This window comes from Herbidospora sp. NBRC 101105 (genome assembly GCF_030269205.1).
Taxonomy (GTDB): domain Bacteria; phylum Actinomycetota; class Actinomycetes; order Streptosporangiales; family Streptosporangiaceae; genus Herbidospora; species Herbidospora solisilvae.
In genome coordinates this window covers 1-452877 of sequence record NZ_BSSX01000009.1, presented here as the reverse complement: position 1 = coordinate 452877, position 452877 = coordinate 1, and the positions used below count along the sequence as shown (strand labels likewise).

429 protein-coding genes, 5 tRNA genes, 1 rRNA gene, 3 pseudogenes and 1 riboswitch (1 of these 439 only partly in view) are annotated in these 452877 nt (G+C 69.8%); of the genes and pseudogenes, 206 read left to right on the top strand and 232 right to left on the bottom strand.

All coding sequences use genetic code 11. The annotated features are described in order from the left end of the window. From QSK34_RS34595 to QSK34_RS34565, 7 genes are all read right to left on the bottom strand, one after another. Positions 1–329, bottom strand: the 5' portion of a protein-coding gene (locus QSK34_RS34595; RefSeq protein WP_062356077.1) for a hypothetical protein. 31 nt of this gene lie to the left of the window's left edge; the window shows 329 of its 360 coding nt (coding positions 1–329); it begins with the start codon at positions 327–329; the stop codon falls past the left edge of the window. A 67-nt stretch (positions 330–396) separates the two neighbouring features. After that, positions 397–1524: a S8 family serine peptidase gene (locus QSK34_RS34590; RefSeq protein WP_285590573.1), complete on the bottom strand. Its 1128-nt coding sequence runs from the start codon at positions 1522–1524 to the stop codon at positions 397–399. Then, positions 1518–2315, bottom strand: a complete 798-nt coding sequence (locus QSK34_RS34585) for a hypothetical protein (RefSeq protein ID WP_231515364.1) — start codon at positions 2313–2315, stop codon at positions 1518–1520. The genes QSK34_RS34590 and QSK34_RS34585 overlap by 7 nt, the downstream gene beginning before the upstream one ends. An 88-nt stretch (positions 2316–2403) precedes the next feature. Further along, a complete protein-coding gene (locus QSK34_RS34580) occupies positions 2404–3603 on the bottom strand; it encodes a S8 family serine peptidase (protein WP_285590571.1) in 1200 nt (399 codons plus the stop codon). Beyond that, positions 3597–4316, bottom strand: coding sequence for a hypothetical protein (locus tag QSK34_RS34575; protein WP_285590569.1), 720 nt, complete (start codon positions 4314–4316; stop codon positions 3597–3599). The genes QSK34_RS34580 and QSK34_RS34575 overlap by 7 nt, the downstream gene beginning before the upstream one ends. A gap of 32 nt (positions 4317–4348) precedes the next feature. Then, positions 4349–5530, bottom strand: a complete 1182-nt coding sequence (moeZ, locus tag QSK34_RS34570; RefSeq protein WP_161484161.1) for an adenylyltransferase/sulfurtransferase MoeZ — start codon at positions 5528–5530, stop codon at positions 4349–4351. Positions 5531–5595: 65 nt separating this feature from the next. Then, positions 5596–6483: an alpha/beta fold hydrolase gene (locus tag QSK34_RS34565; RefSeq protein ID WP_285590648.1), complete on the bottom strand. Its 888-nt coding sequence runs from the start codon at positions 6481–6483 to the stop codon at positions 5596–5598. Positions 6484–6667: 184 nt separating this feature from the next. Here QSK34_RS34565 and QSK34_RS34560 point away from each other — a divergent pair, with 184 nt between their 5' ends. Together QSK34_RS34560 and QSK34_RS34555 are read left to right on the top strand one after the other, a co-directional pair. Next, a complete protein-coding gene (locus tag QSK34_RS34560) occupies positions 6668–7243 on the top strand; it encodes a fimbrial protein (protein WP_285590563.1) in 576 nt (191 codons plus the stop codon). Positions 7244–7384: 141 nt separating this feature from the next. Continuing rightward, complete coding sequence (locus tag QSK34_RS34555) at positions 7385–7729, top strand: hypothetical protein (protein WP_285590561.1); 345 nt, start codon at positions 7385–7387, stop codon at positions 7727–7729. A gap of 13 nt (positions 7730–7742) precedes the next feature. Here QSK34_RS34555 and ku read toward each other — a convergent pair whose 3' ends face one another. Next, the gene (gene ku, locus QSK34_RS34550; protein WP_285590559.1) at positions 7743–8573 is read right to left on the bottom strand and encodes a non-homologous end joining protein Ku; all 831 of its coding nucleotides are present in this window, start codon (positions 8571–8573) and stop codon (positions 7743–7745) included. A gap of 77 nt (positions 8574–8650) precedes the next feature. On the opposite strand from ku, the gene ligD (QSK34_RS34545) reads away from it, so the two are divergent. The 5 genes from ligD (QSK34_RS34545) (at position 8651) to QSK34_RS34525 (ending at position 11653) form a co-directional block, all read left to right on the top strand. After that, positions 8651–9580 carry a non-homologous end-joining DNA ligase gene (gene ligD / locus QSK34_RS34545; protein WP_285590557.1) on the top strand — a complete coding sequence of 310 codons (930 nt, stop codon included), beginning with the start codon at positions 8651–8653 and terminating at the stop codon, positions 9578–9580. Further along, the gene (gene ligD / locus QSK34_RS34540) at positions 9577–10443 is read left to right on the top strand and encodes a non-homologous end-joining DNA ligase (protein WP_285590555.1); all 867 of its coding nucleotides are present in this window, start codon (positions 9577–9579) and stop codon (positions 10441–10443) included. The genes ligD (QSK34_RS34545) and ligD (QSK34_RS34540) overlap by 4 nt, the downstream gene beginning before the upstream one ends. 22 nt (positions 10444–10465) lie before the next feature. Next, on the top strand, positions 10466–10636 hold the full coding sequence (locus tag QSK34_RS34535) for a hypothetical protein (RefSeq protein ID WP_285590554.1): 171 nt from the start codon (positions 10466–10468) through the stop codon (positions 10634–10636). Positions 10637–10715: 79 nt separating this feature from the next. Further along, entirely contained in the window at positions 10716–11336 is a 621-nt protein-coding gene (locus QSK34_RS34530; protein WP_030451799.1) for a TetR/AcrR family transcriptional regulator, read from the top strand. A gap of 86 nt (positions 11337–11422) precedes the next feature. Continuing rightward, a complete protein-coding gene (locus QSK34_RS34525; RefSeq protein WP_161484165.1) occupies positions 11423–11653 on the top strand; it encodes a DUF3107 domain-containing protein in 231 nt (76 codons plus the stop codon). 296 nt (positions 11654–11949) lie between these two features. Here QSK34_RS34525 and QSK34_RS34520 read toward each other — a convergent pair whose 3' ends face one another. Next, positions 11950–12603, bottom strand: coding sequence for a ferritin-like fold-containing protein (locus QSK34_RS34520; protein WP_285590552.1), 654 nt, complete (start codon positions 12601–12603; stop codon positions 11950–11952). Positions 12604–12954: 351 nt separating this feature from the next. Here QSK34_RS34520 and QSK34_RS34515 point away from each other — a divergent pair, with 351 nt between their 5' ends. Next, positions 12955–14607 carry a DEAD/DEAH box helicase gene (locus tag QSK34_RS34515; protein WP_285590550.1) on the top strand — a complete coding sequence of 551 codons (1653 nt, stop codon included), beginning with the start codon at positions 12955–12957 and terminating at the stop codon, positions 14605–14607. Positions 14608–14670: 63 nt separating this feature from the next. Continuing rightward, complete coding sequence (locus tag QSK34_RS34510; protein WP_285590548.1) at positions 14671–15546, top strand: alpha/beta fold hydrolase; 876 nt, start codon at positions 14671–14673, stop codon at positions 15544–15546. Positions 15547–15933: 387 nt separating this feature from the next. Here QSK34_RS34510 and QSK34_RS34505 read toward each other — a convergent pair whose 3' ends face one another. From QSK34_RS34505 to QSK34_RS34495, 3 genes are read right to left on the bottom strand one after another with little or no spacing between them, the layout of a single operon-like run. Then, the gene (locus tag QSK34_RS34505; protein ID WP_285590545.1) at positions 15934–16743 is read right to left on the bottom strand and encodes a RecB family exonuclease; all 810 of its coding nucleotides are present in this window, start codon (positions 16741–16743) and stop codon (positions 15934–15936) included. Positions 16744–16772: 29 nt separating this feature from the next. Then, positions 16773–17486 carry an MBL fold metallo-hydrolase gene (locus QSK34_RS34500; protein WP_285590543.1) on the bottom strand — a complete coding sequence of 238 codons (714 nt, stop codon included), beginning with the start codon at positions 17484–17486 and terminating at the stop codon, positions 16773–16775. A 10-nt stretch (positions 17487–17496) separates the two neighbouring features. Continuing rightward, positions 17497–18126, bottom strand: coding sequence for a DUF6758 family protein (locus QSK34_RS34495; protein WP_285590541.1), 630 nt, complete (start codon positions 18124–18126; stop codon positions 17497–17499). Positions 18127–18198: 72 nt separating this feature from the next. Between QSK34_RS34495 and QSK34_RS34490 the strand changes: the two genes are divergently transcribed. Beyond that, complete coding sequence (locus QSK34_RS34490) at positions 18199–18558, top strand: NUDIX domain-containing protein (protein ID WP_285590539.1); 360 nt, start codon at positions 18199–18201, stop codon at positions 18556–18558. Positions 18559–18561: 3 nt separating this feature from the next. Here the strand turns inward: QSK34_RS34490 and QSK34_RS34485 are convergent, their stop codons facing one another. Together QSK34_RS34485 and QSK34_RS34480 are read right to left on the bottom strand one after the other, a co-directional pair. Then, positions 18562–21300, bottom strand: coding sequence for a beta propeller repeat protein (locus QSK34_RS34485; protein WP_285590537.1), 2739 nt, complete (start codon positions 21298–21300; stop codon positions 18562–18564). Between the two features lie 987 nt (positions 21301–22287). Then, positions 22288–23214 (bottom strand): CPBP family intramembrane glutamic endopeptidase, encoded by a 927-nt coding sequence (locus QSK34_RS34480; RefSeq protein WP_285590535.1) that lies wholly within the window; start codon positions 23212–23214, stop codon positions 22288–22290. Positions 23215–23360: 146 nt separating this feature from the next. Here QSK34_RS34480 and QSK34_RS34475 point away from each other — a divergent pair, with 146 nt between their 5' ends. Both QSK34_RS34475 and QSK34_RS34470 read left to right on the top strand, forming a co-directional pair. Further along, positions 23361–24035: a hypothetical protein gene (locus tag QSK34_RS34475; RefSeq protein WP_285590533.1), complete on the top strand. Its 675-nt coding sequence runs from the start codon at positions 23361–23363 to the stop codon at positions 24033–24035. 33 nt (positions 24036–24068) lie between these two features. Continuing rightward, positions 24069–24626 (top strand): DUF6529 family protein, encoded by a 558-nt coding sequence (locus QSK34_RS34470; RefSeq protein ID WP_161484175.1) that lies wholly within the window; start codon positions 24069–24071, stop codon positions 24624–24626. 18 nt (positions 24627–24644) lie between these two features. Here QSK34_RS34470 and QSK34_RS34465 read toward each other — a convergent pair whose 3' ends face one another. Then, positions 24645–25580, bottom strand: coding sequence for an HpcH/HpaI aldolase/citrate lyase family protein (locus QSK34_RS34465; protein ID WP_285590531.1), 936 nt, complete (start codon positions 25578–25580; stop codon positions 24645–24647). A 115-nt stretch (positions 25581–25695) separates the two neighbouring features. Between QSK34_RS34465 and QSK34_RS34460 the strand changes: the two genes are divergently transcribed. After that, positions 25696–26268 (top strand): biotin transporter BioY, encoded by a 573-nt coding sequence (locus tag QSK34_RS34460; RefSeq protein WP_285590529.1) that lies wholly within the window; start codon positions 25696–25698, stop codon positions 26266–26268. A gap of 32 nt (positions 26269–26300) precedes the next feature. After that, on the top strand, positions 26301–26666 hold the full coding sequence (locus QSK34_RS34455) for a hypothetical protein (RefSeq protein ID WP_161484178.1): 366 nt from the start codon (positions 26301–26303) through the stop codon (positions 26664–26666). Here the strand turns inward: QSK34_RS34455 and QSK34_RS34450 are convergent. Continuing rightward, positions 26650–27597, bottom strand: a complete 948-nt coding sequence (locus QSK34_RS34450; RefSeq protein ID WP_051759465.1) for an EamA family transporter — start codon at positions 27595–27597, stop codon at positions 26650–26652. The genes QSK34_RS34455 and QSK34_RS34450 overlap by 17 nt on opposite strands. Positions 27598–27678: 81 nt before the next feature. On the opposite strand from QSK34_RS34450, the gene QSK34_RS34445 reads away from it, so the two are divergent. Together QSK34_RS34445 and QSK34_RS34440 are read left to right on the top strand one after the other, a co-directional pair. After that, positions 27679–28887: a magnesium transporter MgtE N-terminal domain-containing protein gene (locus tag QSK34_RS34445; RefSeq protein WP_285590526.1), complete on the top strand. Its 1209-nt coding sequence runs from the start codon at positions 27679–27681 to the stop codon at positions 28885–28887. Next, positions 28880–29353: a DUF1003 domain-containing protein gene (locus QSK34_RS34440; RefSeq protein ID WP_030451817.1), complete on the top strand. Its 474-nt coding sequence runs from the start codon at positions 28880–28882 to the stop codon at positions 29351–29353. Before QSK34_RS34445 ends, QSK34_RS34440 begins: the two co-directional genes overlap by 8 nt. Here the strand turns inward: QSK34_RS34440 and QSK34_RS34435 are convergent. Beyond that, entirely contained in the window at positions 29312–29689 is a 378-nt protein-coding gene (locus QSK34_RS34435; protein WP_285590524.1) for a MarR family winged helix-turn-helix transcriptional regulator, read from the bottom strand. The two genes, QSK34_RS34440 and QSK34_RS34435, sit on opposite strands and share 42 nt — an antisense overlap. A gap of 136 nt (positions 29690–29825) precedes the next feature. Between QSK34_RS34435 and QSK34_RS34430 the strand changes: the two genes are divergently transcribed. Next, on the top strand, positions 29826–30965 hold the full coding sequence (locus tag QSK34_RS34430) for an Mrp/NBP35 family ATP-binding protein (protein ID WP_161484181.1): 1140 nt from the start codon (positions 29826–29828) through the stop codon (positions 30963–30965). Positions 30966–31103: 138 nt separating this feature from the next. Here the strand turns inward: QSK34_RS34430 and QSK34_RS34425 are convergent, their stop codons facing one another. From QSK34_RS34425 to sigE, 4 genes are all read right to left on the bottom strand, one after another. Further along, positions 31104–31460 (bottom strand): sec-independent translocase, encoded by a 357-nt coding sequence (locus QSK34_RS34425; protein ID WP_030451820.1) that lies wholly within the window; start codon positions 31458–31460, stop codon positions 31104–31106. 62 nt (positions 31461–31522) lie between these two features. Beyond that, positions 31523–32905 carry a S1C family serine protease gene (locus QSK34_RS34420; protein ID WP_285590520.1) on the bottom strand — a complete coding sequence of 461 codons (1383 nt, stop codon included), beginning with the start codon at positions 32903–32905 and terminating at the stop codon, positions 31523–31525. A gap of 126 nt (positions 32906–33031) precedes the next feature. Beyond that, positions 33032–33553, bottom strand: a complete 522-nt coding sequence (locus tag QSK34_RS34415) for an anti-sigma factor family protein (protein ID WP_285590518.1) — start codon at positions 33551–33553, stop codon at positions 33032–33034. Next, entirely contained in the window at positions 33550–34179 is a 630-nt protein-coding gene (sigE, locus tag QSK34_RS34410) for an RNA polymerase sigma factor SigE (protein ID WP_030451823.1), read from the bottom strand. The genes QSK34_RS34415 and sigE overlap by 4 nt, the downstream gene beginning before the upstream one ends. A gap of 127 nt (positions 34180–34306) precedes the next feature. Here sigE and QSK34_RS34405 point away from each other — a divergent pair, with 127 nt between their 5' ends. Continuing rightward, a complete protein-coding gene (locus tag QSK34_RS34405; RefSeq protein ID WP_161484184.1) occupies positions 34307–34936 on the top strand; it encodes an O-methyltransferase in 630 nt (209 codons plus the stop codon). On the opposite strand, the gene QSK34_RS34400 is transcribed toward QSK34_RS34405, so the two are convergent. Both QSK34_RS34400 and QSK34_RS34395 read right to left on the bottom strand, forming a co-directional pair. Next, positions 34920–36299 (bottom strand): leucyl aminopeptidase family protein, encoded by a 1380-nt coding sequence (locus tag QSK34_RS34400; protein ID WP_285590513.1) that lies wholly within the window; start codon positions 36297–36299, stop codon positions 34920–34922. The genes QSK34_RS34405 and QSK34_RS34400 overlap by 17 nt on opposite strands. Positions 36300–36442: 143 nt before the next feature. Beyond that, on the bottom strand, positions 36443–36610 hold the full coding sequence (locus QSK34_RS34395) for a DUF3117 domain-containing protein (protein WP_081898355.1): 168 nt from the start codon (positions 36608–36610) through the stop codon (positions 36443–36445). A 183-nt stretch (positions 36611–36793) separates the two neighbouring features. Here QSK34_RS34395 and QSK34_RS34390 point away from each other — a divergent pair, with 183 nt between their 5' ends. Then, complete coding sequence (locus tag QSK34_RS34390) at positions 36794–37561, top strand: PaaX family transcriptional regulator (protein ID WP_285590511.1); 768 nt, start codon at positions 36794–36796, stop codon at positions 37559–37561. Here the strand turns inward: QSK34_RS34390 and QSK34_RS34385 are convergent. Further along, positions 37551–38096 carry a DNA-3-methyladenine glycosylase I gene (locus tag QSK34_RS34385; RefSeq protein ID WP_161484187.1) on the bottom strand — a complete coding sequence of 182 codons (546 nt, stop codon included), beginning with the start codon at positions 38094–38096 and terminating at the stop codon, positions 37551–37553. The genes QSK34_RS34390 and QSK34_RS34385 overlap by 11 nt on opposite strands. Further along, positions 38090–38425, bottom strand: coding sequence for a hypothetical protein (locus QSK34_RS34380; RefSeq protein ID WP_051759467.1), 336 nt, complete (start codon positions 38423–38425; stop codon positions 38090–38092). Before QSK34_RS34380 ends, QSK34_RS34385 begins: the two co-directional genes overlap by 7 nt. A gap of 44 nt (positions 38426–38469) precedes the next feature. Between QSK34_RS34380 and QSK34_RS34375 the strand changes: the two genes are divergently transcribed. Continuing rightward, positions 38470–38667, top strand: a complete 198-nt coding sequence (locus QSK34_RS34375; RefSeq protein ID WP_161484188.1) for a hypothetical protein — start codon at positions 38470–38472, stop codon at positions 38665–38667. Positions 38668–38674: 7 nt separating this feature from the next. Here QSK34_RS34375 and QSK34_RS34370 read toward each other — a convergent pair whose 3' ends face one another. The 3 genes from QSK34_RS34370 to dapE all read right to left on the bottom strand — a co-directional run bounded on the left by QSK34_RS34370 (position 38675) and on the right by dapE (position 41246). Then, positions 38675–39244, bottom strand: a complete 570-nt coding sequence (locus QSK34_RS34370; RefSeq protein WP_034383615.1) for an LOG family protein — start codon at positions 39242–39244, stop codon at positions 38675–38677. Then, a complete protein-coding gene (locus QSK34_RS34365) occupies positions 39244–40014 on the bottom strand; it encodes an LOG family protein (RefSeq protein WP_030451831.1) in 771 nt (256 codons plus the stop codon). Before QSK34_RS34365 ends, QSK34_RS34370 begins: the two co-directional genes overlap by 1 nt. Positions 40015–40199: 185 nt before the next feature. After that, positions 40200–41246, bottom strand: coding sequence for a succinyl-diaminopimelate desuccinylase (gene dapE, locus QSK34_RS34360; protein WP_285590503.1), 1047 nt, complete (start codon positions 41244–41246; stop codon positions 40200–40202). Between the two features lie 47 nt (positions 41247–41293). Between dapE and QSK34_RS34355 the strand changes: the two genes are divergently transcribed. Next, a complete protein-coding gene (locus QSK34_RS34355; RefSeq protein WP_285590501.1) occupies positions 41294–42064 on the top strand; it encodes a hypothetical protein in 771 nt (256 codons plus the stop codon). Here QSK34_RS34355 and QSK34_RS34350 read toward each other — a convergent pair. From QSK34_RS34350 to fdxA, 3 genes are read right to left on the bottom strand one after another with little or no spacing between them, the layout of a single operon-like run. Beyond that, complete coding sequence (locus QSK34_RS34350) at positions 42061–42663, bottom strand: DUF4178 domain-containing protein (protein WP_285590500.1); 603 nt, start codon at positions 42661–42663, stop codon at positions 42061–42063. The genes QSK34_RS34355 and QSK34_RS34350 overlap by 4 nt on opposite strands. Before the next feature lie 56 nt (positions 42664–42719). Beyond that, positions 42720–43805 (bottom strand): succinyldiaminopimelate transaminase, encoded by a 1086-nt coding sequence (gene dapC, locus QSK34_RS34345; RefSeq protein WP_285590499.1) that lies wholly within the window; start codon positions 43803–43805, stop codon positions 42720–42722. A 23-nt stretch (positions 43806–43828) separates the two neighbouring features. Next, positions 43829–44155: a ferredoxin gene (gene fdxA / locus QSK34_RS34340; RefSeq protein WP_030451836.1), complete on the bottom strand. Its 327-nt coding sequence runs from the start codon at positions 44153–44155 to the stop codon at positions 43829–43831. A gap of 97 nt (positions 44156–44252) precedes the next feature. Between fdxA and QSK34_RS34335 the strand changes: the two genes are divergently transcribed. The 8 genes from QSK34_RS34335 to QSK34_RS34300 all read left to right on the top strand — a co-directional run bounded on the left by QSK34_RS34335 (position 44253) and on the right by QSK34_RS34300 (position 53922). After that, positions 44253–44459: a putative acetyltransferase gene (locus QSK34_RS34335; protein ID WP_202610952.1), complete on the top strand. Its 207-nt coding sequence runs from the start codon at positions 44253–44255 to the stop codon at positions 44457–44459. A 46-nt stretch (positions 44460–44505) separates the two neighbouring features. Beyond that, on the top strand, positions 44506–45585 hold the full coding sequence (locus tag QSK34_RS34330) for an ABC transporter substrate-binding protein (RefSeq protein WP_285590498.1): 1080 nt from the start codon (positions 44506–44508) through the stop codon (positions 45583–45585). A gap of 82 nt (positions 45586–45667) precedes the next feature. Continuing rightward, positions 45668–46420 (top strand): class I SAM-dependent methyltransferase, encoded by a 753-nt coding sequence (locus QSK34_RS34325; protein WP_161484193.1) that lies wholly within the window; start codon positions 45668–45670, stop codon positions 46418–46420. Between the two features lie 105 nt (positions 46421–46525). Beyond that, positions 46526–48268, top strand: a complete 1743-nt coding sequence (locus QSK34_RS34320) for a hypothetical protein (protein WP_285590497.1) — start codon at positions 46526–46528, stop codon at positions 48266–48268. Positions 48269–48274: 6 nt separating this feature from the next. Further along, a complete protein-coding gene (locus QSK34_RS34315) occupies positions 48275–50329 on the top strand; it encodes a UvrD-helicase domain-containing protein (RefSeq protein WP_030451841.1) in 2055 nt (684 codons plus the stop codon). 48 nt (positions 50330–50377) lie between these two features. Beyond that, entirely contained in the window at positions 50378–52207 is a 1830-nt protein-coding gene (locus QSK34_RS34310) for a sigma factor-like helix-turn-helix DNA-binding protein (RefSeq protein ID WP_030451842.1), read from the top strand. A 46-nt stretch (positions 52208–52253) separates the two neighbouring features. Further along, positions 52254–53216: a GH25 family lysozyme gene (locus tag QSK34_RS34305; RefSeq protein ID WP_285590495.1), complete on the top strand. Its 963-nt coding sequence runs from the start codon at positions 52254–52256 to the stop codon at positions 53214–53216. Positions 53217–53226: 10 nt separating this feature from the next. Next, entirely contained in the window at positions 53227–53922 is a 696-nt protein-coding gene (locus QSK34_RS34300) for a hypothetical protein (RefSeq protein ID WP_285590494.1), read from the top strand. Here the strand turns inward: QSK34_RS34300 and QSK34_RS34295 are convergent. From QSK34_RS34295 to mshB, 5 genes are read right to left on the bottom strand one after another with little or no spacing between them, the layout of a single operon-like run. Continuing rightward, positions 53915–54865, bottom strand: a complete 951-nt coding sequence (locus QSK34_RS34295; protein WP_051759474.1) for an MBL fold metallo-hydrolase — start codon at positions 54863–54865, stop codon at positions 53915–53917. The genes QSK34_RS34300 and QSK34_RS34295 overlap by 8 nt on opposite strands. Positions 54866–54893: 28 nt before the next feature. After that, a complete protein-coding gene (locus QSK34_RS34290; protein ID WP_030451848.1) occupies positions 54894–55328 on the bottom strand; it encodes a hypothetical protein in 435 nt (144 codons plus the stop codon). A 15-nt stretch (positions 55329–55343) separates the two neighbouring features. After that, on the bottom strand, positions 55344–55832 hold the full coding sequence (locus QSK34_RS34285) for a flavin reductase family protein (protein ID WP_030451849.1): 489 nt from the start codon (positions 55830–55832) through the stop codon (positions 55344–55346). 5 nt (positions 55833–55837) lie between these two features. Further along, complete coding sequence (locus QSK34_RS34280; RefSeq protein ID WP_051759476.1) at positions 55838–56281, bottom strand: DUF6113 family protein; 444 nt, start codon at positions 56279–56281, stop codon at positions 55838–55840. Positions 56282–56290: 9 nt separating this feature from the next. Then, complete coding sequence (gene mshB / locus QSK34_RS34275; RefSeq protein ID WP_353051464.1) at positions 56291–57079, bottom strand: N-acetyl-1-D-myo-inositol-2-amino-2-deoxy-alpha-D-glucopyranoside deacetylase; 789 nt, start codon at positions 57077–57079, stop codon at positions 56291–56293. 19 nt (positions 57080–57098) lie between these two features. On the opposite strand from mshB, the gene QSK34_RS34270 reads away from it, so the two are divergent. Further along, entirely contained in the window at positions 57099–59132 is a 2034-nt protein-coding gene (locus QSK34_RS34270; RefSeq protein WP_161484202.1) for a prolyl oligopeptidase family serine peptidase, read from the top strand. Positions 59133–59141: 9 nt separating this feature from the next. Here QSK34_RS34270 and QSK34_RS34265 read toward each other — a convergent pair whose 3' ends face one another. Then, positions 59142–60875, bottom strand: a complete 1734-nt coding sequence (locus QSK34_RS34265) for an ABC transporter ATP-binding protein (RefSeq protein ID WP_285590493.1) — start codon at positions 60873–60875, stop codon at positions 59142–59144. Further along, complete coding sequence (locus QSK34_RS34260) at positions 60872–62485, bottom strand: ABC transporter ATP-binding protein (protein WP_285590492.1); 1614 nt, start codon at positions 62483–62485, stop codon at positions 60872–60874. The genes QSK34_RS34265 and QSK34_RS34260 overlap by 4 nt, the downstream gene beginning before the upstream one ends. Positions 62486–62646: 161 nt before the next feature. Here QSK34_RS34260 and QSK34_RS34255 point away from each other — a divergent pair, with 161 nt between their 5' ends. Together QSK34_RS34255 and QSK34_RS34250 are read left to right on the top strand one after the other, a co-directional pair. Then, entirely contained in the window at positions 62647–62880 is a 234-nt protein-coding gene (locus QSK34_RS34255; RefSeq protein ID WP_030451855.1) for a hypothetical protein, read from the top strand. Between the two features lie 2 nt (positions 62881–62882). Then, positions 62883–63458 carry a Clp protease N-terminal domain-containing protein gene (locus QSK34_RS34250; RefSeq protein WP_285590491.1) on the top strand — a complete coding sequence of 192 codons (576 nt, stop codon included), beginning with the start codon at positions 62883–62885 and terminating at the stop codon, positions 63456–63458. Between the two features lie 64 nt (positions 63459–63522). On the opposite strand, the gene QSK34_RS34245 is transcribed toward QSK34_RS34250, so the two are convergent. From QSK34_RS34245 to QSK34_RS34235, 3 genes are read right to left on the bottom strand one after another with little or no spacing between them, the layout of a single operon-like run. After that, positions 63523–64269, bottom strand: a complete 747-nt coding sequence (locus tag QSK34_RS34245; protein WP_030451857.1) for a succinate dehydrogenase/fumarate reductase iron-sulfur subunit — start codon at positions 64267–64269, stop codon at positions 63523–63525. Further along, positions 64266–66191 carry a fumarate reductase/succinate dehydrogenase flavoprotein subunit gene (locus QSK34_RS34240; RefSeq protein WP_161484207.1) on the bottom strand — a complete coding sequence of 642 codons (1926 nt, stop codon included), beginning with the start codon at positions 66189–66191 and terminating at the stop codon, positions 64266–64268. Before QSK34_RS34240 ends, QSK34_RS34245 begins: the two co-directional genes overlap by 4 nt. Further along, positions 66188–66925, bottom strand: coding sequence for a succinate dehydrogenase cytochrome b subunit (locus tag QSK34_RS34235; protein ID WP_353051462.1), 738 nt, complete (start codon positions 66923–66925; stop codon positions 66188–66190). The genes QSK34_RS34240 and QSK34_RS34235 overlap by 4 nt, the downstream gene beginning before the upstream one ends. Before the next feature lie 153 nt (positions 66926–67078). Between QSK34_RS34235 and QSK34_RS34230 the strand changes: the two genes are divergently transcribed. The 7 genes from QSK34_RS34230 to QSK34_RS34200 all read left to right on the top strand — a co-directional run bounded on the left by QSK34_RS34230 (position 67079) and on the right by QSK34_RS34200 (position 74820). Further along, positions 67079–68011 (top strand): LysR family transcriptional regulator, encoded by a 933-nt coding sequence (locus QSK34_RS34230; protein WP_285590490.1) that lies wholly within the window; start codon positions 67079–67081, stop codon positions 68009–68011. Between the two features lie 48 nt (positions 68012–68059). Next, on the top strand, positions 68060–69214 hold the full coding sequence (locus QSK34_RS34225; protein ID WP_161484209.1) for a PP2C family protein-serine/threonine phosphatase: 1155 nt from the start codon (positions 68060–68062) through the stop codon (positions 69212–69214). A gap of 1 nt (position 69215) precedes the next feature. Further along, entirely contained in the window at positions 69216–70775 is a 1560-nt protein-coding gene (locus QSK34_RS34220) for a sensor histidine kinase (RefSeq protein ID WP_285590489.1), read from the top strand. Further along, positions 70768–71220: a response regulator gene (locus tag QSK34_RS34215; RefSeq protein WP_161484211.1), complete on the top strand. Its 453-nt coding sequence runs from the start codon at positions 70768–70770 to the stop codon at positions 71218–71220. Before QSK34_RS34220 ends, QSK34_RS34215 begins: the two co-directional genes overlap by 8 nt. 166 nt (positions 71221–71386) lie before the next feature. After that, the gene (gene sdhC, locus QSK34_RS34210; RefSeq protein WP_161484212.1) at positions 71387–72172 is read left to right on the top strand and encodes a succinate dehydrogenase subunit SdhC; all 786 of its coding nucleotides are present in this window, start codon (positions 71387–71389) and stop codon (positions 72170–72172) included. A 3-nt stretch (positions 72173–72175) separates the two neighbouring features. Further along, a complete protein-coding gene (locus tag QSK34_RS34205) occupies positions 72176–74077 on the top strand; it encodes a fumarate reductase/succinate dehydrogenase flavoprotein subunit (RefSeq protein ID WP_285590644.1) in 1902 nt (633 codons plus the stop codon). Further along, positions 74074–74820, top strand: a complete 747-nt coding sequence (locus QSK34_RS34200; protein WP_030451866.1) for a succinate dehydrogenase/fumarate reductase iron-sulfur subunit — start codon at positions 74074–74076, stop codon at positions 74818–74820. Before QSK34_RS34205 ends, QSK34_RS34200 begins: the two co-directional genes overlap by 4 nt. 75 nt (positions 74821–74895) lie before the next feature. Here QSK34_RS34200 and QSK34_RS34195 read toward each other — a convergent pair whose 3' ends face one another. The 13 genes from QSK34_RS34195 to QSK34_RS34135 form a co-directional block, all read right to left on the bottom strand. Further along, complete coding sequence (locus tag QSK34_RS34195) at positions 74896–76038, bottom strand: hypothetical protein (RefSeq protein ID WP_285590485.1); 1143 nt, start codon at positions 76036–76038, stop codon at positions 74896–74898. A 32-nt stretch (positions 76039–76070) separates the two neighbouring features. Further along, a complete protein-coding gene (locus tag QSK34_RS34190; RefSeq protein WP_285590484.1) occupies positions 76071–76622 on the bottom strand; it encodes a DUF4365 domain-containing protein in 552 nt (183 codons plus the stop codon). 212 nt (positions 76623–76834) lie between these two features. Then, positions 76835–78856 (bottom strand): glycosyl hydrolase family 28-related protein, encoded by a 2022-nt coding sequence (locus QSK34_RS34185; protein WP_285590481.1) that lies wholly within the window; start codon positions 78854–78856, stop codon positions 76835–76837. A 225-nt stretch (positions 78857–79081) separates the two neighbouring features. After that, positions 79082–80059: a hypothetical protein gene (locus QSK34_RS34180; protein ID WP_285590480.1), complete on the bottom strand. Its 978-nt coding sequence runs from the start codon at positions 80057–80059 to the stop codon at positions 79082–79084. A 72-nt stretch (positions 80060–80131) separates the two neighbouring features. Further along, positions 80132–81646, bottom strand: coding sequence for a hypothetical protein (locus tag QSK34_RS34175; RefSeq protein ID WP_285590478.1), 1515 nt, complete (start codon positions 81644–81646; stop codon positions 80132–80134). A gap of 149 nt (positions 81647–81795) precedes the next feature. Next, complete coding sequence (locus QSK34_RS34170) at positions 81796–82188, bottom strand: (deoxy)nucleoside triphosphate pyrophosphohydrolase (RefSeq protein ID WP_161484217.1); 393 nt, start codon at positions 82186–82188, stop codon at positions 81796–81798. A gap of 6 nt (positions 82189–82194) precedes the next feature. After that, positions 82195–83271 carry a C40 family peptidase gene (locus QSK34_RS34165; RefSeq protein ID WP_285590473.1) on the bottom strand — a complete coding sequence of 359 codons (1077 nt, stop codon included), beginning with the start codon at positions 83269–83271 and terminating at the stop codon, positions 82195–82197. Next, positions 83268–83900, bottom strand: a complete 633-nt coding sequence (locus QSK34_RS34160; protein ID WP_285590469.1) for a hypothetical protein — start codon at positions 83898–83900, stop codon at positions 83268–83270. The genes QSK34_RS34165 and QSK34_RS34160 overlap by 4 nt, the downstream gene beginning before the upstream one ends. Positions 83901–83902: 2 nt before the next feature. Then, positions 83903–86191, bottom strand: a complete 2289-nt coding sequence (locus tag QSK34_RS34155) for a type IV secretion system protein (protein ID WP_285590467.1) — start codon at positions 86189–86191, stop codon at positions 83903–83905. Then, the gene (locus tag QSK34_RS34150) at positions 86188–88662 is read right to left on the bottom strand and encodes an ATP-binding protein (RefSeq protein ID WP_285590464.1); all 2475 of its coding nucleotides are present in this window, start codon (positions 88660–88662) and stop codon (positions 86188–86190) included. The genes QSK34_RS34155 and QSK34_RS34150 overlap by 4 nt, the downstream gene beginning before the upstream one ends. Further along, positions 88655–91471: a TcpE family conjugal transfer membrane protein gene (locus QSK34_RS34145; RefSeq protein WP_285590462.1), complete on the bottom strand. Its 2817-nt coding sequence runs from the start codon at positions 91469–91471 to the stop codon at positions 88655–88657. Before QSK34_RS34145 ends, QSK34_RS34150 begins: the two co-directional genes overlap by 8 nt. Before the next feature lie 30 nt (positions 91472–91501). Continuing rightward, on the bottom strand, positions 91502–91765 hold the full coding sequence (locus tag QSK34_RS34140; RefSeq protein WP_285590460.1) for a hypothetical protein: 264 nt from the start codon (positions 91763–91765) through the stop codon (positions 91502–91504). 77 nt (positions 91766–91842) lie between these two features. Next, a complete protein-coding gene (locus QSK34_RS34135) occupies positions 91843–92769 on the bottom strand; it encodes a conjugal transfer protein (protein ID WP_235967980.1) in 927 nt (308 codons plus the stop codon). A 393-nt stretch (positions 92770–93162) separates the two neighbouring features. Between QSK34_RS34135 and QSK34_RS34130 the strand changes: the two genes are divergently transcribed. Continuing rightward, positions 93163–93783, top strand: coding sequence for a hypothetical protein (locus tag QSK34_RS34130; protein WP_502875561.1), 621 nt, complete (start codon positions 93163–93165; stop codon positions 93781–93783). Here the strand turns inward: QSK34_RS34130 and QSK34_RS34125 are convergent. After that, positions 93780–94187 carry a hypothetical protein gene (locus QSK34_RS34125; protein WP_285590453.1) on the bottom strand — a complete coding sequence of 136 codons (408 nt, stop codon included), beginning with the start codon at positions 94185–94187 and terminating at the stop codon, positions 93780–93782. The two genes, QSK34_RS34130 and QSK34_RS34125, sit on opposite strands and share 4 nt — an antisense overlap. A gap of 127 nt (positions 94188–94314) precedes the next feature. Here QSK34_RS34125 and QSK34_RS34120 point away from each other — a divergent pair, with 127 nt between their 5' ends. Continuing rightward, the gene (locus QSK34_RS34120; protein ID WP_285590451.1) at positions 94315–95049 is read left to right on the top strand and encodes an SDR family oxidoreductase; all 735 of its coding nucleotides are present in this window, start codon (positions 94315–94317) and stop codon (positions 95047–95049) included. A 14-nt stretch (positions 95050–95063) separates the two neighbouring features. Here QSK34_RS34120 and ychF read toward each other — a convergent pair whose 3' ends face one another. Further along, positions 95064–96140, bottom strand: a complete 1077-nt coding sequence (ychF, locus tag QSK34_RS34115; protein WP_161483701.1) for a redox-regulated ATPase YchF — start codon at positions 96138–96140, stop codon at positions 95064–95066. A gap of 131 nt (positions 96141–96271) precedes the next feature. On the opposite strand from ychF, the gene QSK34_RS34110 reads away from it, so the two are divergent. Together QSK34_RS34110 and QSK34_RS34105 are read left to right on the top strand one after the other, a co-directional pair. Continuing rightward, the gene (locus tag QSK34_RS34110; RefSeq protein WP_161483700.1) at positions 96272–97576 is read left to right on the top strand and encodes a DNA recombination protein RmuC; all 1305 of its coding nucleotides are present in this window, start codon (positions 96272–96274) and stop codon (positions 97574–97576) included. Beyond that, positions 97573–98031 (top strand): DUF6542 domain-containing protein, encoded by a 459-nt coding sequence (locus QSK34_RS34105; RefSeq protein ID WP_161483699.1) that lies wholly within the window; start codon positions 97573–97575, stop codon positions 98029–98031. Before QSK34_RS34110 ends, QSK34_RS34105 begins: the two co-directional genes overlap by 4 nt. A 20-nt stretch (positions 98032–98051) precedes the next feature. Here QSK34_RS34105 and QSK34_RS34100 read toward each other — a convergent pair whose 3' ends face one another. After that, entirely contained in the window at positions 98052–99026 is a 975-nt protein-coding gene (locus QSK34_RS34100) for a 4-hydroxy-3-methylbut-2-enyl diphosphate reductase (RefSeq protein ID WP_285590446.1), read from the bottom strand. A 98-nt stretch (positions 99027–99124) separates the two neighbouring features. Here QSK34_RS34100 and QSK34_RS34095 point away from each other — a divergent pair, with 98 nt between their 5' ends. Genes QSK34_RS34095 through QSK34_RS34085 form a run of 3 tightly spaced genes read left to right on the top strand, consistent with a single transcriptional unit; the run spans position 99125 to position 101622 of the window. Then, positions 99125–100171, top strand: coding sequence for a DUF8129 domain-containing protein (locus QSK34_RS34095; RefSeq protein WP_285590444.1), 1047 nt, complete (start codon positions 99125–99127; stop codon positions 100169–100171). Between the two features lie 4 nt (positions 100172–100175). After that, complete coding sequence (gene xseA, locus QSK34_RS34090; protein WP_285590442.1) at positions 100176–101381, top strand: exodeoxyribonuclease VII large subunit; 1206 nt, start codon at positions 100176–100178, stop codon at positions 101379–101381. A gap of 1 nt (position 101382) precedes the next feature. Further along, positions 101383–101622, top strand: coding sequence for an exodeoxyribonuclease VII small subunit (locus QSK34_RS34085; protein ID WP_161483695.1), 240 nt, complete (start codon positions 101383–101385; stop codon positions 101620–101622). On the opposite strand, the gene QSK34_RS34080 is transcribed toward QSK34_RS34085, so the two are convergent. After that, the gene (locus QSK34_RS34080) at positions 101619–102143 is read right to left on the bottom strand and encodes a DUF4245 domain-containing protein (protein WP_285590438.1); all 525 of its coding nucleotides are present in this window, start codon (positions 102141–102143) and stop codon (positions 101619–101621) included. The two genes, QSK34_RS34085 and QSK34_RS34080, sit on opposite strands and share 4 nt — an antisense overlap. A 23-nt stretch (positions 102144–102166) precedes the next feature. Further along, positions 102167–102760 carry a TetR/AcrR family transcriptional regulator gene (locus tag QSK34_RS34075; protein WP_161483693.1) on the bottom strand — a complete coding sequence of 198 codons (594 nt, stop codon included), beginning with the start codon at positions 102758–102760 and terminating at the stop codon, positions 102167–102169. Positions 102761–102859: 99 nt separating this feature from the next. On the opposite strand from QSK34_RS34075, the gene glpX reads away from it, so the two are divergent. Further along, positions 102860–103912: a class II fructose-bisphosphatase gene (glpX, locus tag QSK34_RS34070; protein ID WP_161483692.1), complete on the top strand. Its 1053-nt coding sequence runs from the start codon at positions 102860–102862 to the stop codon at positions 103910–103912. On the opposite strand, the gene QSK34_RS34065 is transcribed toward glpX, so the two are convergent. Further along, positions 103909–104532, bottom strand: a complete 624-nt coding sequence (locus tag QSK34_RS34065; RefSeq protein ID WP_285590434.1) for a DUF1707 SHOCT-like domain-containing protein — start codon at positions 104530–104532, stop codon at positions 103909–103911. The genes glpX and QSK34_RS34065 overlap by 4 nt on opposite strands. A gap of 326 nt (positions 104533–104858) precedes the next feature. Between QSK34_RS34065 and QSK34_RS34060 the strand changes: the two genes are divergently transcribed. Then, positions 104859–105155 (top strand): hypothetical protein, encoded by a 297-nt coding sequence (locus tag QSK34_RS34060; protein ID WP_285590431.1) that lies wholly within the window; start codon positions 104859–104861, stop codon positions 105153–105155. Between the two features lie 43 nt (positions 105156–105198). After that, a complete protein-coding gene (locus QSK34_RS34055; protein ID WP_285590429.1) occupies positions 105199–106386 on the top strand; it encodes an MFS transporter in 1188 nt (395 codons plus the stop codon). On the opposite strand, the gene pdxR is transcribed toward QSK34_RS34055, so the two are convergent. Then, positions 106319–107635 (bottom strand): MocR-like pyridoxine biosynthesis transcription factor PdxR, encoded by a 1317-nt coding sequence (gene pdxR / locus QSK34_RS34050; protein WP_030451893.1) that lies wholly within the window; start codon positions 107633–107635, stop codon positions 106319–106321. The genes QSK34_RS34055 and pdxR overlap by 68 nt on opposite strands. A gap of 71 nt (positions 107636–107706) precedes the next feature. Between pdxR and QSK34_RS34045 the strand changes: the two genes are divergently transcribed. The 8 genes from QSK34_RS34045 to QSK34_RS34010 all read left to right on the top strand — a co-directional run bounded on the left by QSK34_RS34045 (position 107707) and on the right by QSK34_RS34010 (position 119490). Next, complete coding sequence (locus QSK34_RS34045; RefSeq protein WP_285590427.1) at positions 107707–108696, top strand: DMT family transporter; 990 nt, start codon at positions 107707–107709, stop codon at positions 108694–108696. A 102-nt stretch (positions 108697–108798) separates the two neighbouring features. Then, a complete protein-coding gene (locus tag QSK34_RS34040; RefSeq protein ID WP_285590424.1) occupies positions 108799–110442 on the top strand; it encodes a fumarate hydratase in 1644 nt (547 codons plus the stop codon). Between the two features lie 80 nt (positions 110443–110522). After that, positions 110523–111689: a serine/threonine-protein kinase gene (locus QSK34_RS34035; RefSeq protein WP_161483687.1), complete on the top strand. Its 1167-nt coding sequence runs from the start codon at positions 110523–110525 to the stop codon at positions 111687–111689. A gap of 43 nt (positions 111690–111732) precedes the next feature. Next, the gene (locus QSK34_RS34030) at positions 111733–114336 is read left to right on the top strand and encodes a serine/threonine-protein kinase (RefSeq protein ID WP_285590420.1); all 2604 of its coding nucleotides are present in this window, start codon (positions 111733–111735) and stop codon (positions 114334–114336) included. Positions 114337–114369: 33 nt separating this feature from the next. Further along, positions 114370–115809 (top strand): class II fumarate hydratase, encoded by a 1440-nt coding sequence (locus tag QSK34_RS34025; protein ID WP_285590419.1) that lies wholly within the window; start codon positions 114370–114372, stop codon positions 115807–115809. A gap of 11 nt (positions 115810–115820) precedes the next feature. After that, positions 115821–116585: a 3-hydroxybutyrate dehydrogenase gene (locus QSK34_RS34020; protein ID WP_285590417.1), complete on the top strand. Its 765-nt coding sequence runs from the start codon at positions 115821–115823 to the stop codon at positions 116583–116585. After that, on the top strand, positions 116586–118445 hold the full coding sequence (locus tag QSK34_RS34015; protein WP_285590415.1) for a helix-turn-helix domain-containing protein: 1860 nt from the start codon (positions 116586–116588) through the stop codon (positions 118443–118445). A 52-nt stretch (positions 118446–118497) separates the two neighbouring features. Then, positions 118498–119490, top strand: a complete 993-nt coding sequence (locus tag QSK34_RS34010) for an alpha/beta fold hydrolase (protein WP_285590413.1) — start codon at positions 118498–118500, stop codon at positions 119488–119490. Between the two features lie 5 nt (positions 119491–119495). Here the strand turns inward: QSK34_RS34010 and QSK34_RS34005 are convergent, their stop codons facing one another. Together QSK34_RS34005 and QSK34_RS34000 are read right to left on the bottom strand one after the other, a co-directional pair. Next, on the bottom strand, positions 119496–121394 hold the full coding sequence (locus tag QSK34_RS34005; protein ID WP_161483681.1) for a glycosyltransferase family 2 protein: 1899 nt from the start codon (positions 121392–121394) through the stop codon (positions 119496–119498). A 66-nt stretch (positions 121395–121460) separates the two neighbouring features. Continuing rightward, positions 121461–122093 (bottom strand): aggregation-promoting factor C-terminal-like domain-containing protein, encoded by a 633-nt coding sequence (locus QSK34_RS34000; protein ID WP_202610827.1) that lies wholly within the window; start codon positions 122091–122093, stop codon positions 121461–121463. Positions 122094–122421: 328 nt separating this feature from the next. Here QSK34_RS34000 and QSK34_RS33995 point away from each other — a divergent pair, with 328 nt between their 5' ends. From QSK34_RS33995 to QSK34_RS33985, 3 genes are read left to right on the top strand one after another with little or no spacing between them, the layout of a single operon-like run. Then, a complete protein-coding gene (locus QSK34_RS33995) occupies positions 122422–123096 on the top strand; it encodes a response regulator (RefSeq protein ID WP_030451904.1) in 675 nt (224 codons plus the stop codon). A 7-nt stretch (positions 123097–123103) separates the two neighbouring features. After that, positions 123104–124525, top strand: a complete 1422-nt coding sequence (locus tag QSK34_RS33990) for an ATP-binding protein (protein WP_285590409.1) — start codon at positions 123104–123106, stop codon at positions 124523–124525. After that, positions 124522–125055, top strand: coding sequence for a hypothetical protein (locus tag QSK34_RS33985; RefSeq protein ID WP_285590406.1), 534 nt, complete (start codon positions 124522–124524; stop codon positions 125053–125055). The genes QSK34_RS33990 and QSK34_RS33985 overlap by 4 nt, the downstream gene beginning before the upstream one ends. Here the strand turns inward: QSK34_RS33985 and phoH2 are convergent. From phoH2 to abmR, 8 genes are all read right to left on the bottom strand, one after another. Continuing rightward, on the bottom strand, positions 125052–126365 hold the full coding sequence (gene phoH2 / locus QSK34_RS33980; RefSeq protein ID WP_030451907.1) for an RNA 5'-3' helicase PhoH2: 1314 nt from the start codon (positions 126363–126365) through the stop codon (positions 125052–125054). The genes QSK34_RS33985 and phoH2 overlap by 4 nt on opposite strands. Positions 126366–126619: 254 nt before the next feature. Then, positions 126620–127381 carry an isoprenyl transferase gene (locus tag QSK34_RS33975; protein ID WP_030451908.1) on the bottom strand — a complete coding sequence of 254 codons (762 nt, stop codon included), beginning with the start codon at positions 127379–127381 and terminating at the stop codon, positions 126620–126622. Positions 127382–127437: 56 nt separating this feature from the next. After that, on the bottom strand, positions 127438–127947 hold the full coding sequence (locus QSK34_RS33970) for a hypothetical protein (RefSeq protein WP_285590404.1): 510 nt from the start codon (positions 127945–127947) through the stop codon (positions 127438–127440). 88 nt (positions 127948–128035) lie between these two features. Next, positions 128036–128407: an SCO6045 C-terminal-like domain-containing protein gene (locus QSK34_RS33965; RefSeq protein WP_285590402.1), complete on the bottom strand. Its 372-nt coding sequence runs from the start codon at positions 128405–128407 to the stop codon at positions 128036–128038. A gap of 92 nt (positions 128408–128499) precedes the next feature. After that, positions 128500–129321, bottom strand: a complete 822-nt coding sequence (locus tag QSK34_RS33960; protein ID WP_285590400.1) for an MbnB/TglH/ChrH family RiPP precursor modification enzyme — start codon at positions 129319–129321, stop codon at positions 128500–128502. Further along, positions 129311–130273: a TIGR04222 domain-containing membrane protein gene (locus QSK34_RS33955; protein ID WP_285590398.1), complete on the bottom strand. Its 963-nt coding sequence runs from the start codon at positions 130271–130273 to the stop codon at positions 129311–129313. Before QSK34_RS33955 ends, QSK34_RS33960 begins: the two co-directional genes overlap by 11 nt. Before the next feature lie 359 nt (positions 130274–130632). Further along, a complete protein-coding gene (locus QSK34_RS33950; protein ID WP_285590380.1) occupies positions 130633–132426 on the bottom strand; it encodes a phosphoenolpyruvate carboxykinase (GTP) in 1794 nt (597 codons plus the stop codon). Between the two features lie 243 nt (positions 132427–132669). After that, positions 132670–133179 carry an ATP-binding transcription factor AbmR gene (abmR, locus tag QSK34_RS33945; RefSeq protein WP_285590378.1) on the bottom strand — a complete coding sequence of 170 codons (510 nt, stop codon included), beginning with the start codon at positions 133177–133179 and terminating at the stop codon, positions 132670–132672. Between the two features lie 77 nt (positions 133180–133256). Between abmR and QSK34_RS33940 the strand changes: the two genes are divergently transcribed. Both QSK34_RS33940 and QSK34_RS33935 read left to right on the top strand, forming a co-directional pair. After that, positions 133257–134732, top strand: coding sequence for an MFS transporter (locus QSK34_RS33940; protein ID WP_285590376.1), 1476 nt, complete (start codon positions 133257–133259; stop codon positions 134730–134732). Then, positions 134710–135321, top strand: a complete 612-nt coding sequence (locus QSK34_RS33935) for an acyl-CoA-like ligand-binding transcription factor (RefSeq protein WP_285590374.1) — start codon at positions 134710–134712, stop codon at positions 135319–135321. Before QSK34_RS33940 ends, QSK34_RS33935 begins: the two co-directional genes overlap by 23 nt. Here the strand turns inward: QSK34_RS33935 and QSK34_RS33930 are convergent. The 3 genes from QSK34_RS33930 to QSK34_RS33920 all read right to left on the bottom strand — a co-directional run bounded on the left by QSK34_RS33930 (position 135290) and on the right by QSK34_RS33920 (position 137652). After that, positions 135290–136534 carry a C40 family peptidase gene (locus QSK34_RS33930; RefSeq protein WP_285590372.1) on the bottom strand — a complete coding sequence of 415 codons (1245 nt, stop codon included), beginning with the start codon at positions 136532–136534 and terminating at the stop codon, positions 135290–135292. The genes QSK34_RS33935 and QSK34_RS33930 overlap by 32 nt on opposite strands. A 124-nt stretch (positions 136535–136658) precedes the next feature. Beyond that, positions 136659–137159 carry a transcription elongation factor GreA gene (greA, locus tag QSK34_RS33925; RefSeq protein ID WP_030451918.1) on the bottom strand — a complete coding sequence of 167 codons (501 nt, stop codon included), beginning with the start codon at positions 137157–137159 and terminating at the stop codon, positions 136659–136661. Positions 137160–137238: 79 nt separating this feature from the next. Continuing rightward, positions 137239–137652: a DUF4307 domain-containing protein gene (locus QSK34_RS33920; RefSeq protein WP_285590368.1), complete on the bottom strand. Its 414-nt coding sequence runs from the start codon at positions 137650–137652 to the stop codon at positions 137239–137241. Between the two features lie 109 nt (positions 137653–137761). Here QSK34_RS33920 and mca point away from each other — a divergent pair, with 109 nt between their 5' ends. Genes mca through QSK34_RS33905 form a run of 3 tightly spaced genes read left to right on the top strand, consistent with a single transcriptional unit; the run spans position 137762 to position 139104 of the window. Continuing rightward, a complete protein-coding gene (mca, locus tag QSK34_RS33915; RefSeq protein WP_161483670.1) occupies positions 137762–138652 on the top strand; it encodes a mycothiol conjugate amidase Mca in 891 nt (296 codons plus the stop codon). A 10-nt stretch (positions 138653–138662) separates the two neighbouring features. After that, positions 138663–138833 carry a hypothetical protein gene (locus QSK34_RS33910; protein WP_285590366.1) on the top strand — a complete coding sequence of 57 codons (171 nt, stop codon included), beginning with the start codon at positions 138663–138665 and terminating at the stop codon, positions 138831–138833. Then, on the top strand, positions 138826–139104 hold the full coding sequence (locus tag QSK34_RS33905) for a GNAT family N-acetyltransferase (protein ID WP_353051458.1): 279 nt from the start codon (positions 138826–138828) through the stop codon (positions 139102–139104). The genes QSK34_RS33910 and QSK34_RS33905 overlap by 8 nt, the downstream gene beginning before the upstream one ends. Here the strand turns inward: QSK34_RS33905 and QSK34_RS33900 are convergent. Further along, entirely contained in the window at positions 139093–140241 is a 1149-nt protein-coding gene (locus QSK34_RS33900) for a hypothetical protein (protein ID WP_161483668.1), read from the bottom strand. The two genes, QSK34_RS33905 and QSK34_RS33900, sit on opposite strands and share 12 nt — an antisense overlap. 93 nt (positions 140242–140334) lie before the next feature. Beyond that, on the bottom strand, positions 140335–140733 hold the full coding sequence (locus tag QSK34_RS33895; RefSeq protein ID WP_161483667.1) for an ATP-binding protein: 399 nt from the start codon (positions 140731–140733) through the stop codon (positions 140335–140337). A gap of 160 nt (positions 140734–140893) precedes the next feature. Here QSK34_RS33895 and QSK34_RS33890 point away from each other — a divergent pair, with 160 nt between their 5' ends. From QSK34_RS33890 to QSK34_RS33875, 4 genes and pseudogenes are all read left to right on the top strand, one after another. After that, positions 140894–142429, top strand: coding sequence for a SpoIIE family protein phosphatase (locus QSK34_RS33890; protein WP_285590362.1), 1536 nt, complete (start codon positions 140894–140896; stop codon positions 142427–142429). After that, entirely contained in the window at positions 142426–143445 is a 1020-nt protein-coding gene (locus tag QSK34_RS33885) for a cobalamin B12-binding domain-containing protein (RefSeq protein WP_285590360.1), read from the top strand. The genes QSK34_RS33890 and QSK34_RS33885 overlap by 4 nt, the downstream gene beginning before the upstream one ends. After that, positions 143445–143777 carry an STAS domain-containing protein gene (locus QSK34_RS33880; RefSeq protein WP_285590358.1) on the top strand — a complete coding sequence of 111 codons (333 nt, stop codon included), beginning with the start codon at positions 143445–143447 and terminating at the stop codon, positions 143775–143777. Before QSK34_RS33885 ends, QSK34_RS33880 begins: the two co-directional genes overlap by 1 nt. Positions 143778–143824: 47 nt before the next feature. Beyond that, positions 143825–145778 (top strand): annotated as a pseudogene (locus QSK34_RS33875) (thioredoxin domain-containing protein). Here the strand turns inward: QSK34_RS33875 and QSK34_RS33870 are convergent. Further along, positions 145775–147916, bottom strand: a complete 2142-nt coding sequence (locus QSK34_RS33870) for a transglycosylase domain-containing protein (RefSeq protein WP_285590356.1) — start codon at positions 147914–147916, stop codon at positions 145775–145777. The pseudogene QSK34_RS33875 and the gene QSK34_RS33870 overlap by 4 nt on opposite strands. 62 nt (positions 147917–147978) lie before the next feature. Further along, on the bottom strand, positions 147979–148446 hold the full coding sequence (locus tag QSK34_RS33865; RefSeq protein ID WP_030451930.1) for an Lrp/AsnC family transcriptional regulator: 468 nt from the start codon (positions 148444–148446) through the stop codon (positions 147979–147981). A gap of 97 nt (positions 148447–148543) precedes the next feature. Here QSK34_RS33865 and hppD point away from each other — a divergent pair, with 97 nt between their 5' ends. The 3 genes from hppD to QSK34_RS33850 all read left to right on the top strand — a co-directional run bounded on the left by hppD (position 148544) and on the right by QSK34_RS33850 (position 151721). After that, positions 148544–149638 (top strand): 4-hydroxyphenylpyruvate dioxygenase, encoded by a 1095-nt coding sequence (hppD, locus tag QSK34_RS33860; RefSeq protein WP_161483661.1) that lies wholly within the window; start codon positions 148544–148546, stop codon positions 149636–149638. A 69-nt stretch (positions 149639–149707) separates the two neighbouring features. Beyond that, positions 149708–150265 carry an RDD family protein gene (locus QSK34_RS33855; protein ID WP_285590353.1) on the top strand — a complete coding sequence of 186 codons (558 nt, stop codon included), beginning with the start codon at positions 149708–149710 and terminating at the stop codon, positions 150263–150265. 58 nt (positions 150266–150323) lie between these two features. Continuing rightward, positions 150324–151721: a M1 family metallopeptidase gene (locus QSK34_RS33850; RefSeq protein WP_285590350.1), complete on the top strand. Its 1398-nt coding sequence runs from the start codon at positions 150324–150326 to the stop codon at positions 151719–151721. A 29-nt stretch (positions 151722–151750) separates the two neighbouring features. Here the strand turns inward: QSK34_RS33850 and ilvA are convergent, their stop codons facing one another. The 4 genes from ilvA to QSK34_RS33830 all read right to left on the bottom strand — a co-directional run bounded on the left by ilvA (position 151751) and on the right by QSK34_RS33830 (position 156310). After that, on the bottom strand, positions 151751–152965 hold the full coding sequence (gene ilvA, locus QSK34_RS33845; protein ID WP_285590348.1) for a threonine ammonia-lyase: 1215 nt from the start codon (positions 152963–152965) through the stop codon (positions 151751–151753). A 27-nt stretch (positions 152966–152992) separates the two neighbouring features. Further along, a complete protein-coding gene (locus QSK34_RS33840; protein ID WP_285590346.1) occupies positions 152993–153625 on the bottom strand; it encodes a LysE family translocator in 633 nt (210 codons plus the stop codon). A 503-nt stretch (positions 153626–154128) separates the two neighbouring features. Continuing rightward, positions 154129–155121: an ROK family protein gene (locus QSK34_RS33835; protein ID WP_285590343.1), complete on the bottom strand. Its 993-nt coding sequence runs from the start codon at positions 155119–155121 to the stop codon at positions 154129–154131. Between the two features lie 13 nt (positions 155122–155134). Then, positions 155135–156310 (bottom strand): FIST signal transduction protein, encoded by a 1176-nt coding sequence (locus tag QSK34_RS33830; RefSeq protein ID WP_030451937.1) that lies wholly within the window; start codon positions 156308–156310, stop codon positions 155135–155137. A 221-nt stretch (positions 156311–156531) separates the two neighbouring features. Here QSK34_RS33830 and QSK34_RS33825 point away from each other — a divergent pair, with 221 nt between their 5' ends. The 4 genes from QSK34_RS33825 (at position 156532) to QSK34_RS33810 (ending at position 160673) form a co-directional block, all read left to right on the top strand. Beyond that, positions 156532–157905, top strand: coding sequence for a sigma 54-interacting transcriptional regulator (locus QSK34_RS33825; protein WP_502875560.1), 1374 nt, complete (start codon positions 156532–156534; stop codon positions 157903–157905). After that, positions 157902–159848 (top strand): vWA domain-containing protein, encoded by a 1947-nt coding sequence (locus QSK34_RS33820; RefSeq protein WP_285590339.1) that lies wholly within the window; start codon positions 157902–157904, stop codon positions 159846–159848. Before QSK34_RS33825 ends, QSK34_RS33820 begins: the two co-directional genes overlap by 4 nt. A gap of 118 nt (positions 159849–159966) precedes the next feature. Further along, on the top strand, positions 159967–160215 hold the full coding sequence (locus tag QSK34_RS33815; protein WP_161483653.1) for a hypothetical protein: 249 nt from the start codon (positions 159967–159969) through the stop codon (positions 160213–160215). 26 nt (positions 160216–160241) lie between these two features. Further along, positions 160242–160673 (top strand): DUF2269 family protein, encoded by a 432-nt coding sequence (locus QSK34_RS33810; protein WP_285590337.1) that lies wholly within the window; start codon positions 160242–160244, stop codon positions 160671–160673. Positions 160674–160677: 4 nt separating this feature from the next. On the opposite strand, the gene QSK34_RS33805 is transcribed toward QSK34_RS33810, so the two are convergent. Beyond that, complete coding sequence (locus tag QSK34_RS33805; RefSeq protein WP_285590334.1) at positions 160678–161817, bottom strand: cystathionine gamma-synthase; 1140 nt, start codon at positions 161815–161817, stop codon at positions 160678–160680. Positions 161818–161834: 17 nt separating this feature from the next. After that, a complete protein-coding gene (locus tag QSK34_RS33800; RefSeq protein WP_268903611.1) occupies positions 161835–161969 on the bottom strand; it encodes a hypothetical protein in 135 nt (44 codons plus the stop codon). A gap of 133 nt (positions 161970–162102) precedes the next feature. On the opposite strand from QSK34_RS33800, the gene QSK34_RS33795 reads away from it, so the two are divergent. Next, a complete protein-coding gene (locus tag QSK34_RS33795; protein ID WP_285590330.1) occupies positions 162103–163263 on the top strand; it encodes a sensor histidine kinase in 1161 nt (386 codons plus the stop codon). Here QSK34_RS33795 and QSK34_RS33790 read toward each other — a convergent pair. Then, on the bottom strand, positions 163249–164619 hold the full coding sequence (locus tag QSK34_RS33790) for a cystathionine beta-synthase (RefSeq protein WP_285590328.1): 1371 nt from the start codon (positions 164617–164619) through the stop codon (positions 163249–163251). The genes QSK34_RS33795 and QSK34_RS33790 overlap by 15 nt on opposite strands. A 119-nt stretch (positions 164620–164738) precedes the next feature. Here QSK34_RS33790 and QSK34_RS33785 point away from each other — a divergent pair, with 119 nt between their 5' ends. The 3 genes from QSK34_RS33785 (at position 164739) to QSK34_RS33775 (ending at position 168434) form a co-directional block, all read left to right on the top strand. Continuing rightward, on the top strand, positions 164739–165716 hold the full coding sequence (locus QSK34_RS33785) for an SGNH/GDSL hydrolase family protein (RefSeq protein ID WP_285590326.1): 978 nt from the start codon (positions 164739–164741) through the stop codon (positions 165714–165716). 49 nt (positions 165717–165765) lie between these two features. Then, positions 165766–167106 (top strand): outer membrane protein assembly factor BamB family protein, encoded by a 1341-nt coding sequence (locus QSK34_RS33780; protein ID WP_285590324.1) that lies wholly within the window; start codon positions 165766–165768, stop codon positions 167104–167106. Positions 167107–167213: 107 nt separating this feature from the next. Beyond that, a complete protein-coding gene (locus QSK34_RS33775; RefSeq protein WP_161483647.1) occupies positions 167214–168434 on the top strand; it encodes an acetyl-CoA C-acetyltransferase in 1221 nt (406 codons plus the stop codon). On the opposite strand, the gene QSK34_RS33770 is transcribed toward QSK34_RS33775, so the two are convergent. The 4 genes from QSK34_RS33770 to QSK34_RS33755 all read right to left on the bottom strand — a co-directional run bounded on the left by QSK34_RS33770 (position 168431) and on the right by QSK34_RS33755 (position 172074). Continuing rightward, positions 168431–168841, bottom strand: a complete 411-nt coding sequence (locus QSK34_RS33770; RefSeq protein WP_285590321.1) for a PPOX class F420-dependent oxidoreductase — start codon at positions 168839–168841, stop codon at positions 168431–168433. The two genes, QSK34_RS33775 and QSK34_RS33770, sit on opposite strands and share 4 nt — an antisense overlap. A 52-nt stretch (positions 168842–168893) precedes the next feature. Then, complete coding sequence (locus tag QSK34_RS33765; RefSeq protein ID WP_030451949.1) at positions 168894–169121, bottom strand: DUF4287 domain-containing protein; 228 nt, start codon at positions 169119–169121, stop codon at positions 168894–168896. Between the two features lie 167 nt (positions 169122–169288). Further along, entirely contained in the window at positions 169289–170083 is a 795-nt protein-coding gene (locus QSK34_RS33760) for a Bax inhibitor-1/YccA family protein (protein ID WP_285590318.1), read from the bottom strand. A gap of 86 nt (positions 170084–170169) precedes the next feature. Continuing rightward, a complete protein-coding gene (locus QSK34_RS33755) occupies positions 170170–172074 on the bottom strand; it encodes a glycoside hydrolase family 15 protein (protein ID WP_285590316.1) in 1905 nt (634 codons plus the stop codon). Positions 172075–172258: 184 nt separating this feature from the next. On the opposite strand from QSK34_RS33755, the gene QSK34_RS33750 reads away from it, so the two are divergent. Both QSK34_RS33750 and QSK34_RS33745 read left to right on the top strand, forming a co-directional pair. Beyond that, positions 172259–173293 carry a DUF418 domain-containing protein gene (locus tag QSK34_RS33750; protein WP_285590314.1) on the top strand — a complete coding sequence of 345 codons (1035 nt, stop codon included), beginning with the start codon at positions 172259–172261 and terminating at the stop codon, positions 173291–173293. Next, positions 173214–174299, top strand: a complete 1086-nt coding sequence (locus QSK34_RS33745; RefSeq protein WP_285590312.1) for a hypothetical protein — start codon at positions 173214–173216, stop codon at positions 174297–174299. Before QSK34_RS33750 ends, QSK34_RS33745 begins: the two co-directional genes overlap by 80 nt. 787 nt (positions 174300–175086) lie before the next feature. Here the strand turns inward: QSK34_RS33745 and QSK34_RS33740 are convergent. The 3 genes from QSK34_RS33740 to QSK34_RS33730 form a co-directional block, all read right to left on the bottom strand. After that, a tRNA-Leu gene (locus tag QSK34_RS33740) sits at positions 175087–175159 on the bottom strand. 218 nt (positions 175160–175377) lie between these two features. Beyond that, complete coding sequence (locus tag QSK34_RS33735; protein WP_202610863.1) at positions 175378–176643, bottom strand: NAD(P)/FAD-dependent oxidoreductase; 1266 nt, start codon at positions 176641–176643, stop codon at positions 175378–175380. 272 nt (positions 176644–176915) lie between these two features. Then, positions 176916–177686 (bottom strand): uracil-DNA glycosylase, encoded by a 771-nt coding sequence (locus QSK34_RS33730; RefSeq protein ID WP_285590310.1) that lies wholly within the window; start codon positions 177684–177686, stop codon positions 176916–176918. Positions 177687–177729: 43 nt separating this feature from the next. Here QSK34_RS33730 and QSK34_RS33725 point away from each other — a divergent pair, with 43 nt between their 5' ends. Continuing rightward, a complete protein-coding gene (locus tag QSK34_RS33725) occupies positions 177730–178914 on the top strand; it encodes a cytochrome P450 family protein (RefSeq protein WP_285590308.1) in 1185 nt (394 codons plus the stop codon). A gap of 4 nt (positions 178915–178918) precedes the next feature. On the opposite strand, the gene QSK34_RS33720 is transcribed toward QSK34_RS33725, so the two are convergent. The 7 genes from QSK34_RS33720 to mfd form a co-directional block, all read right to left on the bottom strand. Then, positions 178919–179809, bottom strand: coding sequence for a Ppx/GppA phosphatase family protein (locus tag QSK34_RS33720; RefSeq protein ID WP_285590306.1), 891 nt, complete (start codon positions 179807–179809; stop codon positions 178919–178921). 228 nt (positions 179810–180037) lie between these two features. Continuing rightward, the gene (locus QSK34_RS33715) at positions 180038–180538 is read right to left on the bottom strand and encodes a DUF501 domain-containing protein (protein WP_161483637.1); all 501 of its coding nucleotides are present in this window, start codon (positions 180536–180538) and stop codon (positions 180038–180040) included. Continuing rightward, the gene (locus QSK34_RS33710; protein WP_062440365.1) at positions 180538–180933 is read right to left on the bottom strand and encodes an FtsB family cell division protein; all 396 of its coding nucleotides are present in this window, start codon (positions 180931–180933) and stop codon (positions 180538–180540) included. Before QSK34_RS33710 ends, QSK34_RS33715 begins: the two co-directional genes overlap by 1 nt. Before the next feature lie 58 nt (positions 180934–180991). After that, on the bottom strand, positions 180992–182269 hold the full coding sequence (gene eno / locus QSK34_RS33705; RefSeq protein WP_030451960.1) for a phosphopyruvate hydratase: 1278 nt from the start codon (positions 182267–182269) through the stop codon (positions 180992–180994). Between the two features lie 50 nt (positions 182270–182319). Next, positions 182320–183291, bottom strand: coding sequence for a nucleoside triphosphate pyrophosphohydrolase (locus QSK34_RS33700; RefSeq protein ID WP_285590300.1), 972 nt, complete (start codon positions 183289–183291; stop codon positions 182320–182322). Positions 183292–183294: 3 nt separating this feature from the next. Beyond that, a complete protein-coding gene (locus QSK34_RS33695) occupies positions 183295–183900 on the bottom strand; it encodes a SurA N-terminal domain-containing protein (protein WP_161483635.1) in 606 nt (201 codons plus the stop codon). 35 nt (positions 183901–183935) lie between these two features. Beyond that, positions 183936–187418, bottom strand: coding sequence for a transcription-repair coupling factor (gene mfd, locus QSK34_RS33690; protein WP_285590297.1), 3483 nt, complete (start codon positions 187416–187418; stop codon positions 183936–183938). A 166-nt stretch (positions 187419–187584) separates the two neighbouring features. Between mfd and QSK34_RS33685 the strand changes: the two genes are divergently transcribed. Beyond that, the gene (locus QSK34_RS33685; RefSeq protein WP_285590295.1) at positions 187585–188253 is read left to right on the top strand and encodes a class I SAM-dependent methyltransferase; all 669 of its coding nucleotides are present in this window, start codon (positions 187585–187587) and stop codon (positions 188251–188253) included. Here the strand turns inward: QSK34_RS33685 and QSK34_RS33680 are convergent. Together QSK34_RS33680 and QSK34_RS33675 are read right to left on the bottom strand one after the other, a co-directional pair. Then, the gene (locus QSK34_RS33680) at positions 188250–189419 is read right to left on the bottom strand and encodes a hypothetical protein (protein ID WP_285590293.1); all 1170 of its coding nucleotides are present in this window, start codon (positions 189417–189419) and stop codon (positions 188250–188252) included. The two genes, QSK34_RS33685 and QSK34_RS33680, sit on opposite strands and share 4 nt — an antisense overlap. Next, entirely contained in the window at positions 189416–189910 is a 495-nt protein-coding gene (locus QSK34_RS33675; RefSeq protein WP_285590291.1) for a SigE family RNA polymerase sigma factor, read from the bottom strand. Before QSK34_RS33675 ends, QSK34_RS33680 begins: the two co-directional genes overlap by 4 nt. A gap of 85 nt (positions 189911–189995) precedes the next feature. Here QSK34_RS33675 and cysC point away from each other — a divergent pair, with 85 nt between their 5' ends. Then, positions 189996–191204, top strand: a complete 1209-nt coding sequence (cysC, locus tag QSK34_RS33670) for an adenylyl-sulfate kinase (protein ID WP_285590289.1) — start codon at positions 189996–189998, stop codon at positions 191202–191204. Here the strand turns inward: cysC and QSK34_RS33665 are convergent. Further along, positions 191093–192193, bottom strand: a complete 1101-nt coding sequence (locus QSK34_RS33665; RefSeq protein ID WP_285590288.1) for a glycoside hydrolase family 26 protein — start codon at positions 192191–192193, stop codon at positions 191093–191095. The genes cysC and QSK34_RS33665 overlap by 112 nt on opposite strands. A gap of 184 nt (positions 192194–192377) precedes the next feature. Between QSK34_RS33665 and QSK34_RS33660 the strand changes: the two genes are divergently transcribed. The 6 genes from QSK34_RS33660 to QSK34_RS33635 are packed head-to-tail and all read left to right on the top strand — an operon-like array spanning position 192378 to position 198735. After that, positions 192378–193589, top strand: coding sequence for a YveK family protein (locus QSK34_RS33660; protein WP_285590286.1), 1212 nt, complete (start codon positions 192378–192380; stop codon positions 193587–193589). After that, positions 193586–194848 carry a hypothetical protein gene (locus QSK34_RS33655; RefSeq protein WP_285590285.1) on the top strand — a complete coding sequence of 421 codons (1263 nt, stop codon included), beginning with the start codon at positions 193586–193588 and terminating at the stop codon, positions 194846–194848. Before QSK34_RS33660 ends, QSK34_RS33655 begins: the two co-directional genes overlap by 4 nt. Continuing rightward, entirely contained in the window at positions 194845–195735 is an 891-nt protein-coding gene (locus QSK34_RS33650) for a protein kinase family protein (protein WP_285590283.1), read from the top strand. The genes QSK34_RS33655 and QSK34_RS33650 overlap by 4 nt, the downstream gene beginning before the upstream one ends. Further along, positions 195732–196553, top strand: a complete 822-nt coding sequence (locus tag QSK34_RS33645; protein WP_285590280.1) for a sulfotransferase domain-containing protein — start codon at positions 195732–195734, stop codon at positions 196551–196553. Before QSK34_RS33650 ends, QSK34_RS33645 begins: the two co-directional genes overlap by 4 nt. Continuing rightward, positions 196520–197881, top strand: a complete 1362-nt coding sequence (locus QSK34_RS33640; RefSeq protein ID WP_285590278.1) for a lipopolysaccharide biosynthesis protein — start codon at positions 196520–196522, stop codon at positions 197879–197881. Before QSK34_RS33645 ends, QSK34_RS33640 begins: the two co-directional genes overlap by 34 nt. Then, entirely contained in the window at positions 197878–198735 is an 858-nt protein-coding gene (locus QSK34_RS33635) for a sulfotransferase (protein ID WP_285590276.1), read from the top strand. The genes QSK34_RS33640 and QSK34_RS33635 overlap by 4 nt, the downstream gene beginning before the upstream one ends. Here QSK34_RS33635 and QSK34_RS33630 read toward each other — a convergent pair. The 7 genes from QSK34_RS33630 to QSK34_RS33600 form a co-directional block, all read right to left on the bottom strand. Further along, the gene (locus tag QSK34_RS33630) at positions 198728–199516 is read right to left on the bottom strand and encodes a WecB/TagA/CpsF family glycosyltransferase (RefSeq protein ID WP_285590274.1); all 789 of its coding nucleotides are present in this window, start codon (positions 199514–199516) and stop codon (positions 198728–198730) included. The two genes, QSK34_RS33635 and QSK34_RS33630, sit on opposite strands and share 8 nt — an antisense overlap. After that, positions 199516–200379: a glycosyltransferase family 2 protein gene (locus QSK34_RS33625; protein ID WP_285590273.1), complete on the bottom strand. Its 864-nt coding sequence runs from the start codon at positions 200377–200379 to the stop codon at positions 199516–199518. The genes QSK34_RS33630 and QSK34_RS33625 overlap by 1 nt, the downstream gene beginning before the upstream one ends. Before the next feature lie 20 nt (positions 200380–200399). Then, entirely contained in the window at positions 200400–201293 is an 894-nt protein-coding gene (locus QSK34_RS33620; RefSeq protein ID WP_285590270.1) for a sulfotransferase, read from the bottom strand. A gap of 121 nt (positions 201294–201414) precedes the next feature. Further along, positions 201415–202659 carry a sulfate adenylyltransferase subunit CysN gene (cysN, locus tag QSK34_RS33615; protein ID WP_285590268.1) on the bottom strand — a complete coding sequence of 415 codons (1245 nt, stop codon included), beginning with the start codon at positions 202657–202659 and terminating at the stop codon, positions 201415–201417. Next, positions 202659–203573 carry a sulfate adenylyltransferase subunit CysD gene (gene cysD / locus QSK34_RS33610; RefSeq protein WP_137247626.1) on the bottom strand — a complete coding sequence of 305 codons (915 nt, stop codon included), beginning with the start codon at positions 203571–203573 and terminating at the stop codon, positions 202659–202661. The genes cysN and cysD overlap by 1 nt, the downstream gene beginning before the upstream one ends. Positions 203574–203590: 17 nt before the next feature. Next, a complete protein-coding gene (locus QSK34_RS33605) occupies positions 203591–204346 on the bottom strand; it encodes a 3'(2'),5'-bisphosphate nucleotidase CysQ (protein ID WP_285590264.1) in 756 nt (251 codons plus the stop codon). Positions 204347–204352: 6 nt separating this feature from the next. Further along, on the bottom strand, positions 204353–205783 hold the full coding sequence (locus QSK34_RS33600) for a sugar transferase (protein WP_502875559.1): 1431 nt from the start codon (positions 205781–205783) through the stop codon (positions 204353–204355). A 68-nt stretch (positions 205784–205851) separates the two neighbouring features. Here QSK34_RS33600 and QSK34_RS33595 point away from each other — a divergent pair, with 68 nt between their 5' ends. Continuing rightward, positions 205852–206424 carry a 3'-5' exonuclease gene (locus QSK34_RS33595; RefSeq protein WP_285590261.1) on the top strand — a complete coding sequence of 191 codons (573 nt, stop codon included), beginning with the start codon at positions 205852–205854 and terminating at the stop codon, positions 206422–206424. Positions 206425–206862: 438 nt separating this feature from the next. Here the strand turns inward: QSK34_RS33595 and QSK34_RS33590 are convergent, their stop codons facing one another. Next, positions 206863–207138: a hypothetical protein gene (locus QSK34_RS33590; protein ID WP_285590259.1), complete on the bottom strand. Its 276-nt coding sequence runs from the start codon at positions 207136–207138 to the stop codon at positions 206863–206865. Between the two features lie 20 nt (positions 207139–207158). Here QSK34_RS33590 and QSK34_RS37885 point away from each other — a divergent pair. From QSK34_RS37885 to QSK34_RS33585, 3 genes and pseudogenes are all read left to right on the top strand, one after another. Then, positions 207159–207431: pseudogene (locus QSK34_RS37885) on the top strand (helix-turn-helix transcriptional regulator); the annotation flags it as partial. Further along, positions 207416–207595: pseudogene (locus QSK34_RS37880) on the top strand (Scr1 family TA system antitoxin-like transcriptional regulator); the annotation flags it as partial. The pseudogenes QSK34_RS37885 and QSK34_RS37880, both read left to right, overlap by 16 nt. Positions 207596–207684: 89 nt before the next feature. Further along, on the top strand, positions 207685–207888 hold the full coding sequence (locus QSK34_RS33585; protein WP_285590258.1) for a DUF397 domain-containing protein: 204 nt from the start codon (positions 207685–207687) through the stop codon (positions 207886–207888). A 426-nt stretch (positions 207889–208314) separates the two neighbouring features. Here QSK34_RS33585 and QSK34_RS33580 read toward each other — a convergent pair whose 3' ends face one another. The 3 genes from QSK34_RS33580 to QSK34_RS33570 are packed head-to-tail and all read right to left on the bottom strand — an operon-like array spanning position 208315 to position 210132. Next, positions 208315–208488: a hypothetical protein gene (locus QSK34_RS33580; protein WP_285590257.1), complete on the bottom strand. Its 174-nt coding sequence runs from the start codon at positions 208486–208488 to the stop codon at positions 208315–208317. Positions 208489–208532: 44 nt separating this feature from the next. After that, complete coding sequence (locus QSK34_RS33575; RefSeq protein ID WP_285590255.1) at positions 208533–208904, bottom strand: ClpX C4-type zinc finger protein; 372 nt, start codon at positions 208902–208904, stop codon at positions 208533–208535. A gap of 43 nt (positions 208905–208947) precedes the next feature. Next, positions 208948–210132, bottom strand: coding sequence for an MFS transporter (locus QSK34_RS33570; RefSeq protein WP_285590253.1), 1185 nt, complete (start codon positions 210130–210132; stop codon positions 208948–208950). Between the two features lie 78 nt (positions 210133–210210). Here QSK34_RS33570 and QSK34_RS33565 point away from each other — a divergent pair, with 78 nt between their 5' ends. Beyond that, positions 210211–211134, top strand: coding sequence for a LysR family transcriptional regulator (locus tag QSK34_RS33565; RefSeq protein WP_285590251.1), 924 nt, complete (start codon positions 210211–210213; stop codon positions 211132–211134). Here QSK34_RS33565 and pth read toward each other — a convergent pair. The 5 genes from pth to QSK34_RS33540 all read right to left on the bottom strand — a co-directional run bounded on the left by pth (position 211118) and on the right by QSK34_RS33540 (position 215358). Continuing rightward, on the bottom strand, positions 211118–211708 hold the full coding sequence (pth, locus tag QSK34_RS33560; protein ID WP_161483612.1) for an aminoacyl-tRNA hydrolase: 591 nt from the start codon (positions 211706–211708) through the stop codon (positions 211118–211120). The two genes, QSK34_RS33565 and pth, sit on opposite strands and share 17 nt — an antisense overlap. A gap of 66 nt (positions 211709–211774) precedes the next feature. Then, positions 211775–212407 (bottom strand): 50S ribosomal protein L25/general stress protein Ctc, encoded by a 633-nt coding sequence (locus QSK34_RS33555; RefSeq protein WP_285590249.1) that lies wholly within the window; start codon positions 212405–212407, stop codon positions 211775–211777. A gap of 303 nt (positions 212408–212710) precedes the next feature. Further along, positions 212711–213688 carry a ribose-phosphate diphosphokinase gene (locus QSK34_RS33550; RefSeq protein ID WP_030451992.1) on the bottom strand — a complete coding sequence of 326 codons (978 nt, stop codon included), beginning with the start codon at positions 213686–213688 and terminating at the stop codon, positions 212711–212713. Between the two features lie 65 nt (positions 213689–213753). Then, positions 213754–215187, bottom strand: a complete 1434-nt coding sequence (glmU, locus tag QSK34_RS33545; RefSeq protein WP_285590246.1) for a bifunctional UDP-N-acetylglucosamine diphosphorylase/glucosamine-1-phosphate N-acetyltransferase GlmU — start codon at positions 215185–215187, stop codon at positions 213754–213756. A gap of 95 nt (positions 215188–215282) precedes the next feature. Continuing rightward, positions 215283–215358: transfer RNA gene (locus QSK34_RS33540), tRNA-Gln, on the bottom strand. A 234-nt stretch (positions 215359–215592) separates the two neighbouring features. On the opposite strand from QSK34_RS33540, the gene QSK34_RS33535 reads away from it, so the two are divergent. From QSK34_RS33535 to QSK34_RS33520, 4 genes are all read left to right on the top strand, one after another. Further along, complete coding sequence (locus QSK34_RS33535) at positions 215593–216537, top strand: acyl-CoA desaturase (RefSeq protein ID WP_285590244.1); 945 nt, start codon at positions 215593–215595, stop codon at positions 216535–216537. 66 nt (positions 216538–216603) lie between these two features. Then, positions 216604–217449, top strand: a complete 846-nt coding sequence (locus tag QSK34_RS33530; protein WP_285590242.1) for a TetR/AcrR family transcriptional regulator — start codon at positions 216604–216606, stop codon at positions 217447–217449. 63 nt (positions 217450–217512) lie between these two features. Then, on the top strand, positions 217513–219600 hold the full coding sequence (locus QSK34_RS33525; protein WP_285590240.1) for an RNA degradosome polyphosphate kinase: 2088 nt from the start codon (positions 217513–217515) through the stop codon (positions 219598–219600). Then, positions 219597–220448 carry an NUDIX hydrolase gene (locus tag QSK34_RS33520; RefSeq protein ID WP_285590238.1) on the top strand — a complete coding sequence of 284 codons (852 nt, stop codon included), beginning with the start codon at positions 219597–219599 and terminating at the stop codon, positions 220446–220448. Before QSK34_RS33525 ends, QSK34_RS33520 begins: the two co-directional genes overlap by 4 nt. Here QSK34_RS33520 and QSK34_RS33515 read toward each other — a convergent pair. Both QSK34_RS33515 and QSK34_RS33510 read right to left on the bottom strand, forming a co-directional pair. Further along, the gene (locus QSK34_RS33515; protein WP_285590236.1) at positions 220441–221925 is read right to left on the bottom strand and encodes a CYTH and CHAD domain-containing protein; all 1485 of its coding nucleotides are present in this window, start codon (positions 221923–221925) and stop codon (positions 220441–220443) included. The two genes, QSK34_RS33520 and QSK34_RS33515, sit on opposite strands and share 8 nt — an antisense overlap. Positions 221926–222152: 227 nt before the next feature. Further along, entirely contained in the window at positions 222153–222917 is a 765-nt protein-coding gene (locus QSK34_RS33510; protein ID WP_285590234.1) for a trans-aconitate 2-methyltransferase, read from the bottom strand. A 59-nt stretch (positions 222918–222976) separates the two neighbouring features. On the opposite strand from QSK34_RS33510, the gene QSK34_RS33505 reads away from it, so the two are divergent. Together QSK34_RS33505 and QSK34_RS33500 are read left to right on the top strand one after the other, a co-directional pair. Next, the gene (locus QSK34_RS33505; RefSeq protein ID WP_285590231.1) at positions 222977–223486 is read left to right on the top strand and encodes a MarR family winged helix-turn-helix transcriptional regulator; all 510 of its coding nucleotides are present in this window, start codon (positions 222977–222979) and stop codon (positions 223484–223486) included. A gap of 302 nt (positions 223487–223788) precedes the next feature. Continuing rightward, positions 223789–225297, top strand: a complete 1509-nt coding sequence (locus QSK34_RS33500) for a trypsin-like serine peptidase (RefSeq protein ID WP_285590229.1) — start codon at positions 223789–223791, stop codon at positions 225295–225297. 105 nt (positions 225298–225402) lie between these two features. Here the strand turns inward: QSK34_RS33500 and QSK34_RS33495 are convergent, their stop codons facing one another. Genes QSK34_RS33495 through rsmA form a run of 3 tightly spaced genes read right to left on the bottom strand, consistent with a single transcriptional unit; the run spans position 225403 to position 228951 of the window. Then, entirely contained in the window at positions 225403–227196 is a 1794-nt protein-coding gene (locus QSK34_RS33495) for an ABC-F family ATP-binding cassette domain-containing protein (RefSeq protein ID WP_285590227.1), read from the bottom strand. 16 nt (positions 227197–227212) lie between these two features. Then, a complete protein-coding gene (locus tag QSK34_RS33490; RefSeq protein WP_285590639.1) occupies positions 227213–228076 on the bottom strand; it encodes a 4-(cytidine 5'-diphospho)-2-C-methyl-D-erythritol kinase in 864 nt (287 codons plus the stop codon). Between the two features lie 14 nt (positions 228077–228090). After that, positions 228091–228951 (bottom strand): 16S rRNA (adenine(1518)-N(6)/adenine(1519)-N(6))-dimethyltransferase RsmA, encoded by an 861-nt coding sequence (gene rsmA / locus QSK34_RS33485; protein ID WP_285590225.1) that lies wholly within the window; start codon positions 228949–228951, stop codon positions 228091–228093. A 103-nt stretch (positions 228952–229054) separates the two neighbouring features. Here rsmA and QSK34_RS33480 point away from each other — a divergent pair, with 103 nt between their 5' ends. Next, positions 229055–230617: a serine/threonine-protein kinase gene (locus QSK34_RS33480; protein WP_285590223.1), complete on the top strand. Its 1563-nt coding sequence runs from the start codon at positions 229055–229057 to the stop codon at positions 230615–230617. Then, positions 230614–231786: a hypothetical protein gene (locus tag QSK34_RS33475; protein WP_285590221.1), complete on the top strand. Its 1173-nt coding sequence runs from the start codon at positions 230614–230616 to the stop codon at positions 231784–231786. The genes QSK34_RS33480 and QSK34_RS33475 overlap by 4 nt, the downstream gene beginning before the upstream one ends. A 4-nt stretch (positions 231787–231790) precedes the next feature. On the opposite strand, the gene QSK34_RS33470 is transcribed toward QSK34_RS33475, so the two are convergent. From QSK34_RS33470 to QSK34_RS33455, 4 genes are read right to left on the bottom strand one after another with little or no spacing between them, the layout of a single operon-like run. Further along, the gene (locus QSK34_RS33470; RefSeq protein ID WP_285590219.1) at positions 231791–232756 is read right to left on the bottom strand and encodes a ubiquitin-like domain-containing protein; all 966 of its coding nucleotides are present in this window, start codon (positions 232754–232756) and stop codon (positions 231791–231793) included. 55 nt (positions 232757–232811) lie between these two features. Next, positions 232812–233660, bottom strand: coding sequence for a TatD family hydrolase (locus QSK34_RS33465; RefSeq protein ID WP_285590217.1), 849 nt, complete (start codon positions 233658–233660; stop codon positions 232812–232814). Next, entirely contained in the window at positions 233660–235444 is a 1785-nt protein-coding gene (gene metG, locus QSK34_RS33460; protein ID WP_285590215.1) for a methionine--tRNA ligase, read from the bottom strand. Before metG ends, QSK34_RS33465 begins: the two co-directional genes overlap by 1 nt. Before the next feature lie 24 nt (positions 235445–235468). After that, positions 235469–236686, bottom strand: coding sequence for a glycosyltransferase (locus QSK34_RS33455; protein ID WP_285590213.1), 1218 nt, complete (start codon positions 236684–236686; stop codon positions 235469–235471). A 113-nt stretch (positions 236687–236799) separates the two neighbouring features. On the opposite strand from QSK34_RS33455, the gene QSK34_RS33450 reads away from it, so the two are divergent. Next, on the top strand, positions 236800–238293 hold the full coding sequence (locus QSK34_RS33450) for a hypothetical protein (RefSeq protein ID WP_285590185.1): 1494 nt from the start codon (positions 236800–236802) through the stop codon (positions 238291–238293). Here QSK34_RS33450 and rsmI read toward each other — a convergent pair. Then, the gene (gene rsmI / locus QSK34_RS33445) at positions 238290–239117 is read right to left on the bottom strand and encodes a 16S rRNA (cytidine(1402)-2'-O)-methyltransferase (protein WP_285590183.1); all 828 of its coding nucleotides are present in this window, start codon (positions 239115–239117) and stop codon (positions 238290–238292) included. The two genes, QSK34_RS33450 and rsmI, sit on opposite strands and share 4 nt — an antisense overlap. A 275-nt stretch (positions 239118–239392) precedes the next feature. On the opposite strand from rsmI, the gene QSK34_RS33440 reads away from it, so the two are divergent. Both QSK34_RS33440 and QSK34_RS33435 read left to right on the top strand, forming a co-directional pair. Then, a complete protein-coding gene (locus QSK34_RS33440) occupies positions 239393–240997 on the top strand; it encodes a dolichyl-phosphate-mannose--protein mannosyltransferase (protein WP_502875558.1) in 1605 nt (534 codons plus the stop codon). A gap of 100 nt (positions 240998–241097) precedes the next feature. Beyond that, entirely contained in the window at positions 241098–242426 is a 1329-nt protein-coding gene (locus QSK34_RS33435) for a hypothetical protein (protein WP_285590181.1), read from the top strand. Positions 242427–242447: 21 nt separating this feature from the next. Here QSK34_RS33435 and QSK34_RS33430 read toward each other — a convergent pair whose 3' ends face one another. After that, on the bottom strand, positions 242448–243518 hold the full coding sequence (locus QSK34_RS33430; protein ID WP_285590179.1) for a calcium:cation antiporter: 1071 nt from the start codon (positions 243516–243518) through the stop codon (positions 242448–242450). 117 nt (positions 243519–243635) lie between these two features. On the opposite strand from QSK34_RS33430, the gene QSK34_RS33425 reads away from it, so the two are divergent. Then, positions 243636–244697, top strand: a complete 1062-nt coding sequence (locus tag QSK34_RS33425) for an AAA family ATPase (protein WP_285590178.1) — start codon at positions 243636–243638, stop codon at positions 244695–244697. Further along, positions 244697–246463 carry a vWA domain-containing protein gene (locus tag QSK34_RS33420; RefSeq protein WP_285590175.1) on the top strand — a complete coding sequence of 589 codons (1767 nt, stop codon included), beginning with the start codon at positions 244697–244699 and terminating at the stop codon, positions 246461–246463. The genes QSK34_RS33425 and QSK34_RS33420 overlap by 1 nt, the downstream gene beginning before the upstream one ends. Positions 246464–246516: 53 nt before the next feature. Here the strand turns inward: QSK34_RS33420 and QSK34_RS33415 are convergent, their stop codons facing one another. Together QSK34_RS33415 and QSK34_RS33410 are read right to left on the bottom strand one after the other, a co-directional pair. Continuing rightward, positions 246517–246873, bottom strand: a complete 357-nt coding sequence (locus QSK34_RS33415; RefSeq protein WP_285590635.1) for a YciI family protein — start codon at positions 246871–246873, stop codon at positions 246517–246519. Positions 246874–247237: 364 nt separating this feature from the next. Beyond that, positions 247238–247834 (bottom strand): TetR/AcrR family transcriptional regulator, encoded by a 597-nt coding sequence (locus QSK34_RS33410; RefSeq protein WP_285590172.1) that lies wholly within the window; start codon positions 247832–247834, stop codon positions 247238–247240. A gap of 76 nt (positions 247835–247910) precedes the next feature. On the opposite strand from QSK34_RS33410, the gene QSK34_RS33405 reads away from it, so the two are divergent. From QSK34_RS33405 to QSK34_RS37875, 3 genes are all read left to right on the top strand, one after another. Continuing rightward, complete coding sequence (locus QSK34_RS33405) at positions 247911–248744, top strand: SDR family oxidoreductase (protein WP_285590171.1); 834 nt, start codon at positions 247911–247913, stop codon at positions 248742–248744. Between the two features lie 242 nt (positions 248745–248986). Further along, on the top strand, positions 248987–249472 hold the full coding sequence (locus QSK34_RS33400) for a YxiG-like protein (protein WP_285590168.1): 486 nt from the start codon (positions 248987–248989) through the stop codon (positions 249470–249472). A 310-nt stretch (positions 249473–249782) separates the two neighbouring features. After that, entirely contained in the window at positions 249783–250013 is a 231-nt protein-coding gene (locus QSK34_RS37875; RefSeq protein ID WP_353051452.1) for a DUF6000 family protein, read from the top strand. A gap of 286 nt (positions 250014–250299) precedes the next feature. Here the strand turns inward: QSK34_RS37875 and QSK34_RS33395 are convergent, their stop codons facing one another. The 3 genes from QSK34_RS33395 to QSK34_RS33385 form a co-directional block, all read right to left on the bottom strand. Then, a complete protein-coding gene (locus tag QSK34_RS33395) occupies positions 250300–250701 on the bottom strand; it encodes a hypothetical protein (RefSeq protein WP_285590166.1) in 402 nt (133 codons plus the stop codon). Positions 250702–251610: 909 nt separating this feature from the next. Further along, on the bottom strand, positions 251611–255162 hold the full coding sequence (locus QSK34_RS33390) for an NACHT domain-containing protein (protein ID WP_285590165.1): 3552 nt from the start codon (positions 255160–255162) through the stop codon (positions 251611–251613). A 346-nt stretch (positions 255163–255508) separates the two neighbouring features. Further along, positions 255509–255745, bottom strand: a complete 237-nt coding sequence (locus QSK34_RS33385; RefSeq protein ID WP_353051469.1) for a winged helix-turn-helix domain-containing protein — start codon at positions 255743–255745, stop codon at positions 255509–255511. A gap of 433 nt (positions 255746–256178) precedes the next feature. Here QSK34_RS33385 and QSK34_RS33380 point away from each other — a divergent pair, with 433 nt between their 5' ends. Further along, positions 256179–256814: a hypothetical protein gene (locus QSK34_RS33380; protein WP_285590160.1), complete on the top strand. Its 636-nt coding sequence runs from the start codon at positions 256179–256181 to the stop codon at positions 256812–256814. Positions 256815–256871: 57 nt separating this feature from the next. Here the strand turns inward: QSK34_RS33380 and QSK34_RS33375 are convergent, their stop codons facing one another. Together QSK34_RS33375 and QSK34_RS33370 are read right to left on the bottom strand one after the other, a co-directional pair. Beyond that, positions 256872–257435 carry an ATP-binding protein gene (locus QSK34_RS33375; protein WP_285590155.1) on the bottom strand — a complete coding sequence of 188 codons (564 nt, stop codon included), beginning with the start codon at positions 257433–257435 and terminating at the stop codon, positions 256872–256874. Further along, positions 257432–258463 (bottom strand): P-loop nucleotide/nucleoside kinase family protein, encoded by a 1032-nt coding sequence (locus QSK34_RS33370; protein ID WP_285590152.1) that lies wholly within the window; start codon positions 258461–258463, stop codon positions 257432–257434. Before QSK34_RS33370 ends, QSK34_RS33375 begins: the two co-directional genes overlap by 4 nt. A 230-nt stretch (positions 258464–258693) precedes the next feature. On the opposite strand from QSK34_RS33370, the gene QSK34_RS33365 reads away from it, so the two are divergent. The 8 genes from QSK34_RS33365 to QSK34_RS33335 all read left to right on the top strand — a co-directional run bounded on the left by QSK34_RS33365 (position 258694) and on the right by QSK34_RS33335 (position 263647). Next, on the top strand, positions 258694–259059 hold the full coding sequence (locus tag QSK34_RS33365) for a hypothetical protein (protein ID WP_170990932.1): 366 nt from the start codon (positions 258694–258696) through the stop codon (positions 259057–259059). Positions 259060–259207: 148 nt separating this feature from the next. Then, complete coding sequence (locus tag QSK34_RS33360) at positions 259208–259414, top strand: hypothetical protein (protein ID WP_285590147.1); 207 nt, start codon at positions 259208–259210, stop codon at positions 259412–259414. A gap of 9 nt (positions 259415–259423) precedes the next feature. After that, positions 259424–259615, top strand: coding sequence for a hypothetical protein (locus QSK34_RS33355; protein ID WP_285590146.1), 192 nt, complete (start codon positions 259424–259426; stop codon positions 259613–259615). 51 nt (positions 259616–259666) lie between these two features. Beyond that, positions 259667–260002 (top strand): hypothetical protein, encoded by a 336-nt coding sequence (locus QSK34_RS33350; RefSeq protein ID WP_285590144.1) that lies wholly within the window; start codon positions 259667–259669, stop codon positions 260000–260002. Between the two features lie 35 nt (positions 260003–260037). Beyond that, positions 260038–261783 carry a helix-turn-helix domain-containing protein gene (locus tag QSK34_RS33345; protein ID WP_285590142.1) on the top strand — a complete coding sequence of 582 codons (1746 nt, stop codon included), beginning with the start codon at positions 260038–260040 and terminating at the stop codon, positions 261781–261783. A 167-nt stretch (positions 261784–261950) separates the two neighbouring features. Beyond that, positions 261951–262124 (top strand): helix-turn-helix domain-containing protein, encoded by a 174-nt coding sequence (locus QSK34_RS37870; RefSeq protein ID WP_353051468.1) that lies wholly within the window; start codon positions 261951–261953, stop codon positions 262122–262124. A 172-nt stretch (positions 262125–262296) separates the two neighbouring features. Then, on the top strand, positions 262297–262473 hold the full coding sequence (locus tag QSK34_RS33340) for a ribbon-helix-helix protein, CopG family (protein WP_285590139.1): 177 nt from the start codon (positions 262297–262299) through the stop codon (positions 262471–262473). After that, complete coding sequence (locus QSK34_RS33335; protein WP_285590136.1) at positions 262451–263647, top strand: site-specific integrase; 1197 nt, start codon at positions 262451–262453, stop codon at positions 263645–263647. Before QSK34_RS33340 ends, QSK34_RS33335 begins: the two co-directional genes overlap by 23 nt. 89 nt (positions 263648–263736) lie before the next feature. On the opposite strand, the gene QSK34_RS33330 is transcribed toward QSK34_RS33335, so the two are convergent. The 7 genes from QSK34_RS33330 to galU form a co-directional block, all read right to left on the bottom strand. After that, positions 263737–263813, bottom strand: a tRNA-Ala gene (locus QSK34_RS33330). Between the two features lie 53 nt (positions 263814–263866). Beyond that, positions 263867–264448, bottom strand: coding sequence for a divisome protein SepX/GlpR (sepX, locus tag QSK34_RS33325; RefSeq protein ID WP_161483589.1), 582 nt, complete (start codon positions 264446–264448; stop codon positions 263867–263869). Positions 264449–264570: 122 nt separating this feature from the next. Next, positions 264571–265209 carry a GNAT family N-acetyltransferase gene (locus QSK34_RS33320; protein WP_030452031.1) on the bottom strand — a complete coding sequence of 213 codons (639 nt, stop codon included), beginning with the start codon at positions 265207–265209 and terminating at the stop codon, positions 264571–264573. A 36-nt stretch (positions 265210–265245) separates the two neighbouring features. Continuing rightward, the gene (locus tag QSK34_RS33315; protein ID WP_285590133.1) at positions 265246–265722 is read right to left on the bottom strand and encodes a MogA/MoaB family molybdenum cofactor biosynthesis protein; all 477 of its coding nucleotides are present in this window, start codon (positions 265720–265722) and stop codon (positions 265246–265248) included. Beyond that, positions 265719–266186: a cyclic pyranopterin monophosphate synthase MoaC gene (gene moaC / locus QSK34_RS33310; RefSeq protein WP_030452033.1), complete on the bottom strand. Its 468-nt coding sequence runs from the start codon at positions 266184–266186 to the stop codon at positions 265719–265721. Before moaC ends, QSK34_RS33315 begins: the two co-directional genes overlap by 4 nt. Then, positions 266183–267388 carry a molybdotransferase-like divisome protein Glp gene (glp, locus tag QSK34_RS33305; protein WP_285590130.1) on the bottom strand — a complete coding sequence of 402 codons (1206 nt, stop codon included), beginning with the start codon at positions 267386–267388 and terminating at the stop codon, positions 266183–266185. The genes moaC and glp overlap by 4 nt, the downstream gene beginning before the upstream one ends. Continuing rightward, positions 267372–268280 carry a UTP--glucose-1-phosphate uridylyltransferase GalU gene (gene galU, locus QSK34_RS33300; protein WP_030452035.1) on the bottom strand — a complete coding sequence of 303 codons (909 nt, stop codon included), beginning with the start codon at positions 268278–268280 and terminating at the stop codon, positions 267372–267374. Before galU ends, glp begins: the two co-directional genes overlap by 17 nt. Positions 268281–268304: 24 nt before the next feature. On the opposite strand from galU, the gene QSK34_RS33295 reads away from it, so the two are divergent. The 5 genes from QSK34_RS33295 to QSK34_RS33275 all read left to right on the top strand — a co-directional run bounded on the left by QSK34_RS33295 (position 268305) and on the right by QSK34_RS33275 (position 272533). Further along, positions 268305–268889 carry a 5-formyltetrahydrofolate cyclo-ligase gene (locus tag QSK34_RS33295; protein WP_062346465.1) on the top strand — a complete coding sequence of 195 codons (585 nt, stop codon included), beginning with the start codon at positions 268305–268307 and terminating at the stop codon, positions 268887–268889. Positions 268890–268907: 18 nt separating this feature from the next. Continuing rightward, entirely contained in the window at positions 268908–270416 is a 1509-nt protein-coding gene (locus QSK34_RS33290) for a potassium/proton antiporter (RefSeq protein WP_353051450.1), read from the top strand. 87 nt (positions 270417–270503) lie between these two features. Further along, entirely contained in the window at positions 270504–270803 is a 300-nt protein-coding gene (locus QSK34_RS33285) for an FmdB family zinc ribbon protein (RefSeq protein WP_161483585.1), read from the top strand. A 78-nt stretch (positions 270804–270881) separates the two neighbouring features. Beyond that, entirely contained in the window at positions 270882–271688 is an 807-nt protein-coding gene (locus tag QSK34_RS33280) for an S-methyl-5'-thioadenosine phosphorylase (protein ID WP_285590125.1), read from the top strand. Between the two features lie 254 nt (positions 271689–271942). Continuing rightward, positions 271943–272533: an SAF domain-containing protein gene (locus QSK34_RS33275; protein WP_285590122.1), complete on the top strand. Its 591-nt coding sequence runs from the start codon at positions 271943–271945 to the stop codon at positions 272531–272533. Between the two features lie 114 nt (positions 272534–272647). On the opposite strand, the gene QSK34_RS33270 is transcribed toward QSK34_RS33275, so the two are convergent. Next, a complete protein-coding gene (locus tag QSK34_RS33270) occupies positions 272648–273703 on the bottom strand; it encodes a D-alanyl-D-alanine carboxypeptidase family protein (protein ID WP_285590120.1) in 1056 nt (351 codons plus the stop codon). 732 nt (positions 273704–274435) lie between these two features. Between QSK34_RS33270 and QSK34_RS33265 the strand changes: the two genes are divergently transcribed. Then, positions 274436–274508 (top strand) — tRNA-Arg (locus QSK34_RS33265). Between the two features lie 217 nt (positions 274509–274725). Here QSK34_RS33265 and QSK34_RS33260 read toward each other — a convergent pair. From QSK34_RS33260 to drmD, 7 genes are all read right to left on the bottom strand, one after another. Beyond that, on the bottom strand, positions 274726–274938 hold the full coding sequence (locus QSK34_RS33260) for a site-specific integrase (RefSeq protein WP_285590118.1): 213 nt from the start codon (positions 274936–274938) through the stop codon (positions 274726–274728). Positions 274939–275309: 371 nt separating this feature from the next. Next, positions 275310–276947 carry a competence protein CoiA family protein gene (locus QSK34_RS33255; RefSeq protein ID WP_285590116.1) on the bottom strand — a complete coding sequence of 546 codons (1638 nt, stop codon included), beginning with the start codon at positions 276945–276947 and terminating at the stop codon, positions 275310–275312. 112 nt (positions 276948–277059) lie between these two features. Beyond that, on the bottom strand, positions 277060–277818 hold the full coding sequence (gene drmC, locus QSK34_RS33250) for a DISARM system phospholipase D-like protein DrmC (protein WP_285590113.1): 759 nt from the start codon (positions 277816–277818) through the stop codon (positions 277060–277062). Further along, positions 277808–279829: an MrfA Zn-binding domain-containing protein gene (drmB, locus tag QSK34_RS33245; protein WP_285590110.1), complete on the bottom strand. Its 2022-nt coding sequence runs from the start codon at positions 279827–279829 to the stop codon at positions 277808–277810. Before drmB ends, drmC begins: the two co-directional genes overlap by 11 nt. After that, a complete protein-coding gene (gene drmA, locus QSK34_RS33240) occupies positions 279822–283511 on the bottom strand; it encodes a DISARM system helicase DrmA (RefSeq protein ID WP_285590109.1) in 3690 nt (1229 codons plus the stop codon). The genes drmB and drmA overlap by 8 nt, the downstream gene beginning before the upstream one ends. Next, positions 283508–287524, bottom strand: a complete 4017-nt coding sequence (locus tag QSK34_RS33235; protein WP_285590106.1) for an Eco57I restriction-modification methylase domain-containing protein — start codon at positions 287522–287524, stop codon at positions 283508–283510. Before QSK34_RS33235 ends, drmA begins: the two co-directional genes overlap by 4 nt. After that, positions 287521–290703, bottom strand: a complete 3183-nt coding sequence (gene drmD / locus QSK34_RS33230; RefSeq protein ID WP_285590103.1) for a DISARM system SNF2-like helicase DrmD — start codon at positions 290701–290703, stop codon at positions 287521–287523. The genes QSK34_RS33235 and drmD overlap by 4 nt, the downstream gene beginning before the upstream one ends. Positions 290704–290792: 89 nt before the next feature. Between drmD and QSK34_RS33225 the strand changes: the two genes are divergently transcribed. The 5 genes from QSK34_RS33225 to QSK34_RS33205 all read left to right on the top strand — a co-directional run bounded on the left by QSK34_RS33225 (position 290793) and on the right by QSK34_RS33205 (position 296502). After that, complete coding sequence (locus QSK34_RS33225; RefSeq protein WP_285590101.1) at positions 290793–291896, top strand: helix-turn-helix domain-containing protein; 1104 nt, start codon at positions 290793–290795, stop codon at positions 291894–291896. Then, a complete protein-coding gene (locus QSK34_RS33220; RefSeq protein ID WP_285590098.1) occupies positions 291893–292435 on the top strand; it encodes a hypothetical protein in 543 nt (180 codons plus the stop codon). The genes QSK34_RS33225 and QSK34_RS33220 overlap by 4 nt, the downstream gene beginning before the upstream one ends. Before the next feature lie 418 nt (positions 292436–292853). Next, the gene (locus QSK34_RS33215; RefSeq protein WP_285590096.1) at positions 292854–293273 is read left to right on the top strand and encodes a restriction system modified-DNA reader domain-containing protein; all 420 of its coding nucleotides are present in this window, start codon (positions 292854–292856) and stop codon (positions 293271–293273) included. 689 nt (positions 293274–293962) lie between these two features. Beyond that, positions 293963–294562, top strand: a complete 600-nt coding sequence (locus QSK34_RS33210) for a hypothetical protein (RefSeq protein ID WP_285590094.1) — start codon at positions 293963–293965, stop codon at positions 294560–294562. A gap of 89 nt (positions 294563–294651) precedes the next feature. Further along, positions 294652–296502, top strand: a complete 1851-nt coding sequence (locus QSK34_RS33205) for a DUF262 domain-containing protein (RefSeq protein ID WP_285590092.1) — start codon at positions 294652–294654, stop codon at positions 296500–296502. A gap of 235 nt (positions 296503–296737) precedes the next feature. On the opposite strand, the gene QSK34_RS37865 is transcribed toward QSK34_RS33205, so the two are convergent. Then, on the bottom strand, positions 296738–298192 hold the full coding sequence (locus tag QSK34_RS37865) for a zinc-ribbon domain-containing protein (RefSeq protein WP_353051467.1): 1455 nt from the start codon (positions 298190–298192) through the stop codon (positions 296738–296740). Between the two features lie 536 nt (positions 298193–298728). Here QSK34_RS37865 and QSK34_RS33200 point away from each other — a divergent pair. Further along, positions 298729–298809 (top strand) — tRNA-Arg (locus QSK34_RS33200). Positions 298810–299073: 264 nt separating this feature from the next. Here QSK34_RS33200 and QSK34_RS33195 read toward each other — a convergent pair. Then, positions 299074–300591: an MFS transporter gene (locus QSK34_RS33195; protein ID WP_285590090.1), complete on the bottom strand. Its 1518-nt coding sequence runs from the start codon at positions 300589–300591 to the stop codon at positions 299074–299076. A gap of 785 nt (positions 300592–301376) precedes the next feature. On the opposite strand from QSK34_RS33195, the gene QSK34_RS33190 reads away from it, so the two are divergent. Next, positions 301377–301958 carry a helix-turn-helix domain-containing protein gene (locus tag QSK34_RS33190; protein WP_285590088.1) on the top strand — a complete coding sequence of 194 codons (582 nt, stop codon included), beginning with the start codon at positions 301377–301379 and terminating at the stop codon, positions 301956–301958. A gap of 97 nt (positions 301959–302055) precedes the next feature. Then, positions 302056–302907, top strand: a complete 852-nt coding sequence (locus QSK34_RS33185) for a class I SAM-dependent methyltransferase (RefSeq protein ID WP_285590086.1) — start codon at positions 302056–302058, stop codon at positions 302905–302907. Between the two features lie 24 nt (positions 302908–302931). Here QSK34_RS33185 and QSK34_RS33180 read toward each other — a convergent pair whose 3' ends face one another. The 3 genes from QSK34_RS33180 to QSK34_RS33170 form a co-directional block, all read right to left on the bottom strand. Next, on the bottom strand, positions 302932–303150 hold the full coding sequence (locus QSK34_RS33180; protein ID WP_285590084.1) for a hypothetical protein: 219 nt from the start codon (positions 303148–303150) through the stop codon (positions 302932–302934). Positions 303151–303542: 392 nt separating this feature from the next. Next, positions 303543–304703 carry a TerB family tellurite resistance protein gene (locus tag QSK34_RS33175; protein ID WP_285590082.1) on the bottom strand — a complete coding sequence of 387 codons (1161 nt, stop codon included), beginning with the start codon at positions 304701–304703 and terminating at the stop codon, positions 303543–303545. Positions 304704–304842: 139 nt separating this feature from the next. Beyond that, positions 304843–305559: a group II truncated hemoglobin gene (locus tag QSK34_RS33170; RefSeq protein ID WP_285590080.1), complete on the bottom strand. Its 717-nt coding sequence runs from the start codon at positions 305557–305559 to the stop codon at positions 304843–304845. A 146-nt stretch (positions 305560–305705) separates the two neighbouring features. Here QSK34_RS33170 and QSK34_RS33165 point away from each other — a divergent pair, with 146 nt between their 5' ends. Then, complete coding sequence (locus QSK34_RS33165; protein WP_285590077.1) at positions 305706–306416, top strand: helix-turn-helix domain-containing protein; 711 nt, start codon at positions 305706–305708, stop codon at positions 306414–306416. On the opposite strand, the gene QSK34_RS33160 is transcribed toward QSK34_RS33165, so the two are convergent. The 3 genes from QSK34_RS33160 to QSK34_RS33150 all read right to left on the bottom strand — a co-directional run bounded on the left by QSK34_RS33160 (position 306398) and on the right by QSK34_RS33150 (position 308657). After that, positions 306398–306973, bottom strand: coding sequence for a dihydrofolate reductase family protein (locus QSK34_RS33160; protein ID WP_285590075.1), 576 nt, complete (start codon positions 306971–306973; stop codon positions 306398–306400). The genes QSK34_RS33165 and QSK34_RS33160 overlap by 19 nt on opposite strands. A 121-nt stretch (positions 306974–307094) precedes the next feature. Next, complete coding sequence (locus tag QSK34_RS33155) at positions 307095–308132, bottom strand: hypothetical protein (protein ID WP_285590072.1); 1038 nt, start codon at positions 308130–308132, stop codon at positions 307095–307097. Between the two features lie 210 nt (positions 308133–308342). Further along, positions 308343–308657 (bottom strand): DUF6223 family protein, encoded by a 315-nt coding sequence (locus tag QSK34_RS33150; RefSeq protein ID WP_285590071.1) that lies wholly within the window; start codon positions 308655–308657, stop codon positions 308343–308345. A 196-nt stretch (positions 308658–308853) separates the two neighbouring features. Between QSK34_RS33150 and QSK34_RS33145 the strand changes: the two genes are divergently transcribed. Together QSK34_RS33145 and QSK34_RS33140 are read left to right on the top strand one after the other, a co-directional pair. Continuing rightward, a complete protein-coding gene (locus QSK34_RS33145) occupies positions 308854–309957 on the top strand; it encodes a sensor histidine kinase (RefSeq protein WP_285590070.1) in 1104 nt (367 codons plus the stop codon). Then, positions 309954–310637 (top strand): response regulator, encoded by a 684-nt coding sequence (locus QSK34_RS33140; protein WP_285590069.1) that lies wholly within the window; start codon positions 309954–309956, stop codon positions 310635–310637. The genes QSK34_RS33145 and QSK34_RS33140 overlap by 4 nt, the downstream gene beginning before the upstream one ends. Here the strand turns inward: QSK34_RS33140 and QSK34_RS33135 are convergent. Continuing rightward, a complete protein-coding gene (locus tag QSK34_RS33135) occupies positions 310613–311449 on the bottom strand; it encodes an SDR family oxidoreductase (RefSeq protein WP_285590067.1) in 837 nt (278 codons plus the stop codon). The genes QSK34_RS33140 and QSK34_RS33135 overlap by 25 nt on opposite strands. Before the next feature lie 94 nt (positions 311450–311543). Between QSK34_RS33135 and QSK34_RS33130 the strand changes: the two genes are divergently transcribed. Together QSK34_RS33130 and QSK34_RS33125 are read left to right on the top strand one after the other, a co-directional pair. Further along, the gene (locus QSK34_RS33130; protein WP_285590066.1) at positions 311544–311996 is read left to right on the top strand and encodes a MarR family winged helix-turn-helix transcriptional regulator; all 453 of its coding nucleotides are present in this window, start codon (positions 311544–311546) and stop codon (positions 311994–311996) included. Positions 311997–312007: 11 nt separating this feature from the next. Further along, positions 312008–313774 (top strand): bifunctional metallophosphatase/5'-nucleotidase, encoded by a 1767-nt coding sequence (locus tag QSK34_RS33125; protein ID WP_285590065.1) that lies wholly within the window; start codon positions 312008–312010, stop codon positions 313772–313774. 9 nt (positions 313775–313783) lie between these two features. Here the strand turns inward: QSK34_RS33125 and QSK34_RS33120 are convergent, their stop codons facing one another. The 3 genes from QSK34_RS33120 to QSK34_RS33110 are packed head-to-tail and all read right to left on the bottom strand — an operon-like array spanning position 313784 to position 315767. Beyond that, entirely contained in the window at positions 313784–313975 is a 192-nt protein-coding gene (locus tag QSK34_RS33120) for a ferredoxin (protein WP_285590064.1), read from the bottom strand. Next, positions 313972–314556, bottom strand: coding sequence for a TetR/AcrR family transcriptional regulator (locus QSK34_RS33115; protein ID WP_161483556.1), 585 nt, complete (start codon positions 314554–314556; stop codon positions 313972–313974). Before QSK34_RS33115 ends, QSK34_RS33120 begins: the two co-directional genes overlap by 4 nt. Continuing rightward, a complete protein-coding gene (locus QSK34_RS33110) occupies positions 314553–315767 on the bottom strand; it encodes a cytochrome P450 (RefSeq protein ID WP_285590062.1) in 1215 nt (404 codons plus the stop codon). The genes QSK34_RS33115 and QSK34_RS33110 overlap by 4 nt, the downstream gene beginning before the upstream one ends. Positions 315768–315926: 159 nt before the next feature. Here QSK34_RS33110 and QSK34_RS33105 point away from each other — a divergent pair, with 159 nt between their 5' ends. From QSK34_RS33105 to QSK34_RS33080, 6 genes are all read left to right on the top strand, one after another. After that, positions 315927–317174 (top strand): RICIN domain-containing protein, encoded by a 1248-nt coding sequence (locus tag QSK34_RS33105; RefSeq protein ID WP_285590060.1) that lies wholly within the window; start codon positions 315927–315929, stop codon positions 317172–317174. A 46-nt stretch (positions 317175–317220) separates the two neighbouring features. Next, positions 317221–317763 carry a type 1 glutamine amidotransferase domain-containing protein gene (locus QSK34_RS33100; protein ID WP_161483553.1) on the top strand — a complete coding sequence of 181 codons (543 nt, stop codon included), beginning with the start codon at positions 317221–317223 and terminating at the stop codon, positions 317761–317763. Between the two features lie 89 nt (positions 317764–317852). After that, complete coding sequence (locus QSK34_RS33095) at positions 317853–320012, top strand: peptidase domain-containing ABC transporter (RefSeq protein ID WP_285590057.1); 2160 nt, start codon at positions 317853–317855, stop codon at positions 320010–320012. A 31-nt stretch (positions 320013–320043) separates the two neighbouring features. After that, positions 320044–320175 (top strand): hypothetical protein, encoded by a 132-nt coding sequence (locus tag QSK34_RS33090; protein WP_268903607.1) that lies wholly within the window; start codon positions 320044–320046, stop codon positions 320173–320175. Between the two features lie 152 nt (positions 320176–320327). Further along, positions 320328–320459: a hypothetical protein gene (locus QSK34_RS33085; RefSeq protein WP_268903605.1), complete on the top strand. Its 132-nt coding sequence runs from the start codon at positions 320328–320330 to the stop codon at positions 320457–320459. Between the two features lie 61 nt (positions 320460–320520). Beyond that, entirely contained in the window at positions 320521–321168 is a 648-nt protein-coding gene (locus QSK34_RS33080) for an HAD family hydrolase (protein ID WP_285590051.1), read from the top strand. Here QSK34_RS33080 and QSK34_RS33075 read toward each other — a convergent pair. The 3 genes from QSK34_RS33075 to QSK34_RS33065 are packed head-to-tail and all read right to left on the bottom strand — an operon-like array spanning position 321165 to position 325294. Beyond that, positions 321165–322142 carry a TolB-like translocation protein gene (locus QSK34_RS33075; protein ID WP_285590049.1) on the bottom strand — a complete coding sequence of 326 codons (978 nt, stop codon included), beginning with the start codon at positions 322140–322142 and terminating at the stop codon, positions 321165–321167. The two genes, QSK34_RS33080 and QSK34_RS33075, sit on opposite strands and share 4 nt — an antisense overlap. Beyond that, positions 322129–322611, bottom strand: coding sequence for a SigE family RNA polymerase sigma factor (locus QSK34_RS33070; RefSeq protein WP_161483549.1), 483 nt, complete (start codon positions 322609–322611; stop codon positions 322129–322131). The genes QSK34_RS33075 and QSK34_RS33070 overlap by 14 nt, the downstream gene beginning before the upstream one ends. A gap of 4 nt (positions 322612–322615) precedes the next feature. After that, a complete protein-coding gene (locus QSK34_RS33065; protein WP_285590047.1) occupies positions 322616–325294 on the bottom strand; it encodes an FAD-binding and (Fe-S)-binding domain-containing protein in 2679 nt (892 codons plus the stop codon). A 65-nt stretch (positions 325295–325359) separates the two neighbouring features. Here QSK34_RS33065 and QSK34_RS33060 point away from each other — a divergent pair, with 65 nt between their 5' ends. Next, positions 325360–325734: a VOC family protein gene (locus QSK34_RS33060; RefSeq protein ID WP_285590045.1), complete on the top strand. Its 375-nt coding sequence runs from the start codon at positions 325360–325362 to the stop codon at positions 325732–325734. A gap of 63 nt (positions 325735–325797) precedes the next feature. Beyond that, positions 325798–327000 (top strand): diaminopimelate decarboxylase, encoded by a 1203-nt coding sequence (lysA, locus tag QSK34_RS33055; protein ID WP_285590043.1) that lies wholly within the window; start codon positions 325798–325800, stop codon positions 326998–327000. Positions 327001–327038: 38 nt separating this feature from the next. On the opposite strand, the gene QSK34_RS33050 is transcribed toward lysA, so the two are convergent. Both QSK34_RS33050 and QSK34_RS33045 read right to left on the bottom strand, forming a co-directional pair. Further along, positions 327039–327893 (bottom strand): hypothetical protein, encoded by an 855-nt coding sequence (locus QSK34_RS33050; protein ID WP_285590041.1) that lies wholly within the window; start codon positions 327891–327893, stop codon positions 327039–327041. 941 nt (positions 327894–328834) lie between these two features. Continuing rightward, complete coding sequence (locus tag QSK34_RS33045) at positions 328835–329260, bottom strand: hypothetical protein (RefSeq protein ID WP_285590039.1); 426 nt, start codon at positions 329258–329260, stop codon at positions 328835–328837. Between the two features lie 184 nt (positions 329261–329444). Here QSK34_RS33045 and QSK34_RS33040 point away from each other — a divergent pair, with 184 nt between their 5' ends. Next, positions 329445–329726: an SAV_915 family protein gene (locus tag QSK34_RS33040; protein WP_285590037.1), complete on the top strand. Its 282-nt coding sequence runs from the start codon at positions 329445–329447 to the stop codon at positions 329724–329726. An 18-nt stretch (positions 329727–329744) separates the two neighbouring features. Here the strand turns inward: QSK34_RS33040 and QSK34_RS33035 are convergent, their stop codons facing one another. Further along, a complete protein-coding gene (locus tag QSK34_RS33035) occupies positions 329745–330284 on the bottom strand; it encodes a hypothetical protein (protein WP_285590036.1) in 540 nt (179 codons plus the stop codon). Between the two features lie 54 nt (positions 330285–330338). Next, the gene (locus QSK34_RS33030; RefSeq protein ID WP_285590034.1) at positions 330339–331172 is read right to left on the bottom strand and encodes an alpha/beta fold hydrolase; all 834 of its coding nucleotides are present in this window, start codon (positions 331170–331172) and stop codon (positions 330339–330341) included. Positions 331173–331318: 146 nt separating this feature from the next. Here QSK34_RS33030 and QSK34_RS33025 point away from each other — a divergent pair, with 146 nt between their 5' ends. From QSK34_RS33025 to QSK34_RS33015, 3 genes are read left to right on the top strand one after another with little or no spacing between them, the layout of a single operon-like run. Continuing rightward, the gene (locus tag QSK34_RS33025) at positions 331319–331597 is read left to right on the top strand and encodes a sulfurtransferase TusA family protein (protein WP_285590032.1); all 279 of its coding nucleotides are present in this window, start codon (positions 331319–331321) and stop codon (positions 331595–331597) included. 57 nt (positions 331598–331654) lie between these two features. After that, the gene (locus QSK34_RS33020) at positions 331655–332056 is read left to right on the top strand and encodes a cellulose binding domain-containing protein (RefSeq protein WP_285590029.1); all 402 of its coding nucleotides are present in this window, start codon (positions 331655–331657) and stop codon (positions 332054–332056) included. A 15-nt stretch (positions 332057–332071) separates the two neighbouring features. Continuing rightward, positions 332072–332647 (top strand): (2Fe-2S)-binding protein, encoded by a 576-nt coding sequence (locus QSK34_RS33015; RefSeq protein WP_285590027.1) that lies wholly within the window; start codon positions 332072–332074, stop codon positions 332645–332647. Positions 332648–332652: 5 nt separating this feature from the next. On the opposite strand, the gene QSK34_RS33010 is transcribed toward QSK34_RS33015, so the two are convergent. Beyond that, positions 332653–333036 carry a YdeI/OmpD-associated family protein gene (locus tag QSK34_RS33010; RefSeq protein ID WP_161483538.1) on the bottom strand — a complete coding sequence of 128 codons (384 nt, stop codon included), beginning with the start codon at positions 333034–333036 and terminating at the stop codon, positions 332653–332655. A 95-nt stretch (positions 333037–333131) separates the two neighbouring features. On the opposite strand from QSK34_RS33010, the gene QSK34_RS33005 reads away from it, so the two are divergent. The 7 genes from QSK34_RS33005 to QSK34_RS32975 all read left to right on the top strand — a co-directional run bounded on the left by QSK34_RS33005 (position 333132) and on the right by QSK34_RS32975 (position 340964). After that, on the top strand, positions 333132–333935 hold the full coding sequence (locus QSK34_RS33005) for an ABC transporter ATP-binding protein (RefSeq protein ID WP_285590023.1): 804 nt from the start codon (positions 333132–333134) through the stop codon (positions 333933–333935). A gap of 12 nt (positions 333936–333947) precedes the next feature. Then, on the top strand, positions 333948–334934 hold the full coding sequence (locus tag QSK34_RS33000) for an ABC transporter substrate-binding protein (protein ID WP_285590022.1): 987 nt from the start codon (positions 333948–333950) through the stop codon (positions 334932–334934). Between the two features lie 14 nt (positions 334935–334948). Continuing rightward, on the top strand, positions 334949–337051 hold the full coding sequence (locus tag QSK34_RS32995) for an iron ABC transporter permease (protein WP_285590021.1): 2103 nt from the start codon (positions 334949–334951) through the stop codon (positions 337049–337051). A gap of 1 nt (position 337052) precedes the next feature. Then, positions 337053–337943: a siderophore-interacting protein gene (locus QSK34_RS32990; RefSeq protein ID WP_285590019.1), complete on the top strand. Its 891-nt coding sequence runs from the start codon at positions 337053–337055 to the stop codon at positions 337941–337943. 39 nt (positions 337944–337982) lie between these two features. Continuing rightward, entirely contained in the window at positions 337983–338774 is a 792-nt protein-coding gene (locus tag QSK34_RS32985) for an NmrA family NAD(P)-binding protein (protein ID WP_285590017.1), read from the top strand. 228 nt (positions 338775–339002) lie between these two features. Next, a complete protein-coding gene (locus QSK34_RS32980) occupies positions 339003–339542 on the top strand; it encodes a hypothetical protein (RefSeq protein WP_285590015.1) in 540 nt (179 codons plus the stop codon). Between the two features lie 33 nt (positions 339543–339575). Then, positions 339576–340964, top strand: coding sequence for a PepSY-associated TM helix domain-containing protein (locus QSK34_RS32975; protein WP_285590013.1), 1389 nt, complete (start codon positions 339576–339578; stop codon positions 340962–340964). Positions 340965–340967: 3 nt separating this feature from the next. On the opposite strand, the gene QSK34_RS32970 is transcribed toward QSK34_RS32975, so the two are convergent. Next, the gene (locus QSK34_RS32970) at positions 340968–341864 is read right to left on the bottom strand and encodes a sulfite exporter TauE/SafE family protein (protein WP_285590011.1); all 897 of its coding nucleotides are present in this window, start codon (positions 341862–341864) and stop codon (positions 340968–340970) included. A gap of 155 nt (positions 341865–342019) precedes the next feature. Between QSK34_RS32970 and QSK34_RS32965 the strand changes: the two genes are divergently transcribed. The 11 genes from QSK34_RS32965 (at position 342020) to menD (ending at position 351523) form a co-directional block, all read left to right on the top strand. Beyond that, positions 342020–342397 carry a hypothetical protein gene (locus QSK34_RS32965; RefSeq protein ID WP_285590009.1) on the top strand — a complete coding sequence of 126 codons (378 nt, stop codon included), beginning with the start codon at positions 342020–342022 and terminating at the stop codon, positions 342395–342397. 36 nt (positions 342398–342433) lie between these two features. After that, positions 342434–343348 carry an SDR family NAD(P)-dependent oxidoreductase gene (locus tag QSK34_RS32960; protein ID WP_285590008.1) on the top strand — a complete coding sequence of 305 codons (915 nt, stop codon included), beginning with the start codon at positions 342434–342436 and terminating at the stop codon, positions 343346–343348. Positions 343349–343361: 13 nt separating this feature from the next. Further along, positions 343362–344162 (top strand): isocitrate lyase/PEP mutase family protein, encoded by an 801-nt coding sequence (locus QSK34_RS32955; RefSeq protein ID WP_285590006.1) that lies wholly within the window; start codon positions 343362–343364, stop codon positions 344160–344162. Positions 344163–344172: 10 nt separating this feature from the next. Beyond that, positions 344173–344772 (top strand): molybdopterin-dependent oxidoreductase, encoded by a 600-nt coding sequence (locus tag QSK34_RS32950; RefSeq protein WP_285590004.1) that lies wholly within the window; start codon positions 344173–344175, stop codon positions 344770–344772. After that, entirely contained in the window at positions 344765–345487 is a 723-nt protein-coding gene (locus QSK34_RS32945) for a ferredoxin reductase (protein ID WP_285590002.1), read from the top strand. Before QSK34_RS32950 ends, QSK34_RS32945 begins: the two co-directional genes overlap by 8 nt. 3 nt (positions 345488–345490) lie before the next feature. Further along, positions 345491–345760 (top strand): DUF6510 family protein, encoded by a 270-nt coding sequence (locus QSK34_RS32940; RefSeq protein ID WP_285590000.1) that lies wholly within the window; start codon positions 345491–345493, stop codon positions 345758–345760. A gap of 45 nt (positions 345761–345805) precedes the next feature. Further along, positions 345806–346936: an amidohydrolase family protein gene (locus QSK34_RS32935; protein ID WP_285589998.1), complete on the top strand. Its 1131-nt coding sequence runs from the start codon at positions 345806–345808 to the stop codon at positions 346934–346936. Positions 346937–347013: 77 nt separating this feature from the next. Next, positions 347014–347817: a class I SAM-dependent methyltransferase gene (locus tag QSK34_RS32930; protein WP_285589996.1), complete on the top strand. Its 804-nt coding sequence runs from the start codon at positions 347014–347016 to the stop codon at positions 347815–347817. Then, positions 347817–349001, top strand: coding sequence for an isochorismate synthase (locus tag QSK34_RS32925; RefSeq protein WP_161483521.1), 1185 nt, complete (start codon positions 347817–347819; stop codon positions 348999–349001). Before QSK34_RS32930 ends, QSK34_RS32925 begins: the two co-directional genes overlap by 1 nt. A 6-nt stretch (positions 349002–349007) precedes the next feature. Continuing rightward, positions 349008–349886: a 1,4-dihydroxy-2-naphthoyl-CoA synthase gene (locus QSK34_RS32920; RefSeq protein ID WP_030452104.1), complete on the top strand. Its 879-nt coding sequence runs from the start codon at positions 349008–349010 to the stop codon at positions 349884–349886. Then, complete coding sequence (gene menD, locus QSK34_RS32915; RefSeq protein WP_285589994.1) at positions 349874–351523, top strand: 2-succinyl-5-enolpyruvyl-6-hydroxy-3-cyclohexene-1-carboxylic-acid synthase; 1650 nt, start codon at positions 349874–349876, stop codon at positions 351521–351523. Before QSK34_RS32920 ends, menD begins: the two co-directional genes overlap by 13 nt. On the opposite strand, the gene QSK34_RS32910 is transcribed toward menD, so the two are convergent. From QSK34_RS32910 to QSK34_RS32880, 7 genes are all read right to left on the bottom strand, one after another. Further along, positions 351493–352077, bottom strand: a complete 585-nt coding sequence (locus QSK34_RS32910) for a GTP-binding protein (RefSeq protein ID WP_161483519.1) — start codon at positions 352075–352077, stop codon at positions 351493–351495. The genes menD and QSK34_RS32910 overlap by 31 nt on opposite strands. Then, positions 352058–352417, bottom strand: a complete 360-nt coding sequence (locus QSK34_RS32905; protein WP_030452107.1) for a DUF742 domain-containing protein — start codon at positions 352415–352417, stop codon at positions 352058–352060. The genes QSK34_RS32910 and QSK34_RS32905 overlap by 20 nt, the downstream gene beginning before the upstream one ends. Then, a complete protein-coding gene (locus QSK34_RS32900) occupies positions 352414–352827 on the bottom strand; it encodes a roadblock/LC7 domain-containing protein (RefSeq protein WP_137249918.1) in 414 nt (137 codons plus the stop codon). Before QSK34_RS32900 ends, QSK34_RS32905 begins: the two co-directional genes overlap by 4 nt. After that, on the bottom strand, positions 352824–355079 hold the full coding sequence (locus tag QSK34_RS32895) for a sensor histidine kinase (RefSeq protein WP_285589986.1): 2256 nt from the start codon (positions 355077–355079) through the stop codon (positions 352824–352826). Before QSK34_RS32895 ends, QSK34_RS32900 begins: the two co-directional genes overlap by 4 nt. Before the next feature lie 138 nt (positions 355080–355217). Further along, complete coding sequence (locus QSK34_RS32890) at positions 355218–356714, bottom strand: prenyltransferase/squalene oxidase repeat-containing protein (RefSeq protein ID WP_285589984.1); 1497 nt, start codon at positions 356712–356714, stop codon at positions 355218–355220. Beyond that, complete coding sequence (locus QSK34_RS32885) at positions 356711–357505, bottom strand: terpene synthase family protein (protein WP_285589982.1); 795 nt, start codon at positions 357503–357505, stop codon at positions 356711–356713. The genes QSK34_RS32890 and QSK34_RS32885 overlap by 4 nt, the downstream gene beginning before the upstream one ends. After that, positions 357502–358854 carry a cytochrome P450 gene (locus QSK34_RS32880; protein ID WP_285589980.1) on the bottom strand — a complete coding sequence of 451 codons (1353 nt, stop codon included), beginning with the start codon at positions 358852–358854 and terminating at the stop codon, positions 357502–357504. The genes QSK34_RS32885 and QSK34_RS32880 overlap by 4 nt, the downstream gene beginning before the upstream one ends. A 386-nt stretch (positions 358855–359240) precedes the next feature. Here QSK34_RS32880 and QSK34_RS32875 point away from each other — a divergent pair, with 386 nt between their 5' ends. From QSK34_RS32875 to QSK34_RS32865, 3 genes are all read left to right on the top strand, one after another. Further along, positions 359241–361436 (top strand): glycoside hydrolase family 5 protein, encoded by a 2196-nt coding sequence (locus QSK34_RS32875; protein ID WP_285589978.1) that lies wholly within the window; start codon positions 359241–359243, stop codon positions 361434–361436. Positions 361437–361665: 229 nt separating this feature from the next. Further along, positions 361666–362625 (top strand): ketopantoate reductase family protein, encoded by a 960-nt coding sequence (locus QSK34_RS32870; RefSeq protein WP_285589976.1) that lies wholly within the window; start codon positions 361666–361668, stop codon positions 362623–362625. Positions 362626–362711: 86 nt separating this feature from the next. After that, complete coding sequence (locus tag QSK34_RS32865; RefSeq protein ID WP_285589974.1) at positions 362712–363824, top strand: cellulose binding domain-containing protein; 1113 nt, start codon at positions 362712–362714, stop codon at positions 363822–363824. A gap of 208 nt (positions 363825–364032) precedes the next feature. On the opposite strand, the gene QSK34_RS32860 is transcribed toward QSK34_RS32865, so the two are convergent. Then, positions 364033–364701, bottom strand: a complete 669-nt coding sequence (locus tag QSK34_RS32860) for a response regulator (RefSeq protein ID WP_285589973.1) — start codon at positions 364699–364701, stop codon at positions 364033–364035. Between the two features lie 73 nt (positions 364702–364774). On the opposite strand from QSK34_RS32860, the gene QSK34_RS32855 reads away from it, so the two are divergent. Further along, a complete protein-coding gene (locus QSK34_RS32855; RefSeq protein WP_030452116.1) occupies positions 364775–364981 on the top strand; it encodes an EF-hand domain-containing protein in 207 nt (68 codons plus the stop codon). Between the two features lie 150 nt (positions 364982–365131). Here QSK34_RS32855 and QSK34_RS32850 read toward each other — a convergent pair whose 3' ends face one another. The 4 genes from QSK34_RS32850 to QSK34_RS32835 are packed head-to-tail and all read right to left on the bottom strand — an operon-like array spanning position 365132 to position 367437. Beyond that, on the bottom strand, positions 365132–365584 hold the full coding sequence (locus QSK34_RS32850; protein WP_285589971.1) for an SRPBCC family protein: 453 nt from the start codon (positions 365582–365584) through the stop codon (positions 365132–365134). After that, complete coding sequence (locus tag QSK34_RS32845) at positions 365581–365925, bottom strand: ArsR/SmtB family transcription factor (protein WP_285589969.1); 345 nt, start codon at positions 365923–365925, stop codon at positions 365581–365583. The genes QSK34_RS32850 and QSK34_RS32845 overlap by 4 nt, the downstream gene beginning before the upstream one ends. Positions 365926–365951: 26 nt before the next feature. After that, complete coding sequence (locus tag QSK34_RS32840; protein ID WP_285589966.1) at positions 365952–366326, bottom strand: hypothetical protein; 375 nt, start codon at positions 366324–366326, stop codon at positions 365952–365954. Between the two features lie 13 nt (positions 366327–366339). Further along, on the bottom strand, positions 366340–367437 hold the full coding sequence (locus tag QSK34_RS32835) for an NAD(P)/FAD-dependent oxidoreductase (protein ID WP_285589964.1): 1098 nt from the start codon (positions 367435–367437) through the stop codon (positions 366340–366342). 18 nt (positions 367438–367455) lie between these two features. Between QSK34_RS32835 and QSK34_RS32830 the strand changes: the two genes are divergently transcribed. Genes QSK34_RS32830 through QSK34_RS32800 form a run of 7 tightly spaced genes read left to right on the top strand, consistent with a single transcriptional unit; the run spans position 367456 to position 373790 of the window. Next, complete coding sequence (locus QSK34_RS32830; RefSeq protein ID WP_285589962.1) at positions 367456–368091, top strand: helix-turn-helix domain-containing protein; 636 nt, start codon at positions 367456–367458, stop codon at positions 368089–368091. A gap of 38 nt (positions 368092–368129) precedes the next feature. Beyond that, positions 368130–369287 carry a homogentisate 1,2-dioxygenase gene (locus QSK34_RS32825; protein ID WP_285589960.1) on the top strand — a complete coding sequence of 386 codons (1158 nt, stop codon included), beginning with the start codon at positions 368130–368132 and terminating at the stop codon, positions 369285–369287. Further along, the gene (locus QSK34_RS32820; RefSeq protein ID WP_285589957.1) at positions 369284–370030 is read left to right on the top strand and encodes a hypothetical protein; all 747 of its coding nucleotides are present in this window, start codon (positions 369284–369286) and stop codon (positions 370028–370030) included. The genes QSK34_RS32825 and QSK34_RS32820 overlap by 4 nt, the downstream gene beginning before the upstream one ends. Beyond that, entirely contained in the window at positions 370027–371124 is a 1098-nt protein-coding gene (gene fahA, locus QSK34_RS32815) for a fumarylacetoacetase (protein ID WP_285589955.1), read from the top strand. Before QSK34_RS32820 ends, fahA begins: the two co-directional genes overlap by 4 nt. A 10-nt stretch (positions 371125–371134) precedes the next feature. Beyond that, positions 371135–372244, top strand: coding sequence for a L,D-transpeptidase (locus QSK34_RS32810; protein ID WP_285589954.1), 1110 nt, complete (start codon positions 371135–371137; stop codon positions 372242–372244). A 44-nt stretch (positions 372245–372288) separates the two neighbouring features. Beyond that, positions 372289–372720, top strand: coding sequence for an NfeD family protein (locus QSK34_RS32805; RefSeq protein ID WP_030452123.1), 432 nt, complete (start codon positions 372289–372291; stop codon positions 372718–372720). Positions 372721–372722: 2 nt separating this feature from the next. Beyond that, positions 372723–373790, top strand: a complete 1068-nt coding sequence (locus QSK34_RS32800) for an SPFH domain-containing protein (RefSeq protein ID WP_285589950.1) — start codon at positions 372723–372725, stop codon at positions 373788–373790. Positions 373791–374016: 226 nt separating this feature from the next. On the opposite strand, the gene QSK34_RS32795 is transcribed toward QSK34_RS32800, so the two are convergent. The 10 genes from QSK34_RS32795 to QSK34_RS32750 all read right to left on the bottom strand — a co-directional run bounded on the left by QSK34_RS32795 (position 374017) and on the right by QSK34_RS32750 (position 385875). Next, entirely contained in the window at positions 374017–376164 is a 2148-nt protein-coding gene (locus QSK34_RS32795) for an AIPR family protein (protein WP_285589948.1), read from the bottom strand. Positions 376165–376341: 177 nt separating this feature from the next. Then, entirely contained in the window at positions 376342–377928 is a 1587-nt protein-coding gene (locus QSK34_RS32790; RefSeq protein WP_285589945.1) for a YfjP family GTPase, read from the bottom strand. Further along, positions 377925–379640 (bottom strand): GTPase family protein, encoded by a 1716-nt coding sequence (locus QSK34_RS32785; protein WP_161483500.1) that lies wholly within the window; start codon positions 379638–379640, stop codon positions 377925–377927. Before QSK34_RS32785 ends, QSK34_RS32790 begins: the two co-directional genes overlap by 4 nt. Positions 379641–379704: 64 nt before the next feature. Further along, positions 379705–380154, bottom strand: a complete 450-nt coding sequence (locus tag QSK34_RS32780; RefSeq protein WP_285589943.1) for a hypothetical protein — start codon at positions 380152–380154, stop codon at positions 379705–379707. 39 nt (positions 380155–380193) lie between these two features. Further along, positions 380194–381639 (bottom strand): sensor histidine kinase, encoded by a 1446-nt coding sequence (locus tag QSK34_RS32775; protein ID WP_285589941.1) that lies wholly within the window; start codon positions 381637–381639, stop codon positions 380194–380196. Further along, complete coding sequence (locus tag QSK34_RS32770; protein ID WP_161483497.1) at positions 381636–382322, bottom strand: response regulator transcription factor; 687 nt, start codon at positions 382320–382322, stop codon at positions 381636–381638. Before QSK34_RS32770 ends, QSK34_RS32775 begins: the two co-directional genes overlap by 4 nt. Beyond that, positions 382319–382828 carry a hypothetical protein gene (locus tag QSK34_RS32765; RefSeq protein ID WP_285589938.1) on the bottom strand — a complete coding sequence of 170 codons (510 nt, stop codon included), beginning with the start codon at positions 382826–382828 and terminating at the stop codon, positions 382319–382321. The genes QSK34_RS32770 and QSK34_RS32765 overlap by 4 nt, the downstream gene beginning before the upstream one ends. A gap of 19 nt (positions 382829–382847) precedes the next feature. Next, positions 382848–384107 (bottom strand): ABC transporter permease, encoded by a 1260-nt coding sequence (locus QSK34_RS32760; RefSeq protein ID WP_285589934.1) that lies wholly within the window; start codon positions 384105–384107, stop codon positions 382848–382850. Beyond that, entirely contained in the window at positions 384104–384832 is a 729-nt protein-coding gene (locus QSK34_RS32755; RefSeq protein WP_285589932.1) for an ABC transporter ATP-binding protein, read from the bottom strand. Before QSK34_RS32755 ends, QSK34_RS32760 begins: the two co-directional genes overlap by 4 nt. Continuing rightward, positions 384829–385875, bottom strand: coding sequence for an efflux RND transporter periplasmic adaptor subunit (locus tag QSK34_RS32750; protein WP_285589930.1), 1047 nt, complete (start codon positions 385873–385875; stop codon positions 384829–384831). Before QSK34_RS32750 ends, QSK34_RS32755 begins: the two co-directional genes overlap by 4 nt. 119 nt (positions 385876–385994) lie before the next feature. Between QSK34_RS32750 and QSK34_RS32745 the strand changes: the two genes are divergently transcribed. Continuing rightward, positions 385995–387362, top strand: coding sequence for an efflux RND transporter periplasmic adaptor subunit (locus QSK34_RS32745; protein WP_285589928.1), 1368 nt, complete (start codon positions 385995–385997; stop codon positions 387360–387362). Here QSK34_RS32745 and QSK34_RS32740 read toward each other — a convergent pair. From QSK34_RS32740 to lhgD, 3 genes are read right to left on the bottom strand one after another with little or no spacing between them, the layout of a single operon-like run. Continuing rightward, entirely contained in the window at positions 387359–388750 is a 1392-nt protein-coding gene (locus QSK34_RS32740; RefSeq protein ID WP_285589926.1) for a sensor histidine kinase, read from the bottom strand. The genes QSK34_RS32745 and QSK34_RS32740 overlap by 4 nt on opposite strands. Before the next feature lie 4 nt (positions 388751–388754). Then, positions 388755–389459 carry a response regulator transcription factor gene (locus tag QSK34_RS32735; RefSeq protein ID WP_030452139.1) on the bottom strand — a complete coding sequence of 235 codons (705 nt, stop codon included), beginning with the start codon at positions 389457–389459 and terminating at the stop codon, positions 388755–388757. A gap of 33 nt (positions 389460–389492) precedes the next feature. Further along, positions 389493–390647: an L-2-hydroxyglutarate dehydrogenase gene (gene lhgD, locus QSK34_RS32730; RefSeq protein WP_285589922.1), complete on the bottom strand. Its 1155-nt coding sequence runs from the start codon at positions 390645–390647 to the stop codon at positions 389493–389495. 21 nt (positions 390648–390668) lie between these two features. Between lhgD and QSK34_RS32725 the strand changes: the two genes are divergently transcribed. Next, positions 390669–391034 carry a hypothetical protein gene (locus QSK34_RS32725; protein WP_285589920.1) on the top strand — a complete coding sequence of 122 codons (366 nt, stop codon included), beginning with the start codon at positions 390669–390671 and terminating at the stop codon, positions 391032–391034. Positions 391035–391086: 52 nt separating this feature from the next. On the opposite strand, the gene QSK34_RS32720 is transcribed toward QSK34_RS32725, so the two are convergent. Both QSK34_RS32720 and QSK34_RS32715 read right to left on the bottom strand, forming a co-directional pair. Beyond that, the gene (locus QSK34_RS32720) at positions 391087–393639 is read right to left on the bottom strand and encodes an SCO7613 C-terminal domain-containing membrane protein (protein ID WP_285589918.1); all 2553 of its coding nucleotides are present in this window, start codon (positions 393637–393639) and stop codon (positions 391087–391089) included. 248 nt (positions 393640–393887) lie between these two features. Then, on the bottom strand, positions 393888–394883 hold the full coding sequence (locus tag QSK34_RS32715; RefSeq protein WP_285589916.1) for a hypothetical protein: 996 nt from the start codon (positions 394881–394883) through the stop codon (positions 393888–393890). Positions 394884–395068: 185 nt separating this feature from the next. Between QSK34_RS32715 and QSK34_RS32710 the strand changes: the two genes are divergently transcribed. Beyond that, the gene (locus QSK34_RS32710) at positions 395069–396040 is read left to right on the top strand and encodes an aldo/keto reductase (RefSeq protein ID WP_161483484.1); all 972 of its coding nucleotides are present in this window, start codon (positions 395069–395071) and stop codon (positions 396038–396040) included. Positions 396041–396119: 79 nt separating this feature from the next. On the opposite strand, the gene QSK34_RS32705 is transcribed toward QSK34_RS32710, so the two are convergent. Genes QSK34_RS32705 through QSK34_RS32685 form a run of 5 tightly spaced genes read right to left on the bottom strand, consistent with a single transcriptional unit; the run spans position 396120 to position 399147 of the window. After that, complete coding sequence (locus QSK34_RS32705) at positions 396120–397337, bottom strand: GNAT family N-acetyltransferase (protein WP_285589911.1); 1218 nt, start codon at positions 397335–397337, stop codon at positions 396120–396122. A 10-nt stretch (positions 397338–397347) separates the two neighbouring features. After that, positions 397348–397656, bottom strand: a complete 309-nt coding sequence (locus QSK34_RS32700) for an ArsR/SmtB family transcription factor (protein ID WP_285589910.1) — start codon at positions 397654–397656, stop codon at positions 397348–397350. 2 nt (positions 397657–397658) lie between these two features. Next, positions 397659–398075: an arsenate reductase ArsC gene (locus QSK34_RS32695; protein WP_285589908.1), complete on the bottom strand. Its 417-nt coding sequence runs from the start codon at positions 398073–398075 to the stop codon at positions 397659–397661. Further along, positions 398072–398785: an aquaporin gene (locus QSK34_RS32690; RefSeq protein ID WP_285589906.1), complete on the bottom strand. Its 714-nt coding sequence runs from the start codon at positions 398783–398785 to the stop codon at positions 398072–398074. Before QSK34_RS32690 ends, QSK34_RS32695 begins: the two co-directional genes overlap by 4 nt. Next, the gene (locus tag QSK34_RS32685) at positions 398782–399147 is read right to left on the bottom strand and encodes an ArsR/SmtB family transcription factor (protein WP_285589905.1); all 366 of its coding nucleotides are present in this window, start codon (positions 399145–399147) and stop codon (positions 398782–398784) included. The genes QSK34_RS32690 and QSK34_RS32685 overlap by 4 nt, the downstream gene beginning before the upstream one ends. A gap of 88 nt (positions 399148–399235) precedes the next feature. On the opposite strand from QSK34_RS32685, the gene QSK34_RS32680 reads away from it, so the two are divergent. Beyond that, the gene (locus tag QSK34_RS32680; protein ID WP_285589904.1) at positions 399236–399691 is read left to right on the top strand and encodes an ArsI/CadI family heavy metal resistance metalloenzyme; all 456 of its coding nucleotides are present in this window, start codon (positions 399236–399238) and stop codon (positions 399689–399691) included. 191 nt (positions 399692–399882) lie between these two features. Here the strand turns inward: QSK34_RS32680 and QSK34_RS32675 are convergent, their stop codons facing one another. The 4 genes from QSK34_RS32675 to QSK34_RS32660 form a co-directional block, all read right to left on the bottom strand. Then, positions 399883–401121: an MFS transporter gene (locus QSK34_RS32675; protein WP_285589902.1), complete on the bottom strand. Its 1239-nt coding sequence runs from the start codon at positions 401119–401121 to the stop codon at positions 399883–399885. Positions 401122–401363: 242 nt separating this feature from the next. Beyond that, the gene (locus QSK34_RS32670; RefSeq protein WP_161483477.1) at positions 401364–401825 is read right to left on the bottom strand and encodes a MarR family winged helix-turn-helix transcriptional regulator; all 462 of its coding nucleotides are present in this window, start codon (positions 401823–401825) and stop codon (positions 401364–401366) included. A gap of 111 nt (positions 401826–401936) precedes the next feature. Further along, a complete protein-coding gene (locus QSK34_RS32665) occupies positions 401937–403877 on the bottom strand; it encodes an endo-1,4-beta-xylanase (RefSeq protein WP_285589901.1) in 1941 nt (646 codons plus the stop codon). A 145-nt stretch (positions 403878–404022) separates the two neighbouring features. Next, positions 404023–405495, bottom strand: coding sequence for an NCS2 family permease (locus QSK34_RS32660; RefSeq protein WP_161483476.1), 1473 nt, complete (start codon positions 405493–405495; stop codon positions 404023–404025). Between the two features lie 148 nt (positions 405496–405643). On the opposite strand from QSK34_RS32660, the gene QSK34_RS37860 reads away from it, so the two are divergent. Further along, entirely contained in the window at positions 405644–405907 is a 264-nt protein-coding gene (locus tag QSK34_RS37860; RefSeq protein WP_161483475.1) for a DUF2530 domain-containing protein, read from the top strand. Here the strand turns inward: QSK34_RS37860 and QSK34_RS32655 are convergent. From QSK34_RS32655 to QSK34_RS32645, 3 genes are read right to left on the bottom strand one after another with little or no spacing between them, the layout of a single operon-like run. Beyond that, positions 405849–406589 carry an SAM-dependent methyltransferase gene (locus QSK34_RS32655; RefSeq protein ID WP_285589900.1) on the bottom strand — a complete coding sequence of 247 codons (741 nt, stop codon included), beginning with the start codon at positions 406587–406589 and terminating at the stop codon, positions 405849–405851. The two genes, QSK34_RS37860 and QSK34_RS32655, sit on opposite strands and share 59 nt — an antisense overlap. 12 nt (positions 406590–406601) lie before the next feature. Further along, a complete protein-coding gene (locus tag QSK34_RS32650) occupies positions 406602–409691 on the bottom strand; it encodes a sacsin N-terminal ATP-binding-like domain-containing protein (protein ID WP_285589899.1) in 3090 nt (1029 codons plus the stop codon). Between the two features lie 26 nt (positions 409692–409717). After that, positions 409718–410485 (bottom strand): DUF3027 domain-containing protein, encoded by a 768-nt coding sequence (locus tag QSK34_RS32645; protein WP_161483472.1) that lies wholly within the window; start codon positions 410483–410485, stop codon positions 409718–409720. Between the two features lie 106 nt (positions 410486–410591). On the opposite strand from QSK34_RS32645, the gene QSK34_RS32640 reads away from it, so the two are divergent. Next, entirely contained in the window at positions 410592–412010 is a 1419-nt protein-coding gene (locus QSK34_RS32640) for an MFS transporter (protein ID WP_285589898.1), read from the top strand. Here the strand turns inward: QSK34_RS32640 and QSK34_RS32635 are convergent. After that, the gene (locus QSK34_RS32635; RefSeq protein ID WP_030452159.1) at positions 412007–412408 is read right to left on the bottom strand and encodes a cold-shock protein; all 402 of its coding nucleotides are present in this window, start codon (positions 412406–412408) and stop codon (positions 412007–412009) included. The genes QSK34_RS32640 and QSK34_RS32635 overlap by 4 nt on opposite strands. Positions 412409–412498: 90 nt before the next feature. After that, positions 412499–413113 carry an HAD family hydrolase gene (locus tag QSK34_RS32630; protein ID WP_285590632.1) on the bottom strand — a complete coding sequence of 205 codons (615 nt, stop codon included), beginning with the start codon at positions 413111–413113 and terminating at the stop codon, positions 412499–412501. A 100-nt stretch (positions 413114–413213) separates the two neighbouring features. On the opposite strand from QSK34_RS32630, the gene QSK34_RS32625 reads away from it, so the two are divergent. Continuing rightward, positions 413214–413891, top strand: coding sequence for a TetR/AcrR family transcriptional regulator (locus QSK34_RS32625; protein ID WP_285589896.1), 678 nt, complete (start codon positions 413214–413216; stop codon positions 413889–413891). On the opposite strand, the gene QSK34_RS32620 is transcribed toward QSK34_RS32625, so the two are convergent. Next, a complete protein-coding gene (locus QSK34_RS32620) occupies positions 413775–414692 on the bottom strand; it encodes a hypothetical protein (protein ID WP_285589895.1) in 918 nt (305 codons plus the stop codon). The two genes, QSK34_RS32625 and QSK34_RS32620, sit on opposite strands and share 117 nt — an antisense overlap. A gap of 53 nt (positions 414693–414745) precedes the next feature. Here QSK34_RS32620 and QSK34_RS32615 point away from each other — a divergent pair, with 53 nt between their 5' ends. Beyond that, complete coding sequence (locus tag QSK34_RS32615; RefSeq protein ID WP_285589892.1) at positions 414746–417004, top strand: helicase-associated domain-containing protein; 2259 nt, start codon at positions 414746–414748, stop codon at positions 417002–417004. Positions 417005–417020: 16 nt separating this feature from the next. Continuing rightward, positions 417021–418661, top strand: a complete 1641-nt coding sequence (locus tag QSK34_RS32610; RefSeq protein ID WP_030452163.1) for a DNA repair helicase XPB — start codon at positions 417021–417023, stop codon at positions 418659–418661. 242 nt (positions 418662–418903) lie between these two features. Here QSK34_RS32610 and QSK34_RS32605 read toward each other — a convergent pair whose 3' ends face one another. After that, entirely contained in the window at positions 418904–419215 is a 312-nt protein-coding gene (locus QSK34_RS32605; RefSeq protein ID WP_062346243.1) for a hypothetical protein, read from the bottom strand. Between the two features lie 124 nt (positions 419216–419339). Between QSK34_RS32605 and QSK34_RS32600 the strand changes: the two genes are divergently transcribed. Beyond that, entirely contained in the window at positions 419340–421331 is a 1992-nt protein-coding gene (locus QSK34_RS32600) for a HelD family protein (RefSeq protein WP_285589888.1), read from the top strand. Further along, the gene (locus QSK34_RS32595) at positions 421328–421747 is read left to right on the top strand and encodes a GNAT family N-acetyltransferase (RefSeq protein WP_285589887.1); all 420 of its coding nucleotides are present in this window, start codon (positions 421328–421330) and stop codon (positions 421745–421747) included. Before QSK34_RS32600 ends, QSK34_RS32595 begins: the two co-directional genes overlap by 4 nt. 56 nt (positions 421748–421803) lie before the next feature. Here the strand turns inward: QSK34_RS32595 and groL are convergent, their stop codons facing one another. The 5 genes from groL to QSK34_RS32570 all read right to left on the bottom strand — a co-directional run bounded on the left by groL (position 421804) and on the right by QSK34_RS32570 (position 426619). Continuing rightward, positions 421804–423435 carry a chaperonin GroEL gene (gene groL, locus QSK34_RS32590; RefSeq protein ID WP_030452167.1) on the bottom strand — a complete coding sequence of 544 codons (1632 nt, stop codon included), beginning with the start codon at positions 423433–423435 and terminating at the stop codon, positions 421804–421806. A gap of 339 nt (positions 423436–423774) precedes the next feature. Next, the gene (locus tag QSK34_RS32585; RefSeq protein ID WP_030452168.1) at positions 423775–423975 is read right to left on the bottom strand and encodes a cold-shock protein; all 201 of its coding nucleotides are present in this window, start codon (positions 423973–423975) and stop codon (positions 423775–423777) included. 324 nt (positions 423976–424299) lie between these two features. Further along, positions 424300–424575 carry a MoaD/ThiS family protein gene (locus QSK34_RS32580; protein WP_161483465.1) on the bottom strand — a complete coding sequence of 92 codons (276 nt, stop codon included), beginning with the start codon at positions 424573–424575 and terminating at the stop codon, positions 424300–424302. A gap of 28 nt (positions 424576–424603) precedes the next feature. Continuing rightward, positions 424604–425848 (bottom strand): threonine synthase, encoded by a 1245-nt coding sequence (gene thrC, locus QSK34_RS32575; RefSeq protein WP_285589883.1) that lies wholly within the window; start codon positions 425846–425848, stop codon positions 424604–424606. Positions 425849–425862: 14 nt separating this feature from the next. After that, positions 425863–426001, bottom strand: a riboswitch (SAM riboswitch). 57 nt (positions 426002–426058) lie between these two features. Further along, positions 426059–426619, bottom strand: coding sequence for an RNA polymerase sigma factor (locus QSK34_RS32570; RefSeq protein WP_030452171.1), 561 nt, complete (start codon positions 426617–426619; stop codon positions 426059–426061). A 96-nt stretch (positions 426620–426715) separates the two neighbouring features. On the opposite strand from QSK34_RS32570, the gene QSK34_RS32565 reads away from it, so the two are divergent. Both QSK34_RS32565 and QSK34_RS32560 read left to right on the top strand, forming a co-directional pair. After that, positions 426716–428140, top strand: coding sequence for an alpha,alpha-trehalose-phosphate synthase (UDP-forming) (locus QSK34_RS32565; protein ID WP_161483463.1), 1425 nt, complete (start codon positions 426716–426718; stop codon positions 428138–428140). Positions 428141–428187: 47 nt separating this feature from the next. After that, positions 428188–429342: an MFS transporter gene (locus tag QSK34_RS32560; protein WP_285589876.1), complete on the top strand. Its 1155-nt coding sequence runs from the start codon at positions 428188–428190 to the stop codon at positions 429340–429342. Here QSK34_RS32560 and QSK34_RS32555 read toward each other — a convergent pair. The 3 genes from QSK34_RS32555 to QSK34_RS32545 form a co-directional block, all read right to left on the bottom strand. Then, positions 429320–429916: a hypothetical protein gene (locus QSK34_RS32555; RefSeq protein ID WP_285589873.1), complete on the bottom strand. Its 597-nt coding sequence runs from the start codon at positions 429914–429916 to the stop codon at positions 429320–429322. The two genes, QSK34_RS32560 and QSK34_RS32555, sit on opposite strands and share 23 nt — an antisense overlap. A 10-nt stretch (positions 429917–429926) precedes the next feature. Next, positions 429927–430748 (bottom strand): trehalose-phosphatase, encoded by an 822-nt coding sequence (otsB, locus tag QSK34_RS32550; RefSeq protein WP_161483460.1) that lies wholly within the window; start codon positions 430746–430748, stop codon positions 429927–429929. Positions 430749–430818: 70 nt separating this feature from the next. Next, complete coding sequence (locus QSK34_RS32545) at positions 430819–431058, bottom strand: DUF3263 domain-containing protein (RefSeq protein WP_502875557.1); 240 nt, start codon at positions 431056–431058, stop codon at positions 430819–430821. 55 nt (positions 431059–431113) lie between these two features. Between QSK34_RS32545 and QSK34_RS32540 the strand changes: the two genes are divergently transcribed. From QSK34_RS32540 to QSK34_RS32530, 3 genes are all read left to right on the top strand, one after another. Further along, on the top strand, positions 431114–431926 hold the full coding sequence (locus tag QSK34_RS32540; RefSeq protein WP_285589867.1) for an SAM hydrolase/SAM-dependent halogenase family protein: 813 nt from the start codon (positions 431114–431116) through the stop codon (positions 431924–431926). A gap of 67 nt (positions 431927–431993) precedes the next feature. Beyond that, complete coding sequence (locus QSK34_RS32535) at positions 431994–433127, top strand: S8 family serine peptidase (protein WP_285589864.1); 1134 nt, start codon at positions 431994–431996, stop codon at positions 433125–433127. Positions 433128–433265: 138 nt separating this feature from the next. Next, complete coding sequence (locus QSK34_RS32530; protein WP_161483458.1) at positions 433266–433583, top strand: hypothetical protein; 318 nt, start codon at positions 433266–433268, stop codon at positions 433581–433583. Between the two features lie 74 nt (positions 433584–433657). Here the strand turns inward: QSK34_RS32530 and QSK34_RS32525 are convergent, their stop codons facing one another. The 5 genes from QSK34_RS32525 to QSK34_RS32505 all read right to left on the bottom strand — a co-directional run bounded on the left by QSK34_RS32525 (position 433658) and on the right by QSK34_RS32505 (position 439352). Continuing rightward, complete coding sequence (locus QSK34_RS32525; RefSeq protein ID WP_161483457.1) at positions 433658–434674, bottom strand: ABC transporter ATP-binding protein; 1017 nt, start codon at positions 434672–434674, stop codon at positions 433658–433660. Next, complete coding sequence (locus QSK34_RS32520; RefSeq protein ID WP_285589857.1) at positions 434658–435704, bottom strand: ABC transporter ATP-binding protein; 1047 nt, start codon at positions 435702–435704, stop codon at positions 434658–434660. The genes QSK34_RS32525 and QSK34_RS32520 overlap by 17 nt, the downstream gene beginning before the upstream one ends. A 12-nt stretch (positions 435705–435716) precedes the next feature. Then, positions 435717–436634, bottom strand: coding sequence for an ABC transporter permease (locus tag QSK34_RS32515; protein ID WP_285589854.1), 918 nt, complete (start codon positions 436632–436634; stop codon positions 435717–435719). Continuing rightward, a complete protein-coding gene (locus QSK34_RS32510; RefSeq protein ID WP_285589852.1) occupies positions 436627–437568 on the bottom strand; it encodes an ABC transporter permease in 942 nt (313 codons plus the stop codon). The genes QSK34_RS32515 and QSK34_RS32510 overlap by 8 nt, the downstream gene beginning before the upstream one ends. A gap of 116 nt (positions 437569–437684) precedes the next feature. Continuing rightward, the gene (locus tag QSK34_RS32505; RefSeq protein ID WP_285589849.1) at positions 437685–439352 is read right to left on the bottom strand and encodes a peptide ABC transporter substrate-binding protein; all 1668 of its coding nucleotides are present in this window, start codon (positions 439350–439352) and stop codon (positions 437685–437687) included. A 475-nt stretch (positions 439353–439827) separates the two neighbouring features. On the opposite strand from QSK34_RS32505, the gene QSK34_RS32500 reads away from it, so the two are divergent. The 4 genes from QSK34_RS32500 (at position 439828) to QSK34_RS32485 (ending at position 442393) form a co-directional block, all read left to right on the top strand. Beyond that, positions 439828–440739, top strand: a complete 912-nt coding sequence (locus QSK34_RS32500) for an ABC transporter permease (RefSeq protein WP_285589847.1) — start codon at positions 439828–439830, stop codon at positions 440737–440739. A 34-nt stretch (positions 440740–440773) separates the two neighbouring features. Further along, positions 440774–441562 carry an ABC transporter ATP-binding protein gene (locus tag QSK34_RS32495; RefSeq protein WP_285589845.1) on the top strand — a complete coding sequence of 263 codons (789 nt, stop codon included), beginning with the start codon at positions 440774–440776 and terminating at the stop codon, positions 441560–441562. A 55-nt stretch (positions 441563–441617) separates the two neighbouring features. Continuing rightward, complete coding sequence (locus QSK34_RS32490; protein WP_285589842.1) at positions 441618–442154, top strand: YbhB/YbcL family Raf kinase inhibitor-like protein; 537 nt, start codon at positions 441618–441620, stop codon at positions 442152–442154. Between the two features lie 77 nt (positions 442155–442231). After that, positions 442232–442393, top strand: a complete 162-nt coding sequence (locus tag QSK34_RS32485; RefSeq protein WP_231515393.1) for a hypothetical protein — start codon at positions 442232–442234, stop codon at positions 442391–442393. A 93-nt stretch (positions 442394–442486) separates the two neighbouring features. On the opposite strand, the gene QSK34_RS32480 is transcribed toward QSK34_RS32485, so the two are convergent. Beyond that, positions 442487–442918 (bottom strand): hypothetical protein, encoded by a 432-nt coding sequence (locus QSK34_RS32480; protein WP_285589839.1) that lies wholly within the window; start codon positions 442916–442918, stop codon positions 442487–442489. 264 nt (positions 442919–443182) lie between these two features. Next, a complete protein-coding gene (locus QSK34_RS32475) occupies positions 443183–444496 on the bottom strand; it encodes a KamA family radical SAM protein (RefSeq protein WP_030452189.1) in 1314 nt (437 codons plus the stop codon). Between the two features lie 181 nt (positions 444497–444677). Between QSK34_RS32475 and QSK34_RS32470 the strand changes: the two genes are divergently transcribed. The 4 genes from QSK34_RS32470 to QSK34_RS32455 all read left to right on the top strand — a co-directional run bounded on the left by QSK34_RS32470 (position 444678) and on the right by QSK34_RS32455 (position 449551). Then, a complete protein-coding gene (locus QSK34_RS32470) occupies positions 444678–445241 on the top strand; it encodes a DUF1707 SHOCT-like domain-containing protein (RefSeq protein WP_285589835.1) in 564 nt (187 codons plus the stop codon). 75 nt (positions 445242–445316) lie between these two features. Next, entirely contained in the window at positions 445317–446351 is a 1035-nt protein-coding gene (gene plsX / locus QSK34_RS32465; RefSeq protein WP_285589833.1) for a phosphate acyltransferase PlsX, read from the top strand. 41 nt (positions 446352–446392) lie between these two features. Next, positions 446393–448114 carry an arginine--tRNA ligase gene (argS, locus tag QSK34_RS32460; protein WP_285589831.1) on the top strand — a complete coding sequence of 574 codons (1722 nt, stop codon included), beginning with the start codon at positions 446393–446395 and terminating at the stop codon, positions 448112–448114. A 126-nt stretch (positions 448115–448240) separates the two neighbouring features. Further along, on the top strand, positions 448241–449551 hold the full coding sequence (locus tag QSK34_RS32455) for a hypothetical protein (protein WP_285589829.1): 1311 nt from the start codon (positions 448241–448243) through the stop codon (positions 449549–449551). 223 nt (positions 449552–449774) lie between these two features. On the opposite strand, the gene QSK34_RS32450 is transcribed toward QSK34_RS32455, so the two are convergent. Continuing rightward, positions 449775–450158, bottom strand: coding sequence for a cell division protein SepF (locus QSK34_RS32450; RefSeq protein ID WP_030452194.1), 384 nt, complete (start codon positions 450156–450158; stop codon positions 449775–449777). Between the two features lie 540 nt (positions 450159–450698). Here QSK34_RS32450 and QSK34_RS32445 point away from each other — a divergent pair. Continuing rightward, entirely contained in the window at positions 450699–451907 is a 1209-nt protein-coding gene (locus QSK34_RS32445; protein ID WP_285589825.1) for a glycosyltransferase, read from the top strand. An 895-nt stretch (positions 451908–452802) separates the two neighbouring features. Here the strand turns inward: QSK34_RS32445 and rrf are convergent. Then, positions 452803–452877: ribosomal RNA gene (rrf, locus tag QSK34_RS37975) — 5S ribosomal RNA — on the bottom strand; the annotation flags it as partial.

Below are 452877 nucleotides of genomic sequence, written 5' to 3'. Positions count from 1 at the left end.
AGGAGGTCCTCCAGCTTGCCGAATTCGATGTCGCCCTGTTCCAGAATTCCGTCGCGGACGCCGTAGACCTCGCCGTCCTCACCGACCAGTCGCCCGCCCAGCAACTCGGCGACGCGCGCCAGATGGGCGAGGTGCCAGTCGGATTCCGGCGAGCCGAACAACCGGCCCGACCATTCGGCCACCCGGTGGCCGTCGTCGCCATGCCGCGCGACGACCTCTCCCGCCTCGGCCGATCCGCGCACCTCTAGGTCGGAATGGCCCGACAGCGCCCGGACGAGTTCGGCGTAGGCGAGCGCTGATTCACGCTCGACGCGCAGCTCGTAACCCATGAGGCGCGACGATAGCGAACCTTTGCCCCTTGTTGTGATGAGAAAGGGCAAGTTTCCCTCTAAGTCGTCATCTCCTTCTGCGGGCCAGCAGTCCCGCGAGAAGGCCGAAGGCGGCCAGGCTCAGCACGGCCACCGTGCCGAAGACCCACAACCGGAGCGGGTCGGGGCCGGGCGGTCGCGGGCCGTCGGACTTGGGGCCCCCGCCGAAGTGGAGGTCACCGGCGACCGGCACGGCCTCCTGGTATCTCGCCAGCTCACCGGCCCGGCTCAGCGCCCTGCCCGCGTTCACCACGCCGAAGCCGACCTTGTCGTCGTAGCCGTTGCCGGGGTGGGGCCCGGCCGAGTCGGACATCGACCGGGCGACCAGTTCGGCGGGCAGCCGGGGGTATTCGGCCCGGATCAACGCGGCCACCCCGCCCACGAGGGCGCTCGCCGCCTGAGTGCCGTTCACGGCCAGCTGCCGGCCGCCCACGCGGCCCGCCGGGATGCGCACGCCCGGGGCGGCGACCAGGACCGAGAGGTTGTCGGAGCTGCCCGGGGCGCGCACGCCCGCGTCGTCGACGGCGGCCACCCCGATCACGCCGGGGAACCCGGCGGGGAACTGCCAGTAGGAGGTGCCGTTGGCCGTGGACGAGGGCCACTGGCCGATGTCGCCCGCCCCCGAGACGATCACCACGTCGCGCTGGAGGGCGTAGGCGACCGCGTCGCGCTCGACCCGGCCGACGCCGAAGATGCCCATCGGCACCACGATCACCTGGGCGCCGTGGTTGACGGCGTAGCGCACGCCGCGCGCGATCGGGCTGTCGAGCGGGGTGCCCTGCGCGTCTTCGGGGTCGACCAGCCCGCCTTCGAGGGGCATCGAGGTGATCGGCACCGACAACACCGTGGCCTCGGGCGCGGTGCCCTGCCCGCCGCCGCCGGTCCCGTTCCCGGCGACCAGCCCGGCCAGGACGGTCGAGTAGTCGTTGGTGCGCATCTCGTCGCCCTCGAAGAACGTTCCCGTCATGTCGGGGGCCTGGACGACGCGGCCCTTCAGCTCGGCCGGTTCGCCGACGCGGTCGTGGAGCAGCGCCACGGTCACCCCGGCGCCCTTCGTCTTGGCCCAGGCCGCGTCGACGCCGAGGTCGTCGAGGGGGGGCGGGGCCGCCGCGACGGCCAGCAGCGCGGCCACCGCCAGGGCGGCCGCCCTCAGCACTCGTTCCCCTGGGTGCAGCGCGGCACCTCGGGCTCCTCGCCCAGCGACCGGGCCACCCGGCCGCCGAGGGCCTGCGCGGTCGGCCACAGCTCGCTGTGCAACAACTCCTCCTGCGGGATCGCGTCACGGGTGCGTCCGTCGGTGTACCCGGCGGTGTAGAAGACGATGTACGGCCCCACCCCGACCCAGCCCGACCGCTGCCGCTGGGCCGCGCCGAACAGGTCGGTCACGGTGCCCGGGAAGGCCACCGGCCGCACCCCGACCCGGTCGTCGATCGGCAGTTTGGCGGCGGCGGAGGTGCGGGCGTCCTCGTCGGCCATGACGGCCACGCCGATGGTGATCGCGAAGGCGCCCGACTGGTCGACGTAGGTCGCCCGGAGCAGCGACCGGCACGACACCTCGCGGAAGACCGAGGCGACCGAGCGGTCGACCCCCGCCCAGCAGGGGATCTCGGGCGCGATGCCGACCCGGCGGGCGAACTGCTGCGAACGGGCCAGGCCGACGTATTCGAGCTCGTCGGGGAAGACCATGGACGCCGGCCAGTCGTGCCAGCGCCGCGCGACGTCCTCTTTCACGTAGTCGGCGCGTTCCTGGCCGGTCAGGGGCCGGGAACGGGTCTCCTGGACGATGCCGACGCCGGCGATCACCGCGTTGACGGCCGCCACCAGCACCGCGGCCGTCAGCAGGCTCGTGACGATGCCGCGGCGGCGGATGCCCTTCTCGAGCTCCCGCCGCTCCTCGGCCGCCTTGACGGCCGCCGCGCGCCCGCGCGTGGCCGGCCATGGGCGCACCCGCGTTCGCTGGGCTCGCGGCTGCTGTGGCGACATTCCTCAATGTTACGCCGAAGACTCCATACGCCAACGATTCGGTAGAGGTCTCCTAGGTGGCGATTTCTGGTGAAGCCTCCCTGCGCCGCGCCCTGCGGGCGCAGACGACGATCACCGCGACGCTGCCACCTGCCCCGATGAGCCCGGCGGCGCCCGCCGCGCCGTAGAGGGTGATCATCCGGCGGTCGCGCTGGACCATGGCGATCGGCTCGGGCGAGGCGGTGGAGAAGGGACGGTCGGGATCGTGGGCCTCCTTCCCGGAGGCCGTCGGTCTATGCCCGGCGAGCCGGGCGGCGGCGGCCAGCGCGCGGCCGGCGTTCACCACGCCGAAGCCGGTGCCGGTGTTGTAGCCGGCGCCCTTGGGGGCGACGGCGGAGCCGGCGAGTGCCTGGGCCACCAGCGCGGGCGACATCTTCGGATATTTCGCTTTTATCAAAGCGGCCACACCCGACACCAGAGCCGTCGCCTGCGACGTGCCCCGGCCGACCCAGTATTCGTCGCCGGGCCCGGCCCCCAGGATGTCGACCCCCGGCGCGGCCAGCATCACCGAGGCGTTGCGGGTGGAGAAGAAGGCCCTCTGCATCGTTCCGGTCACCGCCGCGACCGAGATCACCCCGGGCAGCGAGGCCGGGTAGGAGTAGTGGCCCCCGGTGTCCTCGGCGCCGTCGTTCCCGGCCGCCGCGACCAGCACCACGTTGTTCGAGATCGCGTACGCCACCGCCGCGCGGTCGTCCTCCGTCGCGGCGCCCTTGGCGATCGACAGGTTGATCACGTCGGCGCCCTCCTCGACGGCGTAGCGGATGCCCCTGGCCATCACGCCCTCGTAGCGCTCGTCCATGTTGAACGTCTTGAAGCCCGGCTCGTCGTCTTCGAGGATCACCCGGACCGACAGGATCCCGGCCTCCGGGGCGACCCCGATCACGCCGTCGCGCCCGCCGGGACCGTGGCCGTGCCCGGCGATGAGGGAGGCCATGTAGGTGCCGTGCAGCCGCTGGGGCCGCACGCCGGACGGATTGGCCCCCTTGGTGAAGTCGCGGCCCACCCGGACCGACCCGGCGAGGTCGCGGTGGCCGGGGTCGACGCCCGAGTCGAGCACGGCCACCAGGACGCCGTCGCCCTTGGTCTCGCGCCAGGCCCGCTCGATGCCGATCATGCCGAGCGCCCCGGTCTGCCCGCCCCGCACCCCGTCGGCGTAGGCGGGAACGGCGAGGAAGAGCAGCGGGAGCGCCGCCGCGAGGGCCCGGATCAGCACAGGAAGCCCTCCGACTCGCAGGTCGCCCGCGCGGGCACGACCAGACCGCGGGCGATCTGCTCCGACAACTCGTCGGTGAAGGTGAACATCGAGGTCAGCGGGCGGCCCAGGGCCTTGGCGGGGCGGCCGTCGGCCTGCCCGGCGGTGACCATCACGAGATAAGGGCCGGCCCGGTGGTAGGTGCCGTACTGGCGACCGGCGGCGGTGAACCGCTCGGTGGCGGTCTTGGCGAAGGTCAGGGGGCGCAGGCCCGGCGAGGGGCGGTGTTCGCGGGGCAGCGCGGTGGTGGCGGCCATCACGGCGGCGGAGTCGCGGAAGGCGGCCACCCCGATGGTGACCACGACGCCCTCGACGGCGTCGAGATAGGTGGCGCGGATGAGGCCGCGGCAGCCGGCCTCGTCCATGGGCGTACGAAGCGCGGCGTCGACGGCGCGCGCGCAGTCGGTCCCGGGGCCGATGCCGACCCGGCGCCCCACCTCACGGCCGCCCTGCTCGGAGGTGTAGGCGAGCCGTTCGGGGAAGATCTTGCCGGCCGGCCAGGTGCGCCAGCGGCGGGCCAGTTCCTCGGCCGCGGCGGCGCGGCGTTCCTGTTTGGTGGGGCCACGGGTCAGTTCGGTCATCGCCGAACTGACCCCCACCCCCGCGACGACCGCGCAGCTCACCGTGAGGGCCGACGCCACGACGAGCGCCGGCCAACTGCGTCTTTCCGTCACGGACCGACTGTAACCGGGCCAGATGGGTCGTATCAGTAAGTCGGCTGAGACGGGTCTACCGTCTTGACCCAGCTCAGCACGCCTCCACCCACGTGGACGGCGTCGGCGAACCCGGCGCTCTTCAGCACCGCGAGCACCTCGGCCGAGCGCGCGCCCGACTTGCAGTGCAGCACGATCTTCTTGTCCTGCGGCATCTTCTCCAGGGCCGAGCCGTTGAGGAACTCGCCCTTGGGGATCAGCGTCGCGCCGGGGATGCTGACGATCTCGTACTCGCCCGGCTCGCGGACGTCGACGAGGTAGATGTTCTCGCCGTCGTCCTGCCACTTCTTGAGCTCGAGCGCGGTGATCGTGGACCCCTGCGCGGCCGCCTGGGCCTCGTCGGAGACCACGCCGCAGAACGCCTCGTAGTCGTCGAGCAGCGCGGTGACCGTGGGGTTCTTGCCGCACAACACGCACTCGGGGTCCTTGCGGACCTTGACGTCGCGGTACTTCATCTCCAGCGCGTCGTAGATCATCAGACGGCCCACCAGCGGGTCGCCGATGCCGGTCAGCAGCTTGATGGCCTCGTTGACCTGGATCGAGCCGATCGAGGCGCAGAGCACGCCGAGCACGCCGCCCTCGGCGCAGGAGGGCACCATGCCGGGAGGCGGGGGCTCCGGGTAGAGGCAGCGGTAGCAGGGACCGTGCTCGGCCCAGAAGACGCTGGCCTGGCCGTCGAAGCGGTAGATCGAGCCCCACACGTAGGGCTTGCCGAGCAGCACCGCGGCGTCGTTGACCATGTAGCGGGTGGCGAAGTTGTCGGTGCCGTCGACGATCAGGTCGTAGCCCGAGAAGATGTCCATCACGTTGTCGGTGGTGAGGGCCACGTTGTGGATCACCACGTTGACGAGCGGGTTGATCTCGCGCACGGTCGCCGCGGCCGACTCGGCCTTGAGGCGGCCGACGTCGGACTGGCCGTGGATGATCTGGCGCTGCAGGTTCGACTCGTCGACCACGTCGAAGTCGATGATGCCGAGCGTGCCCACGCCCGCCGCGGCCAGGTACATCAGAGCCGGGGAACCGAGGCCGCCCGCGCCCACACACAGGACCTTGGCGTTCTTCAGCCGCTTCTGCCCGGTCATCCCGACGTCGGGGATGATCAGGTGGCGCGAGTAGCGGCGCACCTCGTCGACGGTGAGCTCGGGGGCCGGCTCGACCAGCGGTGGCAACGACACAGTTCCACTCCCGTTTCAGGGCGTTTGAGGGTAAGGCTCGCGCCCCCGGAGGGGCACGCTCCACATCACAACCTAACCGGCGCGTCCGCGCATTCCCGAATCAGCGCACGGGCCTCGCGGGCGACGATCTGAGGCGACTCCATCTGGGCCACGTGGCCCGCCCACGGCAGCGTCACGATGCGGACGTCCCGGAAGGCGCGCGAAGCGCGGGCGGCCATGCGCGCGTCGACGATGCGGTCGCGGCGCCCGTGGATGACCAGGGTGGGGGCCTCGACCCGGGCCGCCTCACGCCAGAGGTCGGGCCGGAAGTACTCGCGCACGATGCCCCGGGCCGAACCGATCATGGCCGAGGCGGAGTAGGGCAGGTCGTCACGGCGGCGCAGTTCCTCGATCGCGGCCGCCAGCCGGTCGGGGTGGACGCAGCCGAGGTCGCCGTAACACATGGAGATGGTGGCCTGGATGCGCTTCTCCGGCGGCACGACCACCGACATCCGCCGCACCACGAACTCGGCCACGCCGGGCACCGCCGACAGCGCCACCCGCGCCGGGCCCACCCGGGGCAGCAGGTCGGGCAGCGCGGGCGAGACCAACGTCAGCGACTTCACCAGATCGGGCCGCCATGCCGCCACCCGTACGGACACCGCCCCGCCCAGCGAGTTGCCGAACAGGTGGACCGGCCCGCCCACCCATTCGATGAACCGCACCATGGCCCGCGCGTGGGCGGACACCGAATAGTCGCGGTCTTCGGGCTCGGGTGACCACCCGGCGCCCGGCAGGTCGGGGGCGAACGTGCGCACCTGGTCTTTGAGCAGGTCGGACAGGTCGGTCCAGTTGGTCGCCGAGCCCGCCAGACCGTGGATCATCACGGCCTTCTCCCGGGGCCCGTCAGGCGTAAATCGGTAATTAAGCCGCAGATCGCCAAGATCGACCCGGTCACTCGGCCAGTCGGGCACCGGGCCCGGAATCTCCGGGGAAATCGGGTTTGTCACGCCACGTCCTCCCGCCGTTTACGGACAATCCACCCCATCGTACTCCATGGCTACGCTAAGTGACCGCAAAAGCCGGATACTGCCCGTTTTGTCACGCAGAGTGAGGACATAACACGATCAGGCACCAGCCAATCACAAGGAGTAATTGATGCAGCTCAAGAAGCTCGCCAGCACCCTGGCTACCGCCGCCCTCGTCGGCGGCGGCGCCGTCCTCGCCCTCGCGACTCCCGCCGCCGCCGACGGCGGTGGCTACGAGTGGTCGGGTGACGACTGGGGCCACGGCCACCACGGCCACCACGGTCACCACCACTTCCACAACCACACCTGCGTCTTCAAGGTGCGGCACGGCTCGCACCACGCCGACCCGAAGCTGCACCACGGCGTCTTCCCGGCGGGCCGCTTCCGGCACTACATCCGGGTTCACCACCGTCCGCACCACCACAGCCGGATCGTCGGTTACCTGCACGCCGGTGGTTACACCATCGGCAAGTGCCACCCGGTCCGCGGCCACCACCACCACGGCGGCGGCTGGGGCGGCGGCGACGGCGGCTGGGACGGCGGCGGCGACTGGGGCGGCGACGGCGGCGACTGGGGCCACGGCTTCCACGGCGGCCACCACTTCCACAAGGTCAAGTCGCACTTCAAGCGTCACCGCTGGAGCCCGCGTACCGGCTTCACGGAGGGCTGGCACCTCCACAAGCAGTACCGCTGGCACCGCAACTAGCGGGACCTGATCACGGAATGACCTGAGTGGTCTTCTGAGATCCCGGCGACGATCGTGCCGCGATGACTCCGGTCATCGCGGCACGTTTCGTTTGGTCACGCAGGGTTATCACCCAGAGGATCATATTGATTACTGGGAGTGATGATGATAACCCGTCTGACTGGTATCGCCGTCGCGGCGGCCCTGGCCTCCGGCACCTTCGTGACCGCGGCGGCGGCCCCCGCGGACGCGGAGGCCTGCTCGTATCAGCTCATGAGGGGCGCCAAGAGCATGTTCAACGCGGCCGCCCCGGTCCACGCGGCGCCCGACGTCAAGAGCAAGATCATTGACGACCTCTACAACCTCGGCGACTTCATCACCGGCAGTTGCCTGCTCTACGGCGAGGACAAGGGGTGGCGCCGGGTCGTCGGCGTCGGCAACGGCCGCGCGGGCTACGCCCAGAACACCTACCTGAGGCGGGGCAACAAGTTCGAGCTCGACTACTGACGCACGGCCGTCACTAGGCGGTCTTGCGGGCCTTCTTCTTGGGCTCCGCCTTCTTCTTCTGGGCGCCCTCGCGCTCGCGCTTCGCGGCGTCGACGCTGGCCCGCAGGGCGGCCATGAGGTCGACGGCGGGGCCCGCCTCGGCCGGCGCCTCGGTCGGCACGACCTCACGCCCGGCCACCTTGGCGTCGATGACCTCCTGGAGCGCCTCTCTGTACGCGTCCTTGTACTCGCCCGGGTCGAAGTCGGCCACCATCGTCTCGATCAGCGACTCGGCCATCTTGAGCTCCTGCGGGCGCAGGTCGATGTCCTCGTCGAGGAACGCGAAGTCGGCGGTACGCACCTCGTCGGGCCAGAGCATCGTCTCCAGGACGAAGATCCCCTCCCGCACCCGCAGGGTGGCCAGCGACTCGCGCTGGCGCAGCGCGACCTTCACGATCGCGACCTGGCCCGACCGCTCCAGGGCGTCGCGCAGCAGCACATAGGGCTTCGCGCCCTGGGCGTCGGGCTCCAGGTAGTAGGACTTGGCGAAGTAGATGGGGTCGATCTGCTCCACGGGGGTGAACTGGAGGACGTCGATGCGGCGGGAGCTCGACAACGGCAGGTCGGCGAAGTCGTCGTCGGTCAGCACCACCATGTCGCCGGTGGGCAGTTCGTAACCCTTGGCGATGTCGGCGTAGGCGACCTCTTCCCCGTCGACGGTGCACACGCGCTTGTACCGGATGCGGCCGCCGTCCTCCCGGTGGACCTGGTGGAAGGAGACGTCCTTCTGCTCCGTCGCCGAGTAGAGCTTCACGGGGATCGTCACCAGGCCGAACGAGATGGCGCCCTTCCAGATGCTGCGCATAGCCACATTCTCGTCTCTGTGTTCGAATACCGCCATGTCGGGATTCAGATGACTTACCTAATGGGCACATACCCCCTGTGGCACTGCCATACCCGGTCGAACCGATGCTCGCCGTACCCGGCCCGCTGCCGTCGGACGGCGCCCACTACGTGCTCGAGGTCAAGTGGGACGGCATCCGGGTGCTCGCCTACCTGGAGGACTCCCCGCGGCTGTTCGGCCGCAAGGGCGTCGACGTCACCGGGCGCTACCCCGAGGTCAGCCGCCTTGCGGTGCCCGGCCACTCGGTCGTGCTCGACGGGGAGGTCGTCGCGTTCGACCACGACGGGAAGCCGTCGTTCGAGCTGATCCAGCGGCGCATGCACGTCGGCGACCCCGGCGCCCACGGGCTGCTGCGGGCGGTGCCGGTGACGTACATGCCCTTCGACCTGCTCGCCCTCGACGGCGAGGCGCTGCTCGACCGGCCCTACCACGAGCGGCGGCGACGGCTGGAGTCGCTCGGCATCACGGTCGCCCCCACCTTCCCGTGCCACCCCGACGTCGTGGCCGCCACCAGGGAGCAGGGGCTCGAAGGGGTGGTCGCCAAGCACGTCGACTCGCGTTACCGGCCGGGCACCCGGTCACCCTGGTGGGTCAAGGTCAAGAACGTGACCGAACGGGAAGTCGTCATCGGCGGGTGGCGGCCGGGCAGGGGGCGCAGATCGGGCGGCATCGGGTCGCTGCTGATGGGGGCCTTCGGCCCCGACGGCTTCGTCTTCCTGGGTCATGTCGGCACGGGGTTCAGCGACGCCGCCCTCGACGAGCTCTACACGCTGCTCGCACCGCTGGAGATCCCGCGCAGCGCGTACACGAGGGAACTGCCCAGGGAGATCGCCAGAGACGCGCGCTGGGTGCGCCCGGAACTCGTCGGCGAGGTCGCCTACGCCAACCAGACCACCGAGGGCCGCCTGCGCGCCCCCTCGTGGCGCGGCCTGCGCCCGGACAAGATCCCGGCGGAGGTACGGCTGTGAAGAAGGTCCCCGTCCAGGTCGAGGGCCGTGACCTCGTGCTGAGCAACCTCGGCAAGACGCTCTACCCCGAGGCCGGGTTCACCAAGGCCGAGGTGATCGACTACTACACCCGCATCGCGCCGGTCCTGCTCCCCCATCTGCGCGGGCGGCCGCTGACCGTGAAGCGCTACCCGAACGGCGTCGGCGGGGCCTTCTTCTTCGAGAAGAACGCGCCCGCCCACACCCCTCCCTGGGTCCGCCGGGTACGTCTGCCCGTCCCCGGCAGCACCAAGGACCGCGAGACCATCGACTTCGCGATCGTCGACGACCTGCCGACGCTGGTCTACTACGCCAACCTGGCCGCCCTGGAACTGCACGTGCCCATGTGGCGGGTGTCGGACGACGGCGACCCCCTGCCCCCCGACCTGCTGGTCTTCGACCTCGACCCGGGGACCCCGGCGACGATCGTCGAGTGCTGCGAGGTCGCGCTGCTGCTGCGCGACACCCTGGGAGACGAGGGCTTCGACTGCTTCGCCAAGACCAGCGGCAACAAGGGCATGCAGCTCCACGTGCCGTGGGACTCGGAGGTGAACACCTCGGAGTTCGCGAAGGCGGTCGCCGAACGGCTCGCCCGCCGGCACGACTTCATCACCGCCGTGATGGCCCGGCGGGAACGCCCGGGGAAGGTGTTCATCGACTGGAGCCAGAACAACCCGGCCAAGACCACCGTCGCCGTCTACTCCATGCGCGCCAACCCCCACCCGACCGTCTCCACCCCGCTGACCTGGGAGGAGGTAACCGATTGTGACCACCCCGACCAGCTCAGGTTCACCACGTCCGACGTGCTGGCGCGGGTCGAGGCGTCCGGAGACCTGTTCCCGTAGTGTGGGCCGAGAGGAGGACGCCATGTCCGAGAAGAGCGAAGCCACCGAGGCCGACGTCGCCGAGCAGAACCGCCCCCTCGACGACGAGCCCGAAGAGGACCCCTGGCCGGAGGACGTGCCACTGGAGGCCGATCCGGCGGACACCGCCGACCAGAACCGGGCATATGCCGACGATGAGGACGACTATCGCTGACCTGGTGGCCCAGCCGTAGAATGTGGCCGCGGCCGAAGGCCACTTGATCAGAAGAGAAGCCCGTGCGCAAGGAGAGGCCGTGACCGCTACCCCGGACGCCAAGCCCCGGGGCACCCGGCTGCCCCGGCTCGCCCGCCGCCGCCAACTGCTCAGCGCCGCCCAAGAGGTCTTCGTCGAGAACGGCTACCACGCGGCCGCCATGGACGAGATCGCCGAACGGGCCGGTGTCAGCAAGCCGGTGCTCTACCAGCACTTCCCGGGCAAACTCGAGCTCTACCTGGCGCTGCTCGACGTCCACGTCGACGACATGGTCTCGCGCTGCAAGGAGGCGCTGGCCTCCACCACCGACAACAAGCAGCGGGTCCAGGCCGCCATCGGCGCGTTCTTCGACTTCGTCTCCAGCCAGGGCGAGGCCTTCCGGCTGGTCTTCGAGAGCGACCTGCGCAACGTCGCGGCCGTGCGCGAACGTATGGAGCGCTCGCTGCGGCAGAGCGCCGACGCGATCGCCGAGGTGATCCAGGAGGACACCGGCTGCTCCAGCGAAGACGCCCACCTGCTCGGCGTCGGGCTCGTCGGCATGGCCGAGGTGAGCGCCCGCTACTGGCTGACCAGCGGCGGCGCGATCCCGAAGGACGCCGCGGCCGGGCTCATCGCCCGCCTGGCCTGGCGCGGCATCGGCGGTTTCCCGCGCACGACGTAGCCACCCCGTGGTTACGCCCGCCGCGATCAGAGCTCTGCCGGAGCGATTTCCGGGGCCACGATGGAACCCTCTCGAAAGGGGCCCAGATGGAAATCAAGATCGGCGTACAGTCGGTGCACCGTGAACTCGTCGTCGAGACCGACCTCACCGTCGAGGAGATCGAGACGGAGATCCGCAACGCGCTCGCGGCCGACCGCGGCGTCTTCTCCATCACCGACGTCAAGGGAAACCGGGTGATCGTGCCCGTCGCGGCGCTCGGCTTCGTCGAGATCGGCGAGGGGGCCAGCCGTTCGGTCGGGTTCGGCGGCACTCTCTAGATTTCTCCCGTGAGGGCCTTCGGGCGCCGCTTTTGGACGGCGGCGCCCATTGGCTTCTCTAACGGGGACCGTGGATACAGCCCGGCGGACGTCTGCGTGGGATGTGTGCGTCGTCCCTGCGTCTGCTGATGGTCGGGCATCCTGAGCTCGCCCTGCGCAACACGGCGCGGGAGGCCCATCGGTTCGGTCCACATCTTGTCAAGGAACTGCCGTAGCGGCGCGAGGCCCTCATAACTCGCACGGTACAACCCCATGGCGCCTTCACGCCTCTCGATCATTACTCTGGGGCGCCTGATTCAGCCTCCGGGGGTGAGCCCGAGCGCCGCCATCCGCTTGCCGTGCTCCTCTGTCAGCTGGGCGAACATCCGTCCGATGGCGGCCAGGTCGTCGCCGTCGACCAGCAGCGCGGCCAGTTCGGGCCGGGCCGTGGCGACCCGGTGGGCCTGGCTCAGCGCCTCGCCGACCAGCCGCCGCGCCCACAGGGCCAACCGGCCACCCAGGCGCGGATCGTCCTCCAGGGCCTTCCTGACACGCTCGACGACCAGTTCCGAGCGGGCCTCGTCGGCCAGTGCCTGGTCGACCAGCTTCTGGGTCTCCTCGTCGACCCTGCGGGCGGCCACGCGGTAGAAGTCGCCGGCCAGCCCCGTGCCGACGTAGGCCTTCACCAGGGCCTCGTACCAGTCTCCCGGCTGGGTCTGCTCGTGCCAGGCGTCGAGGGCGTCGGCGAAGGGCGCCATCGCCTCCTCCGGGTCGGCCCCCAGGTCGGCGATCCGGTCGCGGACCAGCCGGAAGTGGCCGTATTCGGTGGCCGCCACGTCGCCGAGCGCCGCCCTGTCGGTCAGCGAGGGGGCCAGCACGGAGGCGTCCTGCGCCATCCGGAGGAACGCGGTGAGCTCGGCGTAGGCGAGCACGCCCAGAAGGTCGACGACACCGGGCCGGGAAATGGTCATGGCAGCAGCGTAGGGGGGAAGGCTCACGAAGAAACATGCGAAACACGCCGCAAATCGGTTAGCAGCTGTGGTATCGAGTAGACTGCTCGGTGAGAAGTGCGACCGCACTGTGTTGATCCGGGGTATCTGTTCCCGGTAACCCCCAGAGAGTTTGGCTGCGCGCGGTCGCGTACGACGTCGAAGGCGCCTTTCGTAAGGACCCGGCACGCGAGCCCGTTTGGTCACGAAACCGCCTTCGCCACACGACTGAGGCAGGCGACGATTACGACGTTCCGAGACCTGGGTGTCATCCCAGAGATCGCCGATGCCCTGGAGACCGAGGGCATCGTCTCACCTTTCCCGATTCAGGAGATGGCTCTCCCCCTCGCGCTGTCCGGCCAGGATGTCATCGGCCAGGCCCGCACCGGCACCGGCAAGACCTACGCCTTCGGCGTCGCGATGCTCCAGTCCGTCGGGAAGCCACGCAAGAACCGCAAGAAGCCCCGGGGCCTCGTTCTGGTCCCGACCCGTGAGCTGGCCCTCCAGGTGACCGAAGACCTCGTCCTGGCCGCCGGGAAGCTCGGCTCCCGCATCCTGACCGTCTACGGCGGGCGCGCCTACGAACCGCAGGTCGAGGCGCTCAAGAGCGGCGTCGACGTCATCGTCGGCACGCCGGGCCGGATGCTCGACCTGATCAAGCAGAAGCACCTCGACCTCAGCCAGATCACCATGATGGTGCTCGACGAGGCCGACCGGATGCTCGACCTGGGCTTCCTGCCCGACATCGAGCGCATCATCAAGCTGGTGCCGGAGCAGCGGCAGACCATGCTCTTCTCGGCCACCATGCCGGGCGAGATCGTGGCGCTGTCGCGGCGTTACCTGACCCGCCCGATCCATGTGCGCGCGGAGACCACCGAGGCGGAGAACGACGCCCCCTCGCAGGTCACGCAGTACGTCTACCGCACCCACCGGATGGACAAGATCGAGATCCTGGCCCGGCTGCTGCAGGCCGAGGGCCGGGGTCTCACGATGGTCTTCTGCGAGACCAAGCGGGCCTGCGACATGGTCCACGAGCAGTTGCGCGACCGCGGGTTCGCGGCGGCGGCCGTCCACGGCGACCTCGGCCAGGGCCAGCGCGAGCAGGCCCTGCGGGCGTTCCGCAACGGCAAGATCGACGTGCTGGTGGCCACCGACGTGGCGGCCCGCGGCATCGACATCGACGACGTCACCCACGTGGTCAACTACGACCTGCCGCAGGACGAGAAGACCTACGTCCACCGCATCGGCCGGACCGGCCGGGCCGGTCGCACCGGCGTCGCGGTGACGTTCATGGAGTGGACCGAGATGACCCGCTGGAAGGTCATCAACAACGCGCTGGGCCTCGGCAACCCCGAGCCGGCCGAGTCCTACTCCAGCTCGCCCCACCTGCTCGAAGAGCTGCGCATCCCGCCGGGCACCAAGGGCGTGCTGCCGCGCGCCAACCGCTCGCGGGCCGGCCTCGACGCCGAGGAGATCGAAGACCTCGGCGAGACCGGCCGCACCCGCAGCCGCCGCGACAGAGACCGCGACAAGGACCGTGACCGTGACAGGGACCGCGACAGGGAGAAGGACGAGCGCAGGGAGCGCCCGGCCCGCAACCGCCGTCGCACCCGGGGCGGCCGCACGTCCGACGAGGTCGTCGAGACGGTCATCGAGCCCGTCACCGAGACCGGCGCCGAAGCCGTCGACGTCGTCGAGGTCCCCGAGGCGGTCGCCCCGTTCGAGGGCGACATCCTCGATCCGATCCACGATGAGATTCACGAAGTTGAGGAAGAGGTGGAGGTGACTCCCATGGAGACCACCCGACCGGCCGAACCCGAGAAGATCATCCCGGCCAGCCCGTTCGCGATCATCTTCCGTTCGCCCGACCTGGCCACCGAAGACGACCTGCCCGCGCCCTCGGCCGCCACCGAGCGCAAGGCCCAGCGCGGCAACGGCCGTCACTCCGGCTCCGGCGGCAACCGCCCGCGCCCGCGCCGCAACTAGCCCGAACACCGCAGGGCTCCGCTCATCTGCGGCGCCCTGCGGGTTTCAGTATCGTGGCTTCACGTGAGTACGCCGAGATTCCTGGACCTGCCACCCGGGGTGAGCCCCAAGCGGATCGAGACCCCTGAAGGGGTGTTCGCCGCCCTGGAGGCGCTGCCCGGCAGCGGCCTGCCCGACCGGTGGCCGGCCCTGCTGGTGCCCGGCTACACGGGCAGCAAGGAAGACTTCCTCTCGGTGCTGCAGACCCTGGCCCAGGCGGGCCGCCGTGTGGTGGCCGTCGACCTGCGCGGCCAATACGAGACCCCGGGCCCCGACGACCCCGCCGCCTACACCTGCGCGGCCCTGGGGCGTGACGTCGACTCCCTGGTGGCCGTCGTGGGCGGCGGAGAGCCCGTCCACCTGCTGGGCCACTCGTTCGGCGGCCTGGTCACCCGGGAGACCGTGCTCGACGGCACCGGCAAACTGGCGTCCTACACGCTCATGAGCTCCGGCCCGGCCGGGATGGTGGGCGCCCGTGAGGTGGCCGGCCGCCGCATGCTGGAGAAGATGCCCGAGCTCGGCCTCGAAGCCATGTGGACCGAGAAGATGGAGCCCGACGCCCTGCGCGCCGGCGTTCCCGAGGAGATCGTGGCCTTCCTGCGCCGCCGGCTGTTCGCCAACTCTCTGGTCGGCCTGGAGTGCATGGGCCGGGCCGTCCTCGACGCCGACGACCGCGTCGACGAACTGGCCGAGACGGGCCTGTCGATGCTGGTTCTCTACGGAGAACACGACGACGGCTGGCCGCCGCGACTACAGGCCGAGATGGCCGACCGCCTCGACTGCGAGTGCGTCGTGGTGCCCGGGGCGGTCCACTCACCCGCGGTGGAGGCCCCGGAGACGACGGCGGCCGCCCTCACCCGCTTCTGGAACGCGGCCGAAAGCACCATGCTGGCCCGCTGACAGAGCCGGCGCCACCAGCTGAGGAGCCGCGCCAGCTCACCCGAAATTCAGGCGCGGGAGCCGCCCGGACCGCGCTTTGTGCAGGTGGTCGAGTCGCCCCCGACGGAGGGGCGTCTCCCGCCAAGCCAGAGCTGAACGATATGCCGAAATTTCGGGCGCGAGAGCGCCCGAACCTGGCTTTGCGCAGGTGGCCGAGTTCGCCTTACCGAGCGGCGTCTCCCACTCACCCAGAGCGGGACGAAATTTCGGGCGCGGAAGCGCCCGAACCCGGGTCTGTGGAGGTGGCTGAGTTCGCCTTACGGAGCGGCGTCTCCCTCTCGCCCAAAGCGGGAAGATAGGCCGAACCGCCTCTGACGGCGCGAGGTCGCCTCAGGGAGACCCAATCCTTTAGATGGGCGCCAGGCCGTCCCACGGTTCCTTGTCGGGGGCGGCCGCCTGGCCTTCCGGGCAGTGTTTGCGGAAGTCGCACCATGAGCACAACACGCCCGGTGACGGCGCGAACGTCTCGTCTGTGGCCTCGCCCGCGCGGTAGGCCTCGTCGGCCTCTTGGGCCTCGGCCGCGATCTGGTCGGCTCGGGACAGGTGGCGGGCCAGGGACTCGTCGGTGTGCTCCCACTCCACGACCTCGCCGGTCGGCAGGTGGTGCAGCTCGACCCGGTGGCAGGGCCGCCGTAACATGCGGCCCGCCGCCACGGCGTAGACCGCCAGGGCCAGGGAGCCGCGGGCGTCGTCGCTGGTCAACGGGCGACGGCCGGTCTTGTAGTCGACCACGACCAGTTCGTCGCCGCGGCGGTCGAGGCGGTCGATGCGGCCTGAGAGGGCCATCACCGACGTGCGGGTGGCGACGGTGCGCTCGACGCCGACCGGCTCGTCGGAGGGGTCGAGCGTGGCGGTGTAGCCGGAGACCATCTCGCGGGCCCGGTCACGCCACCTCAGCGACTGTTCGGCGTCGCGGAAGCCCTCGGTGATCCACCCGTTGGAGACCAGGATCGCCGCCGACAGCGGGGTCCGGCGCTCGTAGGGCTCCCGCCACCACGCCGCCAACGCGTTGTGGACCGACGCGCCCACGCTGTTGTGCGCCCACGGCGGGCCCTTCTGGGGCGCGGGGCGGTCGAGGTAGGTGAACCGGTAACGCCGTCGGCAGTCGAGCCAGGAGTTGAGCCGCGACGGCGTGCACGAGAAGAGCCGCCGCGGCATTCCTTCCAGGGGGAGCTGCTCCACCGCGCTCAGTCGTCGTCGGCGTTGAGGCGGATTCCCGACACGCGGGTGCCGTCGGTCAGCGGGCCCTCCTGCTGCTCCTCCGGGGCCGCGGTCAGCGAACCGGAGAGCCACCGGTCGAACAGGGGCTCCAGGTCGCCGATCGTGGTCTCCTCGCCGTGGGCGGGGAGGACCCGGGTCTCGCCGGGGAGGGTGAAGAGCCGCTCGCCGATCGAGGTGAGCTGGTCGGCCAGGGCCGGGTAGTCGCCGCCGAGCTTGCCCGGGCCGTCGGCCAGCAGGGTCTTGCCGGTGAAGACGACGCCCAGCGACTCGGCCAGCAGCGACACGCCGCCCGCCGTCACACCCGGGGTGTTCATGACCTCGAGCTCGGTGTCGGCGACGGCGAACAGGCCCTCGTCCTCCATCTCGATGTCGGGCCAGGTGTCTTCCCAGGTCTGCCGCCACAGACGCTTGTCTTTGGGGGCGAGGGCGATCACCGCCTCGTCGCGGGCGGCCACCTCAATGGCGCCGCCGACGTGGTCGGGCAGCCCGTGGGTGCAGATGACGGCGAGAACCTGCCGCTCGCCCACCTTCTCCAGGATCTTCTCCGCGTCGCGCGCGGGGTCGATGACGATGACCTCGTCGTCGTCTCCCACGATCCAGGTGTTGTTCTCAACCTTGTGCTCGACGTCGTCGATCTCGACGACCCCCGAGGTCACCACTCGCTCGATACGCGCTGTCACGAACAGCACTCTAGCCCGTTCCCGCCGCGCCTTCCCCCGTCAGACGTGGAGAGAACGCCCCGAAGGGCACGTCCCACTCCAGATCGCGGAGATCGGCCAGCGCGAGCTGCATCAGGGCGATCAGATTCCCGGCTTCGCCCGGCCAGGCGACCGTCCAGAGCCAGCATCCGGCGGCCTCGCCGACGTACACGGCTCTGTCGCCCGGCACGCCGTCGGTCACCACCCAGAGCGGGATGGAGTGCCCGTTGACCTCGATCTTGGTGAGCGGGACGCCGGTCACGACGTCGCCGGGGTCGGGGCCCGGCAGGCCGGCGTACGCGGACCCGAGGCCCACCCCCGGCTCCTCCGAGATGATCAGCACGTCGGCGGGCCCGTAACTGAGCGACGGCCCGGAGACCGCGACCACGGCGGCCCGGTCACCCGCCTCGGCGAAGCCGGTCACCAGCCACCCGGCGGGCAGGGGCCAGGGGACCCAGGCGGGCACGGCCGAGCCCCTGATCAGCTCGACGGCGGCCGGACCCGGCCGGTGGGAGCGGTGCGGCAGCACCTCGCCGTGCACGGTGCACCGCCAGGCGCTCGACCAGATATTGGGTTCGCTCAGCGGGCCGAAGCACCGGGGACAGGTGGGCGCGGCTCTCACAGTTACTCACCGTGCTCCGATGCTCGGGACCCGTCAAGGCCTCCCGGGGGTTTTAGCCGTAATCTTGGCGTTATGCGCTGTGTTGGGGCAATCATCCGCGACACCGAGGGTCGCCTCCTGCTCATCCAGCGTGGCCATCCCCCGTCGGAGGGCCTGTGGTCCCTGCCCGGCGGCCGCGTCGAAGAGGACGAGACCGACGGCGACGCCCTGCGCCGCGAGATCCGCGAGGAGACCGGCCTGGAGATCGAGGTGGGCGCCCTGGCCGGGACGATCGTGATCGGCTTCTACGAGATCTTCGACTATTACGCCCACGTGATCGGCGGCGACCTCAGACCGGGCGACGACGCGGCGGCGGCCGTGTGGGCCACCGCCGATGATCTTGTACGTCTCCCGCTGACGAAGGGCCTCCTCGACTTCCTCGACGGCCTCTGATCACTACGCGTCCCCCGACGACAGCGTGCTGCGCCAGATGGTGATGTTGTCGGTCCGGCTCGTCGTCGAACGCCCCACCGCGATCACCCGCTGGCCCGAGATCGTCACCGCCTCCAGCCACTGCGCGCCCGCCCCGCCGAGCCCGTCTTCCACGAGCCCGTGCCGGACCCACACCAGCCCGTCCTCCGACGCCCACACCGAGCTGTCGACCTCGCTGCCGGTCCCGTGGGCGCCCACGGCGACGATGCCGCGCTCGCTCGCCGTCAGGTCGAGCACCACGGCCGGGGCCTCGGCGGGCAACCAGGCGAACTCCCAGCTTTCGCCGCCGTCGCCGCTCACCGCCGAGAACGGCCGGGTGCCGTCGTCGGTCAGGGCGGTCCCGGTGGCGATCAGCTTCCCGTCGCGGACGACGATGTGGCGCAACCCCGCCGACTGGGCGCCGTCGGGCAGCACCCGGTTCCTGGCCTCCCACTTCAGCCCGTCGGCGGAGACCCAGACGACCCCGTTCTCGCGTTCGGAGCGGCCGGTCCCGCCGATGGCCACGAAGCCGTCGCCGGTCGCGGCCACGTCGTGGATGCGCACCTCGGCGGCCCCGGCCGGCAGTTCGCCCACGCGGGTGAACTTCTTCAAGTCACTGGTGAACCAGAGCGCGGGGCCGATCCCGGCGCCGGTCTGGTCCTCTCCGGCCAGCACGTAGCCCTTGGGCCCGGCGGCGACCGTCTGGGGCGCCAGGTAGTAGTGGCCCTCGGGCGCGGACATCTCCGGCCCCGGCCGCCAGCCCTTGCCGTCGGACGACACCACCAGCAGCGGCTTGGTCACCAGCAGGTCGGCCATCGTGCTGCCGACGGCGAGCCAGCCCTTGGGGCCGTAGGCGACGTCCGAGAGCGCCTGCCGGCCGGACCCGCCGAGCCACTGGGAGTTGATCGCCTTCCAGTTCGCGCCGTTGTTCCCGCTGGTCCAGATGCCCGCGTCGCCGTTGGCCGAGCCGACCGCGACGAACGCCCCCCCGGCCGCCAGCACGCCCGAGGTGTTGCGCGCCAGCCGGTTCAGGCCGGGCACGCTCTCCAGCGGCACGGCCCGCGCGGCCTTGCCCTTCTCGGCCGTCATCAGGACGGGCAGGTTCTCCACGTCGCCCGCGCCGCGTTTGTCGCCACCGGCGACCAGTCGCCCGCTGTCGGTGATGGTCAGCCCGCGCAGCGTCCCGGGGATGAGGCCGAGGTCGGCCCGTTTCCGCCAGTCGCGGCCGTCGTCGCTGGTGAAGAGGGCGTACTCCTCCCACGCCGACTCCACGACGGCGGCCAGGCCCGCGCCCGAGGCGGACAACCCGCGCACGCCGCTCCCGGCCGGGCTCAGGGGCCCGATGGTCCCGCACGCGGTCCAGTTCTGACCTTCGGGCGAGCAGTGCACCCGTACACCTGGACCCGGGAACCGCTGCCCGGTCGGCACCAGCACGAAGCCGTCGGCCGAGGCCGCCAGCGCCCCCGTCTCTGGCCTGATGTCGGGCAGCGCCGTCGCCGTACGCAGCCACGACCGCCCCCCGTCGTCGGAGCGCAGGATCACCGTGGCGGTGCCCGAGCCGGGCTCGGCCAGGGCGACGACCTTGTCTCCCTTGGCCACGACCGCCTTGACGGTGCGGATCATGTCGGGAGTGCCGATCCTGGGGGTCTCCACCCGCGTCCAGGCCTGCCCGTCGGCGGAGGTCCAGGCGACCGCGCCCGGCGTGCCGTCGCGCTGGACGGTGCTGCCGACGGCGACGAAGCCGGTGGCGGTCCGGGCCAGATCGGTCACCCGGTCGGATTCGAGGAACATCCCCAGCCGGGCCGGGTCGACCGCCGCCCACGACTGGCCGTCGGCCGACGTCCACATGCCCCGGCCCTCGGGCCCGGCGGGGTCGGTGCTGACGGCGAGCCACTTGCCGCCGCTGCCGACCACCCGGCCGGGCGATCCCGGCGCGGCCTCGTAGCCGGGCGGCCCGTTGACCTCGCCGATTGTCCAGTCCTTGCCGTCGTTGACGGAGACGATGAACAAGGGCCGCGCGATGGCGCTGGTGGTGTCGGTGCCGACCGCCACGATCGTCGACCCCGAGGAGGCGACCGAGGTCAGCACCTGCCGCGACCCGTTGCCGGGCAACCCCGGGGCCTGGAACGCCGAGTCGCCCGACTGCCCGTCGCCGACCGCGAGCCGGATGCCCGACGTGGCCGGGGCCGTCGCCCACCGCACCACGAACAGCCCGAACGCCGCGGCCGTGATGACCGCCACGATGACCAGCAGCGGCAACCCGATCCTCGGCCGCCGCCGCTGCGCCCGCACCCCGCGCCGCCCGTGCTTCCCGCCACGGGGAGGCCCCAGCGTGGCCAGCACGTCAGGCCGCAACGGCCGCCCCCCGGGCGGCTTCCCGATCCGCTCGGGCGGCGCCTTCCGAACAGCCGGAACCACCGCCGGCACGTCCTTCTCCCGCCGCCCCGGCCCGAACTCGGGCTCCGGCACGAACTCGGGTTCGGCCGCGATGGCCGGCCGGACCCGGATGCCGTGCTCACGGGGCGGCCCGGAGGCGACGAGTTTGTCGGGATAGTCCGTGCGCGCGGGCCGGTCGTCGTCATCGGGCCGCTGCGGAGTGGAGTAGGGCCGATGATGCCGGGGCGGAAAGTCGGAGGGCCGGCTCTGCCGCAGACCGGGGTCGGGCGGGTAGATCCCCTCGGGCGTGGCGTCTTCGGCGCGGATGGCGGGGTCGACGGGATACATCGGCTCGACACCGGGCGGCAGTCCCCCCTCCCGGACGACCGACCGTGCCACATCACCGAAAGGCCCCGCGTCATCCTGTGACCGGCCGAGATCACCACTCGCCGCGACCGCGCCTAACGGTCGACCGGCCTCGGCATAGGGATCAGCACCTCGCGATCGACCGGCTTCACCAGGTGAATCGGCACCCCGCGATCGATCGGTCTCGCCTAAGACATCGGCATCTCGCGATGAACGGCTGCCGCCATAAGGATCAGCTCCTCGCGACCCGCCCAGCCCTTCGACAGCACCGGCGCCGCCATAAGGATCAGTCTCCCGGGAATCGCCCAGCCCTTGGACCGCACCCGCGTCGCCATAGGGATCAGCCCTTCGCGACCCGCCCAACCCCTCGACCGCCCCCGCGGATCGACTGACGTCGCCGCGCGACGCACCAAGCCCTTCGACCGGCGAGACCTCTCGCGGTCGCGCGGGCCCGCCCAACGGGTCTGACGCCTCCAGCTCGGTGAGATCGCCCTCGCCGGAAGGTGCCGGCGGCTGGGGTAACGGGGACTTGCCGAGGGGCCAGATCACCTGGTCCTGGGGTTCGCCCGGGCGCGGGCCGATCGGGCCGTGGCGGCGTTCGCCGAGGGCCTCGAAGGGTAACGAGCCGATCGCGCGCCGGGGCTGGGTCGTCTCCAGGTCGCCCGGCCGGGGCTCGGGCTCGTCGGCGTCGTAGGGGCGGCGGCCTCGTACCGGAGGGTCTTCGGGAGTCGGCGCGGCGAAGGGCGGCAGAGCCCAGGGTGAGGTGCGCGGGCGGGGACTCTCCTCAGGGGTCGTGGCAGGGCCCGGTGGCGAGTGATGGAGCTTCGGGGGCACATCCGGCTGCTCCTCGTCTTCGGGGGGCACGGCCACTTACCTCCTCTATCAGGACCGTTCCACATATGTCTGGGAGGGACGCAATCCCTCTGATACCCCTCCCGCAACCCACGATCACCTCCTCTCTAGTGAGATTTATCCGCCCTCCACTGAAATTCCCGACTTACGAGCAAGAACCACGACACCAACCCCAAAAACGCCAAATTGCACGATTGTTCCCACCAGGGTCTGCCAGGGCAGCGATCCCTGCGCCAGCGCCGAGCCGAGCTCCCCCGCCACCGCCGCGATCCCGAACGCCCCGATGTTGTTGACCGCGTGCAGCGCGATGGCCGCCTCCAGCCCGCCGGTGCGTACCGACACCCATCCCATCAGCACGCCGAACCCGAACGTATAGGCGATCCCGAAGTCGGTGTAGCCGTGGAAGGCCGCGAAGACGCCCGACGAAATCAGGATCCCCCACCAGGGATTGCGCAAATAGGCGCCGAAAGCCTGAACCACCCAGCCCCGGAACGCGTACTCCTCTGCAGCCGCCTGCACGGGCACGAGGAGAAGGATCATCACCAGCGGCACGAGCACTTCCGACCAGCCCGCCCAGCCGTATCCCGGAGAGACGCCCGTCGCCAGCAGGGTCAGGGCCTGGGCCGCCTCCCCCAGCACCACCGCGAGGACCGCCAATGGAACGCACCGCAGGAGCCATCCCCACCGCAGCCGTCCCGCGACCGAGGAAAGGGTGCCGGGCGGGCGACGCTGCACCAGCCAGGCCGCCCCCAGCACGAGAGGGGTCATGATCGCGATCGCCACGAGCTGGAAGGCGAGGTCGAGCACGGGGTCCTCGAACAGGACCCGGCCCGGGGTCGTCGCCGTCGGCTGACGCGCGACCACGGCCACGAGCACCGCGACCAGGCCCAGCGCCGCCGTCAGGGCGACGTAGACGACCACGATCAACACGGTCCCGAGCGGCGGCCGCCACCAGCGGTGCACCGGGGTGCGCGCGAGCTGGTCGTACCGCGAACCCGGAGGCGGCGGGACGATCCACGACGTGAGCGATGGCTGCTGGATCACGGTCCCATTCTCATCACAGACGAGTGCGCATTAGTCCACAGACAGACGCGGCCCGCCGCGATTCACTCTGGGGCAGGAAACAAACCCAGGAGAGACGGAACATGAGCCGGCTAGGACCCATTTACACATTGGCCGTCGGAGTGGTGATGACCGCGGGCCTGACGGTGGCCAGCGCGACCGCCTCGCCCCAGATCCAGGAGACCTCGGCCGTGCCCGCGGCGGCAGGGGCCGATCCGCTGGCCACGCCCGAGGCGACCGACGAGGCCACCCCCGACGCGACCCAGGAACCCGAAGAGGTGGCCGCCCCCGAACCGGAGGAGGACCCGACCCCGAAGAAGGCCGACTACGCGGGCGTCGTCGACCAGAACGGCGGCCTGATCGCCATCTCGATCAGGAACGGCAAGGTCGTCGGCTACTTCTGCGACGGCAAGATCGAGGCGTGGCTGAGGGGCACCGCCGCGGACAACACGCTCACCCTCGAAGGCAAGGACACCCTGGTCACGGCCGCCCTGCGCGGCGGCAAGGCGCAGGGCCGCATCGAGTACAAGAACAAGAGCTGGCGCTTCTCCGCCGCCACCGTGAAGAAGCCCTCGGGCCTCTACCGCGCCACCGCCCAGGTCCGCGGGGCCCGCGTCGTCGGCGGCTGGATCAAGCTCCCCAACGGCCAGTCGGTCGGCCGCATCATGCTCGGCGAGAACTCCGGCGAGGCCGCGGCGGCCTTCGACGGCGGCGTCCAGGAGTGGTACGGCATCCCGCTCACTCCCCAGGACCCCGACCAGTTCATCGACTCCTTCCTGGCCCCCGCCGCCCCGGCCTCCTGAACCCCGCCGCCCCCGAACGCTTGAGAGCCTGAGATGTCCCACACCCAAGTCGCCCCGCAGCACCGCGGCGCCGTCGCCCTCCTCGTCATCCCCGTGCTCGCCGGCGGGCTGGTCGCCGCCGCCCTCGGCGTGTACGGCGAACTGCACCCCCCGACCGGTTTCGCCTTCGGCCTGGCCGGGTTCTCCGGCCCGCTGGCCATGAAGGTCTGGCTGACCACGCTGGCCGCGCTGCTGGCGATCGTGCAGGTGTTCTCGGCGTTCGCCATCTGGGGCCGGATCCCCGTGCGGGGTTCCTGGCCGGGGCCGGTGCACCGGTGGTCGGGACGCCTGGCGTTCCTGGCCACCGTGCCGGTCGCCTTCCACTGCCTCTACGCGGTGGGCGCGCGCTACGACGACCCGCGCGTCATGTTCCACTCGATCTTCGGCTGCCTCTTCTACGGCGTGTTCGTCACGAAGATGTTGTCGCTGCCCAAGCGCGGCCTGCCCGGCTGGGTGCTGCCCGTGGCCGGGGGTCTGGTCTTCACCCTGCTGATCGGCCTCTGGCTGACCTCGTCGTTCTGGTTCTTCACCACGATCGGCGTGCAGTTCTAGACGCCTGGCCGTCCGCGCTCAGGGCCGCTTGAAGCTCTTCGTCCGGGCGAGCCCTGCGGCGCGGCCCTTGGCCGCCACCACCAGCGCCATCTTGCGCGACGCCTCGTCGATCATCTCGTCGCCGAGCATGACCGCGCCGCGCCGCTCGACCGTCGTGTAGTAGTCGTAGGCGTCGAGGATGAGCTCGGCGTGGTCGTAGTCGTCCTGCGCGGGCGAGAAGACCTCGTTCCCGGCGTCGATCTGGCCGGGGTGCAGCACCCACTTGCCGTCGAAACCCAGCGCCGCCGCGCGCGCCGCGACCCGGCGGAACCCGTCGACGTCCTTGATCTGCAGGTAGGGCCCGTCGATCGCCTGGAGGCCGTGGGCCCTGGCCGCCATGAGGATGCGCATCAGGATGTAGTGGTAGGCGTCGCCCTCGGCGTAGCCGGGCGGCTGCTCCCCCACCACGAGCGTGCGCATCCCGATCGACGCCATGAAGTCGGCCGGCCCGAACACCAGCGTCTCGACCCGGGGCGAGGCCTGGGCGATGTCGTCGACGTTCACCAGCCCCCGGGCGCTCTCGATCTGCGCCTCGATGCCGATGGCGCCGACGGGCAGCCCGACGGCCTTCTCGACCTGTGTCAGCAGCACGTCGAGCCACCGGACGTGGGAGGCGTCCTCGACCTTGGGCAGCATCAGGCAGTGGAGCCGGTCGCCCGCGCCCTCGACCACCTCGATGACGTCGCGGTAGGTCCACGAGGTCGACAGGTCGTTGACCCGCACGACCACGGTTCTCCCGCCCCAGTCGCCCTCTTTCAGCGCGGCGACGATGTTCCCGCGCGCCGACTCCTTGGCCAGCGGGGCCACCGAGTCCTCCAGGTCGAGGAAGACCTCGTCGGCGGGCAACCCCTGGGCCTTCTCCAGGAAACGGGGGTTGCTCCCGGGAACCGCCAGACACGTACGACGCGCGCGCATGCGCCCAACCCTACAAAGCCGGGCGGCGGACGTTGTGCCGGGGCGCATACGGGCTCCCCAGGTGATCTATGTGATTAATAGGGAGGTAATGCCTCTTCCATCAGGGAGTCCAGAGATGTCCCGAGTCGTCGCCGCGAGCCGTCCCGCGGTCCTGTCCGACCTCATCCCCGGCACGATCGTCCGCGACGTCGCGCTCGTCGTCGGCGCCGCCGCGCTGACCGGCCTGGCCGCCCAGGTGGCGTTCCCGGTGCCCGGCAGCCCCGTGCCGGTGACCCTCCAGACCTTCGCCGTGCTGCTCTCCGGAGCCACCCTGGGCCTTTACAGGGCCGCCGCCGGCATGGCCCTCTACCTGCTGGCGGGCCTGGCCGGCGTGCCGTGGTTCACCGCCGCGGGCGACGCCACGCTGGGCTACGTCGTCGGCTTCTTCCTGGCCGCGTCGGTCGTCGGCGCGCTGGCCGGGCGGGGTGGTGACCGCACCGTCGGAAGGACGGTCGTCACCATGATCGTCGGCACGGTGCTGATCTACCTCGTCGGCGTGCCGTGGCTGGCCGTGGCCGCCGACATGAGCCTGGCGACCGCGATCGAGAAGGGCGTGGTGCCCTTCCTCATCGGCGACGGGCTGAAGGTCCTCGTCGCCGCGGGACTGCTTCCCGCAGCATGGAAGATCCGGGAGATTTTCACCTCCTGACAGGCGTTTTGACCTGTGGAAAACTGGCCGTCATGAGCCTCGCGTTGATCGAAGACGCCGCGAAGCGGTCGAGCGTGCTGTGGGTGGTGCTGCCCCAGGGCACCCGCCTGGCCTGGCACGTCTGGCATGACGACGCCATCTATCTGGTGGTCGGGGGCGGGGAGCAGAACCTCCCCGGCCTCACCGCCCAGCACGAGATCGAGGTCGTGCTCCGGAGCAAGGACAACGGCGCCCAGCTCGTCCGCTTCCCGGCGGCGGTCGAGGTCGTCGACCAGAAGACCAGCCCCGAGGTGATCGCCGCCCTCGCCAAGGAGCGGCTGAACGCCCCCGACGCGGCCGGGCTGCCCGCCCGGTGGGCCAAGCGGTCGTCGGTGGTCCGGCTCAGGCCGACGGGTTGAGCACGGGCTCGCGCGCGGCGGGCGCCTCCTGCGGGGCCCGCCGTACCGTCGCCGTCTGGGCCAGCAGCGCGCCGAGCAGCACCACCGCGCCGCCGATGATCTGGTAGGCGCCCAGCGCCTCGCCCAGCAGGAAGTAGGCGATCAGCGCGCCGGTGATGACCTCCAGCGAGGCCACCGTCGCCCCCACCGCCGCCGAGAGCCGCCGCACCGCCGTCACCCCGGCGATGTACGCCACCACCGTCGCCACCAGGATCAGCCACCCGGCCGCCCCGGCGACGGGCAGCGTGTTGCCCGCCACGGTCACGACGTCGCCGAAGACGGCCCACTCGATCGACCAGGGCCGCGCGAACGGCAGCAGCACGACCGCCGCCCCGATCATGCCCCAGGCCACCAGGCCCAGCGGGTCGACGTGCAGGTTGTCGCTCATCAGGAAGTACCCGGCGCAGCACGCCGCCGCCAGCAGGGCCAGCACCAGCCCGATGGCGTCGAGCCGCAGCCCGTCCCAGACCTCGACCACGACCGCAAGCCCGGCCACCGCGATCACCGCGCCGATGTAGGCCGCCTTCGGCAGCCTGATCCGGCGGACGAACCGCACCCACAGCACCACCAGGACCGGCGAGGTGTACTCGATCAGCAACGTCACGCCGACGGGCAGCCGCTGGATGGCCAGGAAGTACAGGGCCTGGACCCCGGCGACGGCGACCAGGGCGTACACCCCGAAGAAGAGCCACTGTGAACGGGGGATGCGCAGCGCGGCGGGCCGCAGCAGCGCCAGCGCGGCCAGCAGCAGCAGCCCGGCGCCGGCCATGCGCACCCACACCGACTCCAGCGGGGCGAGCCCGGCGGCGTTCAGATACTTCGCCATGGGTCCGGAGAACCCGAAGCACACGGCGGACACGGCCGCGATTCCAAGGCTGACTGACCGGATCATGACTCTTCCCTGTAACTACCGTTGACCTACTTTGATCCTGTCATATCCAACCGGACCGGGGCATCCCCATAACCTGCCAGCGTGGAGCGGATCTTCGTGGCCCGGCTGGCCGGGCTCGCGGTGTTCGATCCCGCCGGTGACAAGATCGGCCGGATCCGGGACGTGGTCGTCGCACTGCGCGGCCCGCTGCCCCCGCGTGTCCACGGCTACGTCGTGGAGGTCCAGCCCCGCCGCCGCGTGTTCCTGCCGATCACCCGGGTGATCTCGGTGGAGGCGGGGGCGGTCATCTTCACCGGGCGGCTCAACCTGCGCCGCTTCGAGCAGCGCGAGTCGGAGACCCTCGCGATCGGCGAGCTGCTCGACCTGAAGATCACCGTCGAGGGCGAGCCCGGCACCGTCCTCGACCTGGCCATGGAGCAGCCCGATCCGCCCGACTGGCTGATCACCAAGGTCGCCTTCCGGCGCGGCACCCGCCGCAGGGGCGAGACCACGGTCGTCGACTGGGGCCAGGTCAGCGGCTTCGAGGTGGCACAGAAGGACCAGGGCGCCCAGAGCCTGCTGACCGCCTTCGACGCCATGCGCCCCGCCGACCTCGCCGGAGTGCTCCAGGAGCTGCCCGGCAAGCGCATGGCCGAGGTGGCCGCCGCGCTCAACGACGACCGGCTGGCCGACGTGCTGGAGGAGCTGCCCGAACGCGACCAGGTCACGGTGCTGGGCAACCTCGACGCCGAACGGGCCGCCGACGTGCTGGAGCACATGGGCCCCGACGACGCCGCCGACCTGCTCCAGGAGCTCCCGCCCGAACAGGCCGAGCGCCTGCTGGCCCTGATGATCCCCGAAGAGGCCGATCCGGTACGCCGCCTCCTCGGCTACGCCGAGGACACCGCCGGCGGCATGATGACCACCGAGCCCGTCATCCTGCCCCCCAACGCCACCGTCGCCGAGGCGCTGGCCCGGCTGCGCGTCCGCGAGCAGCCGCCGTCGATCGCCGCCCAGGTGTTCGTGGCCCGCCCGCCGACCGAGACCCCCACCGGCCGCTACCTCGGCATCGCGCACATCCAGCGATTGCTCCGCGAGCCCAGCTTCGCCCTGATCGGCTCACTGGTCGACGGCAGCGTCGACCCGATCAGGCCCGAGTTCTCCCTCCCCGAGGTGGCCTCCTACCTGGCCACCTACAACCTGGTGGCGGCCCCGGTGACCGACGAGGACGGCCGCCTGATCGGCGCGGTCACCGTCGACGACGTCCTGGACCACCTGCTGCCCGAAGACTGGCGGGAGCGACATGACTGAAGGCCGGCTCGACCAGCCCCGCGAACTGCGCAGGCGACTGCCCATCCGGTACGACCCCGAGGCGTTCGGCAAGTGGTCGGAGAAGTTCGCGCGTTTCCTGGGCACGGCCAGGTTCCTCGTCTACATGACCGCCTTCGTGATCGTCTGGGTCACCTGGAACACTCTCGGCCCGATGAGGTTCGACCCCTACCCGTTCATCTTCCTGACCCTGATGCTCTCGCTCCAGGCGTCGTACGCCGCCCCGCTGATCCTGCTCGCGCAGAACCGGCAGGACGACCGCGACCGGGTTCAGGGCGAGCAGGATCGCCACGCGGCGGAGCAGAACCGGGCGGAGCTCGAATATCTGACCCGGGAGATCGCCTCGCTGCGCATCGCCCTGGGTGAGGTCGCCACACGCGACTTCATCAAGGCCGAGGCCGAGTGGCTAGTCGACCAGCTTGACGGCAAGGGCGGCACACTGCCCTAGCTCGGCCCCGCTCAGCCGCTCGACGAACTGGGCCCGCACACCGCGCAGGTAGGTCGGGGTGGCCTCGTCGAGCAGCGCCGTGCCCTTGTCGGTGAGCACGGCGTAGAGGCCGCGCGCATCGCTCGGGCAGGCCTGCCGTTCGACCAGGCCGTCGCGTTGCAGCCGGTCGATCAGCCGGGTCAGCCCGCTGCGCGACAGCAGCACCCGGTCGGCGAGGTCGTTCATCCGCAGCCGCTTATAGGGCGCCTCGGACAGTTGGAGCAGCACGTCGTACGAGGCCATCGCCAGATCGTGGGACTCCAGGAGGTCGGATTCGATGCTCCGGGTGATCCGCATCTGGGCACGCTGCATCGTGCGCCAGACCTCGATTTGTTCCGCCGACAGGACAGGCGGACTTGTCGGACTCACCCGCGTCATCCTAGAGGTGCGACCTCGATTCGTATGACAGGTCGCCAGTTCGTAGCATGACTACATGGCACCGACCCCAGAAGTGGTGACCGCGGCCCTGGCGACGGTCAACGACCCCGAGATCCGCCGGCCGATCACCGAGCTCGACATGGTCAAGAGCATCGACATCGCCCCTGACGGGCTGGTGCGCGTAGGCGTCTTCCTCACTGTCGCCGGCTGTCCGATGAGAGACACCATCACCCGCGACATCACGGCCGCCGTCTCCAAGCTCGACGGCGTCACGCGCGTCTCCGTCGAGATGGACGTGATGAGCGCCGAGCAACGTAAAACTCTGCAAACGAAACTGCGCGGCAACCGGGGCCCCGAGAAGGAGATCCCCTTCGCCCAGCCCGGCTCGCTGACCCGCGTCTTCGCGGTCGCCAGCGGCAAGGGCGGCGTCGGCAAGTCGTCGGTGACCGTCAACCTGGCCGCCGCCATGGCCTCCTCCGGCCTCAAGGTCGGCGTGGTCGACGCCGACATCTACGGCCACAGCGTGCCCCGCATGCTGGGCGTCGGCGAACGGCCGACCAAGGTCGAAGACATGATCATGCCGCCGGTGGCCCACGACATCAAGGTCATCTCGGTCGGCATGTTCAAACCCGAGGGCAACAGCGCGGTGGTCTGGCGCGGCCCCATGCTCGACCGGGCGCTCCACCAGTTCCTCGCCGACGTGTTCTGGGGCGACCTCGACGTCCTGCTGATGGACCTGCCGCCCGGCACCGGCGACATCGCGATCTCGGTCGCCCAGCGCATGCCGACCGCCGAGATCCTCGTGGTCACCACCCCGCAGCAGGCCGCCGCCGAGGTCGCCGAGCGGGCCGGCTCGATCGCCGCCCAGACCCACCAGCAGATCGCCGGCGTCATCGAGAACATGTCCTGGCTGCCCTGCCCCCACTGCGACGAGCGCATCTCGGTCTTCGGCGAGGGCGGCGGCCAGACCGTCGCCGACGCCCTGACCCGCACTCTCGGCTCCCGGGTGCCGCTGCTGGGCCAGATCCCGATCGACACCCGCCTCCGCGAGGGCGGCGACGAGGGCAAGCCGCTGGTCCTCACCGACCCCGACGCCCCGGCCGCCGCCGAACTCCGCCGCATCGCCGCGGGCCTCAGCAAGAAGAGGGGCGGCCTGAAGGGCATGAAGCTCGACATCAGCCCCGCCGGCCGCTAGATCCTTCTTCTCCGTTACGGCTCCGCCGACCCTGGCAGCCGCCCGCCGCCTCCGGTCCGCGCCGTAACCGCCGCCGACCGGCCGCGCCCGGGCGAAACGAAAGGCCCGCTCCTCTGGGAGCGGGCCTTTCTGCTGGGCTCAGGTCGCCTCGTTGTCGTAGGGCGGGATCTCGCCCGCCGTCAGCTCCACCGTCACCGGAGGAGGCGGCGGGTCGGCCGCGGCCGTCTCGCCCGGGGTGGCGTTCCAGTCCTTCTCGACGTCGTCGAGCAGGTGCTTGCGGACGAAGTTCTTGGGGTTGAGGTCGGTCGGGTCGAAGTTCTTGAACTCCGGCCCGAGGTTGGCCTCAAGGTCGGTGCGGGCGTTGTTGGCCATCTGCCGGATCTGCCGGAGCGTGCGGCCCGCCTGCGAGGCGACCCCCGGCAGCTTCTCCGGCCCGAACACGAGCAACGCGATCACTACTAGCGCCAGGATCTCCGCCCAGCCGAGTCCGAACACCGTAGATCTCCCTTGCCCTGCCCGAACCGTCGTGAATCAGACTAGTACCCGGGCAGGCGTGCTCACGAGGGCTGGGCCGACGGAGCCGGCGCCGCCCCGATCACGACGTCCACTGTTCGCTCGGCGCCCGCCCGGCTGTATTTGAACGGGACCCGGTCGCCGGGCGTCTTGCTGCGGATCGTGACGATCAGCTCGCGGCTGTCGCTGATCGGCTGCCCGTCGACCTCGAGGATCACGTCGCCCGCCCGCAGCCCGGCCTTGTCGGCGGGCCCCTGCGGGGTGATCGGCGGAACCCCACGGTCGGGCGCGTCGGCGATCCGGACGCCCTGCCCCTGGTAGTTCTGGTCGATCGTGATCCCGATCCGGGACGTGCGGGCCGAGCCGGTCGAGATGAGCTCCTCGGCGATCCGGCGCACCTGGTTGACGGGGATGGCGAACCCGAGGCCGATGCTGCCCGACTGCTGCCCGCCGAGCTGCTGCCCGGCCCCGATCGTGGCGATGGCCGAGTTGACGCCGATGACCTCGCCCCGGCCGTTGACCAGCGGGCCGCCCGAGTTGCCGGGGTTGATCGCCGCGTCGGTCTGGATGGCGTTGATCAGCGCCGAGTCGCGCCCGCTCTCACCGCCGGCCTCGACCGGCCGGTTGAGCGAGCTGACGATGCCGGTGGTGACCGTGCCGCTCAGGCCCAGGGGCGAGCCGATCGCGATGACCGGGTCGCCGACCACCATCGAGTCGGAGTTGCCCAGCGCCACCTCGGGCGAGCCGAACGTCTCGTCGGGCTTCACCACGGCGATGTCGGAGTTGGGGTCGCGCCCCACGATCTGCGCGGTGGTCGACTGGCGGTTGGCGAACCGGATGCGGATGCCCCCGCCCGACCGCGCCGCGGCGGCCACGACGTGGTTGTTGGTGACGATGTAGCCGCCCCGGATCAGGAACCCGGAGCCGGTGCCCGACTGCCCGCTGCCCTGCACTTCGAGCGAGACCACGCTGGGCAGCACCCTGGCGGCCACCCCGGCGACCGACTCGGGCGCCCGCCCGGTCGGCGCGGCGGCCGGGGTCGGGATCGCGTAGCCGGGGTCGATGCCGGCGGTCGGACGGGTCAGCAGATAGGTGCCGCACGACGCCGCGCCCCCGGCCACCAGCGCGACCACGAGCCCGAGCACGGCCAGCGTGGAGGTGCGGGGACCGGCACGGCGCTCACGCCGGGGCAACTCGGGCATCCCGCCGGGCGGCGGCGCCCACCCCTGCCCCATGCCGTAGGCGTTGGGCGGCGGGGGTGGCGGGAAATAGGTCTGCGTCGGCTCTCCGCCGGGAAGCGGGGGCGGCGGGTGGGCCGCGCCCGGCTGCTGGGGCCGGCGGGGGGCGTCGTCTTCCTCGCCCCACTCGCCCACCGGATAGAACTCAGGCCGCCCGTACGCGTCGTCGTCACGCGTGTCGTCGGTCATCGGTGCAGTCACTCCCAGCGATCGTGGCGGGGCCGCCACCCAGTCTCATGAGAAAGGCACACGACCCGTTTTACACGCCAGATCGTATGCCGTCTCACTGCCCAGACGTGGTGCCGGTTAGTCGCGTCAAGGAACAAGCTTGGGCGAGGGACCGGGTGACGGGGAACCCGGCAGCCGGCCATGGGGCGACGCGGTGACCTGCGGGGGGAACATCATCTCGGGCGCGGGGGCAGGGCGAGGCTCGCCGTTGACCAGGAAGAGCGACCCGAGGGCGACCGCCGCCGAGGCCACCCCGACCGCGACGTAACCGGCCGCGCGGCGGCGGGGGCTACGGCCGGGGCCGGTCGCGCCAAAAGGACGGCGGGCCGGGCGGGTGTCGGCGGGCGCGATGCTGTAGGGGCCGGGCAGCTGGCCCGGTAGAGGGCGGGCCGGGGGGCCCATGTCTCCCAACCGCAGCAGCGACATGGTCAGGTCGGCCGGCATGGCGGGCGGGTCGAGGGAGCGCAGGCGGCTCTTCAGCGCCCGCATCCCGTCGACCTCGGCCCGGCAGTCGGCGCAGAACGTGAGATGGGCGAGGGCGCGCTCGCGCTCGTGGTGCGCGAGCTCGCCGTCGATCAGCGCGGAAACGCGCTCACCAAGATGCGTCATGCTCCCTCCCGGGTGAACGATGAAGGGGGAAGCTGGTCACCGCGCGGCGCACGGTGATCGAGCGCGTCACGCAGTTGCGCGCGCGCCCGGTGGATGCGGCTGCGGACGGTGCCGAGCTTGACGCCCAGCGTCGCCGCGATCTCCTCGTAGGAGAGGCCCTCGATGTCGCAGAGCACCACGGCGGCCCGGAACTCAGGCGCCAGCGCGTCGAGCGCGGCCTGGATGTCGGCGTCGAGGTGGTTGTCGTCGTAGGCCCGCTCGGGGGACGGCTCGCGGCCGTGCATGCGCTCGGCGGCGTCGTCGGCCAGCCCCTCGAACCTGATCCGCTGCTTGCGGCGGGCCCCGTCGAGGAACAGGTTGGTGGTGATGCGGTGCAACCAGCCCTCGAACGTGCCCGGCTGGTAGCTGGACAAAGAGCGGAACACCCGGACGAAGACCTCTTGGGTCAGGTCTTCGGCGTCGTGGACGTTGCCGGTCAGCCGGTAGGCGAGCCGGTATACCCGTGCCGAGTGGTTTCTGACGACCTCCTCCCAGGTGGGAGGTGTCCAGGTGGACGCCTCAGCGCCCGCCTGGTGGTCGTGATCGTCCACCGGCAATCCTCTCTCCAGGACCGTTGCTACAGCCATAGTGCCTGGTTTCGCCCCTTCCTGCGTACCAGCGGCGAACGACCTGAACAAAGACCGTTCAAAGCTGCAACGTCCCCGTTGCGGCGTGAGTTCCCGATCGGGGCGTACTCCCCTACGCTTGCCAACCATGAACACGGCGAGCCTGGCCCATGCGGAGGACTTCGTCCCGGAGGACGACGTCCTGCGCAACGCGCGACAGCGCGGCGAGGAGGTGGGCGCCACGCCCATCCTGCCCGGCGGGGGCGCCGCGCTCTGTTTCCTGGCGACCGCGGTCAACGCGCGGTCGGTGGTCGAGATCGGCACCGGTTGCGGCGTCTCGGGCCTGTGGTTGCTGCGGGGAATGCGGTCCGACGGCACGCTGACCAGCGTCGACGTCGAGCCGGAACACCAGCGGCTGGCCCGGCAGACGTTCGCCGAGGCGGGGTTCGCCAGCGGGCGCACCCGGCTCATCGTGGGGCGGGCCCTCGACGTGCTGCCGCGCCTGGCCGACGGCGGCTACGACCTGGTCTTCTGCGACGCCGCCAAGCAGGAATACGGCGACTATCTGAGCGAGGCGCTGCGGCTGCTGCGGCCCGGCGGGATCGTGGCCTTCGACAACGCCCTGTGGCACGACAGGGTGGCCGACCCCACGCAGCGCGACCCCGAATCGGTCGCGGTCCGCGAGGTCGGCCGTCTGGTCAGGAACGACGAGCGGCTGCGCCCGCTCATGCTGCCGCTGGGCGACGGCCTGCTCGCCGCCGTCAAGCTGACGAACTGAGCCAGTCGAGCAGCAGCCTGACGCCGAAGCCGGTGCCGCCCTTCTCGTTGCGCGCGGGGCCGGCGATGTCGAGGTGGGCCCACGGCCGGTCGCCGGTGAACTCCCGCAGGAACAGCGCGGCCGTGACCGAGCCCGCGCCGGTGCCGCCCTTGGTCTCGATGTTGGCGATGTCGGCGACGTCGGAGTCGAGACCGGCCCGGTAGTCGGTCAGCAGGGGCATGCGCCACAACCGCTCGCCGGTCCGGCCCGCCGCCGCCAGCAGGCCGCCGGCCAGGGCGTCGTCGGTGGCGTAGAGCGCGCCGAAGCCGGTGCCCAGGGCGACCTTGGCGGCGCCGGTCAGGGTGGCGATGTCGATCAGCACGTCGGGGTCGAGGTTGCGGTCGGCGTAGGCCAGCGCGTCGGCCATCACCAGGCGGCCCTCGGCGTCGGTGTTCAGCACCTCGACGGTCCGGCCGCCGTACTGGGTGATCACGTCGCTGGGGCGCTGGGCGTTGCCGCCGAAGGCGTTCTCGGCGCAGGCGATCAGGCCGGTGACCTTGACCGGCACGTCGAAGGCCTGCAGGGCCGACAGGACGGCGATCACGGCGGCGCCGCCGGCCATGTCGGTCTTCATGTCCTTCATGGACGCCGACGGCTTCAGCGACAGGCCGCCGGTGTCGAAGGTGATGCCCTTGCCGACCAGCACGACGTGGCGGGTGGCGCCCTCGGGGGCGTAGGTCATCGTGATCAGGCAGGGCGGGTTGACCGAGCCCTGGCCGACGGCGCGGATGCCGCCGAAGCCGACCAGCTCGGTGTCGACCGTGACCTCGACGCCCTCGCCCGCCAGGGCGATCGCCTGCTCGGCCAGCCAGGCCGGGGACTTGATCGACGAGGGGGTGTTGGTCAGGTCGCGGGCGTCGCTGGTGGCCTTGGCCACCGCCTCGCCGCGCGCGACCGCGTCGGCGTCGGCGCCCGAGAGCACGATCTCGTGGACGGGCGTGGTCTTCGGCTCGCCCAGCTTGAAGGTGTAGGTGCCCAGGAGCGCCCCGGCGACCAGCTCGGCCACGTCGCCCTCGGGCGGGGCGACGATGGTCAGCCGGTCTCGGCCCTGGACGCGGCCGGCCAGGGCGGCCCCCGCCTTGCGGAGATCGGCGGCGGCGGGGCCGGTGCCGTACAGGAGCACGCGGCGCACCCCGTCGGCGGCGGCGACGGGTATCTCGACGACCTCTCCGGGCTCGCCCTTGGCCTCGTAGTGCGCGAGCAGGGCCGGGGCGGAGACCGGCAGCTCGACGTCGGGGGCAAGGTCGGGGCCGAACGGGACGGCGAGGAACTCCGCGTCGCCGTCCGCATGGGCCACGGTGGTCACGGTGGTCTCTATGGGCACGGTTTCTCCACGTTCAAGAATGGAAGCGAGACACGGACCGCCGAAGGCCGGCCGTGGCTCGCGCTGGGAATCTGCCCCAAAGGAACGCGGCCCCGGCGCGGGGATCCGCGGCGGGGCCGTCGTCGCTCGATATCCGGCTGTAGTCAGCCGACCACGTTCTTCAGCGCGTCACCGAGGGCGCCGGCCTCATCCGCCGATAGCTCGACGACAAGCCGACCGCCACCTTCGAGCGGGACCCGCATGACGATGCCCCGGCCTTCCTTGGTGACTTCCAGCGGACCGTCACCAGTCCGCGGCTTCATCGCCGCCATGCGTGTATCCCTTCCCGCGTTGTCGGCCGTCCAATGAAGGGTGGCCGGCGCATTCACGTCTTCTGTGATGTCCTATTATCCCGCCTCCGGGTTCAAAAAGGTAACGGGAGAGGACTCGGTTGAGGATCAAAGCGGTTCGCCCATGGATTGTCGGCGGCTGTTCCTGACTCCACACTGGGTGGGATGAACGCCCGAGCCGCGCTTTTCGACCTCTACGGCGACCATCTGCGCAGCCGGGGAGGCCAGGCGTCGGTGGCCGCCCTGGTCCGGCTGCTGGCGCCTCTGGAGATCGCCGCGCCCGCCGTCCGGACCGCGATCTCCCGGATGGTCCGGCAGGGGTGGCTCGACCCGGTCCGGTTGCCCCAGGGGCCCGGCTACGCGGCCACGCCGAAATGCGTGCGACGTCTCGACGAGGCGGCGGCCCGGGTCTACCGGAGCGGCACGATCACCTGGCCGGGCCGCTGGCACCTGCTGGTGATCGAACCCGTCCGCGAACGCACCCGGCGGGAGCGCCTGCGGGCCCACCTGTCCTTCCTCGGGTACGCCCCCCTCTCGGAGACCACCTGGATCGGCCCCCGGGCCTCGCCCGAGCTCGACCAGCTCGACCTGCACGCCGACCGCTTCGAGGCGGTGCTCGACGGTGACCCGGTCGACCTGCTGGCCAGGGCCTGGGATCTCGACGCGATCGGCCGCGCCTACGAAGAATGGCTCGCGGGGGCCCGGCCGCTGGTCGACGGCCTGCCCGGCGACGCCCCCGACGACCAGGTCTTCGCGGTCAGGTCGCGCCTGGTGCACACCTGGCGCAACTTCCTGTTCCGCGACCCGGGCCTGCCGGCGGCGTTGCTGCCCTCGGGGTGGCCGGGCGACAAGGCGCGGGCCTATTTCGAGCAGGAGGCCTCGCGGCTGATGCCCAAGGCGGGGGCCTTCGTCGAACGTACCCTCATCTCCTAGCTATGCAGCCTTCGATGTGGTCGTTGACCAGGCCGATCGCCTGCATCAGGGCGTAGGCGGTGGTGGGGCCGACGAACCGGAAGCCCTTCTTCTTGAGCTCCTTGGCCAGGGCTTGGGAGTTCACCGTGGACGAGGGGATGTCGGCCATCGTCCTGCGGACCGGGGAGTCGGGCTCGGCGTACTTCCAGACCAGGGCCGACAGGCCTTCGGGGAGTTCGAGGGCGGCTCTGGCGTTGGCGATGGCGGCGTCGACCTTGGCCCGGTTGCGGACGATCCCGGCGTCGGCCATGAGACGTTCGACATCTTTCTCGGTGTAGGCCGCGACCTTCTCGATGACGAAGCCGTCGAAGGCCCGGCGGAAGTTCTCGCGTTTGCGCAGGATCGTGATCCACGCCAGGCCCGACTGGAAGGCCTCCAGCGTGACCCGTTCGTAGACCTTGTCGTCGCCGTGAACCGGACGGCCCCACTCGTGGTCGTGGTAGTCGAGGTAGAGCTGGTCGCTGGTGGCCCAGGCGCAGCGGACGACCTCTACCATGCCTCTTCCGAATCGAGCGACTTGGCCTGGAGGCGGCTCGCCATCAGCTCGGCCACCTTCTGCTCCAGGACGGCGATGCGGGTGTCGCGTTCGCGGATGGCGGTCGCGGCCCGCTGGAGGGTCTCGTCGACCGAACCGGTGTGGTAGCCGACCAGGCCGACCGGGAACTGCACGGTCACCAGGTCGACGGCGGTCACCTGGGCGGCGTCGGGGAGCTCCAGCGGCGGCACGTCGGGGGGGAACTCCGCCATCGCCCCGCCCTGGCCCATGGAGACCCAGACCACGCAGCCCACGACCGCGAGCGCGGCGAGAACGAGTACGACCAGCACATACGAATCGTGCCACATGTGCCGAGCGTGAGAGCATCGAGGACGTGGCAACAGAGACCATCGAGCTGCCGGCCGACCTCGACGAGGCCATCGCCGTGGCGGCCGTCGCCACCTGGCGCGGCCCGGCCGAGTTCCGCCTGGCCGACCCGGCCCACGCCGAGGCGATCGAGCAGGCGGTCGCCATGACCGAGGCCATCGCCGGGCGCAGGCCGCCGGCCCTGGCCCGGCGTGGGCTCGCCTGACCGGCCGCTACGCCTCGTCGATCCCGGGCACGATCCGGGGGACGGTGTGTTCCAGCAGGTCGAATGCCTCTTCGACGGTCGTGGCCCAGGAGATGCCGTCAAAGACGTCGGGGCGGGTGAAGCCCTGGTCGTACATGCCCTCGACGAGGTCTTTCAGCGGGGTGTAGAGGCCCCACGGGTCGAGCAGGACCAAGGGCCTCTGGTGGATGCCGAGGACCCGGGCGGTCCAGATCTCGAAGAGCTCCTCCATGGTGCCGATGCCGCCGGGGAGCACCAGGAAGGCGTCGGAGCGGGCGTCCATGACGCTCTTGCGCTCGCGCATGCCGGTCGTGACGACCAGCTCGGTCGAGTCGGTGTCGGCGATCTCGATGTCCACCAGGACCTGGGGGATCACGCCGATCGTCTGGGCGCCGCCGGCGCGGGCGGCGCGGGCGACCTCGCCCATGCACGACACGATCGCGCCCCCGCTGACGAGGTGGTGGCCGCGCCGGGCGAGCTCGGCGCCGACGTCGGCGGCGAGCCGGAAGTACTTCGGGTCGATCTTCTGGGAGGAGGCGCAGAAAACGCAGACGAACATTACTGCGCGTCTCCCACGAGGCTGGCCTCCTCCTCGCGGCGGCGGTCGGCCTCCACGATGATCCGCACGGCCTCGTCGACGTCGTCGGTGACCCGGATCAGGTCGACGTCCTGCGGGGAGATCTTGCCCTCGCCGAGCAGCGAGGACTTGATCCAGTCGACCATCGGGCCCCAGAACGACGACCCCATGAGGATGACCGGGAACGAGGTGACCTTCCGGGTCTGGACGAGGGTCAGCGCCTCGAACAGCTCGTCGAGGGTGCCGAAGCCGCCCGGGAGGGTGACGAAGCCGCACGAGTACTTGACGAACATGGTCTTGCGGACGAAGAAGTAACGGAACTCGACGCCCAGGTTGACGTATTCGTTCATCGACTGTTCGTGCGGGAGCTCGATGCCGAGGCCGACGGAGATGCCGCCGGCCTCCATCGCGCCCTTGTTGGCGGCCTCCATGCAGCCGGGGCCGCCGCCGGTGATGACGCCGTAGCCGGCGTCGGCGAGCGCGGCGCCGAGGCGGACGCCGAGCTCGTAGTCGGGCGAGTCGGGCTTGGTGCGGGCCGAGCCGAAGACGGTGACCGACGGCGGGAGCTCGGCCAGGGAGCCGAAGCCCTCGACGAACTCGGCCTGGATGCGCAGCACCCGCCACGGGTCCATGTGGAGCCAGTCGGCCGGGCCGCGCCGGTCGAGCAGACGCTGGTCGTGGGTGGAGTCGGGCACCATCTCGCCACGGAGCAGCTGCGGGCCCTGGCGACGTTCACGGCGAATCGTGTTCATGGGACGCCACGCTAGCCGCTCAGGATGGCCGTGGAAAAAATCTTGAGAATCCACACGGAACCGTGGAACCGGATTTCGTTCAGGCCGCGTCTAACAGTCGAGGGTGCTGCTCGGGACGGAAAGTGGCTTTCCCCGCCAAATGGCCGGCGAGGAAAGCCACTTTCTTCTTTCTACGGGTAGAAGCCTCAGGTCAACCAGGCTGTCATGACCCGCTCTGCCTCGACGATCTTGTCGAGTTCGACGTATTCGTCGACTTTGTGGGCCATCGCGGGATCGCCCGGTCCATAGTTCACCGCCGGAACTCCGAGTGCGGAGAAACGGGCCACATCGGTCCACGCCACCTTCGCCCGGGCTTCGCCGCCCACCACTCTCGCGAACGCCGCCGCGACCGGGTGATCGAGGCCGGGCCGAGCGCCGGGGGCCGAGTCGATGATCGTCACCTCGAAGCCGTCGAAGACCTCGCGCAGGTGGTTCTGGGCCTGCTCCTCGGTGAGGTCGGGGGCGAAGCGGTAGTTGACCGTCACGACGCACTCGTCGGGGATGACGTTCCCGGCGTGGCCGCCGCGGATCAGCACGGCGTTGAGGCCCTCGTGGAATTCGAGGCCGTCGACGACGGGCCGCCTGGGCTCGTAGGCGGCGAGGCGGTTGAGGATCTGGCCGGCGCCGTGGATCGCGTTGAAGCCCAGCCAGCTGCGGGCGCTGTGGGCGCGTACACCCCGGGAGACGATCTCGGCCCGGATGGTGCCCTGGCAGCCGCCCTCGATCACGCCGTCGGTCGGTTCCATCAGCACGGCGAAGTCGCCGCTCACCCAGTCGGGGTGTTCGCGCACCAGCAGGCCGAGGCCGTTGCGGGCCGCCTCGACCTCCTCCAGGTCGTAGAAGACGAGGGTCAGGTCGCGGTTGGGCGCGCCGAGAAGGGCCAGTTTGAGCTGGACGGCCACGCCGGCCTTCATGTCGGTCCCGCCGCAGCCGATCAGGCGGTCGCCCTCGACCCGGCTCGGCACGTTGTCGGCGATCGGCACGGTGTCGAGATGGCCCGCCACGACGACACGCTCGGCCCGGTTCAGGAAGGTGCGGGCCACCACGTTGTTGCCGTGGCGGTCGACGGTCAGGTGGGGCAGCCGCCGCAGCGCCTCCTCGATCGCGTCGGCCAGGGCCTTCTCGTCACCGCTCTCGGATCGGACGTCCACCAGATCGGCGGTCAGCGTCCTCACGTCCTGATCAAGTCGCATGTCTGCCGAGCCTACGGCAGGGCCCCGAGAAGGTAGGTTCTTGGGCTGTGACACGGCGTCCCTCCAGAACAGCACTGACCATCGTGGCCATCGTGGTCGTCCTGGCGGGAGCGATATTCTTCGCCGGTTACCAGCTGATGAAGAGGACCGAGCCCTTCGTGCTGGGCGAGGGCTGCACGATCACCGTCCCGTCGGGCACGCTCGACCTCGACCTCGAACAGTCCCAGGTGGCGGCCACCATCGCCGCCGTCGCGGCCCGGCGCAAGTTGCCCAAGCAGGCGCTGGAGATCGCCTACATCACGGCGATCCAGGAGTCGAAGATGACCAACATCTCCTTCGGCGACCGCGACTCCGTCGGCATCTTCCAGCAGCGGCCCTCCCAGGGCTGGGGCACGGTCAAGCAGATCATGGACCCGGTCTACGCGACCCGCCGCTTCTTCGCCGCCCTGGAGAAGGTCGACGGCTACCTCGACATGAGCCTCCACGACGCCGCCCAGGCCGTGCAGCGGTCGGCCGACGGCGGCGCCTACGCCGACCACCGGCGCAGCGCCGAGATCCTGGCCACCGCCTTCCGGGGCGAGCAGCCCCGGGCGGTGCACTGCTGGTACCCGCCGAAGGAGTCGCCGCCCCCGCCGCAGGACGCCGCGGCGAAGAAGGAGTTCACCCGGGCCAGGGGCGGCTCCAGGGAAGACTGGCTGAAGGCCACCTGGTTCGTCACCCACGCCCCGGTCTACGGGCTGCGCCAGGTCGTCCACGACGGTTACGTGTGGACCGCCTCCGCCGGCCAGGACGGCTGGCAGCCGGTCAAGGAGCGCTAGGGCTTCCGGTCGACCTGGATGGAGCCGGGCGTCAGGGGCAGGGCATAGGAGGCGACCCACTGGCCGCCCTGGACCCGCTGGAACGACAACAACCGCCCGTCGTGGGCGCGGTAGTCGGCGAAGTCGAGCAGGCCCCGCTCGGGCAGGCCGGTCATGCCCTCGGCCCGGTAGGCGACGGTGCCCCGGTCGCCGGGGAAGAACTCGACGCCCTCCATGATCAGCATGCTCTTGGCCGGGACCATGCCCAGGGCCTGGACCGGCGTCCACAACATGACCTCGAGGCCCTCGGGCCGTTCCTGGACCGAGAGCCAGTGGACCCGGCGGCTGCCGTCGTCGAGCAGGTGCTCGGTCCACTCGTCGCCCTGCCGCATCAGGTGGAGGGCGCCGATGGCCTTGTAGCGGGTGCCCTCCACGGTGGCGGTGTCGCCGACCTGGAGGGTGCGGGGATCGAAGTAGTCGTATTCGTCGAATAAGTCGTCGTCGACCTCGACGGCCGCACGGGCCCGGCCACGCCCCTCACGGCGAGCGGTGGCGAGGTAGGCGAACAGCACGACGACCACCGCCGCGAGGCACAGACCGAGCACCACCGCTGTCGTCATGGCGCGCGATCCTATCAACACAAACGCGTCATATCCGCCCGTATGAGGGCGGGTCGCTACTCGGTTGTGAGGCGTGCGACCGCTGCGGCGATTCTTTCGTCTGTGGCGGTGATCGCGACCCGGACGTGGCTCTCTCCGGCGGTGCCGTAGAAGCTGCCCGGCGCCACCAGGATGCCCAGTTTGGCCAGCCGGGCGACCTGGTCCCAGCAGCCGGTGCCGTCGGTGGCCCACAGGTAGAGGCCGGCCTCCGAGTGGTCGACGCGCCAGCCCGCCGATTCGAGCGCGGTCCGCAGGGCGGTGCGCCGGGCCGAGTAGCGTTCGCGCTGCTCGTCGGCGTGGGCGTCGTCGTCGAGGGCGGCCGTCATGGCGGCCTGGACCGGCTCCGGCACGATCATGCCGGCGTGCTTGCGCACCTCCAGCAGGCGCTTCACCAGGGCCGGGTCACCGGCCACGAAGGCGGCGCGGTAGCCCGCCAGGTTGGAGCGCTTGGAGAGCGAGTGGACCGCCAGCAGCCCCTCGTGGGAGCCGCCCGACACGTCGGGATGGAGGATCGAGACGGGCCGCTTCTCCCAGCCCAGCTCGATGTAGCACTCGTCGGAGGCGACGATCGCGCCGCGCTCACGGGCCCAGGCGACCACCTTGGCGAGGTGTTCGGCCGGGAGCACCTTGCCGGTCGGGTTGCTCGGCGAGTTGACCCAGACCAGGGGCACCCGCTCCGGGCCGAGCGAGAGCAGGCCGTCGGTCGGGAACGGCTCGGCGCCGGCCAGCCGGGCGCCCACGTCGTAGGTCGGGTAGGCCAGCGCCGGGAAGATCACCTTGTCGCCCGGGCCGACCCCGAGCAGGGTCGGCAACCAGGCGACCAGTTCCTTGGAACCGATGGTGGGCAGCACGCCGGCCGGGTCGGCGGTCACGCCGTGGCGGCGGGCCAGCCAGCCGGCCGCCGCCTCGCGCAACCGGGCGGTGCCGTAGGTGAGCGGATAGCCCGGGCTGTCGGCGGCGTCGGCGAGCGCCCTGCGCACGACTTCGGGAACCGGGTCGACGGGGGTGCCGACCGACAGGTCGGCGATGCCGTCGGGATGTGCCTCGGCGGTCGACTTGTACGAGGCCAGGCTGTCCCACGGGAAGTCGGGCAGGGCGATCACGAAGGACTCTCCAGTGCTGAGCGTCAGTGGTCTTCCGCCTGCGGCGGCAGCGCGGCGACGATCGGATGGTCCTTCTCGATCTTGCCAACCTTCGAGGCGCCGCCGGGCGAGCCCAGCTCCTCGAAGAAGTCAACATTGGCCTTGTAGAAGTCCTTCCACTGCTCGGGCAGGTCGTCTTCGTAGAAGATGGCCTCCACCGGGCAGACCGGCTCGCACGCCCCACAGTCGACGCACTCGTCGGGGTGGATGTAGAGCATGCGCTCGCCCTCGTAGATGCAGTCGACAGGGCACTCTTCGATGCACGCCTTGTCCAGAACATCCACGCAAGGCTGCGCGATGACGTAGGTCACCTCTAGCTCCTTCTTTCCGGCACGACATGGGCCGCAGGTTGCTCCGTCCTAGTATTGCGGTGACTGTCAGGTGGCCGGAACAGGAGGGGCCAATGTCATGGCCTTCCAGCTCAAGGTGACCATCACGCCGGCCGACGTCGGCAGGCGGGTCACCGTCCGCAGGGCGCTGCCCGAGGGCTTCCGCGACGTCGTGGGCGTGTTGGAGTCGTGGGAGAACGGCGTGCTCTCGGTGCGCAAGCGCGACGGCACGCTCGTGGAGTTCCCAGAGAAGGTCATGGCCGCGGCAAAGGTCGTCCCAGGCTGAGCGTGCCGTCTCGACGCGGCGTGAGGCGGCCCCAAGCATTCGATCCGTGACCAGACTCGTGACCACTCCCGCGCTGGCGGCCCTGCTGGCCCTCGCGGCCTGTTCGTCCCAAAGCGGCGAGACCAAGGCCCTCCCGCCGGTCAACGTGAAGGGCGCCAGCCTCCAGGCCGGCTTCGGCAACTTCGAGCGGCTGGTCGAGGCCGCCCAGAAGGAGGGCAAGCTCACCGTCGTCGGGCTGCCCCGCGAATGGGTCAACCACGGCGAGCTGATGGACGTCTTCTCCGACAAGTACGGCATCCAGATCGAGTCGCTCAACCCGGCGGCCAACAGCCAGCAGCAGATCGACGCCGTCGCCACGGCCCAGAAGCCCGACGTCTTCGATCTCAGTGTCGACGTGGCCCTGGCCAACGCCGCCAAGTTCGCCCCCTACCAGGTGACCGGCTGGACCGACATCCCCGATGAGGTCAAGGCCGCCAACGGCACCTGGTACGCCGGCTACGGCGGCTACATGTCGATCGGCTACGACCCGCGCAAGATGAAGGCGCCGGCGTCGTACGCGGAACTGCTCAAGCCCGGCGGCCGGCCGGCCGGCACCACGGTCGCGCTCGCGGGCCACCCGCTGAGGAACGCGAGCGGCTTCAACGGCGTGATGGCGGCCTCCATGCAGGGCGGCAAGTTCGACGCCCGCAGGGGTGTGCAGGCCTTCTCGGCGCTGAAGAAGGCCGGGGCGGTCGCCGCCGCGCCCGAGCAGGCCACCGCGGTGCTCGACTGGGACTTCCTGAACGCCGCCCGCTCGGCCGCCAACAAGGCCAACTGGCAGGTGACCATCCCGGCGGGCTCGATCCTGGCCTCGCCCTACGTGCAGGCGATCAGCGCGAGTGCGCCCCACCCGGCGGCGGCGCGGCTCTGGACCGAGTTCCTGTTCTCCGACGAGGGCCAGAACATCCTGCTCAGGGGCTACGCACGGCCGTCGCGGATGGAGGCCATGCAGATGAAGGGCACCATCGACAACGAGGCGGCAGGGAAGCTGCCGAAGGTCAACGGCACGCCGGTGTTCCTGACCATCCCGCAGCAGGACGCCGCCAAGGAGTACCTCCAGAAACACTGGTCTCAGCAAATGAGCTGAAAAACACTGATTCCACGGCTGCCGTACAGTATGCGGAAACCGTGGAAGTGAGCCCATCTTGCGATATGACACACCTACGCTCATGAGGTGGAACGCTCGCGCCTACGACAGCTCATTCGGCTATGTCTCGGCGCAGGGCGCTCCCCTCGTGGAGCTGCTCGACCCGCAGCCGGGTGAGCGCGTGCTCGACCTCGGCTGCGGCACGGGCGTGCTGAGCGGCGAGATCGCCGTCCGCGGGGCGTACGTGCTGGGGATCGACGGCTCACAGGCGATGATCGAGACGGCCATCGCCCAGTTCCCCCGCCTCGACTTCACCGTGGGCGACGGCCACGACTTCACCGTCGCCCAGCCGTTCGACGCGGTCTTCTCCAACGCGGCCCTCCACTGGATGAGCCGCGACCCCGACGCCGTCATCGACTCCGTCCGCGAGGCCCTGCGGCCCGGCGGCCGGTTCGTGGCCGAGCTCGGCGGGGCCGGCAACTGCGCCGCCCTCACCTCCGCCATGCTGACTGCCTGGCGCGAGCACGGCCTGCGCGAGCCCGAGCTCCCCTGGTACTTCCCCAGCCCGGCCGAGTACGCCGTCCGTTTGGAACGCGCCGGGTTCACCCTGCGCATCCTGGAGCACTTCGACCGGCCGACCCCGCTCGACGAGTGCCCCAACGGCGCGGCCGACTGGGTGCGGATGTTCGCCGGGTCGCTCCTCGACGGCGTGCCCCCGGCGACGGTCGAGCCGCTGCTGCGCCGGGTGAACGAACTCGCCGCCCCCGCCCTCCGCCACGACTCCGGCTGGATGGCCGACTACGTGAGACTGCGTTTCGCAGCGGTGCGCCACTGAAGGGTGACACCATCGTTTGTGGCTGTTCGTCACGGATGAAACTCCCGCCACGGCAGGGGATTTGCCAGACTATGGTCTGGTCTTACGGAAGTGATGGGGATAGCGATGAACTTCTGCCTGAGTGACCTCGTGCCACCGCTGCGCTGGAGTGACGCTGCCACCATCCTGGCCGGCCGGGCCGGATTACCCGACGCGTGGTGGCGCTCGCTCCCGATGGGCCGGCTGCTGCCCGCCTTCGGCGTCGACGCGCTGGCCGAGTTGCTGACCGATCTGACCCTGGAGCAGTGGCCGGCGGCGGCGGTGGGCGACGTGCTGCCCGCGCTGCACGTGCTCGACCCCGACGACGCCGACGACCCCCAGGTGGGGATCGCGCTCGACCGGGCCGGGTCGTGGCCCGGCCTGCTGGCACTGACCGGGCGGGAGCTCACCGAGCAGCCGTTCGTGAAGGCCCGGCCGCTGCTGGCGGCGCTCTATTCGGCGGTGCTGACGAAGCTGGCGGCGACCGTGGTTCCGTCCAGGCCCGCGGTGGAGCCCGAGCCCGAGGCGCCCGCCGAGGAACCCTACGAGACCAAGGCCGCGCTCAAGACCCCCTACCGGGCGCCCTTCGAGACCAAAGCGCAGTCCGAGGAACCCGCCGTGGCCGACGCGCCCGAAGAGGCCGACGACGAGCCCGCCGGACCGCCCACCGGACCGCCCGTCGCGCCGGTCGTGCCGCAGCCTCGGCTCACCGGTGACGACGACCCCGACTTCCCCGAGCTGATCGACCGGGTCTTCGCCTCACTCGACGACCAGAGCTGGATGGTCGCGCAGAACCGGGTCTTCACCGACTCCCCCACCTCGCCCGAGTCCCTCTCCAAGCTGCTCGGCGTGCCCGCGAGCCTCATCGAGGTCACCGAGAACACGCTGCGGGCCCGGCTCAAGGAGTGGCTCGCCTCGCCCCCGGCCGCCCGCTACCGCGGCTACCTGCTCAACCTGACCGACCTCCTCGGTGTGGCCGCCCCCAAGTCGCGGCTCGTCAACGCCGCCGAGTGGCACACCCGCGAACTGCCCTCCCTCGACGTGCTCGCCTGGCAGTTCGTGCTGGCCACGCTGCCCGGCTACCAGGTCTCCGGCGACTGGGTCGTCCAGGGCGACCTGGCCGAACTGCACGAGCGGACCCGCGGCCTGATCGTGAACGCCGACCGCCCGCCGACCGTGTCGCGGGCCCTCGAACTCGTCTCCTCCCTCGGCATCCACCCCGAGGTCGCCAAGGAGTGGCTGGAGAACGTCCCGCAGTTGCGGATACAGAGTCCCAACGGCGCGGCGCCGGCTCCGGCCGCTCCGGCGGCTCCGCCGCCACGGCCGTCCGACGTGTCGCAGACGCACCGCTGCTTCCGTCAGCCCGACGGGCGCTGGTGGTTACGGGTCGACGTCGACGCCGGGCATCTGGCGGGGACGTCGGTCGGCCTCCCGGAGGGCTTCGCCCTCTACCTGGGATTGTCGCCGGGTGGCGAAAGAACGGTGCGCAGCGCCGCCGGAGACGTCACGATGACCTGGCGGGAGTCCCCCGCCATCGACTCGCTCGGCCGCATCCTCAGTGAGGTCGCGGCCAAGGAGGGCAGCCACATCTTTCTCACCCTCTCCGACGAGGGCATGCTCAGGGTCCGCCATCTCCCCGCCGCCAACTCCGGCGACACGATCGCGCGGGCGCTGCGCCTGGTCGGTTACACGGCCCCCGGCGGCAACTCCGACCAGGCCGACCGCGTGATCGCCACGCGCATCGGCCTGACCGGCCCGACCCCGCCCGACGAACTGCGGGCCCGCCTCCGAGAACGTGGGGACAGAGATCTGCTGTCCCTGCTGGGTTAGGCCCCCATGCCCCGCCTCGCCGTCTCCCTGGACTTCACCCAGGAACTCGCCGCACTGGCCCGCCCCGTGCGGCGGGACGCCGTGGTGTCCGTCAGACGGTTCCTGCACAACTCGCCCGCCGGCCCCGTGCCCGAGCGGGTCCGGAACGCGCGCGACCCCCGCGTGACGACGTTACGCCTGGCCGACCGGCACCGGGCGGTGGCCGTGCGCCAGCGCGACGTCTACTGGCTCGTCACGATATTGCCCGACGCCGAGGCCTACACCTACGCGCAACGGCACCGCTTCACCGTGAACTCCGCGATCGGCGTCATCGAGGTCTGGGACGCCGAGGCCCTGTCCCGCGTCGAGCCCGCCCTCCGCCGGTCGGCGGCCGGGTCGAGCAAGCGCCTCTACGGCCACATCTGCGAGACCGACCTCATCGACATCGGCATCGACCAGGAACTGCTGCTGCCGATGGTCCGGATGATGGCCACCGACGCCCACCTGGCCGCCGTGGAACCCCTGCTGCCCGAGAGCCAGTACGCCCCCCTCGCGGTCCTGGCCCGCGGCGGATCGCTGGCCGAGGCCTGGCGCGAACTCGACGGCTGCCGGGTCACCTCGGCGGAGAACATCGACCTCGACGACCTGGAGGCGGCGCTCCACCGCTCCCCCGGCCAGGCCGCCTTCGCCGCCGACCGGGTCGAGCTGGACCGGGTGCTGACCAAGCCCCACTGGTGCACCTTCCTCTACGCCCCGCAGCACACCTACGCCAACTGGCCCGTCTACGACCGGCCCGTCCTGGTCACCGGCGGCGCCGGCACCGGCAAGACCGTGATCTCGCTGCACCGGGCGGCCTATCTGGCGAAGGAGAACAGCGGGCCGATCCTGCTGACCACCTTCTCCCAGGTGCTCGCCAACGAGTTGTCGGCCAAGCTCGACCTGATCATCGACGACGAGGTCGTGCGCAAGCGGGTCGAGGTCACCAACGTCGACCGGCTGGCCCACCGCATCGTCGCGGCCCACGAGGGCAAGGCCCCCACGCTGGTCGGCGACGTGACCAAGTTGTGGGAGGAGGCGGCCGGGAGCCGCTTCGGGGCGGCGTTCCTGCTGCGCGAGTGGGAGCAGGTGATCCTCTCCCAGAACCTGCGCACCCTCGACGAGTATCTGGCGGCCGAACGGCCCGGCCGGGGCGTCCAGCTCAACGCCGACATCCGCACCAGCGTGTGGCGGGCGGTGGAGCACGTCGAGGGCCGCCTCCGGGAGTCGGGGCGGCGGACCCTCCTCCAGCTGGCCTCCGAGGGCGCCGAGTTGCTGGGACGCACGACCGACGTGCTCGAGAGCGACGCGCCCCGGCGGGAGCCGTACAAACACGTGGTGATCGACGAGGCGCAGGACCTGCACCCCGCGCAGTGGCGGTTGCTCCGGGCCGCGGTGCCACCGGGCCCGAACGACATGTTCATCGTCGGCGACCCCCACCAGCGCATGTTCGACACCCGCGCGGCTCTGGCCGGCATGGGCATCCCGGTCCGCCGGTTCCACCTGAAGATCTCCTACCGGCTGCCGCACGAGATCCTGTCGTTCGGCGTCCGGCTCCGCGGCGGCGGCCCCGTCGACGGCCTGGTCGAGGGCGCGGCCGAGATGTACGGCTACCGCTCCACCGTCCACGGCCCGCGCCCGCTGGTGCGCGAGTACGTCTCCCAGGAGGCCGAGATCGGCGGCCTGGTCGCCCACGTGAGCGACTGGCTGGCCGACGGCGTCGCGCCCGAGGAGATCGCCGTCACCGCCCGCACGGTCGAGATCGTCCGGATCGCCCGCGCCGCCCTGCGCGACGCGGGCATCGAGGTGAAAGTCACGATGCTGCACGGTATGAAGGGGCTGGAGTTCCGGCGGGTGGCCGTGATAGGTGTCGCTGAGGGGATCATCCCGGCGCCCGACGCGCTCACGCCCCACGCCGAAGATCCGATGGCACGAGCGCACGACCTGCAGCGAGAACGGGGGTTGCTCTATGTCGCGTGCACGCGGGCGAACGAGTTGCTCTACGTGTCCTACTCCGGTCGCGCGAGTCCCTTCCTTCCTGCCTGATCCCCTAATCTGAACTGCGGATATATTCCCCTTGCCGGTTGGACCTGCATGAATTTGAGCCTGAGCGACATCGTGCCCCCCCTGCGCTGGACCGCGCCCAGCCAGGTGGAGCCGATCGCCAGCGATCCCGGCCTCCCGAACTCGTGGTGGCAGGCGCTCCCGATCGACCGCGCCTGCGCCACGGTCGGGCCGGCCCAGATCGCGGCCAAACTGGCCGACCTCACGTCCGCCTGCTGGGGACACCTGATCCTCGGCGACATCATGCCGCTGCTGCGGTTCACCGCACCGGCCGAGAGCCAGCGCACGCCGGGCAGCCGCGACAGCGTGCGGCTGCTCTTCGCCGGGGTGCTCGACCGGCTCATGGACACCGAGCCGCTCAACCCGCTGGCGAGCGTGCCGCCCGCGGTGCCGGAACGGCCGCTGCCCGAGATCATCGACGAGCTGTTCCAGCGGCTCGACGACCGGCAGCGCGCCATCGCCCGCGACCGGCTCTACGCCGAGCACCGCGCCACGCTCGACGAGCTGGCGCAGCGGTTCTCGGTCACCCGGGAGCGCATCCGGCAGATCGAGCGCGACCTGCGCGACCACGTCGACAACTGGCTGCGCGGCCAGGAGGCGACCCCGCTGACCGCCCACCTCACGTGGCTGCGCACCCGGCTGGGGTCGGCGGTCCCGGCCGACGACCTGATGGCGGCGGTGCCCTGGCACCGCACCGAGCTGGCCACGCTGGGCATCCCGGCCTGGCGGTTCGTCCGCACGCTGCTGACCGGCTACGACCAGGTCGACGGGTGGCTGGTGGCCGGGGGCGCCGACGAGCTGCGCGAGAAGACGCGCCAGCTGTTCACCGACGGGCCGGTGCCGCTGAACGAAGCGGTCGGCATGGTCGCCCAGCTCGGGGTCCGCGAGGACGTCGGGGAGCGCTGGCTCGGGGCGGTGCCGCAGCTCCGGCTGCTCGAAGGCCACGTCGTGCCGTGGCCGAGGAGCGTGAACGACAAGGCCGAGGCCGTCTTGGCCGTGGCGGGCACCCCGCTCACGCCCGAGGAGATCCAGAACCGGATCGGCGAAGACTACAGCCTGGTCGGCATCCGCAACCAGCTCACCGCCGACGACCGTTTCCTGCGCCTCGACCGGAACAAGTACGGCCTGGCCCGGTGGGGCGGCGAGGAGTATCTCGGCATCCGGGAGATGATCGCCCGCGAGATCGAGAAGGCCGGCGGCGAGGCCTCGGTCAACACGATCGTGGCGTCCCTGACCTCCCGCTACGAGGTGAGCGAGAGCTCGGTGCGCGCCTACGCCGGCGGCCCCGGGTTCGAGCGCACCCAGCGCGGCTGGATCCGGGTCGCGGGCGCCGAACCGGCCGACTACCAGCCGCGCCGCGACGTGTCGATGACCCGCCGCTGCTTCCGCAGCCGCGACGGCCGCTGGTGGCACCGGGTCGACGTGAACGCCGAGCACCTGCGCGGCTCCGGCTCCCCGCTGCCGACCGGGTTCGCGGCCCACCTCGGCATGGCGCCCGGCGGCCAGCTCACCGCCTCGACCCCGCAGGGGGAGGTGGTGATCTCGTGGCACAACCAGCCGACGATGGGTTCGATCCGCCCGATCCTGGCCGAATACAACGCCGGCGAGGGCGACCACGTCTTCCTGACCGTCTCCGACGGCGGCGAGCTGCTGACCCGGTTCCTGCCGCAGGGCGCGGCCGGGCTGCCGCCGCTGAACAAGGCCCTCCACCTGATCGGATACACCGCCCCCGTCGCCTCCGAGGCCGAGGGCCTGCGGCTGATCGGCGCCCGCATCGGCATGCCCGACGGCGCGGGCAAGGACGATGTGCTCGCAAGGCTGAGAGAACGCGGGGATCGCGACATTCTTCTCTATCTGTAAAGAAGGTTTGTGGGACGATCGTTCTCCGCACGGGGAAGGATCATGAATGTACGCCGCTTTGTTACTGGTCGCCTCGACGACCGTGATGGGGGCCGACGTCAGCAACTGGACCGGTGACGTCAACTGGACCGAGGTCAAGGGCAAGGGCGCGGAGTTCGTCTTCGTGCACGCCACCGAAGGTCCGAACTACAAGAGCCCGCGCTTCGGCACCCAGTTCTCCGGGGCGCTGACCGAGGGCATGTACCGGGGCGCCTACCACTTCGCCCAGCCGCACGAGTCGGGCGGCAAGGAGCAGGCCGACTTCTTCGTCCGCAACGGCGGCAACTGGACCGCCGACGGGCGCACGTTACCAGGGGTGCTCGACGTCGAGGACAACCCCTACAACAACCGCAACGGCCTGAACAGCTGCTACGGCCTCGACCAGGACGCGATGGTCAAGTGGATCGGCGACTGGTTGTCCCGCTACAAGGCGTGGACCAAGCGCGACGCGATCATCTACACGACCACCTCGTGGTGGAAGACCTGCACGGGCGACACCAAGAAGTTCGCCAAGAACCCGCTGTGGATCGCCCGCTGGGGCGCCGACCCGGGTGAGCTGCCGGCGGCATGGAGCAAGTGGACGTTCTGGCAGAAGGCCGAGAAGGCCGACCACGCCGGCGGTTCCGACGTGTTCAACGGCTCGTTGTCGCAGCTCCACGCGCTGGCCGACCCGCCGGTCCGGCTGCTGATCTCCGGGGGCGCCAAGAGCCGGTCGCAGTACGTCCTCAAGCTCTCCAACACCGGCGCCAAGCTCGCCACGAAGATCAACATCTCGGGCAAGACCTTCGGCAACAACCGCCTCACCTACGCGCCGAAGGCGTGCAAGCGCACCGCGACCACGGTCAAGTGCACGATCAACAGCCTGGCCCCCGGCCGCAGCGTCACCCTGAAGTTCTCCACGAAGCCGAGGGGCGCCAAGCCGGTCGGCATCAACTTCCTCGTCGGGTCGACGAAGGTGACGCTCAAGTAATGTCGGAAGCATGTTGCGGCTCTATGACACCCGTCACCGGCTCGTGGAGCCGCTCCTGCCTCCCGGCTCACGCGCGCTGCGCGCCTACACCTCCGCCGGCCTGCCGGGCCAGGTGCACGCCGACCTGATCCGGCGGGTGCTCGAACGGTCGGGCGTCCGCGTGCTCGCCTGCCGCGACCTCGCCGAAGACCTGACGCCCCTGAACGTGCGCCCCGCCGAGCCCGTCGCCGACGGGATGCCCGGAGCCTTGCGTCTTCTGGGCGGCCGCCTCGACCTCTACCTCAGCGACACCGAGGAGGTGGTGGACGACGCGGCCGTCCGGCACCACGCCAGGAGCGCCGCCACCCTCGACGCGCCGATCCCCGGCGACCCCCTGCCGGTCCGCCTCGCGCTCATGGAGCACCGCTACCGCGACGCGGCCACCCTCACCTCAGACGATCTCCGCGAGGCCGGCGACACCATCGGCCGCTGGCGCCGGAAGGTGGCCGAATGGGCCGAGGAGCCCAGCTCCCCGATCGCCAAGGACCACGCCGACGCCATGAACGAGGCCTTCGACGACGACCTCGACACCCCGGGGGCGCTGCGCATCCTGCGCGCGCTGGAGGAGGATCGCGAGGTTCCCCCGGGCTCGAAGTTCGAGACCTTCCTGCACGCCGACCACATCCTGGCTCTGGACCTCTCGGCCGACATCGGCCGCCTCAGGTGATCACGCGGGTCTCCCCCACGGCCAGGTCCCACAGGTCGGCCGGTGGGAGGCCTCTGCGGGTCCACTCTCGGCGGGCCTCCTCGACGGGTTCCAGCAGGGGTTCGCCCGACAGGACGAAGGTGCCCCAGTGCATGGTGGCCATCCGCCGGGCGCCCACGTCGAGGGTGGCCTGGACGGCCTGGGCCGGGTCGACGTGGAAGTTCTTCATGAACCAGCGGGGTTCGTAGGCGCCGACCGGCATCAGGGCCACGTCGATGCCCGGGTGGCGGCGGCCGATCTCGGTGAAGTGGTCGCCGTAGCCGGTGTCGCCGGCGAAGAAGACACGCTGGTCGTGCCACGACAACACCCAGCCGCCCCATAACGTCCGGCAGGTGTCGAACAGGCCCCGGCGGGACCAGTGGCGGGCCGGGACGAAGTCGAAGCGGACGTCGCCCACGTGGGCCGACTCCCACCAGTCGAGTTCGACGACGTTGGTGAAGCCGCGCCGGGTGAACCACGAGGCCAGGTTCGCGGGAACCAGGACGGCGGTGTCCCTCGGCAGGCGGCGGACGGTCGGGGCGTCGAGGTGGTCGTAGTGGTTGTGGCTGATGACCACCGCGTCGACCGGCGGCAGGTCCGACCAGGCGACGCCGGGCGGGGTGAGGCGCTGGCGGACGCCGGGGATCTTCCGCGACCACACCGGGTCGGTCAGCACCGTCAGGCCGCCGATCTGGACGACGTAGGTCGCGTGGCCGACCCATGTGACCAGGGCGTCGGTGCCCGTCGGGGAGGGCAGGCCGTCGCGGTGGACGGGGATCTGGTCGGCGTCGCCGATGTCGGTGCGCAGTTCGCCGTGCCCGACGACCGACGCCAGTTCCTTGAACGAGGCGAGCGGAGAGAGCAGCCGGTCGGCGAAACCGCCGCTCCAGCGTGGGGCTCCGAGGGGGATGTGCGTCTGGGTCACCCTCTTGGTGATCCCCCTGACACGGGAATTATGCGTCGCCGCGCGATCGGCCGCGCCGCCACCACGGGGGCACCCGGGCGTAGCCGCCGTCGTCGAGGTCGGCCAGGCGCTCGAACGGGTTGTAGGTCGCCGGGTTGCCGCACGTCAGCACCGACACCAGCACCGACAGGACGTAGAGCGGCAACATCGGCAGGCCCACGCAGGCGGCGTACTGGCTGGCGTGGCGGGACTCGTGGAGGAGCAGCCGGCCGCTCAGGTAGCCGTGGGGGTGCTTGGTCAGCACGACGTTGCCGACGGTGAAGGCCCCGGCGACGGGGAACGACAGGCGGTAGCCGTGGGCGTACACGAGACCGAGTTCGCCCTTGTGCAGGGTCGCCCCGCCGATGCGGGCGATCAGCAGGCCCAGCGGGGTCGACAGGTTGATCCAGTTGACGGCGCGGCGGAAGCGGAAGTACGGCCCCATCAGCACATCATGCGCTCACTCGGCCAGGAACGAGTAGTGCCCCCGGTGGTAGATCAGCGGCGCGGCGTCACGCGGGGTCGCCACGGTCTCCACGCCGCCGACGACGATCGAGTGGTCGCCCGCGTCGTGGACGGCGACGGTCCGCAACTCCATGGTGGCGATGGCCCGGTCGAGCAGCGCGACACCGAGCGTGCCCCGATGGTGGGGGAAACCGGTCAGCTGGCCCTCCAGCGACCGGCCGCGTTTGGCCAGGTAGCGGGAGACCTCCTCGTCGTCTTCACCGAGGACCGAGACGCCCCACACGCCCGCGCGGAGGACCGTGTCGTGGAAGCGGGCGACCTTCTCGGCGCAGAACAGGGCCAGCAGGGGGTCGAGCGACACCGACGCGAAGGAGTTGACCGTCATCGCGTGGTCGGTCCCGGCCGGGTCGACGGTCGTGACGATGACGATCCCGGTCGCGAAACGACCGGCCACCTTCCGGTAAAGATCCCTGTCGGCGAGCACGCACCTTACCTTATGCGGACGTTCTGCCTGAGCAGCCAGGAGCCTCCCGCGGACGGGACGAACACGACGGCCAGGGCGACGGCCACCAGACCGCCGTAGAGGTAGATGTATCCGCCCAGCGTGGCCGCGATGGCCAGGTCGCCCTCCGGGCGGGGGCCCGCCAGGATCATCGACGGGATCACCCAGCCGACGGCCACCACCCCGGCCGCCATGCGGGTGCGCATCAGGCGGCCCATCGCGTAGGGAAGCCCGAACAGGATCAGCACCGCCAGGACCGCCCCGACGGGGAGGGTGCCGAACAGGTACCACTCGTGCTCGAAGGCGCCGACGACCCCCACGACCAGGCCGAGCATGAACAGCACGCCGTAGGCGGCGCCGGTGACGGCGGGCTCGGCGCCGCTCGGACCGTCGTCGTGTTCGGCGGTCTCGGGAGCGGCGTTCACCATCATGGGCTGAGGCTAGCCGATGCCGGCGAACAGGTCGTCTTCGTGCCCCGCTACGGAGGGTCCCGCTTTGCGCACGAAGTGTTCGACGCCGCGCGCCTCCTGGCCGACGCCGTTCGACAGGGCGAAGCGGGGGGCGTCGACGGTGATCTGGGTGGCGTGGGCGCGCAGGGCGTTGAGTTTGGCGTCGAGGTAGGGGCGGGCGTCGATCGAGGTGGTGACCGTCTCGCGGCCGTAGCCGAGGGCGTCGACGTCTTCGGGCTGGAAGATCTCCATGCGGGCCGCCGCCTCCAGCATCTCGGAGCGGAGCTGGGCGGTCTGGTAGAACTTCGCGACCGTGCCGGCCAGCTCGAACGCCCGCCAGGCCACGCGGTGGGCCTGGATGTGGTCGGGGTGGCCGTAGAGGCCGTTCTCGTCGTAGGTGACGATCACCTGGGGGCGTACCGCCTCGATGATCTCCAGGAGCCGCTCGGCGGCCTCGTCGACCGGGGCGCGCCAGAAGCAGCGGGGGTCGTCGTTCTCGGCCGCGCCCATCATGCCGCTGTCGCGGTAGCCGAGGAAGCGGTGGTCGTCGACGCCGAGGTTCCGGCAGGCGGCCGCCAGTTCCCGCTCGCGGTAGGCGCCCAGCTCGTCGGGGCCCAGGTGGGCGAGGGTCGAGGGGATGATCTCCCCCATCTCACCGCGGGTGCAGGTGACCAGGGTCACGTGGGCGCCCTCGGCGGCGTAGCGGGCCATCGTGGCGCCGGTTCCGATCGTCTCGTCGTCGGGATGGGCGTGCACGAGGAGGAGGCGTCGGTCGGGCATGCTGGCACTATAAGGGGCTATGACTGAGAGCTTCCCTCGCCTGCATGCCCGGACCCGCCGGTTCACGCTCGGGGTGCCGCGCGGATTCACCCTCACCCCCGCCGGTGACAAGGTGATCTTCCAGCGGACCAAGTCGGGCACCGACCCCGTGACCTGCCTGTGGGAACTCGACGTCGCCTCGGGCGAGGAGCGGCTGCTCGTCGACCCGCTGATCCTGGGCGCGGCCGAGGAGGAGCTGCCGCCGGAGGAGCGGGCCCGGCGGGAACGGGCCCGCGAGTCGGCCGGCGGCGTGGTCGGGTTCTCCCACGCCGGGCACCGGATCGTCTTCACCCTTTCCGGCGCCCTGTACGTCTGGGAGGCCGGCGAGATCCGCTGGCTGAAGACCCCGGGAGGGGTGATCGACCCGCGCCTGTCCCCCGACGGCGGCAAGGTCGCCTACGTCAGCGGCGGGCGGCTGCGGGTGCAGGACCTGGAGACCGGCTCCGACTTCGAGGTGGCCGGGGAGGACGGCGCGACCTGGGGCCTGGCCGAGTTCATCGCCTCCGAGGAGCTCGACCGCATGCGCGGCTACTGGTGGTCGCCCGACGCCTCGGCGCTGCTGGTCGCCCGGGTCGACGACTCGCCGGTGCAGGTCTGGCACATCGCCGACCCGGCCAACCCGGGCAACGACCCGGTCGCGATCGCCTATCCGGCGGCCGGCACCGCCAACGCGCGCGTCAACCTCTACATCGTGGGCCTCGACGGCATCCGCACCGAGGTGCCCTTCGAGCACGAATACCTGGTCACCGCGTCCTGGGACGCGTTCGGGCCGTTCATCGTGACGCTGTCGCGCGACCAGAGGTCACTGCGGCTGCTCGCGGTCGACCCGACCACGGGCGGCACCACCCTGATCCGGGAGGACGCCGACGACAAATGGGTCGAGGCGGCTCCGGGCGTGCCGGCGCACACCGCCGACGGCGCCGTGGTCTGGGTGGCCGACGCCGACGGCGGGCGGCGGCTGTTCGTGGGCTCCGATCCGGTGACGCCGCCGTCGCTGCAGGTCCGCAGCGTGGTCGACGTCGACGGCAACGTGGTGCTGTTCACCGCGAGCGGCGGCGACCCGGCGCAGGTGCAGTTGTGGTCGTACGCCCAGGGCACCCTCAGCCCCCTCTCGACCGACGCGGGCGTGTTCACCGGACGCCGCAGCGGCGGCGTGACCGTCGTGGTGGCGCAGTCGCTCGACCACGAGGGCGTGTCGGTGCGGGTGATCCGGCTCGACGGCAGCTCGGTGCCGATCGCCAGCGTGGCCGAGCGGCCCGGTCTCGACCTGCGCGTCTCCCTGTCGCGGGCGGGCTCCCGCGAGCTCTCCACGGCCGTCCTGCTGCCGTCGTGGCACGTCGAGGGGTCGGCCAAGCTGCCGGTCCTGATGGACCCCTACGGCGGCCCGCACGCCCAGCGGGTGCTCCACTCCCACCGGATGTTCCTGGAGCCGCAGTGGTGGGCCGAGCAGGGCTTCGCGGTGATCGTCGCCGACGGCCGCGGCACCCCCGGACGCGGCCCGGCCTTCGAGCGCGAGGTCCACCACGACTTCACCGTCACCCTCGACGACCAGGTCGAGGTGCTCCAGTCGATGCCCCACCCCGACCTCGACCTGACCAAGGTCGCGATCCGGGGCTGGTCGTTCGGCGGCTACCTGGCGGCGCTGGCGGTGCTGCGGCGGCCCGACGTCTTCCACGCCGCCATCGCGGGCGCGCCGGTCACCGACTGGCGGCTCTACGACACGGCCTACACCGAGCGTTATCTGGGCCACCCGTCCGAGGGCCACTACGAGCACTCCTCGCTTCTCGCGGCCGACGCGGAGAAGCTGGAGCGCCCGCTGATGCTGATCCACGGCCTGGCCGACGACAACGTGGTGGCCGCCCACACGCTGCGGTTGTCGTCGGCGCTGCTGGCCGCCGGGCGGCCGCACACCGTGCTGCCGCTGTCGGGCGTCACCCACATGACGCCGCAGGAGGTCGTGGCCGAGAACCTCCTGCTGCTCCAGGTGGAGTTCCTGCGGCGCGCCCTGGGCTGATCCCCGGGGTCAGCGCCGCCAGCTCTCCCACAGGGCCGCGTAGGGGCCGCCGGCCTTCACCAGCTCCTCGTGGGAGCCGAGTTCGCTGATCCGGCCGTCCTCGACGACGGCCACCCGGTCGGCGTCGTGGGCCGTGTAGAGACGGTGCGCGATGGCGATCACGGTGCGCCCGTCGAGGACCGCCGCCAGCGACCGCTCCAGGTGGCGGGCCTGGCGGGGGTCGATCAGCGAGGTCGCCTCGTCGAGCACCAGCGTGTGGGGGTCGGCCAGCACGAGCCGCGCCAGCGCGAGCTGCTGCGCCTGCGCGGGCGATACGGCGGTGCCGCCCGACCCGACCTCGGCGTCCAGGCCCAGCTTCTCGGCCCACTCCCAGGCGTCCACCGCCTCCAGAGCACGCTGCACGGCGTCGTCATCGGCCTCGGGACGGCCGATGAGGACGTTGTCGCGCAGCGTCCCCTTGAACACGTGGTGCTCCTGGGTGACCAGGGCGACCTGGCCGCGCAGCTCGGCCAGCGGCAGCTCGATCAGCGAGGCCCCGCCGACGGTGACGGTGCCGGTCCGCGGGCCGTGGATGCCGGCCAGCAGCCGCCCGAGGGTCGACTTGCCGGCGCCTGAGGGGCCCACCATGGCCAGGCGCTCGCCCGGCCGGACGTCGAGGTCGATGCCGTGCAGGACGTCGTGCCCTTCCCGGTAGGCGTACCGCACGTCCTCGGCCCTGATCGCGTCGCCGTCGGGGGTCGCCTCCGAGGGAACCCGGTCGTCGGGCACGTTGGCGACGCCCAGCAGGCGGGCCATCGAGGCGCTGCCGACCTGGAGCTCGTCGATCCACGACAGCAGCCGGTCGAGCGGGTCGACGAGCTGCTGGATGTAGAGCGTGCCCGCGGTGACCTGGAACAGCGTGACCCAGCCCTCCAGGTAGAACAGGCCGCCGAGGAACAGCGTGGCGACGACCGGGATCACGTAGCCCATCTCGACCGACGGGAACCAGACGGTCCGCAGGCTGAGCGAGTAGCGTTCGGCGGCGTAGGACTCCCGGATGTCGTCGTCGGTCCGGTCGCGGCGGCGGCCGGCCAGGCCCAGCGCCTCGACGGTCCGGGCGCCCTCGACGGTCTGCGCGAGGCCCTCGGTGAGGTTGGCGTACGCCGCGCCCTCCCGCAGGTAGGCGGGTCCCGACCGGTTCAGGTACCACCGGGTCGAGATCCACAACAGCGGCACCGCCAGCAGCGACGGCAGCACCATCAGCGGGCCGACGATGACCAGCGCGCCGATCATGAACACGCCGGTGACCAGCGCGATCAGGATCTCCGGCACGGCGTGCCGGACGGTCCGCGACAACGAGTCGACGTCGCGGGAGGTCCGGGTGATCAGGTCGCCCGAACCGGCCCGCTCGACCGTGGACAGCGGCAGGGCGAGCACCCGGTCGACGAACTCCTGGCGCAGCTCGGCCAGGACCTTCTCGCCCAGCCGCGACGACGCGTAGACCGCGAACCGGGTCAGGACGCCCTGGGCGATCACGAATCCGGCGATGGCCAGCGCGATCGTGTCGACGCGCACGTCGTGCGCGCCGTCGGCGACCGACTGGACGAGGCCGCCCAGCAGCGCCGGACCGGCGAGGCCGGTGAGCGCGGCCAGGCCGTGGAGGGCCAGCGCGACGGACAGCTCCTTCGGATACTTGACCATCAGGCGCCGGGCGTAGGCGCGCACCTGCGCCTTGTCGGCGACCGGAAGGATCTGGCGGCTCATCGGTCCTCCCCTCGGGTGACGGTGGCGCGGTAGGCGGTGCTGGCGGTCAGCAGCTCGCGGTGGGTGCCCTCGGCGGCCGCCCGGCCCTCTTCCACGTAGAAGACGTGGTCGGCCCGGTCGAGCACGAGCGGGCTCGTGGTGACGACGAGGGTGGCCCGCCCGGCGCGGGCCTTGGCGAGGCGTTCGGCGATGCGGGCCTCGGTGTGGGCGTCGACGGCGCTGGTCGGCTCGACCAGGATCAGGATCTCCGGGTCGGCGGTCAGCGCCCGCGCGAGCCGGAGCCGCTGCTGCTGGCCGCCGGAGAACTCCCGCCCGGCCTCGGCCACGTGGGTGTCCAGGCCCTCGGGCAGCGCCTCGACGATGTCCTCGGCGCAGGCGGCGTACACGGCCGCCTCGACGTCGCCGTGGCCCCTGACGTCGAGCTCCTCCCGGAGGGGCCCGGCGAACAGCGCGGCGGCGTTGTCGGCGACGAGGATGTGCCCGCGCACCGCCTCGACCGACAGGTCGGCCAGCGGCACGCCCCCGAGCGTCACCCGGCCGTCGGAGTAGCGGCCCAGACGGTCGGCGATGGCGCTCGCCTCCTCGGGCGTGGCCGCGGCGAGCGCGGTGACCACGCCCTCGCGGACCACGACGCCCGACTCCTCGTCGCGCAGGTCGCCGTGGCGGGCCTGGGCGTCGCCGCCGGTGATCTCGGGCTCCAGCGACAGGATGCGGACGACCCGCTTGGCCGCCACGACGCCCTTGGTCAGCTTGTCGGCCGCCTCGGTGAGCGTGCGCAGCGGGGCGATCAGGAAGACGGCGTACCCGTAGAAGGAGACGAGTTCGCCCGCCGACAGGTCGCCCGCGAGCGCGAAGCGGGCGCCGAGCCAGGTCACGCAGGCGATCAGCAGGCCGGGCAGCAGCACCTGGGCGCCTTCGAGCAGCGACTCGACCGAGGCGACCCGCACGCCCGCGGCGCGGGTGCGCTGCGACTCGGCCCGGTAGCGGTCGGCGAACACCTGCTCGCCGCCGATGCCGCGCAGCACGCGCAGCCCCGCGACGATGTCGCCGGCCCGGGTGGCGAGGTCGCCCTGGAGGTCGCGATGGGCGTGCTGCCTGCGGTGCAGGGGCCGCAGCAGCGGGCTGATCACCAGCGCCATCAGCGGCACCCCGATCAGCACGAGCAGGCCGAGCGGCATGGAGGACGACAACATGATGACGGTCACGACGACGACGGCGACGAGCGCGCCCGCGCCGCGCAGGATGATGTCCATCGCGTTGCCGATGTGGGCGATGTCGGAGTTGCCGACGCTCACCACCTCGCCGGTCGACAGGCGTTTGGGCAGGGTCGCGCCCAGGCGGGTGGCCTGGCGGCTCGTGAGCCGGACGGTCGTGTAGGCGGAGGAGATCCAGGTGTAGACGGCGCAGCGGTGGCGCAGGACGCCGGTGAGGGCCTGCACCGCGCCGAGCCCGAAGAGCACCGCCGACCAGCGCGCGAGCTCGCCGGCGTCCTTGTCGATCACGGCGTCGACGCCGAACCCGATCACGGCCGGGATGAGGGCCTGGGTGGTCCACCACAGGATCGCGTAGGTGATGCCGAGCCACATGGGCAGGCCCTGGTCGCGGGCCATCCACCAGAGGTATCTGCCGGGCCCGCGCGTGTCTGGTTGGCCGGGGTCTCCGGCCGGAAGAGCGCGCATCCTGCAAGCGTGGCAATCTCGCTGAACAGCCGTCCAGCCATTTACGTCAACGCGGGTTGACACGATCACAGGTGTCAACCTACATTGACACCATGAACGAGACAGCGCAGCTCGCCTCCGACGCGAGCAGCCGCGATCCCTCGATCGGTCTGCGGGCCGTGAGGGCACTGCGGATCCTCGTCGACCGCCTGGAGGCCCTCCAGGTCGAGAACGCCCGTGAGCAGGGCTGGTCGTGGCAGGACATCGCCGTCCACCTCGACGTCACCAGACAGGCCGTCCACAAGAAGTACGCGGGCGGGCGCGGCCTGCTCAGACGGGGAGACTGACGATGTTCGAACGATTCACCGACGACGCCCGCCGGGTCGTCACCGCCGCACAGGTGGAGGCCCGCCGCCTCAACCATCCGCGCATCGGCACCGAACACCTCCTGCTGGGCATGCTCCAGGACCCGGAGTCCCTGGCCGCCCGCGTCCTCACGGGCCTCGACCACGGAGGCGCCGAGGCCCGGCTCCGCGACATCCTCAACCAGCCCGCCGGGCGGCGCGGGCACGAACTCGACGCCGAGCTGCTCAGCACCATCGGCATCGACCTCGACGCCATCAGGGAGAAGGTCGAGGAGGCCTTCGGGCCCGGCGCCCTCGACCGCGAACCGGTCCGCGACCACCGGGGCCACCTGCGCAGCGGCAGGCACATCCCCTTCGGCCCGCGCGCCAAGAAGACCCTGGAACTGTCGCTGCGCGAGGCCATCGCCCTCAAGCACAAGGCGATCACCGACGGGCACGTCCTGCTGGGCCTGATCCGCGAGGGCGAGGGCCTGGCCATGCAGATCATCACGGAGGCCGGCATCTCCCCCACGCGGGTGCGCGAGGCGCTCGTACAGGAACTGAGCAGCCCGGCCAGATGAGAGCACGATCCCCCGCCGAAGACCGGCCATTTGGACCTCGGCGGGGGATCGAGCGCACCTGTCCCTACCCAGACTTGCGGGATGCTCTCAGGTAGTCGGCGTTCATGCGAGCGATCGTGTCGAGAGGGATGCCCTTCGGGCATACCGCGGTGCACTCGCCGGTGTTGGTGCAGCCGCCGAAGCCCTCCTCGTCCATCTGCTCGACCATGGCGCGGGCCCGGGAGCCGCGCTCGGGCTGGCCCTGCGGGAGCAGGCCCAGGTGGGTGATCTTCGCGGCGGTGAACAGCGAGGCCGAGCCGTTCGGGCAGGCCGCCACGCACGCGCCGCAGCCGATGCAGGTCGCCGCGTCGAACGCGTCGTCGGCGTCGGCCTTGGGGACCGGCATCGCGTGGGCGTCGGGGGCCGAACCGGCCGGGACGGAGATGAAGCCGCCGGCCTGGATGATGCGGTCGAACGCCGACCGGTCGACGACCAGGTCCTTCACCACGGGGAACGGCCGGGCCCGCCAGGGCTCGATGACGATGGTGTCGCCGTCCTTGTAGTGGCGCATGTGCAGCTGGCACGTGGTCGTGTTCTTCTGCGGGCCGTGGGCGACGCCGTCGATCATCATCGAGCACATGCCGCAGATGCCCTCGCGGCAGTCGTGGTCGAACGCGACCGGGTCGTCGCCCGCCAGGATGAGCCGCTCGTTGAGCACGTCGAGCATCTCCAGGAACGACATGTCCGGGGAGACGTCCTCGATCTCGTAGCGCACCAGCCGCCCCTCGTCGTCGGGGCCGCTCTGCCGCCAGACCTTCAGGGTGAGGTTCACTTGTAGCTCCGCTGGGTCATCTTCACGTACTCGTACTCGAGGTCTTCCTTGTGCAGCACCGGGCCGTCAGGGGTGGACTCCCAGGCGGCCACGTAGGCGAAGTGCTCGTCGTCGCGCAGGGCCTCGCCGTCGGCGTCCTGCGACTCGGCGCGGAAGTGGCCGCCGCACGACTCGGTGCGGTGCAGGGCGTCCAGGCACATGAGCTCGGCCAGGTCGAAGAAGTCGGCCACCCGGCCGGCCCGCTCCAGGGCCTGGTTGAGCTCCTCGTTGACGCCGCTGACCTTGACGTCGCGCCAGAACTCCGCACGCAGCTCGGGGATGCGCTCCAGCGCCTTGCGCAGGCCCTCCTCGGTCCGCTCCATGCCGCAGTAGTCCCACATGAGCTTGCCGAGCTCGCGGTGGAAGGAGTCGGCGGTGCGGGTGCCGTTGACCGACAGCAGCTTCTCGATCCGGTCCTTCACCGCCACCTCGGCGTCGGCGACGGCCTGGTCGTCGATCGGGTCGAACCGGTGGGCGTCGGCCAGGTAGTCGCCGATGGTCGTCGGCAGCACGAAGTAGCCGTCGGCCAGGCCCTGCATCAGCGCGCTCGCGCCGAGCCGGTTCGCGCCGTGGTCGGAGAAGTTGGCCTCGCCGATCACGAACAGGCCCGGGATGGACGACTGGAGGTCGTAGTCGACCCAGAGCCCGCCCATCGTGTAGTGGACGGCCGGGTAGATGCGCATCGGCTGGGTGTACGGGTCCTCGCCGGTGATGCGCTCGTACATCTCGAAGAGGTTGCCGTACTTCTTCTCCACGGCGTCGCGGCCGAGGCGGGCGATGGCGTCGGCGAAGTCGAGGTAGACGCCCAGGCCGCCCGGCCCGACGCCGCGGCCCTCGTCGCAGACGTTCTTGGCGGCGCGGGAGGCGATGTCACGCGGCACCAGGTTGCCGAACGCCGGGTAGATGCGCTCCAGGTAGTAGTCGCGCTCGGCCTCGGGGATCTCCCCGGCCGGACGGGTGTCGCCGCCCTTGACCGGCACCCAGACGCGGCCGTCGTTGCGCAGCGACTCCGACATCAGGGTCAGCTTCGACTGGTATTCGCCGGAGACCGGGATGCAGGTCGGGTGGATCTGGGTGTAGCACGGGTTGGCGAACATGGCCCCCTTCTGGTGGGCCCGCCAGATCGCCGTGGTGTTGCAGCCCTTGGCGTTGGTCGACAGGAAGAAGACGTTGCCGTAGCCGCCGGTGGCCAGCACGACCGCGTCGGCCAGGTGGGTCTCGACCTCGCCGGTGACCATGTCGCGCACCACGACGCCCCGGGCGCGGCCGTCGCTGACGATCAGTTCGAGCATCTCGTGGCGGGTGTGCATCTCGACGGTCCCGGCCGCGATCTGCCGCTCCAGCGCCGAGTAGGCGCCGAGGAGGAGCTGCTGGCCCGTCTGGCCGCGCGCGTAGAAGGTGCGCGACACCTGGGCGCCGCCGAAGGAGCGGGTGTCGAGGAGGCCGCCGTACTCGCGGGCGAACGGCACGCCCTGGGCCACGGCCTGGTCGATGATGTTCACCGACACCTGGGCGAGGCGGTAGACGTTCGACTCGCGGGCGCGGAAGTCGCCGCCCTTCACGGTGTCGTAGAAGAGGCGGTAGATCGAGTCGCCGTCGCCGCGGTAGTTCTTGGCCGCGTTGATGCCGCCCTGCGCGGCGATCGAGTGGGCCCGGCGGGGCGAGTCCTGGTAGCAGAACGACTTGACCTTGTAGCCCAGCTCGCCCAGGGTCGCGGCGGCCGAGCCGCCCGCGAGGCCGGTGCCGACCACGATGACGTTGATCTTGCGCTTGTTGGCCGGGTTGACCAGCCGGGCCGAGAACTTCCGCTTCTCCCAGCGGTCTTCGATCGGGCCCTCGGGCGCCTTGGTGTCCTTGATCGGCGCGCCTTCGCGGTAGTTCATCGTACGACTCCAAACGTGATCGCCAGCGGGACGACCAGGAACCCGAGCGTCAGCAGGGCGCTGAGCCCGGCCGCGCTCGCCTTCAGCACGGGGTAGCGCCGGGCCAGGCCGAGGGTCTGCAGGGCGCTCCACAGGCCGTGCCGCAGGTGCAGGCCCACCATGACCACCGAGATCACGTAGAACACGGTGATGTACCAGCGCGAGGGGTCGAACCCGGCGACCATCCGGTCGAACGGGGTGGCCTCGTGGCCCTCGGGGTTGGCCACGCCGAAGGTCATGTCGAGCAGGTGGTAGATCACGAAGAAGAAGACGATCACGCCGCCCCAGCGCATGGTGCGGGTGGCGTAGCCGTCGGCCCTCGACTTCACCTTGGCGGCGTACTTGACCGGACGGGCGTTCGCCGCCCGGCGGGCCAGCACGATCGCCGAGTACATGTGGGCCGCGATCGCCACGACCAGGCCCGCTTCGAGAAGGGTCAGCAGGCCCCGGTGCGGCAGCAGCGGGTAGCCGACCTCGCGGAGCCAGGCGGCGTAGCCGTTGAACGACTCCGCGCCGGCGAAGATCTTCAGGTTGCCGGCCATGTGGGCGACCAGGAAGAGCACCAGGACCGCGCCCGACACGGCCATGACGGCCTTCAGGGAGTTCGACGAGACCCGGCGCCGGGATCGCCGGGGCCGGGAGGGTATCTGGGTGACCGGTTCGGTGGCCTTGCCCCGGTCGATGGTGGCAGTCACGTACAAGGACGCTAGGTACCTGCGCAATCGTCGTCCAAGTCATCGCGGTTCTGGTTTCGATAGCCGGTGGCTATGTGCTCTGGCCTGGCGCGGAAGCCCTTGCGGCCAGGGGGACCGCGTGCGACGAAAGTCACAGCCGTAAGGTGATGAACTGTGCAGTTGCAGCAGCTCGCCTATTTCGTGGCGGTGGCCGAGACGCGCCACTTCACCCACGCGGCCGAGCGGATGCGGGTGGCCCAGCCGTCGCTGAGCAAGCAGATCAAGACCCTGGAGGCCGACCTCGGCGCGCCCCTGTTCAGCCGGGCGCGCGGCAACGTCACCCTCACCCCCGCCGGGGAGGCCCTGCTGCCGCTGGCGCGGCGCATGCTGGCCGACGCCGAGACGGCCCGGCGCGAGGTCGCCGAGCTCGCCGGGCTGCGGCGCGGCCGGGTCAGGCTGGGGGCCACCCCGTCGCTGTGCGCGGGGCTGCTGGCCGACGCGCTGGCCCGGTTCCACCACGACTACCCGGGGGTGGAGATCCAGGTCGAGGAGGGCGGCTCGCGCGACCTGGTGCGGGCGCTGGCCCGTGGGCAGCTCGACCTGTCGCTGATCATCCTGCCGCTGCAGGGCGACGACCCGTCGCTGGTGACCGAGGAGATCCTCCGGGAGCACCTGGTGGTGGCCGCCCCGGCCCATCTGGCCGCCCATCGCCGTCCCCACGTGCGCATCGACGAGCTGCGGCGCCGTCCGCTGGTGATGTTCCGGCGCGGGTACGACCTGCGCGAGGCCACCCTGAACGCGTGCCGCCAGGCCGGGTTCGAACCCCGGTTCGCCGTGGAGGGCGGCGAGATGGACGCCGTGCTCCGGTTCGTCGAGGCCGGGCTCGGGGTGGCCGTGGTGCCCTCGATGGTGCTCGACGGACGGCCGGGCCTGGTGGGCGCGCCCCTGCTGCCGGGCCTGCGCAGGACCGTTGCGCTGGCGCACCGCAAGGATGTTGAGCCGACCCGGGCGGCCCAGGCCTTCAGGGCCGTCCTGCTGGCGTTCCTCGACGAGGCGACCCGCGAAGGCACCCTCCCCGAAGGCGTCGAAGCGCTCCCCCAGCACTAGTGGCCTGTCGCTACTATTTGGGGTGCCCTCCTCTGGAAAGAGGCCTTCGTGCCCGCTCTCTCCCATGGTTTGCCCGACCTCGTCACCCTCCTCCTCATAGAGGACGACGCCGAGGACGCTTTCCTTGTCGAGGAGCTGCTGGCCGAGGCGCAGAAGCCGCCGAAGATCATCTGGGCCCGCAGCCTCGCCGAGGGACGCGACCGGTTCACCGCCGAGGTGAGCTGCGTCCTGGTCGACCTGTCGCTGCCCGACGCGATGGGTCTGGACGCCGTGCGCCAGGTGACCGCCATGGCGCCCGACACGGCCGTGGTCGTGCTGACCGGCCTCAACGACGTGCAGATCGCCATCGACGCGGTCGCGGCCGGCGCCGAAGACTATCTGATCAAGCAGGACGTCGACGGCAAGCTGCTGGCCCGCGCGATCCGCTACGCCATGGAGCGCAAGCGCGGCGACATCGCCGAACGCGAACTGGTGGAGCAGCGCCTGATCCGCGAGGAGACCGCCCGGCTCGAACACGGGCTGCTGCCGACGCCGATCCTCCACACCGACGCCCTGGTCCACCAGTCGACCTACCTGCCCGGCCGCGAGGCGGGCCTGCTCGCGGGCGACTTCTGGGACACCATCCAGACCGCCGACGGCGCGATCCACGTCCTGGTCGGAGACGTCTGCGGGCACGGCCCCGACGAGGCCGCGCTGGGCGCGGCCCTGCGCATCGCGTGGCGCACCCTCACCCTGGCCGGGCTCGACGGCAACGGGGTGCTGCGGACGATGGACTCGGTGCTGCGGCTGGAGCGCGGCTCACCGGAGATCTTCACCACCCTCGTCACCGCGACGATCGCGCCCGGCCTCGACTCGGCCCGGCTCTACGTGGTCGGGCACCCGCCACCCGTGGTTATCCTCGGTGACGACGTCGAGGTGGTCACCGAGGTGCCGTCGGGTCCGCCGCTCGGGATCTTCCCCGACATGGAGTGGGTCCCGGTCGACATCACCCTGGGCGAGCCGTGGTCGCTCCTCTTCTACACCGACGGGCTCATCGAGGCCACCGTGGGCGACGGCCGCGACCTGCTGGGCACCGAGGGGCTGATCCGTTTGGTCCGCGAACAGGGCGGTATCTTCCTCGACCAGTTGATCGAACAGGTCAAGACCATGCACGCCGACGCGCTGACCGACGATCTCGCGGCCGTCGCGCTCTCCCGGAGGTGACATGAGCAGGACCCTCAGCCCGCTCGCCCCGCCCAAGCCGCCGCGCGGGCTGGGGAAGCTCCCTGCGGGCCGCTGGTTCCTCCTGGTCGGCGCGATCGTGACCCTGCTGTTCGCGGGGTCGATCGCGTTCACGCTCCAGACGATGAACTACACCCGCGAGGCCAGGGCGACCCTCATCGAGGTCATCGACCCCATGGTGCTCCACACGCTGGAGTTGTCGACGGCGGTCTCCAACGAGGAGGCCGCGATGCGCGGCTACGGCCGCACCAACGAGGCCTTCTACCTCCAGGACTACGACGCGGCCGAGCGCGCCTCGGCGACCGCCCACGGCAAGATCGAGGCCCTGCTGCCGCGGGTGCCGGAGCTGCGGGGCGAATCCGACCGCCTGGTCGAGGCGATCGAGAACTGGCGCACGCGTTACGCCGCCGAGGTCGTCCGGCAGGTGCCCGAACTCGGCAAGGACACCGCCGCCTCGCTCGCCAACGTGAACACCGAGGTTTTCGGCGCGGTCCGCGACGCCCTGTCCAGCCAGCAGGCCCACCTGACCACCCTCCACGGCGACGCCGCGACCCGCCTGGAGCGGGGCTGGGACGTCTTCTACGGCGCGCTCGCCTCCCTCGCCGCAGTGCTGCTGCTCGCCGGCATCGCCTTCACCCTGCTGGTGCGCTACGTCGTCCTGCGGCCCGTCGCCACGCTCCAGGACCAGGTCCGCAAGGTCGCCGCGGGCGACTTCGACACCAAGCTCAACGTGACCCGCCCGGCCGAGATGGCCGAGTTGTCGGGCCACGTCGACGCGATGCGCCGCCGGGTGCTGCGCGAGTGGCGGGAGACCCAGCGGGCCCAGCAGGCCCTGGCCGACCAGGCCGCCGAGCTCAAGCGGTCGAACAGCGAACTGGAGCAGTTCGCGTACGTCGCCAGCCACGACCTCCAGGAGCCCCTGCGCAAGGTCTCCAGCTTCAGCCAGATGCTGGAGCAGCGCTACGGCGACCAGCTCGACGACCGGGCCAAGCAGTACATCAAGTTCGCCGTCGACGGCGCCAAGCGCATGCAGCTCCTGATCAACGACCTGCTCGACTTCAGCCGGGTCGGCCGGGTCTCCGACGACCGGGTGCCGACCTCGACGGCCGACGCGCTGCAGACCGCGCTCGACAACCTGGCCGCCCGCATCGAGGACAACGACGCCACGGTCGTGCACGAGAACCTGCCGGTCGTCAGCGGCAACCGGATGCTGCTCACCCAGCTCTTCCAGAACCTGATCGGCAACGCGATCAAGTTCCGCTCCGAAGATCCCCCCGAGATCGTCATCACCGCCGAGCGCAAAGACGGAATGTGGGAGTTCGCCTGTTCCGACAACGGCATCGGGGTGGACGCGAAGTACGCTGACCGCATCTTCCTGATCTTCCAGCGGCTGCACCCCCGGGACGTCTACCCCGGGACCGGCATCGGGCTGGCGCTCTGCCGGAAGATCGTCGAATATCACGGTGGCCGGATCTGGCTCGAAGAGAGCCCCGATCACAAGGGCACCACGTTCCGCTGGACTCTGGAGGCCACTGATGAATGAGCTGCGCTGGATCGACGTCCTCCTGGTCGAGGACGACCCGGGCGACGTGCTGCTCACCCAGGAGGCCTTCGAGGCGAACAAGGTGCGCAACAAGCTCCACATCGTCAACGACGGCGAGCAGGCGATGCGCTTCCTCCGCCAAGAGGGCGAGTACGAGGGCTCGGCCCGCCCCGACCTGATCCTGCTCGACCTCAACCTGCCGCGTAAGGACGGCCGGGAGGTGCTGGAGGAGATAAAGGCCGACCCGGAGCTGCGCTCGATCCCCGTCGTGGTGCTGACCACGTCGGAGGCCGAGGAGGACATCGTCCGAAGCTACAAGCTCCACGCCAACGCGTACGTCTCCAAGCCGGTGGATTTCGACCAGTTCATCCGGGTAGTACGGCAGATCGATGATTTCTTCGTAACCGTCGTGAAGCTCCCTGGAAATTCCCATCGAGGATCATGATCGAGAAACGTGACAGGAATCACAGGCCAGAAGTCAGTGACCCTCCTCACACGTATCTATGACATGGTCGTAACGTAGCCCCCACCAATACGGCGTGGCGACGCGGCGGTTCGGCGCGAGCCGCCCAACACGGCGTCACGCGGTCAGTTCCGGTGGAAGGTCTCCGATGACCCAGCAGACGGCCGAGAGCCCGGCCAGAAAACAACGCGCTCAGCTCAAGGTGCGTACGCTCCGCACCGACCGATGGTGGCTCGCGCCGGCGCTCACGTTCGCCGGTCTCACCTTCTTCTTGATCTACGGTTTCTGGGCGATCTTCGACAAGAGCTACTTCGTCGAGCCCTATATCGCGCCCTTCTCCTCGCCGTGCCTGACGACGGCGTGCCCGGAGGGCGCCCGGTTGTTCGGCTGGGCCCCGATCGGCGACTGGTTCACGTTGCCGCCCGGCTTGATCATTCTCGGCCTGCCGGCCGGCTTCCGGTTCACGTGCTACTACTATCGGAAGTCCTACTACCGGTCGTTCTGGCTGAGCCCGCCCGCCTGCGCCGTGGGCGAGCCGCACAAGAAGTACACCGGCGAGACCCGTCTCCCGCTGGTCATCCAGAACGTCCACCGCTACTTCTTCTATGGCGCCATCCTGATCGGCGCCGTGCTGAGCTACGACGCGATCCTCGCGCTGATCCACAAGCCGGCGGGGCTGGGCACCTGGATCCTGCTGGTCAACGCGGTCCTGATCGTGCTGTACACGCTGTCGTGCCACTCGTGCCGGCACATCACCGCCGGGCGGCTCAACCACTTCAGCAAGCACCCGCTGCGCTACCGGGCCTGGACCTTCGTCTCCAAGCTCAACGCCAAGCACATGCAGCTGGCATGGGCGTCGCTGTTCTCGGTGATGATCGCCGACTTCTACGTCCGCATGGTGGCCAAGGGCGTCATCACCTTCCCGTTCGCGTAAGGACTGTTCACCGTGGAACGTCACGAATACGACGTCGTCGTCATCGGGGCCGGCGGAGCCGGGCTCCGGGCGGCGATCGAGGCACGTCAGCAGGGCAAGCGCACCGCGATCGTCTGCAAGTCGCTGTTCGGCAAGGCGCACACCGTCATGGCCGAGGGCGGCGCGGCGGCGGCGATGGGCAACGTCAACTCCGACGACAACTGGATGGTCCACTTCCGCGACACCATGCGGGGCGGCAAGTTCCTGAACAACTGGCGGATGGCCGAGCTGCACGCGAAGGAGGCCCCCGACCGGGTCTGGGAGCTGGAGGCGTGGGGCGCGCTGTTCGACCGCACCAAAGACGGCAAGATCAGCCAGCGCAACTTCGGCGGGCACGAGTACCCGCGCCTGGCCCACGTCGGCGACCGCACCGGCCTGGAGATGATCCGCACCCTCCAGCAGCGTGTGGTGGCCCTCCAGCAGGAGGACTTCGAGGTCCACGGCGACTACGAGGCCTACATCAAGGTCTTCGCCGAGTGCACCGTCACCCGCCTGCTGAAGGACGGCGACGCGATCTCCGGCGCCTTCGCCTACTGGCGCGAGACCGGCAAGTTCATCGTCTTCGACGCCCCGGCCGTGGTCCTGGCCACCGGCGGCATCGGCAAGTCGTTCGTGGTCACCTCGAACTCGTGGGAGTACACGGGCGACGGCCACGCGCTGGCCCTGCTCGCGGGCGCCCAGCTCATCAACATGGAGTTCATCCAGTTCCACCCGACCGGCATGGTCTGGCCGCCGTCGGTCCGGGGCATCCTGGTGACCGAGTCGGTGCGCGGCGACGGCGGGGTGCTGCGCAACTCCGAGGGCCGCCGGTTCATGTTCGACTACATCCCCGACGTGTTCAAGGACAAGTACGCCACGACCGAGGAGGAGGGCGACCGCTGGTACACCGACCAGGCCAACAACCGCCGTCCCCCGGAGCTGCTGCCGCGTGACGAGGTCGCCCGCGCGATCAACTCCGAGGTGAAGGCCGGGCGTGGCTCACCCCAGGGCGGCGTCTTCCTGGACGTCTCCAGCCGCCTCCCCGCCGCCGAGATCATCAAGCGGCTGCCGTCGATGCACCACCAGTTCAAGGAACTGGCCGACGTCGACATCACCGCCGAGCCGATGCAGGTCGGCCCGACCTGCCACTACGTCATGGGCGGCGTCGAGGTCGACGCCGACACCGCCGCGGCCTCGGTGCCGGGCCTGTTCGCGGCCGGCGAGGTGTCGGGCGGCATGCACGGCTCCAACCGCCTGGGCGGCAACTCCCTGTCCGACCTGCTGGTCTTCGGCCGCCGGGCGGGCGCGGGCGCGGCGGCGTACGTCGACTCGCTGGGCGGGCGTCGCCCGCAGGTGACCGGCGTCGAGGAGGCCCACGCCGAGGCGATCGCCCCGCTGGAGCGCCAGGGCGGCGAGAACCCCTACGAGGTCCACCACGAGCTCCAGCGCACGATGAACGACCTGGTCGGCATCATCCGCAAGGAGAACGAGGTCGCCGAGGCCCTGCAGGTGGTCGAGAAGCTCAAGGAGCGCGCGACCAACACCACCGCCCCCGGCGGCAAGATCTACAACCCCGGCTGGCACCTCGCCATCGACCTGCGCAACATGCTGCTGGTCAGCGAGTGCGTCGCCAAGGCCGCGCTGCTGCGGCAGGAGAGCCGGGGCGGCCACACCCGCGACGACTACCCGGCGATGCAGCCGGAGTGGCGGCGCAAGCTGCTGGTCTGCTCGGCCAAGCCCGACGGCTCCGAGGTCCAGGTCGTCGAGAAGACCCAGGTGTCCATGCGCGCCGACCTGATCACCCTGTTCGACCGGGCCGAGCTCTCGAAGTACCTCACCGAGGAAGAACTCGCGGAGTACGACGCCGCGGCCAAGGAGTTGTCATGAGCTACAAGGGCAAGTTCCGCGTCTGGCGCGGCGAGGGCGGAGAAGGCCGCCTGGAGGACTTCACGGTCGAGGTCAACGAGGGCGAGGTCGTCCTCGACGTCATCCACCGTCTCCAGGCCACCCAGGCGCCCGACCTCGCGGTGCGCTGGAACTGCAAGGCCGGCAAGTGCGGTTCGTGCTCGATGGAGATCAACGGCAAGCCGCGTCTGGGCTGTATGACCCGCATGTCGACCTTCACCGAGGACGAGACCATCACGGTCACCCCGATGCGCACCTTCCCGGTCATCAAAGACCTGGTGACGGACGTGTCGTTCAACTACCAGAAGGCCCGCGAGGTCCCGTCGTTCACACCGCCGAAGGACGTGAAGCCGGGCGAATACCGCATGCAGCAGATCGACGTGGAGCGCTCGCAGGAGTTCCGCAAGTGCATCGAGTGCTTCATGTGCAACAACGTCTGCCACGTCATCCGCGACCACGAGGAGAACAAGACCCACTTCGCGGGTCCGCGTTTCCTCATGCGCATCGCCGAGCTCGACATGCACCCCTATGACGTGGCCGACCGCAAGGACTCCGCGCAGGAGGAGCACGGCCTGGGGTACTGCAACATCACCAAGTGCTGCACCGAGGTGTGCCCCGAGCACATCAAGATCACCGACAACGCGCTGATCCCGATGAAGGAGCGTGTGGTCGACCGGAAGTACGACCCGCTGGTCTGGCTGGGGAACAAGATCTTCCGCCGCTAGCACGTCAGAAAGGCCGACCCGGTTCATCGGGTCGGCCTTTCTCATGCATCCGGTACGTCAGCAAAAAACCCTGCGTCAGTATTCTTCCAAGCCGGGAATCACGCTGAACGAACTCAGGTGCCGGAGTGATCGTCGTGTTCCCCTGACGTCGAGGTCACCGACCGCAGAGACCTGAAGACCCTGCTTATGAGCATTCACGGCCACGTTGTAGTCGGACTCCGCCAACTCGACTCTAACGCGTCTCTCCTGACCCGTGTCGTCGTCGACGCCCTGAATAACCACTTCACCTTTTCCGAACTTGCCCTCTCGGAAAAGGCGAACGACGAGCCCGATCACCGTGACATTTGCCCTTGGCTGCCTGGTCCGGAGGAAATCCGCAGCTTCGTGAAGTATCCGCTGTTCCCCCGGCGTGATTCTCAGACGGCGCGGTTGACTTGTGCCCGCAACCATCGGCGACTGAGCGAAGCGAATCTGATAAACGTCTCGATCGGGGCCGCCCAGCGAGCCGAGGGCCTCCAGCTCTGTGGCATTTATTCTTTGCCCGCCCACTTCTCCGAATACCGATAGCGGAGTGTCACCCTCGCTTACACTGCGGGCAAGCTTCTGCGCGGTTTCGGCAGCCAACAGCATTCTGTTCGTTACACGACGACCAAATAGCCCGTCACCCGGGACGCCTGCTATTACTTCCTGCCCGTTGTGTGGATCTGTATTAATAGAGTCATAGGTGTCTTTAAGAGGGAGCGCCAACGACAGAATGAAACTACCCGCCTGCGTAGAGACTCTCGTCTGTGACGCATACGATTCAGCCCGACTGAGGCGCCTCGGGGGCAGCACAAGTTCCTTGTACTCCAATGAAGCAGCAGACGCGATGACATAGCTTCGCAAAGCAGTTAGGGCAGTGTACGCCAAGAACAGTGGAGCTTCCCCAGAAGGAACATCCGGCGCCAGACGAACAGATACATTGTCCGCACCCCCGTAGCGCATGTCTGTAGCCGTTTCTTGCGGCAGCCTTCTTTCTACGAAGGCGACGGCCCGAAGCGCTTCCATGGCTCGATCAGAATAGTCTCTGACTTCCTGATTCGTCGGCAATACAACACGAATGTCATTTTCGTCGACATCCAGCGGTCGCCAGAGCGTGGTACGGCCGTCATCATCGTCAAGCACCCACCCGGCGTTGCGAAGGTACTCAGTGAAGTCAGCCAGCCCGGGGACGATCATAGTTCCCTCCCCAGCCGTGTTACCTAAGGCGTTCACGATAACTCCCACGGGTCCACGACCGGCACCGGGGTTGACCGGCGGGCACCATGGATTGACAACATCCGGTAGAGCCCCTCGGGATCCAACGTATTCTTGGCCGGCAGGCGCACTACGCAGGTCGACTCATTTGAGACAGCCGGTGCTCCCTCGAGTGATACCCAGGCTCCGCTGCCGATCAACAGTGTTCCGTCGTCACAGAGCCGCACATGCTCACCGTCTCTCGACAGACCGATGACCACCAAGGCTCGCGGCGTGGCATGGTCTGTGCGCCTCAACACGTCGTACGTCTCAACGTCCAGATCATAGCTATAGTCGCCATTAGTGGCCCGACGAAGATCTACGGTGGTCTTCACCTGGACCAGTATCGATGGATTGTAGATTCCATTCACCAGCCCCCGCTGGCACAGGAGCACATCGGCCTTCTGAAGATCCAAAGAGGTCGGCCGTCCATGCAGGAGACCGCTTCCAGCCGCAACCGTCTCCAACCAAGCCTCACCGAAGTCGCCCTGCAGAGCGTTCAGCTCCCGCGCTCGGGGAGGAACCATTTCGCCTCACTTGGGTTGGCCAACCTTAGAAGTTGCCTGCATGAGGATATCGGTTCATAGCACTGCCAATAATCAGCCTTCAAAGTCGGAATCTCAAGGATGATTCGTATCCATATCGGCCTTATATGGCGGAATGTCCAGATGGAGATTTGCCCGACTTGCGTCCACGAAAAAGGCCGACCCGGAGAACCGGGTCGGCCTCTTCATACCCTTTACCAGGGAGACGGCGCCGGGGGCGCCACGACCGGCGGGCGGTCGTCGCAGGTGATGGTGTTCGGGAGTTGCCACGCGCCGGCCCACGGTCCGGTGGTGCCGCCGCCGTCGTTGCCGCCCAGGTCGGTCACGGAGAACTCCGAGCCCGTGGGCGGGAAGCCGAACGAGCCGCAGTTGTTGATGCCCACGGCCCCGACGTTGCGGGCGTCGACGTTCTCGAACGACGCGCCGCCCTTGACGCGGGCGCTCAGCACCGACGTGCCGGTGCCGTCGATCCTGATGTCCTTGAACTTCACGCCGGTGATCGAGTAGAGGTCCTTCACGCCCCACTCGCTCACCATCATGATCGCGTTGTAGGTGCTGTCGAGGTAGTGGTCGCCGGTGACCTGGATGTCGTTGTCGATCGAGCGGTCCAGGGCGTAGAACCAGATCGAGCCGAGGCCGATGCGCCAGTTCAGGTCGAACGCGCCGGCCCGGACGGTGGTGTTGTCGGTGAACTTCAACGTGCCGGTGAAGGGCTCGGCGCCGAAGCGGGAACCGGCGTGCAGGCCGGAGCCCTCCCGCAGCGGGTCGGCCACCAGGTTGTTCGAGACGACGTTGTCCTTGCCGCCGTAGATCGCGATGCCGTTGGCGAGCGTGGGGGTCTGCACGGTGTTGCGGTCGAAGACGTTGTTCACGTTGGGGTTCTTCTCCGACCACATGGCCAGGCCGTCGTCGCCCGTGTTGCGGATGAAGTTGTTGGCCACCACCGAGTTCGTCACGCCGCCGTGGAAGTTCAGGGCGTCGGCCATCTGGTCGACGATGATGTTGTCGGTCACCTTGATGTTGTCCATCGGGCCGTCGAACCAGAGCCCGACCTTGGTGTGCCGGATGTACAGGCCCTTGATCGTCGAGTCGCTCATCGCCCCGCCGATGCCGTTGACCTGGTCGGTGTCGATTCTCTCGCGTACGTCGCCCTCGATGGTGAAGCCCGACAGGTGCACGTTGCTGCTGCCGCCGTCGGCGGCGTCCTTGCCGTAGAAGCCGACGCCGGTGTGCACCGAGCCGTCGGGGGCCGGGGTCGGCAGCGCGACCTCCTTGCCCTTGATGATCGTGTACCAGGACCCGGCGCCCTCGATCGTCACGTCGTCGACGATGATGTGGCGGTTGACCTGGTAGGTGCCCGGCGGGAGGTAGACCTTCAGGTTGCTCCGCTTGGCGAACGCGATGGCCTTCTCGATGGCCGGGGCCGAGTCCTTGCGGCCGGTCGGGTCGGCGCCGAACAGCAGCACGTTGGCGGCCACCACCCGCACGTGGGGAGCGCCGACGACCTCGGAGTCGAGCAGGTCGATGACCGTCCAGGCGGCGTTGGTGTTCGCCGGGGCGGTGAGCCGGACCTTGTCACCGGCCTTGTACGTCTTGCCGAGCAGGAGCCGCTGCTCGTCGTAGAAGTGCATCGGCCGGAACGGCTTGGTGATCTCGGGCGTGGGGCTGGTGGCGGCCGGCACGCACTGGCACTCGGTGATCCACCAGTCGGGGTGCAGCAGCCCGGCGTTGGGGTCGTTGGTGAACGGATACTGGTTGTAGAGCCACGAGAACTGGCTCGTCAGCGTCATGGTCTTCTTGTTGCCGCCGTTGACGGTCACGTTCAGCGGCGCGGTGATGCCGCCGCCGTTCGGTGCGTCGGGGACGCTGTAGCGGACGGTGAGGGCGTTGGCGGCCTTCGGCAGGGTGAACTCCACCCACTGCCCGGGGGTGAGCTTGACCGCCTTGCGGCCCGAGGCCTCGGCCGGGAGCGTGTACGCGTTCCTGTCGGGGCCGATCACGACGCCGTTGGTGGCCGCGTTCTCGGCCTCCTGCTCGACGAACGGGACGTTCGCGCCGCGGCCGGCCACCAGCGACGGGTCGAGCGCGGCGCGGGTGACCGCGGTCGGGGTCGCCGTCTGACGTGCCGTCTGATGTGCCGCGGCCGGGCCGGCCACCACCAGGCCCAAGCCCACGGCGGTGGCCGTGACCGCCGCCAACGCCACTCTTCGTGACATCTCGTGCTCGTTTCTGTCGGGGGGTGAACACCTGAGGGTGAGGTGACAGTAGGTCGCCCGTGCCCCGTTCCACAAGAGCCCTGCGAAATAGTTTCGTAACGCTCTCGCTTTCTTGCGCGCTTTGAAGCCGCGTGTTGCACGCTCACGCAACGCACGACCAGGTCGGACGTCATGTGCGCAGAAAGAAACAGCCCTCCCGATCGGGAGGGCTGTCAGGTGGCCGGGTCAGTAGGGGCGGCGGCCCTGCTGCGTCTGGTCGTCGTCGGGCGGGTGGTTGGAGCTCTCGAGGACGTAACCCTTGGCGTAGGTCGGCGACGGCGGCGCGGGCGCCGGCGGAGGCGTCGGCGGCTGCTGCTGGTAGACGTAGGGCTGCGTGTAGTCCTGCGGCGGCGCGGCCGGGGTCGGGAACGGCATCGGGTAGGGCACCGGCACGTAGTTGACGACCTGCTGCGGCGGCTGCTGCGGCGGGTAGGGCTGCCCGTAGGGGTAGGGCTGCGGGCCGTAGGGCTGCATCGGGTAACCCGGGTAGGGCATCATCGCCACGTTCGGCGGCAGCTGCGGCCCCGCCTTGCGGACCGCCGCCGCGTGGGCCAGGCGGCGCAGCCGGCCCTCGAAGATCAGCCAGGCGAGCAGCGCCAGCAGCACCAGCACGGCGGCCGGGACGGCCAGCTTGCGGCTGAGCGTGACCTCGTCGAAGTAGGGCGTCGCGTTGCGGATCTCCACCTGGGCCGTCTCCGGCACCGGCTGGTTCATGCCGCCGCCCTGGGTCGGCTGGGTGCCGGTGGGCGGGTCGGCCGGGGCCAGGGTGACGCCGGGCTCGGACTCGGCCGGGTCGCTCGGCACCGTCTCGGCGGGCGGCGGCGCGACGTCGTCGGTGGGCGGCGCCACCGGTTGCTCCTGCGTCACCGTCGGGATCGGCTGCTGCTCCTGCGGGGGGTCCTGCGTCTGCTGCGCCGGCGGGGTCGTCGGCTTCTTCGTCGGCGTGGGGGTCACCGTCTGGGTGACGGTGACCACGGCCTCCGACGGGGTCGGCGAGGGCGTCATGGTGACCGTCGTGGTCACCGTGTCGCAGGACTGGTTGACGTCGCAGGGGTCGACGGGGTTGGCCGCGCTCGCGCCGGCGGCCACCATCACGGCCACACCGAGCGAACCGACCACCGCGGCCAGCACCGCCGCGGCTCTCCTGGGCGCTCGACCGACCACCGGGTTCCTCCGCCGCTTTTGCCTGACTCCGTACGTCAAACAAATACTAGTCCGGCAAAGTACCGGCAAACCTCACTTTGGTTGCGGGTCGGAAACGACCTTGCGCCGTCCGAGCCGCATCTGCAGCGCCAGCACCGCGATCAGGGCCGCGATCGCGGCGATCACACCCGGCCAGCCCTTGACGAGCTCCAGACCCGAATCCTCCTGCGCGATCGCCTGTGTGTTGTTCAGCGACCGGGTCAGCGGCGGGCCGCTCGGCGTGGGCGTCGCCATCGGCATCAGCAGTTCGGGCGGCGTGCCGCCCTCCACCATCCCGGGCGGCAGCGGCGGGCCCGGCGGAAGCTGCGGCAGCGGCGGCAGATTCGACAACCCTCCTGACAACGGCTCCTGCATCAGCTCGCCCGGGGCGGGCGCGGGCGCCGCGTTCGGCATCGGCTGCGGCACCTCAACCGGCGCGCCGGGGGCCGCCTGCGGCAGGTTCACGCCCGGTCCCGCCTGCTCTCCGATCGCCATCTGACCAGGGACGACCTGTACCTCCTGCCCCGGCTGAGGCGCCGGGGGGAGGTTCGGCTGCTGACCGGGCGCGGCGTCGACGAGCGGGCTCTGACCAGGGTTGACATTGCCGGGCATCTCGGGCATCTCGGGCAGCGGGATGCCGGGCATGGCCTGCGGCTGGGCGACCGGCTCGGCGAGCTGGTGGCCCTTGGGACCACGCTGCTCCCCGCCCCCGCGAAACTCGGGCGGACCCTGCTGGTCGGGGCCTCCCGGCCAGCCTTGCTCTCCCCCGCCGTGAACCTGAGGCGGGCCCTGCCGGCCGGGGCCTCCCGGCCGGCCCCGCTCGTCCCCGCCGTGAATGTGAGGCGGACCCTGCTCGTCCCGGCCGTGCGTCTCGGGCCGGCCAGGCATCTCGGCCTCGCGGATCCGGGGCCGGTGCTGCTTCTCACCGCGGGCCCGCGAACGGCCCCGCTCCTCGGCCGCGCGGGCGCGCGGGCGGTTGCGCCCCTCGGTCTGGCGGGTACGCGGCCGCGCGGCGGTCTCCCGGGTGGACGGGTCGGCCGGAACGTAGACGGGCGGCTGCGCCTGCATCGGGGGCGCCACCATGCTCTCGACCGCGAACGCCTGCATCGGCGGCGCGACCTGGCTCTCGGCGACGTACACCGGGCGGTTCTGAAAGTCGCCCACCTGGGTCTGGGCCTCGGAGGTCACCCTGGCGGCCTCCTCGGCGAACTGGCCGGCGAGGGCGCGGGCCTCCGCGTCGGCCACGGCGGCCTGCTCGGCCGACTGGGTCACGCCGTCGGCCAGCTCGCCCGTCGCCGCGAGGGCGCTGAGCTTCCCGGGCGGCAGCGAGCTGAGGCGGGCGCACACGACGGCCACCCGGCGGGCCAGTTCGGCCGTGTCGAGGTTGAGCCGCATCGTGGCCGGAGCCTCCACGAACAATCCCGGGCCCGTCATCGTCTGGTCGGACTGGGCGGGGCCCGGCTGAAGGGGGCAGCGCCATCCCGGCCCGGTCCCCCCATTGGGCACCGAGCACGCGGCGTGACCGCAGACGGTCGCCAGGCGGAACCGCCAGACGTCACCCGTTCTCATCCAACGGCCGGGATCCTCCGAGGCCACGGCCGGTGTGGCCGACAGCGCCAGGATTCCGGCCCCGACCAGGGACACCACACGTCCAGCGACCACCAGAATCCCCTCCCCGATTACACTCAGTAATCGTTATTCACACGAAGTGGGGGGACTCAACCCTCCTTGAGCAGATCTTGGACCTCCCGGACGATGGGGAGGTCGGCCGGCAACCACGGCACCGACTCGAACTCGAACGGCTCCAGCCACTGCAGGGCGAGGTGTTCGCGCGGCTCCGGCGCGCGGCCGCAGACGATCGTCGACAACCAGATCCGCAACACGTAGCCGTTGCTCAGCGGCCAGTCGCCGCCCACCCTCTTGCCCGGTTCAACGGTGACCCCGAGCTCCTCCTCGCACTCGCGCACCAGCGCGTCGAGATCGCTCTCTCCCGGATCGACCTTCCCGCCGGGAAACTCCCACCCGCCGCGCAACTCCGGCGGTTCGGCCCGCTGAGCGCTCAGCAGACGGCCGTCCGCGATGATCGCGGCCCCTACGACGACCTGTGTCATGCCTGCCTAGGTTAGGGCCAGACGCTTGAGCTGCTCCAGCACATCGGGATTCTGCAGCGGCCGCGTGAAGCCGACGATGGCCGACCGGTCGCGGTAGGTGGTCACCTTGATGGGGCCGCAGAGCGTGCAGCGCGCCTCGACCATCTTGCCCGGCGAGACCACCATGCCCACGTGGCCGGGGTTGTCGGCCGAGGTCCCGGGGCCGGCGTTGAAGAACACCAGATCCCCGGCCTGCTCCTCGCCCGCGTCGATGCGCACCCCGAACGGCCACTGCCCGAAGGTGGTGCGGGGGATGTTCAACCCCGCGTTCCGGTACGCCATGTAGATGATCCCCGAGCAGTCGTAGCCGGCGGGCCCGGTGCCGCCCCAGATATAGGGCTTGCCGCGCTGCGCGAGGGCGTAGTCGAGAATCCTGTCGACCACCGCGTTGGGCGCGTCGTAGGCGACCTCGCAGGCCGGGTTGGCCTCCGGCGGCACGTCGACCGAGCCCGACTGGGCATACTTGGCGGCGATCTCCAGCACCTGGTCGACGTACCAGTTGGCCCGGTTGTAGACGAACAGGGCCTTGCGCAGGTCGTCGGGGGCGCCGTTGCGCTTGAGCATCTTGGCCGCGCCCAGGATCGCGTCGGCCGGGTTGTAGACGTCGGCGACGCCGTCGTCGTCGCCGTCGGAGGCGTAGCCGTTGAACTCCGACGGGATCGGGATCCGGGCCTTGCCGCCCCACGTGCTGATGAGGAACTGCATCGGCCCGGCCGCGCCCGCGTAGTTGGTGCCGCTCTGCACGCCCGGCAGTTCCGACCGGCCGTGGTCGGTCTCGCGTTTGCCGACCGCGGCCAGCACGTTCCACTGCACGCCGACCGCCTCGCCGTGCCGCTTGTAGAGCTCCAGCATCTCCGGCGGGATGTCCTCCTGCGCGGTCTCCGACAGGTCGGAGGTGTCGACCTCGCAGGCCGCCGAGCCGCCGCCCATCATGATGTTGGGCAGCGGCGTCATCAGCACGATCGCGCCGAACATGGCCAGGGGCACCACGACGGCCAGCAGCCCGGCCAGCCACTTCCAGTTCGCGAGCCGGGTCGTGGTCACGGGGAGACGTCCCCGTCCTGGCCACTGCCGGCCAGCTGCAGGTCGTAGACCCGCCAGTCGGAGCCGACCTGGACGACGGTGACCGCGTAGTCCTCGACCTGGTTCTTGGCCCCGCTCAACGCGGTGATCTCGGCGGTGCCCTCGACGACCACGACGACCGAGTCGGCCGACATGTCGCGGATCGACTTCAGCCGGGCCGACCCCTTCGACTCGATCTGGTCGGCCGTGTCGTGCTCGACGGCGGCCGGGGAGGTGACCGTACGGGTGAGGTCGTCGCCGAACTCGACCGTGGTGAACGCCTTGAGCCGGTCGGCCCGGCCCACCGCGTCCTTGTAGGAGTAGGTGCCGTACTCGACGGTGAACCGCCGGGCCAGGTCGGCCGCCGCGCCGAGCTGGTCACGCGACAGCGGCAGGTAGGAGTAGACGTCGAACTCCGCCGACGGCGTGGTCGCCACCTGGCTCGGCACGGCCACCGGCGGCGCGGTGACCGTGCGGGTGGCTCCCGGAACCGCCGGTTCCGCCGCCCCGACCTCGCCGCCGCCGTCGCCCAGGGTCGTTAAATAGATCCCGAGCACGGCCAGCACGACGACGGCCGCGACGAACAGGCCCTTCCTCCGGCCCTCGTTCATGATCAGTCCTTGTCGCGGGGCCGCAGCCAGAACGGCGCGGCGCTGTCACCACCGCCGCCGCTGCCGCCGCCGGAGCCGCCGCCGCGACCGCTGTCGGAGCGGCCGGGCAACCAGAGGGGCGGCGCGTCGGAGGAGCGGGCGGGCCGCTCGGCCGGACGCGACGACTCGGCCCGGGGGGCACGGGTCGGCTCGGGGCGGGGCCGCTGCGGAGGCGGCGCCGACCGGCGCGACGACGAACCCGACGACCGTCCGCCGCCACCGCCACCGCCGAAGAACCCGCCGCCGAGGATGCCGCCGCCCGAACCGCGAGACGCGGAAGGCCGCGAGGCCCAGCCGCCCGAACGGCCGCTGAACCAGCCGCCACCGCCGCCGCCCGTGCCACTGCCACCGCCGCTCGAAGAGGCGCGGGCGGGGGCCGCCGGAGCGGGCGCGGGCGGCCGGGTGGTGGCCGGTGGACGGCTCAGGTTGAGCGGCGGGGCCGCGCCGGTCCTGGGCGCGGGCACGCCGGTCTTGCGCCGGGCCGCCTGCTCCGGGTTCTCCAGCGGGGCGGGCTGGCCGTTCGCGCGCACGCCGACCCGCTCTTCGCCGCGGACCTTGCCCTGGGCGACCCCGGCCGCAGTCTGGGCGGCCCCGGCCGCGCCGCCGGTCGCACCGGCGACCGCGGCGTTGAGCATCGGCTCGGCCTTGCGCAGCCCCCAGCGGCCCACACGGGCCGCGGCGACCGGCGGCAGCGCCCCGGCGGCGCGCTGCAGGGTCGGGGCCGTGGCGGCCTCGCCGAGCACGCGGGTCGTGAACGTGGAGCCGCTGAGCGAGGAGAACAGGTGCTGGAACGGCCTGCGGTAGAAGAACACCGCCAGCGTCAGCAGCGCCATGAACATGATCTGCATGCCCCACGGCAGCGGCGTGGAGATGATCAGGGCGTAGCCGTAGACCAGGACGCCGAGCACCAGGGCGAGCACGGCCTGTCTCAGCAGCGTGCCGACGAGCATCTCCACCCAGCGCATCGCGATGATGCGCCCGGTGCCGGGATGCACGCCGATCAGCAGGAAGATCGGGCCCATGATCAGCAAGAGCAGGAAGCCGATCTTCAGCACCAGCAGCGACACCGCCACCAGGAAGATCAGCAACCCGGCGACCATGGCCGCGATGAACGCCCCGATCGCCACGCCGAGCCGGCTGGTCCAGTCCTTGCCCTGGAGCAGGTAGAACGACGGGCTGGTGCGCAGCGGTTCGGCGATCTGCTCCTCCCAGGCGCGCTGGTGGGCGTCGCCGCCCGGCGACTGCTGGGCGGCCTGCTCGGCTCGCGTGAGGGCCTGCAGATTGAGGGCCTTGTCGCCGTACTGCGTCACGATCGGCGAGGTCGCGTCGGCGGTGCCGAACATGCCCATCAGCCACGGCTTGCAGACCAGGGTCGACCAGAGCGCGTCGGCGTTCTGTGCCACGCCCGGTGTGCCCGGCTGCCCGTAACCGCCGGCGTTGACCGGCGGGGCGGCCGCCGGAGTGGCGGCGTCGGCGGCGTTACCCGCCGGGGTGGTGGTGGGCGGCGGCAGGCAGGACGCGCCGCCCGCGCCGGGCAGGCCCGCGAAGGCCGAGTTGACGATCTCGGTGGTCTTGTCGGTGACGGTCTTGCCGACGCCGGTGAGGTCCTGGGGACGGCTGAAGAACCAGGTCGCGACCGTGACCGCGACGACCATCCAGATGACCGCCTCGGCGGTCGTGGTGGCGCGTTTGCGCAGCAGGCCGTACCAGGCCAGCCAGATCGCCGCGATGATCACGATCGGCCGCAGGAACGGCCAGTACATCGCGTCGGCCAGGTTGGTGACGATGTCGTCGACGACGTTCTTGATGGGCAGCAGCGGGCCCTCGGTCGCGGCGGCCTCGTACGTCGTGATGGTCAGCCGGTCGACCGCCTTGGCCCACGAAAAGATCGCGTTGGCCCACGCGTTGCCGATGACGGCCGCGACGTCGGAGCAGCCGAGCTCGTAGGTGTGCCAGAACTGGCCCGACATGCCGTAGGTCTCGTAGTTGGTCATCGGGGCCGTCTCGGGCGCCTTGACCGACGTGCCGGCCCCGGCTCCGAGCCCCGCGCCCGCGACGGCGCCGGTGTCGCCCACATCGGGCGGCGGGGGTTTGACGAGCCCGTCGACGCCCGAGCCCACCACCTCCGGCGAGAGGGCGGCGGACATGTCACAGATCCCATCGGCGTGTGCCACCGACGACCCGACGATCACCGGCGACGCCACGAAGAACGTGACGAACACCAGCATGAGCAGGGCGACCCTGCGTTTCACGAGCGCACCTCCCGCACGACCCCCGAACGACCCGAACCCACCTTGTCCTGCTCGACCTCATCCGGCTTGGCGTGCGTCGGATTGGTGTCGAGCCAGCGCAGCAGCTCCTCGGAGATCAGGTCGACGCCGATCCGGCCCGCCCGACCGTCGAGGTCGCGGAAGACGCACTCGCCGTTGCGCAGCGAGCGCAGCACGCCCTTGTGTTCCTCGTTCGGATCGACTCCCAGGAGCTCCAGTACGTGCTCCACCTCGACCCGTTCGGTCGAGCGGAAGGCGAACACCGAGGAAAGGCAGTTGGTGACCTGCTCGTTCAGCAGGTCGCCCGCGTTCTGGGACACCAGCACGAGTGCGGTGTTGCGCGACCGTCCCATGCGGGACACCTCGGGCACCAGCTTGGCGCCCTCGGGCGTGGACGTGATCGCCCACGCCTCGTCGAGGAAGATCGCTTTGGGGGTGCGTCTGTCGAGCCCGTTCATCAGCCGCCGGGCGAACTGCGAGACCAGGTAGAGCAGGGCGACCGACAGCCGCTGCTCGTACGAGTAGTCGTCGCGCCCCGTCGCCGCGTCGGGCAGCGTGAGGCCGCCGAGGGTGAACACGGTGGTCCATCCCTCGGTGTCGATCTGGTCGCCGCCGGAGGGGTCGAAACAGAGCCGAGCAAGGTGCATTTCGGACATCGACCGCAGGACTGCGCCCAGGTTCTTGGACGCGGCGTCCTCCGCCCGGTCGAGGTGGTCGATGACCTTCCCGAGCGAGGGGTCGGGCTCGTTGGCGACCGCCGCGACGGCCTGCACCATCGCCGACTCGCGCTCCTCCGACATGCGCGGCAGCAGCAGCCGCAGCGTCTCGGTGGCCATCGTCTTCTTCGCGGCCAGGTCGTCGCCGAAGGAGAACGGGTCGAGCAGGCCCGGCGCGGCCGAGCCGAGGGGGATCGTGCGGGCCTGCCGTCCGCGCCGCCGCAGGAGCTGCACCAGCGACTCGGCGTCGCCCTTCGGGTCGATGACCGCGACGGTGACCCCGCGCAGCGCCATCTGGTAGATCAGCAGCAGCGCCAGCGTGGTCTTGCCGCCGCCGGGCTCCCCGGTGATCGCGATGGCCGTCGGCCGGTTCTTGGTCGCCGCCACCAGCGGGTCGAAGTGCACGATGGAGCGTGCCCGCCCGAGCGTCTCGCCGATGTAGGGCCCCAGCCACCCCGCCTCGTCGGCCCGGTCACCCAGGTCGACCGTGGCGGTCGCCATGCCGCCCGCGATGGTGCGCAGGGGCTGCCGCTGGGCGTAGGCGTTCACCCTGACCTTCTCGCCCGGCAGCGCCTCGCAGAACAGCGAGAACTGGTCGCCGGTCGAGTTGACGACGTCGATGCCCATGTCGCGGTAGTGCTCGATGACCGCCTCGACCCGCTGGACGCACATCTCCTCGGTCGGCGCGCTCACGCTCATGCGGTGCCAGCCGTAGACGAACGGCAGGCGTTCCTTGGTGATGCCGTGTTCGAGCATGCGGGCGGCGTCGATCTGCTCGGCCAGCGCCAGCGGCGCCTCGGCGCCCGCCTCGCGGATGTGGATGTCCATGTCGCGCGCGTGGGCCAGCTTCCTGGCGACGTCTCGGGAGGCGCGTACGGGAGGGATGAGCCGCATCCGGGAGGAGATCTCGACCGGGAAGGGGAGCTGGTCGCTGAAGTGCATCCAGGGCTCGCCGTCGGGGAACGGCATCAGGTCGGGGAACCGGGCGAACGACAGGTGGGCGACGTAGGAGTCACCGCCGGGCTGCTCGATCCGGAGCAGCGACCTGCCGTTGTGGATCTGCCCCTCGACCAGGGCCTCGATCTCGCCCCGGCCCCACCTGCGCCGCTTCGAGGCCGACGCCGGCGGGTCGCCCAGCGCGCCGGTCGCGGCGTGCTGGAACAACCAGGCGACCTCGACGGAGGTGGCGTGCCGCGCGTAGAGCGAACCGGAGGCGAGCGCGCGGCCGAGCCGTTCGGCCGAATCGGTCCACTTCGCCACCTCCTTCTCCGGCACGTGGTCGTCTTCGAGGCCCAGGTTCTTCTCGGCCTTCTGGTAGAAGCCGAAGAGCTGCGCGAGCACGCCCTCGCCGAGCTGCGCGCCGCGCGGCCCGAGCCGGACCCCGAGATAGACCTCCTTGGACCAGAAGTCCTTGGCCCAGACGTGGCGGTACATCTCTTCGAGGTAGTCGCGCCAGCCCGGGCCCTCGTCGGAGGTGGCGTTGAGGGCCATCGCCCACTCGGCCGCCGGGTAGGTGCGGTGGGCGACCCGCAGGTGCACCTCGGCGTCGGTCATCCTGATCGCGGCCAGCGCGATCGTGATGTTGTTGGCGAGCGCCTCGCGCTCCTCGGGCGTGATGAACTCGTAGCTCACCGTGGGCAGGCGGAAGTAGGCCCAGGCGGCGGAGTCGGTGAGGAGGATCCGGTCGTCGAAGTACCGGACCGCCAAGCGACTGCGCGCCCGCGACGCCCTAGCCAACGAAGCTCTCCCCTCTCGCCGTGGTCAACCCGCTCGCGACAACCCCGGCAAGGGCAACGTACGCCCTGCGGCCGCCGCTGCGAAGGTCATTGAGGTCGACTTGTCCTGGTTCGGCCAGCTCGTCTTCCCACGGGACCCTCACGATCGCCCTGCACCTTCCGCGCGCGACCGTCTCGGCCCGTTCGACATCGGCCATGCTCCTTCGCGACACACCGTTGATGACCACGACGGCCCTGCGCCGGAGGTCCGCGCAGCCGTGCCCGTCGAGCCAGTCGTAGGTCATGGCGACCGAGTCGGGGGCGTCGGCGCTGGCCGGGGCGACCAGCACGAGCTGGTCGGCGTAGGGCAGCAGCCGCGCCGCGAGCGCGGCGGCCGGGTCCATGAGGATGATCCGGTACTGCTGGTCGAGCAGCCGCATCGCGCGGGCGATGCGCTGGTCGGAGAACCAGCCGCGGTCGCCGATGCGCTGCTCGGCGCCCGGGTCGACGTCGGCGGCGAGCACGTCGAGCCCGGAGTCGCTCCGGGTGGTGTAGTCGCGCACGCGGGTCCCGACGCCGTCGACGGCCGTGAGGAAGGAACTGAGCGTCTCGGGCGTCTCGGGGCTGATGCGCCCGGTGAGCCCGTCGCCGCCCGAGTTGGCGTCGACGGCGACGACCCCGTCCTCCCTGAGCCGGGCCAGCGAGTGGCCGAGGAGCAGCGTGGTCGTCGTCTGCCCCGCCCCGCCGGTGCAGCCCAGCACGACGATGCGCCGGCTGCCGTTGATGGTCGTGCGGGCGCGGTCTTCGTCGTTGTCGCCGTCGGACCCCGCGACGACCTGCGACACCCGCCGCCACGTCGCCTCGGAGCCCCGCTCGGATGGGATGAACGGCGCGGGGGGCTGCCCCTTCCGCAACCGCTCCTTCTGCCAGTCGACCGCGGGCGCGGGCGCCTCCGGCTCGACGGCCGAGTCGGCGGACGCCGCCAGCCTCCGCAACCTCCGCAACGCGTCGGGCCGTATCGGCGGCGAGGAGATCTCCTCGTCCGGACTCCCGGCGGCGGGACTTTCGGCGACGGGACTTTCGGCGGCGGGCGCCGGCACCCGATGCTCGGCGACCTCACCCACAGGCTCGGCCTCACGGCGCTCGACCATCGGCTCAGGCTCCACCCACGCCGGCGGCACGGCCACCTCGGCCTCGGCCGCGGCATGCCTGCCCACACGCCCCGAAGCGGGCTCTTCCCTGGCCACCTCACCCGCGGAGTGCCGGGCTCCCCGCGCCGACTCGACCGGGGTCTCGTTCTGTACGGACTGGGGCACGGCCGGCTCGCTCATGTCTGGCCCAGCGGCCTCGACCGGCTCGGCCTCGGCCACCGGCGACCACGAGAACTGAGGCGATGCCGTCTCCGCCCGCGAAGGCCGGGCGTCGTGCTCCGGAGCCGAGGACCCCGGAACGTCAGCACCCTGCGGCCCGACCGGACCCGCGGGTGCGTCAGGGGCCTGCGTCCGGTTCGCCTCCGCGGCTTCCGGCCGGTTGTCCGGAACGGCACTCGCGGGCGGCTGAGAAGCGTCGGCCTCGCTCACCGGGCCAGGGTGGGCAGGCGCATCCTGCGATCCGCTCGGGCGATAGGACACACCGGGCGCATCAGTCTCGCGGTCGGGACCCGACCACACGGGCACGCCGGAGGGCTGCGGCGAACGCGCCTCCGCCTCGCGGTCGGAAACCGGCCACACGGGCACGTCCGAGGCCTGTGGCGAGCGCGCCTCAGCCTCGCGGTCGGGACCCGACCACACGGGCACATCGGAGGGCTGCGGCGAGCGCCCCTCCGCCTCGGCGTCGGAAACCGGCCACACGGGCACATCGGAGGCCTGTGGCGAGCGCGCCTCAGCCTCGGCATCGACGGGAGCTTGCGGGCGCACCGGCCCACGGGGCGTCTCGGGGCGACCCGGGCCCTCGGCGGCCAGGGGCGTGTCGGACGGCCGGGGGCCGTGCTCCGTGGGCACGCCCGCGTCTTCCGGCCGGGCCGGGCCGCCCGGGACCAGGCGCATGGGCACCGTGGGGGTCTGCGGCCGGTCTCCGCGCGTGGGCTCGGAGGTTTTCGGCTTGTCGGAGGGGTGGGCGAGGAGGGCCGGGCGCAGCGGGTTGGCGGCGAGGGGGCGGGAGCGGTCCTTCGCCGGGTCGGCGGGCTCGCCCACCGGGCGGATCAGGCGCGGGGGCTGGCCGAACGTCGCCGGGCGGCGGCCCTCAGGGCGGGCGGTCTGCTTGTCGTCCGGGTGGCCGATCAACCCGCGGGCCGGTTCGGGGGCCGCCTGCGCTGTCGCCGTGGTGGTCAGCGGGGGCTTCACGCGTACCGGGATCTCCTCGACCACCGGCGCGGCGGCCGCGGCGGCGGCCGCCACCGCGGGACGGACCGTCGCGCGCTGGGGCTCGGGGGCGCGCTTGGGCTTCTTGACCCGCACGCGCTCGGTGCTGGCCCGCCACACCTTGGCCTGGAAGTCGATCACGTCGGGCTCGCCCGAGGGCGCCAGGCGGCACCACGTCTTGGGCTCGGAGAAGTAGCGGGTCTGCGACTGGAGGAGTTCGGTCAGCCGCTTGCCCTCGATCACGGGACGAGTCGACAGCCATGTAACGATCCCGGGCGGAACCAGATAGATCACATGCCAGGGCGCGTCGAAGGGCAAACCGACCACTTGGAGGAGGACCCACCAGAAGGCGGAGACGCCGACGAAGACACCGATCCAGACGATGGGCAACGGCATGGGCAGCCGGAGATCGTAAAGCTTGTAAAGCCGCTTCTCAATTCGCCAGATATTGGTGTATGTAGGCAGATCCACCCGAATCCTCCTCTCCCCACGTGCCAAAGATCACTGGATGCCGAGCGCCCCCGCGATCGCCTTGGCCGTCACCTCGATGATGTTCGGCACATAGAAGATCACACCGATGGCGATCGCCAGGATGATGAACTGGACGAACCGCGTGATCTCTCTGGTGAAGAGGAAGAACAGCGCCACGACCGACACGATCACCAAGAACAACGGCGCGAAGAAACGGCGCAGGAAGTCGGCCAGGCCTTCGGTGTTGAGCCCGGTGCCCGACCCCGGCGCGGGGGACGGCGCCAGTGCGGTCACGGTCTCGACAATCGTTTGGAGAATCAATTCTCGCCCTCCCGGGGGTGTGGATCAGCGACGTCGTGGTCGTTCATGCGCTACCCCACGGACCGGCTCGCGCCCTGGACCTGCCGGACGAGCCACTTGTCGCCCTGCTTCTCCATGGTGAGCTGGTAGGCCTGCTCCAGCAGCGCGGGCTGCGCGGCCGGATCGGCTGGGTCGTCGGTCGGCACCGCGGCGGCGTCGGCCGCCGTGATGGACCAGGTGACCGTCACGGTGACATCGCGGCCGGTCTCCCCGCCGAGCGGCGCGACCACGCTGTTGAGCTGGGCCAGGGTGAACTGCCCGCCGAGGCCCTCGATCGTCGCGCCGTCGGCGGCATAGAGCTTCAGCTCGGCGGCGTTGCCGGAGGCGTAGGCCCGGAAGAACCCTTCGAGCGTCTGGCGCAGCTGGTCTTCGAGGTTGGCGTCGCGGTCGGGGCCCGCGATGGCCGGCAGCCCGGCCGCGCCCCCGGAGGGCAGCAGGGCGGGCAGGCCGGACACGACGAACCGGCCGTCGGCCTGGTAGATCGGCACCGACAACAACCAGCGCCGCGCGCCCGACTGGAAACTGACCTGCACCCGCGCGTTGTTCGCGTCGGCGACCTCGATCGAATGAAATTGAATGGCGCCGGCCGCCATGCGCCCGAACCCATTCCAGCCGAATCGCCTTTCGACGCCGTCGGCGAGAAAATCGGTGAGGCGGGTGTCGCGCTGTTCTGGATTCGTTGCGTCGAAATTCAGATAAACGGCGGCGAACTGATTGGCGAACGCCGCTCCCTGCTGCACGGGGAAACCGGAATCAGCCGGTGCGGACGGTGCTCCGGTGGCGCCCTGATTCGACGTGAAACGCTCGAACGGCGCCCTGACCCCGTTGACGACGATCACCACGATGAGCGCCCAGAGCACGACCCGGCCGGTCCAGACGAGCCAGCGGCCCCCGCCGCCGCTCCAGCCCCTGCGCCGCATCGGCTCCCGCTCAGACAACGGCGGATCCGCAGGAGGGTATGACTCTGGGTCGCCAGCGATCCGAGGATCCTGCTGGACGGTTGACCTGCGAGCCATCACGCCTCCGCTCGCGCCGATCCCCCCGGCTGGCGCGGTGTCGTCTTACTCTCGATCCGGTTATCCATGTTGAAGTAATCACCTTAGCGGCCTCGCCAATTGTTCCAGGAAAGCCACGCCCATGCTGCAGGCATCGCCGTAACCGGCCAAACCGAGTGTGCATGACACTGAGAGTGCCCGTACCGGCATGGATGACTACATAACGACGTTTGCGCAGGCCACCGCGGCCAAATGTAACCCTCGAGCCATCAGGAGGTAACCAAAGGGCTCCGACACTCAGTCCGGCATCTTGCACCTGCTAGTAGAAAGCCGACCATGCACCGCGTGATCATCTTAGTGGTAGCCCTCACGATCGGGGCCGGGTTCGGCGCGCTGACGTCGCTGGCCAACGCCCTGTCCCACAGCTCGGCCGCCCTGGAGAGCGAGGAGTACTCGACCAGCGGATGGTCGGTCCCCGAGATCGTCAGCCTGGTGCTCGACTCGGGCTGGGCCTGGGCGGGGCTGGCCATCGTCATCGGCTGGCTCCTCACGCGCGAGAACCCGGGCGGGCGTGCCGCTCTTGCGCGGGGGGCGGTCGCCGGGCCGGTGGCGCTGGTCGCCGCCGTCGCGGCCTACGCGCTCGTCGACACCGCGCGCAGCGGCGCGCCGCTGTCCGACTGGATCCATTCCGAGCAGTGGTGGTGGCTCGCCGCTGTGGTCTTCGGCGTGCCGCTGGGGGCCGTGGGCGCCTGCGCGCGCCGTCCGGGGGTGGTCGGCCTGCTGGCCGGGCTGACCCTGCCCGTGGGCGCGGCGGTGCAGATGGTGCTGCTGCCGCCGGGCCGCAACGAGGTGGTCAGGGACATCGGCCAGGCGGTCGTGTGGACGGCCGCCGCCCTGTTCGCGGCGCTCCTCGTCCTGCGAACGGTGCGGCGGACCGCCCCCGAGCGCCGCCGCTAGGACGCCCCGTGGCGCCGCCAGGCGACGTACAGGAGGACGAGGGCGAGCGCCCACTCCAGCCCGAGGCCGGTGCCCACGCCGATGGCGTCGCGCAGCGAGAAGTGGTCGAAGTGGCGGACGTGGAACAGGAAGTGCGTGCCCGCGTAGACGACGTAACCGGTCAGCGCCGACACGACCACCCTGCGGTCCATCACCCACGCGGCGTAGAAGAGCATGGCGGTCAGCGCGAGCCCGAGCCCGCCGACGTCGGAGAGCAGGTGCTCGTTGTACGGCGGGTCGAGGCGCACCGTCGGGAAGTCGTCGTAGAAGGAGCGCGGGAAGACGTACTGCCAGACCGAGACGAGGGTCTGCAGGGCGGCCAGGGCGAGCAGCCCGGCACGCAGCCGTTTGGCGGTGGAGTTCACGCACAGACGACCTCCCGGGGGGCTCCGTTCGTGACACGGCCGAATGTGAGCCTCATCACGGGCGCGCGATGTCACGAAGCCGCGCCCGTCCCCCGTCACCCTTCCGAAAGCGAGGAGAGGAGTGGTCATGAAGATCGCGGTGGCCGGTGGAACCGGCGTGGTCGGGCGGTACGTCGTGGCGGCCCTGCGGGCGCGTGGGTACGAACCCGCGGTGCTCTCGCGGGCGACGGGGGTCGACGTGACGAGCGGGGCGGGGCTCGACGCCGCGCTGGTCGGGGCCGAGACGGTCGTCGACGTCAGCAACATCACGACGACCAGCAAGTCGGCGGCGGTGACCTTCTTCGACAGGGCGGGCCGCAACCTCGCGGCCGCCGCCGGGCGGGCCGGGGTGCGCCACCTCGTCTCGTTGTCGATCGTGGGCGTCGACCGGGTCAGGCTCGGCTACTACGCGGGCAAGCTGCGGCAGGAGGCGATCGTCAAGGAGGGGGCGGTGCCGTGGACCATCCTGCGGGCCACCCAGTTCCACGAGTTCGCCGGCCAGGTGCTGGGCGGGATCCCCGGCCCGGTCGCGCTGGTCCCGAGCGGACGCGTGCAGCCCGTCGCGGCCCGCGAGGTGGGCGAGGCGCTCGCGGACCTCGCCCTCGGGGAGCCGCGGCGGATGGCCCCCGAACTGGCGGGCCCGAAGGTCGAGTCGCTGCCCGACATGGCCCGCCGTCTCATCGCCGCGGGCGGGGCGCGCAGGCGGCCGGTCGTGCCGGTCTACTTCCCCGGCGGGATGAGCGCCGGGGGCCTGCTGCCGAGCGGTCCCGGGCCTCGTGGCGCCCAGACCTTCGACGAGTGGCTGGCCACTCCGAAGGCGTAACGGAAGAAGGGTTTTCAGACGTTGAAGCGGAACTCGACGACGTCGCCGTCGCGCATCACGTAGTCCTTGCCCTCGATGCGGGCCTTGCCGACCGCGCGGGCGGCGGCGACCGAGCCGGCCTCGATGAGGTCGGCGAAGGAGATGACCTCGGCCTTGATGAAGCCGCGCTGGAAGTCGGTGTGGATGACGCCGGCGGCCTCGGGGGCGGTGGCGCCCTTCTTGATGGTCCAGGCCCGGGTCTCCTTGGGGCCGGCCGTCAGGTAGGTCTGCAGGCCGAGGGTCTCGAAGCCGACCCGCGCGAGCTGGGACAGGCCCGACTCCGACTGGCCGACCGACTGGAGCAGCTCCAGGGCCTCCTCGTCGGACAGCTCGACGAGCTCCGACTCGATCTTCGCGTCGAGGAAGACGGCCTCGGCGGGGGCCACGATGGCCGACAGGCGGGCGCGGAGCTCCTCGTCGACGAGTTCGTCGGCGTCGAGGTTGAAGACGTAGAGGAACGGCTTGGCCGTCAGCAGGTGGAGCTCGCGCAGGTCGGTGAGGTCGGTGCCGGCGGCGTAGAGGGTGGTGCCGCCGTCGAGGACCTTCATGGCGGCCTCGGCGGCCTCCAGGGTGGCCTTGCGGTCCTTGTTGGTGCGGGCCTCCTTCTGGAGCCGCGGGATCGCCTTCTCGATGGTCTGCATGTCGGCGAGGATCAGCTCGGTGTTGATCGTCTCGATGTCGCGGCCGGGCTCGACGCCGCCGTCGACGTGGGTCACGTCGGGGTCGCTGAACACCCGGATGACCTGGCAGATCGCGTCGGTCTCGCGGATGTTGGCGAGGAACTGGTTGCCCCGGCCCTGGCCCTCGGAGGCGCCCTTCACCAGGCCCGCGATGTCGACGAACTCGACCTTGGCGGGGAGGATCTTCGCCGAGTCGTAGATCTCGGCGAGCTTGGCGAGCCGGTCGTCGGGCACCCCGACGATGCCCACGTTGGGCTCGATCGTGGCGAACGGATAGTTGGCCGCGAGGGCGTTGGCGCTCTTGGTCAGCGCGTTGAAGAGGGTGCTCTTGCCGACGTTGGGGAGGCCGACGATCCCGATGCTCAGGCTCACGGAATTCGAGTCTATTGGAATCCGGAACGCCGCTCGTCAAACCCCATCGTGGGCAAACTCTGGGTCGTGGCGGGGTATGCGGAGGGCGAGCCTCCCTCTTCTGCCGGGAAAAGCCTGGGATCATCCAGGACGTGGATGTCCTGGCTCTCGCTCTCCAACTGCTGGTGGGCCTGGCGGCCGGGCTCGCCATCGGGTTCGTCGTCGGGCGCGCCCGATCGGCGCGCGCGAACGCCGAGGCCGCCGTCAAGCTCGCCGACGCCGAAGCGCGCGCCCGGGCGGCCGAAGAGAAGGTGACGTACGTCGAGGAGCAGCTCGCCGAGCGTTTCCAGGCGCTGTCGGCCCGCGCGCTCGACGTCAACAACCTGAGGTTCCTCGAACTCGCCGAGAACCGCCTGAACACGACCAGGGCGGAGGCGGCCGGAGACCTCGATCTGCGCCGCGAGGCCGTGGAGAACCTGGTCGGGCCGTTACGCGAGACCCTCGCGAAGCTGGAGGAACAGCTCCGCGAGAGCGAGTCGGGGGCGCGGGTGGCCCGCGCCGAGCTGGCCCAGCAGATGGAGTTCGTCCGGCACAGCTCCGAGCAGCTCAAGTCGCAGACCTCGGCGCTGGTCCGGGCGCTGCGGCGGCCCGAGGCGCGGGGGCGGTGGGGTGAGCTGCAACTGCGCCGGGTGGCCGAGATCGCCGGCATGGCCCGCTTCTGCGACTTCGACGAGCAGGTCACCGCGACCACCCCCGACGGGCCGGTCCGGCCCGACATGATCGTCCGGTTGAGCGGCGGCAAGAACATCGTCGTCGACTCGAAGGTGTCGCTGGCGGCCTACCTGGAGGCCTCCGAGGCGGGCGACCCCGACCTGGCCGGGGCCCGGCTCGACGCGCACGCCCGCCACCTGCGCGACCACGTCGACCGGCTGGCGGCCAAGACCTACTGGCAGGCGTTCAGTCCCGCGCCCGAGTTCATGGTGCTGTTCATCCCGGGCGAGGCGTTCCTGGCCCCGGCGCTGGAGCGGGACCCCTCGCTGCTCGAATACGCGATGAACCGGCGGGTCCACATCGCGACCCCCACCACGTTGATCACGATGCTGCGCACCGCGAGCTACGCCTGGCAGCAGGCGGCGCTGAGCGAGAACGCCAAGGCCGTGTTCGACCTCGGCAAGGAGTTGTACGACCGGCTCGGCAGTCTCGGACGGCAGGTCGACGGTCTGGGAAGATCATTGGCACGGGCCGTGGCGGCGTACAACAGGACGGTCGGTTCTCTTGAGAGCCGCGTGCTGGTGAGCGCCCGCAAGATGACCGACCTCGGCCTGGTCGACACCCTTCTGCCGGCCCCGCAGCCGGTCGAGGAGTCACCACGGTCGTTGTCGATGCCCGAACTCGTCGGGGACGACACCGGATATGACGGTAGCTTGAGCCACCAGGGAGGGGGGCCGGAGAGATGAAGGTGACCGCGCGCGGCGCCATCACGCTGTTGTTCTTCGTCTGTCTGCTCGGACAGTTCACCCTCCCGGGGCCGTTCTTCCTCGTGGGGGCGCTGGCGGCCGTCTGGCTGGTGAACCCGCGCGACCTGCTGACCCTGGTGGTGTCCCCACCCCTGGTCTTCTTCGTGTCGGCCCTCCTCGTGGAGGGCCTGGGTTCGGGGGGCTCCCTCCAGTCGTTCGGCCTGGGCATGTTCACCACCCTGTCGGCGGCGGCGCCGTGGTTGTTCGCCGGATCGGCGCTGGCCCTGGGCCTGGCCTGGTATCGGGGGCTGCCGCAGAGCGTGCGGGCGACGCGGGAGGACATGAAGACCCGGGTGCCGGAGCCCCGGAAGAGCAAGGAGTTCGACGCCGAGCCCGAGGGCTACTTCGAGCCCAGGGTCTACGGAACCGCGAAGGAGGAGCGCCCCCAGGCCTGAGGCGGCCCGGGGGCGGTGCGTCAGGCCCGCAGGTCCTTGCGGAGCTCGTGGGGCAGCGCGAAGCGCATCTTCTCGGTCACCGACTCGATCTCCTCGACGTCGCCGAAGCCGTGGGCGGCGAGCTTGGCCAGCACACCCTCGACCAGGATCTCGGGCACCGACGCGCCGCTCGTCACGCCGACCGTCGTGACGCCGTCGAGCCACGCCGGGTCGACGAACGTGGCGTCGTCGACGAGGTAGGAGGCGTCAGCGCCGTAGTCGAGGGCCACCTCGACCAGGCGCTTGGAGTTGGACGAGTTCGACGACCCGACCACGATCACGAGCTGCGCCTCGGCGGCGATCTCCTTGACCGCCGTCTGGCGGTTGGACGTCGCGTAGCAGATGTCGTCGCTGGGCGGGTCGATCAGGTCGGGGAAGCGGTTCTTGAGGCGGGTGACCGTCTCGGTGGTCTCGTCGACCGAGAGGGTGGTCTGCGACAACCACACGACCTTCGACGGGTCGCGCACCTCGACGGTCTCGACGCCGTCGAGGCCGTCGACCAGGCGGACGTGGTCGGGCGCCTCGCCGGCCGTGCCCTCGACCTCTTCGTGGCCCTCGTGGCCGATCAGCAGGATGTCGTAGTCTTGCGCGGCGAAGCGCTTGGCCTCGTTGTGGACCTTGGTGACCAGCGGGCAGGTGGCGTCGATGGTCTTCAGGCTGCGCTGGGCGGCCTCCTGGTGGACCGCCGGGGAGACGCCGTGGGCCGAGAACACGACGATGGCCCCTTCGGGGACCTCTTCGGTCTCGTCGACGAAGACGGCGCCGCGCTCTTCGAGGGTCTTGACGACGAAGGTGTTGTGGACGATCTGCTTACGGACGTAGATGGGCGCGCCGTACTGCGCCAATGCCCGCTCCACGGCCTCCACCGCCCGGTCGACGCCGGCGCAGTAACCGCGCGGCTTCGCCACCAGGACACGACGGCGATCTGTAATGGTCGCGGGGGTCTGTGACGTCATGGTCTCATGCTACGTGGATGGTCTGCAGTGGCTTGACCACCGCCCGCGCCAGTCTTGCCAGACTGAGACTTCAACGGAATATCTCCTGGGAGATGCCCATGTCCCTCTTGCGTACGTTCACCAAGCCCATTCGCGAGGTCTATAACAACCGTGACGAGATCACACAGAAGGTGAAAGACCTGCCCATGCTGGCGCTCCAGGGCGCGCTGAGCGGCGTGGGTCAGGCGCTCCTCCTGGGCGACCGGGTGCGCACCACCCTGAAGCGCGTCACCGGCAACGCCCCGGCCGAGGAGACCCCGGCCGACCCCTCCCGCCCCGGCGTGAAGTCGGTCTCCGACATCGTCGTCGAGGAAGAGGAGGAGAAGAAGCCGCGCCGCGAGCCGGTCATCTTCGCTCCCCGTCCGGCCGCCTCCGACCGGCCCGAACCGGTGATCTTCCAGCCGGGGGGTAGCGCCCCCAAGGGCGACCGCCTGGTCGCCTCGGGCGCGAAGGGCGAGCAGAACCCCGCGTCCGGACCCGAGGAGACGAGGGAACCCGTGACCGAAGGCACCCAGGAATCCGCCCCGGCCGCAGCCGAGGACAAGCCTCTCCCCCACGCCGCGACCGACCCGGCGCCCGCGCCCGCCCCCGAGGCCGCGCAACCGCCGAAGGCCGAGGAGCCGTCGGAGACCGAGGAGAAGGTCGCCGAGACCGCCGACCACGAGGCGACCACGCCCGCCGCCACTCCCGAGGCCACCGAGAAGGCCAAGGAGAAGCAGGAGGAGGAGCCCACCCCCGTCGCCGCCGAGCCGCAGGGCCAGAAGACCACCGAGCCGTCCTCCGACCCCGCGCTGGCCGCCGAGCCCGCCGTCCCCTCGAAGATCCCGCCGGCGCCCAAGCCCGCGAAGAAGACCCCGGGCGAGCCGGTCACCGACACGGCCGTGCCCGAGGTCACCCCGGGTCACACCGAGGAGGCCCCGGCCCGCGACCTGCCCGCCGAGCCCATCCCCGGCTACGCCGACCTGACCTTCGCCTCCCTCCGGGCGCGCATGCGCGGCCGGTCGAAGGAGGAGATCCAGAGCTGGATCGACTACGAGAAGGCGAGCACGGCGCGCCCGGAGGTGCTCCGGATGTTCGAGAACCGGCTGGCCAAGCTGGAAAACTGAGCGGGTGAGCGCGAAGACCTCCCCCGAAGCGCCCCTGCCGGTCAGGTCGGTGCTGCAGATGGTCGCCCAGTGGATCGGGAAGCTCGGCACGGTCTGGGTCGAAGGCCAGATCACCGAGCTGACCGCCCGGGGCGGCACGGTGTTCATGACCCTGCGCGACCCGGTCGCGAACGTGTCGGCCCGGGTGACGTGCGCCCGGAACGTCTACGAGTCGAGTCTGCCGCGCCCGGTCGACGGCGCGCGGGTGGTGGTGCACGTCAAGGCCGACTTCTGGGTCAACCGGGGGTCGTTCGCGTTCACCGCCATGGAGATCCGGCCCGTCGGGGTCGGCGAGCTGCTGGCCCGGCTGGAGCGGCTGCGGCAGGTGCTGGCGGCCGAGGGGTTGTTCAACAACGACCGCAAGCGCCGGTTGCCGTTCCTGCCGGGGACCGTCGGACTGATCTGCGGGCGCGACTCGGCGGCCGAGCGCGACGTGCTGGAGAACGCGCGGCGCAGGTGGCCGGCCGTCCGGTTCAAGGTCGAGCAGGTGGCGGTGCAGGGCGGGCTGGCGGTCGCCGAGGTGACCGACGCGCTGCACCGGCTCGACGCCGACCGCGAGGTCGACGTCATCATCGTGGCCCGGGGCGGCGGGTCGCTGGAGGACCTGCTGCCGTTCTCCGACGAGTCGCTGGTCAGGGCGGTCGCGGCCTGCCGCACCCCGGTGGTCAGCGCCATCGGCCACGAGCAGGACTCGCCGCTGCTCGACCTGGTGGCCGACCTGCGGGCGTCCACCCCCACCGACGCCGCCAAGAAGGTGGTGCCCGACGTGGGCGAGCAGCTCGCGCTGGTCCACCAGTTGCGCGACCGCGGCAGGCGGGTCATGGGCGGCTGGCTGGAGCGGGAGCTCGCGTGGGTCCACTCGGTGCGGTCGCGGCCGTCGCTCGCCGATCCCGTACGCGAGATCGAACGCCGCGCCGAACAGGTCGACCAGCTCAGAGACCGGGCCAGGCGGGTGCTCGACCATTCGCTCCACCGCAGCTCCGACGGCCTGGAGCACCTCAGGGCCCGGCTGGTGGCCCTCTCCCCCGCCGCGACCCTCGAACGGGGCTACGCGATCGTGCAGAAGCCCTCGGGCGAGGTGGTCAGGAAGGCCGCCGAACTCACCGAGGGCGAGGCGCTGACCGTCAGGTTCCCCGACGATCGGGTCGGGGTCGAGGTCACCGGCCTTTAGGGTGGGCACCGTGGCTGAGGAGAAGACGCCGTCCTACGAGAAGGCGCGCGAGGAGCTGACCGAGGTGGTGCGCCGCCTGGAAGCGGGCGGCCTGACCCTGGAGCAGTCGATCGAACTCTGGGAACGCGGCGAGAAACTGGCCGCGATCTGCGAGAACTGGCTCCAGGGCGCCCGGGTCAAGCTGGCCGCCGCGATGGCCGAACGCCGCCCCGAGCCCGCCTCCGACGAGGCCCCGTTCTAGACGTCCCGCTCGACCAGGCTGGCCGCGAGCGCGTTGAGCTCCGGCCAGTCGGCCGAGCCGGTGACGACGACGGTGTGGCCGTCGGCGACGCGGACCAGCGATCGCTGGTTCTTGTCTTCGCGGAAGCGCTTCTCCCACGTCGCGCCCTTGATCACCTCGGTGCCGATCGAGGTCTCGGTGTTGGCCAGGCGACTGGCGAACCCGGCCGCGGGCTGCTCGTTGCTCTGGGCCAGCATGGCGTGCATGCGCTTGGCGGTGGCGAAGCCCAGCCGCCAGGTGACCACGCCCCCCTCATTGGTGAGGCGGGAGCTGGTCGGCACCCAGTCGGGCTGGACCGGCTGGGGCACCGCGACCGGGAACTCGGCCGCGCCGGCGGCGTTCTTGGCATCGATGGTGAAGTCGACGCGCGGGATGTGCTCGGTGCGGCCCTGCGGGGTGGTCAGCAGGAACAGGCCGACCCCGGCGAAGCAGACGAGCAGCGCGAAGACGTAGCCGTAGAGGCCCTGGGTGAATCGGCGCACGGTCCCGAGACTACCGGCTGAGGTCAGGGGTTCCTGATCCGGCCGATGATGCCGAGGGCCTGGTCGGCCATCAGCCGGGCCGCGTCGAGGTCGGCAGACAGGGTCAGTTCCTGGACGACCGCCGCCAGCGCCCCCGTGATCACCACCACCAGCGCGTCTTCGTGCTCGAAGAGTGAGGCGTTGCGGCGGGCCCACGTGCGCAGCCGCTCGCGGATGACCACCTCGAACCCGGGCGGCCCGTCACCCCGGAGGAACAGCGCCGCCAGGTCGCGTTCCTGCACGCAGCCGTCGAGGTAGGCGCGCGCCCCGGCCAGGAACAACGTCATCGGCTCGGTCTCGCCCTCGGTCCGGGCGGCCTGCACGGCGGTCTTGGTGCGCTGCGCCTGCCGGTCCTGGAACTCGTCGAACAGCGCCCGGTAGAGGTCGGCCTTGCCGGAGAAGTGGTGGTAGAGGCTGCCGACGCTGGCCCCGGCCCGCTGGACCACCTCGGTGACCCCGGCCTCGGCGAACCCCTGGGTGATGAACACGTCGCGGGCGGCGTCGAGAAGGGCGACCCGGGTCGCCGCGCCTCTTTCCGAGGTGCCCCGGCCGGTCTCCTTGATGTTGTCGCCGCTCATGCAGGCGAGATTATCGATGGAGCCGGGTGGTGTGGCACGACTCACGCAGAATCAACGGGCGATACCGGGTAAGGCAGTGTCATACCTCAAGGAGACGCGATGAACTCAGACCAGTCTGTACCGCCGCCGCTTGCCACCGACCGCCATGCGCCCGACCGCAACCTCGCCCTCGAACTGGTCAGGGTGACCGAGGCGGCGGCGATGGCCAGCGCCCGCTGGGTCGGCCGTGGTGACAAGAACGGCGCCGACGGGGCGGCGGTCAGCGCGATGCGGCAGTTGATCAACACGGTGTCGATGCGCGGCAAGGTGGTGATCGGCGAGGGCGAGAAGGACCAGGCCCCAATGTTGTTCAACGGCGAGGAGGTCGGCGACGGCACCGGCGCCGAGTGCGACGTGGCGGTCGACCCGATCGACGGCACCCGCCTGTGCGCCCTGGGCATGAACAACGCCATCTCGGTGATCGCGGTGAGCCCCCGGGGGTCGATGTACGACTCCAGCGCCGTCTTCTACATGGAGAAACTCGTCACCGGCGCCGAGGCGGCCGGCGTCGTCGACATCGAGGCTCCGGTGGCCCACAACGTGGCGGCGGTGGCCAAGGCGAAGGGCGGCAAGGCCTCCGACGTCACGGTGGTCATCCTCGACCGGACGCGGCACGAGCAGATCGTCCAGGAGATCCGGGAGACCGGCGCGCGGATCAAGTTCATCACCGACGGCGACGTCGCCGGCGCGATCATGGCCGCCCAGCCGGGCACCGGCGTCGACCTGATGCTCGGCATCGGCGGCACCCCCGAGGGCACCGTCGCGGCCTGCGCGATGAAGTGCCTGGGCGGCGTCATCCAGGGCAAGCTCTGGCCCCAGGACGACGCCGAACGCCGCCGCGCCCTCGACGCGGGCCTCGACCTGAACCGGGTGCTCACCACCGACGACCTGGTCAGCTCCGACGACGTGTTCTTCGCCGCCACCGGCGTGACCGACGGCGAGCTGATGAACGGCGTGCGTTACCAGGGCGGCCTGCGCAACCGGGGCGGCGTGGCGCACACCCACTCGCTGGTCATGCGCGGCCGGTCGGGCACCATCAGGCGCATCGAGAGCGAGCACCAGCTCTGGAAGCTGGGCGCCTACAGCGCGATCAACTTCGACACCGCCCTCTAGCGACGCCGGCCCTTCTTGGGCGGCTTGGGCGACTTGGCGATCACCCGCCCGCCCCAGACGTATCCGGCCAGCTCGATGACCGGGCAGTCGGGGTCGGCGGGTGGCCGGGTCTGGTCCTTGAACTGCCCGATCCGGGCGTCGGCCGCGATCACGACGCGCACCCCCTCGGGCACGGTCATGTTGACCGTGCCGGCCATGACGGCCAGCTGCACGACGATCCGGCGCGACTGGAGCAGCGCCTCGCGCAGGTCGAGCTCGACCTTGCCGCCGATCGAGCTCACCGGCACGGTCGAGGGCACCACCCACCGGCCGCCGCGCGACTCGTTGCGGAAGACCGCCGCGACCGGCCGGCTGTGCAGCGCGATCGGCTGCTGGTCGGGCGGCAGCAGATCCTGGGTGAGGACCATGAGCTGCCCGAGCGTCAGCGACCGGTAGGCGGCGTCGACACGTTCCTCGTGCTCCAGCCGCGACAGCCGCCCGTCGGCGGCGGCCTCGGTGAGCACGGCGATGACCCGCTCACGATCGGCGTCGGAGGCGCGCAGCTCCTCGGGCCGGGGGCCCGACGAGGTCTCCCTGGGGGTGACCAGGGCGGCGATCCATTCACGGAAGTCGCTACTCACCCTTCGAAGATTACGTGGTGGCGGGGTGACGCCCACCCGGGACGACCCCGGATTCACGGCCAGGGTTCCCCCGGCCTTTCTCCGTCACGGCTCCGCCCGCCCGGCCCCGACCGCCGTCCGGACTCCGCCCCTCACCGGCGCCGACCGGCCGCGCCCCGCGACCGCCGCGACGGCCCGCGTCCGGCGCCCCGGCGTCCGAAGGGGCGGCGCGACCCCGACCCCGCTCTCAGGGGTCTCCCCCGCGGGGAGGAGGCCCCGCTTCGGCCTTTCCGCCGATCACGGCGGCGGCCTTGGGGGCGACGCTGAACCCACTCGTGGTGGGCTTCATGGCCGCCGACCGCGCGGAGATGAGCGACCTGTTCGGCCGGGTCTACGACACTCCGGGGCTGGAGGCAGCCGTCCAGCAGGTCGGGCCGCCCCTGTTCTACCTCGCCCTGTTCGCGGTCCTGACCCACCTCGCGATCCAGCGCCGGATTCCCCTCTGGATCCCGGTCGCCGTGCTGGTGGCGAGCGTGCTGCCCGCCTTCGAGCTCGATCTCCTGCCGGTCTCGGCGCTGCTCATCCTGATCGCCTTCGCCACGGTCGTGCGCGGGACTGTTGACCTGGAACAGGCCCGCCCCTAGCCTGAGCGAAATCTTGAACCTCGCTCATGTTCGGGAGGCTGTCGTGCCTCGTGACCGGCAGGCCCGCCTCGCCACGTTCGCGGTGTTCTTCGTGCAGGGCCTCACGTTCTCGACGCTGCTCACCCAGGTCGCGGCGATGCAGAACAAACACGGTCTCGGCGAGGGCGAGCTGACCCTCCTGCTGCTGGTCGTGCCGGTCATCGCGGGCGTCGGCAGCGTCGTCGCGGGCCAGGTGGCGGCCCGGTGGGGCAGCCGGTTCATGCTCCTGTACGTCCAGCCGCTCGCCTGCGCCGCCGTCGCGCTCAGCGGGTGGGCGGCGAGCGTGCCGGTCCTGGTGGCCGCTCTGGTGCTGTTCGGGCTGGGCCTGGGCGGGGTCGACGCCGGGATGAACATGCAGGGCACGGCCGTCGAGCGGCGCTACGCCCGGCCGGTGATGACGGGCTTCCACGCGTTGTGGAGCCTGGCGGCGGTGATCGGGGCCGCGTGGGCGTCGAACGCGACCGGGCTCGGGCTCGACCTGGGGCCGACGTTCACGATCGTGATGGTCCCGGCCGTGGTGATCTCGCTGGCCGCCAACCGGTGGCTCTTCGGCCCGTCCGAGGAGCACGTCGAGACGGCCGCCGAGACCGGCCCGGTCACGATCCCGTGGCTGCCGATCCTGCCGTTGTGCCTGGCGATGGCGTTCCTCTACGTCGGCGACGCGTCGGTGTCGAACTTCGGGTCGGTCTACTTCGACCAGGCGCTCACCGCCGAGGCGTGGCTGGCGCCGTGGGCGCTGGGGGCCTACCAGGCGACGACCTTCATCGTCCGGGTCGGCGGCGACGCGGCGGTCAGCCGCTTCGGGCCCGCGACGATCGTGCGGGTCGGCGGGGTGGTCGCGGCGCTGGGCTTCCTGCTGATCGTGGTCGCGCCGGACGAGGCGGTGGCGATCGCCGGGTTCGCGCTGACCGGGGTCGGGTTGTCGGTGGTCGCGCCGCAGTCGTTCTCGGCGGCCGGGCGGCTCGACCCGGCCGGGACCGGGGTGGCCATCGCCCGGGTCAACATGTTCAACTACGTCGGCTTCATCGTCGGGGCCGCGCTGGTCGGCGGCATCGGCGACGCCGCCGGGTTCCAGGCCGCGTTCATCGCGCCGCTCGTGCTGGCCGCCGGGATCGTGGTGCTGGCTAGGGGCTTCGCATCTCCCGCACGGCTGCCGCGAGCCGATGGCCAGGCCACCGGGCGAAACCGATGACCACCGCGGGGCCGTCGACCGGTTCGGCGGCCAGCCCGGCGGCGACCGCCTCGGCGGCGAACGCGCGGGCGTCCCACTCGGGCGGCAGTTCGGCGAACAGGTGCAGTCCGGCCGAGATGCCGCACACCTTCACCTCGGGGAACCGCTCGGCCAGCGCGCCCACCAGGGCGTCGCGGCGGGCGCGGTATTCGCGGCGCATCCGCCGCAGGTGCCGGTCGTAGGCGCCGGTGGCGATGAAGTGGGCCAGCGTGTACTGGTCGAGCACCGGTGACCCCAGGTCGAACTCGCCCCGGAACTTCCGCAACTCGGCGGCGAGCGAGGCGGGCGCGACCAGCCAGCCCAGCCGCAGCCCCGGCGCGAGGGCCTTGCTGACGCTTCCGGCCAGCACCACCCGCCCGGGAGCCAGCCCCTGAAGGCAGCCGACCGGCTCGCGGTCGAAGCGGAACTCGGCGTCGTAGTCGTCTTCGAGGATGGTCGCCCCGGTCCGGGCCGCCCAGGAGATCAGCTCGGCCCGGCGGCGCGGCGACAGCACCACCCCGGTCGGATAGTGGTGGGCCGGGGTCAGCAGCACCCCACGGGCGCCGCTGCGGGCCAGTTCGGCGACGTCGATGCCCTCGTCGTCGACCGGGATCCCGACCAGCTCGGCCCCCGCCCTGCGCAGCAGCGGCGTCTGCCGCTCGCTCGTCGGCAACTCGGTGGCCAGCCGCAGCGGCCCGAGCGCCTGGACGACCAGCGACAAGCCCTGCGCCACCCCAGTGACCACCACGACGTTCTCGGGCTCGGCCCGCGCCGCCCGGACCCGGCGCAGATAGGCCGCGAGCTCACCGCGCAGCTCCGGCACGCCGCCGGGATCGCCGTAGTCGAGCGCGTCGTTCGGCAGCGTGGCCAGCACGTGACGGTAGGAGGCGCTCCACGCCTGCCGGGGGAAGGCCCCCAGGTCGGGCGAGGTCGGCCGGCCGCCGAAGTCGCCCGACGCGTCGGCCGGGGAGACGGGTTCCTCGATCGCCACGGCCGCCACGGTCGTCCCGGCCCCGATCCGCGACTCCAGGAAGCCCTCGGCGACGAGCTGCTCGTACGCCTCCACGACCACCCCGCGCGAGACGGCCAGATCCCGCGCCAGATCACGGCTCGCCGGGAGCCGGGTGCCCGCGGGCAGCCGGCCGGTTCGCACCGCCTCGCGGAGTTCGCCGGCCACCTGGCGGGCGAGACCGCCGGCCTGGCGGTCAAGGGAGAGATGCAGGTCGGCCAACGATTGGTCCTCGTTTTACCGGAGGGATTGGACTGATTCTGTGAACCATTTCATTCCTAGCATCCATCGTCATGAGCAGAGGCACGACGGTGGCCGCGGCGGCGGGGGCGATGTTCCTGGTGGGCACTCTCGCCGCGGTGAGTGACCTGATCAAGGACTATCCCCTCTACGGCGGGCAAACGGTGCGTTACGCCGTCGCCGCCCTGATCATGTTCGTGATCATGAAGGCGACCTCCAGGCCCGGAGCCCACCTCACGGTAAAGGATTTCGGGCTGCTGGTCGCACTCGCGCTGACCGGCCTGGTGCTGTTCAACGTCTGTGTGGTCGAGTCGACCAGGGGAGCCGGTCCGGCGCTCGTGGGCACCATGCTGGCGACGGTGCCCCTGGTGATGGCGGTGGTGACCACACGCAGGCCGAGGCCCCGGCTGGTCGTGGCGGCGGGGATCGTGGTGGCCGGGGCGCTGCTGGCGACCGGGCTAGGCGGGGGCGGGGTCGACGCGCTGCTATGGGCGCTGGGGGCGGTGGCGTGCGAGGTCTGCTTCTCGCTGCTGGCGCTGCCGCTGCTGCCGAAGCTGGGGGCGGTGGGGGTGACGGCCTGGTCGGTGGCGCTGGCCGTGCCGCTGCTGGCCGTCGCAGGGGTGATCGCCGACGGCCCGGCGGTGCTGCGCGTGCCGACGGCGCCCGAGGCGCTGGGCTTCGCCTATCTCGCCTCGGTGGTGACGTGTGGCGCGTTCTTCCTCTGGTACACCGCGCTGCCGCGGCTGGGGCCCGGCCGGGCCGGGTTGTTCGCCGGCGTGATCCCGGTCGGCGCGATCACGACCGGAACCCTCATCGGGCTGGGCCTGCCGTCGGACGCCGAACTCGCCGGCGCCACGATCGTCGTCTGCGGCATCGTGGTGGGACTGCTACCCGATCGGCCAGTGCGGGTGCGGGTCCTTCATGTTCTTGCGGACCGTCCTGATCAGCATGAAGATCAGCGCGCTCACGAGCAGGACGACGCCCACGATTCCCATGGCGATCACAGCTCCACTAAGCATGATTCCTCCCGCCCTAGGGTCTAATGTCTAGTTTCTCACTATTTGCACCTTCGGACAGGGGTGTAGGGCGGTTGCCGTACAGTCTTTGAAGACTCACACCGGCGTGATCAACGGAGGCTCGACCCCATGCCCGAGTTCAGCTACACCGACCTCCTTCCCCTGGGGGCCGATGAGACGGAATACCGGCTGATCACCTCCGAAGGGGTCAAGGTCGTCGAGGCGGCCGGGCGGCGGTTCCTCGAGGTCGAGCCCGAGGCGCTGCGGTTGCTGACCGAGACCGCGATCCACGACATCTCCCACTACCTGCGCGCCTCCCACCTGGCCCAGCTCCGCAAGATCGTCGACGACCCCGAGTCGAGCGGCAACGACCGCTTCGTCGCCCTCGACCTGCTGAAGAACGCGTCGATCTCGGCCGGTGGCGTGCTCCCCATGTGCCAGGACACCGGCACCGCGATCGTGATGGGCAAGCGGGGGCGCCACGTGCTGACCGACGGGCGCGACGCCGAGCACATCTCGCGGGGCGTCTACGACGCGTACACGAAACTGAACCTCCGCTACTCCCAGATGGCCCCGATCACCATGTGGGAGGAGAAGAACACCGGCTCCAACCTGCCTGCCCAGATCGAGCTCTACGCCGAGGGCGACGACGCCTACAAGCTGCTGTTCATGGCCAAGGGCGGCGGGTCGGCCAACAAGTCGTTCCTCTACCAGGAGACCAAGGCGGTCCTCAACGAGAAGCGCATGCTGGCCTTCCTGGAGGAGAAGATCCGCTCCCTCGGCACGGCCGCCTGCCCGCCCTACCACCTGGCCGTCGTCGTGGGCGGCACCTCCGCCGAGTTCGCCCTGAAGACCGCGAAGTACGCCAGCGCCCGCTACCTCGACGCCCTGCCGACCGAGGGCTCCCCCGAGGGCCACGGCTTCCGCGACCTGGAGATGGAGCAGAAGGTCTTCGAGCTCACCCAGAAGCTCGGCATCGGCGCCCAGTTCGGCGGCAAGTACTTCTGCCACGACGTCCGCGTGATCCGGCTGCCCCGCCACGGCGCGTCGTGCCCGGTCGCCATCGCGGTCTCCTGCTCGGCCGACCGCCAGGCGCTCGCGAAGATCACCGCCGAGGGCGTCTTCCTGGAGCAGCTCGAGACCGACCCGGCCCGCTTCCTGCCCGACACCACCGACGAGCACCTCGGCGGCGACGTCGTCAGCGTCGACCTCAACCGCCCGATGTCCGAGGTCCTGGCCGAGTTGTCGAAATACCCGGTCAAGACCCGCCTGTCGCTGACCGGCCCGCTGGTGGTGGCCCGCGACATCGCCCACGCCAAGATCGGCGAACTCCTCGACGCCGGCGGCGAGATGCCGCAATACCTGAAAGACCACGCCGTCTACTACGCCGGACCGGCCAAGACGCCCGAGGGCTACGCCTCCGGCTCCTTCGGCCCGACGACCGCGGGCCGCATGGACTCCTACGTCGAGCGTTTCCAGGCGGCGGGCGGCTCGATGGTCATGCTGGCCAAGGGCAACCGGTCCAAGCAGGTCACCGACGCCTGCAAGTCCTACGGCGGGTTCTACCTCGGCTCGATCGGCGGCCCGGCCGCGCGGCTCGCGCAAGACTGCATCAAGAAGGTCGAAGTCCTGGAATATCCGGAACTCGGCATGGAAGCGGTCTGGAAGATCGACGTGGTCGATTTCCCGGCCTTCATCGTGGTGGACGACAAGGGCAACGACTTCTTCACCGACACAACAGGGCCGATTCTGTCCATCGGACGCCGAACCTGACCGAGTTTGACAAAAGTTCTCGACAACGAATCGGCCCGGTCTCTACAGGCACTCGTACACAAATCGGTAAGCTGCCACCCATGCGTGCGCCGTCCGGATACCAGTTAGCCGCGCGCTACCGGCTCCTCCAGCCGGTAGGCCGCGGCGGCATGGGCACGGTGTGGCGTGCGCGTGACGAACTTCTCGACCGCGATGTGGCGGTCAAGGAGGTGCGGCTGCCCCTGGTCCTCGACGAGGAACTGCGGGCCGAACTGTGCGCCCGAACCGAACGCGAAGGCCGGGCCACCGCGATGGTCGCCCACCCCTCGGTGATCACCGTCTACGACGTCGTCACCGAAGACGACCGGCCGTGGATCGTCATGGAGCTGCTGAAGGCCCAGTCGCTCGAAGAGCTGGTCAAGGCCCAGGGCCCGCAACACCCCATCAGGGTCGCCGAGATCGGCCGCCAGGTGCTCGGCGCGCTGCGCGCCGTCCACGCGAAGGGCATCCTCCACCGCGACGTGAAGCCCAGCAACGTGCTCGTCACCCACGACCGGGCGGTCCTCACCGACTTCGGCCTGGCCGCACTCGAAGGTGACGTTTCCATCACCCAGGCGGGCATCGTTCTGGGCTCCGCCGGTTACATCGCGCCCGAGCGTGTCCTGGGCGACAAGGCCTCCCCCGCCGCCGATCTGTGGTCGCTGGGGGCGACTCTTTACACCGCCGTCGAGGGCCGGGGCCTCCACGGCCGCCGTACGGCCGCCGCCGCGCTGGCCGCCCTGACGAGCGGCGCTCCGATACCGATGGACAACGCCGGCGCGCTGGCCCCCGTGCTGCGCGGCCTGCTGCAGATCGACCCGGCGGTCCGGCTCGACGGCGTGCGGGCCGCGTTGATGCTGGCCAGGATCGCCGCGGGCGGCACGGCCGAGGAACCCATCGCGGTGCACCGGCCGCCCGTCCGGCCGTCGGCGCCGCCCGCTTTCTCACCGCCCCCCGTCAGGAAGCCGCCCCACCGGGGGCAGCACCGGGCCGACAACCGTCCGGCCGTGCCCCGGCCGCAGAGCCCGCAGGTCTTCCCCCGCGAACCCCACCCGACCGGCGAGTTCCAGGCGGTGCCCGTCCCGGCACAGCGACGACGGCCGGCCGAAGGCTCACACCGGAAGCCGGCCACCTACGACGTACCGATCGGGCCCCTGACCCGGAGCTTCTGGAACTTCGTCCGGATAGTGCTGCCACGGCGGCTCTGGCCGAAGAAATTTCGCAAGTGAACCTAAAGCGTTCCTCAAGGCCTAGGACGCTATCTTTCTAGTCATGCAGAGCAGGCTGCTGGCGGAGCGCTACGAACTGATATCTCCCCTGGGGCGCGGCACGATGGGCACGGTCTGGCGTGCCGTCGACCGCACCCTCGGGCGTGAGGTCGCGGTCAAGGAGATCCGCCAGGATCCCGGGCTGACCCAGGAGCAGCGCACCGAACTCCGCGAACGCATGATCCGCGAGGGCCGCGCCGCCGCCCGCGTCCACCACCCCTCCGTGGCGACGATCTTCGACGCCATCGAGGTCGGCGGCGTGCCGTGGATCATCATGGAACTCGTCGAGGGCCGCTCCCTCGAACAGGTCGTGGACGAAGACGGCCCCCTCCCGCCCCGCCTGGTCGCCGAGATCGGCGCCGACCTGCTGGGCGCCCTGCGCGCCGCCCACGCGTCCGACATCCTGCACCGCGACGTGAAACCCAGCAACGTGCTGATCACCCACTCGGGCCGGGTGGTCCTGACCGACTTCGGCATCGCCAAGTCCCGCGGCGACACGGCGCTGACCCAGACCGGCATGGTGATCGGCTCCCCCGGCTACACGGCGCCCGAACGGGCCCGGGGCGAGTACACAGGGCCGGAGTCCGACCTGTGGTCGCTGGGCGCGACCCTCTATTTCGCCGTCGAGGCCCGGCCCGCCTACGAACGCCGCTCGATCGCCGAGACCCTGGCCGCGCTGATGACCGAGGTGTGCGACCCACCCAGGAACGCCGGGCAACTGCGGCCGGTCCTGGAGGCGATGCTGGAGAAGGACCACACGAAGCGCATCACGGCCGAACGCGCCTCCGTCCTCCTCCGCGCGGTCGCCGACACCCCGACGGTGACCCAGTTCCCGGCATCGAGCCCCCAGAGACCCACCGGCGGCGCCTTCGCCCCCGACGCGGTGTCCCCTTATGGCGACAGCGGCCGCGACCCGAGCGTCGACCGCCCGTTCGGCACGCCCAGGCCGGTGCTGGACAGCACGGCGCCCCCACAGGACCCGAACCGGACGACGACCCCCACACCCTCGCCTGCGGGGGGTGCCGAGATCGCGGGACGTGGTGGCGCGGGGGCGGCGCCTGGTGCCGGCGGCGGTCTCGTCGGCACCTCCCAAGCTGGGGGCGCGGTGGAGCCTGGTGCTGATGGCAACGCACATCCCGAAATTTCGGGACACGGGGCCGAAGGGGCCAGGTCGGCCGCAGGAGCAGGCGGCCCGGGTGCCAGCCCCTCCGGACATGGCAGCTCAGCGCAGGACTCTGGTGCGGCCAGCCCGGATGCCGAAATTTCCGGATCTGGAGGCGGGTCCGGAAGGCCTGGAACCACTGGACTTCCGGGCGACTTCGCCGCTGATGTTCATCCGACCTGGGCGGGTCCTGATATTTCGGCATCCGGCTTCGCGAGTTCGTGGCCCTCCGATGCTCCTGGTGCACCGCACAGGTCAGGCGCAGCAGGTGGCCAGGGTCTCGCCGGCAGGTCGGATTCAGCAGGAGCCTCTGGCGCAGGTGCTCCCGGTTCTGGGGGTCCTGCGGGCAACTCGGTCGGGCCTGGGGCTGGAGCGTTCGAGGATTCCGATGCCACCCGTTTCCGGCGGCCCACCCTTCCCGATGACCAGACCGTCGTCGTCGTGAAGTCCGATGCCGCCGACCCCGCAGGTCTCGCCGATGACGTCACCGTCGTGCAGGGCCAACTCCCCGGCAGGCGGGTCTACCCGCCCGATCCGGGCGCCCGCCGGCTCGACATCGACACCGACGCGACTCCCCCCTCGGCCCTCCCCCTCCCGCCGCATCCCATCCAGGGCCCGCACCCCCAGCAGCCTCCGCAGACCTGGGCTCCCCCGCCCGCAGGCGGCTACCCGCCGCCGCAGACGCCCCCGGGCTTCCCCCCGGGCCAAGGTCACGGCCACCACCCGGTCGAGCTCGACCCCAACGCCACCCAAGCCGTCCCCCGGGGGCTCGGCACCGACATCTTCTCGATGCAGCGCACCGCTCCACCTCCGGCCGTCAAGCCGAAGGGCAAGGGCCGCCTGGTCCTGCTGCTCGTGCTGGCGTTCGTCGCGTTCGTGGCGCTCGCCGTCGTGGCCGTCTCGGCGTTCGGGGCCAACAGTGCCGGGCCGACGAAGACCGCCGGTCGCATCATCCCGGCCAGCCCCACCGCCGCCACCTACCCGCCGGACCCCCCGGCGCCGCCCCCGGCCAAGGGCACCAAGCGGCAGCAGGGTGAGGGTTACACCATCGACGTCCCGGCGGGCTTCGGTCGTACCGCCAAGGGGACCCAAGTCGTCTTCTCCGCCAAGGGCAAGGCGACCATCCGGGTGGCCGAGGTTCAGATCACCACCGATCTGCTGAAGTCGATCGAGGCGGCCGAGGCCAAGCAGCCCTACGAGGGCTACGAGCTCATCCGGATCGCCCCCCTGGAGACCTCGCCCTACAAGGGCGCCGACACGGCCGAGTGGGAGTACGCCTACGAGGGCAGGAACGGGCTGGTCCACGTCGTGTCCAGGTGGGTCGACGTCCCCGACGGGGGCGCCTTCGCGATCTACTACGCCGTCCCGGAAGCCCAGTGGGCGAAGTCGGAGAAGCAGCGGGACGCCGTCTTCGCCTCGTTCCGGTTCCAGCGCCACCCGAACTGAATCATCCGCCCGTCTGGGGACAGACTGGGGTGTATGACGCGCATCGAGCATGACTCCATGGGCGAGGTCGAGGTCCCGGATCTCGCCAAGTGGCGGGCGCAGACGCAGCGCGCGGTCGAGAACTTCCCGGTCTCCGGCCGGGGGCTGGAGCCGGCGCACATCTCCGCGCTGGGCACGGTCAAGGCCGCCGCCGCCGTCGTGAACGCCTCCTACGGCCTGCTGGACGCCGACATGGCGGCGGTGATCGCCGAGGCGGCCGGGGAGGTGGCCGCGAACAGGTGGGACGAGCACTTCCCCGTCGACGTCTTCCAGACCGGTTCGGGCACCTCGTCGAACATGAACGCCAACGAGGTGATCGCGACGCTGGCGGAGGAGCGGCTGGGGCGTCCGGTGCATCCGAACGACCACGTCAACGCCGCCCAGTCGTCCAACGACGTGTTCCCCTCCTCCATCCACGTCGCCGCCGTGACCGAACTGTCGAGGAACCTCACTCCTGCGCTGGAGCACCTGGCGACCGCGCTGGAGTCGAAGTCGGTCGAGTTCGCCGAGGTGGTGAAGTCGGGGCGGACCCACCTCATGGACGCCACCCCGGTCACCCTCGGCCAGGAGTTCGGCGGTTACGCGGCCCAGATCGAGCTCGGCATCGAGCGGCTCCAGTCGGTGCTCCCGAGGGTGGCCGAGTTGCCGCTGGGCGGCACGGCCGTCGGCACCGGCGTCAACACCCCCGACCGCGAGTGGGCCGGGAAGGTGATCGCGGAGATCTCCCGCGCCACCGGCCTGCCGTTCACCGAGGCCAGGAACCACTTCGAGGCCCAGGGGGCGCGCGACGCCCTCGTCGAGTTGTCGGGCGTGCTGAAGACCGTCGCGGTCTCGCTCAACAAGATCGCCAACGACCTGCGCTGGATGGGGTCGGGGCCGCGCACGGGGCTGGGCGAGATCAACCTGCCCGACCTCCAGCCCGGGTCGTCGATCATGCCGGGGAAGGTCAACCCGGTCGTGCCGGAGGCGGTGACGATGGTCGCCGCGCAGGTCGTCGGGAACGACGCGACGATCACGATGGCCGGGGCGTCGGGGTCGTTCGAGCTGAACGTGCAGCTGCCGGTGATCGCGCGCAACCTGCTGGAGTCGATCAAGCTGCTGGGGAACGTGTCGCGGCTGCTCGCCGACCGCTGCGTGCGCGGCATCACGGCCAACGTCGAGAGGCTGCGGGAGTACGCCGAGTCGTCCCCCTCGATCGTCACCCCGCTGAACCGCTACCTCGGGTACGAGGAGGCCGCCCGGATCGCCAAGCAGGCCCTCGCCGAACGGGCCACGATCCGCGACGTGGTCGTGAGAAGGGGGCACGTCGCGAACGGGACGCTCACCGAGGAGCAGCTGGACGATCTCCTCGACGTGCTCCCCATGACCGGACACATACCCGAAAAGGCCGTTATGTCGGATCCCCACATGGGCGGCGGAGAACCACCCGCGTAGATTCGGGTCACATGACGGAAGACCTCGCCGGGCGGACGGCCCTGGTGACGGGCGCGGGCAGCGGCATCGGACGGGCGTGCGCGATCAGGCTGGCGGCGGCGGGGGCCCGGGTGGTCGTCGCCGACCTGCGGGAACACGAGGCGGCCGAGACCGCGGCCATGATCGGAGGCGTCGCGGTCACGGCCGACCTGGCCGATCCGGCCGCCTTCGAGACGGGGCCGCTCGTCGAGCACGCCGCCCAGGCCGACGTCATCGTGAACAACGCCGGGTTCCAGCACGTCGCGCCCATCGACGAGTTCCCGCCGGAGATCTTCTCCCGGCTGATGGCGGTGCAGGTGGAGGCGCCCTTCCGGCTGGTTCGCGCGGCGATGCCGTACATGAAGGGGAACAAGTTCGGCCGGGTGGTGAACATCTCCTCGGTGCACGGGCTGCGGGCCTCGCCGTTCAAGGTGGCCTACGTGACGGCCAAGCACGCCCTCGAAGGGTTGTCGAAGGTGATCGCGCTCGAAGGCGCCCCCTACGGGATCACCTCGACCTGTGTCTGCCCGGCCTACGTGCGCACCCCGCTCGTCGAGAACCAGATCGCCGCGCAGGCGGAGGCGCACCGGATCTCGCCCGAAGACGTGGTCGAGCGCATCATGTTGCAACCGGCCGCCATCAAGCGGCTGGTCGAACCCGAAGAGGTGGCCGAGATGGTCGCCTATCTGTGCGGCCCTGCGGGATCGTTCATCACGGGGGTGTCCATTCCGCTCGACGGAGGCTGGAGCGCGCGATAGATGAACGTCTTCCTGGAACTGCTGGCCAGGGAGGCCTCGGCCGTGGAGTTCGAGGGGCCGGTGCTCCAGGCGCGGGCGGCGGGCGCCGACCCGGCCACGCTGGAGGAGCTGGAGCGCGAGAAGGTCGCCGCGCTGCGGATCAGGGCCGTGATGCGGCGCAGGGCCCGCCGGGAGGCGGAGCTGTCGGCGCTGTTCGACACCGCCAAGGACCTCGCGGGCCTGCGTGACATCGACGCCGTGCTGGCCGCCATCGTGCGCCGGGCGCGCGGGCTGCTCGGCACCGACGTGGCCTACCTGACGCTCAACGACGCCGAGCGCGGCGACACCTACATGCGGGTCACCGACGGCGTGATAACCGCCCGGTTCCGTTCTGTACGCCTCCCTCTCGGCGCCGGCCTCGGCGGCCTGGTGGCCCAGACGGGCGAGGGATACGCGACCTCCGACTACTTCGCCGACGAGCGCTTCCGCCACACCGGCACGATCGACGACGCCGTCACCGAAGAAGGCCTGGTGGCGATCCTGGGCGTGCCGCTGCGGCTGGGCGGCCAGGTCATCGGGGTGCTGTTCGCGGCCGACCGGGGCGTCCGGCCGTTCGCGCGGGAGGAGATCGCGCTGCTGGCGTCGCTGGCCGCGCACGCCTCGGTCGCCATCGACACCGCACGGCTGCTGGAGGAGACCCGGGCCGCGCTGACCGAGCTGAGCGAGGCCAACCGGCTGATCCGCAACCACTCCACGGCCATCGAGCGGGCCGCCGACGCGCACGACCGGATGACCGGCCTGGTGCTGCGGGGCGGCGGCGTCGAGGACGTCGCGGCGGTGGTCACCGAGGTCATCGGCGGCAGGCTGACCGTGCTCGACGGCACGGGTGAGCCGCTGGTGGGCGATCCCGGCGACGTCGATCCGGGCGTCTCCGACGCGGCCAGGGCCTCCCGGGCGCTGGGCCGGTCGGTGGAGCGCGGCCGGAACCTGATCGCCTCGGTCGACGTGGGCGGCTCGGAGAGCACGCCGCTGTGCACGCTGGTGCTGCGCACGGCCGGCCCGGTGGCCGACACCGACCGGCGCATCCTGGAGCGGGCCGCCCTGGTCACCGCCCTGCTGCTGCTGTTCCGCCGGAGCGTGGCCGACGCCGAGGGCCGGGTGCGCGGCGAGCTGCTCGACGACCTGATCGCCCGGCCCGACCTGGCCGGGCTGCCCGACCGGGCCCGCCGCCTGGGCCTCGACCTGGCCGAACCCCACGTGCTGGTGAGCGTCACCCACGACGGGCAGCGCGAGCGGGCCGCGTTCTGGGCCTCGTCGGAGGCGGCCCTGACGGGCGGCCTGGCGACCGCGCGCGGCGATGAGGTGGTGCTGCTGCTGCCGGGCGACAAACCCGGCGTGACGGCCAAACGGATGGCCGCCGAGTTGTCGGCCAGCCTGGGCCGGCCGGCCACCGCTGGAGCGGCGCAGGCGGGGTCCGACGTGGCCGCCGCCTACGAGGAGGCCCGCCGGTGCGCGTCGGCCCTGCTGGCGCTCGGCCGGGCGGGCGACGGCGCGGGCGCGGCCGAGCTCGGCTTCGTCGGCCTGGTGATCGGCGAGGGCCGCGACGTGGCCGGGTTCGTCCACGGCGCGATCGGGGCGGTGCGCGACTACGACGAGAAGAAAGGCACCCAGCTCGTCCAGACGCTGGTCGCCTACTTCGCGTGCGGCGGGCAGCTCACCCGGACCGCCGAGGCGCTGCACATCCACGTCAACACGGTCACCCAGCGGCTCGACCGGATCAGGCGGTTGCTCGGCGACGACTGGCAGGAGCCGGAGCGGGCGCTGGAGATCCAGCTCGCGTTGCGGCTCGGTAGCGCCTTCCGCCACCCTCCGGGCCGGTGATATGTGCGGTACGCCCATGGTTGTGATGGGCGTCACTCCTTAGGTTGTGAACATGAAAATGGAACGAATCGGCACCGCGAGGTTGACGCAGAACGTCCGGTCGGTGCCCGGCGCCGAGGGCGAAGCGGTGCTGTTCGTGCACGGGAACGTGTCGTCCGGCGCCTTCTGGGAGGACACCCTTGAGGCGTTCGCCGCCACCCACCGGCCGCTCGCGGTCGACCTGCGCGGCTTCGGCGACACCGACCCCGAGCCGGTCGACGCCTCGCGCGGGGTGCGCGACTACAGCGACGACGTGCTGGCGCTGCTCGACGCCCTGGAGATCGACCGGGTGCACCTGGTCGGCTGGAGCCTGGGCGGCGGCGTGGTGCTCCAGGCGCTCATGGACCGCCCGTCCGTGGTCGCGAGCGTGACGCTGGTCAACCCGGTCTCGCCGTACGGCTTCGGCGGCACCCACGACGTCGCGGGCACCCCCACCCACGCCGACCACGCGGGCAGCGGCGCCGGCGGCGCCAACCCCGACTTCGTCTCGGCCCTGGCCAACGGCGACACCGGCGACGGCCCGGTGACGCCGCTGCGGGTCTTCCGCACGACGTACGTGAAGAACCCCGTCCCCGGGGAGGAGCGCTGGGTCGCCTCGATGCTGACCACCCGCATCGGCGACGACCACTACCCGGGCGACGCGGCCCCGTCGGAGAACTGGCCCGGCGTCGGGCCCGGCACGCGGGGCGTGCTGAACACCCTGTCGCCCGCCCACTTCCGCATCGACCTGAGCGGCGTCGACCCCAAGCCGCCGATCCTCTGGGTGCGGGGCGCCGACGACGTGATCGTCTCGGACACCTCGCTGTTCGACCTGGCCCACCTGGGCGCCCTCGGCGCGATCCCCGGCTCCCCCGGCACCCCGGCCCAGCCGATGATCCGCCAGACCAGGGCGTTCCTGGAGGAGTACGGCAACTACACCGAGGTCGTCTTCGACGACTGCGGCCACAGCCCGCACATCGAGAAGCCCGAGGAGTTCCGCGAGGCGCTGCGCAAGCACCTGGGCTGAGCGGGCTAGAGCATCCCGTACCGCCGCTTCAGCGAGGCGATCATCCGCTTCCAGCCGGTGGGCGGGCGTGGGGTCTCCAGGGGCCGCACGACCGCCCTGCCGCGCTGCGTCTCGACCGCGAAGCGGAGGTCGACCAGGCTGCCGTCCATGCGCAGCTTGGGCCGCCAGACCCCCCGGGTGAGGCCACCGCGCCCGGCGGGCAGCTTGGCGATGAGCTGGCCGGCGAACTTGCCGGGCTCCCCCGGCTCGATGAGGGCGGGCGCCACAGTGGTCTTCCCGCCGACCCGGCGCAGCACCAGCTCGGCCGACGGCCCGCCGTTGGGCGGCACGTAGGGCACCGGGACTGACACGAACACCGCCCCGTCGTGCGCCGAGACCGTGGCCGCCTGGGACACCAGCGCGATCGACTCGGCGAACGAGCGGGGTTCGACGCAGACGCTCAGCTCGCCCTTGTCCGACCAGCACGGCACCACGAGCCGCCGCGGATACTCGGCCATCATCCCGGCCGAGGTGACGCCCCGTTCGGGGCGCACGACCCGGGTCCTGGCGGGGTTCACGCCCCGCATCCGCACGTGCACCTCCCACACGCCCGGGTCGAGGGGACGGCCGAAGGCGGCGGTGCCGACGTCGAACCGGGCGTCGCCGGAGGCGCGCAGCCGCACGCCGCCCTCGACGGGCAGCCGCCGCAACTGGCCGGTCACCGGCAGGAAGTGCATCTCGCCGTTCTCGGAGTGCCGGACGTAGACCTCCATCCGCACCTCGTCGGCCGCGTCGGTGATCTCGCGCAGCGCGGGGTCGAGCCGGTCGACCCGCGACGGCGGCACCCACCAGACCCGGTCGCCGTCGGCCGCGAACACCATCGGCGTGCCGTCGGCGGCGACCAGCTCGGCCGTCAGGGTGAGCGTCAGCACGTGGCCCTCCCAGCGCAGGTCGCCCAGCTCCGCGTCGAGCCGGGTGCCCTGGGCCGCCCTGGCCAGGTCGACGATCCCCTTGACGTCGCCGGTACGCAGCAGCGCCGCCCTGGCCCTCAGGTGGACCGGCAGATGGGTGTCGAGGGTCTCGGGGAACCGGGCGGCGGTGATGGCCTTGAGATGGCCGTACAGAAGCTCCTGGCGCTCGGCCGGCAGGCCGAGGAACGGCGGGCCGAGGCGGCGCAGGGCGACGCTGCGGAAGAAGTGGGCGGCGATGCGGTCGCGCTGGACGCCCGGCTCGGTCTGGGCCTCGACGATGTCCATGATCGCGCTCAGCCCGGCGACCAGGTCCCAGTCCCCCGGCTCGGGCTCGCCCGACGGCGCGACGTGGCAGACCACGTGCCCGGCCGCCACCGCGATCACCTTCGCCGACAGGTAGGCCCGCAGCACGAACGCCTGCTCCGACAACGCCCGGTCGGCGAACCGGAGCTGGTGGGTCTCGACGAACTCGCGCCGGAACAGCTTGTGCGCGGTCACGGCGGTGAGCAGCCGGTCGCGGATGAGGTCGGCCCGGTCGCGGTCGCGGGTGAACGCGGCGGCCACGGGCCCGTCTCCGCTCAGCCGCCCGACCAGCACGTCGGCCTCGGTCTCCTTGGCCCGCTCGAACAGCCGTTGCAGCGCACCCGGCTCCAGCCGGTCGTGCGCGTTCATCAGGAACACGAACTCGCCCAGCGCCACCGACAGCGCGGCGTTGCGGCCCCGGGCCGGATCGCCGGTGCGGTCGAGGTGCAGCACCCGCACGTTCGACCGTGTGGCCGCGAGGGCGTCGAGGCGCTTGCGGGTCCCGTCGGTCGACCCGTCGTCGGCGAAGATCACTTCATACTCGTCCGGCGGGAGCTCCAGCAACGAGCGCACGCACGCGTCGAACGAGTCACTGGCGGGCCCGGCATTTCCGACAGGGACCGCGACGGAGACTTTCAGCCCTTGGCGCATCCCCCCAGCGTGCGGGGGATGCGCCAAAGCGCTGATCAGCCTTGCCGAAGGATGGCCATTCCTTACCTAGTACCAGCCCACCCGCTGGCTATGCCCCCAGGCGCCACAAGGTGAGCCGTAACGGCCCTTGATGTAGCCCAGACCCCACTTGATCTGGGTGGCCGGGTTGGTCTGCCAGTCGGAGCCCGCGCTGGCCATCTTGCTGCCGGGCAGCGACTGCGGGATGCCGTAGGCCCCGGAGTAGCGGTTCATCGCCCGCTCGTTCCAGTGGCTCTCCTTGTCCCACAACTTCTCCAGGCAGCCCCACTCGCTCTCCCAGCCCATGGCGGCGTTCATCTGCTTGCCGAGGGCCTTGTTGGAGCCGGGGTCGGGCGAGGAGCCGGGCGGGAAGTCGGCCGGCAGGAAGCCGCCGCCGCCGGGCGCCTCCTTGGGGATCTCGACGTTGTCGTCGGGGCCGAAGGGCTTGCGTCCCTCACGGCCGCCGGCGAGCTTGCTCTCCTGCATGGCGGAGGCGGCGTCGGCCTTGAGCGCGTCGATCCGGGGGTCGTTGCCGATGATGTCGGGGTTGAACCCGAGGATGTCGAGCGGCGTCTTCGGCTGGTTCGCGTTCTCGATCGCGGTGCGGACCAGGAAGGTGGTGAACCCGGCGATGAGGGCCACCGTCACGCCGGTGATCACCACGCGCTTGGGGGTGAACAACGGCCCCCTGGGCCGTTTCGGGGGCGGCGGAGGCTCGTCCGACAGCCTCGGCTGGGACGGCGGCGGCGGGGGTGTCGTCGGCGACGCGGCCCGGCGGGCACGACGGGCCCCGGGGCGGCGTTCCCTGACAGGCTGACCAGAACTCACGACCTATGAGCTTGCCGTGCGGGGGTGGGTGGTCCGCAACCGATTCGCGAAACCCGCTTGACCACTTCTTTAGACAAAGGGGTCTAACAAGCACTTTCTTCGCTGATGTGATTTTGCTCACACCCGATTTCGTCGCCTTATGCCAGCTTCTTCCGGTCCGGTAAGGCCGCATAATGACCGGATGGCTGGCATCCTCCTCGTTGAAGACGACCCTTCGGTCCGGACCGGACTGGAGCTCGCGCTCGCCCGCCAGGGTCACTCGATCACCGCGTTCGGCACCGGCGAGGAGGCCCTGGAGCACATCCGGGCGCGGCGGCCGGAGATCGTCATCCTCGACGTGATGCTGCCCGGCATCGACGGCGTCGAGGTGTGCCGGAGGATCCGCAAGCTCGACTCGCTGCCGATCATCCTGCTGACCGCGCTCGGCGACGACCTCGACATCGTGGTCGGCCTGGAGGCCGGGGCCGACGACTACGTGATCAAGCCGGTCGAGCCCCGCGTGCTCGACGCCCGCATCCGGGCGATCCTGCGCCGCATGGAGTCGGCCTCCACCGACCGCATCACCTTCGGCGACCTGATGATCGACCGCGGCGCGCTCAAGGTCACCCTGGAGGGCCGCGAGGTCCACCTCACCCCGACCGAGCTGCGGCTGCTGCTGGAGCTCGTGCGCCACCCCGGCCAGGTGCTCAACCGGCGTTACCTGCTGCGCTCGGTGTGGGACCACACCCACGTGGCCGACTCGCGGCTCGTCGACGCGTGCGTGCAGCGCATCCGGGCCAAGATCGAGCCCACCCCGGGCGACCCCGTCTACATCCACACGGTCAGGGGCTTCGGTTACCGTTTCAGCGGGCCGTGAGCCGTAGATGAGCAGTCTGCGCAAGCGGCTCGTCGTCACCTTCACGGTCGTGGCGGTGACGGCCTCGTTCATGGTCGCCGGGATCGGCTACCAGATCGTCCGGGGTGAGCTGCTGCGGCGGACCGAGTCGAGCGCGGTCGACGACGTCCGCGACACCATGGACCGGCTGACCCTCCCCATCGGCACCAGCGACCTGCTGTGGCCCAACGACGCCTCGGTCACCGACGACGACCTCAGCAACCTCGTCGCCAGCCTCAGCGGCCCCGACCGCCAGGTGATCGTCGAGTACGGACAGGAGCCCCCCAGGTTCTCCGAGGGCGCCCAGGTCACCCAGGTCGACATCCCCGACGACCTGCGGGCCGCCGCGCGCACCCGGATCGCCTACCTCACCATGACGCTCGACGACCAGCCCACCCTCGTGGTCGGCACCGACGTCAAACGGCAGACCGGCAGCGGCGCGGTCCGCTCCACCGGCATGTCGGTCTTCGTGTTCGTCTCCATGACCGACGTCGACCGCGTGCTCGCCAACCTGCGCGCCGCCCTGCTCCAGGCCGGCTCGCTCACCCTCGTCATCGCGCTCACCGTCGCGCTGCTGTCGGCCCGCCAGGTCCTTCTCCCGGTACGCCGCCTCGGAGAGGCCGCCCGCGCCCTGGGCGCCGGCCGGCTCGACACCCGGCTCCCCGTCCACGGCCGCGACGAACTGGCCGAACTGACCGCCACGTTCAACGAGACGGCGGAGGCGCTGGAGCAGACCGTCCAGGAGTTGTCGTCGCTGGAGGCCATGTCGCGGCGGTTCGTCGCCGACGTCTCCCACGAGCTGCGCACCCCGCTGACCACCATGACCGCGGTCACCGACATGCTCTCCGACGAGGCCGAACGCCTGCCGCCCGACGCCGGGCAGGCGGTCCACCTGGTGGTCACCGAGATCGAGCGGCTGCGCTCGCTGGTCGACGACCTGATCGAGGTCAGCCGCTTCGACTCCGGCGCGGCCGTGCTCCGCCGCGAGAGCGTCGACGTCGGCGACGAGCTGACCGAGTGCCTGGAGATCCGCGGCTGGACCGACCAGGTGACCCTGCGGGTGCCCGACGGCCTGACCTACCAGCTCGACCCGCGCCGCTTCGACGTGATCATCGCCAACCTGGTCGGCAACGCGCTCAAACACGGCGAACGGCCGGTGACGGTGACCGCCAAGGTCCTGCCCAGCGGCCTGGAGGTACGCGTCAGGGACCACGGCGCCGGCATCCCCCGCGAGGACCTGCCGCACGTCTTCGACCGCTTCTTCAAGGCCGGCGCCAACCGGGCCCGCTCGGGCGGCAGCGGCCTCGGCCTGTCGATCGCCAAGGCCAACGCCGAACTGCACCGCGGCACCATCACGGTCAAGCTCGCCGACCCCGGCACCCAGTTCACGTTGTGGATACCGAGACCATGAGGAAGTCGTCGTGCGTCCTGCTGGCCGCCCTGTTGTCCACCGCGTGCGGGGTCACCTCGACCGGGGTCCAGGACGGCGGTCCGCCGCCGGTGATAAGCCCGAAGGCGGCCGTCGCGACGGTCTACCTGCTGCGTGACGGCAAGCTGGAGCCCAGCAGCGTCGCGGTGGCCTCCCATTCGATGGACAACGTGATGGCCGCCCTCTTCGAGGCGGGCGCGCGCTCGACCTCCGGCCTCACCACCGAGCTCACCGGCCTGACGTGGCAGACCAGCCAGCTCACCCGCTTCGGCACGGTCCGCAACGACCCCGACAACGCCGACGGCTTCCGGCTGTCGCTGTTCGTCAGCGGCGGACGTCCGATCACCAAGAAGGCGCAGGCCCAGATGACCTGCACCGCCATGCGGCAGCGGCAGGACATCTGGGCCGTCACGATCACCAGGACCGACGCCACCGGCCCGGTGTCCTACGGTGAGCACACCTGCCGCGAGTTCTGGCACCTCGCGGCCCCGGGCCGGCAGCTGCCCCGTTAGGGCGTGATGTCTTCGAGCATCTCCGTCACCAGGGCGGCGATCGGGGAGCGTTCCGAACGCGTCAGGGTGATGTGGGCGAACAGCGGGTGGCCCTTCAGCTTCTCCACCACGGCGACGACACCGTCGTGGCGGCCGACCCGCAGGTTGTCGCGCTGGGCGATGTCGTGGGTCAGCACGACCCGCGAGTTGGCGCCGATGCGCGACAGCACCGTCAGCAGCACGCCGCGTTCCAGCGACTGCGCCTCGTCGACGATCACGAACGCGTCGTGCAGCGACCGGCCGCGGATGTGGGTCAGCGGCAGGACTTCGAGCATGCCCCGGTCGAGGACCTCCTCGATCACCTCGGGCGTCGTCACCGCGCCCAGGGTGTCGTAGACGGCCTGGGCCCACGGGCCCATCTTCTCGTTCTCGGTGCCGGGCAGGTAGCCGAGGTCCTGGCCGCCCACGGCGTAGAGCGGGCGGAAGACGATGACCTTGCGGTGCTGGCGGCGTTCGAGCACGGCCTCGAGACCGGCGCAGAGCGCGAGCGCCGACTTGCCGGTGCCGGCCCGGCCGCCCAGCGAGACGATCCCGATCTCCGGGTCCATCAGCAGGTCGAGCGCGATGCGCTGCTCGGCGCTGCGGCCGTGGAGGCCGAACACCTCGCGGTCGCCGCGCACCAGGCGCACCGACTTGTCGGGGAGCACCCGTCCGAGCGCGGAACCCTTGCTGGTCAGCAGCCGCAGACCCGTGTGGGTCGGCAGGTCGCGGGCCTCTTCGAGGTCGGTCGAGCCGTGTTCGAAGAGCGCCTCCACATCTTCTGTGGTGACCTGGAGCTCGTCCATGCCGGTCCAGCTCTCGTCGGACTCGGCGACCAGCTCCGCGCGGTATTCCTCGGCGGCCAGGCCGATGGACGCGGCCTTGATGCGCATCGGCAGGTCTTTGGAGACCAGCACGACGTCGTATCCCTCGGACGCCAGGTTCTGCGCGACGGTGAGGATGCGCGTGTCGTTGTCGCCCAGCCGGAACCCGGCCGGCAGACCGGACGGGTCGCTGTGGTTGAGCTCGACCCTGATGGTTCCCTCACCCATCGGGATCGGCTCGTCGAGACGGCCGTGCTGGACACGCAGATCGTCCAGGAATCGCAGGGCTTTGCGGGCGAAGTATCCCAGTTCGGGATGGTGCCGCTTACCTTCCAGCTCTGTGATCACGACAACGGGGAGCACCACTTCATGTTCGTCGAACCGGCTCATCGCGGCCGGGTCGGCGAGCAGGACAGAGGTGTCCAGGATGTACGTGCGCCGGGAGGTGCCAGACGAGTGACCGGACATGGACGGGTTGGACAATGCCACGCGTTCTCCCCCGGGCGCCGGGGGTCGGCGCCCTGCCTTGACTGGTGGTGAACGGACCGGGCCCGGACGCCTTCACGGCGGCGCCGGGAACCGGCCCCACCTGCGAAGTCATCAAGACGCAAGAACGGGCCCTCTCCCGAGGTGAGCGTGGATGCTCACGTCTTACGGTACGTCCTGAATCCCCCCGCGCCAACGCTCCAATCCTGTCCGAAAGGGGGTGTTCACGTGCCGTTTCAGGAGCCGTACCGACGGTTACGCGCGGCGTAGGCGCGGAGCGCCCGCAGAAAGTCCACCCTGCGGAAATCGGGCCAGTAGGCCTCGCAGAAGTAGAACTCGGAGTGGGCACTCTGCCACAGCAGGAATCCGGAGAGTCGCTGCTCCCCTGAGGTCCGGATGACGAGATCCGGATCGGGCAGGCCGCGCGTGTAGAGATGCTCAGCGATGTGCTCCACATCGAGGACCTCCACGAGGTCCTCGATGCTCGCCCCCTTGCTGGCGTGCTCCTGGAGGAGGGAGCGCACCGCATCAGCGATCTCACGTCTTCCTCCATACCCAACGGCCACGTTCACAATCAGCCCAGGCCGGTGTGATGTTGCCTCTTTCGCATTTTTCAGGACATGGGCCGTGTGATCGGGCAGCAGGTCCAGTGATCCCATGGGCTTGATGTGCCAGCCCTGTTCGACCAGGTCGTCGACCAGGTTCTCGATCACCTGGAGCAGCGGTTCGAGCTCCTTCTTGTCCCGCGAGAGGTTGTCGGTGGAGAGCAGCCACAGGGTGACGTACTCGACGCCGGCCTCCTTGCACCACACGAGGAGCTCCGAGATCTTGTCGGCGCCCTTCTGGTGGCCGTGGCGGACGTCCTCGTGGCCGTTCGAGCGGGCCCAGCGGCGGTTGCCGTCGACGATCACGCCGACGTGGCGGGGGGCCTGGATCGAGGTGAGCTTTCGTTCGAGCCTGCGTTCGTACACCTTGTAAACAAGATCGCGCAGGTCCATGACTCCCCCGGTGATTCGCTTGAGCCCGCTGTCACATGACAGACATGGTCAAGCAATTATCGGGGGCGAGATGCCATCCCCGCTCCCGAAATGAGGGAGCTGTTACGTTCCATCCCATATTGGGTTCCAAGCCGGACTTCTGCCTCTGTCACGAGAGCCATCAGGAACGCCAGGAGCTCTCCGGAGGTGACCACCGCCCGCAACCCGATGCCGGGGGCGCCCCACGCCTCGACGCAGGCCCGCCTCGTCAGCCGCCACCGGCCGGTGGCGCCCCGGCCGGGCACCCAGACGGGGATGAGCCGCAGCTGGCAGCGGAGCTCCCCGCCGCCCACGACCTCGGCGCGGCTCCGGTAGCGGAACCCGAACAGCTCCGCCTCGTCCTCCCCCGGAAACCGGTCGTCGGGGTCGTCCCAGGCGAGCTGGGACTCCCGGGCCTCGGCGACCGACCGGGCCAGCCGGGCCAGGAACCAGCCGCAGCGTTCCCCTACCGAGCCGTAGGCGACCCCGTCGCGGAACAGCTCCAGCGTGATCTCGTAGGGCACCCCGGCGCTGTCGCGGCATGCCACGGGATCAACCGTCAGGTACGAGCCGTCAACGCACCGTAGTCCACCCACGCCACAGAGGGTATCCCGGGCAGACCCCGGCAAACCGGCCCTACCGTGATTGATCCCTTTTTGAGGTGAGACGCCACCAGTGCCGCTTTTGCCGGGGCTCCGGGTTGAGGCCGTCGAGCAGCCCACGCCCCCGCAACCAGTCGGCGAACGCCGCCGCGTCGGCCCGCGAGCCGCCCTGAGGTTTCGGACGGCCGGAAGCGTAGGCGTGGAACTCCCGGGCGAACGAGCCTCCGAGGGCCTCCCGCACGTCGGGCCGGGCCACGGCCACCAGCCCCCGGCGCTTGGCGATCAGGCTGCCGGCCTGGATCCGCAGCCGCTCGGCGTCGAACCCCTCGGGCGGCGCGGCCCCCGCGACCAGCGCGGACAGCAGGGCCCGCTGCTGGTCGGCGAGCCGGGCGCGGGGGTCATCCATTCGTCTGCTCCGTTACGGCTCCGCCGGGCCGGCACCGCCCGCCGACCCCGGCCCGCCCCGTTTCCGGCGCCAACCGGGCGCGGAGGTCCCCCTCAGCCACGGGATCGACCACGGTCCATCGCCGCCCTGATGCGGTCGAGTTCGGCCGACAGGTCGGCGTCGCTCGGGTAGTCGGCGTCCCACTCCAGCAGGGCGCCCGGCGGGCGGTGGCGGGCGCAGAGTTCGGCCAGGAGGTCGATGACCTCCTCCGGCGGGGAGGCGGTGTGGGTGTCGTGCCACACGTCGCCGTGGCCGTGGCCACCGGCGACGTGGACGTAGGCGACGTGTTCGAGGGGCAGGGCGTCGAGGGCCTTGACGGCGTCGAGGCCCAGGTTGACCTGGTTGGTGTAGAGGTTGGCCACGTCGATCAGCAGCTTCACCCCGGTCCGCTCGACCAGTTCGCCGAGGAACTGGGCCTCGGTCAGCTCGTCGCCGGGCCAGCCGAACAGCGCCGCGACGTTCTCCAGGGCCAGCGGCACCGGCAGGCAGTCGAGGGCGATCCGCACGTTCTCCACGATCACCGTCAGCGCGTCGCGCGTCCGGGGCACCGGCAGCAGATGCCCGGCTTCGAGGTCACCCGACCTGACGTACGCGAGATGCTCGGAGACCAGCGGAGACCCGAGGGCCTCGGCGGCGGCGGCCAGGTGGTCGAGCCGGGCCCGGTCGGGCCGTTCGGCGCCGCCGAGGCCGAGCGCGACCCCGTGGGGGATCACCGGAATGCCCCGGCCACGCAGCACCCGCAGCGACTCGGGTACCCGCGCCGGGTCGACCGTCTCGGCGATGACCTCGGTGAACTCGACCCCGGGCAGGTGCTCGACGGTCAGGTCGATCTCCGACCGCCAGCCGATGCCCACCCCGAGCCGGTCAGCTGCCACCGCAGCCTCCGCCGCAGCCACCGCCACCACAACTCGACCCGCCGCCCGAGTCGCCGCCACCGGAGTCGCCCCCGCCGCCGCCGAAGTCGCCGCCGCCGAAGTCGGAGCCCGAACCCCACCCGGAGTCGGCGCCGGAAGGACCGCCGCAGGCCCCGGCGCCGCACCCGCCGGCGTTCTGGAGCTCGGCGTGCCCGGGACCGACGTAGAAGGCCATGCCGTAGAGGGCGAGGGTGCTGTCGTTGCCGCCGTTGTGGGCGTAGGCGAGCTCACGGGTCTTGGGATGGCGGGCCTGGGCCGCCCTGAGCGCGGCGTGCCCGGCCTCGGTCAGCACGCTGCGGTTCTCCCTGTCGTAGTTGGCCTTCATGACCCTCGTGCTGATCCACGTGACGAGGGAGAGCACGAGGGCGAGCACGTTCCACACCACGAAGTCGTACAGCCCCGCCGCCAGCGTGATGATGCTGATCGGCACGAACAACCCCGCGAGGGCGGCCAGCCAGCGGAACTTCGTGGTGGCCCGCCGGGCCGAGCTGAGCGCCGAGTCGGCCACCACGAGGCCCTGGCCGCGCAGCCCGTAGTCGATGCCGGTGACGGCGGGCCCCACGGTGGCGGTCCGCCGGATGTCGGCCAGCGAGCGCCCGTTCGTGCCGGCCGCCAGGTCGAGCACCTCCTGCTCGATCCGCTCGGCGGGCGCTCCCGCGATGCCCCGGACCGCCGTCACGGTCCCGTCGCGGGAGATGCGCACGCGCCCCTGGGACACCAGGACCGCCACGGCGGTGTTCACGACCCGCCGTGGGCCGCCCGCCAGGAAGGCGAGCGAGTAGGGGTCCAGAGGGGCCCCGGAATGGTAACCACCGGCTTTGACCCGGCGATGTTCCTTCTTCACCCGTCCCGCCTGACGGAAGACCACGACGGACGCGACGGACGCGAGGATGAAGAGCAAAAGGGAGCCCATGCCGCCTCCAGGACGACTCCAAGGGAGAGTTCAACCGATTAGACGATCGCATGGAGAACTCGGTTCGCGCATCGTCCGGAATAACGAGGGTTACGCCCCTGAGCGGTCGGCGCCGCCTAAAACCCCACACCGGCCCACTGCAACTCGACACGCTGCACGTCGACCCGGCGTGATTCGGTCCCCCACCGGCCGGGTTTCGGCTGTGGCAGGCCTTGGTCGCCCTGACGGCCGCACACATGACCCCGGGTTCGGGAACACGAACGGCCCGCGCCGTCGGGTGGCGCGGGCCGTTCGTAAGGGGGGAGGCCCGACGCCGTTGGCGGGACTCCTGCTCGTGTGCACCGGGCAGATTCGCTTGGTCAGCCCAGGCGGGCGACCAGGGTGCGGTACTCCTCCCAGAGTCCCTCGGGCAGACGGTCGCCGAAGGTCTCGAAGTGGGCCGGGATCAGGGCGGCCTCCTCGCGCCAGGCGTCGCGGTCGACGCCGAGCAGCAGCTCCAGGTCGTCCCCGGCGATGTCGAGGCCCTCGGTGTCGATCTTGACGGGCAGGCGTCCGATCGGGGTGTCGACCGCCTCGGCCTGGCCGTTGAGGCGTTCGACGATCCACTTCAGGACGCGGATGTTCTCGCCGAAGCCGGGCCACACGAAGCGGCCGTCGGCGTCCTTGCGGAACCAGTTCACGTAGTAGATCCGGGGCAGCCTGGCGCCCTTCGTCTCGCCGATCTCCAGCCAGTGGGCGAAGTAGTCGCCCATGTTGTAGCCGCAGAACGGCAACATCGCGAACGGGTCGTGGCGCAGTTCGCCGACCGTACCCTCGGCCGCCGCGGTCTTCTCCGAGGCCACGTTGGCGCCCATGAACACGCCGTGCCGCCAGCTGCGGGCCTCGGTGACCAGCGGGACCGCCGTCGCGCGCCGGCCGCCGAAGAGGATCGCCGAGATCGGCACGCCCTGCGGGTCCTGCCACTCGCGGGCGATCGTCGGGCACTGGTGGGCCGGGGTGGTGAACCGGGCGTTCGGGTGGGCGGCGAGCTCGCCGGACTCGGGCGTCCAGGAGTCGCCGCGCCAGTCGGTCAGGTGGGCGGGCGGCTCGTCGGTCAGGCCCTCCCACCAGACGTCGCCGTCGTCGGTCAGCGCGACGTTGGTGAAGATGCTGTTGCCCCACAGCGTCTTGATCGCGTTGGCGTTGGTGGTCTGGCCGGTGCCCGGCGCGACCCCGAAGAAGCCCGCCTCGGGGTTGATCGCGTAGAGGCGGCCGTCGTCGCCGAACCGCATCCAGGCGATGTCGTCGCCGATCGTCTCGACCTTCCAGCCCGGGATGGTCGGCCGCAGCATGGCCAGGTTGGTCTTGCCGCACGCCGACGGGAAGGCCGCCGCGATGTAGCGGGTCTCCCCGCTCGGCGGGGTGAGCTTGAGGATCAGCATGTGCTCGGCCAGCCAGCCCTCATCGCGGGCCATCGTGCTGGCGATCCGCAGGGCGTAGCACTTCTTGCCGAGCAGGGCGTTGCCGCCGTAGCCGGAGCCGTACGACCAGATCTCCCGGGTCTCCGGGAAGTGGCTGATGTACTTGGTCTCGCTGCACGGCCAGGCGACGTCGCGCTGACCGCGTTCGAGCGGGGCGCCGACGGAGTGCACGCACTTCACGAAGTCGCCGCGTTCCTCGATGAGGCGCAGGGCGTCGTCGCCCATGCGGGTCATCACGCGCATCGAGACGGCCACGTAGGCCGAGTCGGTGATCTCCACGCCCAGCTGGGAGATCGGGCCGCCCAGAGGGCCCATGCAGAAGGGGACCACGTACATGGTCCGGCCCCGCATCGAGCCCTTGAACAGCTTCCCGAAGGTGCGCCGCATCTCCTCGGGAGCGATCCAGTTGTTGGTGGGCCCGGCGTCCTCCTCGTGCTCGGAGCAGATGAAGGTGCGGTCTTCCACGCGGGCGACGTCCGACGGGTCGGAGGCGGCGTGGAAGCTGTTCGGCCGGGCTTTCAGGCGGGTCAGGGTGCCCTGGCGGACCAGCAGGTTGGTGAGCCGGGTCCATTCGGCCTCGGACCCGTCGCACCATTCGATCCGGTCGGGCTCGGTGAGTTCCGCGATCTCGCTGACCCACGCGGCCAGCTCGGCATGAGTGGTCGGATGCGACACCTGTACTGACACGGACACGAGGGCGGCTCCTTAATGTACGTCAGGGCCAATTCATCATCCGCGACGATTACCCACTAAATCCAATTGGTGTGGACCAATGCGTATTCGTCACCACAACCGCTGGTCAGCGAGCTGGATGATGGGAGGAGCTTACCCCTGACGAACCATTTCAAATTGTGCCGCCCACCTCTTTCCCGTAGATACGGGACTAAACATTGGTATAGGCCATATTGAATGGTTTAGACCATTCCACGAATTGGTTCAGTCCACTCCGCCGGGCCCCGCGGCCCGTACGCGGTCGACGGCCTGGAGGGCATCGCGCAGGTCAGCGAGCCAGGTGTCGGTGTGGCGCCCGACCAGGCGCACGCACCAGGCGAGGGCGTCGGAGCGGCTGCGCGCGACGCCGGCGGCGACGAGTGTGTCGAGCACCTGCCGTTCGCCCTGCCGCAGCCGGGTCATGACGGGGACCGAGAGTGTGGTGAACATCACCACGTCGCCGCCGATCTTCACGCCCCACGAGACCTTCCGGCGGAAGCGGTGCTCGGCCTGGCGGGCGATCTCGATGCGGTGCTCGCGGGTCTCCTCGCGGAACCGCTCCACGTAGCCCTCTTCGGCGGCGGCCCGCTCGGGGTCGGGCAGGCCCTCGACGACGGTCAGCGGGGGAAGCGCACCCACGACGGTGATCTCCTCGCGGTCGACGACGACCTCGGGGCGCTCGGTGAACCAGGTCTCGGGGAGACGGTGGGCGAACCACTCGGCTTCTGCACTCATGTAATCAACATTACGTCGTTGCTCCCGAAGCGAAGCGATATTGACAGTAACCATTTTTTGAGAGCTACTATCAAATTATGGTTACTTCCAGATGGTGGGCGCTCTCAGCCCTGGTTCTGTCCGTCCTCGTGATCGGGCTCGACGCGACCGTCCTCAACGTCGCGCTGCCCACCCTCGCCATCGACCTCGGCGCGACCACCGGCGAACTCCAGTGGATCGTCGACGCCTACCTCGTCGTGTTCGCCGCCCTGCTGCTGCCCGCCGGGGTCTTCGGCGACCGGTTCGGCCGCAAGAAACTGCTGGTCGTGGGGCTGGTGGCGTTCGGGGTCGCCTCGGCGATCGCCATGCTGGCCGACTCGACCGCCTGGCTGATCGCCGGGCGGGCCCTCATGGGCGCGGGGGCGGCCCTGATCACGCCGCTGTCGACGTCGATCCTGCCGACGATCTTCCCGCCCGCAGAGAGGGCCAGGGCGATCGCCGTCTTCACCGCCGGCATGGCCGTGGGCCTGCCGCTCGGCCCGATCGTCGGCGGCTACCTGCTCGACCACTTCTGGTGGGGCTCGATCTTCCTGATCAACCTGCCCGCCGTGGCGATCGCGCTGGTGGCGGTGGTGGTCCTGGTGCCGGAGTCGCGCGACCAGCGGACGAAGGGCACCGACGTGCCCGGCACGTTGTTGTCGGTGGCCGGCCTCTCCGCGCTGGTCTTCGGCGTCATCGAGGCGCCGGTGCGGGGCTGGGGCTCGGCCCAGGTGCTCGGCCCGATCGCCGCCGGGGTGCTGCTCCTTCTTCTTTTCGTACGAGTCGAGGCCCGCGCCAAGGCCCCGATGATAGACCTCGGGTTGTTCCGCGACCGCACCTTCGTCTGGGGCGCCTTCGGCGCGACCGTGGTCTCGCTCGGCATGATGGGCGTGCTGTTCGTCGCGCCGCTCTACCTCCAGGCCGTCCAGGGCTTCGACGCGATGGGCACCGGGCTGCGCATCGTGCCCATGGTCGCCGGGCTGATGGTCGGCGGCCTGGCGGGCGAACGCCTGATCAGACGCCTCAGCCTGCGGGTCATCATGGGCGCCGGCCTGATCCTGCTGGCCGCGGGCCTGGTCGCGGGGGCGGTCATGCCGGGCGACTATCCGTACACCGCGACCTGGCTCACTCTCACCGGGGCCGGCGTGGGCCTGACCATGGTCCCGGCCATGGACGGCCTGCTCGCCCTCCTCCCGCCCGACCGCACCGGCATGGGCAGCGGCGTCCTCCAAGCCCTCCGCCAGACCGGCGGCGCCTTCGGCGTGGCCGGGCTGGGCAGCCTGCTCTCCTCCGTGTACGCCCACGCGCTCCCCCCGGCCGCCCCCGCCCCGGTGCGCGACTCGGTGGCGACGGCGGTGCGCGTCCCGGGCTGGGCCGACGCCGGGCGCGCGGCCTTCGCCGACGCCATGGACGCCGTGTTGTGGGCCTGCGGCGGCCTGATGGTGCTCTCGGCGCTGCTGATCGTGACGTTCATGCGTTCCGCTCCGGCGGAACCGGCGGGAGAATCGACCCATGAACTCGCCGGGACTGCGTGAACGCAAGAAAGAGAAGACTCGGCGGACGATCCAGGAACACGCCCTGCGGTTGTTCGCCGAGCAGGGCTACGACGCGACCACGATCGAGCAGATCGCCGACGCCGCCGAGGTGTCCCCCAGCACCCTGTTCCGCTACTTCCCCACCAAGGAAGACATCGTCGTCCAGGACGACTACGACCCCCTGCTGGTCGAACGCCTGATCGCCCAGCCGCCGGAGGTGCCGCCCGTCAGAGCGCTGCGCAACGCCTTCGGCGAGGCCATGCGGGGCATCCCCGATGGGGAGCTCGGGGAGATCCGGGCCCGCGCCCGCCTCCAGATGGGCGTCCCGGCCATCAGGGCCCGGATCTTCCAGAACATGCTCGACACGATGGAACTGCTCGCCGAGGGCGTCGCCCGGCGGACCGGCGCCGATCCGGGGTCGTTCCAGGTGCGCGTCCTCATCGGCGCGGTCATGGGCACGATCATCCCGGTGCTGCAGACCTGGGCCACCGCCGACGAGGAGGTGCCCTTCGCCGACATGGTCGACGAGGCCTTCTCGTTGCTGGAGGCGGGCCTGCCTATCGAACCCGAGCGGCGACCTGAGGGCTGACCCGCACGACCCCGGCGAGGTTGCGGGTGTTGAGCGGCGCGATCTTCACGACGTCGCCGGTGCGGGGCGAATGGAGCATCTGCCCGTTGCCCCAATAGATGGCCACGTGGGAGATGTAGCCCGGGTTGGTCGGGTCGTTGCGCCAGAACAGCAGGTCGCCCGGCTGGGCCTGGGAGAGCGGCACCTGCGGCCCGGTCGCCCACTGCTGGTTGGTCACCCGCGGCATGCGGACCCCGGCCTGGGCGTAGGCCCACTGCACCAGGCCGGAGCAGTCGAAGGTGTCGGGGCCCTCGGCCCCCCACACGTAGCGGCTGCCGAGCTTGGAGGCGGCGGCCCTCAGCGCGGTCTCGATCTGCGGCACCGACATCAGCGCCGACGCCGGCCACTGCACGACCCGCTGCGGCTGGGCGATGTGACGCCGCGGCGGCGCGATCACCACCGGGTTGATCGTGGCGATCTGGCTGCCCGGCAGCACCTTCAGCAGCTTCTTGCGCAGCTTGGCGGAGTCGACGCTGGGGGCGCTCACCACCAGCGCGTTGCCGTGGGGCAGCCCGAGCCGGGTCGCGGTGTCGCGGGAGACGACGGCGTGGATCGACCCCATGCCGACCGTGGCGTAGGCGCCGACGCGCATCTCGGCGCCGGGGGTGCGGACGTCGTCGCCGAGCTTGAGGCCGCCCTCCTTGCCGAGTTCGTAGGAGACCACGACGTCGCCGGCGGCCACGTTGGCCCACAGCTCGTCGGAGGAGGCGGTTCGTTTCGGGGTGAAGGCCCGGAACGTCGAGGGGTCGACGCCCATCGTCGGCACCCGCCAGCCGCCCAGGTTCACGTCGGCGGCGTCGGCGAGCTCGACCGCCTTGACGCCCTTCTGGCGGCGGACCTCGTCGACCTGTTCGGGCTTGAGCGCGGCGGGGGCGACGACGAAGAGGTGGGGGCGGGCCAGCTTGCCCAGGGGGGCGACCGCGTTGGAGGGCACCTGACCGCTGGCCGCGACGTAGTCACCGGCGACGACGGGAGGGCGGCGTACGTCGAGGGCGGCCCGTTCCTGGACGTCGTCGAGCCCGGCGAGCACGAGTAAGTCGGTGATCAGCACCACCGCGAGCGCGACCCCGATGATGGGGATCGCCCTCCGGGCGAGGTGGGGGCGGCGGAACCGGGGGCGGAACGCGAGATCCTGACGGGCTTCGTGGAGGAAGCCTCCGACCCGCAGGGGCACGCCACCACTCCCTCCGAAGACGTTCATCGGGCTGTCCCGTTCCACGACTGTGCCCAATGAGGCCCGAGAAGTCAAAATCCGCCGGAGTACGCTTCTCCGGCGGATTCGATGTCAGACGAACGCGTCAGCTCCCGATGTAGGGAACCGCCTCCAGCACCTCGACGGTGATCGAGCGCCCGTTGGGCATGGTGTAGCTGGCCTTCTCACCGATCTTCTTGCCGTTGATCGCCGACCCCAGCGGCGACTTCGGCGAGTAGACGTCGATCGGCGCGCCGCTCTCCTCGCGGGAGGCGAGCAGGAAGGTGACCTCGTCGTCGTCACCCTCGAAGCGGATCGTCACCGTCATGCCGGGCCCCACCACACCCTCGGTGCGGGGCGCCTCGCCCACCTTCGCGGTGTCGAGGATCTGCCGGAGGTGGAAGATCCGGGCCTCCATCTTGCCCTGTTCGTCCTTGGCGGCGTGGTAGCCGCCGTTCTCCTTCAGGTCGCCCTCCTCGCGGGCGGCCTCGATCTTCTTGGCGATCTCGATCCGACCCGGGCCAGAAAGGCGGTCGTACTCCTCTTTGAGGCGGTCGTACGCCTCCTGCGTCAGCCAGGTGACGTTCTCGTTGTGGGAGACGGCCACGCGGGTTCTCCTTGCTTCCCTAGGTGAGTCGAAGGGCTAACAAGTTAACGCCTTCGAACGCTTCCCCAAAGATTCCAGTCTATACGAGGGAGCAGCCCTGAACATCTACGCTTGTGGCTTGCGCGTTGATCCTCACCTGTTCGGTGAGGGCGACGTCACCGCGGCCCGGGGGAATGGTGATCTCCCGGGTCCCGACCTCGACGTGGTGGACGTCGACGGCCCGCAGACGGCACGTCGCCGCCCGGTCGTCGGGCTTGTGCACCACGAAGGTGATCTCCGCGGAGCCGGGGCGGCTGGTGTCGAAGGTTATGACGTCGGCCCGCACCTCGGGGTTGCCCCGCGCCGACAGGATCACGTAACCCCACCCGCCGGCCACGACCGCGACGACGACGGCCATGACGGCGTACACGACGAACCGGCCCCGCCCCATGGGGGGCCGGGGCGGGAACTCGTCGGGGGTGCCCAGGATCGGGCGCGGAGCTGGTGCCGACATGAAAGGAATCTCCTCGCGAGGTCCCGGCGTTGTCCGAGACAATTCTCGTCAACGCTATTGGATGCAGCCCGCGGGCCGGCCCTGGCCCGCACCCCAACTAAGGAGAGCCGTGACGAACGCGCTGAGGCTGATGGCCGTGCACGCGCACCCCGACGACGAGTCGAGCAAGGGCGCCGCGACGATGGCCCGCTACGCCGCCGAGGGCGTCGAGGTCCTGGTCGTGACCTGCACCGGCGGGGAACGCGGTTCGATCCTGAACCCCAAAATGGACCGCCCCGACATTCTCGAGAACATGGGCGAGGTCCGCCGCCTGGAGATGGAGCGCGCGAGGGAGATCCTCGGCGTCGACCAGCGGTTCCTCGGTTTCGTCGACTCGGGCCTGCCCGAAGACGAGAGCGAGCCCCTCCCCGAGGGCTGCTTCGCCCTGCAGCCGCTGGAGGTCGCGGCGGCGCCGCTCGTGGCGGCCGTGCGCGAGTTCCGCCCCCACGTGATCCTCACCTACGACGACGACGGCGGCTACCCCCACCCCGACCACATCAAGACCAACCGGGTGTCGGTGGAGGCCTTCGACGCGGCCGGCGACCCCGACCGCTACCCCGGCACGGGCGAGCCGTGGCAGCCGCTCAAGATGTACTTCCACTCGGGCTTCACCAAGGCCCGGTTCGAGACGCTCCACGAGGCCATGACCAGCCGTGGCCTGGGCTCCCCCTACGCCGACTGGATCGCCCGCTGGGAGGACCGCCCGCAGAAGTGGGAGGTGACCACCCGGATCCCGTGCGGCGACTACTTCGAGACCCGCGACCGCGCCCTGATGGCCCACGCCACCCAGGTCGACCCCGACGGTTTCTGGTTCGCCTGCCCGCGCGAGATCCAGCAGGAGGTCTGGCCGACGGAGGACTACCACCTGGCCCGTTCGCTGGTCGACGTCACCCTGCCGGAAGACGACCTGTTCGCGGGCATCCAGGTCCCCGCCGGAACGGGTGCCGCCCCCTGCTCGTAGACTGCATACCGTGATTTCGATCGCCGCTCCCGCCACCGACCCGACCTCGATCGGCCCCGGCCTGCTGGGGTTCATCGTCGTCGCCGCCATCGGTGTGGCCCTGTTCTTCCTGATCAAGTCGATGAACCGGCAGATCGCGAAGATCGAGGTGCCCCATGAGGGGAACTCCAAAAGTGACTGACGTCGCCGACAACGCCGAGACCGAACGCTTCGAGATCAGCGTCGACGGCACGGTCGCGGGCTTCGTCAAATACCGGCTGCCGCGTCCCGGCCGGATCGTGTTCGTGCACACCGAGATCGATCCGGCCTACGAGGGCAAGGGCCTCGGCTCGAAGCTGGCCCGCGCGGTGCTCGACTCGGCCCGCGAGCGGGGCCTTGAGGTGGTGCCGATGTGCCCGTTCATCAAGGGCTACATCGACCGCCACCCCGAATATGCCGACCTAGTCGCCTGACCAGGCCCTTTCGAGGGCCTTGGGCAGGCCCCACCAGCCGAGCGGCGTGAGCACCTCGGCCTTGTCGACGATCCCGAGATGGGCCCAGAGCGGGGTGACCGAGGTGAAGAGCATCTCGGTCGCCTCGAGCTCCTCGGGGTCGTCGGGCTCGCTCACCAGGTCTTCCGAGTCGGCGATGAACCGGGCGATGCGCTCGGGCGAGGCCAGCACCCCCGGGCCGTAACGGGTCAGCGCGACGATCGCGGCCAGCCAGTCGGCGTGGTGGATCGCGCACAACGAGGCCAGCACCGAGTCTTCGTGGCTGAGCTCGCCGTCGAGGTCGAAGAACCGGGCGGCGTCTTCTTCGTCGGGCAGGTCGGAGATGGGCGCGGCGATGCCCGCCGCCACCCGCAACCACAGGTCTTCGTCGCCGTCGGGCAGCCGCTCCTCGTCGAGGCCGGCGCAGGCCCGCAGCACGTTGCCGGGGAAGCCGGGCGAGACGAGCGAGCGCCGCAGCCGGTCGGCCGCCGCCTTCAGGTCGCCCGCGGGGAAGGGCGGCTCGGGCAGGTCGTCGAGGGCCCTTCTGAGCTCCTGGAGGGCGTAGGCCTCCTCTTCGTCCCAGGCGGCGTAGAGCTCGGCGTCCTGCTCCTCGCTCACCGAGACGCCGGGCACCCGTCCGTCGGGCAGTCCGGCGGTGAGCCAGCGCTCCTGCAGTTCCTCGTACGCCTGCCGCGAGGTCACGTCGCCCTGGGCGAGCGCGTCGGGGTCGATCACACCCGCTTCGACGAGCTCCTCCAGGTGGGCCACGAGGCGGGCGTACATCTCGGTGGCGACCGGGCCGCGCTCGCTCTCGTCGGGCCACACGAAGTAGCTGCGGGTCAGCAGGATCGGCTCGGTGCCGGTCGACTCCAGCCAGCGCTGCACGTCGCCGACGGTGGCCACGCCCGACTCGATGCGGGTCAGGGTGGTCTTGGCCGACTCCCAGAACACGGCGGTGAGGGGGTTCCCGGCCGCCATCAGGTCGCGGCGCAGCTCGGGCAGCGACACCAGGGCCTGCCCCGAGGGGACGGCCAGCAGCGCGCGGGCGACGTCGCGGCGGGTCAGGTCACGGGCGGGCCGGCCCGCGTGGCGAGCCGCGAAGTCCAGATCGACACTCACGCGGTCTCCTCCGTCGGCATGTGCTTCCGACTCCTGTGCCGGACGGCTCGCTGGCTCACGTGTCGTGAGCCTACGCCCGCCGATGGGACGCGGCTAGCGGGGTGACTGGGCAAGGGTCATCCGCAGCCGGATGCGGGATCGGCCGACCATCTGGGAGATGCTGAACTCGTCGCAGAGCTGGCCCATGAGCCACAGCCCGAAGCCCCGGGGCGTGCTCGACGAGGGACGGCTGCGATGGATGTCCTGCGGCTGGAGGGTGCCGGCCGAGTCGGTCACCTCGACGGTGATGCCGTCGGCGTCGCACCAGATCTCGACGAGGCCCTCGCCGCCGCCGTGTTCCAGTACGTTGATCACGGCCTCGTTGACGGCCGTCACCAGGTCGTTGAGCCGGTGGCCACGCAGACCTGCCTCGGTGGCCACGCCGGACACCCGGTCGCGCAGGCCGATCAGGTCGGTGGTGATCGCCCACCGGAGATGCTGGTCGGTGTTCACTCCGTCCCCCTGTGCTAGCTCGTCGCACGCTAACTACCCGGCACCCGCCGGTCAATTCACAAGCCGCATGATTGCCATCTTTACGGGCAATATCGCTGGCACGCGTCGAGGCTGACCCTGCCGGGTAAAGTTGAGCGATCCTCGCGCGAAAGGGCCGGTGATGGATTCGGTAACGCATGCGCCCTCGACAGAGGTGCTGCGGGCGATAGTGGAGGCGGCCGCCGACGGAGTCGTCCTGTGCGACGCCGACGGCGCCGTCGTGCTGGTCAACGGCGCCGCCAGGGAGATGATCCCGGGCGACGTGACCCGACTCCTCGACCGGAGCCGCGAACCCGGGGAGACCTACGAGACGATGCTCGGCGACCGGCTGCTGCGGGTCCGCCGGGAGATCTTCGGCATCGTCCACCAGGCCTGGTACCTGCGCGACGTCACCGGGGAGGGCGCCCGCGCCGACGCGCTGCGGGCCGAGCGCGAGCGCACCCGGTTCCTCGTCGAGGCGGGCAGGCGGTTGTCCGCCTCGCTCAACACCCGCCGATGCGCCCGCGCCACCGCCGAGCTCGCGACCGGCCTGCTGGCCGACGCGGCGATGGTCGTGCTGCCTCCGGGGGGCCTGCGGCGCACCGCCTGGCTCCGGTCGTCCGAGGCGGGCCTGGAGGAGGGCGAGATCCCGGTCGCCGACGCCGACCAGGTGCCGGGCCTGGCCGAGGCGCTGGCCGGGTTCCCGCCGGTGCCGAGCCGCTGGCTCGACCCCCACCAGGCGCCCGAGTGGCTGCTGCCGGCCGGTTTCGGCCCCGTCGGCCACCTGCTGGTGACCCCGCTGCCCGGCAACGGCGTGCCCGCCGGGGCGCTGGTGCTGGCCCGCCGTGAGGGCAACCCCGGCTTCGACGACGAGACCGAGACCCTGGTCCGGGTGTTCGCCGCCCGCGCCGGCGCGGCGATCTCGGCCGCGGTGCTCTACCAGGAGCAGAGCGCCACCAACGCGATCCTCGCGGGCGACCTGCGGCCGCCGCCGCTGCCCGTGGTCGAGGGCCTCGAACTGGCCGGTTCGCTGCGCGCCGCCCAGCAGACCGCCCTGATCGGTGGCGACTTCTACGACGTGCTGCCCACTCCCGACGGCCCGCTGGTGACCCTCGGCGACGTGTGCGGCAAGGGCCCGCGCGCGGCCGTGCTGGCCGGTCAGGTCCGCCACAGCCTGCGCGCGCTGCTGCTGCTCGAACGCGACCCCGAGCAGCTCATGCACCTGATCAACAAGGCGCTGCTGGCCTCCTACACGCCGCGTTCCCACGTGACGCTGGTGCTGGCGGCGATCCGTCCCGGCGAGGGCGTGATCGACCTGGCCGTGGCCGGCCACCCGGCCCCGCTGCTGCTGCGCGCCGACGGCGTGGTCGAGGAGATCGACGCCCGCGGCACCCTCCTCGGCGCGATCAAGTCGGGCTCGATCACCCTGCGCACCGCCACCGTCGACCTGGCTCCCGGCGACCTGCTGCTCCTCTACAGCGACGGCATCACCGAGGCCTTCGGCGGCCCCACCGGCCGCGAGATGTACGGCTCGACCCGCCTCAAGGCCGCCCTGTCAACCTGCGCCGGCATGCCCGCGACGGCCGTCGTGGAGCGTCTTGAGCAGCTGAACAGCGACTGGCTGGCGGGAGGAGTCTTCGACGACCGGGCACTGCTGGCCATCCGGCGGTCACGATGAGCGTCGTGGTCGACGTCGTCGACGAATACCTGGAGCGGGTCGGCTCCGCCGACGAGCTCGGCGCGATCGATTTCGTCCTCGGCCTGCTCGATAAGGGCATGCCGGCCGAGTCGCTGCTCCTCGACGTGATCGCGCCCGCCCAGCGCCGGGTCGGCGAACTGTGGGCGGCCGGCACCTGGTCGGTGGCCCGCGAACACGGCGCCACCGCGATCAGCGAACGCGCCGTGGCCGCGATCACCACCGCCGTGCGCCCCCGCCCGACCCGCAGCCGCATCACCGTGGCCTGCACCGACGGCGAATACCACGCGCTGCCGACCCGCCTGCTGGCCGAGGTCTTGCGGCTGCGCGGCTGGCACGTCGACTTCCTCGGGGCCAACGTGCCGGGCCCCCACCTGATCACCCACCTCCACCAGACCGGCCCCGACGCGGTCGCGATCGGCTGCGCCCTCCCCACGAGGCTGCCGCGCGCCCACGCGACCCTGACCGCCTGCCAGGCCGTCGGCATCCCGGTCCTCGCGGGCGGCTCGGGCTTCGGCGCCGACGGCCGCTTCGCCGTCAAACTCGGCGCCGACGGCTGGGCCCCCACCGCCGACGCGGCGGCCGACCTGCTCGAAGAGGGCAGGCTTCCGTCGTTCCCCACCCCCGGCGCGGTCCTGCCCCACCTGGCCGACGAGGAGTACACGCTGTTCACCAGGCGCCGGGGCGAGATCCTCGCCGGCGTGACGGCCGAACTCCCCCGCCGGTTCCCGCCGATGCGCGACTACACCCAGGCCCAGGTCGACCACACCGCCGACGACCTGGCCCACATCGCCGACTTCCTCTCCGCCGCCCTCTACATCGACGACACGAGACTGTTCACCGACTTCGTCACGTGGACCTGCGACCTCCTGCACGCCCGCGGCGTGCCGTCCCGGTCGGTGGCGCTGGCCCTGCGCCTCCTCCACGACGAACTGCATGATTTCCCGCGCGCCCGCCACCTTCTGGCGGAGGGCACGCTCGCCGCAGATGGAGCCTGATGGAAACCGCGCCTTTCCTGATTGAGATCGAGAATCCGGAGCCCGACACCACCCGGCTGACCCTGTCGGGAGACTTCGACTACACGACGTCGGGCGAGCTGGCCGCCCTGACGCCCACACTGATGAGCAGAGGCCTGAAGGTGCTGGAGGTCGACCTGAACGGGGTGACCTTCATCGACTCGTCGGGGCTGGCCACCTTGATCCACCTCTTCCACGCCGCGGAGGAGGTTCCGGCGGAGATGCGGTTCGTGGGGATGACGCCGTACATCGCGCATCTTTTCGAGGTGACGGCGCTCGACCAGGTGTTCAACCTGCCGACGTCGGCCGCGTAGCGTCGCCGGGGCCGGGCCGTCGGAGCCGCTCACCTAGGCTTGACCGTATGAACCGGCTGGCCGGGGCCACGAGCCCCTACCTGTTGCAGCACGCCGACAACCCCGTCGACTGGTTCGAATGGGGCCCAGACGCCTTCGCCGAGGCCAGACGCCGCGATGTCCCCCTCCTCATCTCCGTCGGCTACTCCGCCTGCCACTGGTGCCACGTCATGGCCCACGAGTCCTTCGAGGACAGGGGCACGGCCGCGATCATGAACGCCCGGTTCGTCAACATCAAGGTCGACCGGGAGGAGCGTCCCGACGTCGACGCCGTCTACATGGCCGCCACCCAGGCCATGACCGGCCAGGGCGGCTGGCCGATGACCGTCTTCGCCACCCCCGACGGCCATCCCTTCTACGCCGGCACCTACTTCCCGCGTGCGGGCTTCCAGCGCCTGCTGATGGGCGTCCACGAGGCCTGGACGACCGACCGCGAGGCGGTGCTCAGCCAGGGCGGCAAGGTCGTCGAGGCGCTCAACGAGCGCGCGGCCCTGCCGTCGGGGCCGCTGCCGACGGCCGAGACGCTGGAGGCGGCGGTGCGCAGCCTGCGCGAGGGCTTCGACCCCGAGCGCGGCGGGTTCGGCGGCGCGCCGAAGTTCCCGCCGTCGATGGTGCTGGAGTTCCTGCTCCGGGTACGCACCCCCGACGCCCGCGCCATGGCCGACACCACCCTTGAGGCGATGGCCCGGGGCGGCCTCTACGACCAGCTCGCCGGCGGGTTCGCCCGCTACAGCGTCGACGCCTCGTGGGTGGTGCCCCACTTCGAGAAGATGCTCTACGACAACGCCCTGCTGCTGCGCGTCTACGCCCACTGGTGGCGTGACACCGGCTCCCCGCTGGCCAGACGCGTCGCCCTGGAGACGGCCGAGTGGATGCTCGCCGAGCTCCGCACCCCCGAGGGCGGCTTCGCCTCGGCCCTCGACGCCGACAGCGAGGGCGAGGAGGGGCGCTTCTACGTCTGGACCCCCGACCAGCTCCAGGAGGTCCTCGGGCAGGCCGACGCCGCCTGGGCCGCCGAGTTGTTCGAGGTCACCGGCACCTTCGAGCACGGCACCTCGGTGCTCCAGCTTCTCACCGACCCCGACGACCCCGACCGCTACGAGTCGATCCGGGCGCGGCTGCGCACGGCACGGGAGCTGCGGGTCCGGCCCGGCCGCGACGACAAGGTGGTGGCCGCCTGGAACGGCCTGGCCATCGCCGCGCTGGCCGAGACGGGCGCCCTGTTCGACCGTCCGGCGCTGGTCGAGGCGGCGACGCGGGCGGCGACCCTGATCGACGAGGTCCACATCCGCGACGGTCGCCTGCTCCGCACCTCACGCGACGGCCGGGCGGGCGGCAACGCCGGGGTGCTCGAAGACTACGCCGACGTCGCCGAGGGCTTCCTGACCCTCTACGGCATCACCGGCGACTCCCGCTGGTACCGGCGGGCGGAGGCCCTGCTCGACACCCTGCTCGACCGGTTCCCCGACGGCGCGGGCGGCTTCTTCGACACCGCCGACGACGGCGAACGCCTCTTCCAGCGGCCCCAGGACCCGACCGACAACGCGACGCCCTCGGGCCAGTTCGCGGCGGCCGGGGCGCTGCTGTCCTACGCCGCCCTGTCGGGGTCCACCCGCCATCGCGAGGCGGCCGAGGGCGCGCTGGGACCGGTCTCCACCCTGGCCGACCGCTACGCCCGCTTCGCCGGCTGGGGCCTGGCCGTCGCGGCGGCGGCCCTGGCGGGCCCGGTCGAGGTGGCCCGTCACCGGCGACCTCTCCGACGACCGCACCAGGGCGCTGCACCGCGCCGCCCTCATGTCGGGAGCCCCGGGCATGGTCCTCGCCCTGGGCGAGGGCGAGGTGCCGCTGATGGCTGGCCGCACCCTCGTGGACGGCGAGCCCGCCGCCTACGTGTGCCGGAACTTCGCCTGCCGCCTGCCGGTGACCACCCCGGCCGCGCTCAGGGCGGAGCTGTCGGGCTAGCGGGTGCCGACCGGCACGTCGGGCGGGTTGTTCTCGTCGGGCAGGTCGGGCTGCTGGTTGTCGGGCTCCTCGTTCACCGGGGGCTCGTCGTCGGGACCCCCGCCGTCCGACGGCGGGGGTGTCGTCTCCGGCTGCCCGCCGTCGTCGCCCGGCGGCGGCGTGTTCCAGTCGTCGCCCGGGGCCGTCGGGGTCGGGTCGGGGCTCGGCTCGTCGGAGGCGAACTCGCGTTCCTCGTCGTCGGTCGGGCGGTAGTAGTCGTTGTCCCACCGGTAGTAGGTCACCGGGTCGGGGAACTCCTTGACCGGTTTGCCCTCCATGGCGGTCGTCATGAACGCCTTCCAGATCTGCGCCGGGAGGGTGCCGCCGTAGAGCTCGCCGTAGCCGGGGATGGTGACCGGGAGGTTGTCGTCGCGGAACATGTCGACCGCCACCGAGAGCTGCGGGGTGTAGCCGGTGAACCAGACGGCGGCCGAGGCGTCGGTCGTGCCGGTCTTGCCGGCCACCGGGCGGTCGTAGAGGCGGGCGCCGGTGCCGGTGCCCGAGGTGACGACCTGCTCCATCGCGTAGGTGGCGTCGGCGGCGGTGTCCTCGGTGAAGACGCGGCGGCCGGTGGTGTCGGTCTTGCGGGTCTTGCCGGACGCGTCGGTCACCGACCTGATCACGTGGGGCTCGTGGTGGACGCCCCCGGCGGCGAACGTGGCGTAGGCCCCGGCCTGCTGGACGGCGCTCACCGACGCCACCCCCAGCGGGAAGGTGGCGGCCTTGCGGTGCTGCGCGAGCTGTTCGGCGGGGATGCCGGCCGCCTCGGCCGCGGCGGCGATCTTGTCGAGGCCGATCTGCTGGCCGAGGTCGACGTAGGCGGTGTTCACCGAGTATTGGGTGGCCTGCACCAGGTTGACCGACCCGTAGGAGGAGCCGCCCGAGTTGGGGATGGCGGCGCCGTTGACGTACATGGGCGAGTTGCCGTAGTAACGCTGGGTCAGCGGCACGCCGTCCTGGAGGGCGGCGGCGAGGGCGTAGGCCTTGAAGGTCGAGCCGGCCTGGACCTTCGCGTCGAAGGCGCTGTTCCACTCGCTCTGGGCGTAGTCGCGGCCGCCGTAGAAGGCGACCACCTCGCCGTTGCCCGGGTCGACGGCGGCCAGGCCGGCGCGGACCTTCTTCGGGGTGCCCTCGGGCAGCACGTCGGCCACGGCGTCGGAGGCGGCGGCCATCAGCTTCTTGTCGAAGGTGGTGGTGACCTTGAGGCCGTCTTGGAAGATGTCCTCGTCGCTGTAGCCCATGCGGTTCAGCTCGCCGACCACCTGGGCCAGCATGTAGCCGTTCTGGCCCGACAACGACAGCGGCTTCTTCTGCTTCTTCAGCTCGGGGAAGGTCATCTGGGCGGCCTGCGCGGGGGTGACGGCGCCGATCTTGACCATGCCGTCGACGACCGACTTCCAGCGGGCCTGCGCGGCGGTGAGCATGGCGCCGGTCGGGTTGGCGAAGTTGGACGGCTGCTGGATCACCGCGGCGAGGTAGGCGCCCTGGGCGGGGGTCAGCTTGCCGACGTCGACCCGGAAGTAGGCCTGGGCCGCGGCCTGGATGCCGTGGGCGCCCCGGCCGAAGTAGATCGTGTTGAGGTACTGCTCCAGCACCCAGTCCTTGGACTTGGAGCGATCCACCTTCAGGGAGATCATGATCTCCTTGAGCTTGCGCATGATGGACCGTTCCTGGCTGAGCCCGCTGTAGTAGTTGCGCACGAGCTGCTGGGTGATCGTCGAGCCGCCCTGGATCTGGTTGCCCGTGAGGGTCGACCACATCGCCCTGGCCGTACCGGAGAGAGAAACTCCCTGATCCTGGTAGAAGGTGCGGTTCTCGGCGGCGATGACCGCTTCCCTGACCACCTTCGGCACCGCCGAGAGCGGCACGTTCTTACGGTCGACGCCCCGGTTGGCGAGCACCGTCTTGCCGTCGCGGTAGTAGATCACCGAGCCCTGCGCGGTGGCGAGCTCCTGGGTGGTGTCGGGGATGGGGGTGAGCACCCAGATCACCGCGAAGGCGCCGATCGCGGCCACGGCGGCGGCGCCGAAGCCGATGAGGGCGATGCGCAGGAACCTCCGTCGGGGCCACAAACCCGCGATCTTCCTGCCGATCCCCACGCGCACCCCCCGGCCGACGACGAACCACCACCGTAAACGATACGTCGTGATGCTCCGTGCGCTTAGCGCTGTGCCGCCCTGACCAGCGGAAGTGTGCGGTAAGGGACGGGTGTGTCCAGTGCGATCACCGATTCGGTGCGCATGACCCCGTGGAGATCGACGATCAGGTCGATGACCCGCTGGAGGTCGGCGTTGCTGCGGGCGACGATACGGCACAACATGTCGCCGCTGCCGGTGATCGTGTGGACTTCGAGCACCTCGGGGATGCGGCCGAGCCGGTCGGCCAGCGGCTCGTGGCCGGACACCTGCCGGATCTGGAGCGTCACGAACGCCGTGACATCGTAGCCGAGGGCGGCCGGGTCGATCTCGGGGCCGAAGCCGGTGATCACCCCGCGCGCGACCAGCCGGTCGAGTCGGGCCTGGACGGTGCCCCGAGCGACGTTGAGGCGGCGGCTGCACTCGAGTACCCCGATTCTGGGCTCCTCATTCAGCAATGCCACAAGTCGAACATCCAGCTGGTCAACGCTCACAACTTTGCTCTTCCCGGTCCGCCGCCCACTAGACACATTGTCCACTGTTTTCGGACACAGTTGCACAGGTTGGACACTGAAGAACAGAGTGGGCCTCATGAGCGATGACGTGTTCCCTGTCCACGGCATGGACGCGGTCGTGTTCGCGGTAGGCAACGCGAAGCAGGCCGCCCACTACTACTCGACCGCCTACGGCATGACGCTGATCGCGTACAAGGGGCCGGAGACCGGCAGCCGCGACGAGGTGGCCTACGTGCTCAAGTCGGGCGGCGCCCGGTTCGAGTTCCGCGGGGCGGTCCGGCCCGACACCGATCTCGCCCGCCATGTGGCCGCGCACAGCGACGGCGTGATCGATCTCGCCATCGACGTGCCCGACGTCGAGGCGGCCTACCGGCACGCGCTCGCCCAGGGCGCCACGGGCCTGGCGGAGCCGTACGTGGTCGAGGACGACTTCGGCAAGGTGGTGCTCGCGGCCATCGCCACCTATGGCGAGACCCGCCACACCCTGGTCGACCGGTCCAACTACACCGGCCCCTACCTGCCGGGATATGTGGCGGCGAAGCCGATCGTGGAGCCCGGCAGGCGGATGTTCCAGGCGATCGACCACTGCGTCGGCAATGTCGAGCGCATGGAGGAGTGGGTCGAGTTCTATGAGCGGGTCATGGGCTTCACCCGGATGGCCGAGTTCATCGGCGACGACATCGCGACCGAGTACTCGGCGCTGATGTCGAAGGTCGTGGCCGACGGCACCCGCAAGGTCAAGTTCCCCCTCAACGAGCCGGCCCTGGCGAAGAAGAAGTCGCAGATCGACGAGTACCTGGAGTTCTACGGCGGCCCCGGCGTGCAGCACATCGCGCTGGCCACCAACGACATCCTCGACACCGTCGACCGCATGCGCGCCGCCGGGGTGGAGTTCCTGGAGACGCCCGACTCCTACTACGACGACCCCGAGCTGCGTGAGCGCATCGGCAACGTGCGCGTCCCGGTCGAGGAGCTGAAGAAGCGGCGCATCCTGGTCGACCGCGACGAGGACGGCTACCTGCTGCAGATCTTCACCAAGCCCGTCCAGGACCGCCCGACGGTGTTCTTCGAGTTCATCGAGCGGCACGGCTCCCTCGGCTTCGGCAAGGGCAACTTCAAGGCCCTGTTCGAGGCGATCGAGCGCGAGCAGGAGCTGCGCGGCAACCTGTAGCTCTTTACACCCCGTTTTCTTTACTACGCGGCGGATTTGTCCTGGTCCGCAGCAGGTGATCACGTTGGCATGGCTTCTCCGACTCCGCCGCCGGGTGATCTACCGGGCCAGGACCCGTCCCAGCCCTGGACACCGCCGCCGGCGCCGGGCGGGCGTCCCCCGTACGGGACGCCCGCTCACGGCGCCCCGCCACCGGCCGGCCAACCCCTCGCCGGCCGGTGGCGCCGACTTCTCGCGGGCATCGTGGACGCGGTCGTCGTCGCCGTCGTCTCCTCGCCGTTCACCTACGAGTCGTGGTCGGCGGTCTACGACGAGCGCACCGGGACCTGGCACGCCGAGCAGGCGAGCCACTGGTTCTGGGGCCTGCTGATCGGGTTCCTGTACTACTGGCTCTTCCACGCCTACTGGAACGGCCAGACCCCCGGCAAGAAGATCCTCCACATGCGCGTGGCCCGGGAGGACGGCGGCCCGATCGGCGTCGGCCAGGCGGCGCTGCGCTCGGTCGTGTACGTCGTCCTCACGGCGACCTGCTGCCTCGGATTCCTGGACCTGGTCTGGATTTTGTTCGACCGCAGAAAGCAGGCGTTGCACGACAAAGCGGCATCAACGCTGGTCGTCGATGCCTGAGGGTGTCCGCGACCTCGCATAAGGTGTCCCGGCAGGGTCGGTTCGGGGAGGGGCACCCATGCGTTTGACCAGGGCGCTGTCAGGCGCGCTCATCGTCGTCACACTCACGAGTTGTTCGCCGTCGGGGGCGTCCGAGCACGGGCTCACCCGTTCCGGCACGGCCGGGGCGGCCGGGATCGGCGACGCCGACTTCCCCAACGACGGCAACGGCGGCTACGACGTCGGCCACTACACCCTGGCCCTGGGCTACGACCCCGCCACCCGGCTGCTGGCCGGCACCGCGACCATCGACGCGACGGCGACCGAGAACCTGTCGAGCTTCAACCTCGACCTCCGCGGCTTCACGGTCAGCTCGGTGACCGTCGGCGGCCGGCCGGCGAAGTTCACCCGGTCGGGCGACGAGATGACCGTCACCGCCGACCTGTCCAAGGGCTCCACGTTCCGGGCCGCGGTCACCTACCAGGGGGAGCCCAAGCCGGTCCGCGACTCCTCCAACCTCGGCACCTACGGCTTCGTGCCGACGAGCGACGGCTCGTTCGTCACCTCCGAGCCCAACGGCGCCAAGACCTGGTTCCCGGGCAACGACCACCCGGCCGACAAGGCGACCTACGAGTTCCGGCTGACCGTGCCCGACGGCGTAACCGCCATCGCCAACGGCGAGCTGGCCGGGGAGCCGACGTCCACGGGCGGAAAGACCACGTTCGTCTGGCGCGAGACCCACCCGATGGTGAGCTACCTGGCGACCATGACGACCGGGAAGTTCCTGGTGAAGACCGGCGACTCCGAGGGCGGCATCCCCGTGTACGCGGCCGTCGACCCGCGCTACCAGAACCAGCTCGACCGGCTCTACGAGGTCTCGGCGCGCATCACCGACTACTGGTCGTCGGTCTTCGGGCCCTACCCGTTCAAGTCGACCGGCGGGATCGTCGACGACTTCGCCTCGGGCTACGCGCTCGAGAACCAGACCAAACCGATCTACGGCGGCTTCGAGCCCGACGAGGGCATCATCTCCCACGAGCTGGCCCACCAGTGGTTCGGCGACAGCGTGAGCATCAGCCGCTGGAAGGACCTGTGGCTCAACGAGGGCTTCGCCACCTACGCCGAGTGGTTGTGGAGCGAGCACCAGGGCCAGGCGACCGCGCAGCAGACCTTCGACCGCCACTACGCCAACACCACCGACCCGATGTGGAACTATCCGCCCGGGGTGGCGCAGAAGAACGACCTGTTCAACAACTCGGTCTACCACCGGGGCGCGATGGCCCTCCACGCCCTGCGCGTGCGGGTCGGCGACGACGCCTTCTTCAAGATCATCCGCCGGTGGGCGACCGAGCACCGCTACGGCAACGCGACCACCGAGCAGTTCATCTCCCTGGCGGAGCAGGTCTCCGGGCGGAAACTCGGCGACCTCTTCGACCAGTGGCTCTTCGAGAAGGGCCGCCCGGCGACCCTCGGCTGACCTCGCCGGAGGCCCCGGCGATCCGGCGCTCAGGAGAAGATGAGCTTGTAGCCGTCCCGCCTCAGAGCGGCCAGCACGTCGTCGCAGTGGTCGGGGCCGCGGGTCTCCAGCTGGAGCAGCACCTCGGCCTCGTCGAGGTGGAGACGGGCCCCGACCCGTTCGTGCACGACGTCGAGCACGTTGGCCTTGAGCTCGGCGAGCCTCCTGAGCAGCGCGGCCAGCGCGCCGGGCCGGTCGGCCAGGCGGATGCGGAAGGCCAGGTAGCGCCCGGCGGCGGCGAGGCCGTGGCGGAGCACCCGCGCCAGCAGCAGCGGATCGATGTTGCCGCCCGACAACACCGCGACGACCGGGGGCTCGAAGGCGTGCGGCTTGTCGAGCAGGGCCGCCACCCCGGCGGCGCCCGCCGGCTCGACGACCATCTTGCCGCGTTCGAGGCAGAGCAGCAGGGCGCGCGACAACGACTCCTCCGAGACGGTCACCACCTGGTCGACCAGGTAGTGGATCATCTCGAACGGCAGGTCGCCCGGCCGGCCGACGGCGATCCCGTCGGCCATCGTGAACTGCGGTTCGACCATCACCGGGTGACCGGCCGCGAGCGACTCGGGATAGGCAGCGGCGCGTTCGGCCTGGACGCCGACCACCCGTACACCCGGACGGAGGTGCTTGGCCGCCAGGGCCACCCCGGCCGCGAGGCCCCCGCCGCCGATGGCGACCACGATGGTGCCCGTCTCGGGGAGCTGCTCGATGATCTCCAGCCCGATCGTGGCCTGACCGGCGATGACGTCGGGGTGGTCGAAGGGGTGGATGAAGACCGCGCCGGTCTCGTCGGCGTGGCGGCGCGCGGCCCGCAGGGCGTGGTCGACGGTGTGCCCGGCGAAGATGACCTCGGCGCCGTAGCCCCGGGTCGCCTCGACCTTGGGCAGCGGGGCGCCCTCGGGCATGTAGACGGTCGACTTGGCGCCCAGCAGCCCCGAGCCGAACGCCACACCCTGGGCGTGGTTGCCCGCACTGGCCGCGACGACCCCCCGGGCCCGCTCCTCCTCGGTCAGCCGGGCGATGCGCACGTAGGCGCCGCGCACCTTGAACGACCCGGCCCGCTGGAGGTTCTCGGCCTTCAGGTAGACCGGCCCGCCGACCGTCTCGGACAACACCCGGGAGTGGACGACCGGGGTGTGGGCGATCACGCCCTTGAGGAGTTCACGGGCGGCGAGCACGTCGTCGTACGTCACCTGCGGTGCAGCCATGCGCGCAATCCTGCCACTAGCCTGCCGCTACGGTGTGGCCAGCACGGCCCTGGACCGGTCGGCGGCCAGGTGCACCGCGAAGGCCCCCAGCACGGTCCCGGTGACGTAGCGCTGGATCCGCACGGCGGCCGGCCGCGTCGCCAGGAAGGCGGCCAGCCCGCCGGCCCCCAGCACGATGAGGCCGTTGACGAGGATGCTGACGGTCATCTGCACGCCCCCGAGCACGAAGCTCTGCAGGATCACGTGGCCGTGGGCGGGCTCGATGAACTGCGGCAGCAGCGACATGTAGAGGATGGCGGCCTTCGGGTTGAGCAGGTTCGTGACCAGCCCCATGACGAAGAGCCGCCCGTTGGAGTCGGGCGGCAGCTCCTGCGCGGCGAAGACCGCCTGCCCGCCCGGCTTGACGATCTTCCAGGCGAGATAGACGAGGTAGGCGGCACCGACGAGCTTGATCGCCGTGTACGCGGCCGGGACCAGCGCGAAGATCGCGGTCAGCCCCAGGCAGGTGGCGATCAGGTAGACGACGAACCCGACCAACGTGCCCATCAGGGAGACCAGCCCGGCCCTGCGCCCCTGGGAGATCGCCCGCGAGGTCAGATAGATCATGTTCGGCCCGGGAGTCAGCACCATCCCGAGCGAGACCACGGCGATCCCCGCCAACGCACCCCACTCCATGAACGGGGGCAGCCTCCACCGAACCGGGATTATTCCCGTCAACGAAGGATGAGATGACCGCCACACCACCCGACGCCCGTACCGGCACCACCCGACGCCCGTACCGGCACCACTCAACGCCCGTTCCCGCACCACCCGACGCCCGATCCGCACCACGCGACGCCGGTTCCCGCACCACGCGACGCCGGTTCCCGCACCACCCGACGCCCGATCCGCACCACCCGACGCCCGATCCGCACCACCCGACGCCCGATCCGCACCACCCGACGCCCGATCCGCACCACCCGACGCCCGATCCGCACCACCCGACGCCCGATCCGCACCACCGGACGCAGATTCCCCCACCAGCGACGCCGGTTCCCGCACCATCCCACGCCCGATCCGCACCACCTGACGCAGATCTCCCCACCACCTGGCGCAAGTTCGGCGCACCACCCACCGCCCGATCCGGCACTACGTGCCAGAAATTTCGGCATATGGCGCAGGGCTCAAGGGGACCAGTAGCGGTCGCCGCCCAGGATCAGTGCCGCCGCGCCGATCAGGCCCGCCTCCTGGCCCAGTGCTGCGGGGACCACTCTCACCCGGGCCGAGAAGCCCATGCGGGCGTGGGCGCGCAGTGTCTCCTCCAGGGGCTCGAACAGCAGGGGGCCCGATTGGGAGAGGCCGCCGCCGATGGTCACCAGGTCGACGTCGCACAGGTGGGTGGCCGAGGCGATGGCCAGGCCCAGGGCCCAGCCCGCGCGGTGCATGGCCGCGACAGCGATCTGGTCGCCCGCTGCGGCGTCGGCGGCCAGCTGGCGGCCGGTCGCGCTCGCGTTCTCGCGGTAGAGGGCCGCGGCCTCCCGCTCGGAGAGTTCGGGGTCTAGTGGGCCCGCGGCGGGGGCGCCGGGCACCCAGCCCTGGTCGACCGCCCAGGCCGCGAGGGCGGGGCCGCGGGCGACGGCCTCCAGGCAGCCGTTGCCGCCGCAGCCGCAGGGCGGGCCCGCCGGGTCGACGATCACGTGGCCGATGTGGCCGGCGTTGCCGGTGCCGCCGTTGATCAGGCGGCCACCGAGGATGAGGCCGCCGCCGACGCCCGTCGAGACGACCATGCCGATCATGTCGTCGACGCCCCGGCCGGCGCCCTTCCAGTGTTCGGCCGCCGCCAGGGCGATCGCGTCGTTGTGGATGCGCACCGGGACGCCGGGGAACCGCTCCCGGAGCCGGGCCACCACCGGGAAGCCGTCGCGCCAGCCGGGCATGTTGAGGGGGGCGACCACGCCCTCGGGCCAGGTCATCGGGCCGCCGCAGCCCACGCCGACGCCGTCGACCGGTTCGGAGCCGACCGTGGTCTCGATCAGCGACCACAACGCCCGCCACAGGGTCTCGGCGTCGCCGCCGGGCGGGGTGGGCGCCACGTTCGAGGTCAGGATGTCTCCCGACCCGTCGGTCAGGGCGACCGCGCACTTCGTGCCGCCGATGTCGATCGCCAGAACCGCCACGGCGCCGACTGTCTCACGACGACGACGAGAAGACCAGGACGGAAGCCGTGAATCCGTGCACGTGGTTCACTCCGCCCACCGGCCCGACCTCCCCGGCGGCGAAGAACCCGGCGATCCCGATGGGGCCGAGGGTGTCGCGCAGGGCCAGGGCGTCGTGGTCGGGGGTGCCGAACATCGCCGAGCCCCGGCCGTTACAGGAGAACAGCAGCGCGCCGTCGACCCGGCCGCCCGACTCGATGTGGGCGTCGAGCAGCTCGTAGAGGTCCTCGTCGGCCGTCTCGGCGTCGCGGACCTGGAAGCGGACCGTACGGCCGATCTCCACCACGTCGCCGATGGCCACGGCCTCGCGTTCGGGGTCGATGCCGAGCACGCCCCGGATCAGGAAGTCGCCGCGCTCGTGGCGTTCGGCGTACTCGTCCATGGCGACGCCGATCTGGAGGCCGCTGGCGACGAGTTCGCGGTCGTCCTCGTCCAGGGAGCTCACGATGTCTTCGAGCCGGGCCAGCGCGGGCTGGCCGGCGAGTTCGAGCAGCAGGTTGTCCTCGGCGGCCGTCACGACCATCGTCGGGCCGATCGGGCGGCAACCCTGGCTGACCACCGTGCTGATCTGGACGGGGCCGCTCAGCAGCACGCCGATCGCGCCCTCGGTGTAGACCTCGCCGTCGGTGAAGAGCCGGACCGAGCCCCGCCCGCGCAGCCCGTTGGCCAGGCCGCCGATGATCGGCAGGTTGCCCAGCACCTCGCCGGAGTGCTCGATGAAGGCGTCGGTCGGGAAGCTGTAGGGGTCGGCGAGCATGATCGCCACCCGGTCATCGGGGTCACGCTCCGGCAGTCCGATCACCACGAACCGGTCATCGGCCCGCAAGGACTCCAGCGCGAAGGTCGTCACCCGCGCCTCGCCCAGGCTGGCCGCCCACGCGGACACGGCCGGCGTCAGCTCGACCCCCTGGGCGTCGCCGATCACGCCGGTGGCGCTGCAGCCGATCACCGCCGCGTCCGGGACCAGCGCCATCGCGCGCTGCCCGGCCCGCGCGACGTCGTCGGGGTCCTCCCCGCAGATGAAGAAGCAGACCAGGTCGGCGGGCCCGGAGAGGCCTTCGACGGCCTGCCGGACGGCCGATTCGGCACTCTCCACGAGATCGGGCCCGACGGCGAGACCGTCGGCGAACCGGCTGGTGATTACCGCCATCGTCTCGCCCCCTCTTTTACGGACAAGTCGCGCTATCTCGGGTAGATGTCTTGCATAGGCTTCATGCCCCGTTTCTCCCCAGTAGCACGTTGCCGACGCGTACGGATCGTCACGCAATGGTCAAGATCCGAATCTGGCTCGTGGCGGCAATCGGGTGCCTGGAAGTCCAATCGCGACGTAGTCTCGATCCCGTGCACAAATCGCCAGCACCTGCTCCGACATTGAGCACTCTGCGCGAACTGCGCGAGAGCGGACATGTCCACCGGACAGTCAAAGCCGAGATCCGAGAGAACCTGCTGGCCAGGCTGCGTGCCGGCGAGCCGAGGTTCCCGGGCATCGTCGGGTTCGACGACTCCGTGCTGCCCCATCTCGAACGCGCGCTGATCGCCGGGCACGACGTCGTGCTCCTCGGCGAACGCGGTCAGGGCAAGACCCGCCTGATCCGCACGGTCGTCGGGCTGCTCGACGAGTGGACGCCGGTCATCGCGGGCTGCGAGATCAACGACCACCCCTACGAGCCCGTCTGCGGACGCTGCCGCGCGCTCGGCGAAGACGAGATCGTCGTCGCCTGGAAGCACCGCAGCGAGCGCTACGGCGAGAAGCTCGCCACCCCCGACACCTCGGTCGGCGACCTGATCGGCGACGTCGACCCGATCAAGATCGCCGAAGGCCGCACGCTGGGCGACCCCGAGACCGTCCACTACGGCCTGGTGCCGCGCACCAACCGGGGCGTCTTCTCCGTCAACGAGCTGCCCGACCTGGCCGAGCGCATCCAGGTCGCGCTGCTCAACGTGCTGGAGGAGCGCGACATCCAGGTCCGCGGCTACAACCTGCGCCTTCCGCTGGACGTCCTGCTCATCGCCTCCGCCAACCCCGAGGACTACACCAACCGGGGCCGCATCATCACGCCGCTGAAAGACCGGTTCGGGGCGGAGGTGCGCACCCACTACCCGAAGTCGGTCGACGACGAGCTGGTCCTGATCCGCCAGGAGGCCATGGGCGACATCGGCGCCGACGTGCCCGACCACCTGGTGGAGATCATCGCCCGGTTCACCCGGCTGGTCCGCGAGTCGTCCGCCGTCGACACGCGGTCGGGCGTGTCGGCCCGGTTCTCGATCGCCGCCGCCGAGACCGCGGCCGCCTCGGCCGTCCGGCGGGCCGCCCTGGCCGGTGAAAATCTGCCGGTGGCGCGGGTCTGCGACCTGCCGGGGATCGTCCACACGCTGCGCGGCAAGGTGGAGTTCGAGGTGAGCGAGGAGGGCCGGGAGATCGAGGTGCTGGCCCACCTGCTCCGGAGGGCCACCGCCGAGACCTTCCGCGGCACCCTGGGCGGCGCGGACCTCGCGCCGCTGCTCGACAAGTTCGCCCAGGGCGCCCAGATCGAGTCGGGCGAGCTGGTCGGCGCCACCGAGCTGCTGCGCCGGATCGGCCGGGTCGAGGGCCTCGCCAAGATCATGTCGCGGATCGGCATGGGCGAGGGCGACGAGTCCCCCGGCCACGCCGCCGCCGCGCTGGAGTTCGCCCTCGAAGGCCTCTACCTGATGCGCCGCCTGTCGAAGGACGACATCGCGGGCACCGCGGTCTACCGCACGTGACCTCCTACCGGTACGGCGAATACCAGGACGGCCCCGACCCCCTGGCGCCGCCCTACGACGTCAGGGGCGCCCTCGACGAGATGGGCGACGCCATCCTGTCGGGCTCGACCCCGCTCGACGCGCTGCGTGACCTGCTGAAACGCGGGCTGCCCAACGCGCCGGACCGCCGTGGCCTGGAGGAGCTGCTCCGGCAGGTCCGCAAGCGCCGGCGGGACCTGCGGCAGAACACCCGGCTCGACGGGATCCTGGAGCAGGCCAGGGAGCTGCTCGACCGCGCCCTCGACCAGGAGCGCACCGAGCTGTTCCCCGACCCGTCCGACGACGCCCGTTTCCGCGAGGCCCAGCTCGACAACCTGCCGGGCGACACCGCGAGGGCCGTACAGGAACTGTCGGAATACGACTGGCGGTCGCCGCAGGCGCGCCGGTCGTTCGAGGAGCTGCGCGACCTGCTGCGGCGTGAGGTGCTCGACAGCCAGTTCAAGGGCATGCGCGACGCCCTGGCCAACCCCGACCCGGCCGCGATGGAGCGGGTCAGGCAGATGATGGCCGCGCTGAACGAGATGCTCGACCGCGACGCCCGGGGCGAGCACACCCAGCAGGACTTCGACGACTTCATGCGCGACTACGGGGACATGTTCCCCGAGAACCCGCGCAACCTGGAGGAACTGGTCGACCAGCTCGCCCGCCGGGCCGCCGCCGCCCAGCGCCTGCTGGCCTCGATGACCCCGCAGCAGCGCGCCGAACTGGCGAGCCTGATGGACCAGACCCTCCAGGACAGCGGCCTGGCCGACCAGATGCGCCGCCTCGGCGACTCCCTGTACACCCGCCGCCCCGACCTCGCCTGGAACTCCGCCGAGCGGGTCAGCGGCGAGTCGCCGATGAGCATGGGCGACTCCGTCAGCGCCCTCCAGGAGCTGGCCGACCTCAACGACCTGGAGTCGTCGTTGCGCCAGGACTACCCGGGCGCGCGCCTGTCCGACGTCGACGAGGAGGCGATCCGCCGGGCGCTGGGCCGCTCGGCCGTCGACGACCTGCAGGCCCTCAAGCAGATCGAGCGCGAGCTGGAGCAGCAGGGCTACCTGCGCCGCAACCGCGGCAAGCTGGAGCTCACCCCGAAGGCGGTCCGCCGCCTCGGCGAGACCGCGCTGCGCCGGGTCTTCAACTCGCTTGAGAGCACCCGCCGCGGCGACCACGACCAGCACGACGCCGGGGCCGCCGGAGAGCTGACCGGCTCGACCCGGCCGTGGCGCTTCGGCGACGAGCAGCCGATCGACGTGGTCCGCACGGTGATCAACGGCGTGCGCCGGGGCGGCGGCAGCCCGGTGACCCTGTCGGTGGACGATTTCGAGGTGGCCGAAACCGAAAGGCGGTCGGCCGCGGCCGTCTGCCTGCTGGTCGACCTGTCCTATTCGATGGCGCTGCGCGGCACCTGGGCGGCGGCCAAGCAGACCGCGCTGGCCCTCCAGGCGCTGGTGGCCTCGAAGTTCCCGCAGGACTCGGTGCAGATCATCGGCTTCTCCAACTACGCCCGGGTGCTCCAGCCCGACGAACTGGCCGGCCTCGAATGGGACATGGTCCAGGGCACCAACCTGCACCACGCGCTGCTGATCGCGGGCCGCCACCTCGACCGCCATCCCGACTTCGAGCCGGTCGTCCTGGTCGTCACCGACGGCGAGCCGACCGCCCACCTGATGCGCGACGGCACCCCGCAGTTCGAGTGGCCCCCGTCGAGGGAGACCCTGGAGCTGACGCTGGCCGAGGTCGACAAGATGACCCGCCGCCGGGCCACGCTCAACGTCTTCATGCTGGCCGCCGACGAACGGCTCAGGGCGTTCGTGGACGAGGTCGCGCGGCGCAACGGCGGCCGGGTGTTCGCCCCCAACGTCGACAAACTCGGTGAGTACGTCGTCAGCGACTTCCTGCGAGCACGCCGACGGTCATAGTGGACGAAGGGTGATATCGGTCTAACAACAGGTGAGATCACCCTGTCCGGCGCCTCACAACCGGGCGGGCGCGCGACCTCATAACGTGCGATTCACCGCAGCGATTGGAGTCGCGCACATGTTGTCCAGTTTCATCCTCGTCGTCTCACTCCTGCTCGCCTTCGGCGCCCTGGCGGGCTTCGCCCTCGTGGTGCACAGCATCAAGCGGGAGGACCGCCGGCGCAGCCTCACTCTCAGCCCTCAGAGCGCCCTTTCGTCGTTGTCGCGGCGCATGCTCGGACTCAACGTGGACCACACCGCTTGTGTGATCCACCCCGAGCAGGCCTGCCCGACATGCGCGAAGGTCGACGACACCCTGACGGTGTGAGGCGTGATCGCGATAGCCTTCGGCGCATGTCGTTCCTCGACAAGCTGCTGCTCTGGCTGCACATCGCCTTCGCCATCTTCGCGATCGGCCCGCTGACCGTCGTCACGAGCTCGATCCCGCGCTACATCCGCAAGCAGGACCTGAACGTCCTGCAGTATCTGAAGCGGATGGGCCGGGTGTTCGGCCTGCTGACCCTGGGTGTCTTCCTCTTCGGTCTGCTGCTCGGGGGCAGCAACCTGGGAGAGGTCTACCTGACCGTGTCCATGACGCTGTTCATAGTCGCGGCCGTGATGCTCGTCATCATCGACCGCGACACGAAGAAGGCGATCGCCGCCCTGGAGAACGACGACCCGTCCGACGACGGGAAGGTCCAGGTGGCGCGCATCGCCGCGCTGGGCGGCATCGTCGCCCTGATCTGGCTGGTGATCCTCGTCCTGATGGTGTTCTTCAACCCGTAGGGGATCAGCCGAGGGCCTGGGAGAGATCGTCGAGGAGGTCCCCGACGGTCTCGATGCCCACCGACAGACGCACCAGGTCGGCCGGAACCTCCAGCGGCGAGCCCGCCGCGCTCGCGTGGGTCATCCGGCCGGGGTGCTCGATCAGCGACTCGACGCCGCCGAGCGACTCGCCGAGGGTGAACAGCCGGGCCCGGTCGCACACGTCGACGGCCGCCTGCTCGCCGCCCGCGACCCGGAACGACACCATGCCGCCGAAGCGCTTCATCTGCTTGGCCGCGATCTCATGGCCGGGGTGGCGCTCGATGCCCGGGTAGAAGACCTCGATCACCTTCGGGTGGGAGAGCAGCAGGTCGACCACCCGCTCGGCGTTGTCGCAGTGGCGGTCCATGCGCACCCCGAGGGTCTTCACGCCGCGCAGCGTCAGCCACGCGTCGAACGGCCCGGCCACCGCGCCCATGGCGTTCTGGTGGTAGGTGAGCTGCTCGCCGAGGGCGACGTCGCGGGCGACCAGCGCGCCGCCGATGACGTCGGAGTGGCCGCCGACGTACTTGGTCGTCGAGTGGACGACCACGTCGGCGCCGAGGGCCAGCGGCTGCTGCAGGTAGGGCGAGGCGAAGGTGTTGTCGACCACGAGCAGCGCGCCGCCGTCGTGGGCGATGGAGGCCAGCCGCTCGATGTCGGCGATGCCGAGCAGGGGGTTGGTCGGCGTCTCGACCCAGATCACCTTGGTCTCGGGCCGCATCGCGGCGCGCACCGCGGCGGCGTCGCCGAGCGGGACGGGGTCGTAGGCCAGGCCCCAGCGCTCCAGCACCTTGGCGAACAGCCGGTAGGTGCCGCCGTAGGCGTCGTCGGGGATGATCACGTGGTCGCCCGGCCGGCAGACCGTCCGGAGCAGGGTGTCTTCGGCGGCGAGACCCGAGGCGAACGCCAGCCCGCGCACGCCGCCTTCGAGGGCGGCCAGGCACGACTCGAGGGCGGTCCGGGTCGGATTCGCCGAGCGGCTGTATTCGTATCCGCCCCGCAGCCCGCCCACGCCGTCCTGCTTGTACGTCGAGACGGCATAAATGGGCGGGACCACGGCCCCGGTCAGCGAGTCGGGTTCCTGCCCGGCGTGGATGGCCAGGGTTTCGAAGCCTTCAGTCATGGTGTCGAGCGTATCGGCTAGGCCGCCTTCTGCTTTTCCTTCGTTCCGAAGTCCGACTCCTCGAAGCGCGAGAGCAGGACGGGGTCGGCGAGCGCCAGCACGCCGACGAGCACCAGGCCTAACGCCACCAGGGCGATTGCGATCACGGTCACGGTGACCACCTCCACTCTCAATGGAACAAGACGGACATTCGTCTTCATCTCGCCCATGGGAACGGTTCGCCGTGCCGGGGTCGGCCGATCGGCCGATGTCCGGTCTACCCCTTTCGTCGTAGCCTCTGCGATCGTGTGGGAACGACTCAGCACCTGGACGCAGCGGGCCGGCGAGATCGCGCTGCTCGGCCTGCTCGGACTGCTCTGGGTGTTCGACACCATCCTGACGACGGCGCCGGCCGACACCACGGGGGCGCTCGTCTGCGTCGTCGGCGGAGGCGTCGGCATCCTCGCGGTGGTGCTGCGCAAGCGCCGGACCTGGCTGGTGGCGGTCGCGCTGAGCGCGGCGTCGCTGGTGCTGTCGGCGGTCGTGGCCGGGGCGCCCGACCTGCGGGCGGTGGGGTTCACCGAGGCCGGGGCGTTCATGGTGCTGACGATCACCGTGCTGCGCCGGGTGGAGCCGATCAGGAACGCCGTCGTCCTCTCCGTCGGCATTCTGGTGGTGCTGATCAGCCTCCCGGCACTCCGGTTCGAGGGGCCGGAGAACGGCTACGCGAACGCGGCCACCCAGGCGGCCACGATCGTCTACCTGCTCGGATGGTCCGTGGGCGCCGGGATCGGCGGCTACCTGCGCGTCCAGCAGGAGCGCCGCAAGATCGGGGAGGAGCGGGTCAGGAGGGGCGAGCGCCTGGAACTCGCCCGGGAACTGCACGACCTGGTCGCCCACCACATCACCGGCATCGTCGTCCAGGCCCAGGCCGCCCGGACCGTCGGCGAGACCAACCCCGAGGCGGTGCTCCCGGCGCTCGACGCCATCGCCGGGGCCGGGAGCGAGGCGCTGACCTCGATGCGCCGTCTCGTCGGCGTGCTGCGGGCCGACGACCACGCCACCCGCAACGTCGGCGTCACCCTCGACGACCTGCGGAAGATGGTCGGCCAGTTCTCCCCGGCCGCCACCTTCGACCTCGGGCCGGGCGTCTCGTCGCTGACCCTGGCCCCGGAGGTGCTGACCACGCTGCACCGGGTGCTGACCGAGTCGCTCACCAACATCCGCCGCCACGCCCCGCACACGCCGTGGGTGGAGGTGCGGCTGACCACGTTCGAGGACTCGGTGCGGCTCCGCGTCGCCAACCCCCTGTCGGCCGCCGACCCGCGCCTGTCGCGGCTCGGCGGCGGCTTCGGGCTGATCGGCATGGCCGAACGCGTCGAGACCATGGGCGGCCACCTCGTCGCCGGCCCGGTGGCCGGGCACCTGTGGGAGGTGGCCGCAGAGCTCCCCCTACCGGCCCGATAGGAAGGCGAGCAGGTCCTGCCTGGTCACGAGGCCGGCGGGCTTGCCGTCTTCGAGCACGACCGCGGCGTCGGCCTTCTCCAGCGCCTCGATCGCCCGGGCCACCGCCTCGCCGGAGCCGACCATCGGCAGCGGGGCCGACATGTGGTCGCCCAGCGGGTCGTCGGCGTGCACCTTGCCCCGGTAGAGGCCGTCGAGCAGGTCGCGCTCGACGATCGAGCCGACCACCTCGGCGGCCATGACCGGGGGCTCCTCCTTCATGACGGGAAGCTGGGAGACGCCGTACTCGCGCATGATCGCGATGGCCGTGGACACGGTCTCGTGGGGGTGCACGTGGACGAACTGGGGCAGCACCCCGCCCTTGCGCCCGAGCACCTCGCCGACGGCGTGTTCGTCGGCCGCCGTGGACAGGAAGCCGTAGTCGGCCATCCACTCGTCGTTGAAGATCTTGGACAGGTAGCCGCGCCCGCTGTCGGGCAGCAGCACCACCACGACGTCGTCGGGGCCGGCGTTGCGGGCCACCCGCACCGCCGCGACCGTGGCCATCCCGCACGAGCCGCCGACCAGCAGCGCCTCCTCACGGGCCAGCCGCCGGGTCATGCCGAACGAGTCGCGGTCGGAGACCGCGATGATCTCGTCGCAGATGGTGGTGTCGTAGGTGGCCGGCCAGATGTCCTCGCCGACGCCCTCGACCAGGTAGGGACGGCCGGTGCCGCCCGAGTAGACCGAGCCCTCGGGGTCGGCGCCGATGATCTTCACCCGGCCGTCGGAGATCTCCTTGAGGTAGCGGCCGGTGCCGCTGATCGTGCCGCCGGTGCCCACGCCCGCCACGAAGTGGGTGATCCGGCCCCCGGTCTGCTCCCAGATCTCCGGGCCGGTCGAGTGGTAGTGGCTGGCCGGATTCTCGGGGTTGCTGTACTGGTCGGGCTTCCAGGCGTTCGGGACCTCACGCGCGAGGCGGTCGGAGACCGAGTAGTAGGAGTCGGGGTGGTCGGGCGAGACGGCCGTCGGGCAGACCACGACCTCGGCGCCGTAGGCGCGGAGGACGGCGATCTTGTCGTTGGCGACCTTGTCGGGGCAGACGAACAGGCACTTGTAGCCCTTCTCCTGCGCCACGATGGCCAGCCCGACCCCGGTGTTGCCCGAGGTCGGCTCGACGATCGTGCCACCCGGCTTCAGCGCGCCGCTGCGCTCGGCCGCCTCGACCATGCGCAGGGCGATGCGGTCTTTGACCGAGCCGCCGGGGTTGAAGTATTCGACCTTCGCCAGCACCTGCGCCGGCGCGCCCGCCGTCACCTTGCGGAGCCTCACGAGCGGGGTGTTCCCCATCAGCTCGATCAGCGAGTCGTGTACGCGCACCGCGAGAACCACCTTGTGTTCTTTGCCGAAGCTTTGTCGGCCGGACGGCTGCCTCAGCCCCAAGGGGGTGACCGGGGCTCGGCTAGTTTTCACCTCACACCGTATAGGGGGTTGGGCCGGTGATCTGGACTCCGGGTGCGGCACGGGCCGCCAGGCGCATCGCGACGGCGGCGGCGCTGGGCGGGGGCGGGGTGACCGCCCTCGGCGCGGCGACCTACGCGCTCCTGCTGGCCGAGGCCATGGTCGCCCGCCGGATCGTCGGCCGCCCGGTCTCCGAGGACGGCCCGCCCTCCGACGGCGTCTACGGCGAGCAGTCCGGCGAGCCGATCTCCATGGCCGTGCTGGGCGACTCGACCTCCGTCGGCCTCGGCATGACCGACCCGAAGGACACCCCGGGCGTGAACCTCGCCCTCGGCCTGGCCTCGGTGGCCGAGCGGCCGGTCCGGCTGACCGTCGTCGGCCGCTCAGGGGCCATCTCCCGCGACCTCGACGCCCAGGTCGACCGCGCCCTCGACGCCCGCCCCGACATCGCGGTGATCTTCATCGGCGCCAACGACGTCACCACCCAGACCCGCCCGGCCACCGCGGTCCGCCACCTCCAGGACGCCGTCCGGCGGCTGCGCGAGTCGGGCGCGCAGGTGGTGGTGGGCACCTGCCCGGATCTCGGCACGGTCCGGCCGATCGCCCAGCCGTTGCGCTGGGTGACCCGCCGGTGGAGCCGTCAGCTCGCCGCGGCGCAGACGATCGGGGTGATCGAGGCGGGCGGGCGCACGGTCAGCTTCGCCGACCTGCTCGGACCCTCGTTCATGACAAATCCGACAGAAATGTTCGGACCCGATCGATTCCATCCAAGTGCCCGAGGCTACCTACAGGCCGCTTACACAGTGCTACCTTCTGTATGCGCCGCGCTCGACCTGTGGCCAGAGCCCTCCCCCGAGCGCGTCGAAGGCTCGCAATACCTTCTGGCGGCGATGGCCGTTGAGGAACCCGGAACCGAGGTCACCGCGACCCGTGTCGCAGGCCGGGCGGTCGGTCCCCACGGACGGTGGGCCATGCTGCTCCGCCGCAGGCGGGACGTGGTGTCTCCGCACACCTGATTCCGGTCACCCTCGGCGTCCGGGCCGTCACCCCCTGGAGGAGTGAATCTTGATACGGCCCCATGCCCTCGCGCTCGCCCTGCTCACCTGTGGAGCCCTGGCCGCCTGCTCGGGCAGTGACGCCGCCATCGCCCCCGCCGACTTCCCGACCTGGCACAACACCCAGGTCAACGTGGTCAGCCGGACCACCACCGGGGCCGGGGTGGCGGCTCTGACGTCGATGCGGGCCGACGGGAACCTGGAGACCGTGGCCGTCGAGCTGTCCAGCGGGAAGAGGCTCTGGGCCCAGCCCGCGACGATGGCCGGGCGGCTGCCCGGCATGGGGGTGCAGGCCCCCGCCACCGTCGAGACCGCCCCCGGCCAGGGCGTCGTGGTCGCGCTCGACCCGGCCAAGCAGGGCCGCTGGAACGCGACGCTGATCGCGCGCGAGGCCCGTACCGGAAAGCAGCTCTGGACCCGGCCGGTCCACTCGACGTTCGGGCCGCAGCGGTGCGGCGGGTACGTCTGCATGTCGGAGCACACCGCCCTGTCGAACGCCCGCATGATCGTGCTCGACCCCAAGACCGGCAAGGTGGTCTGGAAGATGCCCGGCATCGCCGAGGTCGAGTGGTCCGACGACAAGCACGTCGTCATCCTGCGCCTGGCGGCCGACCCGGTCGTCGAGGCCTACTCGCTGAAGGACGGCACCCCCCTGTGGCAGCAGCCGGTGCAGGCGGCCCTCGGCAACGGGGTCGACCTGTCGGGCGGCTGGGCGTTCGGGGTGTCCGGCGACCGGCTGGTGGGCTACATCGCCCCGTACACCCACCCCAAGACCGGGAAGACCTCCACGTTCGGGATGTTCTCGATCCGGCTCGCCGACGGGGTGATCGACTGGGTGCGGCCTTCGGTGGTGCGGGTCTACCCGAGCGGCAACCCGGCGGTGTCGCCGGTGGTGCGGCCGGTCGACGGCCAGGGCACCTACGGCGGGTTCGCCCGGCTCGACGGGCAGAGCGGGCGGGTGATGGGGCAGATCACCGCCACCCAGGTGCCCGGTTCCGGGTGGTGGCTGGCCTTCCCGCAGGCGATGAACACCCTCGGGTTCCTCAAGCACAACGCCCCCGGCTCGGCCTTCGACCTGTCGACCGGCCAGGCCACCCAGGTCAAGGGCGTCCGGAGCTGGTCGTTCTGCGTGACCGACCCGCAGCCCCTGGGCAAGGCCGCCGCCGGGTTCTACTCCGTCGCCGCGCTCTGCGAGTTCGACCTGGCCACCGGCAAGCGCACCACCGACGCGGGCGCCCCGCCGGCCTGGTTCACCGGCGCCCAGAACGGCTGGCGCCTGTGGCGCGACGAGAAGGGCGCCCTCCACGGCGTCAAGGACGCCACCACCACCCTGCCGGGCATGTACGGCTGAGTTGTGCACCAGTACAAAGTTCTGTTTTCTGGCACCCTGCCGCCGATTTCTGGAATACCAGGTAGTAGCCTCCGGGGAGAGGTCCGCCGTCACACTGGAGAGCCCCCATGCCTGAGGCAGTCATCGTCGCGACCGCCCGCTCCCCCATCGGCCGCGCCAACAAGGGATCGCTCAAGGAGATCCGCGCCGACGACCTGACCGTCCAGATGGTCACGGCGGCGCTGGCGAAGGTGCCGCAACTCGATCCGAACGAGATCGACGACCTGCTGCTCGGCACCGGTCAGCCGGCCGGTGAGCAGGGCTTCAACCTGGCCCGGGTGGTCACCGTGCTGCTCGGGCTCGACGGGGTGCCGGGCACCACCGTCAACCGCTACTGCTCCTCGTCGCTCCAGACGACCCGCATGGCCTTCCACGCCATCAAGGCGGGCGAGGGCGACGTGTTCGTCTCGGCCGGGGTCGAGTGCGTGTCGCGGTTCGTCAAGGGCGCCGCCGACTCCTGGCCCGACACCCGCAACACCCGGTTCCTGGACGCCAAGGCCCGCACCGACGCCGCCGCGGCGGGCGGCACGCCCCCGTGGCACGACCCCCGTGACGACGGGAACGTGCCCGACATCTACATGGCGATGGGCCAGACCGCCGAGAACGTCGCCTCCTCGCGTGGCATCAGCCGCCGCGAGCAGGACGAGTTCGGCGTCCGCTCGCAGAACCTGGCCGAGAAGGCCCTGGCGAACGGCTTCTGGGAGACCGACATCACGCCGGTCACGCTGCCCGACGGCACCGTCGTCAGCACGGACGACGGCCCCAGGGCGGGCACCACCTACGAGGCGGTCTCGCAGCTCAAGCCGGTCTTCCGCCCCGACGGCACGGTCACCGCGGGCAACTGCTGCCCCCTCAACGACGGCGCCGCCGCCGTGGTCATCATGAGCGACGTCAAGGCCGCCCAGCTCGGCATCACCCCGCTGGCCCGGATCGTGTCGACCGGCGTCACCGGCCTGTCGCCCGAGATCATGGGCCTCGGACCGGTCGAGGCGTCGAAGAAGGCGCTGGCCAAGGCCGGCATGGCGATCGGCGACGTCGACCTGGTGGAGATCAACGAGGCGTTCGCGGCCCAGGTGATCCCGTCGTACCAGGACCTCGGCATCGACCTCGACCGGCTGAACGTCAACGGCGGCGCCATCGCGGTCGGCCACCCCTTCGGGATGACCGGCGCGCGCATCACCTCGACGCTGCTCAACAGCCTGCGGTTCCACGACAAGACGATCGGCCTGGAGACCATGTGCGTGGGCGGCGGCCAGGGCATGGCGATGGTCGTGGAGCGGCTCTCCTAACCGTGGAAGTCGGGACCGGCCTTCGTCACGGTGACGCGCATGATCACCCGCCGGTCCCGCTCCATCGCGGCGCGGTAGTCGTCCCAGTCGGGGTGTTCGCCGCTGATGCGGCGGTAGTAGTCGACCAGCGGTTCCATCGCCTCGGGCAGTGAGACCACCTCGGCCGTGCCCTCCAACTGGAGCCACTGGCCGTAGAACTCGTCGGTCATGACGGTGAGCACGACCTCGGGGGTGTGCCGCACGTTCCTGGTCTTGACCGCACCCTCCCGGCTGCTGATGACGACGTGGTCGTCGGCGTCGACCCCGACCGTGACGGGTGACGTCTGGATGCGGCCGTCGGCGTGGCGGGTGACCAGAACCGCGCGGTGGTTGGCCCGGACGAACTCCAGAGCCTTGCTGATGTCCATGAACACAATGATGCGCCCGCGCCGGAGGGGGCGCGGGCGCTGGGAAGACCTGTCAGAAAATGTGGCCGCGTCGGCGTCGCTCGTGCTCCAGCACGATGGCGGCGGCGTAGCCGTGGGTCAGCCCGTGTTCGTCGGCGAGCCAGTTGGCACGCTCGTCGCAGCGAGAGAACGACGGACCGTTGTCGATGGCTTGAAACCACTCGGGGAGTTCGCGTCCGGTGATCGTGGGGACGCGGGCGATGAGCTTTGTCTGGGTCTCCGGTGAGTGGTTCAACGACATAAGCACCTCCACGGATAAGGCTCTTTGAGTCGACACTGCCTCACGGCCAGGGGCTTGACAAGACCCAACAGACATCTCTTCGTTACGAATTGTTGATCTTTTGTTCCTCGCCGTACAACGAAAAACGCCCCCGGCCGAAAGCCGGGGGCGTGCTTTCCGTCGTTCGATCAGTCGTCGCCGGAGAAGTACGACAGCAGGCGCAGGACCTCGAGGTAGATCCACACGATGCTGAGCATCAGGCCGAAGACGAGCAGCCAGGACGTGCGCTCGGGGGCGCCGGCCTGAACCGCGTGGTTGATCTCGTCGAAGTCGAGCAGCAGGAAGAACATGCCCAGCAGGATCATGCCCACGCTGAACGCGATCGCCAGCGGGCCGCCGTCGCGCAGACCCAGGCCGCCGTCGACCCAGATGCCCACGATCAGGTTCACGAGGATCAGACCGACCGCCGCGATGGCGGCGCCGATCACGAACTTCGTGAACTTCGGCGTGGGCCGGAAGATGTTCAGCGCGTAGACCGCCAGCACACCGAGCACCGCCATCATGGTGCCCACGATGGCCTGGAGCACGATGCCGCTGCTGACATAGGTCTCGAACACCCGGCTGATCGCACCGAGCGCGACGCCTTCAAGCACCGCGTAGGCGAGGATCAGTGCCGGGTTGGTGCTCTGCTTGAACGTGATGACCAGGCCGAGGATGAAAGCGGCGATGACGGCGACGACGGCGACGCCCATGCCCACTTTCATGATCCACGCCACGCCCGCGGACGCGAGCAGCGTGCCGAGGACGATGAAGCCCTTCATGACGACGTCGTCCATCGTCAGCGTGCGGCCCACGGGGGTGGGCGGCGCGTAGGCCGGCTGGTTGTACATGTCCTGCAGATGCTGGGGGCTCGGCGTCGGCCCCGACCACTGTCCTTGGCCGACCGGGCCACGCCGACTGAAAATCGGGTTTCTGCTCTCCACCGTGCCTCCACGATGCGGTTTTAATGATCAGCTATCTCGCCATGGTCCCGTGGGATCTGTGACCCCGCAAGACCAAGGGATGGTTCTCACCGCCTCCTCAACGAGTGATCCGCCGGGGAAGTTCCGGGGTGGTGATGGTGGTTTTCGGCACGGATGATGTGAATGATCGCGTTGATCAGAGCCAGGTGGGTGAACGCCTGCGGGAAGTTGCCCAGCTGCCGTCCGCTGACCGGGTCGATCTCCTCGGCGTAGAGCCCGAGCGGGCTGGCGAACGACAACAACTTCTCGCACAGCCGCCGGGCCCGCTGGAGCTCCCCGATCTCCGCCAGGGCGCTCACCAGCCAGAACGAGCAGATCGTGAAGGTGCCCTCCTCGCCCGACAGGCCGTCGTCGGTCTCCTTGGTGCGGTAACGCAGCACCAGGTCGTCGACCGTCAGGTCGTCGGCGATGGCCAGCACGGTCGCCCGCACGCGCGGGTCGTCGGCCGGCAGGAACCGCACGAGCGGGATCAGCAGCAGCGAGGCGTCGAGCGCGTCGGTGCCGTAGTGCTGCCGGAAGATCCCGTTCTCGCTGACGCCGTTGGTGCAGACGTCGTCCTTGATCTCGTCGGCGACCTTCTGCCACGTCTCGGCCAGCTCGGGCTCGCCGCGCAGCTCGGCCAGCCGGGCGCCGCGGTCCATGGCCACCCAGCACATGACCTTGGAGGAGGTGAAGTGCTGCGGCTCGCCGCGCACCTCCCAGATGCCCCGGTCGGTCTCGCGCCAGTGCTTCATCGCCGCCTCGACCTGACGGACCAGGATCGGCCAGATCCGGTCGTCGAGCCGGTCGCGCGACTTGATGTGGATGTAGAAGGAGTCGAGGACCGCGCCCCAGACGTCGTTCTGCCGGTGGTCGAACGCCCCGTTGCCGATGCGCACGGGCTTGGCGCCCTCGTAGCCGTCGAGGTGGTCGAGGATGCGCTCGGTCAGGTCGCGTTCGCCGTCGACCCCGTACATGATCTGGAGTTCCTCGTCGCGCTCGGCCACGTCGGCGATGAACCAGAAGAAGTCGTCGGCCTCCCAGTCGAAGCCGAGCGTGTAGAGGCCCCAGAGCGCGAACGTCGAGTCGCGCACCCAGGAGTAGCGGTAGTCCCAGTTGCGCTCGCCGCCCGGGGTCTCCGGCAGCGAGGTCGTCGCCGCCGCGACCAGCGCCCCCGTCGGGGCGAACGTGAGCCCCTTGAGGGTGAGGGCGCTGCGCTCCAGGTAGCCGCGCCAGGGGTGGTCGGGGATGTCGCCCCGGGCCAGCCAGTGCTGCCAGTGGTGCGCGGTCCAGACGAGCCGCTTGTAGGCGTCGTCGTAGGTGTACGGGGGTTCGTGCTCGGTCCAGGAGAGCGCGACGAAGCGCGTCTCTCCTTCCCTGATGAGGGTGCGGGCCATCGCGCGGCCCGCCTCGAAGCCCAGCCGCATGTCGGTGGTGAGCCTCAGCCTGAGGTCACTGCCCTCTGCGGTCGCCAGTCCCTGGTGGTAGCCCCTACCTGTGTATGACCAGTTCACGGGCTTACGGCCGTAGTCGAGGACCGGTTCGCAGTCCAGTGTGATCTGCAGTTCGCCCGACACGCAGCGGACCGTCCGGAGCAGGACGTGGTCGCTGTCGTAGTCGGTGGGCGCCCTCCGGTGGGTGTGGGAGAGCTCGTTCTCGTGGTGCCAGGGGCCCATGAGGAGGACGTCCCTGACGATGATCCAGCCCTGGGGGGTGCCCCAGGAGGTCTCCAGCACCATCGTGCCCGGGAGATAGCGGCGGGCGGCCGGCACGAACGTGTCGGCCGGGCCCAGCCGGAACCGCCCCGCGCCCCGGTCGAGCACCGCGCCGAAAACCGACGGGGAGTCGAGCCGTGGCAGGCAGAGCCATTCGATGTTTCCGCTGCTCGCGACCAGTGCGGTCACTTCGCAGTCGGAGAGGAAGCCGTAATCCGCGATAGGGGGAAAGGGGGAAGATCCGTGAAGAGTGTCCATGTTCCACCCGTCCAGTCGCCGTACCGTGTTCCGAGCCACGATACGCCGCGATCAACTCCGGCAAGATCATTTCGCGCCGACTCGCGGCGGGTTCTCCCCGTCGGCCGAAAGGACGAGCCGGAGGCCCCGGATGTGGCCGTTCGGGTCAGGTTCGGGGCCCGCGCCGCGACCAGACTTCGACGGCATGTCACGGCTATCCCCCCGGCCACGCATCGTGGCTCTCGACGTCGTCCGCGGCTTCGCGCTCTGCGGGATCCTCGTCGCCAACGTCCGGCCCATCGCCACCACGGTCGGGCTGCTGCCGCCCGACGGCGCGCCGCCCACCACGGCCGACCTGTGGCTCGGGCTGCTGGTCGACCATCGGTTCTTCCCCATCTTCTCACTGCTGTTCGGGATGGGCTTCTGGTTGCTCTACGAGTCGGCCGGCACGCGGGTCGTGCTGGTGCGGCGGCTGCTGGCGCTGCTGCTCCTCGGCCTGGCCCACCGGCTGCTCTGGGACGGCGACATCCTGGCGATCTACGCCATGGCGGGGCTGGTGGTCCTGCTGCCGTCGACGTGGTTGCCCCGCCGGGTGGTGGCCGTGCTGTCGGCCGCGGCGCTCGGCCTGGCCCTGTTCCTCGGCGGCGGGATCCTGGTGGTCCCCGGGTTGTTCCTGCTGGGGTCGGCGCTGGTCCGCTACGGGGTGGCCGACCGGCTGGAGTCCTCAGCCCTGGTCCCGGCGGTCGTCGGCGGGGTGGCGCTGGTGCCGGCCGTCGTGCTGGGGTACCTGCAGGCGTCCGACGCCCGGTTCTTCACGTCCGCCGGGCTGGCGACCGCCGTCGTCTACGTCTGCCTGTTCCTGGTGCTGCTGCGCGGCCCGCTCCGGAGGTTCCTGCACGCCCTGTTCGCGCCCCTCGGCCGGATGGCGCTGACCAACTACCTGACGGCGACGGTGCTCGTGCTGGCGCTGCGGCCTCTGGTCGGCGGGACGGCCGAGGACTGGTCGGCGGCGACCGTGCTGGGCATCGCCGCGGGCGTCGTGGCCGTGCAGTGGGTGTGGTCGACGTTGTGGTTGCGGCGCTTCCGGCAGGGGCCGGTCGAGTATGTGTGGCGTCTGGTCACCTACCCGAAACGGGCGCGCCAGGGTATTGATCGATCCCATGAACGATCGGGTGAGGGCGTGGCTGCCGAGCGGGTCTCTGGGGCTGGCCCTGACGATCCGGGGAGTCGCCGAAGGTAGCACGATCTCGCTGACGGTCCACCTCGTCGTGGCGGCCGTCGTCGTGGCCGTCGTGCGCGGTCACCAGTTAAGGAAGGCCCGGCGGGTCGTCGCCGGAGCGCTGGAGCCGGTGGACCCCCCGGCGCCCGGCCGGGCGCGTGAGGAGGAGTCGCGGCGGCTCGCCGACTGGTGCGACGGGCCCGAGGCGGCGTCGGTGCTGGCGGTGGCCGGTCCTCCCGGGGCTGGCAAGTCTCGGCTCATGCGGGGGTTCGCCCTCGGCCGCGGCCCGAAGTGGCGGACCGGTCTGCTCCGGCCGGGCCAAGGCCGCGACCTCGTGCCGGCGCTGCGGAACATCGGAAGACCCACGCTGATCCTGGTGGAGGAGGCCGACCTCCGGGAGGACGTCGACGGCCTGCTCGCGGAGCTGCGCGCCCACCAGGGCACCACGCCGATCCGGCTGCTCCTCGAAGTGCGGCGGCCCTGCGGCGTCGAACAGGTGGTGCGGCTGCCGGGGCCGGACGGCGTGCGGAGTGTCCGGGACGCCGATCCGGATCCCGTCGCCGCCGCCGCGTTGCTGGTGGGCCCCCTGCCGACGCTGCTGCGGCGGATTCCCGAGCTGGCGGGCCGGACGGCCGCGGAGCTGGAGTCGGTGGCGGAGCGGGCCGCCGGCGATCCCGTGCGTCCGGTGCCGGTGGCGGGGCGGCTGCTGGCGGAGGTGGCCGCCGCTCGTCCCGGGTTGATCGACCGGCTCACCCGGGACGTGTCGGTCAAGCAGGCGCGGCGGGCGTTGTGGTGGCTGGCGCTGATCGTGGACGAGTCTCCGGAGGCCGCCGAGGCCTTCCTCCGGTTGGCCGCCTCCCGGCCCGAGCTGCTGCCCCGGGCGGTCTGCTGCCTGGTCGGAGACGGTCTGGCGACGCCGCTGGCGGCGCTGGTGGCGGCCCGCGAATGGATCCCGGCCGAACGTGACGCGATGGACTCACCCGATCTGCCCGACGCGGTCAGATCGGCCCTCCGGGCCGCCGCCTGAAGGGAACCTGGGAGAAAGGGCCGGTCACCAAAGTGACTGATGTTACTCGACGGTTCTCCCGATCGGCTTGGCGGAAATTTTACCGGATCCGTGGAACCATTCCGGGGCGCACCTCGTCGGGCAGGTGATCACACCTGGCGCGCCCATATCGGGGCCGTTTCCGACCGAGCGGCAATGACCTTGTCGATCATCACCGCACCACCTCCGACCTGCGAAAACTATCAAAAGAAAATGCGGGACCCGATTTTCTGACCACAATCAGCGGCGAATCCCCGACATTCGACGAAACGATCGACAGAAACGCATTCTCATCGCCGGTTAAATGCCGTCGACCGGCGAGCCGGTGAAATCACCTCCACCGCGTCCGCGACCTCACGGGAAATGCCGCCCCGGGGAAACCGCGACCGACTGCGACCCTGCCCCGTCTATCCATGATCATGATTTATCGGTCGCCCCTTAGCAACGTTTTCCGCCTGCCACCACTACCGGAAGGGAAGCGACCGGCATTCGGCCGCGAAATGGGATTCTCCCGTCGAAGCAAGGCGGTCCGTGCGACCGGCGGCCCGGGAGCCCTCACCGGCCCTGACAAAGATCGGCTCCGGGCACCCGTCGGGGCCCGGATCCGGCGTCCACAGCGGGGTTCGGAGCTTGACCGGAGGGCTGACGGCACCCCTCGACGATCATCGTCGCAGGCCCGTTCGCGGGCATTAACCGCATCCATCCTGGAATCACAACGGCCCGCGACCGCATTTCTGCTGGTCACGGGCCGAATTACGCCACCAAACGGTGCCCCCGGCGGGACTCGAACCCGCACTAAAGCCCTTTTAAGGGGCTTGCCTCTGCCATTGGGCTACGGGGGCGCCGCGATCATACGTCACGGAGCGCACAACTGTAACTGGTGAGACCTTACGCCGCATCCCCCGTACGATCCATCAAACTGGGCGGCAATACAGTAGCAGGGAGAATGTCCGGCGAAACGGGATGAAACAACCATCCCCGTTCCCTTCTCTCCTTGCAATGTGATAACGGCCCGCGCCTGATGGTAGGCGCGGGCCGTTAACAAAGGGAGATGCCGGGGTTACCCGGCGGCAGCGGCTCTGAACTGGTCGCGGGGGTGCTCGATCTCACCGAGCGAGACGGTCTCCCGGCGGAAGAACAGGGAGAGGGTCCAGTCGGCCATGACGCGGACCTTCCGGTTGGTGGTCGGCACCCGCGACAGGTGGTAGGTCCGGTGCATGAACCACGCGGGCCAGCCGCGCAGCTTGACTCCGTAGACGTTCGCGACGCCCTTGTGCAGGCCCAGTCCGGCGACCGAGCCGACGTACTTGTGCTTGTAGTCCTTGAGCGGACGGCCGCGCAGGTAGGCGGTGACGTTGTCGCCGAGGACCTTGGCCTGGCGGACGGCGTGCTGGGCGTTGGGCGCGCAGTACTCCCCCGGGTGGGTGAGGTCGGGCACGCCCGCCACGTCGCCGGCCGCGAAGGCGCCCTCGACGCCGCTGACCGTGAGCTTGGTCGTGGTCTTGATGCGGCCGCGCTCGTCGAGCGGGAAGTCGCCGGAGTTCACGATCGGGGCGGCCTTCACGCCGGCCGTCCAGACGACGGTGGCCGACTCGAAGGAGTCGCCGTCGCTGGTCTCGACGAGGCCGCCGACCACCGAGTTGAGCCGGGTCGACATCTTCAGCTCGATGCCGCGCTCGCGGAGCTGCTCGGCGGTCCAGGTGCCCATCTCGGGACCGACCTCGGGCAGGATCCGGTCGGTCGCCTCGATCAGCACCCACCGCAGGTCGCTCTTCTTGATCGACGGGTAGTAGGAGATCGCGTCGTCGGTCATGTCCTGGAGCTCGGCCAGCGCCTCGATCCCGGCGAACCCGCCGCCGACCACGACGAAGGTGAGCGCCCGGCGGCGCACCTCCTCGTCGTCGGTGGACTCGGCCCGGTCGAGCAGCGCCAGCACGCGGTTGCGCAGCGCGATGGCCTCGCCGACCGACTTGAACCCGATGGCCGCGTCGGCGAGCCCGGGGATCGGCAGCGTGCGGGAGATCGAGCCGGCCGCCATGACCACGACGTCGTAGCCGATCTCGCGGGGTTCGCCCACACTCGGCTCGAACGTCAGCTGACGCTGCTCGTGGTTGACCTTGGCGACCTTGCCGTTGAGGATCCGGACCTTGGGCAGGACACGCCGCAGCGGCGCCACGACGTGCCGCGGCGAGATGCTGCCCGCGGCGGCCTCCGGCAGGAACGGCTGGTAGGTCATGTAGGACTGCGGGTCGATGAGGGTGATACGGACCGATCCGTTCCGCAGTTCGCGACGGAGGGTGCGCTGGAGCCGCAGGCCGGTGTACATGCCCACGTATCCACCGCCAACGATGACGATGTGCTTCGACGTGCGGTTCACCACGGATGCCCTTCGTGTGTCCGATCGCTTGTGAAAGCATTCACAAGCTACCTGAACAACACCGGCGGAGGCCAATCCCTTCCCAAGGGAACTTGACCGAAGTTTCCGGTTCGGTAATTTTCAGTACGACTTGACGTGGGAACTTTGCCCAAAATTTCGAACGTGACCGACTTCACACATGTGAAGCAATTCACAAGCCCTCTGACCTGGGACAACGAGGGTCACAGAGCGGCGGCGCGGGAGAAGACCGCGTCCAACATCGCCTCGGTGACCCGGCCGGTGAACGTGTTCTGCTGGCTCGGGTGGTAGCAGCCGATCAACGTCGTCTCTCCCAGGGGCACCTCGACGCCGTGGCCGAACGGCGGGCGGGGGCTCGGGAGGGTGTAGCCGGCGGCCTTCAGGGCCGGCCAGATCGCCTGCCAGGCGAAGCCTCCCAGGGCGACCACGACGCGCGGCCGGACCAGACGCAGTTCCCGGAGCAGCCAGGGGAAGCAGGTGTCCCGCTCCTCCGGCGTCGGCTTGTTGGCGGGCGGCGCGCACCGGACGGCCGCGACCATGCGCGCGCCGATCAGGCGCTGGCCGTCGCCCGCGTGCACGCTCGTCGGCTGCGCCGCCAGGCCGGTGCGGAACAGGGAGGCGAACAACCAGTCGCCGCTGCGGTCGCCGGTGAAGATGCGGCCGGTGCGGTTCCCGCCGTGGGCGGCCGGAGCCAGGCCCACGATCAGGACCTTCGGGTCGTCGTCGCCCCAGCCGGCGATGGGACGTCCCCAGTAGGTCTCCTCCCGGTACGCCTTCCGCTTCACGTCGGCCACCTCCTCCCGCCACGCCACCAGCCGAGGGCAGGCGCGGCACACCGACTGGCGGGCGGTCAGCTCGCCGATCGACGGGCTGTTCGCGGCCAGTTCGGCCACCTCCGCCGGCGTGGTCGCGACGGGGGTCGAGGGGGTGGCCGGGTCGTCCGGCCAGCCGGTGCCGGGAGGTACGAAACTCATGGCCCCAAGCGTGCCAGCGGAGGCGGCGGGGAAGGAAAGCGCCGTGTCCCTCCCTCCACTCTTCGGCCCCGCCTTCGACGCCGACCCCTACCCGGCCTACGACTGGCTGCGCCGCAACGCACCGGTCACCAAGGTGCCGCTGCCCGGCTGCGAGGCCTGGCTGATCACGCGTTACGCCGACGCCGTGACCGCGCTGACCCACCCGGCGCTGGCGAAGGATCCGGCGCTGGGCTCCCCCGAATGGTTCCGCGCGCAGCTCGGCCTCCCCCTCGACCACCGCTCGACGCTGGCCCGGCACATGCTGAACGCCGACTCCCCCGACCACCCCCGGCTGCGCCGCCTGGTCAGCGCCGCGTTCACGCCCCGGAGAGTGGCGGGTCTGCGGGCCAGGGCCGAGGAGCTGACCGAGGGCCTGCTCGCCGTGATGGCGGCCAAAGACGAAGCCGACCTGATCGCCGACCTGGCCTACCCGCTGCCCATCGCGATCATCTGCGACCTGCTGGGCGTGCCCGAGTCCGAGCGGGCCGCCTTCCACCACCTGGCCTCGGTGATCGACTCGGCGGCGGCCTCGGAGATCGATGAGCTCGCGGCGGCGACCGACGGCATGGAGCGGTTCCTGGCCGACCTGGTGGCCCACAAGCGCACCCATCCGGGCGACGACCTGCTGACCGAACTGGTGCGCCGCCCCGACATCAGCCCCGACGAACTGACCTCGACGGCGTTCCTGCTGCTGATCGCCGGGCACGAGACGACGGTCGCCCTGATCGGCAACGGCCTGCTGGCGCTCTTACGCCACCCCGGCCAGTTCGCGGCGCTGAAGAAAGACCCCTCGACGCTGCCCGACGTGATCGACGAGATGCTGCGCTACGACGGCCCGGTGCGGAACGCGACGTGGCGGTTCCCGACCGAGCCCGTCGTGATCGGCGGCCAGGAGATGCTGCCCGGCGAGCCGATCCTGGTGTCGCTATTGGCGGCCAACCGCGATCCGGAGGCCTTCGACGAGCCCGACGTGTTCCGGCCGGGCCGCATCGACGAACCCCACCTGGCCTTCGGGCGCGGCCCCCACTACTGCGTGGGGGCGGCGCTGGCCAAGATCGAGGGCGAGGTCGCCATCGGCGGCGTGATCCGCCGTTTCCCCGACCTGGAGCTGGCGACCGACGACCTGGTGTGGTGGCCGAGCAACATCATGCGCGGCCTGTTCTCCCTGCCGGTCCGCCTCAACAGGTAGAGCTTCAGGTCAGCGACCAGGCGATGCCGTCGAGGATGTCGTGCTCGCTCACGACCACCTCGGTGAAGCCGAAGTCACGCACGATCCCGTCGAGGATGAGCGCGCCCGCGCAGATCACGTCGACGCGGCCCGGGTGCATCACCGGGATCGCGGCGCGCTCCTCCCGGGTCATCCGGAGCAGCCGATCGGTCACCTCGTGGACGTCGGCGGCGGAGATCCGCGAGTGGTGGATCTTCTCGGAGTCGTAGAAGGGCAGGTCCAGGGCGATCCCGGCGACCGTGGTCACCGAGCCGGCCAGGCCGACGAGCGTGCGCGCGTCGCGCACCGGAACCGTGTCGGCGACGACGGCCAGGGCTGCGTCGACGTCGGCCCGCATGGCGGCGAAGTCGCCGTCGTGGCGCTCGGTCAGGCGGACGCAGCCGATGTCCATCGACACGGCGCCCTTGACCTCAGAGGAGCCGACGACGAACTCGGTCGAGCCGCCGCCGATGTCCACGACCAGATAGGGCCCCGGCGGGTCGGAAATGCCCCTTACGGCCCCGTTGAAGGAGAGGGCGGCCTCCGCCGCACCGGTGACGACTTCGGGCTCCACGCCGAAAATGGCGCGCACGCCGTCGACGAAGACGTCCCGGTTCCCGGCGTCGCGGGTGGCGGAGGTCGCGACGACCCGGGTCTTCACCGCGCCCTCGTCGAGGATCTCGGCGGCGTAGCCGCGCATCGCGGCGAAGGTGCGCTCCAGGGCCTCGGGGGCGAGCATCCCGGTCTTGTCGACGCCCTGCCCGAGCCGGACGATCTCCATCCGCCGCGTGACGTCGGTGAGCGTGTCACCCTCGACGTCGGCGATGAGCAACCGGACCGAGTTGGTCCCACAGTCGATGGCGGCCACACGTGTCACTACTCAACCCACCCCTTCGGCACCGGCGATCGCGCCCGCCAGCATATGCGGCCAAGCTACCGGCCCACCGGGCGATCAACGTCGCCGTTGGTCCTCCACTTCCGAGGCGGTCGACGGGGACCCGTCGCGGCTGGAGCGGAAGCGGGCGGTCGGCGCCGGAGGCGGGACCGATCCGGCGACGGCGGGCGGTGCCGGGGTGGGCGGAGCCGTAACGGAAGAAATCGACTTTCAGCAGACGCAGGGGCCGTCGGCCCACCACTCCGGGAGGGCGTCGAGGGCTTCGCGGCCGAACGGGTTGGTGCCCGGGGCGGCGAGTTCGTGGCCGACCAGTGCGTGGAGGCACTTGACCCGGTCGGGCATGCCGCCGGCCGTCTGGGTTCCGCGCGGGAGCGGTTCGAGGCCGTCTTCGGCGGCGGCCTTGTCGCGGCGGGCCAGGTAGTCGTCGTGGGCGGCCTGGTAGCGGGCGGCCAGGTCGGGATCGGCGGCGAGGCGTTCGCGCATCTCGGCCATCAGGCCCTCGGCCTCGAGGGTGCCGATCGCCGATGCGGCCCGGGGGCAGGTCAGGTAGAAGGTCGTCGGGAACGGGGTTCCGTCGGGGAGGCGGGGCGACGTCTCGACCACGTCGGGCAGGCCGCACGGGCATCGGTGGGCCACCGCGCGCACGCCGCGCGGCGGACGGCCCAGTTGTGCCTCGACCGCCGCCAGGTCGTCTGGACTGACCCCGGACACTATCCCCCCATTTTCTTGCCTTGCCCCCGGTCGGCCGACTCGACCGACTGCCAGAGCGAGATGTACCACGGCGAGACGGCGGCCTTGCGCTGCCCTGCCGAGGCGGATGTCTTCGTTCCGTCGTCGAGGACCCCGTAGCAGTGGGCGCCCGGCTCGCAGAAGTGAAGCTTCTCGCGGGCCTCGCGCTTGATGTATTCGGGGTCTTCGAGGCGTTTGCGTTCCTCTTCGAGCGAGCGCAGGTCAGCCAGGGCCTTGGCCTGCTGCTGTTCGAGCTGGGTGATCTGCCGCCGCTGGGCGAGGAACTCGCGCACGGGATAGGCCAGGCTCATCGCGATCGCGCAGACCACGACCGCGAGGATCGCGGCCCGGCCGGTGAGCTGCGGTCGTTTCGCCATCTGAACCTCGCTTCCGGTAGGGCCCGCGCCGGGCGGACACGGGCCGTACCGGTAAAACTTAGCCCTGGAAGCGCGGGAACGCCTTGCGACCCGCGTAGCGGGCGGCGTCGTCGAGAAGTTCTTCGATGCGCAGGAGCTGGTTGTACTTGGCGACGCGGTCGGAGCGGGCCGGGGCGCCGGTCTTGATCTGGCCGGCGTTGACGGCCACCGCGAGGTCGGCGATGGTGACGTCTTCGGTCTCGCCCGAGCGGTGGCTCATCATGCAGCGGTAGCCGCTGCGGTGGGCCAGGTCGACGGCGTCGAGGGTCTCGGTCAGGGTGCCGATCTGGTTGACCTTGACCAGAAGGGCGTTGGCGGTGGCGCTATCGATGCCGCGCTGGAGCCGCTCGGGGTTGGTGACGAACAGGTCGTCGCCGACGATCTGGACCTTGCCGCCGATGGAGTCGGTCAGGGTCTTCCAGCCCGCCCAGTCCTCCTCGTCGAAGGGGTCTTCGATCGAGACCAGCGGGTAGCTGCGGACCAGGTCCTCGTAGTAGGCGGCGAGCTCCTCGGCCGACAGGCCCTTGCCGTCGATGGTGTAGACGCCGTCGTTGTGGAACTCGGTGGCGGCCACGTCGAGGGCGAGCGCGATGTCGGTGCCGGGGGTGAAGCCGGCCTTCTCGATCGCGACCAGGATCAGGTCGAGCGCGTCGCGGTTGCTGGGCAGGTTGGGGGCGAAGCCGCCCTCGTCGCCCAGGCCCGTGGCGTAGCCGCGCTCCTTGAGCACCGACTTGAGCGAGTGGTAGGTCTCGGCGCCGATGCGGACCGCCTCGGAGAACGTGGCCGCGCCGATCGGCGCGATCATGAACTCCTGGATGTCGACGTTGGAGTCGGCGTGGGCGCCGCCGTTGAGGATGTTCATCATCGGGACCGGCAGCACGTGGGCGTTGGGACCGCCGACGTAGCGGAACAGCTGCAGGTCGGACGACTCGGCCGCGGCCTTGGCGACGGCCAGCGAGACGCCGAGGATGGCGTTGGCGCCGAGGCGGGCCTTGTTGGGCGTGCCGTCGAGGTCGATCATGACCTGGTCGATGATGCGCTGCTCCTCGGCGTCGATGCCGAGGATCTCGTCCTGGATCTCGTCGGTGACGGCCAGGACGGCCTTCTCGACGCCCTTGCCCTTGTAGCGGGAGCCGCCGTCACGGAGCTCGACCGCCTCGAACTGCCCGGTGGAGGCGCCGCTCGGGACGGCGGCCCGGCCGGTGCTGCCGTCTTCGAGCAGGACCTCGACCTCGACGGTGGGGTTACCCCGTGAATCGAGGATCTCGCGGGCGTGAACGGCCTCGATGGAAGCCACGAAGCACTCCTAAAGTCGAAAGACAGTTTGCGACAAGAGCCTATCGACGCCTACTCGCCGGTAACGCCCATCTGTCCACCATCCGAGACGGAGCCTCGCTCCCAGGCCTCGACCCTGGCCCGGTAGTCGCGGGCCGCCTGCCGCAGCGCCGCCTCCGGATCGTCTCCGGCGGCCTGGATCTCGCGGACGAGGTCGAAGAGCCGCTGCCCCGGGGAGGAGGGCCCTTCGGCGAGCTCGGCGGGAGCGCCCACCCGGGACGCGCGCCGCAGCAGCTGGGCCGCCAGGGACACGGCCGGCTGGCCCATCGGAACCCCGGCCAGCGCCGACTCGGACTCGCCCTTGGCCGCGCGTTCGGCCTTCTTGATCTCCTCCCAGTTGGCCGCCACCGTCTCGGCCCCGTCGACGCTCACGTCGGCGAACACGTGGGGGTGGCGCCGGACCAGCTTGGTCACGATGGCGTCGGCGACGTCGTCGACGTCCCAGCCCTCGTCGCCGCGCTCCTGGGCGAGCCGGGCGTGGAAGACCACCTGGAACAGCAGGTCGCCGAGTTCCTCGCGGAGCCCGGCCAGGTCGCCGTTCTCGATGGTCTCGACGACCTCGTAGGACTCCTCGACCAGGTAGGGGATCAGCGACTCGTGGGTCTGCCGCCCGTCCCAGGGGCACTCGCGGCGCAGCCGGTCCATGACGGCGACCATGTCGAGCAGGCGGGCGCCGGGCAGGTCGTAGGAGCCGGGCACGACCTCGATCTCCGGCGGGTCGGGCAGCGCCAGCGCCGCGTGGCCGACGGCGCGGAAGAACGCCTCGTCGCCGTCCTGCGCGGCCAGCCAGACCAGGGTCGCGGTGACCGACTCGCGGGCGATGGCGGCCGGGTCGTCGCGGACCTCCGCTCCGGGCACGAACGGCAGCAGCGGATGGTCGGCGGAACCGGTGAAGACCTTCCCCGCCCGCAGGGCCTCCCACGCGGGAGCGCTGAGGATCCCGGGGGCGACCCGGGGCGAGGAGGTGACGACGATCAGGGGCACGCGTCAGCCCGCAGCGGCGCCGTTGCCGGCCGGCGCGGTGCCGAAGCGGTCACTCGGCAACCAGCCCTGCGACGGGTCGAACTTGCCGTAGCGGGGGCTGAAGGTCACCGGGATCTTGCCGGCCAGCTCGTTGATCTTCTGCTGACCGGCGGCCATCTGCTGCTCGCCGGTGCCGCCGCCGAGCTTGGCGGCCAGCTTCTCCGAGCCGATGGAGACCTTCAGCCAGTCGCGGGCCAGCAGCGGGGACACGCCGCGCTGGAGGAGGATCTGGTCGACGGCGGCCTGGCCGTTGTTGCTGGCGTAGAAGGCGTCGACCTCGCCGTCGGAGACGGTGATGCCGTTCTGCCTCTCAAGCTGGCTGAACTGGCTGACGTTGACGAGCTGGAGCAGCACCGCCTGGGTCACCGTGCCGGGAAGCTGCTGCAACTGGTCGGGCGGGATCTTCGCGCTCTCCAGCGCCTTCTGGAACTCCGTCACGTTCTCGTCGAGCGTGGCGGTGGTGATGCGGTGGTCGCCGACCGTGGCGGCCGAACCGGCCTGGATCGGCCCGCTGCACGCGGTAAGCGCCAGCCCTGCGGCGACGGCCACGGCGGCCAGTTTGAGCTTCACAGACGACCCCTCCAGGTCCCAGATGTTCGGCGCAGTTACTTTACTCGGTTGGGCTCCAGGAAGAGCGCCTCGACCAGGTCTCCGCACCAGCGGAGCATGTCGAGGTCGCGCAGGGGCTGCCCGCCGATCGGCTTGGTCTTCGGCACCGGCACCAGAAGCGTCTCGGTGGCCTGCTTGAGCAGGGCCTTCGGGTAGAGCCGCTGGAGCCGCACCTGCTGGGAGTCGCGCAGGGCCGCCGGGGCGAACTTGATGTTGGCGCCCATGAGCTGGACGTCGGTCAGCCCCGCCTTGCGGGCCCTGATCCGGAACCGGGCCACTTCGAGCAGGTTGTCGACCTCCTGCGGCGGGCGGCCGTAGCGGTCGGTGAGCTCGTCGCGCACGGCGGCGATGTCGTCTTCGGTGCCGATCGCGGCGATCCGCTTGTAGGCCTCCAGCCGCAGGCGCTCGCTGGTGACGTAGTCGTGCGGGATGTGCGCGTTGATCGGGAGCTCGACCTTGACGTCGGGCTGTTCGGCGACCGTCTCGCCGGAGAGCTTGTTCTTCTGCTCCTGTACGGCCTCCGCCATCATCCGCACGTAGAGGTCGAAGCCCACGCCCTGGATGTGGCCCGACTGCTCGGCGCCCAGGATGTTGCCGGCGCCCCGGATCTCCAGGTCCTTCATGGCGACGTACATGCCCGCGCCCATCTCGGTGTGCTGAGCGATCGTGGCGAGGCGCTCGTGGGCGGTCTCGGTGAGCGGGTTCTCCGGCGGGTAGAGGAAGTAGGCGTAGCCACGCTCGCGGCCTCGGCCCACACGGCCGCGGAGCTGGTGGAGCTGCGAGAGGCCGTAGTTGTCGGCCCGGTCGACGATCAGCGTGTTGGCGTTGGGCACGTCGAGGCCCGACTCGACGATCGTGGTCGAGACGAGCACGTCGAAGTCGCGCTCCCAGAAGCCCACCATGATCTTTTCGAGCTGCTGCTCGTTCATCTGGCCGTGGGCGACCGCCACCCGTGCCTCGGGCACGAGCTCGTGCAGGCGGGCGGCGACCTTGTCGATGCTGCGCACCCGGTTGTGGACGAAGAACACCTGGCCGTCGCGCATCAGCTCACGCCGGATCGCGGCGGCGATCTGCTTCTCGTCGTAGGGCCCGACGAAGGTCAGGATCGGGTGGCGCTCCTCGGGCGGGGTGAGGATGGTCGACATCTCGCGGATGCCGGTGAGGCCCATCTCCAGGGTCCGCGGGATCGGGGTCGCCGACATGGCCAGCACGTCGACCTGGGTGCGGAGGTGCTTCATCGCCTCCTTGTGCTCGACGCCGAACCGCTGCTCCTCGTCGACGATGATCAGGCCGAGGTCCTTGAACCTGACCTCGGGCGAGAACAGCCGGTGGGTGCCGATGACGACGTCGATGCCGCCCGCCTTGAGCCCTTCGAGGGTGTCCTTGACCTCGCCGTCGGTCTGGAAGCGGGAGATCGGCCGCACGGTCACAGGGAAGTTGGCGAACCGCTCGCCGAAGGTCGACAGGTGCTGCTGGACGAGCAGGGTCGTCGGCACCAGCACGGCGACCTGCTTGCCGTCCTGGACCGCCTTGAAGGCCGCCCGCACCGCGATCTCGGTCTTGCCGTAGCCGACGTCGCCGCAGATCAGCCGGTCCATCGGGACGGCGCGCTCCATGTCGCGCTTGACCTCGTCGATGGCTTCGAGCTGGTCGCCGGTCTCGGCGTAGGGGAAGGCGTCCTCCATCTCGCGCTGCCACGGCGAGTCGGGCGCGAAGGCGTGGCCCGGGGAGGCCATGCGGGCGGAGTAGAGGCGGATGAGCTCGCCCGCGATCTCCTTGACGGCCTTCTTGGCGCGGGTCTTGGCCTTGGCCCAGTCGGCGCCGCCCATGCGGTTGAGGGTCGGGGACTCGCCGCCGACGTAACGGGTGACCTCGTCGAGCTGGTCGGTCGGGACGTAGAGGCGGTCGCCCTTGGCGTACTCGATGACGAGGTATTCGCGGGTCGCGCCCTGGACGGTGCGCTGGACCATCTCGATGTAGCGGCCGACGCCGTGCTGCTCGTGGACGACGTGGTCGCCGATCTTGAGCTGGAGGGGGTCGACCATGTTCCGGCGCCGGCTCGGCAGCCGCCGCATGTCCTTGGTGGACGCCTTCTGCCCCACCAGATCGAGGTGGGTCAGCACGGCCAGCCCGGAGGTGACGAAGCCGTGCTCCAGCCGGCCCGTGGTGACCTGCACGACGTCGCGGCCCGGCGGCTCGTCGATCGACCGGACCAGCCGGGCGGCGACGTCGACCCCCTTGAGCAGCTCGACCATGCGCTCGGCGGGCCCGTGGCCCTCGCTCATCAGCACGACCGAGCGCCCGGCCCCGAGCCATCCCTTGATGTCGCCGAGGGCCCGCTGGGTGTCGCCCCGGTAGGCCTCCACGTCGTGGGCCCCCAGGTCGAGGCCGTCGCCGAAGGGCGCGATCGACCACCAGGGCTGGCCCAGCTCACCGGCGTGCTCGCGCACCTCGTCGAGGGTGCGGAAGGCGGCGGCGTCGAGGTCGATCGGGGCCTCTCCCCCGGCGGCGGCGGTGATCCACGACGCCTCCAGGAACTCCTGGCTGGTGCGCACGAGCTCGACGGCCCGGCCCCGGATGCGCTCGGGGTCGCAGACGAACACCGCCGCGCGCAGCGGCAGGTGGTCGATCAGCAGGTCCATGTCGCCGGCGAGCACGGGCGCGAACGCCTCCATGCCCTCGACCGGCACGCCGTCGGCCAGCGACCCGAGGATCTCCCCCAGCGCCGGGTGGCGTTCGGCCAGCTCGCGGGCACGGTCGCGGACGTCGGGGGTGAGCAGCAACTCGCGGCACGGCGCGGCGAACAGGCCGCCCTCGGCCACTTCGAGGGAGCGCTGGTCGGCGACCTTGAACCAGCGGATCTCCTCGACGGTGTCGCCCCAGAACTCCAGCCGCAGCGGGTGTTCCTCGGTCGGCGGGAACACGTCGAGCAGCCCGCCCCTGACCGCGACCTCGCCGCGCTTCTCCACCATGTCGACCCGGTGGTAGCCGTTCTCGACCAGCCGGGCGACCACGTCTTCGAGGTCGGCGTCGTCGCCGGGGCGCAGGCGTACCGGCTCCAGGTCGCCCAGGCCCGCCACGATGGGCTGCAGGACCGCGCGGACCGGCGCGACCACCACGCGCAGCGGCCCGGCCGTCGCGTCGCCCGCGACGGGGTGGGCGAGCCGCCGCAACACGGCGAGCCGCTGGCCCACCGTGTCGCTGCGCGGCGACAGGCGCTCGTGCGGCAGGGTCTCCCAGGCCGGGAAGACGGCCACCTGCGACTCGGGCAGCAGGCTGGTGAGGGCGGCGGCCAGGTCTTCGGCCTCGCGCCCGGTGGCGGTCACGGCGAGCACGGGACGGGTGCGCGCCACGGCGGCCACCCCGAACGGCCGCAGGGCGGTCGGCGCGATCAGATCGGCGCCGGTCACCTCCTGGCTGAGCGCCTCGGCCAGCTCTGGCTGCGCTGCGACGAGGTCGAGAAGTCCGGAAAGTGTCATGCCGCGGGCCCCCACGTAAGTAACTACAGCCGCCTGCCGGACGAGTCGACGGCACGCGGACGACCCGGAACCTGATCGGGACCGGGGATACCTCACAAGGCTACTGCGCGCGCGACTCGCCCATGATGCGACCTGATTCGGTGAGCGGATGACTACGCTTTGTGACATGTCTTTCGGAAAAATCATCGGCGAACGCGCCGCGGAGACGCCCGGCAAGCCGCTCGACGTCCTGGTGGCCGGGTGTGGCCGGGGCGAACCGTTGGAGCTCGGCGGTGTCGACTGCCGGGTGACCGGGGTCGATGAGGACCGGCCCATCCTTCGCGCGCACACGGTCGAACGTCCCGATCTGCACGTCTACGCCCTGGGCGACCTCCGCTCGGTGCCCATGACGCCACGCGGGTTCGACATCGTCTGCGTGGAGTTCCTGCTCGAAAGAGTGCAGTACGCGGAACTGATCCTCGACCGCATGGTCAACGCCCTGCGTCCGGGCGGGCTGCTGCTCATCCGGATCCGCGACCGGGAGTCGGCCTACGGCTTCGTCGACCGGCTCCTGCCCGGCTGGCTGCGCAGCCGGTTCGGCGAGCCGCTGCCGGCGGTCTACGAACCGGTCTGCTCGCGAGAGGGGCTGCGCGCCTACTGCCTGATGCGCGGCCTGATGATCGCCGAGGACCGGGGAGACACCACCGGCCCGGCCCGTCTCGGCCCACGCGGGAAGCTGGTCGAGACGGTGTGCCGGGCGGTGGCGGCCCTGTCGCGCGGGAAGCTCGACCCCGTCTACGACGAGGTGACGCTGATCGTGCGCAGGCCGAGGAACCACTTCGCGCGGATCCTCTAGCGGCGCACCAGGACCGGCCGCCACGAGGTGCGTGAGTCGCGGTAGGAGGCGAGTCGCGTCGTCTCCTTCCCGTCGACGCTCACCATGACCAGCGCGCTGTCGAACTCGTCGTCGCAGTCGCGGGCGCAGCCGAGCCCGATCAGGTGGTCGTCGTCGACCCAGGCCCAGAGCTGGAGCATCCGCTGACGGCCGACGACCTCACCGGTCTCGACGTCGGTGACCCTGGTGGGCAACCCGGCGGGACCGGCGCGCAGCCTGCCGTTGGGAGACACTCCCGCCTCGTTCATGCGGCGGGGGTGGTCCTCGTCGGTGCCGAGGCGGTTTCCCTCGGTGTCGTAGAGCCACCGGCCGCCGCCCCCGGTGGCGGTCCACAGGCGGGTGCTGTCGTCGTCCCAGCGCAGGTCGTCGCGTCCGTTCAGGGCGTCGGGGTCGGGCGGGAGGGGCCGCCAGTTCCGGGTTCCGGCGTTGGGGTCGATCACGTAGAAGCCGGTGCGCGACCGCGGCAGGCCCGCCGCGCTGGTGCGCTCCGCGTCGAGCCACTTCTTCTCGTCGGGGGGCCCGCTGTAGGTGGTGAGCACCAGCTTCGAGCCGTCGGGCGACCAGAAGACCGAACCGGCCGCGTCCTCCAGGTCCCACCAGCGGGTGAACATCATGGTCTTCAGGTCGACCAGGCCGAGCCCCCGGGAGGGCAGGTCGCCCACGAGCACGGCCGCCAGGCCCATGCCGGGCAGCACGTCGACCCACTGGTAGGGGGTGCGGACGTAGCGGCCCTCGCCCTGGTCGTAGACGCTCCACGTGTAGCGGAGGGTCTCGGTGCCCCGGCCGGTGTCGGCCCATTCGGTCGAGTAGTAGGAGCCCACGGCCCACGGCCCGGCCGCGATCAGGTTGACCGGCGGGTCGTTCTCGGTGTCGGTGTGGACGGTCGTCGGCGCCGGCGAGGCGGCCGTCGTGGGCCGCTCGGCCACGATGGTGCGCTCGGGCGAGGCGCCCGGCAGCAGGGTGACGACGGCCGTGACGGCGGCGGCGACCAGGACGGCGCCCGACCCGGCGAAGCCGAGCCGCCGCCTCCTGCGGGTCCGCAGCGCGCGCTCGGCCAGGTCGGCGGGCACGCGCACCTCCTGGGCCCAGTCCCGGAGGGCTTCCTTGATCATGGTGTCCTCGTTCATCGGGTGAGCTCCCTGAGGTCGGCGGAGCGCAGTTTCGCCAGCGATCGATGGGTGGTGCTGCGGACCGTGCCGACCGAGCAGCCCATGAGGCGGGCGATCTCCTCCTCGGGCAGGTCCTCGTAGTAGCGGAGCACGAGCATGGCGCGCTGCCTGCGGGTGAGGGTGGCCAGCGCCTCGCGCAGGGCCAGGCGTAACTCGACCGTGCGGGTGCCGTCGTCGCCGCCCGTCTCCGGGAGTTCGGCGACCGTGGTCTCGTGCCGCCGCCAGGCCCGCCGCCACAGGCTGACATGCTGGTGGTACATCACCCGCCGCACGTAGGCCTCCGGGTCGGTCACGCCGGACCATCTGCCCAGCGCACGGACCAGCGACGACTGCACCAGGTCCTCCGCGGCGTGCTGGTCGCCCGCGGTGAGCAGGTAGGCCAGGCCCATCAGCGCGGGTGACCGGGCGGCCACGAACTCGCGGAAACGCAGTTCTGCTGCCGAGTCCACGGTCACCTCCCAGAAGATGTGTCAGCCTTTATGACGCCGCCGTGCGGCTCCTCCTATGCCTGCCGAGATCGGATAATCGACCGCCATGACCGACTGGACCCCCGACGCCCGCGAACTCGCCGACCTCGAACTGCTCCTTTCGGGGGCGTTCGCGCCGTTGACCGGCTTCCTCGGCAAGGCCGACGCCGCGTCGGTCGCCGAGACCGGCACGCTCGCCGACGGCACCCCGTGGCCCGACCCCGTCACCATCGCACTGCCCGACGAGATCGCCGTCGGCGACCAGGTCACCCTCACCGATCCCGAAGGGGCCGCGCTGGCGGTCATGACGGTGACCGAGCGCGACGGGCATCACGCGGCGGGCCCGGTGGAGGCGCTGGGCGCGCCCGTCTACGGGCCGTTCGCGCGGCTGCGCCGCGGCCCCGGGGAGGTCAAGCTCGACGGCGAGGTGCTGGCGGTCACGATGCGCGGCCCGCTCGACGCCCCGGCGCTGGCCGACGTCGCCGCCACGGCCGAGGAACTGGAGGCGACGGTGCTGCTGATGCCGCTCGTCTTCGGCGAGGCCGGGCCCGCCGTGGTGCGGGCCGCGCTGAAGGCACAGGCCGAACTGCCCGGGTCGCAGGTGGTGGCGGTCCCGCTGGCGCCGCGCGAGGACGTCGAGATCGACCTCGAACTGCGCGAGCACGTCGCCCGCAACTACGGCGCCACCGAGCACTACGCCGGCCCGGCCCCGGTCCGCATTCCAGGGCCGCCCCACCGGCGCGGCCTGGTGCTGTTCTTCACCGGGCTCTCCGGGTCGGGCAAGTCGACCGTGGCCCGGGGGGTGCGCGACGCGCTGCTGGAGAAGGGCGGCCGCACGGTCACCTACCTCGACGGCGACGTGGTCAGGCGGCTGCTGTCGAAGGGGCTGACCTTCTCGGCCGAGGACCGCGACCTGAACATCCGCCGGATCGGCTACGTCGCCAGCGAGGTCGCCCGGCACGGCGGCCTGGCCATCTGCGCCCCGATCGCGCCGCACGCCCACACCCGCGAGGAGGCCCGCGAGATGGCCGAGGAGGTCGGCGCCGACTTCCTGCTGGTGTGGATCTCCACCCCGCTGGAGGAGTGTGAGCGCCGCGACCGCAAGGGCCTCTACGCCAAGGCCCGCGCCGGGCTGATCCCCGAGTTCACCGGGGTCTCGGCCCCCTACGACGAGCCGGAGGACGCCGACCTGGAGATCGACACCACCGGCCTGCCGGTCGAGCGGGCGGTCTCGCTGGTGATGAACGCCCTCACGACCGGCGGCTGGGTCAGGTAGGGCGAGCGCCCGAGCCGCCGGAACGCCTCGGCGGCCTCGGGCGTGGTGTCGAACCGCGTGTCGCCCCGGGGCGCCCACGGCGAGTCGAAGTAGACCAGGGCCTTGATCTGGGGGTAGGCGGCGATCTGGCGGCGTACTGAGTCGAAGAAGGCGGCCTTGAAGCCGGGCCGCTCGAAGACCCCCCATTCGGCCACCATGATCGGCTTGGCCGGGAAGCGCGACTGGGCCCAGCGGTAGAAGCCCGGCCACCGCGGGTGGTCGGGGCGGCGCTTGTCGACCAGCGAGGCGAAGTCGGTGACACGGTCGTCGGCGTAGGGGTCGACGCCGATCCAGTCGACCACCGCGTCGCCCGGGTAGAGCCGCTCGAACCACGACGCCGACGACCAGTTGGGCGCGCCCATGTAGGTCATGACGGTGACCGCGTTGGTGACGCCCTTCTCGCGCAGACGCAGCACGACGTGGCGGAACATCGCGGCGTAGTCGTCGGCCGCCATGCCCTCGGCGGGCCGGACGTCGTTCTCCGGTTCGTGGTGGATCGTCAGGAAGAACCGCTGCGGGAAGGTCGCCGAGATGTGGGCGGCCAGCTTGTCGATGCGCCGGTCGAGCGCGCCCGACGCGATCTCGGCCCAGGTATGGCGCAGTGACGGCTTCCAGTTGACCAGCAGCAGCCGGTCCTTCGCGAGCGCGCGCTCCTCCTCGGTCGGGAACAGCTCGCCGGCGCGGTGGTAGACGTGCAGGATGTCGGCCCGGCGGCCCATACGCTGCTCGGCCCGCTCCAGGCCGCGAGTGGGGCCCCGGCCGGTGAAGACCTCGGGGGCGATGCCCCACCAGGCGCCGCAGGTGGGGATCAGCACGCCGGTGACGGCGCAGGGCGCGGCGATCGGCGGCTCCGTCTTGGGCGCCGTCTTCGGCACCGTCCGCTCGGCGGCTCCCGAAGCCAGGGAGCAGCCCGCCACCATCAACACGACCACCGTGATTGCCCAGCGCATGGATTCACCTTTCCACTGCCGGGGGAGAACATGTGGCCTCCTTTTCCAGAACGCAGCTCCGACATGTCCGGCGAATCGCCGTTATTGTTCCGTGATTCGCCAGCAGAAATTCTGTAATTAGCACCGGGGTAATCACCGCACCCGGCTAGGGTTCGTAGTCGCTTCACCCCCATCGGAGACCGACATGAGCCTGCCACCGCCGCACAGCCGGGATCTCGCGGAGTACGGCTCCGTGTTCCGCCGCCGCTGGATCGTCGCCTTGACCTGCCTGTTTCTGGGCGTCATGGGCGGTGTCGGGCTGCTGTGGCGGGCTCCGACGGCCTACCTCGGGGTGGCCGACGTGCAGGTGGCCCCGACCGGGCTGGGGGAGCCGCAGAACGTGGTGACCGCCCGGCAGCGCGAAGCTCTCAATCTCGACACCGAGGCGCAGATCGCACAATCATCCGTCGTGGCGACGAATGCGTCACGCGTTATCGGAGGCGACCCCGAGGACCTTCGGCGGCAGGTTTCCGTTGATGTGCCGCCTAATTCGGGAATTCTTCGGATTTCGTTCACCTGGCCCGACGCCGCCGGGGCCGCCAAGGGCGCGCAGGCCTTCGCCGACGCCTACCTGGCCCACCGCCGGGCCTCGGCCGAGGCGCTGCTGACCGAGCAGAGGCGCGCCGTCCTGGCCAAGCTCCGCCTGGTCAACAGCCAGCTCAGCACCGCGCTGGTGACGATGTCCCGGCACCCCAAGGGCAGCCCGCAACGTGCCCTGGCCGCCCACCAGCAGACCGTGCTGACCCGTCAGGCGACGGCCCTCACCCTCCGGTACGACGTCCTGAAGACCACCGCGGTCACCCCCGGGACCGTGATCACCCCCGCGTCTCCCCCGGAGACGGCCAGCGAACCGCGACCCGCCCTGTACGTGGGCGGCGGCCTCTTCGCCGGCATCCTGCTCGGCGTGGGAGCGGCCTTCGCCCGAGACCGCTCCGATCTCCGCCTCCGCACCCCGGCCGACGTCGAACGCCTGACGAACCTCGCCCTGCTTCCCCAGGGCGAGGAGTTCGCCGCGGTGGTGACGGCGGCCGGGCACCGGAGCGTGCTGGTCGAGGGCCTGGGCGTCGAACCGGCCCACGTGGCGTGGACGCTGGAGGAGGGTTTCCCGCCGGGCGGCGGCATCCTCCTGGTCACGGCCGGTCCGACCGACGCGGCCGTGCTGGCCGTGGCCCTGGGGCGCATCCGCGCGCCGTGGGTCATCCGCGCGGCCAAGTCGCTGAAGCGGCGCGGCGTCGACGTCCTGGGCGTGATCGCGGTCGACCCGGCGGGCGCCCCGGGGACGCTCGCGGTCGACGCGTTGCGGTCGCAGCAGCCCCCGACGGTCGACATTCCCCAACAGCGCCGAGACCTGCTGTGACCTGGCGGCCGGCGCCCGCCGCGTGGCCGATCGCGGCGTTCCTCGTGGGTTACCCCGTCTGGTGGGCCCTCGGGTTCGGCGGGTTGTCCATCGTGGTCGTCGCCGTGCCCATGGCCGTCGTGTTGTGGTTGCGGCGGCCGATCCGGATCCCCCGGGGCATGGGCCTGTGGGCGCTGCTCATCGTCGGTTATCTCATCAGTGCGGTCATGCTCGACGCGACGCCCGCCGGGACCTACGGCGAGTTCGGCATGGGCCGGGTCGTCGGCTGGGCCATGCGGCTCACCGTCTACGTCGCGCTCTTCGTCGTCGTGCTCTACCTGGGCAACCTCACCAAGGAGGAGCTCCCCCAGCTCGCCCTCGTCAGGATGCTCGGGATCCTCTTCCTGACCGCCGTGGCCGGTGGCGTGCTCGGAGTCCTCGCGCCGCGGTTCGAGTTCACCGCGCCGATGGAGCACCTGCTCCCCGACCACGCCTTCGTCACCAACCTCGTCCACCCGACCGCCGCGCAGATCCAGTACGTCCTCGGGCACCCGGCCCCCCGGCCGGAGGCGCCGTTCGAGTGGGCCAACGCCTGGGGCGGCAACGTCTCGATCCTGCTGGTCTGGTTCGTGGTCGGCTGGTGGGTCTACGGCGGGCCGGTGCGGAGGACGGTGGCGGCGGGCGTCATCGTGGTGGCGGCGGTGCCGATCGTGCACTCACTCAACCGGGGGCTCTGGGCCGCGATCGCCATCGGGATCGCGTACCTGATCGTCAGGAACCGGAACCGGGCGGCCCTGCTGACCCTCGCGGCCGTGACCGCGGCGGCCTTCGTGTTCTCGCCGCTGGGCCAGGTGGTGGCCGCGCGGGTCGACCGGCCCCACTCCAACGACATCCGCGCCTTCACGGTCGCCACCACGGTCGAGGTCGCCGCCACCTCGCCGATCATCGGCTACGGCAACACCCGCAACGCGTTCGGGAACCACCGCACCGTCACCACCGGCCGGACCGACTGGTGCCGGTCGTGCGGGCATCCGCCGCTGGGCTCCGACGGGCAGCTCTGGCTGCTGCTCATCACCCAGGGGTTCACCGGGGCGGCGCTCTACGTCGCCTTCTTCGCGGGGGCGGTCAGGCGGCACTGGCATGATCGGTCGCCGATCGGGCAGGCGGGGAGCCTGGTCATGCTCCTCGTCCTCTTCTACATGTTCATCTACGACGGCCTCGTCAGTGCCCTGACCCTCTATCTGATCTCGTTCGCGGTCCTGTGGCGGAACGCGACGTGAAGGACTTCCGCATACGTCTGCGCTACCTGGATGAGGTGATCTCCTTGCTGTTCCCGCCGTCCACCACTTCTTCGGCCCGGACTCTGGTGCCGAGCCGGCTCGTCCCCCGGCGGCTGGTGCCGCGCGCGCCATGGCATGTCGGCGGGCGGGTGCTGGTCCCCGACGGGCCCGACACGATCGAGACCCACCTCGGCGACGTGCTCGGCCGCCGGGTGCGGGCCACGCTGCACGTCCGCCCCGCCCGCCGCGCCAACCGCAAACCCATCCTGGAGCTGTACGGCGACGCCGGCCTCCTGGCCTTCGTGAAGATCGGCGACCAGCCGCACACCAGAGACCTGATCCGCCACGAGGCCGACACGCTGCGCGCCATCGCCCGCCACCCGTTCGACGTCGTCGTCGCGCCCAAGGTCCTGCACCACGGGATGTGGCGCGACCTCGACGTGCTGGTGCTGACGCCGCTCCCGGTCACGAAAGGGAAGCCGTCGGCCGACCTGCTCGCCGCCGCCGCGCAGGAGATCGCCGCCCTCGGCAAGGGGGCCTGGCACGGCGACTTCTCGCCGTGGAACGTCGCCCCGATGGGCGACCGGCTGCTGGTCTGGGACTGGGAGCGGTTCGGCACCGGCGTGCCGGCGGGCTTCGACACGCTGCACTACTTCTTCCAGACGGCCCTGCGGCGCATGCGCCCGGCGGCGGCGGCGAAGGCGTGCGTGGCGCAGTCGGGGCGGCTGCTGGAGCCCTACGGGATCTCCTACGAAGAGGCGCGGGTGACCGCCGCCGCCTACCTGATGACCCTCGCCGAACGCCACCGCGCCGACGGCCACGAGCCGCTGGGTTCGCCCGCGCGGTGGCTGAACCCCGCCGTCGACGGGCTGGAACCCCTGACGTGAACGCCCTCAAGACGACCGCCCACGCCGTGTCGATCACGGCGGGGCGGCTCACCGGGGGCGCCCGCATGCTCCCGTCGTTCCTCATCGTGGGCGCGCAGCGCTGCGGCACGACCTCGCTCTACCGGGCGTTGTCGCAACACCCGATGGTGGCCAAGCCGGTGCTGCGCAAGGGCGTGCACTACTTCGACATGGCCTACGGCCGGGGCCTGGCCTGGTATCGGGCGCACTTCCCGCTGCGGCGGACCGGCATGCTGGCGTTCGAGTCGTCCCCCTACTACCTGTTCCACCCGCTGGCCGGGCCGAGGATCGCCTGGGACCTGCCCGACGTGAAGCTGGTCGTGCTGGTCCGGGATCCGGTGGAACGTGCCATTTCGGCCCACGCGCACGAGCTGGCCCGCGGCTTCGAGTCGGAGCCCTCGTTCGCCCGCGCCGTCGAGCTGGAGCCCGAACGCCTGGCCGGGGAGAGCGCCCGGTTGTGCGCGGCCCCGCTGTCGGCGAGCCACGCCCACCGCCACCACGCCTACCTGGCCCGGGGCCGCTACGCCGAGCAGCTCGCCCGCCTCGAACCGCTGATCCCGCGCGACCGCGTCAAGGTGATCGACAGCGGCCGCTTCTTCGCCGACCCCATGCCCGTCTACGACGACCTGCTCGCCTTCCTCGGCCTCCCCCCGGCGGCCGACCCGGTCTTCGACCGGCACAACTCCCGGACCTACGCGCCGATCCCCCGCGACCTGCGCACCCGCCTGTCGGAGCACTTCCTGCCGTGGGACGCTTTGCTGCTGTCGTGGCTCGACGCGACCCCTTCATGGCGCGCCTGAGGTCGGTGGCGGGACTGGCGGGAGCCGGAACCAGCGCGGCCGCCCAGTTCGCCGTCACCCTGCTGATCACCCGCACGCTGCCCCCGGCGGAGGCGGGCGCGTTCTTCACCACGACGGCGCTGGGCCTGATGCTGGCGGGGGTGTTACGCCTCGACACGGGCAACGGCCTGATCTACTTCCGCGCCCGCCGGCCATGCGAAGAGCTGATCAGCGAGCGCCCGACCACCCGCCACAGGGCCGGCGACCGGGATCAGCACGCTGCGGTCGCCGACCGAATCGAGACGAGCGGTGCCCACCGAGCCGCGGCGCAGGCACTCGTCACTGTCCGGCGCACGACCGGCGGGGTGCCCGTGGCCCCTCCAGACGAGCAAGCGACGACGGACGGCCGGCCACTGCTGGTGGTGGCGCTGCTTCCCGTGGTCGCCGGAGCGCTTCTCGCCTCCGTCGTCCTCACCGGCGCCGAGCCCGCGCTCGCCCTCGTGTTGCCCTTCGTCGTGGTGGCCGACGTCCTGGTGGCCGCCACGCGGGGCACCGGCGCGATGCGGGAGACGCTGCTGCTCAGCGGGCTGGTGCAACCGGCCGGTCAGCTCCTTCTCGTGGGCGGCGCGCTGGCGGCCGGGCTCTCCGCCCCCTGGCTCGTCGTCGCCTGGGGCGTCCCGGCGGTTCCGGTGGTCGTGCTCGCCGCCCTCAGGTTGCGGGGCGTCGGCACCCGGGTGACGTGGCGCGAGTTCTGGAGCCACACCTCACCCCGGTCGCTCGCCGCCGCGCTCCAGGCCGTCTTCCAGCGGCTCGACGTCGTGATCGTCGCACTGCTCGCCGGGCCCGCCGAGGCGGCGTTCTATGTCGCCGCGACCCGCTTCAAGGTGGTCGGGCAGCTCGTCGGGCAGGGGCTGGCGCAGGGCGTACAGGCGGAGCTGGTCAGGAAGTTCGCCCAGGGGGAGCCGCGGGCGGCGCGCGCCCTCCATCGGCGGGCGGCCCGCACCCAGATGGCCCTGACCTGGCCGTTCTGGATCGGGTACGCCCTGTTCGCGCCGCAGATCCTCCAGGTCTTCGGCGACGGCTACGCCCATGCGGCCGACGTCGCGGTCGTGCTCGCGGTCACGATGATGGTCGCCGCCGCCTGCGGCATGGCCGACGTGGTCGTGATCGCCTCCGGCCGGACCAGGGCCAGTCTCGGCAACGTCGCCGCCGCGCTGGCCGTCACGGTCGGGCTCGACCTGCTGCTGGTCCCGGCCTACGGCGCGTTCGGCGCGGCGCTCGGCTGGGCGGGAGGGATGCTCGTGAAGAACCTGCTGCCGCTCGCCCAGGTCGCCAGGGCGACGGCATGATCCTCGTCACCGGGCTGCCCCGCAGCGGCACCTCGTGGGCCGGCCGCATGCTCTGCGCCTCCGGCGAGCTCGTGTACGTCAACGAGCCGCTCAACCCCGAACGCCCCTACCGTGGTGTGCTGAACGCCGAGGTCGAGCACCGGTTCCAGTACATCTGCCGCGACAACGAGGCGGCCTGGCTCAAGCCGTTCCAGGACACGCTGCGCTTGAGGTTCCGCTGGCACGCCGAACTCCCCTGGCCCCCGTCGCCCGCCCGTTTCCTGAAATATGCGACATCGTTCGCCTACGGCCGCCTGACCGGCCGCAAGGCCCTCCTCGACGACCCGTTCGCCCTCTGGTCGGCCGAGTGGTTCGCCGACCGGCTCGACTGCCGGGTGGTGATCCTCGTCCGCGATCCGGTCACCTTCGTCGGGAGCTGGGAGCACCTCGGCTGGACCGCGAACCCGGCCGACCTGCTCGGTCAGCCCCTCCTCCTGCGTGACCACCCCCACCTGTCGGCGCTGGCGCGCACGCCGCCCGACCGGCTGGCGAAGGCGGCGGCCCTGTGGAAGGCGGCGCACGAGTCGGTCCTCCGGATGCGCCACCCCAACATCCGCGTGGTCGGTTATGAGGCGCTGGCCGCCGATCCGCACTTCGGCTTCCGGAGCCTGTACGAATGGTGCGGCATCCCCTGGACCGACCGGTCGGCCGCCACGATCACCCGGTCGTGCACCGGCCCGGCCCAGGAGGCGGGCTTCGCCTGGCGGGGCGCCTCGAAGACGGCCTTCCGTCCCACCGACAGCAGAACGGCGGCGGCCAGGTCGCGCCTGTCCGCCGCCGACGCCGAGAGGGTCAGCCGGTTGACCCTCAGGTGAAGAGCCGCCGCACCGCGCACACGGTCAGCAGCCGCACCGCGAACGGCAGGTCGTCGACCAGATAACGACGGGCCAGCCGCGACGGCTCGCTGAGCAGCCGGAACAGCCACTCCAGCCCTCGGTCCCGCATCCAGACGGGCGCCCGCGCCACGGCGCCCCCGGCGAACGCGATGGCCGACCCGCAGCCGACGAACCACGTCTCGGGCAGGTCGCCCCGCAGCCGCTCGATGAGCAGGTCCTGCTTCGGGAACCCGAGCCCGACGAACACCAGCAGCGGACGCGCCGAGGTCAGCGCGTCGCGCACGGCGGCGAACTGCTCGGCGTCCTCCTCGAAGCCGCACGGCGGCGCGTCGACCCCCGCGATCGACAACCCGGGATAGCGCTCGCACAACGCGCGGGCGGCCCGGTCGCCCACCCCGGGCGGCCCGCCCAGCAGGTAGATGGGCACCCGGTAGAAGGCGGCCGCCTCGGAGAGCGACCAGATCAGGTCGGCCCCGGTGATCCGGGCCGGCACCGGTTTGCCGAGCAGCCGGGTCGCCCACACCAGCGGCATCCCGTCGGCCACCGCGATGGAGGCCCGCAGCACCAGCGCGCGCAGCGCGGGGTCACGCGCGCACGCCCGGCAGATGTCCACGTTGGGCGTCACCAGATGCCCGCCCGACCCGCGCCGGATCGCCCCGATCACCCGGTCGACCACCTCGATCTCGGTCAGCCGGTCGATGACCACCCCGCCCACGGAGACGCGCCGCCGTTTGGGCTGCGCGACGATGCGCGTGCGCATCAGATTCCGTGGCCGCGGGTATGCAGCGCGCTCAGCACGGCCGGAGCCGAGACGAGCCCGGCCGCCACGGCCAGCGCCAGCGCCGCCCGGGGCTCCCGGTGCCGCGAGTGGAAGGCGAGCGCGGCGAACCGCCGGGCCTCCTTGCGCCGCCCGAGCGCGGCGTGGTGGAAGGCCAGCTGCCCGTAGACACGGGCCGCGCCGCGGGCGTCGTCGGCGATCTCGGGGTGCCGGGCCAGCATCCACTCCAGGCCGCTGATCCGGTCGGCCCAGCGGGTGGCGAAGTGGGACCTGCCCCACCGCACCCTTACGAGCGGCCGGTCGACGTGGGCGATCGGCCGCCGTTTGGCCGCGCGCAACGCCAGGTCCCAGTCTTCGTTCTGCCCGGCGGGCGCGCTCTCGTCGACCCAGAGGGCGCCACGCCGGAAGATGTAGGTGGAGGCGTGCACCATCGCCATGCGCGACCGGGTCAGGTCGGCGGCGGTGATCTCGGCGGCCCCCGCCAGCCGGGGCACCCGGCGCGAGCCGTATTCGACCTCGATGCCGCAGCTCGCGAACTCCGCCCCCGTCCGCCGGAGCAGGCCGACCTGGGCGTCGAGCTTCCCGGGCAGCCACACGTCGTCGTCGTCGCAGAAGGCCACCAGGTCGGTGCCGAGCGCCGCGATGCCGGTGTTGCGCGCCCCCGGCAGGCCCGGGCTCAGGCAGTTGGGCAGCACCTTCACCCGGTCGTCGTCGACGGAATCTAACGGCGCCCCGTCGACCACGACCACGACGGCGGCCGGGCGGTTCGCGAGCACGCCATCGATCGTCGCTCGCAAGGGACGGTCACCACGGGTGGGGATGACGACGCCGACGGTCGAGGTCATCGTTGCCTCCGATCGGTAGGTCAGTAATTGAGGCGGTAGCCGTACCAGAGAAGAAGGGGGAACGTCAGCGCGGTGACCGCCCAGCGATGGGGGAAGGGCAGGTCGGGGCGCCGGTCGCGGAAGCGCACGCGGCCCACGTGGAAGCGCATCGGGTTGCCGGAGACGGTGTGGGCGACGCCGAGCCGGGCGGTGCGGCCGGTGATGAAGGCGAGCGCCTCGTGGTCGTCGGGCAGCCCGAGCTTGCCGGCCAGCACACGCAGCGTGTCGGCCGGTTCCTCGACGAGGTCCTCGTAGTGGACCCGCACGATGGGCACACCCTTGCCGCGCAGCACCTCGTAGGCGAGGTTCTGGACGAACCAGTGGACGGCGGTGCGCGCCGGCGACCACCGGGCCATCGGCCGGCCGTCTTCCGGCCGCGCCACCTTGCGCCGCCACGACGCGGCCACCGCACGCGGATCGCGCACGACGTGGACGACGGTCAGGTCGAGGATGGCCGACAGGCAGTAGGCCAGCGAGGCGTGCTTGCTGGAGTCGACGACGACCTGACCCCGGACGACCTCGGCCGCCGCCGCGTAGATGCGGTGATACGCGGCGACATACTCGGTGAGCTGGGCTTCGCGGCTGATCAGGCCCAGCACGAAGACCGGGACGCGACGGGTGCGGTCGACCTTGTTGCGCAGTTCGAGCAGGCGGTCGGCCTTGGCCGGGCGCCAGCCCCCGAAGGCGCGGTCACCGACCTCGTGCCAGAACCGGCACTGGGAGAACGGCCGGCCGCAACCGCATGGCTCGTCGGCGTGCACCCCCCGGTGCCACAGATGGACGACCTCGCCGAGCGGCGCGACACCGGGAAGCTCCCCCAGAAGGCGCTCCAGCAGCGTCGTCCCGCTGCGCCCCAGCCCTCCAACAAAGATCATCGGCTGAGCGTCAGACACGTGCACGACCCCCGAAGTGGATACGGAACGTGCTGACGCTACAGCGGAGAGTAACTAAGCGTTCACCGAACGCTCAAGGATCTACCTAGCCGACGGTTTGAACTCAGAGGATCATGCCCGCGCCGACGGTGCCGTTGGTGGCCTCGTCGATCAGGATGAACCCGCCGGTCTGCCGGTTGCGGGCGTAGTCGTCGACGAACAGCGGCTGGGTGATGCGCAGCGACACCCGGCCGATCTCGTTGAGCGACAGGCTCGTGGCGGTCTCGTCGCGGTGGAGGGTGTTGACGTCGAGCCGGTAGTGGAGGTCTTTCACCAGCGCGCGGGCGGTGCGGGTGGTGTGCTTGATGGTCAGCTTGGTCCGCGGGCTCAGCTTGGTGGTGTCGGCCATCCAGCAGATCATCGCGTCGATTTCCTGGGCGACCTGCGGCTGGTTGTTCGGCCGGCAGATCATGTCGCCGCGGGAGATGTCGATGTCGTCTTCGAGCCGGAGGGTCACCGACATGGGCGGGAACGCCTCGCTGACCGGCCCGTCGAAGGTGTCGATCGAGGCGATCTTCGTGGTCAGGCCGGAAGGCAGGTGCATGACGTCGTCGCCCGGCTTCAGCACCCCGCCCGCGACCTGGCCCGCGTAACCGCGGTAGTCGTGGAACTCGGTTTTGTGCGGACGGATGACGTACTGGACCGGGAACCGCACGTCGACCAGGTTGCGGTCGGAGGCGATGTGGACGTGCTCCAGGTGGTGGAGCAGCGACGGGCCCTGGTACCAGGGCATGCTCTCCGAGCGGGAGACCACGTTGTCGCCGTGGAGGGCGGAGATCGGGATGAAGGTCAGGTCGCTCGCGTTCAACTTGGACGCGAACTGGGTGAACTCCTCGCGGATCTCCTCGAACCGCTCCTCGGAGTAGTCGACCAGGTCCATCTTGTTGACCGCGAGCACCAGGTGGGGCACCCGCAGCAGCGTCGTCAGGAACGCGTGACGGCGCGACTGCTCCAGCACGCCCTTGCGCGCGTCGATCAGGATGATGGCCAGGTCGGCGGTCGAGGCGCCGGTCACCATGTTCCGGGTGTACTGGATGTGGCCCGGGGTGTCGGCGATGATGAACTTCCGCTTCGGCGTGGCGAAGTAGCGGTAGGCCACGTCGATCGTGATGCCCTGCTCGCGCTCGGCGCGCAGGCCGTCGGTCAGCAGCGACAGGTCGGTGTATTCGGTGCCCCGGTCGCGGCTGGTGCGCTCGACCGCCTCAAGCTGGTCTTCGAAGATCGCCTTGGAGTCGAACAGCAGCCGCCCGATGAGGGTGGACTTCCCGTCGTCGACACTGCCCGCCGTCGCGAAACGAAGGATGTCCATTAGAAGTAGCCTTCCTTCTTGCGGTCCTCCATGGCGGCCTCGGACGCGCGGTCGTCGGCGCGGGTCGCGCCGCGCTCGGTGATCCGGGTGGCCGCGATCTCGGCGATGATCTCGTCGACCGTCGCGGCGCTCGACGAGACGGCGCCGGTGCAGGTCATGTCGCCGACCGTGCGATAACGCACCATCGACTCGAACAGCGGCTCGTCGTCGCCGCGCTGCACCACGTCGGCGTCGGGCAGCAGCATGCCGTCGCGCTCGAAGACGCGGCGGGTGTGCGCGAAGTAGATCGACGGGATCTCGATGCCCTCGCGGCGGATGTAGTCCCACACGTCGAGCTCGGTCCAGTTGGACAGCGGGAAGACCCGGATGTGCTCACCCTTGCGGATCTTCGCGTTGTAGAGGTTCCAGAGCTCGGGCCGCTGGTTCTTCGGGTCCCACTGGCCGAAGTCGTCGCGGAAGGAGAACACCCGCTCCTTGGCGCGGGCCTTCTCCTCGTCGCGGCGCGCGCCGCCGAACACGGCGTCGAACTCGTGCTCCTCGATCGCGTCGAGGAGGGTGGTGGTCTGGAGCCGGTTGCGCGAGGCGCGCCGCCCGGTCTCCTCGACCACGCGCCCGGCGTCGATCGAGTCCTGTACGGACGCCACCACCAGCCGCGCCCCCAGTTCGGCCGACCGCCGGTCGCGGTAGTCGATCACCTCGGGGAAGTTGTGGCCCGTGTCGACGTGCATCAGCGGAAACGGGATCGGGGCCGGCCAGAAGGCCTTCTCGGCGATGCGCAGCATGACGATCGAGTCCTTGCCGCCGGAGAAGAGCAGACAGGGCCGCTCGAACTCGGCCGCGACCTCACGCATGATGTGGATCGCCTCGGCTTCGAGGACGTCAAGCTGTGACGTCGTGTAGTCATGCTGAAGCAAAACGGTTCCTTATCGAGTCACTGGTGAAGATCACGGATCCCGGCGAGCAGCGTCGGCGCCAAGTCCGGTAGGGAAACCAGGATATCCGGCAGTGAGGGGTCGGCCTGGTTGTAGATCAGTTCCGACCCGTCGATCCGGCTCGCGTGGGCTCCGGCCGCCAGCGCCACGGCCACCGGGGCGGCCGAGTCCCATTCATACTGCCCACCCGCGTGGACGTATGCCTCGACCTGACCGGTCAGCACGGCGGCGATCTTCGCGCCGGCGCTGCCGATGGGGACGAGGTCGGCCCCGACCAGGTGGGCGAGCTTCTGCACGAACTCGGGCGGGCGGGTGCGGGACACCGCGATCCGGGGGCGCTGACCGTTGCCGGCCGGCAACTTCGGCGGGTTCGCCGTGGTCAGCGTCGCGCCCTGGGCCGGGAGCGCGATGGCCCCGGCGGCGAGCCTGCCCTCTTCCCACAACGCCACGTGGACGGCCCAGTCGGTGCGGCCGGCCTCGGAGAACTCGCGGGTGCCGTCGAGGGGGTCGACGATCCAGACCCGGTTGGCCGACAACCGTGCGGGGTTGGTGCGCTCGCCCTCTTCGGACAGGATGTGGTCGCTCGGGCGCAGCCGTTCGAGCGATTCGACGAGGAAGTCGTGGGACGAGCGGTCGCCCGCGTCCTTCAGCGCCTTGGCGTCGTCGAACCCGTATTGGGCGCGCAGGCGGAGCAGTTTCTCACCTGCCTCCGTCGCGAGGTCTCCGGCGAGCGAGTGATCGTCTCTGATCGTCATCACTGGTTAGTAGGCTCCCGATCCGCGTGCCACGGCCGACCACGTCTTCCACATGATCTGGAGGTCGAGGGTGAGTGACCAGTTTTCCATGTAGCGCAGGTCCAACCGTACCGCTTCCTCCCACGACAGATCCGATCGGCCGCTGACCTGCCACAACCCTGTCATGCCGGGCCTGACGAGAAGTCGCCTCCGCACGTCGTCGCCGTAGCGGGCGACCTCTTCGGGCAGCGGCGGACGGGGGCCCACGAGGGACATGTCGCCCTTGACCACGTTCACGAGCTGGGGCAGCTCGTCGAGGGAGTGACGGCGGAGGAAGGCGCCGACGCGGGTGACGCGGGGGTCATGCTTGATCTTGAACAGGACGCCGTCGATGTCGCTGGCAAGCTCGACCTTGCGGCTCTCGGCGTCGACGCCCATCGTGCGGAACTTGACGATGGTGAACGTGCGGCCGTCCTTGCCGACCCGGGTCTGCCGGAAGAACGCCGGCCCCGGGCTGGTCACCCGCACGGCCACCGCGATGAGCAGGAACAACGGGGAGACCAGCAGCAGGCCGAGCCCCGCGACGACGCGGTCGAAGACGTTCTTGACGAGCCGCCGCCCGCCGGCCAGCTCGGGGTGCTCGACGTGCAGCAGCGGCATGCCCGCCACCGGCCTGATCGTCGTACGCGGCCCCGCGACCTCCATCAGCGCCGGGGCCACCACCAGATCGGTGCGCGACTTCTCCAGCCGCCAGGCTAGCCGCCGCAGCGCCGAACCGTCGAGCTCGGGACAGGCGAGCACCGCGACCGTGTCGGCCTGGGCCTGCGCCACCACGAGCGGCACGTCGGAGAACCCGCCGAGCACCGGCACGCCCACGTCCGCGGCGCAGGCGCCCTCGTCGGGGAGACAGGCCCCGACGATGTGCATGCCGTGGTAGCGCTCCTTCTGCAGGAGCCGCACCAGGTCGGCGACCGACCCCTGGTGGCCCACCGCGATGACCCGCCGCATGCACTGGAGCCTGGCCCGTTTGCGGTGCAGCCTGCGCCGCAGGGCATATCGGGCAAGCAGTGTTAAGACGGTCATCAGTGGTAACGCGATGATAACGTAACCCCGTGCGACGTCGATCTTGGTCGCGTACGCCACCACGGCGACGGCGGCGGTGAGCATCACCCCGGCCCGCGCGACCCGCCGGAACTCCTCCGACCCGACCCCCGCGAAGCGCGGTTCGTAGGCCCGGCTCAGCCCGACGACGACGACCCACAAGAACGGCAACGCCGCGCTTGACAGTGCGTAAGGCTCGACGTAGGGAGTAACCTCACCGAACCGGACGACGACCGCCACACCACCGGCGAGAAGGGCGCACAGAATGTCGGAGACGACCACCGTGGCCCGATATCGCGCCGCCCACCCCGGACCCACGCGCTTCACGGCCGTTCTCGGCCGATCGACGACTGTCACCCACAAGCCCCCTTTACCGAACGTTTACCGACCGCAGGAATGCTAGCGCCAGCTCCTGGGAGAATTCAGTGAAAGCCGAGACGTACATATCCGTCGACATCGAGGCGGACGGCCCCATTCCCGGCCCATATTCCATGGTGAGTTTCGGGATGACGGTCGCGGGCCGGCGGCTCGGGCGTGAGTTCACCCGGCACGACCCGACCCTGACCACCTTTTACGCGGAACTGCGCCCGATCAGCGACGAATTCGTGCCCTCGGCGCTGGAGGTCAGCGGCCTCGACCGTGACCTGCTGCTTCGTGAGGGCCGCGACCCCAAAGAGGCGATGGAGTCGGCGGCGGCGTGGGTGCGAAAGGTGTGCGACGGGACGACTCCGGTGCTGGTCGCGTTTCCATTGTCCTTCGACTGGATGTGGATGTACTGGTATTTCATCAATTTCGCGGGGGATTCACCGTTCGGGCATTCCAGGGCGCTCGACATCAAGACCTTGTATGCCGCGAAAGCGGGTGTTCCCCTCACATGGTCGTCGAAACGACAGATGCCGAAAGAGCTACGTTCCACGCATCCGCACTCACATCACGCCTTGGACGACGCGATCGAACAGGCGGAACTGTTCCAGAACATCATGGAATGGAGGGTTTAATGGCGCATGCTCCGCATGCGCAGGGGTGTTTGACGGCGCGGGTTGTTTGACGGCGCGTGCTCCGCACGCGCGGCCCGAGCGCTTTGATCCGGTGTCTTCCCTCCTCCGCTCTGGTCGCTGCGCTCCCGGCGCTCCGTCAGTCCAGACACCGGCACGGCAAGCCGGTCCACTGCCGCGCATGAGTGAAGACCGGACTAAGCGTATGAAGTCGCCGGCCAAGCAGCACGAGGACAACCAACGGGCATGCACGGCGCATCGGATGTCGCGGGGAGCCCACCGCAACCACACGGCATGATTGCTGACACATCAGTCGCAGCTCCCATCGCAGCCGAGTGAGCCGGGTGGGCCGGGGGACGAAGCCCTGGACCTCCGATCCCCCTCAACCCCGAACGGCGCCGACCGCGACGAGGCGCTTGTGAGTGCCATTGTGGTGCGGCGTCACCTCGCGAAGAGGATCACGAGGTATATGCCCGGGCATAGCGTCCATCCGGCCCAGAACGCGAGAGTCGCTCGCGACCGGGTGGTTGTTGACACGACGATGATTCTGACCACGCCGACTATCAGGAACACGAACGGCGTATAGAGCATGAGGATCGGTAGCAGGGCGAGGCTGAACGTCAGTACGGCGACGGCGAAGGCCACGGCAACGTACACACCAAGAGCCGCGACCGCACCGAGCAGGCCCCGTGACAGGTATTCTGCCGACCGATTCATGATCGAATCATCCTTGGGCCTTGCGGCTGACGGCAAGGGCAGAGAAACCGTATGGACCTCGCGGCGACCACATTGAGCAGCCATCCGAACAAAGATCAACTCTGGATCGAGGCTCCCATCTGAGCCCACGTCGGCGTTTCGGCCGCGAGTTATCGCGGGTGAGGAAGAACGCCGGCCTGTCGCAAAAACGGCTCGGAGCACATGTAGGCGTCTCGCCATCACTCATCGGGCACATCGAACCCGGCAACAGATCACCCAGTCGGGAACTGGGCGCCGCGTGCGACGAGGTCTTGGGCACTGGCGACATCTTCGTCCGCCTCTACAGAAACATCTCGACACCAGCTGGTTACTCCGCTGGGTCGAAGAGATCGAGTCACGCGCACGAGTCCTGCGGAGTGGGAATCCCCTACTGGTTTCCGGGCTGCTGCAAACCGAGAACTACGCACGAGCCGTCTCCAAGGACACCTCTCGACACCCGATCCCGAGCCGCGCCGAGGCCTATCGTCCCGGCGAATCACTAGCAGTGATCAAGAAAGCTGTGGACCAATGGACGCAACAGACCTGTTGGGCGCAGACCTCTCTGGGTCCGTCTGGCGAAAGAGCTCCCGCAGCGGCGTCGAAGTCGCGGACAACCTTCCCGGAATCATCGCGGTCCGCGACAGCAAGAACCCCCACGGACCAGCGCTCGTCTTCACCCCTGGTGAATGGTCAGCATTCCTCGGGGCCGTCAAAGACGGCGAATTCGGCTGACCGGCAGGTGCCACGCGCAGGCGAGCCCTGTCGTCCCCACACGCAACGGCAGTAGCACTACAACCGCCCCCGAGTGTCCGGGTCAGCCGGGTTCCGTCAAGGACGGCCCTGCACGTAGGCCAACCAGTCGCGATGGAAGGCCACCGGGCGATGTACACGCAAGGCCATCCTTGACTGACCTCCGCCTGATAGACCCGGAGGGGGGCAGCGAGCGGGAGCAGCGCAGGACTGGCACGAGCGGCGAAGCCACTCCGAGACGCCGCCCTAGAGCCCTCTGCCGGAGCACGGCCAGACTCGCACACCCACGATGCGCGAGGTCACGGTTAGGCCACCCCTGCAAGCGGCCTATATGTCCAGGTCAGCATAGGTTTCATTAGGTCACTCTACGAAGGTGCGTTTGTCCAGACACCGGCGCGCTCGGGCAAATCATGAGTAGACGTGGTCATCACTTCTGGCGTGATCTGCACGTCTGGCGTGATCTGCACGTCCGGCCTGATCAGCACGTCTGGCGTGGTCCACGTCCAGCGTGGTCAGCACGTCCGGCCTGATCTGCACGTCCGGCCTGATCTGCACGTCCGGCCTGATCAGCACGTCCAGCATGGTCAACACGTCTGGCGTGGCCAGCACGTCCGGCGGGGCTGTTTTTATTCTTCGCCGGAGAAGCGTTCCCAGGCTGACTGGCGGGTGATGCCCAGCGACTCGCCGATCTTCGTCCACGTCACGCCTCTGCGGCGGAGTTCGCGGACCCAGGCCACCAGGTCTGCCTCTGTCGCGTCGATGTGGGCGGAGACCCGGGGGATGTGGTTCAGCATCTCGTCGTCGGACAGGGAGTTCCACATGGGGAGCTTCGGCTTCGCCTCGCCCTCCTCGGCCAGGGCGGCGCTCTGTTCGATCACTGTCACGGCCAGGCCGACGCACTGGTCGCAGATGTAGACGCCCGGACCGGCGACGATGCGTTCGACCTCGGTGTCGGGCTTCCCGCAGAAGGAACACCGGATGCGGGCTTCCACTGTCATGAGACGCTCCTCTTCGTCAGGGGTGTCCTGACAAATTAGTGCGTCAGGGCTTCCCTGACAAGCCGGTGAACAGGATGAGCACCCCGGCCACGGCGACGGCCTCGCGGGGGCCGATGGCCGCGGCCAGCAGGCCCCAGATCGCGGTGAGGGCGGCGATGGCGAGGCTGCCGGTGACCGACCAGGCGGTCAGCGTCCGGGCGACCCGGTCGGGGGTGATGCGCTCCAGCCGGTACGTCGCCAGGACCGGCGCGAACGCCGCGCAGCAGAACACCAGCCCGAACTGGACGACGATCACCAGCACGATCCCCGGCACGCCCGGCTGCACGAACGCCAGCCACACGGGCCAGCAGGTCCGCAACACGCCCGCGACGCGGAGCACCCTGCTCTGGCCGAACCGGGCCACCAATCGCCGCGCCAGCCTCGCCCCGGCCAGGCCGCCCAGGCACGGGAGCGCGAAGACCAGCCCGTACTGCCACGGGGTGAAGCCGAGCCGGTCGAGCAGCAGGACGGCCAGCAGCGGTTCGGTGGCCAGCAGCAGGCCGTTGAACAGCACCGTGGTGCAGAACAGCCGCCGCAGTGCCCGGTGGGCCAGGATCTCGCGCCACCCGTCGAGCAGGTCGGCGGGCCGCAGCCGCGCGGGGCGCCGCGCCGGGGGCGGCTCGCCGCCGCCGATCGCGCGGACGCACAACGCCGACACCAGATAGCTGACCGCGTCGGCCAGCACCGTCACCACCGGCCCGAACACCCCGATCGCCGCCCCGCCGAGCGGCGGGCCGACCACGCTCGCCGACCACATCGTCGACTCCAGCCGCCCGTTCGCGACGAGCAGTTCCGGCGGCGGGAGCAGCCCTTTCAGGTAGGCGCCGGAGGCGGCGTTGAAGGCGATCTTCGCCGCCGCGGCGACGACCGAGACCACCACGAGCTGCACGAAGGTCAGCCACCCGAACACGAACGCGACCGGCACGCTGGCGAGGGCACCGAACCGGATCAGGTCCGCCGCGACCATCACCTGGCGCTTGCCCCGGAACTCCACCCACGGCCCGAGCGGCACCGCCACAACCGCCCCCACGGCCAGCCCGGCGGCCGACAACGCCGACACCTGCGCCGGCCCGACGTCGAGCACGAGCACCGCGATCAGCGGAAACGCCCCGAACCCCAGCCACGTGCCATAGGCACTCACCGCGTATGCCGCCCACACCCACACGAATCGCCGATCCACGGTGAGCATCGAAGCGGGTCGGGGCGAACCGGCTCAAACAACTATCGATCCCGGGCCGCACAACGGGACGTTGTATACCCTTCGGGGGTGGATCTGGACGTCGTGCGCAGCTTCGTGGCGGTCGTCGACGCGGGCCGCTTCCAGGACGCCGCCGACGATCTGTCGATCACCCAGCAGGCCGTGTCCAAGCGCATCGCCACGCTGGAGCGCACGCTCGGGGTGCGGCTGTTCACCCGGACCGCGCGGGGCGCCCGGCTCACGCTCGACGGGCAGGCGTTCCTCCCCCACGCCCGCGACCTGCTGCGGGCCGAGGAACGGGCGCTCGCCAGTGTGCGGCCCGGCCGCCGTGCGCTGCGGGTCGACGTGATCGGCCGGCGGCTCGCGCCCGCGTCGGTGCTGGGCGGGTTCCACCGGGCGCGGCCCGAGGTCGAACTCGACGTGGTGACGCTCTTCGACGCCGACGCGGCCGTCGAGGCGCTCACCTCGGGCTCGATCGACGCGTCGTTCCGGGCCGTCGACCGGTCGCGGCTCTCGGCCGACATCGGGGCCGTGCGGGTCTTCGACGAGCCGGTGCAACTGCTGACCGGGCCCGATCACCCGCTCGCCGACGCCTCGTCGGTCACCCCCGCCGACCTGGCCGGGCACCGGATCTGGATGCCGGGCATCGTCGCCGGGACCGAGTGGGCCGCCTACTACGACGCGCTCGCCGCCGCGTTCGGGCTGGGCATCGAGGTCACCGGGCCCGGCTTCGGCACCGATCCCCTGCTCGACACGCTCGCCGGGTCGCCGTCGCTGGCGACCTTCGTGGGCGAGCTGACCCGGCTGGTCTGGCCGGCCGACCAGGGGTTGCGCCGCATATCCGTACAGGACCCGACCCCGGTCTACCCCCATTCGCTGATCTGGCGGCGCGACAACCCGCACGCCGCGCTCGGCGACCTGCGCGACCATCTGGGCACCGTCAGGCCTCGGGCCGGCACGTGGACGCCCGACTGGGCTAGCGCGGCGGCTTGACCGGGTTGAGGTCGGCGGCGTGGAACTTGTTCTGGGTCGGCTCCAGCCCGTTGACCATCAGCGACTCGACCATGTCGGCCGCCCGGTCGACCAGGAACGGCAGGTCCTTGCGCTCGGCGGTCGCGAAGTCCTTCAGCACGTAGACGGCCGTGTCCATGCGCCCCGGAGGCCGCCCGATCCCGAACCGCAGCCGCAGGTATTCGGCGGTCATCGCCTTGGTGATCGACTTCAGCCCGTTGTGCCCGTTGTCGCCGCCGCCCTTCTTGGCCCGCAGCGCGCCGTAGGGCACGTCGAGTTCGTCGTGGACGACGATGAGGTTCAGCCCGGTCTTGTAGAAGTCGGCCAGCGCCTTCACCGGCCCGCCCGACAGGTTCATGTACGTCATGGGCTTCGCCAGCACCACCGGCACCCCCGCCAGCCGCCCTTCGAGCACCTCCGCGCGTGAGCGGTGGGCCTTGAACCGCCCGCCGACCCGCGCGGCCAGCTCGTCGGCCACCATGAAGCCCGCGTTGTGCCGGTTCCCGGCGTACTCGGGCCCGGGATTGCCCAGCCCGGCGATCAGCCAGCGGTCCACTGCATGTCTCCTCACACGGAAAGGTCCCCCACAGGATCTCCCTGTGGGGGACCTTACAGAAACGCCTTACTCGGCGGCGGCAGCGGCCGGCTCGCCCTCGGCGGCCTCTTCGGCGGCCTCGGCGGCGGGCGCCTCAGCGGCCTCGCCCTCTTCGGGCAGCTCGACCGTCGGCGCGGCGATGACGTGAAGCACCAGCGTGTCGGGCTCGACCGCGAGGGTGGTGCCCTTCGGCAGCTCGAGGTCACCGGCGGTGACCGTGAAGCCGACGTCCTTGCCGTCGACGTCGATCTCGACGCCGCTCGGCAGGCTGGTCGCCTCGGCCTCGACCGAGATCTGCACGAGCTGCTGGTCGAGGATGGCGCCGTTGACGACGTCGCCGGAAACGGTGACCGGCATCTCGATGGTGACCTTCTCGCCCCGGCGGACCAGGATCAGGTCGACGTGCTCCAGGAAGCCCTTGATCGGGTCACGCTGCACACCCTTGGGCAGAGCGAGCTCGTTGACCGCGCCCTCGATGCGGATGAGAACGTTGGGCGTGCGGAGCGCGAGGAGCAGGTCGTGCCCGGGCATCGTGAGGTGACGCGGCTCGGTGCCGTGCCCGTAGAGGACGACGGGCACCTGGTTGGCGCGCCGGATCTTGCGAGCGGCGCCCTTGCCGAACTGGTCACGCAGCTCGGAAGCGATCTTTACTTCGGACACGACGATCTCCTAGGGATCTCGATTCGGATTCAGCGCCACCCCTCACCCGCCCTAGCGGAAGGCGTTACAGGCACTCGTTCCAGCCTAGTGCAACTCCAAGACACCCCCAGCCACGCCAGACGTGATCACCACGTCTACTCATGATGTGCCCGAGCGGGCCGGTGTCTGGACTGACGGAGCGCCGGGAGCGCAGCGACCAGAGCGGAGGAGGGAAGACACCGGATCAAAGCGCTCGGGCCGCGCGTGCGAAGCACGCGCGGTCAAATAACCCGTGGCCGCGCGTGCGAAGCACGCGCCATCAGACTACGAATCGCCTTCGAAGAGGCTTGTCACCGAACCGTCGGTGAAGACCTCGGTAATAGCCCGCGCGATCAGCGGGGCGATCGACAACACCGTCAGCTTGTCGAAGCGCTGCTCCTCCGAGATCGGCAGCGTGTTCGTCACGATGACCTCGGAGATCGCCGAGTTCTTCAGCCGGTCCACCGCAGGATCCGAGAACACCGCGTGGGTCGCCGCCACGATCACATTGGTCGCCCCGTGCTCGTAGAGCGCGTCGGCCGCCTTGCAGATCGAACCGCCCGTGTCGATCATGTCGTCGATCAGCACGCAGGTGCGCCCGCGTACCTTGCCGACGACCTCGTTCACCTTCACCTGGTTCGCCACGTCCAGGTCGCGCCGCTTGTGGATGAACGCCACCGGCGTGCCCAGCGCGTCGGACCACCGTTCGGCCAGGCGCACACGCCCGGTGTCCGGCGAGACGATCGTCGTGGTGGCAGGGTCGATCTTGTCGCGCAGGTAGTCGATCAGGATCGGCATGGCGAACAGGTGGTCGACCGGGCCGTCGAAGAAGCCCTGGATCTGCGAGGTGTGCAGGTCGATCGACATGAGCCGGTCGGCGCCGGCCTGCTTGAACAGGTCGGCCATCAGGCGCGCGGTGATGGGTTCGCGGCCGCGGCCCTTCTTGTCCTGCCGGGCGTACCCGAAGAAGGGCATGATGACGGTCACCCGTTTGGCCGACGCCCGCTTCAGGGCGTCCACCATGATCAGCTGTTCCATGATCCACTGGTTGATGGGAGCCGTGTGGCTCTGGATCACGAACGCGTCGCAGCCCCGGACCGATTCGAGGTAGCGGACGTAGATCTCTCCGTTGGCGAAGTCACGCAGGGAGGTCGGGGTGATCTCCACCCCCAGGTTGCGCGCGACCTCCTCGGCAAGCTGTGGGTATGCCCGGCCCGAGAAGAACATCAGGTTCTTCTGGCCCATGGTCTGGATCCCGCTCATGCGACTTGCTCCTCCTGGCCCCGGGGAAACCGAGTGATACGCGGGTCTACCCGCGCCTTGAACTGTTATGAACCTTCTTCGAGGGCCCGCTGGGCCGCCTCGGCCGACTTGCTGCCGGACCGGCGGCGGATCACCCAGCCCTCGACGTTGCGCTGGCGGCCGCGTGCCACGGCCATCGCGCCGGGGGGGACGTCGTTGACGATCACCGAGCCGGCGGCCGTGTAGGCGCCGTCGCCGATCGTCAGCGGCGCGACGAGCATGGTGTCGCTGCCCACGCGGGCGTGGTCGCCCACGGTGGTGTGGTGCTTCTCGACGCCGTCGTAGTTGACGAAGACGGTCGCGGCGCCGATGTTGGCGCCCTCGCCGATCGTCGCGTCGCCGACGTAGCTCAGGTGGGGCACCTTGGAGCCGGCGCCGATGACGGCGTTCTTGGTCTCGACGTAGGTTCCGATCTTGCCCTTCGCGCCCAGCCGCGTTCCCGGGCGCAGGTAGGCGAAGGGGCCCACCGACGCGCCGGGGCCGATCTCGGCCGAGTCGCAGACGGCGTTGCGGACCACCGCGCCCGCGCCGACGACGGTGTCGGTCAGCGTGGTGGCCGGGCCGACCTCGGCGCCCGCGCCCGCGGAGGACGAGCCGTGGAGCTGGGTGCCGGGGTGGATCACCGCGTCCGCCTCCAGCGTGACGTCGGCGTCGATCCAGGTCGAGGCCGGGTCGACGATCGTCACGCCGTTGATCATGTGGTCGTGGAGGATGCGGTCGTTGAGGACCCGGCGCACGAATGCGAGCTGGGCCTTGTTGTTGACGCCCTCGACCTCGACGTGGTCGGCGGCGACGTGGGCGCCGACGCGGTGGCCCTCCTCGCGGAGGATCGACAACACGTCGGTCAGGTATTCCTCGCCCTGGGAGTTGGCGCTCGACACGCGCTTGACGGCATCGGCCAGGAGGGCGCCGTCGAAGGCGTAGACGCCGGAGTTCATCTCGTCGATGGCGAGCTGCTCGGGCGTGGCGTCCTTGTGCTCGACGATCGCGAGCACCGCGCCGTCGTCGCCGCGGACGATGCGGCCGTAGCCCGTGGGGTCGGGCACGTGGGCGGTGAGCACGGTGACCGCGTTGCCGTCGGCGGCGTGCCTTTCGAGAAGCCCGGCCAGCGTGGAGCCGCGCAGGAGGGGCGTGTCGCCGTACACGACCAGGACCGTTCCGTCGATCACGCCGACGTTCTCGAGCACCACCCGCACGGCGTGGCCGGTGCCGTTCTGCTGTTCCTGGACGACCGGGACGACCCCCGGGAACGCCGCCGCCAGATGACCCTGGACCTGCTCCCGGGCGTGTCCGACCACCACGATCATCCGCTCGGGGTCGAGCTCCTGGGCCGCGTGGAGCATGTGGCCGACGAGCGTGCGGCCGCAGACCTCGTGGAGGACCTTGGGGGTGGTGGACTTCATCCGGGTGCCCTCACCGGCGGCGAGGACGATGACGGCGGCCGGGCGCGGCGCACTCACTGTGGGAGCTCCCTCGGATCCGCGAACGAAACGGTCAGCTGACGGATGCCGCACGGTCACCCGCTCGACAACGTGAGCTTACCTGAGACCCGATTTGGTTCCGGCGCCTGGACTCGAACCAGGACAAACCAACTCCAAAGGTTGGCGGGCTGCCAATTACCCAACGCCGGATCGCCACCAAGCTTACCGGGCACACCCACGGAAAGGGTGGTGGTTAAGCGTCACTTCCGGAACGTGCCACGCCATAGCAGACCAGCAGCTTTTCCCGCAAGACAGTTTCGCGCCATGAGATGGCCGCTCACGATACACCTTCTCCCCATTCTCGGCTTAGCACTTCCTAACTTACGATGGCGTAGGTTACGGTGGCGTAACCGGCACTACCTACCACAGATCGCGAGGTACTTCATGACCGTAGTCTCCGAGCGCCCGGCCCCCAAGCAGCCCAAACCCGACATGGACCCCGAGAGGAAGACCACTCCCGAGATCATCACCTTCGGCGTCGTCGTGGGCCTGCCCCTGGTGGCGCTGGCTCTCGCGGTGCCGGTGGCATGGGCCTGGGGCTGGCTGAGCTGGGTCGACATCGCCATCGCGTTCGTCTTCTACATGTTCACCGGTCTCGGCGTGACGGTGGGCCTGCACCGCTACTTCACCCACGGCTCCTTCAAGGCCAAGCGGCCGCTGAAGATCGCTCTGGGCGTCGCCGGCAGCATGTCGCTGGAGATGTCGGTCCTCGACTGGGTCGCCACCCACCGCAAGCACCACAAGTTCTCCGACAAGGACGGCGACCCGCACTCGCCGTGGCGCTTCGGCACCTCGTTCTGGGCGGTCACCAAGGGCCTGCTCTACGCCCACATGGGCTGGTTGTTCGAAGCCGAGCGCGCCAACCGCGAGAAGTACGCCCCCGACCTGGTCAAAGACCCGGACATCGTGAAGTTCCACAAGATGTTCCCGGTGCTGGCGATCACCTCGCTGGCGCTGCCGGCCATCCTCGGCGGCCTGATCACCTGGTCGTGGCAGGGCGCCGCGACGGCCTTCTTCTGGGGCACCCTGGTCCGCATCGGCCTGCTCCACCACGTCACCTGGGCGATCAACTCGATCTGCCACGTCTTCGGCGACGAGGCCTTCGAGTCGCGCGACAAGTCCCGCAACGTGTGGTGGCTGGCGCTGCCCTCGTTCGGCGAGTCGTGGCACAACCTGCACCACTCCGACCCCACCTGCGCGCGGCACGGCGTGCTGAAGGGCCAGATCGATCTGAGCGCCGGTCTGATCAAGATCTTCGAGCGCTTCGGCTGGGCCTATGACGTGCGGTGGCCCAATCCAGAGCGGCTGGCGGCGAAGCGCATTGCCTAGTCCATATCGAGGGCCGTGCGAGGGCGTGCCTGTGCCGCCACTCTCACGGCCCGCCATTATGGTGCCGTGACCGAATCCAGATCCCGCAGGCGAATGACGGGCGCGGAACGGCGCGAGCAGCTGATCCAGATCGGTCGCTCCCTCTTCGCGGAGAAGGGCTTCGACGGCACTTCGGTGGAGGAGATCGCCGCACACGCCAGCGTGTCGAAGCCCGTGGTGTACGAGCACTTCGGCGGCAAGGAAGGCATCTACGCCGTGGTCATCGACCGCGAGATGCAGCGCCTGCTCGTCCTCGTCACCCAGGCCCTGTCCGCGACCCACGCGCGAGTGAAAGTGGAGCGGGCCGCACTGGCGCTGCTCCAGTACATCGAGGAGAGCAGCGAGGGCTTCCGGATCCTGGTCCGCGACTCCCACGCCGCCTCCGGCACCGGCACCTTCGCCAGCCTGATCAGCGACATCGCCAGTCAGGTCGAAGACGTGCTGGCCGACGAGTTCGCCGGCCGGGGCTACGACCCCAAGACCGCCCCCATGTACGCCCAGATGCTCGTCGGCATGGTCGCCCTGACCGGCCAGTGGTGGCTCGACGTGCGCAAACCCAGCCGTGAGACGGTCGCCGCCCACCTGGTGAACCTCTGCTGGAACGGGCTGAGCGACCTCGACCCGGCCCCGGGGCTGACCAACGCCTCCCGGGGGCTGGTGCTGGCGCCGCCACTACCGCCCGGCCCCGTGACCGACCCCAAAGAGCTCAGCCGTCAGCGCAAGGAGCAGGAGAAACTCTGGCGCGAGGCCGAGAGGCAGCGCGAGCGCGAGGCCAAGGAGGCCGAGAAGCTCCGGCGGGAGCAGGAGAAGATCCGCGCCCGCGAGGCGAGAGAGAACGAGAAGCTCGCACGTGCCCGCGAGAGTGAAGCCTGAGACTGGCGATTTCGTTGCGGGGAAGTTAACACGTCGTTCAACAAACTCGGGCATATTCAGGACATGTCCGCCGAAATTTCCGTGCCCATCTCCCCGGAGGAACTTCCCCTCCCTCACGAGCGATTCCTCAACCGAGAGGAGAGCTGGCTCCAGTTCAACGAACGGGTGCTCGAACTCGCCGAGGACCCCAAGCTTCCCCTGCTCGAACGGGTGCGGTTCCTGGCGATCTTCGCGACCAACCTCGACGAGTTCTTCATGGTGCGGGTCGCGGGCCTCAAACGGCGGATGGCCACGGGACTCCTGCTCAGGGCGCAGAGCGGGCTGAAGCCGAGCGACGAATTGGAGCGCATCAACGGGATCGCCAACGTCCTGGTGCAGCGCCACGCCGCCCTGTTCCACAAGGCGATCGTGCCTGAGCTGGTGGCCGAGGGCATCGAGATCGTCCGCTGGGCCGACCTCGGGCGCGACGAGCGCACGGTCATGCGGAAGTTGTTCCGGGAGCGGATCCGGCCGGTGCTGACGCCGCTGGCCGTCGACCCGGCCCACCCCTTTCCGAACATCTCGGGGTTGTCGCTCAACCTGGCGGTCACGGTCCGCAACCCCGTCAACGGCAACACGGTCTTCGCGCGGGTGAAGGTGCCCCAGCAGCTCCCCCGGTTCGTGAAGGTGGCCAAAGACCGGTTCGTGCCGCTTGAGGACGTCATCGCGGCCCACCTCGGCCAGCTCTTCAAGGGCATGGAGATCGTCCAGCACCACGTCTTCCGGGTCACCCGCAACGAGGACCTCGACGTCGACGAGGACGTCACCGAGAACCTCATGCAGGCCCTCGAACGCGAACTGCGCCGCCGCCGGTTCGGCTCGCCGGTCCGCATCGAGGTCGAGGACACGATCACGCCCGAGGTGCTCGACCTGCTGGTCGAGGAGCTGGGCGTACACGACCACGAGATCTACCGGGTGCCCGGCCCGCTCGACCTGTCGGGGCTGCACACGATCGCCGACCTCGGGCCCACCCACAACCGGGGCGAACTCAGCTACCGGCCGTTCGTGCCGGCCGAGGTGATCCACGCCGACGACGACATCTTCGCGACGCTGCGGGAGAAGGACATCCTGCTGCACCACCCCTACGACAGCTTCTCCACCAGCGTGCAGCGTTTCATCGAGCACGCCGCGGCCGACCCGCAGGTGCTGGCGATCAAGCAGACGCTCTACCGGACCAGCGGCAACTCCCCGATCGTGGACGCCCTCATCGACGCCGCCGAAGCGGGCAAGCAGGTCGTCGTGGTGGTCGAGATCAAGGCCAGGTTCGACGAGCACGCCAACATCTCGTGGGCCAGGAAACTGGAGAAGGCCGGCTGCCACGTCGTCTACGGCGTGCTGGGCCTGAAGACCCACTGCAAGCTGGCCCTGGTCGTGCGCCAGGAGCAGAACGGCGAACTGCGCCGCTACTGCCACATCGGCACCGGCAACTACAACCCGAAGACCGCCCGAATGTACGAGGACTTCGGCCTCCTCACGTCCGACCCGCTCGTCGGCGAGGACGTGACCGACCTGTTCATCCACCTCACCGGCTACTCCAACCACTCCGCCTACCGGCGGCTGCTGGTGGCGCCCCACTCGCTGCGGCAGGGCCTGCTGGCCCGCATCGACCGGGAGATCGCCCACCACAAGGCGGGCCGCGCGGCCCGGATCCGGATCAAGACCAACTCGCTCGTCGACGAACCCGTGATCGACGCCCTCTACCGGGCCTCGCAGGCCGGCGTGCCGATCGACCTGTGGGTGAGGGGCATCTGCACACTCCGGCCCGGCGTGCCGGGTTTGTCGGAGACGATCAGGGTCAGAAGCCTCCTTGGGCGCTTCCTGGAGCACTCCCGCATCTACGAGTTCGGCGGCGGACGGCGGCCCGAGATGTGGATCGGCAGCGCCGACCTGATGCGACGCAACCTCGACCGAAGGGTGGAGGCCCTGGTGAAGGTGACCGGAGCACAACACCGGTCCTACATCGCCGACCTGCTCGACCGCGCGTTCTCCGACGGGACGGACACATGGTGGCTTACCTCAGATGGCCGCTGGCTTCGCCAAAACGGCGGCGCCGATCTGCAGCAGCATCTCATCGGCACGCGACGCTGGCGGACCGTGGACGACGGCAAATGACCGACGTGATCCACGCCGCCGGCGCCGTGATCTGGCGCGGCGACGAGTCCTCCCCCGAGGTGGCGGTCGTGCACCGCCCGAAGTACGACGACTGGTCGTTCCCCAAGGGCAAACTCAAGCAGGGCGAGCACGTCATCGCCGGAGCGCTCCGCGAGGTCCGGGAGGAGACCGGCCTGTCGGTCGTGCTGGGCCGCTCGCTGCCGCCCGTCCACTACCTGAAGGACAGCCGCCTCAAACGGGTCGACTACTGGGCCGCGCGGGTCAGCGCGGAAGACGACCTGACGGCGGTCGACGAGGTCGACGAGGTCGTCTGGATGTCTCTCGGCGAGGCCCGCGACCGGCTCACCTACGAGTGGGACGCGGGCCTGCTACGGGCCCTGACGGCGGCCCCGCTGGTCACGGTGCCGCTGATCCTGGTCAGGCACGGCCTGGCCGGCAGCCGCTCGGAGTGGAAGGGCCACGACGACCGGCGTCCGCTCGACGCCGAGGGCCTGGCCCAGGCCGACGTGGTCGCCGCGGCCCTGGCCGCCTACGCGCCCCAGCACCTGGTCAGCTCCCCCAGCCGCAGGTGCACCCAGACCCTCAAGCCCTACGCGACCGCCACGGGCCTGCCGATCCGCAAGGAGAAGCTGCTCTCCGAGCCCGGCTACGACCCCAAGGACACCCTGCGGCTGGTCCGCAAACTGACCGAGCCGACCGCGCTCTGCAGCCACGGCAAGGTCCTCCCCGACCTGCTGGACGCCCTCTCCGAGGGCCGGATCGGCGACACCCATCTCAAGAAGGGCGGGTTCGCCGTCCTCCACCACGCAGAGGGCGAACTGGTCAGCGTCGACCGTTACGTCACGTGAGTTTCTTCCACAACTTCGGGAACTTGTCGCGGGCGCGTTCGGCGGCGGCGCGCTCCAGGCCGGCCAGCACGCCGTAGGTGAAGGTGTCCTCGCCGGCCTCGCGGGCCTTCGCGGCCTCCTTCTCCAGCGTCTCCTGGGCCACCACGCCGTCCTGGTAGGTGCCCAGGGCCTCCTGGATCGCCTCGGCGCGGGCGGCCTCGTCGTCCATGCCGGCCGCCTCGGCGGTGTAGCGGGCGCGCTTGGCCGCCTTGCGCACGTCGTGCATGGCGATCTCGCGCTCGTGCGGGTCGTCGATGGCCTGGGCGGTCGCGTGCTTGCGGTGCACCCGCTTCCACTCCTTGGCCACGATCTTGGCCAGCTCGGGCCCGGCCTCGCGAGTCGCGCGGCCGGTGAAGACGTAGGGCTCGTCGAGCGCGTCGAGCAGGGCGAAGTAACGCTCACTCGTCATGGCCTCGCGGGCCCGCTCGTAGCCCTCCTCCTCCTGGAGCTTGAGGTCGTCGAGCAGCCGGGTGCGGACCGGGCCGACGATCAGGTGGTCGTCGAGCCCGTCGAGCTCCTTGCCGAAGCGGGCCTGGATGACCTCCAGGTCGCGCACCTCGCCGAGCACCTCGCCGAGCCAGCGCAGCTCCTCCTGGAGCGCGTCCGACTCGGTCACGATCGAGGAGAAGGCCTTGAACGCGCTGCGCATCCGCCGGCACGCCACGCGCGCCTTGTGCACGGCGTCCTCCTCGGCCCGCCGCACCCGGCCGTCCTGCGCGATCAGCGCGTCGGTCTGGCTCCGCAGGTAGGCGAAGACCGCGGCGCCGACCGTCCCCTCGGCAGGCGACTTCGGCAGTTTCTGTACGGCTTCGCCCAACAGCCGCCCCAGCTTGTTGGCGGAGCCACCGGTGGCAGCCCCCGCCTTGATCACCCGCTTGCCCACCCGCTTCAGCAGCGCCTCGTCACCCTTGACGAGCTCGACCTCGACCTCGCGCCACCGCTCGACGCGCGGCACGTCGCCGTAGACGGTCCCCTTGACCCGGTCGTCGGCGACCTCGGCGAGCACCTGCTCGTCACCGTCGAGCAACCGGGTCACCGACCGCTTGGTGTCGAGCTCGGCGACCGGCACCAGCGCGTGGCCCCGCGTGTAGACGAGCACCTGCGCGGCCAGATCGGCCGGCACCACCTTGGCGCTGCGGGTCAGGGGCAGTTGGATCTCCTGCCGCACCCCGGCGGCCTTGGGCAGTTTCAGGTGCCAGCCGGGGTCGTCGCCCCCGCGGCGCCGCCGCAGGGTGATGCCCCGCGCGGCGAGCCGCAGATCGGGAGTGTCGAAGTAAACGGCCACGAGCTGGTGGGATTTCGGCCCGGAGACCGCTTCGACGCCTTTCACGCCGAGCAGATCTGGCACCACGAACTCGTCTGGGACATCGAACTTGTCCTCGATCTCGATCGCCACCAGCACCTCCAGGTAAACGCGACACGGCCGAATTGCGGCCATGATGCCACCTGAAGGTGAACAAATCGCCTATTCGATGGCCGCGCCTCCGGCGCGGCGGTCCTCGCGCTCTTATCCGACGCCTTCCCTCCTCCGCTCTGGTCGCTGCGCTCCCGGCGCTCCGTCAGTCCAGGCGTCGGCGCGCTGCGGCCTGCGATTTCACCTGAACGGGACACCTGGGCGTGTCTACGCCCATCACCAATGAATGCCCGCAAAACGAATACGAATGATCATTTGTGTGCCACGGTGAATATGCGGCGGAACTCGAACGGGGTGCCGTAGTCGCGGCGGGGATAGGCCTCGGCGAGCGCTCGGCCGGCGTCGGCGAGGAAGTGGTCGCGGCGCTCCGGGCCCAGCCGGGTCAGCATGGGGCGCAGTGCCGTGCCGGTGACCCAGCGGAGCACCGCGTCGTCGCCCTGGAGGACGTGGACGTAGGTGGTCTCCCAGGCGTCCACGGTCAGGCCCTCGGCCGCCAGCAGCTCCAGGTAGTCCGCCGCGGAGTCGACCGGGTCTCGCCAGGCGAGGTCGGCCAGCTCGGCGGCCCATTCGGGGCTCCGGCAGAGCTCCCTGACGACCTGGTGGCTGGGTGCGGCGAAGTTGCCCGGCACCTGGAAGGCCAGCCAGCCGCCCGGGTTGAGCTCCCGGGCCCAGCCCACGAGCAGCTCCCGGTGCTCGGGCACCCACTGGAGCAGCGCGTTCGACACGATGACGTCGACCGGCTCGGCCGGACGCCAGTCGCGCACGTCGGCGACCTCGAAGGTGGCGCCCTCGGGGGCTTTGGCGATCATCTCGGGCGAGGAGTCGACCCCGTGGATCCGGGCGTCGGGCCAGCGGGCGGCCAGCGACACGGTCAGGTCTCCGGTGCCGCAGCCGAGATCGACGACGTAGCGCGGATCCTCGGCCCTGATCCGCCCGGTGAGCTCGTAGAAGGGCCGGGAACGTTCGTCGGCGTACCGGCCGTAGACGGAGGGGTCCCAGACAGTTTCTCTCGACATAAAGATACTTGATATCAAGAGAGATGTCTTGACGTCAAGAAAAGCTAGACTCGTCATCCATGAGCTCAGCCGAGGATGAAGTCGACCGGCTCGTCGCGGCCTGGCGGCAGGAGCGCCCCGACCTCGACGTGACGCCTCTCCAGGTGCTGAGCCGCGTGTCGCGGCTGAGCCGTCATCTGGAGCGGGCCAGGCGGGCCGCCTTCGCCGAACACGGGCTGGAGCCCTGGGAGTTCGACGTCCTCACGGCGCTGCGCCGGGCCGGTTCCCCCTACGAGATGAGCCCCGGGGCGTTGTTGCGGGCCACTCTGGTGACGTCCGGGACCATGACCAACCGCATCGACCGGCTGGCCGCCGCCGGATTCGTCACCCGCAACCCCGATCCCGACGACCGGCGCGGCGTGCTGGTGCGGTTGACCACCAAGGGGCTCGAACGCGTCGACGCGGCCTTCGCCGACCTGCTCAGGCGGGAGCAGGAGCTGCTCGCGACCCTCGGCCGACAGCAGCAACAAGATCTTTCCGGGCTCCTGCGCACCCTTCTCGTGCCGTTCGACACCAGCGACTCCGCGTAGTCGTGACGGACTAAGACGGGGTTGACCCGCTTTCCGGTTCCCTTCAGAGGGGTGTGATTTACGTCACACACCCGAGCTGGATCGATCCATGGGGTGACCAAACGACATGCCCCACGATCAGCGGAAATAACGGAATCTTCACAGGAACCCCACAGGTTTACAGCAACTTTCCACACCCCAGCCGCCTCGGGCAGTTGGTCTTTTTGCTTTCACACCCTCATCCCGTCTTATAGCTTCTTGAACGTTCCTTTCCTGACGCATGGGGCGCAAGTGACGTCCCACGACAGACCTGGGAGTTCCACATGAAGCGCACGCTCATTCTGGGCGGTCTGAGCGCGGGGCTGCTTGCCTCCGCGGTCGTGGCCGCTCCGGCGCAGGCTGCTGGCGACGTCGCCTCCGACAGCCTGGCCAACACCAACCTCGCCGCGCAGCAGGTCGCTGCCTTCTGGTACGGCGAGGCGAAGGCCAACCTGATCGGCGCCACGCCCTACAACGTCGAGACTCAGGTCGTCGGCAAGCACGTGTCGACCGGTGGCCCCACCGCCGACACGAAGCCCGGCGTCGTCCCGGCCATCGGTGACGAGAAGAAGACCACCAGCGTCTCGAAGAACGTCAACCTGCCCAAGACCACGGGCAAGGTGTTCTTCATCGGCGCTGACGGCAAGCCGCACTGGTGCACCGGCACCTCGCTCCAGAGCGCTTACAAGAACCTCGTCGCCACCGCTGGACACTGTGTCTACGACACGACGTCCAACAAGGCCACCCTCGACAAGTGGGTCTTCATCCCCGGTTACTACCAGGGCAAGACCCCGTGGGGCATCTACGTCGGCAAGCAGGCCTTCACGCACTACGACTTCGACGTCTACGAGGACGGCGACCGCAACTACGCGTTCGTGAACGTGTACAACGGTGTGCTCCCCGTCGCCGGCGGCACCGACGTCGACTGGGTCTCCAAGCCTTACCCCACCAAGGCCCTGGCCGAGAAGGCCAAGGCTGAGCTGGAGGCGAAGAAGGAGACCGGCTACTCCAAGCTCGAGATCATCGAGTACATCGACCACTGGAAGATCGTTCCGGTCGGTACCCCGGAGAGCAAGAAGGTCGACGTCAAGTGGAGCACCTTCAAGGCTGCTAACTACGGCAACGGCACGAACCCCCAGGCCCCCTCGTACAAGGTCGGCACCGGGTTCAACGAGGTCCAGATCAGCCAGGCCGAGTTCCGCGCGCCGCAGGGCGTGCAGGACGACGGTGACGACTACTGGCTGAACGACAGCACCTACGTCTACTCGAAGAAGATCAACGGTTCGTGGAAGTACTTCAAGCGGACCTTCTGGATCAACTACGACCTGGACTACAAGGTCAAGGGCATCGTCCTGTCGATCGGCCTCAAGGACGTCGGTCGCCTCGGTGACAACGTCGGTGGCCAGGGTCTGGCGTACAACCAGAAGGTTGGCCAGAGCGTCTACGTGTTCGGCTACCCGAGCGGGAAGCACCCGGACGGCAACCACGCCTTCACCGGCCACACCCTGAAGTGGACCTACGGCAAGACGTTCGCGGCCAAGGCCTCGGACATCAAGGCTGAGGAGATCATCGGGGTCAAGTCGTCCTTCACGGGCGAGGGCTCGCTGGGCTCGTCGTGGCTGTCGCAGTACAAGAGCGCCCGTCGCCTCGGCTACCTGAACGGCGTGACCATCGGTGTCGCTGACACCGACGGCAACAAGCGCTACGACACCTCGGTTTCCCCGTACTTCGACGGTGAGACCTACGGCGTCTACAAGGTGGCGGCGGCTCTCTGGTCCGGCAAGATCGTCTGATCTTCCAACCACGTAGTGCTGAGATGACTCGGTTGGTGCCCCAAGTCATCTGAAGCAAAAAGCAGGAGCCCGGTCGGCCAACCGGGCTCCTTCTCTTTTCCCTCGCTATTCGCCGATGCGCTCCGCGAGCTCCATCCACTCGAGCTCGGTGGCCTCCTTCTGGGCCCCGAGGTCGCGCAGCTCGGCGTCGAGCTTGCCGAGCTTCTCGAAGTCGCTGGCCGCCTCGGCCATCTGGGTGTGCACCTTCGCCTCACGCTCCGAGAGCTTGTCGAGCTGCCGCTCCAGCCGGCTCAGCTCCTTCTGCAGCTCCCGCAGCTCCTTCTGGGAGACCTTCTTCTCGGCCGGAGCCTCACCGGCGGCCGCCACGGGCTCCGCCGACGCGGCGCGGGCCGACACCGCGGTTCCGGCGGCGCGGCGCTCCAGGTATTCGTCCACACCGCCCGGCAGCATCGACAACCGGCCGTCGCCCAGCAGCGCGACCGTGCGGTCGGAGACCCGCTCCAGGAAGTAGCGGTCGTGGCTGACCACGACGAGCGTGCCGGGCCAGCCGTCGAGCAGGTCTTCGAGCTCGGTCAGCGTCTCGATGTCGAGGTCGTTGGTCGGCTCGTCGAGCAGCAGGACGTTGGGTTCGTCCATGATCAGCCGCAGCAGCTGGAGCCGCCGCCGCTCGCCGCCCGACAGATCGCCGACGACCTTCCACTGCGCCTCGCCCTTGAAGCCGAGGCGTTCGAGCAGCTGGGAGGCGGTCCACTCCTTCTTGCCGACGGTGATGTACTTGCGGACCTCCTCGACCGTCTCCAGCACGCGCCGGGTCGGGTCGAGCTCCGCGAGCTCCTGCGACAGGTGGGCCAGCTTGACCGTGCGGCCCTGGACCAGCTTCCCCTCGTCGGGCGTGACCGTGCCGGACAGCAGGCGGAGCACCGTCGACTTGCCCGAGCCGTTGACGCCGATCAGGCCGATGCGGTCGCCGGGGCCGAACTGCCAGGTGCAGTGGTCGAGCACCAGCGGGCCGGTGTTCGGGCCGCCCGCGTGGAGGGTGACGTTCTCCAGGTCGTACACCGTCTTGCCGAGGCGCGCGGTCGCGAACCTGAGCAGTTCGACGGTCTCCCGGGCCGGGGGCACGTCGGCGATCAGCGCCTCGGCGGCGTTGATGCGGAACTTCGGCTTGGACGTGCGGGCGGGCGGGCCGCGCCGCAACCAGGCGATCTCCTTGCGCATGAGGTTCTGCCGCCGGTCTTCGGCCGCCTGGGCGATGCGCGCCCGTTCGGCCTTGGCCAGCACATAGGCGGCGTAGCCGCCCTCGTAGCGCTCGACGGTGCCGTCGACGACCTCCCAGGTGCGGGTGGAGACGGCGTCGAGGAACCAGCGGTCGTGGGTGACGACGAGGAGGGCCGACTTGCGGGCCGACAGGTGGCCGGCCAGCCAGGCGATCGCCTCGATGTCGAGGTGGTTGGTGGGCTCGTCGAGCACGATCAGGTCGTGGTCGCCGATGAGCAGCTTCGCCAGCGCGGTCCGGCGGCGTTCGCCACCGGACAGGGCGCCCGCGTGGGCCGACAGGTCGAGGTCGCCGAGCAGGTTGGCGAGGATCTCGCGGACCTGCGCGTCGCCGGCCCACTCGTGTTCGGCCTTCTCGCCGAGCACGATGTCGCGGATCGGCGCGTTCGGGTCGAAGAGGTCGCGCTGGGCGAGCACCCCGACACGCAGGTTGCGCGTGTGGGTGACCCGCCCGCTGTCGGGGGTGAGCTCACCGGCGATGATCGAGACGAGGGTGGTCTTGCCGCCACCGTTGCGCCCGACGACACCGATGCGCTCGCCCGCTTCGACCCCGAGCGACACCCCGGTGAGCAGCGCCTTCGGGCCGAAGGCATGGGAGACGGATTCGAGATTGACCAGATTCATCGCCCGCCAAGCCTATCTAGACGATCGCGGCTCCCGGCACCGGTCCGGAGGCGACGACGGCCTCACGGCAACCGGTGAGCGAGACGGCGATCTCGCGTGCGTGCATCTCGTCGGCGGCCAGGAACGCGCACGTCGGCCCGGAGCCCGACACGAGCGCGCCGAGCGCGCCGAGCTCACGGCCCTCGTCGAGGGTGCGGTGGAGGGAGCGGCGCAACATGATGGCGGCGGGCTGCAGGTCGTTGACGAGCGCGGCCCCGAGCGCCGCGGCGTCGCCCTCGGCCAGCGCCTTGGCCAGCGGGTCGCTCAGGGTCGGCCAGGCGGCCTGTTCGCCGGTGGCCTCCCTGATGCGGTCGCACTCGCCGTAGACCTGCGGCGTCGACAGACCGCCGTCGGCCAGCGCGAACACCCAGTGGAAGGTGCCCGAGACCTCCATCGGCGTCAGGACCTCGCCCTTGCCGACGCCGACGGCGGTGCCGCCGAGCAGCGCGAACGGCACGTCGCTGCCGAGCGTGCCGCCGATCTCCATCAGCTCCTCGCGGGTCTTGCCCAGGTTCCACAGGGCGTTGCACGCGACGAGCGCGGCGGCGGCGTCGGCGCTGCCCCCGGCCATGCCGCCCGCGATCGGGATGGTCTTCTTGATCTCCAGCCGGACGCCCCTGCCGGGCGCGAGCGCTTGGGCGGCCCGGACGGCCAGGTTGTCGGGCCCGAGCGGCACGTCGGCGTGGTCGCAGACGACCTCGACCCGGTCTGACTCCGACGCGGTGACCTCGTCGAACAGGGAGACGGCCTGGAAGACGTTGACCAGGTCGTGGAAGCCGTCGTCGCGGAGCGGGCCGACGGAGAGCTGAAGATTGACCTTGGCGGGCACACGCACGGTAATCACGGGACGGGAGCCTAGCGGCGGTGTTCGGCGATCCGGGCGAAGTCGGCCACGTCGAGCTGTTCGCCCCGGGCCTGCGGGTCGACGCCCGCCTTCACGAGCGCCTCCTCGGCCAGCGCCGGGGAGCCCGCCCAGCCCGCCAGGGCGGCCCGCAGCGTCTTGCGCCGCTGGGCGAACGCGGCGTCGATCGCGGCGAACACCTCTTCTCTGCTGGCGGTGGTGGCCGGCGGCTCACGGCGGACGAGAGAGACCAGGCCCGAGTCGACGTTGGGGGCCGGCCAGAAGACGTTGCGCCCGACCGGGCCAGCGCGGCGGACGTCGGCGTACCAGGCGGCCTTGACCGACGGCACCCCGTAGACGCGGGAGCCGGGCCGGGCGGCCAGCCGGTCGGCGACCTCCGACTGCACCATCACCAGGCCCCGGCGCAGTTCGGGCAGGATCTGCAGCAGGTGCAGGACGACCGGAACCGACACGTTGTAGGGCAGATTGGCGACCAGCGCGGTCGGCCGGGCCGGCAGGTCATCCGGAGTGATGCGCAAAGCGTCGGCCTGGACGACCCTCAGGCGGTCGGCGTAATCAGGAAGCATGACCGTGACCGTCTCGGGGAGCTGCCCCGCCAGCACCGGATCGATCTCGACCGCGACCACCTCGGCGACCTCCGAGAGCAGCGCCAGGGTCAGCGACCCGAGCCCCGGCCCGACCTCGATCACCACGTCGTCGGGCGACACCTCGGCGACTCTGACGATCTTGCGGACCGTGCCGCCGTCGATGACGAAGTTCTGCCCGAGCTTCTTGGTGGGCCGGATGTTCAACTTCTCCGCAAGCGTGCGCACCTCAACGGGCCCGAGCAGACTCATGCAACCAGTGTCGGGCATGCGAACGCGTCGATTTACCTGTTCGCGACCCCCACGGGCAATCCATGCTGGCGATTGCTTCGAAGTGTTCACGAACTCGCACAGGCCGTAGGAGAGCCCCCAGATGGAACCGACCGGCGCCGAGCCGCTCCGCCCCGACGATCCCGCCGCGATCGGGACCTACCGGCTGCTGGGCCGCCTGGGCGAGGGCGGCATGGGCACGGTCTACCTGGCCGTGGCCGACGACCGCCTGGTGGCCCTCAAGGTGGTCCGCTCCCAGCTGGCCGACGACGCCTTCGCGGCCCGCTTCCACGGCGAGGTCGAGAACGCCCGCAAGGTGGCCTCGTTCTGCACCGCCCAGGTGCTGGACAACGGGACCACCGCCGACGGGCGGCCCTACATGGTGACCGAGTACATCGCCGGCACCCCGCTCAACCGGCAGATCGTCCAAGAGGGCCCGCTTGAGCCGGGACCGCTCCACGGCGTGGCCCTGGGCGTGGCGGCGGCCCTGGCGGCAATCCACGTGGCCGGCCTGGTGCACCGCGACCTGAAGCCCGCGAACGTCATCCTGTCCCTGTCGGGCCCCCGCGTGATCGACTTCGGCATCGCCCGCGCCCTCGACGCCTCCCACGACTTCACCCAGGCCGGGGAGCTGCTCGGCAGCCCCGGCTGGTGGGCGCCCGAACAGGTGCGCGGCGAGCCGGTCAGCCCGTGGACCGACGTCTTCGCCTGGGGCTGCCTGGTGGCCTACGCGGGAACCGGCCGTCACCCCTACGGCCAGGGCAACATGGTGACCCTGGCGGCCCGCGTCCTGAACAGCCGCCCCGACCTGGGCGCGCTCCCCGAGCCGCTGAACGAGCTGGTCCGCCTGGCGACCGACCCCGACCCGACCCGCCGCCCGACCGCGCAGGACCTGCTGATCGCCCTGGTCGGCGGCGCCCTGCCGACGGTCTCGGCCCGCGACCCGGAGGTCCGGCGGGCCGAGCCGCTGATTCCGGTCGAGGAACTCAACCGGACCCTCCAGCAGAGCCTCCCCGAACCCGCCGACCCGCCGGCGCCGGTGGAGCCGGTTCCCGTCGCCGCCACCGACGAGATCCCGGCTTCCGGCGAGCGGATCGACCGCACCGCCGAACCGGTCACCGTGGTCGCCTCAAGCGGCCCCGGCACCTCTGCCGAACCACCGTTGAAACCACCACGGTCGCGTTCCGACCGGTGGCTCATCGCGGCCGTGGTGATCTTCGTGGCGTTCGTGGTCAGCGTCGGGGTGCTGGTCGTGTCGGGGGACAACGAGCCGCGCACCGCCGTGCAGATCGCCGCGCAGGAGGCCGCCGGCGGCGACGTCGCCAAGCGGATCACCGTCGGCGCCGGGTTCGGCGTGGACCTGGTCGTCACCAGAGATCCGCGGTGCGGCCTGCCCGACTACGAAGGCGTCACGGCCGCGCAGGGGGCGTTCTGCGTGATCCCGTGGAGCATGGTCAACACCGGCGGCGAACTGGTCGGGATCACGGCCACGCCGGTGCTGCTCGACGCCTCGGGCACTGCCTACCGGCCCCATCGCCTCTCCACGCCGCTGCCGAGCGGGCTGCGGCCCGGCGGGCGCTCCGACGGCATGCTCGTGTTCGATCTCCCCGACGACCGCGTGCCCGCCCGGCTCCAGTTCGGCGGCGGCCTGGAGGTGGCCCTGTGACCCGGCTGCTCGCCGCCCTGCTGCTCGTGTCCGCGCTGGTCCCTTCCGGTACGGCCTCCGCCACCCCCTGCCCCGCCACGACCCACGCCGTCGGCGACCCCTTCGCCGAGACCGTCGCCTTCGGCGGCCAGACCCTCAGACCCCCGGGTGACGAGACCAACACCGGCTTCGGCTGGGCCGTGGCCACCGCCCACGTCGACGGCGACCGCTGCCTCGACGTCGTCGTCGGCGCCCCCTACGCCGGCGACGACGACCAGGGCGCGGTCTACGTGTTCAGTGCGGGGGGCGTCCAGACCCTGACCGCGCGCGACCCGCGCGAGGACGCCCACTTCGGCTGGTCGCTGGCGGCGGCCGACCTGCCAGGCGGTTGGGTGCTGGCGGTCGGCGAACCCCACGCCGACGACCCGCTGACCGACGCCGGCGCGGTGCACCTGTTCTCCCCGCGGGGGCAGGCGCGGCTGAACCAGGAGTCCGACGGCATGATCGGCAACGGCGAGGTCGGCGACATGTGGGGCTGGTCGCTGGCCTTCCACGGCGACCCGGCCCGCCCCGACCTGGCCGTCGGCGTGCCCTACGAGGACGACGACGGCACGGGGATCCAGGTCGCCAGCGGCATCGTCGACGCCGGGACGGTCGTCGTCATCAAGGACGTGTTGTCGGGGGCGCCGTACACGACCAGGAAGTGGGACCTCGGCCAGGCGACGAAGGACGTGCCGGAGGAGGCGGGCAACCGCTTCGGCTGGACGCTGGCGGCCACCCGGATCGGCGGCGTCTCCTACCTGGCCGCGGGCGCCCCGCTCGCCGGGCCGCGCGACGCCGGCATGGTCCAGCTCTGGGCCGATCTCTCCCCCGCCAGGGCGATCACCGTGCCGGGCACGACCGGTCTCGGCTGGGCCCTGGCGTTCACCGGCGACGGGCGGCTCGCCATGGGCCACCCCTACACGAAGGGGGCGACGGGGGGCGTGCACACCACCACCGTCGACGGAACCGTGACCGCGCTGCCGGTCCCGCCCCAGCCGGGGCAGCGGTACGGCTGGTCGCTGGCCGCCGACGGCGCCTCCGGGTTATTGGTCGGCGCGCCCGACCGCGACGGCGTCGGCGCGGTCTCCGCCTCGGCGACGACGCCCGCGCCCGCCGGGTCGGTCGACTACGGCCATGCGGTCGGCTGAGCGGTCAGAGGCGGTGGCCGCACTCCGGCCAGGCGCGTTTCCAGTCGCCCGCCAGCCGCTGGTAGAGGAGCTGGGCCCGGTAGGTCTGCTCGGCCTCCGGCCAGTCGACCGGCCGCTTCTCCCCGCCGACCGCGAGCCACATCTTCAGCCCGAACCCGTAGAGCCCTCCCGGCGCCGACTTGGCGTCGTTCCCCGACACGCATCGCGCCAGCGCCTCCCAGTTCAGCGCGGCCACGTCGGCCGAGATCGGGATCGTGTGGGGCGGCAGGCCGGGGGTCACCCGGATCACCGTGTCCTCGGGCGGGAAGGTCGACAGGCCGGGCGAGACCTTGTCGCCCTCGCCGAGTTCGACGTTCGACTCCTCCAGGACCTCTTTCACGGTCCGGCCGGTCGTCGTGGTCTCGATGCGCATGCTGCCGGCCACGATCGTCACCTTGCGCTGGGACCGCGCGTCGAGCTCGAACCCCTCGACCGGGATCTGCCGCAGCCGGGTCGTCGAGAGCTGGAGCTTGTTGGGGTTCATCTTGAGCTCTACGAGGGCGTCCTGGACGTTGAGCGCCGTCGTCAGATGGGTGCTGGAGGTCCCGTCGAGGTTGAGCGTCAGCGGGCGGGCGTGCCTCACCACGATCGTCATGTCGTCGCCGATCTCGGCCGACGGCGGGGGCGAGACCATGTCGCCCCTCTCGTAGGGCACCCCGGCGGCCTTCAACGCCCCCCGCACGTCGGCCGCGAACGAGCGGTGGGTGGTCAGCTTGCCGTCGACGTCGAGGGTGATCTCGCGCGCCAGCCCGACCCCGATGACCACGCCGACCGAGATCCCCAGCGCGGCGGCGCACAACACGGCCAGCCACGGACGGACCAGCGCCCTCAACCGGGACGGCGTCTCAGCGGGTTTCTCGACCGGATGTTCCCAGCCCGACAGTTGGCTGCCCGTGTCACGCGCGGGGCTCTCCAACGTCGGGGAATACACGGATGCGTCCTTCCGGAAGCGCCATGGTCAACTCACACCGTACCGTGACATCCCATTACCAATCACCGAAAACGCGCGGACCGTTCGCATTGATGATCTCCGCCAGCGCCTCGGGGGCCGTGTCCTTCACCTCCGCGATGCGGCGCAGCGTCAGCGGGATCAGGTAGGGCGCGTTGGGCTTGCCCCGGTGGGGAGTCGGCGGCAGGTAGGGCGCGTCGGTCTCGACCAGGATCAGCTCGGCGGGCGCGACCTTCGCGGCCTCGCGCAGGTAGCCGGCGTTCTTGTAGGTGACCGGGCCCGAGAACGACAGGTAGTAGCCCGCCCTGACGCAGCGCTCGGCCATCTCGGCATCGCCCGAGTAGCTGTGGAAGACCACCACGTCGGGGGCGCCCACCTCGTCGAGCACGTCGAGGACCGCGTCGTGGGCGTCGCGGTCGTGGATGACCAGCGCCTTCCCGGTGCGCTTGGCGATCTCGATGTGCGCCCGGAACGAGGCGTGCTGGTCGTCTTTGGACGCCCAGTCGCGGAAGAAGTCGAGGCCGGTCTCGCCGACGGCCCGCACGTGCGGGAGCCGGGCCAGTTCCTCGATGCGGTCGAGCACCTCGGGGGTCGCCGCGTGGGCCTCGTTGGGGTGGATCGCCACGCCGGCGTAGACGCCCTCGTGGTCGCGGGCGATCTCGGCGCCCCACTCGGAGGAGCGCAGGTCGTAGCCGATCGTGACCAGGCGCGTCACCCCGACGGACCTGGCCTCCTCGACGATGCGGTCGACACTCGCCCCGGCCGCCTGCGCGGCCAGGGCGACGGGATCGCCGGACGACGCCTTGCGCTCCCCGACCATGATGTCGAGATGGCAGTGGCTGTCGAACACCTCGGCGCCGAGCGCCTCGGGGAACGGGACCGACATCACTTGCCTTCCAGGCGGCCCAGTTCCTCGTCGACCACCTTCTGGTCGAGCTTGGCGAACAGCGGCTTCGGCGGCGCCAGGGGGGTGCCCGACTGAACGGGCCGGTGCTCCCACTTCGCCGCGCCCTCGTAGGAGCCGGTGATGACGGGGTAGGAGCGCCCGCCCGGCTCGTCGACCTCGCGGATCTCCGGCATGCCGGACCAGACGCCCTGGCCTCCCAGCATCTCGTGGATCTTGTTGGAGGAGTTCGGCAGGAACGGGGTGAGCAGCGTCTTGGCGTCGTCGACGATCTGGAGCGCCACGTGGAGGATGGTGCCCTGACGGACCGGGTCGTCCTTGATCTTCCAGGGCTCCTGCTCGGCCAGGTAGCGGTTGGCCTCGCGCACCACGTCGAACGCCTCGGTGACCGCGTTCTTGAACCGCGACCGCCCGAGCTCGGCTCCGACCGCCGGGAAGGCGGCCTTCGACCGCTCGAGGAGCGCCCGGTCGGCGTCGGTGAGGTCGACCGCGTCGGGGATCTTCCCGAAGTTCTTGGACGCCATCGAGATCGACCGGTTGACCAGGTTGCCCCAGGCCGCGACGAGCTCGCCGTTGTTGCGGTTGACGAACTCCTGCCAGGTGAAGTCGGTGTCCTGGTTCTCGGGGCCGGCCACCGCGATGTAGTAGCGCAGCGCGTCGGCCGAGTAGCGCTCCAGGAAGTCGCGGACGTAGATCACGACCGACCGCGAGGAGGAGAACTTCTTCCCCTCCATGGTCAGGAACTCGCTCGACACCACCTCGGAGGGCAGGTCGAGCCGCCCCAGCGACCCGGCCGCCCCACCCCGGGCGCCCTCTCCGTTGTAGCCGAGCAGCATCGCCGGCCAGATCTCGGAGTGGAAGACGATGTTGTCCTTGCCCATGAAGTAGTAGCCGCGGGCGTTGGGGTTCTGCCACCAGGCCCGCCACGCGTCGGGGTCGCCCGACCGGCGGGCCCACTCGACCGAGGCGCTCAGGTAGCCGATGACCGCGTCGAACCAGACGTAGAGGCGCTTGTCGTTGCGGTCGCTCCAGCCGTCGAGCGGGATCGGCACCCCCCAGTCGAGGTCACGGCTGATCGCGCGCGGCTGCAGGTCGCCCAGCAGGTTGAGCGAGAACTTCAGCACGTTGGGCCGCCACTCGCCCTGCTTGCCCTGCAGCCAGGTGCCGAGCGCGTCGGCGAAGGCGGGCAGGTCGAGCATGAAGTGTTCGGTCTCGATGAACTTCGGCGTCTCGCCGTTGATGCGCGACTTGGGGTTGATCAGGTCGATCGGGTCGAGCTGGTTGCCGCAGTTGTCACACTGGTCGCCGCGCGCGCCGTCGTAGCCGCAGATGGGGCAGGTGCCCTCGATGTAGCGGTCGGGGAGAGTGCGGCCGGTGGACGGGGAGACCGCGCCCATCGTGGTCTTCGGGAAGATGTAGCCGTTCTTGTGGAGCCCGAGGAAGATCTCCTGGGCGACGGCGTAGTGGTTGAGCGTGGTCGTGCGGGTGAACAGGTCGTAGGAGAGCCCGAGGGCCGTCAGGTCTTCGGCGATGACCCGGTTGTAGCGGTCGGCGAGCTCCCGGGCGGTGACGCCCTCCTTGTCGGCCTGGACCTGGATCGGCGTGCCGTGCTCGTCGGTGCCGGACACCATCAGCACCTTGTTGCCCGCCATCCGCTGGTAGCGGCTGAAGACGTCGGACGGCACGCCGAACCCGGAGACGTGCCCGATGTGGCGTGGCCCGTTGGCGTAGGGCCACGCGACGGCGGTCAAGATGTGCTGAGACATGCCTCCAAGCCTAGAGGCATCCGACTACAGCGTCGGCTGCTTATTGACGGCCTCGGCGGCCTCCTCGGCGGCCGAGGCGGCGATGTCGACCGGGGTCTCGCGCGAACGGCGGATGCCCAGGATCGAGATGAACAAAGAGGCGAAGATCGTCTGGAAGCTCATGATGAAGGCGGTCGCCGACGGCACGACCAGACGCAGCGACTCGGCCGGGATCAGCTCGCCGAAGCCCCTGCCGCCCCAGTGGGCGAGCGAGGCCACCAGGCCGACCAGACCGGCGACGGCCAGCAGGCCGCCGATGATGAGGCCGCGTTCCAGGGTGACGATGTCGATCAGTTTCCTGATGCGCGGCGACTCGGGCAGGAAGCCCTCCTCGGCGGCGTACACCTTGGTGAACAGGGCGAACAGGACCGCTTGGAAGCCGATCACCACCATCGCCGACGCGCCGACGAGGGTGTCGACGTCGAAGGCGAGCTGGCCGATGTAGACCGGGCCGAAGGTCAGGGCGGTGCCGACGACCAGACCGAAGATCATCAGGGCCAGGCCCGGGATGAAGAACAACCAGCGGGGGCTGTAGAGGAGCAGGAAGCGCAGGTGGCGCCAGCCGTCGCGCCAGGAGCGCAGGTGGGGCGGGCGGGAGCGGCCGTCGGGCGACAGGGTGGTCGGCACCTCGCGCACGTCGAGGCCCTGCAGGGTGGCCTTGACGACCATCTCGGAGGCGAACTCCATGCCCCCGGTCTGGAGCCCCAGCTTGAGGATGGAGTCGCGCCGGAACCCGCGCAGGCCGCAGTGGAAGTCGCCGATCGCGCTCGGGAAGAACAGCCGGCCCACGAACGACAGGACCGGGTTGCCCAGGTAACGGTGGAGCGGGGGCATGGCGCCGGGGGCGATGCCGCCCTTGAAGCGGTTGCCCATGACGAGCTCGCCGCCCTTGCGCAGCTCCTCGACGAACGGCATCAGGTTGGTGAAGTCGTAGGAGTCGTCGGCGTCGCCCATGATCACGTATTTGCCGCGCGCGGCGCGGATGCCGCCGATCAGGGCGTTGCCGTAGCCCTTCTGGTCGATGTGCACGACCCGGGCGCCGGCGTCGCGGGCGAGCTGCTGCGAGCCGTCGGTGCTGCCGTTGTCGGCGATCACCACCTCGCCGTCGATCCCGTTCTCGCGCATGCAGGCCAGGGCCTTGGTTACGCACACCTCCACGGTCTCCGCCTCGTTGAGGCACGGCATGACCACTGTCAGTTCCACGTTCGTTACCCCTGCCGTTTACACCTGTGATCGCCGGTCAGTAATCAGACCATGATGCCGTCTGCCCCGAGGGGGGCGGGTCAAGTCCCGAAAACCCCTGGCATTCTGTAACCATGGTCGCGGTCGCGGAACCCGCCGTCACAGGCGCCCCCCAGGTCACCTGGAAGGAGCGTCTCGTCGTCACGCTGCGCAATCATCGCTGGTTCGCCGCCGCGCTCGCGGCCGGCGCGCTCCTGCGGCTCGTCACGATGCTCGGCTTCGGCCCGGCGATGTGGTTCAACGACTCCTACGACTACGTGTCGGTCGCGCTCCACCCGAGGCCCCACCCGATCAGGCCGGATGGCTACGCCTTCTGGCTCCTGCTGCTCCGACCCTTTCACAGCTTCAGCCTCGTTGTCCTCACGCAACACCTGATGGGCCTGGCGACGGCCGGGCTGATCTATGCGCTGCTGGTCAAAAGGTTCGCCATGGCGGGGTGGGCCGCGACGCTGGCCACCGTGCCGGTGCTGTTCGACGCCTACCAGATCCAGCTCGAACAGCTGATCATGAGCGACGCCATGTTCACCCTGCTGGTCACCGGGGTGATCGTGCTGGTGCTCTGGCACCGCTCGATGACCTGGAAGGTCGGCGCGGCCGTCGGCGGGCTGCTCGCGCTGACCGCGCTGACCCGCAGCATCGGGCTGCCGATCCTGGCGCTCGTGGTGGCGTTCATGCTGATCAAGCGGGTCGGCTGGAAGCCGATCGCGGCCATGCTGGTCGCCTGCGTGATCCCGGTCATCGGCTACATGGGCTGGTTCAAGGCGGTCAACGGCCCTTTCGCGATGACCCAGAGCGACGGCGTGATCCTCTACATGCGCACCGCCCTGTTCGCCGACTGCGACAAGATGGGCCTCGACCCGCGCGACGACCTCGACCTGGCGCTGCTGTGCATCAACACGCCGGTGGCCGAGCGCGAGAAGTCGGCGCAGGCCTATCTCTGGTGGGACAACGAGAACCAGCTCCACGTCTTCGGCGCGGGCCGCAAGTTCGACGCCGAGACCAACCAGATCGCCAGCGAGTTCGCCAAACGCGCGATCATGGCCCAGCCGCTCGACTACCTGGCCGCCATCGCGAAGGACTTCTTCCGCGCCTTCCAGTGGGGCCGCCCGGTCTTCCCCGACAACAAGACCTTCGGCCTCTACGAGTTCAGCAACAACACCACCACGAAGCTCCCCCAGTGGAGCTCCTACCGGGGCACGACCAACGGCGACGCCACCCGCTACGAGAACGGCGAGGCGGCCACCGTCAAGGTCGCCCCGTTCTCCACGTTCATGATGAGCTACCAGTCGGTGGTGCGGCTGCCCGGCACGGTCCTCGGCCTGCTGCTGCTGGCCGGGCTGGTGGGCGTGGTGCAGCGCTGGCGCACCCTGGGCGGGCCGGTGCTGCTGCCGTTCCTGGGGGCGGCCGGGCTGGTGCTGGCCCCGGCGGCCACCGCCGAGTTCGACTACCGCTACCTGCTCCCGGCCGTCCCGCTGGCCTGCCTGGCGGCGGCGATCGCGCTGCGGCAGGTGCGGTTCGGCAGGAGGCGCACCGGAGAACCGCTGGCGGCCGAACCGGTCGTCTCCTAAGCGGAGTGCACCGCGTTGTAGAGGTCGCGCTTCGACACGCCCGCGTCGCGGGCGACGTCGCTGATCGCCTGTTTGCGGGTCACCCCGGTGGCCTCCAGGCGGGCCACCTCGCCGATCAGGTCGCCGACGGAGACCTCCCTCGGCGCCGCCCCGGCCACCACGATCGTGATCTCGCCCTTGGCCTCGGGCGCCCACGCGGCCAGTTCGGCGAGCGTGCCGCGCCGCACCTCTTCATAGGTCTTCGTCAGCTCACGGCACACCGCGGCGGCCCGGTCGGCGCCGAACGCCTCGGCCATGGCCAGCAGTGAGGCCTCCAGCCGGTGGGGCGCCTCGAAGAACACCATGGTGCGCTCCTCGTCGGCGAGCTTCTCCAGCCGACGTCCGCGATCACCGGCCTTGCGGGGCGGGAAACCCTCGAAGCAGAACCGGTCGCTGGGCAGGCCCGAGACGGCCAGGGCGGTCGTGACGGCCGACGGCCCGGCCAGGGCGGTCACCCGCACCCCGGCCTCGACCGCGAGCCGGGTCAGCCGGTAGCCGGGGTCGGACACGCCCGGCATGCCGGCGTCGGTGATGACCAGCACCTTCTGCCCGTCGAGCAGGTGCCCCAGGAGTTCGCGGGCGCGGGCGGCCTCGTTCTGGTCGTAGTAGGAGACGATCCGGCCGGTGATCTCGGCGTCGAGGTCGCCGGCCAGGCGGCGCAGCCGCCGGGTGTCCTCGGCGGCGATCACGTCGGCGCTCTCCAGGGCGGCCCGCAGCCGCGGAGAGGCGTCGCCCGGCTGCCCGATGGGGGCCCCGGCCAGCACGAGGGTTCCGTAGTCCGTCACCCCTCAAGTATGAAAGCTTCACGCAGGTGTTCGTCGGCCGTGCCTCCGGCACGGCGGTCCTCGCGCCCTGGTCCGACGGCGGCGCTCCGCCGGTCCAGGCGTCGGCGCGGTGCGGCGTTCTGCGGCGTTCCGCGTTCCCGCCGTGTCTTCGACGCGGCGGCGAATCCCGTGGGCCCGCCGCCGGGGTTCCGTCGGTCCGGCGGCGGCGCGTCGCGGGGTCAGGAATCGGGGTGTACGTCGTGTTCGTGACGGCGTGTCGCCAGTAGTGTGTCGCCGTGGCCGTGACAGATTTTGCTGACAAGGCGCCCGAACAGCCCGAGCCGAAGGAGCCGCAGCTCTCCGTGCGCGAACGGCTGCTGCCCCCGATGCCGGGCGACGGGCTGTGGGCCTGGCTCGGCCCCGCCCTCATCGCCCTGTTCGGCGGGTTCCTGCGGTTCGACCGCCTCGAGGTGCCGAAGGCGGTGGTCTTCGACGAGACCTACTACGCCAAAGACGCCTGGTCGACGCTGAAATTCGGCGTGGAGACCCAGTTCCTCGACGGCGACGCGGCCAACCAGGCGATGTTGCGCGGCGACGACAACATCTTCAAGGTGTGTCAGAACGTCGTCGACTGCGGCTCCTACGTCGTCCACCCGCCGCTCGGCAAGTGGATGATCGCCCTCGGCGAGTGGATGTTCGGGCTGAACCCCTTCGGCTGGCGGTTCGCCGCCGCGCTGGTCGGCACGATCTCGATCTTCCTGCTGGCCCGGCTGGCCCGCCGGATGACCCGCTCGACCGTCCTGGGCTGCCTGGCCGGGTTCCTGCTGGCGGTCGACGGCCTCCACTTCGTGTTGTCGCGCACGGCCCTGCTCGACATCTTCCTGATGTTCTGGTTGCTGGCCGGGTTCGCCTGCCTGGTCGTCGACCGCGACAAGTCACGCGAGCGGCTGGCCGACTGGTACGAGAACTCCCCCGTCAGCGATCTGGGCCCCAAGCTGGGCCTGCGCCCGTGGCGGCTGGCCGCCGGGTTGTGCCTGGGGGCCGCGCTGGCCACCAAGTGGACCGGCATCCTGTTCATCGCGGCGTTCGGGATCATGACCGTCCTGTGGGACCTGGGCGCCCGCCGCGCGGTCGGGCTGCGCCGCCCGGTGCTGGCGACCCTGAAGCTCGACGTGCCGCTCGCGTTCGCCTGGGTGGCGATCGTGTCTCTGGTCGTGTACGTCGTCTCGTTCGCCGGCTGGTTCGCGGGTGAACGCGGCTACGGCCGCAACTGGGCCGAGGCCACGACGGGCGGCTGGCAGAACTTCGTGTTCAGCTCGATGCGGTCGTGGATCGACTACCAGACCCAGATCCTGTCGTTCCACACCGGCCTGGCCACCACCCACCCCTACCAGTCGCAACCGTGGCAGTGGCCGCTGCTCACCCGCCCGGTCGCGTTCTTCTACGAGTCGCCCTCGGGCTGCGGCGCCGACAGCTGCTCGTGGGCCGTGCTCGGCACCGGCACCCCGATCATCTGGTACGCCGGTCTCGCCGCCCTCATCGCCATGATCGCCTGGTACGTCGCCACCCGCGACTGGCGGGCCGGGGCGGTCCTGCTGGGCTACGCGGCGGGCTGGTTGCCCTGGTTCTACTTCGCCTGGGCCGACAACCGCACGATGTTCCTCTTCTACGCCATCCCGATGGTGCCGTTCATGATCTTGGCCATCGTGCTGGCGGCGGGCCTGCTCATCGGCCCGGCCACGGCCCCGTTGCAGCGCCGCCGCGCCGGCGCGATCGCGGTCGGCGTGTTCGCGCTGCTGTCGCTGCTGAACTTCTGGTGGCTCTATCCGGTCCTGTCGGCCGAGCTCCTGCCGTACCAGGACTGGTATGACCGGATGTTGTTCAAGAAGGGCTGGATCTGACCTCTGGCGGGGCGGTCCGTATCGTGAGTCACTAGGGGGGTGGTCCCGAGTGTCTCTCGGTCGTCGTCAACGGTGGGTGCCATACGGCAGACTGCGGGTCATGCCCGCACCTGACGTGGCGGCCCTCCTCGCCGAGCTGGAGCGAGCCGAGCCGGATGTCGCCGACTCGGCTCGTGTCGCCGTGGAGTGGCTCACCGGCGGTGAGGCCCTTGAGACGATCAGCCAGCTCGACGTCTGCGAGTTCCTCTGGTACGCCCTCCCGATCAAGGTGACGGGCGACCGCCACGGGATCGCCCGCGCCCTCGGGCGCCTGTTCGAGCTGGGCGGCATGGAGCGATATGCCGCCCTCTGCGACTCGCCCACCACGACCCGCATCCTGCGCGTCTACGCCCGCGACGGCGAGGAGGCCGGCACCGCCGCCTACCAGGAGGCCGTGGAGGCGACCGGGGTGCTCCCTCCCGACGTCCCGGAGCTCAGTTGGAGCTCCATCATGGGTCCGGAGGAACTGGGCGCCCACGTGGCCTGTGCGGCGGCCCTCGAACTGGCCCTGGTGTCGGGCGAGTTGCCGCAGCCCGGCGGCAAGACGTTCCTGAAGGGCCGCCTCGACCTCACCCGGCGCTGGCTGAACAGCCCGCGCCCGGAACTCGGCGGTGACTGCTGGCTCCACCGCGTCCACGGCGAACGCCTCAACCGGTGGGTGCTCGGCCGGGGCCGGGCCCGCCGCGAGCTCGCCCAGCCGTTCGAGGTGCGGCTGCACGCGCCCGTCCCGGCGCCCGAGGAGCCCCATCTGGCCTCGTTGTGGTGGCTGCTCGACTGGGCCGAGACCGGCGGCGTGCCGCTGACCCAGAAGTTCAACATCGCCCGCGCCCTGGTGGTCGAGTCGGTCGAGCTGTTCGGCTGGGACACGCTGACCTCGGGAACCGTCCGGGGCGAGGCCGACGTGCCGACCCTGACGATGCTCCGCGAGATCATGATGGGCGAGCTGAAGGCGGTCCGGCGGACCGGCCGCAAACTCGTGCTGACCTCGCGCGGCCGGAAACTGGCCGACAACCCCGATCTCCTCTGGACGGCCGTCACGGCCACCCTGCTGACCCCGGCCAAGGGCGAACACGACTTCGAGGTGTCCATCCGCGAGTCGGCGCTGATGCTGCTGGCCGACGGGGCGGCGTACAGCTATCCCGACCTGTGCGAGAGCGTCGCCGAGGTGGTCAACGGCGAGGGCTGGCGCTCGGCGGCCGGCGCCCAGGTGAGCGCCCGCGACCTGGGCGGCCCGATGGGCGAGTTCCAGCGCCGCCTCGACGCGCTCGACCTGCGCGTGTCGTGTGACTGGCGGTCGACCTGGCAGCTCACGCCGGTGGGCCAGGCGGCGGCGCTGTCGGCGCTGCGCACCCAGGCTCTGCGGCCCCGGCGGTATGCGGGGCTCGGCTGAAACTGGGGCGTTCCCGCCCGCTCAGGGCACCGCCGCCAGGAAGAGGTAGCTGCCGCAGAGCGCGAGGTGCACCCCCGCCTGCAGCAACGTCGCCCGCCCCAGCAGGACGGTGAGCGTGCCGACGACGGCCGTGAGCATCAGCAGCACGATGTGCACCGCGCCCAGCCCGAGCGTGAGGGGCCCGGTCAGCCAGATCGAGGCGACCGCGATGGTCGGGATGGTCAGCCCGATGCTGGCCATGGCCGATCCGAGCGCGAGGTTGAAGCTGATCTGCGTGCGGTCGCGCCGTGCGTTGCGGGCGGCGGCGAGGGTCTCCGGCAGCAGCACCAGCAGCGCGATCACCACGCCGACCACCGAGGGCGGCAGCCCCGCGAAGGCGACGGCGTCCTCGATGCTCTTCGACTCGACCTTCGCCAGCCCGACCACCGCGACCAGCGCCAGGATCAGCAGCCCGAGGCTGATCAGGGCCGTCTTCGCGGACGGGGTCCAGGTGTGGCGTTCGTCGTCCCCTTCGGGCACGAAGTAGTCCCGGTGCCGCACGCTCTGGACGAAGACGAACAAGACGTACAGCCCGAAAGAGACCACGGCGGCGAAGACGAGCTGCGGGCCCGAGAACTCCGGCCCGGGGTTGCTGGTCGTGAACGTCGGCAGCACCAGCGACAACGTCGCCAGCGTGATGACGGTGGCCAGCGCCGCACCGGTCCCCTCGGGCTTGAACGGCGCGGTCCCCCTCTTCAGTGCCGAGACCAGCAGCGACAACCCCACGATGCCGTTGCAGGTGATCATCACCGCGGCGAACACGGTGTCGCGGGCCAGCGTGGCCACCCCGGGACCGCCCGAGAGCATCAGCGTGACGATCAGCCCGACCTCGATGACGGTGACCGCCACCGCCAGGATCAGCGACCCGAACGGCTCCCCCACCCGATGCGCGACCACCTCGGCGTGGTGCACGGCCGCCAGCACACTCGCGGCCAGCAGCAACACGATCACGACCTCGACGAGCACGGGCAGCCCCCGCCCCCACACGAGGACGAGCGCCAGCATGGCGACGGCCGGGACGATCGACGCGGTCCACCTCAACCGGGTGTTCATCGCACCCCCCGCGACGACTGCGAAGAGTGAGGAGAACGGTCGACACGATCACGGATAGTCACCATCGCAGCATAAAACCGTTGGCCGAAGATCGGGTGATTCGAGAAGCTGGTGCGTATGCAGGCCACCGTCACCGTCACGCCGGCCGCGCTTCCCGAGGTGTTGCTCAACGTCGCCCTGGTGCGTCCCGTCTTCCTCTGGGGCGCCCCCGGCATTGGGAAGAGTTCGCTGGTCAGGGCGTTCGCCGAGTCGCTGGGGCTCGAATGTGTGACGCTGCTCGGCACCCAGCTCGCACCCGAGGACCTCATCGGCGTGCCGCAGATCGTCGGCGACCGCAGCCGGTTCGCCCCGCCCGAGTCGATCGCCCGCGACGAGCCCTACTGCCTGTTCCTGGACGAACTCAACGCCTCCTCGGCCGAGGTGCAGAAGGCGTTCTACTCGCTCATCCTCGACCGGCGGATCGGCACCTACGAGTTGCCGAAGGGGTCGGTCGTCATCGGCGCGGGCAACCGGGCCACCGACAACGCGCTCGCCCGGCCGATGCCGTCGGCGCTGGTCAACCGCATGATCCACCTTCACCTGCGGGCTTCGGTGGACGACTGGCTCGCCTGGGCCGCGGCCAACGGGGTGCACCGGTGGGTCGTCGACCATCTCGTCCAGCGGCCCGACCACCTGTGGAGCCCGCCGCCGAAGTCGGAGGAGCCGTTCTCCACGCCGCGCGGCTGGCACATGTTGTCGGACGCGCTGCACGCCTACGGCGAGGGCGTCGACGGCGACACGCTGGCCGTGCTCGCCCACGGCATCCTGTCTCCGGTGCACGCCTCGGCCTTCCGCGCCTATGTGAAGACGGTCAGGCACGCCTTCGACCTCGACGCCGTACTGAAGGGCGACGTCGCCTGGCCCCGCGACCCGCAAGACCGCGACCTGCTGTTCTTCCTGTCGGAGGCGTTCCGGGCCCGGCTGGCGAAAGACCTGCCGGCGTCCAAGAGGCACGCCTCCCCCGCCCTGCAGAAGCTGGCGTTCCGGTCCAAGGCCCTGCTGATCGAACTGGCCGAGATCAGCCTCGAATGCGCTCAGCTGGTCATCGCGACCGACGACAACGGCGTCCCGGTGCTGCCGTCGTGGTTCCTCATCGAGGTCGGCCGCGACCTGCCTCGCCTCGCGGCGGCGCGGGCCTGATGACGAAGCAGCGCAAACCCGACCCGTGGCGCCTGGCCGTCTACGAAGGCTGGCGCGACGCCTCGAACCACTCGCTGTTCCGCACCCTGCGCATGGGCCTGATCGACGACGAAGAGCTGCCCAACGCCGTCTGGGCCGACATCCAGCCGGGCACGGTCCGCTTCAACCCGCGCGTCCGCGCCGAGCCGGACCTCTGGGCCTGGGTCTTCGCCCACCTGCTCCTGCACGCCGGCTTCGGCCACCTCGACCCGCGAAACGCCGAACCGGGCGACCTCGACCGCCCCGTGGGCCGCGACAGACGACGCGCCCCGAGGGCTCACTACCAGGCGGCCTGCTGCGTGGTGGTGGACCGCTTCCTCACGTCCGTCGGCATCGGCCGCCCACCCGACCGGCTGCCGGACCTGCCCGCCGAAGACGAGGCGACCCTCGCGCGCCGCTGGTCGGCCGGCGTCCCGGTGGAGTACACCCCGGGCGAGCACCCCGACTTCAGCGTCGGCACCAAGAAGGAGGCCGACTGGCACAAATACCCCACCGAACTGGCCATCGGCGTCTCCTCGGCGGCCACCTCGGCCGTCACGGTCGCCTCCGGCGGCGACCCGGTGCGCCGCAAACCGCCGCGGGAACTGGCCCTGGGCTGGTTCGTGTCCTCATATCCGCTGTTGGGCGCCCTGGCGGCAGGCCTCAAGATCGTCGCCGACGCCGACGTGGCCCGAGGCTGGGACATCGCCATCGCGGCCGTCAACGCCGAAGCCGGCGAGATCTACGTCAACCCCCTCCGCGACCTGCTCACCGAAGAGTGGCGGTTCGTGCTGGCCCACGAGATGCTGCACGCCGCCCTGCGCCACGGCGACCGGGTCGGCGGCCGCGACCCCTACCTGTGGAACGTGGCCTGCGACTACGTCGTCAACGGCTGGCTCGTCGAGATGAACGTCGGCGAGATGCCCGAAGGCCTCCTGTACGACCCCGACCTCCGGGGCTGCTCCAGCGAAGAGGTGTACGACCGCATCAAGACCGACCTGCGCAGAATGCGAAGACTGGCCACCCTGCGAGGCAAGGGCCTCGGCGACCTCCTGAACGAACCCGCCACCCCCGGCACCTACGCCGACCTGGACGCCTACTACCGCAGCGCGCTGGCCAACGGCCTGGAATACCACCTGTCGTCGGGCCGCGGCCACCTCCCGAGCGGCCTGGAACAGGAGATCCGCGCCCTCGACCAGCCCCCACTCCCATGGGACGCCCAACTGGCCCGCTGGTTCGACGAACACGTCCCCAGCCCGACCCGCAAGCGCACCTACGCCCGCGCCTCACGCCGCCAGTCGTCGAGCCCCGACATCCCCCGACCGGGTTGGATCCTCCCGGAGGAGGTGGTCCGGCACGCGACGTTCGGCGTGGTCCTCGACACGTCGGGATCGATGGACGTCCGGCTGCTGGGCAAGGCACTGGGCGCGATCGCGTCGTATGCGCTGGCGCGGGACGTGCCACAAGCGCGGGTGGTGTTCTGCGACGCGGCGGCTTACGACGCGGGGTACCTGCCGGTCGAGACGATCGCGGGGAAGGTCCGGGTGCGGGGGCGTGGGGGGACGGTGCTGCAGCCTGGGGTGGACCTGCTGGAGCGGGCGGACGACTTTCCTCAGGGCGGGCCTATTTTGATCATCACTGACGGGTGGTGTGACGTGGTGCGGGTGCGGCGGGAACATGCGTGGCTGGTACCGGAGGGGGCGTCGCTGCCTTTTCGTCCGCGGGGACCGGTGTTCCGGATGCGGTGACGGCGCGGTCGCTAGTGCTGTGACCACAAACGTTCACCGGTTCGATGGGCGGATCAGGCGTCGCCCATTCCGAACGAGTCGTGGATCGGGCGTACTTCGACAGCTACGACATGGAAGTCAAGGACGCGGTTGGCGATCGCATGCGCCCGCTCTGGGCTCGCGCAGTCGACCACGTGGTAGGCGGTGAGTTGCAGCGTCGCCCCGGTCAGCGGCCCATCTGTCGAGGTGGATCCACCCGCATGCCACCGGATGGTGGTGGTGTCCTTCGGGTAGGCCAGTCCGGCTCCGTTCAGCATTTCGCCGGAGCCGGCAAGATCTTGGTGAAGGGCTTCATGCCGCCGGGCCACCTCGGCGCGTTCCGAGGCGGACATCGCTTCAGTCGCGGCCGGGTCGGCGTACATAAGGATCATATATTTCACGGCCCAACCCTCACACGTGGCTGGGGTGCCGCCAACCCGGTGAACGTTTGTGGTCACAGCACTAGATGACGTGGCGGGCGGCATGCCGTGGCTCTCTGGGGCGTCGCCGCCCTTTCGTCTCCGAGTGCCTGTTTTTCGGATGCGGTGACCGCGCGTTCGCGAGATGACCCGGGGAGTGGCATGCCCAGGCTCCCCGGCGCGTCGCCGCCCTTTCGCCTGCGGGTACCGGTTCTTCCGGATGCAGTGACCGCGAGATAGACCGGCAAGCGGCATGCCGTGGCTCCCCATCTGGCTCCCGCCACGGGTCAGAGCGTGCGAGCGACTCGCTTTTTCATGGGATGGCCGCCTGTGCTTCTCAGGCGACCTGTAGCGAGTCGATCCAGGCGAGCAGGCGAGCGCCCTCGCGTTCCATGATCCCGGGGTCCCGCAAGGCGTTGGCCAGCAGGGACATGCCCTGGTAGGCGCCCACGAGGGTGAGGGCCAAGCCGTCGGGGTCCGGCTGGCCCAGCTCGCGGAACTGATGCTCGGCCCAGGTCAGCAGCAGCCTGATGACCTTGCCCGCTTCGACGTCCAGGCCGCCTTCCTCGCCTTTGTCCAGCTCGACGGCGAGCGTGCCGGTCGGGCATCCGTAGCGGGCGGCGAGGTCACGCTGGCCCACCCAGGCGGCGATCAGGCCCTTGAGGCGTTCGCGGGGGGCGGGGAGCCGGTCGAGGTCGGCGGTGAGCACGTCGAGCTGCCGAGCGTGCTCGGAGAGCGCGGCGGCGACAAGCTCGTCCTTCGTCTTGAAGTAGTAGTAGACGTTGCCGACGGGCACCTCGGCCGCCCGCGCGATGTCGGCGATAGTGGTGCGCTCGGCGCCTTGCCGGTGCATGACCTCGGCTGCCGCCCTCATCAGCCGCTGGCGCTTGGCGCCGGCCGTCCGAACACGGGCGGATTCTTTCAAGTCAGTCACCTGACTAACTATATGGCCCCGACCCGTGCTACGTTTCTTCTCAGTCAGTCAGCTAACTAACTCAGAGGAGAGTGACATGATCGTTGTTACTGGTGCCACGGGAAACGTCGGACGCACGCTGGTCCGGATGCTCATCGAGGAGGGCCAGGAGGTGACCGCCGTAGCGCGCCGCATCACCGAGGCGGACGTGCCGCCAGGGGTCCGCCCGGTCGCCGCCGACCTGTCCCGGTCGTCCGCAGACCTGCCCACCGAGGCAGACGCGGTCTTTCTGCTGGTCGGAGGAGACCTGATGATGGCTGGGGACCCCACTCAGGTGGTGGCCCCATTCGCGAATTACGGCAGGATCGTCCTCCTCTCCTCTCAGGGAGTGGCCACCCGCCCGGACTCCCCGTCACATGGGCAGGCACTCGCGGCCTTCGAACAGGCCGTCATGGCGTCCGGTACGGATTGGACCTTCCTGCGGCCGGGCGGCTTCGCTTCCAACGCCTTCGCGTGGGTGCCATCGGTGAGGGCATCCCGCACGATCGCCGCACCGTTCGGGGACGTCGGCCTCCCGGTCGTCGACCCCGGCGACATCGCCGCAGTGGCCGCCGCCACCCTGACGCAGGCTGGCCACGAGAAGGCGATCTACGACCTGACCGGCCCCGTGTTGACCACGCCACGCCAGCGGGCAGCCGCCATCGGGGCTGCGATCGGCGAGCCTGTCACCTTCAGAGAGCAGACGAGGGAGGAGGCCCACGCCCAGATGTCGACGTTCATGCCCGCCCAGGTGGCGGAGACCACTCTCGACATCCTCGGCACGCCCACCGTCCGCGAACAGCAGATCAGTCCCGACGTCGAGAAGATCCTCGGCCGCGCACCGGTCACCTTCGCCGACTGGGCGAACCGCAACTTGGAAGCCTTTCGCTGAGGCCCGCGGGCCGTTCGGTGCAGGATTTCCGCAGCACGACTGGGCCTCAGCGTCGCCCCGCCTTCGCTTCTGACGCGCTGCGGGTGGCGGCTCATCAGTGAGGCCGCAGCGCGTGCTGAATCGCCATCTCCTGGCCATACCAGCGCGACCGTGACCGTGACGTAGCCTTCCACGGCTGCGCCGACAAGGCCCGCCGAATAGCACACGCCGCCACAAGCGCAATTAGCAGTAGAACTGCGTCCATGGATCCGGTGAAGCTACAGCAAGCTCTGGACGATGTCTTCGACCAAACCCTGCTCCGCCACGGCTTCACCACGTACATGCGCGACTACCAACTAGTGATCCACACGACCGCCGATCCGCGAAGCGGGATCGCGCCGGCAACGCTGCGCTACCTGTTCCGCTTCTGTGTGCAAGCCGACTGCACCACAACCGTGCCGGCCGAAATATGGCGCGAGTCCCTCGACGACCGGCTCATCACCTACCAAACGGGCGTCGACCTCGACGGATACGTCTGGGGCGTTCAATGGCAACTGCTCTATCCCGGAGCCACGATCATCACTGACTCGCCGACTGCCCGGAGCTGGGCCGCAGCCGTCGGCATCGACTTCCACGAGGTCCGGATCCAGACCAACGCCCACGATCTGACCTTGATCTTCTCCGACCTCCGGGTCGAAGAACTCCCCTCTGAAGAACACGGACCGGACCACATGTTTCCAATTCGATAGGCGTCACAGCCGCCGCCTGATCACTCAACCGCGGGAAATCCGTCATCTGTAGTGCGCGTGAAGTGATCGTCCTACTGTCCCTGATATGCCTCACGGACTGTTCGCCGGCCGTTCGTGGCTTGAGCGGCGTGAGCGTCGAGGCCGAACGCTCCGCCCCGAACGTGTGATCGTTTCCCCGTACGAAGCAAAGTCTGTCTCGCTGTCCGCCTTCCCGACGTCGGGCGACAGTCGCGGACGTCGTGAACTTCGTGGCGCCTGATCTCGGAAGGAAACGAGTAGAACTCCTTCGCCTAAGACGGTCACGTACCGAATGACGCGTGATGGACGAGGAGTGGCACACCAGGCAGGCTTGCCGTGTGCGTGTGCCGCTCCCGCCCGCTTCGGCGAGGACGAGGATGCGACGGTCCTGTCCGCCTACCTCGATCGCTACCTGCCTCAAGTGGAGAATCGATACGACCAAGAGGACGCCCTCGGCGCTCTCCTGCTCATATACGAGAAGCTGGCAACCGATGAGTCCCGATCTCCGCACGCTTCGCCTTGAGCTCGCGGCCACTGCCGCAGATACGTTTCCACCGTGCCCACAGGCGGGTGTGGGGGCCGGCCCGTTCAATCGGCTCCGCCCATAGAGCAGGCCGGAGCGCAGGCGAAAGCCGTACAGATCAAAGAGCTCGCGAGTCTCGTCGAGCGGCATGTGCCGGAGGCGCGCGCGGAGTTGGCCGCGCGGTGACCGAGGAGCTGGCCCGGCCGGGAGGTGCTGCGCGAACGGCTGGAACGGCTGGGTCCTACGCCGAGCTCGCCTCGGCGGCGCTGACCACGCTGATCTTCGGTTAGGCGTTCAGGAAGACCGGCACGATCGTGGCGAAGGCGAGCACGCCCGCGCCGACTTTCGGCCAGGCGAACCCGGGTGAGGCGAGCCACGACACGAGCGCGTAGCCGACCGCCGGAACGGCGATCATGATGGGCGCCGGGAGGAACCCGATGCCGAGGATGTCCAGCCAGCCCCACAGGCCGAACAGTAGGAAGGCGCCGGCGGGGAACGCCGCCCACCCGACGGGCCACCAGTTCGGCAGTCGCGCGGCGGCGCCGAGGATCATGCCGAGCACGAGGGGCGCCAGCACGATCAACACCCCGTCGTCGAAGAAGTCACCGTACGGCGACCAGAGGTAACAACCGATCGCGGCGGCGTAGATCGCCAGGGCGACCAGCAGACGTCTTCCCCTTAACGGCATACGTCCCAATATAGGCTCACGCGGTAATGACGATCTTGCCTTTCGCGTGTCCGTTTTCGACCTCACGCAGGGCCTGGCCCAAGTGGGGGTCCCACAGGTGGTCGGTGCCCGTGGGGGTCCCACGTGGGACCCCCACAACGGCCCCCGCCAGCCGAAACGGCGGCTCTGTAGGGGTCGTGGGGATCCCCCAGCTACCCCCGGTTTTCCGTGCCGAGAGCCCCGCACCCCCTCCCCGGGGCCTCCCACGAGGGACCCACACCCCCTCCCTGTTCATGCAGCTTTTGGCCCCTGCAACCAAAAGACAGCTTGAACAGGGAGGGACGCCCCCGCCGGCATGTCAGCCCGTCCTTCGGCGCAGCTCGTGGAACTCATCATCCGAGCGAAGCGAGCTCGATCCGAGCGCAGCGAGGCATGTCCAGGGAGCGCGAGGGGCGGAGCCCATCGCCAGGGAGCGGCAGCGACCCCGGAGCGACAGCGACGCAGGGGACGCGAAAGCGGACCGGGGGGAGCGCGAGGGGGCGAAGCCCTCTCGTATCGGGGGTCCGGGGGTCGCCCCCCGGGGTAAACGAGGAACGGCCCGTGGCAGCCACCCCGAAGGGGTGTCAACCACGAGCCGTCCCGAGAGTGGAGCTATGGGGATTTGAACCCCAGACCCCTTCGATGCGAAGCAAGACCAGTGGGTCGATCTAGGTCGGTATGAGACAAATGGGGTGTCCTACACCTGCGATAACGCCCTGAGGGGGTCGCGAGGGATCTGATGGAGTCACAAGGTGGTGGCTCCCCATAATGGCTCCCGCGCGGCCCACTCTCATCCCCGACCACGAACGACTCACTGCCGGCCGATTCCAGTTCTCATGGAGGGCTTGAGTCTCGGCGACCTTGAGGGGATACGTGTTATATGCAATTAAATTAGTAATTATTCTCGATGATAATTAAAGGAGACGCCGGATTATTTCCTGCATTTTCGATTTTAGTCAAAACTTTACCGGCGATATCCTTTAGTAACTTATAGTCTTGGAATTGAATTTTGGTCGGAGGGGCCTTGTGTCGAACTATACGATTGGCAGCCAAGAATTTAGCTTTCAGCGCACTTCGAGCGAGACTCATTAAGTCAAACGAAACATAATGCACTTGAAGCTGTTCTGGCACATTGAGAATCTGCTGCGCCACCTGAACAGTATCGGTCCGAATCTTGCCATCAGACATCACACTGTAAGGTGCAATTAAGCTGCCAGTAGATTTTAGGTCCAGTAGATCATACAAGGCTATTAGTTCCATTACAGAGCCCCTAGATCGACCGGGACCAACAATATGGTTATAGCACTCCATAGCAGCTTTAGTTGAGCACGCTAGAAGGAAATCCGAATACGCCTCAGGGGCACTTGAACCAAGTCCCATCAGTTTGCGCGCAAGGCTATCTCTGTATGGCCCAGGCATGCGTTCAGACTGGGAGCACAGACGCGAGATCACCATACGGGCCAGGTTGACGCTGATTCCTGAACTGTTGCTAAAAATCTTGTCAACATAGTCATTCATCCGCTCGACAGGGATCCAGTCAGAATCTAAGAGCAGATTATTGATCAAAGCGCCCCTATAGCCCAACGCTTCACGGCCGAGCCTATTGAAGAATGGAAGCCCTCCCTGAAGCGCTCTTCTGGCCGCATCGATTCCCAGAAGATTGACTTCATTCATTGCTGTAGACAATACGCTATGCGGCGAATCGCCAAGAATGGTACGCTTATTGCAGGTAGGATCGGAAATTATCTCAGCATTGCCGATTATGTGGGCGTATCCATTAAATAGGAAATCATGGGGACCGCCCCAGCGACTAATAATAGATTCAGTCGAATCGCCATAATTGCCTAGGCGCACTACTCTAACGACGCTGCTCCACTCCATTTGACTTAACTGCGCATGCCACAGTCGGATGGATGAGTGCAACTGCGCTAGACGATCTGCAGGAGACGGAAAGTATCTCTCGTCATATATGACACTCAGAGGAATTTCAGCAACACCCTGAGGGTCGGATTCGTCGCGCACAGCAACAAGTAGGAGTAGTAGAAGGTTGACGCTATATATTGCAAAGCTGCTCGGCGCGTTGAGCGATACAGGCCGATACTCCGAGTATTCGTCTTGGGCCCGGTGCAAGAGGCATCGCCTGAAAAGGCGAATAATGACCTGCATTTGCTCATCTATATCTTCAGAAGATGACTGCTCTAGAATATTAGACAGGAAGTCAAGAATTCGTTCTTCACGAACACTCAGCACGGCCTTGGAAATCAGCGCATGCAGCAGCTTGTCGTCATCTAGATGATGGCCTAACTCATCATCCTCGAACCTGGATTTAATAGCCATCCGTCGAAGCTGCTTCGCGACCCATCGCGCGACCAAGAACTCCGTGAATGACGCATGAAGGAACTCATATGACTTATTCTTCTCAGAATGTCCATACGTTGACTGAGCATGTTGCACAAACAGCTTGAAGAAAAAGCGCCCAGCTAGCCGCTGCGCGACGTCCAGGGCCAGATCCCGCCTCGCTTCACGATAACTTGTGTGACCGTGAGTGTCCCGGATAGTGCCGCCTACCGGAAGAATCGAAAAGTCATTAATAAGATCCTTATCAGAAACGGTCTGGCGCCCCCGATTAAACATAGCAAACGCCACGAAGGATAGTTGGTCGAGTTCGAGCTCAATTTCCCGGCGCTTCTGTTTATCCGAGAGCGATCTGTTTAACTTTGTGACGTCACGTTCTGCGAACCGAGTGAACAAACTCTCGTAGAGCTCGGCACGGCTGATCTCGGATGTGAGCGAACCGCCATCAGAATTGAACAGTGCCAGCATAAACAGAAGCAGCGGCTGCCTTGCAAGGTCACCCTGATCCAATGCTATCTCTCTAGGGAGTTGCCTAGCAGGGTTCGCTTTGTTCCAAGTATTCAGCCAGTTGGATACCTGCTTATCGTCGAAGGGTTCAAGTCGCAGCACGACGCTGCCTAGTGGATACCGAACTTGATCTGCCACAGCAGTTCTGCTTGTGACAATCACAGCAACAGGGCGACCCAGTTCTGCCTCGCGCTGTTGAAATGACTGTACTTTTTCCAAATAATCGTAATGCGCCACACCGCTAGCTTGTAATAGCTCGTCAAATCCGTCTAGAATAATAACCGGCTGTGCGGTATCGAGTTCATCAACCAAATCTGCCCATGAAACAGTTAGGCCTGTTAGATTATGAAGGCCAGCTTCGATCTGCTGCTGAATGGGGCTATCCCATCCTACTGAGCGAAGTTTTACCCGCACTACTGTGAAATCTCGGGGGTCAAGATCCGCAGCCAGAACCTGCGTGAACATGGATTTCCCCGCTCCCGGTTGGCCTAGAACCACCAACGGAGCAACAGAGGCTTGAGTGGAAATCAAGTGCCTCAGAAGGAATGTCCAAAAGTCCGTGCGAGTTTCGATCTCACTCCATGATGGCTCGCTCACCCATTCATCTTGCTGATTACGAAGCTTAAGACGATCCAGCTCTTTGAAAGACGGGTTCACATAGATATCGCGCTTAGCGGGAAGACTTACGCCTTCCGGAAGCTCGCCCATCATGGCCATCGGCCGCAACATCGCTTTTGAATAGCGTGTCACAAGATCCTTGCGGAGCTTAGCGTGAGAGGTATTGCTTGCCGAGCGTTCAAAAGCTTCCGCCAAGGAACGTAAACTGAGAGCACTACTTTCGAGACCAGCACGTGTTTGCGCAATACTATCTAAGATCGAATTTACGCCCACTCTATGTGCCCATAAAGCTATCTCAGGAAAGTCAGATTCGAGCTGCCGTAGGGACTCTTCGTACTTCACAACCGCAGACCTAGGAAGATACTTGAACACAGATCGCTGCCAACGATCTTTTATCGTGTCATTGAGCTCATCCCAAACGGCAGTCCCTTCGACGAAGTCTGCTAGCCGTCGACACATTTGCTCATAGAACGTTTTCAACTCAGACGCGCCAGTTGGACCAAATCCAAGGCCAGGAAGAGCTCCCGGCTTGATAAGTGCCTCAACTATGTGCGAAAGGCTATCTTTCCCCTCGTCGCTATACTCGTTGGCCGCCAGAGCAACTTGCTCCGCCGGCATCATTTTTATCGACTTTGACGATAGCAGCGAATCGCAATCTGGGTCTAACCCGTCCATAGCTTCAAAAAAGGCCGAAATTACGACAATGGCGTGAGCGGCCTCGATCAGCTCAGTACGACTAAACCGGCTCAGCCCTCTGAACTTCTCCCCTAAAGCAGGAACTAGGTTGCGAGCAATCTGGAAGACTTCGCCTTTTAGGTCAAATAGACTCAATGCAGTGCTAGAGCCACCAGCCGAGAGAGCTGTCAGGCCTACGCCGGCCGCTGTACTGATAACACCAACTAGGCGGCTATTTCCGCCAAGTATCTTTACCGCATCTCGATAACTTATCGGCTGCCGTCTCACGTGTCTCCAAATCAATCAGCCGTCCCCTCCGCATAGTCTACGACCCAAATCGGGGCATCGCGGAGAGAATGTGACTAATCACGTTTGTTCCATATGACGGCTTTGTCTACCTGGGCCTATCTACAACCAAGCTTTTCGGTCGGCCGATTCCCTAAATCCTTGCTCATCGCGCCAACCCTTAGACAGGCCATAGCACAGAGCTGGTTACTCTCTGCAACTCCATGAGTCCGTTGCATGGATCGAATTCGGCAATTTCAGCAAATACCTTGCAGATAAGGCGGCCAACCACAGCGCCAGCCCTCATACGATTCATAGGCTGGCTCACGGTGCGTGACCAATGATCGTCCTATTCAGTCGCCCGTGCTGCGGCATCTTCGGAGCGAGCGACGTAAGTTCCCTTCGCTGGCAAGGTGACGACGAGTCCGCGAGCACGAAGGTCCTCAATGGCCCGTCGCACTGTTCCGAGGGCGACACCGTACTCTGCAGCGAGATCACGCTCCCCAGGAAGCCGCGTTCCTGGTGCCAGTTCTCCAGCGGTAATCCGTGCTGCGATGTGATCCGCCACCCGGGCGTATACATACATGGCGGGTCCCGGTGCGTCGGGGTCGTACGGCGGCACGGCACTCATACTGATCACCCTAGAACGCCCCTGAGCTGCATAGATGTGTATGACGCGGCATGCCGCTATACACCGCTCTATATGCCGGTCTATGCTCTGCGGCGGGCGGTGACGAGCCCTTGGAAGGTCCGCACTTCCACCTGATCAGGCCCGTCGGCATTTGGCGTCACCCAAGGTCGGCGGGCCGCCCGGCATGGTGACGCATGACCCCTGACCAGCTCAGAGAGCACTACCCGCAGTGGACGATCTGGGAGCTGGGAGGCATCTGGTACGCGACGGGTGCTTGCCCGGCTCAGTTCTGCGAGTGCCGCCGCACTCTGCACAGCCCCACGCTCGCCCGCCTCGCCCAAGTCCTTGCGGAAGCCCTACAGCCAGCGATCGGGAGCAGGTGATCTCGATGAAGCTCCAACAACCCGGCGACGCTTCGACGATGCCCGTTCCTTACATCACCGCGTACTCAGGCGAGACCGACCCATCGCCGCTCGTCTTCACCAAGAACCACCTTGGCGCGCTGCGGCTTGCCTACGAGCACCAGCGTGACGACGACAGACGGCTCGGAGTGCTCCGCGCTCGCGCCGGTCAATCTCGTGAAGGCCAGCCCATCTGGGGATCACCCAACGCGCGCCGCCAATGGGAGTGCATGGAAGACCTGCTGTGTCAGGTCTGTGGCTGTCCTGCCACGGACGACAGGTCGGGCAAGGTTCCGTGGCTCGTCACCGACGACGTTTTCCGCCGCACAGGGATCGACTGCGGCCAGACCGCCACGCCGCCGACGTGTCTGGACTGCATGCCTCTGGCGCTCTCCCTCTGCCCTCACCTTCGTGACGCGCCGGCGGTCTACATGGTGGGCAAGGCCACCCCGGTGAGCGTCCTGGCCCACGTCTACACACCCGCAGGAGACGGTTACGCGGCTTTCACGGGCGAACACAACGTTGAGCTTCCCCTGTCGGGGAGCGATCTCCTGTCGTACTCCGTCGCTCACCGAATCGTGGTGTCCATGAGCGAGATCACGCCTATCTGGCGGGTCGCATAGTCCTCCGGCGGGGCTGCTTCGAGGTCACCGCTCAGGCAGCCCCGCCGGAGCACATCATCAATGATCATTCGTGATCTTGAGAGCGGTGATGATCGTCTGCGCGGCGGTCTCGACATCCATCAAGTGCGTCTCAACGCAGAGATGGAACGTGTGCCCGTCGTCGTGGGTCTGGAGATCGGCAAGAGTCTCATCCCACGCCCGTAAGCGTGCAGGGGTGTCAACGTCCCCCCGCTGATGGGAACGCTGTTCGCAGACCTCCCGGGGAACATTCAGCCGCACCCGGAACCACGTCTCTAAATCGCTCGCGCTGAGGGCCCGCACGTCCGGAATGTTCCCCATGTGGACAATGGGCGTCGCCCCGACCGTGAGCATGGCGCTGACGTCGGCCTGGTCGACGGCATAGACGTTGCCATATCGATGCGTCTCGACGGCTAATCGCCCCTCCCGCCGCAACTCGTCGAGCTGCTCGCGGCTCACCGGCTGATACCCGACCGACCGGCCACCACCGACCTTGAGTTTCCTCAGGTACGTGAACCGCCCGTCGATCCGGGAGAGCGCCGCCGTGATCGTGTCCTTGCCACTGGTCGGGGGCCCGTACAGGATGATCGCCCGCAGTGTCATGGGAGCAGCCGGCGCAACGTCTCGCGCGTACGGTCAGCGGTGGCTATCGCCATCCCATAGCGGTTGTCCACCGTGACGTGAACCCCGGGCGGACTGTTCTCCGTGTCGATGGATGCGGCGTAGTCATCCCAGTTCTGAAGCTTCCAGTTGTCGCGCGGCGCGGACCGGAACTCCATGTACTCACGCATGGAATCCACGTCGCACCGCACCCAGATGACAGCGACCTCGACGCCCTTGGCCGCGCACCGGTTCTCCAGCCTCTTCAACCAAGCCTCTTGCTTGAGTTCAGAGATGAACGGCGCTGAGAGAACCGTGGACACACCACAGTCGAGATTGTCGTAAGCGGTCTCCATCAGACACCGATACTCCAACGGCCGGACCTCACTCAAATAGAGTTCCGAATGCCGGTCGTTCGGATCGCCGCCTAACGAAACTAGAAGCCGTTCAGCGATTCCCCGCGTCATGGAGTCCTTGTCCAGGAACGCCCACCCGGTGATATCGCTGAGGAACCGCGCGAACTCCGTCTTCCCCGATCCGGCATACCCGCCGACCAGGGTGAGCGTCTTCTTCTGCGAAGCCCCGATGACGAACCGCGACCCCCACGCGTCGAGCACCCGCGATTCGAGTACGGCCCGCATCGTCCCGTCGCCCTCGCTCACACCGCTCGCGATGCGCTCCAGGGCTTCAGTTATGGCCCGCGCGGCCTCCTTCTGGAACGCCGGCTCCGACACGATCCCCGGCACGTTCAACACCGGAACCGCAGCGGACACGTCGGCAGGCTGGGCACGGAATCCCAACGTGAACTCGTCGCTCTGGTACAGCAGCGAGTACGCGCGCCGGTAGTGGACATGCGGATAACTCTCCCCGCGCTCGTGCTTCCCGATGGTCTGGAAGTTGCCCGCGAGGTTCCAACTGTGCTGCTCACCGATGTTGCGCAACTGCTCGCCGGCCGCTTCGAGCGTCAGCCCGGCAGCCTCGCGATGTTCCCGCAGCTTGGACGGCTGCCACCCAGCATGCTTGACCTGCATCCGCCGGTTCCTCCTGTAGGTCACCGCTACTCGGGATGATCGGAAGTGCAGCCGCGATACTACGGCCCGACATAGGCCCAAGCCAGAGGAACGCCCAACTCGTCTAGTTCGCGTATAAAGCCGCTAGACGACAAGGCTAAGAACCGGGCTAGGGATTAGTGATGGGGGTTTTCGCGGGATTTCGGTGAACTTGAGGCACGCCAGACAGAAGCCCTGGCGAACCTCAGGAGGTGATCCGAGAAATGACCTACGACCCCAATGAATTCCAGGCCCGCGAATTCGTCTCCGGATTGCGCCGGCTGGCGTATTTCCTCGAAAGGAATCGCGCGCTCCCCTCCCCGCTCAACGTCGACATGATCGTCTTCCCGCGAGGCGAGTCCGACGAAGCACGCTGCGCGGAGGTCACCCGGATCGGTGCCGCCCTCCGGAGCGAGGTCCACCACGACCACCACGGAAGCGGACACTGCCGGACCACCAAGAGTTTCGGCGGAGTCAGCTACACGGCCGTGGCCATCTCGACCAGAGCACGCGCCCAGTACGACGCCCTCATGTCCTACGACGGCTCGATCCACCCCACCGACGCGGATGCGTGGTGACGAGCCCGATGCGCATCCCCGGAACACGCGGCCACCGATGCCGCTGCGGAGGAGTCGCCGATCTCGGCTCCATCGTCTGCCGCAAGTGCCTCGCCCGCTACCGCTGGCGCCGTCGCAAGGCCCCCTACCCCGGAGAGGAGGACCTCCCGTGTTCCTGATCATCGCCTTCGGTGGCGCGGTCGGCCTCGTGACCGCCGTCGTGGCTGTGCTGTGCATGTCCGCCGAGATCCGGCGGGACGACCGGACCCGCGTCAGCATCTACCACGCCCCCGACTCCGCTCCCTGCGCGATGACGCGCCGCGTCTCGGGTCTGGTCGTCCTCGACTCGTCGCCGGCAGCCCTGAGGAGGAGGTGAATCCCCTTGGTGGTCTCCGTCTCCCTGGTCCTGCTGCTCGGTGTCGCCCTGCTTATCGCGCTCCGGTACACCCGGCTCCGACTCTGGCACGCGGCGGTGAGCGTCGCGTTCGGCTTCTGTCTCGGCAAGTCCGTCTCCACGCCCGAGTTCCAGAACGTCATGAGCACGCTCGCCCGAGTCTTCAAGCTCCTCATCGGCTGAACGTCCACATCGTCAACGCTCCCGGGGCCACGCGCCCCGGGAGGAAAGGGGGTGATCCCCACGTCGACCACACAGCCCATCCGACGTACCGGTCTCCAGGAGGTCCGCAACCGCCTCGACTACCTCACCCAGTTCGCCGAACAACCCACCGTCCGTCCGGTGATCCTCGCTCTGCTCACCACTCCGCAGGGTTTGGCGCTCGCCGCCATTCTCTCCGCCCTTCCCGTCCTCTGCGACGAGATCGAGCGACTCCGCGACGAACGAACCGCCCACCACAACCTGACTGCTGCCGCCCTCGCCACCCTCGCCGCCGACCGCGACGGCGAACCCGATCCGCTCTATTACGTGCGAGACGAACTGTCCGCTCAGCGTGGCGAGGCTCCGTGAGGGCCCGCCGCCTGTCCCGCTCTCAGGTACGCCGCATGCGCCGATACGGCGTCGAACCCATGTTGATGATCGACGCCAACATGCAGTTCGGCCCGCTCGCCGTGACGCTCATCGTGTCGTGGCTGTGGCGTCGACGCTCCGAACTGGGCCCGTTGCTGATCTCCGGGTTGACCGTGCTCACGGGTGCCACCGTGCATGTCACCCGCCCGGAATGGGCTCAACCGATCATCGTCGGTACGGGCGTCGCCGTCGCCCTGGTCGCGATGTTCGGAGGCACGGCGCTCCGTCTGCGCGTCAGTGAGCGTGTGTACGCGGCGCTCACCGTCGCCTGTACCGGGAGCTGGATCGCGTTCGCCGCCGCGCACGGCCCGTTCAACCCGCCAATGCCCGCACTCCTCGCAGCGGGAACGCTGGTCCTCGCGTTGCCGTGGTGGGTCCACCGTCGCCGCCGTGCCCGGGTGCGGGTTGAACGCACGCTGGCCGCGTGGCCGGAGATTTCCCACGCCATCGGCTTGACCGGTTCCCGCGTGCAATCGGCGTTCGTCGACCTGTGGGGGTACCGCGCCCGCATCGGCCTCGCCCGGGGCCAGACCGTGGAACACGCCATGGGCCGCATCCCCGAGATCGAGTCAGCGTTGGGCACCCGCCGTGGTGCCGTCCGCGTCCAGCCCATCCCCGAGCGAGCCAACCGGATGGAAATCCGGGTGATCGAGACCGACCCGCACGCCGACGCCATCGGCTGGACCGGCCCGTCCGTCACCTCGATCAACGACCCGATCGAACTGGGCGTCTTCGAGGACGGCACCCCGGTACGGGTGTCCTTCCTGCGCCGGCACGGCCTGTTCGGTGGCGTCTCCGGATCGGGTAAGAGCGGCGGGCAGAACGTCCTACTCGGCAATCTCACCGCGTGTGCCGACACGATCGTGTGGGGCGTCGACCTCAAACGCGGCATGGAGCTGCTCCCATGGGCATCCTGCCTCGACCGCATCGCCACCACCCCGCGGGAAGCCGAAGCCCTGTTCCGCGACGCCGTCGCCATCCTCGACGGACGCGCCGAGACGCTCGCCATGCAGGGATTACGGGTCTGGGAGCCCACTCCCGACGCGCCGGCGCTCGTCATCGTCACCGACGAGTACGCCGAACTGTCCGACGAAGCCCCGGTAGCGCTGGCACACGCCGACTCCATCGCCCGACGTGGCCGCGCACCCGCCGTACAACTCGTCATCGCCACCCAACGCCCATCCCAGAAGACCATGGGCAACAGCGCCGTCCGCTCCCAGATGGACATCAGAGTCAGCTACCGCGTCCGCGAACGTCGTGACGTCGACCTGATCCTGGGACAGGGCATGCACAAGGCCGGCTGGCACGCCGACAAGCTCGACGCCCCCGGCAAGTTCCTCATCAGCTCACCCGAGCACGACATCCCACGCCGCGCACGCGGCTACCTCCTCGAAGACGACACCGTCCAACGCGCCGCGCTACGCCACGCCGACCGACGCCCCACCCTCGACGAGGTATCGCGCCAGGCGCTCAACCACGTCCACTCCGACGAGCCACGCGACCAGCCCAACCGCAAGAGCGCCCACGACGCCGACGCGGCTCTACTGGCCGCCCTGCACGACGCCCCCGACGAGGGAATCGGATTGGCCGATCTACTGACAGCGACCGGCATGAGCCGCGCCACGCTCTACCGCCGTCTCGCCCAACTCGAAGACGAGGGACGCGCCCGCCAGACCAGACGCGGACGCTGGCGCGCCACCGACAGTCATCACAATGCGTAATCGTCTCAACGTCTCAATGTCTCATCGTCTCGCGCGCGTCTGCACATGGGCGTGAGACGAACGCTGAGACGAACCCATGAGACAAACACACACCGTAACCAAGAGAGGTGATCGCCCGACGACAACCAGACACCCCGGGCGACGACCCCGGGGAAAGGAGGTGATCCATCATCCAGGCGTACACGGTCGAACAGGTCGCCGAGATCCTCAACATCGGACGCGACAAGGTCTACGCACTTCTGCGCACGAAGCAGCTCAACAGCATCAAGATCGGCAAGCTTCGCCGCATCACCGACCAGCACCTTGCCGACTTCGTTTCCTCAATCGAAGAGATGCACTAAAAGCATGAAGCGGTATAGAGCAGTATGCAGCGCCATGCCGCTGTGCTACGTTGCGCTACAGACCCGGATACGCCGACCGAACACCGGCCGGAAGGTCCTGAGGTCAGACGCCTTTTGACAACTCCATCGGCAAGTACGCGCACCTCATCGCAACAACGAGAGGAGGCATCTCATGTCGGACGACCGAACCACGCTGCCGGCCGTGCGGGTCAGGACCGCGTTCAAAGCGCGCCTCACCCGCTACGCCGAATCGCAGGAGCGCGACGTGTCATGGGTGATCCGAAAGGCAATCGAGGAGTACCTCACCCGCCACGAGGAGGCATCGCATGTCGAAGATCATGATCGGTAAGTACGAGGGGACCCTCTATGAGGAGGCTGGCGGCTACACCGGAGCGATCTCGCTTGGGTTCGCCGCCGATGGGAAGCGACTGCGCCTCAAGCGCAAGGGCAAGACCAAGGCCGAGGTCAAAGACAAGCTGATCGGGGCTGTGAAGGACCTCGAATCCGGGGTCAAGAGCCCAGAGAATTACACCGTCCGCAACGCAGTAGAGGACTGGTTCGCCACCGGGCTCAAGAAGCAGAGCGCGAGCACTATCGGAACGCTGAAGATCCTCGCCGATCAGCACGTCATTCCGCTGATCGGCAAGGCGAAGCTCAGCACCCTCAAGGCCGATGACGTCGACACATGGCTCGAAGGTCTAACCGGCAAGCTGGCCACACGGACGCTCGTCTCAGTCCACTCGATCCTCAAGCGGGCGACGCGCCACGCACAGGCCCGCGAACTGGTGATCCGCAACGTCGCAGAACTCGTCATCACCCCGAAAGGCAAGGAGGGCCGCCCGAGCAAGGCACTCACCCGTGACCAGGCAGCCGCCCTGCTCGACGCGGCGAAGACATCACCGCTCCACGCTTACGTGGTCGTCAGCCTGACGACCGGAATCCGGACTGAGGAAGCCCGTGCCCTCAGATGGGATCACGTCGTCACCTGGGTACCGAAGGACAAGGCATGGCGACCGGTCCTCGAAGCGGGGTTCAATCACAAGCGGTTCGCCATCTACGTATGGCGTGCCGATCGAGTGGGAGGCGACACCAAGACCCGCAAGTCACGGCGTTCGCTGGAACTCCCCGACCAGGCGGCCACCGCTCTCAAGCAGCACAGAGCCGCACAGGCCGCTCAACAGCTCGAAGCCGGCGAACTGTGGACGGATCACGGTCTCGTCTTCTCCACGGGCGTCGGAACAGCGCTCGACGCTCACAACGTCCGCCGCTCATTCCGCGCCATCATCAAGCGGGCGAACCTCGAAGGTGACTGGGTCCCCCGGGAACTCCGTCACTCGTTCGTCTCGATCATGAGTGACAACGACGTGCCCTTAGAGACGATCGCCGATCTCGTCGGGCACGCCGGCACCCGCGTCACGGAACAGGTCTACCGCCACCAGTTGAAGCCCGTCATCGCGACGGGTGCGGGCACGATGAACAGGGTGTTCGGCACAACCAGGAAGAGCAAGCGTAAGTCTGCGTGAGGTGGCTCCCCGTTTGGCTCCCCACGGCCTCAAAGATCGAAAAAGGGGCCTCGGATTATCTCCGAAACCCCTTCTGACCTGCTATCACGTGGTGGAGCTATGGGGATTTGAACCCCAGACCCCTTCGATGCGAACGAAGTGCGCTACCGGACTGCGCTATAGCCCCGTGAACGAGATCTAGGCTACCAAACTCCAGCACCCCTTCGCGCCATCCGCGCGCTAGTCCCCCACCGCTCGCCGGTGATCCGCGTACTGGTCGAACACGCCACCGCGCTTCTTCTCCAGCTCGATGATCTCGGCCTCGATCGCCGCCGCGGCCGCCCGTCGTGCTTCGGCCCGGGCTCGCCGGAGCCGGTCGGCCCGTACCCGGGCCGCCAGGTCCTGCTGTTCGTGCTCCAGCTTGGAGGCTACCCGCAGCAGCGTCACGTACAGGCCGAGCAGGAGTGCGGCCGGTGCCACGCCCCACCACGGCACCACGCCGAGGAAGGCCGCGATCGAGGAGACCAGGACCATGGCCACGCACCACAGCAGGGTGCGGCGCCGGCGGACCCGGATGCGGGCCCGGCGGCGGTTGGTCGCGAACTGGGGGTCGGAGGCGGCGGCGGGTTCGGGCACCGATGCCTCCTCTTCCGACGTCGCGGGCGAGGGGGTGGCTTGATCGGGGGTTTCGATCAAGGTGTCGCCCTCGGTGTTGTCCTTGTCTTCATCCATTAGGACATAGCGGTCGCGGCGTAGCCACATCGGGACGAGGACGCCGAGCCACATTGCGACGATGGCGAGATAAAGGAGGACGCTGCTCATCGGCTGCTCTCCTCCCGGACTCGGCCCGCCTGCATGCTCACGTCACGCACCGTAAGGCGGCGTGTCACTGATTGACGAGCATTCGGTCCGGTGTGTCGCGAGATCGTCGAAGCTGTTGTCGCCTACGGGGACTCGCCGTGACGTGCTGCCGATGAGTCTCGGGCCCGGCGCCACTGGACGAGCAGGCCTCTGGGCACGTCTTCCACCGTCAGGGCATAGCAGATGTGGTCTCGCCACGCTCCGTCGATGTGGAGTTGCCTTCGGCGCACGCCCTCCTCGCGGAAGCCCAGCTTTTCGACGACTCTGCGGCTGGCGTGGTTCTCGGGGCGGATGTTGGCCTCCAGGCGGTGGAGGCCGGTGGTGAAGAAGCAGTGGTCGACGGCCATGGCCAGGGCCGTGGGGATGATGCCCTTGCCGGCCAGGGCGCCGTCGACCCAGTAGCCGACCTGGGCCGAGCGGGCCGAGCCCCAGACGATCGCGCCGACGGTGAGCTGGCCGGCGAAGGCGCCGTTGTACGTCACGACCCACGGCAGGGCCAGGCCCTGCCTGGCCTCGCGGCGGAGGGTGCCGACCATGGAGACGTAGGGGCTGAGGCCGGTGCGGAACAGGGGCGTCTCGGGGTTGCTGGGTTCCCAGGGGCGCAGCCAGTCGGCGTTGCGCAGGCGGGTCTCCCGCCAGACGCGCACGTCGCGGAGCCGCAGCGGCCGGAGACCTACGGGGCCTTCCGCCAGGGTCGCGGGCCAGCCGCGAAGTCGATCCACTTGTCAATCATCCCTCTTGTTCACCGAATCGCGCCATCAGACGCGATGGTCACCGCCGCGGATCTGGTCGACCACGTGGCCGAGGATGGGGCCCAGGACCGCCATCCCGTCGCGGACTCCGCCGGTCGATCCGGGCAGGTTGACGACGAGGGTGCCGCCCGCCTGCCCGGCCAGGCCGCGCGAGAGCACCGATGTGGGCACTTTCTCCCGGTTGACCTGCCTGATCGCCTCGGCGATGCCCGGGATCTCGCGGTCGAGGACCCGCCGGGTCATCTCGGGGGTCAGGTCGGTGGGGGTGAGGCCGGTGCCGCCGGTGGTGACGATGACCTGGTATGCCGACTCGAGGCCCTTCACCAACGCTTCATACACCGGTTCACCGTCGCGGACCACCACCGGGCCGTCGACCGTGCAGCCGTGCTCCTCCAGGAGGGCGTGGAGGATACGGCCGGAGCGGTCGTCGTACACCCCCTCGGCGGCGCGGTTGGACGCGGTGATGACCAGGGCGCGGATCATGAGCGCCGCCAGTCGCCGGTCTTGCCGCCGGTCTTCTCCTCAACCCGCACGTCGGTGATGACCGCGGCGGGGTCGACGGCCTTGATCATGTCGATCAGGCCGAGGGCGGCCACGGTGACGGCGGTGAGGGCCTCCATCTCCACGCCCGTCTTGTCGGCGGTCTTCACCCGGGCGGTGATCTCCACGCCCTCGTCGACGATCTCCAGGGAGACCTTCACGCCGTGGAGGGCGATGGGGTGGCAGAGCGGGATCAGGTCGGGGGTCTTCTTGGCGCCCATGATCCCGGCGATGCGGGCCACGCCGAGCGCGTCGCCCTTCGGGGTGTCTCCCGACCTCAGGATCGCCACGGCCTCCTCGGAGAGCAGGACACGACCGGAGGCGGTGGACGTACGGACGGAGATGGGCTTTTCTGACACGTCGACCATGCGGGCCTGGCCCGATTCGTCGAGATGGGTGAGATTCACAGCGGGATCACCTCAACAGTCGTCCCTTCCGGGACCTCGGTCACGTCTTCCGGTACGACGATCAGCGCGTCGGCCGCGGCAAGCGCGGCGAGCTGGTGGGAGCCCTGGCCGCGGGCGGGGGTGACCTTGTCACCGCTCAGCACCGCGCGCAGGTAGGAACGGCGGCCCTTCGGGGAGCGCAGCCGCGCGTCGCAGACGGCCTGGACCGTCGAGGGCAGCGAGGCGGGCAGGCCCTGCATGCGGCGCAGGGCGGGACGCACGAAGAGCACGAAGGAGACGTAGGACGAGACCGGGTTGCCGGGCAGGGTGAAGATCGGGATCTGGTCGTCGCCGACCACGCCGAAGCCCTGGGGCATGCCGGGCTGCATGGCGACCTTCTCGAACGTGACCGTGCCGAGTGGGCTCAGGCCCTCTTTCACCGGCTCGTAGGCGCCCATCGAGACGCCGCCGCTGGTGATCACCGCGTCGGCCCGGACCAACTGCGCGTCGAGGGTCTCCATGAAGACGCGCGGGTCGTCGGTCACCGAGCCCACCCGGAAGGCCTCGCCGCCGGCCTCGCGGACCGCGGCGGCCAGCATGAAGCTGTTGGACTCCCAGATCTGGCCGTACCCGAGCGGGGTTCCGGGCTCGGCGAGCTCGGCGCCCGTCGACAACACGGCCACCCGGGGCACCGGCCGGACCAGCACCCGCCGCCGCCCGACCCCCGCCAGGATGCCGATCTGGGCCGCTCCGATACGCGTGCCCTCGGCCAGGACCACATCTCCCACCCGCACATCCTCACCCGCCCGGCGGATCGCGTTGCCGCGTTCGACCTGCCTGTGGACAACCACGTGGGCGGTGCCGCCGTCGGTGTACTCGACCGGCACGACCGTGTCCGCGCCGGCGGGAAGCGGCGCCCCGGTCATGATGCGGGCGGTCAGGCCCGGCCCGATCGCGTGGACGGACGGATCTCCCGCCGCGACGTCCTCGGTCACCGGAAGCGTCGCCGGGACCTGGGCGAGGTCGGCGGCGACGACCGCGTAGCCGTCCATCGCCGAGTTGTCGAAGGGCGGCAGGTCGACCGGCGCGGTCACGTCTTCGGCGAGCACCGCCCCCAGCGCCCGCTCGAGATCGAGTTCGAGGGGCGCCAGAGGGCGGACGGTCGCCAGGATGTCGGCGAGGTGCCGATCGACCGGTTTGAGATCGCTAGGGCTGTGCCTCATTCAGGAATTCTCGCAGCCAGGGCAGGAACTCGGGGGCGAGGTCCTGCCGCCGCGCCGCGAACTCGACCACGGTCTGCAGGTACTGCAGCTTGTCACCGGTGTCGAACCGGCGGCCGCGGAACAGCACGCCGTAGACGGGGCCGCCCTCCTCGGGGGTGCTCGACGCGAGCGTGCGCAGCGCGTCGGTGAGCTGGATCTCGCCGCCGCGGCCGGGCGGGGTCTTCTCCAGCACCTCGAAGACGGCCGGGTCGATCACGTATCGCCCGATGATGGCCCAGTTGGACGGCGCCTCCTCTTTCGGGGGCTTCTCCACCAGGTCGGTGATCCGCACGACGTCGTCCTCGTCGGTCGCCTCGATGGCGGCGCAGCCGTACTGGGAGACCTGCTCCTCGGGCACCTCCATCAGCGCGATGACGCTGCCGCCGCGCTGCTGGCGGACCTCGATCATGCGCTTGAGCAGCGGGTCGTTGGGGTCGATGATGTCGTCGCCGAGGAGGCAGGCGAACGGCTCGTTCCCGACGTGCTGCTTGGCGCAGAGCACGGCGTGGCCGAGACCCCTCGGCTCGCCCTGGCGGACGTAGTGCATGGTCGCGAGGTCGACGGGTTCCTGAATCTGGGACAGGCGCTTCTCGTCGCCCTTCGCCCGGAGGGCGCCCTCCAGCTCCGCGGCCACGTCGAAGTGGTCTTCAATCGATCGTTTGTTGCGCCCGGTGACCATCAGGACGTCGAGCAGCCCCGCGGAGACTGCCTCCTCGACGACATACTGGATCGCCGGTTTGTCGACGATCGGCAGCATCTCCTTCGGAGTGGCCTTGGTCGCGGGCAGGAATCGCGTCCCGAGACCGGCGGCGGGGACAACGGCTTTGGTTACGGAGTCGAAGTCAGCACCCATGGATGAAGGCTAGTGGAGGCCTCTTTGGACAAGTTCGAGCTGAGGCGTGAAATTCTGCGTGAACGTTCCATCATGGACGTCGACGATCGCCGTGAGAGCGCTCGCCGGATCAGGGAGAACCTGCTTGACCAGCCATGGGTCCAGATGGCCGGCCTCGTCGCCTGTTATTGGTCGACCGGAACGGAACCCGCCACCGAGGGCCTGGTGTTCGCATTGTGGAAACACGGCGCGACCGTGATCCTCCCGGTGCTGCGCGACGACGACGACCTCGACTGGGCGGTCTACGACGGTCCCGACACCCTCGCGCCGGGCCGCCACGGGATCATGGAACCCGTCGACACCAGGCGTGGCGTGGACACGATCCGGACCGCCGCGCTGGTCATCGTGCCAGCCCTCGCCGTCGATCCCCATTCGGGTGTACGCCTCGGGCGAGGCGGCGGCTCCTACGACCGCGCCCTGGCGAGAGTGGGCCCCAACGTGCCGACCGTCGCCCTCCTCAACGAGGGGGAACTGCGTCCCGGTGTGCCCGCCGAACCGCATGACCAGCGGGTCAGGTACGCGGCGTTGCCGTCCGGGATCCGTGTTATTCCTGTGAAAGAATCTACATAAATCACGAAAGGGGACCTGGTGCGCCTGGACATCGACGGATGGCTCCTCCTGTCCGCCGTGATCGTCCTGGCGGCCGTGATCTCGGTCAGGGTCGCCCACCGCACCGGTCTGCCCTCGCTGCTCCTCTACCTCGCCCTGGGCGTCGCCCTCGGCGAGTCGGGCCTCGGCATCCACTTCGAGGACGCCGAACTGGCCAAGCAGATCGGCCTGATCGCGCTGGCGATCATTCTGGCCGAAGGCGGCCTGACCACCAACTGGGAACACGTGCGCACGACCGTGCCGACCGCTTCGGTGCTGGCGACCTTCGGTGTCGCGGTCAGCATCATCGTGCTGGCGCTGGCCGTGTCCGGCTTCCTGGGCATGGACTGGCGTACGGCGATGCTGCTGGGCGCGATCCTCGCCTCGACCGACGCCGCGGCGGTCTTCAGCGTGCTGCGCCGGCTCCCGCTGCCGCCCCGCCTGGCCGGCACCCTGGAGGCCGAGTCGGGCTTCAACGACGCCCCCACGGTGATCGTCGTCGTCATGCTGAGCCAGGTCAGCGCGCCCATGCCGTCGGCGTGGAACGTTCTGGGCACCGCCTTGTGGGAACTGGCCGCCGGCGCGGCGGTCGGCTGCGCAGTCGGCCCCATCGCCGCCTACGCGCTGCGCCGGGTCGCGCTGCCCGCCTCGGGCCTCTATCCGATCGCGGTTCTGGCGGTGTCGTTCATCGCCTACAGCGGCGCGGTCCTGCTGCACGCCTCCGGCTTCCTGTCGGTCTATCTCGCCGCGCTGATCATCGGCAACAGCCGGCTCCCCCACCGGGCCGCGACGAGAGGCTTCGCCGAAGGGGCGGCCTGGCTGGCCCAGATCGGCCTGTTCGTCATGCTGGGCATGCTGGTCAGCCCCAGCGAGCTGCCGAGTCAGATCATTCCGGGCCTGGTCGCGGGCCTGGCCTTGGTGCTCCTGGCCCGGCCGATCTCCGTGATCCTGTCGTCTCTGGCGGTACGGGTGACCCGCATCGACCGGGTGAGCTGGCGAGAACAGGTCTTCCTGTCGTGGGCCGGGCTGCGCGGCGCGGTCCCCATCGTCCTGGCCACCATCCCGTGGGCGTCCGGGGTCCCGGGGGCCAAGGCGCTGTTCAACGAGGTCTTCGTGATCGTGGTGGTCTTCACCCTGATCCAGGGCCCGACCCTGCCGTTCCTGGCCCGGGTGCTGCGCCTGTCGAACGAGGGCGAGGCCCGCGACCTCGACGTGGAGGCCGCCCCGCTGGAGGAGCTGAACGCCGACCTGCTCCAGGTGCGCATCCCGCCGGAGTCGAAGCTGCACGGAGTCGAGGTCTTCGAGCTCCGCCTGCCCTCGGACGCCGCGGTCACCATGGTCGTCAGAGACGGCCACTCGTTCGTCCCCGACGGCAGCACCCGCCTGCGCCGCGACGACCAACTGCTCGTCGTGACGACGGCGGCCCAGCGCCGCACCGTCGAAAAGCGCCTGCGCGCGGTCTCTCGCAGAGGCAAACTCGCAGGTTGGTATGGGGAGACAGGGGACTAAACTCCCCCACGGCAACGTTGCAGCTTGCCAGTGCCTTATCATTTAGCAGTCGCTTGGGTCGAGTGCCAAGTCACTGAGGAGGACCGCGTGCCCACCTACCAGTACGCCTGCACCAATTGTGGTGAGCAGCTCGAAGTCGTCCAGAAGTTCACCGACGACGCCCTGACCGAGTGCCCCGCCTGCCAGGGCCGCCTCCGCAAGGTCTTCAACGCGGTGGGCATCGTGTTCAAGGGCTCCGGCTTCTACCGGACCGACAACCGTTCGTCGACGTCGTCGTCCACGACCTCGACGTCGCCGTCCAAGCCGGCCACCGAGAGCAAGCCGGCCGAGACGAGCACCCCGAGCGCTCCCGCGAGCCCCGCCCCCGCGAGCACTCCAGCGGCCTGACCTGCGACGAAGCGGGTTGTCCACAGGAAGGCGCATAGGGCCTCACCGGGTGGGGCCCAGGGCGCTAGTGTCGGCGCCATGGTCAATCGTGTGGACATCGGTGTCATCGGCGGCTCAGGGTTCTACTCCCTGCTCGACGACGCCGAGGAGATCGATGTCGCGACCCCCTACGGGCCCCCCAGCGACAAGGTGACGGTCGGGCGCATCGGCGGCCGCGCCGTCGCCTTCATCCCCCGCCACGGGCGGGACCACGGCTTCCCGCCCCACCGCATCCCCTACCGCGCCAACCTGTGGGCGCTGCGCTCCCTCGGCGTGCGCCAGGTCCTCGCCCCCAGCGCCGTCGGCTCCCTCCGCGCCGAACTCGGCCCCGGCGCCCTGGTCGTCCCCGACCAGCTCATCGACCGCACCTCCGGTCGCATCCAGACCTTCTACGACGCGGGCGGCGCCGTCCACGTGTCCTTCGCCGACCCCTACTGCCCCGACGGGCGGGCCGCCGCCGTGTCCGTGGCGAGCGCGTCCGGGTGGGACGTGTCCGACGGCGGCACCCTCGTGGTGATCGAAGGCCCCCGGTTCTCGACCCGGGCCGAGTCGAAGTGGTTCGCGAGCATGGGGTGCTCGATCGTCGGGATGACCGGGTTCCCTGAGTCGGTGCTGGCCCGGGAGCTGGCCCTCTGCTACACGTCGATGTCCCTGGTGACCGATCACGACGCGGGGGTCGAGACGGGTGAAGGTGTCACCCATGAAGAGGTGATGGCCTTCTTCGCGGCCAACGTGGAACGGATGCGGTCGCTGGTGGAGCAGGTGGTGAAGGCGCTGCCGGAGGAGCGGACCTGCGCCTGCGGGAACGCGCTGGACGGGATCAAGCTGCCGTTCGAACTGCCTTGATCGTTTTTTAGGCGGTGTTGTGTATGGAGGGCCGGCATGCGGGATTCCCGTCGGGGGCGCCGGCCTCCGCCACTGAGCTTGGCTGTTCATGTGCCGAATGACTTGGTGAATCGAGAGCTGCCGATCTTGGCTCCCTGGCTCGGGCCCGCGGTATCTGCCCGCGGTGTTCGTTGCGCCGCGGGGAAGCGGTTCGTTCTGTGGAGCTTGCTTGAGGTGTCGAGTGTTGCTCCTCCTTCTGTCCTTGGAGTTTTGTCATGCGTGTCGCGGTGCCGGCGCGGTGGGCTCGGGTGCTTGCTCGGCGTCGGCGGTTGATCTCGGCCGTTCTGCTGGGGGTGGCGGTGGCCGGGGTTCTGGTTTCTGTACGGGCTCCGTCGGGTGTGGCCGTTCTCGTCGCGGCTCGTGATCTTTCCGGTGGGCGCCTCGCGGCGGGGGATCTGTCGACGGTCCGGGTGCCCTCTTCGGTGCTGCCTGACGGGTATCTCGCCGCCGGTTCCCCTGTGGTCGGGAGGGTGCTGACGGCGCCCGCCCGGCGGGGGGAGGTGCTCACCGATGCCCGGTTGCTCGGGAGTGGGTTGCTGGCCTCGGACGTGCGGGGGGTGGTGGCCACGCCGGTGCGGGTCGAGGACGCGGATGCGGCCGGGCTGGTGACGGCCGGGGATGTGATCGATGTCCTGGCCGCCTATGAGACGCATGCGGAGACCGCGGCCGAACGGGTGACCGTGTTGACGAAGGCGCAGTCGGAGGAGGGCGGGTTGCTCGTGCTGGCCACGACGACCGGTCAGGCCGCGTCGCTCGCTCGGGCGCAGGTGGGGGCGCGGTTGTCGATCGCCATTCATCCTCGTTAGACGCGGCGGCGTCGCGGCGCTGTGCGGGCGCGGCCGGTTGGCGCCGGGTGCGGCGCGAGCCCTCGGCGGCGGTCGGGGTGGGGTGGGCGGAGCCGTAACGGAGCAGAAAGGTTTTTAGAGGAGGGAGCCGATCTTGGGGTCGTACTCCCAGTGCCAGGGTTCGAAGGGGCTCACGTAGGCCCAGTCGGGGTGGATCCAGCCGAATTTCTTGCCGTTCTGTTCGAGCCAGACGAATTCGGTGGATTTGTACACGCGGATCGGCCCGCAGAAGTCGACCGCCAGGCCGAGGCCGTGGTTGCTGCGGCCGGGGATGGCCGCCAGGCCGGGCCGCTGGTAGTAGACGATCTGCTGGTCGCGAAGGCTGCGGTAGCTGTCGATGACGCAGAGGGGCTGTCCGAAACGTCGCTTGTACGCCAGGTTGAGGTCGGCGAAGGCGATCGCGGCGTCGGCGCGGAGTTCCTCACCCTTGAAGGGCAGCGGGCAGAGCACGTTGCTGGGCAGCAGGCCGTTCGCGTACTCCTCCGCGAGCACGACCCGCGTCGGGTCGCACGCGCCCCCGCCACGCTTCACGCCGAGCTTGGCGAGGGCGCTGGTGAGGGATTTGACCGTCTTCTGCGACTGCTTGCGCAGCGTGTCGATCTCGAACGTGAGCTGGGCCTCCTGGAGGAGCTTCGTGGCCCGCAGCTCCTGCGCCTCCGCGGCCAGCTGCTCCCGCTCCTGGAACAGGCGGGTGGCGTCGACGACCACGATGTTGCGCCCGGCGATGAGCTGGTTGGCGTCGCTCATCGCCCGCAACGACGCCTCACCGTTCCGGCTGGTCAGCAGGGACCCGATGTTCCGGCTGGCCGGATTCTGGTACATCAGCTCGATCAGGTCGGACAACGGCTGCCGGATCCGCGCGAGCTGCTGGTCGGCCACGCGCAGCTGCGTCAGCTTGGCCTCAAGCTGCTTGTTGGAGGTGTCGAACTCCTTCTGCCGCGCCACGAGCGCCTTGGTGGCGGCCTCGATGCCCTTGGCCGCCTCTTCGGCATCGCGTCGGAGCTCGGTCAGCGTGGCAGGATCTTTCTTCGGAGCGGTCTGCGTCTGCGCGGCCTGTGCCGGGGCGGCCTGCGCCGGCGCGACCATAGAGAGCGCCAGCATGAGGGCCGCGACCAGTCCCGCTGATCGCACGCTCGACTCCTCCGTTTGCGAATTTGTGACCTCGGTCAGGGACGCACGTTACTACAGCAGGATGTGTGGTCGTGGCCGAGTCGTAGGAGCCGTTACATACCGATTCACGTGTCTTGTGCCATGTGCGCCTTGTGGACCGTTCGCATGGGTTTTCAGGCTGGCTTGCGGGCCTCCTCCTGGCACATCTCCCAGAGCCACGTGTCGGTCCATTCGTCGGGGCAGGGTTGCCTGGGGGCTTGTCTCGGGGCGGGTCTTGGGGGGGTGGCCTTTGTTCTCGGAGGGGTGTTGGGCTCTTGGTGTGGCGTGGCGGGAGCTGGTGCCGCCGCGGCCTGGATGGGAGGTGGTTTTCTGGGGCGATGCCGCTTTTCCGGGGCGGGGAGGGGGCCTTCGTACAGGCGGTCCGGGGTGGCCGGGCGGGGCAGCGGGGTCGGGGCCATGAAGACCGGGGGCTGCGCCGGCCTGGCTCGCAGGTACGGGGGGACGCCGAATTCCGTCAGTTCGGCGACGAGTAACCCTAGGGCGAGTACGGCGGGGGCTAGTAGGGCGGCCAGCAGGACTACGGGGCGGAGTGCGCGGCTGCCGGGGCGGCGTCCTCGGTTCACGGTGGCGAGCCCATCACCCTTTCCGGCGGGGTGTGGCTTGGTTGTCTTGGCTTTGCCTTTGGGTGGGGGGACTTTGGGGTGTGGTGGGTGGCGCGCGGGGGGCTGTGGTTTCGCTAGGCTTGGGGGGTCGGCTCCCGTAGCTCAGGGGATAGAGCACAGGTTTCCTAAACCTGGTGTCGTAGGTTCGATTCCTACCGGGGGCACAAGATCATTTTGCTCTGACCTGCCAAAACGTGTCCGCATAGATCGTTTGCCGTGAGCGGATTCCACGCGATTGGTGCCGCCAGATGCCGCCGTAGGCAGCCGTTTTTCGGTGGTCCCGGAATATGCCCGGAATGAGATCCCGGCTCTTCCGCAGGTCAGGTGCCGAAAACGAGGAGGCCCAAGCATGAGCCGGGGCTTGTCTTGCCGGGCTGTCGATCAGTCGTCGAGAACGCTGTCGATCTGGCTGTTGACGCGGGACTGCTGACCGTCGGCGCATCGGGCGTAGACCTTCAGGAGAACGTCGGCGCTGCGCCCGGCACACAGGGCGACCCCTGGGGCCGGGACACCCGCATTAAGCCACAACGATACCGCCGCGTGGCGTTGGTTGTATGGACGGGCGGCGAGGCGTGATTCGTACTGCTCGGGCATGAGGGTGATGCACCGGACTCCTGCCGGTCTGCGAGATCGCCGACGAGGTGAAGCGGTGCCCGTTCGAAGGCGGAACAGTCGGCCGTCCTCCGCAGCGCCGAACTCCTCGATGTGCTCACGAAGCAGTGCGCCCAGGACGGGAGAGATGTGAACCACCCGAGTTTCCTTGGCCTCACGGAGCTTCAGCCCGCGATCCTAAAAGTTCTCCTCCCGTGTCGTTCCATCTCTTGTTCCCAAATTTGCGAGAGTCCATCGCCATCCCTTTATCGTCTTTTTCGCGAAGACTATCGGAAGGACCGACAAGACGATGTTTCCGTCGAAATGGAATTCGGACGGCAGGAATTGAATCACAGCCGTGGTCAGCGGTGATATCAGCCGCCTTTCCGGTCTGACCAGCGAATTTGCGGTACCGGTCCAAGTGGTTGATTACCACCACCTCTTCTCCGGCCACCACCGGGCAATTGCCCTCTGTACCGCGCGAGCTGGTCGAGTTGTTCTCGATATTCGCCCTCCGGCAGTCCTGCCAGGAAGCGACTCAGGGCTTCGCGCAGTTCCTTGGCATCCCGGTGCTTGCCTTGGGCATCAGCACGCTTAATCATCTCGAACAGGATGGACGCCTGATTTCTGTGCACCTCCTGTAGGGTCTTCTTTCCCTTCTTCGATGAGCCGGTCCTGCTGACATCAGTCGGGGGTTTCTTCGCCGGCTTCGGAGTCACCTGCGGCCCGTAAGCTCCCCCGTACATGCTCATCTGCTTCTTGGCCTGTATCTGCTGCCGTGGAGTGAGCTCGGGGATGAGTTCCTGCAACGCCGCCCGGACTCTCGCCGATGCCGCACGGTCGAGGGCGAGCCGCGCCCGCCTCAGTTCCGTGATCATGACCGTTGCCCTATCCCAGGCCGACGGCTGGGGTTTCTGCTTTTCGACGGCCTTCACCTCAGGTTCGTCGTGGAACAGGGGTGACAGATCTTGAGCGTGGATCGTCCATCTGAGGTCGCGCCCGCCGGAGTGGCTCTCCGCGACGACCAGCGCCGGGCCCACGACCTGGTAAGGCCGTCCGACGCTCAGTCCAATCGCCGCCTGGGGGAGCCTCACCCGAACGACTTCGGCCGGAAGGGCGGCGACCGGGCAGGAGATCTCGGCCTCGATGACCCGGCCCTCCGCGACTATGGGCGCCACGGTCAGGAGACTCACGCTCAGCGGGAAGCCGGTGACCGCCATCTCCGTTTGACGCTCGATCGCCGGAGGCGGCGTCGTCACGACCGCGTCGGCGTCCTGCGAGTTTTTCTGGCGGAGCAACTCGGCCAGCGGAGGGGTCCACAGGTGCCCCTTTTCGTCGAGCTTGCAGTCGGCGAGATCGGCGTACAGCGGAATCTTGCCGCCCACTTTGAGCCCTATCTGAACGGTTCGATGAAGCCCATCGTTCCGGCAGTCCACCGTGAAGGCGTGGCCCGTCCGCTTGATCATCTGCTTGGCGAGGGTGACGTGTGGGCCGAACAGCCACTCGACCCTCTTACGTCCCCGTCGATGCTCATCGTCGCGTCGAGGCCAATAGCGCTGCGGATCCCTGCGTAGATCGTCGCGGAGGGCAACGGCGATCAGCAGACCCGCGGTGGTCGTGATCGTCATGCCGGTGCAGGTCCCTCCCTGGCGGGGCACTGTCCCCTCCAGCATCACCGCTTTGACTCGATGGCCGTGCCTCTTCAGCCATTCCACGAGCGCGCGCCGAATGTAGAGGTGATCCGCGCTCGCCTCGTCGTTGCTGGTGCGCTTGCAGGTGACGGGCAGGTCGGAACCTTCGGGGTGATGGGCGAAATGGGGCACCCGCGAGGACCCGATACGGGTGTAGAGCTCTCGCCCGCAACCGCCGAGCCACACGCCGCAGAAGAATCGTTTCGCGCTGTATTTCGACCGCAGGAGGATCGCGTCAACCCGCTCGACCGGCATCAGGATCGGCTCGTGCGATTCGGGCGAGCTGAGCACTGCGGTCTGGACCTTACGCTTGTCCGTCATCGACACCCGCCTTGGAAGGCCTGAGAGTGCGGAAAGGCTACAAGATCGGGGCAGCGGTCAACAGATCACCGCTCCCGTCCGAGTGGACACCACGCGATGTGGTGTCCAGACGTCACGAATTTCTTCCGCCGCTTGACCGGCGAGATGAGGGAAACTGCGCTCGTTCGAACAGGTACTCCTCAGCCCGGAGCAGTTCACGCTCGACCGTCTCCGCAAGACTTCGATTGTCGATTAGCACGCCGAATTCAATGTTGCCGTGTTCGGCACTCCAGGAGAAGTTCGCGCTCGTAGTCAGTAAGAATCGGTGGTCCGCGATTAGGAACTTGGCGTGATTACGCACGTAGGCGCCGTCAAATTCCTTGGTCCGTAGCACGATCCCTGGGGCAAGGTGAGCGGCCAATTGCGTTATGGAGGGACTGCGGCCGGTGCTGGAGTCGGCGGCGCGTGTATCGAGATAAACTCGTAGTGCGATTTCCGGGCGTTGCGCTGCCCGTCTGAGCGCTTCCCACAGTTTGGAAGTGCGCTGGAAGTTGAACGTCGAGCAGGTGATGGACTGCCGTGCGCCTTCAATTAGATCGACTGCCGAGCTCGTAAGCGGCCCGGACTGAGCCAGATGACCCGGCATCGTCCAGATGGGGCTCAGCGTCGTGGTGATCGACCGCGCACCCTCCACAGCCCGCAAAACGGCAACCACCGCGTCCTTTCCCAACTGCGCAAGGAGTGCCCTGATCTCGGCACGCCGAGCCGTGGGGACAATGCGGAGCGCGGTGGTTAAGGTGTCGCCGTCACTCAGCCGGTCCGCTATCCCTTTGGCCTCGGTGGAGGTGAGCTGCTCTCCCAGTTCCCGCGCCGCGCCGCCGTCAGGCCACATGGCCGAAGAAGCCGAGCTCGCTTCCCGGAAGGTCGACGAGGAAGCGTCTGTCCAGGAACCGGTTGGCTCGCTCGCACGAAGTTTCCGATGCCATGGCGCAGCAGTGGCAGGCTGCTCCGTGCAGGAAGTCTTCCGGGTCCTGCGGGGTGCGCATGGCACAGATTGGGTCGGACGAGCATCGTGTCGCCCGGTGGAGCGCATTGCCCACCACCCGTGCGAGCCGTGCCGGTTCGCTGAGTTGCACCAGCCCGCCTAGGGTGCCGTCGCTGTCGGATGCCGTTGTGCAGATCAGCAGACCGGCCGCCGCGGCTCGTCCCTCGGCCTCGGGCCACGCGTACAGCCGCTCGCTGAGACTCGCCGCCGAGTAGCCACATGTGAGCGCTAGTTCACGTATGAGCACGTGTGCCAAGGTGTGGATCAACCAGTACCGTGGAGGCTTCAGCCGGGTGTCCGGGTCCACCATCTCGGCGGTCTCCGAGAACCTGCGGCGGAAGTTCCTCTGATGGGCGTCGCGATGGGCCCTCCACAAGGCGGTGTCGTAGACCCGCCCCTCCCAGGCCGCCGTTGCCGATTCGTCCAGTTGCAGGAAGATCCCTTCTCCGCGATCCTCGGTCGCTACCGTCCACTCCGGACGAGCAGCGCGAGTCACCGGGACGAGGCGACGCGGTAGATCACCCACCCTATCCATCGCATCAATCCGGGTGAAGCCAACGATGGCGTTCACCTTTCTGAGCCGCTCAGCCGCGAGCACGCGCGTGATCTCGGACCGTAGGTCAGGATCAAGCTCGCGTCTGGACAGCGTGAGACCGCTCATCTCGTCCTCGTGCCGCGCGCCAAGGGGGTCCTTTTGCAGGTAGCGCCATTCGGGCACGAGCAGGTCCACCGGATCCCAAGTACGGATGCGCTCCTCCTGCTCTTCGACCGAGGCTGGCGGCTGCGCTGCCATCTCGACGGCCTGAGTCAGGGCTGCGTCGGAGAGCCCGGAGACATCTACCTTGCCGTCGAGGACATCTCTGAGAATCTCCAGGTTGTGGCGATATTTCGCCAGCTTGTCGCCCAACGCGATCCGAATCCGGCTGGCCAAATCACTTGCCCGTTCCTCCTGCGACTCGGGCATCACGATGATCGACTGTGTGGCGGGAAACCAGAGGTTTGAGGCGCCGACCAGGATCAGCCGGGTGTCACGACCACACCCGCCCGGTTGGAAAGCGTCCAGATGCGGGTGACGACCTCGGCATTTGGGCAGATTGTCGCTGGCCTTCTCGCCCTGGGCCTCGTTCATGGGACGACTCAACCCGCACGACCCGCACATGATCGTCGCCGTGGCGCCGCGACCGGCCGTCCGATCGATCATTTTCAGGGCCGGGAACTCCGCATCCGAGCAGCTTCTGCCCCGATGTACCCACTGGTCATAGGGGAACTCGTCCAAATGTCCGTTCACACAGGCCAGCAGATAACGAGCCGGCACTGCAGGACGCCGGGCAGGTTTGCGGTTCTTGTCCCCCTTGCGCCCGGTGCACTTCGCGTGCTCGAAACAGGCGAGATCCGTCCGGAACGGATGGGTGTTGGTGTAGTCGAACTGCGACAGCGACCCCAGCATGTCGCAGCCGGTGCAGCGCAGCCATTGTGGGAAAACCCGGGCCGGCACCCCGAGATCGCTGCCCTCGTTCGACATGCTCAGCTTCTTGGCCTGCCACGGAAACGGCCGCAGCTCCACATCCGGAGAGCGCAGCAGCATCCGCACGACCTCACGGAGCCGAGGCGCGCGGATCTGTGGAATCCCGTCCCGTCGGCGCCAGATCCGGTCCCAGTCGTCCAGTCCGGTCGGCATGATCGTGAACTGGGGCAGGTCCATGATGGCGCCAGGGCCGTAGGTGTAAAGCAGGGAGGAGGGCCGCCCGGATCCGACCTTGGCACGGTTGTGCTTGCGCCCCTGCTCAGCCTCCCGGGCGGCGTCACCGAGGGGATCGACCGGGGACGAGGCGTCATAGATGAAGCGAGTGTCAGTCATCAGAGCCCCCCGGCACCTGCCACTGCGGCGCATCCATCGGCGGAATGTAGATCAAGTTGTCTTTGATCGGGCTGACTAGCAAGTTGATCTCCGGCTGCACCTCGCGCATGGAGTTGGCGACCACGAACGGTGCCGCGTCCCGGCTATCGGCCATTGACCGCGCGTTCTCGGCGCTGATCATCAGCGGGCCATACTGGGCATCGTCGAAGACTCGCTCATACACCAGCACCTTCCGCAGGTCGGCAAGATACTTCCGGCGATTCACCCACTGGTCGATCCGGTTTACGAGCCGTTGCCTGGCCAGCTCGGCGCTCTCCTCACCGCCGGCGAGCTGGACACGGCCGACCAGATCGTCGATCAGGCCAAGCACGAAGTCCCGCTGATTCTCGATCCGTCCCGCGCCGTCTTCAGGTGACAGTCCCGAAGGACTGGGCCCTTGCAGAACGCGGGCGGCGCTCACCAGGGCGCCATCGAGACCGCGTTCCATCGAGGTGACCGAGAACGGCGTCACCGACAACGCCTCAACCTGCGCGTAGAAGGTCTCGTGGTAGTGGCGGAACTGCTCGTAATGCGCCAGGTCCCGCGGCCGGGCCCAGTTGCCCAGGGTGACCACCAGGCCGGGACGGGCGGGATCACGGCCGACCCGGGAGGACGCCTGAATGTATTCGGCGGTGTTCTTCGGCTGCCCGACTACGAGCATGAGCCCGAGCCTGGTTACGTCCACACCGACCTGAAGCATGGACGTGGCCAGCACCACGTCGTACGGGGCGAAGGGGCGCGTGGGTGCCCGCTTTCCTGCCTCGCGCAGCTCCCGCAGCGCCTTCTTCCCGGCTGTTGAGTCGAAGGACGGATCGAACGGGATGGCCATCTGGTCGAGGGTGGCGGTGATGTCCGAGCTCGCGACCCGGGACGTCAGCTCGGCCAGGTGCAGGTTGCCGAAGTTTGTGCCGGTACGGCTGGGCAGCAGTGACCACGGCCGCCGCTTGGCCAGCGCGGTCTGCACGTCGTCACCCATATACCGGGACATGCCGGCGAGCTCGCGCGTGGCGCTGAAGTAGCCGACCAGAGTCATGTACGGGTCGGCGGCCACACCAGAACTGTTCAGCAGAAGCTGGGCCGCGGCCATGAGGACTTCGGCCACCCGGATCTCCGCGGTCGTGAGTCGAGTTCCGGTGGTGCTCAGCCCGAGATAGCGCCGGCCCGGGTTCTCGTCAGAGATCTCAGCTTCTTTGGAGAAGAACGTGTCGCCGGCATCGAGCACCTGTGGCGGGAAGATGGTCACATCCCGCCCATACAAAGCACGGACCTGGTCGGGCGCGTTTCGCGCCGTCGCCGTCGAGGCCACCACCAGGGGGCGTACGGCACGGCCACCGGGTGCTCGCCAGCTCAGCATGACGTCGATGGCCACCTCGAACAGGCCGACCGTGGTCCCGAGAGCGCCGGTGATCAGGTGCAGCTCGTCCTGAATGATCAGATCCGGCGGCCGGAGCCGGGGCACGGGACGGACTGCCGCGGCGGGCAACCCATCCTTCTTTGGGTGTTTGCTGCCGTCCTGGATGTCGCAGTGCCGATAGTCGGGGTGGACGAAGCCGTGCCGGTCACAGCGTCGGGATACGTATCCGAAGAGCGAGGCCGCCTCGCCCTCCCTGGCCAGCCGGGCGAACTTGTCCACGGTGGCGATGAGGAAGGCGGGAACCAGCCGATAGATCTCCTCATCCACGGTGAGCACCGGGAGACCGTCACCGATCTCGCCGCCCTCGGCGAAGGGGCAGCCCGACAGGTCGTCGCTGCAGTAAACGTGGATCCGGCGCTCAGCGGCGTGCGCCTTGACATTCCGTGCGCTGATCTTGCTGCCGCACCACGGGCATCGCTGGATCTGCAGCACCGTCAACCGGTAGCCATGTCCCTTGCTGGCCTTCTCAAGCTGTGCCGCCGCTTCGTCGAAGCGCTTGGGGCTGACATCAGTTCCGACCCATAGCCCGATACGGAACGGCTCGCTGCCCCAGGTGGCCGGATCCTTGGCACGTGCCAGCTCAGCCGCGCACACCAGCGCGGTGGCCCGCTGAAACTGCTGCGCGGTGAGCAGGCGCAGCGTGTAACGCATGAGCACGGCGGTCCCGGACCCGCCGTCAAGCTGCCCGTCCGGAGTGGCGAGTAGCCCCTGACGGCGTCGGATCGCGAAGGTGTAGGCGGCCAGGCCCAGGTACGCCTCGGTCTTACCGCCACCGGTGGGGAAGAACAGCAGTTGCGCCTTGGCCAGATCCCCGGAGCGGCGCTCAGAGGCCGAATCGGTGAGCGCGGGCAACTGCATGAGGATGAAGGCAAGCTGGAAGGTACGCCAATGCGCGTACTTCTCTTTCTTCCGTACGGTGTCGCGGGCGGCTTTAAGGCTCAGCTTCGGATCTCCCGCACGCGCCTGGGCGACCTGCGACTGGATGCGCTGGTCGGCCATGACCTGGTTCATGAAGCGAAAGCACCGCAGTGCCTCGGCGTCGGTGAGCAGATGTTCCAGCCCTTTAGCGAGCTGCCGCTGCACCTTGCGGGCTTCGCTGACGGCGTCCAGGCCCTCGTCACGCAGGTTCGCGGGGAGCTTTTCGGCCCGTTGTTGCTCGCGGTCGAGCCAGTCAGCATAGCCCTGGACGATCGGTTCGAGCCCGACCCGCAGCTCGTCCACGCCGGCTGCGGCCAGGTCCTCCATGCCGAGCAGCGCGTTACCGACCTCTTCTGCGGTGACCTGCGGCGTTTCGCAGGTCGGCAGCCAGGTCGTCCAGACTTCGCTGGCCCGCCGTGTCTTCTTGCCGGCTTTCCAGTCCACCGAGCAGGTCCGTCCGATGGCGAACTCCAGCCGGTCGCGGTACTGCAGCTTGAGCCGCCGTAGCTCGTCATCCGGCTCTAAGCGCGTGTCCTCCAGCGCGTCACGCACCGGCAGGAATACCTCGGCTCCATCTGCCTGGACCGAGATCTTGGTCTGGTAGAGCCAGGCGTTGACCGGGATCTTGATCGGGGTCACCCGGTCGTTGCAGAGCGCGATCTCAATCAGACGGCGGCCCTGCTCGGGATCGTCGTAGCGGTCGATCCGCAGGACGACTTTGTCCCTGAGTACGATTGTCGTGGACTGTTTCGGGTCGAGATCGTCCACCTTGATGGTATTGACGATCTCGATCGGGGTCCGCTTGTAGCGGCGGAGATTCCCCTTGTCCTCGGTCTTCTCCTTGATCGGCTCATAGACGCCCCACGAGGTGGTGACCGTGAAAGCCTCCAGGTCGAACGGGATCTGGCAGCGCAACCCCATCGACGCAGGGATCATCAACCCGCGCTGCTGCGGCTGGTCGTCGACGTCGTCCTCTTCGGAGCCGGCGCTGCTGTCGTCCACAGCGGTGACTGGTACGCCTCGGCTCTCCACGGCGTCGAGCGCGTTACCGACATCGGTGATGCCCTCGTCGGAGTCCGCGTCGCGCGGGTCACCCTTGCCGGTCAACAGCTTGACCGGAGCGATCCGGCCGATCAGATAAGCCGAGTCCGGGACACCGTCGAGGACTTCCTCGGGACCATTCGCCGGGCCGAGGATCTCGCGCTCCAGGATGTCAGTCAGATTCTCGCGAACGGTCCAGGAGCGGTCGTCCGGCTCATGCTCCAGCCGGTACGGCCGATGATCGCCGCGGAGGGGATGTGATGCACTCACTCGTCATCCCCCTCGTCGTCATCCTCCGCCGGAAGCGGCGCCTCCCCCTGAAGCGCGGCCCGTCGCAGGTTCTCCTCCAGCAGTCGGTCCAGCATCTCCACCCGCGCGACCGGGCCGACCGTCCACCGGGTCATCTGCCGGTACGTGTGGAACCCATGATTCAGTGGTAGATCACCCCACCCGTAAGCGTTCATCACAGTCTGATCCAGCTCAATGTGGATCTCCCGCAGCCGGGCCACATCCCGATCGGCCGCGTCGGAGATTTCCTCGTCATTGATGAGGTTGTAGAGCTTGGTCAGGCCGAGATTGCGGCGGAGCATGATCTCCCGGCGTTCGATGTCGAGCATCCGGCCGATGCCCGCCAACCAGTCGTTCGACTTCGGCCGCGGGAAGGTCTCGAATACGTCCGACGGGGTGTATACAGGATCACCAGTTCTTGTAGAGCCCCAGCAGGTCGCCCAGATCCTATGAATTGATGAGCTAACTATACCGAGTAGGTCGTAACCCTGACTGGCAAATACCACAAGCTTTTGATCGAATATTCGACCATTGTCTACTAGGTAGGGAATTTGAGTGGAACTCGTCTGGGCGATGATGAGTACCTTGTCTAGCTCCGCGATCGCCTTTCGCATGGCAGGGCTTCTCCTCCAGAAAAGCCACCACGGGGCATCTCGAACAGCCTTGTCTTTGTTGCGCATACGTTCCGGTCTCACTAGCTCGGCCACGCGCTGGTAAGGCAGTTGATACCGCCGAGCCTCCGATTCGGAGCGTTCGTTGAAGTCGATGACCCAGCGCGAGCCAGACGCGTCCGGACGAGAGTTAAGATCCTTGCCATGGATGTACGGGAAGAGAACTTCGGCGTTGTCGGGATCGGCCTCTATCCAGGCTGAAGCCTCCGATGGATCCAACACGAAGCCCATTCCCCGGACGACGCAGCCCTTGAAGGTGACCCCGGTGTTCTCTCCGAGCCGCACCGGGGTGCCCTTGACACGGCCGACGGGTTCAAGCAGAGTCGAGATCCGTTGCACCACGACGTCGTCGGCGACTCGAAACAACGAGTCCGGGATCTGCCGCTGGGTGCCCCAGATGGCGGCGTACCCCAGGTTGGCGCTTGCCACGGGCCATTTCCGGCTCTGGATTGACCGCGTTATGTTGAACCCGGCCTGGACCATCTGATCCAAGCCGACCCGCCGGGTCATGCCCTGGGCAATGGTGTTGGTGGCGATGAGTCCAAGATTCCCCCGGATCGTGAGCAGCGACATCGCCCGGTGAAAGAAGTAAGCGACCAGATCAGCGCTGCCCTTCGCACCCTTTGCCAGCACATTCACCAACCAGTCACGGATGTTGGTGCCCATCATCCCAGTGAGGTCCTGACCGCCCAGAAACGGCGGGTTGCCGATGATGGCGTCGAAGCCGCCCCGGTCCATCACGTCGGGGACGGCGACGATCCAGTGCAGTGGCCTCCATCGCTCGTAGTCGGTCCGGACGGTCGGCGTGAGCCCAGCCTCCAGGATCGCCTCCAGCATCCGGCGATCCGGGTTCCCGCCCCCTGCCGGGTAGGCGAGTTCCAATGCAAGTCGCAGGTTCTCATACGCCTCGCGGAGTTGCTTACCGGGCTTGCCTCCCCAGCGCAGACCAGCAGCGACCACGCCGTCGGCGATATCCGTGAGACCGGCGACCAGCTTCTGGTAGTCGCGCCACTGACGGCGCTTGGTGGTCGCCGAGCGCTGCGGGTCGGCGTCAGTGACCTCGGTGGCAAGCTGCTGCCGCAACCGGGCCGCCTTAACGAGCACATCGTCAACGTCAACGCCGAGCACCGACAGCTGTCCGCCAGCGGATGACAGATCGATGTGCATGTCCTTGAGCTGCTGCTCATTGGTTAGTCCGAGCAGCGAGTTGCCGTGCAGGATCTTGTCGTCGACAAACGAGAACGGCAGCTTCGGGTCGAGTGAGACGAGCCAGAGAGACAGCTTGCACATCTCGACGGCCATCGCGTTGATGTCCGCCCCATACAGGCACGACGCGACCACCATGCGGATCGCGTGGGTCTGAAGTTCGTGCGGCGTGCCGTACGCGACGCCCTCCCGCTGCCAGGCTTCGACCAGCCGTGCGGCCAGATACCGGGCGGCGCTCACGAGAAATGCGCCTGAGCCGCAGGCGATGTCGGCGATCTTAAGGTCAAGGATCCGGTCCGATGAGACCGGCTCCCAGTCGTCCTTGTTGGCGGTCTGGTGCGGGCCCGGCTCGAAGACCAACGGTTCCAACGCGTACCGGACAACGTCTTCGGCCAGCGATTTCGGAGTGTAATGGGCGCCGGCCGAGGCTCGTGACGGGGTCTCGATGACGAGCACGCCGCCGGGCTGGACGACGAACGGCCGGTTGCGCAGGTCGCGGCGGATCACCCCGATGAACGGGCGGAGCCGTGCCATCAGGTTCTCGTCCTTGGTGACCGAACGGACGGCGGTTTCGGCGTCGTCGATCTCACCGGTGGAGCGGATCGCTTTGGCGAGGGCGGCCTTGGTCGGGGGTTTGGCGGCGGGCTGGTGCTGTTTGACCCAGGCCAGGATCGCGTCGGCGAGCGCCGTGTCACTCTGCTTGGCGGCGGCCAGCGATTCGAGGACCGCGAGAGGCATTTCCGGCTCTTCGCCGGGGCTGCCGATCAGGCCGACGGTGACCTCTTCGACGGTGCCACACGAGTAGCCGAGCAGGCCCTCGTAGATGTAGCCGATCTGCTCAACGTCGATGTCGCGGAAGGAGATCCGGCGCGCGGGCTGCCCCTTGAGCTGGGCAACCTGGACCGCGCGCAGACCCTCCAGCGTCACGCGGTCGCTGACAGTGATCGCCAGCTGCCCCTGCTCGGTCAGCTTGATCAGGAAGGGGTAGCGGTCGGGGTCGAACAGGGAGCCGCCGTAGGAGGGCAGGCGAAGGTCTTCGAACGAGGCGCCATTGTAGAGCGCCTGCGAGGTGGCCAGCAGCCGGTGCCAGGTGAGGTGGGTGGCGTCGAGTGCTTCGGTACCCTCGTCGCGGGCACGGGTGTCCAACGCGTCGAGTTCGTCGCTGATGCCGTACCCCATCGTGAACAGCTGACTCTGCGGCAGCAAGCCGCGCTCTTCGGCGAAGAGCAGGAAGACGACGCGCATCATCACGGTGACGGCCGCTTCGTAGACCTCGGCTCGCATGGGGGGTAGGGGGTCGGGCACGCCGTTCCGCTGAACGTCCAGGGCAGCTTCCGACAGCGCCTGCACCAGCAGCTCAACGGCCCGGCGTACCTGAGTGCCGAGCGCTTCGGTGATCTCTTCGGCCGCGGCGACCGACTCACCAAACAGCTCTGTCAGCCGATCCTGTGGCTTGCCGCCGAGTAGGCGGCGACGCTGCAGCAGTTCGATGAACGCGTTGCGGACCTCGGGCTGGGCGATCCAGTCCTGGGCGTCGACGATGCCGGAGGCCGGCATGGTCTTCTCCCGGACGCTGACGATCGCCCACCAGCGGCCGTCGCTGACGACACCGATCGGCACGCCTGCCGTACGCAGGAGCTCTTCCATCCGGTCGATGGGGCTGGAGGCCCAGCCGTCGTCGAGCGGGTCGCGCAGCGAGTCGACCGGGTCGGTCACGAGCACGAGGGCAGCGGTCAAGTCTCCGTGGACTAGGGCACCTGTCGCACGTACGGTAACCGCGTGGTCGGGTGAACGGACTTCAATGCCGCCCGACTCCGTGACGTAGCTGTCGCCCCAGCCGAACACGTTCCGCAGGACGGTCTCCACCCAGGAGTCCCGCTCGCTCCGGTACAGGTCGAGTGAGACCTCGTCCCGGTTGTAGTCCCAGCTCTCCCATGTCTTCTCGAACGCGGGCTTGGCGTCCTTGAGGGTGGCCAGCGCATCAGGATCGGGCTGCGGGATGCCGCTCTCCCAGACTCGCTTGAGCGGCGGCACAGCCAGGAACGGGCCATCGGTGTCGACCAGCTCCAGCCAGGACCGGTGCAAGTCCGCGACCGTGGGAGCAGGCTTGCGGTTCATGCGTGAATCCTTCCGGCCTCGGCGTCCTGCGGGGTGAGGGCGAAAACGATCGCAGCGGCCGACACGTGCGGCTTGATGTCGGCGTACCGCTCCCGGATGGCGGCCACTTCGCGGCTCTCCTCCTCATCAAGGCCGGCCAGCCTGTCTTCCATTGCTCTCAGGTCGATGCGGCGTTGCTTCTGTTGGTCGTCAGCGAACAACAGCTCTTGCTCCTGCCTGCGGATCTCAGCGCTGAGCCGGTCACGCGACTCGCGCAGGTTGACCCGGAAGGCGGCGAAAATCTCGTGTGCCCGGGCGATGTCGGAGTCCCGGCGCTCCTGCAATGCCTCGGTCACCTTCTCCTGCCGGGACTCGGCCTTTCGCTCCATCGCGCGCAGCAGCCGAGAGCGGAGCTGCCCCTCGTCGGTGTTCCACAACTCCGCAAGGATCGCGCGGACGCCCTCATCGGCGAGCTTCAGATTCTCGGCGTCCAGCGCCTCGTCGAGGACCTGCTCCACCTTGGCCTCGGCAAGCGCCTGGCCGCGGACCCGGATACCGGTGAGGAAGACCTCCTCATGCAGTCGCAGCCCGCCACGCCCGACAAGGACCAGCCGGGAGACGGCGGCGACACACGACTGGGGCAGGTCGTCGACGACGACCGCGGTCACCCGGTGGACCGGGGAGTCCACGCTGAACAACGCGCTGCGCAGGATGCGGGCCGAGCGCTGCATCAACGCGTGTCCCAGGTGAATGTGGACCAGGTCGGAGCGGCCCTGTGCCGCCTGGTCGTCGAAGATGATGTTGCGCAGTTCACCGGGCGCGAGGCGAGTGTCCAAGCCACGCAGGGCGGGCTGCCAGGCCGTGCTCAGCGACGGGATCTGGAAGACCTGGGCGTCGGTGTCCACGTCGGGGGTTTCCACCAGCGGTGGCTGCGCAGTGAGCGAGAGCGCGGTGTCGACCACCCTGCGGGAGTTGGCCGGGGTGAGGTGCATCTCGGCTTTGCGGTCGTCATACGTGCGGGACAGCTCGGTGAGCCGCCGGTTCAGCTCCATGCCACCGGCGAGTGCCCGGTTGATGATGGCGTTGCCATCGTCGGGAGCCGTCACTCTCGCCTTGCGGGAGGCGCCCGTGGGGCTGAAGTGGTTCTGAATGTCGGCGTCGATGACCTGGTTGACCGAGCCGAGGTCCTGCGCAACGTTGCCGACCTTCTCTGCGATGCGCCGCATGAAGTCCATGTCCGCCGCATAAGTCGTCGAGTTGGCAATCGGCGCGAAGTGATAGATCTCCGGGGTCTTGGTCTGGCCGTACCGGTCGATCCGGCCGATCCGCTGCTCCAATCGGGACGGGTTGAACGGGATGTCGAAGTTGACCAACCGGTGGCAGTAGTCCTGCAGGTCGATGCCCTCGCCGGCCGAGTCTGTGGCCAGTAGCACCCGGACGTCGTGCTTGGATGGGTGCTCGGTGAAACGGGCGCGGATCAACTCACGCTCTTCAGCTGGAGTGGAGCCCTGAATGACCTCCAGCTGGTCCTTGTAGCCGCGGGCACGCAGGATGCGGGCGATCCACTCCAATGTGGCGGCGTACTCGGTGAAGACGACGACCCGTTCGTGGCTCCATGTTCCGTCCGGACGACAAGTGGCGTCGAGGAAGGTGATCAGCCCTTCCAGCCGGGAGTCCGGCTTGTTCTCGTAGCCTTGGCCCCAGTCGATGAGCCGTTCGATGTCCTTGCCGGTGGCGGCTACCAGCGGATCGGAGCCCTTACTGTGCCGAAGCGCAGTGAACTCCGGCTGCTCAATTTGGCCTTCCTCCTCATCTGACTGCTGGCTGCCCAAAACCTCTTGGAAGTAGGAGTCGTCATCGTCGAGGGAGAGCAGGTGACCGGTCGTCCCGGAGTTCTCGTATTGCTCTAGGGTCAGCGCGAACGACCAGGGGCTGGACAGGAACCGCTTCTTTAAGAGCATGGCGACGATGTCGCCCGAGCGGCCCTTGCCGTTGGTCCTCGCGCTGCTGGTGAGGATCTCGTCGAGCAGCGCGAAATGCTCCTGCTCCTTCGGGCTGGGCGAGAAGGGGATCTTCTTGAGTTGCCGGGCCTTGAAGCCCTTGTCCTTCAGGTCGGCCTTTAGACGGCGGACGGCGACCTCGCGCAGCGCCCGCTCGTCGAGATTCGCGCCGCGGCTGAAGCGGCGACCGTCGATCATCTCCAGGAGCGCGGTAAACGACTCGGGGTAGCCGTTGTGCGGGGTGGCGGACAAAAAGAGCCGGTGTTCGCACCTTTCCGCCAGCGCTTTGGTGGCCAGTGTCCGCTTGCTGTCCACGGCGTAGGCTCGGCCGCCGGTGATGGCGGTGGGACCGGCCGGGGCGACATGGTGTGCCTCGTCCACGACCAGCACGTCGAAGGCGTATCGCCGGGCGGAGCCGCTGTCGCGCGCATCGGAGTAGACGTCGCGCAGGAGACGCTGTGCCCGCAGTGTGGGCACCCAGGCCATGCTCACGATGACCCTGGTGAAGAGCCGGAACGGGTTGGCGTGCAGGCCGTGGGTCCGCTTGACCCGTGCCATCAGATCGCTGTTGACGATGACGAAGTCGAGACCGAACTTCTCCCGCATCTCGTCCTGCCACTTCAGCGCGAGGCTGGGCGGGCAGACAATGATCACCGAGCGGGCGCGGTGCCGCAGTAGCAACTCCTGGACCACCAAGCCGGCCTCGATCGTCTTACCGAGACCGACGTCATCGGCTAGGAGCAGGTTGGTCCGCGCGGCTTGGAGCGCGCGGCGCAGCGGCTCAAGCTGGTAGGCCTCGATGTTAGCGCCGCTGCGGAACGGAGCTTGGTAGGAGTTGGCGTCGGCTGAGGTGACCGCACCCCACCGCACGGCATCCACGAAGGCGGCGAGCGTGTTGGGATCGTCGAAGGCGTCGGGGCTGATCTTCTCGGGGAGTCCTTGGTCGGGAGCGACGGTGTGGCCAACCTCAAGCTCCCAGACGACCGCGAGTTCCTCGCCGAGCCGGTCCTCTTCCAAAGACTGGAGGCCGACGACGTGCGTCAGGCCGGGCGTTCCCTCATCGGCCGGGCTGCGCGGCAATCCCTGGGCTCGCACGTAGGTCACGGCCCACATCGACCCGCGGACGTTGACCACCTGGCCGGGGTCAGGCAACGGCGGTGCCTGGGTGCGCGTACCCCGGGTGTCAGCTTGGATCGCCACGTCCGTCTCCTTTGTGCCCGCCATCAAGCAGCGCGCCCAATTGTGGCGAATCTTTGCGATTTTCGCAAGGAGCTTGCTAGCCTGTGGGCATGCCAAGCATTGCCGATCGCGTACGAGGCCTGATCGAGGCTTCAGGCCTCAGCCAGCATGCCTTCGCACAGCGGATCGGACTCGACGACTCCAAGATGTCCAAGTCGCTGAGCGGCGCTCGCCGCTTCTCCTCGCTGGACCTGGCGCGGATCGCCGAGGAGTATCGCGTCAGCGTCGACTGGCTCATCAGTGGCGAGGAACCACCATTGGCGGTGGCTGCCAGAACGACCAATGGACTGGCCGGTGAAGCGCTGACCAGTGCTAGACGCTACAGCACAATGCGTAGCGATTTGTCCACTATCGGCTATAGGCAACCTTGGCGGCCCTTCGCCGCGAGTTCTGGCTCAGGCAGCTATAAGGAACGCGGGCAGAGACTCGCCGAGCTGGCGCACGCCAAACTTCGTGAGGCGAATTGCTCAATCTTTGGCGGAGACTTGGCCGCGATGGTTGAAGATGTCTTTGGGGCAGACGTCGCTATTGTTCAACTCGGGGAAGGCTTTGACGGCTTGGCCGTCTCGTCGGAGGAGGTGAAGCTCATCGTGCTTGCGTCCATCCACGTTCCCGCGCGGCAGCGCTTCACCCTGGCGCACGAGCTCGGCCACCTGCTCGCCGGCGATGACCAGGACATCCACCTCGACCGGGATATCTTCGACAAGGCCCAATCGAAGGACCCCACTGAGATGCAGGCGAACTCTTTCGCTTCGGCCCTCCTCATGCCCGAAGACGTGCTTCGTGCCAGGCTGCGACAGGATGGCCTCGACCAGCAGGCCTTCGCCGAGCTGGTCTGCGATCTCCAGGTGAGCCCATCAGCACTCGCCTTCCGGCTGAAGGAGCTCCGCATCATCGACGCGGGCAGGTGCGATCGGTACAAGTCCATGACAGGAGCCGATGCAGCGAAACTCGCCGGTAGGGGCGAATGGTTCGCACGCTTGGTAACCGCAGCTGGCACTCCCCGACCGCCGGGCATTCTGCTCCGTGACACCTACGCTGCCTATGAGACGGGGGCCGCCACACTCCGTCCTTATGCCAACCTCCTGGGTGCCGACGTCGATGAGTTGCGGGACGCGCTGGAGTCAGAGCAGGGGACGCCGAGTGCCCCATGACCACCTACCTGTTCCCCGACAACACGGTCCTATGTAACTTCGCCTGCGTCAACCGGCTGGACCTTTTACGAGCCGCGCTTAACGGACGGGGCCGGTGGACGGAGGCCGTGGCCTTCGAGGCATCCCGGTCTGCTGCCCACGCGCCCGCCCTCACTGCCCTAGGGGCGGACCGCTGCCTCGGCGAGCCCGTCGAAATCGACGACCCGTCCGATGTCCAGAAGATCGAGGCGATCCGTCGCGTCGTTTTCGGCGGCGACGACCATAACCAGCTCAAGCACCTTGGCGAAGCCCAGACCTGCTACATCATTAAGAACTGGACCGAGTTCGCTGGCGCCTGGTGGATCTCCGACGACCGGGACGCCCTGCGGTATGCCCGGTTTCAGGGGATCACCACACGCGAGACCATCGACATCATGAGCATGGTCGTCGCGGACGGCGAGATCGGGGCCGGAGACGCCTTCGATCTCATGCACACCATGTCCAAGGTCCACGACCGCCGTCTCCGGCTGCCCGAGTATGTTCGGGATCTCCAGCGCTGAAAGGAACTCGGATACGACAAGGACGAACATCAAGCCCCGTCGCTTCCAGCCTGGCGAGTTGCCCCATTTCGGGGGTGCCATTCATTCGATCGATCGGTGCGCCTTTTGGTGCCGCTGGCGGTGATCCCCGGGGGGACGGCTGATCGCCCGAGCGATCCGATGACATCAGAAGTGAGTATCCAGTACTGTCCGCGCTCTCCTGATCCGAAAATAAGACATTTTCCAGGCAGGCGGTAGCGAACTCATATGTTCACCGCGGCTATGTTCTCCTAACCAACATGGGCGCCGTTCCCCCCGCAGCATTCCTGACTCCCGCTTGCCTTCCCTCCAAAAGCTGCGCAGGCCCCTCTTGTGCCAAAACTTGCAAACTGGTAGAACTGCCGCATCGCAAGTTTCAAAGTTGGATCAGGGGGTTGCCATGCCGAAGATCGAGGTTGACGACGAGGTCTACAAGGCACTTCAGGACGAAGCCGAGCCCTTCGTGGAGACCACTCCCAACGACGTGCTCCGGCGTGTCCTGCTGGGCACCCCTGACAAGAACAACGACGAGACCGGCGAGGACCCCGACGAGAAGCGTCCCGGAGTGCTTCGGCGCCTGATCGACCAGGGACTTCTCGCGGCCGGCGACAGGCTCGTGTGGGACCGTCCGCGAATCGGCGAGACTCACTACGCGACTGTGCTTGCGGGCGGTTGCATCCGCATCAGCACAGGCGAGGTGTTTACAAAGCCCTCCCCTGCCTGCAAGAAGCTCATCGACCAAGAGACCGACGGGTGGTCGGCGTGGCACCGGGAAAGCAACAATCGGTCCCTTAAGGATCTTCGGAGCGAACTGAAGTAATTGAGTCGGCGAGGCGATGTCAGAGGCCCGCTTCCGGCCCTTCAAGTGTTCCTCGCGGCCATGAACTAATACGGGACACATGCGGGATGATCTTCGTCAGGCTGGGGCCTGCGCGAGGTGTTCGCACAGCTCAAACCATGTGAGCCCGTCTGACGGCCACCACCGTCCTAAGCGGTGCTGTACAGCAAATGCCATACAGCAACACCGCCACGCAGCGCCAACATTGGTCGTACGGCTGCGCACGTTCGATCTGGAGGACCGGGCCGTCCGTGGTCGTGGGTCTGTTCGACTCGGAGACCCGCCGTGCAGGGCCCGGTGGACTCTGGTCCGCCTGACCTTCATAGGGACTTACGACCGAATGAGCGCACACAAGGCATGGTGGGCGTGCCGCGAACCCACAAGCCACGGCCGGAGGCAACTCCGCCTAAAAGCGACAGGTGAATTGCCCCGGGTTTCGTGGCGACCCTAAAGCCAGCATGATCTTGCTGGCGGAAGAGAGAATGTCGCGATGCCAGCCCCCAGGAAGTATCCCCAAGAATTCCGCGAGCGCGCGGTGCGGCCGGCTCCATCGTTTCAGCTCAGCTTAGAATGCGGCGGCGAGGTCGATTTATCCTGATTCGGAGTGGATTTGCTGGACTTGCGATAGCCTCATCTGCCATCGCCTCCCGCTTGAACCTGGAGTTCGACACATGCTCTCTATCGGTACCGGGCTTTCCCTCAGTGTCGCCATTATCGCGTCGGGAGTAGTCGGACTCGCTGCCGCCCCGGCCGAAGCAGTGACCACTCCGGCATGCGCCATCGGCACTTGGCATCTCGACCGCAAGGCAACCAACACGACGGTGGATGGAGAGAAGGACTGGACCAAGCGTTCCGGCGCGACCGGCGTCAAGCTCACCATTGGCAAGAAGTATGCCGTTTACTCCTTCACTGGGTCGACGCGGGAGTACGCCACTGGTGTCACGAACGGCGAGCAGTTCGCCTGGAGCGTCGCCTACAAAGGAAACCTGAGGGTCAAACTCAACCTGAATGGATCCGCTAGGGGATTCATTAAATTGGACGGTAGATCGGCCAGCGGAAACGCTACTTCCCAGTCTGTCAGCACCGAACCACGGCCTCGTACTGATCCCGTCCGCTCTGTCGTCAAGGACCTCAAGAAAGGTCACGCTGACAGCATGGTGCCCGCGGGAGCGAAGTTCACATGCTCAAGGAAACAGCTGGTCATGCGAGAGGAATACGACATGTTGGGATACAAGTTCACTAACACCCTCACGTTCCGCCGCATAAAGTAAATTCATGTAAATGCGCACCCGGCAGATATCCGCGTCCTCGAACACAGACGAGAGGACCTCATCATCGAAGTTAGAGGAGGCGGCGACCGATGAAGAAGATCGACGGAGTTGCAAAATCCGTCCGCGAAATCCTCAAGGGGAATAAGTATTCCATCGACTATTACCAGCGTGAATACAAATGGGAGTCCAAGCAGCTGTCCGAACTCGTCAACGACCTCACGTCCAAGTTCGACGAGGCGTGGGATCCTTCCCATGCCCGCAAGGAAGTCGAGAAATATCCCTACTACTTCCTCGGCTCTATCATTATCTCCGAGAAGGATGGTGAACCATTTGTCGTCGACGGCCAGCAACGCCTCACCAGCCTGACGCTTCTACTCACATACCTGCGACGACTCCAACACGAGCGCGACAACCAGGTGTCGATCGACGAACTGATCTTTTCGGAGAAGTATGGCGAGAAGTCCTTCAACCTCGACGTTCCGGATCGGGTGGACTGTATGGAGGCGCTCTACGAAAAGGGCACGTACGACCCTCCGGCCGATGCGCCGGAGTCGGTGCTCACCTTGGTCGAGCGGTATGAGGACCTAGACGTGGTCTTCCCTGAGGAGCTCAGAAACGAGGCTCTTCCCTTCTTTATCGACTGGCTGCAGAATCGCGTCCAGATCGTGCAGATCACCGCGTACGCCGATGACGACGCCTACACGATCTTCGAGACTATGAACGACCGTGGCCTTAAGCTCACGCCAGCGGACATGCTCAAGGGTTACTTGCTCGCTAACATCGAAGATGGGAAGCCGAGGCTCAAGGCCAACGATCTGTGGAGGAAGCGGCTGCGGACGCTCAACGAGCGGTCTGACGACGCTGACGCGGATTTCCTGAAGACCTGGTTGCGGAGTCAGTACTCCACCAAGATCCGCGAACGCAAGAAGGCTGCCCAGCCCGAGGACTGGGACCGCATCGGCACGGAATTTCACCGCTGGCTACGCGGAGACCACGAACGCGTCGGCCTAACGACTCGCGAGGACTTCTACGGCTTCGTCGTGAAGGAATTCGACTTCTATAGCCAGCAGTATCTGCGCATCGTCAAAGCCTCGAATGAGAGTATCAATATCGATTCGGGACTGCGGCACATCCGCTACAACGCCGACCACGGCTTCACGTTGCAGGATCAACTGCTGCTGGCTCCGCTTAACCCAGATGACGACAAGAAGGCGATCGATCTCAAACTGGAAATTGTCGGTCGCTACATCGACATCCTGCTGGCTTGGCGCATCTGGAACTTCCGGAGCACCGCTTACTCGACGATGCAGTACGCGATGTTCAATGTGATGCGGGGAATTCGACGGCTCTCCGTGACTGACCTGGCCGAACGGTTGCATGAGCAACTAGGCAAGGAAAATGAGACTTTCGATAACAACAACAATCTGTACCTGCACCAGCAAAACCGCTCGCAGCTGCACCGGATCTTGGCGCGCATTACGGACTTTGTCGCAGTGGAGTCTGGTGAGACATCCAAGTACGACGAGCTAACCAACAACCAGAAGGTACGCTACGAGGTGGAGCATATCTGGGCCGATCACTATGGCCAGCACCGCGATGAATTCGCGCATGAAGCTGATTTCGACCGGCATCGTAACCGGATCGGTGACCTGATTCTCCTGCCCAAGTCGTTCAACGCTAGCTACGGGGACAACTCCTACGAGGTTAAGCTGCCGCATTATTTCGGACAGAACATCCTTGCCAAGTCGCTGAACCCCCAGTGCTACAAAAATCATTCCGGCTTCGTGAAATTCGTCAAGGACAGCGGTCTGGCCTTCCGCCCACACGAGGCGTTCAAGGCAGCCGACGTCGTCGAGCGCGGCCAGCTCTACCGCGAGATCGCGAAGCAAATCTGGAATCCGGAAGACCTGCTGGCTGTGGCTGCAGGCGGCAACTGGTGATCATTGATCTCGCGCCGTACCCAGTGATGAGAGAGCGCGATCCGTGGGTAGCACGCTCGGCGTTCTCCATGCCGGAGATCTTCTCGCTCATGAGTACAGCTCGATGATCGGGGAGCTATCCCGGAGGTTCCGGTGCCGGCTGGTGTCATTCTGGCGGGTTCGCTTCAATTCCCTAAACGCCGGCGGCCCGCCTTCAGACGTGAATCGCTCCGGGCAGCGAACCTGCGGTGAGGACTCAAGATCCACCACATTCCGGGCAGCGGGAAGATGCAGGATTCTTGACGACACGTCTCACGCGATTGCGTGGGCTGTCCATCCAGGTATATCCACAACTGCTGCATCCCCATTCACACTCGCCTCGATACGTAGTTCCTATCCACTCCAGCGTTCGACGAGGGTCTTCGATACAGGAACGAAACTGTGCTCCTAGTTCCGGATAACACTCCTGAATACTCTTAGTCGGAGTAACCAAAGAGCCTGCACGACTTTCCGATTGGCACTTCCGGCATCCTGTCTTTCGCTTCCCGGCTCGCGAACTGACTGCTGTTTTCCATTCATGGGAGCGCTTTGCGCACCGCCATAAGCAAATATCGTGAGCTCCAGGAGAGAGCCAATCTAGACCAATCCCATCACGGGTCAGGTTCGAGACAAACTCCTGAGCAAGGTGCGGAGCCACACTTGCGGCGCTCGGCTCTGGCGGTTGCGCTCCAGATTCCACCCATGCAATGAAAGCCTTTCCGAGAGCCCGAGAAACTTCTATTTGGTTTAGATTATTCCACTGGATGCCGCGCCTTTTGAGCTCTAGAGAGAGCGCTAGGGCCCAGTCCCACGGCTTCTTGCCGAGAACTTCAATGGATTTCCCGATAACGGGTTCCACTTCGAGATTTCTTATTCTCAAAATGTCGAATTCGGACTGAAGTAAAATGCGCTGCTTGCGCTCGTCCCGTTTTGAATCCTGATGCCAATTATGGGGGTCAAGTTCGACCGCTAGGTTAATTTCGGGGAATAGCAGATCTACTACACCAGTCTTCCCCCCACCCACTACAGGGACATGGAGCTTAAATTCGAGATCAGTAGCCGCCTCAATCAAATCGCCGACTTCGTACTCTAACCGGGATTCACGCCCGCCTTTCCGGCCCTTCATGCACGTGTGGCATCCGCGTCCAGTCGTTCGTTTATTGACCACCGCCTTCCATTCGTGACCTAATGGACATATCCAAACACAGAGATCAGTGCTACTTGGCTTCAGAGATTCGGGACCGAATCCGGGATGTGTAAGATTCCTTACGAATTGCTTAGCTATCCATCCATGCAAATCGGCCAATGAATTTCCAGGGTCAGCCGTCCTCCATTGTTCGTCTCGGCAATCACGACACCCTTTCTTTCCGGCTATTCTGGCATTTACCCTTGCTGGCCACGTATGTCCTTTCTTGCACTCCCAGAAGCACCAATCATTACTGCCCGGCTTCAATCTGTCTGGACCAAGTCCGGGCTCTGCAATATTCTCAATAAACCGGGAAGCAATATCCGGATGAAGATGTTTTAGGGATTCCTCTGGCTTTGCGATTCTCTGCCTTTTAATTCGACAAGGATCGCAGCCAATCCCCAGGATCGCCTTGGCTCGTACTGTTTGACGCCCAATATGCCCCTCATCGCATTTCCATGAGCAGATGTCGCCGCTGCCAGGCATAAGCTTTTGGGGTCCGAATCCCGGGTGTTTGAGGTTCTCGACGAACTGAGCGGCTATCGCTGGGTACAGGTCAGCCAGAGCCTGCCCAGGCGCCGCTGTGCGCCGACGCTCGTTGGAATCGGCCCGCGCGTTCTTCGTCATACCAGGAAGATTCGCATAGGGTACTGACAAAATTCAGCCCTGATGGCACGAGGCAGTGGTCTCGTACAGCCTCGCGCTCTTCGACCTGGACAACACCCTCATCTTGTGGACTTAACAACCCATGGCTGCCGCGCCAAGTCCAGGGCTCGGGCCTGGCGGCGGCCCTACGCTCCAGTTCGACAGTGCCGTCAGATGACGGTTCTCGCTGTTCAAATTCGGACAGATTGTCCGGCTGCCGCTCCGTCAAGACCGAGCGTCGACGGGCCAGGGCGAGTATCGACCGCCGGCCACTCTGGCCCGGGGTTGGCGGATACGGAAAAGGACGGCGAGGAGCGAGCAGACGCGGCGTAGGTGCGGAATGATCAGCGGCGACACAGTTAGATCAGACGCGTTAGGCCAGGTCAGTGAGGGAAAGAACCGCCGCCGTCCGTGGTTTCCTAAACCTGGTGTCGTAGGTTCGATTCCTACCGGGGGCACCCACCGCCAACCAGCACTGTTCGCCCGCGAGCAAAGATTGCCACAAAAGCGCCCCGCCGCAGGTCACTCCCCTTCCCGTTAGCGTCTTACAAGGCAGCGCCCCACACGACCCGCTCGCGCGAGGCAATCGGCTTCGCCCCCGACGGTCAACCTGCCGACCATTGTGATCGTCCTGGCGATCGGCCGGAACACGGCACTCTGGTCACTCAAGGCACTGCGCAAGGACTCGTCCGCAGGCCACAGAGCAGCGGTGGCGCCCGCTATCACAGGGCCGATTCGACCTGACCCGACCTTGATCCACTCTCGGCACCGTCCGCCGCAGAGCTCCCTCGGTTCCTCCGACCTTGCACGACAAGGTAGACAGACAACGCCACCATGACGGCCGCTCCCGCCCACATGGCCTGCTGCCATCCGTCCACAAACGACTCGCGAGCGGCCTGGACGATCTGTGCCGCGTGCGGGCCGGCGCTACCCGACACCTCGACGGCGTTGGCGACCCCTTCCCTGGCGACCTCCGCAACCTCCCCGGGCACACCGGACAGTTTGCCGTCGATCGCGCCGCGATACCCGGCGGACAGGAGCGCGCCCAGCAAGGCGACACCCAGGGCTGTGCCAAATTCGCGAGTGATGTCGTTGAGCGCGGAGGCGACCCCCTGTCTTTCCTGCGGCAAGGAGCTGGTGATGGCCTCGGTGGAGGGTGTCATCGACAGGCCCATGCCAAGCCCCATGGCGACCAGCCCCGGCAGGATCGACAGGTAGCCGCCCTCCACCGAGACGAACAGCCCCATGAACACCAGTCCCACGCCGGCCAGCATGACGCCGGTGGTCATGGTCGCGCGGGCGCCGATGCGGTCGGCCAGTTTGGCCGCGAGGCCGGAGGCGAGCATCATCGAGATCGCCATGGGCATCAGGGCCGCCGTCGACACCAGGCCCGACCACCCGAGCACGGCCTGGAAGAACGGGAACAGCACCACGCCGATGCCCGCCTGGACGCCGAAGACCACGAGCAACGTGAGCGAGCCGCCCGCCAGGCCGCGTTCCCGGAACAGGCGCACGTCCAGCAGGGAGGCGTCGCGGCGGCGCAGTTCCCAGATCACGAACGCCATGCCGGCGACGAGGCCGACGGCGAGGCTGGTCGACGTCTCGGGGGCGGTCCAGCCGCGTTCGGGGCCCTCTTGCAGCACGAAGATTAGGCCGACTACGGCGATGGTGGAGAGCAGCGTGCCGACGGTGTCGAAAGGGTGAGCCGAGCGTTCGCGGGAGTTGGGCACCGACTTCGCCGTCATCACGAGCGCCACGACGATCAGCGTGGTGGGGAGCGCGAACAGCCAGCGCCAGTCGGCGATGTCGACCAGGACGGCGGAGAGGAACATGCCCAGGATGCCGCCGCCTCCCGCGACGGCCGTCCACACTCCGATGGCCTTGGCGCGGCGTTCCTCGGGGAAGGTGGAGGTGATGACGGCCAGGGTGATCGGCATGATCATCGCGGCGCCAACTCCGCTGAGTCCACGGGCCGCGATCATGACCTCCGCGGTCGGGGACAGTGCCGCCACCACGTTCGCGATGCCGAACAACGTGAGTCCGGCGGTCAGCATGGGCTTGCGGCCCAGGCGGTCACCGATCGCGCCGAGCGGCAGCAGCAGGGCGGCCAGGGTCAGGGTGTAGATGTTGATGATCCAGAGAATCGTGCCCAGGGAGACCTGGAAGTCGACGGCCATGTGGGTCTGCGCGACGTTGAGGCCCGAGACCGAGGCGACGACGGCCATCAACGAGATGGACACCGAGACGAGGATGGTGCGCAACTGACGCGCGTCCGGTGTTTCGGGCTGGTTTGTGCTCATCGGTTCCTCTCAGAAGGGCATGGGAGATCACGGCGCCGGGCGGTGCCCGGACGCCGGAAGGCAATGAGTTGATGTACGTGGCCGTGCGGCGGACGTTCGAACTGTGGCGACCGGTTCCGGCTGCCGAGGTCGCCGTTGCCGTCCACGACGACGGCGCAGCGGAGGTTCGGGGCTTGTGGCAACCGGGTCGGAGGCGTTCTGCGGAGATCGCCGTACCGTCCAGGACGACGGCGCGGCGGAGGTTCGGGCTTGTGGCAACCGGGTCGAAGGCGTTGCTGCGGAGACCGCCGTACCGTCCAGGACGACGGCGCGGCGGAGGTTCGGGCTTGTGGCAACCGGGTCGAAGGCGTTGCTGCGGAGACCGCCGTACCGTCCAGGACGACGGCGCGGCGGAGGTTCGGACTGTGGCGGCCAGGTCGGGGCGTTGCTGCGGGGCTCGCCGTTGCCGTCCACGACGACGCGGCGGAGGTTCGGGCTGTGGCGGCCGGGTCGGGGTGTTGCTGCGGAGATCGCCGTTGCCGTCCACGACGATGACGCGGTCAGGGCATCCGAGCAGCGGCGCACCGTTCAGTCGGTGCCTTCGCCGATCACGCCGGTCAGTGCGTCGTTCGTGTACGTGAAATTTGCCTTGGCATCTCCCTTCTCTCATGCGGGACCGAGGTCGTTCCGGCACCGGCTGCTACGACTCTAAGCATGATTTGCGCCTCTGACATAACATCTTGCCTATGACGCAAGAAGAAGGGGCGCTGGAGAGCCTCGTACGCAAACGCATCCGGGCACTGCGGGTCGCGCAGGGCCTGTCTCTGGACGAACTCGCCAAGCGCGTCCATCTGGGCCAATCATCGCTGAGCCGCATCGAGAACGGTCAGCGCCGCCTGGCGCTGGACCAGCTCGTCGCGCTGGCCCACGCCCTGGACACCACCCTCGATCAGCTGGTCGAGAACACGGCGGATGATGTCGTCATCAGTCCGGTGAACCACGGCGCTCACGGCCTGAGCTGGCCGATGAAGGGCGATCCGGCCATGAGTGTCATGCGCCGGCGGTTCACCGAGCCACCACCGGACAGTCCCGCCAAGATGCGCGCCCATCCCGGCAGGGAGTGGCTTGTCGTGTTGTCCGGCACCGCGATTCTGCTGCTCGGCGACCGCCGCTTCCGCGTCGAGACCAATCGTGCCGCCGAGTTTCCGACGATGATGCCGCACGCCATCGGCGCGGAAGGCCGCCCGTGCGAGGTCATGTTCGTCTTCGACCGGGACGCCCGTCGCGGACATCGCGAGACCGACGACCCAGCGGACAGCGGCTCATGACGGCGTCACTTGCCTCCCCAGCATCGCAGGAGTCCACTTTCTTGCTCGGTACGCATGAACATATGCACCAAAGGCATAGCACTTCTATCGTCGCAGCATGACGCACACGCATGCCCAGCACCAGGATCACCACCACGACGCGGACGGCGCGCAGGCGGAGATCCTCGAACTGGACGCGGAAGTCCTGGCGGAGCACACCGCCGACATCATCAGGTGGTTGCCCCTGCACGGCGACCCGCGCCGGTTCGTCGACCTGGCCTCGGGCACCGGAGCCGGCACGTTCGCCCTCCTCGATCAGTTCCCCGAGGCGCATGTCACCGCCGTCGACGCCTCGCCCGGCCACCTAAGACGGCTCGGCGAGAAGGCGTGCGCCCGCGGGGTGGACGGGCAGGTGCGCACGGTGCTCGCCAATCTCGACGACGCCACCTGGCCTGACCTCGGCACCCCCGACCTCGTGTGGGCCTCCGGCTCCATGCATCACATGGCCGACCCCGGACACGCCCTGCGCTCCGTCCACGACCTGCTCGCGCCCGGCGGCCTGTTCGCCGTGGTCGAGATGGCCGGACTTCCCCGCTTTCTGCCCGCGACGGCACCCGCCGACCGGCCCGGCCTGGAAGACCGTCTCCACGCCGCGGGCGACCGGCTCCACGCCCGGCACCTTCCCCACCGCGGCGCCGACTGGGGACTGATGCTCACCGCCGCCGGGTTCACGGTGGAGGGCGAGCTCATCGTCGACGTGGACGTCACGGCCGCCGGCAACGCGGCGATCGGCCAGTATGCCCTCGGTGTGCTGCGACGCGTTCGTGGCGCGGTCGCGGCCGAGCTCGACCCCGGCGACCTCGTCGCGCTCGACCGGCTGCTCGACGTCGACGGCCCGCACAGCCTCCTGCGGCGTGACGACCTCGCGGTCCGCACCAGGCGTTCGGTCTGGGCCGCACGCCGCACCTGAGGAGAAGGGCCGCTCGGGGCACGCCTATAAGGGCCTCTCAGTTGGTAGACGATCGCCGAGGTAGCCGATCCAGATGTTGCCGCTGGTGCCGCCGCGGGCCGGGAAGCCGACGGCGCGCAGCTTGATGTGGGCCTCCATGAGGCTCTTTCCGGCGGGATGGACCTCGGTGGTGACGGGAAAGGTCCGTGGTTCGCTGTATTTGGCCGTGCTGGTCACCGACGCCGATTCGCGCGTGGAGAGCATGCCGCGTGAGATGACCCGACGGCCGGGCGGTTCTGAGCGCAGCAATCGTGGAAGCCGCCCGTGAAATCACCGGAACGGCGGACAGCGGGCGAAACGGCTTAGCGCGGGATACGCGTGGTCGAGGCGGACGGCGGTTGGCTGGGTGTCACCCACGACCAGGTGGGGACAGCCGGGAACGCGTTGCCTTGCTGGAAGAGCCCTCTGGGGTCGCCTGACCATAGACCGGGTGACTGGACTCGGTCAGGACCCCCTCCAGCCGCCGGACCCGCCCGGCCAGAGCTCGGAGGTCAGAAGCTCAAGATGATCTCGGTGGCGGCCTGCATGCCTGACGGCGGCTCACCGTCGTCCGGTATGGAGATCACTGGCGTTGCGTCGAGCCAGCCGGCTGCTGGTCACTCGGCATGAAGCGGCCCCCGCCGTTCGAATGCCTCATGGCTGGTCCGCAGATCCGCCAGGGCCGACCGGAAGGCGGCCAGCTTGGCCCGCAGGGTGACGAGTCGCTCTTCGTTCCTTGTGGTCTGGGTCAGGTGGGTCTCCATCTGACGGGCGAGCCCCGCGATGTCTTCGGCGAGCTCGGCCATCGCCTCCTGGTGATTCTTGAGGACTCCCTGGATCAGCTGCTCGCGTCGGTGCTCCCGGTCACGCTCGCCGGAGGCCATCACGTAGCGGGCGCCCTGATGGACGGCGATCCCGAGAAGCACCACGGTGCCGATGCCGGTGACCATCGCGCTCAGGCCCAGCAGGCCGCCGAACCCCAGGGCCGCCAGACCCGAGGTGATTCCCGCTCCGCTGAGGCCGGAGACACTTCCGGCAAGACTGATCGCGGCGATCGGGACGCCGAACGCGGCCGCCTTGGCGGCGATGTCCTTGGTGGTGGTCTCAAGCTGGCTGGTCGTGATTTTGCCGGAGGCGAAGTCCTCTTCGGCGACCACGATTCGTTCGGTCGTCTGGACGACCTCCTCAGCCGACTCGGCGAACACGAGTCTCGCGACCAGCACGATCTGCTCCCGCTCGACGTCCGCGGCATGCCCGTCAGCACGCGAGATGCGCACCAGATCGCGTATCAGCACCGCGAACACCGGCTCACGCCGATCCGGCTCAAGGAGGTCGTGCAACTCCCCGGCCAGTTCCACCGTGGCATCGTGTCGCGCGCCGGTCATCTCACCGCGCAGCTTCGACCGTGCTTCCCCGTCGAGGCCGATCGTCGATGCGAACAAGTACAGATTGGCGATCTCGCGAGGATCGAGGACGCCGTCGGCCTGTGCCAGGCTCACCAGCACCCGGCAATAGAGCAACTTCGCGTCGGCACTGAGAGCGGACAGGTCAGCGGAATCGGTGTCGTCGGGGGACGAACGCGCCGACAGGTTGTCCTTGACTTCTGCGGCCTTCGCCCTGACGTGCTCGGCGGACTGCCGCATTTTCTCCTCGGCCTCGCCCGCGGCATCCGCGACAAGCTTCCTCGCGGCGCTCGTGCTGTCGGCGAGTATCCGTCCAGCCGCGTCGGCGACGTTCTTCAGCTGCCCAAACCCAACTTTACGAGGGTCCATCGCCATCCCTTTGAACGTCTTTTGGCGGAAGGTTATCGGTAAGTACCGACAAGGCGCCGTTTTTCCGAAAGGGACGAACAAAAAACCGGAATTGCGCACCGGCATATCAGATAAACGCGTGCTGACGTTTTTCGACCAGGAAAACTCAGGGCGTGTACGGCGGCGCGACCCCCCACCCCCAGCGCGGCACCGGCGCCTTGGCCGGCGGTGTCGCGCCCGGTGCGGAGTTCTCCACGGCCAGGCGGGTGCCCCACTCGATGTAACTCGCGAACGCGGCCCGGAACTCGGGGTCGCCCGGCAGGCCGACCTCGTCCGCGGCGTCCATCAGCAGGCTCACCCACCGGCGGCGCTGCGCCTCCTTGATGTGCTTGCCCAGGTGCTGGGCCAGCATGTGCGGGTAACCACCGCGCTCGCGCGTGTAGCGGTCGGGGCCGCCGAAGACCTCGCTCAGCCACATCGCCACGAACCTCGGATGTTCCGCGTCCATGTGGGCGAAGATCGGTGCGAGCAGGTCATCTCTGATCACGTTGCCGTAGAAGACCTCGGTGAGCCGTTCGAAGGCCTCGCTTCCGCCCGCCCAGTCGTACAGCGTGGGTTCGGTCTTGGTGATCACCTGCTCGTAGTGGCGCATCTCCTCGATGTCGGCCACATATGGCCTGATCTCGGCGAAGAACTCCCGGAAGCGCTCGCTGTGCCGGAAACCCTCCAGGTGATCCCGCGCCGAGGTCCATTCGATGCGCAGGATGAAACACTCCGGCTCGTCGACGCGGCGTGACAACTCGAAGTCCAGACACTCCGGCGCCGCTCCGAGGGGTACGGCGGCGCGACGGTAGGCGGCCTCGAATCCCTCCGGGTCTGGCACTCGATACCGAACGTACTCAACGATCACGATTGCCTCCGTAATCATGTAATCATCCGGTCGAGACCCAGATCAACCCGAAGACCCCGACCAGGCGTCGAGCAGGCAATTCGATTGGGTGTACGACGATCTGTGCCTATCCTTCTCGAGTGGCACTGCGGTTCGAGACTCGCCCGTCCGACTCCCCATGGGTCGACTCCGTCTGGACCTGCACCAGCGAACACGTCACCGAGATGACCTCGGTGGCCACCCCCTGCTGGGGCCTGGTGTTCTGGCAGCGCGAAGGCGCCGCGTACGTGAGCGTCACCGGCCCGGAAACGAGAACAGGCACCGCCCCCGTCCCCGAAGGCGCGACGTTCGTCGGCATCCAGTTCGCCGTGGGCACCTCGTTGCGGGCCGTGCCCACGCCCGAGCTCCTCGACCGTGGTCTCGAACTCCCCGACGTCACGCACAGAAGCTTTCAGTGGGACGGTCTCCGCTGGGAGACCCCGGGTCCCGACGACGCCGAGGCTCTCGTCGAGCGGCTGGTGCGCGCCGGAGCGATCGTCCGTGACCCGCTCGTGGCCGAGGTTCTCCGAGGTGGCCGGCCGGACGTGTCGGGGCGCACGGTCGAACGGCGGTTCCGGGCGGCGACCGGGTTCACCCAGGGTGCCGTGCGGCAGATCGAGCGGGTTCGCACGGCCGCGGCGTTATTGGCCGCCGACACCACGGCCGCCGAGGTCGTCGCCAAGCTCGACTACTTCGACGAGCCGCACCTCGCGCGGGCGCTGCGGCGATATGTCGGGCGGACGGCGCGGCAGCTGCGCGAGGGGGGCGGTGGAGCGATCGCGCTGGATCTCGATCAGCCGACCACGTCGTAGATCATCTTGACGACGCCGTTCGAGTAGGGCTCGGCGGTGCGCAGCTTGAGGGTGCGCTTGTCGTTGTCGGCCCGGCTGAACAGGCTCTTGCCGGCACCGAGCAGCACCGGGAAGACGAGCAGGTTGTAGCGGTCGATCAGGCCGGCCTCGGACAGGCGGCGGGCGAGTTCGGCGCTTCCGTGGATGAAGATCGCGCCGCCTTCGCCCTTCTTGAGCTCGGCGACGTCTTCGGTCGAGCGCAGGATGGTGATCTGACCCCAGTCGCCGACGAGGGCGTCGTCGGAGAGTGTGGAGGAGACCACGTACTTGGGCAGCTCCTTGTAGGAGGCGTGGTCGTCGGAGCCGGGCCAGACCGGCGCGAACGCCTCGTAGCTGTTGCGGCCGAACATCAGCGCCGTCGTGTCGGCGAGCTCCTCGCCCTTGAGCGAGAACGCCTCGGGGACGAACTCGATGTCCTTGACCACCCAGCCGCCGTTGCGGTGCCCTTCGGCCGGTCCGCCCGGGGAGTCGAGAACGCCGTCGAGCGAGACGAACCCGGTGTAGACCAACTCACGCATGTGCTGTGCTCCTCATTGCCGGGCGACGGGGCCGCCGCATGGACCAACGGGTTAAGGCCTCGCCCATGTTAGAAGATCCCGCAAGGGCCGTCTTGTACGGAAACGACGGCCCGAAAACCGCTCAGCGGGCGTTCGCCCAGATCACTCCGTCGTGGCCGGAAGGCGCCGTACCGACCGCCCAGATCGAGCGGCTCTCCACCTGGATCGCGAGGTCACGCACCACCTGCTTCGACGGCGCGGGGAAGGCGCCCGGCTCCACGCTCTCGGTGCCGATGTGCAGGTAGGCGCTGCCGCCGCCCTTGGCGGGGTAGACGATCCAGGCCCCGCCTCGGCCGTCGGGTTCCGCCTGGGCACGCGGCTGGACGCCGGGTCCGGCGTGCACCTCGTACTGGAACCCGCCCAGGTATCCGGTCAGCAGCAGGGTCTCACCGCAGTAGGAGGACCCGCCGCACGGCCAGGCGACCCACCCCACGGCCATCACCCTGGCGGTCTCGCCGTCGACGGCCACGTCCGTCAGCTCCGAGATCTGCCCCGGGTGGGCGGCCGGGATCGCCGGGAGCGCCACCGCGCGCCAGGCCGTGCCGGTCCAGCGGGCCAGGGCCGCCTTGCCGCGCGCCGAGCCCGCCGCCCACTTGCCGTCGAGGCCCTTGACGACGATGGGCGTCGGGACCTTGCGCCACGTCGATCCGGTCAGGCGGCGCAGCGTGGACCGGGCCTTCCATCCGGCCGCGCCGGCTGCGGGGAAGGTGTTGGCGTTCTCGACGACCCACAGGTTCGCGCCGATGGAGTACGCCCGGTCCACCCGGCCGTGGGTCCACGGCTTGACCTGCCAGCGCTTGCCGTTCCACCGGGCGTACTTCGACGTGCCGAACGCCCACACCCTGGTGTCGGACGCCGAGGCCAGCCGCTTCACCCGGAAGCCGGGCCCGGTGACCCGTTTGAACGTCGAGCGGCCCTTCAGCAGGAGCGACTCGGTGCCGTTCCGCGTCCCGGCCACCCAGACGGCTCCGCCCGGCGTGACCGTCACAGCGTCGTAGGTGTCACGGCGGTCCTGGCGGATCACCTTCCACCACTGGTCGGCCGGCGCCGCGGCGGCCGCCGGTTCCGCGGCGACGAACACGGCGACGGCCGCGGCGGTGACACGAAGGAGAATGCCCATAAAGGTGAGACGCGCCGCCGGGTGAGGAAGTTGGCACGCCCTCACCGCCGCCGGGTGACCAGGGTGAGCGCGGCCAGGACCGTGATGAACCCCATGCCGTAGATCGTGGTCAGCACCGAGGGCCGACCCCGCCGCCGACGCCGACGCCGTGGGCGATGAGGCTCCGGGTCAGCAGCAGGATCAGCAGGAGCCCGGTGATGACACGAAGGGTCATGACTGCTTCAGCGCCATCCCGCCCAGGGCCAGCGCGACCAGCCCCAGCACGAGCGCCACCAGCCCGCCGACGATGCCCGCTCCGGTGCCGGGCCCGCCCTCGGCGACGGCGACGACCCACCCGCCGCCGACGACCCCCACCGCCCCGGCCGCCAGTGCGATGACCGCCCGCCGCCGGACGAAGCGGAAGAGGGCCATTCCGCCGAATCCCACTCCGGCCAATGCCACGAGCGCCGCGACCAACGACACCACGCGCCCGCTGGTGAGGCCGTAGACCGGCGCGACCTCGGCGACCATGATCGGGACTGACATGTGACACGCTCCTCCGACGACGAACTGGATGTGCCGGATCATGTCCGTGGAAACCACCTCCTGTCGTCCGCCCCCCGCAGGCCACCCGCCCTGCCGCCGACGCCTGGGAAACCGGTGCGAATACCGCGGACGCCGTAGTCCCCGGTCATCCGCCCGCAGGAGTCGCCACCGGCGGCGACCGGGTTAGGGTGCGCCCATGGACACACGGCGGGCCGCGGTCGTCGACGGGGCGATCGCCGTCTGCGTCGCGACGGCGCTGCTCGTCACCGGGTTGCCGGAGCAGGACGCGGCCGGTGTCGGCTACGTCCCGCTGGTGGCGGGCGGGCTCGCGCTGGTCGCACGCCGCCGCGCGCCCGTCGCCGTGCTGGTCGCCACGGGGGTGTGCGCGGTCGGCTACCAGGCGGCGGGTTTCGACGTCCCGGCCGTCGCCTTCCTGTTCGCCGTGTACGCCGCCGTCCGGGCCGGGCACCGCGTCGTCACCGTGGTCGCCAGTGTGCTGATGCTGGCCGCGCTCCCCCTCGCGGCCCTGGCCTCGGGGCTCCACGACACGGGCGAGGCCTTCGCCCAGGCGCGGGGCGCGCTCGAACTGGCCTGGCTGGTCGCGGCGGGAGCCGCGGGTGAGGCGTTGCGGCAGGCCGAGCGGCGGGCCGACGAGGCGGAACGCACCCGGGAGGAGACGGCGCGGCGGCGGGCCGACCAGGAGCGGCTGCACATCGCGCGGGAGTTGCACGACTCGCTCACCCACCAGATCTCGGTCATCAAGCTCCAGGCCGAGGTGGCCGTGCACGTCGCGCGCAAACGCGGGGAGCCGGTGCCCGAGGCGCTGCTGGTGATCCGGGACGCCGGTCGTGAGGCGGCGCGGGAACTGCGCGCGACGCTGGAGGCGCTGCGCGACGACGGGAAGAGTCCGCCGCGCGGGCTCGACGACGTGCCGGAACTGGTGGAACGCGCACGCACGACGGGCCTGGACGCACGGCTCACGATCGAGGGGCGGCGGGCCGACGTGCCGGCGGCGGTGGGGCGGACGGCCTACCGGATCGTCCAGGAGTCGCTGACCAACGTCGCCCGGCACGCCGCCGCGGCGACCGCGTCGGTGCGCATCGACTACCGGCCCGGGGCCCTGGTCATCCAGGTCGACGACGACGGCCGGGCGACGCCCGGCGCCGCGCCGGTGCACGGGGTCGGGCTGCTCGGCATGCGCGAGCGGGTGACCGCGCTCGGCGGGCGGCTGCGCGCGGAACCGCGGGGCGGCGGGGGTTTCACCGTCGAGGCCGAGCTGCCCGTGGACGAGACGTCGTGATCCGGGTGCTGCTGGTCGACGACCAGCCGCTGCTGCGCGGCGGGTTCCGGGCGCTGCTCGACCTGGAAGACGACATCGAGGTCGTCGGCGAGGCCGGTGACGGGCTGGCCGGGCTCGCGCTGACCAGGGAGTTCGTGCCCGACATCGTGCTGATCGACATTCAGATGCCGGTCCTGGACGGTATCGAGGCGACGCGGCGCATCGCCGCCGACCCCGCCCTGGCGGGGGTGCACGTCGTGATCCTGACCAACTACGGCTTCGACGAGCACGTCTTCGCCGCCCTGCGCGCCGGGGCGGCCGGGTTCCTCGTCAAGGACATCGTGCCGGAGGACTTCCTGCACGCCGTGCGGGTGGCCGCCCGGGGTGACGCGCTGCTGGCCCCTTCGATCACCAGAAAGCTGATCGACAACTACGTCACCCAGCCGCTCCCGGCCGGCGGGTCCGACGCGCTGGCGGAGCTGACCAACCGGGAACGCGAGGCGGTCGTGCTGGTCGCGCGGGGCCTGTCGAACGACCAGATCGCCGAACGCATGGCGATCAGCCCGATGACCGCCAAGACCCACGTCAACCGGGCCATGACCAAGCTGCGCGCCCGCGACCGCGCCCAGCTCGTGATCCTCGCCTACGAGTCGGGGCTGGTCGCCCCGCGCGGGCCTCAGCCGCCGATCCGGTCGGCGTAGTCGCGGGCGAACTCGGCGAAGGTGCGGCCCGGCCGTCCGGTCACGGCGGTGAACGTGGGCGTGGTGAAGTCGCCCCAGCCCGCGTCGTAGGCCTTGAGGTATTCGGTGGTGACGGCCGCGTCCCACTCCTTCATCCCGGCGTCCAGCAGCACCGGGTAGGCGTCGTCGGGGCGGACCGGCCGGTAGTCGAGCGGGCCGCCGGACACCTCGGCGAGCGTGCCGGTCACGTCGCGCAGCCGGAGCGACTCCGGCCCGGTGAGGGTGTAGGTCTGCCCGTGGTGCGGAGCCGGGTCGCGCAGGACCGTGGCGGCGAAATCGGCGATGTCGCGCACGTCGATCATGCCGACCCGGCCCTCCCCCGGCGCCCCGTAGAAGGTGCCGCCGTTGACCGAGCCGAGAATGTTCTGCATGAAGTACGCCGGGCGGACGACCGTCCAGCCGAGGCCGGAGGCCGCGAGTTCGAGGTCCGACAGGGCGTGCAGCCGGCCGTTGCGGGTCGGGGCGTCGTGTCCCGCGCCGATGGCCGACATGCGGACGACGTGGCGAACCCCCGCCTGCCGGGCCGCCCACACCGCGTTGCTGCTCGCATGGGTGGCGTCGGCTCCCATGGCGGTGAGCAGCCACACCTTGTCGACGCCCTTGAAGGCCGGTTCGAGCGTCTCGGGGTGGTGCAGGTCGCCGACCGCCACCTCGACGCCGGCGGGCGCCCTGTCTCGGTCGCGCACCAGAACGCGCAGGTCATCGATGCCCTGAAGCGAGTTCAGCACCTCCTTGGAGACGGTGCCGGTGGCTCCGGTGATCAGAATGGTCATCGCGATCTCCCCCTGTGTCCCTGCGGATGTCGTCCCCGACAATATAGTAAGAAATAGTGACGGTCAAAATTAGTGACTAAATTGGAGGCCTGCGGTGCGACGGAGTGAGCGCAAGCGGGAGCGGCCCGACCTCGGGATCCTGGCCGGCCGCACGCTGTTCGGCCTGCAGAAGGAGCTGTTCACCCGCCTGTCCACGATGGGCCATGCAGAGGTCAGGCCGCGGCACGGCGCCGTGCTGGCCTACCTCGACGCCGAGGGCAGCCGCGCCTCCGACCTGGCCGCGCAGTCGGGCCAGCACAAGCAGGTGATCGGCACCCTGGTCGACGAACTGGTGGCTCTGGGGTACGTCGAACGCCGCCCCGACCCGGCCGACCGCCGGGCCAAGCTGGTCGTGCCCACCGAGCTGGGCCTCGACCACATGGAGAAGTCGGACGCCGTCCTCGTCGAGATGGAGGCCGAGCACGCGCGCGCCGTCGGCGAGGAGGCGTACGCGGAGTTCAAGCGGGTCTTCCAGCTCGTCGCCGAACGCCAGACGGGCGTCCGGTAGCGTCCCGTGCCATGTCCTCCTTAACAGCACGGGCCCTCGGCGCGATCACCCTCGCCGCCGTGGCCCTCGCACCCGCCGTCCCGGCGAACGCCGACCGTGATCTCGAGGTCAAGGTCACGGTCATGGCGAGTTCCGACATCCACGGAAACGCCCTCAACTGGGACTACTTCAAGAACGCCGAATACGACGACAGCGCCCACAACGACGTCGGCCTGGCCAAGATCTCCACCCTGGTCAACCAGATCCGCGCGGACCGGGGCAAGGACCGGACCCTGCTCTTCGACTCCGGCGACACCATCCAGGGCACGCCCTTGGCCTACTACTACGCCAAAGTGGAACCGATCACCGAAACCCGTGAGACCCACCCGATCGCCAAGGCCATGAACGCCATCGGGTACGACGCGGTGACCCTCGGCAACCACGAGTTCAACTACGGCATCCCCCTGCTGGCCAGGTGGGTCAAGCAGATGAAAGCGCCGGTGCTGGCCGCCAACGCCGTCTCGGCGAAGGACGGCAAGCCCGCCTACGAGCCCTACATCATCAAGACGATGAAGGTCCGGGGCGTGGAGAGCCCGATCAAGGTCGGTGTGCTCGGGCTGACCAACCCGGGCAGCGCCATCTGGGACAAGGCCAACGTCGAGGGCAAGTTGAGGTTCCTCGACCTGGTCGAGACGGCCAGGAAGTATGTGCCGATCATGCGCGGCAAGGGGGCCGACGTCGTGCTCGTCACGGCCCACGCCGGTGACAACGGGCTGTCGTCCTACGGCACGGAGCTTCCGGTCGAGAACGCCTCGGCGATGGTCGCCGAGCAGGTGCCGGGCATCGACGCCGTCCTGTTCGGGCACGCCCACAACGACGTGCCGCAGCGCTTCGTCACCAACAAGGTCACCGGCGAGCAGGTGCTGCTGACCGAGCCGGGGCGCTGGGGGCAGCGTCTGTCGGTCGTCGACTTCACCCTCACCAAGAAGCGGAGAGCGTGGGAGGTCACCGCGAAGGCCTCGACCACGCTGAACGCCAACACGGTCCCCGAGGACCCGAAGATCGTCGAGCTGATGAAGGAACAGCACGACACGACGGTCGGCTACGTCAACCAGGTCGTCGCGCAGTCGAAGGAGCAACTGGCGGCGGTGGAGTCCCCCTACAAGGACACCCCGATCCTCGACTACATCCAGAAGGTCCAGACCGACGTCGTCACCCAGGCCATCGCGGGCACGCCCGACGCGGCGCTGCCCGTGTTGTCGATCGCGGCGCCGTTCAGCCGGAGCGCGGTGTTCCCCGCCGGGCCGGTGAGCGTGCGCGACATGGCGGGCCTGTACGTCTACGACAACACCCTGCTCGGCATCAGGATGACCGGCGCCCAGGTGAAGGACTTCCTGGAGTACTCCGCCAAGTACTTCGCGCAGGTCGCTCCCGGAGCGCCGATCGACCTGGGCACGCTGACCAACGCCGGCGGCACGCCCGACTACAACTACGACCAGCTCGCGGGCGTCGACTACGACGTCGACATCTCGCAGCCGGTCGGGTCGCGCATCGTCGGCCTGAGCCATGACGGCCGCCCGGTCACCCCCGACCAGCAGTTCGTGGTGGCGATCAACAACTACCGTCAGTCGGGCGGCGGCGGCTTCCCGCACGTCACCACGGCCCCCGTGGTCTACAACGGGCAGGTCGAGATCCGCCAGGCGCTGATCGACGCGGCGACGGCGTCGGGCACGATCGACCCGGCCGCGTTCGCCGACGTCAACTGGAGGCTGGTGCGCGCGGGCGTGCCCGTGTTCTAGGCCGGTCTTCTAGGACAGGCTGATCGCCGAGCACGGGCAGTGGTCGGCGGCGTCCTCGACGGCAGCGTGCAGCTCTTCCGCCGGTTCGGGCTGGAGGAGCAGCACGGTGCCGTCGTCGTCGTTCTGGTCGAACACCTCGGGGGCGATCAGCACGCACTGCCCCGACGAGCAGCACCGCTCCACGTCCACGGTGACGATCACGGCAGTCTCCTTTCCAGGCCGGCGGCCAGCAGGCCGATGACCTCTTCGGTCTGTTCACGTAGGGCGGCGTGGTCGGCGGGCCGGTCGAGCCACCTCTCCAGAACCACCCGCATGGCCGTCAGCGCCGTGGCCGCGCACACCGCCGGATAGAGGTCGTCGGGCGAGAGCCCGAGCCGGTCGGCGATGGCCTCGGCCAGGGCCTTCTCCCGAGTGGCGTAGACGGCCAGGCGCTGCGGCAGCAGCGACGGGGCCCGGACGATCAGCCGCAGCGCGTCGGCGTCGCTGCCGGCGATCACGCGGGCGACCGCCTCCCGCAGGGCGTGTAAGACGGGCTCCTCGCGGGGGCGGTCGCGGAACTCGCCGATCAGCGCGTCGGCCTCGGCGGCCACGGCCGCGACCATCGCCTCCTCCTTGCTGGAGAAGTAGTTGAAGAAGGTGCGCACCGCGATGTCGGTCTCGGCGGCGATCTGCTCCACGGTCACGTGTTCCACGCCGTGGCGCAGCGCCAGCCGCAGGGCCGCCTCCCGCAGGGCGGCCCTGGTCGCCAGCTTCTTGCGCTCCCGCCGGCCGACCGCGGTCATGACCAGGTCACCGGCAGCGAGTGCACGCCGAAGACGAGCATCTCCTCACGCAGCGGCACCTGCTCGGCCGGTACGGCCAGGCGCAGGTCCGGCAGCCTCGTGATCAGCTCGCCGAGGCCCACCTTCATCTCGACCCGCGCGAGCTGCTGGCCGAGGCACTGGTGGATGCCGTGGCCGAAGGCCAGGTGGGAGACGCGCGGGCGGCCGAGGTCGAGGCGGTCGGGGTCGTCCCAGTGGGCCGGGTCGCGGTTGGCCTCGGGCGTGGCGATGATCACGGTGGCGCCGGCCGGGACGGTCACCTCGCCTATCGCCAGGTCCTCGGTCGCGACCCGGCTGACCCCCATCTGGATGATCGACAGGAACCGCAGCAGCTCCTCGATCGCGGTGTCGAGCAGCGCCGGGTCCTCCCGTAGCCGGGCCAGCTCACCGGGGTGCTCCAGCAGCGCGAACGTGCCCAGCGCGAGCATGTTGGCGGTGGTCTCGTGGCCCGCGCCGAGCAGCACCAGCGCGACGTCGACGAGCTGGCGGTCGGGGAGGTTGAGCAGCCCCGACACCATGTCGTCGCCGGGCGCGGCCCGCTTCGCCGCGACCAGCTCCCCGATGTACGTGTAGAGCTCCAGCCCCGCCCGCGCCCGCTCGTCGGGGGAGGCGGCGGAGTTGAGCGCGACGGCGGTGTTGCGCTGGAACCGGTCGCGCTCGCCGTAGTCGACGCCGAGCAGCTCGCAGATGACCAGCGACGGGATCGGCAGCGCGTAGGCGGGCACCAGGTCGGCCTCGGTGCCGGCCGCCTTCATCGCCTCGATGTGGCCGACCGCGATCTCCCGGATGTGCTCCTCCAGGGCGCGCATCCGCCGGACGGTGAACTGGCCGGTCAGCAGCTTGCGGAGCCGGGTGTGCTCGGGCGGGTCCATGAACACGAACATGCCGTCGTCGCGGGCCTCCACCTGCCGCGGCTCGGCGCCGGTGGCGGCGTCGGGGTGGCGGACCCGGTCGGAGCTGAAGCGGGTGTCGGCCAGCACCGCGCGGGCCTCCTCGATGCCGGTGACCAGCCACGCCTCGGCGCCGTTGACCAGTTCGAGCCGCTGGACCGGGCCCTGGCCGCGCCGCCCGGTCAACCCGGCGGGCGGGTCGAACGGGCAGGCGCCGCGCTCCACCAGCTCGGGGGGCAGCAGGCGGCGCAGTTCCGTCGGAGTCTGTGCTGCGGATGTCATGCCGCATGACCTACCCGGTCAAGTTGCACATTACGCATTCATGCATGACGTGCAATTTTCCAGATCATTGACAGCTGCGGTCATTTGTTAGGAAACTTTCTTAAGAAAAATGGCCCGCGGCGCCGGCGGCCACCCCCCACGGTTCAAGGCAGGTATCCCGTGAAACGTCTCTTCGCCTCCTTATTCGGCCTCGTACTGATCGCCGTGCTCAGCCCGCCCGCGCAGGCCGCCCCGTTCAAGGTGCTCGCCTTCTACAACGGCACGTGGGACGCCGCCCACATCGACTTCACCAAGGACGCCAAGGAGTGGTTCCCGTCGGCCGCGGCCCAGAACGGGTTCACCTGGGAGGCGACGACCGACTGGTCACGGCTCAGCTCATCGACGATCTCCCAGTACAAGGTCGTCATGTTCCTCGACGACGCCCCGCCGGCGAGTCAGCGCCAGGCGTTCCAGAACTACATGAACAACGGCGGGGCGTGGCTGGGCTTCCACGTCAGCGCCTTCACCACCGACCCCAACTCCTGGAGCTGGTACTACAACACCTTCCTCGGGTCGGGAGCGTTCGCCACCAACACCTGGGGCCCGACGGCCGAGACGTTGAAGATCGAGAACCGCAACCACCCGTCGACCGCGGGGCTGCCCGCCACGATCCAGTCGTCGGTCAGCGAGTGGTACTCGTGGAGCCGTGACCTGCGCCAGAACCCCGACATCAGCATCCTGGCCTCGATCGACGCCGGCAGCTTCCCGGTCGGCACCGACCCGAACCAGCAGTGGCGCAGCGGGTTCTACCCGATCATGTGGACGAACACGAAGTACAAGATGCTCTACACCAACTTCGGCCACAACGGCATGAACTACTCCACCAACACCCGCACCTCCTCGACCTTCGCCAGCGCCCAGCAGAACCAGTGGCTCATCCAGGGCATCCGCTGGCTGGCCGGTGAGGACGGCACCACGCCGCCGCCCACCGGGCCGATCTCCCCCACGACCTGGTACACGGTCGTGAACGAGAACAGCGCCAAGTGCGTCGACGCCCGCGCGGCCGGCACGGTCAACGGCACCGCGATCCAGCAGTACACCTGCAACGGCACCGCCGCCCAGCGCTACCAGTTCACCCCGACCAGCGGCGGCTACTACCGGATCTCCGGCCAGGGCAACCCCGTCCAGGCCCTCGACGTGACCAACGTGTCGGTGGCCGACAACGCCCCCATCCAGACGTGGACCTACGGCGGCGGCAACAACCAGCAGTGGCTCCCGGTCGCCGAGGGCGACGGCTACTACCACTTCGTGAACCGGAACAGCGGCAAGTGCCTGGACGTCCCGGCCGCCTCGACGGCCAACTCGGTGCAGCTGGTCCAGTACACCTGCAACGGCACGGCGGCCCAATCGTTCCGGTTGGCCGCGTAAAGACTGGGCAGGGGAAGAGTCCGCACCGCTCAGAGGGGAGACTGACATGCTCGAAGGCAAGACCATAGCCTTCCTCGCCGCACCGGCGGGCGTCGAGCAGGTGGAGCTCACCGAACCCTGGAAGGCGATCAAGGACGCCGGTGGGACGCCCAAGCTGATCTCCACGAAGGAAGGGGAGATCCAGGCGTTCGACCACCTCGACAAGGGAGACAAGTTCCCGATCGACGCCACCGTCGGCCAGGCCCAGGCGGCCGACTTCGACGGACTGGTGCTGCCCGGCGGGGTCGCCAACCCCGACTTCCTGCGGATGAATCCGAAGGCGGTCAGGTTCGTGCGCGAGTTCTTCGACATGGGCAAGCCGGTCGCGGCGATCTGCCACGCGCCGTGGACGTTGATCGAGGCCGACGTCGTCCGGGGCCGCACCATGACCTCGTGGCCGAGCCTCCAGACCGACCTGCGCAACGCCGGGGCGACCTGGCAGGACAAGGAGGTCGTGGTCTGCACCGAAGGCCCGTCGACCCTGGTCACCAGCCGCATGCCGGATGACCTGAAGGCCTTCTGCGAGGCCACGCTCGACGCCTTCGCCTGACCGATCCATCCCTGAGGACCCGGCGGAAACGCCGGGTCCTCAAATCATGGGCAAGTGAGGTCCAAGTCGGCGCTGTCACGATCCCGTGAGTGAACGTGAGAGTACCGGTCCGCCTCCAGTCGGGCCTGGCCGAATGCGGGGCCGCCTGCCTGGCCATGGTGCTGAGCCACCACGGCCGCCACACCGGGGTCCGCGAGGTGTCCGAGCAGTGCGGGGTCGGCCGCGACGGCCTCTCGGCACTGGCGATCGTCAAGGCGGCGCGCGGCTACGGGCTCACCGCGACCGCATACAAGGCCGAGACCGTCACCGACGCGCCCCTCCCGGCGGTCGCCCACTGGCGGCGCAACCACTTCGTGGTCGTCGAACGGCAGACCGCCCGCCACGTCGACGTCGTCGACCCGGCGGTCGGCCGCCGCAGGCTGACCAGGGAGGAGTTCGCCGAGGGCTACTCGGGGGTGCTGCTCACCTTCACGCCGGGCGAGACGTTCCAGCGCCGGAAACGGACCAGGCGGACGTGGGTCGGCCCGCTCGCGAGGACCGCGCTGCAGAAGGGCCTCATCGCGCGCATCCTCCTGGCGTCGCTGCTGCTGCAGGTCCTCGGGCTCGGGGTGCAGACGTTCTCGGGCATCCTGGTCGACCGGGTGCTCCCCACACAGGACTCCTCGCTGCTGGTCTCCCTGGGCCTGGCACTGGCGGCAGCGGGCGTCGTCCACCTCGGGCTGACCTACCTGCGCGCGGCGACCGTGCTCAAGCTGCGGCTGCGGGCCGACCGGCTGCTGACCTCGGAGGTGGTCGGACACCTGTTCCGGCTGCCCTACCGCTACTTCGCCACCCGGGGCTCCGGGGATCTGGCCCAGCGCAGCGCCAGCGTGAGCCGGTTGCGGCAGCTCATCTCCGGGCCGATCACGACGGCGCTGCTCGACGGGCCGCTCGCGATCGGCTACGTGACGATCGTGTTGTTGTGGTCGGTGCCGCTGGGGCTCTGCCTGCTCGCGCTGGCGGCGGTCCAGGCCGTGCTGCTGCTCCTCACCCGGCGGCGGCGGGCCGACCTGAACCTGGCGGCGCTGTCGGCGCAGGTCCAGACGCAGGGGCAGCTCATGGAGGCCATCAAGGGGGTGGAGATCCTCAAGGCCGGGGCCATCGAGGACGCCGCGCTGAGCCGCTGGTCGCAGCTGTTCCTCGACCAGTTGAAGGCCGACGCGCGGCAGGGGCGGATGGAGAACCTGGTCACCTCGGTCCTCGACAGCATGCGGCTGGCCGCCCCGGCGGCGCTGCTCTGGACCGGCGGCTGGGAGGTGCTGGGGGGCCGGCCCCTCGGCCAGACGCTGACGCTGGTCGCGCTGGCGGGCGCGGCCCTGACGCCGATCCTGTCGCTGGTGGGCACGGTCCGCATCCTCCAGGAGGCGGGCACCCACCTCGAACGGCTGGCCGACATCCTGGAGTTCACCCCCGAGCCCTACGGCGAGGTCCAGGTCGGCCACCTGCGCGGGCAGATCGAGTTGCGCGACGTGTCCTTCCGGCACGCCCCGAACGGGCCGTGGATCCTGTGGAAGGTCTCGCTGACCATCGGACGCGGCCAGAAGATCGCCCTGGTCGGCGGGAGCGGCTCCGGCAAGAGCACCCTCGCGCGCATCATGGTCGGCCTGTACGAACCCACCTTCGGCACCGTCAGCTACGACTCGGTCCGGATGGAGGCCCTCCAGCGCTCCTCCCTGCGGCGCCACTTCGGGGTGGTCACCCAGGAGGCCCACCTGTTCACCGGCACCATCAGGGAGAACATCGCCCTGGGCCGGCCGGGGGCCACGCCGCAGGAGATCGTGCGGGCGGCGAAGACGGCCTGCGTACACGACGAGATCATGGCGATGCCCATGGGCTACGAGACCAACCTGTCGGAGGGCATGGGCCTGTCGGGCGGGCAGCGGCAACGGCTGGCCCTGGCCAGGGCGGTGCTCGGACGGCCGAAGGTGCTGCTGTTCGACGAGGCCACCAGCCACCTCGACACCGTCACCGAGGCCGCCATCGAGCGCAACCTCGCCGCCCTCACCCAGACCCGCATCGTGATCGCCCACCGGCTCAGCACGGTCCGCGACGCCGACCTGATCGCCGTCATCGACGACGGCCGGGTCGTCGAGCAGGGCACCCACGACGAGCTGCTGAGACTCGGCGGCCATTATGCGCGCTTGGTGGCGCACCAAGAGAACACACCAATCAGCGCCAAGATCCCGCCAAGTGCCCCCTGCGACTCTTGATTCGCAAGGTTCACGAACGAAGGGGGTTGTCATGAACAACTTCGAGAACACCGCGAGCGAGCTCACCGAGACCGAGCTCGCCGACGTCACCGGCGGTCTGCCCTGGAACTACGACTGGGCGAACTACGACTGGCGCGACGCGGTGATCGAGGCGCTGCCGTAACCACGGGGTGAAGCGCGGGGCCGTCCTCTTGCGGGGGACGGCCCCGACTTGTATTCGGCTGGGAAATCGTTCTGATTCGTGCACAAGTGATCGCCAAGTGTCCCCTGCGACCTTGGGATCGCAAGGTTCACGGAACGAAAGAGGGGGTTGTCATGAACAACTTCGAGAGCACCGCCCAGGAGCTCGCCGACACCGAGCTCGCCGACGTCACCGGCGGCATGTGGGCGAACTACGACTGGATGAACTACGACTGGCGCGACGCCGTGATCGACGCCCTGCCGTAACCAGGGGGTGGAAGGGGGCCGTCCTTCGGGGCGGCCCCCTTCTCCATGTCAGGCTGTACGCATGATCGAAGCAGTCGTTTTCGACCTCGACGGAGTCGTCATCGACTCCGAGCCCGTCTGGGAAGAGGTGCGGCGGGGCGTCGTCGCCGAGTTCGGCGGCACCTGGATGCCGGACACCCAGAAGCGCCTGATGGGCATGAGCACCCCCGAGTGGGCCGACTACCTGACCGGCGAGCTCGGCGTCTGGCTCTCCCCGGACGAGACCGCGGCGACGGTGATCGAGCGCATGGCCGAGCGCTACCGCCAGCACCTTCCCCTGCTCCCGCACGCCGCGGCGACCATGCGCGCCGTCGCCGACCAGTGGCCGGTCGGGGTGGCCAGCTCCTCCCCCGCCGTGCTGATCGACACCGTGCTGACCGCGCTCGACGTGGACGTCCGGGTGGCGATCTCCACCGAGACCATGAAGCGCGGCAAGCCCGCCCCCGACGTCTATCTGGCCGTCGTCGAGCGGCTCGGGGTCACGCCCGGCCGGTGTGTCGCGGTGGAGGACTCCAGCAACGGGTTGCGGTCGGCCGCGGCGGCCGGGCTGATCGTGGTCGCGGTGCCGCAGGAGGCCTACCCGCCCGATGAGGACGCGCTGGCCGGGGCCGCGCTGGTGCTGACCGACCTGGCCGAGCTCACGCCCGAAACGGTGGCGCGGCTGGCCTAGTGGCGGGCCAGGCCGGGGATGACGACGCCCGCATCGCGCGGATATTCGCCGACGAGTCTCTCCTCGCCGCCGATCTCGTAGAGGCGCTGCGTCCGGTCGCCGGGCTCGACCACGACGTATCCGTTCGCGGTCGGGCCCACCGCGTAGCGGCCGTCCGGGATGCGCAGGTAGGCGTCGGCCCGCCCATCGGGGCTGAACATCTGGATGACGGGCTCCTCACCGTATTCGAGCAGGTAGAGCTGATCGCCCCGGGACTGGATCGAAAGTCCGTGGTCGTCGTCGGCGAGCGGGCCGGTCTTGGTGCGGAAGACCACCGGGCGCCCGCCGACGGTCAGGGTGAGCTTGTCGGTGACCTTCTGGGGCGGCTGGAGGATCAGGTCGCCGCCGCTGGTCAGGCCGACGATCTCGTTGCCCTCCGGCACGACCGGACGGGTCACCTGGCCGGTGCGCAGGTCGACGTCGAGGTAGTGGAAGACGTCGCCGTCCCGGTGGTTGGCCAGGATGATCCGGCTTGAGTCGGCCGCCCACACCCAGGGGCCGTAGACGCCGCTCGGTTCGGCGGGAAGCCGGAGGTCGGGGCCGCCGAGCAGGTCGCTCAGCAGGTAGCCACGTTTGTCGGGGACGCCGAGCCAGCGGCCGTCCGGCGAGATGGTGTAGTTGCCGGGCGGGTAGATCGTGTCGATCCCGATCTCGATGTCGCGGCCGTCGGTCAGCCGCAACATGGTCGCGCAGCCGGTGCGGCAGGCGGAGTAGAGCGAATGGGCCCGCGCGCTCGCATGCGGCGGCTTGTGGATGACGGGCGCCGGCTCGGGCTGGGGGCGGAACCACGCGAACACGGCGATCACCACGGCCGCGACGGCCACGGCGCTCCAGCGAGCGGCCCGGCGGCGTCCGGCGGTGTCGATGGCCCGGTCGGGGTCGCCGTAGTCGCGCGCGTCCTCGGCGAGGTCGCGGTAGGCCTCACGCGGGTTCATGGATGCCTGCCTTTCTCAGCCGCTTCAGGGCGTCGTGCGTGTGCCGTTTGACCGTGCCGATCGAGCAGCCGAGCCGGGCGGCGATCTGCGCCTCGGGCAGGTCTTCGTAGAAGCGCAGGTAGAGGACGATGCGCTGTTTCGCGGTGAGGGTGGTCAGGGCGTGCCGGAGCACGATCTTCAGCTCGGTGTCGGGCGGGGGTGCGGCGGTGTCGGGGGGCTGGGAGGTGGGGAAGAAGACCAGGCGGCGGGGGCGGTGCCAGGTCCGTAACTGGTTGATCATCATCGTCTTCAGGTACGCCTCGGGGTCGTCGGCGGCCGAGATCCGCCGCCACTTGGCCGCCGCCTTGGCCAGGGTCTCCTGCATGAGGTCCTCGGCCTTGGCGTGGTCGCCCGTGAGCAGGTAGGCGGCACGCGACAGCGCGCGGCCGCGTACGGCCACGAACTTCCGGAATCCCTCCGCGTCATGCATCGCCCTAAGGACTCCGCGGGGGGCCGGAAGGTTGAGACGCCAGGAACTCCGCCAGGTGCACGGCGTGGATGCCGAGGCCGTGCTCGATCTGGGTGCGGCAGCTGAAGCCGTCGGCGAGGACCCGGGCTCCCGCGCGAGCGCGGAGGGCGGGGAAGACTCCCTGTTCGGCGACGGCCGTCGAGACGGCGTGGTGGCCGGGCTCGAAGCCGAAGTTCCCGGCCAGGCCGCAGCAGCCCGCGTCGAGCTGGGTGACGTCGGCGCCGGTCCTGCGCAGAACGCGGAGGTCGGCGTCGGCGCCCATGATCGCGTGCTGGTGGCAGTGGGGCTGGCTGACGACCCGGCCGGAGAGGTGGGGCGGGTCGACGTCGTGGTCGTCGAGGAGTTCGGCCAGGGTCCTCACGCGATGGGCCAGCCGTCTGACGTCGGGGTCGCCGGGGAGGAGTTCGGGGGCGTCGGACCGGAGGACGGCCGTACAGGAGGGTTCGAGGCCGACGAACGGGACGCCGGCGTCGAGGTCGTCGCGGAGCACCCGCGCGGTCCTGCGCAGCACGTGCCGGGCCACGCCGAGCTGGCCGGTGGAGATCCAGGTGAGACCGCAGCAGACGGGGGCGCGCGGGACGCGTACCGAGAAACCGGCTCTTGAGAGCACCCGGGTGGCGGCGACCGCGACGCGCGGGGTGAAGTTGTCGGTAAAGGTGTCGGGGAGCAGCAGGACCTCGGGGCCGCGCTTCGGGGCCCGGAAGGTGTCGCTGAAACGGACCCTGGCCGGGCGCGGGAGCGGGCGTTCGGTCGTGAGGCCGGGGACCCGGGGCACTCGCAGCAGCAGGGGGAAGCGCGCCCAGAGCGGGAGCCAGCCGAGGGCGTAGTGGGAGAGGGGGCGGATCCGGCCCTTGTAGTGGTGGTGCAGGAACTCGGCCTTGTAGGTGGCCATGTCGACGTGGACGGGGCAGTCGGAGCGGCAGCCCTTGCAGGCCAGGCAGAGGTCGAGGGCGTCCCTGACCTCCTCCGACCGCCAGCCGCCGGTGATCACCTCGCCCCGGAGCATCTCGGACAGGAGCCTGGCCCTGCCCCGGGTCGAGTGGTGCTCGTCGCGGGTGACGCGGTAGCTCGGGCACATCACGCCGCCGGTGTCGCGGCGGCACTCGCCGACCCCGGCGCACAGGCTCGTCTCGGCGGCGAAGCCGTCGCGGAAGGCGAAGACCGTCTTCACGTCGGGCGGGCGGGTCGTGAGGTGGTCGTCGAGCCGGTCGGGGTCGACCAGGCGGCCGGGGTTCATCCGGTTCCGGGGGTCGAAGATCCGCTTGAGCCGCACGAACGCCGTCATGACCTCGTCGCCGAACATCTTCGGCCACAACTCGCCCCTGGCCAGGCCGTCGCCGTGCTCGCCGGAGAACGAGCCGCCGTAGGAGACGACCAGGTCGGCGGCCTCCTCGACGAAGGCGCGGTAGTCGGCGCGGCGGAACGGCATCCGGGTGTGCACGCAACCGTGGCCGAAATGCCCGTAGAGGGACGACTCGCCGTAGCCGTGGTCCTCCTGGAGGCGTCTCAGGTCGCGGAGGTACTCGCCGAGGCGGTCGGGCGGCACGGCGGAGTCCTCCCAGCCGGGCCAGGCGTCGCCCGCCGTCGCGCCGACGGCCGCCTCGCGGATGGCGGCGACGGAGGTGACGTCGTTCGTGATGACCGGCCGGACGCCCAGGTCGGCGGCCATGGCGCGGGCCAGCGCGGCGGCCTCCTCGGGGGTGTCGGCGCCGAACTGGACGACCAGCCAACCGCCGCCCTTGGGGAGCCGGTCGATGGCGGCCAGGTTGAGACGGCGGGCACGTTCGTAGCCGATGAGACGGTCGTCCATGCCCTCCAGGGCCAGCGGGTCGTAGGGCACGATCGACGGCGCGGCGTCGGCGGCCTCGAAGACGTCGGGGAACCCCAGGATCGCCGCCGCCCCCGCCCTCGGCCGGGGCACCATCTTCAGCCGGGCCCGCAAGACGGTGACCAGCGTCGACTCCGAGCCGACCAGGGCCTTGGCGAGGTCGCGGCCGTTCTCGGGGAGGAGCGCGTCGAGGCCGTAGCCGGAGACGCGTCTTGGGATCTGGGGGAAGCGGGCCCTGATGGCGCTGGCGTGGTCGGCGGCGATGGCGTCGACGGCCGTGCGCACGGTCTCCGGCGCGGCGGAGGTCCAGAAGCGGGCGCCCTCGTAGGTGAGGACCTCCAGGTCCAGGACGTTGTCGGAGGTCTTCCCGTAGGCCTGCGCGGTCGCGCCGCAGGCGTCGTTGCCGATCATGCCGCCGATGGTGCAGTGGTTGTGGGTGGCCGGTCTCGGGCCGAACATCACGCCGTCGCCGGTGAGGTCGTCGAGGACCGTGCCCGGTTCGGTGACCACGGTGCCGTCGCCCTCGTTCCGGAACCGGGTGCAGTACTTCGACCAGTCGACGACCACGGCGGTGTTGCAGCACTGCCCGGCCAGGCTGGTGCCGCCGCCGCGCGACAGGACCGGCACGTCGTGGTCGGCGCAGATCTCGACCGTAAGGGCGGCGTCCTCGACCGATCTCGGGACGACCACCCCGATCGGCGTCTCGCGATAGTTCGAGGCGTCGGTCGAATAGGCCGCCCTGGTCCCCCGGTCGAATCGGACCTCGCCGTCGACGTGGGCGCGCAGCGCGTCGCGGAGGCGGTCGAAGAGCGCCATACGCACGCCCCTTGCCGGGCCGGGGTAGGTCCATACGACTTTCCGGGCAAAAGTACGCCATGACAGTGATTCCGACCATTCGCTATCACGACGCCGACAAGGCCCTGGCGTGGCTGACCTCCGTCCTGGGCTTCACCTCGCCCGAGGTCTACCGCTCCGACGACGGCGTGGTCGTGCACGCCCAGCTCAGCCGGGGGAACGGCATGGTCATGCTGGGCTCAGTCGGGCACGGGCTCGACGTGGTGACCGGGCCCGCGAGCACCTATGTCGTCGTCGACGACCTGGAGATCGACGCCCTGTACGAGATCGCGAAGGCCGCCGGCGTCGAGGTGATCCGGGAACTCCGGTCGGAGGACTACGGCGGGCGGGGATACACGATCCGCGACCCCGAAGGGCACGTGTGGAGCGTGGGCAGTTACGACCCCGTCAATACGGCGTAGGGAATACGCGAGAACGACATATAGATCCCTATTTCTGGCTATTTGGGTGCTTAGTGTCGTTTTATGGATTTGGCTGATATCGCCCGTCGATTCGGGACCCCCGCGTACGTCGTGGACGAGGACGCCGTCCGGGCCCGCTGCCGCGAATACCTCGCCGCGCTGCCGTCGATGACGGTGGCCTACGCCGGGAAGGCGTTCCTCACGCAGGCCATGGCGACGTGGGTGGCCGAAGAAGGGCTCTCCCTGGACGTCTGCTCCGGCGGAGAGCTCACCCTCGCCCGGTCGGTCGGGTTCCCGGCGTCCCGGATCATCTTCCACGGCAACGCCAAGACCCCCGCCGAGCTGCGCGAGGCCGTCGGGGTCGGGCGCATCGTCATCGACAACATCGCCGAGATCCACCGGCTGGCGGCGCTGGTGCCCCTCGGCCTGCGGCAGGACGTCTACCTGCGGGTCACGCCCGGCGTCGAGGCCGGCGGGCACGCGGCGATCCGCACCGGCTCGGAGAGGCAGAAGTTCGGCATCCCGCCGGCCGAGCTCCCCGACGCGGTCGCGCGGGTGCTGAGCCAGCCCGAGTTGCGGCTGGCCGGGCTGCACTGCCACATCGGATCCCAGATCACCTCGGTCGCGCCGTTCGAGACGGCGGCCCGGATCATGGTCGACCAGCTCGCCATGGTCCAGGAGCGGTTCGCCACCACGCTGCCCGAACTCGACCTCGGGGGCGGGCACGGCGTCGCCTACCTCGACGACGAGCACGGCCTCGACCTGGGACACTTCGGGGCGTCGGTGCCGAAGGTGGTGGCCGAACGGTGCCGGGAGCTGCGGGTGCCCGAACCGAGACTGGTGGTCGAGCCCGGACGGGCCATCGTGGCCGCCGCCGGGGTGACCCTCTACCGGGTGATCTCGGTCAAGCGGCAGGGCGGCCGGACCTTCGTCGCGGTCGACGGCGGGATGAGCGACAACCCCCGGCCCGCCCTCTATGGGGCGCGTTATTCGGTCTCGGTGCCCGGACGTTCCGGTGAGCCGGTGACGATCGTGGGGCGGCACTGCGAGGCCGGCGACGTGCTCGCCGAGGACGTGCCCGCCGGGGACGCCCGGCCCGGGGACCTGGTGGTCGTGCGGGTGACCGGGGCCTACCACCATGCGATGGGGTCGTCGTACAACCTGACGTGCCGCCCTCCGGTGGTCGCCGTGCGGGGCGGGGCGGCGCGGTTGATCGTGCGGCGCGAGGAGCCCGCCGACCTGATGCGGCGCGACGTCGGCCGCTGACGCCGCCCCGCAGGAATCGCGGGACGGCGCTCCACTGCTCAGAGGGCGGTGACGCAGACGGTCCTGGGGACCAGCACCAACGGGACGAGCCCGCCATTGAGCACGGTCACGTCCCACGACGCACCCGACGGGCTCGGACCCGCGGTGACCACCGGCTGGCCGACCGGCTCCAGCGAGTAGCCGCCGCCGACGGCCCGCTTGCCGAGCGGGCAGACCGCCTGACCTGCACACTCGACGCCGGGCGCACAGGTGACGGACGAACCGTTGACGATCTCGTAGCCGGAGACCCCGGCGAGCCCCGGCGCCCCGGCCGGACCGGTCGCGCCCAGCGGCCCCATCGGACCCGGGACACCGGGGAACCCGGGCGGCCCGGGAGGCCCGGCCGGCCCCATCGGGCCACGCGGACCACGCGGCCCCCTGCAACACGGACGCGCACCGGCGGGCGCCCGCTGCGCCTCGGCCGTGACTTCGGCGGCCGACTCAGCGACGGCACCGGCGACCAGCGCCTCACCCTGAGCCGAAGCGGCCTGGACCGGGGCGGCCTGAACAGCAGCGGCCTTGACCGGGGCGGCCTGAACAGCAGCGGTCTCTACCGGAGCAGCCTGCGCGGCGGCCGGAGCCACGGCGGCGGCCTTGACCGTGGCCGAGGCGGCGGCCTTGACGTCCGGGGTGTCGACGGTCGCGAGCGGAGTGGCGCCCCTCGCGGCCAGCGCAGCCTTGATCGCGGCGGCGGCGCGCATTTCGGCCAGCTTCCGCATCATCTCGGCCCGCTTGGCGATGACCTGCTGCATCATCTCGTTCCGCTTCGCAGCGGCTTGCCGCATCATCTCCGCCCGCTTGACAGCGGCCTGCTGCAGCACGTCGGCCCGCTTGGCGGCGACCTTCTCGACCATCGCGATCTGAGCGGCGACGGCCTGAGCCGAAGCGGCAGCCGCGGCAGGCTTGTCCAGAGCGGCCGACGCGACCGGCTCCGAAGCCCCGGCAACAGCGAGAGGCTTGGCCGTCGCCGTGGCAACAGGCTTCGCCGTCACAGGAGCAAGAGGCTTGGCCGTCGCCGTAGGAACAGGCTTCGCCGTCACAGGAGCAACAGGCTTGGGCGTCGCCGTAGGAACAGGCTTCGCCATCGCGGGAGCGACATACCGGGCGGTACCCCCGGCGACGAATTTCACCGGAGTCAGAGCGGCGGGCTTGGCCGAAACCGGAGCCTGAGCAGCAGGCTTAGCCGGAGCCCGAGAGGCAGGCTTGGCCGGAACCGCAGCCTGGGCAGCAGGCTTAGCCGGAACCGGAGCCTGAGAGGCAGGCTTAGCGGGAACCGGAGCCTGAGAGGCAGGCTTAGCGGGAACCGGAGCCTGAGAGGCAGGCTTGGCCGGAATCGCAGCTTGAGCGGCGGGCTTGGCCAGGGCGGCCGAGGCGACGGGGGCCGAAGCAGCGGCCGGTGCAGCCGGGGCGGCGGGCTTGGCGGGAGCGGCCGGGGCGGGGTCGTCGCGCTTCGTGGCCGGAGGCGCCGGGGTCGCCAGGAGGGCGGTGGCCTTCTTGGCGGCGTCGGCGGCGGGCTGCTTGGCCGACTTCTCGGCGCCCGCCGTGCCCGGGACGGGCTGTCCGGCCGGGGCCGGCTGGATGGGTGGGTCGATGGGGTTGACCCGCGCCGAGGCGGTCGCCCCGGAGAAGGTCACCAGGGCGGCGGCGAGTACACCCGTCAGCCCCAGGCTCCATTTGCTGGCACGCGTATGCATATCACTTCCATACGAGTAGTCCTGAACGACCGAACACCATTGAGGTGCCCGGCCGGAAAATACCCGCATGGATTCTGACGTCAGCCCCGGCCAACGCTAATTCAGGACAAAGTCTTATGGTGCACGAATCGGCCTATACGCCGATATTCAGTGACGACCGGCACCCGAACCACACCGGAGGGAACCCGCGCGGAAGCCCGCAGCGGCATCGGCAGCCGCATCGCCGCGCCCACCAGCCCGGCCCCGGTCAGCAGCGCCAGCCGCGACCAGTCGGCCGACGTGAACGTCAGCTCGCCGAGCCCGTTCACCAGGAATCCCGTGGTCAGGAACCACCCGATCACCCCGGCCGCCCCCGCCGCCACCGGACGCCGCACGATCAGCCCGATCAACGCCGTCAGCCCGGCCATCGCCGCGACCCGCTCCGACACCTCCGGTACGGCCACGGCCACCACGACCACCGCCCCGACCGCCATCACAGCGGCGCCCGGAATGAGCAACTCCAATGACGTGGCGTGCCGAGAAACCATTTCCCGCCCCCTTCCGCTCATATCCAACAAGCGCAAGGGACCGCGACCGGCCGTATTGATGTCGTTCCTACGCCGCCTTGACGCGATGACTACGCGTCAAAAAGGCGTCAGCATCGGCGGCGCATCCGTCGGAACGCCGTAGGGAAACCCCCACGGCCTTTCTCCGCCCCCTAACGTCGATGCCGTGAACGTGGAAGGGAATACGACGATGGACGTGCCGCTATTCGTGCCGGTCCGGAAGACCGGCTGCGCCGACGCTCTCCGGGTGTTCCGCACCCCCGACGGGGCCCGCACGGCGGTGGCCTTCAGCTCTCCGGTCCGGCTCGCCCTGGTGCTCGGCGCCGACCAGCCCTGGATCCGGCTCTGTGAACCGGCCCTGCGCTCCCTCCTCAGGGACATCGGCATCTCGGGCATCGTCGTGGACCCCCAGGCCGCCTCCACCCGACCGGCCCCCCACGCCGCGTAACCCCACAAGACCCGCCCCTCAGAGCGGGGTTTCGCTCGGGGCGAGGGTGAAGGTCACCTCGTAGTCGGCGTCGCCGGTTCTCATGCGGACCGTCTGGCGGGAAAAACCCTCTCGCGGGGTCAGCAGGACCGAGCTGCCCAGGATCAGGTCGTCGGGGTCGATGTCGTCGATCTCCCACAGGTCGATGAAGGCGAGGCCGCCGTTGGCGGGGAAGGCCGGGCGGTTCGGGGTGCCGCCGCCGTTCGTCTGGACCGGCATCCCCGGCGGGCAGGCGACGTTGTCGGGGCTGTAGCAGACGCCGGTCCTGATGCCCACCGGCGGATACCACTCGTTGACCGGCCAGATCTGGACCGTGCGGCTGAAGAGGGGCATGATCCCCGGCCCCTTGACCTTGAGTTTGATCTCGTCCCCGCCGCCCTCCTGGGTCGAGTGGGCGATGATCGAGTCGAGGATGATCCGCACATACGGAGCGGGGGCCGCGTGCGCCGGGGTCGCGGGTAAGACCGCGGACACGGCGAGGGCCGCCGCGGCGAGGCCTCTGAACAGGCGTGAGTTCATGAGGAAAAGCGTCGGGCGGCCCTCTTGTGCCCGTCTTGCGGGCGACTGCAGGCCTTAGCGCTCCAGGAAGTCGAGCAGTTCCTTGTTGACCTCGTCGGCGTGGGTCCAGCCGATGTTGTGCGGGCCGCCCTCGATGGTGACGAAGGTCAGGTCCTTGATCAGGCCGGGCAGCCGGGCGGCGGTGCTGGCGTAGGGCAGGATGCGGTCCTGGTCGCCGTGGAGCAGCAGGACCGGCACGTCGATCTTCGGCAGGTCGTCGCGGAAGTCCTCCAGCCAGGCGTCGACGCACTTGTAGGCCGAGTAGGGGCTGCCCAGGCAGGCCGCGATGAAGCAGTTCTGGTAGGCCTCCCTGCTGATGCGGGTGCCCTCGTACATGTCGACGTTGAAGAAGTCGTCCAGGAACTTCCTGAAGTAGGCGGGGCGGTCGTGCGCGACGGCTTCCTTGATGGCGTCGAAGACCGACTTGTCGACGCCCTCGGGGTTGTCGGCGGTCTTGAGCAGGAACGGCGGGATGGCGCCCAGCAGGACCGCGCGGCGGACCCGGTTGTTGCCGTATTTCGCCAGGTAGCGGGTGACCTCGCCGGTGCCCATCGAGAAGCCGGCCAGGTCGACCTCGGGCAGGTCGAGGTGGTCGAGGAGGATCTTGAGGTCGTGGGCGTAGGTGTCGTAGTCGTGGCCCTGGGTCGGCTGGCTGGACTTGCCCCAGCCGCGCCGGTCGTAGGTGATGACCCGGAAGCCGGCGTCGAGCAGCACCCGCTGCTGCTTCTCCCAGGACGCGCCGTTGAGCGGATAGCCGTGGATCAGCACGACGGGCCGCCCGGAGCCGTGGTCTTCGAAGTGGATGTCGATCGTGTCGCTGTTCTCCCGGCCGACGGTGACCTTGCCCATATCGTTCCCCCTGACATCGACTGGACCCGGGCCACGCTAGCAATACGGCATTTGTTACGTTTTGCCGCTGAAAATCCCGTTCATGTACGGACTAAGGCGTGATCCCGGCGCCCCATCGCTTGACCTGGTTGGGGGAGACTTGTCCCATGGCCAACGAACCGGTGGTGCTCGACGGCGGCGATCGGCGCTGCGTGCTGCTCCTGATCGAGCTGCGCGGGCTCGTCGACTCGCTCGACCCCGGCACGGTCGTGCACCTCCGCGCCACCGACCCGGCCGCGCCCATCGACCTCCCGGCGTGGTGCCATCTGACCGGCCACGACTACCTCGGCGTGGTCGGCGACCACGTCTACGCGGTCCAGGTCGCGGGCGCCCCCACGCCGACCCAGCCCGACCGGCCCTGGCACGTGAAAGATTCATCGCGCTGAGCTGCGCCGACGCGTCGTTTCGTTGACCGGGAACGGTCCTCGCCGGACCATCCGCGCATGAGGATCCTGACCGCCCTCGCCGTCGCCGCAGCCCTCGTGCTCGGCATCTCCACTCCCGCCCGCGCGATGTCGTACTCCTGCGACGTCACCTACGACAGCACCGTCTGGACCGGCGGCTTCGTCGCGTCCATCACCGTCGAGAACACCGGCACGTCCACCTTCTCCCCCTGGCTGCTGCAGATCGTCTTCGCCGGAGACGAGACGATGAGCTCCGGCTGGGCGGCCACGTGGACCCAGACTCCCCCGAGCCTCCAGGCGGCCAACCCCGTCTGGGCGCCGTCGATCGCCCCGGGCACCACCTCGGCGTCCATCGGCTTCGTGGCGACGTACACGGGGACCTACACGAACCCGACCGGCATCACGCTCAACGGGGTGCCCTGCACCGTCACCTACATCTGACCGATAATCGGCGGAATGACGACCATCGAGGCCGCCGTCGCCGACGTGGCCGGGGTGAACACGTTCTTCGCGCTCGGCGTCGGCGGCGGGGTCCCGCTCGTGGAGCGGCTGGCCGACGACGCGGTCATCGACGCGACGGCGAAGCGGCTGCTCACCCTCGACCGCAGGGTGGCGGCGTCCATCCTGTTCCAGGGGGCGCTGGCGCGGTTGTGGTCTCCGTACGTCGGCCTCCGGGCCGCCCACGGCATCTCGATCGACCTGGCCGACGCACGCTGGGACGGCGACGGGGTGCGGGTGCCGGAACTGCGCGAAGGGCCGAGGTTCGCCCTCGAACCGCTGATGGCGGCGCTGCCGTGGGTGTCACCCAAGATCCTCTACGGCAACGCGGCCTCGGCGCTGACGGGAGCGGTGGGCGCGTTCTCCCGGGCCCGCCCGGGGCACGCCGCGCGGGCCGAGGCGCTGGGGCGCGAATACCTGAACGAGGGGCCGCTGACCGGCACGCTCGACCGGCGGGGAATCCGCCGGTCGTGCTGCCTGCACTACCGGGTGGGCGGCATCTGCGGCGACTGCGTGCTCACCGCGATCCGCTGATCGGGTCAGCCCTTGGTGCCCGACCAGCGGCCGTCGGCCTTGGCCTGGTCGACCTGGGCCTGCCCGGCGGGGCGCATCCGGCCCTCGTCGATGAGCCGCTGCGCCAGGTCGCTGTTGCGGGGCGACCACTTGGAGGTCTTCTTCCTCGGCTGGTAGCGGAGGATGTAGTAGTCGTCGTCGTAGCGGTACATCTTCGAGTCGACCCAGCCGTAGCAGGCCGAGGTCTCCAGGGCCTCCTCGAAGGTGATCGTCGGGATCCCGCGCCCCTTCTTCGCGAACTTCAGCCACAGGCCGGGCTCGTGGGCGTGGTTCTTCTCCAGCCAGTCTTCGAACGCCTCGGCGGAGGCGAACGGGATGATCGGAAATCCGTCGGACTCGTGGCGCTCCATGGCGGGGAGTCTGCCACCAGGGGTGGCGATCTAACGGGGGTGTCCTTTTTACCCGATATTGAAGGTTGGCGAAGGTTAGCCTAACCTAAGTCCACGTGACCGAAACTCTCGCGTTGCGCGGCTCCGGCCTGTCCCTCGCTTACCAAGGCGCCCCCGTCGTCCACGACGCCGGGATCGTGCTGCGCCCCGGCCGGGTGACCGCGCTCGTCGGCCCCAACGGCAGCGGCAAGTCGACCCTGCTGCGCGCGCTGGCCCGTCTCCACGAGCCCGTTTCCGGTTCCGTACGGCTCGGCGACGACACCTCCGCCTTCGACCTGGCCCCTCGCGAGTTCGCCAGAAAGGTGACGCTGCTTTCCCAGTCCCGGCCGACGCCCTCGGGCGTGCTGGTGCGCGACGTGGTGGCGTACGGCCGCCATCCCCACCGGGGACGCTGGCGGGCCGGCGACGCCGAGGGCGCGGCGGCGGTGGCGCGGGCGATGGACCTGACCGGGACGACCGCCATGGCCGACCGTCCCGCCGACGAGCTGTCCGGCGGCGAACTCCAGCGTGTCTGGCTGGCCACCTGCCTGGCCCAGCAGACCGGCGTGCTGCTGCTGGACGAGCCCACGACCTTCCTCGACCTGCGCTACCAGGTCGAACTGCTCGACCTGGTCCGCGATCTGGCCGACCACCACGACGTCGCCGTCGGCGTCGTGCTGCACGACCTCGACCAGGCCGCCGCCGTCGCCGACGAGGTCGTGCTGCTGCACGGCGGCCGGATCAGGGCCGTCGGCTCCCCCGCCGAGGTCCTCACCGAGTCGCTGCTGACCGAGGCCTACGGCATCCGGGTCGAGGTGACCCACGACGGCGCGACGATCCGGACCCGTCCGGTCGGCCGTCATTCGAAAAGCACCATTTAAGGAAGACGTTCAATGAAGCCCCTGCGCACCGCGCTCCTCATCGCCGCCGTCCTGGGATTGGGCGCGTGCGGCACGACCGAGCCCGCCGCAGCCCCCGCCACCGCGCCCGCCGCCTCCGGGAGCGCGGCCCAGGCGATCACCATCACCGACTCCCTCGGCCGCGAGGTCAAGCTCGCCAAGCCCGCCACCCGCGTGGTCGGCCTGGAGTGGGGCGAGATCGAGATGCTCGTCGGCCTCGGCGTGATGCCGGTCGGCGCGGCCGACGTCAAGGGATACGCCACCTGGGTCACCGCCGCGCCGCTCGACCCGTCGGTCAAGGACGTCGGCACCCGCGGCGAGCCGAGCGTCGACTCCATCGTGGCCCTGCAGCCCGACCTGATCGTGATGGAGGCCGCGGCCAACAGCCCGCTGGTGGCGCAGCTGGAGAAGTTCGTCCCGGTGCTGGTGCCCAAGGGCTCGTCGGCCACCGACAACCTGGGCCGCATGCGCGCCGACCTGAAGATGATCGCGACCGCCGTCGGCAAGGAGGCCGAGGCCGACCGGCTGCTCGCCGACATGGACACCAGGCTCGCCGGCGCGAAATCGGCCATCGAGGCCGCCGGGCACGCCGGCAGCTCGTTCGCCATGGCCGACGGATGGTCCGAAGGCGGCAGCGTGTCGATCCGGATGTTCGGCAAGGGCGCCCTGGTCGCCGAGACCGCCGAGGCCATCGGCCTGCGCAACGCCTGGACGGGCGACGTCGACCCCGACTGGGGCCTGGGCACCACCGACGTCGAGGGCCTGTCCCCGCTCAAGGACGAGAAAATCCGCTTCTTCTACAACGCCAGCGACGGCGCCGACGTCTTCGCCGACGACCTCAAGGACAACGCCATCTGGACCTCCCTGCCGTTCGTCAAAAGCGGTCAGGTCACCAAGTTGCCCGACGGCATCTGGACGTTCGGCGGCCCCCTCTCGGTGGCCCAGTACGCCGACGCGCTCGTGAAGGCCTACACGGCTTGAGCGCCGATCCACGGATGACGACGCCGGAAGTCGCGGACCCTGCAGGCGACGCGGGGCTTCCGGCGGCCTCCGCGCGCCCGCGCGGTCCCCTGCGCGTGGGCGTCGCGGGGGTCGTGCTGATCACCGTCGCCGCGATCGTGGTGGTCGCGGCGGTGCACGTCACCCAGGGCACCTCCTCAGTCGGCCTGTTCGACCTGCTGAACACCGGCGACGAGGCCATGCGCGTGCTGCTGGCCTCCCGGCTGCCGCGCCTGCTCGCCGCAATCGCGGTCGGGCTGGCGCTCGGCGCGTCGGGGGCGCTGCTCCAGTCGATCTCGCGCAACCCGCTCGCCTCCCCCGACACCCTGGCGGTCTCCTCCGGGGCCTATCTCGCCGTGGTCGCCGCCGCCGCGCTGGGCGTCAACCTGCCGGTCCTGCCGTCGGGCGGGCTGGCCTTCCTCGGCGGCCTGGCGGCGGCCGGGCTGGTCATGGCCGTGTCGGCGGGCGGGCGCAGCGGCACCACCCGGCTGATCCTGGCCGGGTCGGCGGCGGCGCTCGCGTTCACGGCGCTGACGAACCTGATGATGATCCTGTTCCAGCAGGAGACGACGGGCCTGTACGCCTGGGGTTCGGGCGCGCTGACGCAGAAGGACCTGTCGGTCGTGACGCAGATCGGACCGGTCATCGTGCTCGCGCTGGCCGCGGGGGTGCTGCTCGGGCCCCGGCTCGACGTGCTCGGGCTCGGCGACGAGGGCGCGACCGTGCTCGGCGTGAACGTGCGCCGGTTGCGGTTCTGGGTGACCCTGCTCGCCGTGCTGCTGGCCACGTCGGCCGTCGTGATCGCCGGCCCGGTCGGGTTCGTCGGGCTCTGCGCGCCGGTGGTCGTGCGGCTGGCCGGGCGGTGGTTGCCCGGCCTGCTGGCGCACCGGCTCCTGGTCCCGCTCTCCGGCCTGGCCGGGGTGCTGGTGGTGCTGGCCGCCGACGTGTCGCTGCGGGCACTGTTCGGCGGCCAGTCGGGGGTCGACGTGCCGCCCGGCGTGGTGACGGCGCTGCTCGGCGCCGCGGTCATGGTCTACCTGGCCCGGCGGCACCGAGACGGCGGACCGGCCCGCCGCCCGCCCGGCATCCGGGCCGCCGCCCACCGGTCGCGCGCCGTCTTCGCTCTCTTCCTGGCCGGCGGTACGGCCCTGCTCGCCGGGGCCGTCGTGCTCGGCATGCTCCTCGGCGACACCTTCCTGCGGACCGGCGACGTCGGCCTGTGGTTGCAGGGGCGCACGAACCTGGGCATCACGTTCGTGCTCGACCAGCGGTATCCCCGCGTCCTGGCGGCGGTGCTGGCCGGGGCCGCGCTCGCGGTGGCCGGCACGATCATCCAGGCGGTCTGCCGCAACCCGCTGGCGGAGCCGAGCGTGCTCGGCATCACCTCGGGCGCCGGGGTCGGCGCGATCGCGATCATCTCGTTCGCCCCGGCGGCCGGGCTCTGGGCCGTCACCGGCGCGGCCGGGCTGGGCGCGCTCGTGGCGTTCGCGCTGGTCTACGGCCTGGCGTGGAAGGGCGGCCTGAGTTCCGACCGGCTGGTGCTGATGGGCTTCGCGGTCGCCTCGGCCGGCACGGCGCTCACCGTGCTGATCATCGTGGAGACCGACCCGTGGAACACCGCCACGGCGCTGACGTGGTTGTCCGGCTCCACCTACGGCCGCACCCCGCTGCAACTGCTGCCGGTGGCGATCGCGCTGGCGGTCGTGGTGCCGCTGGTTGTCGCGCAGCGCAGGGAGCTCGACCTGCTCTCGCTCGACGAGCACACCCCGCGCATCCTGGGGGTGCCGGTGGAACCGGCCCGCCTCACCGCCCTGGCGGGCGCGGTGCTGCTGACCGCGACCGCCGTCTCGGCGATCGGCGTGGTCGGCTTCGTCGGGCTCGTCGCCCCGCACGCCGCCCGCGCCCTCGTGGGCGGCGCGCACACCCGGGTCCTGCCGGTCGCGGCCCTGCTGGGCGCGCTGCTGGTCAGCCTCGCCGACACCCTGGGCCGGACGGTCATCGCGCCCGCCCAGATCCCCGCCGGACTGGTCACCGCCATGCTCGGCACACCGTATTTCGTCTGGCTGCTGTGGCGGTCACGAGCGGGACAGGAGTCCTGACATGCACGACCCGTGGCACGTCTTCCAGGTGCGCGTCCGCCGTGTCGAACGGCTGAGCCCGGCCTTCCTGCGCGTCACCTTCACCGGCGACGACCTGGCACACTTCGCCGACCCCGGCTACGACCAGCGCATCAAGCTGGTCGTCCCGATCCCCGAGTACGGCACCCTGCTGTTCCCCGACGGCCCCGACTGGTACGCCCGCTACCGCGCCCTGCCCGACGAGCAGAAGAACCCGATCCGGACCTACACCGTCCGCGCCGTCCGCCCCTCGGTGGCGGAGGTCGACGTGGACATCGTCCTGCACCCCGACGACGGCCACCTGGGCCCGGCCGCCCGCTGGGCCGCGAACGTCCAGGAGGACGACCGCTGCGCCCTGTGGGGCCCCGACTCCCGGCACGGCGGCCCCTACGGCGGGCTGGAGTTCAAGCTGCCCGCCGACGGGGGCAACCTGCTGCTCGCGGGCGACGAGACGGCGGTCCCGGCCATCACCCGCATCCTGGAGCAACTCCCCGCGCACATCACCGGGGAGGCGCTGATGGAGGTGCCGGAGACGGCGGACGTACAGAAGGAGACCGCGCCCGCCGGAATGCGGGTCACCTGGCTCCCACGGAACGGCGCCGTGCACGGTTCCCTGCTGATCGACGAGGTGCGGGCCGCGGCGGCCCGCCTCATCCCGCCGGCCGCCCCCGCGCAGGTGGAGGACGTCGACGTCGACGAGGACATCCTGTGGGAGATCCCCGAGGCGCCCCCGGCGGCCTGCTACGTGTGGCTGGCCGGGGAGGCCGCCGTGGTCAAGACGCTGCGCCGGCACCTGGTCGGCGAACGCGGCCTCGACCGGAAGGCGGTGGCGTTCATGGGTTACTGGCGGAAGGGCCGGGCCGAGTCGATTTGAGGACATGATCTGACCTCATGGCTTCCTAGGGTCGCCGGCATGACACGCATCCTGGTGACGGGCGCCACCGGCAACGTCGGCCGCCCCCTGGTGAACCGGCTCCTCGCCGACGGCCACGAGGTCGTCGCCCTCACCCGCGACCCCGCACGGGCGGCGCTCCCGGAGGGGGTGGAGGTCCTTCAGGGCGACCTGTCGAACCCGTCGGGCCTCTTCGACGACGTGACGGCCGCCCACCTCATCACCTTCGCGGGCGACCCGGCGGCCATCGCCGAGGCGGCCCGCGGCCTGACCCGGGTGACCCTCCTGCTCGGCTCCCTGACGGTCGACCCGATGCAACAGGCCCTCCGCGCCGCAGGCCTGCGCCCGACCGGCCTGGCCCCGGTCGAGTTCATGTCGAACGTCCTGGAATGGGCTGACTCGATCAGAACGGAGGGCGTCGTCCGCGACGGCTTCGCCACCATGCCCAGCTCGATGATCCACGAGTCGGACATCGCCGCCGTCGCCGCCCGAGCCCTGACGGAGGACGGCCACCAGGACAAGGAGTACTGGCTCACCGGCCCGGAGGCGCTGACCGCCCCGGAGAAGGTGGCGGTGTTGTCGAAGGTCCTGGACCGCGAGATCCGCTTCGAGGAGCTCACCACCGACCAGATGGTCGAGACCTGGCGGTCGTGGGGCTTCGGCGAGGAGGACGTCGCCTTCATGCTCCAGGTCCGCACCGACCCCCCGATCCAGGGACGGACGGTGCTGCCGACGGTGGAGCAGGTCACGGGCCGCCCGGCCCGCACCTTCGCCGACTGGGTCCACGAGCACGCCGGGGCCTTCGCCCCCTGACGGTGAAGGTTTCATCGGCCGACGGCGACGTGGGCGAACCTCGCGAGCGGCGGCGCTCGCCCCGATGACCGGCGACCCCGACCTCGGCGGGGGCTTCTCCGCCGAGGTCCACGAGAGCGACCGTGGACGACGATCTGATGATCGAACGGCCGGGGTGGCTGTCGCGTATCTGCGGGTGTGAGCGTTTGAGGCCTTGCCTCTCTGATCGTTTCTGGGAGCATTGCGGTCGTGGACATCGGCGGGCCCGGATTACGCGTCGCACGCGCGGCGCTGTTCGCCGTCGTTTGCGTGCTCGCGTCGCTCGCCATGCACCTGCTCGCCGGGGGCTCCCCCGTCCGGCTGCCGCTCGTCGGCGCGGCCGCCTTCGCGACCGGCTGCGTCGCGTTCGCGCTGGCCCGCCGCCGCCTGTCCGGGCCGGTCCTGCTCGGGTTCTGCTTCCTGTTCCAGTACGGCATGCACCACCTGTTCGCCCTGGGGGCCGTGACCCCGCCGGCCGACCACCACACCGGCGGCGCGGCGGCCGCGCTCGGCATGGCCCTCGCCCACGGCGTGGTGGCGGTGCTGTCGGCGGCCTGGCTGGCGCGCGGCGAGAACGCCCTGGCGGAGTTGCTGCACCTTCTGGTGGCGCGGCTCCTCGTACTCGTGCGGCCCAGGATCCCGGCCGTCGGGGTCGTGCGGTTCCGGGGCGCGGCGGAGGCCGTCCCGGATGAGCGGTTCCTCGCCTCCGTGCTCCGGCGGAGAGGTCCACCGGTTCAGCCCGCCCGCTGAACCCCTCGACCTCTCATCCCCGGAGAAAAAACGATGACCTCGATCGACGTGCGTCCGACGACGCCCGAAACCGACCCCAAAGCGTCAACACACAACTACCGCCTGTTGTGGCGGTGGCACTTCTACGCCGGGGTGTTCGTCGCCCCGATCCTGTTCGTGATGGCCGTGACCGGGTCCATCTACCTGTTCAAGCAGCCGTTCGAGGCCTGGTCGCAGCGGGACGTGCGCGAGGTGGCCGCCGTCGCGAACCCGGTGCCGCTGGCCGACCAGGTCGCGGCGGCCCAGGCCGTCAAACCGGGCGTCGACATCAGGGCGGTGATCCCGCCGTCGGGGCCCGGCCGTTCCACGCGGATCATCTTCCAGGGCGCCGACTCCGGGCCGTTCGCCGACGGGATCTCCGTGTACGTCAACCCCGGCGACGGCAAGGTCCTGGGTGTGGTCGACGACGCCGGCACCTTCATGGCGACGGTCCGCAAGATCCATGGCGAGCTGATGGCCGGGGTCGCCGGCGACCGGATCGTCGAGACGGCCGCGTGCTGGTCGCTGATCCTGATCGCGACCGGCACCTACATGTGGTGGACGACCAGGAGACGCGCCGCCCCCAAGAAGAGGACCCGTGCCTCGCTGCGCCGCCTGCACATGTGGACCGGCGTCGGCGCCGGGGTGGCGATCGTGTTCCTGGTGTTGTCGGGGCTGCCCTGGTCGGGCTTCTGGGGCGACTACGTGAACAAGGCCCAGGCCTACTTCGACTCCGGCTACCCCGAGGTGACCTCGACCTCCACGGTCAGCGGCGACCTGTCGCACCACCCTGACGCGAAGGTGCCGTGGGCGGCGACCAACCTGCCCGTGCCGGAGTCGGAGGCGCACCACGGCGGGGGCGGCGGCGTGCTGCAGCCGGGCGCGATCGCGCTGGAGGCGGCGCTGGCGGCGGCCCGCCCCGCGATCCGGAACTGCCCGCCCGGCGAGTGTGACCTGAAGATGCTGCTGCCCGCCGAGCCGACCGGCGTCTACACCGTGGTCACCGACCACTACCGCGACCCGTCGGCGGGGCAGACCCTGCACGTCGACCAGTACAGCGGGAAGATCCTCACCGACTACGGCTGGAACGAGTACGGCGTGCTGGCCAAGACCGTCGAACTGGGCATCGCGATCCACGAGGGCCGCCGCTACGGGATCGTGAACCTGCTGGTGATGCTCGGGGCGTGCCTGGCGCTGATCGGGCTGATCGTGACCGGGGTCTGGATGTGGTGGAAGCGGCGTCCGAAGGGCTCGGTCGGCGCCCCCCGGCGTCCGGCGAACGGGCGCACCACCTGGGGTGTGGTGGCCCTGCTCGCCGTGCTCGGAATCCTGTTCCCGCTGGCCGGGCTGACGATGGTCGTGGTGCTGGTGATCGACCGCGTCGTCCAGAAGGTGACCGCGTAGGGGTTACGCCGCCGGGGTCAGTTCGGCCTCGGCGGCCTTGGTCTTCCGGTGCTCGCCGACCGAGTAGACGATCGAAGCCACCCAGACGAGGGCGAGGACGACGTACACGACCGTCTGGACCGGGGCCGAGGCGGCGATCCACTCACTGCGCAGGAGCGTGCGCACGTTGGTGATGATGATCAGGCCGCCGACGGCGGAGCCGAGGATGCGCGGCGGCACGTGCCGCACCAGCCAGGCGGCGATCGGCGCGGCGATGATGCCGCCGAGGAGCAGCACGCCGACCCAGGCGAAGTCGATGTTCTGGGAGCCGAGGCCGAACAGGAAACCGAGCGAGGCGGCGATGGCGACGAGGAACTCGCTGGCGTCGATGGAGCCGATGACCTTGCGCGGCTCCATCCGGCCGCTGGCCAGGATCGCCGGGGTGCCGACCGGCCCCCAGCCGCCGCCTCCGGTGGCGTCGACGAACCCGGCGAACAGCCCGAGCGGGGCCAGGAACCGCTTGCGCATCGGCTTGCCGAGTTGCCCCTTGGGCAGGCCGAAGGCGGTGAAGCGGATCAGGATGTAGAGGCCGAGCGTGAGCAGGATCAGCGACATGATCGGCGCGCCCGACTCGGTGGAGAGACTCGACAGGAAGGTCGCGCCCGCGAAGGCGCCGATTGCGCCCGGGATGCCGATCTTCGCGACGACCTTCCAGTCGATGTTGTTGAACCGCCAGTGCGCGACGCCCGAGGCGAGGGTCGTGCCGATCTCGGCCAGGTGCACGGTCGCGGACGCGGCGGCGGCGTTGGTGCCGACGGCCAGCAACAGGGTCGTCGAGGTGACGCCGTATGCCATGCCGAGGCTGCCGTCCACGAGCTGGGCCGCGAACCCGACGAGCCCGAGCAAGATCAGTGACCGCACGGCGTCTCCCTTCGATTCCTACTTTGCCCCTAGGTTAAATGATGAGCTTTCTGCGATGAAACTGCCGTTCTGTGCCATCTGCATAAGGCCAGGTAGAGGTAAGGGTCTCGCCACTCGGCCGGCTCGCGGCCCGGCGCCTTCCTAATGTCGGCCGTGTGAACGCATTGACGAGCGGAGATCTCGCCCTCGGCGCGGCGGTCGGGGTCGGCGGGCTGGGCCTGAGCATGGTGGGCCTGTGGGTGAACCGGCGCGGCCTCGACGAGCCGGGCCCGCCACCGGTGGCGTGGCGGATCGCCCGGGTGCGCGGCACCCAGTCGCTCTGCTGGCTGACCAACACCGGCACCGACCGCGCCCTGTCGGTGACGGCCGACTGGCGCAAGGCCGGCCCCGGCCTCGGCGACCTGCCCGCACAGGTGGCGATCGGGCCCGGGTCGAGCTGGCAGTTCCTGCTGCGCCCGGCGGCCCGGCACCCCTCGGTGCTCTGGCTGACCTGGGAGGGGCAGCCGGTGCCGGTGGCCGTGCCCCTTCCTTGACCGGACGTTGACGGCTCGCTCGCTAGTTTCGGAGTTATGACCGTTAAAACGCCTTTTGGGGCTGAATCCACGGCGAGTGAGGTCATCGAAGGCATCGACCTCGGCGGCAAGCGCGCCATCGTCACCGGCGCCAACTCCGGCATCGGCCTGGAGACCGCGCGGGTCCTGGCCGACGCGGGCGCCGAGGTCATGCTCGCGGTCCGCAACGTCGACGCCGGCATCCGCGCCGCCGACGAGATCGGCGGCAAGGTCGCCATCGCGCACCTGGACCTCTCCGACCAGACCTCGGTCCGCGACTTCGTCGCCGGGTGGGCCGGGCCCCTCGACATCCTGGTGAACAACGCGGGCATCTCCGCGCCCCCGCTGACCCGGACCCCCGAGGGCTGGGAGCTCCAGTTCGCCACCAACCACCTGGGCCATTTCACGCTGACCACGGGCCTGCACGAGGCGCTGGCCATGCGCCCGGGGGCGCGTGTGGTGGTGCTGAGCTCGGTGGCGAACCTGCGGTCGCCGGTCGTCTTCGACGACATCCACTACCTGCGCCGCGAGTACGACCCGATGGAGGCCTACGGCCAGTCGAAGACCGCCAACGCGCTGTTCGCGGTCGGCGCGGCCGGGCGCTGGGCCGGCGACGGGATCATGGTGAACGCGGTGATGCCCGGGGTGATCCGCACCGGCATCCAGCGCTACTTCACCGAAGAGGGCTTCCAGAACCTGCTGGACAACACCGGCCGCCCGGAGGGCAAGACCATCCCGCAGGGCGCCGCGACCAGTGTCCTGGTGGCGACCTCGCCGCTGCTCGACGGCGTCACCGGCCGCTACTTCGAGGACTGCAACGAGGCCGAGCCCTATCCGGGCACCGGCCCGAGGCGCGGCTACGCGCCCTACGCGGTCGACCCGGAGCTGGCCATGCGGCTCTGGTACGTCTCACAAGAGATGCTGCAAACCTGATCTACTGAGCCATATGTCCTCTCTCACCGACAAAGCACGTGTCTTCCGGTCGCTGCACGTCCCCGGCGACCCGCTGCTGCTGCCCAACGCCTGGGACGTGGCCAGCGCCCTGCTGACCGAGGCGGCGGGGGCCAAGGCGGTCGCCACCACCAGCGCTGGGGTGGCGTGGAGCCTGGGCGTGCCCGACGGCGACCACCTGGGCCGCGACCGCGCCGCCGAGGCGGTCAGGCGGGTCACCGAGGTGGTCGGGGTGCCGGTCACCGCCGACATCGAGGGCGGCTTCGGCGCCACCCCCGACGAGGTGGCCGTCACGGTCACCCGGATCCTCGAAGCGGGCGCCGTCGGCGTCAACATCGAGGACGGCCCCCGCAGCCTCGCCGACCAGTCGGCCCGGCTGGCCGCCGCCCGGCGGAGCGCCGACGACTTCGGCGTCCCGCTCTACATCAACGCCCGCATCGACACCTACCTCCGGGGCGGCGACGACCTGGCCGACGTCCTGCGGCGGGCCTCGGCCTTCCTGGAGGCGGGCGCGACGGGGATCTTCGTCCCGGGGATCCACGACCCCGCCCTGGCGGCGCAGCTCGTCAAGGAACTCGACGCGCCGGTGAACATGCTGCTCGGGCCGGGCGCGCCTCCGGTCAGGGCGTTCGCCGACGCCGGGGTGGCCCGGATCAGCCTGGGCTCCTCGGTCGCCTCGGCCGCCTACGCCGTGGCCCAGGCCGCGACCAGGGAGCTGCTCGGCGAGGGGACCTACACCTCGATCGCCGCAGGTCTCCCCTACGGCGAGCTCAACAACCTCCTGCAAAAGGGGTAGGACGCCAGTTATGGGGATCATTTCGCGCGCCTTCCAGGGCCGCCCGAGAGACCACGACGAGAAGCTTCCACCGGGGCAGTACCTGGTCCACGACTTCCCGGTGCTGTCGGCCGGGCCCACTCCGCGGGTGCCGCTCGACCGGTGGGAGTTCGCCATCGACACCCCCGAGGGCGAGGTGCACCGCTGGTCGTGGGAGGAGTTCCAGTCCCTGCCGCAGGAGACCCCGACCGTCGACCTGCACTGCGTGACCAAGTGGTCGAAGTTCGGCACCGAGTGGAAGGGCGTGAGCCTCGACGTCCTGATGGAGGACGTCGAGTCGGCCGCCGAGTACGCCCTGGCCTACAGCTACGGCGGCTACACGACCAACCTTCCGCTGGAGGACCTGCTCGACGGCAAGGCATGGATCGTGCACGAGTTCGACGGCGAGGAGCTGGCCCCCGCCCACGGCGGCCCGGCCCGGTTGCTGGTGCCCCACCTCTACCTGTGGAAGTCGGCCAAGTGGGTCAAGGGCATCCGGCTGCTGAACGACGACTGGCCGGGCTTCTGGGAGACGGCGGGCTACCACAACTACGGCGACCCGTGGCGCGAGCAGCGCTACCAGGGTGATTAAGCGGCTGACCTGGCGGGTGGCGACGGTCACCGAGATCCGCCAGGAGACCCCGACGGCCCGGACGCTGGTTTTCGACGTGCCCGGCTGGCCCGGCCACCTGCCCGGCCAGCACGTCGACGTGAAGCTCACCGCCGACGACGGCTACAGCGCCCAGCGCAGCTACTCGATCGCCAACGGCGACGACGGCGAGCGCGTCGAGCTCACCGTCCAGCAGGTGAGTGACGGCGAGGTGTCGCCCTACCTGACCGAGGTGCTGGAGGTGGGCGACCAGATCGAGCTGCGCGGCCCGGTCGGCGGCTGGTTCGTGTGGCGTCCGCACTCCTCCCCGCCGGTGCTGCTGGTCGGCGGCGGGTCGGGCATCGTGCCGCTGATGGCGATGATCCGCTCGCGCGGGAAGTCCGACACGCCGTTCCGGCTGCTCTACTCGCTGCGCGACCCCGGTCAGCTCTACTACGCGGGCGAGCTGGAGAAGGTGATGGCGGGGGTCGAGGTCGCCTACCTCTACACCCGGACCGCGCCGCCCGACGCGGGCCGTGCCCCCGGCAGGATCCGGGCGGCCGACCTGGTCGCCTACGGCTGGCCACCGGAGACCGCCCCCGACGTCTTCGTCTGCGGGCCGACGGGCTTCGTCGAGGCCGCCGCCGACCTGCTGACCGAGCTGGGCCACGACCCGGCGAAGATCAAGACTGAGCGTTTCGGACCGACCGGAGGCTGACCCATGGACCAGCTCGACTACCAGGACGGCAACGCCCTCGCCGGGCCGCTGAGCGAGATCTTCACCCTCGACGTCACCACGGCCCACGGCACCTGCGCGGGCTGCGGCCGGCGTGGGGCGCTGGCCGAACTGCGCGTCTACGGGCCCGAACCCGGTCTGGTCGCCCGCTGCCCGGGGTGCGAGGAGGTCGTGCTGACCCTCGTGCGCGGGCCGAAGGACGCCTGGCTCGACCTGCGCGGCTCGGTGTCGCTGAGGATTCCCATCGCTGAGTAGGCCCCTACTCACGCGCCGGTCCGGAAACAGGCGCATATTCGGGTCATGCTCATCATTCGCGCGCGACGCGTGTTCGACGGCAGGGACCTGACCGCCAAACGGGCCGTCGTCGTCTCCGGCGGCAAGATCGTCGACCTGCTCGACGACGCGCCGGAGCACGGCGACGTCCGCGACCTGGGCGACGTCACCCTGCTGCCCGGTCTCGTCGACACCCACGTCCACCTGGCCTTCGACGCCTCCCCCGACCCGGTGGCAGGGCTCGACCGCGAGGGCCTGTACGACCGGATGCGCGCCCACGCCCGCCGGCACCTGGCCGCCGGGGTCACCACGGTCCGCGACCTGGGCGACCGCGGCTACCTGGCCCTCCGGCTGGCCGGGGAGATGACCGACGGGCCGGAGATCCTCAGCGCCGGCGCCCCGATCACCTCGGTGAAGGGACACTGCTGGTTCCTCGGGGGCGAGGCCGAGGGGGTCGAGGGGGTGCGGGCGGCCGTACGGGAGAGGGCCGAGAAGGGCGCGCACGCGATCAAGATGATGATCACGGGCGGCGAGATGACCCCCGGCACCCACTCCCACCTCAACCAGTTCTCCCAGGCCGAGATCGACGCGGCGGCCGACGAGGCCCGCCGCCACGGGTTACCGATCGCCGGGCACGCCCACGGCGGGCCGGGCATCGCGGCGGCGGTCGCCGCCGGGTTCGACTCGGTCGAGCACGTCACCTTCCTCACCGCCGACGGCGTCGCGCCCGACCCCGAGATCATGGCGGCCATGGCCGCGAACGGCGTCGCCGCCTCGCTGACCGTCGGCCTCACGCCCGGAGTGGTCCCGCCGCCGAGGATCGCCGCGCTGCTGCCGAAGCTGAACGAGGGCCTGCGCCGCCTCCGCGCCTCGGGCGTCACCATCGTCGGCGGCAGCGACGCGGGCATCGGCCCGCCCAAGCCCCACGGCATCCTCACCCACGGCGGCGAGATGCTGACCACGGCCGGGATGACGCCGGTGGAGATCCTGCGTGCCCTCACCTCCGACGCGGCCACGTTGTGCCGGGTCGGGAACCGGAAGGGGCGGATCGCGCCGGGCTTCGACGCCGACCTGCTGGCGGTGCGCGGCGACCCCACGACGGACCACACCGCGTTACGCGAAACCGCCGCCGTGTTCCGGAACGGCTCATCACTCTGAGTGTCTGCCGATGTCCTGATGTAATCACGCCCTAGCATGCGGAACCGGACTGCTTGTCTTTCCCGGGGGGAAATCCAGTGACGCATGCGCTCGCCCATCAATATGTGTTCGACAACGACGGCGACCACTCGGCCGACCAGCATCGATGCCTGGCCGACCTGCTCGACCCGCTGACGTTCGGCCGGCTGGCCCAGACGGGCGTCGGCGACGGCTGGAACTGCCTGGAGATCGGGGCCGGCGGCGGCAGCGTCGCGCGGTGGCTGGCCGGCCGGGTCGCGCCCCGCGGCCACGTCTTCGCCACCGACATCAAGCCGGGCCTCATCCCGGCCTGCGACGGGCTGACCGTCACCAGGCACGACATCGTCCACGACCCGCTGCCGCCGGCGGCGTTCGACCTGGTGCACGCCCGGCTGGTGCTCAGCCACCTGCCCGAGCGGGCGGCGGTGCTGGCCCGGCTGCGCGACGCGCTGCGGCCCGGCGGATGGTTGCAGGTCGACGAGATCGACGTCACCCACTGGCCCGCCCTGCTGGCGCCCGACCACGGCTCCCGGGAGCTCTACGAGACCTTCCTGCGCGCGATGGCCTCGGTGCTCGTCGGCGTGGGCAGCGACCCGACGTGGGGACGCTCGGCCGCGCAGGAGATCGCCCAGGCCGGTTTCACCCAGATCGACCCCTGGTGCCACGTCGAGGTGTGGGGCCCGAAGTCGCCCGGCCTGGAGCTGCTCACCAGCAACAGCTTCCACCTGGAGGACCACTTCCTGGCCACCGGCCTGACGAGGGACCAGCTCGACGAGGTGCGGGCCGTGATGGCCGACCCGGGGTTCCGCGCGGTGTCCTTCACCGTCCACTCGGTGCTGGCGCGCCGGCCCGAGGAGACCTGATGGAGCTGGTGCGGACGGTTCCGATCCAGGATCCCGGCCCGCTGATCGACGCCGCGCCCTTCGCCGACAGCGTGCTCTGGCTGCACGGCGACGAGGGCATGGCCGGATGGGGCGTCGCGGCCCGGTTCGAGGTGAGCGGCCCCGGCCGGTTCGAGCACGCCCGCCGCTGGTTCCGGCAGTGGCTGGCACGGCGCAACGTCGACGACCGCGTGGGCCTGCCGGGCTCCGGGCCGGTCGCCTTCGGCAGCTTCACCTTCGACCACGGGCCCGGACGGTCGGTGTTCGTCATCCCGCAGGTGCTGATCGCCCGGCGCGACGGCGCCTCTTGGATGACAACCGTGGGCGACCCCTGCCATCCCGATGGAACGGTCCCCGATCCACTGCCGAACGTGCGGTGGCTGGCCGAGCCCGACGCCGAGGAACGTTTTCACAAGCAGGTCTCCCGGGCGGTCGACGACATCAGGGCCGGGCGGCTGCACAAGGTCGTGCTGGCCAGGGACGTGCGAGGGCTGCTCGGCGGGCCGTTCGACCCGCGCACGGCGGTCTCGCGGCTGCACGACCGGTTCCCCGGCTGCTGGACGTTCGCCGTCGACGGGCTCGTCGGCGCCTCGCCCGAGCTGCTGACCGGCCGGTTCGGGCGGATGGTGAAGTCGCTGGTGCTGGCCGGCACCGACTGGCCCGGCGGCGCGATCGGCCTGGGCACCGAGAAGACCGCGGTCGAGCACGAACTGGCCGCCGACTCGGCCGAGGACGTGCTGCGGGCCCACTGCTCCCAGCTCGACGTCCACGAACCGCACGAACTGCAACTGGCCAACGTCACCCACCTGGCGACCCGCATCAGCGGCACGCTCAGCCACAACGTCGACGCGCTCACCCTCGCCTCGCGGCTCCATCCGACCGCCGCCGTCTGCGGCACCCCGTTCCGGGAGGCCCTGTCGCTGCTGCGCGAGCTGGAGAACCTCGACCGCGGGCGCTACGCCGGCCCGGTCGGCTGGCAGGACGCGCGCGGCGACGGGGAATGGTGCATCGCGCTGCGGTGCGCCGAGGTGAAGGGCCCCAACCTGCGGCTGTTCGCCGGATGCGGCATCGTCGGCGACTCCAACCCGACCTCGGAGTGGCACGAGACCGAGGCGAAACTCGGCGCCATCCGGGATCTGTTCGCCGATCCCACCTGCGTAAAGTGAGACAGCATGGTTTCTGAACTGTTCGACGAGAAGGCGTGGCGCCCCGTCGAGGGCTTCGACTTCGCCGACATCACCTACCACCGCGCGGTTGACCAGGGCACGGTTCGGATCGCCTTCAACCGTCCCGAGGTGCGCAACGCGTTCCGCCCGCAGACGGTCGACGAGCTCTTCCAGGCGTTCGACCACGCCCGGCAGCAGGTCGACGTCGGGTGTGTGCTGCTGACCGGCAACGGGCCCTCGCCGCGCGACGGCGGCTGGGCCTTCTGCTCCGGCGGCGACCAGCGCATCCGGGGCAAGGACGGCTACCAGTACGCCGACGGCACCCCCGCCACCGGCCGCCTCCACATCCTGGAGGTGCAGCGGCAGATCCGCTTCATGGGAAAGGTCGTCATCTGCGTGGTGCCGGGCTGGGCGGCGGGCGGCGGCCACAGCCTCCACGTGGTGGCCGACCTGACCCTCGCCAGCCGTGAGCACGCGAGGTTCAAGCAGACCGACGCCGACGTCGCCAGCTTCGACGGCGGCTTCGGCAGCGCCTACCTGGCCCGCCAGGTGGGCCAGAAGTTCGCCCGCGAGATCTTCTTCCTGGGCGAGACCTACGACGCCGAGGCCGCCCACCGGATGGGCATGGTCAACGCGGTCGTGCCCCACGAGGAGCTCGAGGTCGTCGCGCTCGAATGGGCCCGCAAGATCAACGCCAAGAGCCCGACCGCGCAGCGCATGCTGAAATACGCGTTCAACCTCATCGACGACGGGCTCGTGGGCCAGCAGGTGTTCGCCGGGGAGGCGACGCGGCTGGCGTACATGACCGACGAGGCGGCCGAGGGCCGCGACTCGTTCCTCGAGAAACGCTCACCTGATTGGAGCCCGTTCCCATGGCACTTCTGAGCGGGAACGGCTCCACCGCGCTGGCCGGGGTGGTCGTCGACGAACTGGCCCGCTGCGGGCTGGCCGAGGTCGTCGTCTCCCCCGGCTCCCGGTCGACGGCCCTCGCGCTGGCCTTCCACAACAACGAGCACGTGCGGCTGCACGTCCGGGTCGACGAGCGCTCGGCGGCGTTCCTGGCGCTGGGCCTGGCCCGGCGGTCGGGCCGCCCGGTGGCTCTCGTCTGTACGTCCGGCACCGCCGCCGCCAACTACCTGCCCGCCGTGGTCGAGGCCGCCGAGTCGGGCATCCCGTTGCTGCTGCTGACGGCCGACCGGCCGCCGGAGCTGCGGGCGACCGGCGCCAACCAGACGATCGACCAGATCAAGCTCTACGGCGGCCACGTGCGCTGGTTCTGCGAGATGGGCGCGGCCGAACCGGGCCAGATGCCCTACTGGCGGACCACCGTCGACCGGGCCTGGTCGGCCATGCTCAGCCCCGACCCGGGCCCGGTCCACGTCAACCTGGCCTTCCGCGACCCGCTGATCCCGTCGGGCGACGCCGACAAGCTGCTGGAGGGCCGCGCCGACCGCCGCCCCTGGACGGCCATGACGCCGCCCGCGCCGATCCTCGACCCGGTCGAGCTCCCGGCCGAGGAGCGGGGCGTCATCGTGCTCGGCGACGGCGCGGAGGACGACGACTGGGAGGGCCTGGCCGAGGCCACCGGCTGGCCGATCCTGGCCGAGCCGACGAGCGGCCACCGCAGCGGCCCGGCGGCCGTCTCGACCTACCGCAGCCTGCTCGGCGACCCGGCGTTCGCCCGGGTGTTCCGGCCGGGCCTGGTCGTCACCTCCGGCCGGGTGGGGTTGTCACGCGCGGCGCTGGCCTACATCCGGTCGGCCGAACGCCACGTCGTGGTCTCCCGCGCCGCCCGCCACCCCGACCCGACCCGCACGGCGATGGCGGTCGTCCCGTCGGTGCGGCCCGGCGAGGCGACCGGCCCGACCGAGTGGACGGCCACCTGGCACGAGGCCGAGAAGCGCGCCCGCGACGCGATCGACCTGCTGCTCGACGCCATCCCGGTGAGCGAGCCGAGGCTGGCCCGCGACCTGGTCGCGGCGCTGCCGTCGAACGCGCTGCTGTTCGCCGGGTCGAGCATGCCGATCCGCGACCTCGACCTGGCGATGCGGCCGCGCGACGGCGTGCGGATCATGGCGAACCGGGGCGCGTCCGGCATCGACGGCCTGGTGTCGTCGGCGATCGGCGCGGCGCTGGCCCACGACGGCCCCTCCTACGCCCTGATCGGCGACCTGTCGCTCATCCACGACCAGAACGGCCTGGTCATGGGGCCGATGGAGCCCCGGCCCGACCTGACGATCGTGGTCGTCAACAACGACGGCGGCGGCATCTTCTCGACCCTCGAACCGGCCGGCCGGCCGGAGTTCGAGCGCCTCTTCGGCACGCCCCACGGCGTCAGCGCCCGCGACGTCGCCGCGATGGCGCAGGTCCCGTACGCACGGGTCAACGGCGTGAACGAGATGCAGCCCAGCACGGGCCTGTGGGTGGTCGAGGTCGTCACCGAACGCGACGAACAGGCGGCCGTCCGGCGCAGAATCCAGGAGGCGGTGTCTCAGACCTTGGCCACCGGCCGCCTGCTGTAGGCGTGCTGGACGAGGGTGATCAGCACCTCCTTGCCGGAGGCGCGGCGGCGGGCGTCGCACAGCAGCACCGGGATGTCCGGCGGCAGGCTGAGCGCCATCTTCACCTCGGCCAGGTCGTAGACCGGGGCGCCCTCGAAGCAGTTGACCGCGACGACGAACGGGGTGCCGCGCCGCTCGAAGTAGTCGACCGACGGGAAGCAGTCGGAGAGCCGGCGGGTGTCGGCGAGCACGACGGCGCCCAGGGCGCCCCTGGCCAGTTCGTCCCAGACGAACCAGAACCGCTCCTGGCCGGGGGTGCCGAACAGGTAGAGCACGTAGTCGTCGCCGACGCTGATCCGGCCGAAGTCCATCGCCACCGTGGTGGTGGTCTTCCGCTCGACGCCCGACAGGTCGTCGACGCCGATGCTGCGGTCGGTCAGCAGCTCCTCGGTGCGCAGCGGCCGGATCTCGGAGACCGCGCCGACCATCGTCGTCTTGCCCACCCCGAAGCCGCCCGCGATCAGCAGCTTCACGGGGGTGGGCATGCGAGGCTTGTCAGAGGGCACGGAGGCCATCGAGCACCGCCCTATACATTCGCTCGTCGAGTACGTCCACCTCGGGCTGCGGGTCCTGGACCGCCACGAAGCCCGAATCGAGCAGGTCGCCCAGCAGCACCCGGACCGTGCCCGCGGGCAGGTCGAGGGCGGCGGCGATCTCGGCCACCGACAGCGGGCGGCGGCACAACCGCACGATCGCCAGGTGCTCGGGGTCGAGCCCGACCTCCAGCCCGGTCGGCTGCCTGATGGCGACCGCCAGGGAGATCAGGTCGAGGTTCGCGCGGGCCTCGGTCCGGCCGCGCGAGATGACGTAGGGACGGACGACCTGCTCGTCGTACAGCTGCTCGTCTGGGTTCACGGGTCGCTCCTGCCCGTAGAAGACGCCGCGGACCGTGCGGGAGACGTCAGATACTGCCCGACGCGGACCACGAGCATGGCCATCTCGTAGGCCACGAGGCCGACGTCGGCGTCCTCCTCGCAGAGCACCGCGAGGCAGGCGCCGTGGCCGGCGACGGTGACCACCAGATAGGCCGACCGCATCTCGATGATGGTCTGCCGGACGGCTCCGCCCTCGAACCGTTCGCTCACGCCGCGGGCCAGCGACTGCACGCCGGCGGCCACCGCCGACAGATGCTCGGCGCTGGATATCTCCAGGTCCCGGGAGCTCGCGAGCAGCAGCCCGTCGGAGGACAACACGATGCCGTGCCGCACCTCCCGGACGTTGCTGACCAGGTCGTCGAGGAGCCAGGCGAGGTCGGCGGCGGTCACCGATCGTCCCCTTCTTCGTTCTGTTGGAGTTTGCGGGCCGCATCGGACCGGCCCCGCCGGGTGCCCGACTGGAACGAGCCCATGATGCGCATGATGTCTTCGGGTGACCGTTCGTCGTCCTCTTCCTCCGGTTCGGCGAGGTCGTCGACCGCGTCGCGCAGCGACGGGGCGATGCTCGCCTGGGGAACGCGGAAGGGCAGACCAGACGGGGTGAACTCGGTCACGGTGGCCTCCGGGACGCGCGGAGCGACAGGGGTGTCCTGCTCGGGCTCTGGGCGGCGCCGGGTGAGCTGCGCCACGGGCGCGGCGAGCATCGTGACCTCGGCCAGTCTCGGAAGGGCCTCGGGCAGTTGCTCGGCCGGGGGGATGTCGGCGGGCCGGTCGTCGATGACCAGCTCGCTCGGCAGCAGTACCACGGCGGTCGTGCCGCCGTACGGGGAGCTCTTGAGGGAGACCCGGATGCCGTGGCGTTCGGCCAGGCGGCTGACGACGTAGAGGCCGAGCCGCGCGGTGCTCGACAGGTTGAACTCCGGCGGGTTGAGGATGCGGGCGTTGGCCTCGTCGAGGTCCTCCTGGGTCATGCCCAGACCCCGGTCCTCGATCTCGATGGCGTAGCCGCTGGCGACCGGGTGGCCGCCGACCTGCACGACGGTGTAAGGCGGCGAGAACGACACGGCGTTCTCGATGACCTCGGCGAGCAGGTGGATGACGTCGCCGACCGCCCGGCCGGTCAGGTCGACCTGGCCCATCGGCATGATCGTCACGCGCGTGTAGTCCTCGACCTCGGCGAGCGCGCCGCGCACCACGTCGACCATCGGGACCGCGCGCCGCCAGGCGCGGGCCGGGGTGGCGCCCGACAGGACGATGAGGTTCTCGGCGTTGCGGCGCATGCGGGTGGCGAGGTGGTCGACCCGGAACAGGTCCTTGAGCTCCTCGGCGTCGGTCTCGCGGCGTTCCATGACGTCGAGCAGGGTGAGCTGGCGGTGCACGAGCGACTGGGTGCGCCGGGCCAGGCTGAGCAGGATGTCGCGGATCGACTGCCGGAGCTCGGCCTCCTCGACGGCGGTCCGGATCGCGGTCTCCTGCACGGCGTTGAACGCCTGGCCCACCTGGCCGATGATGTCGCCGCCGAACTCCAGGGGCGGCGCCTCCTTGGCGACGTCGACCTTCTCGCCGTGGGCGAGCCGTTCGACGACGCCGGGCAGCCGCTCGTCGGCGAGCTGGTGGGCGGCGTCGCGCAGCTTCTCCAGCTGCGCGATCAGGCGCCGGGCGGTGGTGATCGACAGGACGATCGACGCGATGACCGCCACCAGGCCGAGACCGCCGGCCAGGACCAGCCGCACGATGACGCCCAGCGCGACCGGCGTGGCCCGCTCGACCACCCGGTCACCACCCGCGAGGACCTCGTCCATCATCCGGCCGAGCGCGACCGAGGTGGTCTGCTTCCACTGGTCGGCGGTGACGGGCGGCGCCTCCAGGGTCCGGCCGCGCTCCATCACCGCGTTCTCGGCCTGGCGGAGCCGGGTGAAGGCGTCGCTCTCGAGCAGCGTGTCGAAGTGGGCGCGGTCGGAGGGGCGCAGTTCGCCGACCTGCTCGGCCGTCTGGAAACGCTGGGCGCCGACGATCTGAACGAATTTCGCGTGTTCCCCGGCGCCGAAACGACCGGCCGCGATGGCGCCGGCGAGCAGCGCGTCCTCTTGCGAAAGAACTTCACGTGCACGCTGAAGACTGATGTAAGTGCGAGCATCCTTCGCGATTTCGTCGTCGTCGAGCGTGGCGACGGAGAAATACGTGCGGAAGATGGCGTCGAGCGCCCGGGTGTAGCCGTCGGCGGCCTGCTCGCGGTTGATCCGGCCCTGGTCGACCGCCTTGCGGATGTCGGTCAGCCCGGCCAGGAGCCCGAACAGCTCGTCGAGGCGCTTCATCGTGTCGGGGCTGGAGGCGAACCGGACGTCGTCGCCTCTGGCCAGGTTCTCGAAGTGGGCCCTGGTCTGGTCGGTCTTGGCCCGCAGCCCGGCCATGTCGGGCAGGGGGCGGCGGGTCGCGAGCTGGACGACCGTCGCGCGCCGTTCGTCCTGGAGGGCGAGCACGAGGGGGTCGCTGGGTTGCGCGACACCCTGGTCGAAGGTGTTCACGAACAGGAGGTTGACGCCTTCCCGGAGCGTGACCCAGGCCGCGAACCCCCAGAGGGCCGCGAGGGACAGCAGCAGTGCCACCACCTTGGTGCGCACTCGGGAATTGCGTAAGCGCATATCAACCACCCTGGGACGTTTCCCGGCGATTACTAACTCGTCACCGCTTAGCGGGGATTTCCGGGGCGCAAGCCGCAGGCGCCCCGGGGAACCTTAGCAATGCCGGGAAACACACTCAACACGTGTCCCTTTATGTACTCATATCTGAAGATGTGCCGCTGCATTCCGTCGCGTGAGATGACGCGCCGCGATCATGGCCGCTCTGACGATGGAAACGGGCAGGTACAGATCCTTGTCGTGCCACAGCGGCGGCCATTCCGAGATGTCGTCTTCGTCGGTCAGAAAGGCGTGCCCCCGGGCCGCCGCCTCGCGGTGCCCCGGGTCTCCGGCGAGCAGGAGGATCTGCAGCGCGTAGGCGGTCTCCTCCTGGGTGCCGGCCCACCTGCCCCATGATCCGTCCTCGCGCTGGGTGGCGACCGTCCAGCTCAGCGCCCTGGCCACACTCTCCTCGGCCGCCGGGCCGCCGTACTCGCGCAGGGCCAGGGCGGCGCAGGCGGTGGCGTAGAGGGGGCTGGCGTGCCAGCGGTCGCGCCACGAACCGTCGGGGAGCTGTTTCCCGATCAGCCACGCGACGGCCTTGTCGATCTTCGGCTGATAGCGGCGGGCCTCCGGGACCAGCCTCAGGTGGTGGCCCAGGGCGTCGAGCACGTGGGCGTTCGTGCTGATGGAGGCGCCTTCCTCGGCCCGCCAGGTGCAGAAGTGGGTGTCGAGCTCGTAGGCCAGCAGGCACTCGGGGTCGTACGGGATGCCGAACAGCCCCAGGGCGTAGAGGGCCACCGACGTGGTGTCGCAGTCGGGCGGCAGGCCGGGCCCGGCCGGGGTGCCCGCGGGGCCGATGGCCGCCACCAGGTCGGCCAGCATCTCGGCCGGTGGATCGACCGGGACACCGGCTCTGACCAGCGTGCTCAGCACCCAGGCGCGCTCGAATACGGTGATCGGCAGGCCCACCGGGACCGGTCCGCGGAACCGCCGGGCCACCGCCTCCAGGTGCAGGCGGGCCGGGTTGCCGGGGTCCATGAGCCCGCGGTCGCCGAGGTAGGCCGCGGTCGCGGCGGGCGAAGCTCCGACCGTACCAATAGAAGTAAGTCCTGTTTGCGCAAAAGTCGCGGAATCTCCGGCTATTTCCAGCGCATGGAGCAATTTCTCTGGAACTTGCACACCGGATTTCAACCAGTCGCGAATTCGGCCGAGCGGGGCGGTGCTCATGCCGGGCGGGATCGGCAGGCCCGGGTCGCCGCACCGCGCGTTGATCAGGCCGATCAGGTGCGGCACGATGAGCTCGATCGCCGGCATGTCGGGCAGCGGCCGCCACGGCTCGTCGACCAGCCGGCGCGTCAGCACGGCCAGCCCGCGCCGCGCGGCGGCCCCCGGATCGGCCCGGCCCGACACCGGATCTCCCCGGTCGGCGGCGGACATCAGGCCTTCGGTCGCGGACAGGGTGGGCACCAGGTCGTAGCCGTCGGGCAGGCCCCAGCCGCCGTCGGGCCGCTGCACGGCGCACAGGTAGTCGACACGTTCGGCGTGACCCACCAGCCACGGCGTGAGCGTGACCAGCCGTCCGGTCTCGTAGACCGACGGCGACACGTCGCCCCACGGCCGTGACATCAGATCCTGGACGAGCCCCTCGGCGGTCACCGGCACCCCCAGTAGTCGGCGACGCCGTAGAAGCCGGAGCTGTAGCCGATCTGCCGGCGCAGGTAGTCGGCCTGGGGGCCGTCGCCGATGAGCTTCCTCGCGTTGCCGGTCAGGGTCTCGATGTGGGCGCGGACCTCGCCGGGGGTCGGGCCGAGCATCAGCGCGTTCAGGTCGCCCCAGCTCACGTCCCGGTGGTGGGTGGCCAGGTCGTTCAGCAGGCGCAGCACCTTCTGCACCTCGTCGCTGGCCGGGAGGAGGCCGGGCACACCCTGGACGCCGTTCCTGGTCCAGTGGGCGACGTTGACGAAGGTCGATCCGAAGTTGGCCGCGTTGTCCAGGTAGGCCTCCAGCGTCGGCAGCTCCCCGCGGGCCTTCCAGGCGAACTCGCGGCGCATGGCGTGCAGCATCCGGGCCAGTTCGGCCTCGAACAACCCGGTGGCGTCGGCCACCTCGTCGCGGATCTCGCCGAGGAAGGCGGTCAGCGGGCTGTCGGCGGTGCCGTCCAGACACTCCTCGACGATCGCGTCGACCTCGGCGAGCTCCTCCGCCCGGTGGTCGATCAGCCAGTCGACCGCGAAGATCCACAGGGACAGCCGGTTGGCCACCCGGAGCTCGGCCACGGTCGCGTCGGGCGAGCCGAACGCGTTGGCCAGCGCGACGGCGTTGAACAGGGTCGCGTCGAACGGCCGGGCGGGGAACAGGGCGGGGTGGGCGGCGGCGCGGGTGGTCAGGTCGCGTGCGGAAGCCGCGGCCAGCCCGCTCACGCGGCCGGCGGTATGGGCGTCGGTCACGTGGTCACCGGGCGCAGGATCATCTCGATCTTCTTGCGGCTGCGCAGCGTGCCCGCGGGCTGCACCGGGAACGGCCCCTCGGTGACCAGCTCCGGCCGGAACCGCTTCAGCAGCCCGGCGACCAGCAGCGGCGCCTCGATGTGGAACAGGTGCTGCCCGAGGCACAGGTGCGGACCGGCGCCGAAGGGCAGGTAGGCGTAGCGGTGCCGGCGGTCCTCCCGCTCGGGGGCGAACCTCTCCGGGTCGAAGGTCCGCGGGTCGGGCCAGAACCCGTCCAGGCGATGGGTGACGTACGGGCTGATGAGCACCTGCGACCCGGCCTTGATGGTGACCCCGCCGAGTTCGTGGGTCCGGGTCACCAGGCGGGGCATGGCCCAGCCCGCCGGGTAGAGGCGCAGCGTCTCGCGCAGCACCATGGTCAGGTAACGCAGCCTCGGCAGCGTGTCCGCGCCCACCGGGCCGTCGCCGGTGACCTCGTCGATCTCCTCATAGAGCCGCGCCGCCACGTCGGGGTGCTCGTGCAGGACCGCCCACAACCAGGTCAGCGCGACCGCGGTGGTCTCGGTGGCGGCGCCGTAGATGCTGGCCAGGTCGTCGCGGAGCTTGCGGTCGGTGAGCTCGCGACCCTCGCCGTCGCGAGCGCGGACCAGCGCCGAGATGATGTCGGGCCCGTCGCTCCTCTCCTTGCGCGCCTGCCGGATCAGCGGGTAGATCACGTCGTCGATGACCTGCCGGGCGCCCATGAACCTCTTGTCGCCGGGCAGCGGCACCCGCTCGGGCACGAACGGCAGCGCGATCCGGAAGCCCATGGAGGTGTTCGCGGTGGTGTACGCCGGCCCGAGGACCTCGGCCTCGCGGGGGGAGATCCGGTCGCCGAACAGCACCGAGATGACCGCGCGGGTGGCGATGCGGTTCATCGTGTCCATCGCGTCGAAGGGCACGCCGGGGGTGAGCTCGTCGAGGCCCTCGTCGATCGTGGCGGCCATGTCGGCGGTCAGCGAGGCCACGTAGCGCGCGGTGAAGAGCGGCTGGAGCACCTTGCGGCTGGCCGCCCAGCCCGGCCCGTCCGCGATCACGCTGTCGCCCAGCAGCCGCTCGACGGGCTTCCAGAACATGCCCTTGCGCAGGTAGCTGGTCCAGTCGCCCCGAAGCGCGTGCTGGAGGTGGTCGGGGTGGCTCAGCAGATAGGGCCGGAACGGCCCGACGTCCAGCCGGACGATCTCTCCTCCGGCGTCCCTGGCCACGTCGGCCAGACCTTCGAGCGGGGCCCGGACGACCATGGGCAGTAATCGACGGAGTGGCAGGTTGCGCGGGGATCGAACGGGTCTCGCGGGTGTCTCGACGGACATTTCTTGGGGCTCCCACACTGAAGGATTTGCGCAGCACAAACAGCGCTCACGGCGGATGAGCGCTTGAACGGTCCAAGAGAGCGTGCGTACGTGACAGAAACGGTGACCGGTTTCGCCGGTCTACAAAGCGCCGGTTACCTCCCGTTTTTACACTTCACTAGCTGTATGTCGCACCTGTGATGTTTTGCCGTAACTTCGGCATCACCGGCGCAGTATCACATGATCAAATGACGATGATCAAGATTGCAGGGAAGTGATACTTTTGTAGGCACCTGACCGAAATAACTGGATCGGTCCTAATTGCAGTGGTATATGACAGATTGCGATGCTCTGACCGGCGAGCACACCCCTAGTCGGAAGGCCTGTGGGGCTGGTTGGATCGCGGGGTGCCCCGTCATGTCACCGCGGACCCCACCGCCCTCCGCGCCGCCGGCGCCGGGGCCGCCGTGCTCGCCGGACTGCTCCTGACCTTGGACCTGGCCGACCCGACGGGGCTGCTCGCCCCCGGCCACGCCGAGGCCGTGCTCACCGTGACGGCCTTCTTCGGCGCCGCCTACCTGCTGCGGCGGGGTTTCCTGACGACCTGGGGCGCGCTCGTCCTGGCCGCCCTCACCGGGCGTTTCCTCGGGACCGTTCCGCTGGGCGAGGGGCCGTTCACCACCGCCTGGGCGTCCGGCTTCACCGGCGTCTACCTGGGCGTTCTCTGCTGGCCCGCCGCGATCCCCGCTTGGATCGTGACACGGCGCACCCGGCGGGCGTGGGGGCGGCCGGTGCCGGAGTTCACGCTGATGGCGGCTTTCGCGGGCGTCGGCGGGCTGCTCGTGCTCGGGAACGGGTGGTGGACGCACTCGCCCGTCGGTTACGTCTTCGGGGGCGGATGGTGGTTCTTCGCCCCGACCGCGAGCGCCGGCGTCGTGGGCGGGCTGGCCGGTCTCGGGGTGTTCCTCGCCGTCGTCCACGTCGCCTCGGCGCGGCTGGGCGCGGGGCCCGGCCGGTTCGTCGGGTGCTGGCTCGCGTGCGTCTGCGGAGGGCTCTTCCTGGGCTTCGCCCAGAGTGTCGCGGCCCTCCTCTCGTACGGTCCCGCCGACGCCCCGTCCGGCGACCTGTGGCCGGTGTTCTCCCTGTTCATCAGGCTGGCGGTGGGTGCCTCCTACGGCGCGGTGATCGGACTGTTCGCCGCCACGGCCACGATCCTGCTGCCCGGCCGGAAGAAGGCGGCCGTGCCCGTCCTGGCGCTGGCGATGACGTTGTCGCCGGAGGCCGCCGCGCTGCCCGACCGGGCCATCACCGACGGCCAGGGCCGCCAGGTGCTGTTACGCGGGGTCGGGGTGAACCAGCTCGTCGACTACTGGAGCGGCGACTCGACCAAGCAGACCGTGCGCCCGCTCACCGACGACGACTTCCGCCAGATGGCCGCGATGGGCTTCTCGGTCGTCCGGCTCGCGGTCTCGTGGTCGCTGCTCGAACCCACTCCCGGCACGCTCGACGCCGGCTACGTGGCCCGCATCCGCCGGGCCGTCGACCAGGCCGCCGCCAACGACATGGTCACCGTCATCGACCTGCACCAGGACGCCTGGGGCCGGGGCGTCGTGGCCCCGATGGGCGCCACCTGCCCGACCGGCACCACCCCGATGATCGGCTGGGACGGCGCGCCCGGCTGGGCCACCCCCTTCGACGGCAGCGGGCGCTGCCAGTTCCTGGCGAAGGAACTGGCCCCGGTGGTCAACCGGGCCTTCAGCAACTTCTACGCCGACCGCGACGGCGTCCAGACCCGGCTGGTCGCGACATGGGGACGGCTGGCCCGCGAGTTCGCCGGCTCGACCGCCGTCGCCGGGTTCGACCTGATGAACAGCCCCGGCCTCGGCGAGACCCCGCCGCTGACCTCCTCGGCCGCGCTCGGCCGCTTCTACGCCCGCGCGGTCGCCGCCATCAGGGAGGCCGAACGCGCGGCGGGCGGCCACCGGCACCTGATCTTCTTCGAGCCGGGCCCGCTGTGGGCGCCGTGGCCCGGCTTCGCCGACGACCCCGGCCTCGTGCTGGCCGTCAAGCCCGGCGACCTGCCGATCGACCCGGCCCGCGCGGTCGCCCTCTCGGCCCGGATGGCCGAACGCTACGGCACCCCCCTGTGGACCAGCGCGTGGGGCGGGGGGCGGCTGGCGGCGTACGCGAAGGCCGAGGACAGCGCCATGATCGGCGGCGCCTTCTGGGTGTGGAAGCAGGCCTGCGGCGACCCCCACCTGGCCGGGACCGACCCGGCCACCGCGGGGAATTTGGTGACCGTCGACTGCGCGACCGGCACGGAAAGGGGTCCGTCACGCTCCGTGAGCAACGTGGTGAGCAGGGCCTACCCGAGGGCGGTGCCGGGCCGTCTGTCGTCGGTCTGGTCGGATCCGGAGCGTCGCCACCTGCGGCTGACCGGAACCAAGGGCACCGGACGGTGCGATCTCGACGTCTGGGCGCCGGGCGCGACCCGCCCGGCGGTGACGACCTCGGGGATCTCCAGCGTGGCGTTCCGGCGGGTGCCCGGCGGATGGCGGCTCTCGGGCTGCCCGGCGGGCGACTTCGTGCTGGAGTTGCGTTAGGAACTCAGGCGGTCGCGGTGACGAGCCAGGCGAGGCCCAGCAGGATGACGACCGGGATCAGCCAGACGACGACCTCGATCGCGAACTCCTTGTACATGAGCCTTCCTTCCGTGAGGTCCGCGGTTTCGTTGGGCAGCATATTGGGTGACCCGAAATCCGCCGAAGTCGATATTCCACCGTCACGGTGACAGAACTCTCCGTGACTGTAAAGCCGGGCAGAATCGGGCACATGCGCTACATCATCATCGGGGCCGGCGGCATCGGGGGCACCATCGGCGCCCGCCTCTTCCAAAGTGGCCACGACGTCATATTGTCCGCCCGAGGGTCTCATCTGGCCGCGCTGCGCTCAACCGGGCTGCGTTTCGTCACCCCCAACGGAGCGGAAACACTTCGCATCCCCGCCGTGGGCGACCCCGCCGACCTGGAGCTGCGCGAGGGCGACGTGCTGATCGTCGCGACCAAGACCCAAGACACCGCGGCGGCCCTGGCCGCGTGGGCCCCCCATGCCGACGGCCTGCCGGTGGTCTGCGCGCAGAACGCCGTCGAGAACGAACGCCTCGCCCTGCGCCTGTTCGCCGACGTGTACGGAATGCTGGTCTGGATGCCCGCCCTGCACCTGGAGCCCGGCACGATCGTCGCCTACGGCACCCCCAAGTCCGGCATGCTCCCCCTCGGACGTTATCCACAGGGTGTGGACAAACTCTCCGAGACGGTCGCCGCCGACCTCGACCGCAGCGGCTTCGCCTCGTGGGCCGACCCGGCGATCATGCGCTGGAAGTACGGCAAGCTGCTCGGCAACCTCGGCAACGCCGTCGAGGCCCTGACCGGCCCCGACCCGGCCGGGCTCGACCTGGCCCGGCGGGCCCGTGAGGAGGGCGTCGCCGTGCTGGCCGCCGCCGGCGTCGACGTGACCACCCCCGACGAGGAGCAGGCCCGGCGCGGGCGGCTGGTGGAGCACGGCGAGATCGAGGGCGTGCCCCGGCCGGGCGGTTCGTCGTGGCAGAGCCTGGCCAAGGGCAGCGGCACGATCGAGGCCGACTACCTCAACGGCGAGATCGTGCTGCTCGGACGCGCCCACGGGGTGGCGACACCGGTGAACGCCGTGCTGCAGCGCGAGGCGAACCGGGCGGCCCGGGAGTCCCGTCCGCCCGGTTCCCTCTCCGTCGCGGAACTGACCGCCCTGATGTGAAACGTACATGCGTCATCCCAGGTCAGAGCCTTGGGCCGGAAGAAGTTCCTAGGAGCTGACCGCCCCGTATCCTTACCATCCGCCCCGTGAAGACGTCGAAGATGAGCGCCCTGGTGGCGGCTCTGGTGCTGCTCGCCGCGTTCTTCGTCACGCGGCCCGCCGAGGCGGCCACGGTGCGGATCATGCCCCTGGGCGACTCGATCACCGGCTCTCCCGGCTGCTGGCGCGCCCTGCTCTGGCAGCGGCTGCAGCAGACGGGCTACACGTCGGTCGACATGGTCGGCACACTCGGCCCGCAGGGTTGCGGGTTCAGCCACGACGGCGACAACGAGGGCCACGGCGGCTACCTGGTGACCAACGTGGCGGCGCAGAACCAGCTCGTCGGCTGGCTGAACGCCACCAGCCCCGACATCGTGCTCATGCACTTCGGCACCAACGACGTCTGGAGCAACCGCTCGACCCAGCAGATCTTGGACGCCTACTCGACCCTGGTCACCCAGATGCGGGCCAAGAACCCGGCGATGAAGATCCTGGTCGCCAAGATCATCCCGATGAACCCGCCGACCTGCGGCGAGTGCGCCCAGCGCACGGTCAACCTGAACAACGCGATCCCCGCCTGGGCCGCCGCCCGGACCACGGCCCAGTCCCCGATCGTGGTCGTCGACCAGTGGACGGGCTTCAGCACCGCCACCGACACCTACGACGGCGTGCACCCGAACGCGTCGGGCGACCAGAAGATGTCCAACGCCTGGTACCCGGCCCTCGCCGCCGCCATCAACGGCACCACCCCCTCCCCCACGCCGACCCCATCCCCGTCGCCCTCGCCTTCCCCGTCGCCCTCGCCTTCCCCGTCCCCGTCACCTTCGCCGTCGCCGTCGCCGTCACCTTCGCCGCAGCCCGGTGGATGCACGGCGACCTACACGCCGGGCACCCAGTGGGGCGGCGGCTTCCAGGGCGAGGTCACCGTCAAGGCGGGCAGCGCGGCGATCAGCGCGTGGACGGTCCGCTGGACCTTCGCCGACGGCCAGCAGATCACCCAGCTCTGGAACGGCTCCCACACCCAGTCGGGCAGCCAGGTGACGGTCCGCAACGCGGGCTACAACGGCAACCTGGGCGCGGGCGCCACCACCACCTTCGGCTTCCTGGCCTCGTGGAACGGCACGAACACCGCCCCCGTCCCGACCTGCACGGCCGGCTGACCTCCGGAACGCCGCGGGGCCGGCCCGAGAGCGGCCCCGCGAGATGAGACGAAGTCCGGTCGCGCCTACCCCCCTGGGCGCGGCCGGGCTTTGCCTGCCGGCTGTGGATGCGCATCGGCTTCCCCGCACCGGCGTCTGAGCCTTCCCTGGACCGGCGTCTGTGCACGGTCAGGCCCCGGTCTCCGCCGGACCGCTCCCTGCGAAAGGGCTAGGGCTGGAAGCGGTAGCCCATGCCCGGTTCGGTCACCAGGTGGACGGGGTGGGCCGGGTCGGACTCCAGCTTGCGGCGGAGCTGGGCGAAGTACTGCCGCAGGTAGTGGGTCTCCTTGAGGTAGGCCGGGCCCCAGACCTCGGTCAGGAGCTGGCGCTGGCTGATGAGTTTGCCGGGGTTGCGGACCAGGATCTCCAGGAGGTGCCATTCGGTGGGCGTGAGTCGTACACCACCGGAGATGGTCTTGTCGGACAGGTCGACCACATGGCCGCCGATCTTCACCGTCACGGGCTCGGCGCCGGCCGAGGCGCTGCGGCGGGTGACCGCGCGGATGCGGGCCAGGAGCTCGTCGATCCCGAAGGGCTTGGTCACGTAGTCGTCGGCCCCGGCGTCGAGGGCGCCGACCTTGTCGAGGCTGCCCGACCGGCCCGACAACACGATGATCGGCACCTTGGTCCAGCCGCGCAGGCCGTGGATGACCTCCACGCCGTCGAGGTCGGGCAGGCCCAGGTCCAGCACGACGAGGTCCGGGTGCCAGTCGGCGGCCAGGCGCAGCGCGGCCGCGCCGTCGGCCGCCACGGCCACGTCGTATTCGCGGGCCGCCAGGTTGATCCGCAGTGCGCGCAGAAGCTGGGGCTCATCGTCGACAACGAGGATCCGCGTCATGAATGCGAGGCTACGCCGCTCTTGGGCAGACATATCCCGCTAGGGTGCTGATCGCGTATCTGAGGAGGAAATCATGAGCGAGTACGCTCCCACCTTCGCCCTCGTCGACGCCGACGGCGACGGCCTCATCTCGGCCGAGGAGCTGACCCGCCTGGCGGATCTGCTCGGCCAGCCCCTCGGTGAGTCGGGCGCCGCCGCGGTGATCGCCAAGGTCGACGGCGACGGCGACGGCCTGATCAACCTGTCGGAGTTCGGCGCCTGGCTGGAGTCGTCCCGCTAGGCCTGTCCACCGACGCCCCGGCCGCCCGGATCAGGGCCGGCGGCCGGTGAAGCAGAGGAAGGCGGTCCGGGCGTTGGCGTCCTCGGGGGCCGCCACGTCTGGATCGAACGCGCCGGACGCGAGCCCTCCCGGATGCGGTCGAGCCGCCGATCAGTCGAGGGACGCGAGGACGTCGCCGAGCCGGTGGGTGACCATGCCGCGCCAGCCGCCGTCCATGATCGTGCGGGCTCGCGTCTGAAGCGGGTCGTCGGGGTCGAAGCCCTCGTGGGTGAGGAAGATCCGGGTGCCCCGGCCTTCGGGGACCAGCGTCCAGGTGATGGTCCAGCCGGTTCCGGCGGGGCGGGCGGGGTCGCCGTCGGCCCAGCCGATGCGCAGCATGCGCTCGGGTTCGAAGGCCAGCACCTCGGCCTGGACGATGCCGGAGAAGCCGGTGGCGGGGATGGCGCGGGTCTCCATGGTGTAGCGATGGCCCACCTCCAGCCGGAAGTCGCCGGGCATGAGCCATCGGGCGATCAGGTCGGGTTCGGTGAGCACCCGCCACACCTTGGCGGGCGGATGGGCGAGGAACTGGTCGACCTTGATCGTGGTCAGGTCGTCGCTCACGACTCGTCTCCGTCCAGGGAGTCGAGGACGTCGCGGAAGACGGTGAGCCGTTCGCGCCAGAAGCGCTCGAACGGGTTGAGCCATTCCTGCACCTCGTAGAGGGCCGCGCCCTCCAGGCGGTAGACCCGCTGCCGGCCGGCGCGGGACTCGCTGACCAGGCCGGCCTCGCGGAGCACCCGCAGGTGTTCGGAGAAGCTCGGACGGGCCATGTCGAAGTGGGCCGCGAGATCGGTGACCGGCCGCGGGCCGGAGTCGCGCAGGAGCCGGAGCACCTCGCGGCGGACCGGGCTGGCCAGCGCGGCGAACACCCGTTCCTCACTGGTGGCGTGACTGACGTGCATGTCAGCCACTATATGTAGGAAATCTCCTACCTGTCTATGACCTCTCCGGTGAAGGGGTCGAGCCTGACCGCACCCTCCGGGGCGACGGCGCAGCCCTCTCCCTCGCAGACCTGGTCCTCCTCGCGGTAGCCCTCCGGGAACGGCGACGTCCCGTCGCCCAGCTGGCCTCCGTCGCCCGTGGGACAACCGCCCTCGCAGACCAGGTCGACCTCGGGCGCCCGTACGGGCGTCGCCCCCTCAAGGCCCGGCGGCAGGCCCGGAGAGGGAGTCGCGGGCGCCGCCGAAGACATCAGGACCGCCGCCGCCAGCAGGGCCAGCACGACCCGGCCGAGCGCCGCCACCCGTCCGCCCGGCGGGGCCCCTTCGACCACGATCTCCTCGGCCGCCCCGAAATCACCCATGCCGGGCAGTAGATCACGTCTCGCCGCTGGTCCGCAGGCCGCGCGCGCTTTCCCTCGGGTGGAGGCCGAACCGGGGGTCGAGGGCCGCCTCGCCGTTCAGGACCGAGGTCAGGTACGCCGACAGGACCGGCGCGTGCTTGAAGCCGTGGCCGCTGTCGCCCCCCATCACCCAGACGCCGTCGTCGATCTCGGCGATGACCCACTCGGCGTCGGGGGTGATGGCGTACTGGCAGACCTGGGTGAGGCTCAGCGGGACCTCGGCCAGCGACGGGAAGCGGCGGGCCAGGTAGTCGCGGGCCCGGCGTTCGCTGGAGGGCAGGATCTCGCCGCGCGGCGTGTCGGGGTCGAAGCCGGGCTCCCCCTCGACGTCGCTGGTGATCTTCATGCCGTGGCCGCCGACGTCGCCGTGGCCGTAGGCGGAGGCGCTGTAGTCGCAGAAGGCGGGCACGCCGGTCCAGCCGGCGGCGAAGTGGGTGGTGTCCTGCCGGGTGACCGTGATCGGCAGCCCGTCGAACAACCCGGGGAGCCAGGCCCCGCAGGCCCAGACGACCTGGTCGGCGGTGATCACCTCGCCGCCGACGGCCACGCCGCGCCCGGCGGGGCGGGCCGCGCCCCGGACCAGGGTCACCCCGGCGTCCTGGGCCAGGCCCGTCATGACCTCGGTCGCGCGCCGGGCCCGGACCACGCCCGCCTCTGGTTCGTACAGGACCGTGGCCAGGTCGTCGTGGCGCATCTCGGGGTAGAACATCGCCGCTTCGGCGGGGTCGAGCAACGTACAGGGGATGTCCAGGCCTTTGAGCACCTCGGCGCTGCGGACCTCCCAGCCGCCGGCCTCGCGGCCGAACCACATCACGCCCTGGGGCAGGAAGATCGGCTCGCCGATTCGCTCGTTGAGGGCCAGCCACTCCCGGGTCGACTCCCAGGCCATGCGCGAGTAGAACTCCGACGTCCCGTGGGCCGACCGCACCAGCCGGGTCTCCCCCGCGCTGGCCCGGCGGGGGTCGTCGGCGCCGAGGCGCTCGATCAGGGTCACCCGGCGGCCCGACTCCGCCAGCCGGAGGGCCAGTGACGCGCCCCAGATGCCCGCTCCCACCACAATCACGTTCTGCACCGTCCCATAATCGTCCCCATGGCTGTTGAGTCGGCACAGACCCTTGAGCGCGGACTGCGGCTGCTCCGTCTCCTCGCGGAGACCCCCAACGGGCTGACGCCGACGGAGCTGGCCGCCGCCCTGAACGTCAGCCGGCCCGTCGTCTACCGGCTGGTCGCCTCGTTGCAGAACGAGGGGTTCGCGCGGCGCGACGCCGCTGGCCGGGTGCTGCTCGGGTTCGGGGTGGTCAAGCTGGCCCAGGCGGTCCAGCCGTTGCTGATGGCGGCGGCGGTTCCGGCGCTGCGGCGGCTGGCGGAGGCGTCGGGGGCGACCGCCCACCTGACCGTGGCCGAGGGCGGCGAGGGGCTGGCCATCGCGGTGGTCGAGCCGTCGTGGACCAATCTGCACGTCGCCTACCGGGCGGGTTCCCGGCATCCGCTGTCGAAGGGCGCGGCGGGGCTGGCGATCCTGTCGCTGCGGGAGGGCAAGCCGCGTATTCAGGCCACCGAGGGGCACCTTCAGGAGGGAGCCCGTGGGGTGGCCGCGCCGATCACGGGGCTGGAGTGGCTGGAGGCGTCGGTCGGGATCATCTCGTTCGGCGATCTCGACGTCTCGGTCGCGGGGCCGCTCGTGTCGGAGGCCGCCAAGGAGCTCGGGGAGGCGCTTGACGTATAGTGGACGTCAGCGTCCGGTATGCGTACAGGGAGGCGACGATGCCGCACTATCGCACCGTGGGAGAGGTTCCCCGGAAACGTCACGTCCAGTTCCGCCGCCCGGACGGTGGGCTCTACGCCGAAGAGCTGATGGGTGAGGAGGGGTTCTCCTCCGACGCCTCGCTGCTCTACCACCGCCACGCCCCCACGGCCATCACCAAGGCCGAGGCCGTGACCGGCGGCCACACCGCCCTCTCGCCCAACCTGCCGCTGTCGCCCCGCCACTTCCGCACCCAGGACCTCGCCCCTGAGGGCGACCTCGTCTCCGGGCGGCGGCTGCTGGCGGGCAACGGCGACGTCCGGCTCGGCTACGCCGCCACCGACCGCCCCAGCGAGCTCTACCGCAACTCCATGGGCGACGAGTGCGTCTACGTCAAGTCGGGCCGGGCCCGCTTCGAGTCGGCCTACGGGGCGCTCGACGTCGGCGAGGGCGACTACGTCGTCATCCCGACCGGCACCATCCACCGCTGGGTGCCCTCCGGACCCGTCGAGGCCCTCACGATCGAGGCCTCCGGGCACATCCGGCCGCCGAAGCGCTACCTCTCGCAGTTCGGCCAGTTCCTGGAGCACGCCCCCTACTCCGAACGCGACCTGCGCGCCCCGGCCGAGCCGCTGATCGTCGAAGGGGAGGACGTCCCGGTCCTGGTCCGCACCCGTGGCGGGCTGACCCGCCTCACCTACCGCAACCACCCGTTCGACGTGGTCGGCTGGGACGGGTGCCTCTACCCGTACGTGTTCAACATCGCCGACTTCGAGCCCGTGGTGAAGAGGACCCACGCGCCGCCGCCCGTGCACCAGACGTTCGAGGGGCCGGGCTTCGTGATCTGCTCGTTCTGCCCCCGGCCGCTCGACTTCCACCCGGAGGCGGTGCCGATCCCGTACAACCACCACAACGTCGACTCCGACGAGTTCATGTTCTACGTCGGCGGCGACTACTCGGCGCGGGCCGGCTCGGGCATCGACGTCGGGTCGGTGTCGCTCCACCCGGCCGGGTTCACCCACGGCCCGCAGCCGGGCGCGGTCGAGGCGATCATCGCCTCCGGGGCCACGCACACCTCCGAGCTGGCCGTGATGGTCGACACGTTCCGGCCGCTCGACCTCGGTCCCGGCGCGCTGGCCTGCGAAGACGGCGACTACGCCTGGACCTGGGCCCGGTGAACCCGCTGTTCGCGGCCCTCGTCGACGACGCGGGCCTGTTCCCGCCGACCTCGTTGCCGATGGCCGACGCCCTGGCCCGCCACGAGGCCGACCGCGCCGCCGGGAGCAAGGTGCTCACCCACCGGTTCCTCTGCCTGGCCAGCCGTCTCCACGAGATCACCTCGCCCCGGCCGGAGCGGATCGGGGTGATCGTGGACGATCCGCTGGTCGAGCTGCCCGACGTCGATCTCATCGAGGTGCGGCTCGGCAAGCCCGTGCCCCGTTCCGGCGCCCGGCTGTTCGTCGAGGTGACCGCCGACGAGCTCGACGGGCTCGACGCCGTCGCGCACCCGCATCCCTCGACCGGGGCCGGGTTCAAGATCAGGTGTGGCGGGCTCACCCGGGAGGCCTTCCCCTCTCCGGAGGAGGTCGCCCGGTTCATCACCTTCTGCGCCCGCAACGGCATCCCGTTCAAGGCGACCGCCGGGCTGCACCACGCCGTCAGGCACTACGACCCCGCGTTGGGCGTCTGGCGGCACGGGTTCCTCAACCTGCTGCTCGCCACCCACGCCGCCCTCCACGGCGCTGACCCGCTGCCGATCCTGGAGTCGGCCGACGCGGACGGCCTGGCGCGTGCGGCGGTAGCCGTGAAGAAGGAGGAGGCTTTGAGAACGCGGGAGACCCTGGTCTCCTACGGCTCCTGCAGCACCTCCCAACCCCTCAAGGACCTGCGGGAACTCGGCCTGATCGGAGAAGACGCGTGAGTTTCGGGCTCGACAACCTCCCCTACGGCGTGTTCTCCGTCGACGGCGGGCCGCCCCGTGTCGGGGTGCGGCTGGGCGACCAGGTCGTCGACCTGGCGCCCCTGCTCGGCGACGACGTGTTCCGGGAGCCGACCCTCAACCCGTTCATGGCGCGGGGGCGCGGCGCGTGGCGGGCCACCCGGGGCCGCGTCCAGGACCTGCTCGCCGACGACCGCGGCGCCGAGCACCTGATCCCCCTCGATCGGGTACGGCTCCACCTCCCCGTCGACGTCGCCGACTACGTCGACTTCTACGCCTCCCTCGAACACGCCTCCAACCTCGGCCGCATGTTCCGCCCCGACGAGGAGCCGCTCAAGCCCAACTGGCGGCACCTCCCGGTCGGCTACCACGGCCGGGCCGGCACGGTCGTCGTCTCGGGCACCGACATCCGCCGCCCCTGCGGCCAGCGGCCCTCGTTCGGCCCGTCGGCCAAGCTCGACATCGAGGCCGAGGTGGGCTTCGTCGTGGGCGCCGGAACCGGGTTGTGCCAGCCGGCGGGCGCGTTCGACGAGCACGTCTTCGGGGTCGTGCTGGTCAACGACTGGAGCGCCCGCGACATCCAGGCCTGGGAGTACGTCCCCCTCGGCCCCTTCCTCGGCAAGTCGTTCGCCACGTCGGTCTCCGCCTGGGTGACCCCGCTCGACGCCCTCGACCACGCCCGCGTCGAAGGTCGCGCGCAGGACCCGGCGCCGCTCGACTACCTGCGGCGCAACGCCGAATGGGGCCTCGACCTCGCCCTGGAGGTGCGGCTGAACGGCGAGGTCGTCTCCACCCCGGCCTACCGCGACATGTACTGGACCCCCGACCAGATGCTCGCCCACATGACCGTCAACGGCGCCTCCCTGCGCACCGGCGACCTCTACGCCAGCGGCACCGTCTCGGGCGAGGACTCCCCCGGCTCGCTCATCGAGCTCACCTGGAACGGCGCGCGCCCCCTGAAGAGCGGCCAGTCGTTCCTGGAAGACGGCGACACGGTCACCATCACCGCCACGACCCCGTCAGGGCTGTCCCTCGGGGAGGTAACCGGGCGTATCCTGCCCGCTACCGTTCGGTAGCGTTGGTGCGGTGCCGCGCCTCTTCTGCCTGCTCACGGCCCTGATCACCATTCTCGGCTGCTCGCCGGTGACCGCTCTGACGCCCGTCGGCGTCGCGATCTCCCCGGCCCTGGGCGAGACGCGGGCGGTCCCCGACCGGGGTCTGACGATCAGGGCCCTCAGCGGCACGCTGAGATCGGTCACCGTGACCGCCGCCGGCGTCCCCGTCCCGGGCCGGTTCGACCGCAAGCGCACCGAATGGCGCTCGTCGTGGTCGCTGCGCCCCGGCACCGACCACCTCGTCACCGCCGTCACCACCGACCGGCGCGTCAGCGGCCGTTTCCGCACCCTCGCGGCCACCCACGCCACGCCGCCCAAGGTCGACCCGCTCCCGGGCGAGACCGTGGGCGTCGGCATGCCGATCGTGGTCGAGTTCAAGGTCCCCGTCCCCGACCGCGCGGTGGTCGAGCGCGCCTTCGAGGTCGTGCCCGACCGCCCGGTCGAGGGCGGCTGGCACTGGTTCTCCGACACGCAGGCCGTCTGGCGCCCCCGCCACTACTGGCAACCCGGCACCCGGGTCCGGTTCACCGCCCACCTGACGGGTCTGCGCTTCGCTCCGGGCGTGTACGGCACCACCGACCCCTCGGCCACCTTCGTCGTCGGCCGCGACATGAGCAGTCACATCGACACGGCCACCCACCGCATGACCGTTCACCGCGACGGCCTGCTCGCCCAGGAGATGGCCATCAGCGCCGGCATGGCCACGACCAGGGAATACACCACGACCAGCGGCGTCCATCTGACGATGGAGAAGAAGGAGAGGGTCCGCATGGTCTCCCCGCGCCGCAAGCCGGGCGACCCCGAGTACTACGACCTGATGATCGACCACGCCGTCCGCATCTCCAACAGCGGCGAGTACGTCCACGCCAAGGACAACACGTGGGCGCAGGGCCGCCTGAACGTCAGCCACGGCTGCGTGAACGCCCGCCCCGACCAGGCGAAGTGGTTCTTCGACAACTCCCTGCGCGGCGACCCCGTGGTGATCGTCGGAACCGACAGACCACTCGAACCGGCCAACGGATGGGGATTCTGGCAACTCCCCTGGAACGCCTGGAAGGCGGGCAGCGCACTCGCTTCCTGACGGGTAGGTTGATATTAGGAACCCCCTATCGATAGGGCGGTGCAATGGACTCGTGGATCGTGTGGTTGATCCTGGCGGCGGCTCTGGGAGTCGCTGAGCTCTTCACGCTCACCGCCGCCATGGGGATCATCTCGGTCGCGGCCCTGCTGACGGCGGGCGTGGCCGCGATAGGGCTGCCGCCCGGCCTGCAACTGCTGGTTTTCGTCCTGGCGTCCGGCGGCGGCCTGCTCGGCCTGCGCCCCCTGGCGATGCGGCATTTGAAGCAGGCCCCCGCCCAGAGGTTCGGCGTCTCGGCCCTGGTCGGCAAGTCGGCGTACGTGACCCACGAGGTCACCGGCCGGGGCGGCCGGGTCAAGATCGGCGGCGAGGAGTGGTCGGCCCGCGCCTATGACGAGACCCTCGTCATCCCCGTGGGGACCACCGTCGACGTGTTCGAGATCGAGGGCGCCACAGCGCTCGTGTATCCACGGGAGTGACCATGGAAGTCGCGCTGCTCGTCATCCTGATCCTGGTCGCGATGTTCGCGGTCGTCACCGTCTTCCGGACGGTGCGCATCGTCCCCCAGGCGCGCGCCGCCAACGTCGAGCGCCTGGGCCGCTACAGCCGCACCCTCGACCCCGGCCTGAACTTCGTGATCCCCTACATCGACCGGGTCCGCCCGCTGATCGACCTGCGCGAGCAGGTGGTCAGCTTCAAGCCGCAGCCCGTGATCACAGAGGACAACCTGGTCGTCGACATCGACACGGTCCTGTACTTCCAGGTGACCGACCCTCGGGCGGCGGCGTACGAGATCGCCAACTTCATCCAGGGCGTCGAGCAGCTCACCGTGACGACGCTGCGCAACGTCGTCGGCGGCATGGACCTGGAGAAGACGCTGACCAGCAGAGACACCATCAACAGCCAGCTGCGCGGGGTGCTCGACGAGGCGACCGGCAAGTGGGGCATCCGGGTCAACCGGGTGGAGATCAAGGCCATCGACCCTCCCAAGACCATCAAGGAGGCGATGGAGAAGCAGATGCGCGCCGAACGCGACAAGCGCGCCGCCATCCTGACCGCCGAGGGCCTGCGGCAGTCGCAGATCCTCACCGCCGAGGGCGAGAAGCAGAGCGCCATTCTGCGCGCCGAGGGTGAACGCACCAGCCAGATCCTCAAGGCCGAGGGCCAGTCGCAGGCGATCGACGAGGTCTTCCAGGCCGTCCACCGCAACGACCCTGACCCGAAGCTGCTGGCCTACCAGTACCTCCAGATGTTGCCGCAGCTCGCGTCCGGCCCGGGGAACACGTTCTGGGTGATCCCGTCGGAGGTGACGTCGGCGCTCCAGGGCGTCTCGAAGGCCTTCACCGAAGCCCTCCCGCAGTCGGCGGCCACCCGCGAACAGCCGAACCGCGACCGTCCGGCCGGCTCGGAGGCGGTCCGCGAGGCGGAGGCCGCAGCGGCCGAGGCCAAGGCGGAGGCGGAGGCCGACTCGCTGCCGAGGTCGATCGAACGCGGCCAGGCGGTGCCCGACCCCCTGGGCGACTTCAATCGGTCACGCGACCGGGCGTAGGTCCATTCGAAGTTGGCCATGTGAAGCGATAACAGGTGTCGTTGTGGCCAGCTTGGCGGACTGGGTTGATGCAATTAGTAGTTCGGCAGGAGATTCTGCTGCTGCGGCTATCTAAAGCAAACAGTGGGCGGCTCGGACACCTCCATCCAGTTGAACAGCGGTGCAGGCACCTAAGGCCTGCACCGCTGCCGACTAGTCGGCAGGATTAGTCAGGAAATGCCGATAACTAATCGCTAGCCGCTTCTTCTGCTTCCTGATTGAGAATCTCCAGCGAGAGATCCCAAAGCGAAGTTTGGTCATTGACGAACCACCGAGCCGGACCCTGCACAGCCACAGGAGATTTCTCATATCCGGCGAATTCCCAGATTTTATTGACCAGGCCTGTGGCCGAATACGTCTGGCCGTCATACGCCCAGAGGAGGCACTTCCTCCTGTCGTTTATCCAAGTAGCCATGGATCGTTGCGGATCTTCTTTCAGCCAACTATCCACCGCCTTGATCTCAACTTCCCCCTTGGGCTGGAAGGTGACCGGATGCCCATCACGAAGGCGACCCGAGTTGACGATCGTGACGACGGCATTGGGGCGACGCAACTTTCGCGACCTCTTGGCAGGCGGGGTGTAGCTGTCGGGAAGGACAGGGATGGTGCCGTCTCTCCGAACGTCAGCCAGGACCAATTTAGCCAGGTTCTTACACCGAACCTCGTCGTTGAACGTACTGGTCAGGAAGGACCCTTCACCATACTCCTGATCGACGTGGAAGATCAGCCACATGAGTATGCGTTGCACGAGATCCGAGGCACGTTCCAGAGTGGAGTCCCAATCCACAGAGGGGTCATCGATCTCGTCCTCGTCGAGAAACTGGAAGACCAGGTGAGTGATAAGCAGCTCACCTCGACGTGATATGTCAGCACCGCGGCCGTGCAGATCTCGACGTAGGTCTATCAGCACAGCGCCGACCGCACGATGCATAAGTACCAGACGCCATATCCGCTGCGCACTGGGCACTTCACCGAACAGACGTGGATAGGCGCCTGCCGTTCCGCGGTCCCACAGAAGATCGGTGTCCTGACTTGCTCGAACGGCCAGTTCCGGACTGCGGTGCGCGCAGGCGAGCGCGATCGCAGCATGGACAACCGAGCAACCTGCCTCCGGAGCAGGATCCAGCTCACCGCGTTTGTACACGTACGATTTTCCGAGCGAAAGCAAGAAATCTTCCCTAATCTCGGCCTGCGCGGAATCCAAGGCGATGAAGTCGCGCCTGGAAACGTCATTCTGCGTATTGGTCGTCTCAGTGATGCGCTTGGCATACAGAGACCGCTCTGCGCCTAGCGAGAAGACACGGACAGTCACATCGGCGTCTTCGACACTCTTGGGATCTTCTTGCATTGCCTCATGAATGGCAGTGACAGTTTGAGCGCCATTCACCACGCTGACACCGGACAGCTGCAGATTGACTGCTTCATCCGGACGACGCCGGCCTTCAAACTGAGGCTCAACCTTGTCACAGAGAACCGTGATACCGTTGTTGAAGTACCAGAAGTTCTCCGGCTCGGTCAGTAGCGTCTGCTTGATACCCGAGTTGATTCGCGTAAGACCAAGCGAATTCCTCACATTCTGCTCAAAGAGAGCCGATCCGTGCTGCGCATACCATTCTGCGACTTCTTTGACCGCAACAGTTCCCTGCCAGGCGTCGAAAGGAGCCTCTTTACGGATCCACCTCGTCATGCGAGTGCCGATTTTGAGCTCTTCGGGTGACAGGTCATGTCGGATCTGTCGATGGAAATCGGGAAGTGAAAGAATCCTGTAGCTGAGCATCGGACCCCAGCCGCTGCTGAGATCGGCACGGGCTCGTTCGAGGACGTCTTCGACGGCATCAGAAAGGAGGCCGTCGCCCATCACGGCGATGACGAGGACAACCTGTAAGCGAGCGTCGCCCATGGCCGCATCCAACTGACCAGCTAAAGGTGCAAGCCTTTCATTGAACCGAGTGAAGTCTCGTTGATCAATCAGTCGGAAGCCGTCGATGAACTTGAGCGCTTCGCTCTTGTCCATCTTGGCTCGCCCAGAGTCGCTCCACTTCGCTTGTACAAGCCACACCGTCTGCGAAGTGTCGGACACCCACACGGCGTCGATGCCCTGGTCATCTTCACCGTCGATGACCGCCTTCCCCGCAGTCCGGTGATCGCAGCCGCTCACCACCCTGACAGCGGCCGCAGCGAGGCCGCGAGACAGTAGGCGCTGCTCACGCCCCGCCTGGTCATAGCCTTTGAGATCGTCGTCGTAAACGTGCGCCGAATAGCCTTGCAATAAGGCCCGACGCACGTGCTGAACCTGCGTCGGTGCCTTCGGACCACCAGGCCGTTGTGTGGTCATTTCACCTTCAATCGGGAGTGGACGCGCAGTGCGGCTTCAACTTGGCATCGTAATTTCCTGAAGCTCAGGATTCGACCAGAATCGGCGATCTTCTCAGCGCACACCAATGACAACTGATCGTCTGAACCGCCGAAAAATCCGGACAAAGCACCTCGGACGCGATCTCGGACTAACGCTTCAGCTACGCGCCTTTTTCGCCTGGGTAAGGAAGGTGACGTAGCGGGTCTGTTCGTGTTCGATCGGGGTGATGACCATCCGGTCGGCCACGTCGGAGATGTTCTGCCGCAGGACCTTGGCCGACTTCCTCGCCTTCCGGCGGCTGCCGATCCAGGCCAGGCCCCGCGTCAGCAGGGCCACCACCACCGCGACGACCGCCGCACCGACCAGCAGCGTCGTCGGCCAGGGCACGTCCCCGGCCGTCGGCGTGTAGAGACTCGGCAGTTGCAGAAAGCCCAGCACGTACAGGACCATCAGCCAGCCCAGCCCGGCCAGCAAGGTCGCGAACAGCAGCCATTGGAGGGCGTTGACCGCGCGCCACCACAGGGGGCGGCGTTCCATGCCGAGGTCGCTGCCGGCCACCGCTCTGTCGAGGGCGTCGGCCAGGTCGTCGTGGTGTTCGCGGGCCGAGCGGCGGATCGCGGCCGCCCACGGCTCCGGGACTCCCTCGGCCGCTTGCAGGCCGACCGCTCTGACCGCCGAGTCCATCTGCGAGGTCTGGACGGCCGACGCCTGCGGCAGCGAGGTCCGGCCGGTCGTGGGGCGTTGCAGGTGGAGGCGGCGCAGGGGGTCGGGGCGGAAGCGGCGGAGCCAGCGGGTGACCGGCCAGCCCATCGCGGCGACCGCGTGGTGCCGGTGGGCCTTCGCGACCGCCCGGACCACCAGCGGAACGCCGGCCGCTTCGGCCAGGGCGTCGTCGAGGGCGTCGTGGTCGGGAATGCGCGGGTCGGACTTGGGCAGGCCGCCGGAGGCGGCGATCAGGTGGTCGGCGGCTCCGGCCGTGTCGGCCTCCAGCCGCGACGACCACGCGTGGCGGCGGGTGACCAGCTCGGCGAGCAGGTCTTTCAGCTCCTGTACGCCCTCTCCCGTCACCGTCGACACGGGCAGGATGGGCACGTCGCGCAGGCCGTCTTCGGCCAGCAGGCGGCGCAGGTCGTCGATACAACGGCGGACGGCCTCGGGGGGCAGGCGGTCGATCTGGTTCAGCACGACCAGGGTCACGTCGGCGTGCCTGGCCAAGGGGCGCAGGTAACGCTCGTGGATGGCGGCGTCGGCGTACTTCTGGGGGTCCATGACCCAGACGAGCTGGTCGACGACGGCGACCAGGCGGTCGACCTCCAGCCGGTGGGAGAGCTCGATGCTGTCGTGGTCGGGCAGGTCGAGCAGGATCAGCCCGGGCAGGTCGTCGGAGTGGACGACGTGCCGGGTGGGCACGTCGAGCCAGTCGAGCAGGGGGCCCGAGCCCTCCGGAGACCACAGGGCGCCCTGGGCCTTCGAGGTGGTCGGGCGGGTCACCCCGACCCTGGCGACCTCGCCCCCGGCCAGCACGTTGAACAACGACGACTTGCCGCTGCCGGTCGCCCCGGCCAGGGCGACCGCCGTGTGGTCGACCGACAGGCCCGCGCGGGCGCCCGCTCTGGCGACGACGGCGCGGGCGTGGTCGACCGGTTCCCTCGCGATCCTGCCCTCGGCCAGGTCGGCGGCGGCGCCGAGGGCCTTGAGGCGGTCGTCCAGGGAGATGTGGGAGCGGCGCCGCAGGAGCTTCACGCGGCACCGCCCGGGATGTCGCTCTTGCGGCGCTCGACGGCCTCGGCGGCGGCCCGCAGGGCGTGGGTGTCGGTGGACTCCATGCCTTCGAGCAGGGCGTAGAAGCGCCCGGCCTCCTCGTCGAACAGGTCCCTGACCCGCTGGCGGAGGTTGGCGCGGGCGGCGTCGGTCAGGCGGCGCACGGCCTGGTCGCCGAAGACCGCCTCCAGGAGTTTCTGGCTGAGGACGGTGGTGCCGCCGGCGACGCCGATCTCGATGCCGGTCAGGCCGCCCGTGGACGCGAACACCGTCAGCATGATCAGCAGGCCCATGCCGTTCACCCCGAACGAGGCCGCGCGGGCCATGCTGCGTTTGTCGGCGCCCTCCTCGCGGACGAGGTCGAGCACGTACCCCTGCCAGTCGCGGACCGCCTTGGCGGCCTTCGGCGGCAGGTCGGCGGAGACCCGGCCGAGCTTTCCGGCGGTTTCGATTCCGGTACGTTCCAGCAGGTCGCGCCCCTGCGGTGTGGAGAGCCACGCGTCCACGGCCCGTTCGGCCGACCCGTCGGCGGTGGCCCGGATCAGCGACTCGACGCCGCTCTCCAGGGCCACCCTGAGCCGCTTGTCGGGGGCCGGGCGGCCGGTGAAGGCGGCGACGACCTTGTCGCGCAACCAGCCGACCCGGGTCTCCAGGGAGCGCATGATGTCGCCGGTGCCGACGAAGTCCTGCCAGCGGTTCAGCACCTCGCCGCGCAGCAGGGTGCCGTCGCGCATGGCCTCGTCGAAGTCGGCCATGCCGACGTCGTAGCCCTTCTCGACCAGGCCGCGCAGCTCGTTGGCGCCGAGCAGCTGGCGGTCGGCCGCCTCGGCCAGGGCCGGGACCCGGACGGCCAGGCTGTCGAGCGCCCCCGACAGGGTGCGGCGGACCACGTCGGCGCGGGCCTCGTGGTCGGCCGACAGGCCGTCGAGCCACTTCTTGATCGGCCGGACCGCGATCTCGGGCAGCCGGGCGCGTTCGCTCGGCAGCGGCAGCTCCGGCACCTCGAACAGCGGCGTGCCCGCCAGGCCGTTCTCCTTGAGCAGGCGGCGCAGGTCGGCGGCGACCGGCACGCGGGCCTCTTCGGGCACCCGCTGGAGGATCACGGCCATGGCGGTGCTGCGCTCGCTGGCGATGCGCAGGAAGCCCCAGGGGACCTCGTCGGCGTACCGGCTGGCGGTCGTGACGAACAACCACAGGTCGGCGGCGGCCAGCAGCTGGGCGGCGAGCTCGCGGTTGGCGGTGACCACCGAGTCGATGTCGGGGGCGTCGAGCAGGGCCAGGCCCGGCTTGACCTGCGGGGACGTGACGATCTTGAGGGTGCCGGGCTGGCCGTCGCCGGTCGAGCGGGGCAGGCCCGGCAGCACGTTCGCGGAGGTGAACCACGGCGCGTCGGCCGAGCTGGTCACCAGGGTCGGGGCCAGCGTGGTCGGGCGGAGCACGCCCGGCGCGGTGACGTCGTCCTGGACGAGGGAGTTGACGAGGGTCGACTTGCCGGCCCCGGTGGAGCCGCCGACCACGGCCAGCAGGGGCGCGTCGATGGCGGCCAGGCGCGGGATGAGGTAGTCGTCGAGCTGCCCGGCCAGCTCCTTCTGGGCGTGGCGGTCGGCCTCGACGTTCCCGATGGCGAGCGGGAACAGGTCACGGCCGAGCTGCGCACGCAGGCTCTTCAGCGCGGTCGCCAACCCATCGGACATATGGTCCGACTTCCCTCAAAGAAGCGTGCGCAACGTGGCAGAAGCGCCAATTCACCGCAAAGGCCTATGACGTGGACGGCATCAAGGGGCGGCACTTCTCCAGCGCCTTCCTGATCGCCGGGTCGTCCCGGTTCACGTCGCGGAAGCTCCCCACCTCCGCGCCGTTGTCCTTCATGCACGTACGGAAGGCGTTGAGGGCCGAATCGTCCATCTGACGCCGGCCGCCACCACAGGCTTCGAAGGCTTCCCGCATCTTCCCGTCCATGGACGGAAAGCCCGAAGGCCGCGACCTGGGCTCCCCGGAAGGCCGGTCTGAGGGCCGGTCTGAGGGCCTGTTCCGGAAGCCGCCCTCGGGCAGGGTCACCCCGTGTTCCTTGAGGCACTCGGCCAGGGCGGTGCGGTCGCCCGGCCCGCCTGACGGCGCGGGAGCCGCGGTGGTCTCCTCGGTGCCGCCGCATGCTGTCAGGGTCAGGAGCAGGGCCGCGGTCAGGGCGGCGAAGACGGTCTTCTGCACGGCTCCCATCGAAGAGGGCCGGAATATGAGGCCGTTGAGTCACCCCTGTGAGGATGCTGGCAACTCCACCCGGAAGACCGCGCCCTTCTTGCCGTTGTCCGCGCGGATCCTCCCCCCGTGGGCCTCGACCAGGGCCGCCGCGATCGACAGGCCGAGCCCCGCGCCGCCCTTCCGCGCCCCCCGGCTGCGGGAGGGGTCGTCGCGGTAGAAGCGCTCGAAGACCCGCTCGGGGCAGCGCAGCCCCGGCCCCTCGTCGGCGACCTCGATCACGACGTCCGTCCCGGCCGAGCCGATCGCCACGGTGAAGCCCGTCCCCTCGGGGGTGTGCTTGAGCACGTTCCCCACGAGGTTGCCGAGCACCTGCCGCAGCCGCGCCTCGTCGCCGACGATCACCAGGGGGTCGTCGGAGTCGTCGAGCCGGACCAGCTCGATCTCGCGCTCCGGAGCCAGGAGGCGGGCGTCGAGCACCTCGCCGGCGGCCAGGCTGAGCAGGTCGACCTGTTCGTGTTCGAGGGGGCGCTGCTGGTCGAGGCGGGCGAGCAGGAGCAGGTCGTCGACCAGGACGCCCATGCGGGAGGCCTCGCCCTCGATGCGGCCCATCAGCTTCTCGGTGTCGGGGTCGGCCTCCTGGCGGTAGAGCTCGGCGAAGCCCCTGATGGAGGTCAGCGGCGTGCGCAGCTCGTGGGAGGCGTCGGCGACGAAGCGGCGCATCTTCTCCTCGGAGCCGCGCGCCTCGGCGGCCGACAGCCGCGCGGCCGTCTCCGACTGCTCCCGGGCGCGGAAGGCCAGCTCGATCTGGTGCAGCATGCCGTTGATCGCACCGCCGAGACGGCCCATCTCGGTGCTGCGGGGTTGTTCGGGCACCCGCTGCGACAGGTCGCCACCGGCGATGGCGGCGGCGGTGTGCTCGATCTCTCCGAGGGGACGCAGGCTGCGGCGTACCAGCAGATAGCAGGCGACGCCGAGCGCGACCAGCACGGCCGCGCCGACCCCGGCCACGATGGTGGTCAGCCGGGCGACCGTGTGGTCGATGTCGCCCATGCTGACCGCCACCACGCGGCTGCGCCCGTCGGGCGTCGGCACGGCCACGGCCCGCCACTCGGGGCCCGCCCCGTCGACCGACTCGACGGTGAAGGGCCGCCCGGCGAGCGCCGCGACCCTGGTGTGGTCGAGGCCGGTCAGCGCGGGCTCCTCCGACGCGGTCGACGTGGCGATCTGGTCAGCCACCTTGCCGTCGGCGTCGAGGATGAGCACGTGGAAGAGGCCCGGCAGCCGCTGCGGCCGGGCCTTGGCGAGCTTCGTGAGGGACGGCTTCAGGGTCGCCTCGCGCAGCGGCAGGCCGGCGGCGATGAGCTGCTGGTCGATGCGGTCGACCAGGTAGCCGCGCAGCAGCCTGACCGCGAACACGCCGGTCAGCGTGATCGCCAGGGTGACCAGGACGAGCGTCCCGGCCACCAGCCGCGCCCAGAGCGGCACCCGCCTCATCGGCGGGGCGCGCGCAGCACGTAGCCGACGCCGCGCAGGGTGTGGATCAGTTTCGGGTCGCGGGTGTCGACCTTCTTGCGCAGGTACGACACGTACGACTCGACCACGTTCCGGTCGCCGCCGAAGTCGTAGCGCCAGACGTGGTCGAGGATCTGCGCCTTCGACAACACCCGGCCCTGGTTGACCATGAAGTAGTGGAGCAGCTTGAACTCGGTCGGCGACAGCCGCACCGGGCGGCCCGACCGCCAGACCTGGTGGGCGTCCTCGTCCATCTCCAGGTCGGCCACGCGCAGCCGCGCGGGCGCCGGGTCGGCGGCCCCGGCGCGGCGCAGCACGGCCCGGATCCGGGCCAGCACCTCGTCGAGGGAGAACGGCTTGGTGACGTAGTCGTCGCCGAGGGCCAGGCCGGCGAGCTTGTCGTCGTGTGACTGGCGGGCCGTCAGGAAAAGCACCGGCACCCGCCGTCCGGCGGCGCGGAGGCGGGTGGCGACGGCGATGCCGTCCATGTCGGGGAGCATGACGTCGAGGATCATCAGGTCGGGCCGGAAACGTTCGGCGGCCTCGACCGCCTCTCTTCCGTCGGACGCCGTGATGACCTCGAACCCGGCGTAGCGGAGGCTGGTCGACAGCAGCTCCCTGATGTTCGGTTCGTCGTCGACGATCAGGAGCCTGGCCTCACTCATTGGTTCGCTCGCATTCTCGGCACGCCACCGCCCTCGGTCACGCTGGTGGCCGCGACATTCCCGTCGGCGTCCCGCTCGCCCTGGACGACGACCGACGCGCCCGGCTTGAGGTCCGACAGCTTGCCCTCTTTGGAAATTCGCACTTCGGTGTCGTCGCCCGTGGTGACGACCGTGGTGGTGCCGTCGGCGCCCTCGACGTAGACCTTGGCGCCGTCGACCAACTTGACGGTACCGACCGTGCCCTGCCGAGCCGGCTGGGCCCCGGCCTGGCCGCCGCGACCGGCCATGAGCTGGCCGATCATGGCCGTCCGGTCGTCGACGGCGCCGAAGGTCTTCTGGGCCTGGATGCCGACCAGGATCCCCGCCACGAGGACCACCCCGGCGGCCAGGAACAGGGTCAGTCTGGGAAGTTTCGCCCGCGTGGGGCGGGCGGTCAGCTCCTCGGAGAGGTCGCCGCGGAACGGCGAGGTCTCCAGCAGCTCGTCGGCGGACATGCGCCTGGGCACCGTGACTCCTAACTCGAAGCTACTCGAAGCGCAGGGCTTCGATCGGCCGCAGCTTGGCGGCGCGGTTGGCGGGATAGCTGCCGAAGAACAACCCGATGGCGACCGAGACCCCGAGCGCCAGCACGACCGAGCTCGGCACCACGACGGGCGTGATGCCGGCGATGGTGAACTGGGCGCCGGTCACCGCGACGGCGACCCCGAGCAGGCCGCCGATGAGACTCAGCAGGGTCGCCTCGACGAGGAACTGGCCGAGGATCGCGCCGCGCGGGGCGCCGACGGCCTTGCGGATGCCGATCTCGCGGGTCCGCTCGGTGACCGTGACCAGCATGATGTTGGTGATCCCGATGCCGCCGACCAGCAGGCTGATCGCCGCGACGGCCGCGAGCAGGACCGTGAACGTCGAGGTCGCGGCGCTGACGGTCTCCTGGAGGGTGGCCTGGTTGAGGATCTGGTAGTCGGCCGCGACCGCGCCGCCGACGCCGTGCCGCTGGTCGAGCACCGCGGTGATCTCGGCCTGGGCGGCGGCCACGTCGTCGGCCGACCCGGCCTTGACGAGGATCTGGTTCAGCGGCCCGAACCCGGTCAGGCTCTGCTGCACCGAGGGCAGCGGCGCGATGACGACGTCGTCGGCGTCCTGGAAGCCGCCGGTCGCCCCGGCCTCCTTCAGCACCCCGACGACGGTGAACGGCACCCCGGTTACGGTGATCTGCTTTCCGACCGGGTCGAGCGTGCCGAACAGGTTCTCGGCCACGGTCTGCCCGATCACGACGACCTTGCGGGCGGCCAGCACGTCGTCGTTGAAGAAGTACGTGCCCTTGGCGACGGGCTTGTTGGAGGCCTCGAAGTAGCTCGGGTAGGTGCCGACCACCTGCTGGACGGTGTGGGAGGCCCCGTCGTACGTCGCCGCCCGCGAGGCCGCCGAGACGACCGGCGACACCGAGCTCACATGGGGCGCGGCCGTCCGGTCGGCGAGCGCCCTGGCGTCGTCCACGGTCAGCGGCCTGGCCTGGGTGCGCGGCCCGCTGTCCTGCTGCGGCCGGGCCATCCGGAAGCCTCCTCCGCCTCCGCCTCCGCCGCCGGTCGACGAGCTCACCGTGAGCGTGTTGGCGCCGAGTTGCTGGATGTTCTGCTGGATCGACTGCGAGGAGCCCTCGCCGACCGCGACCAGCAGGATCACCGCCGCGACCCCGATCAGGATGCCGAGCGTGGTGAGCGCGGAGCGCATCTTGTTGGCCGCCAGCCCTCGGACGGCGAACCGGACGATCTCGACGGCGCTCACGCGGTCACCTCCCTGAGGCGCGGCGGCAGTCCGTCGACGGGGGCGAGCCGGGTGTCCTCGACGATCCGCCCGTCCCGCAGCCGGACCACCCGCTTGGCGTGCTCGGCGACGTCGGCCTCGTGGGTGATGACGACGATCGTGCGGCCCGCGGCCGACAACCGGTCGAAGATGCCCAGCACGTCGAGGGTGGAGGTGCTGTCGAGCGCGCCGGTCGGCTCGTCGGCCAGCAGCAGGGCCGGCGAGTTGACCAGCGCGCGGGCGATGGCGACCCGCTGCTGCTGGCCGCCGCTCAGCTCGTTCGGCTGGTGGTTCACCCGGTCGGCCAGCCCGACCAGTTCCAGGGCGACCAGCGCCCGGCGGCGCCGCTCGGCCGGCCTGACCCCGCCGTAGGCGAGTGGCAGCTCGACGTTGGCCAGCGCCGTCATGCGCGGGATCAGGTTGAACGACTGGAAGACGAACCCGATCTTGCGGTTGCGCACCACGGCCTGCCGCCGGTCGTCGAGCGCACCGACGTCGACGCCGTCGAGGTGGAACCGCCCGGCGCTCGGGACGTCGAGACAGCCGATGATGTTCATCAGGGTCGACTTGCCGGAGCCGGAGGCCCCCATGATCGCCACGTAGTCGCCGGGCTCGACCTGGAGGGAGACCCCGCGCAGGGCGTGCACCGCCGTCTCGCCCGCGCCGTAGACCTTGGTGGCGTCCCGGACGTCCAGAACCAGGCTCATGGCCGCCCACCGAACCCGCCGCGGAAGAACCCGCCGGTCTGGCCGGTCGGCGTGACGACCGGCCGCACCACCTGGTCACCCTCCTGGAGACCCGAGACGATCTCGGTGCCGGTGGTCCCCCTGACCCCGGTCTCGACCACCCGCACGGTCTGCCGGCCGTTCTCCAGCACGGTCACCGTGCTGCGCCCGCCGGCCGTGGTGATCACCGCCGAGGGCAGCGTCAGCACGTCGTCGGCCCGCTCGACCACCACGTTGACCGAGGCCGTCTGCCCGAGCCTGACCTGGTCGGGGACGTCGGTCAGCTTGATCGTGGCCGCGTAGGACACCACGTTGTCCTCCGTCTGCGGCTGCGCCCCGATGAGCGCGACCTCGCCCGTGGCGGTGACGCCCGGGATGGCGTCGAAGGTGATCTGGGCCCGCTGCCCGACCTTCAATCTGCTCACGTCGGACTCGGTGAAGTCGCCGACGATCTGGAGCCTGCCGGGGTCGGCGACGTCGACGAAGCCGCCCTCCTGCACCTGCGAGGGCCCGCCGACCGTGCCGCCGACCGCCGTGACGGTCCCGGCGAACGGGGCCTTGATGACGGTGCCGGCGAGGGTGCGCTTCGCGGCCTGGTAGGCGTTCTTCGCGGCGACGTACTGCGAGTAGCCGGAGGCGCTGTCGGTGTCGCCGTCAGCGGCGGCGTCCAGGCTGGCCTTGGCCGCGTCCACCCCTTCCCGGGCGCTCTCGTCGTCGAGCCGGGCGAGCACCTGCCCCTTCTTCACCTTCTGGCCGGGTTCGACGGAGATCGACTCGACGGTGCCCTGGGTCGCGAAACTCAGCGAGCGGCTGCGGGCGCTTTCCACGGCCCCGGAGGCGGTCACGGCGGACTCGACGGTCCCGCGGGTGACCGTGGTGGTCAGCACGTTCCCCGGCTCCGCCGGCCCGCCCCCGCCTCCGAGGGAGGCCCAGGCGGCCCCGGCCCCGCCGAGCAGCAGCACCCCCAGCGAGGCGTTCAGGATCAGCGCTCTGCGCTTCGTCGACAACGTCACAGGGATGGACACTGCCGGTCCAGGTTTGGAGCGCCCTCTGCCGGTCCTGAACGTTTCCTGTCAAGGGTCCACAGGTAATCCGCAGTTTCGGCTCAGCGGAACATGACACGCGGTCACCAGGATGACGTGCCATGACTCCTACCCGGCTCCGCGCCGGCGGCCTCGCCCTGGCCGCCGTCGCCCTGGTGACCACCGGCGTGATCCTGCTCAGGGAGGACCCGCCGGCCCTGCCTGACGTGGAACTCGTCGCCGCCCGGCGCGGCGACGTGACCTCGGTCGCCTCCGCCGCCGGGAACACCGTGGACGACGGCATCCACGACCTGGCCTTCTCGACGGCCGGAACGGTCGAGAAGGTGTACGTCAAGACCGGCGACAAGGTCCGCAAGGGAGACCTCCTGGCCCGCGTCGACGACACGATCGCGCGGGAGAACTACAACGCGGCGAAGGCGTCCTTGGCCGCGGCGGAAGACCGACTGGACACGGTCGACGGCTCAGGCTCGACGGGCGGCTCCTTCGCCGCCCCTGCCCGACAGCCACGGGACCGACCCCAGGCGAACTGCCCGCGACCTTCGGCCAAGCCGAGCACCCCGCCGCCTTCCACGGGCATGCGAGCAGCGACGGCGTCCCTCACCAAGGTCACCACTCCGTCCCCGTCGCCATCGGGCGGGCCGTGGCGTCAAGGCGAGGTGGAAGTCCACCTCGATCCCACGAGTGAGCCGTCCCCATCGCCCTCCCCGACCGCTTCTCCGAGGGCCACCCCGCAACCTGAGAGCCAACCGTGTGATCAAAGCCGCCAGCCGCAGCAGCAGCCGCAGCGCCCCCAAGGCGGCGGCACCCGGCTCCCGCAGCAGCAGGGCGGCGGCCCCCAGATGACCGAGGCCGAGGCGGAGGCCGCGGTCACGCGGGCCAAGAACGCCCTGAACGCCGCCGAGGACGCCCTGAGGGGCGTCGTCATCAAGGCCCCCTCAGCCGGTACGGTCCTCCAGGTCAACGGCGCCGAAGGCGACCAGTACACCGAGGGCGCCTTCGTCAGCCTCGGCGACCTCGACGACCTCCAGGTCAAGGCCCTGTTCACCCAGTCGGACATCGGCACCCTGAAGACCGGCCAGCAGGCCGTCATCACCCTGGCCACTCCCGAGGGCGCCTACGAGGGCACGGTCTCCCACATCGACCCCATGGCCACGACGACCGACCTGCTGGTCCGATACGGCGTCACCATCTCCTTCGACGACCAGCCCGCCGGCCTCCGCCTGGGCCAGACGGCCACCGTCCAGGTCGTCACGGGCCGGGCCCCGGACGCGGTCCACGTCCCGGCGCGGGCCGTCCAGAACGACACGGTCACCCTGGCCGACGGCGCGAAGCGCAAGGTCACGACGGGGGTCCGCAGCGACACCCAAGTGGAGATCACCGGCGGCCTGACCGAGGGCGAGAAGGTGGAACTCCCAGGCGCCTCCGCCCTCAACGGCGAGTTCCCCGACAGCACCTTCCCCGGCCTCTAGTCGTGCTCCGGTTCCAGGCGTAACACCACCCGGAACGCCGCCCCCGTCCCCGGCGACGTCTCCACCGTCACCGTCCCCCCGTGGGCCTTCACCAGCGACGACACGATCGACAACCCGAGCCCCGTCCCCGACGACTCGTCGTGGGTCCGGGCCGGGTCGGCGCGGTAGAAGCGTTCGAAGACCCGGGCCGCCTCCTCGGACGTCATCCCCGGGCCCTTGTCGGCGACCTCGACGAACGCCTCGCTCCCGGCCGCGCCGACGGTCACCGTCACCGGCACCCCGTCGGGCGTGTGGGTCAGCGCGTTGGACATCAGGTTGCCGACGACCTGCCGTAACCGCACCTCGTCGCCCGGCACGATCGGCGCGGTCGTCCCCTCGACCGCCAGGGAGATCGACCGCCCGGGGGCGAGGATGCGCGCGTCCTGGACGGCGTCGCCCGCGATGGCCAGCAGGTCGACCGGCTTCGACTGGAGGGGGCGCTGCTGGTCGAGGCGGGCGAGCAGGAGGAGGTCGTCGACGAGCAGGCTCATGCGTTCGGCCTCGCTCTCGATGCGGCGCATCAGCCGGGTCACGTCGGTCTGCGGGGCCTGGCGGTGGAATTCGGCGTACCCGCGGATGGAGGTCAGCGGGGTGCGGAGTTCGTGGGAGGCGTCGGCGACGAAGCGGCGCATGCGCTCCTCCGACTCGCGGGCCGCCGCCTCCGACCGGGAGCGGTCGTCGAAGGCCTTCTCGATCTGGGCGAGCATGCCGTTCAGCGAGCGGGCCAGGCGGCCGACCTCGGTGCGCGGGTCGCGGTCGGGGACGCGGCTGCTCATGTTGCCGGCGGCGATCGATCCGGCCGTACGCTCGATCTCCGCAAGGGGGCGCAGGCTGCGCCGGACCAGCACGATGCCGATCAGGCCCGCCAGCGCCAGCACCACCGCCCCGCCCAGGACGACGATCAGGCCCAGCCGGGTGGTGATCTGGGTGACGCCGCCGAGCCCGATCGCCGTCACGAGGGTCCGGCCACTGGGCAGCGACACGGTCTTGACCCGCCACGACACGCCGCCGGACGCGCGGGTCGCGATGTCGCCGGGTGGCGGCAGGTCGGCCGGGCTCGGGCGGCCGGTCGCCGACTCACCGGCCGCCGACGGGCCGACCGTGCCGTCGGCCTCGACGACCTGCACCAGTCCCTCGGGCGGCAGCCGCTGCATCGAGTAGGTCAGGTCGCCGCTGTGGGCGAGCCGGGCGAGCGTCTGGACGCTGAGCTTGGCCACCTGCTCGTCGACGCGGTCGATCAGGTAGCTGCGCAGGAGGGACACGCTGGCCGCGCCGATCACCAGCAGGGTCCAGGCGACCAGGGCGAGCATCGCCGCGATCAGCTTGGTACGCAGCGACACCCGGCTCATGTCGTCAGGCCGAGGTTCGCATCACGTAGCCGACACCGCGCAGGGTGTGGATGAGCCTCGGCGCCGACCGGCTGTCGATCTTGCGGCGGAGCACCGACACGTAGGACTCCACGATCCCGGCGTCGCCCCGGAAGTCGTAGTCCCACACATGGTCGAGGATCTGCGCCTTCGACAACACCCGCCCGGCGTTGGCCATGAAGTAGCGCAGCAGCTTGAACTCGGTCGGCGACAGCGGCACCGGGTTGCCCGACCTCCAGACCTCGTGGGACTCCTCGTCGAGCTCGATGTCGGCGAAGGTCAGCCGGGGCGGCGGCGCGGTCGGGTCGCCCGCGGTGCGGCGCAGCACGGCCCGGATGCGGGCGATGACCTCTTCGAGCGAGAACGGCTTGGTGACGTAGTCGTCGCCGCCCAGCGTCAGGCCGCGGATCTTGTCTTCGGTGGCGTCGCGGGCGGTCAGGAAGACGACCGGGGTGAAGGTGCCGCCGCCGCGCAGCCTGCGGACGACGTCGAAGCCGTCCATGTCGGGCAGCATGACGTCGAGCACGATCAGGTCGGGCCGGTGACGGGTGGCCGCGGCGACTCCCTCGGTGCCGCTGGAGGCGGTGCTGACCTCGAAGCCGGCGTACCGCAGGCTCGCGGCCAGCAGTTCGAGGATGTTCGGCTCGTCTTCGACGATCAGCAGTCGGGCTTCGGGAGTCACCATGAGCATCTTCTCGGACGAAGGGGGGCTTTCCTGAGCACTTTATGAAGAATCGCTTAAGGTTGCCGTCAAATCAGCCACATGCCGGGCGATCGCGAAGCTCGACGTCGCGGCGGGGGAAGGCGCGTTGCGCACGATCAGGACCCGCCCGTGGCGGTCGATGGCGAAGTCGTCGACCAGCGTGCCGTCGCGGCCGACGGCCTGCGCCCGCACCCCGCTGCCCGCCCTGACCAGGTCACCCCGGGCGAGCGCGGGCACGTAGCGGCGGGCCGCCCTGAGGAACGCCGACGGCCGCAACGAGCCGTTCAGCTCGCGCAGGCCGGTCAGCCAGTGGCGGCGGGCCATCGTGCGGGTGCCCGGCCAGGCCAGGACGCGGGCCAGCTCGCCCAAGCGCACGTCGCGCCACGAGTAGCCCTCCAGCGCCAGGGCCATGATCGCGTTGGGGCCGACCAGCACCTCGCCGTCGACCCGTTTGGTCAGGTGGACGCCCAGGAAGGGGTAGCGCGGGTCGGGCACGGGATAGATCAGGCCCTTGACCAGCGCTTTCGCCGTGGCGGTCAGGCGGAAGTACTCTCCGCGGAACGGGACGATGCGCACCTCTCCCCGGCCCGCCAGGGCGTCGGTGCCCAGGCCGGCGCAGACCACCAGGCGGTCGAAGCGCAGGCCGCCCGCCGCCACACCCGTGGCCGACTCGTGGATGGCCTGCACGGGGTGCGAGAGCCGTACATCCAACGATGCGGCGAGATGTCGGGCGACGGCGGGAAAGTCGACGACGGCGGTGTGGGGAGAATGCACGGCGCCGACGCCGACCGCGTGGGGTTCGATCTCGCGCAGGCCGAGGGCGTCGAGCTCGGAGATGTCGGGTACGCCGTTCGCCCGCGCCCTGGCCGCGATCTCCCGCAGCCCCGCCCGCTCGGCCCCCGTCGAGGCGATCACGAGCTTGCCGACCTCGTCGTAGGGCAGCCCGTGTTCCCGGCAGTAGTCGCGCAGCAGCGCCACGCCCTCGCGGCACAACCGCGCCTTCAGCGATCCGGGCCGGTAGTAGATCCCGGCGTGGACGACCCCGCTGTTGTGCCCGGTCTGGTGGGCGGCCACGCGGTCTTCCTTCTCCAGGACCGTCACCTCGGCGCCCCGGGAGGTCAGCTCACGCGCCACCGCGAGCCCGAGGATGCCGGCGCCGACCACCCCGATCTCCATGCCTTCGATAATATCGAACACGTGTACGTTCCACCGGGATGGCCACCCGACGTACGCCCGCCGGGCAGCCCCGACTGGCAGACGTCGGCGGTCAACTGGCTGCTCGACGCGGTGCCGCCCGACTACCGCGCCTACGGGGTGCTGCGCCGCCATCCGCTCGCGCTGGCCCGCATGGCCGGCCACACCGTGCGCGCCCAGGTCGAGGGCGCGCGGGCCGGCTACCGCGACGCCGCCGTCGACCTGAAGGAGCACCTGCCACCCCACGTGGTCCAGGCGGTTCTGGAGGTCTACCGCCGCGAGGGCCCCCGGCTCGTGGCCCTGGCCGAGTCGATCGCCCTGGTCGAACGCGCGTTGCGGGGGGAGGAGTTCGTCGAAGGAAGGCGCTGACGGCCGCAGGCCGTCAGCGCCTTCCGCTGCGAATCTGCCTCGAAGACACGCTTCACCGCAGATCCCGGATCGCCGCGCCGACCCGCTTGACGTCGCGGATCCGGCTCTCGTAGGTCGCGCCCACCACCAGCAGCAACAACCCGCCGAGGGCCATCGGCACCCACCGGGGAACCATGAGCACCAGTTCGGCCACCCAGGGCGCGATCTCGTGCACGGTCACCGCCGCCAGTGTGAACCCGCCCAGCACGGCGGGCGCCTGCAGCCGCCGCAGCGCCCCCACGACCAGCACGACCAGCGCCACGATCCCGAGCGCGAGCGGCCTGAGCCACCCCTCGGGCTGGTCGTAGAGCACGACCAGGCTCGGCAGCAGCGTGAACGAGAGCCCCGCGCCGTAGGCCCGCCACGACGACCCGGTCCGCGCCTTCCACCACCCGAACACCAGCAGCACGACCGAGAACGGCGCCGTGTAGGCCTCGACGAGGGTGACGTCCTCGGCGTAGAGCCGCGACCACGAGGCCGTCAGCAGCAGCGCCGTGGCCAGGTAGCCGACGTTCCCGCGGTCCTTCCGCAGCGCCACCCCCGCCGCGATCACCCCGGCCGCCGCCGCGGCGAGACTGAACATCTTCAGATCCGGTACGACCGCCAGCGCCGCCACCCCGAGCACCCCGGCCCCGATCTCGGTCCGCCGCCAGGGCGCCGCCGCGGCGGCCACCGCGAGCAGCACGAACGTGAGGAAGCGCGGCTGGAGGTCGGCCGCCAGCCAGGCCGCCACCGCGAACCCGCCGGCGTGGATCACCGCCACGTTGGCCGCCCACGTCCGCAACGTGGCGGTCCGGAACGCGACCCCCGCCGCGATCAGCGCCAGCGCCGCCAGCACCACGAGCGTCGCCGTCTCACTGACCAGCCCCCACAGCACGGCGACCACGCCGACACCGAGGGCGAGCCGGGCGAACGCCGGCTGCGGCACCGCCGCGACCCCGGCGGCCAGCGCCAGCAGCACCACGATCATGACCGGGTAGGGCAGGTCGAACACCGGCGGCACGAACGCCACGGCCACCGCCCCCACCAGCACCGCGACGACCTTCTGCCGCACCACCAGCGCCAGCGCGACGGCGATCAGCACGAGCAGCAGCAGGTCGGGCACCCCCGGCACCCACGGCGACCGGCTGAGGTGGTCGCCCGCCCCCGCGCCCCAGCTCGCCGACCAGACGCCGTGCCCCCAGTCGAGCGGCCCGCGCAGCACGATCAGCACCGGCGCCAGCACCCCGATCGACGCCAGCGCCCCCACGACCAGCGCGGTGTTCCTGGCCCGCCCCCGGAGCACCAGCGCGAACACCCCCGCCGCCACCGGCGCGACCAGGATCACCCACGCGAACGGCACGACCACCGCGAACGGCGCCCGCACCGCGAACACCCCCGCGACCACACCCCCGACGACCGGCACCAACGGGAACTTCTTCGCCCCCCGCGCCATGAACGCCGCCTCGGCCGCGGCCACAGCCAGGATGACGGCGTAGGCGACCGCCTCGGCCAGGTCGTCGGGGTAGGCCGTGGACTGGAAGAACGCGATGTAGACGCCGATGCTCCAGGTGGCGAGCAGCCCCACCAGCGCGACCTTCCGGCGGGCCCACGTCCAGACGGCGACGTCGAAGGCGGCGGTCAGGATGAGGGCCCCGGCGGCGTGCGCGGCCGTCTGGTCGGCGACGAAGACGATCAGCGGGAACTGGGCGAGCCCGATGGCGATCGGGACCGGCAGCGACAGCCCGGCGTAGCCGCCGTAGAGGGCGAACAGCCCCGCGGCGAGCGCGAACAGCACCGCCGTGTACGGCAACGAGTCGACCCTCGGCTCGAACCAGACCTGGTAGGCGGCGTACCCGTCGAGCAGGAACAACGCGAGCCCGAGGATCGCGACCGTCTCGGCCGTCGCCTTGAGGTTGCGCCTGACCAGCAGGAACGGAGTCGCGAAGGTCAACACGGTGAACCCGACCAGAATGGCCGCCCGCCCACCGATCCCGACGGAACCCCAGCTGACGATCGTGAACACGAACGCCGCGACGACCAGCAGCAGGCCGCCGAGACCGAGCAGCAGGTTACGAACGGCGGAGGGCGACATCTCCCGCTTCGGGGGGACGTTGCCGGGAAAACCGACAGGCCCCGGGCCGCCGGGCCGGCCCGGCCCACCTGCCTGCCAGCCGTGCTGATTGGGCTCACCCGCCTTGGGGGCGACCTGGCCGTGCGCACCCGCGACGTGCCCGGGAGCCGCCGTTTCCTTGCCCGGGCCACCCTGGGCGCCCACTTGCTGCTCTGCGGTCGCCGGATGACCCTGCGCGCCAGTCTGCGGGCCGTTCACCGGCGCCTGGGCTCCCCCGACCCAGGCGCCGGCAGGCTGGTTCTCTCCGGCGGCGCGGAGCGCGGTCAGCAGCTCCGACCTCCTGCCGAGCAGCCAGGCCTCGCGCCCCCGTAGGTCGTTCAGGGCGAGGTCGAGCTGCCACAGTTCGGCCGCGATCGGGCCGTGGAGCGGAAGCTCGCAGGCCGGGCATCGGCGGGGTGACCCGTCCAGCGGGGCACCGCAGTCGGGGCAGGCGGGAGAGCCGGCGGAGTGCATACGGGAACGATCCCGCTCAACCCCATGTGGGCGCTATGGAGCACCTACTCAATTCGCGATGAGTATCCCGGTATGTGGCTGACAAAAGATCTCAAAACCAGCCGCTCAGACCCCTGCCCCATGAGTAGCCGCCACCAAGTGGCCCGGACCAGATGCGGGGGGCGCCAGGGGTTGTGGCAACCCCGCGCCATCACGAGACGGCACACGATCTCGGGCCTGAGGGCCTCATCGAGGCCGTCGCCGCCGGACTATCGCCCGGCCCAGCGGGCGATGCCCACGATGATCCCGACCGCGCCCACCGCCACACCGAGCCACAACGCGATCATGAGCCCCGTGTCCGGCCCCGCCGACTCCGAGGCCACCGGCTGCGCCGCCGGGCTCGCCGTGGGCACGTCGGCGGCTTTCGGCGTGGGCGACGGGCTCGGGACGGCGCTCTCCGGCAGCGGCACCCGCACGACCGGGCTGCGTTTGCCCTCCGACCCGGTCAGCAGCGCCTTCCCGTCGGCCGTGTAGGTGATCGACTCCGCCTGCCGCAACATGGGCATCGGCACGCCCGAGATCTCGTCGTCGATCTTCCGGTAGAGGGTCGCCGAGAAGTAGGTCCGGATGACGAAACTCGACCCGTCGGGCGCGAAGGCCGCGTCGGTCGCCATGGTCGGTGCCGACCCCACCCGCCTCAGCACGTTCACCCGGTCGGTCCGCAACTGCCTGGGCGCGGCGTAGACGAGCCCGTCGAACTCCTTGGTCACCACATAGAGACGCCCCGTCCGGGGGTCGACCATGAGACCTTCGGCGTTCCGCGCCTGGTCGGCGTACCGGAACCGGTATCTGACCGCCGAGACGGTCCCGCCGCGCAGCCGGGCCGGCTCGGTCACCTTGTAGACGGAGATGTCGGGCCACGCCCCGTCGAGGTTGTCGCCGATGTCGCCGAAGAACAACACCCCGCGCCCCGACTGGTCGCGGTAGGCCGCCATGCCCTCCCAGTCACGGGCCTCGGCGTTCGCGATCGTGTACGCCGCCCTGGTCCGCCCCGTCGAGGAGTCGACGGCGTAGAAGACGGCCCCGGCGTCGCTGTCGTTGTGGGTGTAGACGATCCCGGGGTGCGTCGGCGAGACGGCCAGGCCGCTCGACTCGGTGATCCGGGGATCGGTGAACTCGAAGAGCTCGTCGTCGGCGTGCGCCGGAACCGCCCACAGGACCACGACCAGCAAGGCGAGCCCGATCCCCCGGTATGTCCACCCCATGGGAGACATCCTGCCCTGTTTGATGGCCGCACCTTCGGTGCGGCTGCCCGGGGCGCTCAGGCCCGACGCCTTCCCTCGTCGCTCCGGTTCGCTTCGCTCTCCTGCGCTCCTCAGTCCAGGCGTCGGCGCGCCCCGGGCGCGAGAGGGCTGGCCTGGAGTCCACTCCAGGTTCCTAAGGTGGAAGCATGGACTACGCGCAGCTCGGTCGTACCGGACTCAAGGTCAGCAAGCTCTGCCTGGGCACGATGAACTTCGGCCCGCAGACGTCTGAGGAGGACTCCTTCACGATCATGGATCGCGCCCATGAGCTGGGCATCAACTTCTTCGACACCGCCAACGTCTACGGATGGGTGAAGGGCGAGGGGGTCACCGAGCAGATCATCGGCCGGTGGTTCGCCCAGGGTGGTGGCCGCCGCGAGAAGACCGTCATCGCCACCAAGCTCTACGGCTCGATGGGCGACTGGCCCAACGAGACGTTCCTGTCGGCGCTGAACATCCGCCGCGCCTGCGACGCCTCGCTGAAGCGCCTGCAGACCGACTACATCGACGTCTACCAGGCCCACCACGTCGACCGGAACACCCCGTTCGAGGAGTTCTGGGAGGCCATGGAGGTCCTGCGCCAGCAGGGCAAGATCCTGTACGTCGGCTCGTCGAACTTCGCCGGCTGGCACATCGCCAAGGCCCAGGAGACGGCCCGCCGCCGCAACTTCCTCGGCCTGGTGAGCGAGCAGTCGAAGTACCACCTGCTGGAGCGCTCGGTCGAACTCGAAGTGCTCCCGGCGTGTGAGGACTACGGCTTGGGCGTCATCCCGTGGAGCCCCCTGGCCGGCGGCCTGCTCGGCGGCGTCCTCAGGAAGATCGACAAGGGCCGCAGCGCCACCGAGGACATGCTCCAGAGCCTGGAGAAGGTCCGCCCCCAGATCGAGCAGTGGGAGGCCTTCTGCGACGAACTGGGCGAAGACCCGGCCAACGCGGGCCTCGCCTGGCTCCTCCACCAGAAGGCCGTCACGGCCCCGATCATCGGCCCCCGCACCGCCGACCAGCTCGACGGCTCCCTGCGCGCCCTGGAGATCAAGTTCGACGACAAGGCCCTGGCCCGCATCGACGAGATCTTCCCCGGCCCCGGCGGCACCGCCCCCGAGGCCTACGCCTGGTAGCAGCAAGTCCGGTGCGGCGACTCGCCGCACCGGACTTTTCCGTCACGGCCGAAGACCCCAAAGCCGAAATCGGCGGCGCCTATCCGGCGATCTTGCTGCGGCGCTCGATGAAGACGACGTCTCTCCAGCGATCGTGGTGACGTCCGACGCGTTCCCGGATGCCGACCTGGCGGAATCCGGCTTTCTCGTGCAGGCGCAGGCTGGCGGTGTTCTCGGGGAAGACGCCGGACTGGATGGTCCAGATGCCGGCGGCCTCCGTCGAGTCGATCAGCGCCTTCAGGAGCAGGGTGCCGACCCCGCGCCCATGATGGGCCGGGGAGACGTAGACGGAGTGCTCGACGACTCCGGCGTACACGCACCGGTCGGAGACGGCCGAAGCGGCGACCCACCCGACCACCTCGTCCGACGCGGTGTCGACGGCCACGTGCCGGTGGCCGGGGAGCTTGGCCGTGGTGAAGGTCTCCCACGTCGGGGCGGTGGTCTCGAAGCTGGCTTGCCCGCCGTCCAGGCCGGTTTGGTAGACGGCCAGGACCTGGGCGGCGTCGTCGTCGCGCATCGGGCGGACGGCGATCTCCGGTTTGGTCGCTTGGACGATCGTGCTGTGCAGCCCTTGCGCCAGAGGCGACGTCCGGGTCAGGCGGATGTCGGTGAACCCCACTGCGGTCAGGTGGGCGCGGTAGCCGGCTTCGGTGAGCGTCCCCACGGTGCAGCCGACCGACCGTTCGGCCTCCTCACGGCGGAACGGTTCGAGGTCGTCGTCGGCGACGATGTCGCTGACCCCGAACCGGCCGCCGGGCTTCAAGACGCGGAACGCCTCGGCCAGGGTGCGGGGCTTGTCGGCGGACAGGTTGATCACGCAGTTGGAGATCACGACGTCCACGGCGCGGTCGGGGAGCGGCACGTCTTCGATGTGCCCGTGGAGGAACTCGACGTTGCTCACCTCGGCCTGGGCGGCGTGGGCGCGGGCGAGGGCGATCATGTCGGGGGTGCCGTCGAGGCCGTACGCCTTGCCGGTCGGGCCGACGCGGCGGGCGGAGAGCAGCACGTCGAGCCCCGCGCCGGAGCCGAGATCGAGAACGGTGTCCCCGGGCCGCAGGTCGGCGACCGCCACCGGGTTGCCGCATCCCAGGCTCGCCCCCCACGCCCCCTCCGGGATCTCGGTGTCGCAGGTGTAGGCGTTTGAGCCGAGACAGTCGGCCGACGCGTCGGTGACGGGCTGTCCGGCCTGGGCGGTCTGCGCGAGTCCGGCATAACGCCGCAGGACCTCTGATCGCCGGTCGTCGATGTCGTCGGCCATGCCGGTCTCCTCAGGTGATGGGGCGTCCCATGACCACGTCGGCGGCGGTCGGGAAGTAGTCCACACACGCGTCGTTGATCCGGTAGAAGCGCGAGATCCCGCGCTGCTCGACCAGCACGAACCGCACCTCGGCAAGGATCTTCAGGTGAGCCGAGACGGTCGACTGGACGACGTCCACGGCTTCGACGATCTCCTTGACCGACATCGGCTCTCCGGCGCGGGCGAGCAGGGTGACGATCTGCACGCGGGTGGCGTCGGACAGGGCGCGGAAACAGGTGGCGTACTTCTCGGCGGTGTCGCGATCGAGTGGTCCATTCATCGTCAATCGACGATAGGCGATGAAAGCTCCTGGAGCAACGTCAGAACCCGGCGCTCGATCTCGTCGCGGATCGGGCGGACGTCGTCGACGCCCTTGCCCGCCGGGTCGGGCAGCTCCCAGTCCAGGTAGCGCTTGCCCGGGTAGTACGGGCAGGCGTCCCCGCATCCCATCGTGATCACGACGTCGGACGCCTGAACGGCCTCGTCGGTCAACGGCTTGGGGAACGCCTTGGACAGGTCGAGCCCGATCTCGTCCATGACCGCGATCACGGCGGGATTGATCGTGTCGGCGGGGGCCGACCCGGCGGAGCGGACGACCACGTCGCCCCTGCCGTGGTGGTCGAGCAGGGCGGCGGCCATCTGGGAGCGTCCGGCGTTGTGGACGCAGACGAAGAGAACCTCGGGGACGGCGGCGGTCATGCGAACTCCTTGGAGGCGGGAGCGGCGGAGGGTGCGGCCACGGGGTGGAGGACCACGGCCAGAGCTGCGCCGGCGAACGCGCCGACGAGTTGGGCGGCGATGAACGGCGCGACCGACACCGGGGCGATCCCGGCGAAGGTGTCGCTGAAGATGCGGCCGATGGTCACGGCGGGGTTGGCGAAGGAGGTGGAGGAGGTGAACCAGTAGGCCGACCCGATGTAGGCCCCGACCGCCGGGGCTGCCAGGTGGGCGCGGCCGGTGCGGGTCAGGCTGAGGATCAGGGCGACCAGACCGGCGGTCGCGACGGTCTCGGCCAGCCACAGGGACGGCGCGGTCCGGACGGTGGCGGAAATCGTGACGGCGGGGAGGTCGAACATGAGGTTGGCCAGCACGGCCCCACTGATGGCGCCCATGGTCTGGGCCAGCGCGTACACGCCAAGAGAGGTTCCCGTGAGGCCGGTCCGCCCCCGGCGGCCGAGTGCCCAGTCGACGAGGGAGACCACCGGGTTGAGGTGAGCGCCGGAGACCGGCCCCACCATGAGGATGATCACGGCGAGCCCGGCGGCGGTCGCGGCGGCGTTCTCGGCCAGCTGCAGGCCGACGTCGCTCGGGGACAGGCGGGCGGCGGCGATGCCGGAGCCGATCACGATCGTGACGAGCAGGCCGGTTCCGGCGAACTCCGCCGTGGCGCGTCGTGCCAGGGACGTCACCGGACGCCGGCCTCTTCCCTCGCCGTGGCGAACAGCGCCGACAGCCGGTCGAGCGCCTGCGGGATCACCCACGAGTAGACCCAGGTCCCGCGCCGCTCGGAGCCGATCAGCCCGGCTTCCCTGAGGGTCTTCAGGTGGTGGGAGATCGTCGGCTGCGACAGGTCGAACTCGGGAAGCAGATCGCAGACGCAGGTCTCCTCGTCGCGGGCGGCGATGAGGGAGAGCAGGCGCAGCCGGACGGGATCGGCTACCGCCTTGAGGACCTTCGCCAGCTCGGCCGCGTCGTCCTTGCCGATGGGTTCACGGGCCAGGGGCGCGCAGCATTCTTCCGCGATGATCGGCAACGAGTTCTGCTTCGACATAGGTCGATATTGACATCGGTCAATACAGGAACGCAAACTATGCCTCGAAAGGCTACTTAGATGTTCATCGATACAAGGAGACGATCACATGTCCCGCGTTCAGCTCGCCCTGCGGGTCTCCGACCTGGAGGCGTCCGTGGCCTTCTACAGCAAGCTGTTCGACGCCGAACCGGCCAAGCGGCGGCCCGGCTACGCCAACTTCGCCATCGCCGAACCGCCGCTGAAGCTCGTGCTCCTGGAGGGCGAGCCCGGCCGGCCGACCGTGATGGACCACCTCGGCGTCGAAGTCGACACGACCGACGCGGTCACGGCCGCCTCCTCCCGCCTGGCGGCGGAAGGCCTGGCGACCGCCGACGAACAGGACACCGCCTGCTGCTACGCCGTCCAGGACAAGGTCTGGGTGCACGGCCCCGGCGACGAACCGTGGGAGGTCTACACGGTCAAGGCCGACTCGGCGACGCTGATCAAGGAGTCCGATTCGGCCTGCTGCGCTCCGGCCGGCGTCGAGGTCCTCGACGTGGAGCCCAAGCAGGCCTGCTGCTGATCCACCCGGCCGCGGCGGTCACCACGCGGTGGCCGCCGCGCCGGAGGGGCGGTCGTTCACCAGGTCACTGGACCAGCGCGCCCACGACGACGAGCAGCATCAGCAGGCCGAGCACGGTCGGCAGCAGCCAGCGGCGGGGACGGTCCACGGCGTCGAGCCTAGCCAAGCCCATGGGGTGCCGCTGACCATCCTCAGACCGCGATCGACGCCGTGGCCGGGTTGAGGGCCATGGCCTTACGCGCCGCGACCAGCCGGGTGATCAGCACGGCCAGCACCACCCCGGTCAGGCTGAGCAGGCCGGAAACCATGATCCCGACCCTCGGCCCGGCGAGCTCGGCGATCCACCCGATCAGCGGGGCGCCGATCGGAGCCCCGGCCGTGAAGACCAGGACGTAGATTCCCATCACCCGGCCGCGCATCTCGCTGGAGGCACCGAGCTGCAGGGTCGAGTTGGCCATGGTCTGCACGGTGATCATCGCCAGCCCGGCCGGGACGAGCGCGATCAGGAAGGCCCAGTACGCCGGCGTCACCGCCGCCACGATCTGGGCGGCCCCGAAGGCGATGCCCGCGGCGACCATCGTCCGCCGCGACGGGGTGACCCGGCGGGCCGCCAGCAGCGCCCCCACGACCGCCCCGATGGCGAACGCGCTGCTGCCGATCCCGAACGCCGACGCCCCCGCGTCGAACACCTCGGTCGCCATCAGCGCGATGGACGTGGTGAAGCTCTGCGCGAAGACCGCCACGAACCCGACCATGAGCACCGGCAGCAGCAGGTCCGGCTTCCCGATCACGTAACGCACGCCTTCCCTGGCCTGCCCCTTGCCGCGCTTGACCGGCTCGGGGGTGCGCAGTTCGGCCGTTCGCATCAGCAGCATGCCGCCGATGGTGAAGGCGAAAGTGAGCGCGTTGACCAGGAACAGCGGCCCGGTGCCGCCCAGCCAGTTGATCAGGAGCCCGGCGACGGCCGGGCCGACCACGCGGGCCAGGTTGAAGGAGGAGCTGTTCAGGGCGATGGCGTTGGACAGGTCGTCGCGGCCGACCATCTCGACCACGAACGACTGCCGGGTGGGCACCTCGACACAGGCCAGCAGACCGAGCGTGAAGGCCATGACGTAGACGTGCCAGACCTGGGCGTGCCCGGTGACGGTCAGCACACCCATGGCCAGCGCGAGCGCCGCCATCAGCGACTGCGCCGTCATCAGGAGCGGCCGCTTCGGGAACCGGTCGGCCAGCACGCCGCCCCACATCCCGAACAGCATGACCGGCAGGAACTGGAGCGCCACCGTGATGCCGAGCGCCGTGCCCGACCCGCCGGTCAGGCTCAGCACGAGCCAGTCCTGGGCGGTGCGCTGCATCCAGGTCCCGACGTTGGAGACGACGCCTCCGGAGAGGAACAGCCGGTAGTTGTGGTTGCGCAACGACCGGAACATGCCCGACTTCTCCGAAAGGTCCCCAGCGGGCTCGGGAGACGGCATTTCCGCCGCCAAGAGCACATCCGAACCGGGCTCTCCGGCCTCCCGGCTCAGGGGCGAGCCGGGGCGACCGTCGGCGCCGGAGCGATCATCAGAACCGGTGCCGCCGTCCGGGGATCCGTTGGTCGGGCGTGGGCCGGACTCCCGAACCGGCCCCGCGCCCGTCCACTTCGCCAGGTCGGCGGCGGTTCGTAGTCGTCTCACATTTGGGAGAGCTTTTCCAGGATGGGGGCGGCCCGGCGCAGGATCGCCTTCTCCTCCGGTGTCAGCTCGCCGAGGCGCTGGGCCAGCCAGGCCTCCTTGCGGCGGCGTTCTTCTTTCAGCAGGGCGGCGCCCGCCGGGGTGACCGACAGGGTCACCTGACGACGGTCGGTGGGGTGGGGGGAGCGGGCCAGCAGGCCGCGTTCCTCCAGATGGGTGACCACCCTGGTCATCGAGGGCGGCTGCACCTTCTCGTGCTCGGCCAGCTCGCCGGGGGTCATCGTGGTGTGCCGCTCGACGGCGGCCAGGGCCGCGAGCTGTGTGGGCGTCAGGATGTGACCCACGGCCTGTTTGCGCAGGCGACGGGTCAGCCGGGCCAGCGACACGCGCAGCGCGGACGCCAGACCGGCGTCGCTGCGCAGGTTCGCAGCCGGATCCGTGTTCTGAGGATTCGTTAGCATGAGTCATTACCTTTGCTAACTATATGGCACACCATGGCATTCCTGCTCAGGGATACCTTCCCCAAAAGGGCCGGGCACGGCCCCCGAAGGAGGCCGTGCCCGGGTCAAGAATCAGGCGCAGGTGTAAGCCGACACCGTCGAGGTGTCGCTGCTGGGACGCGCCACCTGGAAGCCGAACGTCGTGGTCGCGCCGGAGCCCAGGTTGCCGTTGTAGGCGGCGTTGCGGGCCGTCACCGTGTTCCCGGACACCGTGAGGGTGGCGTTCCAGGAGCCGACGATGGTGTGGCCGGAGGGCAGGGTGAAGGTCACCGTCCACGAGGTGCGCGGGGACGTGCCGTTGGTCACGGTCACCGGCTGGACGACGTACCCGCCGCCCCACTGGGTCTGGATCGTGCCGGTGGCCGAGCAGCCGCCGGAGTTGCCGCCCGTGGTGGTGAAGGTCACCGAGGTGGAGTTGGCCGACAGGTTGCCCGCCCCGTCACGCGCCCGGACGTAGACCGTGTACGCCGTGCTGGCCGACAGCCCCGTCAGGGCCACCGAGTTGGTGGTGGACGTGGCGATCTGCGTGCCGCCCGAGTTGTAGACGTTGTAACCCGCCAGACCCGAGCCGCCCGTGTCGGTCGACGCGGTCCACGACAGGGTCGCCCCCGACGAGGTGATGTTGGAGGCGGTGGGGGCGCCGGGGGTGGTGGGGGCGGTGGTGTCGCTGCTGCCGCCCGTGGTGGTGAAGGTGACCGAGGTGGAGTTGGCCGACAGGTTGCCCGCCCCGTCACGCGCCCGGACGTAGACCGTGTAGGCCGTGTTGGCCGACAGCCCCGTCAGGGTCACCGAGTTGGTGGTGGAGGTCGCGATCTGCGTGCCGCCCGAGTTGTAGACGTTGTACCCGGCCAGACCCGAGCCGCCCGTGTCGGTCGACGCGGTCCACGACAGGGTGGCGCCCGAGGAGGTGACGCCGGACGCGGTCGGGGCGCCCGGTGTCGAAGGTGCCGTCGTGTCGCTCGGGGTGCCGTTGTCGAGGGCGTTGTGGACCGCCGTGTACGACGGCTTCTGCGAGTAGTTGTTGTCGTAGATCAGCGCGAAGCCCTCACCCGGGAAGGTGTCCGGGACCCACGAGTACTTGTCGGTGAAGCCCCAGATGGTCACGCCGGCGCAGGCCGTGACCGCGAGACAGGCGTTCACCACGTTGGTGTAGTAGGTCGCCTGCTGGGTGTCCTTGGCCGAGGTGCGCGAACCCTGGATGCGGACGTCGAGCTCGGTGATCCTGACCTGGACGCCGAGGTTGGCGAACCGCTGGAGGTTCTGCTGGAGGTCGTTCGGGAAGCCGTACTGGGTGGAGAGGTGGGTCTGGAAGCCGACGCAGTCGACCGGCACGTTCTGCGACCGGAGCTGCGAGACCAGGTTGTACATCGCGGTGCTCTTGGCGTTGATGCCCTCGACGTTGTAGTCGTTGATGCACAACCGGGCGTCGGGGTCGGCGGCGCGGGCGGCGCGGAAGGCATCGGCGATGAAGCCGGAGCCCAGCGTGTTGTACCAGAACGACGAGCGGAAGCTGCCGTTCTCCTCGAAGACCTCGTTCACCACGTCCCACGAGACGACCGTGGGGTTGTTGGCGTAGCGGCCCACGACCGTCGCGATGTGCTCGTTCATCGCGGCTCGCATGTTGGTGGCCGACAGGCCTTGGACCCAGCCCGGCGTCTGGTTGTGCCAGACGAGGGTGTGGCCGTGCACCTGCTGGTTGTTCGCGGTCGCGAAGTTGACGATCTGGTCCGCGCCGGAGAACGTGTACTGGTTGTCGTTCGGCTCGGTGTCGCTCCACTTCATCGCGTTCTCGGCCGTGATCTGGTTGAACTCGGTGGCCGCGATGTTCCGGTACGCCGTCTCGTTGGCCAGCGGCGAGGTCGCCAGCGCGGTGCCGATGAACTTGCCGCGCGCCTGGGCGTGCACGCGCAACGCCGCGCTGGCCGAGGCCGGCGTGGCGACGAGGACCGTCGCGGCGGCCGTGGTGAGGGCGCAGGCCGCCGCCACCAGAGATCGCCATTTGAAGGTACGCACTGGATCTCCTGTTCCGAAACTTTTCGGTAACTCCCGTGTCGCACGGAAGGCTAGAATTGGCCGCAAAACGCGGTCAATGCGCCAACCGTGCGACGCGGGGAGTCCTGCGGAGATCCGGCAATCTATCGGTAGATAGTTGAAAGTTTCAGAAGCCCAAGAGGATCTTGATCGGGCCGAGCGCGAAGTAGATCGTGAACAGCACGGCCACCAGCCACATGAGCGGGTGCACCTCGGACGCCTTGCCCTTCGCCGCCTTGATCAGCACGTACGTGATGAACCCGGCCCCGATGCCGTTGGCGATCGAGTAGGTGAACGGCATCAGCACGATCGTGAAGAACGCCGGGATCGCGATCTCCAGGTCGGTGAAGTCGATCTCGCGGATCGAGGTCATCATCAGGAAGCCGACCACCACCAGCGCGGGCGCCGCGGCCTCGTACGGGATGATGTTGACCAGCGGCGCGAGGAACATCGACGCGAGGAACAGCAGACCGGTCACCACCGAGGCGAGCCCGGTGCGCGCGCCCTCGCCGACCCCCGAGGCCGACTCGATGTAGGTCGTGTTCGACGACACCGACGCCGCGCCGCCCGCCGCGGCGGCGACCGAGTCGATCAGCAGGATCTCCTTGGTCTTCGGCAGCGTGCCGTCGGCCGCCACGAGGTCGGCCTGCTTGCCGACGCCCACGATGGTGCCCATCGTGTCGAAGAAGTCGGTGATCAGCAGCGTGAACACGAGCAGCACGGCGAGCACGACCGACAACTTGGTGAACGCGCCGAACAGGCTGAACTGACCGATCAGCGAGAAGTCGGGCAGCGCGAAGATCTGGTCGAGCCCCGGCAGCGCGGGCACGTTGAGGCCCCAGCCCTGCGGGTTGGTCTTGTCGCCGTCGACGGCCGGGCCGATGTTCCCGATCGTCTGGACGATGATCGCGAAGATCGTCGCGCCGACGATGCCGATCAGGATCGCGCCCTTCACCTTGCGGGCCACCAGCAGGGCGGTGCCGAGCAGGCCGACCACGAACACCAGGATCGGCCACGACGTCAGCCCGCCGCCGATGCCCAGCTCCAGGGGCGGCGCCGGGGCGGCCGTCTTGCGCACGAATCCGGCGTCCACGAAGCCGATGAGCGCGATGAACAGGCCGATGCCCACCGAGATCGCGGTCTTCAGGCTCGCCGGGATGGCGTGGAAGACGGCCGTCCGGAACCCGGTCAGCACCAGCACCAGGATGACCAGGCCTTCGAGGACCACCAGGCCCATGGCGTCCTCCCAGGAGACCTGGGAGGCGATGCCGTAGGCGACGAACGCGTTGAGGCCCAAACCCGCCGCCAGGGCGAAGGGCACGTTCGCCACCACGCCCATCAGAATGGTCAGCAGGCCGGCCACCAACGCCGTCGCGACGGCGATCAGCGACAGGTTGGGAGCCGCCCCGTCGCCGAGGAACTGGCCGTCGGCGTCCTGGACGAAGCCCAGGATGATCGGGTTGAGCACGACGATGTAGGCCATCGTGAAGAACGTGGCCAGACCACCACGGACCTCCGCGCCGACCGACGAGCCCCGAGCCGAAATCTTGAAATACGTGTCGAGGAAACTAGTGCTTTGGGGGGTTTTGACGTCACTCACGTGCGCAGAGTGACACCCCTTACCACCAGGGAAAAGACCCAGGTCGCCGACGTGACTTTTTCGTTGCGGTTTCGTACGCGCGCCGCGTCGAACCTCACGCGGGCCGGTAGTGACCTGCCGGATTTAGGCTGACGTTTAGGCTGACAGGGTGACCCAGCAGCGGCGGCCCGATCCAGAGCCCCTCAAGACCAACGACTCCGCCACGATCACGGTGGGCATCGTCCTGTGGGCGATCGCCCTCATCGTCTTGCTGATCCTCCGGCCCGACGAGAGCTGGTACTCGTGGACCTGCGTGGCCGGGATCGGCATGGGCTTCTTCGGGCTCTGGTTCGTCCGCCGGCGCGACCGGAAGATCAGTTCGTCCGCTTCAGCAGGAGCGTCACGAAACCCAGCACCCCCCGGTAGCCCTTGAGCCACATGTCGCGGTGGGCCAGCGCCGCCGTCCGCGCCGTGTCGCCGTCGGGGCCGGGGTGGTCGACCGCCCAGCGCAGCAGGCTGCCGGTCCACGACCACTCGTAGTCGTCCCATTCCGACAGTTCGCTGGTGTAGGCGTAGACCGTCGCGTAGCCCGCGCTCTCGGCGCGCTCGACGGTGCCGGCCAGGTCGGCGTACTCCCCCGGTTCGGCGCCCAGCGTGATGAGCGTCTCGGCGTTCGGCGGGACCTCCCAGAAGCCCTCGCCGATCAGCGCCAGACCGCCCGGCTTGAGGTGCTCCTTGACCGCGTTGGCGGTCTCCACCAGACCGCCGTAGGCGTGCGTCGCGCCGACGCACATGACCAGGTCGTAGAGGCCGTTCTTGTAGTCGGCGGCCGGCATGTGGTGCAGGGTGAGCTGGTGGTCGAGCCCCTGCCGCTCGGCCATGATCCGGCACGACTCCAAGCCCTCGCGGTGCACGTCGACCGCGTCGGCGGTGGCGTCCTCGTGCATGGCCAGGGCGCGGAGCGTCCAGACGCCGTGGCCGCAGCCGATGTCGAGGACCCGCGGCTGGGCGCCGAGCTTGGCCCGGCGCAGAATCCGCGTGACGGTCTGACCGCTCACCGGAGCGGCGATGGGGTGGTCGGTGTGCGCGAGGTGACTGATCAGATGACGTTCCACCCTGGCAGTGTTTCAGCCGTCGAGGTCGGCCTCCGCCAGCAGGAGCGGCACACGGTCAGGGTCGCGCAGCAGCGCCTCGACCGCGAGCCGGTCGCCCCACTGCCCGGCCGCCCACGCGAGCCCGCGCGCCAGCCCCTCGACGCCGGAGGCGTGCACCCGGCCCTCGAAGAACCGCCACGGCACCGGCCTGCCGTCGACGAGCAGTTCCTCATGCCGCACGTACGAACCGGGCGCCCCCGGCAGCAGCCTGCGCACCTGCGGGGGAACCGGGGTGTCCGTACCCGTGGAGGTGACGTCGCCGGTGACGACCTCACCGACGAGCGGCAGGTCGAGCACCTCCGACAGCGCCTCGGCCTGGTCGAACCCGACCAGCACGAGCGGCCGGTCGGCCACCAGGGCGAGCAGGTCGGGCGCCTCGACGACGACCGGCTCCAGCTCTCCGTCGACGTCGGCGACCACGATCTCGCCGTTCTGCACCGCCCGGACCGCCGCCGGAGGGCTCACCCGTTCGGGGCTGACCTCGGCCAGCGCCTTCCACAGGGCACGCAGCTGGGCCCGGTCGACGGGCCGCGTGGCGTCGGCCATCAGGTCGAGGAGCTCCTCGGGGCCGCCGTGGGAGGCGAGCAGGTCGGCCAGGGTGGAGCGCACCCCGATCATCGTGAGGGCGGCCTCGTCGGCGACGGGGGGCGCGTCGGCGTACAGGCCGAAGAGAAGGGGGTCGGCCGACGGCAGCCGCAGGGAGGTCGGCGGCTTGCCGTCGATCACCGGGTGGTGCGCCAGCCACCAGCCGGTGTAGGAGGGCACCTCGTGGACCTCGCCGCCCGCGACCACCCGCATCGGCTGCAGGGCGGCGCGCAGCGGCGGCCGGGCCAGCAGCGGCAGCGCGGCGGCCCAGTCGGCGACGTATTCGAGGTCGCGGACAGCGGTGAACTCGCGCGCCACGGGCGGCACGTCGAGCTCGGGCAGCAGGTCGAGGATCGCGTCGAGCCACTCGTCTTCGCGGTCGAGGTCGTGGTCGCAGTCGTCGGGGTCCAGGACCACGTCGGCGTCGTTGACCACGGCGAACCCGTCGAGCACGCCGGCGGCGGCCAGCACCCGCGAACCGAACTTCTCCACCAGGTCGGGCGCCGCGAACGGGGCCTCCTGGTCGATCAGCCTGGCCAGGTCGCCGCCTTCGAGCAGCAGGTCGCCAGCGGCGTAGACCTCACCGTCGGCGCCGCGCAGCGCCAGCGCGGCCAGCCAGGGCGCCTCCCCGGCGGTCAGCCCGGCGGCGTCGACCAGGGCCAGCACCGCCTGCGCGACCGGCTCGGGGTCGGCCGACCCGGCCGACTCGGTGACGGCGGCGTGGGTGAGCGGGTCGTCGAGGACGGTCCGCGGCGTCGCCTCGGCCGCCCCGAGCCGCAGCAGCAGCGGGTGGGCGGCGTCGTGGTGGACGATCCGCAGCCCGAGCGGGGCCAGCAGCGCCGCGTCGAGCGCCTTCTCGCCGTCGGTCAGCAATAGTGTGCCCCGGGCGCCCCGGACCAGCCGGCCGTCGGCCAGCGGCACCCCGACCGCCCCGATCGCCTCGAGGTCGTCGGCCGGGAGCACCTGGTAGAGCGCGCGCCACCAGGCGGGATCGCGGTCCTTCACGGCGTCGCCGGAGAGCATGTCGATCACGTCGGCCAGTTCGACCCTGCGGATGCCCAGACCGGCCAGCGCGTGGTGGCGCACCGGCCATCCGGCGGGCAGCAGGCCGGGCACCATGTCGGCGACCATCGTCAGGAACTCGCCGGGCCCGGCCACCACGCGGGCGTCGCGCCCGGCGATGACCAGCTCGTCGTCTTCGGCGAAGGAGACCGCCGCCAGCCCGTCGGCCGCACGCCGGCCGTTGACGATCTCGGCGTAGCGCCCGGACGGCTCCTCGGGCGCCGAGATCGCCGGCAGCAGCGGCAGGTCGGGCAGCAGGGAGAGGATCTCGCTCCGGATCGCCGCGTCGAGCTCCCCCTTCGCCAGCACCTGCGGCACGAGGTCGAGCAGCCGGGGCGTACGCGGCAGCGACCGCAGCAGGTCGCAGTAGACCTCGGCCGAGCGGCGCACCAGGAAGTCGGTCAGCGGCCCGGTCGCGACGTGACGCCGGTCGGTGGCCAGCGGGAACGTCGCGATCAGCAGGGCGGGCAGGTCGAGCGGCTCGTCGGAGGGCGTCGGCGCGTGCACCGACGACGGCACGTCTTTCGGCAGCGGCAGCGCCTCGCCGTCGCGCCGGGCCTGGTCGCCCCAGGCGCGGGCCTGCCCGTGGTCGACCGCCCCGGCGATCGGCACGGCCCAGCGCACCTGCCAGAACGGACGGGCCCGCTCCTCGGTCGGCCGGTCGGCGAACAGGTCGCCCACCTGCTCGGGCGTGAACTCGCCCGACGCCTCGACGACGTGCCACCCGGCGGCGGTGACGCTGCGCCAGACCCCGTCGACCTCGATGTCGATCGCCGACAACGCGGGCATGACCAGCGGCAGCGCCGGGCTGGTCTCCTCCAGCATCCGCCGGACGGCGTCTTCGGCCGCGGCGTTGCGCAGCGGCAGCCGCACGATCGTGTCGAAGCCCTCGGGCACCGTCAGCTCAGCGGGGAAGGGCAACCGCAGCAGCGGCACGTGGCCCGCCCGCCCGGCCAGCTCGTCTTCCAGCGCGGGGATCGCGGCGACCAGCTCGTTGGTCAGCGCCCGCGACCAGCGCACCCCGGCGGTCGCCCGGGAGGCGATGGCGGGCTCGTCGGTGACGGACACGACGGCCGCGAAGCCGACGCCGAACCGCCCGGCCGCACCGGCCTCGTCGCGCTTGCCGGAGACCCGGAGCGTCGACAGGCCCTCGACCCCGGCGGCGTCGAGCGGCCCGCCGGTGTTGGCGGCTTCGAGCACGCCCTCGCGCAGGGTCAGCCGCAACCGGCCGGGCACCCCGGCGCGCAGCGCGGCGTCGGCGGCGTTCTGGGCCAGCTCGACGATCAGGCGGTCGCGGTAGCCGCCGAGGGCGAAGTCCTCCTCGGCGTTGGCGTCCTCGCGGAACCGCGCGGGCGAGGCCGTCCAGGCGGCGAGGACGTTTTCACGCATGCGGGTGGTGCCGAAGAAGTCGTTCATCACACGCTTCCGGGAGTAAAGGGAGGTCAGCCTTCCGGCATGGGGTCGTAGCCCAGGTCGTCGAGGATCGGCTGCGGAGCCTCGCCCGCCGCCGACGGCGCCGGGGCCGCCTCGGAGTGGGCGCCGCAACCGTGGTCGGCGGCGACGACCTTACCGTCGTCGGGGGCGAACTCGTTGGCGCACACACCGAAGCCCAGGCGCAGCGCGCCGGCGAGGGGCCAGTAGAAACCACAGGTGGAGCACTGGGCGGGGGCCGCCGCCGCGAGCGGGGAGTCGGGGCCGGATTCGCCGCTGTGCCAGCGGTTGACCGCCAGGTCGCGGCCGATGGCCGACAACACCCGAGCCCGGCCCAGACCGTATTCGAACAACATCTGGTGGTCGGTCTCGGCGTCGGGGTCGGTCTCGGCGGTGAAGCCGGGCGCGAGCCTGTCGTCGTCGGCCTCGGCCGGCAGCAGGTCGCCGGGCCCCAGGTCGCCGGGGCGCAGGCGGCGGCTCCACGGCACCCAGGTCGGCGCCAGCAGGGCGCCCTTGCCGGGCAGCAGCACGGTTTCACTGACGGTGACGGACTTCGCACGCGAAGCACGGGCCACTGTGATCGCCCAGCGCCAGCCCTCGTATGCTCGATCGAGGCAGGCGAAGTAGTGGGTGACCACCCGGTCACCCTCCGCGTCGAACCCCAGATGTTCGCCGACCTCGCCCGGCCTGGCGATCTCCTCGGCCGCGGAACGAGCCAGGTCGACGGCGGCGGCGCAGGCCTGGTCAGCGACGGGGGTTCTCACGCGGGTACGGCTCACACTCCATTTTCACCTACCTGAGGAGCGATTTTCACCCTCCTCCAGAGCGGACAGCACCCAAGTGCGTCGGTAAGACTGGAAATTCGACACGAGAGGAGCGGATGGGGTGGCGGGTGCCTGGGGCAAGGTCCGTGACGCGGGCCGCGCGATCATGTCCGCGACCGCACGAACGGGCCGGTCGATCGGCCGCGGCGCCGCCGGTGTCGGGCGGGCCAGCCGTCGGCTGACCCACGCGAAGGGCGCCGACCGCACCGGCCTCGGCCGCCTCATCGAGGTCACCGCGGTGCACAGCGCGGGCGACGCGTTCATCACGGTCTCGCTGGCCGGGGCGCTGTTCTTCGGCATGCCCGTCGGCCAGGCGCGCGGCCAGGTGGCCCTCTATCTGCTGGTGACGATGGTGCCCTTCACCGTCGTCGCCCCCTTCGTCGGCCCGGTGCTCGACCGTTTCCGGTCGGGCCGCCGCTACGTCATCGCCGGAACCCTGTTCGCACGCGGCCTGCTCTGCTGGGGCATGGCCTCCAGCGTCGTCTACGGCGACACGCTCTCGCTCTTCCCGGCGGCCCTGGCGGTGCTGGTGTTGTCGAAGGCCTACAACGTGTCCCGGGCGGCGATCATGCCGAGCGTGTTGCCGGCCGACATAGGGCTGGTCACCGCCAACGCCCGGGTCGCCCTGTTCGCGCTGGTCGCCGCAGGCGGCGCGGCCGGTCTGGGGGCCGGCCTGGTGGCCTGGCTGGGCGCCGAGTGGGTGCTGCGGATCGCGATGGTGCTCTTCCTGGTGGCGGGGGTGGTGGCGATAAGGCTGCCGCGCCACGTCGACTCCCCCGACGAGGAGGAGACGGCGAAGCCGCCGGGCGTGCGCGCTCTGCTGAACGTCGGGCCGATCGTGGCCGAATCGATGCGGGCCAACGCGGCGATCCGCATCCAGGCCGGGTTCCTGGTCTTCTTCCTGCTCTTCCTCGTCCAGGACGAGCACCTGCCGGGCCTGGCCCCGGAGATCACACTCGGCCTGCTCGCCGCGGCCGCCGGGGGCGGCGGGCTGTTCGGCGCGGCCGTGGCGTCGTGGGTGAAGTCCTACTCGCCGCAGCTCATCGTGTTGTCGACGCTGGCGTTGACCACGATCACCACGGTCGTGACGGCCTTCTTCTTCAGTCTGTGGACGGCCGTCGCGGTCGCCCTCATCGGCGCGTTCGCCCAGGGTCTGGGCAAGCTGGCGCTCGACGCGATCGTCCAGCGGGAGATCGGCGAGGAGGTCAGGTCGTCGACCTTCGGGGTGGTCGAGGCGCTGCTCCAGATCGCCTGGGTGTTCGGCGGCCTGATCGGCCTGACGTTGTCGCTCTTCGCCCAGGGCACGGCCGGGCTGGCGGTGATGGCGACCCTGCTGGCGGTCTCGCTGGTCTGGCTGCTGGTCATGCGCCGTCAGCGGAAGGTCATGAGCGCGTCGACCGCGGTCACGGTGCCATTGCGGCCGGTGGCTCAGCCACCGGCCGCGACGGGGGACACGAAACCGCTGACAAATCCCTTTTAGGCGTCAATGTCGTCGGCAATTGCGCGAATCACGGTCGCGACCTTCTTCGCGTGGGCGGGTTCGGGGAGTTTGCCCTTCTGGTAGGACGAGGTCGACAGTTCGTCGAGCAACTTGATCAGGTCTTCGACGATGACGACCATTTCGTCGGGCTTTTTGCGCTTCCCCTTCGGCCGCGGCGCCTTCGCCAGGGTCGGAGGCTGCTCCAGCACCCTGACCGACAGCGCCTGCTGGCCGCGCCGCCCCTCGGCGACCCCGAACTCGACTTTCTGGCCGGGCTTGAGGGCTTCCACGCCTTTGGGCAGCGCGGATGAATGCACGAAGACCTCACCGCCGTCGTCACGGGTGAGGAAACCGAAACCCTTGGTTTCGTCGTACCACTTGACCTTGCCGCTGGGCACAGGAGTGACCTCGTTCAAACTGTCGTGGAAGGGAATGGATGTAGGTTATGCCCACTAGGGCTCCGGGGTGACCGCCGAAAGCCCGTCAAATTACGCGGGAATCGACGCCCGGGCGGTGTACCAGGAGACGAACTCGGCGAGGTCGGCGACGACCACGTCGGCGCCCCGCTCGGCCAGTTGCGCGGGGGTGCAGCCGCCCGTCGCGACGGCCACGCTGACCGCCCCGCCGGCGCGGGCCGCCTCGACGTCGGCCACGTGGTCGCCCACGTAGACCGCCGCCCCGAAGGCGGCGATGGCGGCGCCCTTGTCGACGCCGAAGACCGACCCGGCGATCTCGTCGACGTCGAGCCCGAGGGCGTCGACCGTGCGCCGGGCGTCGAGCGCGTTCTTCCCGGTGACCACGATGATCCGGCCCCCGGCGGCGCGCACGGCCGCGAGCGCCTCGTGGGCGCCGGGCATGGCGACGGTGGCGGGCAGCGCGATGCCCGGGTAGAGGGAGCGGTAGAGCGCCACCGCGGCCGGGATCTCGTCGGCCGGCAGCCACTGGGCCAGCTCGTCTTCCAGCGGCCAGCCGATGCGCGACACCGCGACGTCGATGTCGATGGGGGTGCTGAGCGACGGCACCAGCGCCTCGTAGACGGCCGCGATCGCCGCGCGTGTGTCGGCGAGCGTCAGGTCGAGGTCGAAACCGACGTTGATCCCCATGCTGTGCACGGATCAAGGATGCCAAAGCGCGCGATCCGCCGCGAAGTGGATCTTCCTTTTATAGCTGGGCGGTCTACGCTGTCCCTCGCGGGAGGTACAGATGAGCACACGGGGTCGCATCATCGAGGAGGCGCTACGGCTGTTCGCCGAGCGCGGCTACAACGCGACCTCGGTGGCCGAGATCGAGGCCGCCGCCGGCCTGTCCCCCGGCGCGGGCGGCCTCTACCGGCACTTCAAGTCCAAGTACGAGGTCCTCGCCGCCGCCGTCGCCGACCGGGCGTCCCGGAACGAGATAACCCTCGACGTCGCCCAGACCGAGCCCATCGAGATCCGGCTGGCCGCGATGTGCCGCGCGGGCCTCGGCAAGATGGACGAGGAGCGCATGCTCGCCCAGGTCTTCTTCCGCGACCTGTCGCAGTTCCCCGACCTGGTCGCCGTGGTCACCGCGGGCCTGCTGCAGCCCATGTTCGACGCGCTCACCGAGTGGTTCGCCTGCCAGCCCGAATACCTCGACGCCCAGGTCGACTGGGCCGGGGTCGGCTCGGTGCTGGGCGGCTCGATCATCAACTACCGGCTGATCGAGTACACCACCGGAGAGGCCCCCGGCCGGGTGGCCACCGACCGGTTCGTGTCGGCCTGGATCAGGCTGGCGCTCGGCCTGCTACCGCCGGGCGTGTGTGGAGACGGGTGGGTCGAAGAGCCGGTAGAGCAACCACGTGAGCCCGGCGGCGGTGCCGATGATGAACGCGATGCCGGCGACCTCGTTGAAGCGCGCTAGCAGCCCCGCGACGGACGTCCGGTCGGGCCCGGTCAGTGCGAGGATCCCCCCGCCGAAGATCCAGGCCAGCGCGGGCGCGCCCAGCCCGGCCAGCCGGTCGGGCATGTTCCACCCCTGACACGACAACGTGACGACCGCCCCCACGGCCCACACGATCCCCGGCACCGGGAAGATCACCACCGCCGGGAACCGGATCGGCACCAGCAACGCGGCCAGCGCGAGCAGCGCCAGCGCCGCGACCTCCCGGGGATGCCCGTGGAAGATCGACCACGCGTCGGGCGTCGGCCGCCGTTTCCACCGCGGCACCAACCGGCCACCTTGATCTCCCGCTCTCCAGACCCGGCGCGTGGAACTGATCACGATCGGCTGCGGCAACGCCGACCGAGGCGCCCCAGACGGCGAAGGACCCGGGGAGCCTGATCGCGGTTGCCCTGCGCCCGGCCCCCCTGAACGCGACAGGCCCGATCCCCCTGAACCCGGTCGGCCCGAGCGGAGGCCGGGGCCCGGGGGGAACGTTCGGCGCAGGGCGCTCATCGGGCGGGTCTGCTGGGCTGGGGGTTCCACGGGGGGTTCGCCGCGTAAGCGGCGGACCTCGCGTTCGACCATGTCCTCCGGGCTGCCGAAACGGGCCAGGAGGCGGGCGACCGATTTGGGGTTCTCGTCGCCTTTGCGCTCCTGGTCGACCCGTTCGCGTACCCGCCGGACGTAATCGAGGCGTTCCTCGGGGCGCATCCGGCCGTGGGCGGCGTCGGCCACCCGGCTCACGAATTCCAGCACGAGCTGGTCGGCTCGCTCGATCACTCCGTCATAGTGCCCCAGCGGGGCAGTCCATGCATGCTCCTACGATGGAAAGGATGAGCGAGGGGTTCACGGAGTGGCTGCGCAGCCGGAGCGACGAGCAACTGCGCCTCCTCGCCATGTCCCGGCCTGAGCTGATCACCCCGGTTCCGGCGAACGTGCCGGGTCTGGCGGCGAGAGCCGCGACCCCGTCGGCGATCGGCCGGGCCCTCGACCGGCTCGACGGCTTCACCCTCGCGGTGGCCGAGACCCTGGTCGTCTACCCGCCCGGCGAGTTGTCGGCGGCGATCCACCGCGCCACCGGGAACGCGCCCGGCACCGACGAGGCGATCGGCCGGGCGCTGACCACGCTGACCGAGATGGCCCTGGTCGACGGCGAGCACCGGCTCGCCCCAGGCGTACAGGAGGCGCTCGACCCGCCCGCCGGGCTCGGCCAGCCGGCGGCCCGGGTGTTCCGCCACGACGAGCGTGCGATCACGCTGGCCGATCCCCGTGCCGTCCGCGAGCTGATCGCGCAGGTCGGGCCGCAGGCCAGGGCGGCGCTCGACGAGCTGGCCTGGGGGCCGCCGTCGGGGCGGGTGCCCAACGCCCGGCGCGAGGTGTCGGTCGAGACGGCCCAGTCGCCCATCGAGCAACTGCTGGCCCGGGGCCTGCTGGGCGCGATCGGCGACGAGACCGTGACGCTGCCGCGCGAGGTCGGGCTGGTGCTCCGCGACGGCCGGCTCCACCGCGACCTGTCGCCGGTCCCGCCGCCGCTGGAGGGCGCCACCCGCCGCGCCGACCTCGCCTCGCGCACCGCCGCCGGTCAGGCCTTCACCTTCGTACGGTCGGTCGAGGAGCTCTGCGAGATCTGGGGCGTCGACCCGCCGGGGGTGCTGCGCACGGGCGGCCTGGCGATCCGTGACCTGCGGCGCGCGGCCCAGCAGCTCGACGTGCCCGAATGGACGGCCGCCCTGGTCATCGAGGTCGCCCACGCCGCCGGGCTGATCGCGGCCGGCGGCCCGGCCGACGCCGAGTGGTTGCCGACGCTCGCCTACGACCTCTGGCGGGCCCGCCAGACCGAAGACCGCTGGGAGACCGTCGCGCGGGCCTGGCTGACCCTCGAACGGGTGCCGGGCCTGGCGGGCGCCCGCGACGACCGCGACCGGCTGCTCAACGTGCTCCACCCCGACCTACGCAGGGGGGCCGCGGCCGAGATCCGCCGCCGGGTCCTGACGGTCGTGGCCGCGACCGAGCTCGCGCCGTCGCAGGAGTCGGTGCTGGCCCGGCTGACCTGGGAACGCCCCCGCCGCAGAGGCGCCCACCTGGCCCGGCTGACCGAGTTCGCCCTGCGCGAGGCCGAGGTCATGGGCCTGACCGGGCTCGGGGTCATGTCGCCCCACGGCAGGGCGGTCCTCACCGGCGTCAAGGCGGCCGACCTGCTCGCGCCGCTGCTGCCCGAACCGGTCGACCACGTGGTGCTCCAGGCCGACCTGACCGCCGTCGCCCCCGGCCCGCTGACCGGCGAGCTCGACCGGTGGCTGGGGCTGGCGGCCGACGTCGAGTCGAAGGGCGGCGCGACCGTCTACCGGTTCGCCGAGGGCTCGATCCGGCGGGTGCTCGACGCCGGGCAGAGCGCCGAGGAGATCCTGGCGATGCTGGCCCGCCACTCGACCACGCCGGTGCCGCAGCCGCTGGCCTACCTGGTGACCGACGTGGCCCGGCGGCACGGCCGGCTGCGGGTCGGGTCGGCGTCGTCCTATCTGCGCTGCGACGACCCGGCGGTGGTCGACGAACTGCTGGCCGACCGGCGGGCCGGGGTGTTGCGGATGCGGCGGCTGGCGCCGACCGTGCTGGTGTCCAAGGCGTCGCGGGCGACCCTCCTCGACTCGCTGCGCTCGATGGGCTACGCCCCGGTGGCCGAGTCGCTCGAAGGCGACGTGCTGATCACCCGCGCCGACGCGCGACGTACCGAGGCGCAGCCGGTCCGGCAGGTCAACGGGCTGCTCGCGCCCGAGGCCGAGGTGGTGACGGCGGCGATCCGGGCCCTGCGGGCCGGTGACCACGCGCTGTTGTCGCGGCCGGTCCCGGTGGGCGAGCCGGACGGCGCGGTCCCCCGCACCCCGGCGACGGCGACGATCTCGGCGCTCCAGGAGGCCATCAAGCAGGGCTCCCGGGTTTGGATCGGTTACCTAGACTCACAAGGTCAGGCCACGAGCCGGATCCTCGAACCCGCGAGGATAGAGGGTGGCTACCTGACGGCGTACGACGAGACGAGGGCGGCCATCCACCGCTTCGTACTCCACCGGATCACCGGCGTCGCCGACGTCAACTGATTAGGGGGCTCCACCCGTGAACGACGGGCCGCTCATCGTCCAGTCCGACAAGACCCTGCTGCTGGAAGTCGACCACGAGCGCGCCGACGAGTGCCGACGGGCCATCGCGCCGTTCGCCGAGCTCGAGCGCGCGCCCGAGCACGTCCACACCTACCGCGTCACCCCGCTCGCCCTCTGGAACGCGCGGGCCGCCGGGCACGACGCCGAGCAGGTGATCGACGCCCTCATCGGGTTCAGCCGCTACCCCGTCCCCCACGCGCTGCTGGTCGACGTCGCCGAGACGATGGCCCGCTACGGGCGGCTGCGCCTGGAGAAGCACCCCGTCCACGGGCTCGTGCTGACCAGCAACGACCGGGCGGTGCTCGAAGAGGTGCTGCGCGCCAAGAAGGTGCAGCCGATGGTCGGCGAGCGGCTCGACGGCGACTCGGTGGCCGTCCACCCGAGCGAGCGCGGCAACATCAAGCAGCTCCTGCTGAAGCTCGGCTGGCCCGCCGAAGACCTGGCCGGCTACGTCGACGGCGAGGCCCACCCGATCGCCCTGACCGAAGAGGGCTGGTCGCTGCGGCCCTACCAGAAGGAGGCCGCCGACGCGTTCTGGCACGGCGGCTCCGGCGTGGTCGTGCTGCCCTGCGGCGCGGGCAAGACGATCGTCGGCGCGGCGGCCATGGCCCACGCGCAGGCGACCACGCTGATCCTTGTCACGAACACGGTGAGCGTCCACCAGTGGAAGACCGAACTGATCAAACGCACCAGCCTCACCGAAGACGAGATCGGCGAGTACACCGGGACCAAGAAGGAGATCCGCCCGGTCACCATCGCGACCTACCAGGTGATGACGTCCAAGCGCGGCGGCGTCTACCGCCATCTGGAGCTGTTCGACGCGCGCGACTGGGGTCTGGTCGTGTACGACGAGGTCCACCTCCTGCCCGCCCCCATCTTCCGGATGACCGCCGACCTCCAGGCACGCCGCCGGGTGGGCCTGACGGCCACGCTGGTGCGCGAAGACGGCCGCGAGGGCGACGTGTTCTCCCTCATCGGCCCGAAGCGCTACGACGCGCCCTGGAAGGAGATGGAGAACCAGGGCTACATCGCCCCGGCCGACTGCGTCGAGGTGCGGGTGACGCTGCGCGACGACGAGCGGCTCGCCTACGCGATGGCCGACACCGACGAGCGCTACCGGTTCGCCGCCACGACGCCGTCGAAGCTGCGGGTCACCGAGGCGCTGGTGAAGAAGCACGCCGGGGAGCAGATCCTGGTCATCGGCCAGTACATCGACCAGCTCGACGAACTCGGCGAGCACCTGAACGCGCCGGTCATCAAGGGCGAGACCAAGGTGAAGGAGCGCGAGCGGCTGTTCCAGGCCTTCCGCGACAAGGAGTTGCAGGTCCTCGTCGTGTCGAAGGTGGCGAACTTCTCCATCGACCTGCCGGAGGCGGCGGTCGCCATCCAGGTGTCGGGCACGTTCGGGTCGCGCCAGGAGGAGGCGCAGCGCCTCGGCCGGGTGTTGCGGCCGAAGGCCGACGGCGGGGGCGCCCGGTTCTACTCCATCGTCAGCCGCGACACCGTCGACCAGGACTTCGCCGCCCACCGGCAGCGTTTCCTGGCCGAACAGGGCTACGCCTACCAGATCATCGACGCCGACGACGTCTTGGCGTAAATAAAAGACCCGGCGGGCAACTCCCGCCGGGTCCACTTAGAAAACATACTTAAGTCCACGAAATTCCGTCGGCCCGAGACAACCGCATCACCCCCTCGTGCCTTGGCCCCCACAGCCAAAGATGGCATCAACGCCCAGGTTCGGGCATACCCCCATTGTCCTGGGCAATCACCTGATTTGCCGCGCTTTTCTAGGGCTTTTCCCATACCGATTGATTAAGACTTCGGAGGGTATTCGCGAGATTACTGCGCGACCAGACCTCCGACGAATAGTACGCCTTCCGCGCCCATCCATGCGGCGATTGCGTACACGAGAAGACGGGCGCGCCATGTCAGCCACGCGCCGATCGTGAGCGCCGTCGCGACGACCGCGAACAACGAGGAGACGGCCGTCACGAGGGCCATGCGGCCGCCGCAGTCGTCGGCCGGTTCGCCGCTGGCGCAGAACGCCTCCAGTCCCCAGCCCGCGTACACGGAAAGACCCCAGAGCGCGGCGAGCAGCACCATGACGGCGGCGGGCAGCGCGGGCGGGAGCGGGATCGGGCCACGGAACACCTCTGCTGCCCTACCCAGCCACGACGCGAGTCAGTCGGCCCATAAACCTTTTGGCCTGGCCCGGAGGGCCGACTAAGCTGGCCGGTTCGCCCACCCGAACCACTCCGGCAGGAGGCACTCCGTCATGCCCCAGCACACCCTCGCCCCCGACATACCCCCGGCCGACGACCTCGCGGACGAACGGCGGCACCTCGACGAGTCGCGGGCGGCCCTGCGCGCCATGCGGGAGCACGCGCAGTCGTTGTCGTCGGACATGGCCGGAGACTGGGTCTCCCAGCAGGTGCTCCAGGGTCTGCTCGACCAGCGCGTCGCGGCCCTCGCCGACCATCCCGACACCCCGCTGTTCTTCGGCCGCCTCGATCGCACCGGCGCCGACGACCTCCCGCCGGTGCTGTACGTCGGCCGCCGGCACGTCCACGACGGCGGCGGCCGGGCGCTCGTCATCGACTGGCGCGCGCCCGTCTCGCGGGCGTTCTACCAGGCCAGCCCGGCCGAGCCGATGGGCGTCGACCGGCGCCGCCGGTTCGGCTACCAGGGCGGCGAGCTCACCGCGTTCGAAGACGAGGACCTGGCCCACGGCGGCGACCTCGGCCCCTCGCGCATCCTGACCGACGAGATCGAGCGCCCGCGCACCGGCCCGATGCGCGACATCGTCGCGACGATCCAGCCCGACCAGGACGAGATCGTGCGCGCCGACCTCGGCGTGACCGTGTGCGTGCAGGGGGCGCCGGGCACGGGGAAGACGGCGGTGGGTCTGCACCGCGCGGCTTATCTGCTGTTCACCCATCGCGAGAAATTGTCTCGCGCCGGTGTCATGATCGTGGGCCCTAACCGCGCGTTCCTCTCCTACATCTCCTCGGTGCTGCCCGCGCTCGGCGAGGTGAAGGTCGACCAGACGACCGTGGCGGGCATCCTCGGGGGCCACGCCCACCCCGAGGACCCGGCGGTGTCGGCGGTCAAGGGCGACGCGCGGATGGCCCGGGTGCTGAAGCGCGCGTTGTGGCTCCACGTGGTGAAGCCGGTCGAGGGGGTGCTGGTCACCAAGGGGGCCAACCGCTACCGCGTGGCCGACTACGAGGTGCGCGAGATCGTGGCGTCGTTGCGGGGCACCGTCCGCTACAACCCCGGGCGGGCGACGCTGGCGCAACGGCTGGCCCACCAGGTGCTCGTCCAGATGGAACGGCGCGGGGAGTCCCCCGACGACCGGGTGCAGGACGCGGTGGCGCGCTCGAAGCCGGTCAAGGCCGTCGTCGACCAGGTCTGGCCGAAGCTCGTGCCGGAGCAGGTGCTCTTCCGGCTGCTGTCCGACCCGGAGTTCCTGGCCAAAGCGGCCAAGGACGACCTGACGCCCGAGGAGCAGCAGGCGCTTCTTTGGACGAGGCCCTACAAGTCCCACAGGAGCACGAAGTGGAGCGGCGCCGACGGAGCGCTGCTCGACGAGCTGGCCGACCTGATGGACCGCACCCCCTCCCACGGCCACCTGGTGGTCGATGAGGCGCAGGACCTGTCGGAGATGCAGCTGCGCGCGCTCGGCCGCCGCTGCCGGACCGGTTCCGCGACCATCCTCGGCGACCTCGCGCAGGGCACCACGCCGTGGTCGGCGCGCTCGTGGCACGCCGTGCTGAAGCATCTCGGCTTCGCCGAGGGTCTGGTGACGGAGCTGACCCTCGGTTTCCGCGTGCCGCGCGAGGTGCTCGACTACGCCGCCCGCCTGCTCCCCGGCATCGCCCCCGAACTGGCCGCGCCGCGCTCGCTGCGCCCCGGTGCGGGATCCCTGAGGCTGGTGGAGACCTCCGATGTCATCGCAGCGGTGAGAGACGCCGTGAGCGGCGCGGGCGAGGGTTCGGTGGGCGTCATCGTCCGCGACGCCGACGCGGAGAGCTTCGCGACCGCCCTCGGCGCCCCGGTCCTGGGCCCCGACGGCGACGGGTCGAGGGTGCTCGTCGTCCCGGCGGGCCTGGCCAAGGGTCTGGAGTACGACCACGTCGTGGTGGCCGAACCGGCCGACATCGTCGACGCCGAGCCGAGGGGCATGGCCCGCCTCTACGTCGTCCTGACCCGAGCGGTCACCACCCTGACCGTGGTGCACGCCAAGCCGCTCCCGGAGGCCCTGTGACCCCCGCTGTGATCCGCACGGCCACGCTCGCCGACGTCGAGGCGATCCTGACGTTCTGGGTGACCAGCGCCGAGGGCACCGACCGGCGCGACGACCCCGCGAAGGTGGCCGCGCTCATCGAGCGCGACCCCGAGGCCCTGCTCGTGTACGAACTCGACGGCGCCGTCGCCGGCACGGTCATCGCCGGCTGGGACGGCTGGCGCGCCCACCTCTACCGGCTCGCGGTCGCGCCCGAGCACCGCCGCAAGGGCGTCGCCCGGCAGCTCATCGCCGCCGCCGAGGAGCGCTTCAAGGCGTTCGGCGCCTTCCGCGTCGACGCGATGGTCCTGCACGACAACACCGACGCCCACCCCGCCTGGGCGGCGACCGGATACGTCTTGCAGGAACAGTGGGGCCGCTGGGTGAGGCACTTCTGAAACAGAAGAAGGCGGCCCCTCAACGGGGACCGCCTCATCTGTTTAGCGGGATGGACTTAGAAGTCCATGTCCCCGCCGCCGGGCATGCCGCCGCCCGCGGGAGCCGGGTTCTTCTCCGGCTTCTCGGCGATGACGGCTTCGGTGGTGAGGAACAGGGCCGCGATCGAAGCGGCGTTCTGCAGCGCGGAGCGCGTCACCTTCGCCGGGTCGATGATGCCCGAGTCGAACATGTTGACGTACTCGCCGGTCGCGGCGTTGAGGCCCTCACCCGGGGTCAGGTTGCGGACCTTCTCCACCACGACGCCGCCCTCGAGGCCGGCGTTGACGGCGATCTGCTTCAGGGGCTCCTCGAGCGCCTTCTTCACGATCGCGGCGCCGGTCGCCTCGTCGCCCGACAGCTCCAGCTTGTCGAACGCCTTGGCCGAGGCCTGCAGCAGGGCCACGCCACCGCCGGGGACGATGCCCTCTTCGACGGCCGCCTTCGCGTTGCGGACGGCGTCTTCGATGCGGTGCTTGCGCTCCTTGAGCTCGACCTCGGTGGCCGCGCCCGCCTTGATGACGGCGACGCCGCCGGCGAGCTTGGCGAGGCGCTCCTGGAGCTTCTCGCGGTCGTAGTCGGAGTCGGTGTTGTCGATCTCGGCGCGGATCTGGTTGACCCGGCCCGCGATCGCCTCGGCGTCACCGGCGCCGTCGACGATGGTGGTCTCGTCCTTGGTGACGACGACCTTGCGGGCGCGGCCGAGCTGGTCGAGCGTGGTCGACTCGAGCTTGAGGCCGATCTCCTCGGAGATGACCTGGCCGCCGGCCAGCGTGGCGATGTCGCCCAGCATGGCCTTGCGGCGGTCGCCGAAGCCGGGGGCCTTGACGGCCACCGAGCGGAACAGACCGCGGATCTTGTTCACGACCAGGGTCGCCAGGGCCTCGCCCTCGACGTCCTCGGCGATGATCAGGAGCGGCTTGCCGGCCTGCACGACCTTGTCGAGCAGCGGCAGCAGGTCCTTGTTGGCGGAGATCTTCGAGTTGACGACGAGGATGTAGGGGTCCTCCAGGACCGCCTCCATGCGCTCGGGGTCGGTCACGAAGTAACCCGAGTTGTAGCCCTTGTCGAAGCGCATACCTTCGGTGAGCTCGAGCTCGAGCCCGAAGGCGTTGCTCTCCTCGACGGTGATGACGCCTTCCTTGCCGACCTTGTCCATCGCCTCGGCGATGAGCTCGCCGATCTCGACGTCGCCGGCGGAGATCGAGGCGGTGGAGGCGATCTGCTCCTTGGTCTCGACGTCCTTCGCGAGCTTCGAAAGCTCCTCGCTGACGCGCTCGACGGCGGCCTCGATGCCCTTCTTCAGGGACATCGGGTTGGCGCCGGCGGCGACGTTGCGCAGGCCCTCGCGCACCAGCGCCTGGGCGAGCACGGTGGCGGTGGTGGTGCCGTCACCCGCGACGTCGTCGGTCTTCTTCGCGACTTCCTTGACGAGCTCGGCCCCGATCTTCTCCCACGGGTCTTCGAGCTCGATCTCCTTGGCGATCGAGACACCGTCGTTGGTGATGGTGGGGGCGCCCCACTTCTTCTCCAGCACGACGTTGCGGCCCTTGGGGCCGAGGGTCACCTTGACGGCGTCGGCGAGCTGGTTCATGCCGCGCTCGAGACCGCGCCGGGCGTCCTCGTCAAACGCGATCATCTTGGCTGCCATAAGGCTGGACCTCCCAGTAGAGGGTGGCTTCGAAAAAGAGGGACCGAGCCGACGCCCGCGACGGCAAGGCCCGCACACCCTTGGCAGGCCCCATCGCCTCGATCCGTATTGGTTGGCACTCCCGGCCGGGGAGTGCCAACCAACTGTTTAGCACTCTACCCACGCGAGTGCAAGCCGGAGCACGAGAGGGGCAGGTCAGGCGACCTCGGGCAGCAGAAACCCGGCCCGCAGGCTGCGGGCCGGGTTCCAGGTCGCTGGGGTGGGTGGGGTTGGGGATACAGCCGAACCCTTCTCAACCGCTCACGCGGGAGTGGCCGAAAAGGTTCGCGGTCGAGGGGATCAGACGGTCCGGACAGCCTCCGCCTGCGGGCCCTTCTGTCCCTGCGTGATGTCGAACTCCACACGCTGGCCCTGCTCGAGGGCCTTGTAGCCGTCCATCATGATTGCCGAGTAATGGACGAAAACGTCCTTACCACCGTCTACCGCGATGAAGCCGTAGCCCTTGTCCGCGTTAAACCATTTGACGGTGCCCTGCGCCACTTTCCGACTCCTCTTGCTGGGCCTGGCAACGGACCCGCCCATTCCACCGCTGGTCCGTGACCTTTCGCGCCGTTCTCCCCGGCTACGTCGATCGTTCTCGACCATACACATGGCAAGGCGTGGGACAACAGAGTCAATCGGCCCCTGACTCGTTGTCGTTCGCCCAAAGCATGACGGCTTCTTTTTCGGTTAGAGATTGGTTGGTTGAGAATTGCACCATATGCCATAGCACTCATTAAGCTTCGATAACGATAGAAGTGCAGGTAAACATAGAAACACCCACGCACTGTAGGAGTACGTGGGTGCGGGAAAGGCTGCGGAAGGTCACCCTCCGGCTACGGCCGGGATCACCGAAATCTGCACGCCGTCCGGGGTTGGAGTGTCCAAACCTTCGGAGAATCGGACGTCCTCTTCCCCGACGTACACGTTGACAAAACGCCGCACCTTGCCCGATTCGTCGAGGATCCTGGCACCGATGCCGGGGTAGTCGGCGTCCAGTTTCTCGAACACCTCGCGCAGCGTCGCCCCTTCGCCGGCGACCTCGGAGGCACCTCCGGTGTAGGTCCGGAGAATCGTCGGAATCCGCACAGAAACACTCATTGTTGACTCTCCTTAACGAACCGTTAGTTCAGTTGGCGAAAGCGGTGCGGAAGGCGTCCAGAGACGGACGGATGACCGCCGTCGGGCGGGCCTCCGACTGGACGGCGTCGAGGGTCTTGAGCCCCTCGCCCGTGTTGAGGACCACCGTGGTGGCGTCGGGGTCGATCACCCCGGCCTCCGTGAGCTTGCGCAGCACGCCGACCGTCACGCCGCCCGCGGTCTCGGCGAACACGCCCTCGGTGCGGGCCAGCAGGCGGATCGCGGCGACGATCTCGGGGTCGGTGACGTCCTCCACGGCGCCGCCGGTCCGCCGGGCGATGTCGAGCACGTAGGGCCCGTCGGCGGGGTTGCCGATGGCCAGCGACTTGGCGATCGTGTCGGGCTTCACGGGGCGGACGACGTCGTGCCCGGCCTTGTAGGCGGCCGACACCGGCGAGCACCCGGCGGCCTGCGCGCCGAAGATCTTGTAGGGGGTGTCCTCGACGAGGCCGAGCGCGATGAGCTCCTTGAAGCCCTTGTCGATCTTGGTGAGCTGGGAGCCCGAGGCGATCGGGATGATGATCTGGTCGGGGATGCGCCAGCCGAGCTGCTCGGCGATCTCGTACGCCAGGGTCTTGGAGCCCTCGGCGTAGTAGGGCCGCAGGTTCACGTTGACAAAGCCCCACTTCTCGCCCAGCGGGTCGCCGATGAGCTCGGAGCAGAAGCGGTTGACCTCGTCGTAGGTGCCCTCGATGCCGACGAGCCTGCCGCCGTACACACTGGCGACGACGATCTTGGCCTCTTCGAGGTTCGACGGGATGAACACGCACGAGTCGAGCCCGGCCCGCGCGGCGGCGGCGCCGACGGCGCCGGCCAGGTTCCCGGTCGAGGAGCAGGAAAGCGTTGTGAACCCGAAGTTACGGGCCGCCTCAACGGCGATCGACACCACGCGGTCCTTGAACGAGTGGGTCGGGTTGCCCGAGTCGTCCTTCACGTAGAGGTCGCGCAGCCCGAGCTCGGCGCCGAGGTTCCCGGCGCGGTGGAGCTTGGTCCAGCCGGGCTGGAGGTTGGGCTTGTCGGCGACGTTCGCCGGCACGGGCAGCAGCGCCCGGTAACGCCAGATGTTGGCCGGACCGGCGGCGATGTCCTCGCGGCTGACGGTCCCGAAGTCGTACGCCACCTCAAGTGGCCCGAAACAGTCCTGACAGGCGAAGATCGGGCCGAGGTCGTAACGGGCGCCACACTCGCGGCAGGAGAGGGCGACGGCGGGTCCGAAGTCGTGGTTGAGCGCCATGAAGCGAGGCCTTTCCCTCATCTTCGCCTGCGACCGCCTTGATCACAGGCCGGAATTGGCACCTGTTCCGACCGGCCTCGCCACGTAGCGAGTTGAGTCGGAAGGGTTGCCGGGGCTTCGCAGGGCCGGTCCCTCCACCCCTCTGGATGAGCAAATATTCAGTTGTCCTGAAAACTGTACCCTGGGCTCCTCAGAGTCCGAATCGGTGTCTCATCTTCCGAGATATCCGTCGCCGAGCGAGGCCTGGATGTGCTTCCTGGCCTGGTGGATGCGGCTCTTGGCGGTGCCGAGCGGGATGCCGAGCTGCGCGGCGATGTCGGAGTAGTCGAGCTGCACGATGTCGCAGAGCACCAGCGCGCGGGCCAGGTCGGGCTTCTCGGCCTCCAGCGCCTCGATGGCGTCGAGCAGGTCGAGCCGGGCGCCGGCGATCACGCTGACCCGGTGGGGGTCGGGCCGCTGCTCGGCCAGTTCGTCGCTCGACTGCTCGGCCGCGCGCCGCTTGAGCGTGCGGTAGGTGGTGCGGGCGCAGTTGGCGGTCACGATGTGGAGCCAGGTGGAGAACCGGGAGCGCCCCTCGAAGCGGCCGATGTTGCGGGCCACGGCGAGCAGGGTGTCCTGACAGGCCTCTTCGGCGTCCTGGCGGTAGGGAAGCAGGCGTTCGCAGTGGCGCAGCACGTCGGGTTCGACGCGGCGCAGCAGCTCACCGAGGGCGACGTGGTCGCCGGTGGCGGCGGTGCGGGCCAGTTCCTCGGTGGTCTCGTCAAGCGGCATTGACTGCCCCGATTCTTCGGCGGCCGGGGGTTTCCTGACATCCTATTGCCGACGACATCTTTTCTTAGTCCTCCGGCCATCTGGGGTGTGCCCACCGTGAGTTCAACGCTGATCGCCTCCAACCGCGGGCCCGTCTCGTTCATCCTCTCGGATGACGGCGCGCTGACGATGCGGAGAGGCGGCGGCGGGCTGGTGTCCGGATTGTCAGAGGTCGCCCGGGGCGACGACCATCTGTGGGTCTGCGCCGCGCTCACCGACGGCGACCGCAGCGCGGTCCGGCTCGCCCCCGAGGGCCGCATCGACCGCGCGGGTTACGACACCGGTCCGGTACGCATGCTCGACATCCCCCCGGCCGTCTTCCACCGGGCCTACAACGCGGTCGCCAACTCCACCCTGTGGTTCGTCGGCCACCTGCTCTACAACACCCCGTTCGCGCCCACCTTCGACACCCGGTTCCACCGCGAGTGGGAGTCCTACCGCGAGTACAACGGCGCGTTCGCGCTGGCCCTGGCCGAAGAGGCGGCCCACGGCGCGAAGGTGATGATCCAGGACTACCACCTGACGCTGGCCCCGGCGATGCTCCGGGTCGACCGGCCCGACCTGCGGGTGGCCCACTTCTCCCACACGCCGTGGGCGCCGCCCGAGTACTTCTCGCTGCTGCCCGACGGCATCGCGGCCGAGATCCTCCAGGGCGTCCTGGGCGCCGACCACGCCGGGTTCCTCACCGAGCGGTGGGCGGCGGCGTTCATGGACTGCTGCGAGGCGGTGCTCGACGCCCGGGTCGACCGGGCCGCCAAGACGGTGGAGTTCGAGGGCCGCCTCACCCGGATCGGGGTGCACGCCCTGGGCGTCGACGGCGACGCGCTGGTGGCCCGCGCCTTCGAGCCCGACGTCGAGTCCCACATGCTGGCCATAAAGGAGCAGGTCGGCGACCGGCGGCTGATCGTGCGCATCGACCGCACCGAGTTGTCCAAGAACATCGTCCGCGGCATGCTCGCCTACCGCGAGTTCCTGGCCGAGCATCCCGAGTGGCACGGCAAGGTCGTGCACCTGGCCTTCGCCTATCCCTCGCGCCACGACCTGCCCGAATACCGCGAGTACACCGCGGCCGTGCAGCGCTGCGCCAAGGAGATCGAAGACGAGTACGCCACCGACGACTGGGATCCCCTGATCCTCAACATGCAGGACGACTATCCGCGCTCGCTGGCCGCCTACCGCATGGCCGACGTGCTGCTGGTGAACCCGATCCGCGACGGCATGAACCTGGTCGCCAAAGAGGGCCCGATCCTGTCGCCGCGCTGCGTGCTGGTGCTCTCGCGCGAGGCGGGCGCGGCGGCCGAACTCGGCGCCGACTCGCTGCTGGTCAATCCCTACGACGTCTCGGGCACCGCCGCCGCCCTGCACGAGGGCCTGGTCATGCCGGACAAGGAACGGGTCGAACGCTGCACGCGCCTGCGCCGGGCGGCCACCGCGTTGCCTCCGGAGCGCTGGTTCGCCGACCAGTTGGCCGCCCTGACGTGACGTTGTACGGTTTCCCCATATAACGATCCATATCGGGGGAAATGCCGGTGTCCACGCCTGCGATCACGTTCACGAGGGACCGGCCGACCTGGTTCGTCTACCTGATGCTGGCGACCTTCTCCACCTACCTCTACGGCCTCTCCTCCGCGCTTCCCACGCTCCGCGCCGAACTCGGCGTCACGCAGGCGGTCGCCGGGCTCCACGGCACCGGCATGGCCGTCGGCAGCATCCTCACCGGCCTGGCGCTGCCCTGGCTGACCCGCCGCCACGGCCGGCGCGCCGCCGTCTGGATCGGGATCGGCGGCATGAACGCCGGCATGCTCCTGGTGGGCGTCGGCCAGACTCTGCCGTTCACCCTGGCCGGCTACACCATCGCCAGCGGCTTCGCCGCCATCGCCCTGTACGTCTCCATGGCCGCCCTCAGCGACCACCACGGCCCGGCCGGAGCCGCGTCGATCAGCGAGGCCAACGCGGTCGGCGTGCTCGCGGGCATCCCGGCGACCTACGCGTTCAGCCTGCTGGCCGAGTCGGTGCTCGGCTGGCGGGCGGCCATGTTCATCCCGGTCGTGCTCACCGCCGTGCTCGCGTTCACGATGGGCCGCAGCTGGTTCCCCGAGGCCCCGGCCGAGCACGCGGCGGCCCGGACGAACAAGCCCTTCAGCTGGCGTTTCCACTTCGCCGGCGCGGTCCTGCTCTGCTGCGTGGCCGTCGAGTTCACCTTCAACCTCTTCGCCGCCGAATTGTTCTCCCAGCGGACCGGCCTGACCCTGGCCGAGGCGGCCACCGGCCTGACCGCCATGCTCTGCGGCATCGCCGCCGGACGCTTCGGCGGCGCCGCCCTCACCCTGCGCTACCCGGTCTGGCAGGTCTTCCTCGGCACCATGGCCGTCTCGCTGGCCGGCTGGGCCATCTTCTGGTCGACGACCGTCGTGGCCGTCGGCTACGTGGGCCTGGCGATCAGCGGCGCCGGGATCGGCATGCTGTTCCCGCTGGGCCTGACCCGGATGATCGAGACCTCGGGCGGCCGGCCCGACCAGGCCAGCGGGATCGCGTCGGTGTGGGCGGGGGTGGGCTCGGGCACCGGTCCGTTCGTGCTCGGCGCGCTCGGCGACGCCTTCGGCACCCACGCGGCGTTCCTGCTGGCCCCCGCGCTGCTCGGCCTCGCGGCCGGCGGCCTGCTCAGTTCCAGGTCGACGTTCTGAGGATGGTCGCCAGGCCCGGCGTCTTCCACTGGTCGACGATCAGGATCTTGGACGTCGGCAGGTACCACTCCCGCTGGGTGAAGCCGCCCGCGTAGTCGTACTTGGGCGGGCCGTACATGCAGCTGCCCTTCCACTCGCGGTAGTGGGCGTTGTGACCGGCGCCGACGAGCCGGTAGCCCTTGACGGCGGGCTTGGTCTTGAACGAGCCCATCCACAACCTCTTGTCGTAGACGCAGGGGCCGACGTCGGTGGCCGGGCTGTAGGGGCGGCTCGGCTCGTAGGCGTTGAAGGTCTCGTGGCCGACCCTGATCGCGGCCGGGCCGAACACCCAGAAGCTGCGGCATCCGGAGTCGCGGTAGCCGAAGTTCCTGGTGCCCACGGTCGGGCACGAGCCGGTGACCACGCGCGTGTAGTCCTTGGCGACCTTGTAGACCTTCCAGGTCGCCGGGATCTTGACGGTGAGGCCGTTGCGCAGGTGGACCGACTTGGTGCCGGGAGCGGCGGCGGCCGGGGAGGGGACGAGAGCCGCCAGGATCAGGCCGGCGGCGGCCGCCGCCAGGGTTCTGGAGATCATGGCGCCGACGCTACTGCTCGCGGCTTGCGATCGACTTGAGAAGCTGTTCGAGGAACGCCACGACGCCGTCGGGCCCGTCGACCACGACGTCGGCCTGTTCGGCCAGCGCGGTCACCTCGGCGGAGCCGGAGCAGACCCGCACCCCCGGGATGTTCACCGAGGCGACCGCCTCGAAGGCGGCCAGGTCACCCAGGTCGTCGCCGACGAACATGACCGAGCGGGCCCGCTCGGCGATGAGCAGCTCCTTGAGCGCCTTGCCCTTGTCGACGCCGGGGCCGCGCAGCTCCAGCACCTTGCGGCCGGGCTCGACGACCAGCCCGTTGGCGGCGGCCAGCTCGGCGAGCGGCCCGCGAAGGGCCTCCAGCGCCGCGTCGGGATCGGGGCAGCTCCGGGTGTGGACGGCCAGCGCCCGCCCCTTGTCCTCGATCGTCACGCCCTCGTGGCCCGACAGCAGACCGGGCAGCTCGGCGCGGATCGTGGTCAGCCCGGCGGGCGGCGGCGGCGAGGTGATCTCCCCGCCCTCCCAGCGCTCGATGCCGTACTGCCCCAGGATGACCAGGCCGGGGACCTCGACCAGATCGGGGCCGTCGGGGGTGTCGCCCAGGGCGAGCGCGGTGCCGGGCGGGCGGCCGGTGACCACCGCGATGCGGCGCACCACCTCGGCCAGCCGGATCAGCGCGGCGGGCGCGCCGGGGTGGATCCAGGCGGCGGAGGGGTCGGCGACGATCGGGGACAGGGTGCCGTCGAAGTCGAGGCCGATGACGGCGCCGCCCGGGTCGTTCACCATCGCCTCAAGACCGGCCCGGCCGCTCTCGGTCCGGACGTCCGGCATGTCCCCCACGTTTCGCCCCTTTCGTCGCGCGACGGTCACTCTGTCAATCGCAGGTTAACGCGATCTGAACTCAGACCGACCGGCCACGTCCGCGGCGGCGGGCGTCGCGGCGTTCGCGCAGGCGGTTGACGAGCGCCGGATCGGCGGCCACTGCCTCGGGGCGGTCGATCAGGCCGGCGAGCACCTGGTAGTAGCGGGTGGTGGACATGCCGAAGGTGTCTTTGATCGCCTGTTCCTTCGCGCCCGGGTGACGCCACCAGCCGGCCTCGAACGCGAGGATGTCCCTGTCTTGAGGGGAGAGACCGTCCACACGGGCAATGTTAACTGTCGCCATTTTCCGGGGAGGCGACGTAATGTCACCAGGTGTGACGCCTGTTATCACTCTCCTGACCGACTACGGTCTCGAAGACGGGTTCGTGGCCGCGTGTCACGGCGTTATCGCCGGCATCGCCCCCGAGGCCCGGATCATCGACGTCGGCCATCTCGTCCCGGCGGGCGACGTGCGGCGCGGGGCCGCGATCCTCGCCCAGACGATCCCCTACCTGCCCCGGGGGGTGCACATCGCGGTGGTCGACCCGTCGGTGGGGTCGAGCACCCGCCGGGCGGTCGCGATCGAGGCGGGCGGGCGGGTGTTCGTGGGGCCCGACAACGGGGTGCTCTCGTGGGCCGTGCACGCCGTCGGCGGCGCGACCGCGGCCTACGAGCTGACCAACGAGGACGTCTGGCTCAAGCCGGTGTCCCGGACCTTCCACGGGCGTGACATCTTCTGCCCGGTCGCCGCCCACGTGGTGGCGGGCCGCGAGGTGGCCGGGCTGGGCACCGCCATCCCCCCGCGCGAGCTGGTGACGCTGCCCGAGCCGACCTCGCGGCTGCGCGACGGCGCGTGCGAGGGCGAGGTGCTCTCGGTCGACCGCCACGGCAACGTCCAGCTCTCCATCACCGCCGCCGACCTGGGCTTCCTCGGCGTGCGCGACGGCGACACCCTGGCCGTCTGGCTCGGCCGCCGTCAGCTCGCCGTCCCCTACCGCGACACGTTCGCCGCGGTTCCGCCGGGTGACCTGGTGGCCTTCACCGACTCGGCCGGCCTGGTGGCCGTGGCCGTCAACGCGGGCGACGCCGCCCAGCGGCTCGGGTTGCCGCCGGGTGCGCACGTACGCCTCTCCCCCGCCCGGACATAACGCACTGTATTTGAATGTTCACGGAAAGGTCAGATACGGCGGCGTGAGCGTGCCAGAATAGGCCGCCGTGACCTTCCTGGCCAAGCCGTTCGTGCTGCTTGCCGTGGTCTGCCTGCTCTCCGGATTCGTCGTCGTGCCGCCCACGCTCGCCGACGACGCGGGGGCGGCGGCCCGGGAGCGGCAGTGGCCGTTGGAGGTCATGGGCGTACCGGCCGCATGGGAGCTCAGCCGGGGCGAGGGCGTCACGGTGGCCGTCCTCGACACCGGCGTCGACGCCCGCCACCCCGACCTGGCCGGCGCGGTCGTCGAGGGTCCCGACCTGACGGGGGCCGGGACCACCCACACCGGCCATCACGGCACGTCGATGGCGAGTTTGATCGCCGGGCGCGGCCACGGCCCCGGCGGCGATCTCGGGGTGGTCGGGGTGGCGCCCCGCGCGACGGTCCTGTCGATCCGGGTGACCCTGGAGACCCACGACCCGGCCCGCGCCGACCCACGCGTCGCGCGGCAGGTCAGGGGCGCGGTCGCGCAGGGCATCCGGTGGGCCGTCGACCACGGGGCCGACGTGGTCAGCATGTCTCTCGGCGGCGCCGACGGCAGCTACGAGGGCGACCCCGACGAGGCGGCGGCGGTCGGCTACGCCCTGTCGAAGGGCGTGGTCCTGGTGGCCTCGGCCGGCAACGACGGCGCGGGCGCCGACCGGCCCACCTATCCGGCCGCCTACCCCGGTGTGATCGCGGTCGGCGCGGTCGACCAGAGGCTCGCCCCGGCGGCCTTCTCCAGCCGGCGCAGCTACGTCTCGGTGACCGCCCCCGGCACCCGCGTCGTCAGCGCCGACGGCCACGGCTCCTACGTGGTCGCCGACGGCACGAGCTCGGCCGCCGCCTTCGTGGCGGGCATCGCCGCCCTCGTGAAGGCCCGGCATCCGGGCATGGGCGTGACCGACGTCCGCCGGGCGATCCTCCAGGGCGCGGTCTGGCACAACGCGGGGCGGCGCGACGACGCCTACGGGCACCGGGTGGCCAACGCGCGGCGGGCCCTGCTGGTGGCGGGGGCGCCCCGGCGGGCGGCGATGGCGGCGCGGCCCCGGCAGGCGAGTGTCACGGACCCTGCGGAATCTACCAATTTGGGGCCTTTGATCTGGTCTGCCCTGCTGCTCCTTGTCGCCGCGTTGGTGGCGAGGACGGCGCTTCGCGCCTGACCATTGCGGCTTCCTTGCCGCTCCCTGACCGGATGGGGGGTCCTCCCCTTACGAAAGACCGGGTAGACATATCTCTGACTACACAGAGTAGTCATCCGCGTGCTCAGCCGCCCGGACATACCTCAGGGAGAAACACATATGATCCGCCGCATCGTCGTCACCTCGGCCGCCGCTGGTCTCGTCGTCGTCGCCCCCGCCAGCATGGCGCACGCCGACACGCCCGTCACCAACCTGGTGAACACGCAGTGCGTGTCGTCGCCCGAGTACCTCACCGGCCTCCCCGTGCTGGCCACCCTGCTCGCCCCGGTCTGCGGCCTGGTCAAGAGCCTGCCCGGCGTGGTCGGCCAGGTCGTCGGCGGCGCCACCCAGGGCCTGCCGGTGCCCTCGGTCCCGAGCGTCCCGGGCGTCGGCACCGTCACCGGCCTGCTGCCCGTCAGCGCCGTGTCGGTTCGCTAGTTCTCACGCACCACTCGCGAAAAGGCCCCCGCCTGGATCCAGCGGGGGCCTTTCTCGTTACTGTGAGTCACCAATTACGACGCGTGCACCACGTCGTGGACCTCGGCGAAGTGGCAGGCGCTCTCGTGGTCCGTACCGGGACGGATCTGGAGCAGCGGCTCCTCGACGGCGCAGATCTCCTGCGCCTTCCAGCACCGGGTCCGGAACCGGCACCCCGACGGCGGGTTGGCCGGCGACGGCGGGTCACCCTGCAGGATGATCCGCTCCCGCGACTCCCGGCCCTCCGGGTCGGGCACCGGCACGGCCGACAGCAGCGCCTGCGTGTAGGGGTGGCTCGGCTTGTCGTAGATCTCGGTGTCCTTGCCGATCTCGACGATCTTCCCGAGGTACATCACCGCCACGCGGTCGGAGATGTGCCGCACCACCGACAGGTCGTGCGCGATGAAGATGTACGCCAGCCCGAACTCCGTCTGCAGCCGCTCCAGCAGGTTGATGACCTGCGCCTGGATCGACACGTCGAGCGCGGAGACCGGCTCGTCGCAGATGATGATCTCGGGCTGCAGCGCCAGCCCCCGGGCGATGCCGATGCGCTGCCGCTGACCACCGGAGAACTGGTGGGGGTAGCGGTTGATGTGGTCGGGGTTGAGGCCGACCACCTCCAGCAGGTCCTGCACCTTCTTGCGACGGTCGCCCTTCGGCGCCACGTCGGTGTGGATCTCGTAGGGCTCGCCGATGATGTCGCCGACCGTCATGCGCGGGTTCAGCGACGTGTACGGGTCCTGCATCACCATCTGGATGTTGCGCCGGAACCGCTTCAGGTTGCTGCCCTTGTGGACGTCGACGAGCTCGCCGTTGACCTTGACCGACCCCGAGGTCGGCTTCTCCAGCGCCATCAGCAGCTTGGCCAGCGTCGACTTGCCGCAGCCCGACTCGCCGACCACGCCGAGGGTCTCGCCCCGGCGCAGGTCGAAGCTGACGCCGTCGACCGCCTTGATCGCGCCGATCTGGCGCTTCATCACGATCCCCTGCGTCAGCGGGAAGTGCTTGACCAGGTCGCGGACCTCGAGGATGGGGTCACCCTGCGGTGCCATCGAGGACCTCCCTCCAGTAGTGGCAGGCGCTGCTGCGCGTGCCGCTGATCTCGTGCAGCGCCGGGACGTCGGTCACACAGTTGTCCTGGCGGAACGGGCAGCGGGGGTGGAAGGCACAACCCGTCGGCATGTCGAGCAGGTTGGGCGGCAGGCCCTTGATGGCGTACAGCTCCTGGCCCTTCATGTCGACCCGGGGGATCGACTCGAGCAGGCCCTTCGTGTACGGGTGCGCGGCGTTGCGGTAGATGTCGTGCACCGGGGCGTTCTCGACGATGCGGCCGCCGTACATGACCGCGATCTTGTCCGCGACGTCGGCGACGACGCCGAGGTCGTGGGTGATCAGGATCATGCCCATGTTGCTCTCGCGCTGGAGTTCGGCCAGCAGCTCCATGATCTGAGCCTGCACCGTGACGTCCAGGGCGGTCGTGGGCTCGTCGGCGATGAGCACCTCGGGGTCCAGCGCGATCGACATCGCGATCATGATGCGCTGGCGCATGCCGCCGGAGAACTGGTGGGGGTAGTCGTTGACGCGCTGCTTGGCGGCCGGGATGCGGACCCGGTCCATCAGCTCGACGGCCTTGGCGTAGGCCGCCTTCTTCGACATGCCCTTGTGGACCCGGAACATCTCGGCGATCTGCCAGCCCACGGTGAACACCGGGTTGAGCGCCGAGAGGGCGTCCTGGAAGATCATCGCGATCTGCTGGCCGCGGATCTGGCTGCGCTGGGCCTCCGACAGCTGGAGGAGGTCGGTCCCCCGGAAGCGGATCTCACCCTTGGGGATGCGCGCCGGCGGCATGTCGAGGATGCCCATGATCGCCTGGGCCGTCACCGACTTGCCGGAGCCCGACTCGCCCAGCACCGCGAGGGTCTCCCCGGCGTTGAGCGCGTAGGACACGCCGTTGACCGCGCGGGCCACGCCCTGCCGCGTGGTGAACTCCACGTGCAGGTTGTCGACCGCGAGCAGCGGCTCGGTGCCGATCGAGCCGCTGTCGGCCGGAAGCAGGTGCGTGTCGACGGACGGGTTCTTCACTGGTCACCCCTCCTATCGAAGCTTCGGGTCGAGAGCGTCGCGGACGGCGTCGCCGAGCATGACGAACGCCAGCACCGTGAGGCTCAGGAACAGGGCCGGGAACAGCAGCGCCTCCGGCGCCTGGAGGAACCGGTTGCGCGCGTCGGCGATCATCAGACCCCACGAGATGTCGGGCGACTGGATGCCGACGCCGAGGAACGACAACGCGGCCTCGGCGGCGATGAAGACGCCCATGTTCATGGTGGCCACGACGATCACCGGGGCCAGGGCGTTCGGCAGGATGTGCCGGCCCATGAGCCGGCCGGGACCGGCGCCCAGCGCCCTCGCCGCGAGGACGTAGTCCTGGCTCTTGGCCGACATGACCGCCGCCCGCATGATGCGCAGCACCATCGGCCAGGCGAGCACCGACAGGGCCACCACCACGGTCCAGATGCCCGCGTTCTCACGGCCGACGAGAGCCAGGATCAGCAGCGCGCCCAGGGTCGAGGGGATCGCGAAGAAGACCTCCGCGACGCGGGACAGGATCGTGTCGGCCCAGCGGCCGTAGAACCCGGCCAGCAGGCCCAGGAGGCCGCCGATGAGCGTGGTCACCAGCGTTGAGAAGACGCCGACCATGATCGAGATTCGGGCGCCGTAGATGACCCGCGAGTAGGTGTCGCAGCCCAGGTTGTCGGTGCCGAACCAGTGGGCGCCGCTCACGCCCTGACGGGCCTTGGTGAGGTCGCACGTGCTCGGATCAAATGCGTTGACCGAAGAGAACAGACCCGGAATGATCGACATGACCACGAGGACAGCGATCATGACGGCGGCGATGATGAAGACCTTGCTCCGCCGCAGGTCGTACCACGCGTCGGACCACAGGCTCGCCGGCTTCTTCTGCTTGGGCGGCTTGACCGATTTGGGCTTCTGCTCGGTGAGCGTGTCACTCATAGCGGATCCTGGGGTCGAGGACGGCGTACAGGAGGTCGACGACGAGGTTGGCGGCGATGAAGATCAGCACCAGTACCGTCACGATGCCGACGACCACCGAGTTCTCCGACAGGTAGACCGAGTCGACGAGCTGGCGGCCGATGCCGTTCAGGTTGAAGATGGTCTCGGTGATCACCGCGCCGCTCATCAGGGTGCCGAGGTCGGCGCCCAGATAGGTGACGAGCGGGATCAGCGAGTTGCGCAGGGCGTGTCTGCCGAGCACCCTTCGCCGCGGCATGCCCTTGGCGACGGCGGTCCGCACGTAGTCGGCCCGCAACGTCTCCATCAGGCTCGTCCGGGTCAGCCGGGTCAGGTACGCGATCGACGTCCCGGCCAGCACGATGCCCGGCAGCAGGTAGCTGCGCCAGCCCTCGGAGGTGCCGGCCACGGGGAAGAAGTCGATTCCCGTGGAGGTCTTGAGTTGCAGCCCCAGCACGAGCTGGAGCACGAAGCCGCTGACCAGCGTCGGGATCGACACCAGCAGCAGCGTGAAGGCGAGGATGGCCGTGTCGGCGGCCTTGCCGCGCCGCAGCGCGGCGATCAGGCCGAGGCCGATGCCGACGATCGCCTCGATCACCAGGGCCATCATGGCCAGGTTCAGGGTGATCTGGAACTTGCCCTCGAAAATGGTCGAGACCGGCAGCCCTCGGAAGGTGGTTCCGAAGTCGCCGGACAGGATGCCCTGGATGTAGTAGCCGTACTGGACTACCAGGGGTTCGTCCAGGTGGAACATCTCACGCATCGTGGCCCGGAACACCGGGTCGACCGCCCGGTCTCCCGCGAGAGCCTGAATGGGGTCACCGGGGAGCCAGTAGACGAGCGTGAAGATGAGAAACGTGGTGCCAAGCAACACAGGGATCGCCTGGAGCAGGCGCCTGACAACGTAGCGGCCCATTCGGTCTCCCGATCATGACGAAGGGCAGCCCCACTGCAACCAATCGGGCTGCCCCCAAGAGTGATGGTCCATCCCGGGCGGCTCAAGGGGTTCCGCCGCCCGGGATGAATGCCGTCTTAGGCCTTCTCGACGTTGACGAGCTCGATGCGCTCGAACGGGTCGATCTTGACGTTCTTGACGTTGCCGGAGATCGCGGCGTTGGTCTGGTAGAAGTACACCGGGATGTAGGGCAGTTCCTTCAGCAGGATGTCGTCGGCGGCCTGGTAGGCGGCGATGCCCTCCTCGACCGTGGCGGCCGAGTCACCCTTCTTGATCAGCTCCTCGAACTCCTTGTTGTTGAAGCCCGAGTAGTTGGAGCTGGCGTTGGCCGCGAAGATCGGCTTGAGGTAGTTCTCCGGCGACGGGTAGTCCATGATCCAGGCCATCCGGAAGAGGCCCTTCCACTTGTCCGCGCCCAGGTCGTCGAGGATGGTGGCGAACTTCTCGACCGGCTTCGGCTCAACGTTGACGCCGAGGTTGGTGCGGAGGTTGTTGGCGACGGCCTCGATCCACTCCTTGTGGCCGCCGTCGGCGTTGTAGCCCAGCTCGATGGTGCCGGCCTGGGCGCCGCCGTTGGAGTCCCACAGTTCCTTGGCCTTCACCGGGTCGTAGGTGCAGGCCTCGCCGCAGGCGCCCTGACGGTAACCGGCGACGACGGGGGAGATGAAGTCGTCGGCCGGCACACGGGTGCCGGAGAAGACCTGCTCGGTGATGGTCTTGCGGTCGATGGCCATCGAGATGGCCTTGCGCAGCTCGGGGCTCTTGGCGTAGTCGGCGCCGACCTTGGTCGGGAAGCCCAGGTAGCCGATGCCCGAGGAGGGCTGCTCGATGTAGCGGTCGCCCAGCTCGGCCTTGGCGGAGGCGATGACCTCGGCCGGGAGCTGGTCCATGATGTCGAGGTTGCCGGCCTGCAGGTCGCGGTAGGCGGTGTTCAGGTCGGTGTAGATCTTGAAGTCGACGGCCTCGACCTTGGCCTTGGCCTCGGTGTAGTCGTCGTTGCGGACCATCGAGATCGTGGTGTCGACGCCGCGCTTCCAGGGCTTGGCCATCTTGAAGGGGCCGTTGCCGATGGGGGACTCGCCGTAGGCGGCGGTCACCTTGCCGTCAGGGCCGAAGGCGGCCTTGGGCATCGGGTAGAAGGCGGTGTAGCCCAGCATGGTCGGGAAGCCCGAGAAGGGGTTCTTCAGCTCGACCGTGAAGGTCAGCGGGTCGACGACCTTCAGACCGGTGAGGCTGGTCGCGGTGGCCGCGGGGGCCTCCTGCGGGCCGTCGCCGTCGGGGTCGACCGGGTTCATCTCGTCGTAGCCGGCGATGGAGCCCATGAAGTAGTTGGCCTCGTACGCGTTGGCGCCGTTGGCGGTGTAGTTCCAGGAGTCGACGAAGCTCTGGGCGTCGACCGGGGTGCCGTCGTGGAACTTGTAGCCGTCCTTCAGCTTGATCGTCCAGGTGGTCTGGTCGTCAGAGGTGATGGACTCGGCGATCTGGTTGATCGGCTTCTTGTCAGCGTCGTAGTTGACCAGACCGATGAACAGGGCGTTGAGCACCTCGGCGCCGCTGGTCTCCGCGGTGTTGCCGGGGACGAGCTCGTGCTGGGGTTCGGCGATCTCGACCGTGATCGGGGTCGCGGCGGCTCCCTCGCCACCCGCGGCAGGGCCGGGGGCCTCTTCGCCACCACCACAGGCGGCCAGGCCGAGCGCCAGCACGGCCGTGCCGGCGATGATCTGTGCGCCCTTGAATACGCGCATAGTGAGTAGATCCTCCCTCAAAGGATGGGCGTTGGCGCTGAGCTGCGAGATGTCCGGGCCGGCACCCCCTCGGCCCCTTGTGGGGACCTCGGATTTGCAGACACGGTCAAACGAGCTGACGCCCTGCCAGTCGTCCGCGAGCATCCCTCACCACACACCGCAGTGTTGTCTCTGCTGCGTTGCAGTTCGGTCACACGTGCGTCAGTCGGGCGTCACACGCATACCAAGAAGGTCGCCTCAAACCTCGTAAACGGCTCCAAAACTCCCACAAAGGTACACATGTCCCGGTACTGGTAAAGCCACGGTAGGACCTTTGCGGTACCGATCGTGGCGTTGTCCCCATATCAGGACCTGGTGGGCTACCTTTGACCAAGCCGTGGCGCCCCCGCCACCGGCGGCTTCACCCGACCCACGAGGAGCCAACGGATGACCATCGCAGGCTTCTCGTTCACCAGCATCCAATAGAGTCCTTGCCATGAGCCAGCCGGATTCCGCCGTCGCGGACGCGCAGGGCGGCGCAGCGACGGAATCGCTGGCCGCGCTCGCGAAGCGTCACGGCCTCCGTCGCGCGATCGCGCGCCCGAGCCTTCCCTTCTATGTGAAGCAGCTCTGGGCCCGCCGGCACTTCGTGCTCAAGTACGCGACGTCGCGCAACGTCTCCAAATACAGCCAGTCGATGCTGGGCCAGCTCTGGCAGCTCCTCACGCCGCTCCTGAACGCCGGCGTCTACTACCTGATGTTCGGCGTCATCCTCGATCAGAAGAAGGACATCTCCAACTACACGGCCTTCCTGATCACCGGCGTCTTCATCTTCACCTTCACCCAGCGCACCGTCAGCGGCGGCGCCAAGTCGATCTCGAACAACCTGTCGCTGATCCGGGCGCTCCACTTCCCCCGCGCCGCGCTGCCCCTGGCCTACGCGGTGCAGGAACTCCAGCAGCTCCTGTGGTCGATGCTGGTGCTCATCGGGATCGTGCTCCTCACCGGCGAGCCGCTCACCCTCTACTGGCTGCTCATCCCGGTCGCGCTGCTGCTCCAGCTCACCTTCAACATCGGGGCCAGCCTCTTCATGGCCCGTGTGGGCGCCTTCGCCCGCGACATGAACCAGCTGCTCCCGTTCATCATGCGGACCTGGCTCTACGCCTCGGGCGTCTTCTTCAGCATCCCCGACCGGGTCGCCGACCTGCCCGAGTCGCTGGCGTTCGTGCAGTACATCATGGAGCTCAACCCGGCCGCGGCCTACATCGAGCTCATGCGTGACCTGCTCATCGAAAGCCACACCCCGCCCCAGTGGGCCTGGACGACTGCCATATTCTGGGCCGTGTTCGCCCTTGTCATCGGATTCTGGTACTTCTGGCGCGCCGAAGAGAGGTACGGACGTGGCTGAGGCGAAGCCGATGGCAATGGAAAGGGTGTGGCCGTTGACCGCCGAAGAGCAGGAGGCGACCAGGAAGTCGTCGGCCACCGGCACTCCGACCGTCATCGTCGACGACCTCCACATCGTCTACAAGGTCTACGGCGCGACCTCGGCCGAGGAGAAGGGCAACGCCGCCACCGCCCTGCTGCGACTGGTCAAGCGCCAGGGCCGCCCGCAGATGCGCGAGGTCCACGCCGTGAAGGGCGTCTCCTTCGTGGCCCGCCACGGCGACGCGATCGGCATCATCGGCCGCAACGGCTCGGGCAAGTCGACCCTGCTGCGCGCCATCGCCGGGCTGCTGCCGCCCCACTCCGGCGCGGTCTACACCGACGGCCAGCCTTCGCTCCTGGGCGTGAACGCCGCCCTGATGAAGGAGCTCACGGGCGAGCGCAACATCACCCTGGGCTGCTACGCGATGGGCATGACCCCCTCGGAGGTCCGTGCCAAGTACGACGAGATCGTCGACTTCTCCGGCATCGGGGAGTTCGTCCAGTTCCCCATGTCCACCTACTCGTCGGGCATGGGCGCCCGTCTGCGGTTCGCCATCGCGTCGGCGAAGGTCCACGACGTGCTGCTGATCGACGAGGCGCTGGCCACCGGCGACCGCGAGTTCCGCAAGCGCTCCCAGAAGCGCATCATGCAGATGCGCGAGTCGGCCGGCACCGTCTTCCTGGTCGCCCACAACCTCGACGTCATCGAGGAGACCTGCAACCGCGTCATCTGGCTGCACAAAGGCAAGATCAAGATGGACGGCGACCCGACCGAGGTGATCGGCGCCTACAACAAGGCGTGAGTGGTAGAGGATAGGCCCGCAGGAAGATCGCGACCTATCCCGAGCGGAGTGCGCCATGCCGACGCCAGCACCCATTCCCTACGACCACCTGCCGGAGGTCCCGGCGCTCACCGTCGAGTCCCCCGGGCTCTCCGACGGTGCGACGCTGCCCGGCCGCCACGTCTTCAACGACTGGGGCTTCACCGGTGAGAACGTCTCCCCGCACCTGACGTGGTCGGGCGCGCCCGAGGGCACCCAGAGCTACGCGGTCACGTGCTTCGACCCCGACGCGCCCACCGGCAGCGGCTTCTGGCACTGGCTCGTGTTCGACATCCCGGCGTCGGTCACCGAGCTCCCCGAGGGCGCCGGCAACGGCCCCGACTTCGCGGGGCTGCCGGAGGGGGCCGTCCACACCAGGAACGACTACGGCATCAAGGAGTACGGCGGCGCCGCCCCTCCCCCCGGGCTGCCGCACCGCTACCTGTTCGCCGTGCACGCCCTCGACACCGACAAGCTCGGCGTCGACCCCGACGCCAACCCGGCCGTGGTGGGCTTCAACATCACCGCCCACACCCTCGCGCGCGGATTCATCGCACCCGTGTACGAAAGCTGATGCCGCTGCGGCCAGTGTTCCACTATGATTCGAACGGGGATTCGATCTAAGGAACGCCGATGCCATGGGAGGGCGGGATGAGTGAGCTGGTGACGGCCATCGATCATCTGGCCGACGAAGACCCGTCTGAACTTTCACCTGCCCTGCTGACCGAGCAGCTCATCGAACTGCACTGGCAGATGGCCAGACTGCAGGCACAGATCGCCAGGCGCACGTCGGTGCGCCCCTGGGCAAACTGAGAACGGCCGGCGCCTCCCGAAGGCGCCGGCCGTTCTCATGTGTCAGAGGCACGGAAACGTTGACTTGGCCACGCCAACGTGTCCGAAAGGCACTTAGCGGGTGCCGGAGACGATGTTCCTGACCGCGCCCGACAGGTTCTGGGCGGCCTTGCTCACCTGGGTGGCCGAACCGGTCAGGTCCTTGCTGGCGCCGCTGATGTGGTTGGCGCCACTGGTGACCTGGCCCGCGGCGTCGGTGACGGCGTCCAGCGTGGGAGCGAGCTGGGTCGAGACGTCGTTGCTGCTCGCGCTCATCGGGGTGGCCCGCACCGCCTGGGTCCAGCCCGCGACAGGGGCGGCGGCCGGCGGCACGGCGCCGGTGACGGCGGCGAGGTCGGCGCCCGGGAGGGCCGGGAGCTGCCCGACGAACGGAATGCCGCCCAGCAGGTCCGAGACCGGGCCGTCCGCGGCCTGAGCGGGCGCGGCGAACATAGCCGCGACGCCGAAGGTCGCGACGACGAGTGCTGCCTTGATCATGCGCTTCATGTAAATGCCTCCTGAGCCCCGTCCCAGGTCAGGGAACGGGAACCGAGAACCCCCGCGTAACCGGCGCGGGTTCGCGCCGGCCGATTGGCTAGGCCGAATTTCTATCACCACACGAAACGGCCCGGTGACCGGGAGTCACAACGCCGGAGGGCTGGAGGGCGCCCGACTTGGCGGCACATGATGGGAATTCACATCCGGCCCGGGAGAAAGGCACGGTAAACGCGGCTCCCGGGCCGGGGGCAATTGTTTTCCGTCTCCTTGGGGTCAGGCCGCGACCGGAGCCGCCGACTCGAACGGGAACCGGTCGGCGAACGCCGGGCGCAGATCGGTCAGCCAGACGGCCGTGGGGTCGTAGCGCGCGAAGAAGGGACGGCCGACCAGGCCGGGGTCACGGGCCTGGATGAAGTGCAGCACGAACACCCGCTGCCCGTTGATCTCGGTCACGCCGTCGACGCAGACCTTGCCGGGGGTGGCCGACATCGAGGGGCCCCTGACCGTCCGGCAGAGACCGGAGACCTGGGCATAGGCGTCTCGGAAGGTCTCGTACGCGTCGGCGAGCGGCACCGCGAAGTAGTCCTGCGGCCCGGTGTCCCGTTCGACGAACATGTAGTAGGGGACCATGCCCATCGCGTTCTGCCGCCGCCACATGTGGGCCCACGTGGCCGCGTCGTCGTTGATCGTCCGGATGAGGGGGGCCTGGGTCCGGACCGTGGCGCCGGTGTCCAGGATGCGCCGCACCGCCGAACCCACCGCCTGGGGTTCGAGCTCCCGAGGGTGCGAGAAGTGCGCCATGAACGCGAGGTTCTTGCCCGACCTGACCACCTGCTCGAACAGCTTGAGCGTGTCGTCGGCGTCCGGGTCGGTGACGAACCGGCCGGGCCAGTAGGCCAGCGACTTGGTGCCGATGCGGATCGAGTCGATCTGCGGCAGGTCGAGGAGCGGCTCGACGTAGCGGCGCAGCACCGGCTCCCCCATGATCATGGGGTCGCCGCCGGTGAACAGCACCGAAGTCACCTCGGGGTGGCGGCGGACGTAGCCGACGAGGGCGTCGACGTCGCCGGAGGCGAACTTCAGGTCGGGCTCGCCGATGAACTGGGCCCACCGGAAGCAGTAGGTGCAGTAGGCGTGGCAGGTCTGCCCCTGCTTGGGGAAGAACAGCACGGTTTCGGGATATTTGTGCTGCATACCGGGCACCGGCTCGTCGCCGATCTTGGGCACGTTCAGGTCGAGCTGCCCGGCCGGGTGGGGGTTGAGGCCCATGCGCACCTCGTTGGCCGCCGCGGTCAGCTGCTTGACCGGGGCGTTCATCCTGATGAGGTTCGCCAGACGGGAGACATCCGCTTCGGGCAGCATGTCCTCTTGAGGAAAGACGAGCCGATAGATCGGGTCGTCGGGGACCGCGGACCAGTCGATGAGCTCGTCGACGACGTAGGCGTTGGTGCGGAACGGCAGCACGGTCGCCACCGCGCGCACCCGTAGCCGCGCCTCCTCGCCGAACCCGGCCTTCTCGCGAAGCAGGTCGTCGAGATGTTTCGTCGTGTATGCCCGGAAGCCGCGGGTTCCCTCGTTAAAGATCACTCGGCCTTCCCTTCTCGGTAGTTTTTCCGATCTCGTGTAAACCAAGGAGGCCTGTCAGGCGTCTGGGGACCTCTATACCGGTATCGGACCGTCCCGACAGCCGAATTCAGGATTTGGTAAAGGCCGTAGTCATGATTTTTGCCTCTCGCGACATATCTCGAATGCGGGTAATCTGGGGCATGTGACGACAGAAGACCCAGGTCAGCGCGCCTCCGACGCCGACCGCGACCGGGTCGCGGCGATCATCGCCGAAGGCCTGGCCACCGGCCGCCTCACCACGGCCGAACACGCCGACCGCCTGGAAGCCACTTACGGCGCGGTCACCATGGGCGAACTGGCGCCCATCACCAAAGACCTGCCCTCCACCGTCGCGAACGCCGCCCCGGCCGACGTCGGCCGCAAGAGCATCACCGCCGCGTTCAGCAAGGTCATCAAGAACGGCCGCTGGGTGCCCGGCCGCCACCTCCGCCTCCGGGCCCGGTTCGGCGCCCTGATCATCGACCTGGGCGACGCGGTGCTGCCCGGCCGTGAGATCACCGTCGACATCAGCGCCGCGTTCAGCAAGGTGATCATCCGGGTGCCCGACAACGCCAACGTCATCGACGACGGCAGCGCGGTCTTCGCGAAACGGATCGTCTCGGGCGGCGAGAAGGACGACGGCCCGGTCATCCGGGTGACGGGCAACGCCGCGTTCTCCAAGGTCATCGTGTCCCGGAAGGTGTCGGACTGGAATCTGCGCCGATAGCGCGAGCCGACGGACGGCGCACCAACCCTCCCCGCCTACCATTCACTGAGATTCCCGGATCGATTGGATGGCGTTGTGGCCGTATCGTCGCCGGTCGCGCTCGACGCCATGGGCGGCGACCACGCGCCAGAACAGATCGTGGCGGGGGCCGTCGTGGCCGTCAGAGAGCTCGGGGTCCCGGTCGTGCTGGTCGGCGAGCCCCGCCCGCTCCACGACCTCCTGTCCCGGTACGGCGCCGCCTCCGAGATCCCCATCGTCCGCGCCGAAGAGGCGATCTCCATGGACGAGGGCGCCCTGGCCAGCCTCCGCCGCCCCCGCTCCAGCATCGCCGTGGCCTGCCACCTCGTCAGGCGGGGCGACGCGTCCGCGGTCGTGTCGGCGGGCTCGACGGGCGGCGTCGTCGCCACCGCCAAACTGCGCCTCAAGACCCAGCCGGGTGTGCTCCGCCCCGCCATCGCCGTGGCCCTGCCCACCGTCCCCGACCCGACGATCCTGCTCGACGCGGGCGCCAACGCCGACGCCAAGCCCGAGATGCTGGTCCAGTTCGCCCACCTGGGCGTCGCCTACGTCGCCACCGCCCTCGGCCGCGACAACCCCCGCGTCGGCCTGCTCACCATCGGCGCCGAGGCCGAGAAGGGCAACAAGGTCGTCAAACGCGCCCACGAACTGCTGGAGACGGCCCCCGGCATCCACTTCGCCGGCAACGTCGAAGGGCACGACCTGCTGTCGGGACGCGTCGAGGTCATCGTCGCCGACGGCTTCACCGGCAACGTGGCGCTCAAGACCATGGAGGGCAGCGTCCGCTACGCCTTCGGCCAGCTCCGCCAGGCCGTCGACGGCAGCGCCGTGGCCCGGATCGGCGGCCTCCTCCAGCGTCCCCGCCTGCGCGGCCTCTACGAGCGCCTCGACCCCGAGGCGCACGGCGGCGCGGTCCTGCTCGGCCTCAACGGCTGCGTGGTGATCGCCCACGGTTCCTCGCGCGCCAAGGGCGTCGCGGCCGCGTGCGAGCTGGCCGCCCGGCTGGCCGCCGAAGGCGTCGTCGGCAGGGTCGGCGAACGCATCGCGGCCATTCCCCGGTCCCACCGGTTGTGGTTCTCCGACCGGCGGTAACCCTGGCGACGACGGCGGTTGCGCGTCGCTAGGCTTTGTGTATGACCGACCCACAACTCGTGCTCGCCGAGCGTGTCCAGCAGGCGCTGGCCACCGCGTTCGGCCAGGAATACGCCGCCGAGGATCCGCTGATCAGGCCCTCCCAGTTCGCCGACTACCAGGCGAACGTCGCGATGAGCCTGGCCAAGCGACTCCGACGCGCGCCGCGAGATGTGGCCCAGGAGATCGCCGCCAACCTCGACCTGCCCGGCACCGTCGAGGTGAGCGGCCCGGGGTTCCTCAACCTGCGCTTCCACGACGCCTGGATCGCCGCCGAGGCCGGCGCCATGCTCACCGACGACCGGCTCGGCGTGGCCCGCGAGCTCCCGTCGAAGACGGTCGTGGTCGACTACTCCGCGCCCAACGCCGCCAAGGAGATGCACGTCGGCCACCTGCGCACCACCGTCGTGGGCGACGCGCTGGTCCGCGTACAGGAGCATCTCGGCAACCGCGTCGTCAGGCAGAACCACCTCGGCGACTGGGGCACCCCGTTCGGCATGCTCATCGAGCACCTCCTCGACATCGGCGAGGAGGCCGCGGTCGCGCAGCTCGAGGCCGGCAACGGCAACGACTACTACCAGGCCGCCCGCGCCAAGTTCGACGCCGACCCCAAGTTCAACCGCAGGGCCCGGGCCCGCGTGGTCACCCTCCAGGCCGAAGACCCCGAGACGATGCGGCTCTGGCGCATCTTCATGGACGCCACGGTCCGCTACTTCAACAAGGTCTACACCCAGCTCGGCGTCACCCTGACCGACGACGACATCGCCGGCGAGAGCATGTACAACCACGCCCTCGCCCAGGTCTGCGACGAACTGCAGGAACGCGGCATCGCCGAGATCAGCGACGGCGCGTTGTGCGTCTTCCCGCCCGGCTTCACCGGACGCGAGGGCGCGCCCCTGCCGTTCATGATCAGGAAGTCCGACGGCGGCTACGGCTACGCGACCACCGACATGGCCACCATGCGCTACCGGGTGCAGGACCTGAAGGCCGACCGCATCCTCTACGTCATCGGCGTCACCCAGTCGCTGCACCTGCAGATGCTGTTCGCCTCGGCGAAGATGGCCGGCTGGTTGCCCGACCACGTCTCGGCCGAACACGTCCAGATCGGCAGCGTGCTCGGCAGCGACGGCAAGATGTTCAAGACCAGGGCCGGCAAGTCCATCAAGCTGCTCGAACTCCTCGACGAGGCCGAGACCAGGGCCGCCGCCGTGCTGGCCGACCGCGACTACGACGACGCCACCCGCGCCGAGATCGCCCACGCCGTCGGCATGGGCGCGGTCAAGTACGCCGACCTGTCGGTGAGCCACGACAGCGAATACGTCTTCGACTTCGACCGCATGCTCGCCCTGACCGGCAACACCGGCCCCTACCTCCAGTACGCCACCGCGCGCATCCGCTCCATCTTCCGGCGCGGCGGATACGACCCGGCCGCCTCCTACGGCCCGATCGTCATCACCCACCCGGCCGAACGCGCCCTGGCCCTCGCACTGCTCGGCTTCGGCCCCGTCGTCGCCGAAGTGGGCGCGCGCAACGAGCCCCACCGCCTGTGCGCCTACCTGTTCGACCTGGCCAGCGCGTTCACGACCTTCTTCGAGAACTGCCCGGTGCTCAAGGCCGACTCCGAGGAGGAGCGCCAGTCCCGGCTCGCGCTGTCGCAGCTGACCCTCCGGGTGCTGCTGCAGGGGCTCGACCTGCTGGGGATCACGGCGCCCGAGCGGATGTGAAATCCACGGATCGGCGCGCCTCAGAACACGAACAGGTCACGGCGGTCTAGTGTGGGCGCGGTCAAGGGAGCGTCTGCGGAGCGTAAAGCGGACGTCCACCTGCCGTGGGGGAGTCAGCGCGTGAGCATGGATGTAACAGCCCGGCCGGAGTCGTCCGGCAGCGCCGACGCCACAGAGCTGCACCGCTACGCCGAGGCGCTGCTCGTCCACCTCACCGCCGACGGAGGCGCACCACTGCCACCGCCCGGGGCGATCGACGTCCCGGGCTACTGGCTCTCCCCGGCCGTGCGCGCGTTGGTGCTGATCCTCAGTGGCGACGACGCGATGGAGCCGCTGTCCGAGGCGGCTCAGCTCGACGGCGCCAAGACGGCGCTGTTCCTGTGCCTGGCCTTAGCCGTCTGCGGCCACGGCGACCGCATCCACGCCTCGTGGCTCGGCACCGCCTTCGGCGACCTGTCCTCCGAGCGCCCGGTGACGGCCGGCCAGCGTGCCCTGTGGCTGGCCGCCGCCCGGGGGGCCTACGGCCCGGCCGGGAAGATCTTCGTGCTGCGCAAGCTCGACGCGGTCGAGGTGCTCCACGACGACGACGTGTGGCTGAGGGCGCTCGTCCCGGCCGAACCGGGCCTGGTGGTCCCGCCGTCGCTGGCCGACTTTCCCGAGCTGGCCCAGATCCCGGCGCTGGGCGGCCCCGTGCAGGCCGCGGCCCGGCTGGCCAGGCTCCGGCACCGGTGTGAGGAGATCACCTCCGTACCGCCGCCCACGGGCGCGCTGCCCCAGACCCGCGCGGTGTGGCCCGACACCGAGCCGATGGCGGTGTTGTCGGCCCTCGTCGGCGCCGCCGAGCCCGACGGTCCGCTGAGTTCGCTCAACGGCCACCTGCTCGACGACCTGAAGCCCGGCGCCGACCCCTACCTCGCCGCGCTCGCCCTCCACGTCGCAGCGCCCGCGATCAGCACCGCGGCGGCCCACCTCGCCGACCGCACCGACGCAGAGCAGCCCGAGACGCTGGTGCTGCCGATCCTGGGCCACTCGATCACTCTGCGCCCCGACGGCCCCGACGGCGAGGCGATGGCCGACGCGGAGCGCCGCATCATGGCGGGCTACATCCCCAAGCGCCCTTCGCCGATGCCCGGCTACCTGGCCGCACTCGGCGGCCTGGTCGTCTTCACGCTCGGTTTCGTGTTCTCGATGATCCTGGCGGTCGCAGGCGTCGGAATAGGCGCTTTGGGGGCGTGGTTGTTGTGGCGCTTCCGAGGCCGCGAGAAGGCCGATCTGGCGCTGGTGAACGCACAGGTGGCCGAACTCCACGAACTCGCCACATCGGCGGTCTGGGCCCTGCACGAATACGCCCGCGAGGCCAAAACGCGGCGCGACCAGGCACTCGCCGACGTCGCCGAGGTGGGACGACTGCTGAAACGCGGGCCACGCGCCGGATAAGCGGCGATATCCCCGGAATACCGAATCTTCCGGAGAAAGTCCGGGAAATGCGAGACCCGGCCTGCGGAATCCCTTCGCAAGCCGGGTCGAAATGGTCGGTCGGGGCTGGTCGGAACACCCTGAGTGTCGGACGGTCTTACGTGTGCGGCCGGCGGAGGGGCCGGCGAGGGGTGGGTGGTGAGAGGCCTCGGCGTCGCCTCTCCACCCGCTCGCGAGGTGACCGTTAAGCGGTGGTCACTTCGACGTTCGACGGCGTGAGCAGGAACACCTTGTCGGCGATCCGCTCGATGCGACCCTCACAGCCATAGGCGAGGCCGGCCGCGAAGTCGACCATTCTGGTCGCCTCCAGGGTCGACATCGTCGCGACGTCCATCACGATCGTGTGGCCGTCGCGGAAGTGACGGCCCACGGTGAGCGCGTCGTCGTACTTCCTCGGGCGTACCATCACGATTCGCGACGGTTCGCCCGCCGGCTGCCAGCGTTTCGCGGCCCTTTCGGAGGCCGGCATCCAATCGTCGTCGTATTCCTCTTCCCCATAGGGCTCTTCCGAATATTGCTCGGCTCCGCCCAGGCCAAGGTATGTCGCTACCTTGCGCACTGCCCCCATCGGCTTCGTCCTTTCCGGGTTTGTCCCGACACAAGGGACGCTAACCGACCATTCTCTTATGGCGACCCGACACGCCTATACATGGGATTCTCTTTGTCGCGGGTCGTCAGTAGTCCCGTGACATGCGCGCCTGCACCGTAGATTCGTTTACCGACCAGCCATTCAAGGGTAACCCGACGAGCTTCCGCCTGCTGGAAGGTCAGATAACCAGATCGACGATGAGCACCATTGTGGCGGAAATGCGGCATTCGCTAAACAGATTATTCGAGCGCCGAATCAATTCACTGGACAACGAACTCCGACCACAGAACGTGACCAACCGGATCCCCCGGACGAATTGCACGGATCATGGGAACTACCCGTGCCCACCAGGGCGCCACATATGCGGGAATGCCCGACCGGGCACCGAAGGCGAAGGCTGCGGGGGCACCTCATACTCCCCGCCACTTTCAACCTATAGCGGACGCCCGGGCTTGCCGCAAGACCCCCGTGACCCCTCACAATCAGTGGCTCCGAACCACTTCCAGGGGGAAAACACCCATGCGCGTACTGCTGTCCACCATCGGCTCACGAGGCGACGTGCAGCCGTTGGTGGCGCTCGCCACCGAACTCCGGGCCCTCGGCCACGAGGCCCACCTGTGCGTCCCACCGGACTTCCGCGGCTGGATCGAGGGCCTCGGCCTGCCGGTCACCCCGATCGGCCCCGAGCTCCGCACCCTGACCGCCGCCACCCCGCCCCCGAACGCCACGCCGCCGTCACCCGAGCAGCTCCGCCGCCTGGCCGAAGCCTCCGTGACGGCCCAGTTCGAGACCGTCATGACGGCCGCGAAGGACTGCGACCTCATCGTGGCCGCCACCGCCATCCAGGTGGCCGCCCGCTCGGTCGCCGAGGTCCTGAAGATCCCGTACGTCTTCACGGCCTTCTGCCCGATCGTGCTGCCCTCCGTCCACCACTCCCCGGCCCCCGCCCCCGGCCGCCCGCCCGTCGACGGCGACAACCAGGCGTTGTGGGCCGAAGACGCCGCCCGCTTCACGGCCAGCTTCGGAGCCGCCCTCAACAACCACCGCACCACACTGGGCCTGCCGCCCGTCTCCGACGTACGCGGCCACATCTTCGCCGACCATCCCCTGCTGGCCAGCGACCCCACCCTGGCTCCGTGGCCCGAGCCGGGGAGCGGAGTCGTGGAGACGGGGGCGTGGATCCTCCCCGACCACCGTCCCCTGTCTGCTGAGCTGTCGGCCTTCCTGGACGTCGGCGACCCGCCGGTGTACTTCGGCTTCGGCAGCATCCGCGCACCCCGGGGCCTGGCCGAGGCGATGGTCGAGGCGGCCAGGGCGACCGGACGGCGGGCGATCCTCTCCCGGGGCTGGGCCGACCTGCTGCCCACCGACCCGGGGCCGGACGTCCTGTCGATCGACGAGGTGAACCAGCAGGCCCTGTTCCCTCGCGTGGCGGCGGTCGTCCACCACGGGGGCGCCGGGACGACCACGGCGGCCGCGCTGGCCGGCACGCCCCAGGTGGTGGTGCCTCAGGTGTACGACCAGTACTACTGGGCGCAGCAGGTGCAGCGCCTCAACGTCGGCATCGCGCATCCGTCTGGGGTGCCGACGGGCGAGTCTCTGACTGTGGCGCTGAGTGAGGCGCTGTGGCCGGACATTGCCAGCAATGCGGCGGAGCTGGCTGGACAGATCCGGAGAGACGGCGCCGGCACCGCAGCACACCACCTGCTCAAGCTCGCCCGCGCCTGACGAGGGGGACAGACCTCGGCCGGGGCGAGTATGTCCCGGCGGGAGGAGGAACGAGGGTCAGGCCTGGGCAGGCCCTCGTTCCTTTTGCCCCTAACGGGACATGGTGAGCGGACCGGGATTTCCACAGGTAGCTCAAGGACAAGCGGCTCTTCACACACGACGAAGGACCCGACGACATTTCCGCACGCTCTCTGGCTGGGCGGCGGCCGAGCCTTGAGCGTCTATGCCATGACTCGCCCCGCATACGACGAACATCCCGGCCGCCCCTGGGACCAGGCCTGGTTCGACAACCCCGCCCCCACCAGCTCCAAAGGCTCCGGCAGCCGGGCTGATAACCAGGCCATCAGCGGCGATCACATCGCTCTGTCCGTGCCAACCTCGACCGCACGACCACGCCGACCATGACCAGCCGGATGACGGTCAGGCCATCCAGTCACTTTGCCCGTAAACAACAAAAGCCATCTCCAAACACCAAGCCGCCCGATTGGGTGCCTGGCCATCGCGGCCAAGTTTCAACGGCTGGTCCCCGAAAACGACAAAGCCCGACCGCATGGCCGGGCTGCCTTGGAAACACAACGCCGGCCGACCTGGGCCGGTCCCCGAAAACGACGAAAGCCCGACCGCGTGGCCGGGCTGCCTTCGAAACACCACGCCAGCCGACGTGGACGACCCCTTCCGCCAACAACGACAACCTGATCACCGCCGCCACGCGAGAACGGTTGCCGTGAGGCCTGGGCCACCCCCCGACGTGGCCGAACCCACGCCAACAACAGCCGCAGTCACGCCTCATCAATCGGCCTGGGAAACGCAGAAAGCCCGGCCGAATGGCCGGGCATCATCCCCTGAAACGTCGAAGGCCCCGATCACATCGATCGGGGCCTCCGGTATAAAGATTGTCCGGCGGTGTCCTACTCTCCCACACCGTCCCCGGTGCAGTACCATCGGCGCTGGAGGGCTTAACTTCCGGGTT

Excerpts from the sequence above, each read along its gene's own strand:
- QSK34_RS37875 (WP_353051452.1), top strand. The coding sequence starts at position 249,783 with ATGACGCGTGATGGACGAGGAGTGGCACACCAGGCAGGCTTGCCGTGT.
- QSK34_RS34515 (WP_285590550.1), top strand. The coding sequence starts at position 12,955 with ATGGCTCTCCCCCTCGCGCTGTCCGGCCAGGATGTCATCGGCCAGGCC.
- QSK34_RS33500 (WP_285590229.1), top strand. The coding sequence starts at position 223,789 with ATGAAGCGCACGCTCATTCTGGGCGGTCTGAGCGCGGGGCTGCTTGCC.
- QSK34_RS33995 (WP_030451904.1), top strand. The coding sequence starts at position 122,422 with ATGGCTGGCATCCTCCTCGTTGAAGACGACCCTTCGGTCCGGACCGGA.
- QSK34_RS34260 (WP_285590492.1), bottom strand. The coding sequence starts at position 62,485 with ATGGCCCGCGACCAGGGCCTGCCCATGTGGCTCGGCATCACCTACGCG.
- QSK34_RS33185 (WP_285590086.1), top strand. The coding sequence starts at position 302,056 with ATGACGCACACGCATGCCCAGCACCAGGATCACCACCACGACGCGGAC.
- QSK34_RS34015 (WP_285590415.1), top strand. The coding sequence starts at position 116,586 with ATGAACGTCTTCCTGGAACTGCTGGCCAGGGAGGCCTCGGCCGTGGAG.
- QSK34_RS32630 (WP_285590632.1), bottom strand. The coding sequence starts at position 413,113 with ATGGGGATCAACGTCGGTTTCGACCTCGACCTGACGCTCGCCGACACA.
- QSK34_RS32825 (WP_285589960.1), top strand. The coding sequence starts at position 368,130 with ATGCCGCACTATCGCACCGTGGGAGAGGTTCCCCGGAAACGTCACGTC.
- QSK34_RS33520 (WP_285590238.1), top strand. The coding sequence starts at position 219,597 with ATGACCGACGTGATCCACGCCGCCGGCGCCGTGATCTGGCGCGGCGAC.
- cysN (WP_285590268.1), bottom strand. The coding sequence starts at position 202,659 with ATGGACATCCTTCGTTTCGCGACGGCGGGCAGTGTCGACGACGGGAAG.
- QSK34_RS34020 (WP_285590417.1), top strand. The coding sequence starts at position 115,821 with ATGACGGAAGACCTCGCCGGGCGGACGGCCCTGGTGACGGGCGCGGGC.
- QSK34_RS34025 (WP_285590419.1), top strand. The coding sequence starts at position 114,370 with ATGACGCGCATCGAGCATGACTCCATGGGCGAGGTCGAGGTCCCGGAT.
- QSK34_RS32910 (WP_161483519.1), bottom strand. The coding sequence starts at position 352,077 with ATGGCCTCCGTGCCCTCTGACAAGCCTCGCATGCCCACCCCCGTGAAG.
- QSK34_RS33035 (WP_285590036.1), bottom strand. The coding sequence starts at position 330,284 with ATGAACTCACGCCTGTTCAGAGGCCTCGCCGCGGCGGCCCTCGCCGTG.
- QSK34_RS33145 (WP_285590070.1), top strand. The coding sequence starts at position 308,854 with ATGGACACACGGCGGGCCGCGGTCGTCGACGGGGCGATCGCCGTCTGC.
- QSK34_RS34160 (WP_285590469.1), bottom strand. The coding sequence starts at position 83,900 with ATGAACGAGGGCCGGAGGAAGGGCCTGTTCGTCGCGGCCGTCGTCGTG.
- QSK34_RS32625 (WP_285589896.1), top strand. The coding sequence starts at position 413,214 with ATGAGCACACGGGGTCGCATCATCGAGGAGGCGCTACGGCTGTTCGCC.
- QSK34_RS33515 (WP_285590236.1), bottom strand. The coding sequence starts at position 221,925 with ATGGCCGCAATTCGGCCGTGTCGCGTTTACCTGGAGGTGCTGGTGGCG.
- QSK34_RS33550 (WP_030451992.1), bottom strand. The coding sequence starts at position 213,688 with ATGAGCGGGATCCAGACCATGGGCCAGAAGAACCTGATGTTCTTCTCG.
- QSK34_RS33605 (WP_285590264.1), bottom strand. The coding sequence starts at position 204,346 with ATGACGATCAGAGACGATCACTCGCTCGCCGGAGACCTCGCGACGGAG.
- QSK34_RS32955 (WP_285590006.1), top strand. The coding sequence starts at position 343,362 with ATGTCCTCTCTCACCGACAAAGCACGTGTCTTCCGGTCGCTGCACGTC.
- otsB (WP_161483460.1), bottom strand. The coding sequence starts at position 430,748 with ATGCCGGACGTCCGGACCGAGAGCGGCCGGGCCGGTCTTGAGGCGATG.
- QSK34_RS34435 (WP_285590524.1), bottom strand. The coding sequence starts at position 29,689 with ATGCGGATCACCCGGAGCATCGAATCCGACCTCCTGGAGTCCCACGAT.
- QSK34_RS33750 (WP_285590314.1), top strand. The coding sequence starts at position 172,259 with ATGTCACGGCTATCCCCCCGGCCACGCATCGTGGCTCTCGACGTCGTC.
- QSK34_RS34280 (WP_051759476.1), bottom strand. The coding sequence starts at position 56,281 with ATGATGGTGAACGCCGCTCCCGAGACCGCCGAACACGACGACGGTCCG.
- QSK34_RS32925 (WP_161483521.1), top strand. The coding sequence starts at position 347,817 with ATGGAGCTGGTGCGGACGGTTCCGATCCAGGATCCCGGCCCGCTGATC.
- QSK34_RS34305 (WP_285590495.1), top strand. The coding sequence starts at position 52,254 with ATGTACGCCGCTTTGTTACTGGTCGCCTCGACGACCGTGATGGGGGCC.
- QSK34_RS34385 (WP_161484187.1), bottom strand. The coding sequence starts at position 38,096 with ATGGTAGAGGTCGTCCGCTGCGCCTGGGCCACCAGCGACCAGCTCTAC.
- QSK34_RS33090 (WP_268903607.1), top strand. The coding sequence starts at position 320,044 with ATGAACAACTTCGAGAACACCGCGAGCGAGCTCACCGAGACCGAGCTC.
- QSK34_RS34075 (WP_161483693.1), bottom strand. The coding sequence starts at position 102,760 with ATGAGCGGCGACAACATCAAGGAGACCGGCCGGGGCACCTCGGAAAGA.
- QSK34_RS32755 (WP_285589932.1), bottom strand. The coding sequence starts at position 384,832 with ATGAGCCTGGTTCTGGACGTCCGGGACGCCACCAAGGTCTACGGCGCG.
- QSK34_RS32570 (WP_030452171.1), bottom strand. The coding sequence starts at position 426,619 with ATGCCGCTTGACGAGACCACCGAGGAACTGGCCCGCACCGCCGCCACC.
- lhgD (WP_285589922.1), bottom strand. The coding sequence starts at position 390,647 with ATGGAGATCGGGGTGGTCGGCGCCGGCATCCTCGGGCTCGCGGTGGCG.
- QSK34_RS32445 (WP_285589825.1), top strand. The coding sequence starts at position 450,699 with ATGCGCGTACTGCTGTCCACCATCGGCTCACGAGGCGACGTGCAGCCG.
- ku (WP_285590559.1), bottom strand. The coding sequence starts at position 8,573 with ATGCGCAGCATCTGGAAGGGCGCCATCTCGTTCGGCCTGGTGACGATC.
- QSK34_RS34255 (WP_030451855.1), top strand. The coding sequence starts at position 62,647 with ATGAACGAGACAGCGCAGCTCGCCTCCGACGCGAGCAGCCGCGATCCC.
- QSK34_RS34220 (WP_285590489.1), top strand. The coding sequence starts at position 69,216 with ATGAGCAGGACCCTCAGCCCGCTCGCCCCGCCCAAGCCGCCGCGCGGG.
- QSK34_RS32675 (WP_285589902.1), bottom strand. The coding sequence starts at position 401,121 with ATGTTCCGGTCGTTGCGCAACCACAACTACCGGCTGTTCCTCTCCGGA.
- QSK34_RS34520 (WP_285590552.1), bottom strand. The coding sequence starts at position 12,603 with ATGACCATTTCCCGGCCCGGTGTCGTCGACCTTCTGGGCGTGCTCGCC.
- QSK34_RS32860 (WP_285589973.1), bottom strand. The coding sequence starts at position 364,701 with ATGACGCGGATCCTCGTTGTCGACGATGAGCCCCAGCTTCTGCGCGCA.
- QSK34_RS34415 (WP_285590518.1), bottom strand. The coding sequence starts at position 33,553 with ATGACGCATCTTGGTGAGCGCGTTTCCGCGCTGATCGACGGCGAGCTC.
- QSK34_RS33255 (WP_285590116.1), bottom strand. The coding sequence starts at position 276,947 with ATGACGGACAAGCGTAAGGTCCAGACCGCAGTGCTCAGCTCGCCCGAA.
- QSK34_RS34430 (WP_161484181.1), top strand. The coding sequence starts at position 29,826 with ATGGCACCGACCCCAGAAGTGGTGACCGCGGCCCTGGCGACGGTCAAC.
- abmR (WP_285590378.1), bottom strand. The coding sequence starts at position 133,179 with ATGAGTGCAGAAGCCGAGTGGTTCGCCCACCGTCTCCCCGAGACCTGG.
- QSK34_RS33380 (WP_285590160.1), top strand. The coding sequence starts at position 256,179 with ATGAAGCTCCAACAACCCGGCGACGCTTCGACGATGCCCGTTCCTTAC.
- QSK34_RS33085 (WP_268903605.1), top strand. The coding sequence starts at position 320,328 with ATGAACAACTTCGAGAGCACCGCCCAGGAGCTCGCCGACACCGAGCTC.
- QSK34_RS32700 (WP_285589910.1), bottom strand. The coding sequence starts at position 397,656 with ATGAATGGACCACTCGATCGCGACACCGCCGAGAAGTACGCCACCTGT.
- cysC (WP_285590289.1), top strand. The coding sequence starts at position 189,996 with ATGACCGACTGGACCCCCGACGCCCGCGAACTCGCCGACCTCGAACTG.
- QSK34_RS37865 (WP_353051467.1), bottom strand. The coding sequence starts at position 298,192 with ATGCCTGGCAGCGGCGACATCTGCTCATGGAAATGCGATGAGGGGCAT.
- QSK34_RS34095 (WP_285590444.1), top strand. The coding sequence starts at position 99,125 with ATGTCCCTCTTGCGTACGTTCACCAAGCCCATTCGCGAGGTCTATAAC.
- QSK34_RS33815 (WP_161483653.1), top strand. The coding sequence starts at position 159,967 with ATGTTGTCCAGTTTCATCCTCGTCGTCTCACTCCTGCTCGCCTTCGGC.
- QSK34_RS33415 (WP_285590635.1), bottom strand. The coding sequence starts at position 246,873 with ATGATCCTTATGTACGCCGACCCGGCCGCGACTGAAGCGATGTCCGCC.
- QSK34_RS33635 (WP_285590276.1), top strand. The coding sequence starts at position 197,878 with ATGATCCTCGTCACCGGGCTGCCCCGCAGCGGCACCTCGTGGGCCGGC.
- QSK34_RS32515 (WP_285589854.1), bottom strand. The coding sequence starts at position 436,634 with ATGAGTGACACGCTCACCGAGCAGAAGCCCAAATCGGTCAAGCCGCCC.
- QSK34_RS33855 (WP_285590353.1), top strand. The coding sequence starts at position 149,708 with ATGGCTTCTCCGACTCCGCCGCCGGGTGATCTACCGGGCCAGGACCCG.
- QSK34_RS32650 (WP_285589899.1), bottom strand. The coding sequence starts at position 409,691 with ATGAACGACTTCTTCGGCACCACCCGCATGCGTGAAAACGTCCTCGCC.
- QSK34_RS33745 (WP_285590312.1), top strand. The coding sequence starts at position 173,214 with ATGAACGATCGGGTGAGGGCGTGGCTGCCGAGCGGGTCTCTGGGGCTG.
- QSK34_RS33215 (WP_285590096.1), top strand. The coding sequence starts at position 292,854 with ATGCCGAAGATCGAGGTTGACGACGAGGTCTACAAGGCACTTCAGGAC.
- QSK34_RS33435 (WP_285590181.1), top strand. The coding sequence starts at position 241,098 with ATGCCCGCACCTGACGTGGCGGCCCTCCTCGCCGAGCTGGAGCGAGCC.
- QSK34_RS34475 (WP_285590533.1), top strand. The coding sequence starts at position 23,361 with ATGACCGCGGGCCTGACGGTGGCCAGCGCGACCGCCTCGCCCCAGATC.
- QSK34_RS34005 (WP_161483681.1), bottom strand. The coding sequence starts at position 121,394 with ATGCGCCAAGGGCTGAAAGTCTCCGTCGCGGTCCCTGTCGGAAATGCC.
- QSK34_RS34365 (WP_030451831.1), bottom strand. The coding sequence starts at position 40,014 with ATGAACACGATTCGCCGTGAACGTCGCCAGGGCCCGCAGCTGCTCCGT.
- QSK34_RS33020 (WP_285590029.1), top strand. The coding sequence starts at position 331,655 with ATGAGGATCCTGACCGCCCTCGCCGTCGCCGCAGCCCTCGTGCTCGGC.
- QSK34_RS32935 (WP_285589998.1), top strand. The coding sequence starts at position 345,806 with ATGCTCATCATTCGCGCGCGACGCGTGTTCGACGGCAGGGACCTGACC.
- drmC (WP_285590113.1), bottom strand. The coding sequence starts at position 277,818 with ATGTGGCCTGACGGCGGCGCGGCGCGGGAACTGGGAGAGCAGCTCACC.
- QSK34_RS33480 (WP_285590223.1), top strand. The coding sequence starts at position 229,055 with ATGGAACCGACCGGCGCCGAGCCGCTCCGCCCCGACGATCCCGCCGCG.
- QSK34_RS32450 (WP_030452194.1), bottom strand. The coding sequence starts at position 450,158 with ATGGGGGCAGTGCGCAAGGTAGCGACATACCTTGGCCTGGGCGGAGCC.
- QSK34_RS33940 (WP_285590376.1), top strand. The coding sequence starts at position 133,257 with ATGGTTACTTCCAGATGGTGGGCGCTCTCAGCCCTGGTTCTGTCCGTC.
- QSK34_RS32735 (WP_030452139.1), bottom strand. The coding sequence starts at position 389,459 with ATGCTCATGGTGACTCCCGAAGCCCGACTGCTGATCGTCGAAGACGAG.
- QSK34_RS34030 (WP_285590420.1), top strand. The coding sequence starts at position 111,733 with ATGCAGAGCAGGCTGCTGGCGGAGCGCTACGAACTGATATCTCCCCTG.
- QSK34_RS32920 (WP_030452104.1), top strand. The coding sequence starts at position 349,008 with ATGGTTTCTGAACTGTTCGACGAGAAGGCGTGGCGCCCCGTCGAGGGC.
- QSK34_RS33505 (WP_285590231.1), top strand. The coding sequence starts at position 222,977 with ATGAGCTCAGCCGAGGATGAAGTCGACCGGCTCGTCGCGGCCTGGCGG.
- QSK34_RS32795 (WP_285589948.1), bottom strand. The coding sequence starts at position 376,164 with ATGACCACACAACGGCCTGGTGGTCCGAAGGCACCGACGCAGGTTCAG.
- QSK34_RS34460 (WP_285590529.1), top strand. The coding sequence starts at position 25,696 with ATGTCCCGAGTCGTCGCCGCGAGCCGTCCCGCGGTCCTGTCCGACCTC.
- QSK34_RS33155 (WP_285590072.1), bottom strand. The coding sequence starts at position 308,132 with ATGGGCATTCTCCTTCGTGTCACCGCCGCGGCCGTCGCCGTGTTCGTC.
- QSK34_RS32720 (WP_285589918.1), bottom strand. The coding sequence starts at position 393,639 with ATGCACTCCGCCGGCTCTCCCGCCTGCCCCGACTGCGGTGCCCCGCTG.
- QSK34_RS33345 (WP_285590142.1), top strand. The coding sequence starts at position 260,038 with ATGCGCCGATACGGCGTCGAACCCATGTTGATGATCGACGCCAACATG.
- QSK34_RS33630 (WP_285590274.1), bottom strand. The coding sequence starts at position 199,516 with ATGCGCACGCGCATCGTCGCGCAGCCCAAACGGCGGCGCGTCTCCGTG.
- QSK34_RS33680 (WP_285590293.1), bottom strand. The coding sequence starts at position 189,419 with ATGAACGAGGACACCATGATCAAGGAAGCCCTCCGGGACTGGGCCCAG.
- QSK34_RS34045 (WP_285590427.1), top strand. The coding sequence starts at position 107,707 with ATGAGCAGAGGCACGACGGTGGCCGCGGCGGCGGGGGCGATGTTCCTG.
- QSK34_RS33335 (WP_285590136.1), top strand. The coding sequence starts at position 262,451 with ATGTCGAAGATCATGATCGGTAAGTACGAGGGGACCCTCTATGAGGAG.
- QSK34_RS33830 (WP_030451937.1), bottom strand. The coding sequence starts at position 156,310 with ATGGCGGTAATCACCAGCCGGTTCGCCGACGGTCTCGCCGTCGGGCCC.
- QSK34_RS34060 (WP_285590431.1), top strand. The coding sequence starts at position 104,859 with ATGGCCGCCGACCGCGCGGAGATGAGCGACCTGTTCGGCCGGGTCTAC.
- QSK34_RS34300 (WP_285590494.1), top strand. The coding sequence starts at position 53,227 with ATGTTGCGGCTCTATGACACCCGTCACCGGCTCGTGGAGCCGCTCCTG.
- QSK34_RS34390 (WP_285590511.1), top strand. The coding sequence starts at position 36,794 with ATGAACGCCCGAGCCGCGCTTTTCGACCTCTACGGCGACCATCTGCGC.
- QSK34_RS33375 (WP_285590155.1), bottom strand. The coding sequence starts at position 257,435 with ATGACACTGCGGGCGATCATCCTGTACGGGCCCCCGACCAGTGGCAAG.
- QSK34_RS33810 (WP_285590337.1), top strand. The coding sequence starts at position 160,242 with ATGTCGTTCCTCGACAAGCTGCTGCTCTGGCTGCACATCGCCTTCGCC.
- QSK34_RS33710 (WP_062440365.1), bottom strand. The coding sequence starts at position 180,933 with ATGGCGAAACGACCGCAGCTCACCGGCCGGGCCGCGATCCTCGCGGTC.
- QSK34_RS33920 (WP_285590368.1), bottom strand. The coding sequence starts at position 137,652 with ATGTCGGCACCAGCTCCGCGCCCGATCCTGGGCACCCCCGACGAGTTC.
- QSK34_RS33395 (WP_285590166.1), bottom strand. The coding sequence starts at position 250,701 with ATGCCGTTAAGGGGAAGACGTCTGCTGGTCGCCCTGGCGATCTACGCC.
- QSK34_RS34130 (WP_502875561.1), top strand. The coding sequence starts at position 93,163 with ATGCACCGCGTGATCATCTTAGTGGTAGCCCTCACGATCGGGGCCGGG.
- QSK34_RS33315 (WP_285590133.1), bottom strand. The coding sequence starts at position 265,722 with ATGATCCGCGCCCTGGTCATCACCGCGTCCAACCGCGCCGCCGAGGGG.
- glpX (WP_161483692.1), top strand. The coding sequence starts at position 102,860 with ATGAACTCAGACCAGTCTGTACCGCCGCCGCTTGCCACCGACCGCCAT.
- QSK34_RS32800 (WP_285589950.1), top strand. The coding sequence starts at position 372,723 with ATGGAAGTCGCGCTGCTCGTCATCCTGATCCTGGTCGCGATGTTCGCG.
- QSK34_RS32830 (WP_285589962.1), top strand. The coding sequence starts at position 367,456 with ATGGCTGTTGAGTCGGCACAGACCCTTGAGCGCGGACTGCGGCTGCTC.
- QSK34_RS33665 (WP_285590288.1), bottom strand. The coding sequence starts at position 192,193 with ATGCGCTGGGCAATCACGGTGGTCGTGTTGATGGTGGCGGGCTGCTCC.
- QSK34_RS33510 (WP_285590234.1), bottom strand. The coding sequence starts at position 222,917 with ATGTCGAGAGAAACTGTCTGGGACCCCTCCGTCTACGGCCGGTACGCC.
- rsmA (WP_285590225.1), bottom strand. The coding sequence starts at position 228,951 with ATGCCCGACACTGGTTGCATGAGTCTGCTCGGGCCCGTTGAGGTGCGC.
- QSK34_RS34440 (WP_030451817.1), top strand. The coding sequence starts at position 28,880 with ATGACTGAAGGCCGGCTCGACCAGCCCCGCGAACTGCGCAGGCGACTG.
- QSK34_RS33100 (WP_161483553.1), top strand. The coding sequence starts at position 317,221 with ATGCTCGAAGGCAAGACCATAGCCTTCCTCGCCGCACCGGCGGGCGTC.
- QSK34_RS33495 (WP_285590227.1), bottom strand. The coding sequence starts at position 227,196 with ATGAATCTGGTCAATCTCGAATCCGTCTCCCATGCCTTCGGCCCGAAG.
- sdhC (WP_161484212.1), top strand. The coding sequence starts at position 71,387 with ATGACCCAGCAGACGGCCGAGAGCCCGGCCAGAAAACAACGCGCTCAG.
- QSK34_RS34040 (WP_285590424.1), top strand. The coding sequence starts at position 108,799 with ATGCCCGAGTTCAGCTACACCGACCTCCTTCCCCTGGGGGCCGATGAG.
- sepX (WP_161483589.1), bottom strand. The coding sequence starts at position 264,448 with ATGAGCAGCGTCCTCCTTTATCTCGCCATCGTCGCAATGTGGCTCGGC.
- QSK34_RS34215 (WP_161484211.1), top strand. The coding sequence starts at position 70,768 with ATGAATGAGCTGCGCTGGATCGACGTCCTCCTGGTCGAGGACGACCCG.
- QSK34_RS33430 (WP_285590179.1), bottom strand. The coding sequence starts at position 243,518 with ATGAACACCCGGTTGAGGTGGACCGCGTCGATCGTCCCGGCCGTCGCC.
- QSK34_RS34035 (WP_161483687.1), top strand. The coding sequence starts at position 110,523 with ATGCGTGCGCCGTCCGGATACCAGTTAGCCGCGCGCTACCGGCTCCTC.
- mshB (WP_353051464.1), bottom strand. The coding sequence starts at position 57,079 with ATGCCCGACCGACGCCTCCTCCTCGTGCACGCCCATCCCGACGACGAG.
- QSK34_RS33425 (WP_285590178.1), top strand. The coding sequence starts at position 243,636 with ATGCAGGCCACCGTCACCGTCACGCCGGCCGCGCTTCCCGAGGTGTTG.
- QSK34_RS34350 (WP_285590500.1), bottom strand. The coding sequence starts at position 42,663 with ATGACGACAGCGGTGGTGCTCGGTCTGTGCCTCGCGGCGGTGGTCGTC.
- QSK34_RS32685 (WP_285589905.1), bottom strand. The coding sequence starts at position 399,147 with ATGTCGAAGCAGAACTCGTTGCCGATCATCGCGGAAGAATGCTGCGCG.
- QSK34_RS34505 (WP_285590545.1), bottom strand. The coding sequence starts at position 16,743 with ATGCCGCGGCGGCTCTTCTCGTGCACGCCGTCGCGGCTCAACTCCTGG.
- QSK34_RS32600 (WP_285589888.1), top strand. The coding sequence starts at position 419,340 with ATGCCCCAGCACACCCTCGCCCCCGACATACCCCCGGCCGACGACCTC.
- QSK34_RS32615 (WP_285589892.1), top strand. The coding sequence starts at position 414,746 with ATGAGCGAGGGGTTCACGGAGTGGCTGCGCAGCCGGAGCGACGAGCAA.
- QSK34_RS33275 (WP_285590122.1), top strand. The coding sequence starts at position 271,943 with ATGCGTGTCGCGGTGCCGGCGCGGTGGGCTCGGGTGCTTGCTCGGCGT.
- QSK34_RS32770 (WP_161483497.1), bottom strand. The coding sequence starts at position 382,322 with ATGAGTGAGGCCAGGCTCCTGATCGTCGACGACGAACCGAACATCAGG.
- QSK34_RS33985 (WP_285590406.1), top strand. The coding sequence starts at position 124,522 with ATGAGGAAGTCGTCGTGCGTCCTGCTGGCCGCCCTGTTGTCCACCGCG.
- QSK34_RS33110 (WP_285590062.1), bottom strand. The coding sequence starts at position 315,767 with ATGACATCCGCAGCACAGACTCCGACGGAACTGCGCCGCCTGCTGCCC.
- QSK34_RS32530 (WP_161483458.1), top strand. The coding sequence starts at position 433,266 with ATGATCCGCCGCATCGTCGTCACCTCGGCCGCCGCTGGTCTCGTCGTC.
- QSK34_RS32480 (WP_285589839.1), bottom strand. The coding sequence starts at position 442,918 with ATGAAGCGCATGATCAAGGCAGCACTCGTCGTCGCGACCTTCGGCGTC.
- QSK34_RS33385 (WP_353051469.1), bottom strand. The coding sequence starts at position 255,745 with ATGTATGTATACGCCCGGGTGGCGGATCACATCGCAGCACGGATTACC.
- QSK34_RS34405 (WP_161484184.1), top strand. The coding sequence starts at position 34,307 with ATGAACACGGCGAGCCTGGCCCATGCGGAGGACTTCGTCCCGGAGGAC.
- QSK34_RS32485 (WP_231515393.1), top strand. The coding sequence starts at position 442,232 with ATGAGTGAGCTGGTGACGGCCATCGATCATCTGGCCGACGAAGACCCG.
- QSK34_RS34490 (WP_285590539.1), top strand. The coding sequence starts at position 18,199 with ATGCGCTGTGTTGGGGCAATCATCCGCGACACCGAGGGTCGCCTCCTG.
- QSK34_RS32960 (WP_285590008.1), top strand. The coding sequence starts at position 342,434 with ATGACCGTTAAAACGCCTTTTGGGGCTGAATCCACGGCGAGTGAGGTC.
- QSK34_RS34195 (WP_285590485.1), bottom strand. The coding sequence starts at position 76,038 with ATGATCGTCCCCGGGCTGGCTGACTTCACTGAGTACCTTCGCAACGCC.
- QSK34_RS33580 (WP_285590257.1), bottom strand. The coding sequence starts at position 208,488 with ATGCTGGACGTGCTGATCAGGCCGGACGTGCAGATCAGGCCGGACGTG.
- QSK34_RS34370 (WP_034383615.1), bottom strand. The coding sequence starts at position 39,244 with ATGTTCGTCTGCGTTTTCTGCGCCTCCTCCCAGAAGATCGACCCGAAG.
- glp (WP_285590130.1), bottom strand. The coding sequence starts at position 267,388 with ATGAGGCACAGCCCTAGCGATCTCAAACCGGTCGATCGGCACCTCGCC.
- QSK34_RS33070 (WP_161483549.1), bottom strand. The coding sequence starts at position 322,611 with ATGCATGACGCGGAGGGATTCCGGAAGTTCGTGGCCGTACGCGGCCGC.
- QSK34_RS34560 (WP_285590563.1), top strand. The coding sequence starts at position 6,668 with ATGCAGCTCAAGAAGCTCGCCAGCACCCTGGCTACCGCCGCCCTCGTC.
- QSK34_RS34325 (WP_161484193.1), top strand. The coding sequence starts at position 45,668 with ATGAGGTGGAACGCTCGCGCCTACGACAGCTCATTCGGCTATGTCTCG.
- QSK34_RS32670 (WP_161483477.1), bottom strand. The coding sequence starts at position 401,825 with ATGCTAACGAATCCTCAGAACACGGATCCGGCTGCGAACCTGCGCAGC.
- QSK34_RS34335 (WP_202610952.1), top strand. The coding sequence starts at position 44,253 with ATGGCCTTCCAGCTCAAGGTGACCATCACGCCGGCCGACGTCGGCAGG.
- QSK34_RS34465 (WP_285590531.1), bottom strand. The coding sequence starts at position 25,580 with ATGCGCGCGCGTCGTACGTGTCTGGCGGTTCCCGGGAGCAACCCCCGT.
- QSK34_RS33935 (WP_285590374.1), top strand. The coding sequence starts at position 134,710 with ATGAACTCGCCGGGACTGCGTGAACGCAAGAAAGAGAAGACTCGGCGG.
- QSK34_RS33125 (WP_285590065.1), top strand. The coding sequence starts at position 312,008 with ATGTCCTCCTTAACAGCACGGGCCCTCGGCGCGATCACCCTCGCCGCC.
- QSK34_RS33885 (WP_285590360.1), top strand. The coding sequence starts at position 142,426 with ATGAGCGTCGTGGTCGACGTCGTCGACGAATACCTGGAGCGGGTCGGC.
- QSK34_RS33225 (WP_285590101.1), top strand. The coding sequence starts at position 290,793 with ATGCCAAGCATTGCCGATCGCGTACGAGGCCTGATCGAGGCTTCAGGC.
- QSK34_RS33450 (WP_285590185.1), top strand. The coding sequence starts at position 236,800 with ATGGTCGCGGTCGCGGAACCCGCCGTCACAGGCGCCCCCCAGGTCACC.
- QSK34_RS32740 (WP_285589926.1), bottom strand. The coding sequence starts at position 388,750 with ATGAGCCGGGTGTCGCTGCGTACCAAGCTGATCGCGGCGATGCTCGCC.
- QSK34_RS34265 (WP_285590493.1), bottom strand. The coding sequence starts at position 60,875 with ATGAGCCGCCAGATCCTTCCGGTCGCCGACAAGGCGCAGGTGCGCGCC.
- QSK34_RS33150 (WP_285590071.1), bottom strand. The coding sequence starts at position 308,657 with ATGTCAGTCCCGATCATGGTCGCCGAGGTCGCGCCGGTCTACGGCCTC.
- QSK34_RS34100 (WP_285590446.1), bottom strand. The coding sequence starts at position 99,026 with ATGACGTCACAGACCCCCGCGACCATTACAGATCGCCGTCGTGTCCTG.
- QSK34_RS33770 (WP_285590321.1), bottom strand. The coding sequence starts at position 168,841 with ATGGACATCAGCAAGGCTCTGGAGTTCGTCCGGGCCAACCACCGCGCG.
- QSK34_RS33370 (WP_285590152.1), bottom strand. The coding sequence starts at position 258,463 with ATGCAGGTCAAGCATGCTGGGTGGCAGCCGTCCAAGCTGCGGGAACAT.
- menD (WP_285589994.1), top strand. The coding sequence starts at position 349,874 with ATGGCACTTCTGAGCGGGAACGGCTCCACCGCGCTGGCCGGGGTGGTC.
- QSK34_RS33660 (WP_285590286.1), top strand. The coding sequence starts at position 192,378 with ATGAGCCTGCCACCGCCGCACAGCCGGGATCTCGCGGAGTACGGCTCC.
- QSK34_RS33260 (WP_285590118.1), bottom strand. The coding sequence starts at position 274,938 with ATGCCCGAGCAGTACGAATCACGCCTCGCCGCCCGTCCATACAACCAA.
- thrC (WP_285589883.1), bottom strand. The coding sequence starts at position 425,848 with ATGGCGCTCAACCACGACTTCGGACCCGCCGTCGCCCTCTCCTGCCGC.
- QSK34_RS32870 (WP_285589976.1), top strand. The coding sequence starts at position 361,666 with ATGCGCTACATCATCATCGGGGCCGGCGGCATCGGGGGCACCATCGGC.
- QSK34_RS33400 (WP_285590168.1), top strand. The coding sequence starts at position 248,987 with ATGGATCCGGTGAAGCTACAGCAAGCTCTGGACGATGTCTTCGACCAA.
- QSK34_RS33205 (WP_285590092.1), top strand. The coding sequence starts at position 294,652 with ATGAAGAAGATCGACGGAGTTGCAAAATCCGTCCGCGAAATCCTCAAG.
- QSK34_RS33000 (WP_285590022.1), top strand. The coding sequence starts at position 333,948 with ATGAAGCCCCTGCGCACCGCGCTCCTCATCGCCGCCGTCCTGGGATTG.
- QSK34_RS33585 (WP_285590258.1), top strand. The coding sequence starts at position 207,685 with ATGGACGCAACAGACCTGTTGGGCGCAGACCTCTCTGGGTCCGTCTGG.
- QSK34_RS32745 (WP_285589928.1), top strand. The coding sequence starts at position 385,995 with ATGACTCCTACCCGGCTCCGCGCCGGCGGCCTCGCCCTGGCCGCCGTC.
- QSK34_RS33340 (WP_285590139.1), top strand. The coding sequence starts at position 262,297 with ATGTCGGACGACCGAACCACGCTGCCGGCCGTGCGGGTCAGGACCGCG.
- QSK34_RS32895 (WP_285589986.1), bottom strand. The coding sequence starts at position 355,079 with ATGCGCTTACGCAATTCCCGAGTGCGCACCAAGGTGGTGGCACTGCTG.
- QSK34_RS33955 (WP_285590398.1), bottom strand. The coding sequence starts at position 130,273 with ATGGGCTCCCTTTTGCTCTTCATCCTCGCGTCCGTCGCGTCCGTCGTG.
- QSK34_RS32855 (WP_030452116.1), top strand. The coding sequence starts at position 364,775 with ATGAGCGAGTACGCTCCCACCTTCGCCCTCGTCGACGCCGACGGCGAC.
- QSK34_RS33765 (WP_030451949.1), bottom strand. The coding sequence starts at position 169,121 with ATGTCGTTGAACCACTCACCGGAGACCCAGACAAAGCTCATCGCCCGC.
- QSK34_RS34290 (WP_030451848.1), bottom strand. The coding sequence starts at position 55,328 with ATGGGGCCGTACTTCCGCTTCCGCCGCGCCGTCAACTGGATCAACCTG.
- QSK34_RS33990 (WP_285590409.1), top strand. The coding sequence starts at position 123,104 with ATGAGCAGTCTGCGCAAGCGGCTCGTCGTCACCTTCACGGTCGTGGCG.
- QSK34_RS32580 (WP_161483465.1), bottom strand. The coding sequence starts at position 424,575 with ATGAGTGTTTCTGTGCGGATTCCGACGATTCTCCGGACCTACACCGGA.
- QSK34_RS33025 (WP_285590032.1), top strand. The coding sequence starts at position 331,319 with ATGGCCAACGAACCGGTGGTGCTCGACGGCGGCGATCGGCGCTGCGTG.
- QSK34_RS34485 (WP_285590537.1), bottom strand. The coding sequence starts at position 21,300 with ATGTATCCCGTCGACCCCGCCATCCGCGCCGAAGACGCCACGCCCGAG.
- QSK34_RS34470 (WP_161484175.1), top strand. The coding sequence starts at position 24,069 with ATGTCCCACACCCAAGTCGCCCCGCAGCACCGCGGCGCCGTCGCCCTC.
- QSK34_RS33190 (WP_285590088.1), top strand. The coding sequence starts at position 301,377 with ATGACGCAAGAAGAAGGGGCGCTGGAGAGCCTCGTACGCAAACGCATC.
- QSK34_RS33575 (WP_285590255.1), bottom strand. The coding sequence starts at position 208,904 with ATGACAGTGGAAGCCCGCATCCGGTGTTCCTTCTGCGGGAAGCCCGAC.
- QSK34_RS34170 (WP_161484217.1), bottom strand. The coding sequence starts at position 82,188 with ATGACACAGGTCGTCGTAGGGGCCGCGATCATCGCGGACGGCCGTCTG.
- QSK34_RS32705 (WP_285589911.1), bottom strand. The coding sequence starts at position 397,337 with ATGGCCGACGACATCGACGACCGGCGATCAGAGGTCCTGCGGCGTTAT.
- QSK34_RS32510 (WP_285589852.1), bottom strand. The coding sequence starts at position 437,568 with ATGGGCCGCTACGTTGTCAGGCGCCTGCTCCAGGCGATCCCTGTGTTG.
- QSK34_RS34200 (WP_030451866.1), top strand. The coding sequence starts at position 74,074 with ATGAGCTACAAGGGCAAGTTCCGCGTCTGGCGCGGCGAGGGCGGAGAA.
- QSK34_RS32840 (WP_285589966.1), bottom strand. The coding sequence starts at position 366,326 with ATGGGTGATTTCGGGGCGGCCGAGGAGATCGTGGTCGAAGGGGCCCCG.
- QSK34_RS34240 (WP_161484207.1), bottom strand. The coding sequence starts at position 66,191 with ATGAACTACCGCGAAGGCGCGCCGATCAAGGACACCAAGGCGCCCGAG.
- sigE (WP_030451823.1), bottom strand. The coding sequence starts at position 34,179 with ATGGCTGTAGCAACGGTCCTGGAGAGAGGATTGCCGGTGGACGATCAC.
- QSK34_RS32695 (WP_285589908.1), bottom strand. The coding sequence starts at position 398,075 with ATGACCGCCGCCGTCCCCGAGGTTCTCTTCGTCTGCGTCCACAACGCC.
- QSK34_RS33045 (WP_285590039.1), bottom strand. The coding sequence starts at position 329,260 with ATGGTTTCTCGGCACGCCACGTCATTGGAGTTGCTCATTCCGGGCGCC.
- QSK34_RS34535 (WP_285590554.1), top strand. The coding sequence starts at position 10,466 with ATGTCCGAGAAGAGCGAAGCCACCGAGGCCGACGTCGCCGAGCAGAAC.
- QSK34_RS33420 (WP_285590175.1), top strand. The coding sequence starts at position 244,697 with ATGACGAAGCAGCGCAAACCCGACCCGTGGCGCCTGGCCGTCTACGAA.
- mfd (WP_285590297.1), bottom strand. The coding sequence starts at position 187,418 with ATGACACTTTCCGGACTTCTCGACCTCGTCGCAGCGCAGCCAGAGCTG.
- QSK34_RS34420 (WP_285590520.1), bottom strand. The coding sequence starts at position 32,905 with ATGACCGACGACACGCGTGACGACGACGCGTACGGGCGGCCTGAGTTC.
- QSK34_RS33280 (WP_285590125.1), top strand. The coding sequence starts at position 270,882 with ATGGTCAATCGTGTGGACATCGGTGTCATCGGCGGCTCAGGGTTCTAC.
- QSK34_RS34250 (WP_285590491.1), top strand. The coding sequence starts at position 62,883 with ATGTTCGAACGATTCACCGACGACGCCCGCCGGGTCGTCACCGCCGCA.
- QSK34_RS33570 (WP_285590253.1), bottom strand. The coding sequence starts at position 210,132 with ATGCTCACCGTGGATCGGCGATTCGTGTGGGTGTGGGCGGCATACGCG.
- QSK34_RS32985 (WP_285590017.1), top strand. The coding sequence starts at position 337,983 with ATGACACGCATCCTGGTGACGGGCGCCACCGGCAACGTCGGCCGCCCC.
- QSK34_RS34185 (WP_285590481.1), bottom strand. The coding sequence starts at position 78,856 with ATGTCACGAAGAGTGGCGTTGGCGGCGGTCACGGCCACCGCCGTGGGC.
- QSK34_RS33080 (WP_285590051.1), top strand. The coding sequence starts at position 320,521 with ATGATCGAAGCAGTCGTTTTCGACCTCGACGGAGTCGTCATCGACTCC.
- QSK34_RS34395 (WP_081898355.1), bottom strand. The coding sequence starts at position 36,610 with ATGGCGGCGATGAAGCCGCGGACTGGTGACGGTCCGCTGGAAGTCACC.
- QSK34_RS32710 (WP_161483484.1), top strand. The coding sequence starts at position 395,069 with ATGGACTACGCGCAGCTCGGTCGTACCGGACTCAAGGTCAGCAAGCTC.
- QSK34_RS32505 (WP_285589849.1), bottom strand. The coding sequence starts at position 439,352 with ATGCGCGTATTCAAGGGCGCACAGATCATCGCCGGCACGGCCGTGCTG.
- QSK34_RS32785 (WP_161483500.1), bottom strand. The coding sequence starts at position 379,640 with ATGTCCGATGGGTTGGCGACCGCGCTGAAGAGCCTGCGTGCGCAGCTC.
- QSK34_RS34525 (WP_161484165.1), top strand. The coding sequence starts at position 11,423 with ATGGAAATCAAGATCGGCGTACAGTCGGTGCACCGTGAACTCGTCGTC.
- QSK34_RS34190 (WP_285590484.1), bottom strand. The coding sequence starts at position 76,622 with ATGGTTCCTCCCCGAGCGCGGGAGCTGAACGCTCTGCAGGGCGACTTC.
- QSK34_RS33030 (WP_285590034.1), bottom strand. The coding sequence starts at position 331,172 with ATGGGCAAGGTCACCGTCGGCCGGGAGAACAGCGACACGATCGACATC.
- QSK34_RS34105 (WP_161483699.1), top strand. The coding sequence starts at position 97,573 with ATGAAGGTGACCGCGCGCGGCGCCATCACGCTGTTGTTCTTCGTCTGT.
- QSK34_RS32940 (WP_285590000.1), top strand. The coding sequence starts at position 345,491 with ATGGACCAGCTCGACTACCAGGACGGCAACGCCCTCGCCGGGCCGCTG.
- QSK34_RS33160 (WP_285590075.1), bottom strand. The coding sequence starts at position 306,973 with ATGCGTGAGTTGGTCTACACCGGGTTCGTCTCGCTCGACGGCGTTCTC.
- QSK34_RS33625 (WP_285590273.1), bottom strand. The coding sequence starts at position 200,379 with ATGACCTCGACCGTCGGCGTCGTCATCCCCACCCGTGGTGACCGTCCC.
- groL (WP_030452167.1), bottom strand. The coding sequence starts at position 423,435 with ATGGCAGCCAAGATGATCGCGTTTGACGAGGACGCCCGGCGCGGTCTC.
- QSK34_RS32525 (WP_161483457.1), bottom strand. The coding sequence starts at position 434,674 with ATGGCACCGCAGGGTGACCCCATCCTCGAGGTCCGCGACCTGGTCAAG.
- QSK34_RS33775 (WP_161483647.1), top strand. The coding sequence starts at position 167,214 with ATGCCTGAGGCAGTCATCGTCGCGACCGCCCGCTCCCCCATCGGCCGC.
- QSK34_RS33180 (WP_285590084.1), bottom strand. The coding sequence starts at position 303,150 with ATGCTCTCCACGCGCGAATCGGCGTCGGTGACCAGCACGGCCAAATAC.
- QSK34_RS33685 (WP_285590295.1), top strand. The coding sequence starts at position 187,585 with ATGTCTTTCGGAAAAATCATCGGCGAACGCGCCGCGGAGACGCCCGGC.
- QSK34_RS33620 (WP_285590270.1), bottom strand. The coding sequence starts at position 201,293 with ATGATCTTTGTTGGAGGGCTGGGGCGCAGCGGGACGACGCTGCTGGAG.
- metG (WP_285590215.1), bottom strand. The coding sequence starts at position 235,444 with ATGTCTCAGCACATCTTGACCGCCGTCGCGTGGCCCTACGCCAACGGG.
- QSK34_RS33525 (WP_285590240.1), top strand. The coding sequence starts at position 217,513 with ATGTCCGCCGAAATTTCCGTGCCCATCTCCCCGGAGGAACTTCCCCTC.
- argS (WP_285589831.1), top strand. The coding sequence starts at position 446,393 with ATGACCGACCCACAACTCGTGCTCGCCGAGCGTGTCCAGCAGGCGCTG.
- QSK34_RS34270 (WP_161484202.1), top strand. The coding sequence starts at position 57,099 with ATGACTGAGAGCTTCCCTCGCCTGCATGCCCGGACCCGCCGGTTCACG.
- QSK34_RS34010 (WP_285590413.1), top strand. The coding sequence starts at position 118,498 with ATGAAAATGGAACGAATCGGCACCGCGAGGTTGACGCAGAACGTCCGG.
- QSK34_RS33735 (WP_202610863.1), bottom strand. The coding sequence starts at position 176,643 with ATGTACACCGGCCTGCGGCTCCAGCGCACCCTCCGTCGCGAACTGCGG.
- lysA (WP_285590043.1), top strand. The coding sequence starts at position 325,798 with ATGGATTTGGCTGATATCGCCCGTCGATTCGGGACCCCCGCGTACGTC.
- dapE (WP_285590503.1), bottom strand. The coding sequence starts at position 41,246 with ATGCGACTTGATCAGGACGTGAGGACGCTGACCGCCGATCTGGTGGAC.
- QSK34_RS33880 (WP_285590358.1), top strand. The coding sequence starts at position 143,445 with ATGGAAACCGCGCCTTTCCTGATTGAGATCGAGAATCCGGAGCCCGAC.
- QSK34_RS32995 (WP_285590021.1), top strand. The coding sequence starts at position 334,949 with ATGACGACGCCGGAAGTCGCGGACCCTGCAGGCGACGCGGGGCTTCCG.
- phoH2 (WP_030451907.1), bottom strand. The coding sequence starts at position 126,365 with ATGTCCGGTCACTCGTCTGGCACCTCCCGGCGCACGTACATCCTGGAC.
- QSK34_RS32805 (WP_030452123.1), top strand. The coding sequence starts at position 372,289 with ATGGACTCGTGGATCGTGTGGTTGATCCTGGCGGCGGCTCTGGGAGTC.
- QSK34_RS32500 (WP_285589847.1), top strand. The coding sequence starts at position 439,828 with ATGAGCCAGCCGGATTCCGCCGTCGCGGACGCGCAGGGCGGCGCAGCG.
- QSK34_RS34455 (WP_161484178.1), top strand. The coding sequence starts at position 26,301 with ATGAGCCTCGCGTTGATCGAAGACGCCGCGAAGCGGTCGAGCGTGCTG.
- QSK34_RS32880 (WP_285589980.1), bottom strand. The coding sequence starts at position 358,854 with ATGTCCGTCGAGACACCCGCGAGACCCGTTCGATCCCCGCGCAACCTG.
- QSK34_RS33755 (WP_285590316.1), bottom strand. The coding sequence starts at position 172,074 with ATGGACACTCTTCACGGATCTTCCCCCTTTCCCCCTATCGCGGATTAC.
- QSK34_RS34310 (WP_030451842.1), top strand. The coding sequence starts at position 50,378 with ATGAATTTGAGCCTGAGCGACATCGTGCCCCCCCTGCGCTGGACCGCG.
- QSK34_RS33590 (WP_285590259.1), bottom strand. The coding sequence starts at position 207,138 with ATGAATCGGTCGGCAGAATACCTGTCACGGGGCCTGCTCGGTGCGGTC.
- QSK34_RS33010 (WP_161483538.1), bottom strand. The coding sequence starts at position 333,036 with ATGGAGCGCCACGAGTCCGACGGATTTCCGATCATCCCGTTCGCCTCC.
- QSK34_RS33890 (WP_285590362.1), top strand. The coding sequence starts at position 140,894 with ATGGATTCGGTAACGCATGCGCCCTCGACAGAGGTGCTGCGGGCGATA.
- QSK34_RS33175 (WP_285590082.1), bottom strand. The coding sequence starts at position 304,703 with ATGGCGATGGACCCTCGTAAAGTTGGGTTTGGGCAGCTGAAGAACGTC.
- ilvA (WP_285590348.1), bottom strand. The coding sequence starts at position 152,965 with ATGGCTGCACCGCAGGTGACGTACGACGACGTGCTCGCCGCCCGTGAA.
- QSK34_RS32975 (WP_285590013.1), top strand. The coding sequence starts at position 339,576 with ATGACCTCGATCGACGTGCGTCCGACGACGCCCGAAACCGACCCCAAA.
- QSK34_RS33220 (WP_285590098.1), top strand. The coding sequence starts at position 291,893 with ATGACCACCTACCTGTTCCCCGACAACACGGTCCTATGTAACTTCGCC.
- QSK34_RS33975 (WP_030451908.1), bottom strand. The coding sequence starts at position 127,381 with ATGGACCTGCGCGATCTTGTTTACAAGGTGTACGAACGCAGGCTCGAA.
- QSK34_RS33850 (WP_285590350.1), top strand. The coding sequence starts at position 150,324 with ATGCGTTTGACCAGGGCGCTGTCAGGCGCGCTCATCGTCGTCACACTC.
- QSK34_RS32990 (WP_285590019.1), top strand. The coding sequence starts at position 337,053 with ATGCACGACCCGTGGCACGTCTTCCAGGTGCGCGTCCGCCGTGTCGAA.
- QSK34_RS32490 (WP_285589842.1), top strand. The coding sequence starts at position 441,618 with ATGCCGACGCCAGCACCCATTCCCTACGACCACCTGCCGGAGGTCCCG.
- QSK34_RS33115 (WP_161483556.1), bottom strand. The coding sequence starts at position 314,556 with ATGACCGCGGTCGGCCGGCGGGAGCGCAAGAAGCTGGCGACCAGGGCC.
- drmB (WP_285590110.1), bottom strand. The coding sequence starts at position 279,829 with ATGACTGACACTCGCTTCATCTATGACGCCTCGTCCCCGGTCGATCCC.
- QSK34_RS32680 (WP_285589904.1), top strand. The coding sequence starts at position 399,236 with ATGTCCCGCGTTCAGCTCGCCCTGCGGGTCTCCGACCTGGAGGCGTCC.
- QSK34_RS33235 (WP_285590106.1), bottom strand. The coding sequence starts at position 287,524 with ATGAACCGCAAGCCTGCTCCCACGGTCGCGGACTTGCACCGGTCCTGG.
- QSK34_RS33015 (WP_285590027.1), top strand. The coding sequence starts at position 332,072 with ATGACGACCATCGAGGCCGCCGTCGCCGACGTGGCCGGGGTGAACACG.
- QSK34_RS33405 (WP_285590171.1), top strand. The coding sequence starts at position 247,911 with ATGATCGTTGTTACTGGTGCCACGGGAAACGTCGGACGCACGCTGGTC.
- QSK34_RS34175 (WP_285590478.1), bottom strand. The coding sequence starts at position 81,646 with ATGAGAACGGGTGACGTCTGGCGGTTCCGCCTGGCGACCGTCTGCGGT.
- QSK34_RS33135 (WP_285590067.1), bottom strand. The coding sequence starts at position 311,449 with ATGACCATTCTGATCACCGGAGCCACCGGCACCGTCTCCAAGGAGGTG.
- QSK34_RS34450 (WP_051759465.1), bottom strand. The coding sequence starts at position 27,597 with ATGATCCGGTCAGTCAGCCTTGGAATCGCGGCCGTGTCCGCCGTGTGC.
- QSK34_RS33730 (WP_285590310.1), bottom strand. The coding sequence starts at position 177,686 with ATGAGTTTCGTACCTCCCGGCACCGGCTGGCCGGACGACCCGGCCACC.
- QSK34_RS33465 (WP_285590217.1), bottom strand. The coding sequence starts at position 233,660 with ATGTCGGTCCCGTTCCCCGAGGCGCTCGGCGCCGAGGTGTTCGACAGC.
- QSK34_RS34120 (WP_285590451.1), top strand. The coding sequence starts at position 94,315 with ATGAAGATCGCGGTGGCCGGTGGAACCGGCGTGGTCGGGCGGTACGTC.
- galU (WP_030452035.1), bottom strand. The coding sequence starts at position 268,280 with ATGGGTGCTGACTTCGACTCCGTAACCAAAGCCGTTGTCCCCGCCGCC.
- QSK34_RS32555 (WP_285589873.1), bottom strand. The coding sequence starts at position 429,916 with ATGATCTCCAGAACCCTGGCGGCGGCCGCCGCCGGCCTGATCCTGGCG.
- QSK34_RS33075 (WP_285590049.1), bottom strand. The coding sequence starts at position 322,142 with ATGAACCCGCGTGAGGCCTACCGCGACCTCGCCGAGGACGCGCGCGAC.
- QSK34_RS33065 (WP_285590047.1), bottom strand. The coding sequence starts at position 325,294 with ATGGCGCTCTTCGACCGCCTCCGCGACGCGCTGCGCGCCCACGTCGAC.
- QSK34_RS32455 (WP_285589829.1), top strand. The coding sequence starts at position 448,241 with ATGGATGTAACAGCCCGGCCGGAGTCGTCCGGCAGCGCCGACGCCACA.
- QSK34_RS33535 (WP_285590244.1), top strand. The coding sequence starts at position 215,593 with ATGACCGTAGTCTCCGAGCGCCCGGCCCCCAAGCAGCCCAAACCCGAC.
- QSK34_RS32775 (WP_285589941.1), bottom strand. The coding sequence starts at position 381,639 with ATGAGGCGGGTGCCGCTCTGGGCGCGGCTGGTGGCCGGGACGCTCGTC.
- QSK34_RS32950 (WP_285590004.1), top strand. The coding sequence starts at position 344,173 with ATGGGGATCATTTCGCGCGCCTTCCAGGGCCGCCCGAGAGACCACGAC.
- QSK34_RS32715 (WP_285589916.1), bottom strand. The coding sequence starts at position 394,883 with ATGGGGTGGACATACCGGGGGATCGGGCTCGCCTTGCTGGTCGTGGTC.
- QSK34_RS32845 (WP_285589969.1), bottom strand. The coding sequence starts at position 365,925 with ATGCACGTCAGTCACGCCACCAGTGAGGAACGGGTGTTCGCCGCGCTG.
- QSK34_RS33050 (WP_285590041.1), bottom strand. The coding sequence starts at position 327,893 with ATGGTCGAGAAGGTCGCCGCCAAGCGGGCCGACGTGCTGCAGCAGGCC.
- QSK34_RS34320 (WP_285590497.1), top strand. The coding sequence starts at position 46,526 with ATGAACTTCTGCCTGAGTGACCTCGTGCCACCGCTGCGCTGGAGTGAC.
- QSK34_RS33805 (WP_285590334.1), bottom strand. The coding sequence starts at position 161,817 with ATGACTGAAGGCTTCGAAACCCTGGCCATCCACGCCGGGCAGGAACCC.
- QSK34_RS33210 (WP_285590094.1), top strand. The coding sequence starts at position 293,963 with ATGCTCTCTATCGGTACCGGGCTTTCCCTCAGTGTCGCCATTATCGCG.
- QSK34_RS33965 (WP_285590402.1), bottom strand. The coding sequence starts at position 128,407 with ATGGATGACCCCCGCGCCCGGCTCGCCGACCAGCAGCGGGCCCTGCTG.
- QSK34_RS34315 (WP_030451841.1), top strand. The coding sequence starts at position 48,275 with ATGCCCCGCCTCGCCGTCTCCCTGGACTTCACCCAGGAACTCGCCGCA.
- QSK34_RS34555 (WP_285590561.1), top strand. The coding sequence starts at position 7,385 with ATGATGATAACCCGTCTGACTGGTATCGCCGTCGCGGCGGCCCTGGCC.
- hppD (WP_161483661.1), top strand. The coding sequence starts at position 148,544 with ATGAGCGATGACGTGTTCCCTGTCCACGGCATGGACGCGGTCGTGTTC.